This window comes from Microbispora sp. H13382 (genome assembly GCF_014161445.1).
Taxonomy (GTDB): Bacteria; Actinomycetota; Actinomycetes; order Streptosporangiales; family Streptosporangiaceae; genus Microbispora.
Window position 1 is genome coordinate 1 of the sequence record NZ_JABBXA010000006.1, and the last position, 381,387, is coordinate 381,387.

The 381,387-nt window shown below is 71.8% G+C and carries 355 protein-coding genes, 8 tRNA genes, 1 pseudogene and 1 riboswitch; of the genes and pseudogenes, 205 read left to right on the forward strand and 159 right to left on the reverse strand.

The features are described from left to right. Positions 1-476, forward strand: a 476-nt coding sequence (locus tag HHX41_RS14065) for a sugar phosphate isomerase/epimerase (protein WP_182906342.1), incomplete at its 5' end; no start/stop codon positions are given. 72 nt (positions 477-548) lie between these two features. Here HHX41_RS14065 and HHX41_RS39690 read toward each other — a convergent pair. The 6 genes from HHX41_RS39690 to HHX41_RS14090 form a co-directional block, all read right to left on the reverse strand. Beyond that, entirely contained in the window at positions 549-1,463 is a 915-nt protein-coding gene (locus HHX41_RS39690) for a DUF234 domain-containing protein (protein ID WP_220504054.1), read from the reverse strand. A 29-nt stretch (positions 1,464-1,492) separates the two neighbouring features. After that, the gene (locus tag HHX41_RS39695; RefSeq protein ID WP_220504055.1) at positions 1,493-1,993 is read right to left on the reverse strand and encodes an ATP-binding protein; all 501 of its coding nucleotides are present in this window, start codon (positions 1,991-1,993) and stop codon (positions 1,493-1,495) included. Positions 1,994-2,050: 57 nt separating this feature from the next. Further along, the gene (locus tag HHX41_RS14075; RefSeq protein ID WP_169984315.1) at positions 2,051-2,545 is read right to left on the reverse strand and encodes an MSMEG_6728 family protein; all 495 of its coding nucleotides are present in this window, start codon (positions 2,543-2,545) and stop codon (positions 2,051-2,053) included. A gap of 71 nt (positions 2,546-2,616) precedes the next feature. Further along, positions 2,617-3,702 carry a Zn-dependent alcohol dehydrogenase gene (locus HHX41_RS14080; protein WP_169984314.1) on the reverse strand — a complete coding sequence of 362 codons (1,086 nt, stop codon included), beginning with the start codon at positions 3,700-3,702 and terminating at the stop codon, positions 2,617-2,619. A gap of 40 nt (positions 3,703-3,742) precedes the next feature. After that, entirely contained in the window at positions 3,743-3,937 is a 195-nt protein-coding gene (locus HHX41_RS14085) for a ferredoxin (RefSeq protein ID WP_169984313.1), read from the reverse strand. A gap of 38 nt (positions 3,938-3,975) precedes the next feature. Then, entirely contained in the window at positions 3,976-4,440 is a 465-nt protein-coding gene (locus tag HHX41_RS14090; RefSeq protein ID WP_169984312.1) for a pyridoxamine 5'-phosphate oxidase family protein, read from the reverse strand. Positions 4,441-4,521: 81 nt separating this feature from the next. Between HHX41_RS14090 and HHX41_RS14095 the strand changes: the two genes are divergently transcribed. Further along, positions 4,522-5,151, forward strand: coding sequence for a class I SAM-dependent methyltransferase (locus HHX41_RS14095; RefSeq protein WP_259400966.1), 630 nt, complete (start codon positions 4,522-4,524; stop codon positions 5,149-5,151). 20 nt (positions 5,152-5,171) lie between these two features. Here HHX41_RS14095 and HHX41_RS14100 read toward each other — a convergent pair whose 3' ends face one another. Further along, positions 5,172-5,579 (reverse strand): RidA family protein, encoded by a 408-nt coding sequence (locus HHX41_RS14100; RefSeq protein WP_182906343.1) that lies wholly within the window; start codon positions 5,577-5,579, stop codon positions 5,172-5,174. 98 nt (positions 5,580-5,677) lie between these two features. Between HHX41_RS14100 and HHX41_RS14105 the strand changes: the two genes are divergently transcribed. Then, positions 5,678-6,058 (forward strand): helix-turn-helix domain-containing protein, encoded by a 381-nt coding sequence (locus HHX41_RS14105; RefSeq protein ID WP_169984310.1) that lies wholly within the window; start codon positions 5,678-5,680, stop codon positions 6,056-6,058. A 21-nt stretch (positions 6,059-6,079) separates the two neighbouring features. Here HHX41_RS14105 and HHX41_RS14110 read toward each other — a convergent pair whose 3' ends face one another. The 3 genes from HHX41_RS14110 to HHX41_RS14120 are packed head-to-tail and all read right to left on the reverse strand — an operon-like array spanning position 6,080 to position 9,124. Beyond that, positions 6,080-7,141: a prenyltransferase gene (locus HHX41_RS14110; RefSeq protein ID WP_182906344.1), complete on the reverse strand. Its 1,062-nt coding sequence runs from the start codon at positions 7,139-7,141 to the stop codon at positions 6,080-6,082. Further along, positions 7,138-7,851, reverse strand: coding sequence for a methyltransferase domain-containing protein (locus tag HHX41_RS14115; RefSeq protein WP_310741983.1), 714 nt, complete (start codon positions 7,849-7,851; stop codon positions 7,138-7,140). The genes HHX41_RS14110 and HHX41_RS14115 overlap by 4 nt, the downstream gene beginning before the upstream one ends. A 31-nt stretch (positions 7,852-7,882) precedes the next feature. After that, positions 7,883-9,124, reverse strand: a complete 1,242-nt coding sequence (locus tag HHX41_RS14120; RefSeq protein ID WP_182906345.1) for a glycosyltransferase family 4 protein — start codon at positions 9,122-9,124, stop codon at positions 7,883-7,885. Between the two features lie 255 nt (positions 9,125-9,379). Between HHX41_RS14120 and HHX41_RS14125 the strand changes: the two genes are divergently transcribed. Together HHX41_RS14125 and HHX41_RS14130 are read left to right on the forward strand one after the other, a co-directional pair. Further along, a complete protein-coding gene (locus tag HHX41_RS14125; RefSeq protein ID WP_182906346.1) occupies positions 9,380-10,405 on the forward strand; it encodes a GDP-mannose 4,6-dehydratase in 1,026 nt (341 codons plus the stop codon). A gap of 158 nt (positions 10,406-10,563) precedes the next feature. Then, positions 10,564-11,790, forward strand: coding sequence for an ROK family transcriptional regulator (locus tag HHX41_RS14130; protein ID WP_220504057.1), 1,227 nt, complete (start codon positions 10,564-10,566; stop codon positions 11,788-11,790). A gap of 27 nt (positions 11,791-11,817) precedes the next feature. Here HHX41_RS14130 and HHX41_RS14135 read toward each other — a convergent pair whose 3' ends face one another. After that, positions 11,818-13,017 carry a cytochrome P450 gene (locus HHX41_RS14135; protein ID WP_182906348.1) on the reverse strand — a complete coding sequence of 400 codons (1,200 nt, stop codon included), beginning with the start codon at positions 13,015-13,017 and terminating at the stop codon, positions 11,818-11,820. A gap of 167 nt (positions 13,018-13,184) precedes the next feature. Further along, complete coding sequence (locus HHX41_RS14140) at positions 13,185-16,019, reverse strand: AAA family ATPase (RefSeq protein ID WP_182906349.1); 2,835 nt, start codon at positions 16,017-16,019, stop codon at positions 13,185-13,187. 435 nt (positions 16,020-16,454) lie between these two features. On the opposite strand from HHX41_RS14140, the gene HHX41_RS14145 reads away from it, so the two are divergent. Genes HHX41_RS14145 through HHX41_RS14165 form a run of 5 tightly spaced genes read left to right on the forward strand, consistent with a single transcriptional unit; the run spans position 16,455 to position 26,232 of the window. After that, positions 16,455-18,710: a TOMM precursor leader peptide-binding protein gene (locus HHX41_RS14145; protein ID WP_182906350.1), complete on the forward strand. Its 2,256-nt coding sequence runs from the start codon at positions 16,455-16,457 to the stop codon at positions 18,708-18,710. 16 nt (positions 18,711-18,726) lie between these two features. Next, positions 18,727-20,187, forward strand: a complete 1,461-nt coding sequence (locus HHX41_RS14150; RefSeq protein ID WP_182906351.1) for a SagB family peptide dehydrogenase — start codon at positions 18,727-18,729, stop codon at positions 20,185-20,187. Next, positions 20,184-20,996, forward strand: coding sequence for a biotin/lipoyl-containing protein (locus HHX41_RS14155; RefSeq protein WP_182906352.1), 813 nt, complete (start codon positions 20,184-20,186; stop codon positions 20,994-20,996). The genes HHX41_RS14150 and HHX41_RS14155 overlap by 4 nt, the downstream gene beginning before the upstream one ends. Before the next feature lie 11 nt (positions 20,997-21,007). Then, complete coding sequence (locus HHX41_RS14160) at positions 21,008-23,260, forward strand: NHLP family bacteriocin export ABC transporter peptidase/permease/ATPase subunit (protein WP_182906353.1); 2,253 nt, start codon at positions 21,008-21,010, stop codon at positions 23,258-23,260. Then, positions 23,257-26,232: an NHLP bacteriocin export ABC transporter permease/ATPase subunit gene (locus tag HHX41_RS14165; RefSeq protein ID WP_182906354.1), complete on the forward strand. Its 2,976-nt coding sequence runs from the start codon at positions 23,257-23,259 to the stop codon at positions 26,230-26,232. Before HHX41_RS14160 ends, HHX41_RS14165 begins: the two co-directional genes overlap by 4 nt. A gap of 71 nt (positions 26,233-26,303) precedes the next feature. On the opposite strand, the gene HHX41_RS14170 is transcribed toward HHX41_RS14165, so the two are convergent. Genes HHX41_RS14170 through HHX41_RS14180 form a run of 3 tightly spaced genes read right to left on the reverse strand, consistent with a single transcriptional unit; the run spans position 26,304 to position 28,575 of the window. Next, complete coding sequence (locus HHX41_RS14170) at positions 26,304-26,489, reverse strand: hypothetical protein (RefSeq protein WP_169984297.1); 186 nt, start codon at positions 26,487-26,489, stop codon at positions 26,304-26,306. After that, complete coding sequence (locus tag HHX41_RS14175; RefSeq protein WP_169984296.1) at positions 26,486-27,328, reverse strand: methyltransferase domain-containing protein; 843 nt, start codon at positions 27,326-27,328, stop codon at positions 26,486-26,488. The genes HHX41_RS14170 and HHX41_RS14175 overlap by 4 nt, the downstream gene beginning before the upstream one ends. Beyond that, positions 27,325-28,575 carry a cytochrome P450 gene (locus HHX41_RS14180; RefSeq protein WP_182906355.1) on the reverse strand — a complete coding sequence of 417 codons (1,251 nt, stop codon included), beginning with the start codon at positions 28,573-28,575 and terminating at the stop codon, positions 27,325-27,327. The genes HHX41_RS14175 and HHX41_RS14180 overlap by 4 nt, the downstream gene beginning before the upstream one ends. Before the next feature lie 299 nt (positions 28,576-28,874). Between HHX41_RS14180 and HHX41_RS14185 the strand changes: the two genes are divergently transcribed. Genes HHX41_RS14185 through HHX41_RS14195 form a run of 3 tightly spaced genes read left to right on the forward strand, consistent with a single transcriptional unit; the run spans position 28,875 to position 31,097 of the window. After that, positions 28,875-29,267, forward strand: a complete 393-nt coding sequence (locus tag HHX41_RS14185) for a hypothetical protein (protein WP_211592441.1) — start codon at positions 28,875-28,877, stop codon at positions 29,265-29,267. Positions 29,268-29,295: 28 nt separating this feature from the next. Further along, positions 29,296-30,240: an ABC transporter ATP-binding protein gene (locus HHX41_RS14190; protein WP_169984294.1), complete on the forward strand. Its 945-nt coding sequence runs from the start codon at positions 29,296-29,298 to the stop codon at positions 30,238-30,240. After that, complete coding sequence (locus HHX41_RS14195) at positions 30,240-31,097, forward strand: ABC transporter permease (protein WP_169984293.1); 858 nt, start codon at positions 30,240-30,242, stop codon at positions 31,095-31,097. The genes HHX41_RS14190 and HHX41_RS14195 overlap by 1 nt, the downstream gene beginning before the upstream one ends. A gap of 12 nt (positions 31,098-31,109) precedes the next feature. On the opposite strand, the gene HHX41_RS14200 is transcribed toward HHX41_RS14195, so the two are convergent. Next, a complete protein-coding gene (locus HHX41_RS14200; RefSeq protein ID WP_182906356.1) occupies positions 31,110-32,273 on the reverse strand; it encodes a cytochrome P450 in 1,164 nt (387 codons plus the stop codon). A gap of 117 nt (positions 32,274-32,390) precedes the next feature. Between HHX41_RS14200 and HHX41_RS14205 the strand changes: the two genes are divergently transcribed. Genes HHX41_RS14205 through HHX41_RS14220 form a run of 4 tightly spaced genes read left to right on the forward strand, consistent with a single transcriptional unit; the run spans position 32,391 to position 35,986 of the window. Then, positions 32,391-33,575 (forward strand): FAD-dependent oxidoreductase, encoded by a 1,185-nt coding sequence (locus HHX41_RS14205; protein WP_182906357.1) that lies wholly within the window; start codon positions 32,391-32,393, stop codon positions 33,573-33,575. After that, a complete protein-coding gene (locus HHX41_RS14210) occupies positions 33,572-34,501 on the forward strand; it encodes a Rieske 2Fe-2S domain-containing protein (RefSeq protein WP_182906358.1) in 930 nt (309 codons plus the stop codon). Before HHX41_RS14205 ends, HHX41_RS14210 begins: the two co-directional genes overlap by 4 nt. Beyond that, a complete protein-coding gene (locus tag HHX41_RS14215) occupies positions 34,501-35,286 on the forward strand; it encodes an alpha/beta fold hydrolase (RefSeq protein ID WP_182906359.1) in 786 nt (261 codons plus the stop codon). The genes HHX41_RS14210 and HHX41_RS14215 overlap by 1 nt, the downstream gene beginning before the upstream one ends. After that, positions 35,273-35,986 carry a VOC family protein gene (locus HHX41_RS14220; RefSeq protein WP_182906360.1) on the forward strand — a complete coding sequence of 238 codons (714 nt, stop codon included), beginning with the start codon at positions 35,273-35,275 and terminating at the stop codon, positions 35,984-35,986. The genes HHX41_RS14215 and HHX41_RS14220 overlap by 14 nt, the downstream gene beginning before the upstream one ends. On the opposite strand, the gene HHX41_RS14225 is transcribed toward HHX41_RS14220, so the two are convergent. The 3 genes from HHX41_RS14225 to HHX41_RS14235 all read right to left on the reverse strand — a co-directional run bounded on the left by HHX41_RS14225 (position 35,946) and on the right by HHX41_RS14235 (position 37,926). Further along, positions 35,946-36,116, reverse strand: a complete 171-nt coding sequence (locus HHX41_RS14225) for a hypothetical protein (RefSeq protein ID WP_169984287.1) — start codon at positions 36,114-36,116, stop codon at positions 35,946-35,948. The genes HHX41_RS14220 and HHX41_RS14225 overlap by 41 nt on opposite strands. Positions 36,117-36,240: 124 nt before the next feature. Beyond that, a complete protein-coding gene (locus HHX41_RS14230) occupies positions 36,241-37,089 on the reverse strand; it encodes a hypothetical protein (protein WP_182906361.1) in 849 nt (282 codons plus the stop codon). Between the two features lie 180 nt (positions 37,090-37,269). Next, positions 37,270-37,926 carry a TetR family transcriptional regulator gene (locus HHX41_RS14235; protein ID WP_169984285.1) on the reverse strand — a complete coding sequence of 219 codons (657 nt, stop codon included), beginning with the start codon at positions 37,924-37,926 and terminating at the stop codon, positions 37,270-37,272. Positions 37,927-38,136: 210 nt separating this feature from the next. Here HHX41_RS14235 and HHX41_RS14240 point away from each other — a divergent pair, with 210 nt between their 5' ends. Then, positions 38,137-39,216, forward strand: a complete 1,080-nt coding sequence (locus HHX41_RS14240) for an acyl-CoA dehydrogenase family protein (protein ID WP_182906362.1) — start codon at positions 38,137-38,139, stop codon at positions 39,214-39,216. After that, on the forward strand, positions 39,216-40,388 hold the full coding sequence (locus tag HHX41_RS14245) for an acyl-CoA dehydrogenase family protein (protein ID WP_182906363.1): 1,173 nt from the start codon (positions 39,216-39,218) through the stop codon (positions 40,386-40,388). The genes HHX41_RS14240 and HHX41_RS14245 overlap by 1 nt, the downstream gene beginning before the upstream one ends. Before the next feature lie 36 nt (positions 40,389-40,424). On the opposite strand, the gene HHX41_RS14250 is transcribed toward HHX41_RS14245, so the two are convergent. After that, positions 40,425-42,425: an RNA polymerase sigma factor gene (locus tag HHX41_RS14250; protein ID WP_182906364.1), complete on the reverse strand. Its 2,001-nt coding sequence runs from the start codon at positions 42,423-42,425 to the stop codon at positions 40,425-40,427. A gap of 282 nt (positions 42,426-42,707) precedes the next feature. On the opposite strand from HHX41_RS14250, the gene HHX41_RS14255 reads away from it, so the two are divergent. The 4 genes from HHX41_RS14255 to HHX41_RS14270 are packed head-to-tail and all read left to right on the forward strand — an operon-like array spanning position 42,708 to position 46,071. Next, a complete protein-coding gene (locus HHX41_RS14255; RefSeq protein WP_182906365.1) occupies positions 42,708-43,781 on the forward strand; it encodes an ABC transporter ATP-binding protein in 1,074 nt (357 codons plus the stop codon). Continuing rightward, a complete protein-coding gene (locus tag HHX41_RS14260; RefSeq protein WP_310741984.1) occupies positions 43,778-44,452 on the forward strand; it encodes an ABC transporter permease in 675 nt (224 codons plus the stop codon). The genes HHX41_RS14255 and HHX41_RS14260 overlap by 4 nt, the downstream gene beginning before the upstream one ends. After that, on the forward strand, positions 44,449-45,111 hold the full coding sequence (locus HHX41_RS14265; protein ID WP_169984280.1) for an ABC transporter permease: 663 nt from the start codon (positions 44,449-44,451) through the stop codon (positions 45,109-45,111). The genes HHX41_RS14260 and HHX41_RS14265 overlap by 4 nt, the downstream gene beginning before the upstream one ends. A 39-nt stretch (positions 45,112-45,150) precedes the next feature. Next, on the forward strand, positions 45,151-46,071 hold the full coding sequence (locus HHX41_RS14270; RefSeq protein WP_169984279.1) for an ABC transporter substrate-binding protein: 921 nt from the start codon (positions 45,151-45,153) through the stop codon (positions 46,069-46,071). A 49-nt stretch (positions 46,072-46,120) separates the two neighbouring features. Here the strand turns inward: HHX41_RS14270 and HHX41_RS14275 are convergent, their stop codons facing one another. Together HHX41_RS14275 and iolD are read right to left on the reverse strand one after the other, a co-directional pair. Continuing rightward, on the reverse strand, positions 46,121-47,257 hold the full coding sequence (locus HHX41_RS14275; RefSeq protein ID WP_220504060.1) for an SGNH/GDSL hydrolase family protein: 1,137 nt from the start codon (positions 47,255-47,257) through the stop codon (positions 46,121-46,123). A gap of 438 nt (positions 47,258-47,695) precedes the next feature. Next, positions 47,696-49,546 (reverse strand): 3D-(3,5/4)-trihydroxycyclohexane-1,2-dione acylhydrolase (decyclizing), encoded by a 1,851-nt coding sequence (iolD, locus tag HHX41_RS14280; RefSeq protein WP_182906367.1) that lies wholly within the window; start codon positions 49,544-49,546, stop codon positions 47,696-47,698. A 179-nt stretch (positions 49,547-49,725) separates the two neighbouring features. On the opposite strand from iolD, the gene HHX41_RS14285 reads away from it, so the two are divergent. Further along, entirely contained in the window at positions 49,726-50,538 is an 813-nt protein-coding gene (locus HHX41_RS14285) for a DUF4190 domain-containing protein (RefSeq protein WP_182906368.1), read from the forward strand. 47 nt (positions 50,539-50,585) lie between these two features. Then, complete coding sequence (locus HHX41_RS14290) at positions 50,586-51,044, forward strand: flavin reductase family protein (protein ID WP_182906559.1); 459 nt, start codon at positions 50,586-50,588, stop codon at positions 51,042-51,044. Here HHX41_RS14290 and HHX41_RS14295 read toward each other — a convergent pair. Continuing rightward, on the reverse strand, positions 51,037-52,728 hold the full coding sequence (locus tag HHX41_RS14295) for a S49 family peptidase (RefSeq protein WP_182906369.1): 1,692 nt from the start codon (positions 52,726-52,728) through the stop codon (positions 51,037-51,039). The two genes, HHX41_RS14290 and HHX41_RS14295, sit on opposite strands and share 8 nt — an antisense overlap. 139 nt (positions 52,729-52,867) lie before the next feature. After that, the gene (locus HHX41_RS14300; RefSeq protein WP_182906370.1) at positions 52,868-54,391 is read right to left on the reverse strand and encodes a glycosyl hydrolase family 18 protein; all 1,524 of its coding nucleotides are present in this window, start codon (positions 54,389-54,391) and stop codon (positions 52,868-52,870) included. A 313-nt stretch (positions 54,392-54,704) separates the two neighbouring features. On the opposite strand from HHX41_RS14300, the gene HHX41_RS14305 reads away from it, so the two are divergent. Continuing rightward, positions 54,705-55,844 (forward strand): sensor histidine kinase, encoded by a 1,140-nt coding sequence (locus HHX41_RS14305; RefSeq protein ID WP_169984273.1) that lies wholly within the window; start codon positions 54,705-54,707, stop codon positions 55,842-55,844. Beyond that, complete coding sequence (locus HHX41_RS14310; protein WP_169984272.1) at positions 55,841-56,497, forward strand: response regulator transcription factor; 657 nt, start codon at positions 55,841-55,843, stop codon at positions 56,495-56,497. Before HHX41_RS14305 ends, HHX41_RS14310 begins: the two co-directional genes overlap by 4 nt. Before the next feature lie 17 nt (positions 56,498-56,514). Here HHX41_RS14310 and HHX41_RS14315 read toward each other — a convergent pair whose 3' ends face one another. After that, positions 56,515-57,450: a LysR family transcriptional regulator gene (locus HHX41_RS14315; RefSeq protein WP_182906371.1), complete on the reverse strand. Its 936-nt coding sequence runs from the start codon at positions 57,448-57,450 to the stop codon at positions 56,515-56,517. 134 nt (positions 57,451-57,584) lie between these two features. Here HHX41_RS14315 and HHX41_RS14320 point away from each other — a divergent pair, with 134 nt between their 5' ends. Next, positions 57,585-58,829: an MFS transporter gene (locus HHX41_RS14320; RefSeq protein WP_182906372.1), complete on the forward strand. Its 1,245-nt coding sequence runs from the start codon at positions 57,585-57,587 to the stop codon at positions 58,827-58,829. 17 nt (positions 58,830-58,846) lie between these two features. Here HHX41_RS14320 and HHX41_RS14325 read toward each other — a convergent pair whose 3' ends face one another. After that, the gene (locus tag HHX41_RS14325) at positions 58,847-59,524 is read right to left on the reverse strand and encodes a DUF2306 domain-containing protein (RefSeq protein WP_220504061.1); all 678 of its coding nucleotides are present in this window, start codon (positions 59,522-59,524) and stop codon (positions 58,847-58,849) included. A 163-nt stretch (positions 59,525-59,687) separates the two neighbouring features. Between HHX41_RS14325 and HHX41_RS14330 the strand changes: the two genes are divergently transcribed. Next, entirely contained in the window at positions 59,688-60,671 is a 984-nt protein-coding gene (locus tag HHX41_RS14330) for an NAD(P)-dependent alcohol dehydrogenase (RefSeq protein ID WP_169984269.1), read from the forward strand. A gap of 39 nt (positions 60,672-60,710) precedes the next feature. On the opposite strand, the gene glgB is transcribed toward HHX41_RS14330, so the two are convergent. Genes glgB through HHX41_RS14350 form a run of 4 tightly spaced genes read right to left on the reverse strand, consistent with a single transcriptional unit; the run spans position 60,711 to position 68,160 of the window. Beyond that, positions 60,711-62,951, reverse strand: coding sequence for a 1,4-alpha-glucan branching protein GlgB (gene glgB, locus HHX41_RS14335; protein ID WP_182906373.1), 2,241 nt, complete (start codon positions 62,949-62,951; stop codon positions 60,711-60,713). A gap of 46 nt (positions 62,952-62,997) precedes the next feature. Further along, complete coding sequence (locus HHX41_RS14340; RefSeq protein ID WP_182906374.1) at positions 62,998-64,347, reverse strand: maltokinase N-terminal cap-like domain-containing protein; 1,350 nt, start codon at positions 64,345-64,347, stop codon at positions 62,998-63,000. Beyond that, the gene (gene treS, locus HHX41_RS14345; protein ID WP_182906375.1) at positions 64,344-66,080 is read right to left on the reverse strand and encodes a maltose alpha-D-glucosyltransferase; all 1,737 of its coding nucleotides are present in this window, start codon (positions 66,078-66,080) and stop codon (positions 64,344-64,346) included. The genes HHX41_RS14340 and treS overlap by 4 nt, the downstream gene beginning before the upstream one ends. Before the next feature lie 31 nt (positions 66,081-66,111). Then, positions 66,112-68,160 carry an alpha-1,4-glucan--maltose-1-phosphate maltosyltransferase gene (locus tag HHX41_RS14350; protein WP_182906376.1) on the reverse strand — a complete coding sequence of 683 codons (2,049 nt, stop codon included), beginning with the start codon at positions 68,158-68,160 and terminating at the stop codon, positions 66,112-66,114. A gap of 381 nt (positions 68,161-68,541) precedes the next feature. Between HHX41_RS14350 and glgP the strand changes: the two genes are divergently transcribed. From glgP to HHX41_RS14365, 3 genes are read left to right on the forward strand one after another with little or no spacing between them, the layout of a single operon-like run. Beyond that, positions 68,542-71,139 carry an alpha-glucan family phosphorylase gene (gene glgP, locus HHX41_RS14355; protein WP_182906377.1) on the forward strand — a complete coding sequence of 866 codons (2,598 nt, stop codon included), beginning with the start codon at positions 68,542-68,544 and terminating at the stop codon, positions 71,137-71,139. Between the two features lie 54 nt (positions 71,140-71,193). Beyond that, positions 71,194-72,252 carry a glycosyltransferase family 4 protein gene (locus tag HHX41_RS14360; protein ID WP_182906378.1) on the forward strand — a complete coding sequence of 353 codons (1,059 nt, stop codon included), beginning with the start codon at positions 71,194-71,196 and terminating at the stop codon, positions 72,250-72,252. 21 nt (positions 72,253-72,273) lie between these two features. Continuing rightward, on the forward strand, positions 72,274-73,047 hold the full coding sequence (locus tag HHX41_RS14365) for an enoyl-CoA hydratase/isomerase family protein (RefSeq protein WP_182906379.1): 774 nt from the start codon (positions 72,274-72,276) through the stop codon (positions 73,045-73,047). A 5-nt stretch (positions 73,048-73,052) separates the two neighbouring features. Here HHX41_RS14365 and HHX41_RS14370 read toward each other — a convergent pair whose 3' ends face one another. Beyond that, positions 73,053-73,928: an alpha/beta hydrolase gene (locus tag HHX41_RS14370; RefSeq protein WP_182906380.1), complete on the reverse strand. Its 876-nt coding sequence runs from the start codon at positions 73,926-73,928 to the stop codon at positions 73,053-73,055. A gap of 3 nt (positions 73,929-73,931) precedes the next feature. Beyond that, the gene (locus HHX41_RS14375) at positions 73,932-76,631 is read right to left on the reverse strand and encodes a LuxR family transcriptional regulator (RefSeq protein WP_182906381.1); all 2,700 of its coding nucleotides are present in this window, start codon (positions 76,629-76,631) and stop codon (positions 73,932-73,934) included. Positions 76,632-76,740: 109 nt separating this feature from the next. Here HHX41_RS14375 and HHX41_RS14380 point away from each other — a divergent pair, with 109 nt between their 5' ends. The 9 genes from HHX41_RS14380 (at position 76,741) to HHX41_RS14420 (ending at position 87,968) form a co-directional block, all read left to right on the forward strand. After that, positions 76,741-77,109, forward strand: coding sequence for a hypothetical protein (locus HHX41_RS14380; protein WP_249350371.1), 369 nt, complete (start codon positions 76,741-76,743; stop codon positions 77,107-77,109). A gap of 12 nt (positions 77,110-77,121) precedes the next feature. Beyond that, the gene (locus HHX41_RS14385) at positions 77,122-78,342 is read left to right on the forward strand and encodes a DUF6395 domain-containing protein (RefSeq protein ID WP_310741986.1); all 1,221 of its coding nucleotides are present in this window, start codon (positions 77,122-77,124) and stop codon (positions 78,340-78,342) included. After that, on the forward strand, positions 78,327-79,181 hold the full coding sequence (locus HHX41_RS14390) for a M55 family metallopeptidase (RefSeq protein WP_310741987.1): 855 nt from the start codon (positions 78,327-78,329) through the stop codon (positions 79,179-79,181). Before HHX41_RS14385 ends, HHX41_RS14390 begins: the two co-directional genes overlap by 16 nt. 66 nt (positions 79,182-79,247) lie before the next feature. Beyond that, entirely contained in the window at positions 79,248-80,813 is a 1,566-nt protein-coding gene (locus HHX41_RS14395; RefSeq protein WP_310741988.1) for an FAD-dependent oxidoreductase, read from the forward strand. Then, positions 80,814-81,329, forward strand: coding sequence for a YbaK/EbsC family protein (locus tag HHX41_RS14400; protein WP_182906384.1), 516 nt, complete (start codon positions 80,814-80,816; stop codon positions 81,327-81,329). 106 nt (positions 81,330-81,435) lie between these two features. After that, complete coding sequence (locus HHX41_RS39700; protein ID WP_220504063.1) at positions 81,436-83,718, forward strand: serine/threonine-protein kinase; 2,283 nt, start codon at positions 81,436-81,438, stop codon at positions 83,716-83,718. Positions 83,719-83,729: 11 nt separating this feature from the next. Next, the gene (locus tag HHX41_RS14410; RefSeq protein WP_182906385.1) at positions 83,730-85,652 is read left to right on the forward strand and encodes a serine/threonine-protein kinase; all 1,923 of its coding nucleotides are present in this window, start codon (positions 83,730-83,732) and stop codon (positions 85,650-85,652) included. Between the two features lie 39 nt (positions 85,653-85,691). Then, a complete protein-coding gene (locus HHX41_RS14415) occupies positions 85,692-86,948 on the forward strand; it encodes a serine/threonine-protein kinase (protein ID WP_182906386.1) in 1,257 nt (418 codons plus the stop codon). A gap of 72 nt (positions 86,949-87,020) precedes the next feature. Continuing rightward, on the forward strand, positions 87,021-87,968 hold the full coding sequence (locus tag HHX41_RS14420; RefSeq protein WP_182906387.1) for a hypothetical protein: 948 nt from the start codon (positions 87,021-87,023) through the stop codon (positions 87,966-87,968). Here the strand turns inward: HHX41_RS14420 and HHX41_RS14425 are convergent. Together HHX41_RS14425 and HHX41_RS14430 are read right to left on the reverse strand one after the other, a co-directional pair. Then, positions 87,928-88,947, reverse strand: a complete 1,020-nt coding sequence (locus HHX41_RS14425) for a hypothetical protein (protein ID WP_182906388.1) — start codon at positions 88,945-88,947, stop codon at positions 87,928-87,930. The two genes, HHX41_RS14420 and HHX41_RS14425, sit on opposite strands and share 41 nt — an antisense overlap. A gap of 52 nt (positions 88,948-88,999) precedes the next feature. Further along, positions 89,000-90,028 carry a trans-acting enoyl reductase family protein gene (locus HHX41_RS14430; RefSeq protein ID WP_182906389.1) on the reverse strand — a complete coding sequence of 343 codons (1,029 nt, stop codon included), beginning with the start codon at positions 90,026-90,028 and terminating at the stop codon, positions 89,000-89,002. A gap of 109 nt (positions 90,029-90,137) precedes the next feature. Between HHX41_RS14430 and HHX41_RS14435 the strand changes: the two genes are divergently transcribed. From HHX41_RS14435 to HHX41_RS14445, 3 genes are all read left to right on the forward strand, one after another. After that, on the forward strand, positions 90,138-91,082 hold the full coding sequence (locus tag HHX41_RS14435) for a helix-turn-helix domain-containing protein (protein WP_182906390.1): 945 nt from the start codon (positions 90,138-90,140) through the stop codon (positions 91,080-91,082). 299 nt (positions 91,083-91,381) lie between these two features. Then, on the forward strand, positions 91,382-92,161 hold the full coding sequence (locus HHX41_RS14440; protein ID WP_169984251.1) for an electron transfer flavoprotein subunit beta/FixA family protein: 780 nt from the start codon (positions 91,382-91,384) through the stop codon (positions 92,159-92,161). Between the two features lie 11 nt (positions 92,162-92,172). Then, the gene (locus HHX41_RS14445) at positions 92,173-93,126 is read left to right on the forward strand and encodes an electron transfer flavoprotein subunit alpha/FixB family protein (RefSeq protein WP_169984250.1); all 954 of its coding nucleotides are present in this window, start codon (positions 92,173-92,175) and stop codon (positions 93,124-93,126) included. Positions 93,127-93,197: 71 nt separating this feature from the next. Here the strand turns inward: HHX41_RS14445 and HHX41_RS14450 are convergent, their stop codons facing one another. Together HHX41_RS14450 and HHX41_RS14455 are read right to left on the reverse strand one after the other, a co-directional pair. Then, complete coding sequence (locus HHX41_RS14450) at positions 93,198-94,409, reverse strand: MFS transporter (RefSeq protein ID WP_182906391.1); 1,212 nt, start codon at positions 94,407-94,409, stop codon at positions 93,198-93,200. Positions 94,410-94,548: 139 nt separating this feature from the next. Beyond that, entirely contained in the window at positions 94,549-95,040 is a 492-nt protein-coding gene (locus tag HHX41_RS14455) for a TetR/AcrR family transcriptional regulator (protein WP_169984248.1), read from the reverse strand. Positions 95,041-95,143: 103 nt separating this feature from the next. Between HHX41_RS14455 and HHX41_RS14460 the strand changes: the two genes are divergently transcribed. Both HHX41_RS14460 and HHX41_RS14465 read left to right on the forward strand, forming a co-directional pair. Further along, entirely contained in the window at positions 95,144-96,298 is a 1,155-nt protein-coding gene (locus HHX41_RS14460; protein ID WP_310741989.1) for a cysteine desulfurase family protein, read from the forward strand. Between the two features lie 43 nt (positions 96,299-96,341). Beyond that, positions 96,342-96,662 carry a hypothetical protein gene (locus HHX41_RS14465; protein WP_169984246.1) on the forward strand — a complete coding sequence of 107 codons (321 nt, stop codon included), beginning with the start codon at positions 96,342-96,344 and terminating at the stop codon, positions 96,660-96,662. 21 nt (positions 96,663-96,683) lie between these two features. Here HHX41_RS14465 and HHX41_RS14470 read toward each other — a convergent pair whose 3' ends face one another. The 6 genes from HHX41_RS14470 to HHX41_RS14495 all read right to left on the reverse strand — a co-directional run bounded on the left by HHX41_RS14470 (position 96,684) and on the right by HHX41_RS14495 (position 101,602). Continuing rightward, positions 96,684-96,938, reverse strand: a complete 255-nt coding sequence (locus HHX41_RS14470) for a hypothetical protein (protein ID WP_182906393.1) — start codon at positions 96,936-96,938, stop codon at positions 96,684-96,686. After that, a complete protein-coding gene (locus HHX41_RS14475; RefSeq protein ID WP_182906394.1) occupies positions 96,938-98,428 on the reverse strand; it encodes a molybdopterin-dependent oxidoreductase in 1,491 nt (496 codons plus the stop codon). The genes HHX41_RS14470 and HHX41_RS14475 overlap by 1 nt, the downstream gene beginning before the upstream one ends. A gap of 11 nt (positions 98,429-98,439) precedes the next feature. After that, entirely contained in the window at positions 98,440-98,946 is a 507-nt protein-coding gene (locus HHX41_RS41740; RefSeq protein WP_182906395.1) for an oxidoreductase, read from the reverse strand. After that, entirely contained in the window at positions 98,943-99,509 is a 567-nt protein-coding gene (locus HHX41_RS14485) for a hemerythrin domain-containing protein (protein WP_182906396.1), read from the reverse strand. The genes HHX41_RS41740 and HHX41_RS14485 overlap by 4 nt, the downstream gene beginning before the upstream one ends. Then, the gene (locus tag HHX41_RS14490) at positions 99,506-100,426 is read right to left on the reverse strand and encodes a Rieske 2Fe-2S domain-containing protein (RefSeq protein ID WP_169984241.1); all 921 of its coding nucleotides are present in this window, start codon (positions 100,424-100,426) and stop codon (positions 99,506-99,508) included. Before HHX41_RS14490 ends, HHX41_RS14485 begins: the two co-directional genes overlap by 4 nt. 135 nt (positions 100,427-100,561) lie before the next feature. Then, a complete protein-coding gene (locus HHX41_RS14495; protein WP_182906397.1) occupies positions 100,562-101,602 on the reverse strand; it encodes a DUF695 domain-containing protein in 1,041 nt (346 codons plus the stop codon). 76 nt (positions 101,603-101,678) lie between these two features. Here HHX41_RS14495 and mnmA point away from each other — a divergent pair, with 76 nt between their 5' ends. Further along, positions 101,679-102,764, forward strand: a complete 1,086-nt coding sequence (mnmA, locus tag HHX41_RS14500) for a tRNA 2-thiouridine(34) synthase MnmA (RefSeq protein ID WP_259400969.1) — start codon at positions 101,679-101,681, stop codon at positions 102,762-102,764. Position 102,765: 1 nt separating this feature from the next. On the opposite strand, the gene HHX41_RS14505 is transcribed toward mnmA, so the two are convergent. Continuing rightward, a complete protein-coding gene (locus HHX41_RS14505; protein WP_182906398.1) occupies positions 102,766-103,398 on the reverse strand; it encodes an MBL fold metallo-hydrolase in 633 nt (210 codons plus the stop codon). Between the two features lie 19 nt (positions 103,399-103,417). On the opposite strand from HHX41_RS14505, the gene HHX41_RS14510 reads away from it, so the two are divergent. The 4 genes from HHX41_RS14510 to HHX41_RS14525 all read left to right on the forward strand — a co-directional run bounded on the left by HHX41_RS14510 (position 103,418) and on the right by HHX41_RS14525 (position 108,644). Beyond that, a complete protein-coding gene (locus HHX41_RS14510) occupies positions 103,418-104,422 on the forward strand; it encodes a methionine synthase (protein WP_182906399.1) in 1,005 nt (334 codons plus the stop codon). Between the two features lie 136 nt (positions 104,423-104,558). Next, positions 104,559-104,990 carry a hypothetical protein gene (locus tag HHX41_RS14515; protein WP_169984236.1) on the forward strand — a complete coding sequence of 144 codons (432 nt, stop codon included), beginning with the start codon at positions 104,559-104,561 and terminating at the stop codon, positions 104,988-104,990. Positions 104,991-105,351: 361 nt separating this feature from the next. Continuing rightward, positions 105,352-107,544 (forward strand): NAD-dependent DNA ligase LigA, encoded by a 2,193-nt coding sequence (gene ligA / locus HHX41_RS14520; protein WP_169984333.1) that lies wholly within the window; start codon positions 105,352-105,354, stop codon positions 107,542-107,544. Positions 107,545-107,780: 236 nt separating this feature from the next. Beyond that, complete coding sequence (locus HHX41_RS14525; protein ID WP_310741990.1) at positions 107,781-108,644, forward strand: PhzF family phenazine biosynthesis isomerase; 864 nt, start codon at positions 107,781-107,783, stop codon at positions 108,642-108,644. 1,420 nt (positions 108,645-110,064) lie between these two features. Here the strand turns inward: HHX41_RS14525 and HHX41_RS14530 are convergent. Beyond that, positions 110,065-111,453: a glycoside hydrolase family 6 protein gene (locus tag HHX41_RS14530; RefSeq protein WP_182906400.1), complete on the reverse strand. Its 1,389-nt coding sequence runs from the start codon at positions 111,451-111,453 to the stop codon at positions 110,065-110,067. 361 nt (positions 111,454-111,814) lie between these two features. On the opposite strand from HHX41_RS14530, the gene HHX41_RS14535 reads away from it, so the two are divergent. From HHX41_RS14535 to HHX41_RS41745, 7 genes are all read left to right on the forward strand, one after another. Beyond that, positions 111,815-113,911 carry a putative bifunctional diguanylate cyclase/phosphodiesterase gene (locus HHX41_RS14535; RefSeq protein ID WP_396794619.1) on the forward strand — a complete coding sequence of 699 codons (2,097 nt, stop codon included), beginning with the start codon at positions 111,815-111,817 and terminating at the stop codon, positions 113,909-113,911. A 96-nt stretch (positions 113,912-114,007) separates the two neighbouring features. Continuing rightward, positions 114,008-114,307 carry an Asp-tRNA(Asn)/Glu-tRNA(Gln) amidotransferase subunit GatC gene (gene gatC / locus HHX41_RS14540; RefSeq protein WP_169984232.1) on the forward strand — a complete coding sequence of 100 codons (300 nt, stop codon included), beginning with the start codon at positions 114,008-114,010 and terminating at the stop codon, positions 114,305-114,307. Continuing rightward, entirely contained in the window at positions 114,304-115,794 is a 1,491-nt protein-coding gene (gene gatA / locus HHX41_RS14545) for an Asp-tRNA(Asn)/Glu-tRNA(Gln) amidotransferase subunit GatA (protein ID WP_182906402.1), read from the forward strand. Before gatC ends, gatA begins: the two co-directional genes overlap by 4 nt. Positions 115,795-115,819: 25 nt before the next feature. Continuing rightward, complete coding sequence (locus HHX41_RS14550) at positions 115,820-117,169, forward strand: AAA family ATPase (RefSeq protein WP_182906403.1); 1,350 nt, start codon at positions 115,820-115,822, stop codon at positions 117,167-117,169. Then, positions 117,169-117,807, forward strand: coding sequence for a DUF4276 family protein (locus HHX41_RS14555; protein ID WP_182906404.1), 639 nt, complete (start codon positions 117,169-117,171; stop codon positions 117,805-117,807). Before HHX41_RS14550 ends, HHX41_RS14555 begins: the two co-directional genes overlap by 1 nt. Next, positions 117,800-119,308: an Asp-tRNA(Asn)/Glu-tRNA(Gln) amidotransferase subunit GatB gene (gatB, locus tag HHX41_RS14560; protein WP_169984228.1), complete on the forward strand. Its 1,509-nt coding sequence runs from the start codon at positions 117,800-117,802 to the stop codon at positions 119,306-119,308. The genes HHX41_RS14555 and gatB overlap by 8 nt, the downstream gene beginning before the upstream one ends. A gap of 291 nt (positions 119,309-119,599) precedes the next feature. Continuing rightward, the gene (locus HHX41_RS41745) at positions 119,600-121,609 is read left to right on the forward strand and encodes a VanW family protein (RefSeq protein ID WP_182906405.1); all 2,010 of its coding nucleotides are present in this window, start codon (positions 119,600-119,602) and stop codon (positions 121,607-121,609) included. Here the strand turns inward: HHX41_RS41745 and HHX41_RS14570 are convergent, their stop codons facing one another. After that, positions 121,610-122,764 carry a sorbosone dehydrogenase family protein gene (locus tag HHX41_RS14570; protein ID WP_259400970.1) on the reverse strand — a complete coding sequence of 385 codons (1,155 nt, stop codon included), beginning with the start codon at positions 122,762-122,764 and terminating at the stop codon, positions 121,610-121,612. 65 nt (positions 122,765-122,829) lie between these two features. Between HHX41_RS14570 and HHX41_RS14575 the strand changes: the two genes are divergently transcribed. The 6 genes from HHX41_RS14575 to ilvC all read left to right on the forward strand — a co-directional run bounded on the left by HHX41_RS14575 (position 122,830) and on the right by ilvC (position 130,982). Then, the gene (locus HHX41_RS14575) at positions 122,830-123,750 is read left to right on the forward strand and encodes a 2-hydroxyacid dehydrogenase (RefSeq protein ID WP_310741991.1); all 921 of its coding nucleotides are present in this window, start codon (positions 122,830-122,832) and stop codon (positions 123,748-123,750) included. A gap of 300 nt (positions 123,751-124,050) precedes the next feature. After that, positions 124,051-126,687: an EAL domain-containing protein gene (locus HHX41_RS14580; protein ID WP_310741992.1), complete on the forward strand. Its 2,637-nt coding sequence runs from the start codon at positions 124,051-124,053 to the stop codon at positions 126,685-126,687. A 135-nt stretch (positions 126,688-126,822) separates the two neighbouring features. Beyond that, a complete protein-coding gene (locus HHX41_RS14585; RefSeq protein WP_182906408.1) occupies positions 126,823-127,185 on the forward strand; it encodes a hypothetical protein in 363 nt (120 codons plus the stop codon). Between the two features lie 296 nt (positions 127,186-127,481). Beyond that, entirely contained in the window at positions 127,482-129,287 is a 1,806-nt protein-coding gene (locus HHX41_RS14590; protein WP_182906409.1) for an acetolactate synthase large subunit, read from the forward strand. Between the two features lie 120 nt (positions 129,288-129,407). Then, positions 129,408-129,932, forward strand: coding sequence for an acetolactate synthase small subunit (ilvN, locus tag HHX41_RS14595; protein ID WP_030506098.1), 525 nt, complete (start codon positions 129,408-129,410; stop codon positions 129,930-129,932). A gap of 57 nt (positions 129,933-129,989) precedes the next feature. Next, the gene (gene ilvC, locus HHX41_RS14600) at positions 129,990-130,982 is read left to right on the forward strand and encodes a ketol-acid reductoisomerase (RefSeq protein ID WP_169984330.1); all 993 of its coding nucleotides are present in this window, start codon (positions 129,990-129,992) and stop codon (positions 130,980-130,982) included. Positions 130,983-131,076: 94 nt separating this feature from the next. Here ilvC and dacB read toward each other — a convergent pair whose 3' ends face one another. From dacB to HHX41_RS14625, 5 genes are all read right to left on the reverse strand, one after another. Continuing rightward, complete coding sequence (dacB, locus tag HHX41_RS14605) at positions 131,077-132,690, reverse strand: D-alanyl-D-alanine carboxypeptidase/D-alanyl-D-alanine-endopeptidase (protein WP_182906410.1); 1,614 nt, start codon at positions 132,688-132,690, stop codon at positions 131,077-131,079. A 100-nt stretch (positions 132,691-132,790) separates the two neighbouring features. Beyond that, positions 132,791-133,327 carry a DUF1707 and FHA domain-containing protein gene (locus tag HHX41_RS14610; RefSeq protein ID WP_169984222.1) on the reverse strand — a complete coding sequence of 179 codons (537 nt, stop codon included), beginning with the start codon at positions 133,325-133,327 and terminating at the stop codon, positions 132,791-132,793. Between the two features lie 124 nt (positions 133,328-133,451). Further along, the gene (locus HHX41_RS14615; protein WP_220504066.1) at positions 133,452-134,384 is read right to left on the reverse strand and encodes a CAP domain-containing protein; all 933 of its coding nucleotides are present in this window, start codon (positions 134,382-134,384) and stop codon (positions 133,452-133,454) included. A 243-nt stretch (positions 134,385-134,627) separates the two neighbouring features. After that, positions 134,628-136,052 (reverse strand): MFS transporter, encoded by a 1,425-nt coding sequence (locus tag HHX41_RS14620; protein WP_182906411.1) that lies wholly within the window; start codon positions 136,050-136,052, stop codon positions 134,628-134,630. Between the two features lie 124 nt (positions 136,053-136,176). Further along, the gene (locus HHX41_RS14625; protein ID WP_169984219.1) at positions 136,177-137,067 is read right to left on the reverse strand and encodes a hypothetical protein; all 891 of its coding nucleotides are present in this window, start codon (positions 137,065-137,067) and stop codon (positions 136,177-136,179) included. A 394-nt stretch (positions 137,068-137,461) separates the two neighbouring features. On the opposite strand from HHX41_RS14625, the gene serA reads away from it, so the two are divergent. From serA to HHX41_RS14645, 4 genes are all read left to right on the forward strand, one after another. Beyond that, positions 137,462-139,051, forward strand: a complete 1,590-nt coding sequence (serA, locus tag HHX41_RS14630) for a phosphoglycerate dehydrogenase (RefSeq protein WP_182906412.1) — start codon at positions 137,462-137,464, stop codon at positions 139,049-139,051. Between the two features lie 476 nt (positions 139,052-139,527). After that, entirely contained in the window at positions 139,528-140,724 is a 1,197-nt protein-coding gene (locus HHX41_RS14635) for an ROK family transcriptional regulator (RefSeq protein WP_220504067.1), read from the forward strand. Between the two features lie 76 nt (positions 140,725-140,800). Then, the gene (locus HHX41_RS14640) at positions 140,801-141,847 is read left to right on the forward strand and encodes a 3-isopropylmalate dehydrogenase (protein WP_182906413.1); all 1,047 of its coding nucleotides are present in this window, start codon (positions 140,801-140,803) and stop codon (positions 141,845-141,847) included. A gap of 144 nt (positions 141,848-141,991) precedes the next feature. After that, positions 141,992-143,083: a branched-chain amino acid aminotransferase gene (locus HHX41_RS14645; RefSeq protein ID WP_182906414.1), complete on the forward strand. Its 1,092-nt coding sequence runs from the start codon at positions 141,992-141,994 to the stop codon at positions 143,081-143,083. A 124-nt stretch (positions 143,084-143,207) separates the two neighbouring features. Here HHX41_RS14645 and HHX41_RS14650 read toward each other — a convergent pair whose 3' ends face one another. Together HHX41_RS14650 and HHX41_RS14655 are read right to left on the reverse strand one after the other, a co-directional pair. Next, on the reverse strand, positions 143,208-143,720 hold the full coding sequence (locus tag HHX41_RS14650; protein ID WP_211592431.1) for a hypothetical protein: 513 nt from the start codon (positions 143,718-143,720) through the stop codon (positions 143,208-143,210). A 322-nt stretch (positions 143,721-144,042) separates the two neighbouring features. Further along, positions 144,043-144,321 (reverse strand): hypothetical protein, encoded by a 279-nt coding sequence (locus tag HHX41_RS14655; protein ID WP_182906415.1) that lies wholly within the window; start codon positions 144,319-144,321, stop codon positions 144,043-144,045. Between the two features lie 568 nt (positions 144,322-144,889). Between HHX41_RS14655 and cimA the strand changes: the two genes are divergently transcribed. The 4 genes from cimA (at position 144,890) to HHX41_RS14675 (ending at position 149,008) form a co-directional block, all read left to right on the forward strand. Further along, positions 144,890-146,464: a citramalate synthase gene (gene cimA, locus HHX41_RS14660; protein ID WP_169984214.1), complete on the forward strand. Its 1,575-nt coding sequence runs from the start codon at positions 144,890-144,892 to the stop codon at positions 146,462-146,464. A 391-nt stretch (positions 146,465-146,855) separates the two neighbouring features. After that, positions 146,856-147,236, forward strand: a complete 381-nt coding sequence (locus HHX41_RS14665; protein ID WP_211592430.1) for a group 1 truncated hemoglobin — start codon at positions 146,856-146,858, stop codon at positions 147,234-147,236. Further along, the gene (locus HHX41_RS41750) at positions 147,237-148,358 is read left to right on the forward strand and encodes a globin domain-containing protein (protein ID WP_169984212.1); all 1,122 of its coding nucleotides are present in this window, start codon (positions 147,237-147,239) and stop codon (positions 148,356-148,358) included. Next, complete coding sequence (locus tag HHX41_RS14675; RefSeq protein ID WP_169984211.1) at positions 148,355-149,008, forward strand: DivIVA domain-containing protein; 654 nt, start codon at positions 148,355-148,357, stop codon at positions 149,006-149,008. The genes HHX41_RS41750 and HHX41_RS14675 overlap by 4 nt, the downstream gene beginning before the upstream one ends. Positions 149,009-149,051: 43 nt before the next feature. Here HHX41_RS14675 and HHX41_RS14680 read toward each other — a convergent pair whose 3' ends face one another. From HHX41_RS14680 to HHX41_RS14690, 3 genes are all read right to left on the reverse strand, one after another. Further along, on the reverse strand, positions 149,052-150,722 hold the full coding sequence (locus HHX41_RS14680) for a heparinase II/III family protein (protein WP_182906416.1): 1,671 nt from the start codon (positions 150,720-150,722) through the stop codon (positions 149,052-149,054). Between the two features lie 116 nt (positions 150,723-150,838). Next, a complete protein-coding gene (locus HHX41_RS14685) occupies positions 150,839-151,441 on the reverse strand; it encodes a cysteine hydrolase family protein (RefSeq protein WP_182906417.1) in 603 nt (200 codons plus the stop codon). A 45-nt stretch (positions 151,442-151,486) separates the two neighbouring features. Further along, the gene (locus HHX41_RS14690; RefSeq protein ID WP_169984208.1) at positions 151,487-152,470 is read right to left on the reverse strand and encodes a GlxA family transcriptional regulator; all 984 of its coding nucleotides are present in this window, start codon (positions 152,468-152,470) and stop codon (positions 151,487-151,489) included. A gap of 111 nt (positions 152,471-152,581) precedes the next feature. On the opposite strand from HHX41_RS14690, the gene HHX41_RS14695 reads away from it, so the two are divergent. Beyond that, on the forward strand, positions 152,582-153,181 hold the full coding sequence (locus tag HHX41_RS14695) for a cyanamide hydratase (protein ID WP_182906418.1): 600 nt from the start codon (positions 152,582-152,584) through the stop codon (positions 153,179-153,181). 107 nt (positions 153,182-153,288) lie between these two features. Here HHX41_RS14695 and HHX41_RS14700 read toward each other — a convergent pair whose 3' ends face one another. Continuing rightward, positions 153,289-153,675, reverse strand: a complete 387-nt coding sequence (locus HHX41_RS14700) for an antibiotic biosynthesis monooxygenase (RefSeq protein WP_182906419.1) — start codon at positions 153,673-153,675, stop codon at positions 153,289-153,291. Positions 153,676-153,917: 242 nt separating this feature from the next. Between HHX41_RS14700 and HHX41_RS14705 the strand changes: the two genes are divergently transcribed. Together HHX41_RS14705 and gltX are read left to right on the forward strand one after the other, a co-directional pair. Beyond that, complete coding sequence (locus HHX41_RS14705; RefSeq protein ID WP_169984206.1) at positions 153,918-154,688, forward strand: fumarylacetoacetate hydrolase family protein; 771 nt, start codon at positions 153,918-153,920, stop codon at positions 154,686-154,688. Beyond that, a complete protein-coding gene (gene gltX / locus HHX41_RS14710; RefSeq protein ID WP_182906420.1) occupies positions 154,681-156,054 on the forward strand; it encodes a glutamate--tRNA ligase in 1,374 nt (457 codons plus the stop codon). The genes HHX41_RS14705 and gltX overlap by 8 nt, the downstream gene beginning before the upstream one ends. Positions 156,055-156,148: 94 nt before the next feature. Here gltX and HHX41_RS14715 read toward each other — a convergent pair whose 3' ends face one another. Next, positions 156,149-158,131, reverse strand: a complete 1,983-nt coding sequence (locus HHX41_RS14715) for a M3 family metallopeptidase (protein WP_182906421.1) — start codon at positions 158,129-158,131, stop codon at positions 156,149-156,151. A gap of 229 nt (positions 158,132-158,360) precedes the next feature. Here HHX41_RS14715 and HHX41_RS14720 point away from each other — a divergent pair. From HHX41_RS14720 to HHX41_RS14740, 5 genes are all read left to right on the forward strand, one after another. After that, positions 158,361-158,432: transfer RNA gene (locus HHX41_RS14720), tRNA-Gln, on the forward strand. A gap of 50 nt (positions 158,433-158,482) precedes the next feature. Further along, positions 158,483-158,555, forward strand: a tRNA-Glu gene (locus HHX41_RS14725). Between the two features lie 13 nt (positions 158,556-158,568). Beyond that, a tRNA-Glu gene (locus HHX41_RS14730) sits at positions 158,569-158,641 on the forward strand. 125 nt (positions 158,642-158,766) lie between these two features. Then, positions 158,767-159,555: an alpha/beta hydrolase gene (locus HHX41_RS14735; protein ID WP_310741993.1), complete on the forward strand. Its 789-nt coding sequence runs from the start codon at positions 158,767-158,769 to the stop codon at positions 159,553-159,555. Further along, on the forward strand, positions 159,552-160,196 hold the full coding sequence (locus tag HHX41_RS14740; RefSeq protein ID WP_169984202.1) for a TetR/AcrR family transcriptional regulator C-terminal domain-containing protein: 645 nt from the start codon (positions 159,552-159,554) through the stop codon (positions 160,194-160,196). Before HHX41_RS14735 ends, HHX41_RS14740 begins: the two co-directional genes overlap by 4 nt. Before the next feature lie 24 nt (positions 160,197-160,220). On the opposite strand, the gene HHX41_RS14745 is transcribed toward HHX41_RS14740, so the two are convergent. The 3 genes from HHX41_RS14745 to HHX41_RS14755 all read right to left on the reverse strand — a co-directional run bounded on the left by HHX41_RS14745 (position 160,221) and on the right by HHX41_RS14755 (position 163,503). Further along, positions 160,221-160,943: an MgtC/SapB family protein gene (locus HHX41_RS14745; protein WP_396794559.1), complete on the reverse strand. Its 723-nt coding sequence runs from the start codon at positions 160,941-160,943 to the stop codon at positions 160,221-160,223. 102 nt (positions 160,944-161,045) lie between these two features. Next, a complete protein-coding gene (locus HHX41_RS14750; RefSeq protein WP_169984201.1) occupies positions 161,046-162,749 on the reverse strand; it encodes a hypothetical protein in 1,704 nt (567 codons plus the stop codon). 37 nt (positions 162,750-162,786) lie between these two features. Next, positions 162,787-163,503 carry an IclR family transcriptional regulator gene (locus HHX41_RS14755; RefSeq protein WP_030506070.1) on the reverse strand — a complete coding sequence of 239 codons (717 nt, stop codon included), beginning with the start codon at positions 163,501-163,503 and terminating at the stop codon, positions 162,787-162,789. A 136-nt stretch (positions 163,504-163,639) separates the two neighbouring features. On the opposite strand from HHX41_RS14755, the gene leuC reads away from it, so the two are divergent. The 5 genes from leuC to HHX41_RS14780 all read left to right on the forward strand — a co-directional run bounded on the left by leuC (position 163,640) and on the right by HHX41_RS14780 (position 168,499). Continuing rightward, complete coding sequence (leuC, locus tag HHX41_RS14760; RefSeq protein WP_182906423.1) at positions 163,640-165,025, forward strand: 3-isopropylmalate dehydratase large subunit; 1,386 nt, start codon at positions 163,640-163,642, stop codon at positions 165,023-165,025. A gap of 33 nt (positions 165,026-165,058) precedes the next feature. Beyond that, on the forward strand, positions 165,059-165,646 hold the full coding sequence (gene leuD, locus HHX41_RS14765; RefSeq protein WP_182906424.1) for a 3-isopropylmalate dehydratase small subunit: 588 nt from the start codon (positions 165,059-165,061) through the stop codon (positions 165,644-165,646). Then, complete coding sequence (locus tag HHX41_RS14770) at positions 165,625-165,885, forward strand: hypothetical protein (RefSeq protein ID WP_169984198.1); 261 nt, start codon at positions 165,625-165,627, stop codon at positions 165,883-165,885. Before leuD ends, HHX41_RS14770 begins: the two co-directional genes overlap by 22 nt. 53 nt (positions 165,886-165,938) lie before the next feature. Continuing rightward, positions 165,939-166,235: an HU family DNA-binding protein gene (locus HHX41_RS14775; protein ID WP_142562214.1), complete on the forward strand. Its 297-nt coding sequence runs from the start codon at positions 165,939-165,941 to the stop codon at positions 166,233-166,235. A gap of 248 nt (positions 166,236-166,483) precedes the next feature. Beyond that, a complete protein-coding gene (locus HHX41_RS14780; RefSeq protein WP_182906425.1) occupies positions 166,484-168,499 on the forward strand; it encodes a SpoIIE family protein phosphatase in 2,016 nt (671 codons plus the stop codon). Between the two features lie 78 nt (positions 168,500-168,577). Here the strand turns inward: HHX41_RS14780 and HHX41_RS14785 are convergent, their stop codons facing one another. From HHX41_RS14785 to HHX41_RS14795, 3 genes are all read right to left on the reverse strand, one after another. Further along, positions 168,578-168,760 (reverse strand): hypothetical protein, encoded by a 183-nt coding sequence (locus HHX41_RS14785; RefSeq protein WP_182906426.1) that lies wholly within the window; start codon positions 168,758-168,760, stop codon positions 168,578-168,580. Between the two features lie 230 nt (positions 168,761-168,990). Continuing rightward, positions 168,991-169,160: riboswitch (M-box (ykoK) riboswitch) on the reverse strand. Positions 169,161-169,193: 33 nt separating this feature from the next. Then, positions 169,194-169,409 (reverse strand): hypothetical protein, encoded by a 216-nt coding sequence (locus HHX41_RS14790; RefSeq protein ID WP_169984195.1) that lies wholly within the window; start codon positions 169,407-169,409, stop codon positions 169,194-169,196. Positions 169,410-169,641: 232 nt separating this feature from the next. Next, positions 169,642-170,379 carry a TetR/AcrR family transcriptional regulator gene (locus HHX41_RS14795; protein ID WP_182906427.1) on the reverse strand — a complete coding sequence of 246 codons (738 nt, stop codon included), beginning with the start codon at positions 170,377-170,379 and terminating at the stop codon, positions 169,642-169,644. Between the two features lie 199 nt (positions 170,380-170,578). On the opposite strand from HHX41_RS14795, the gene HHX41_RS14800 reads away from it, so the two are divergent. Continuing rightward, positions 170,579-172,042, forward strand: a complete 1,464-nt coding sequence (locus HHX41_RS14800; protein ID WP_169984193.1) for an MFS transporter — start codon at positions 170,579-170,581, stop codon at positions 172,040-172,042. A 62-nt stretch (positions 172,043-172,104) separates the two neighbouring features. Here HHX41_RS14800 and cofC read toward each other — a convergent pair whose 3' ends face one another. Beyond that, positions 172,105-172,746: a 2-phospho-L-lactate guanylyltransferase gene (gene cofC / locus HHX41_RS14805; RefSeq protein ID WP_169984192.1), complete on the reverse strand. Its 642-nt coding sequence runs from the start codon at positions 172,744-172,746 to the stop codon at positions 172,105-172,107. Positions 172,747-172,824: 78 nt separating this feature from the next. Between cofC and HHX41_RS14810 the strand changes: the two genes are divergently transcribed. The 3 genes from HHX41_RS14810 (at position 172,825) to HHX41_RS14820 (ending at position 175,872) form a co-directional block, all read left to right on the forward strand. Next, a complete protein-coding gene (locus tag HHX41_RS14810; RefSeq protein WP_310741994.1) occupies positions 172,825-173,610 on the forward strand; it encodes a lysophospholipid acyltransferase family protein in 786 nt (261 codons plus the stop codon). Positions 173,611-173,663: 53 nt separating this feature from the next. Next, positions 173,664-174,671: an NAD(P)H-dependent glycerol-3-phosphate dehydrogenase gene (locus tag HHX41_RS14815; protein WP_182906428.1), complete on the forward strand. Its 1,008-nt coding sequence runs from the start codon at positions 173,664-173,666 to the stop codon at positions 174,669-174,671. Positions 174,672-174,756: 85 nt separating this feature from the next. Beyond that, a complete protein-coding gene (locus HHX41_RS14820) occupies positions 174,757-175,872 on the forward strand; it encodes a D-alanine--D-alanine ligase family protein (protein ID WP_169984190.1) in 1,116 nt (371 codons plus the stop codon). Here HHX41_RS14820 and HHX41_RS14825 read toward each other — a convergent pair whose 3' ends face one another. Both HHX41_RS14825 and HHX41_RS14830 read right to left on the reverse strand, forming a co-directional pair. Further along, positions 175,873-176,328 (reverse strand): DUF3515 domain-containing protein, encoded by a 456-nt coding sequence (locus HHX41_RS14825; protein ID WP_169984189.1) that lies wholly within the window; start codon positions 176,326-176,328, stop codon positions 175,873-175,875. It abuts the gene before it with no gap. 23 nt (positions 176,329-176,351) lie between these two features. Continuing rightward, a complete protein-coding gene (locus tag HHX41_RS14830) occupies positions 176,352-176,585 on the reverse strand; it encodes an Lrp/AsnC family transcriptional regulator (protein WP_169984188.1) in 234 nt (77 codons plus the stop codon). 65 nt (positions 176,586-176,650) lie between these two features. Between HHX41_RS14830 and HHX41_RS14835 the strand changes: the two genes are divergently transcribed. Further along, positions 176,651-177,601: a thiamine-phosphate kinase gene (locus tag HHX41_RS14835; protein WP_182906567.1), complete on the forward strand. Its 951-nt coding sequence runs from the start codon at positions 176,651-176,653 to the stop codon at positions 177,599-177,601. A 222-nt stretch (positions 177,602-177,823) separates the two neighbouring features. Here the strand turns inward: HHX41_RS14835 and HHX41_RS14840 are convergent, their stop codons facing one another. Then, the gene (locus HHX41_RS14840; RefSeq protein ID WP_182906429.1) at positions 177,824-178,159 is read right to left on the reverse strand and encodes a hypothetical protein; all 336 of its coding nucleotides are present in this window, start codon (positions 178,157-178,159) and stop codon (positions 177,824-177,826) included. A 16-nt stretch (positions 178,160-178,175) separates the two neighbouring features. Here HHX41_RS14840 and HHX41_RS14845 point away from each other — a divergent pair, with 16 nt between their 5' ends. Both HHX41_RS14845 and thiD read left to right on the forward strand, forming a co-directional pair. Further along, the gene (locus tag HHX41_RS14845; RefSeq protein ID WP_182906430.1) at positions 178,176-179,165 is read left to right on the forward strand and encodes a hypothetical protein; all 990 of its coding nucleotides are present in this window, start codon (positions 178,176-178,178) and stop codon (positions 179,163-179,165) included. A 230-nt stretch (positions 179,166-179,395) separates the two neighbouring features. Beyond that, the gene (gene thiD, locus HHX41_RS14850) at positions 179,396-180,193 is read left to right on the forward strand and encodes a bifunctional hydroxymethylpyrimidine kinase/phosphomethylpyrimidine kinase (RefSeq protein WP_182906431.1); all 798 of its coding nucleotides are present in this window, start codon (positions 179,396-179,398) and stop codon (positions 180,191-180,193) included. Positions 180,194-180,292: 99 nt separating this feature from the next. On the opposite strand, the gene HHX41_RS14855 is transcribed toward thiD, so the two are convergent. Together HHX41_RS14855 and rpmB are read right to left on the reverse strand one after the other, a co-directional pair. Next, positions 180,293-180,892 carry a hypothetical protein gene (locus HHX41_RS14855; RefSeq protein ID WP_182906432.1) on the reverse strand — a complete coding sequence of 200 codons (600 nt, stop codon included), beginning with the start codon at positions 180,890-180,892 and terminating at the stop codon, positions 180,293-180,295. An 81-nt stretch (positions 180,893-180,973) separates the two neighbouring features. Next, positions 180,974-181,159, reverse strand: a complete 186-nt coding sequence (gene rpmB / locus HHX41_RS14860) for a 50S ribosomal protein L28 (protein ID WP_030506042.1) — start codon at positions 181,157-181,159, stop codon at positions 180,974-180,976. Between the two features lie 204 nt (positions 181,160-181,363). Between rpmB and HHX41_RS14865 the strand changes: the two genes are divergently transcribed. The 12 genes from HHX41_RS14865 (at position 181,364) to ftsY (ending at position 195,353) form a co-directional block, all read left to right on the forward strand. After that, positions 181,364-182,932, forward strand: coding sequence for a DAK2 domain-containing protein (locus HHX41_RS14865; protein ID WP_169984184.1), 1,569 nt, complete (start codon positions 181,364-181,366; stop codon positions 182,930-182,932). Between the two features lie 36 nt (positions 182,933-182,968). Beyond that, positions 182,969-185,131 carry an ATP-dependent DNA helicase RecG gene (gene recG, locus HHX41_RS14870; RefSeq protein ID WP_182906433.1) on the forward strand — a complete coding sequence of 721 codons (2,163 nt, stop codon included), beginning with the start codon at positions 182,969-182,971 and terminating at the stop codon, positions 185,129-185,131. Between the two features lie 397 nt (positions 185,132-185,528). Next, positions 185,529-186,098: a 16S rRNA (guanine(966)-N(2))-methyltransferase RsmD gene (gene rsmD / locus HHX41_RS14875; protein WP_182906434.1), complete on the forward strand. Its 570-nt coding sequence runs from the start codon at positions 185,529-185,531 to the stop codon at positions 186,096-186,098. A 16-nt stretch (positions 186,099-186,114) separates the two neighbouring features. After that, positions 186,115-186,591: a pantetheine-phosphate adenylyltransferase gene (gene coaD / locus HHX41_RS14880; protein WP_182906435.1), complete on the forward strand. Its 477-nt coding sequence runs from the start codon at positions 186,115-186,117 to the stop codon at positions 186,589-186,591. Between the two features lie 70 nt (positions 186,592-186,661). Then, entirely contained in the window at positions 186,662-187,216 is a 555-nt protein-coding gene (locus tag HHX41_RS14885) for a DUF177 domain-containing protein (protein WP_182906436.1), read from the forward strand. Position 187,217: 1 nt separating this feature from the next. Further along, positions 187,218-187,397 (forward strand): 50S ribosomal protein L32, encoded by a 180-nt coding sequence (rpmF, locus tag HHX41_RS14890; protein ID WP_030506036.1) that lies wholly within the window; start codon positions 187,218-187,220, stop codon positions 187,395-187,397. 247 nt (positions 187,398-187,644) lie between these two features. Beyond that, a complete protein-coding gene (rnc, locus tag HHX41_RS14895) occupies positions 187,645-188,394 on the forward strand; it encodes a ribonuclease III (protein ID WP_169984179.1) in 750 nt (249 codons plus the stop codon). Positions 188,395-188,410: 16 nt separating this feature from the next. Then, positions 188,411-189,286: a bifunctional DNA-formamidopyrimidine glycosylase/DNA-(apurinic or apyrimidinic site) lyase gene (gene mutM / locus HHX41_RS14900; protein WP_182906437.1), complete on the forward strand. Its 876-nt coding sequence runs from the start codon at positions 188,411-188,413 to the stop codon at positions 189,284-189,286. Between the two features lie 46 nt (positions 189,287-189,332). Next, positions 189,333-189,602, forward strand: a complete 270-nt coding sequence (locus tag HHX41_RS14905) for an acylphosphatase (RefSeq protein ID WP_169984177.1) — start codon at positions 189,333-189,335, stop codon at positions 189,600-189,602. Positions 189,603-189,790: 188 nt separating this feature from the next. After that, a complete protein-coding gene (locus HHX41_RS14910; protein ID WP_142571989.1) occupies positions 189,791-189,985 on the forward strand; it encodes a hypothetical protein in 195 nt (64 codons plus the stop codon). Positions 189,986-190,228: 243 nt separating this feature from the next. Then, positions 190,229-193,942, forward strand: coding sequence for a chromosome segregation protein SMC (gene smc, locus HHX41_RS14915; protein WP_182906438.1), 3,714 nt, complete (start codon positions 190,229-190,231; stop codon positions 193,940-193,942). Between the two features lie 229 nt (positions 193,943-194,171). Next, complete coding sequence (ftsY, locus tag HHX41_RS14920) at positions 194,172-195,353, forward strand: signal recognition particle-docking protein FtsY (protein ID WP_169984175.1); 1,182 nt, start codon at positions 194,172-194,174, stop codon at positions 195,351-195,353. A gap of 45 nt (positions 195,354-195,398) precedes the next feature. Here ftsY and HHX41_RS14925 read toward each other — a convergent pair whose 3' ends face one another. Then, positions 195,399-196,469, reverse strand: coding sequence for a PLP-dependent cysteine synthase family protein (locus HHX41_RS14925; RefSeq protein ID WP_182906439.1), 1,071 nt, complete (start codon positions 196,467-196,469; stop codon positions 195,399-195,401). 307 nt (positions 196,470-196,776) lie between these two features. Here HHX41_RS14925 and HHX41_RS14930 point away from each other — a divergent pair, with 307 nt between their 5' ends. After that, positions 196,777-197,370, forward strand: a complete 594-nt coding sequence (locus HHX41_RS14930; protein WP_169984173.1) for a sigma-70 family RNA polymerase sigma factor — start codon at positions 196,777-196,779, stop codon at positions 197,368-197,370. A gap of 76 nt (positions 197,371-197,446) precedes the next feature. Here the strand turns inward: HHX41_RS14930 and HHX41_RS14935 are convergent, their stop codons facing one another. Then, positions 197,447-198,304: a DMT family transporter gene (locus tag HHX41_RS14935; protein ID WP_220504070.1), complete on the reverse strand. Its 858-nt coding sequence runs from the start codon at positions 198,302-198,304 to the stop codon at positions 197,447-197,449. 44 nt (positions 198,305-198,348) lie between these two features. Between HHX41_RS14935 and HHX41_RS14940 the strand changes: the two genes are divergently transcribed. The 4 genes from HHX41_RS14940 to HHX41_RS14955 all read left to right on the forward strand — a co-directional run bounded on the left by HHX41_RS14940 (position 198,349) and on the right by HHX41_RS14955 (position 201,024). Further along, on the forward strand, positions 198,349-199,053 hold the full coding sequence (locus tag HHX41_RS14940) for a helix-turn-helix domain-containing protein (protein WP_182906440.1): 705 nt from the start codon (positions 198,349-198,351) through the stop codon (positions 199,051-199,053). Positions 199,054-199,174: 121 nt separating this feature from the next. Continuing rightward, positions 199,175-199,480 carry a hypothetical protein gene (locus tag HHX41_RS14945; protein ID WP_169984171.1) on the forward strand — a complete coding sequence of 102 codons (306 nt, stop codon included), beginning with the start codon at positions 199,175-199,177 and terminating at the stop codon, positions 199,478-199,480. Between the two features lie 34 nt (positions 199,481-199,514). Beyond that, positions 199,515-200,333, forward strand: coding sequence for a polysaccharide deacetylase family protein (locus HHX41_RS14950; protein ID WP_182906441.1), 819 nt, complete (start codon positions 199,515-199,517; stop codon positions 200,331-200,333). A 64-nt stretch (positions 200,334-200,397) separates the two neighbouring features. Beyond that, positions 200,398-201,024 carry a DUF2461 domain-containing protein gene (locus HHX41_RS14955; RefSeq protein WP_182906442.1) on the forward strand — a complete coding sequence of 209 codons (627 nt, stop codon included), beginning with the start codon at positions 200,398-200,400 and terminating at the stop codon, positions 201,022-201,024. A 14-nt stretch (positions 201,025-201,038) separates the two neighbouring features. Here HHX41_RS14955 and HHX41_RS14960 read toward each other — a convergent pair whose 3' ends face one another. Together HHX41_RS14960 and typA are read right to left on the reverse strand one after the other, a co-directional pair. Next, positions 201,039-201,686, reverse strand: coding sequence for a superoxide dismutase family protein (locus HHX41_RS14960; RefSeq protein WP_182906443.1), 648 nt, complete (start codon positions 201,684-201,686; stop codon positions 201,039-201,041). A 211-nt stretch (positions 201,687-201,897) separates the two neighbouring features. Further along, a complete protein-coding gene (typA, locus tag HHX41_RS14965; protein WP_169984167.1) occupies positions 201,898-203,748 on the reverse strand; it encodes a translational GTPase TypA in 1,851 nt (616 codons plus the stop codon). 316 nt (positions 203,749-204,064) lie between these two features. Here typA and HHX41_RS14970 point away from each other — a divergent pair, with 316 nt between their 5' ends. The 4 genes from HHX41_RS14970 to HHX41_RS14985 are packed head-to-tail and all read left to right on the forward strand — an operon-like array spanning position 204,065 to position 207,368. Beyond that, positions 204,065-204,508 carry a hypothetical protein gene (locus tag HHX41_RS14970; protein WP_182906444.1) on the forward strand — a complete coding sequence of 148 codons (444 nt, stop codon included), beginning with the start codon at positions 204,065-204,067 and terminating at the stop codon, positions 204,506-204,508. Then, positions 204,505-205,728 (forward strand): NRAMP family divalent metal transporter, encoded by a 1,224-nt coding sequence (locus HHX41_RS14975; protein WP_169984165.1) that lies wholly within the window; start codon positions 204,505-204,507, stop codon positions 205,726-205,728. The genes HHX41_RS14970 and HHX41_RS14975 overlap by 4 nt, the downstream gene beginning before the upstream one ends. A 28-nt stretch (positions 205,729-205,756) precedes the next feature. Then, positions 205,757-206,563, forward strand: coding sequence for a hypothetical protein (locus HHX41_RS14980; RefSeq protein ID WP_182906445.1), 807 nt, complete (start codon positions 205,757-205,759; stop codon positions 206,561-206,563). Positions 206,564-206,612: 49 nt separating this feature from the next. Continuing rightward, a complete protein-coding gene (locus HHX41_RS14985; protein WP_249350367.1) occupies positions 206,613-207,368 on the forward strand; it encodes an alpha/beta hydrolase in 756 nt (251 codons plus the stop codon). 197 nt (positions 207,369-207,565) lie between these two features. Here HHX41_RS14985 and HHX41_RS14990 read toward each other — a convergent pair whose 3' ends face one another. Further along, the gene (locus HHX41_RS14990; protein WP_182906446.1) at positions 207,566-209,002 is read right to left on the reverse strand and encodes an aldehyde dehydrogenase; all 1,437 of its coding nucleotides are present in this window, start codon (positions 209,000-209,002) and stop codon (positions 207,566-207,568) included. 243 nt (positions 209,003-209,245) lie between these two features. Between HHX41_RS14990 and HHX41_RS14995 the strand changes: the two genes are divergently transcribed. After that, the gene (locus tag HHX41_RS14995) at positions 209,246-210,142 is read left to right on the forward strand and encodes a hypothetical protein (protein WP_182906447.1); all 897 of its coding nucleotides are present in this window, start codon (positions 209,246-209,248) and stop codon (positions 210,140-210,142) included. On the opposite strand, the gene HHX41_RS15000 is transcribed toward HHX41_RS14995, so the two are convergent. After that, a complete protein-coding gene (locus HHX41_RS15000; protein ID WP_182906448.1) occupies positions 210,124-211,404 on the reverse strand; it encodes a GH1 family beta-glucosidase in 1,281 nt (426 codons plus the stop codon). The genes HHX41_RS14995 and HHX41_RS15000 overlap by 19 nt on opposite strands. A 76-nt stretch (positions 211,405-211,480) precedes the next feature. Here HHX41_RS15000 and HHX41_RS15005 point away from each other — a divergent pair, with 76 nt between their 5' ends. From HHX41_RS15005 to HHX41_RS15015, 3 genes are all read left to right on the forward strand, one after another. Continuing rightward, positions 211,481-212,125, forward strand: a complete 645-nt coding sequence (locus HHX41_RS15005; protein ID WP_182906449.1) for a TetR family transcriptional regulator — start codon at positions 211,481-211,483, stop codon at positions 212,123-212,125. A 130-nt stretch (positions 212,126-212,255) separates the two neighbouring features. Then, on the forward strand, positions 212,256-212,498 hold the full coding sequence (locus HHX41_RS15010) for a type II toxin-antitoxin system VapB family antitoxin (protein ID WP_169984160.1): 243 nt from the start codon (positions 212,256-212,258) through the stop codon (positions 212,496-212,498). Then, positions 212,495-212,911 carry a PIN domain nuclease gene (locus tag HHX41_RS15015; protein WP_182906450.1) on the forward strand — a complete coding sequence of 139 codons (417 nt, stop codon included), beginning with the start codon at positions 212,495-212,497 and terminating at the stop codon, positions 212,909-212,911. Before HHX41_RS15010 ends, HHX41_RS15015 begins: the two co-directional genes overlap by 4 nt. A gap of 218 nt (positions 212,912-213,129) precedes the next feature. Here the strand turns inward: HHX41_RS15015 and HHX41_RS15020 are convergent, their stop codons facing one another. From HHX41_RS15020 to HHX41_RS15035, 4 genes are read right to left on the reverse strand one after another with little or no spacing between them, the layout of a single operon-like run. Continuing rightward, the gene (locus HHX41_RS15020) at positions 213,130-213,567 is read right to left on the reverse strand and encodes a hypothetical protein (RefSeq protein ID WP_169984156.1); all 438 of its coding nucleotides are present in this window, start codon (positions 213,565-213,567) and stop codon (positions 213,130-213,132) included. Next, positions 213,564-216,155: a multicopper oxidase domain-containing protein gene (locus HHX41_RS15025; protein WP_182906451.1), complete on the reverse strand. Its 2,592-nt coding sequence runs from the start codon at positions 216,153-216,155 to the stop codon at positions 213,564-213,566. The genes HHX41_RS15020 and HHX41_RS15025 overlap by 4 nt, the downstream gene beginning before the upstream one ends. Further along, positions 216,152-217,258 carry a hypothetical protein gene (locus tag HHX41_RS15030; protein ID WP_182906452.1) on the reverse strand — a complete coding sequence of 369 codons (1,107 nt, stop codon included), beginning with the start codon at positions 217,256-217,258 and terminating at the stop codon, positions 216,152-216,154. The genes HHX41_RS15025 and HHX41_RS15030 overlap by 4 nt, the downstream gene beginning before the upstream one ends. 29 nt (positions 217,259-217,287) lie before the next feature. Then, positions 217,288-218,094: a helix-turn-helix domain-containing protein gene (locus HHX41_RS15035; RefSeq protein WP_310741995.1), complete on the reverse strand. Its 807-nt coding sequence runs from the start codon at positions 218,092-218,094 to the stop codon at positions 217,288-217,290. A gap of 152 nt (positions 218,095-218,246) precedes the next feature. Between HHX41_RS15035 and HHX41_RS39705 the strand changes: the two genes are divergently transcribed. Continuing rightward, a complete protein-coding gene (locus HHX41_RS39705) occupies positions 218,247-219,131 on the forward strand; it encodes a DUF2249 domain-containing protein (RefSeq protein ID WP_220504071.1) in 885 nt (294 codons plus the stop codon). A gap of 166 nt (positions 219,132-219,297) precedes the next feature. Here HHX41_RS39705 and HHX41_RS15045 read toward each other — a convergent pair whose 3' ends face one another. Together HHX41_RS15045 and HHX41_RS15050 are read right to left on the reverse strand one after the other, a co-directional pair. Beyond that, the gene (locus HHX41_RS15045; protein WP_182906453.1) at positions 219,298-220,209 is read right to left on the reverse strand and encodes an aldo/keto reductase; all 912 of its coding nucleotides are present in this window, start codon (positions 220,207-220,209) and stop codon (positions 219,298-219,300) included. Between the two features lie 45 nt (positions 220,210-220,254). Then, the gene (locus tag HHX41_RS15050) at positions 220,255-221,964 is read right to left on the reverse strand and encodes a pentapeptide repeat-containing protein (RefSeq protein ID WP_182906454.1); all 1,710 of its coding nucleotides are present in this window, start codon (positions 221,962-221,964) and stop codon (positions 220,255-220,257) included. A gap of 162 nt (positions 221,965-222,126) precedes the next feature. Here HHX41_RS15050 and HHX41_RS15055 point away from each other — a divergent pair, with 162 nt between their 5' ends. Further along, a complete protein-coding gene (locus tag HHX41_RS15055) occupies positions 222,127-222,513 on the forward strand; it encodes a MerR family transcriptional regulator (protein WP_310741996.1) in 387 nt (128 codons plus the stop codon). Between the two features lie 112 nt (positions 222,514-222,625). On the opposite strand, the gene HHX41_RS15060 is transcribed toward HHX41_RS15055, so the two are convergent. Together HHX41_RS15060 and HHX41_RS15065 are read right to left on the reverse strand one after the other, a co-directional pair. Further along, a complete protein-coding gene (locus HHX41_RS15060; RefSeq protein WP_182906456.1) occupies positions 222,626-223,279 on the reverse strand; it encodes a maleylpyruvate isomerase family mycothiol-dependent enzyme in 654 nt (217 codons plus the stop codon). Positions 223,280-223,281: 2 nt separating this feature from the next. Then, on the reverse strand, positions 223,282-223,641 hold the full coding sequence (locus HHX41_RS15065; RefSeq protein WP_182906457.1) for a VOC family protein: 360 nt from the start codon (positions 223,639-223,641) through the stop codon (positions 223,282-223,284). Between the two features lie 75 nt (positions 223,642-223,716). Here HHX41_RS15065 and HHX41_RS15070 point away from each other — a divergent pair, with 75 nt between their 5' ends. After that, the gene (locus HHX41_RS15070; protein WP_182906458.1) at positions 223,717-224,772 is read left to right on the forward strand and encodes a sigma-70 family RNA polymerase sigma factor; all 1,056 of its coding nucleotides are present in this window, start codon (positions 223,717-223,719) and stop codon (positions 224,770-224,772) included. Positions 224,773-224,882: 110 nt separating this feature from the next. Here HHX41_RS15070 and HHX41_RS15075 read toward each other — a convergent pair whose 3' ends face one another. Beyond that, entirely contained in the window at positions 224,883-226,787 is a 1,905-nt protein-coding gene (locus HHX41_RS15075; RefSeq protein ID WP_182906459.1) for an ABC transporter ATP-binding protein, read from the reverse strand. Between the two features lie 229 nt (positions 226,788-227,016). Between HHX41_RS15075 and HHX41_RS15080 the strand changes: the two genes are divergently transcribed. The 3 genes from HHX41_RS15080 (at position 227,017) to HHX41_RS15090 (ending at position 230,152) form a co-directional block, all read left to right on the forward strand. After that, positions 227,017-228,300 (forward strand): ABC transporter substrate-binding protein, encoded by a 1,284-nt coding sequence (locus HHX41_RS15080; protein ID WP_169984147.1) that lies wholly within the window; start codon positions 227,017-227,019, stop codon positions 228,298-228,300. Between the two features lie 80 nt (positions 228,301-228,380). Further along, entirely contained in the window at positions 228,381-229,265 is an 885-nt protein-coding gene (locus tag HHX41_RS15085; protein WP_310741997.1) for a sugar ABC transporter permease, read from the forward strand. After that, positions 229,262-230,152, forward strand: coding sequence for a carbohydrate ABC transporter permease (locus HHX41_RS15090; RefSeq protein ID WP_169984145.1), 891 nt, complete (start codon positions 229,262-229,264; stop codon positions 230,150-230,152). Before HHX41_RS15085 ends, HHX41_RS15090 begins: the two co-directional genes overlap by 4 nt. A gap of 3 nt (positions 230,153-230,155) precedes the next feature. Here HHX41_RS15090 and HHX41_RS15095 read toward each other — a convergent pair whose 3' ends face one another. Then, positions 230,156-231,163 carry a winged helix-turn-helix domain-containing protein gene (locus HHX41_RS15095; protein WP_249350366.1) on the reverse strand — a complete coding sequence of 336 codons (1,008 nt, stop codon included), beginning with the start codon at positions 231,161-231,163 and terminating at the stop codon, positions 230,156-230,158. A gap of 79 nt (positions 231,164-231,242) precedes the next feature. Here HHX41_RS15095 and HHX41_RS15100 point away from each other — a divergent pair, with 79 nt between their 5' ends. Further along, positions 231,243-232,529 (forward strand): MFS transporter, encoded by a 1,287-nt coding sequence (locus HHX41_RS15100; RefSeq protein WP_310741998.1) that lies wholly within the window; start codon positions 231,243-231,245, stop codon positions 232,527-232,529. Here the strand turns inward: HHX41_RS15100 and HHX41_RS15105 are convergent. Beyond that, positions 232,468-233,526, reverse strand: coding sequence for a LacI family DNA-binding transcriptional regulator (locus HHX41_RS15105; RefSeq protein WP_396794576.1), 1,059 nt, complete (start codon positions 233,524-233,526; stop codon positions 232,468-232,470). The genes HHX41_RS15100 and HHX41_RS15105 overlap by 62 nt on opposite strands. A gap of 89 nt (positions 233,527-233,615) precedes the next feature. Then, a complete protein-coding gene (locus tag HHX41_RS15110; RefSeq protein WP_169984142.1) occupies positions 233,616-234,401 on the reverse strand; it encodes an IclR family transcriptional regulator in 786 nt (261 codons plus the stop codon). A 71-nt stretch (positions 234,402-234,472) separates the two neighbouring features. Here HHX41_RS15110 and HHX41_RS15115 point away from each other — a divergent pair, with 71 nt between their 5' ends. Continuing rightward, positions 234,473-235,768: an MFS transporter gene (locus HHX41_RS15115; RefSeq protein WP_310741999.1), complete on the forward strand. Its 1,296-nt coding sequence runs from the start codon at positions 234,473-234,475 to the stop codon at positions 235,766-235,768. Here the strand turns inward: HHX41_RS15115 and HHX41_RS15120 are convergent, their stop codons facing one another. From HHX41_RS15120 to HHX41_RS15135, 4 genes are all read right to left on the reverse strand, one after another. Continuing rightward, the gene (locus HHX41_RS15120) at positions 235,769-236,368 is read right to left on the reverse strand and encodes a Uma2 family endonuclease (protein ID WP_182906462.1); all 600 of its coding nucleotides are present in this window, start codon (positions 236,366-236,368) and stop codon (positions 235,769-235,771) included. It lies immediately after the preceding gene. 50 nt (positions 236,369-236,418) lie between these two features. Beyond that, complete coding sequence (locus HHX41_RS15125; RefSeq protein ID WP_169984139.1) at positions 236,419-236,958, reverse strand: cysteine dioxygenase family protein; 540 nt, start codon at positions 236,956-236,958, stop codon at positions 236,419-236,421. Continuing rightward, entirely contained in the window at positions 236,958-237,878 is a 921-nt protein-coding gene (locus HHX41_RS15130) for an amidohydrolase family protein (RefSeq protein ID WP_182906463.1), read from the reverse strand. The genes HHX41_RS15125 and HHX41_RS15130 overlap by 1 nt, the downstream gene beginning before the upstream one ends. Before the next feature lie 99 nt (positions 237,879-237,977). Beyond that, positions 237,978-238,349: a phage holin family protein gene (locus HHX41_RS15135; RefSeq protein ID WP_169984137.1), complete on the reverse strand. Its 372-nt coding sequence runs from the start codon at positions 238,347-238,349 to the stop codon at positions 237,978-237,980. Between the two features lie 183 nt (positions 238,350-238,532). Here HHX41_RS15135 and HHX41_RS15140 point away from each other — a divergent pair, with 183 nt between their 5' ends. From HHX41_RS15140 to HHX41_RS15165, 6 genes are all read left to right on the forward strand, one after another. Beyond that, a complete protein-coding gene (locus tag HHX41_RS15140; RefSeq protein ID WP_169984136.1) occupies positions 238,533-238,808 on the forward strand; it encodes a hypothetical protein in 276 nt (91 codons plus the stop codon). Positions 238,809-238,868: 60 nt separating this feature from the next. Next, positions 238,869-239,570 carry a response regulator transcription factor gene (locus tag HHX41_RS15145; protein WP_169984135.1) on the forward strand — a complete coding sequence of 234 codons (702 nt, stop codon included), beginning with the start codon at positions 238,869-238,871 and terminating at the stop codon, positions 239,568-239,570. Next, positions 239,567-240,631, forward strand: a complete 1,065-nt coding sequence (locus HHX41_RS15150) for a HAMP domain-containing sensor histidine kinase (RefSeq protein WP_182906464.1) — start codon at positions 239,567-239,569, stop codon at positions 240,629-240,631. The genes HHX41_RS15145 and HHX41_RS15150 overlap by 4 nt, the downstream gene beginning before the upstream one ends. A gap of 4 nt (positions 240,632-240,635) precedes the next feature. Then, the gene (locus tag HHX41_RS15155) at positions 240,636-241,022 is read left to right on the forward strand and encodes an OsmC family protein (RefSeq protein WP_169984133.1); all 387 of its coding nucleotides are present in this window, start codon (positions 240,636-240,638) and stop codon (positions 241,020-241,022) included. 1,143 nt (positions 241,023-242,165) lie between these two features. After that, positions 242,166-242,765 (forward strand): hypothetical protein, encoded by a 600-nt coding sequence (locus HHX41_RS41755; RefSeq protein ID WP_182906465.1) that lies wholly within the window; start codon positions 242,166-242,168, stop codon positions 242,763-242,765. 68 nt (positions 242,766-242,833) lie between these two features. Next, positions 242,834-242,907, forward strand: a tRNA-Lys gene (locus HHX41_RS15165). A gap of 57 nt (positions 242,908-242,964) precedes the next feature. On the opposite strand, the gene HHX41_RS15170 is transcribed toward HHX41_RS15165, so the two are convergent. Next, positions 242,965-243,426, reverse strand: a complete 462-nt coding sequence (locus HHX41_RS15170; protein WP_182906466.1) for a GNAT family N-acetyltransferase — start codon at positions 243,424-243,426, stop codon at positions 242,965-242,967. Between the two features lie 205 nt (positions 243,427-243,631). Here HHX41_RS15170 and nhaA point away from each other — a divergent pair, with 205 nt between their 5' ends. After that, on the forward strand, positions 243,632-245,020 hold the full coding sequence (nhaA, locus tag HHX41_RS15175; protein WP_182906467.1) for a Na+/H+ antiporter NhaA: 1,389 nt from the start codon (positions 243,632-243,634) through the stop codon (positions 245,018-245,020). An 18-nt stretch (positions 245,021-245,038) separates the two neighbouring features. Here nhaA and HHX41_RS15180 read toward each other — a convergent pair whose 3' ends face one another. Further along, the gene (locus tag HHX41_RS15180) at positions 245,039-246,214 is read right to left on the reverse strand and encodes a cytochrome P450 (RefSeq protein ID WP_182906468.1); all 1,176 of its coding nucleotides are present in this window, start codon (positions 246,212-246,214) and stop codon (positions 245,039-245,041) included. 360 nt (positions 246,215-246,574) lie between these two features. On the opposite strand from HHX41_RS15180, the gene HHX41_RS15185 reads away from it, so the two are divergent. From HHX41_RS15185 to HHX41_RS15195, 3 genes are all read left to right on the forward strand, one after another. Further along, complete coding sequence (locus tag HHX41_RS15185; protein WP_182906469.1) at positions 246,575-246,811, forward strand: hypothetical protein; 237 nt, start codon at positions 246,575-246,577, stop codon at positions 246,809-246,811. Between the two features lie 155 nt (positions 246,812-246,966). Then, on the forward strand, positions 246,967-247,911 hold the full coding sequence (locus HHX41_RS15190) for an aldose 1-epimerase family protein (protein ID WP_182906470.1): 945 nt from the start codon (positions 246,967-246,969) through the stop codon (positions 247,909-247,911). Positions 247,912-248,268: 357 nt separating this feature from the next. Beyond that, positions 248,269-248,736 carry an ATP-binding protein gene (locus HHX41_RS15195; protein ID WP_169984126.1) on the forward strand — a complete coding sequence of 156 codons (468 nt, stop codon included), beginning with the start codon at positions 248,269-248,271 and terminating at the stop codon, positions 248,734-248,736. Positions 248,737-248,767: 31 nt separating this feature from the next. Here HHX41_RS15195 and HHX41_RS15200 read toward each other — a convergent pair whose 3' ends face one another. After that, positions 248,768-249,289: a shikimate kinase gene (locus tag HHX41_RS15200; protein ID WP_220504075.1), complete on the reverse strand. Its 522-nt coding sequence runs from the start codon at positions 249,287-249,289 to the stop codon at positions 248,768-248,770. 86 nt (positions 249,290-249,375) lie between these two features. Here HHX41_RS15200 and HHX41_RS15205 point away from each other — a divergent pair, with 86 nt between their 5' ends. Continuing rightward, entirely contained in the window at positions 249,376-249,636 is a 261-nt protein-coding gene (locus tag HHX41_RS15205; protein ID WP_030505976.1) for a DUF6458 family protein, read from the forward strand. A 49-nt stretch (positions 249,637-249,685) separates the two neighbouring features. After that, positions 249,686-250,078 carry a ChaB family protein gene (locus HHX41_RS15210; RefSeq protein ID WP_169984125.1) on the forward strand — a complete coding sequence of 131 codons (393 nt, stop codon included), beginning with the start codon at positions 249,686-249,688 and terminating at the stop codon, positions 250,076-250,078. Positions 250,079-250,159: 81 nt separating this feature from the next. On the opposite strand, the gene HHX41_RS15215 is transcribed toward HHX41_RS15210, so the two are convergent. From HHX41_RS15215 to rfaE2, 5 genes are all read right to left on the reverse strand, one after another. After that, positions 250,160-251,317, reverse strand: a complete 1,158-nt coding sequence (locus HHX41_RS15215) for an alkaline phosphatase PhoX (RefSeq protein ID WP_182906471.1) — start codon at positions 251,315-251,317, stop codon at positions 250,160-250,162. 257 nt (positions 251,318-251,574) lie between these two features. Then, entirely contained in the window at positions 251,575-253,401 is a 1,827-nt protein-coding gene (locus HHX41_RS15220; protein ID WP_182906472.1) for a transketolase, read from the reverse strand. 273 nt (positions 253,402-253,674) lie between these two features. Next, positions 253,675-254,673 (reverse strand): SDR family oxidoreductase, encoded by a 999-nt coding sequence (locus HHX41_RS15225; protein WP_310742000.1) that lies wholly within the window; start codon positions 254,671-254,673, stop codon positions 253,675-253,677. Positions 254,674-254,677: 4 nt separating this feature from the next. Then, a complete protein-coding gene (locus HHX41_RS15230; protein ID WP_142558099.1) occupies positions 254,678-254,926 on the reverse strand; it encodes a hypothetical protein in 249 nt (82 codons plus the stop codon). Positions 254,927-254,936: 10 nt separating this feature from the next. Beyond that, on the reverse strand, positions 254,937-256,382 hold the full coding sequence (gene rfaE2, locus HHX41_RS15235) for a D-glycero-beta-D-manno-heptose 1-phosphate adenylyltransferase (RefSeq protein WP_169984122.1): 1,446 nt from the start codon (positions 256,380-256,382) through the stop codon (positions 254,937-254,939). Positions 256,383-256,569: 187 nt separating this feature from the next. On the opposite strand from rfaE2, the gene HHX41_RS15240 reads away from it, so the two are divergent. Beyond that, positions 256,570-257,619 (forward strand): glycosyltransferase family 9 protein, encoded by a 1,050-nt coding sequence (locus HHX41_RS15240; RefSeq protein WP_182906473.1) that lies wholly within the window; start codon positions 256,570-256,572, stop codon positions 257,617-257,619. Continuing rightward, positions 257,616-258,728 carry a DNA topoisomerase IB gene (locus HHX41_RS15245; RefSeq protein WP_182906474.1) on the forward strand — a complete coding sequence of 371 codons (1,113 nt, stop codon included), beginning with the start codon at positions 257,616-257,618 and terminating at the stop codon, positions 258,726-258,728. Before HHX41_RS15240 ends, HHX41_RS15245 begins: the two co-directional genes overlap by 4 nt. Here HHX41_RS15245 and HHX41_RS41760 read toward each other — a convergent pair. Together HHX41_RS41760 and HHX41_RS15255 are read right to left on the reverse strand one after the other, a co-directional pair. Then, positions 258,688-259,596 (reverse strand): glycosyltransferase family 9 protein, encoded by a 909-nt coding sequence (locus tag HHX41_RS41760; RefSeq protein WP_182906475.1) that lies wholly within the window; start codon positions 259,594-259,596, stop codon positions 258,688-258,690. The genes HHX41_RS15245 and HHX41_RS41760 overlap by 41 nt on opposite strands. A gap of 25 nt (positions 259,597-259,621) precedes the next feature. Further along, on the reverse strand, positions 259,622-260,845 hold the full coding sequence (locus HHX41_RS15255; RefSeq protein WP_259400971.1) for a glycosyltransferase: 1,224 nt from the start codon (positions 260,843-260,845) through the stop codon (positions 259,622-259,624). 592 nt (positions 260,846-261,437) lie between these two features. Between HHX41_RS15255 and HHX41_RS15260 the strand changes: the two genes are divergently transcribed. Together HHX41_RS15260 and HHX41_RS15265 are read left to right on the forward strand one after the other, a co-directional pair. After that, the gene (locus HHX41_RS15260; protein ID WP_030505965.1) at positions 261,438-261,683 is read left to right on the forward strand and encodes a BON domain-containing protein; all 246 of its coding nucleotides are present in this window, start codon (positions 261,438-261,440) and stop codon (positions 261,681-261,683) included. Then, a complete protein-coding gene (locus HHX41_RS15265; RefSeq protein WP_310742001.1) occupies positions 261,680-262,408 on the forward strand; it encodes a metallophosphoesterase in 729 nt (242 codons plus the stop codon). Before HHX41_RS15260 ends, HHX41_RS15265 begins: the two co-directional genes overlap by 4 nt. An 80-nt stretch (positions 262,409-262,488) precedes the next feature. On the opposite strand, the gene HHX41_RS15270 is transcribed toward HHX41_RS15265, so the two are convergent. Next, on the reverse strand, positions 262,489-262,638 hold the full coding sequence (locus tag HHX41_RS15270; protein WP_169947694.1) for a GPGG-motif small membrane protein: 150 nt from the start codon (positions 262,636-262,638) through the stop codon (positions 262,489-262,491). 120 nt (positions 262,639-262,758) lie between these two features. Here HHX41_RS15270 and HHX41_RS15275 point away from each other — a divergent pair, with 120 nt between their 5' ends. After that, positions 262,759-263,721: an LLM class F420-dependent oxidoreductase gene (locus HHX41_RS15275; RefSeq protein WP_182906477.1), complete on the forward strand. Its 963-nt coding sequence runs from the start codon at positions 262,759-262,761 to the stop codon at positions 263,719-263,721. Between the two features lie 52 nt (positions 263,722-263,773). Here the strand turns inward: HHX41_RS15275 and HHX41_RS15280 are convergent, their stop codons facing one another. Both HHX41_RS15280 and HHX41_RS15285 read right to left on the reverse strand, forming a co-directional pair. After that, positions 263,774-264,265, reverse strand: coding sequence for a DUF6328 family protein (locus tag HHX41_RS15280; RefSeq protein WP_169984116.1), 492 nt, complete (start codon positions 264,263-264,265; stop codon positions 263,774-263,776). Between the two features lie 55 nt (positions 264,266-264,320). Continuing rightward, complete coding sequence (locus HHX41_RS15285) at positions 264,321-264,821, reverse strand: DUF1360 domain-containing protein (protein WP_182906478.1); 501 nt, start codon at positions 264,819-264,821, stop codon at positions 264,321-264,323. 55 nt (positions 264,822-264,876) lie between these two features. On the opposite strand from HHX41_RS15285, the gene HHX41_RS15290 reads away from it, so the two are divergent. Next, positions 264,877-265,473 carry a nucleotidyltransferase family protein gene (locus tag HHX41_RS15290; RefSeq protein WP_182906479.1) on the forward strand — a complete coding sequence of 199 codons (597 nt, stop codon included), beginning with the start codon at positions 264,877-264,879 and terminating at the stop codon, positions 265,471-265,473. Positions 265,474-265,584: 111 nt separating this feature from the next. On the opposite strand, the gene HHX41_RS15295 is transcribed toward HHX41_RS15290, so the two are convergent. Then, positions 265,585-265,947: a PRC-barrel domain containing protein gene (locus tag HHX41_RS15295; RefSeq protein WP_169987722.1), complete on the reverse strand. Its 363-nt coding sequence runs from the start codon at positions 265,945-265,947 to the stop codon at positions 265,585-265,587. Between the two features lie 160 nt (positions 265,948-266,107). Between HHX41_RS15295 and HHX41_RS15300 the strand changes: the two genes are divergently transcribed. Continuing rightward, positions 266,108-266,184 (forward strand) — tRNA-Lys (locus HHX41_RS15300). Positions 266,185-266,358: 174 nt separating this feature from the next. Here the strand turns inward: HHX41_RS15300 and HHX41_RS15305 are convergent. Next, positions 266,359-266,559 carry a hypothetical protein gene (locus tag HHX41_RS15305; RefSeq protein WP_169987724.1) on the reverse strand — a complete coding sequence of 67 codons (201 nt, stop codon included), beginning with the start codon at positions 266,557-266,559 and terminating at the stop codon, positions 266,359-266,361. A 175-nt stretch (positions 266,560-266,734) separates the two neighbouring features. Here HHX41_RS15305 and HHX41_RS15310 point away from each other — a divergent pair, with 175 nt between their 5' ends. Next, the gene (locus HHX41_RS15310) at positions 266,735-267,658 is read left to right on the forward strand and encodes a 2'-5' RNA ligase family protein (RefSeq protein ID WP_220504077.1); all 924 of its coding nucleotides are present in this window, start codon (positions 266,735-266,737) and stop codon (positions 267,656-267,658) included. 117 nt (positions 267,659-267,775) lie between these two features. Beyond that, positions 267,776-269,116, forward strand: coding sequence for a DUF2786 domain-containing protein (locus tag HHX41_RS15315; RefSeq protein ID WP_182906480.1), 1,341 nt, complete (start codon positions 267,776-267,778; stop codon positions 269,114-269,116). A gap of 92 nt (positions 269,117-269,208) precedes the next feature. Here the strand turns inward: HHX41_RS15315 and HHX41_RS15320 are convergent, their stop codons facing one another. After that, positions 269,209-270,825: a hypothetical protein gene (locus HHX41_RS15320; protein ID WP_182906481.1), complete on the reverse strand. Its 1,617-nt coding sequence runs from the start codon at positions 270,823-270,825 to the stop codon at positions 269,209-269,211. A 218-nt stretch (positions 270,826-271,043) separates the two neighbouring features. Then, the gene (locus tag HHX41_RS15325; RefSeq protein ID WP_169987730.1) at positions 271,044-271,772 is read right to left on the reverse strand and encodes a GntR family transcriptional regulator; all 729 of its coding nucleotides are present in this window, start codon (positions 271,770-271,772) and stop codon (positions 271,044-271,046) included. Between the two features lie 140 nt (positions 271,773-271,912). Between HHX41_RS15325 and HHX41_RS15330 the strand changes: the two genes are divergently transcribed. The 5 genes from HHX41_RS15330 to HHX41_RS15350 are packed head-to-tail and all read left to right on the forward strand — an operon-like array spanning position 271,913 to position 277,656. After that, on the forward strand, positions 271,913-273,172 hold the full coding sequence (locus tag HHX41_RS15330; protein WP_182906482.1) for an extracellular solute-binding protein: 1,260 nt from the start codon (positions 271,913-271,915) through the stop codon (positions 273,170-273,172). A 1-nt stretch (position 273,173) separates the two neighbouring features. Then, positions 273,174-274,118 carry a carbohydrate ABC transporter permease gene (locus tag HHX41_RS15335; protein ID WP_169987732.1) on the forward strand — a complete coding sequence of 315 codons (945 nt, stop codon included), beginning with the start codon at positions 273,174-273,176 and terminating at the stop codon, positions 274,116-274,118. Then, a complete protein-coding gene (locus tag HHX41_RS15340; RefSeq protein ID WP_182906483.1) occupies positions 274,115-274,933 on the forward strand; it encodes a carbohydrate ABC transporter permease in 819 nt (272 codons plus the stop codon). Before HHX41_RS15335 ends, HHX41_RS15340 begins: the two co-directional genes overlap by 4 nt. Before the next feature lie 5 nt (positions 274,934-274,938). Next, positions 274,939-276,210 (forward strand): beta-N-acetylhexosaminidase, encoded by a 1,272-nt coding sequence (locus HHX41_RS15345; protein ID WP_182906484.1) that lies wholly within the window; start codon positions 274,939-274,941, stop codon positions 276,208-276,210. 36 nt (positions 276,211-276,246) lie between these two features. Then, the gene (locus HHX41_RS15350; protein WP_182906485.1) at positions 276,247-277,656 is read left to right on the forward strand and encodes a cellulose binding domain-containing protein; all 1,410 of its coding nucleotides are present in this window, start codon (positions 276,247-276,249) and stop codon (positions 277,654-277,656) included. A 63-nt stretch (positions 277,657-277,719) separates the two neighbouring features. On the opposite strand, the gene HHX41_RS15355 is transcribed toward HHX41_RS15350, so the two are convergent. Further along, the gene (locus HHX41_RS15355; protein WP_182906486.1) at positions 277,720-278,511 is read right to left on the reverse strand and encodes a class II aldolase/adducin family protein; all 792 of its coding nucleotides are present in this window, start codon (positions 278,509-278,511) and stop codon (positions 277,720-277,722) included. 179 nt (positions 278,512-278,690) lie between these two features. Between HHX41_RS15355 and HHX41_RS15360 the strand changes: the two genes are divergently transcribed. Next, entirely contained in the window at positions 278,691-279,344 is a 654-nt protein-coding gene (locus tag HHX41_RS15360; RefSeq protein ID WP_182906487.1) for an HAD family hydrolase, read from the forward strand. Between the two features lie 4 nt (positions 279,345-279,348). Here HHX41_RS15360 and HHX41_RS15365 read toward each other — a convergent pair whose 3' ends face one another. Next, positions 279,349-280,251 (reverse strand): LysR family transcriptional regulator, encoded by a 903-nt coding sequence (locus HHX41_RS15365; RefSeq protein WP_182906488.1) that lies wholly within the window; start codon positions 280,249-280,251, stop codon positions 279,349-279,351. 100 nt (positions 280,252-280,351) lie between these two features. Between HHX41_RS15365 and HHX41_RS15370 the strand changes: the two genes are divergently transcribed. Together HHX41_RS15370 and HHX41_RS15375 are read left to right on the forward strand one after the other, a co-directional pair. After that, a complete protein-coding gene (locus HHX41_RS15370) occupies positions 280,352-281,179 on the forward strand; it encodes an oxidoreductase (protein WP_182906489.1) in 828 nt (275 codons plus the stop codon). Positions 281,180-281,189: 10 nt separating this feature from the next. After that, positions 281,190-281,882: a hypothetical protein gene (locus HHX41_RS15375; RefSeq protein ID WP_182906490.1), complete on the forward strand. Its 693-nt coding sequence runs from the start codon at positions 281,190-281,192 to the stop codon at positions 281,880-281,882. On the opposite strand, the gene HHX41_RS15380 is transcribed toward HHX41_RS15375, so the two are convergent. After that, entirely contained in the window at positions 281,872-283,212 is a 1,341-nt protein-coding gene (locus tag HHX41_RS15380; protein WP_169987750.1) for a helix-turn-helix transcriptional regulator, read from the reverse strand. The two genes, HHX41_RS15375 and HHX41_RS15380, sit on opposite strands and share 11 nt — an antisense overlap. Before the next feature lie 166 nt (positions 283,213-283,378). Between HHX41_RS15380 and HHX41_RS15385 the strand changes: the two genes are divergently transcribed. After that, positions 283,379-283,606, forward strand: coding sequence for a hypothetical protein (locus HHX41_RS15385; protein WP_169987752.1), 228 nt, complete (start codon positions 283,379-283,381; stop codon positions 283,604-283,606). A gap of 17 nt (positions 283,607-283,623) precedes the next feature. Here the strand turns inward: HHX41_RS15385 and HHX41_RS15390 are convergent, their stop codons facing one another. Both HHX41_RS15390 and HHX41_RS41765 read right to left on the reverse strand, forming a co-directional pair. Continuing rightward, positions 283,624-283,827, reverse strand: a complete 204-nt coding sequence (locus tag HHX41_RS15390) for a hypothetical protein (RefSeq protein ID WP_182906491.1) — start codon at positions 283,825-283,827, stop codon at positions 283,624-283,626. A gap of 20 nt (positions 283,828-283,847) precedes the next feature. Then, positions 283,848-284,360, reverse strand: a complete 513-nt coding sequence (locus HHX41_RS41765) for a type I restriction enzyme HsdR N-terminal domain-containing protein (protein ID WP_182906492.1) — start codon at positions 284,358-284,360, stop codon at positions 283,848-283,850. Between HHX41_RS41765 and HHX41_RS15400 the strand changes: the two genes are divergently transcribed. From HHX41_RS15400 to mgrA, 5 genes are all read left to right on the forward strand, one after another. Continuing rightward, entirely contained in the window at positions 284,326-284,919 is a 594-nt protein-coding gene (locus tag HHX41_RS15400; protein ID WP_182906493.1) for a PadR family transcriptional regulator, read from the forward strand. The genes HHX41_RS41765 and HHX41_RS15400 overlap by 35 nt on opposite strands. A gap of 121 nt (positions 284,920-285,040) precedes the next feature. Continuing rightward, complete coding sequence (locus HHX41_RS15405) at positions 285,041-285,463, forward strand: SgcJ/EcaC family oxidoreductase (RefSeq protein ID WP_182906494.1); 423 nt, start codon at positions 285,041-285,043, stop codon at positions 285,461-285,463. Then, the gene (locus HHX41_RS15410; RefSeq protein ID WP_182906495.1) at positions 285,460-285,909 is read left to right on the forward strand and encodes a hypothetical protein; all 450 of its coding nucleotides are present in this window, start codon (positions 285,460-285,462) and stop codon (positions 285,907-285,909) included. Before HHX41_RS15405 ends, HHX41_RS15410 begins: the two co-directional genes overlap by 4 nt. A gap of 64 nt (positions 285,910-285,973) precedes the next feature. After that, complete coding sequence (locus HHX41_RS15415; protein ID WP_182906496.1) at positions 285,974-286,636, forward strand: alpha-ketoglutarate-dependent dioxygenase AlkB; 663 nt, start codon at positions 285,974-285,976, stop codon at positions 286,634-286,636. Positions 286,637-286,805: 169 nt separating this feature from the next. Then, the gene (gene mgrA / locus HHX41_RS15420) at positions 286,806-287,801 is read left to right on the forward strand and encodes an L-glyceraldehyde 3-phosphate reductase (RefSeq protein ID WP_169987760.1); all 996 of its coding nucleotides are present in this window, start codon (positions 286,806-286,808) and stop codon (positions 287,799-287,801) included. 79 nt (positions 287,802-287,880) lie between these two features. Here the strand turns inward: mgrA and HHX41_RS15425 are convergent, their stop codons facing one another. Then, positions 287,881-288,828 (reverse strand): SDR family NAD(P)-dependent oxidoreductase, encoded by a 948-nt coding sequence (locus tag HHX41_RS15425; protein ID WP_182906497.1) that lies wholly within the window; start codon positions 288,826-288,828, stop codon positions 287,881-287,883. A 54-nt stretch (positions 288,829-288,882) separates the two neighbouring features. Here HHX41_RS15425 and HHX41_RS15430 point away from each other — a divergent pair, with 54 nt between their 5' ends. Beyond that, on the forward strand, positions 288,883-289,302 hold the full coding sequence (locus HHX41_RS15430) for a MerR family transcriptional regulator (protein ID WP_169987764.1): 420 nt from the start codon (positions 288,883-288,885) through the stop codon (positions 289,300-289,302). 18 nt (positions 289,303-289,320) lie between these two features. On the opposite strand, the gene HHX41_RS15435 is transcribed toward HHX41_RS15430, so the two are convergent. The 3 genes from HHX41_RS15435 to HHX41_RS41770 are packed head-to-tail and all read right to left on the reverse strand — an operon-like array spanning position 289,321 to position 293,303. Continuing rightward, a complete protein-coding gene (locus HHX41_RS15435; protein WP_259400973.1) occupies positions 289,321-290,184 on the reverse strand; it encodes an NAD(+)/NADH kinase in 864 nt (287 codons plus the stop codon). Positions 290,185-290,220: 36 nt separating this feature from the next. Then, positions 290,221-291,648, reverse strand: coding sequence for an ATP-binding protein (locus HHX41_RS15440; RefSeq protein ID WP_182906498.1), 1,428 nt, complete (start codon positions 291,646-291,648; stop codon positions 290,221-290,223). Then, a complete protein-coding gene (locus tag HHX41_RS41770; protein ID WP_182906499.1) occupies positions 291,645-293,303 on the reverse strand; it encodes an FAD-dependent oxidoreductase in 1,659 nt (552 codons plus the stop codon). The genes HHX41_RS15440 and HHX41_RS41770 overlap by 4 nt, the downstream gene beginning before the upstream one ends. A gap of 129 nt (positions 293,304-293,432) precedes the next feature. On the opposite strand from HHX41_RS41770, the gene HHX41_RS15450 reads away from it, so the two are divergent. Together HHX41_RS15450 and HHX41_RS15455 are read left to right on the forward strand one after the other, a co-directional pair. After that, positions 293,433-294,128: a CBS domain-containing protein gene (locus tag HHX41_RS15450; protein WP_182906500.1), complete on the forward strand. Its 696-nt coding sequence runs from the start codon at positions 293,433-293,435 to the stop codon at positions 294,126-294,128. After that, a complete protein-coding gene (locus HHX41_RS15455) occupies positions 294,128-294,607 on the forward strand; it encodes an HPP family protein (RefSeq protein WP_169987772.1) in 480 nt (159 codons plus the stop codon). Before HHX41_RS15450 ends, HHX41_RS15455 begins: the two co-directional genes overlap by 1 nt. Here HHX41_RS15455 and HHX41_RS15460 read toward each other — a convergent pair. Both HHX41_RS15460 and HHX41_RS15465 read right to left on the reverse strand, forming a co-directional pair. Continuing rightward, complete coding sequence (locus HHX41_RS15460; RefSeq protein ID WP_182906501.1) at positions 294,594-295,598, reverse strand: zinc-binding alcohol dehydrogenase family protein; 1,005 nt, start codon at positions 295,596-295,598, stop codon at positions 294,594-294,596. The genes HHX41_RS15455 and HHX41_RS15460 overlap by 14 nt on opposite strands. Positions 295,599-295,605: 7 nt before the next feature. Continuing rightward, the gene (locus HHX41_RS15465; protein WP_182906502.1) at positions 295,606-296,031 is read right to left on the reverse strand and encodes a pyridoxamine 5'-phosphate oxidase family protein; all 426 of its coding nucleotides are present in this window, start codon (positions 296,029-296,031) and stop codon (positions 295,606-295,608) included. Positions 296,032-296,206: 175 nt separating this feature from the next. Between HHX41_RS15465 and HHX41_RS15470 the strand changes: the two genes are divergently transcribed. The 6 genes from HHX41_RS15470 (at position 296,207) to HHX41_RS41775 (ending at position 302,041) form a co-directional block, all read left to right on the forward strand. Then, positions 296,207-296,614 (forward strand): VOC family protein, encoded by a 408-nt coding sequence (locus HHX41_RS15470; RefSeq protein ID WP_182906503.1) that lies wholly within the window; start codon positions 296,207-296,209, stop codon positions 296,612-296,614. 81 nt (positions 296,615-296,695) lie between these two features. Continuing rightward, on the forward strand, positions 296,696-296,875 hold the full coding sequence (locus tag HHX41_RS15475) for a hypothetical protein (protein WP_169987778.1): 180 nt from the start codon (positions 296,696-296,698) through the stop codon (positions 296,873-296,875). Positions 296,876-296,880: 5 nt separating this feature from the next. After that, a complete protein-coding gene (locus HHX41_RS15480) occupies positions 296,881-297,216 on the forward strand; it encodes a helix-turn-helix transcriptional regulator (protein ID WP_169987780.1) in 336 nt (111 codons plus the stop codon). Beyond that, on the forward strand, positions 297,213-298,934 hold the full coding sequence (locus HHX41_RS15485; protein WP_169987782.1) for a SulP family inorganic anion transporter: 1,722 nt from the start codon (positions 297,213-297,215) through the stop codon (positions 298,932-298,934). The genes HHX41_RS15480 and HHX41_RS15485 overlap by 4 nt, the downstream gene beginning before the upstream one ends. Before the next feature lie 81 nt (positions 298,935-299,015). Next, a complete protein-coding gene (locus HHX41_RS15490) occupies positions 299,016-300,338 on the forward strand; it encodes a lanthionine synthetase LanC family protein (RefSeq protein ID WP_182906504.1) in 1,323 nt (440 codons plus the stop codon). 518 nt (positions 300,339-300,856) lie between these two features. After that, on the forward strand, positions 300,857-302,041 hold the full coding sequence (locus HHX41_RS41775; RefSeq protein WP_396794594.1) for a hypothetical protein: 1,185 nt from the start codon (positions 300,857-300,859) through the stop codon (positions 302,039-302,041). A gap of 17 nt (positions 302,042-302,058) precedes the next feature. On the opposite strand, the gene secA2 is transcribed toward HHX41_RS41775, so the two are convergent. Next, on the reverse strand, positions 302,059-304,362 hold the full coding sequence (gene secA2, locus HHX41_RS15500; protein ID WP_169987785.1) for an accessory Sec system translocase SecA2: 2,304 nt from the start codon (positions 304,360-304,362) through the stop codon (positions 302,059-302,061). Between the two features lie 89 nt (positions 304,363-304,451). On the opposite strand from secA2, the gene HHX41_RS15505 reads away from it, so the two are divergent. Further along, a complete protein-coding gene (locus HHX41_RS15505; RefSeq protein WP_182906505.1) occupies positions 304,452-304,808 on the forward strand; it encodes a VOC family protein in 357 nt (118 codons plus the stop codon). 249 nt (positions 304,809-305,057) lie between these two features. Continuing rightward, positions 305,058-305,945: a DMT family transporter gene (locus tag HHX41_RS15510; protein ID WP_182906506.1), complete on the forward strand. Its 888-nt coding sequence runs from the start codon at positions 305,058-305,060 to the stop codon at positions 305,943-305,945. 12 nt (positions 305,946-305,957) lie between these two features. Here HHX41_RS15510 and HHX41_RS15515 read toward each other — a convergent pair whose 3' ends face one another. Further along, on the reverse strand, positions 305,958-307,148 hold the full coding sequence (locus HHX41_RS15515) for an FAD-dependent monooxygenase (protein ID WP_182906507.1): 1,191 nt from the start codon (positions 307,146-307,148) through the stop codon (positions 305,958-305,960). 68 nt (positions 307,149-307,216) lie between these two features. Between HHX41_RS15515 and HHX41_RS15520 the strand changes: the two genes are divergently transcribed. Then, positions 307,217-307,786 (forward strand): TetR/AcrR family transcriptional regulator, encoded by a 570-nt coding sequence (locus tag HHX41_RS15520; protein WP_182906508.1) that lies wholly within the window; start codon positions 307,217-307,219, stop codon positions 307,784-307,786. Position 307,787: 1 nt separating this feature from the next. Here the strand turns inward: HHX41_RS15520 and HHX41_RS15525 are convergent, their stop codons facing one another. Then, positions 307,788-308,366 (reverse strand): GNAT family N-acetyltransferase, encoded by a 579-nt coding sequence (locus HHX41_RS15525; protein WP_182906509.1) that lies wholly within the window; start codon positions 308,364-308,366, stop codon positions 307,788-307,790. Between the two features lie 115 nt (positions 308,367-308,481). Here HHX41_RS15525 and HHX41_RS15530 point away from each other — a divergent pair, with 115 nt between their 5' ends. The 4 genes from HHX41_RS15530 to HHX41_RS15545 are packed head-to-tail and all read left to right on the forward strand — an operon-like array spanning position 308,482 to position 313,040. Next, the gene (locus HHX41_RS15530; RefSeq protein ID WP_182906510.1) at positions 308,482-309,432 is read left to right on the forward strand and encodes a phosphotransferase family protein; all 951 of its coding nucleotides are present in this window, start codon (positions 308,482-308,484) and stop codon (positions 309,430-309,432) included. After that, a complete protein-coding gene (locus HHX41_RS15535) occupies positions 309,432-310,652 on the forward strand; it encodes an acyl-CoA dehydrogenase family protein (protein WP_182906511.1) in 1,221 nt (406 codons plus the stop codon). The genes HHX41_RS15530 and HHX41_RS15535 overlap by 1 nt, the downstream gene beginning before the upstream one ends. 7 nt (positions 310,653-310,659) lie before the next feature. Then, positions 310,660-311,832, forward strand: a complete 1,173-nt coding sequence (locus HHX41_RS15540) for an acyl-CoA dehydrogenase family protein (protein WP_182906512.1) — start codon at positions 310,660-310,662, stop codon at positions 311,830-311,832. After that, a complete protein-coding gene (locus HHX41_RS15545; RefSeq protein ID WP_182906513.1) occupies positions 311,829-313,040 on the forward strand; it encodes an acyl-CoA dehydrogenase family protein in 1,212 nt (403 codons plus the stop codon). Before HHX41_RS15540 ends, HHX41_RS15545 begins: the two co-directional genes overlap by 4 nt. 19 nt (positions 313,041-313,059) lie before the next feature. Here HHX41_RS15545 and HHX41_RS15550 read toward each other — a convergent pair whose 3' ends face one another. Next, complete coding sequence (locus tag HHX41_RS15550; protein ID WP_182906514.1) at positions 313,060-313,689, reverse strand: TetR/AcrR family transcriptional regulator; 630 nt, start codon at positions 313,687-313,689, stop codon at positions 313,060-313,062. Positions 313,690-313,841: 152 nt separating this feature from the next. Here HHX41_RS15550 and HHX41_RS15555 point away from each other — a divergent pair, with 152 nt between their 5' ends. After that, entirely contained in the window at positions 313,842-314,609 is a 768-nt protein-coding gene (locus HHX41_RS15555; RefSeq protein WP_169987803.1) for a nuclease-related domain-containing protein, read from the forward strand. Between the two features lie 45 nt (positions 314,610-314,654). On the opposite strand, the gene HHX41_RS15560 is transcribed toward HHX41_RS15555, so the two are convergent. Next, entirely contained in the window at positions 314,655-316,031 is a 1,377-nt protein-coding gene (locus tag HHX41_RS15560; protein ID WP_182906515.1) for a VWA domain-containing protein, read from the reverse strand. After that, a complete protein-coding gene (locus HHX41_RS15565; protein ID WP_182906516.1) occupies positions 316,031-316,876 on the reverse strand; it encodes a MoxR family ATPase in 846 nt (281 codons plus the stop codon). The genes HHX41_RS15560 and HHX41_RS15565 overlap by 1 nt, the downstream gene beginning before the upstream one ends. 89 nt (positions 316,877-316,965) lie before the next feature. Here HHX41_RS15565 and HHX41_RS15570 point away from each other — a divergent pair. After that, positions 316,966-317,042, forward strand: a tRNA-Lys gene (locus tag HHX41_RS15570). Here the strand turns inward: HHX41_RS15570 and HHX41_RS15575 are convergent. Then, on the reverse strand, positions 317,005-317,934 hold the full coding sequence (locus HHX41_RS15575) for a helix-turn-helix transcriptional regulator (protein WP_182906517.1): 930 nt from the start codon (positions 317,932-317,934) through the stop codon (positions 317,005-317,007). The two genes, HHX41_RS15570 and HHX41_RS15575, sit on opposite strands and share 38 nt — an antisense overlap. A gap of 101 nt (positions 317,935-318,035) precedes the next feature. Between HHX41_RS15575 and HHX41_RS15580 the strand changes: the two genes are divergently transcribed. Further along, positions 318,036-318,956 carry an oxidoreductase gene (locus tag HHX41_RS15580; protein ID WP_182906518.1) on the forward strand — a complete coding sequence of 307 codons (921 nt, stop codon included), beginning with the start codon at positions 318,036-318,038 and terminating at the stop codon, positions 318,954-318,956. On the opposite strand, the gene HHX41_RS40570 is transcribed toward HHX41_RS15580, so the two are convergent. The 3 genes from HHX41_RS40570 to HHX41_RS15595 form a co-directional block, all read right to left on the reverse strand. Then, complete coding sequence (locus tag HHX41_RS40570; protein ID WP_259400974.1) at positions 318,947-319,366, reverse strand: endonuclease Q family protein; 420 nt, start codon at positions 319,364-319,366, stop codon at positions 318,947-318,949. The two genes, HHX41_RS15580 and HHX41_RS40570, sit on opposite strands and share 10 nt — an antisense overlap. Positions 319,367-320,085: 719 nt before the next feature. Beyond that, the gene (locus HHX41_RS15590; protein ID WP_182906519.1) at positions 320,086-320,946 is read right to left on the reverse strand and encodes a DUF4429 domain-containing protein; all 861 of its coding nucleotides are present in this window, start codon (positions 320,944-320,946) and stop codon (positions 320,086-320,088) included. A gap of 86 nt (positions 320,947-321,032) precedes the next feature. Then, on the reverse strand, positions 321,033-322,958 hold the full coding sequence (locus tag HHX41_RS15595) for a Xaa-Pro dipeptidyl-peptidase (RefSeq protein WP_182906520.1): 1,926 nt from the start codon (positions 322,956-322,958) through the stop codon (positions 321,033-321,035). Positions 322,959-323,175: 217 nt separating this feature from the next. Between HHX41_RS15595 and HHX41_RS42310 the strand changes: the two are divergent. The 3 genes and pseudogenes from HHX41_RS42310 to HHX41_RS15605 all read left to right on the forward strand — a co-directional run. Beyond that, positions 323,176-323,406: pseudogene (locus HHX41_RS42310) on the forward strand (hydantoinase B/oxoprolinase family protein); the annotation flags it as partial. Between the two features lie 94 nt (positions 323,407-323,500). After that, the gene (locus HHX41_RS40580) at positions 323,501-323,977 is read left to right on the forward strand and encodes a hydantoinase B/oxoprolinase family protein (RefSeq protein ID WP_310742006.1); all 477 of its coding nucleotides are present in this window, start codon (positions 323,501-323,503) and stop codon (positions 323,975-323,977) included. A 48-nt stretch (positions 323,978-324,025) separates the two neighbouring features. Then, the gene (locus HHX41_RS15605; protein ID WP_182906522.1) at positions 324,026-325,120 is read left to right on the forward strand and encodes a LacI family DNA-binding transcriptional regulator; all 1,095 of its coding nucleotides are present in this window, start codon (positions 324,026-324,028) and stop codon (positions 325,118-325,120) included. A gap of 64 nt (positions 325,121-325,184) precedes the next feature. Here the strand turns inward: HHX41_RS15605 and HHX41_RS15610 are convergent, their stop codons facing one another. The 6 genes from HHX41_RS15610 to HHX41_RS15635 all read right to left on the reverse strand — a co-directional run bounded on the left by HHX41_RS15610 (position 325,185) and on the right by HHX41_RS15635 (position 332,052). Continuing rightward, the gene (locus HHX41_RS15610; protein WP_182906523.1) at positions 325,185-327,182 is read right to left on the reverse strand and encodes an Ig-like domain-containing protein; all 1,998 of its coding nucleotides are present in this window, start codon (positions 327,180-327,182) and stop codon (positions 325,185-325,187) included. Positions 327,183-327,290: 108 nt separating this feature from the next. Next, positions 327,291-328,898 carry an SMI1/KNR4 family protein gene (locus HHX41_RS41780; RefSeq protein WP_182906524.1) on the reverse strand — a complete coding sequence of 536 codons (1,608 nt, stop codon included), beginning with the start codon at positions 328,896-328,898 and terminating at the stop codon, positions 327,291-327,293. Beyond that, positions 328,895-330,406, reverse strand: a complete 1,512-nt coding sequence (locus HHX41_RS15620) for a hypothetical protein (RefSeq protein WP_182906525.1) — start codon at positions 330,404-330,406, stop codon at positions 328,895-328,897. Before HHX41_RS15620 ends, HHX41_RS41780 begins: the two co-directional genes overlap by 4 nt. A 29-nt stretch (positions 330,407-330,435) precedes the next feature. Then, positions 330,436-330,508 (reverse strand) — tRNA-Gln (locus HHX41_RS15625). Between the two features lie 16 nt (positions 330,509-330,524). Then, a tRNA-OTHER gene (locus HHX41_RS15630) sits at positions 330,525-330,595 on the reverse strand. Positions 330,596-330,639: 44 nt separating this feature from the next. Continuing rightward, positions 330,640-332,052: a hypothetical protein gene (locus tag HHX41_RS15635; RefSeq protein ID WP_182906526.1), complete on the reverse strand. Its 1,413-nt coding sequence runs from the start codon at positions 332,050-332,052 to the stop codon at positions 330,640-330,642. Positions 332,053-332,149: 97 nt separating this feature from the next. On the opposite strand from HHX41_RS15635, the gene HHX41_RS15640 reads away from it, so the two are divergent. Further along, positions 332,150-332,683: a GNAT family N-acetyltransferase gene (locus HHX41_RS15640; protein WP_182906527.1), complete on the forward strand. Its 534-nt coding sequence runs from the start codon at positions 332,150-332,152 to the stop codon at positions 332,681-332,683. 43 nt (positions 332,684-332,726) lie between these two features. On the opposite strand, the gene HHX41_RS15645 is transcribed toward HHX41_RS15640, so the two are convergent. Further along, positions 332,727-333,176, reverse strand: coding sequence for a carboxymuconolactone decarboxylase family protein (locus tag HHX41_RS15645; RefSeq protein ID WP_182906528.1), 450 nt, complete (start codon positions 333,174-333,176; stop codon positions 332,727-332,729). 82 nt (positions 333,177-333,258) lie between these two features. On the opposite strand from HHX41_RS15645, the gene HHX41_RS15650 reads away from it, so the two are divergent. From HHX41_RS15650 to HHX41_RS15670, 5 genes are read left to right on the forward strand one after another with little or no spacing between them, the layout of a single operon-like run. Beyond that, positions 333,259-334,137 (forward strand): sigma-70 family RNA polymerase sigma factor, encoded by an 879-nt coding sequence (locus HHX41_RS15650; RefSeq protein WP_182906529.1) that lies wholly within the window; start codon positions 333,259-333,261, stop codon positions 334,135-334,137. 46 nt (positions 334,138-334,183) lie between these two features. Next, positions 334,184-335,173 carry a DUF2332 domain-containing protein gene (locus HHX41_RS15655; RefSeq protein ID WP_220504079.1) on the forward strand — a complete coding sequence of 330 codons (990 nt, stop codon included), beginning with the start codon at positions 334,184-334,186 and terminating at the stop codon, positions 335,171-335,173. 34 nt (positions 335,174-335,207) lie between these two features. Continuing rightward, positions 335,208-335,948, forward strand: a complete 741-nt coding sequence (locus tag HHX41_RS15660; RefSeq protein WP_182906530.1) for a class I SAM-dependent methyltransferase — start codon at positions 335,208-335,210, stop codon at positions 335,946-335,948. 40 nt (positions 335,949-335,988) lie between these two features. Continuing rightward, positions 335,989-336,354, forward strand: coding sequence for a hypothetical protein (locus HHX41_RS15665; RefSeq protein WP_169987838.1), 366 nt, complete (start codon positions 335,989-335,991; stop codon positions 336,352-336,354). Between the two features lie 32 nt (positions 336,355-336,386). Continuing rightward, a complete protein-coding gene (locus HHX41_RS15670) occupies positions 336,387-336,674 on the forward strand; it encodes an iron-sulfur cluster assembly accessory protein (RefSeq protein WP_182906531.1) in 288 nt (95 codons plus the stop codon). 23 nt (positions 336,675-336,697) lie between these two features. On the opposite strand, the gene HHX41_RS15675 is transcribed toward HHX41_RS15670, so the two are convergent. From HHX41_RS15675 to HHX41_RS15710, 8 genes are all read right to left on the reverse strand, one after another. Beyond that, positions 336,698-337,309 (reverse strand): hypothetical protein, encoded by a 612-nt coding sequence (locus HHX41_RS15675; RefSeq protein ID WP_182906532.1) that lies wholly within the window; start codon positions 337,307-337,309, stop codon positions 336,698-336,700. 237 nt (positions 337,310-337,546) lie between these two features. Further along, on the reverse strand, positions 337,547-338,404 hold the full coding sequence (locus HHX41_RS15680) for a hypothetical protein (protein WP_182906533.1): 858 nt from the start codon (positions 338,402-338,404) through the stop codon (positions 337,547-337,549). Then, complete coding sequence (locus tag HHX41_RS15685; protein WP_182906534.1) at positions 338,401-340,599, reverse strand: hypothetical protein; 2,199 nt, start codon at positions 340,597-340,599, stop codon at positions 338,401-338,403. The genes HHX41_RS15680 and HHX41_RS15685 overlap by 4 nt, the downstream gene beginning before the upstream one ends. Further along, positions 340,596-341,246, reverse strand: a complete 651-nt coding sequence (locus HHX41_RS15690) for a hypothetical protein (RefSeq protein ID WP_182906535.1) — start codon at positions 341,244-341,246, stop codon at positions 340,596-340,598. The genes HHX41_RS15685 and HHX41_RS15690 overlap by 4 nt, the downstream gene beginning before the upstream one ends. A gap of 425 nt (positions 341,247-341,671) precedes the next feature. After that, on the reverse strand, positions 341,672-342,352 hold the full coding sequence (locus HHX41_RS15695) for a Crp/Fnr family transcriptional regulator (protein WP_182906536.1): 681 nt from the start codon (positions 342,350-342,352) through the stop codon (positions 341,672-341,674). A gap of 49 nt (positions 342,353-342,401) precedes the next feature. Further along, positions 342,402-342,965, reverse strand: a complete 564-nt coding sequence (locus HHX41_RS15700; RefSeq protein WP_182906537.1) for a Pycsar system effector family protein — start codon at positions 342,963-342,965, stop codon at positions 342,402-342,404. A gap of 105 nt (positions 342,966-343,070) precedes the next feature. Continuing rightward, on the reverse strand, positions 343,071-343,373 hold the full coding sequence (locus tag HHX41_RS15705) for a hypothetical protein (protein ID WP_182906538.1): 303 nt from the start codon (positions 343,371-343,373) through the stop codon (positions 343,071-343,073). Between the two features lie 41 nt (positions 343,374-343,414). Beyond that, positions 343,415-348,805, reverse strand: coding sequence for a non-ribosomal peptide synthetase/MFS transporter (locus tag HHX41_RS15710; protein WP_182906539.1), 5,391 nt, complete (start codon positions 348,803-348,805; stop codon positions 343,415-343,417). 624 nt (positions 348,806-349,429) lie between these two features. On the opposite strand from HHX41_RS15710, the gene HHX41_RS15715 reads away from it, so the two are divergent. From HHX41_RS15715 to HHX41_RS15735, 5 genes are all read left to right on the forward strand, one after another. Continuing rightward, complete coding sequence (locus tag HHX41_RS15715) at positions 349,430-350,356, forward strand: TauD/TfdA family dioxygenase (protein ID WP_182906540.1); 927 nt, start codon at positions 349,430-349,432, stop codon at positions 350,354-350,356. A 25-nt stretch (positions 350,357-350,381) separates the two neighbouring features. Next, positions 350,382-352,442, forward strand: coding sequence for an HAD-IIIC family phosphatase (locus tag HHX41_RS15720; RefSeq protein WP_182906541.1), 2,061 nt, complete (start codon positions 350,382-350,384; stop codon positions 352,440-352,442). A gap of 5 nt (positions 352,443-352,447) precedes the next feature. Next, positions 352,448-353,722, forward strand: a complete 1,275-nt coding sequence (locus HHX41_RS15725) for a glycosyltransferase (RefSeq protein ID WP_169987850.1) — start codon at positions 352,448-352,450, stop codon at positions 353,720-353,722. A gap of 28 nt (positions 353,723-353,750) precedes the next feature. Next, positions 353,751-354,575, forward strand: coding sequence for an SDR family oxidoreductase (locus HHX41_RS15730; RefSeq protein WP_182906542.1), 825 nt, complete (start codon positions 353,751-353,753; stop codon positions 354,573-354,575). A 67-nt stretch (positions 354,576-354,642) separates the two neighbouring features. Next, the gene (locus HHX41_RS15735) at positions 354,643-355,905 is read left to right on the forward strand and encodes a helix-turn-helix domain-containing protein (protein ID WP_169987854.1); all 1,263 of its coding nucleotides are present in this window, start codon (positions 354,643-354,645) and stop codon (positions 355,903-355,905) included. Here the strand turns inward: HHX41_RS15735 and HHX41_RS15740 are convergent. Beyond that, a complete protein-coding gene (locus HHX41_RS15740; RefSeq protein ID WP_220504110.1) occupies positions 355,898-357,055 on the reverse strand; it encodes an NAD(P)/FAD-dependent oxidoreductase in 1,158 nt (385 codons plus the stop codon). The genes HHX41_RS15735 and HHX41_RS15740 overlap by 8 nt on opposite strands. Positions 357,056-357,057: 2 nt before the next feature. Continuing rightward, positions 357,058-358,323, reverse strand: a complete 1,266-nt coding sequence (locus HHX41_RS15745; RefSeq protein ID WP_182906543.1) for a serine hydrolase — start codon at positions 358,321-358,323, stop codon at positions 357,058-357,060. Between the two features lie 169 nt (positions 358,324-358,492). On the opposite strand from HHX41_RS15745, the gene adh reads away from it, so the two are divergent. Next, the gene (gene adh, locus HHX41_RS15750) at positions 358,493-360,016 is read left to right on the forward strand and encodes an aldehyde dehydrogenase (RefSeq protein ID WP_169987858.1); all 1,524 of its coding nucleotides are present in this window, start codon (positions 358,493-358,495) and stop codon (positions 360,014-360,016) included. After that, positions 360,016-360,396: a DUF779 domain-containing protein gene (locus HHX41_RS15755; protein ID WP_182906544.1), complete on the forward strand. Its 381-nt coding sequence runs from the start codon at positions 360,016-360,018 to the stop codon at positions 360,394-360,396. The genes adh and HHX41_RS15755 overlap by 1 nt, the downstream gene beginning before the upstream one ends. 105 nt (positions 360,397-360,501) lie before the next feature. On the opposite strand, the gene HHX41_RS15760 is transcribed toward HHX41_RS15755, so the two are convergent. Beyond that, positions 360,502-361,179, reverse strand: coding sequence for a hypothetical protein (locus tag HHX41_RS15760; RefSeq protein WP_169987862.1), 678 nt, complete (start codon positions 361,177-361,179; stop codon positions 360,502-360,504). A 161-nt stretch (positions 361,180-361,340) separates the two neighbouring features. Between HHX41_RS15760 and HHX41_RS41785 the strand changes: the two genes are divergently transcribed. Then, positions 361,341-362,531 (forward strand): sensor histidine kinase, encoded by a 1,191-nt coding sequence (locus HHX41_RS41785; RefSeq protein ID WP_182906545.1) that lies wholly within the window; start codon positions 361,341-361,343, stop codon positions 362,529-362,531. After that, on the forward strand, positions 362,528-363,193 hold the full coding sequence (locus tag HHX41_RS15770) for a response regulator transcription factor (protein ID WP_182906546.1): 666 nt from the start codon (positions 362,528-362,530) through the stop codon (positions 363,191-363,193). The genes HHX41_RS41785 and HHX41_RS15770 overlap by 4 nt, the downstream gene beginning before the upstream one ends. A 234-nt stretch (positions 363,194-363,427) precedes the next feature. On the opposite strand, the gene HHX41_RS15775 is transcribed toward HHX41_RS15770, so the two are convergent. Further along, entirely contained in the window at positions 363,428-364,957 is a 1,530-nt protein-coding gene (locus HHX41_RS15775; protein ID WP_259400977.1) for an RICIN domain-containing protein, read from the reverse strand. A gap of 267 nt (positions 364,958-365,224) precedes the next feature. On the opposite strand from HHX41_RS15775, the gene HHX41_RS15780 reads away from it, so the two are divergent. Further along, a complete protein-coding gene (locus HHX41_RS15780; protein ID WP_220504080.1) occupies positions 365,225-365,869 on the forward strand; it encodes a TenA family protein in 645 nt (214 codons plus the stop codon). Here HHX41_RS15780 and HHX41_RS15785 read toward each other — a convergent pair. Together HHX41_RS15785 and HHX41_RS15790 are read right to left on the reverse strand one after the other, a co-directional pair. Further along, complete coding sequence (locus HHX41_RS15785) at positions 365,866-366,306, reverse strand: SRPBCC family protein (protein ID WP_169987874.1); 441 nt, start codon at positions 366,304-366,306, stop codon at positions 365,866-365,868. The genes HHX41_RS15780 and HHX41_RS15785 overlap by 4 nt on opposite strands. A gap of 10 nt (positions 366,307-366,316) precedes the next feature. Then, positions 366,317-367,408 (reverse strand): winged helix DNA-binding domain-containing protein, encoded by a 1,092-nt coding sequence (locus tag HHX41_RS15790; RefSeq protein ID WP_310742003.1) that lies wholly within the window; start codon positions 367,406-367,408, stop codon positions 366,317-366,319. A gap of 47 nt (positions 367,409-367,455) precedes the next feature. Here HHX41_RS15790 and HHX41_RS15795 point away from each other — a divergent pair, with 47 nt between their 5' ends. Beyond that, entirely contained in the window at positions 367,456-368,607 is a 1,152-nt protein-coding gene (locus HHX41_RS15795; RefSeq protein WP_182906548.1) for a hypothetical protein, read from the forward strand. A gap of 56 nt (positions 368,608-368,663) precedes the next feature. After that, positions 368,664-370,646 (forward strand): phosphocholine-specific phospholipase C, encoded by a 1,983-nt coding sequence (locus HHX41_RS15800; RefSeq protein WP_182906549.1) that lies wholly within the window; start codon positions 368,664-368,666, stop codon positions 370,644-370,646. 21 nt (positions 370,647-370,667) lie between these two features. Here HHX41_RS15800 and HHX41_RS15805 read toward each other — a convergent pair whose 3' ends face one another. Further along, the gene (locus HHX41_RS15805) at positions 370,668-371,228 is read right to left on the reverse strand and encodes a Dps family protein (protein ID WP_169987910.1); all 561 of its coding nucleotides are present in this window, start codon (positions 371,226-371,228) and stop codon (positions 370,668-370,670) included. 110 nt (positions 371,229-371,338) lie between these two features. Further along, positions 371,339-372,748 carry an MFS transporter gene (locus tag HHX41_RS15810; protein WP_220504081.1) on the reverse strand — a complete coding sequence of 470 codons (1,410 nt, stop codon included), beginning with the start codon at positions 372,746-372,748 and terminating at the stop codon, positions 371,339-371,341. 81 nt (positions 372,749-372,829) lie between these two features. On the opposite strand from HHX41_RS15810, the gene HHX41_RS15815 reads away from it, so the two are divergent. Continuing rightward, positions 372,830-373,666, forward strand: coding sequence for an alpha/beta fold hydrolase (locus HHX41_RS15815; protein WP_182906551.1), 837 nt, complete (start codon positions 372,830-372,832; stop codon positions 373,664-373,666). 77 nt (positions 373,667-373,743) lie between these two features. Here HHX41_RS15815 and HHX41_RS15820 read toward each other — a convergent pair whose 3' ends face one another. The 4 genes from HHX41_RS15820 to HHX41_RS15835 are packed head-to-tail and all read right to left on the reverse strand — an operon-like array spanning position 373,744 to position 375,768. Further along, positions 373,744-374,115, reverse strand: a complete 372-nt coding sequence (locus HHX41_RS15820) for a hypothetical protein (protein WP_169947825.1) — start codon at positions 374,113-374,115, stop codon at positions 373,744-373,746. 23 nt (positions 374,116-374,138) lie between these two features. Beyond that, positions 374,139-374,507: a roadblock/LC7 domain-containing protein gene (locus HHX41_RS15825; protein WP_169987882.1), complete on the reverse strand. Its 369-nt coding sequence runs from the start codon at positions 374,505-374,507 to the stop codon at positions 374,139-374,141. 38 nt (positions 374,508-374,545) lie between these two features. Next, on the reverse strand, positions 374,546-375,382 hold the full coding sequence (locus tag HHX41_RS15830; RefSeq protein WP_169987884.1) for a DUF4388 domain-containing protein: 837 nt from the start codon (positions 375,380-375,382) through the stop codon (positions 374,546-374,548). Positions 375,383-375,396: 14 nt separating this feature from the next. Beyond that, on the reverse strand, positions 375,397-375,768 hold the full coding sequence (locus tag HHX41_RS15835) for a roadblock/LC7 domain-containing protein (RefSeq protein WP_182906552.1): 372 nt from the start codon (positions 375,766-375,768) through the stop codon (positions 375,397-375,399). Between the two features lie 210 nt (positions 375,769-375,978). On the opposite strand from HHX41_RS15835, the gene HHX41_RS15840 reads away from it, so the two are divergent. Continuing rightward, positions 375,979-376,506: a DUF523 domain-containing protein gene (locus tag HHX41_RS15840; protein WP_182906553.1), complete on the forward strand. Its 528-nt coding sequence runs from the start codon at positions 375,979-375,981 to the stop codon at positions 376,504-376,506. On the opposite strand, the gene HHX41_RS15845 is transcribed toward HHX41_RS15840, so the two are convergent. Next, positions 376,481-377,707, reverse strand: coding sequence for a DUF4032 domain-containing protein (locus HHX41_RS15845; RefSeq protein ID WP_182906554.1), 1,227 nt, complete (start codon positions 377,705-377,707; stop codon positions 376,481-376,483). The genes HHX41_RS15840 and HHX41_RS15845 overlap by 26 nt on opposite strands. Before the next feature lie 56 nt (positions 377,708-377,763). Here HHX41_RS15845 and HHX41_RS15850 point away from each other — a divergent pair, with 56 nt between their 5' ends. After that, the gene (locus HHX41_RS15850; protein WP_182906555.1) at positions 377,764-379,338 is read left to right on the forward strand and encodes a DUF885 domain-containing protein; all 1,575 of its coding nucleotides are present in this window, start codon (positions 377,764-377,766) and stop codon (positions 379,336-379,338) included. On the opposite strand, the gene HHX41_RS15855 is transcribed toward HHX41_RS15850, so the two are convergent. Then, complete coding sequence (locus HHX41_RS15855) at positions 379,335-379,964, reverse strand: class II aldolase/adducin family protein (RefSeq protein WP_182906556.1); 630 nt, start codon at positions 379,962-379,964, stop codon at positions 379,335-379,337. The two genes, HHX41_RS15850 and HHX41_RS15855, sit on opposite strands and share 4 nt — an antisense overlap. Positions 379,965-380,011: 47 nt before the next feature. Between HHX41_RS15855 and HHX41_RS15860 the strand changes: the two genes are divergently transcribed. Continuing rightward, a complete protein-coding gene (locus HHX41_RS15860) occupies positions 380,012-380,281 on the forward strand; it encodes a 4a-hydroxytetrahydrobiopterin dehydratase (protein WP_169987896.1) in 270 nt (89 codons plus the stop codon). Between the two features lie 3 nt (positions 380,282-380,284). On the opposite strand, the gene HHX41_RS15865 is transcribed toward HHX41_RS15860, so the two are convergent. Then, on the reverse strand, positions 380,285-380,707 hold the full coding sequence (locus HHX41_RS15865) for a nitroreductase family deazaflavin-dependent oxidoreductase (protein ID WP_182906557.1): 423 nt from the start codon (positions 380,705-380,707) through the stop codon (positions 380,285-380,287). 251 nt (positions 380,708-380,958) lie between these two features. Between HHX41_RS15865 and HHX41_RS15870 the strand changes: the two genes are divergently transcribed. Next, a partial coding sequence (locus HHX41_RS15870) for a hypothetical protein (protein ID WP_220504085.1) occupies positions 380,959-381,387 on the forward strand: 429 nt, incomplete at its 3' end.

The window sequence follows — 381,387 nt, forward strand, 5'->3', positions numbered from 1 at the left end:
AGGTGCACCCCAGCGAGATCGCCTACGACTACCACACCACCGTGCGGACCCTGGAGGCCATCGGCAACCGCCCGGCCTTCGGCCTCAACTGGGACCCCTCCCACATGGTGTGGCAGGGCCTGGACCCGGCCAACTTCATCCTCGACTTCGCCGACAAGATCTACCACGTCGACTGCAAGGACGCCCGGGTCGCCACCCGCGACGGCCGCCGCGGCCGCCTGGCCTCCCACCTCGCCTGGGCCGACCCCCGCCGCGGCTGGGACTTCGTGTCCACCGGCCGGGGCGACGTCCCCTGGGAGGAGTGCTTCCGCGCACTCAACCACATCGGCTACGACGGACCCATCTCCATCGAGTGGGAGGACGCGGGCATGGACCGGCTGCACGGCGCACCCGAATCCCTCGCCTACATCCGCTCCCTCAACGCCATCACCCCACCCGAGGCCGCCTTCGACGCCGCCTTCTCCTCCGAGAGCTGACCTCTCTCCCCAGCTCCCGTGAGGCCCGGGGCCGGGTCGCGCACCCGCGCGGCCCGGCCCTTCGTCATGTCCTCATCCCCACGCCGCGACCACGTCGCCGGCGTTCCACGCCAGGCCGACGCCCTCCAGGTCGGGCCGGATTCCGGACAGTGACACCACCGCGAGGCCGCCCGCCTCCGGGTCGAACCCCGGCACCTGTACGGCGTCGCGGCGCAGTGCGGCCAGGTCGTGGCCGTCGAACGGCGTGCCGAGCCACTTGATCGAACCCGCGAACAGCACCCGCCGTGCCACCGGCGCCCCGTCCGCGCCGACCAGGTCCACCTCCGGGGAGAACCGGCGGTTCCACCAGCCGCCGACGGCCTCCGCGTCCGGCCAGGGCAGCTCTCCCGCCGCGGCGGCCATGCCCAGGGCCTGTCTGACGACCGGTTCGACGGCCCGGCCGCGCAGACTCGCCCAGCGTCGCCGTACGAGCCGGAAGGCGAGGTCGGGGCGTCCTCGACGGGAGTGTTCCGCCGCGGCGCGCAGGACGCCGAGGTACATCCGCAGGTTGTGGTCCCGTATGCGGTACAGCGCCGGCTTCCCCGGCTGGACGGACAGCGGTTCGTCCATCGCCAGGACGCGCTTCTCGCCGGTGAGCCTGCGCAGGAGAGGGGAGAGCGACCCGGACTGCAACGGACCCTCGCGTCCGCCCGCCGTCGCGGCGATGGCGGCGTGGGTCCTGTCGCCGCTGCCGACCGCTTCCAGCACCCGGCGGGCCTGGTCGGGCGAGGGGAACTCGGCGAGAAGGACGGATTCGGGCACGCCGAAGAGGGCGGACGCGGGGTCCTCGCACTCCTGCCGGATGAACTCCATCGGGGGAGTGCCGTGCGGCCAGGCACGCAGGACCCCGGGCAGCCCCCCGCTGGCGAGGTACGCGTCGATCGCATCGCCTCCGGTCAGGCCCAGTGCCCCGGCGGTCTCCGCGGCATCGAGCGGGTCGAGTGCCATGGTGTCGGCCCGCCCGTAAAACGGCCGGTCTAGGCGGTCAGCCGCTCCATGAGGTGCAGATCGCTGCCGAGCAGGAGCAGGAGAACGGGCTTGACGGACAGGAGTCTGTCCCAGGCCGTCTGCAGCGCGCCGTCGAACAGGTCGTCCTGTTCCGTCAGCCAGGGCATCTCGTCGACGACGACGACGGAGGGGGTCGGCGGGATCGCCGCGTGCAGCACGCGAAACGCCTCCGGCCAGCTTCCACTGGTGACGCGGACGACCTGCTCGGGATCGGCGGGTAGGCACGACTCCCTGAGTTCGGCGCAGAACTCCGCGACCGCCTCAACCGGCGACATCCCCTTCGTGGCGGTGAAGAAGAGGTACGGCACCCCTGCCCTGTCGCAGAACTCCTGAACGAGCCGGGACTTGCCGACCTGCCTGCGTCCCCTGATGGCCATGGCGGAGCCGGCGCCCGTCCGGCTCACCCGGTCGAGGCGCTTGGTCAGGGCGGCCAGCTCTCGCCGCCGGCCGATGAAAGGAACCGCGCCCACCGCACTCCTTGTGTAGATGACATCTACGTAGATGCAATCTACAGGCCTGCCCGGGCGCTAGAGGGTACGGCGGGGTGGGAGCAGGGCGTTGACGCGGTCGGAGTCGGGCCAGACGTAGGGAAGGTCGTCGGGGTCGCCGGGGAACTTCGGGCCGTAGAAGTCAGGATCCTTGCGCAGCAGGGCCGAGCGGTGACTGAGGTGGAGGGCGTGGTCGCCGAGCCACGGCGGCAGTTCGCCCGCCTCCGCGAGGGCCGTCTGGGTTCGGGGTGTCCCGATGCCCCGGCACTCGAGCAGCTCCCTGCTCATCGTCCCGGCGCAGGTGTCGGCCCGGCCCAGGTCGCACCAGGCCGCGACGATCTCCAGGCCGTAGCGGACCAGCGCCTCCTCGTAGCCGGCCCACATGTGCGCCACCGGATGGTGCCGCCAGCCGTACCCGGGGACGGTGAGCGTACGCAGGACCTGCAGGGCCTCGACCCGCTGCTTGCCGAGGCGGAGTGGGTCGAGGACGCGGGCGGTGGCCGAGAAGTCCGGGTACGGCAGGAACGTCTGCATGACGCCGGTCTGGCTACCCGGGTCCGCCGGAGATATCCCCGCACGCAGGGAGATCTCCGGCGGAGGCGGTGTCAGTCGAACAGGACGATCTGCCGGAGCACCTCGCCGCCGCGCAGGGCGGCGACGGCCTCGTTCAGGTCGCCGATCCTGATCCGGGAGCTGATCATGCTCTCCAGGTCGAGCTTGCCCGCCTTGTAGAGGTTCACGAAGCGCGGGAAGTCCCGGCGGACGTCGGCGTCGCCGTACAGCGAGCTGAGGATGTTCTTGCCCTCGAACAGCAGGGAGAAGGCGGTCAGCGGCACCTGGTCGTCCATGGCGCCCGCGCCGACCACGATGACGTCGCCGCCGCGCCGCGTCGCCTGCCAGGCCGTCATGATGGCGGCCGACTTGCCGACCACCTCGAAGCCGTGGTCGAAGCCCTGGCCGCCGGTGAGCGTGCCGATGGCGTCCATGAGCTGGTCGGGGGTGCAGGCGTGGGTGGCGCCCACCTTCTTCGCGAGCGCGTGCTTGGACTCCAGCGGGTCGATCGCGAGGATCGTGGTCGCGCCGGAGATGCGGGCGCCCTGGATCACCGACAGGCCGACGCCGCCGCAGCCGACGACCGCCACGGTCGCGCCGGGGCGCACCTTCGCGGTGTTGAGCACCGCGCCGACGCCCGTCGTGATGCCGCAGCCGATCAGCGCCGCCGCCTCGTACGGCACGTCCGGGTCGACCTTGATCGCGCCCTGCCACGGCACGATGATCTCCTCGGCCCAGGTGCCGCACCCGGCCATGCCGAACGCCGGGGTCTCTCCGCCGAACCGGAAGCGGGGCTCGGTGAAGCTCTTCATCATGTACGTCATGCAGAGGTTCGGCTGACCGACGTTGCAGCTCGGGCAGTCGCCGCAGGCGGGCGTCCAGTTGATGATGACGTGGTCGCCCGGCTGCACGGTGGTCACGCCGTCGCCCACCTCGACGACCTCGCCCGCACCCTCGTGGCCGGGAATGATCGGGAGCGGCTGCGGAAGCATCCCGGTGAGCACCGAGAGGTCGGAGTGGCAGACGCCGGTGGCCCTGACCCGCACCCGGACGTCACCCGGGCCCACCGGCGTCAGCGTGAAGTCGTCTCTGATGTCGAGCTTTTCGTCGCCGACCGCGTGCAGAAGCGCGCCGCGCATGGGGACCTCCTGGTGTTTCCGGGGGTGGAGTTCCGCGCGGTCACTCGTCGTCGAGCGACAGCGCGGCCTTGGGGCAGGACCGGACCGCGTGGCGGACCCGGTCGAGCAGTTCGGCGGGCGGCTCGGGCATCAGCACGTGGAGGTTGTCCTCGTCGTCGACTTCGAAGACCTCCGGTGCCAGGCCCATGCAGACGGCGTTGGCCTCGCACACGTCGTAATCGACCTTGATCTTCATGGCGCGTCCTCCTCCTGGGCGTCACGTCACGCTGGAGTTCACACGCTATCGCCGAGCTTGCGGTGGTCCCAGGAGACGACGCGAACCGGCTCGACCACGTAGGCCACGCGCTTGCGCGCGGTGTGCTCGACGTAGCCCCGCGCCTCGGGGCCGTCGACGGGCATGCCGGTCATCCGCCGGGTGACGTCCAGGCCGATCTCCAGGACGGCCGCGGGGTCGTCGATCGGTCGCGCCTTCCCGTAGACGAGCACGCCGCGCAACTGCGCGTACTCCTCCCCGGTCTCGATCAGGCAGCTCACCCGAGGATCGCGCTCGATGTTGCGGGCCTTCTGCGACTTGCCGTACGTCCAGAACGTGACGCGGCCGTCGTCCAGCCCGTAGAACATCGTGACCAGGTGGGGCGTGCCGTCCGGGTTGATCGTGCCGAGCTGGAGCTTGCGGGCGTCCCGCAGGAGCCCGGCGATCTCTTCCTCGCTCATCGCGATACGGGCGCGCTGGTTCACGAAGCAAAGTAGAACATGTTGCATCAGGGCGGACAAGGGGCAGGCCGAACATCGTTCGGGTCGTTGGGTAGGGTGCGCCTCATGCTGACTCCGATGCCCGACGACCTGCGCCGCGCCGCCGAGGAGGCGCGCGGTTTCATGCCGCTCGCCGAGGGCGAGGCGCTGTACGAGATCGCCTGCGCGTACGGCTCCCGCGGCCCGATCTGCGAGATCGGTACGTACTGCGGCAAGTCGGCGATCTACCTGGGCGCCGGGGCGCGGCGGGCGGGCACGGTGGTCTTCACGGTGGACCACCACAGGGGATCGGAGGAGATCCAGCCGGGCTGGCCGCACCACGATCCCGAGCTGGTGGACCCGAGGACCGGGCGGATGGACTCGCTGCCGTTCTTCCGGGACACGATCGCCGCCGCCGGCCTGGAGGACGAGGTGATCGCGATCGTGGGCGCCTCGGCGACGGTCGCCCGTCACTGGTCGACCCCGCTGGCCGTGCTGTTCATCGACGGCGCCCACTCGGAGGAGCCGGTGACGGCCGACTACGAGGGGTGGGCGCCGCACGTGATGAAGGGCGGCGCGCTGGTCTTCCACGACATCTACCCCGACCCGGCCGAAGGCGGGCAGGCGCCGTACCGGGTCTACCGGCGCGCGCTGGAGTCGGGCGCCTTCCGCGAGGTGCGCGTGACCGGGTCGCTCCGCGTGCTGGAACGCCTCTGACGGAGCGTCCCGGCACGCGTTCAGCCGACGACCGCGACGGCCTCGACCTCGACCAGATGCTCGGGTACGTCCAGCGCCGCGACGCCCAGCAGCGTTCCGGGCGGCACCGGGGTGACCCCCAGCTTCGCGGAGGCCCGGGCGACCCCCTCCAGGAACAGCGGCATCTTGGCGGGAGCCCAGCCGACGACGTAGACGGTCAGTTTCGCCACGTCGTCGAAGGAAGCGCCGGCCCCGGCCAGAGCGGTGGCGACGTTGAGGTAGCACTGCTCGACCTGGGCGGCGAGGTCGCCTTCGCCGACCGTGACCCCGTCGGCGTCCCAGGCGACCTGTCCGGCGACGAAGACCAACTTCGACCCGGTCGCGACCGACACCTGCCGGTAGGCGTCGATCTCGGGGAGTCCCATGGGGTTCAGCAGGGTGATGGCCATGCTGCCACCTCCTCAATAGTCTCTTGTGGTTACTGAGGAACTGTAGGAGAGTGGCGGCTGACAAGGAAGAACGCACTTTTCAGTGACAGGGGAACCTCATGGTGACCAAGCAGTTCAGCGGCTCGCCGGAGGAAGCGGACCTGACGCGCGCGGACTCTCTGGCGCGGGAGATCTTCTCGGACATCGCCAACAAGTGGGCGTTGCTGATCATCGAATCCATCGGCGATCGCACCCGGCGCTTCAGCGAGTTGCGCGACGAGATCGAGGGCGTCAGCCACAAGATGCTCACCCAGAATCTGCGCATGCTGGAGCGCAACGGCCTGGTCGAGCGGACCGTGCACCCCACCGTGCCGCCGCGGGTCGACTACACCCTCACCGAGCCGGGCCGCGCCCTGCGGGCGGTCGTCGACGGAATGTGCGACTGGACCCACCGGTACCTCGGTGACATCGAGGCCTCTCGCAGCCGCTTCGACGGCTGACAGCCGCGTGCGGCCGGCTTGTCAGGCGCGGGCGCGCTCGCAGCCGCACTCGCCGGTGATGCGGGCCTCCCGGCCGCCGGCGTCGCGGAAGATCCCCGAGCCGGGGGTCGCGTGGGCGAGCGCGTCGGCGGCGAGCACCACCGCGGCTGCCGTGTAGCCCGACCGCTCGTCGGGGAAGTGCCGCTCGTTCGCGAACTGCCATCCGGTCCAGTAGGAACCGTCCTCGTGGCGCAGGTGCTGCATGTCGGCGAACACCGCCAGCGCGCGCTCCCGTAACCCGGCGGCGTCGAGCGCGAGCACCAGTTCGCACGACTCCGCGCCGGTCACCCAGGGCTGGTCGGAGACGCAGCGCGCGCCGAGGCCGGGCACGACGAAGGTGTCCCACTCCAGGTCGAGGCGCCGGACCGCCGCCGCGCCGCGTACGGCGCCGCCGAGCACGGGGTAGTACCAGTCCATCGAGAACCGGCTCTTGTCGGCGAACGCCTCCGGGTGGTCGGCGATCACGTGGCCGAGCTGGTCGGCGGCGAGCTCCCAGTCGGGCTGCGGGTCGCCCAGCCGTTCGGCGAGCAGCGCCCCGCACCGCAGGCCCTGGTAAATGGAGGAGGATCCGGTGAGCAGGGCGTACTCCGCCGGACGGCCCTCGGCGTCGCGCTGCCACAGCACCTCGCCGCGCGCGGTCTGCAGGCCGATGACGAAGTCGAGGGCCCGGGTCACCGCCGGCCACATCGACCGGGCGAAGTCCTCGTCGCCGGTCACCAGCAGGTCGTGCCAGACCCCCACCGCGATGTACGCCGCATGGTTGGACTCCCCGGCCGCCTCGGCGGGCTCGCCGTCGCGCACCTTCATCGGCCAGGAGCCGTCCGGTCGCTGGTGCCGTACGAGCCAGTCGTAGCCCTTGCGGGCCTCCTCGCGCAGCCCGGCGACGGTCAGCGCCATCAGGCACTCGATGTGGTTCCACGCGTCGATGTGGCCCTCGGGCCAGGGCACGCCACCCTGCTCGTCCTGGATCGCGGCGATGCTCTCGGCCGTACGGACGACCTGCTCTGGGGTGATGATTCCCGAAACGTCCGGCAGCCGCCTCATGCGGGCTTCCGGACGTAGACCACCACGCTCTTGCCGATCAGGGGGTTGAGCACGGCCTCGGCCAGCCGGGTGGCGAGGGGGCGCTTCATGATGTCCCAGACGAGAAGCTCGTGGTAGGCCTTGGCCAGCGGGTGCCCGTCGTCGTTCACCCCGACCGCGCACTTGATCCACCAGTACGGCGAGTGCAGGCCGTGGGCGTAGTGGTGGCCGCCGACATCGAGCCCGGAGGCCTTCAGCTTCGCCTGGAGCTCCGCCAACGTATAAATCCGGATATGTCCGCCGGGGGCCGTGTGGTAGTCCTCCGACAGGGCCCAGCAGATCCGCTCGGGCAGGAAACTCGGCACCGTGATCGCGGCCCGGCCGCCCGGCTTCAGCACGCGTACGATCTCGCGCATCGCGGCCATGTCGTCGGGGATGTGCTCCAGCACCTCGGCGGCGATGACGCGGTCGAACGACGCGTCGGGGAACGGCATGTCGAGGGCGTCGCCGACCACGGTGTCGCCGGTCGCGCCCGCCGGCACCTCGCCCTCCTTGTCCATGGCCGCGAACATGGCCGCCACGCTCTCCATCTCGGCGGCGTCCATGTCGAAGGCGACCACGTCGGCGCCCCGGCGCAGCACCTCGAAGGCGTGCCGGCCACCACCGGCCCCGAGGTCGAGGACACGGTCGCCCGGTCCGACGGGCAGCCGGTTGAAGTCGACGGTCAGCACTCGCTGCCTGCCTTTCGTCAGTTCTGGGGAGTCACCGCGAGGGGGTGTGGGCGGCGATGGCCTCGTGGTAGGCCTCGACCGTGCGGCGGGCGACCACCGGCCACGCGTAGCGCTCCATGACGCGCTCGTAGCCGCGCCGGCCGAACTCGGCGCGCTCCTCGGGGGAGTCGAGCAGGCGGCGCAGCACGGCGGCCAGCTCCTCGGGGTCGCCCGGCGTCACCTGCACGGCCGCGTCGCCGACCACCTCGGGCAGGGCGCCCGTACGCGAGGCGACCAGCGGCGTGCCGCACGCCATGTGCTCGACGGCCGGCAGCGAGAACCCCTCGTACAGCGAGGGGACCACCGCGACGTCGGAGGTGGCGATGAGCTCGGCCAGCTCCTCGTCGGGGATGCCGTGCACGAACCGTACGCGGTCGTGCAGGGACAGCTCGTTGACGAGCTGTTCCGTGGGCCCTCCGGGGGTGGGCCTGCTCACGACGGTGAGGTTGACCTCTCGCTCGGTGGCGAGCTTGGCGACCGCCCGCAGCAGGGTCGCCACGCCCTTCATGGGCGAGTCGGCGCTGGCCACGGCGACGATCGAGTTGTCCCGCTTCGGCAGTTCCGGCCGGGGGTGGAAGAACCGCGTGTCGACCCCGAGCGGGATCAGCCGCATGTTGGACTGCGGCACGTCGAAGTCGCGGTGGATGTCGGCCAGCGACGACTCGCTGACCGTCAGGATCGGGCTGAGCCGTGGCGCCACGATGCTCTGCATGCGCACGAAGCCGTACCAGCGGCGCATCGACAGCCGCTTCCAGCCCTTGGCGGCCTTCAGCTCGATCCGCCGGTCCACGCTGATCGGGTGGTGGATCGTGCCGACCACGGGGAGCAGCTTCTTGATGCCGAGCAGGCCGTAGCCCAGCGTCTGGTTGTCCTGGACGACGTCGAAGTCGCCCCGCCGCCTCTTCAGCTCGCGGTAGGCCCGCAGGCTGAACGTCAGCGGCTCGGGGAAGCCGGCCGTCCACATCGTGGCGACCTCGAGCGCGTCGATCCAGTCGCGGTATTCGTCGAGCTTCGGCGTGCGGAACGGGTCCTCGTCGCGGTAGAGGTCCAGGCTCGGCACCTTGTTGAGGATCACGCCCTCGTCCAGCTCCGGGTACGGCTGGCCCGAGAAGACCTCGACGTGGTGGCCCAGAGCGACGAGCTCGCGGCTGATGTGGCGCAGGTACACCCCCTGGCCGCCGCAGGTGGGCTTGCTGCGGTAGGACAGCAGCGCGACTCGCAGCCTCTCCGCCAAGAGGCACCCCTTTCCAGCCGGTTTCCCGCCGTGCCCCGTGGGGCTGCTGCCAGGAACACTACCATTTGACCTTAGATGGGGTAGGTGAGGTGGAAAGGGTCCTCGATCGACTGTCACCCTGCCCGACCTGGGGTGTTAGCTTACCCGAACGAGATTCGGTGTAACACGTTCTAGCGGCGCATATGTAGGACGTGGCCGGGCAGGGCGGTACATTCGCCTCTCATAGGCCAAGTTGGGCGCTACGAGGAGGATCCGTTGGCCAGGCGTGCGCTGATCACCGGCATCACCGGTCAGGACGGCTCCTATCTCGCGGAACACCTGCTGAGCGAGGGATACGAGGTCTGGGGCCTGGTCCGGGGGCAGGCCAACCCCCGCGTCCCGCGGGTGCGCCGGCTCCTGCAGGACGTACGGCTGGTCCGCGGCGACCTGCTCGACCAGGGGTCGCTGATCTCGGCCGTGGAGAAGGTGCAGCCGGACGAGGTCTACAACCTGGGCGCCATCTCGTTCGTGCCGATGTCGTGGGAGCAGGCCGAGCTGACCGGCGAGGTGACCGGCATGGGCGTGCTCCGCGTGCTCGAGGCCATCCGCGTCTGCTCGGGGATCACCGCCTCGCGGGGCTCGGCGGCCGGGCAGATCCGCTTCTACCAGGCGTCGTCCTCGGAGATGTTCGGCCAGGTCAGGGAGACGCCGCAGACCGAGCGCACCCCCTTCCACCCCAGGTCGCCGTACGGCGTGGCCAAGGCGTACGGGCACTTCCTCACGCAGAACTACCGCGAGTCGTACGGGATGTTCGCGGTGTCGGGGATCCTGTTCAACCACGAGTCGCCCCGGCGGGGGGCCGAGTTCGTCACCCGCAAGGTCTCGCTCGGCGTCGCGCGGATCAAGCTCGGCATGGCCGCGGAACTGCGCCTGGGCAACCTGGAGGCGCGCCGCGACTGGGGATTCGCCGGCGACTTCGTCCGCGCCATGCACATGATGCTGTCGGCCGCCGAGCCCGAGGACTACGTCATCGGCACCGGGCGCATCCACTCGGTGCGCGAACTGGTCGAGGCGGCGTTCGCCGCCGCCGATCTGGACTGGGAGCGGTACGTCGTCTGCGACGCGGCCCTGCACCGCCCGGCGGAGGTCGACCTGCTGTGCGCGGACCCGAAGAAGGCCCGCACGCAGCTCGGCTGGGAGCCGACGGTGTCGTTCGAGGAGCTCGTGGGGATGATGGTCGAGGCCGACCTGCGCCTGCTCGCCGACGGCGGCGACCCCGAGCAGGACTCCTCCTGGGCCTGACATCCCCCTTGCGGGCCGCGGGCCTGGCCTCGGCCGTCCAGGATTGACACAAAACCTACCAACTGTGCATGCTTTATCGCATGTGGCGATCGGACGGTGCTGCGTCTCCTGACCCGGCGTCTCCTGGCTTGGCGTCTCCTGGCTTGGCGTCTCCTGGCTTGGCGGTCCCCGGTCCGGGATCCTCGGCGCGGCGCGGGCACGAGCGGGCCGTGCTCGGCCTGCTGCGCGCGCACGGTCCGCTGAACCGGGGCGAACTCGGCCGGCGGTGCGGCCTGTCGCGCACGACCCTGCACGAGGCTCTCAGCGGGCTGCTGGCCGCGGGCGCGGTGGTCACGGCGGCGCCGGACGACGGGCCGCGCGGCAGGGGCCGCCCCGCCGGGAAACTGGCCCTCAACACCGCGGTGGGCCAGGCCGTCGGCATCGACTTCGCCCGTCGCGCGGTGCACGTCGCGGCCGTGGACGTGACGTACGAGGTCCTGGGCACGGCGGGGGAGGCCCACGCGCCCGGCCTGCCGTGGCCGGACCGGGTGGCGCTCGCCGAGCGGCTCGTCCGGAGGGTCGTCGGCGGCGAGCCATGGCTCAGGGCGCTCAGGGGCGTCGGCGTGGGCCTGGTGGGCCCGGTGGCCGGGGCGGCAGCGGTGGCCGGCGTCGAGTCCCTCCTCCGGGACCGCTTCGGCGGGCCGGTGCTGCTGGACAACAACACCAGGCTCGCGGCGCTCGCCGAGTCGACGTGGGGCGCGGCCGCCGGCGCCCAGGACGTGCTCTATCTGCGACTGTCGTACGGAGTCGGCGGCGGGGTGGTGGCAGGAGGGGCGCTGCACCGCGGTGCCGACGGGGTGTCCGGGGAGATCGGGCACATCCCGGTGGACCCGGAGGGAAGGCGCTGCGAGTGCGGCGGCACGGGATGCCTGGAGACCGTCGCCTCGATCAGGGCGGTGCTCGACGCGTACCGTGCCCGGGGCGGACGCGGCGACAGCCTGCCCGCGCTGATGGCCGCCGTGGAGGCGGGCGACCCGCTCGCCCTGGGCCTGCTGCGCGACGTCGGCGTCCAGATCGGGCGGGTGCTCGCCGCGTTGTCCAACGCGATCGGGCCCAGGGTGATCGCCATCGGCGGGGAACTGGCCGAGATCGGTGCTCCGCTCCTGGGGCCCGTGCAAGAGGCCCTGCACGCGGGCGCGGTGCCGATCTCGCGCCACCGGCTGACCCTGCGCCGGGCGGCGCTCGGCGACGTCGCGGGCGCCCTCGGCGGCGTCGCGCTGGCGATGGGGGAGTCTCCGCTGCTGTCGCGCTACGCGGCCGCCGAGCCGGAGACCGGCCCCGCGGGCTCGCGCGCCGGCCGGTACGGCGCGGTCGCGGCCGGGCGACGCCTGGCGCTGACCGGCTGACCACGCCGCCGGCGGCTGTGGCGCCCGTCAGCCGAGGGTGACGGGCAGCGTCTTGATGCCGTTGATGAAGTTGGACCTCAGCCGCTTGGCCTCGCCGGCCTGCCGGATGCCGGGCAGGCGCTGGGCCAGCACCTCGAACAGCACCCGAAGCTCCAGCTTGGCCAGGTGGTTGCCGAGGCAGAAGTGCGCCCCGCCCCCGCCGAACCCGATCTGGGGGTTGGGATCGCGGCCGATGTCGAACTCGTCGGGCCGCTCGAACACGTCGGCGTCCCGGTTGGCCGACGCGTAGAAGACCACCACCTTGTCGCCCTCGGCGATCTTCTGGCCGCGGATCTCGCTGTCCGCGGTGGCCGTACGCCGGAACAGGTTGACCGGGGACACCCAGCGGACGATCTCGTCGGCGGCCGTCCTGGCGAGGGAGGGGTCGTCCACCAGGCGCTTCCACTGGTCCGGATGCTCGAAGAGGGTCAGCATGCCGCCGGACGCCGCGTTCCTGGTGGTCTCGTTGCCCGCCACGATGAGCAGCAGGACGAACAGGTCGAACTCGTCCTCGGTCAGCGTCTGCCCGTCCTCGTCGGGCTGCAGCAGCTTGGTGACGATGTCGTCGCGGGGCTCCTGCCTGCGTGCCTCGGCGAGGGTGTGGGCGTACGAGTAGACCTCGAGGGCGGCGGCCTGCCCCTCCTCCGGGCTGGTGGAGTAGTCGGGGTCGTCGCTGCCGATCATGCGGTTGGACCACTCGAAGATCTTGTCCCGGTCCTCGACCGGCGCGCCGAGCAGCTCGCAGATCACGTACAGCGGGAGCGGCGCGGCGATGTCCCGCACGAAGTCGACCTCGGGCTTGTCCCGGACCTCGTCCACCAGCGCGTGGCAGATGTCGCGGATGTGCTCCTCCAGCCGCCCGATCTGGCGCGGGGTGAAACCCCGGTTGACCAGCGAGCGGCGCCGGGTGTGGTCGGGCGGGTCCTGGTTGAGCATCATCAGGCGCTGGAGCTCGCGTTGCTCCTCGGGCATCTCGTCGAACAGCGCCAGCTTGCGGGCCGAGGAGAACAGATCGGAATGGCGGGAGACGTGGACGACGTCCGCGTGCTTGGTGATCGCCCAGAATCCGGGCCAGTCGTCCTGCCCCTCGTGCCAGTAGACGGGCGCGTTGGCCCTGAGCCAGCGGAGCTGCTCGTGCGGGACCCCGCTGCGCGTGTAAAGGTCCTTGTCGACGAGGTTGATTTCCATGCATCCACCTAATCGGGTTCGGCTGCCCTTGGTAAGAGGGATGATCGCCCTGTCGGCGCGGTACGTGTGGTCGACGCCTGCTCGACCTGAAATCGATCTGAAACGTGTTCTAGTACGCGTGCGACGGCCCGTCAAGGGACCCGGAGGTGACGGAGCGCTGGCGCGTCCTATTCCTCCTGGCCGGGCCACCGGCCCGTGCCGGCGTGGCGTTCGCGCAGCCGTTTGACGATCTCCGCCAGCTCGGCACGGGTGTGGATGCCGAGCTTGCGGTAGATGCGGGCCAGGTGGGTGTCCACGGTCCGCTTGCTGATGGACAGCTCCGTCGCGACCTGGAGGTTGCTCAAGCCGCGCAGGACCAGGTCGGTGACCCGCATCTCCCCGGCCGTCAGCGGTGACGGGCCACCGGCATGCCCGCCGCGGGGCCGTCCGCCGGTGCCGGCGAGGCTGCGCTCGGCGAGCGCGGCGAGTCGCACGGCGCCGCGGCCGTCGGCGAGCGCGTACGCCTCGCTGAGCATGTCGTGGGCCCGGCGCGCATCCCCGGCGGCCTGCAGGGCGATGCCCATGCGCACCATCGCGCGGAGGCGTTCCATGCCGCCCTCGGCCCCGTCGAGCACGGTCAGCGCCTCGGTGAGCAGGTCGAGGCGGCGATCACCCTCGGCGGTCGCGCTCATGGTGCTCAGCGCGCGGCCGATGCCGTAGGGGGCGCCCCAGGCCCGGGCCAGCTCCAGTTCCTCCTCGGCCAGGCGGCGGGCGGTCACGCGCTGGCCGAGCCGCATGTAGGCCAGCGCCGCCTGGCCGCGCCAGCCCCCGCAGGCCGGGTTGACCACCCCGGCCGACAGCAGCTGCCGCCCGGCCTCCAGCAGGGCCCGCAGCCCCTCGCGTACGTCACCCCTGGCGATCGAGACCCGGCCCTGGGCCTCCAGCAGGGCTCCGTGCAGGAAGGGATGCACCGGCTCGCGTGCGGCGACCTCGTCGAACAGCGCGTGTGCGACGTCGAGTTCGTCGCGCTCGAGGAGCGCGCGGGCCGCGCAGGACACCGCGGCGGCGTGCAGTCCGAAGGCGTGCGACGCCCGCGCGAAGAGGATGGCCTCACGCGCGTGCGCCAGCGACGCGCGCAGCTCCCCCCTGCGGTAGGCGACGTCCGACAGCAGCGTGACGGCGAGGGCCTGCCCGGTCACCGAGGCGTGCGCCCGCGCGTCGGCGGCCACCTGCTCCGACCAGTACGCCGCCTCGTCCACGCGGCCCGCCCACAACAGCGCGATGACCAGCGTCGGCGGGATCGGCCCGCCCCCGTCGAGGCAGCGCCGGGCCAGGGCCAGGGTGCGCTCGCGGTGCTTTCCCCTGGCCGCGCCGGACAGCGCGGCGGTGGCGAGGTAGTCCTGTGCTCCGGCGCTGGTGCCGGTGCCGAGGTGGCGCATCGCCGCGCGTGAGCCGTACGACTGGCCGGTGAGCAGCGCCTGCGCGCTGAGCCTCAGCAGCACCTCGCGGCGGTCGGGAAGCCGGCCGTCCGGGTCGTCGTCGAGACCGCGGGCGACGTCGCAGAAGGCCGAGGCGGCCTCCGGGGAGTTGAGCGTGAGCAGGGTGGTGGCGAAGGGAGCCAGGGAGTCGGCCCGCTCGCCGACGCCGTCGGCGAGTGCGGTCACGGTGCGGAAGTGCCGCAGGCAGGCGGGGATGTCGAGGTGCACCACGACGGCGCCCAGCTCGGCGGTCACCTGGAGAACGGTCTGGCCCTTGGCCGTGGCGAGTGCCCGGTGGAGGTAGCGGGTCGCGTCCTCCCAGGCGTTCTCGGAGACCGCCTCCCGCGCGGCCTCGCGCAGCACCGACACGGCCCACGGGTCACCGGTGGGACTGGCCGACAGCAGGTGCCGGGCCGACCGCTTGGGTGGCGAGCCGAGGCGGTGCAGCAGCGAGGCCGCCCGCCGGTGCAACTCGTCGCGCGCGCGAGGATCCATCCGCGCGAGGATCGTCGACTGGACGAGGTCGTGCGTGAACCGCTGCGGGGGGCTGCCCTCCAGCAGGCCGGCCCCCGCGAGTGCCTGTCCCGCCTCCTCGGCCGCGACCGCGCCGTACCCGGCCAGCATCGCCGCCGTCTCCAGCCCGGCGTACGGCGCGATGATGGCCAGGCTCTGCAGGAGGGTGAGGATGGACGGATACCTGCCGCCGAGCCATTCGAGGACGGTCTCCGACAGAGCGATGGCGCCGATCCGCTGCACCCTGGGCAGCTCCGAGCGGTCCGGCAGGACGTCGGCGGCGGCCAGCCGTGCCGCCGTCTCCAGCAGGAGCAGCGGGTTGCCCTTGGTGAGGCGGTGACAGGCGCTCACGATCTCGTCGTCCACGGAGGCGCCCAGCGCCGACTCGACGAGCGTGGCGGCGCATTTCCGGCACAGCGCGGAGGGCCTCAGCGACCGCGCGTACGGCAGCGCCAGGATGTCCCGGACCGTCTCGCCGGCGCTGCGGTCGTCCGCGTCGCAGGTCAGGATCATCGCGATGGGCAGGCCGTCGAGCCGCCGGGCGATGTAGGAGCACCACTGCGCCGACTGAGGGTCGGCATGGTTGAGGTCGTCGACCGCGATGATGAGCGGCTGTCCCGCGGTCAGCGAGCGGGTGGCCCGGTAGAGGTCGTCGAGCAGCGTGGCGGGCACGCCCGGCGCGCTCCCGTCGTACGCCACGGCCGTCATCGCGGGCGCGTGCACGTTCGCCTCGAGGACGGCGGCGGGTACGCCGAGCTCGGCCGCCCGTCCCGAGCCGCTCATCATCGGGTCGAACAACTGACGGACGATGCCGAACGCGAAGGAGCGCTCGTCGGCGTGACCCCGGGCGCTCAGGACCACTCCACCCGGCCTGCGCGCCAGCGCGGCGTGCAGCAGCCGGGTCTTCCCGATTCCCCGGGTGCCCTGAATCACCAGTACGGCCGGCCGCCCATCGGAAAGCCCGGCCAGTACGTCGTCGACGACCTCTAGCTCCTTGTCACGGTGCAGTAGTACCGGCCGCCCTGAGGCCATCCCTACCCCCGGACCACATGCTTATTTTTCCGACACACGGATCATGCCGGACAGGGTCGGCCTTCTGTCAATACGTGAAATCTAGTCGAGTAAACACACAATCACCGACAAGTAGTGGTTGATTCCCGTCAGGATTTCCGGTCCGATGACTGGGGTGAATCGCCCATTCGTAGCCGGAACCCTCACGCGTCCGGGAATTCGGGCGGCCGAATCGCCGCGACGGCCCGGCGCCCGATGCCGTCGGAGCCCGTGGGGCATACGTATTCCGCCGCGCGGCCGGCGCATACGCATCGCCGTACGCACCAGTCCGGATTCCGCGTTGTGCGGGCGATGCGTACGTATATATCCGTATGGCGATAAATACGTCTTTACTTCCTCCTGAATCCAATGGAATTCTCCGCTCATCGGCTAATCGCGCAGTGAATGGCGGGGGGCATGGAACGGCCACGGCTAAAGGCGCACTTCACCACCGAAGTCCTCGACGACGCGAAAGTCTTCCTTCTGGCGGAGGGCCAGCACTATCTCGTACGCGGCGCGGGCTCGGGCCGCGTCCTTCCCTATCTCGACGGCCGGCACACGGTGATGGACATCGTCCAGGCACTGGCCGGCGAACTGTCACCGGCCCAGGCGGTCCTCGCCATCCGGCGCTATGAGGCCGCCGGTCACCTGGTCGAGGGCCGGCCGGCCCTGACCGATCCGGTGCTCGCTTTCTGGGACGCGCAGGGCATCGACCCCGCGGCCGTCGTCACGGCCCTGGAGCAGACCTCCTTCCGCGTGTTCGCGGGCACGGGCGTCGACCCCGGACCGGTCGAGGCGCTGCTGCGCGAGCACGGGCTGCGCACGGATCCGCACGGCGACGGCATGGTCGTGGCGGTGGTCGACGACTACCTTGACCCGGGTCTGGAGGAGCTCAACGCCGAGTGCCTGGCGGCCGGGCGGCCCTGGGTGCTGGTCAGGCCGGCCGGCACCGTGGCCTGGCTCGGACCGCTGTTCCAGCCGGGTGACACGGGCTGCTGGGCCTGCATGTCCCAGCGGCTCGAGGGCAACCGGCAGGTCGAGCGTTACCTGGCGGGCAAGCGGGGCGGCGGGCGGCCGACCCATCCGGTGCGCGAGGCTCTGCCGGGCGGCGTGGCGGCGGTGGGCGGGCTGCTCGCGGCCGAGCTCGTGCGGACCGCCGCCACCGGCGAACCCTCGACGCTGCAGGGCAAAATGATCACGGTCGACCTGCGCACGCTCACCACCGCCGAGCACCAGCTGATCCGGCTGCCGCAGTGCCCGGTGTGCGGCGATCCCTCGCTGATCCGCGAGCGCGAGCCGAAGGTGGCGCTGGCCTCGAGGACCGCCCGGCACGTGACCGACGGCGGCTACCGGGTCGAGCAGCCCTCGGCGACGTACGCCCGGCTCGAGCGGCACGTCAGCCCTTATCTGGGCGCGGTCACCGGGCTGCGCCCGTGGACCGGCGAGGACAACGGGGTTACCTACAGCTACACCGCGGGTCACAACTTCGCGATGCTCGGCGACAACATGGACCTGCTGCGCCGCAACCTGCGCGGGCAGAGCGGCGGCAAGGGCCGGACCGAGGTTCAGGCCAAGGTCAGCGCGCTGTGCGAGGCGATCGAGCGCTACTCGGGCGTGTGGCGCGGCGAGGAGCCGGTGCTCAAGGCGGCCTACGCCGACATCGGGGAGGGCCTCGCGGTCCACCCGGACGACCTGCTGCTGTTCTCGGACAAGCAGTACGGCGACCGGTCCGCCTGGAACAGCGACCCCTCGCACCGGCTGCACCTGGTGCCCGAGAGGTTCCGCACCGACCTGCCGCTGGACTGGTCGCGGGCCTGGTCGCTGACCGCCGACGAGGAGCGGCTGATCCCCGCCGGATACGCCTGGTACGGCCACCCCGACCTGGAACGTCACTTCTACTGCGTCGGCGACTCCAACGGCAGCGCCTCGGGCAACACCCTGGAGGAGGCGATCCTGCAGGGGTTCTGCGAGGTGGTGGAGCGGGACGCGGTCGCGCTGTGGTGGTACAACCGGGCCCGCAGGCCCGCCTTCGACCTCGACTCGCTCAACGAGCCGTACGTCGACACGCTGCGCGAGTTCTACGCGGACATGGGCCGCAGCCTGTGGCTGCTCGACCTGACCACCGACCTCGGCGTGCCGGCCTTCGCCGGCGTCTCCCACCGGCTCGACCACCCGGTGCAGGACATCATCGTGGGGTTCGGCGCCCACCTCGATCCCCGGATCGCCGCGCTGCGGACGCTGACCGAGGTCAACCAGTTCCTCCCCTCCGTACGCCGCAGGGACGAGAACGGCGAGACGATCTATCACGACGACGACATCGCCACGCTCCGCTGGTGGAAGGGCACGACCATCGAGAGCGATCCCTGGCTGCTGCCCGACCCCGCGCAGCGTCCCCGCACACTCGCGGACCACGTGGTGCCACAGGACACCGACCTCGCGGCCGACGTCGAGACCTGCGTCGCCCGGGCCGCCGCCTGCGGGCTGGAGATGATCGTGCTCGACCAGACCCGGCCGGACCTGGAGCTCAACGTGGCCCGGGTGCTGGTTCCCGGGATGCGCCACTTCTGGCGCAGGCTCGGCCCGGGCCGCCTGTACGACGTCCCGGTGGCCCTCGGCTGGCGGACGCAGCCGGCCACGGAGGAGGAACTCAACCCCACGAGCGTCTTCTTCTGACCCGATAGGGGGAGCGATGCACACCGTTGAGGTGCGGCTGCGCCGTGACGCCGGCCTGTCGGAACCAGGGGAGACGCCGGGGGCGGTCACTTTGACCACGCCGTTCGGCCCGGCCGCGCTGCGGGGCCTGCCCGCGGGCGCGGTCGCCGCGCTGCGCGTGCTCGCGGGCGGCGGTGCGAGCGAGGAGGAGCTGGCCGGGATCGTCACCGGGCACGACGGCGAGGGCGGGCTGCTGCGCTGGCACATGCTGCTGCGCAAGCTGTCGGCCGGGGCGCTGCTGGAGCGGGCCGTGGCGCCGTCCGGCGGTGAGCCGGTGGCCGTGCTGCGTCCCTACGGCGGCGGCCCTCTGCGCCCGGCCGCGCCGCTCGCCGCGGACACCCGGGTGCGCCTGTCGAGGTTCGCCGTCGCGGGGCCGGAGGACGGCAGGCTCGTGGTGCGCGCGCCCCGTAGTCCCCTCGGGGTCGAGCTCGCCCCGGCCGCCGCCCCGCTGCTCGGCCTGCTCGCGGACTGGACGACCCCGGCCGCGCTCGCCTGCCCCGGCCTGCCGGCCGGGACCACGGCGGCCGTCCTCGGATTGTTCGCCGATGCCGGGCTGCTGGTGCGGCCGACGCCGGAGGGAGAGGACCCCGAGCGCGGCGCCGCACCGCTCGCCCAATGGTCGCCGGCCGACCTGTGGCTGCACACCCGCACCCGGGAACCGCGCACGACCGGGCGTTACGGCGGCACCTATCCCCTGAAAGGTGTGTGGGATCCGCTGCCGGCGACGCCGCCCGCCTTCCCCGGTCCCCGGATCGCCCTGGAGCCTCCGGACCTGGACGCGATCGCGAAGACCGAGGCCGGTCTCACCGAGGTGCTGGAGGGCCGCCGCTCGATCCGCGAGCACGACGCCGCCGCCCCGATCACCCTGGACCACCTGGGCGAGCTGCTCTACCGGACGATGCGCCAGCGGCGCACGTTCACCGGTGAGGACGGCCAGGAGCTGGCCGACCGGCCCTATCCGTCCGGAGGCGCCGTCCACGAGCTGGAGGTCTACCCCCTCGTCGTCTCCTGCGAGGGTCTGGAGCCCGGGCTGTGGCACTACGCCGCCGACGCGCACGCGCTGGAACGGGTGGCCGATCCCGGCCCGGCGACCCGGATCCTGCTCGACCGGGCCAGGTCGGCGGCCATGATGACCGAGGACCCCCAGGTCCTGCTGATCGTGACGGCCCGCTTCGGCCGGGTGATGTGGAAGTACGAGACCATCGCGTACTCGCTGATCCTCAAGCACGTTGGCGTGCTGTACCAGACCTTCTACCTGGTGGCCACGGCCATGGGTTTGGCGGTCTGCGGGCTCGGCGGCGGGGACGCGGCGGAGTTCGCCGCGGCGAGCGGCCTCGACCCGCACGCGGAGGGCAGCGTGGGTGAGCTCCTGCTCGGCAGCAGGCCGGGTGCCGCGGCGGGGACGCCGCCGCGATGGCCGACGGGGGGGCCGGCGTGAAGTTCCGGTTGAAGGCCCTGCAGCGGATGCGGGAGCCCGACGAGCTCGACTCCCCGACCCTGCTCGCCTCTCCGCGCGGCTGGATCGCCACGTTCGTCGTGCTGATCGTGGTCGTCGCCGCGGGGGCGTGGTCGTTCGTCGGCCGGTTGCCGGTCACCGTCACCGCCAAAGGACTGCTGACCCGTCCGGCGGGCACCGCCGAGCTGCAGAGCCCCTACACCGGGACCGTGCGGACCATGATGGTGAGCCCCGGCCTGCGGGTGGTGCGTGGTCAGGCGGTGGCGGAGGTCCTGCGGGCCGACGGCACCGTGCGCACCGTGAGCAGCCCGTTCGCGGGCGAGGTCGTCACCACGTCGGCGAGCGTGGGCGCGATGGTCCGCGAGGGCGACGGGCTGCTCGCGATGGAGCGGACCGACGATCCCCACGACCGCCTGGTCGCGATGCTGTTCGTGCCGGGCGACCACGCGCTCGGCATCGCCCCCGGCCGGATGGTCGACCTCGCGGTCGCCGACGCCCCGCCCGGAGTGTTCGGGCTGCTGCGCGGCAAGGTGACCTCGATCAGCCCCTACCCGCTGATGGCGGAGGGCGTCGCCGGCCTCGTCGGCGGGGACCTCGCGGCGCGCGGCTACGTCACCGCGCAGCCGCCCCGCCTGGTGGTCGTCGACCTCCTCCCGGACGCGGCGACCCCCTCCGGCTACTCCTGGACGACCGAGACCGGTCCCCCGACGAAGCTGCGGTCGCAGGTCACGGTGACGGGCACGGTCACGCTCAGCAGCCAGACCCCCTTCAACCTGCTCCTCGGACGCTGAGAAGGAGACGGATGAGCCAGGTCACGGCGCCCCGCGCCGACGCCCAGCCGCCCCGCGCCCCGCGCAGGCGCGCTCATCCCCGAAGGGGCGGCCGGCGCGGGAGCACACCGACCGTCATCCAGATGGAGGCCGTCGAGTGCGGGGCGGCCGCCCTCGCCATGATCCTCGGCCACTACGGCAAATTCGTGCCGTTGGAGGAGCTGCGGGCCGCCTGCGCGGTGTCCCGGGACGGTGCCAAGGCGTCCAGCGTGATCGCCGCCGCACGCAAGTACGGGCTGGAGGCCAAGGGCTTCCAGATGGAGCTGGACGACCTGCGTGACGTCGTCAAACCGGCGATCATCTTCTGGGCGTTCCAGCACTTCATGGTCGTCGAGGGCATCCGTACCCGCTTCGGCAGGCAGGCGGTGGCGGTCAACGACCCCGCGAGCGGTCCCCGCCTGCTCGACTGGGACGAGTTCGACTCGGGCTTCACCGGCATCGTGCTGACCTTCGAGCCCGGGCCCGGGTTCCGGCCCGGCGGCCGCCCCACCCGGGTGGCCGAGGCGCTGCTGTCGCGCCGCATGCCCACCGGCCGGGCGCTGCCGCTGGTGCTGCTGGCGAGCCTGCTGCTGGTCGTGCCCGGGATCATCGCGCCGGCGTTCAGCCGGGTGTTCATCGACCACATCCTCACCGGCCGCAGTCCCGGCTTCATCCTGCCGCTGCTGCTGGCGATGTCGATGACCGCCCTGGCCATGTTCGTGCTGACCTCGGTCCAGCGGCACTACCTGCTGCGGATGGAGATACGGATGGGGCTGGTCAGCTCCGCCCGTTTCTTCCGTCATCTGCTGCGCCTGCCGGTGGAGTTCTTCCTGCAACGCAGGCCCGCCGAGGTCTCCAGGCGGGTGTCGGCCAACGACACGGTCGCCGAAATCCTGTCCAGGGATCTGGCGATCACCGTCGTCAACCTCGTCCTGGTGCTCTTCTACGCGGTCGTCCTGATCCGGTACGACCTGCTGCTCGGCCTCATCGGCGTGGGCATGGCGCTGCTCAACATCGTGGTCCTGCGGCAGGTGTCGAGGGCCAGGACCGACGCGGTGGCCGCTTTGCGGGCCGACCTCGGCAACCTCACCTCGGCCACCTTCAACACGCTGCAGCTCGTGGAGACCGTCAAGGCCACCGGCGCCGAGCCCGGCGCGTTCCAGAGATGGGCCGGTTTCCTGGCCAAGGCCGTGACCGCCCGGCAGCGGCTGGGTGTGCCCAGCGCGGTCATCACGGTCGTGCCACCGCTGCTCGCCGGGGTCAACAGCGGGCTCATCCTGCTCGTCGGCGGCCTGCGGGTGGTGGACGGCGCGGTCAGCGTCGGCCTGCTGGTGGCCTTCCAGAGCCTGCTCGGCGCACTGTCGCGGCCGGTCACCCAGCTCACCAACCTCGGCGGGCGCCTCCAGTACATCTCGGCCGACATCACGCGCCTGTACGACGTGGAACGTCACCCCCGCTCGCCCGTCTTCGACCGTGAGGACAGGCCCTTGGGCAGCCGCCTCGACGGGTCGATCACCTTCGACGAGGTGACGTTCGGCTACAACCCGCTGGCCAAGCCGGTGATCAGACAGGTGTCGTTCTCGGTGGTGCCCGGCCGCCGGGTGGCGATCGTGGGGAGCTCGGGAAGCGGCAAGTCGACGATCGGCAGGCTCGCGGCGGGGCTGTACGGGCCCACCTCGGGCCGGGTGCTGCTCGACGGGCGCGACCGCCAGGAGATCTCGCGGACCGAGCTGGCGGCCTCGATCGCGTACGTGGACCAGGACATCTCGCTGTTCGAGGGCACGGTGCGCGACAACCTCACGTTGTGGAGCGACGACGTCTCCGACGAGGTCGTCACCGCCGCGCTGCACGACGCGGCCATCTTCGACGTCATCTCCGCCCGCCCCGGCGGGCTCAACAGCGGGGTGCGCGAGGGCGGGCGCAACTTCAGCGGCGGCCAGCGTCAGCGGATGGAGCTGGCCAGGGCGCTGGCCGCGCAGCCGACCCTGCTCGTCCTCGACGAGGCGACCAGCGCGCTGGACCCGGAGACCGAGCGGGTGATCGCCGACAACCTGCGCCGCCGGGGATGCGCCTGCCTGATCATCGCTCACCGGCTGTCGACCGTACGGGACGCCGACGAGATCCTCGTGCTGCACGAGGGCGAGGTGGTGGAGCGCGGCATACACGAGGACCTGGTGCGCCTCGGCGGGCACTACGCGCGGCTGATCGAGAACGCCCGGACGGGCGGCGAGGGAGCGGACCAATGAGCGTCTCGACCGTGGCGGAATCCCCGGCGTTCTCGTCGTTCTTCACCGACGCGGCCACGCCCGTCGACTACTCGGCCGACCGGCTGCTCGTGCTCGCCGACCTGCGCGAGGTGCTGCTGGTCGAGCACGGCGCGGTCGACCTGTTCGCCGTACGCCTGGAGAACGGCAGGCCGGTCGGCAGGTGGAACTACCTGTGCCGGGTGCGGCAGGGCACGCTGATGCTCGGCTCGCCCCGGGGACCCAGGCACAGCATCGTCGGGCGGCCGGTGCTCGGCACCCGCGTGTCGCGCCTGCCGCTGGCCCGGCTGGAGGGCCTGTCGGCCCGGCGCGTCCACGGCCCGTCCCGATCGGGCAAGGCGGTCCGCGCCCTGTCCACCCGCGAGTACGGCCTGGCGGTGGGCGAGTTCGTGCGGGGCCTGGATGCCGGGGTGGTGGCGCTCGCCGCGTCGATCCGCGACACGCTGCCCCCGCGCGACTTCGTCCCGCTGGTGCCGCACGAGCCCGTCGTCGTCCGCGAGGGCGAGGCCGTCCGTTCGGTCGACGGCGTCCAGTGGATCACCGTCGAGGACGGCGTGGTCGAGATGCCCGAGGGCGTCGCCGGTCAGCTCAGCGCGGGCGCCGAGGTCTGCGTCACCGAGCGGGACTGGCTGGTGGCGCTCGGCCCGGCCCGGCTGCGCGCCCGGTCGACCCTCGACCTGCTCGGCGAGGGCGCGCTGTGGCACCGGTGGGTCGAGTACACCACCCGCTTCCTCTACACGATCGACCGGCGGGTCGAACGCCGGAACTCCGCCGAGCTGAAGGTGCTGACGAGCCGGGCCGAGCGGGGCGGGGACGTGCTGCGCACCACCGCCCGCGGGTTCGACACGCTGGTGCGCGACACCGAGGCGCGGGTCCGCCTCGCCGACGTCGCGGGGGATCCGCCCGCACTGGCCGCCGCGCGCCTGGTGGCCTCGCACGCCGGCTTCTCGGTGACCGCACCCCCGCAGGGAGGGGCGCACGGCGGCCGGATCGACCCGCTCCAGGCCATCGCGCTCGCCTCCGGCGTGCGCACCCGCAGGATCAGGCTGGACGACCGCTGGTGGCGGCGGGACATCGGGCCGATGGTGGGCTACCTCACCTCCGACGGTGCGCCGGTGGCGCTGCTGCCCATCGGGTCGCGCTACGTCATGGCCGCGCCGGGGGAGGAGCGCGTCACCCCGGTCACGGCGGCGGTGGCCGGCACCCTGACCCGGCACGCCGACGTGCTGTACGAGCCGCTGCCGCCCACCGTCGCCGGGGTGGGCGGGCTGCTGCGGTTCGGGCTCGCCAAGAACCGCAAGGACCTGTGGACCCTGCTCAGCCTGGGCACACTGGTGGCCGTCATCGGCCTGCTGGTGCCCGCCATGACCGGCCTCGTGCTCGGCACGTACGTGGCCAGGGCCGAGCGCGAGATGATCGTGCAGGGCGCGCTGCTGGTGATCGCGGGCTCGCTCGTGGCGGCCGCGCTGTCGGTGGTGCAGAACTTCGCCGCGCTGCGCATCGAGGGCAGGTCGTCGTCACGCCTGCAGGCGGGCGCGTGGATGCGGCTGCTGTCGCTGCCGGCGACGTTCTTCACCAACTACTCCACCGCCGAGCTGGGCACCACGGTCCTCGGCGTCAGCGCGGTGCAGGAGACGCTGTCCGGCGTCATGACGACGGCGGCCCTCGGCCTGTTCGCCGGCCTGGCCAACCTCGTGCTCGTCTACTTCTACGACGTGGGGCTGGCGCTGATCGCGACGGCGCTCGTGCTGGCCGGAGTGCTCGTGTGCGCGGTCGCGGGCTGTTTCGAGGTGCGCCTGCAGCGCCGGCTCTACACGCACGAGCAGCGGCTGTCGTCCCGGGTCTTCCAGCTTCTTACGGCGGTGCCGAAGCTGCGGGTGGCGGCGGCCGAGGACCGGGCCTTCGGGGTCTGGGCGTCGCAGTTCCTCAGGGCGCGCAGCATCGGCGTGTCCGCCCGCCGGGTGCAGAACTTCGTCACGACCTTCAACGCCGGCTTCCCCCTGGTCGCCTCGGTCATCGTCTTCGCCGTGGTGGCCGGGCCGATGCTCGGGCAGGTGGCCGTTCCCGCGTTCCTGGCGTTCTTCGCCGCGTTCAACCTGCTGCTGGCCTCGGTGCTGCAGTTCACCGGCGCGGCGATCACCGCGATGAGCGTGGTGCCCATGCTGGAGCGGATGCGGCCGATCCTGGCGGCCGAGCCGGAGGAGCACACGGGCAAGGCCGATCCGGGCGAGCTGTCGGGCCGGATCGAGCTGTCGCGGGTGTCGTTCCGGTACGGCGAGGACGGGCCGCTCGTCCTGGACGAGGTGGACGTGTCGATCGAGCCCGGTGAGTTCGTCGCCGTCGTCGGCCCGACCGGCAGCGGCAAGTCGACGATCCTGCGGCTGCTGCTGGGCTTCGAGTCGCCGAGCTCGGGCACGGTCCTGTACGACGGCCAGGACCTGGGCGAGCTGGACATCGGCGCGGTGCGTCGCCAGTGCGGGGTGGTCCTGCAGAACAGCGCGCTGCTGGCCGGCGACATCAAGACCAACATCATCGGCAGCACCGATCACACGACCGACGACGCGTGGGACGCCGCCGGCATGGCGGGAATCGCCGACGACATCGCGAACATGCCCATGGGCATGCACACGGTGCTGTCGGAGGGCACCAACACGTTGTCGGGCGGGCAGCGCCAGCGCATCATGATCGCGCGCGCTCTCGTCTCGCACCCCCGCATCGTGCTGTTCGACGAGGCGACCAGCGCGCTGGACAACCCCACCCAGAAGATCGTCACGGAGAGCACCCGCCAGCTCAACGCCACCCGGGTCGTGATCGCCCACCGGCTCTCGACGATCAGGGACGCCGACAGGATCGTGGTGCTCGACCGCGGGCGCGTCGTCCAGCAGGGCAGATACCACGAGCTGCTGGAGGACGCCGGCGGGTTGTTCGCCCGGCTGGCCCGCCGGCAGATCTGACGACCGGAGACGTGTGCGCCGCCGGCGGACCCGGGGTCCGCCGGCGGCGCCTGTGTGCCCGGTAGCGGTGCTCAGTAGCGGGGCTTGCGGCTCATCGCGATGCCGGCGATGAGGAACACCACGCCGAGCCCGCCGTACACGAAGGCGTGGGTGGTGGCGGGCGGCTTCACGCTGGCGTTGGCGATGGCCAGCCCGAGGCCCACCAGGCCGCTGATGTAGCAGAAGATCGCTAGAAAGATCTTCCAGAAGGGGCTCATGACGTACTCCGTTCGGACTCGGCGGGACCACCCGGTGCGGTCCCGGCGACGACGAGGCCGAGCAACATGACCCAGGCGTCGGGGTCGGCGCGGAAACGCCGCCACCGGTCGGCCGCCAGGGCGAGCTCGGGCAGGGACAGGGCCCCGGAGGCGACCAGCGGCGCCAGCCGCTCCGGCCCCATGTGGGGGGCGAACGCCTCGGTGGGGCGGTCGTCGTTGGTGGTGGCGAACGGCCGCAGCACCACCTCGCGGAAGCCCGCGCGGCGCAGGATCCGGGTGAGCTTGCGGCCGATCAGCCGGTCGCCTCCGGCCTGGCGCTGCGCCCCGGCCATGCGGCCGTGGACGCCGGCCAGTTCCGGGTACATCGGGTCGGCCAGGCCCCACAGCATGCTGTCCACCTCGATCACGACCAGCCGCCCGCCCGGCCGCAGCACCCGCAGGGCCTCGGCCACCACCGCCGCGGGGTCGGCCACGTGCTGCAGGACGTACCGCAGCAGGACCGTGCCCACCACGCCGTCCGCCAGCGGCAGCCGTACGGCGTCGCAGCCCATCAGGGGGACCCGGGCGTCCGCCGCGTGCGCCAGCAGCGCGGTGTCGATGTCGGCGGCCACGATGGGCAGGTCCGGCAGCGCGGCCCGCAGCCGCCGCGTGACGGCGCCCGAGCCCGCCCCGAGCTCCAGCAGGGGGGCGGGGACGCCGACGTCGAGCAGGACCCGCAGCTCCTCGTCGAAGGAGAGCTCCGCCTGGGCCTCCAGCCGTGCCAGCTCGCCGGACAGGCCTCCGGCGGTCGTCGTGGCCGGGTCGTAGGAGCCGGCGCTCACCCCGCTCGCCCCGCTCATCTGGGCCTCGGGACCATCAGCATGCCGTGCCGGGGGCGCAGCGTGACGAGGGCCTCGGGCTCGACGGGGAAGCCGGGGACGAGCTCCGGGCGCACGCCGCGCAGCAGTACGGCCAGCACGAGAGTGGCCTCGACCATCGCGAAGTGGCGGCCCACGCACACCCGCGGACCACCGCCGAAGGGGAGGTACTGGTGCCCCGCGTGGGTGTGCTCGGCCGTGAACCGGTCCGGTGCGTACGTCTCCGGGTCGTGCCAGTACCGCGGATCCCGGTGGAGTACGTACGGGCTGACGCACACGAGCGTGCCGGGCGGTATCGGGTAGCCGCCGACGACGTCGGCCTCGACGGAGCGCCGGGAGATGAGCCACACGGGCGGGTACAGCCGCATGGCCTCCTTGATCGCCCGCTGGCAGGCCGCCAGCCGGGGCAGGTCGGCCGCGGTGGCGGTCCGGTCCCCGCCCAGCACCTCGTCCACCTCCGCGCGCACCGCCCGCGCGACATCGGGGTGGCGGTCGAGGAGGTAGAGCGTCCAGGTCAGCGCCTTGGCCGTGGTCTCGTGCCCGGCCATGACGATCGTCAGCACCTGGTCGCGCAGGTCGGTCGCGGTCATCGCGTGCCCCGAGGCCAGCATCGCGCCGAGCAGGTCGTCGCCCTCCTGGCCGGTGGCCCGCCGGGCGGCCACGATCGCCCGCGTGACACCGTCGAGGAACGCCTTCGCCCGGCGGAACCCCTCCCTGCCGCCTCCCTCGGACGCGGGGTCGAAGTGGCCGATGAAACGGTTGACCTCGTCCACCGCCCGTCCGAAGCCGTCTCCGACGCCCGCGATGTCGGCGCCGAGCATGGCCCGTGCGAGGACGGTGAGCGTGAGAGAAGTCAGGTCGTGGTCGACCCGGACCGCCGCGCCCTCCTCACCGGCCCGCCGCCACCGCTCGGTCAGGCCGGCCGCGGCGTCGGTCATGATCTGGTCGAACCGCTCGACCTCGGTCGGGCGGAAGGCCGGGGCGATCATCTTGCGCTGCCGGGCCCACTCCTCGCCGCCGCTGGTCAGCAGGCCGTTGCCGAGCAGAGGACGCAGCATGTCGTCGTCGGGCGTGCGGTCCTTGGTGTAGTTGGCGCCGTTGTCCTTCAGCACGTGCCGGGCCAGGTCGGGCCGGTGCAGCATGTAGACCGGCCCGGTCTCCGTCTCGTGCCTGGTCACGTCGCCGTAGGCGGCCATCTCGGTGACGAAGCGCAGCGGGGCCTCCCGCATCGCGCGCAGACTCTGGGCGCCCTGCGGCCCCGGTGGCAGGGATACGTATCGATTGTGCGTACCGGCCATGCCCACCCCCAGTTTTCAGTAATACGTATTCTCCGGGGAATTGCGCATGCGATTCACGGCCAATACGTACCGGGTGATATTTCCTGATCGGAGCATAGTCTCCGTCGTGCACGGCCTCAATACTTATGCCCCGGCGCGAAAATTAAGTCTGTCCCGGACTTCCCGGCCGTGTAAGACTCCATTTTGAAAGCGGCGAAACACAACGCCGCGAAAAAGCCGGGAGGCATGTCATGTCTTTGGACCCGAGGCAGCGCGCGGAATTCGTGAACGCGTACACCCGCGTTCTGATCACGGCGTGGTCGAGTGAGGAATACTCGGCGCGGCTGGACTCCGACCCCCGCTCGGCCCTGGCCGAGTCCGGTCTGGAGCTGCCCGCGGGAGCCGAGGTCGTGCTCGTCCGTAACATCCCCGAGGGCCACCACGACAGCAACATCGACGTACAGGTCGCGCTCTGGGAGCGGGGCCTCGAGACGGGCCGGTTCGAGCTGCACATCCCCGAGACGCCGCAGGTCGACATGGCCGAGCTGAGCGAGGGCGACCTCGACTCCATCGCGGCCGGCGCGAGCGCGCAGGAAGCGATCGACATCAACTGCTGCTGCTGCCCCTGCTGCTGCTGCACCTGACATCACGACCCACTCGGAGGACCAGGCCATGTCCACGGTCGCCGACCAGGCGAATCCCGTCCACGTGCGCTCCCTGCGCAAGCGGTACGGTCCGGTGAACGCGGTCGAGGAGGTGGACCTCGACGTGCGGAGCGGCGAGGTGTTCGCCCTCCTCGGGCCGAACGGCGCCGGCAAGACCACCACGGTGGAGATCCTGGTGGGCGTTCGCCGGCGGACCTCCGGCGACGTGCGCGTCCTCGGCCGCGACCCGGCCGAGGACGCGCCCGAGTGGCGCGCCCGGATCGGTGTCGTCCCCCAGACGACGGGGGCGTACACCGATCTGACCGTACGCGAGGTGGTCGAGCACTTCGCGTCGTTCTATCCCGCGCCGCTGCCGGTGGCCGAGGTGATCGACATGGTCGGCCTCGGCAAGCAGGCGCGCAAGCAGGCGCAGACGCTCTCCGGCGGCCAGGCGCGGCGGCTCGACGTCGCGGTCGGCGTCGTCGGAGACCCCGATCTGATCTTCCTGGACGAGCCGACGACGGGGCTCGACCCCGTCGCCCGCCGTGAGGCGTGGGACCTCGTCCGCTATTTCACCGGCCGGGGCAAGACCACCGTGCTGACCACCCACTACCTGGACGAGGTCGAGGCGCTGGCGCAGCGCGCGGCCGTCATCGTCAACGGGCGGGTCGTCGAGTCGGGCCCGGTGACGGAGCTGGGCGGCCGGCGCGCGACGCCCGCGGCGGTGAGCTTCGCCAGGACGGACGGGCTCGGCGCGAGCCTGCCCGCGCTGCCGGGCGACGCCGTGGTGGAGGAGGCGGAGGGCCTGGTCGTCGTGCGTACGCACCATCCCACCGAGGCCATGGCCGCGCTGCTGCCCTGGGCGGCCTCCTCCGGCGTCCGCGAACTGCCGGACCTGCGCATCCACCGGCCGTCGCTGGAGGAGATCTACCTGGACCTCATCCGGAGCAACCAGGAAGGCGGTGTCGTGTGATGAGCGCTCCCAACGCGGCCCTCACCAGCGAAGGCGGCGCGGTGGTGCTCGATCCCGTCCGCTCCGCCGTGTGGCGGGCGGCCGTCTCGCGGTCGTCGGTCGAGCTCAAGTCGTTCTTCCGCAACCGGCAGTCGCTGGTCTTCACCCTGCTGCTGCCCGTCGTGCTGCTGGTCGTCCTCGGCTCCATCTTCTCGGGGACCGTGCCCGGCACCCACACCGACTTCAAGCAGATGTTCATCGCGGGCATCATCGCCTGCGGCGTGATGAGCGTCAGCTTCAACGGGCTGGCCATCAGCATCGCGATCGAGCGCGACACCGGGATGATCCGCAGGCTGGCCTCCAGCCCGATGCCGAAGTCCGCCTACTTCGTCGGCAAGGTGGCGAGGGTGGCCGTGACCGGCACCCTGGAGACGCTGCTGCTGCTGGCCGTCGGCGTGCTGGCGTTCGGGCTGCCGCTGCCCTCGACCGCCGCCCGCTGGGAGACGCTCGTGTGGGTGCTGATGCTCGGGGCCGTGGCCTGCACGCTGCTGGCCGTGGCCTTCAGCTCGGTCATCCCCAACGCCCGGTCGGCGTCGGCCATCGTCACGCTGCCGTTCCTGGTGCTGCAGTTCATCTCGGGGGTGTTCTTCCCCTACAGCCAGCTGCCGTCGTGGATGCAGACGGTGGCGGCGCTGTTCCCGCTCAAGTGGATGACCCAGGGGCTGCGCTCGGTGTTCCTGCCGAACGACTTCGCCCGTGTCGAGCCCGCGGGCGTGTGGGAGCTCGACCGCGTCGCGCTGGTGCTGGCCGCGTGGTGCCTGGCCGGGCTCGCGCTGAGCTTCCTGACCTTCCGCTGGCGTGGGCCGAACGTCCGCTGACCACCCCTCGGGTCAGGAGAGCCGGATCCGGAACTCGCCCAGCCGCCGCGGCACGAGCACGGGCGCCCAGGCCGGCGGGTCTCCGTCCGCGCGGATCGCGGGGAAGCGCTCGGCCAGGCCGCGCAGCAGCAGCGCGCCGGCCTGCCGGACGAGGGGCGCGCCCAGACAGAAATGGGTGCCGGCGCCGAAGGCGAGGTGGGGATTGGGAGACCGGGTCAGCACCAGGTCGCCCGGACGGTCGAAGACGTCCGGGTCCCGGTTGGCCGCCGCGACCACCGCGAGCACCCGCGCCCCGGCGGGGATCACCGCGCGCCCGAAGGACACCTCGGCGGTCGTCACCCTCGCCGTGAAGGGAATCGGGGCCTCCAGCCGCAGCAGCTCGTCGACCGCCGTACGGGCCAGGTCGTCGCCGCCGTCGCGCAGGGCGGCCAGCGCCTCGGGACGGGGCAGCAGCCAGAACAGCGCGTTGCCCACCATCTCGGCCAGCGGGCGCCAGCCGCCGACGACGGCCAGCGAGAGGATGCCCAGCATCTCCGGCCGGGTCAGCCGCTCGTCCGCGGCCAGCCGCGCGATCGACCCCCCGGGCCCGCGCGCCACGTGCGCGTCGAGGAAACGGGTCAGCTCGCCCATGGCCGCGCGGCCCTCCCGCGCGGCCTGGGGCCCCGCCAGCGGGTCGAGGTTGACCGAGGCCCGGCGCGCCAGGTCCGCGAAGGCCGTCTCGTCCTCGCGCGGCAACAGCAGCGTCCGGGCCAGCACGCCGGTCGCGAACGGCTCGCCGATATGCCGGGTGACCTCGGCCGCGCCCGCGAGCCCGTCGAGCAGGCCGTCGACGACGGCGGCGAGATCGCCGGCGAGCTCGCGCACCGCGGCGGGTCCGAGCAGGGCCGTGCCGGGGGCGCGCAGCCGGTTGTGGTCAGGGGGGTCGGTGGTCAGCATCGAGGCGGGCAGGTCGTCGTCCCGCACCCGCTCGCGCTGGCCCAGGGCCGCCGAGAACCGGGGATCCTTGAGCGCGCTCGCGCAGTGCTCGTGGGCCGTCAGCAGCCACATCCGGGACGTCACGTCGAAGTGGACCGGGTCGTTGGCCCGCAGCCAGTCGTACGCGGGGTACGGATCGGCCCTGCCGGCCGGCGAGAACGGATGGGCCAGACCGGCGGGAAGCCGGCGGAGAGCTGTCATCGGCGGTCCTTCGGGGCTGAGGACACAAGATCACGGCATCGCCACGCTACTACAGGGCGGCCGCCATCGGGATCAATGCGAGCAACTGCTGACCGAACGGGCCTATGGGAGGCTGCGATGCGGGTCGATGTAGTGGTCGTCGGCGCGGGGGTGAGCGGGCTGACCGCGGCGCGGCGGTTGAGTGACGCCGGGCTGGCCGTCGCGGTGGTCGAGGCCAGGGACCGCGTCGGCGGCCGGGTGCGCACGCACCGGCCGGGCGGCGACGAGCCGGCCCTCGAGCTTGGCGCCCAGGTGGTCCACGGTGACCGCAATCCGGTCTGGGACGTGCTGGAACCGGACGCGGCCGAACCGGTCAGCCCCGGCCGGGCGCTCGTCGCGACGGCGGGCCGGGTGCTGCCGCTGGGCGTGCTCGCCCGGCTGGGCAACCCGCCGTGGGCCGTGGAGCAGAGCCTGCTGGACGGGCAGGGGGAGGACGTGCCCGCGGCCGGGCGGCTCACCCGCGGCGACCAGGCCGAGTGGCTGCGGCAGAACTGGGCGGCCGACCCGGAGTCGCTCAGCACGGCGGGCATGGCGGCGGGACGCCGCGCCGACGACGTCGGCGAGGGCCGCTTCGCCGTCCGCGGAGGGTTCGACCTGCTGCCCGGCGCACTGGCCCGCGGGCTCGACGTGCACTGCGGGAGCCCGGTCAGGAGCATCACGTGGGCGCGCGGCCGGGTGGAGGCCCGCCTCGACGAAGGCGCGGTCATGGCCGCGGCGGCCGTGGTGACCGTGCCTCCGCCCGTCGTCGCCGGCGGGGCTCTCGCGATCGCGGACCTGCCGTCCCGCAAGCGGGCGGCGGCCGAGTCGCTGCGCCTCGGCGACGCGTGGTGCGCGGTGCTCACGCTCTGCCGGCCCGCCCCGGAGTCGGCCGTCGTGTTCGACGCCGAGGGCGGCCTGGGATTCGTGACCTCCACCGCAGGCAGCACACGGGTCCTGGTGGTGGCCAAGGCCGGGGCCGCCGCGCGGGCGCGCGAAGCGGCGCGCGAGGGACCGCCCCCGCTGGGCCGGGTGCTGCCCTGGGCCGGGGACGCCCGGCCCGAGCACGTCGAGGCGGCCGACTGGGGCGCGGACGCCTGGGCGACAGGGGCGTTCACCTACCCCCGCGTCGGCGCCCTGTGGGCACGGGCCGCGTGGGCGGAACCGGTGAGCGAAACGGTGTTCTTCGCGGGCGAGGCCACGGCGGCCGGCGTCCCGATGGTGCAGGCGGCGATGGCCAGCGGAAGGCGCGCGGCCGGAGAGGTCCTGGAGGCGGTAGGGCGATGAGTGTTGCGGTGCACACGGGCTGGTATCTGCTGGCGTTCGAGGAGGAGCTGGCCGAGGGACTGACGCCCCTGCGGCTCGGCGGGCGCAGGCTGCTCGCCGTACGGGACGGGTCGGGTGTCCGCGTGTTCGACGGGCTGTGCCCGCACCGGGGGGCGTCGCTCGGCCACGGCGGCAAACTGGACGGTGACTGCGTCATCTGCCCCTTCCACGGCAAGCGGGTGGCGCTCGGGGACACGGCCAGGCGCTGGTCGGTCGCCGAGTACGCCGTCGAGCGGGCGGGCGCGGCGGTGTTCGTGCGGCTGTCCGCGGACGACGACCGGGGCTTCCAGCGGACCATCAAAGAGGTGGCGGACGGCAACCTGGTCGTCGGTGCGGTGATCCAGCCGGTGGCGGTCCCCTCGGAGTACGTGGTGGAGAACGCCTTCGACGCGGAGCACTTCCACCAGGTCCACCTCGTGCCGCGCGTGATCGGCATGCGCGTCGCGCCCGGCCCCGACGGCGAGCTGGCGATCGAGGGGGAGTTCCGCACCAAGGCCCCGCCATGGGAGCGGGAGCGCCGCCTCGACTTCGCCTCACGGTTCTACGCCCGGGCCTTCAGCCCCAGCCTCGTGGTGACGGAACTGGGCACCGCGGACGCGCCGTACACGATCATCACGGGCGCCGTGCCGACTCCCGAGGGCTGCGTCGGGCGGGTCGCCATCGCGTTGCCGCCGGAGCGGGCCGAGGCGCTCGACGCGCTGGTCCACGGCGCGCGGTACGCCTTCGAGCAGGACCGCGTCGTCTGGGACCATCTCGATCCCGGCGCGCCGCAGCGGTACGACGCCGGCGACCGGCCCGTGCTGGCCTTCCGCCGGTTCTGCGCCACCTTCGGCGCCGTCGCGCCTCCCGGAGCCCCTGCCACGACCGGGACGGGGGGAGCGGCGTGATGCGGGTGCACGCGAGCGGCGCCGGCCCGGCCGTGCTGTGGATCCACGGCTACACGATGGACTCCTCCACCTGGCGCGACCTGTGGGCGCTGCTGCCCGGCAGGCGGCACGTCGGCGTCGACCTGCCCGGCCACGGCGGGTCGGGCCCGATGCCGCCGGGCACGACGCTGCCGGGTCTGGCCGACGAGCTCGCGGCCGTCGCGCGGGCGGAGGGGGCGCAAGACGTCGTCGCGCTGTCCTTCGGGTCGCTGGCCGGGATCCAGCTCGCCATCGACGCGCCCGACGTCGTACGACGTCTCGTCGTCGGAGCGCCCACCATCGCGGGCGCCCCCAGCGAGGCGGGGACGGCCCCGCGCTACCGCGAGCTGATGGCCCTGCGGCGGGCCGGCGCCGACGGCGCCGCCCTGGCGGACGTGTGGATGTCCTCGCCGCCCGACATCTTCCGGGGCACCCAGGCGCACCCCCGGCTGCGGGCGAGCCTGCGGTCGGTCATCGCCAGACACGGCTGGGACGAGCTGCGCACGGGCGCGATGGCGGCCTTCCACCGGCACACGCACACCGACCGGGCGCTCGGCGCGATCCGGGCCGACACGCTGGTCCTCGTCGGGGACGCCGAGATGCCGACGTTCGCGGCCAACGCCGAGCGGCTGGGCGCGGTGGTTCCGCGGTGCCGGGTGGCGCGGATGGCCGACGCGGGTCACCTGTGCATGATCGAGCGCCCGGAGGCCGCCGCGCGGCTCATCCGGCCGCACCTGGAAAGGAGCCGAGACGGTGCCGAGGCGTGAGACGTACGCGCAGGGCGCGCCCTGCTGGGTGGACTACATGGCGGCCGACCCCGATGGCGCGCGCGACTTCTACGCGGGCCTGTTCCGCTGGACGTTCGACGAGCCCGAGGAGTACGGCTACCGCCTGGCGCGGCGGGGCGGGGAGGTCGTCGGCGGGTTCGGCCAGGTGCCGCGGGGACGGGGGATGACGGCCGCCTGGAACACCTACCTGGCGGCGAAGGACGCCGAGGCGGTGGCCGGGCGGGTGGCGGCCCTGGGCGGCACCGTGGTGTTCGGGCCGCTCGGCGCCGGCGCGAACGGGCGGTTCCTGTTCGCGGTCGATCCGGCGGGCGCGTCGGTCGGTTTCTGGCAGGGACACTGGGCGGAGGGCATCGTGCTGGTCGACGAGTCCGGCGCGACCTGCGGCCACGAGCTGTGGGCGGCCGACCCCGCCGCGGCCCGCGTCTTCTACGCCGGGCTCTTCGGCGAGGAGACGCCGCCCGGGCGGGACGTGCGCGGGATGCCGCACGGGGCGTCCCCGCAGTGGGTGTCCTACTTCCTCGTGGACGACGTGCCCTCGGCGGTCTCAGCCGCCGAACGGGCGGGCGGCAGCGTGGCCGGGCAGGGGCACGACGGCCGCGAGGTGGTGTTGCGCGACCCCTGGGGCGCGCTGTTCGGCGTCAGGGACGGCCGGCTCCGCTCCGCGGGCGGAACCAGATGAAGAACGCGGCCACGAGGATCGCCCCCACGACCACGACGACCGCGCCCACGGTCCTGTCGATCATCAGTGACACGACGACCGCGATCGCGTACACCAGCGGCACGATGAGGCGGATGTTGCGCAGTCCCATGGCGTCTCCCCGAGGGAAAAGAATTCGGCGAACGCATCATCGGGCATTTCCGGTGGGCCGTCCAGCGTGATTCCGGTTATTACGCATCGGGATCGCGGGGACGTACGTATGCGTATTTCCGCCGTCAGATATGCAGGCCGGGCCGCAGCACGAGCAGATAGAACGCGACCACCGCCGCATAGGCGAGAAACGCCCACACGGGAAGCCGCCAGTCCGTTTCCGGCCTCTCCCGCCGTTCGTACGGCCGGCCCGCATTGGGCGTCATGAATCCGACCAGCGCCATTCCCGGTCCCCAGCAGCCGAGGATGCCGTAGAAGACCACCTCGGGGTCGCCGCCGAGGGCGGCGGGCACCAGCAGCGCCAGGCCCAGGAAGTAGGGGACCCACAGACGGGTCACGGCCGCCTTGCGGTCGCGCGGGGTGTCCAGCGGCACGCTCGCGGGCAGCGAGTCGAGGTACATCCGGCTGAGCGGCCGGGTGACCAGATAGAGCAGAGCCATCCCGGCGGCGGCGACGAGGAACTGGACGGCGACGGGCACGTGGTAGAGGCGGGCCAGGACGCCGGTGTCGCCCGGTGCGAGCAACGGCATGACCACCAGGTAGCCCAGGAACGCGGCGACGCCGGTCATCGCCAGCCACATCAGCAGCAGCCGGGGATAGGAGGGCCCGCGGCGGCGGTACAGCGCCCAGCAGACGAGGCCGGTGACGAGGCTGCCGACCGGGCCCGCGGCGGCCACCAGCGCCTCCTGCGCCCGTTCCGCCGAGGGCACGTGCAACTCGACGAACTGACCGATGGCAGGATGGAACCCCATCGCGCGGGCGGCCAGCGCGTGCGACCCTTCGTGCAGGAACACCTCGACCAACTGCGCCGTGGCGTACGACAGGGCCAGCGGCCCCCAGGCGGCGCGGAGGGAGGCGGTGCGCGGTGTGGCGGCGTCCCGCCGGGCCGCCGGGATCTCGGGGGTGCGCGTCACCCTGCCATGGAAGCAGAACCCGGGCACCCGGTCCAGGCGCTTTCCCGCGATTGGAATTTTATTCCAATAGGGCTGGAACTTGTTCTAGTGGCGGGTGCGTCTGACATCGCCGTCTTACCTGCGGTTATCGACGTCGTGTCACGGGGCGGATGCGAAGTCTCACCGGCCGGTAAAGGAAATCTAGAAACCCGCCAGTAGCCGCTCGGCGGCGATCTCGATGCGGTGCTGGATCTGTTCGTAGGTGCGCCGTCCGCGCAGCATCTCCAGCAACTCCTGCACCCAGACGCCCGCGAGGGAGCCGGTGAGCGCGAGCTGGTCGTCCGCGGGGATGTCCACCGTGCGGCCGTCGGTGGCGACGCGGAGCAGCAGGCTCGCCATCCGGTCGCCGAACGGCGCCTCCACCTCGGCCATGATCAGGGAGCGGATGAGCGCGTCGGCGAGCTCCGGCTCGCGCATCAAACCCCGCGTGGCCCGCATCAGCACGTCGACGGCGCGGCCGGCCGGGTTCTCGGCGGTCGGCGGACGCCTGTCCATGCTGGATTCCAGCAGGTCGATCTCCTCGCCGACCACCGCCACGACCAGGTCCATCTTCGAGGGGAAGTAGCGGTAGAGCGTTCCCAGGGCGACGCCGGCGCGCTCGGCGACCGTGCGCATCTGCATCGCCTCGACGCCTCCGCGGGAGGCGAGGGCGGCCGCCGCCTGGACGATGCGCCGGCGCCGTTGGTGCTGGCTCCGGGTGCGGACCCCGGGAGTCGCCGGGGCCGGATGGCCGCCCACGCCGGAGGGGCCTTCGGGGAGCGGTGGCGGAGCGTCGGCGAGAGCATGCGAAGTGCGCATAGGAACACGTTATCTGATTTCCGCTCCTTCCGGATGGTTACCCGCCAGTCACAAAAAGCGCTGACGGGCATATGACCGTTGTGTTTCCGTCGCGTGTCGCCGCCGGTTCGCCGGTCGCCCTATGGACAGATATTAGAATCTGTTCTAGTTTCCGGTTTGGGGTGGTGTCTCACCCCCGCAGGCAGATCCGCGGAACACCCGGGAGGTCCGGTGGACTTCGATCTCGACGAGACCCATGCGGAGTTGCGCGCGCTGGCCGCGTCGGTGCTGGACCGGGAGGCGGACCAGGCCAGGATCGAGGCGCACGAGCGCGGCGGCCGGCCGTACGACGCGGGGGCGTGGAAGGCGCTGGCGCAGGCGGGCCTGCTCGGCGCGTGCCTGCCGCCCGAGGCGGGCGGAGCCGGGCTCGGCCCGCTCGCGGCGGCGGTGATCCTGCGGGAGGCGGGAGCCCGCGTCGCGCCGGTCCCGGTGCTGCCCGGCCTGATCGCCGCGCTGACCGTCGCCGGGCACGGTTCCCGCGACCAGCAGCGGGCGCTCGCGCCGTTCGCCGAGGGGGAGGAGGTGCTGACCGTCGCCTTCCGCGAGGCGGGGGCGGCCCCGGGCGACCCACCGGCCGCGATCGCCAGAGGGGGAAGGATCACCGGACGGCCCGGGATCGTCCCGTACGCCGCCGAGGCGTCGGCCATCCTCGTGCCCGCGCGGTCCGCCGACGGCCTCGGGCTGTACCTGGTACGGCCGGGGGACGCGCGACTGCTGCCGGTCACGTCGCCGGCCGGGGAGCCCGCGGCCGCGGTCGTCCTGGACGACACGCCGGGCGAGATGGTGGGGGAGGCGGGCGAGGCGGCGGGTGGCGCGGCCGTCGCCGCGTTGCGGCTGAACACCCTGGCGGGCGTGACCGCCACCGCCTCCGGAGTCCTGGCCGGCGCGCTCGCGCTCACCAAGGACCACATCGCCGCGCGCAGGCAGTTCGGCCGGGTGCTCGCCGAGTTCCAGGCCGTGACCATGCAGATCGCCGACGTCTACATCGCCTCACGCGCGCTCGACGTGGCGATGTGGACGGGGGTGTGGCGGCTGACCGAGGGGCTGCCCGCGGCGCGTGACCTGGCCGTCGCCGCCCGCAACGCGGCCGGAGACGCCGTGCGTGCGCTCTACACCTGCCAGCACCTGCACGGCGGCATCGGCCTCGACCTGACCTATCCGCTGCACCGCTACTTCGGCCTGGGCACGCACCTCGCCCACCTGCTGGGCGGCGAGCAGGCCCAGCTCGACCTGATCGGAGCCCTGGTCTGATGTTCATCGACCTGACGACGGAGCAGCGGCGGCTCCGCGACGAGCTGCGGGACTACTTCGCGACCTGCCTGACCGGCGAGCAGCGCGCCGAGATCGCCCGGGACCCGTTCGGCGAGGCGTACATGGCGCACTGCCGCAGGCTGGGCCGTGACGGCAGGCTCGGCCTCGGGTGGCCGAAGGAGTACGGCGGGGGCGGCTACGGCCCGGTCGAGCAGCAGATCTTCGCCAACGAGGTCACCCGGGCCGAGGTGCCCTACCCGTTGATCACGCTGCAGACGGTCGGCCCGACGATCATGCAGTACGGCACGGACGCCCAGAGGGAGTTCTTCCTGCCGCGCATCCTGGCCGGAGAGTGCCACTTCGCCGTCGGCTACAGCGAGCCGGAGGCGGGCACCGACCTGGCCTCGCTGCGGACGACGGCGGTGCCGGACGGTGACCACTACGTGGTGAACGGGCAGAAGGTGTTCACCTCGGGCGCGCACCACGCCGACTACGTCTGGCTGGCCGCGCGCACCGATCCGGCGGCGAAGAAGCACCGCGGGATCACCATGATGATCGTCGACTGCGCGGACCCCGGGTTCTCCTGGACGCCGATCATCACCATGGACGGACGCCACCACACCAACGCGACGTACTACTCGGACGTGCGCGTCCCGCTCGACATGGTCGTCGGCGAGGTGAACAAGGGCTGGGACCTGATCGTCAGCCAGCTCAACCACGAGCGCGTGACGCTCGGGCCGGCCGGCAACATCGGGCACACCCTCGACCGTTTCACCCGCTGGGCCAAGACCGGCCGGGGCCGTGACGGCGCGCCGCTGTGGGAGCACCCCGGCGTACGGCGGGCCGTCGCCGAGGTGTACGTCTACTTCCGCACGAACGAGCTGCTGAACTGGCAGGTCGCGGCATCGATGGACCTCGGCTGGCTGGGCGCGCCCGACGCGTCGGCCACCAAGATCTACGCCTCGGAGCGGATGCAGGAGGTCGGCCGCATCGTCGGCGACACGCTGGCCCGCTTCGGCGACCCGTACGACGAGGAGACCCGGGACCTGGCCGAACGGGTGGACCGGGGCGCCAAGGGCGCGCTCGTGCTCACCTTCGGCGGCGGGGTCAACGAGGTGCAGCGCGAGCTGATCGCGATGCTCGGCCTCGGCCTGCCCAAGCCTCCCCGCTGACCCGGCCCGCGACTTCTCCCTCCGGGCGAGTGACGATCACTGCACGAAGTAGAAGACGGCCAGCGCGATGACCAGGCAGATCAGGATGCCGACGACCTCCCACAGCCAGTCGTAGTGCCGGTCGCCCTTGGCGCGCCGGCCCTTGCTCGCGCCGCCGTCGCCGGACGGCTTGCCGGCGTGCCTGCGGCCCGGACGCCTGGGGGCGGCGGGCAGCGGAACGGAGACCGCCGCGACGACCGGGTGGACCAGGATGTCCGCCTCCGTCCCGAACGTGTGGGCGGCGTGCTCGCCGTCCCTCTCCGACGGCGGCTCGTCCGGGACCTCGTCCCTGACGTCGTCCCTGACACTGGCCGGAGCGATCGGCTCGGCGGGCGGCAGCGGGAACTCCACGGACTGCGGGAAGGCCGGGGGGAAGGCCGGCGGGAACACCGTGGCCTCCTCGGCGGCGGGGGCCGGGGCGACCATCCCCGACTGCGCGGGGGCCTCGGTGGGCTCGGCGGGCTCGGCCTGCGGCGGCGTGCCGGCGGTCTCGGCCGTACGGAACGCGTCGAAGGGCTCGGCGAAGCGGAGCGTGTCGAACAACGCGTCCAGCGGGTCCCCCGGGCGGGCTGCGGCGGTGCCGCCGAAGGCGTCGAAAGGTTCCGCCGGGCGCGGTGTGTTTCCGGAGGCGTCGAACGGCTCCGCCGAACCCGGCACGGCTCCAGTAGCGTCGAACGGCTCCCCGGGACGGGGCATGGCGCCGAACGCGTCGTAAGGTTCCGCAGGACGCGGCGCGGTGCCAAAGGCGTCGAAGGGCTCCGCGGGGCGAAGCGGTGTGTCAGAGGCCAGGAGGGGCTCTGCGGGGCGAAGCGGCGTGTCGGAGGCCAGGAGGGGCTCCGCGGGGCGGGGCGGGGCGCCGAAAGCCTCGAACGGGTCCGCGCGGTGGGGGGCCTCGGAGACGCCGAACGCGTCGAACGGGCCGGCCTGACGGAAGGCGTCGAACGTGTTCGCGGCGGTCTCCGCGACGGCCGGAGCGGGCGGCGTGGCAGACGGTGTGGCAGACGGTGCGGCGGGCAGTGTGGCAGGCGGTGTGGCGGACGCGGTCTGGGCGGGTTCCTGGGGGGACTCCTGCGGCTCCACGGGCGCGGCCAGGGCCGCCTGCGGCTCCGTCGGCGCGGGCCGGCCGGGACGTCTCCTGCGCAGACGGCCCTCGCCGAGCGGATTGAGCAGCGCTCCCCGCAACCGGGGCATGGGCTCGGTCGTCGCCTCGTGCTTGGCCTTGCGCCGGGTGCCCTGCGGCTGCGCGATGGCGTCGGTCTTGACCACGCACGTGTTGGTGACCTGGTCGGGGTCGCTCAGCGGCAGCGGCCAGGTCGGCGTGGTCGGCCACAGCCTCTTGGTGACCAGTCCGGAGGAGTGTTCCTGACCCGCCGCGGCGCTGCCCGGCTCCTCGTACGGCAGCGCCGTCAGCACCCGATCGCGCACGGACGCGGCAGGCCGGCACCAGGGCAGCCGGGCCAGCACGTCGCCGACGGGGGAGACGCCGATGGCGTCGTAGACCTCCGCGACCGAGGCGGGCACGAACGGCGCCGACCTGGCGGCGGTGACCGCCGTCTCCAGGGTCTGGGCGAAGCGTCGCGTCGCCCCCGAGATCAGCTCCTCGGCGGTGTCTACCGCCACGTCGAGGACCAGTGACAGCTCGGGCGCCGTGAGGCCGCACACCTCCGACAGCAGCAGGACCTCGCGCTGGTGCGGCCGGATGTCCCGGAACACCCGCTCGATCAACGCGGTGGCGGGGTCGGCGACCGAGTCGACCGCCGGCAGCGCGTAACTGACGTCCCGGCGGTAGATCTCCCGGCGCGCCAGCACGTACAGCGCGGCGCGCGAGGGCGGTTCGGCGGTCGGAGCGGTGGTGAAGACGGCCACCACGGCGTCGGCGGCCGGCGTGGTCTGGCCGAGCTGGTCGTGGCAGTACGCGAACAACCCCGAGGCGTGACGCTCGTAGAGCTCGGCGATCAGCTCGCTTCTGGAGCGCTGACCGGTGAGCGGTGGAGTCACGACCGGCTCCTCTGAGTTTCGTGCTGGTCCGTATCGGAGGGACGCGGCGGAGGGATGGGAGAGGCGTGAGAGTAATCATGCCAACACATCGCCGCGCCACGCATCAGGAGATGCCCTATTGATAGATATCTAGGCCCGGATATCGGAGGTTCCCGCCTAGGCTGGCCGCCGGGTGTTCTGTCCGGAACGGGTGGCGTTTGATATCCGGGAGGCTCACGGGGAAGAGCGAGTGGGCCTCCTGATGTTGGGTTGATCGCACACTCTTTCGAAGGGCGAGATGGCGTGATCACGTTCGAAGGCGTCACCAAGCGCTACCGGGACGGAACGGTGGCCGTGGACGACCTCAGTCTGGAGGTGCCCACGGGGGCGATCACCGTGTTCGTGGGCCCCTCAGGCTGCGGCAAGACCACGTCGCTGCGGATGATCAACCGCATGATCGACGCCACCTCCGGCCGCATCACCCTGCACGGCCGCGACGTGCGCGAGATCGACCCGCCCACGCTCCGGCGCGGCATCGGGTACGTGATCCAGCAGGCGGGCCTCTTCCCGCACCGGAAGATCGTGGACAACGTGGCGACCGTGCCGTACCTGCTGGGCTGGAGCAAACAGAGGGCGCGCGCCCGGGCGATGGAGCTGCTGGAGCTGGTCGGCCTCGACCCGGGGCTGGCCGGCCGGTATCCCTTCCAGCTCTCGGGCGGCCAGCAGCAGCGGGTCGGCGTGGCCAGGGCGCTCGCGGCCGATCCTCCGGTGCTGCTCATGGACGAGCCGTTCAGCGCCGTCGACCCGATCGTGCGGGCCAGCCTGCAGGACGAGTTGCTGCGGCTGCAGTCGGAGCTGCGCAAGACGATCGTGTTCGTCACCCACGACATCGACGAGGCGGTCAAGCTCGGCGACACGGTGGCCGTCCTGCGCGTCGGCGGGCGGCTGGCCCAGATGGCCGGCCCGGCCACGCTGCTCACCGAGCCCGCCGACGACTTCGTCCGCGAGTTCCTCGGCCGCGACCGCGGCATCCGGCGGCTGTCGTTCATCTCGGCCAAGGAGGTGCGCCTCCGCCCGGCGCCGTCCGATCTGGCGACCGACGAGGCCGGCAGGCCGCTCGGCTGGCGGACCGCGGACGGGCTCGCGGCGTACGGGACCTTCGACCCGGAGACGGACTCGCTGCGGGCGGCGCTCGACGCGGCCCTGCTGTCGGCGAACGGCGTCGCGGTCGCCGTGGACGAGGAGGGCCGCGTGCGCGGCGTGGCGGGGCGTGACGCGATCGACGAACTGCTCGCCGAGTACGCGCCACCCGCCGCGCCGTCCCCGCCGGTCGCGCCGTCTGCGGACGCCGGGCCGGCCGAGGGGGCGCCCGCGTGAGCCAGGAGCCTCTGGTCCGCTGGGACTGGATCGCACGCAACTGGGCCAACGGAGGCCCCACCGCGATCAGCGCCCTGCTGGAGAACCACGTCGTGATGGCCTTCCTTCCCGTGCTGTTCGGGCTGGTCGTGGCCCTGCCGCTGGGCCTGGCCTGCGTACGGTGGCGCTGGCTGTACCAGCCGACGGCCGCGCTGATGAACGTCACCTACTCGCTGCCGTCCCTCGTGCTGTTCTCGATCTTCCTGTCGGTCACCGGGCTCACCCGGTCGACCGTCGTCATCCCGCTGACGTTCTTCGCGCTCGCGGTCCTGATCCCCGCCGTCGTGGACGGCCTGGCCTCGGTGCCCGACCCCGTACGGCAGTCGGCGGTGGCGATGGGGTTCCGGCCCGCGCGCCGGCTGCTCCGGGTCGAGCTGCCGGTCGCGGTGCCGGTGGTCCTGGCCGGGCTGCGGGTCGCCACCGTGTCCAGCATCAGCCTGGTCAGCGTGGGCGCGCTGATCGGCCAGGGCGGGCTGGGCAACCTGTTCATCGACGGCTGGCAGCGGCAGTTCTACACGCCCATCGTGGTCGGGATCGTGCTCATCGTCCTGCTCGCCGTGCTCGCCGACGGGCTGCTCGTGCTCGCCCAGCGGCTGCTGACCCCCTGGTCCCGGGCGAGGAGGGCGGCGTGAACTTCCTGGCCGACTTCTTCGGCGACGCGTCGCGCTGGTCCGGGCCCGACGGCATCCCCGTCCGGCTGCTGGAGCACCTGGAGTTCTCGGCGGCGGCCTTCCTCGTCGCGGCGTTGATCGCCGTGCCGCTCGGCATGCTCATCGGCCACACGGGCCGCGGCGCGCTGCTCGTCGTGGTCGCGGCGAACGCCGCCCGGGCGTTGCCGACGCTCGGCCTGCTCGTGCTCGTGGTGCTGCTGGCGGGCGTGGGGACCGTGCTGCCGGTGCTGATCCCGCTGATCGTGCTGGCGATCCCGCCCATCCTGGTGAACACGTACGAGGGTGTGCGGGGGGTGGACGCCGACCTGCGCGACGCCGCGTACGGCATGGGCCTGCGCGGGCGGCAGGTGCTGTTCCGGACGCTGACCCCGGTCGCGCTGCCGCTGATCCTGCTGGGCCTGCGCCTCGCCGCGATCCAGGTCGTCTCGACCGCCACCGTCGCGGCGTTCGTCGGTCTGGGCGGGCTCGGCCGGTTCATCATCGACGGCCTGGCGACCAAGACCTATGCGAGCGTCATCGGGGGAGCGGTCCTGGTGGCCGCCCTCGCCCTGGCCGTCCAGTTCGCCTTCCTCCTCCTGGACCGGGTGGTCGTTTCGCCCGGAGTCCGCCAGGTCCGGTAATCTCCCTATTATCCCCTGACAATGAAGGGAATATTCCGTATGAGGCGTATTTTCGGCGTCGCGGCGGTCGCGCTGACCGCGGCGCTCACGTTATCGGGCTGCGGGGGTTCCGACCCGCTGTCCAGCACGGCGACCGCCGCTCCGTCGGCCTCCGGTTCGGGCGGCGCCGCCCCCGTGAAGGTCGTCGTCGGTTCCTTCGACTTCCCCGAGAGCGTCCTGCTCGCCTCGATGTACGCCCAGGCCCTCCAGGCCAAGGGGGTCACCGTGGAGGAGAAGCCGAACATCGGCAGCCGCGAGGTGGTCTACGACCAGGTCAAGAGCGGCGGCCTGACCGTGCTGCCCGAGTACATCGGGTCGCTGCTGGCCTTCGTCGACAAGTCGAGCACGGCCAAGACCAAGGACGAGATCGTCGCGGGTCTCAAGGCCAAGCTGCCGCCGGAGCTGGAGATCCTGGAGCCGTCGGCGGCGGAGGACAAGAACTCCCTGTCGGTGACGAAGGCCACGGCCGACAAGTTCAAGCTGACCACCATCGAGGACCTGGCCAAGGTCGCCAAGGACTTCGTCGTCGGCGGGCCGCCGGAGTTCAAGCAGCGGCAGGAGGAGAACTTCAAGAGCGTATACGGCCTGGAGTTCAAGCAGTGGAAGCCCACCGGGGCGACCACCGCCGACGCGATCAAGAGCGGCACGGTCCAGGTGGGCAACGTGTTCACCACCGACCCCAAGATCGTGCTCAACGACCTTGTGCCGCTGGAGGACAACAAGAACGCGTTCGGGTTCGACAACGTCACACCCCTCGTCTACAAGGCCGGGGTGGACGACACCGTGACCTCCACACTGAACGAGATCTCCGCCAAGCTCGACACGCAGACCCTCCTGTCGTTGATGCAGCGGATCGCCGTCGACAAGGACGACCCGCCCGTGGTCGCCAAGGACTGGCTCACCCAGAACGGCCTGCTGTGACCTGAGCCGGGGGCCCGGCCCGCTCCACTTCCCGGGCCCCCGGCCGCGTTCACCACCTGAGCGGAAGCGTGGCGATGAAGTCGTCGAGCCGCCGGGAGATGATCTCGTGGTCGTGGGCGGAGGGGTGCCAGTCGCAGCCGCCGTAGTCCAGATCCGTGTTGTCGTAGTACCAGAAGCGGACCCGGTCGTCGCCCTGATCGTTGCGATCCTGGACGATCTGCCGCGCCGCGTCGGCGAACGCCGTGGTGTTGGACATGTAGGTGGCGCTGACCACGATGATCGCGCGCTTGCCGTACCGGGCGCGCAGCTTGTCGATGAAGCCGTGGTAGGCGGTCGTGTAGGCGGCGACCAGGGATTCCGGCGTCCACGGCTCGCCCGGGTTGATCGCGGTGGAGAAGTCGTTGATGCCGAGACCGATCACGATCAGTTGCGGATGCCAGGTGCCCGGGTTCTTCCACACGTCGCCGGACACGCCGATGAGGGCGCGGTCGTAGTAGGTGCGGTAGTCGGTGCCGGGCTCGATCCCGTTGTAGTTGCGCACCATGCCGCGGCCGGAGAAGGCGTTGATCTGGTAATCGGCGCCGAGGCCGTGGGCGGTGAGGGCGCCGAAGCTGACGTCGGCGTTGGTGTTCCTGTCGATCTGGCCCGGGGCGGGGCAGTCACGGGTGGCGGACATGTTGCCGTAGCCGGCGGTGTAGGAGTCGCCGATGAACTCGATCTGCCGGCGGCGATCGGCCGGCCTGGGCAGGATGGCGCCGCCGGGGGCGGCGACGAATCCGTCGAACCGGCCGGCGGACCACGGGCTCTCCGTGCGCTTGACGAGCCGCACGCTGTGCACGCCGTGACTCAGGTTCCTGACCCAGTAGGTGGTGCGGCCGGGGGTCACCAGCGTGGCGACGGTGGCGCCGTCGACCTGGACGTCGTAGTCGTTAACCGCGTCGTCGATCGCGATCCCGACCCCGTTGCCGCGGAAGCGGCCCTCGAAGTAGACGCCCGGCCAGCTGTACCGCATCGAGCCGCCGGCCACCTCGACCCGGCCGGCGGTGTGCGCCTTCGCCGGCACGGCCGGCGCCGGTTTCGGCACCGCCGTCGCCCCGGGCGCGGTGGCCGCGTCGGCGGCCCCCGGTAACAGCGTGGCGGTCACTGCCAGCGCGGCCAGCGCCGCTTTCACCTGTGTGCGTCGCACGGTCTCTCCTTCTGCCTGCCGGTGGAAGGGCCGCGGGCCTTCTCGTCCGGCCGGGCGCCGAGCAACCGGCGATGAACGTTTCATGGGCGCGAGTACGGCGGCGGCGTGCCGGGGGCGGCCGCGGCGCGGCGGCACGACCGGCCGCGGAGCCGTGGATCCTCGGCCGGGGCACGGATGACGTGGGGGTCAACGCCCGCCCTTCGCAGGTGATCCGACGAGGTCGGCGGCGAGTCCGCGAACGTTCTCGGGCCGGCGCCGAATGCAGAGTGAGCGCCCCCACCTCGATCGTCAAGACCGCACCCGTCGCCGTACCGGCCGCACGGGCGGCACCGGCGGGCCGTGACGCCGCCGCTCGCCCCTAGCGGTGTCGCGCCCGATCAGCGGCAGAGGCCGGCATGATCACGCCGATCTCGCCGGGGTCGTTTCGCCGGCTCCCCGTCAGAGATAGGGCCGCTGGGCGCGCTTGGCCGCGTCGTAGCGTTCGCGGGCGGCCCGCGCCTCGGCGAGCCCGGACACCTCGGCCACCGGCACGTCCCACCACGCCTCGGCGGCGGGCGCGGGGCCGGGGACCGTCTCGACGTGCACCACGGTCGTACGGGGGGACGCGACGGCCGTGGCGAGCGCGGCCCGCAGGGCCCGCGGGTCGGCCGCCGTCAGCACGTCGGCGCCGAGGCTGGCCGCGTTGGTGGCGAGGTCCACCGGCAGCCGCTCCCCGTCGAGCCGGCCGTCCGGGCCGCGCCCGCGGTAGGCCGTGCCGAGCCGGAGCGCGCCGACCGACTCGCTCAGCGCGCCGATGGAGGCGAAACCGTGGTTGTCCACCAGGACGATGACGAGCTTGACGCCCTCCTGCACGGCGGTGGCGATCTCCTGGGCCATCATCAGGTACGACCCGTCGCCCACGAGCACGAACACCTCGCGCTCGGGGGCCGCCAGCTTCGCCCCGAGACCCCCGGCGATCTCGTAGCCCATGCAGGAGTAGCCGTACTCGACGTGGTACTGCCCGGGGTCGGAGGCCCGCCAGAGCCGGTGCAGATCGCCCGGCATCGACCCGGCCGCGTTGACCACCACCCCGCCCGCGGCGATCTCGTTGAGCACACCCAGCACGACCGGCTGGGTGAGCTCGGTCCCGCCGTAGAACCCGTCGATCTCGGCCTGCCACGCGGCGGCCAGCTCGGCCGCCCGGCCGGTCCAGCCGGGGTCCGCTCTCCACTCCACGCCGTCCAGGGCGTCCAGGGCCTCGCGGGCGTCGGCGACGAGCGTCTCGGCCGCGTGCTTGGCCGCGTCGAACGCCGTCACGTTGACGTTCAGGAACCGGGCCTCGCCGAACAACGTCCGGGAGGCGGTGGTGAAGTCGGTGTACCTGGTCCCGATCCCGATGACCAGGTCGGCCTCGCGGGCCAGGGTGTCCGCGGCGCGGGTCCCGGTGTGCCCGACCGCGCCGACCGCGCGCGGGTGGTCGTACGGCAGCGCGCCCTTGCCGGCCTGGGTCTCGGCCACCGGTACGCCGTGCCGTTCGGCGAAGCGGGCCAGTTCGGCGCAGGCGCCGCTGTACTTGACCCCGCCCCCGGCGACGACCAGCGGGCGGCGCGAGGCGCGCAGCAGCCCGGCGGCCCTGGCCAGGGCGGCGGGTTCGGGGACCGGCCGGGGCACGTGCCAGACCCTGCGGGCGAACAGCTCCTCGGGCCAGTCGTAGGCCTCGGCCTGCACGTCCTGCGGCAGCGCCAGCGTCACCGCGCCGGTCTCGGCCGGGTCGGCGAGCACCCGCATCGCCTCCAGCAGCGCCGCCGGGAGCTGCTCGGGCCGGTTGACCCGGTCCCAGAAGCGGCTGACCGGCCTGAGGCAGTCGTTCACGCTGACGTCGTACGACCGGGGGTCCTCCAGCTCCTGCAGCACCGGCGAGGCGACGCGGGTGGCGAACAGGTCACCGGGCAGCAGCAGCACCGGCAGCCGGTTGATCGTGGCCAGCGCGGCCCCGGTGACCATGTTGGTCGCGCCCGGCCCGATCGAGCTGGTGCAGGCGAGCGTGGACAGCCGGCCGGACTGCCGGGCGTAACCGGCGGCGGTGTGGACCATGGCCTGCTCGTTCCGGGCCGGATAGTAGGGCAGCGGGTCGCGGGTGCCCGCGCCCTGTTCGGCCAGGGCCTGGCCGACGCCGGCGACGTTGCCGTGCCCGAAAATGCCCAGGCACCCGGCGACCAGCCGGTGCTCGGCGCCGTCGCGCTCGGTCCACTGCCGGACGAGGAACCGCACCAGCGCCTGCGCCACCGTGAGCCTCGTCGTGTTCCTCACAGGCACCCCCCGGCCGGCCCGTGCTGCCTCAGACGTCCCTGAAGGAACCTTTCCCCGCACGGCGACCGCTCCTTCATCCGTCCTCGGCGCGCGACACTGTTTCGATACTCACCGTTACCGATCGAATGACTTCTGTGACGATGGGGAGAGCGTGCACGCAGACACGGAGGGAGAGTCTCATGTCCAACCGGTACGAGCACCAGCCCGCACAGCCCCCGGCGTACGGCGGGGCACCGGAAGACGGCATGCCGCCGACGGGCGGTCACGCCCCCGGGATGCGCAACGGGCTCGGCGTGGCCGCCCTGGTCCTCGGCATCGTCGGCGCCCTGACCGGACTCGTCCCGCTGCTGTTCTTCGTCGCGGGCACGCTCGGCCTGCTCGCGGTCGTGTTCGGCTTCGCCGGCCGCTCGCGCGCTCGCAGAGGCGCCGCCTCCAACGGAGGCGTCGCGCTCGCCGGCGCCGTCCTCGGCCTTGCCGCGATGGGCCTGGCGACCTGGGGAACGGTCGTCTTCTTGGGCGCGGCCGACGACGCGGTGACGGCCATCGACGACGCGCTGTCGACCGACAGCCCGGTGACCAAGGCGACAAGGAGCGCCACGCCCACCCCGGTCGCGCTGGGGTCGGTGGCGCACGAACCGCCGTTCACGCTGAAGGTGCTGTCGGCCACCAGGGAGAGAACGCTCAGCGACGTCATCGAGAACTACCGGGCGCAGGGCGTGTTCGTCGTGGTGAAGGTGCAGGTGAAGAACATCGGCGAGAACCCGGCCACGTTCGACGGCATGGACTCCGGGCTGCTGGACACCGACGGCAGGCGGTACAACGTGCAGGACATGGTGACGATCGGCCAGAATGCCGATCTGTACGAAGAGATCAACCCCGGACAGCGGACCACCCGGACGCTGGTGTTCGACATACCGGCGAAGGCGACACCGCAGACGATCGGCATGTCCGGGGCGCAGGGCTCGGACGGCGTGTTCCTGTCCGTGCGGTAGGAGGGAGCCGGGGCGTGGGACCTGGGCAGGGGCTGTTCACCGAGGCCATGGGGCAGGTGGCCGCCGGCGTGGCGGTGGTGACGGTCAAGGACGACCGCGACGACGTCGGTACGACGGTCGCGACCCTGATGTCGGTGTCGCTCGACCCGCCGCTCGTGCTGGTCAGTCTCGACTCGGCCGGATACCTCGCCGAGGTGCTGCTGCGCCGGGACCGCTGGTCCGCGAGCGTGCTGGCCGACGGCCAGCAGGCGGTCGCCTCCCGGTTCGCCGCGGCCGGACGGCCGAGCGCCCGGCTCCTGCTGGCCGGGGTCGCCCACCACCGCGGCGCGCACAGCGAGGCGCTGGTCGTGGAGCGCGGGGTGGCGGCGATCGAGGCCGAGACGACGCAGGTCGTCCCGGCCGGTGATCACACGCTGTTCGTCGGGGAGGTCCTCGGCGTCGACTACGTCGACGCCTCCAAGGCCCCGCTCGTACGGCTCCGCTCCCGCTACCGCGCGATCACCTGATCGTCCAGTAGCCCGGCAGCACCAGGGGGCCGTACGCCGGGAGGCCGAGCTGCCCGGCCATCCGCGCCAGCGGTCCCCACGCCTCGAGACGCACCCGGGCGAGCGCGGCCGACCTGTCCTCGCTGGACTCCGGCGGGCGCAGCCGCTCCAGGGGGTGCATGCGCGGATAGGTCCGTACGGGGGCGTCGTCGGCCAGCCCGGCCCGGCGGCGGGCCAGGGAGAGGGCGTCCTCGAGGCCGCCGAGCTCGTCGGCGAGGCCGGCCGCCTTGGCGTCGGCGCCGGTCCACACGCGGCCCCTGGCCAGCTCGTGCGCCCGGTCCGTGGTGAGGCCGCGGCCCTGTGCCACCTTCCCCACGAAGTCGTCGTAGATGCGGTCGAGCCAGGCGTTCACCCGCTCCCACTGGGTCTCGGAGAACGCGGTGGACGGCGAGAACATCCCGGCGTTGGCGCCCTCGGCGACCGACTCGGTCACCACGCCGAGCTTGCCGAGCAGCTCGCCGACGACGGGCTTGCCGCCGAACACGCCGATCGAGCCGGTCAGCGTGCCCGGCTGGGCCACGATCACGTCGGCGGCCATCGACACGAAGTAGCCGCCGGAGGCCGCCAGGTCGCCCATCGACACGATGACCGGCTTGCCCGCCTTGCGCGCCAGCACGACCTCGCGCCAGATCGCGTCCGAGGCGACGTACGACCCGCCGGGGCTGTCCACGCGGAACACGATGGCCTTGACCTTCTCGTCCCGCCGGGCCGCGCGCAGGGCGGCGCAGATGGTGTCGGAGCCCATCGAGCCCCCGCCGCCGAGCGGCGAGCGGCCGCTGCGGCCGAGGCGGATCATGCCGTTGCCGTGGACCAGGGCGACCGTGTCGGCCCCCGGGTGGGGGAGCTTGCCGGACAGCGTGTTCTTGGCGTACCGCGACACGTAGAGCAGGTGCGCGCCGTCCTCGACGGTCTCGCCGTAGACCTCGTCGCGATACTTCAGCCCGTCCACCAGCCCGGCCTCGACGGCCTCCGCCCCGATGAACGGGCCCTGGTCGATCAGCTCGCGCACGCGCTTCGGGTCGAGGCCGCGCGCGTCGGCGATGCCGGCGACCACCTGCTCGGTGATCGACTCGGCGATGCGCCCGGCCGACTCGCGGTGGGCGTCGGTCATGTGGTTCTGGGTGAACGTGTTGGCCGCGGTCTTGTACTCGTGCCGCTGGCCGAGCTGATACTCCACCCCGGCCTTGGCGAGCGCGTCGCGCAGGAACCGCTGCTCCAGCGCCACCCCGGTCAGGCCCACGTCGCCGGAGGGCTGGAGGTAGACCCGCTCGAAGGCGCTGGCCAGGTAGTAGGGGATGGTGCCCGCGCCGAACTCGCCGAACGTCTCGGCGAACGCGACGGTCCGCTTGCCCGCGGCGCGCAGCTTGACCACGGCGGTGCGCAGCTCCTGCACCATGCCGAGGCCGAGGGGATTGCCGCCGATCTTGACGATCAGGGCCGTGACGCGAGGGTCCTTGCGGGCGCGGCGCAGGCCCGACAGCACGTCGGTGAGGCGCGCCTTGCGCATGGACAGCAGGGCGGAGACAGGGTCGGCGGGCGGGCCTTCCGACAGTCCCTCGGTCAGGTCCAGCTCCAACACGAGCGGCGCGGTACGGCGCTGCCGCAGCTTGCCCACCGTTTCAACGATCGTCCTCGTCGCGTCCATAAATGCCACCATAAGCGACGGTTTAGCCGGGATGGCCGGATGATGTTGCACATGCGTCGGCCCCCGCGCCACGTGCGCGGGGGCCGACGCCGGACTACCTGAGGCCGTTGGACGGCGCTACTTGAGCCGTTGGACGGTGTTACTTGAGGCCGCCGGCCATGGCGTCGATCAGCTCGCCGTTGGCGGTGTCACCGCTGAACTCCCAGAAGAAGGCCCCGCCGAGACCCTGGTTCTTGGCGTAGGTCATCTTCCCGGCGATGGTGGCGGGGGTGTCGTAGCTCCACCAGTTCGAGCCGCACTTGGCGTAGGCCGTGCCGGCGACGGTGCCGGTGGCCGGGCAGCTGTTCTTGAGGACCTTGTAGTCCTCGATGCCCGCCTCGTACGTGCCGGGCGCCGCGCCGGTGGCGGTACCGCCGGGAGCGGCCTGGGTGACGCCGGTCCAGCCGCGGCCGTAGAAGCCGATGCCCAGCAGGAGCTTGCTCGCCGGCACGCCCTTGCTCTTCAGCTTCTGGATGGCCGCGTCGGAGTAGAACCCGGCGGTGGGGATGCCGGAGTAGGAGGTGAGCGCCGAGTGCGGGGCCGTCGGGCCCTGCGCGGCCCAGGCGCCGAAGTAGTCGTAGGTCATCACGTTGTACCAGTCGAGGTACTGCGCCGCGCCGCCGTAGTCGGCGGCGTCGATCTTGCCGCCGCTCGTGCCGTCCGCGGTGATCGCGGCGGTGACGAGGTAGCTGGAGCCGAACTTGGCCCGCAGGGCCGCCATCAGGTTCTTGAACGCCGCCGCACCGCTGGAGTCACAGCTCAGGCCGCAGGCGTTCGGGTACTCCCAGTCGATGTCGATGCCGTCGAACACGTCGGCCCAGCGCGGGTCCTTCAGCAGGTTGTAGCAGGAGTTGGCGAAGGCGGTGGGGTTGGCGGCCGCCTGGCCGAACCCGCCGGACCAGGTCCAGCCGCCGAAGGAGTAGAGCACCTTGATGTGCGGATACTGCGCCTTCAGCTTGCGCAGCTGGTTGAACGCGCCGCGCAGCGCGTTGGGGTTGTCCCAGGTGTCGGCCTTGCCGTCCACGCTGTTGGCCGCCGTGTAGGCCATGTCGTAGTCGGCGTAGGAGTCGCCGATCGCGCACTGGCCGTTGGTGACGTTGCCGAAGGCGTAGTTGATGTGGGTGAGCTTGGCGGCCGAGCCGCTGGTCACGATGTTCTTCACGAAGTACTGGCGGCCGTACACACCCCAGTCGGCGAAGTAGCCGAGCACCTTCTTGCCGCCGGGCGGCGGGGGCGTCGGGCTCTTGGTCGGCGACGCGGAGGGCGACGCGGAGGGTGACGCGGAGGGCGAGGCCGAGGGCGATGTGGACGGAGACGCGGACGGCGACGTGCTCGGGCTGGCCGAGGGGGAGCTGCCCGACAGGAGCCTCCACAGGGCCGGGACGTTCGGCGGCTCCCAGCCGGTCAGGGACGTGTGCGCCTGGATGGCCTCGTAGTCCTTGCCGGAGTACGTGACCCGGGCGCCGACGGCGTACCAGGTGTTGGGGGCCCAGGCCGTGTACGCGAGGACGGCCGACTGGCTGTGGGGGACGGCGGCGGGGGCCGCGGCGGAGGCGGTCCCGATCGCGAGCGGCGCGAGGAGCGCGGCACCGGCGATCACGGACCCGAGGAGGATTTTGCGCAACGGAGCTCCTGCTCTTGGGGGGTAAAGGACAGGAAAGTTTCCTATTAATTTGCGAGCGTAAGCATTCCTCGCCGGATGGTCAACGCCCTGTCGGGCCCCTAAACGTCGCTTAAGCCTTCGCTAAGGTCACCGGCCGTGCGCCGGGCCCGGGTGTGGAGGTGCCAGTGCGGAGGCGCGGTGTGGAGGTGCCGGTGTGGAGGCGCGGTGCGGAGGCGCGGTGTGGAGGCGCGGTGTGGAGGCGCCGGTGCGGAGGCGACACAGGAGTCTCCGTCCGGGCCGGTTCCCGCCGGCCCGGCTTCCGTACGATGAAGCCGTGCCCGGCCTCATCCGCTCCATATGGTGCGAGCCCCGTCCCCCCGATCCGCCCCGGCGCGTGTGGCGGGACTGGGTGCTCGTCGGGGTGCTCGCGCCCCTCGCGGTGCTCGAAGGGGTGCTGCGGCCGGACCTTCCGATGCGGCCGTTCGCGGTGGTCGTCACCGTCGGGCTGCTGCCCACGCTGCTGTGGCGCCGGACCCGGCCGCTGGCGATGCTGGCGATCTGCTTCGCCGTCACGAGCCTGGTCCCGATCCTCGTGGCCGGCGCGACGCTCGACGTGTACACGCTGGGATACATGCTGATCCTGCCGTACGCGTTGTTCCGGTGGGGGTCGGGCCGCGAGATCGTGACGGGCCTGGGAATCCTGCTCACCGCCGTCGGTCTCTCCGTGCTCGTCGACCACGCCGCTCCCGCCGACGCGGTCGGGCCGTTCGCCGTCACGCTCGCGACCACCAGCCTGGGCGGCGCGTTCCGGTACCGCGCCGGGGTGAGGGCGCGCGAGCTGGACCAGGTCAAGCTGCTGATGCGCGAGCAGCTCGCCCGCGACCTGCACGACACGGTCGCGCACCACGTCTCCGCGATGGCCATCCGCGCGCAGGCGGGGCTCGCCACGTCGGCGTCGCGCCCGGACGCCGCGGCCGAGGCCCTCCGCGTGATCGAGGCCGAGGCGGCGCGGGCCCTGGACGAGATGCGTGCCATCGTCCGCGTCCTGCGCCGGGACCGGCCGGCGGAGCTGACGCCCGGCCGGCGCATCACCGACATCGAACTCCTCGCGAGCCGGGGCGGCTCCCACCATCCGGCGGTCGAGGTGGAGATCTCCGGCGACCTGGACGGCCTGCCCCCGTCGGTCGAGTCCGCGGTCTACCGCATCGCCCAGGAGTCGGTGACCAACGCCCTGCGGCACGCGCGGCACGCCACCCGGGTCGAGGTGCGCGTCGCCGCCGAGGACGCGGCGGTCCGCCTGTGCGTACGCGACGACGGCGACGGCCCCGCGCGTCCGGCCGAGCCGCCGGGATACGGGATCGTCGGCATGAGCGAGCGCGCGAACCTGCTGGGCGGCACCTGCGTGGCCGGCCCGGACCGCGATCGGGGGTGGACCGTGACCGCGGTGCTCCCCCGGGACGGGGCCGCGACATGAGCGTTCGGGTGCTGATCGCCGACGACCAGGAGATCGTGCGCACCGGGCTCGCGATGATCCTCGACGCCCAGCCGGACATCGAGGTCGTCGCCACGGCCCCCGACGGGCGGCGGGCCGTCGAGCTCGCCCGGCGCCTGCGTCCCGACGTGTGCCTGTTCGACATCCGCATGCCCGGCGTCGACGGGATCGAGGCGACCAGGTCCCTCGCCGGACCGGACGTCGCCGACCCCCTCGCCGTCGTCGTCATCACCACGTTCGACCTCGACGAGTACGTCTACGCCGCCCTGAAGGCGGGGGCCCGGGGCTTCCTGCTGAAGAACGCCGGCGCCGAGATGCTCTCCCAGGCCGTCCACGCCGCCGCCGACGGGGACGCGCTCATCGCCCCGAGCGTCACCGCCCGGCTGCTCGGGACCTTCGCCCGCACCGGTCCCGCCTCGTCGCTCCCGCAGCCCGTCGAGGCGCTCACCTACCGGGAGGAGGAGATCCTCGCCGCCGTGGCGCGCGGCCGGACCAACAGCGAGATCTCCGCCGAGCTGCACATCTCGCTCAGCACGGTCAAGACCCACGTCGCCAGCCTGATGGCCAAGCTCGGCGCCCGCAACCGTGTGGAGATCGCCATCTGGGCCCACCAGACCGGCCGCGTCAGGAGCTGACCGGGGTCCCGCGGCGCTCAGCGCCGGGTCGCCCAGCCCGGCGCCCAGGTCCCGGCCGCGTCGAGGTCGCCAGCCGCGGCGGCGAGGTGGGTGCGGAGGGTGGCCAGCGCGGGGTGGGCGTTGTCGCGGTGCCACAGGAGCGAGTGCGGGTAGACGGGCGTGGGATCGGTCACCGGGATGCGGCGCAGGCCGTGGCCGGCGGGCCAGACGAGGCGGGTGTGCCCGCCCATGAAGGTGGCCAGGGCCGGGGTGTCGGCGACGGTGTCGAGGAGCGCGTCGGAGCCGAAGTTGGGACCGGTCGCCTCGATGGTGAGGCCGAACTCGGCGGCGAGGTCGTCGTAGTAGGCGGCCCACTCGGTGCCGGGGACGATGCCGGGCATCCAGATCCGGTGCCCGGCGAGCTGAGCGACGGTCACCGACCGGGCGCCCGCCAGCGCGTGGGCGGGACCGGTGAGGAGCTGGAGCGGCTCGTCGAGCACCCGGACGGACTCGATGTCCTCGGGCAGCGGCCGGCCGGGCATGGCGACGGCGCGGAAGGACGCGTCGATCGCGCCGGATCGGATGGCGGCGACGGCCCGCTCGATGTCGAGCAGCATCACCACGCCGAGCTCGATCTCGGGGTGCGTGCGGTGGAAGCCGCGCATCAGGCCCGACCCCGCGCCGCGCGAGCTGAGTACGTCGATGCGCAGCGGACGACTGCCCGCGCGCACGGACGCGACGGCCCGGTCGGCGGCGCGCAGCAGTTCCCGGGCGTGGGGCAGGAACGCCTGCCCGTCGATGGTGAGCTCGGCGCCGCGCGGCGTGCGGGTGAACAGCCGCACGCCGAGGTCGCGCTCCAGCGCGGCGATGCGCTTGGAGACGGCCTGCTGCGTGACCGCCAGCTCGGCGGCGGCCTCCTGGAACCGCCCCGCGTCGGCGGCGGCGACGAAGGTCCGGACGGTGTCGAGATCCATGCGGACAACCCTATGGATACAACCGTTGGTTGTGGCCGAGTGGCCTTTCGGTTGTTTGATCTCGGGTCATGGTGCTCGCTTTGATGTTCCGATCGCGGATCGGTTGTGCGGGCGAGTGGCGAGGAGCGTCGGACATGCGGGACGGGCACCGGTTGGGGCGGCGGTTCGGGTGGCTCTGGGCGGCGTACGGAACCAGCGCGCTCGGCACCTGGCTCGCCTTCGGCGCGTTCCCGCTGATCGCGGTCCAGGTGCTGCACGCCGGGCCGGCGGAGGTCGCGGCGTTGTCCTCGGTGGGGGCGGCGGTGGGCGCGGCCGTGGCGGTGCCGCTCGGCCCGTGGGTGGAGTTCCGCCGCAAGCGGCCGGTGCTGATCGGGACGGACCTGGTGCGGTGCGCGGCGCTGCTGACGATCCCCGCCGCGTTCGCGCTCGGCGTGCTCTCCTTCGTCCAGCTCCTGCTGGTCTCCGTGGTCGTCGCGGCGGCCGACATCACCTTCCGCGCCGCCTCCGGCGCGTACCTGAAGACGCTGGTGCCGGCCGAGCACCTGCTCGTCGCCAACGCCCGGTTCGAGTCCACGTCGTGGACGACCACGATCATCGGACCGCCGCTGGGCGGCGCCGCGATCGGGCTCCTCGGCCCGGTGGCGACGGTGGTGGCCGACGCGGTCAGCTACCTGCTCTCGGCCCTGGGCATCCGCGCGACGGGCGGCGGGGAGCCGCGCCCCGAGCGCCGGGAGGCCGCGCGCATGCGGGCCGGGGACCTGCTGGACGGCTGGCGGTACATCCTCGCCGACGCGACGCTGCGTCCGCTGTTCTTCAACACCGCCGTGTTCAACGGCCTGGTGATGGCCGCCGACGCGCTGCTGGCCGTCCTGATGCTCGGCCGGCTCGGGTTCGAGCCGTGGCAGTACGGCCTCGCCTTCGCCGCGCCCTCCGTCGGCGGGCTGCTCGGTTCACGGCTGGCCCGGCCGCTCGTCACCAGGTTCGGGCAGCACCGGGTCCTGGTCGTGTCCGGGGCGCTGCGGGCGCTCTGGCTCGTCGGCCTGGCCTTCGTGGGGCCGGGCACCGGAGGGCTGCTGCTGGTGATGGGCGTCGAGCTCGGGCTCATCTTCTGCTGCGGGGTCTTCAACCCCGTCTGCGCCACCTACCGCCTCGATCGCACCGCGACCGGCCGGATCGCCCGCACGCTGTCCGCCTGGACGGTGACGACGAAGGCCTCGACCGCGCTGCTGACGGCCGTCTGGGGCGTGTTGGGCGGCCTGCTCGGCCCGCGCACGGCCATCGGCCTGGCCGGCGTGCTCCTGCTGGCGACCCCGCTGCTGCTCCCCCGGCGTGCCGCGGCGCCGCTCGCCGAGCCGGAGCCCGCACCGAGCCGCGCCTGAAGGGCCGCCGATGCCGCCTACCTCGTCCCTCTGCGGATCGCCCATTCGGCGACGGCGAGGTTGATCGCCCATCCGGCGCCCATCAGCAGCGCCCGGGGGAGCGGGCCGGGCTCGCCGGCCAGCGCCATCCAGGGCCCGACGGTCAGCAACTGGGTGCCCGCGCCCATGCCGATCGCGTAGCCCCGGGTCATCCAGGCGCGATGACGGGTGACGTCCCGCCGTCGGATCGCGACGAAGCCGAGGACGAGGGACACGATCATCAAGGTGCCGAACGCCAGTCGCAGGCCCACGAGGAGGGCGCTGTCGTTCTGCAGTGCGGGATAGAACAGCGTCATCCACAGCCCCGAGAACGCGCTGACGAGCCCGGACGGAACCACGAGCCGCCCGGCGGCGCGGTGCCAGGCGGGCCTGCGGCGGCGTAACCCGGGGGCGAACTGGAGAGCCCCCACGAGGCTGAAGACGGTGACGGTGATGATGTGCGCGACGACGGGCGCGGGCGTCGCGAAATACCGGGCGCTGTCCTGCGTGATCGGCCCGCCGCCGGTCAGTTGCCCCAGCCGGGCGGCGCCGGCGATCACGGGGACGGCGCTGAGCGCGATCAGCGCGGCGGGCACGAGCCATCCCGTCCTGCGGGTCCTGCCCGTCGAGCCGCTCCGCGCGGGTGTGGGCCGTTCCGTCGATATTCCTTTGGTCATGACCCCGATGATGATTCGCGAGGCCGGTGCGGCTCATCGGCGGAAGGGCCGGATTCGTACCGCCCGATCGGCTGCCGATCGGGCGTACTTTCGGCCGATACGCCCTGCGCGCGGCGCTTCCTACGCTGAATCTCCCCACCGCCGAAGCGACGAGGAGAATGCGATGAAGGCCTTCGTCATACGCTCGTACGGCCCGCCCGACGTCCTGGAGCTCACCGACGTCGGCACGCCCGTGCCCGGTCCCGGCGAGGTGCTGGTCCGGGTGCGCGCCACCTCCGTCCAGCCGTACGACTGGCACCATATGAGAGGCGAGCCGTACGTCGCGCGCCTGATGGGCGGCACGCTCGGCCCGCGCCGGCCGCGGATCGGCATCCTGGGCGCCGACGTGGCCGGACAGGTGGAAGCGATCGGCGCCGGAGTCACCGCCTTCCGCCCCGGCGACGAGGTGTTCGCCCTGCTCACGCAGGGCGGCTTCGCCGAGTACGTGTGCGTGCCGGAGAGCGCACTGGCCAGGAAACCGGAGAACCTGTCGTTCGAGCAGGCGGCCGCGGTGCCGATGGCGGCCGTCACCGCACTGATCGCGCTCGACCAGGGACGGGTCCAGGCGGGGCACGAGGTGCTCGTGAACGGGGCCTCGGGCGGCGTGGGGACCTTCGCCGTGCAGCTCGCCAAGGCCTTCGGCGCCGAGGTCACCGGCGTGTGCAGCGGCCGGAACGCGGACCTGGTGCGGTCGCTCGGCGCGGACGAGGTCGTCGACTACACCAAGGAGGACTTCACCCGGCGCGGGCGGCGCCACGACCTGCTGCTCGACATCGCGGGCACCCGCGGGCTACGGGCCTGCACGCGGGCGCTGAAGCCCCGGGGGACGCACCTCGTCGTCGGCGGGCCGGCCGGACGGTGGCTGCAACCCGTCGGCCACATCGCCGCGACGCTCGCGGTGTCGCCGTTCGTGTCCCAGCGCGTGGTCGTGACCCAGACGGCCTACGGCGAGAAGGCGCGGGGCGACCTGATGCGGCTGACCGACCTCATCGAGGACGGCAAGGTCACCCCGGTGATCGACCGCGGCTACCCGTTCGACGAGATCCCGGCGGCCGTCGGGTACGTGGAACAGGGGCACGCCCGCGGAAAGGTCGTCATCACGCTCTGACCGGCCTCTCCGGGGCCCGCCTCCTCCGTCCCGGCGGCGTCAGAGCTCGGCGACCAGGGGGCCGTCCGGCTCCGGCGCCGGCTTCCCGGCCGCCTCCTCCAGCTGGGCGCGCTCGTCCATCTCCGGGCTCACGGGCGTGGGGCTCTCCACCGGCCGCAGCCACACGACGCCGAGCGGCGGCACGCGCAGCCGGGCCGAGCAGGGCAGCCCGTGCCGCGGCACCTCGACCGACTCGACCGCGCCCATGTTGCCGACGCCGCTGCCGGCGTACTCGTACGCGTCGGTGTTGAGGATCTCCTCCCACCGGCCGGGGGTCGGCAGGCCGAGGTGGTAGTCCTCATGCGGGGCGCCGGAGAAGTTGGCGACGCAGGCGAGCACCGAGCCGTCCGCGCCGTACCGCAGGAACGACAGCACGTTGCCCGAGGCGTCGTCGGCGTCGATCCAGCGGAAACCCTCGTGGGTGTTGTCGCGGGAGTACAGCGCCGGCGACTCGCGGTAGACGCGGTTGAGGTCCCGCACCAGTCGGCGTACGCCCTGGTGGAAGTCGAAGTCGAGCACCCACCAGTCGAGGCCGCCCGCCTCCGACCACTCGGCCCCCTGGCCGAACTCGCCGCCCATGAACAGCAGCTGCTTGCCGGGGTGGGCCCACATGAAGCCGTACAACGCCCGCAGGTTGGCGAATCGCTGCCACTCGTCGCCGGGCATCTTGCCCAGCAGCGACCCCTTCAGGTGGACGACCTCGTCGTGCGAGAGCGGCAGCACGAAGTTCTCCGAGAAGGCGTACATCAGGGAGAACGTCATCTGGTGGTGGTGATACTGCCGGTAGACCGGCTCGCGGGACATGTAGCTGAGCGTGTCGTGCATCCAGCCCATGTTCCACTTGAAGCCGAAGCCGAGCCCGCCGAGGTACGCCGGCCGGGACACGCCGGGCCACGCGGTCGACTCCTCCGCGATCGTCACGATCCCCGGCTCCTCGCGGTAGACGACGGCGTTCATCTCCTTGAGGAACTCGATCGCGTCGAGGTTCTCCCTGCCGCCGTACTCGTTGGGCGTCCACTCGCCCTCGCGGCGGGAGTAGTCGAGGTAGAGCATCGAGGCCACCGCGTCCACCCGCAGGCCGTCGACGTGGAACTCCTTGAGCCAGTAGAGCGCGTTGGCGACCAGGAAGTTGCGCACCTCGTTGCGGCCGAAGTCGAAGACGTACGTGCCCCAGTCGGGGTGGGTCCCGCGGGCGGGGTCGGCGTGCTCGTAGAGCGGCGTGCCGTCGAAGCGGGCCAGCGCCCACTCGTCCATCGGGAAGTGCGCGGGAACCCAGTCCACGATCACGCCGATGCCGGCCCGGTGGAGCTCGTCCACCAGGTGGCGGAAGTCGTCGGGGGAGCCGAACCGCGACGTCGGGGCGTAGTAGGACGTCACCTGGTAGCCCCACGAGCCGCCGAACGGATGCTCGGCGACCGGCAGGAACTCCACGTGCGTGAATCCCATGTCCTTGACGTACTCGACCAGCTCCCTGGCCATGTCGCGGTAGGACAGGCCGGGCCGCCACGAGCCGAGGTGCACCTCGTAGGTGCTCATCGGCTCAACGAGGGCGTCACGTGTCGCCCGGCCGGTCATCCATTCCTGGTCGTGCCACTCGTACGCGGACCTCTCGACGATGCTGGCGGTCGCCGGGGGGATCTCGGTGCGGCGGGCCATCGGGTCGGCCTTCTCCCGCCAGATGCCGTCCAGGCCGAGGATCTGGAACTTGTACCGCGTGCCCTCGCCGATCTCCGGGAGGAACAGCTCCCACACCCCCGTCCGGCCGAGGGAGCGCATCGGGTGGGCGGCGCCGTTCCAGTGGTTGAAGTCGCCGATCACCCGCACGCCCTGCGCGTTCGGCGCCCACACGGAGAAGGCCGTGCCGTCCACGTCCTCGTGGCGCATCACCCGCGCCCCGAGCACCTCCCACAGCCGTTCGTGCCGTCCCTCGCCGATCAGGTGCAGGTCGAGCTCGCCCAGCGTCGGCCAGTGCCGGTACGGATCGTCCGTCTCGTAAGGCGGGGCGTCGGGATAGGTGATGCGCAGGCGGTAGTCGGGAATCTTGTCGAGGCCGGGCAGCGTCACCTCGAAGACCCCGGAGGAGACGTGGCGCATCTCGTGCGCCGAGCCGTCGGCCAGCACCTCGACCTTCTCCGCGAAGGGGCGCAGGGCCCTGATCGTGACGCCGTCGGGCCCGGGATGGGCGCCCAATATCGAGTGGGGGTCGTGGTGTGCGCCCCCCGCCAGCCGGTCCAAATCCATGTCGCCAACCTGCCCTAGATGTTTCCCTCCGAACACCCTGATCTTGTCAGCGGAACGCCGCGATTGGGATGGGCAGCCACGAGGGGCGGTTCCGCGCCTCGTAGACGACCTCGTACACCGCCTTGCTCAGCTCCAGGGCGCGCAGCAGCACGGCGTCGTCGCCGCGGATGTGGCCGCCGCCCTCGGAGTAGCCGGCCAGGAACGCGGCGCGGTTGCGCTCCGACCACTCCCGGGCCCGGCTCTCCAGTCCGTCGGCGTTCGGATGCCCGGCCAGCAGGTGCCGTGCGGCGTAGTCGAACGAGCGGAGCATGCCCGCCACGTCCCGCAGCGGCGAGTCGAGCGCCCGCCGCTCGGCCAGCGGCTGGCCCGGCTCGCCCTCGAAGTCGAGCACCACCCAGTCGGTCATGGTCCGCATGACCTGCCCGAGGTGGTAGTCGCCGTGCACGCGCTGCACCGGGATCTCGTGGCCGAGGTCGGACAGCCGGTCGAACGCCTCGGCGGCCACCGCGGTGTGCTCGCCGAGCCGCGGGACCTCGGCGACCGCCTTGTCCAGGCGGCGGCGGAACCGCTCGGTCATCCGCTTGATCTCGGGCGGCTCGATCGTCCCCGTGGGGAAGGCCCGCGCGAGTTCGCGGTGCACCTGCGCAGTGGCCAGCCCGAGACGCTGCGCCTCGGCGGCGAAGTCGCCTCCGGCGTCCTCCGCCGGCATGCCCTCCGGGCACGCGTAGAGGTCGCGCACGCTGGTCAGGGCCATCGACCAGCCCTCGTTGGCGTTCTGCAGATACTCCTGCATGATCGCCAGAGTGGTCGGCTCGCCCTGGAGCTCGGTCTCGATCCAGCCGTACGGCTTGGCCACGTGGGCTGAGCCCGCCTCGGCGAGTGCCGTGATGATCTCCAGCTCGGGGTTGATCCCCGGGTTGAGCTGGCGGAACAGCTTGAATATGTACTTGTCGCCGTACACCAGTGAGGTGTTCGACTGCTCGGCGGTCAGCACGAGGCTGCGGAGCGAGGTGTCGATCTCCGCCCCATGGGTGCGGTGGAAGCCGAGGCCGTCGAAGCGGCGGTCCCCGGCCATCCCCTCCAGCAGGTGCCCCGTCAGGGCGGAGTCGTGCAGCGCGTCGTAGACGCCGACCTCGCGGCCGTCGCGGTGGCAGGTGCCGATCCGCACGTGGTCGAGCCGGTCGGGCAGGTGCTCGCGCAGCCCGACCGGGATCTGGTAGCGCGTGCGGCGCTCCCCCTGCCGCACACACACGATCAGATGCAGCAGCGCCGGATCACCGGCGGCGACCTCGATCTCGGATTCGATGGACAGTTCGTCGATGGCGCGCCCCTTGCCGGCGAACCACCGTTGTCCGGTGATCCAGCCGGCCAGGAGTCCCTGAAGTGAAGTCGTCACTCCTCCTTTGTGCCGGCCGTCCTGTGCGTGACGGGCAGTGTGAACCAGTAGAACCCATGCCCAGGGAGCGTCAAAAGATACGGAAGCTCGCCGATCGGGGGAAACGGAACTCCGCCCATGCACTCGACCGGCGTGGATCCCTCGAACCTGCGCAGGTCGAGCTCGACCGGCTGGGGGAAGCGCGACAGGTTGTTGACGCACAGCACGCGGTCGTCGCCCAGCTCACGGACGAACGCGAGCACGCTCGGGTTGGACGAGTTCAGCTCGGTGAACTCGCCGAGGCCGAACACCGGGTGACGCTTGCGGATCTCGATCATCCGCTTGGTGAAGTGGAGCAGTGAGCTGGCGCTCTTCTGCTGCGCCTCGACGTTGATCGCCTGGTACCCGTAGATCGGGTCCATGATCACGGGCAGGTAGAGCCGGCCGGGGTCGCAGTTCGAGAAGCCCGCGTTGCGGTCCGGCGTCCACTGCATCGGCGTGCGGACGCCGTCCCGGTCGCCGAGCCAGATGTTGTCGCCCATGCCGATCTCGTCGCCGTAGTAGAGCACGGGCGAGCCGGGCAGGCTGAGCAGCAGCGCGGTGAACAGCTCGATCTGGTTGCGGTCGTTGTCCAGCAGCGGCGCCAGCCGGCGGCGGATGCCGACGTTCGCCCGCATCCGGGGGTCCTTGGCGTACTCGGAGTACATGTAGTCGCGCTCTTCGTCGGTGACCATCTCGAGCGTGAGCTCGTCGTGGTTGCGCAGGAAGATGCCCCACTGGCAGTTCTCGGGGATCTTCGGCGTCTGGGCCATGATCTCCGAGATCGGGTAGCGCGACTCCCGCCGCACCGCCATGAAGATGCGCGGCATCAGCGGGAAGTGGAAGGCCATGTGGCACTCGTCGCCGCCGGTGACCGGGTCGCCGAAGTACTCCACCACGTCGGCCGGCCACTGGTTGGCCTCGGCCAGCAGCACCCGGTCGGGGTAGATGCGGTCCACCTCGGCCCGCACCCGCTTCAGGTACGCGTGGGTCGCCGGCAGGTTCTCGCAGTTGGTGTCCTCCTGCTCGAACAGGTACGGGATCGCGTCGAGCCGGAAGCCGTCGATGCCGAGGTCGAGCCAGAAGCGGATGACCTCCATCATCGCGTCCTGCACCGCCGGGTTCTCGAAGTTGAGGTCCGGCTGGTGGTGGAAGAACCGGTGCCAGTAGTACTGCCCCCGGACGGGGTCGAAGGTCCAGTTGGACGCCTCGGTGTCGATGAAGATGATCCGGGCGTCCTTGTAGCTCTCGTCCGTGTCGCTCCAGACGTAGAAGTCGCCGTACGGGCCGTCGGGGTCGTGGCGGGACGCCTGGAACCACGGGTGCTGGTCGCTGGTGTGGTTCATGACCAGGTCGGCGATGACGCGGATGCCGCGCTTGTGCGCCTCGTCGACCAGCTTGATGAAGTCTCCCAGGTCACCGAAGTCCGGGAGGATCTTCATGTAGTCCGAGATGTCGTACCCGCCGTCCTTGAGGGGGGACTCGTACAGCGGGAGCAGCCAGAGGCAGTCGATGCCGAGCCACTGGAGGTAGTCCAGCTTCTCGATGAGGCCGCGGATGTCGCCGGTGCCGTCGCCGTTCGAGTCGGCGAAGCCCCGGATCAGCACCTCGTAGAAGACAGCCCGTTTGTACCAGCGCTGATCCCGGGGTTCCTCCTCGTTGAAGGTGTTCGGGATGGGCTGTGTGTGACTGGGCTGAGGTGTCGTCGAGCTCACCTGTTGACTCCCCGGATGTGCAGAGCTGCGCTCACGGACGGTGCGCTGACCCGTGGCGGAGCGTGAGGATGTGTGCGGGATGGACGTGCGGATCGAGGCGCACATAGTTCGCCTGCCCCCAGCGGTACGACTCGCCCGACAGTTGGTCGTCCACGACGAACTCGGCATGCCAGTCGAGACCGAGGGCCGGCATGTCGAGCCGGACCGTCGCCTCGTGTGTGTTGTGTGGATCCAGATTGACGACGGCCAGCACGACATCGCCTAGTCCGTGCCGTCGTGTGGCCGTGTCGTAGGCGCCGGGCAGCCGCTTGGAGAAGCAGATCACGTTCGGCTGGTCGACGTTGTGAAACCGTAGGTTACGCAATTCCTGGAGCGCCGGGTGTGCTCTTCTCAACAAATTGAGCTGGGTAATGAACGGGGCAAGGCTGCGGCCCTCACGCTCCGCTTCCGCCCAGTCACGCGGCCTGTACTGGTACTTCTCGCTGTCGAGGTACTCCTCGCTGCCGGGACGCACCGGGACGTTCTCGGCCAGCTCATACCCGGAGTACACACCCCATGTAGGAGCCATCAACGCGGCCAGAACGGCCCGGATCTTGAACGCCGGGACGCCTCCGTGCTGGAGGTACTCGTGCAGGATGTCGGGCGTGTTGACGAACAGGTTCGGCCGCAGGTAGTGCGAGGTCTCGTGGGCCAGCTCCCGCAGGTAGTCCTCGACCTCCGGCTTGGAGTTGCGCCAGGTGAAGTAGGTGTACGACTGGTGGTAGCCGATCTTGGCCAGCGTGCGCAGCATCGGGGGCCGGGTGAACGCCTCGGCGAGGAACAGCACGTCGGGGTCGGTCGAGTTGATGTCCGACAGCAGCCGCTCCCAGAACCGGACCGGCTTGGTGTGCGGGTTGTCCACCCGGAAGATCCGCACGCCGTGGTCCATCCAGTGGCGGACCACCCGCTTGATCTCCGCGTAGATCCCCTCGGGGTCCTTGTCGAAGTTCAGGGGATAGATGTCCTGGTACTTCTTCGGCGGGTTCTCGGCGTACGCGATCGAGCCGTCGGCCCGGATGTTGAACCACTCCGGGTGCTCCTTGACCCAGGGATGGTCGGGGGAGCACTGGAGCGCGAGGTCGAGGGCGACCTCCATGCCCAGCTCGCGGGACTTCGCGACGAACGCGTCGAAGTCCTCGAACGTGCCCAGGTCGGGGTGGATCGCGTCGTGTCCGCCCTCCTGCGCGCCGATGGCCCAGGGCGACCCGGGGTCGTACTGGTCGGGGGTCAGGGTGTTGTTGCGGCCCTTGCGGAACTGCGTCCCGATCGGGTGGATCGGCGGCAGGTAGACCACGTCGAAGCCCATCTGGGCGATCGCCGGGAGCCGCTTGGCCGCCGTCCTGAACGTCCCCGACTTGGGCGCGACGCCCTCCTGCCCGACCACGGCCCCCTCGGAGCGGGGGAAGAACTCGTACCACGAGCCGAACAGCGCCCGCCGCCGGTCCACCCTGACGCGGTTGCGGCCGGATCGGGTGAGCAGGTCGCGCAGCGGGTGCGCGGCGATCAACGCGGCCGTCTCGGGCAGCTGGGTCACCGCGAAGCGCGCCCTTGGGTCCACCGCCTCGTCCCGCAGGCGGGCCGCGAGGGCCAGCAGCGCGGCGCGGTGCCCGCAGGTGCCGCCCGCCTCCGCCGCCGCGCAGTCCGCCGCCCGCACGCCCTTGGCCGCCCGCTCGAACAGCCGGGCGCCCTCCTCGCACATGAGGTCGGCGTCGAGGTTGCGGGGGATCTTGATGCCCGCGTCGTGCATCCAGGTGGCGATCGGGTCGCCCCAGGCCTCGACCCGGAACTGCCACAGGCCCTCGGCGGGGAGCGTCACCTCCACGCTCCACCGGTCGGTGCCCGGCGCGATCTCGCGCATGGGCGTCATCCGGCCCGGCGTGCCGCTCGGGTCGATCAGCACGACGCCGGCGGCGACCGCGTCGTGTCCCTCGCGGAACACGGTCGCGCTGATCTCGAAGGTCTCTCCCGCGGCGGCCTTGGCGGGCCACTGGCCGCAGTCGACGACGGGCTGGATGTCCTGGATGGGAATGCGTCCGATCATCGTCACTTCGTATCCGGGGGCGGCACACCGGGTGCCACCGGGGCTTGCGGGGCAGGAACTACTCGTGGTCAGGCGGGCAGCACGGAGGGCGGGGACCCGCTGGCCGCGGTCCTCTCCTCGTTCATACAGGGGTTGCCCTAATAGTCCACTCTTACCCCTGCCGAACGAAAGACCGCTCGCCGTGTTTGGGACGGTCTCCCGGGGAGATCGATCATTGCGTGCCGCTGGAGATCGTCCGGCGTGCACATCACCAGGTCAAAGGTACTTTGGTGAGGTTTGAACCGGTTTGATGGGGGTGAGAGCGTTCGAGAACTGGCATCGCAGTACGACAAGTTTGATTCGGTCGCGCGTCGTGGCGCTGAGTAACTAGGGTCTGGCCCCGTGAGAGCTATCCGCAGGTTCACTGTCCGAACCGTCCTTCCCTCACAGCTCGCACCTCTGGGCGAGTTGGTCCAAAATCTCCGATGGTCGTGGCACCCCGAGACCATGGACCTGTTCGCCGAGGTGGATCCCGAGGTCTGGGAGCGTGTCGACCACGACCCCGTCGCGCTACTCGGCGCGGTCGAGGCCGGCAGGCTGCGCGAGCTCGCCCAGGACCGGCGATTCCTGCGCCGCCTGGCCGACGCCGCCGACGACCTGCGTGAGTACATGACCGCCCCCCGGTGGTACCAGTCGCTGGAGGGCGCGCCGAAGGCGATCGGCTACTTCTCGCCCGAGTACGGCATCTCCGCCGCCCTGCCGCAGTACTCCGGCGGCCTCGGCATCCTCGCCGGCGACCACCTCAAGGCCGCCAGCGACCTCGGTGTGCCGATCCTCGGCGTCGGCCTGCTCTACCGGCACGGCTACTTCACCCAGTCGCTGTCCGCCGAAGGCTGGCAGCTGGAGCACTACCCGTCCCTCGACCCGGGCGGCCTGCCGCTCACGCTGCTCAAGGAGCAGGACGGCGCTCCGGCCCGCATCAAGATCGGCCTGCCGGAGGGGCGCGTCCTGCACGCCCAGATCTGGGTGGCCCAGGTCGGCCGGGTGCCGCTGCTCCTGCTCGACTCCGACGTCGCCGAGAACGACGCGGTCGCCAGGGACGTGACCGACCGCCTGTACGGCGGGGGCGGCGACCACCGGCTGATGCAGGAGCTGCTGCTCGGCGTCGGCGGTGTGCGGGCCATCCGGGCCTACTGCCGGATCACCGGCCACCCGGAGCCCGAGGTGTTCCACACCAACGAGGGCCACGCGGGCTTCCTGGGCCTCGAGCGCATCCGCGAGCTCACCGAGGCCCGCCTGTCGTTCGAGGAGGCCCTGGAGGCCGTACGCGCCGGGACGGTGTTCACCACGCACACGCCGGTCCCCGCGGGCATCGACCGGTTCCCCGCCGAGATGATCGCCCGGCAGTTCGGCGGCTCGAACGCCTGGCCGACGGTGTCGGTCGACCGCATCCTGGAGCTCGGCGCGGAACCCGAGGGCCCCGACGCCGACCCGTCGGTGTTCAACATGGCGGTCATGGGCATGCGGCTGGCCCAGCGGGTCAACGGCGTGTCCGAGCTGCACGGCCAGGTCAGCCGGGAGATGTTCCAGGGACTGTGGCCGGGCTTCGACGTGGACGAGGTGCCGATCGGCTCGATCACCAACGGCGTCCACGCCCCGTCGTGGGTCGGCCGGGAGATGATGGAGCTCGCCGGCAAGGAGCTGCCCTCGCTGATCGACAAGGCGCAGGGCTGGGAGGGCGTGCACAAGCTCTCCGAGGCCGACATCTGGGGTATCAGGGGCACGCTGCGCGCCCGCCTGGTCGAGGAGGCGCGCCGGCGGCTGCGTAAGTCGTGGCGGCAGCGCGGCGCCAGCGAGGCCGAGCTCGGCTGGGTGGACGAGGCGCTCGACCCGGACGTGCTGACGATCGGCTTCGCCCGGCGAGTGCCCTCCTACAAGCGGCTGACCCTCATGCTCAGCCAGCCCGACCGGCTCCGCAGGCTGCTGCTGGATCCGGACAAGCCGGTGCAGATCGTCATCGCCGGCAAGGCGCACCCGGCCGACGAGGGCGGCAAGAAGCTCATCCAGCAGATCGTCCGCTTCGCCGACTCCGAGGACGTGCGGCACCGCATCGTCTTCCTGCCCGACTACGACATGGCGCTCGGCCAGCTCATGGTGACGGGCTCCGACGTGTGGATGAACAACCCGCTGCGCCCGCTGGAGGCGTGCGGCACGTCCGGCATGAAGGCGGCGCTCAACGGCGGCCTCAACCTGTCCATCCGCGACGGATGGTGGGACGAGTGGTACGACGGCAACAACGGCTGGGCCATCCCCAGCGCCGACGGCGTGGACGACCCCGATCGCCGCGACGAGCTGGAGGCCACGGCGTTGTACGACCTCATCGAGCGTGAGGTCGCCGACCGCTTCTACGACCGGGCCGCCGACGGCCTGCCGCGGCGCTGGCTGGAGATGGTCAAGCACACGCTGAGCTCTCTCGGGCCGAAGGTGCTCGCGGGGCGCATGCTGCGTGACTACGTCACCGACCTGTACACCCCGGCGGCGGCCTCAGCCCGCACGCTCGCGGCCGACGGCTACGGCGACGCCCGGCTGTTCGCGGCCTGGAAGCTGCGCGTGGCCAAGGCGTGGCCGGGCGTACGGGTCGAGCACGTCGAGGCGACCGGCGTGGGGGACACCCCCGAGCTGGGGGCCAGGCTGGAGCTGCGGGCCACGATCGCCCTCGGCGAGCTGTCGCCCGAGGACGTGCAGGTCCAGGCCGCCTACGGCCGGGTTGGCGCGCACGACGAGCTGCTGTCACCCGACTATGTCACGCTCAAGGCCGACTCGGCGGGCGACGACGGCCGGGCGCACTACACGGGCGTCGTGCCGCTGGACCGCACGGGAGCCTTCGGCTACAGCGTGCGCGTGGTCCCGCTCCACCCGCTGATGGCGTCGGTCGCGGAGCTCGGCCTCGTCGCCGTCCCGGAGGAGCCGGTCGGCATGACCAACGGCACCCTGCGCTGATCGGTCACCCCTCTCGCCCGCTTTCGCCGCAGGTGAGAGGGGTAGACCAGCACCATGGCACGGGCCCTGCACGTCGCGATGGTCGCGCCGCCGTGGTACGACGTCCCGCCCCGCACGTACGGCGGCATCGAGGCGGTGATCGCCGGCCTGGTCGGCGGCCTGCGGGCGCGCGGGCACCGGGTCACCGTCGTCGGGGCCGGCCGCGGCGTGGATCTGCGGACCTACGAGGAGCCGCCCTCGGCGCGGATCGGCGAGTCGTATCCGGAGGTGGTGCACGCGGCCCAGGCGGCCCGCCTCCTGCGGGGTCTGGTCGTGGACGTCGTGCACGACCACTCGCTGGCCGGGCCGCTCACCGCCGCCGGGCGGCTCGTGCCGACGGTCGTCACCTGCCACAACGACGTGAGCGGGGAGCTCGGCGACTACTACCGTGGCCTCGGCGCGGAGGTGTCCCTGGTGGCCGTCTCCTCGGCCCAGCGGGCGCACGCGCCCGACCTCAACTGGGTGGGGCGGGTGCACAACGCGGTGGACGCCGCGGCGTGGCCGTTCCGGGAGCGCAAGGACGACTGGGTGCTGTGGCTGGGGCGGCTCAGCCCGGACAAGGGCGCGCACCTCGCGGTCGAGGCGGCGCGGGCGGCCGGGCGCCGCATCGTGCTGGTCGGCAGGCGGGCGGAGCGGGCCGAGCAGGCCTACTTCCGCGAGCGGGTGGAGCCGCTGCTCGGACCCGACGTCGAATACCTGGGGGAGGCGGACGGCGCGCTCAAGAGCGAGCTGTTCTCCCGGGCCCGGTGCCTGGTGCTTCCGCTGTCGTGGGACGAGCCGTTCGGCATGGTCATGATCGAGGCGATGGCCTGCGGCACGCCGGTGGTGGCGCTGCGGCGGGGCGCGGTGCCCGAGGTCGTGGCGGACGGGGTGACCGGTTACGTCCGTGACACGCCCGCCGAGCTGCCGGCCGCGATCGAGGCGGTCTCCGCGCTGGACCCGCACGCCGTGCGGGCCCGCGTGGTCAGGCACTTCGACGTGCCCGTGATGGTCAAGGGCTACGAGCGGGTCTACCGCGAGGTGACGGCCGCCGCGCGGGCCGGTCCTCGAAGGCCCCTCCCGCTCGGGCGCTGATCACCCCTCTATGGTGGGGCCATGGGTGAATTCGTCAGGGTGGAGATCTCCGAGCACATCGCCACGATCACGCTCGACCGGCCGAAGATGAACGCGCTGAACCGGCAGGTCCAGGAGGAGATCGCGGAGGCCGCGCGGCTCGTGGACGCCGATCCGGACACGCACGCGGTCATCGTCTACGGCGGCGAACGCGTCTTCGCGGCCGGAGCCGACATCAAGGAGATGGCGGTCATGTCCTACGCCGACATGGCCGTGCACTCGCGCACCTTGCAGGACTGCTTCACCGCCGTCGCGCGGATCGGCAAGCCGGTGATCGCGGCGATCACCGGGTACGCCCTGGGCGGCGGCTGCGAACTCGCGCTCTGCGCCGACTTCCGGGTGGCCGGGGAGAGCGCCAAGCTCGGTCAGCCGGAGATCACCCTCGGGATCATCCCGGGCGCGGGCGGGACGCAGCGCCTGCCCCGGCTCGTCGGGCCCGCCCGGGCCAAGGACCTGATCTTCACCGGGCGGCACGTGGACGCCGCCGAGGCCCTCGCCATCGGCCTGGTCGACCGCGTGGTGCCCGACGGCGAGGTCTACACGGCGGCGCTCGAACTCGCCGCGACGTTCGCCGAGGGGCCGGCCGTCGCGGTCCGGGCGGCCAAGCTCGCGATCGACCACGGCCTCGAGACCGACCTCGACACCGGCCTGGAGATCGAGCGGCTCCAGTTCTCCGGCCTGTTCGCCACCCAGGACGCCCGGGAGGGCATGACGGCCTTCGCCGAGAAGCGCCGCCCCAAATTCACTGGCCGCTGAGAGGGTCACCCGGCCGCTGTGTGGGTGAGGACGGCGTCGGCCAGTTCCTCGTGCACCTCGGGCGGCAGGGTGTGGCCCATGCCCTTGACCGTCATCAGCCGGGCGCCGGGGATCCGCTCGGCGATCAGGGCGCCGTGGCCCGGCTTGGCGGGCTCGTGCGTGCCCTCGACGACCAGGGTGGGCGCCGTGATCCGGTGCAGGACGCCCACCGGCTCGAAGTCCGGCTTCGCCGCCGCCGCCAGCCGGTGGTTAACCGCCGCGTCGAGGTCCCGCGCCCGGTCGTACAGGCGTTCGGCCAGCCTGCGCGAGGCGTCCTCGTCGAACGGCAGGCCGGTGCCGTGCAGCACGCGGTCCTCCGCGATCATGCGCTCGATCCGCTCGCGCCGGTCCCGCGGCGGCGGCGCGGTGATCAGCTCGCGGTAGAACGCGACGAACTCCGGCGTGGGCTCGGGCAGGCTGCCCTCGGGCTGCGGCTCGCCCATCAGCGCCCGCATGATCACCGCGCCCTCACCGCCGCCGAGCGGCGACGAGCCGATGACGGTGAGCGTCCGCACGCGCTCCGGCCGCTCCACCGCGATCAGCTGCCCGAGCAGCCCGCCCGCCGAATGGCCGACCAGATGCGCGCTGTCCAGCCCGTGCGCGTCCATCACCCGCAGCACGTCGTCCTTGATGTCGTCCCATGTGTACGGATCCTTCTCGAAGTCGACGACGTCGGACATCCCGGTGTCGCGGTGGTCGTAACGGATCACGCGCCGGCCGCCGGCGGTCAGCCGGCCCACGAACTCGTCCGGCCACAGGATCCCCTGCGACATCGAACCCATCACCAGCACGATCGGCGCGTCGGCCGCGGCCCCGAACTCTTCACTCCAGATGTTTGGCATGGGCTAAAGCATGCTGTGCGGGGCCGCCGGCGCCTTCCGTAGAACTACTAGCCGCGCCAGTTCAGTACGCGAGGTGATGCCGAGCTTCGGATAGATCTTGTACAGGTGGTATTCGACCGTGCGCGGGCTGAGGAACAGCCGGGCGGCGATCTCCTTGCTGGTCGCGCCGTCCGCCACCAGGGTGGCGATGCGCAGTTCCTGCGGGGTGAGCGCGTCCAGCGCCGTTCCCCGAACATCCGGCGCCACCTCGGGCGTCGCCGGCGCGTCCTTCTCCCGCCGGACGCTCTCGCCCGCCGCGCGCAGCTCGCTGTACGCACGCCGCGCCCACGGAGCGGCTCCCGCGCGCCGGAACGTCTCCAGCGCCGCGCGCAGGTGCACCCTGGCCTCTCCCGGCCGGTGCGTGCGGCGCAGCCGCTCGCCCAGCAGGAGCCCCGTCCTGGCCGCCTCGAACGGGTTGGCGTGTAGCCGCGACGCCTCGCCGAGCGCCTCGACGGCCCGGTCGTCCGGCAGGACCAGGCCGCGGCACCGGGCGAGCAGCGCCCGCGACTCGGCCGTTCCCGCGTGGGCCGACCAGCGCTCGTACGCCTCCAGCGCCGCCAGGGCGGCGTCGGCGTCGCCCGCGCCGGCGGCGGCCTCGATCCGGTCCGGCGTGCTCCGCCAGACCACGGTCGGATGACCGGTTCCGGAGCCCGCGGTGACGATCGCGGTGAACCGGTCGTGCGCCGCGCCGAACCGGCCCAGGCACAGGTCGAGCATGGCCAGGGCGTACGCCGCGAGTCCGGCGCGCAGGCCGACCCGGTGCGGGACGGCGATGGCCAGCGCCTCCCTGGCGTACCGGCCGCAGGGCTCCTCCTCGCCGCGCAGGGCCGCCACGGCCGCGAGGTTGGCCAGGTGCGCGGCCACGGTGTTGGCGTATCCGGCCTCGCGGGCCAGCTCCAGGCCCTCCTCGGAGACGGCCCGGCTCTCCGCGAGGCGCCCGGCCAGCCGTTCGGCGGTGGCGACGAACTCCAGCACCACGGGCAACTGGCCCGTCATCCCGGAGACCCTGGCCACCCGCCCGGCCCGCTCGGCCAGCTCGGCGGACAGGTCCACCTCGCCGAGATGGCTGGCCGCAGCCGACGCCCACAGGAAATCGGCCGCCTCGCGCAGCTCGCCCGTGCGGCCGAGCGCCCGCCTGAGCAGGGCGTGCCCGTCGCCGCCGGCGAGCGTCGCGCCGATGCCGGCGAGCACGTCGCGCAGGAACCCCTCCGGGAAGGCCGCCGCCCGCCGCCCGAACTCGACGATGGCCGCGGTGTCGCCGACGTACGACGCCGCCTCCGCCGCGTCGGCCAGCATGTCCAGGGTGTCGCCCGCCGACAGGATCCGCACGGCCTCGGCGGCGTCGCCGGAGTTCAGCTCGAACCGCCCCCGCAACTGGGCGATCTCCATGGTCAGCGCGGCGTCCGTCCCGGCGAACTCACGGGCCTCGGCCAGCAGGGACTCCGCCTGGCCGGGACGCCCGCCGAGCCAGGCGGCCACGGCGGCGTCCTTGAGCCGCCGGGCGCGCACGAGCGGTTCGGGGGTGAGCTCGGCGGCCCTGGTCAGGGCGGTGGCGGCGGCGCCGTACCCGCCCCGGTCCCGGTCACGCTCCGCGGCCAGCGCGAGCGCGGCGGCTACCGATTCGTCCTGACCGAGCGCGGCCCCGGCAAGGTGCCAGGCCCGCCGGTCCCCGCCGGACAGCTCGGCCAGCGCCGCGTGCGCCTCGCGGCGTCCGGCGGGGGACGCCGTCTCGTGCACCGCCGACCGGATCAGCGGGTGGCGGAACCGCACGTGCGTCCCGGACACGGCGACGAGCCCGGCGGACTCGAGCTCGGGCAGCGCGGCCTCGCCCGCGCCCAGCCGCCCGGCGGCCCGCAGCACCAGGTCGACGTCGCTCTCGACCGCCGCCAGCAGGGCGGTCAGCCGCGCCCCCGCCGACAGCGCGGCCACCCGGTCGCCGAAGAGCTGGGCACCGCCGGGCAGGGGATCGGGCAGCGGCTCCCGGCCCGCCCGCTGGGCGGGGGTGAGCAGCCGGGCCGTCTCGCGCAGCGCCAGCGGGTTGCCCCCGGTCAGCGCCACGAGGTCACGCCGGACCCGCGCCGCGAGCGTGAAACCGGCGTCGAGCAGTTCGGCGGCGGCCGGTCCGGCCAGCCCGGCGATCTCCAGCGAGGGCAGGCCCTTCACCGGCATGTCGCCGCGTACGGCCAGCGGCATCGCGATCGGCTCGGTGCCGAGCCGCCTGGCGGCGAACAGCAGGGCGTCGGCCGACGGCCGGTCCACCCACTGGAAGTCGTCGACGACGCAGATCAGCCCGTCCGGCGCGGCGGCCTCGGCCAGCAGCGACAGCACCCCGGCCGCCAGCAGGAACCGGTCACCGGAACCGGCCGGGGCCAGCCCGAGCGCGCCGCGCACGGCCTCGGCCTGCGGTTCCGGCAGCGCGTCGAGCAGCCCGGTCACCGGCAGCAGCAACTGGTGCAGGGCGGCGAACGCCAGATCGGCCTCCGCCTCCACCCCCGTGGTCCGCAGCACGCGCATGGGGCCGCCCCGGGAGGCCGCCTGGTCGAGCAGCGCCGTCTTGCCGGCGCCGGCCTCGCCGCGCAGCACCAGCGCGCCTCCGGAGCCCTTCCGCGCCCGATCGATCAGCTCGTCGATCGCGGCCGTTTCCACCGATCTGCCGTACAGCACAACCGCAGACTGTATTGCGCGGCGGCGGACGGCGGATTCCCAGCCACCTCTGAGCGACTCCGCACTTTGCGTCAAGAAACGATCCAAAATGCCGCTATCGTGGCGGCCCATGATGCGGTTGCGAGTGCTGGGCCTGTCGCGGCTGCGGCGGGCGCTGCTGTCCCGGCTCGACTCCCGGTACGTCTCCAAGCCCGACCACCGGCAGGACCTCAAGGACGCCCTGTGGGAGGTGCAGATGCTCCGCCGGGAGGTCGTGGCGCTGCGCGACGAGGTCGACCGGCTGCGGCGGGCCGCCGCGACGCCCGTGAAGCCGGCCGCGCCGCCCAAGGCGACCGCCGACCCCAAGGCCGCCGAGGCGCACCGGCTGGCCACCGAGACCGCCGAGGCGGTGGACACGCTGCTGCAGAACGAGATGCGCATCTGGCAGGCGATCGACGACCTGTCGGCGCGGGTCGGCGCTCCCGGACGGGCGAGGTAGCCGGTCGTGCGCGTGCGGTGGACACGTGACGCGGAGGTCTGGCGCCTGGTCTTCCTGCTCGACGCGGAGGACGAGACCACGGGAGCCTGCACCGACGGTCACCCGATCGAGCTGCGGACCAACTCCTGTCACGTGCGGACCGGGGCCGCCGGCGCGTCCCCGCACCCCGACCTGCTCGCCGTCGCCGCGTGGACCGTCGTCGCGCCGTGGACCAGGCGGCGGGTGACCTTCGACCGGCCGATCTCCCCGGGGCTCGCCGAGGCGCTGCGTACGGGGTGGGGCGTGGACGCCGGGCCGGTCGGGGCGGATCCGCGGACCGGCGCCCGGCTTGCGATCTCCTACAGCGGGGGCGCGGACTCGATGGCGGTGGCCACGATGTTTCCCGACGCGCCGTTCGTGCACTTCCAGCGGGTGAGCCACCCTCGGGTGCCCAACCGGTGGACGCACTACCGCTCCGAGGTGCTGGCGCAGCTCGTCCACAAGGCCGGGCGGGAGGTGCACGTCGTCCAGTCGGACCTCGAGTTCGTGCTGAGCCGGCCCCGGCCCGGGTTCCCCGAGCACCAGGCGGTGACGGCGGGCGCGCTGCTGCTGGCCGACGACCTCGACCTCGGCGGCGTCGCCTTCGGCCACGAACTGGGGTCGCGCTGGCTGGGCGGTGAGCGGTACACCCACCGCTACAGCCCGGACAACCCCATGTGGGCGGCCGACGGCCCGTGGGGCCGCCTGTACGCCGCGGCCGGCGTCGCGATGGTCCTCCCGGCCGGCGGCCTGAGCGAGCCCGTGACCATGCGGATGGCGATGGAGTCCGACCTCGCGCACCTGGTCCGCTGGTGCCTGCGCGGGGACATGGACGGCCCCTGCGCCAAGTGCTCCAAGTGCCTGCGCAAGGAGCTGATCCTGGCGGCCGTGGAGCGGCGGCCGCTGAACACGCCGATCACCGCCGCGATGCCCGCCGCGCGCGTATGGCAGGAGCCGCCGCCGTACGGTGGCCAGGAGACCATCGAATACGGGTGCGCGCACGTCCCGGGCATCGAGGAGACCCCCTTCGCCAGGGCGGCGGAGTTCCTCGGGGCGACCCCGGAGTCCGTACGGTGGCTGGAGCACTGTTATCCGCCCGCGCTCCGGGAGATCCCGGAGCCCTGGCGCGCCCGGGTCGAGGCGTACGTCGGTGAGCACGTCGGGCTGATGACGGAGGACGAGGCGCGCCGGGTGGAGACGTGGGGGGAACGATGAAGATCTACCTGTCGGTGGACATGGAGGGGGTCACCGGGCTGACCGATCCCGAGGAGATGCACCTCGGGGGCCGGGGGTACGAGCGGGGCTGCGAGCTGATGACCGGGGACGCCAACGCGGTCGTCCAGGGCGCCTTCGACGCGGGCGCCGCGTCCGTGCTGGTGAACGACGCGCACGGGTCCACCAAGAACCTCAGGATCGACCTGCTGGACGAGCGGGCCACGCTGGTCAGGGGTCCGGGCAAGCCGCACCGCATGGGGCAGGGCCTGGCGCCCGACATGGCCGCCGCCTGCTTCGCGGGGTACCACGCGCGCGCGGGCGTGCCGCACGGGGTGCTCAACCACACGTGGATGGGCAAGGAGATCCACAACGTCTACCTGAACGGCGAGATCTGCGGCGAGACCCGGCTGGTGGCCGGCTTCGCGGGCTCGATGGGCGTGCCGGTCGCGCTCGTCACCGGCGACGAGGCGGTGTGCGAGGAGGCCGGGGAACTGCTCGGCGACGTCGAGACGGTGGCCGTGAAGAAGGGCATCGACAAGTTCTCCGCCGAGCTGCTGCCCCCCGCGGTCGCCTGGCGGCGCATCCGCGAGGCCACGGCGCGCGCCCTGGGCCGGCTGCCGGACTTCCGGCCCTACGTGGTCGAGCCGCCGTACACGCTGGGCGTGGAGTGGAACTCCACCGCCATCGCCGCGGCCTGCTCGATCGTGCCCGGCGTGCGGCTCGCCGGGCCCCGGCACACGGAGTTCACCACGGGCGACTACCACGAGATCATGGCGTTGTTCGGTATCTTTTCCATGATCGGCGGTCAGGTGGCCTGCGGCAGCGGCCGGTACGGCTGACACCGGATCCCCCCGGATCCGGTTTCCCCCCAAGAAGAAAGAGCAGGCAGGGTGGGCAGTGACGGCGTGACCCGTGAACGTACGGGTGCGCTGACGCGGCGCGCCTTCCTGGTGGGGGTCGGCGCGGCCGGAGGCGCCGGGGCGATGTACGCGGCCATGGGCGCCCTCGGGCTCGCGCCCGACCAACAGCCGAAGGACTACACGCCGCCGAGCCGCTCCGACTTCGCGCTCAGCGGGAGGGGCGCCGGGTCCGTGGTGATCCTCGGCGCGGGGATCGCCGGCCTGGCCACCGCCTACGAACTCGGCAAGGCGGGGTACGACTGCACGATTCTGGAGGCCAGGGACCGGGTCGGCGGGCGCAGCCTCACGCTGCGCGGCGGCGACCGGCTGCCCGAGCTGTCCGGTGAGACACAGGAGGCGAAATTCGGGGAGGGCGTCTACTTCAACGCCGGGCCGGCCCGCATCGCCCAGTGGATGGTCACCCTCGACTACTGCCGTGAGCTGGGCGTGCCCATCGAGTTGTTCGTCAACGAGAACTCCGGCGCGTACGTCTACAACCACGTGATGAAGGCCCCGGTGCGGGCCCGTACCGCGCGTGCCGACACCTACGGCTACATCAGCGAGCTGCTGGCCAAGGCCACCAGGACCGGCGCGCTGGACCGGCGGCTGTCGGCGGCGGACAAGGACCGCCTGCTCCACTTCCTGTCGGAGTTCGGCGACATCGGCAGGCGCTACGTCTACACGGGGTCGGAGCGCAGGGGCTTCGCGACGTACCCCGGCGCCGGCGCGGGGGTGCCGCTCGGCGGCCCGCCGGCCCTGTCGGAGGTGCTCGGCTACGGACTCGGCCGGTCGATCGCGTTCCCGTTCGGTTTCGAGCAGGCCATGCCGATGTTCCAGCCGGTCGGCGGCATGGACGCCATCGCGGTCGCGCTGGCCGACGCCGTCGGCCGCGACCGCATCCGCACCTCGACCGAGGTGAAGAAGATCACCAATCTGCCCGACGGCGTGGAGGTCGAGCACACGGGCGGCCGCACCCGCGCGGACTACTGCGTCGCGGCCCTGCCGCCCCACGTGCTCGCGCGGGTCCCCGGCAACCTGGACGCCCGCGTCGTCGCGGCCCTGCGCACGCCCACCCCCGTGTCGGCCGGGAAGATCGGGCTGGAGTACCGCCGCCGCTGGTGGGAGACCGACGACCGCATCTACGGCGGCATCACCGAGACCGACCTGGACATCGCCCACATCTGGTACCCCTCGTACGGTTTCCACGGCACGCGCGGGCTGGTCGTCGGCTACTACAACCTCGACGAGGACGCCGACGCGTACGGCCGTCTCGCCCACGCGGAGCGGCAGCGGCGGGCGCTCACGCAGGGCAAGAAGATCCACGGCGAGAAGTACCGGTCGGAGCTGCTGTCCAGCGTCTCGATCGCCTGGCAGCGGCAGCCGTACAGCGAGGGCGCCTGGGTCGCCTGGCCCTCCTACGAGGGCGCCTTCGCGCTCCTGCAGGAACCGGCCGGGCGGGTGTACTTCGCGGGCGACTGGCTCACCCACCTCATCGCCTGGCAGGCGGGGGCACTGGAGTCGGCCCGTAAGGTGGTCACCCGACTGCACGAGCGAGCCGTCAAGGAGGGCTGAATGCCGCTCGAATGGGTTCCCGCGTCCGACCGGCCGGACCTGCTCGCCGATCCGGTCGCCAAAGCCGTCGCCTCTCTCGATGTGAAGGTGGAGGTCGCCGGGATCGACCCCGAACTCTCCGACACCGCCGCCTTCTGCGAGCGGTACGGCGTGGCGATGGAGGACTCGGCCAACTGCGTCATCGTCGCCGCGAAGCGGGGCGGGGAGACGCGGTACGCCGCCGTCATGGTGCTGGCCACCGGGCGGGCCGACATCAACGGGATCGTGCGCCGTCACCTGGACGCGCGGAAGGCGTCCTTCGCCCCGCAGGCGGAGGCCGTCGAACTGACCGGAATGGAGTACGGCGGCATCACCCCGATCGGGCTGCCCGAGGGCTGGCCGGTGCTCGTTGACGAAAACGTGACCCGGCGGCCGTTCGTCGTGATCGGCAGCGGCGTCCGCCGCTCCAAGCTGGCGCTTTCCGGCGAGGCGCTGGTCGCGGCGGCCCAGGGGGAGGTCCTCGCGCTCACCGTTTGACCGTCCGCCTGGAACCCGTTTGCGTCTCTCCTCCGTTGTGCGGAGCGGAGATGTGGCGCGATGGTTCACTCATGGGCGTTCTTTTAGTCGGTATGGTGCTTAGGCGATGAATCAGGACGACCGACTGGGCCCGTACCGGCTGCTGAGGCGGCTCGGTGAGGGCGGCATGGGCGTGGTTCACCTCGCCCTCGACCCGCAGGGCAGGCAGGTGGCCGTCAAGGTCCTGCGCTCGGAGGTGGCGGGCGACGACGTCGCGCGCAGACGTCTGTCGCGCGAGGTCGAGACCATGCGGCGGGTGCGCGGGCCGAACATCGCGGAGGTCGTCGACGCCGACGTCACCGGGCGCAGGCCGTACATCGTCACCCGCTACGTGCCGGGACGGCCGCTCGACGAGGTCGTCAAGAACGACGGGCCGCTGCCCCTCGGCGCTGTGCTCAAGGTGGCCGTCGGGGTGGCCCAGGCCCTCGCCGCCGTGCACGCCGCGGGGGTCATCCACCGCGACCTGAAGCCGGGCAACGTGCTGATGCTGGACGGCCAGCCGGTGCTGATCGACTTCGGCATCGCGCAGGCGGTCGACGCCACCCGGCTCACCCAGACCGGCATGTTCATCGGCACGCCCGGCTACCTCGCCCCGGAGATCATCGAGGGCCACGAGGCCGGGCCGCAGGTGGACGTGCACGCCTGGGCGGGCACCGTGCTCTACGCCGCCACCGGTCAGCCGCCGTTCGGCAAGGGCACGCTGGAGATGATCTTCTTCAACATCACCTCCGGCCGGGCCAACGTCGAGGCGGCCCCCGCGCCGATCCAGCCGATGCTGCGCGCCGCGTTCAACCGCGACCCGGCCAGGCGGCCGACGGCGGCCGAGCTCGTGCGGCAGCTCGCGCGGCTCATGCCCCAGTCTCCGGGCGGCAGGCCCCGGGTGCCCGACGAGATCACCACGGTGCCCAACGTCGACGACACGGGCGGCCAGCAGGTGCCCGGCTTCGGCTCCGCGGGCGGTCCGCCCACCGGTGGCGCACCGGTGGCGAACCCGTCCCTTCCGGGCAGGCCGGTCGCCGGCGCGCCGTCCACCGGGTCGCCGGTGCCGCCGGTGACCCCGCCCGTGGCGCCCGTGGCGACGCCGCCGGTCACGCCGTCCACCGCGGGCGGCCGGGCCGAGGAGTTCGTCTCGCTGCTGCGCGAGACGCCCCAGGGCGGCCAGGGCGGTCAGGGCGGCCAGGGCGGCGACCCCTTCCCGACCGTACGGGTGACCGGAGAGGACCTGCGCAGGGCGGGCCTCGGACCGTCAGGCCCGCCCGGGAGTCCGGCACAGGGTTCGATACAGGGCCCCGCGGAGGGCGACATCCCGACCAGGATGCCCCCGCCCCGCACCACCGGCCCGTCGGCGTTCCCCGGCGCTCCCGGGACGGGCCCGGCTCCCGTCTCCGGCCCGGTCACCGGCGGGCCCGTGCCGCCGCGCGCCCAGCCGGACGAGTGGCAGACGCCGATGCTGCGCCCGGAGGGTGACATCCCCACGCGCCGGGTGACCTCCGAGGAGGTGCGCCAGGCCGTCACCGGCGACACCATGGGACCGCGCGGCGCGGCGTCCCCTCACCAGGGGATCGGCGAGCACGGGGACGCGGCGGCGCGTGAGCGGGCCCTGTTCGGGAGCGTGCCGGAGATCTACGAGCGGACTCCGCACATCCACCAGCCGAACCCCGCGCCGTTCATGCCGACGGTGCGGGTGCCGCCGCCGACCGTGCCGCCCATGCCGTTCCCGTCCGGGGGGCTGCTGCAGCGCTCGAGGGCGTACGGCGTGACGAGCGCGCTGCTGCTCGTCGTGATGACGTCTCTCGCGGTCATGGCGCCGCTGCTGGTGTGCCTGGTGGCCGTGCCGGTCGCGGTGCTGCTGCGGGCCGCCGACATGGCCCAGCCGCACCTCAACTCCCGCCGTCCGGCCGGCGCCGCGGCGGCCGACGTGCTGCGCGTGCTGAGCCGTCCCGCGGAGCTCGTCAAGTCGATCGGCGTCACGATCGCGCTCGTGCCGTACGCGCTGGTCCTGGGGCTGCCGGTGACGCTGCTGCTCACCGTCCTCTTCGGCGACACGCCCGCGCTCCGGATCGCGGCGCTGAGCTGGGGGGTCGCGACGGCGCTGTGGACGATCTGCGCGGGGCCCGGGGTGGTGGGCCCGAGCAGGCAGATGCGGCGGACGCTCGCCTCGCTGGTGCCCGGCGAGGGAGCGGCCAAGGGACTCGCCTGGGGGGTCGGCGCACTCGCGGTGCTGACGGCGGCGATCGCGATCTCCAGCCTCCTGGGTAAACAGACAGCAGGGCACTTCTGGGGCCCGATCGACGTTCTGTCAATACAGGAACGGCTGGAAGACCTGCGTAACCAGGCGGGGAATGGGTGACGGGGGACGACATGTCGGCTACTGAGGCTCCCGAGAGGATCGGGCCCTACCGGCTGCTGCGGCAGCTCGGCGAGGGCGGCATGGGGGTGGTCCATCTCGGCCTGGACACGGAGGGACGCGAGGTCGCGGTCAAGGTCCTGCACCCGCACGTCGCGACCGACCTCAAGGCCCGCGACCGGCTCACCCGCGAGGTCGAGACCATGCGGCGGGTGCGCAGCAGGCGCGTCGCCGAGGTGCTCGACGCCGACCTGACCGGCGCGGCGCCGTACATCGTGACGCGGTACGCCCCCGGACGGACGTTAGAGCAGACGGTGCTGGAGGACGGGCCGCTCGCCGACGACAACGTGATCCGGCTCGCGGTGGGCCTGTGCGAGGCCCTGGTCGCCATCCACGCGGCCGAGGTCATCCACCGCGACCTCAAGCCGGCCAACGTGATGCTCGTGGACGGCGAGCCGCTGGTGATCGACTTCGGCATCGCCCATCTGGTCAACGCCACGCGGCTGACCCAGACCGGGATGTTCGTCGGCACGCCCGGCTACCTCGCCCCGGAGATCATCCGGGACACCGAGATCACCCAGGCCGCCGACGTGCACGCGCTGGCGGCCACGGTCTTCTTCGCGGCCACCGGCAAGGCGCCGTTCGGCTCGGGCACGTTCGAGTCGGTCTGTTACAACATCCTCGAAGGCAAGGCGCAGGTGGACCTCGCGCCGGCCTGGCTGCGGGGCTGGCTGCGCCTCGCCCTGGCGTCCGACGCCTCGTCGCGTCCCAGCGCCGCGTCGCTGCTGCGGCACAGCCGCTCGCTCGATCCCTCGGTCACCGTGCTCCAGGAGAGCGCCCGCGAGACGCCGCGTGACGGCGGGACGCGCATCCTCGACGGCACGCGGGTGCTCGACGAGGTGGCGCGGACGGACGCGGGCGGCCGGGTGAACGGAGGCGGCGCGAGCCGGACCAGCAAGCTCCCGGCGAACGAGGACAGCTACTCCGACCTGCTGCCGCCGGTGAACTACGTGGAGCCGGAACGGCCCCGCCGGGAGCCCCGGGAGCCCCGGGCGCCCAGGCAGCGCCGCCCGGTGTCCGCGCCGCCGCCGGCGCATCCGCAGGCCCCGCCGTACGGACAGGGGGGCCCGCCCCCGCCGCCGTACCAGCCCGCGGTGTACCCGCCGCCGCCGTATCCCGACCAGCGGGTGGCCGGCTACCCGGAGCCCCGGGTCGCGCCGCCGCCGGCTCCCGCCGCGCCGTACGAACCCGAGCGGAAGCGGACCCCCTACCGGGCGCCGCATCCGGTGCTCGCGGCCCTGCTGCTGGCCACGCTTGTGGCGCTGGCCTGCCTGCTGCCGGTCGTGGTGGGCCTGTTCGCCGTCGTGGCGGCGCTGTGCCTGCGGGTGGGGCAGTACCTGATCGGCGACCTCGCCGACCGCCGGGCCACGCGGGGCGCGAGCGGGACCGACCCGCTCCTCGCGGTGCTCGGCACGCCGTGGGCGCTGATCAAGGCCGGGCTGGCGACGGTGGTCCAGGTCCCGCTGGCCGCGATGTTCGCGATGTGCGTGTGGGGCGGCTTCCACTACCTCGGCGGAGTCAGGCCCGACCCCGCCGCCGCGTACGCCGCGGGAGCCTTCGTGGCCGGGCTGTTCCTCCTCCCCGGAGGGAAGGCCCCCCGCAAGGCCGTGTCCCGGACGCTGAGCGCGGTGATCCGGAGCCCCGGAGCGGGAATGATCGTGACGATCGCGGTCGGCACGGTCGCGCTGTTCGCGGTCATGACGGCGCTGTCCGCGGACGCCTCCTGGGTCCCCTGGCGGCCGCCGTCCGTGGCGGTGGACCACATCGTCGCGGATCTCAAGCAGAGGGGCCAGGACACGGTCGTCAACCTGATCGGCGGCGTGGTCGGGGACTTCATGGACAGGATCGGCCTGCGCTTCCTGACCTTCTGGACCTGACCCACCCGGTCCCGTACGGCGAAGCGGGGGAGACACAACTTGGGTACTCAGGAACAGCTTGGTCCCTATCGTCTGGTCTCCGCGCTCGGCGCCGGGGGGTTCGGAGAGGTCCACCTCGCGCTCGATCCCGACGGGCGTACGGTCGCCGTGAAGGTCCTGCATCCCCACGTCGCCTCGGACGGCTTCGCGATCGCCCGTCTCGCCCGCGAGGTGGAGACGATGCGGCGGGTTCGCGGGGCGCACGTCGCCGAGGTGCTGGACGCCTCGCTGTCGGGGGAGCGGCCCTACATCGTCACGCGGTACGTGCAGGGCAGGCCGCTCAGCACGGTCGTGGCCAATGACGGTCCCGTCGCCGGGGCCGGCCTGCTGCGGCTCGCCCTGGGGCTGGCGGAGGCGCTGGAGTCCATCCACGCGGCCGGCGTCGTCCACCGCGACCTCAAGCCGGCGAACGTGATCGTCTCCGAGGCCGAGCCGTACGTGATCGACTTCGGCATCGCCTGCGCGCTGGAGTCGGCCTCGGTCACCGCGTCGGGCGCGGTGGCCGGAACGCCCGGCTACCTGGCCCCCGAGGTGCTGGAGGGCCGGGACGCCGGGCCGGAGGCCGACGTGTTCGCCTGGGGGGCGACGCTGGCCTTCGCCGCGTCGGGGCGGCAGCCGTACGGGACGGGGCCGGCCGCGGCGATCGCCTACCGGGTCGTCCACCGCGAGCCCGACCTGTCGGGCGTGCCGTCCTGGCTCGTGCCGCTCCTGGAGCGGTGCCTGAGCACCGACCCGGCGGACCGGCCGGCGACGGAGGAGCTGACCGGGCTCCTCAAGGAGGCGGCGCCGGCGCTGGACGGGATCGAGCCGGCGCGGCCCGCGCTGTCCGAGGCGCCGACCCAGGAGTGGCGGCCCGGTGATCGGCGGCCCAGTGGTGAGCGGCAGAGCGAGCGCGGGCCCTCCCGGCGTCCCCGGCGGGGAGAGGTGGACGAGACGCGTGCCGCGCGCCGGGAGAGGCTGCACCGCCGCTGGGTGATCGGCTCCGCGGTGGTCGTCGGCCTTTTCGCCGCCGCCGCGCGCGCCAACCTCCCCGAGGTGTCGCTTCTCCTGCTGGTGCTCTACGGCATCGGCCTGCTGGTGGACGCGGGGTTCGGGCTGCTGGGGAAGTCCAGGCGGCGGCTTGTGGTGGACCTCGCGGGCGGCGCCGGGGCCGTCGCGGTGTGGGCGCTGCTTTCCGCGTTGTTCAGCACGGCGACGCTCCTCATGGCCGTCGGGACCGTCCTGTTCCTGCTCGTGATGCTCGTGTTCGCGAGCTGAACCCGCTGCCGCCCTGCACGTCCCCGGATGCGACCGAGATCCTTGATATCCGCATTATGCGAAGATGTCGAAATGCTGTCCCGAGTAGCGCTGGCCGCGGCGACGGCCGCCGCGACGTTCGTCACGATCCCCCAGGCCGAGGCCGCGGCGGCCAAGCCCGTGATCCGTTACGCGGGTCTCGGGTCCTGTCTTCAGGCCGACGGCGGCCGGCAGCCGTGCGGCCCGTTGAAGCTCTGGCTGAGCAACGGCCGCGTCGTCGCGCTCCCCGGCGCACGCAGGACCGTGGCGCCCGGCGAGTACACCGTCGCCGCCGTCGTCGCGGTCTCCCAGGACGGCGCCCAGGCCGCGTACTTCGCGGGGAAGGACGGCGTGCTCACGATCTGGGAGGCCGCCACCGGCAGGGCACGTGAGATCCCCGCGGTGACATGGCCGGACGACCTCCAGATGAACGCGCTGACGCTCTCCCCGGGCGGCCGGTTCGTCGGCATGCGCGGCGTGAACGCCGCCGAATGGGAGATCGAGCGAATCGCGGACACGACCAGTGGAAAGGTCTTCACGCTGCCGAGGGGGGACCAGTCCTGGGACTTCAGCCCGGACGGGAAGCGCATGATGGCCGGCGACAACCGGACGGCGGTGCTCTACGCGACCGGCACCTGGTCGGTGAAATTGCGCCGGTCCGTCTACATGCGGGGTGACCTCGGCCCCGACGGCGTCACGGTGGCCTCGCCGAAGTGGACGAAGGCCGGCGGTTCCGTCAAGAACGTGGTCCTCACCCGCAACCTGGCCACGGCGAAGAAGAGCAGCATCCCCATCCGGCTTCACGCGGGCGAGGAGGCCTTGAAGGCGCGCTGGGACAGAGCGGGCCACCTCGACGTCCTGACCCGGTCCGACCGTCACGTGCACGGTGACCTGCGCAGGACGCACACCTGGTATCGGGTGAACCGCGCCACGCACCAGTTGCGCCGGCTCGACTCCTTCGTCATCCCGTCCTCGGTGGGGGGCTACGTTCTCGCCGGCTGAAGGCTCGGGCGGCCGGTGACGCCGGGCAAACCGCCGACGGGGTACGGCGAGCCAGCCGGGCCATGTGGCGCAGCACTCTCCGTACGGCCGGGTCGTCCGCCTCCAGCGCCCAGAGCACCTCGGCCAGCCCCGTCCACGCCTCGAGGGTGCCCCTGAGCGGCATGTCCGGCCGGTCGGCCGTACGCAGCGCGTCGTCCAGCGCCGGGCGGGCGGCGGGCGCGTCGTCGCCGAGCAGGTGGAACCGGGCCTGTGCCACGCCGAGCCGCAGCCGCTGGATCTCGGGGATCTTGGCCCCGGCCCGGGCGAAGTGGTCCTCGCCGAGCGCGGGCAACGCCCGTGTCGCCTCCTCGGCGGATTTCAGGACCGCGCTCACGTCGGCAGGGTCACGATCGGCGAGCCGCAGCAGCGCCTCCGCCTGCCCGGTCAGGCCCCAGTAACCGGAAAGGGTCTCGCCCATCCGGGCGACCGACGTCTCGGCCACCGCCGCCATCAGCGGCGCGGCGGCCGCGTAGCGCCCTCGCTGGATCTCCAGGTCGGCGAGGAGCCCGAGGCAGTGCTCCGCGAGCCGGGGATCGGCGGGATGACGGCGGGCCAGCGTGAGGACCCGCTGCGCGGCGGTGAACCGCCCCTCCGCGGTGAGCCGCAGCCCGCGCACGAGAGGGGCACGGGAGACCGCCACCGGGTCCGGCACCGTGGCGATCTCCTCGTCGGCGAGGCGGCCGTAGTGCCGGGCCACCGCCTCGGACCCGGCGAGGGCGGCCACGACGGCGAAGTTCGCGTACGCCTCGGCGCGTTCGACCGGGCCGCCCGCCCGCTCGGCCGCGTCGAGGTGACGCACCACGCTGAGCAGCATCGTGTCCTGCTCCTGCCGGTGGTAGCCGAGCTCGCCGAGGACGGACAGGGTGTGCGCGGCCTCGGCGCCGCGGCCGGGCGTGACCCTCGGCGTCCTTGTACGTCGCCTGTGCGATGAACCAGTCACCGGCTGCCGGCTGCCGCTCCGGCCTGGGCACCCGCGGCGTCGCCGCACAGCGCTAGGGACGCAGTTCCAGTGAGATGTGCGGGGACAGCGCGCGGAGGAACTCGGGGGCGTCGAAGATCTCGCCGGCGGAGGCGACGCCGTCGGTCCTGGTCCGCCCGCTGAGGATGCGGCCGACCGCCTCCACCGCGAGCGGCGCGGTGACGGCGTAGATGTCCTGGCCGCTCGCCATGGCGCGCCGTTCGGCCCCGCCGGAGCGCACGACGACGTCGACGAGGAAGGTCTGCGCGGACCGCCCGTGCTGGTCGACGGGGGCGGGCGCCGGCGTGTCCGGGGCCGACAGGTCCCTGGCCGCCTCGACCGTCATGTAGGTGCGCACGTCGGGGATGGACAGGTGGCTGGGAATGGTGACGACGTCGGCCATCGTGAACTCCCCGATGACGGCACGAGGCCCCATCGGGCCGGGGAAGGGCCACTCCAGGGTCGGCAGGTCGTCGTGGTGATACTCCAGCCGGCCGTTCCTGTAACGGACGCGCCGGCCGGCGCGCCGCTGCCCGGAGACCGTGCCCGATGCGCGTGTCCCGGCGGTGGGGTGCCAACTGCTCAGCCCGTACGCGACGTGCGCCTCGTCGGCCGTGCTCCAGTCGCCCATCGCGGCGGTCGCCAGCAGGTCGCCGAGGCCGCCGTAGAAGGCCATCGCGGGGACGACCACCGCTCCCGCGGCGCGGGCGCGGTCCGTGAAGTGCCGGAAGGTGTCGGCGTTGGCCTCGATCTCGGCCGCCACGTCCACGTAGGGGATCCCCGCGCGCAGTGCCGCCTCGATCACAGGCGCGGCCGTCGTGGCGAAGGGACCGGCACAGTTGATCACCGCCGCCGCGCCGGCCAGTGCGCGGTCGAGCGAGGCGGGGTCGTCGACCGACGCCTGGCGGGCCTCCAGCCCGGATTCGGACGCCAGCTTCGTCAGCTTGCCGGCGTCGCGCCCGGACGGAACCGGAACGAACCCGCGCTCGAGCAGATCCGCCACCACGAACCGCCCGGTGTGCCCGTACGCGCCGAACACCGCCACCGTGAGCCCCGATCCCATGGGTTCTCCTTCTATTTCATGATCTGCCGCGATCTGTTGTGAACATCCTGGCGATCACGGGCATCCCACCGTGAGTGTCTGGAACGCCATCACTCGTACAATTTCGGACGTGATCACTGTCGCGCTGGCCGTCACCGACGGAATGCTGCACTTCGAGCTGTCCCTGGCGTACGAGGTCTTCGGGACCGACCCCGGCTTGGCCGATCCCTGGTATGACCTCGTCGTCTGCGGGCCGGGCGCCGTGCGGGCCGGGCGGTTCCTGCTGGAGCCCGACCACGGCCTCGACCGGCTCCGGCAGGCGCACACCGTGATCGTCCCGGGGTGGGCGGACGTCGACGTCGATCCGCCCGCCGATCTGGTCGACGCGGTGCGCACGGCCCACGAGTCGGGCGCACGCGTGGCCTCCCTCTGCACGGGCGCGTTCGTGCTGGCCGCCGCCGGCCTGCTGGACGGGAAGCGGGCGACCACCCACTGGGCGCACACCCGAGACCTGGCCGCCCGCCACCCTCACGTGCAGGTGGACCCGGACGTCCTGTTCGTGGACGGCGGCAGCGTGCTCACCTCCGCCGGCAAGGCCGCGGCCATGGACCTGTGCCTGCACCTCGTCCGCCTCGACCACGGTTCGTCGGTCGCCAACGCGGTCGCCCGCCGCCTGGTCGTGCCCCCGCACCGGGACGGCGGCCAGTCGCAGTTCGTCACCACGCCGGTGCCGGCCCCGGGCAACCACCCACTCGCCGATCTGTTCCCCTGGGTGATCGAACGGCTGGACCGGCCGCTGACCGTGGAGGACCTGGCCCGCCGGGCGCGGATGAGCTCGCGCAACCTCAACCGCCACTTCAGGTCGGTGACCGGCACCACCCCGCTGCAATGGCTGCTGACCCAGCGGATCCGCCACGCCCAGGAGTTGCTGGAGACCACGGACGACGGCATCGACACCATCGCCGAGGCCACCGGCATGGGCACCGCCACGACGCTGCGCCGGCACTTCAACCGCACGGTGGGCGTGCCTCCGGACGCCTACCGCCGTACCTTCCGCTCGCGGGTCCGCCCCTGATGTCCCGGCAACAGGGACCTCCCCGAGGCCTCTGGAACATAGTTCGGTAGGGTGGGGCCTGGCCGGGTTCTGGGAATTCCTCAACCGAAGGACGCGGCCGTAAAAACCTGGAGGTTTGCACCTAAGCTACCGACGGGTAACATACCGCCTGGGGGGACCAGGGTCATCTCGACACCCGGGCCACCTGCACAGGCGCGCCCGCGAGCACCTGGCAGTCTTGCATCACGTGCGCGTACCCCGCGCCACGTACCGAGAACCGCGGCGTCAGCCGTACGGAAAGGGGAGGTCGGCCACCGGCCATGAACATCGTCGTCTGCGTGAAGCAGGTCCCCGACACGGCGACCGAGCGCAAGCTGAGGTCCGATGACAAGACGCTCGACCGCGACGCCGCCGACGGCGTCGTGAACGAGCTCGACGAGTACGCGGTCGAGGAGGCGCTGCGGCTCAAGGAGGCCCATGGGGGCGAGGTCACCGTCCTCAGCATGGGTCCAGCCAAGGCGACCGAGACCATCCGCAAGGCCCTGGCGATGGGCGCCGACAAGGCGGTGCACCTGCACGACGACGCGCTGCACGGCTCGGACGCCCTGGGCACCTCCTACGCCATCTCCCAGGCCCTGAAGAAGATCGGCTACGACCTGGTCATCCTGGGTTCCGAGTCGACCGACGCCCGCACCGGCATGCTCGCCGCGATGCTGGCCGAGCGGCTCGGCGCCCCGCAGCTCACGCTCGCCAGCAAGGTCGAGGTCGATGGCACCTCGATCCGGGTCGAGCGGATCACCGACTACGGCTACGACAAGGTCGAGGCGTCGCTGCCCGCCGTCGTGTCCGTGGTCGAGAAGATCAACGAGCCGCGCTACCCGTCGTTCAAGGGCATCATGGCCGCCAAGAAGAAGCCCGTCGAGACGCTCGGCGTCGCCGACGCGGAGATCGCGGCCGACCAGGTGGGCCTGGCGAACTCCTGGAGCGAGGTCGTCGAGTTCGCCGCCGCCCCGCCGCGTGCCGCGGGCACCGTGATCAAGGACGAGGGCGACGGCGGGGCCAAGGCCGCCGAGTTCCTCGCGTCGAAGAAGTTCATCTGAGGGGCCCCGTGATGAGTGAGATTCTGGTTCTCGTCGAGCACGTCGACGGTGACGTCAAGAAGGTCACCCTCGAACTGCTGACCCTGGCCCGGTCGCTGGGCACACCGGCCGCCGTATGGGCCGGCCCCGGCTACTCCGACGCCGCGAAGGCCAGGCTCGCCGAGTACGGCGCCGAGAAGATCTACGTGGCGGCGGCCGACGAGATCGGCGACTACGTGGCGGCGCCCAAGGCCGAGGTGCTGGCGCACCTGGTGACCGAGCGCTCCCCGGCCGCGGTCTTCCTCGCCGCGACCGGCGAGGGCAAGGAGATCGCCGGCCGCCTCGCGATCAAGACGGACTCCGGTGTGATCTCGGACGCGGTGGGCGTCGGCGAGGGCTTCGTCGCCGAGCAGTCCATCTTCGGCGGCGGCGTCAACGTCCACAGCCGCGTGACCAAGGGCACGCCGATCATCACGGTCCGCCCGAACAGCACCGCCCCCGTCGCCGCCGCCGCGGCCGGCGCCGAGGAGAAGGTGGAGGTCGCGCTGTCGGACGCCGCCCGCGCGGCCAGGATCGTCGAGCGGGTCGTCCAGGAGAAGGGTGCCCGTCCCGAGCTCACCGAGGCCGCGATCGTGGTCTCCGGCGGCCGGGGCGTGGGCTCGGGCGAGAACTTCGCGATCATCGAGAAGCTCGCCGACGCGCTCGGCGCGGCCGTGGGCGCCTCGCGTGCCGCGACCGACGCCGGCTGGTACCCGCACCAGTTCCAGGTCGGGCAGACGGGCAAGACCGTGTCTCCGCAGCTCTACATCGCGGCCGGCATCTCCGGGGCCATCCAGCACCGGGCCGGCATGCAGACCTCCAAGACCATCGTCGTGATCAACAAGGACGCCGAGGCGCCCCTGTTCGAGATCGCCGACTTCGGTGTCGTGGGCGACCTGTTCCAGGTCGTGCCGCAGCTCACCGAGGAGGTCGACAAGCGCAAGTGACGCGTCCGGCCCGTGCCGTGTGTCCACACGGCACGGGCCCGGAAGTCCCCGACCTGAGCGCCGCCCACGCGTCAGGCGGCCGCGCGGAGGCGGGTCTTCTCGTCCCCCGGCCGGACCGGCAGCGGGATGATCTCCGTACGGGACGCGGGCAGCAGTCGTGCGGCCACGGCGATGACGACGCCGAGGACGACCGCCACACCCATCGCGGCCCGCAGCGACGCCGCGCTGGACAGGAAGCCGATCACCACGGGACCGAGCAGCAGGCCCGCGTAGCCCATGGCGCTCGCCTGCGCGATCGCCGGGCCGGGCTCGGGCGTCGCGGTCCCCGCCAGCGACAGCGCCATCGGTGAGATCGTCGCCACCGACAGCCCGATGAAGAACAGCCCGGCCACGGCCGCCATGGTCACCGGCGCGGCGATGACCACGAGGAACGTGAGCGCGGTGGCGGCGCCGGAGAACGCGACCAGCCCGCGGGCGCCGTAGCGGCCGCGCAGCCGGTCACCGGCCAGCCGGGCGAGCAGCATGCCCGCCTCGAACACCGGGTAGCCGAGCGCGGCGACCGCCTCGGAGGCGTGCAGCGTGCCGATGAGGTACAGGCCGTTCCAGTCGGCGACGACGCCCTCCACCATGAACGCGGCGAAGGTGATCGCACCGAGCAGGTAGACGACCCCGGGCAGCCTGCGCCGGGAGCGGGCGGACGACGCGGCGCCGGCCGTCCGCTGCGCGGCATCGGGCAGGTGCATGCGGCTGAGAGCCAGCGCGGCCGGCACCGACACCAGGGCGACGACCAGGATGTGGGCGGTGAGGGACAGCCCCAGGGCGATGGCCGCCGTGCCGAGCAGGCCCGCCGAGATCGCGCCGACGCACCATCCCGCGTGCATGCCGCTCATGATCGGGCGGCCGTACGCGCGCTCGACGGCCGAGCCCTGGGCGTTCATGCCGACGTCGACCGCGCCGAAGGCCATGCCGAACAACGCGGCGGCCACGGCCAGCACGGGGAAGGACGGCGCGAACGCGACGAGGACCAGTGACGCCGCGCACAGAGGGGCGGCCGCGCGCAGGACGCCGCGGCTGCCGAACCTGGCCAGGACGACGCGCATGACCTGCATGGTGAGCAGCGCGCCGAGCCCCCAGCTGAGCAGGGTGAGCCCGACCGACGACTCCGGCAGGCGGAGCCGGTCGGCCAGCGCCGGGAGGCGCACGGTGAAGGTTCCACACATCAGGCCGGCCAGGACGAAGGTGAGGACTGCCCCGTGACGGGCCTTCCTCAAAGCGCGGGTCATCACAGCTTCCTTTCCAGGTGTGTCAAGTGGGTTTCCGAGCCCGGATTTACGGGCAGACACCAGCAGGTCGCCCTTTCACGGCAATGCCGGAAGGAAGGGCGACCACCAAGTGGGAGTTCGGGGGCTTACAAGAGACGCGCTACAGCAGGGCGAGCAGCCTGGCGCGGATCGCGGCGTAGTCGATGATCGCCGCACAGTGGGTGGCGACCTCCCAGACGCCCTCACAGGCCAGCCGTACGACCTGGGACGCCAGGGGATCGGGCTCGTCGTCCAGGCCGTCCCGCATCCAGCGGGCCATCGCCCCGCGCAGCGGCGCGAGCAGTTCGGGATCGCCGGCCGCGCCCGTGACCACGGCCCATCGTCGCAGCCGGCCGGTCTCCACGGCCTCGAACGTCGCGGCGAGGTACGCCCGGGTGTAGGTGCTCTCCGACTGCGCCTCGATCAGCGCGTCGAAGTCGGCGATCAGGCGCTCGATCATGCCTTTGACGAGCGCTTCCTTGCTGGCGAAGTGGTAGAGGAGGCCGCCCTTGCTGACGCCGGCGCGCTCGGCCACCGCCGCCAGGGTCAGGGCCTGGGCGCCCTGGTCCTGGAGCAGGCCCTCGGCCGCGTCCAGCAGTTCGTCCCTCCTCATGCCGTCCACTGTACCGTCTGGACGGTTTAGTTGCGACACGTTATCGGTGTCCTCCATCTACCCGGATACGCTTGGTGGGCTGAATACGTGTCAGGGAGGGGTCGTGGGAGCTGCGTATCTGGACCATGCCTCGACCACGCCGATGCTGCCCGAGGCGATCCAGGCGATGACGGCCCAGCTCGGACAGGTCGGCAATCCCTCGTCCCTGCACGCGGCCGGGCGCCGCGCCCGGCGGGTCGTCGAGGAATCGCGCGAGACCATCGCCTGCGCGCTCGGCGCCCGCCCGAGCGAGGTCGTGTTCACGGCCGGTGGCACCGAGGCCGACAACCTCGCCATCAAGGGCCTCTACTGGGCGAGGAAGCGGCCCAGGATCCTGATCAGCTCGGTCGAGCACCACGCCGCCCTCGACCCCGCCCACTGGCTCGGCGACAACCACGGCGCCCGCGTCGAGCTGCTGGAGGTGGACGAGCAGGGCCGGGTGCATCCGGAGACGCTGCGCGAGGCCATCGCCCGCGACCCGGACGACGTGGCCCTCGTGAGCGTCATGTGGGCCAACAACGAGGTGGGCACCGTGCAGCCGGTGCGCGTGCTGGCCGCCATCGCGCACGAGTACGGCATCCCCTTCCACACCGACGCCGTGCAGGCGGTCGGTCAGCTTCCGGTCTCGTTCGCCGAGTCCGGCGTCGACGCCATGACCGTCTCCGGCCACAAGGTCGGCGGCCCCGTGGGTGTGGGGGCGCTGCTGCTGGCCCGCGGCGTCGATCCGGTTCCGGTCCTGCACGGAGGCGGGCAGGAACGTGACATCCGCTCCGGCACTCTCGACGCGCCGGCCATCGCCGGATTCGCGGCGGCGGTCGAGACGGCCGTCGCGCGGCAGCCCGCCATGGCCGAGCGGCTGTCGGCGCTCCGTGACGACCTGATCGAGCGCGTACGGCGGGCCGTGCCCGACGTGGTGCTGAACGGCGACCCGGTGAACCGGCTGCCGGGCAACGCCCACTTCTCGTTCCCCGGCTGTGAGGGGGACGCCCTGCTCATGCTCCTCGACGCCAAGGGCGTGGAGTGCTCCACCGGCTCGGCCTGCTCCGCCGGGGTGGCCCAGCCGTCCCACGTGCTGCTGGCGATGGGCCAGGACGGCGTGCGGGCCCGTGGCTCATTGCGCTTCTCTCTCGGTCACACGTCCGTGGAGGAGGACGTCGACCGCGTCGCGGACGTCATCGGGCACGTCGTCGAGCGCGCCCGGCGCGCCGGTTTGTCGTAACTTGCCCTGTTTGTCCCCAGATGGCTCGGGCACGGGCCCGAGTATGACCCAGCAAACGCACAAGACGAGGGTGGCGGGCGTCGACGCCGACCTCGACATGCTGTTCAACCGGGTCGGCGAACTGCGCGAGCTGGCCTCGGACCCGGAGCGGCCGCCTGACGGCGGGCGCGTCTACGACTTCCGCGTCCGCTGGGGCATCGCGATCGCGGGCAGGCTGGAGCGGCTGGCCCACTACCACGCCAGGGGCCGGCTCGCGCCGGACGAGCGCGTGCGGTACGAGGCGCTGCGGGCGCGGTTGCGGGAGGCACTGCCGCTGATGGACCGACTGCCCGTCCCGCGCCCGCGTGTCCCCCTCGTCCGATAGGGCTGGGGTGCCGGACACGCCCTAACGGTCCAGGAATTCCCGGGCCCGGAGCCTGATGCCGGTATACCTCGCCGGGCACGAGGGGTTGGCGCAGGTGAGCCCGATCATGTACGCGTCGGTGGGCTCGCTGTGGAAGACGAACCCGAGGAACAGGGCGTCGCCGATCACGAGGTCGACGCCTCCGCAGGCCCGGCATACGGTGTGCTCGGAGCGCAGACGGGCGCGCACCCGCTCCCGCTGGCTGCCGCCGAGCGGCATGACCTCGGGCCGCGCCATCAGATGCCCACCTCCATGTCGAAGTGGACGTTGTCCTCGCGCCAGCCGCCCATCCCGTCGCCGACCAGCCGGTAGTCGGACAGGAACTCGATGTCGTGGATCCACTTGGCCATCTTGAAACCGAGCTGGTTCTCCAGGCGCAGCCGCAGCGGGGCGCCGTGCTCGATCGGCAGCGGCTCGCCGTTCATCTCGTAGGCCAGCAGGGTCTGCGGGTGATGGGCCAGCTCCAGATCGATGATTTCGTAGAAGTGTCCCTCGCCGGGGGCGCTCGGCTCGTCCCTCCCGTTGTCCTGCATGGTCAGGAAGCAGATGTAGCGGGCTTCCGGCAGCGGCCTGACCAGGTCGAGCAGGTCGCGCAGCGGCAGGCCGGTCCACTCGCCGACGCTCGACCAGCCCTGGATGCAGTGGTGCAGCACGCACTGGGACTGCCGGGTGTTCAGGGCCCGCAGGTCCTCCAGCGTGAGGACCACCGGGTTTTCGACCAGGCCGCCGACAGTGAGCCGCCACGGCGCGAAGTCGTGCACCGCCATGATCTTGTACGTGTCGCTGTCCGGCGGTTTGCCGTTCACCCGGTGCTGGGCGGCCACCGCCGCCTTCGGATAGTGCTGGTGAGAGGTGGCGGGGCGGAGCAGCGCCCTGCGGAGCGCCATGACCACCGCGCCGAGGACGCGCTGGACCATGCGCGGACGCCGCAGGGACCACACGGTCACCGCGATGTTCACGCCGATGATCGCGGCGATGATGACGAGCGAGACCCACAGACCTCCCACCGGCGCGTCCCCGTGCCCGAAGATCATGAGGGAGTTCTCGCGGCCCCAGCCCCAGACGGCGAGCATCAGCAGGTGGACGGCGGTGAAGGCGAGGAAGGCGAGCAGGACGAAGAAGTGCAGGCTGCGCACCCGCTGGCGGCCGCCCCACAGCCGCAGGAACCAGGGGAAGCGGGCGTCGACCGCGGGTGACTGCGCGAGCCCGCTCAGGATCGCGACCGGCGCGAGCACGAAGATCACCAGCGCGTACGCCAGCTTCTGCAGCGCGTCGAACGGCTCGCCGGGCAGGTGCGGGGGAAGCCGGAAGCTCAGGTAGGTGAGGAGGTCGTGCCACGCCTGGGGGAGGATGCCCCAGGACGTCGGGATGTAGCGGCGCCACTGGCCGGTGGCGAACAGCAGCGCGACGTAGGTCACGCCGGCGAGGACCCAGCCGATCGCGACGAAGAAGTGCCAGTGCCGGCCCATGCCGAGATTCCTGTGCCCCGGCAGGGAGATGATCGGGGAGTAGGACTCCTCCTCGTCCAGCGTGTCGTACAGCTTGTCCTTCGGCATGGTCTTGCGGGTGAACCTCGCCCACTCGGAGCCGGGCCTGCTGTCGTCGCGCCCGTACAGCTTGGGGTGGGTGGCCAGGATCTCGATTCCGCTGCGCACCATCAGCGTGATGAACAGCGCGTTGATCCAGTGCTCGACCCGGAGCCATGCGGGAAAGCCGTAGACGTCCACCGTCGCCTCACTCAGTCGTACCAGTCGCGTCGCCGGGGATAGGCCACGTTGACCCCGGTGAGGACGCTGCCGTGCAGGGCGAGGAACAGCGCCGCGACGCCCATGGTCACCGTGCCGAGGGGGCAGTCCCACCGCCCCGCGAGCAGCGGCATGCCGGGCAGGCCGGCGGTGCGGCTGGCGAGGTACACCGCGAGCGCCACCACCGAGACCAGCGAGCCGAGCCGCCATCCGGCCCTGGCCGGGCCGGGCAGCGACATCAGCGCGATCGCCACCAGCGATCCGGTGACGATCAGCGCCCGGTACACGTTCAGATAGGCCGGGTCGGCCGTGCCGCCGTCGATCAGGTAAGCGTGGGCGGCGGCCAGACCGGCCATCAGCGTGACTCCGGCGGCGGTCGTCGTCCTCGGCAGGTCGAAGGCGAAATACTCCAGGAGCGTGGCCAGCCTGCCGAGCCCCGAGTACCGCATCACGACCGTCGTGAGCGGCCCTCGCCCGATCTCGTGACCTCCCGCCGTCACCGCCGCGCCCGTCCGGCCGTAAGGCGCAACAGCGCCCGCTGCAGGCGAAGGACCGCGCGGACGCGCCGCGACGAGCGCAGCGTGTCCAGACGCGCCTGGAGCCGGTCGCCCAGGTCGACGAGCCGTTCTTCGTCCATGAAGCGCTCGACCTCGGGGAACATCTCCTGCTCCTCGTCCAGGTGGGCGTGCGACTCCAGCGCGTCGTGCATCACGCTCAGCTCCCGGTCGAACCGCTCGGTCCGCGGGTCGGCTCGCACCAGGGCCGCGAGCTGGTCGCTGAGCTGGCGGTGCTCGGACCAGGCCGCCGCGATGCCCGGGGTGACATCGCGCGTCGCGGGATAGAAGATCTTCTCCTCGATGCGCTCGTGCATCCACAGCTCGTCGAACAGCTCGTCGGCGAGCGTGCGCCGCCGTCCGGGCTGGGAGCGCGGCGTCTCCTGCGTGCGTCGCATGAGCCCCCGCAGCACCTCGTGGTGCTCCACGAGCACCCGCGTCGCCGTCTTGCGCTCCCGGAGGGCCGGCGCCTGCCGCACCTCGGTGAGCACCTCCGACCTCCTCCTCATGGCTGCACCTCCTGCTGGTGGACCAGCGTGCTGCCCGGGGGAGCGGTAGCCACCGCCGGCGCCCGGCGCACCTCGATCCACCCGTCGCGTACGCGGGTCTGCAGGCAGGGCGCGGGTGCGACGGCCGGGCCGTTCAGGCTCTCCCCGCTGTGCAGCTCGAACTGGGAACCGTGCCAAGGGCAGGTGAGGGAGCCGTCCCTGAGCCACCCCTGGGAGAGCGGAGCGCCCAGATGCGGGCAGGCGTTCTCCAGAGCGTGGATGCGGCCGTCCGCGCGAACCAGGACGACCTCCACGTCGCCCGCCCGCACCCGGCGCGGGCTCTTCTCGGTCAGGTCGCGCTCGGCCAGCACGGGGGTGAAACGGCGTGGTTCGAGCTGTCTGTCCGCCTGATCGACCCCGATCTGGTGGCGGTAGGTGAGCGCGCCGCCCAGGAAGCCGCTGACCGCGATCACGGGGTAGCCGAGCAGGGCGGCGAGCCGCCCCCGCAGGTGGTGTCCCCGGCCCCGCTGCCACCACGACCAGCCGTACATGCCGATGGCGAGCGCGTTGAGTGTGCCGTGGACCAGCCCGACGCGCCGGGCGTTGTCATGCGTGTACTGCCAGTCGTGCAGGCCGGTCACCGCCGCGGCCAGCGCTCCGGCGAGGCCGATTCCCACGGCTGCGCGAGCCGCCCGCTTCTGCCCGGTGAGGTCCAGGACCAGCGCCATCGTCCAGGAGCCGATCGGGACGTCGGTCAGCAGCGGATGGAGGGGATGACCCAGCCAGACCCCGTGCAGGAAGCCGCGGGCGGGGCCCCTGGTGATCCCGAGGAGGTTCTCCGTGAATGCGAAACCCTGTTCGAGCCGATGCCCCGGCCGATCGAGGCGGCCGTCGCCTTCGATCGCGTTCAGCAACCGGTCCAGTGTGCGCTGAGCCATGTCCGACCCCAATCCCGTCGCCGGATCGGCCCCGCAGACTGCGGGAACGGGCGGAACGCGGGCGCTCGCCCGCGCGGTGCCTTTATCGCGACGTGCCCGTGCTCAAATGGGGAAAAACGCGCCTAATGTCCGGATTCAGGTCAGGAAGGGGGCCACCGCGCTCCAGGAGGGGTCCTCGGCCACGTCGACGCGGGCGGGCCCCTCCTTCCACTCGGCGGCGATCTCCTCGACCACGGGCGGGACGGCCGCCGCGGGATCGGCGTACACGTGCAGCACCCTGCTGCGGTCGGCGCTCATGTGGGCCGTCAGCACGGCCGAGCCGGCCTCGGCCAGCCGGCCGGTCAGCCGCTCCTCGAAGTCGCGCAGCGCGTCCAGGGACGCCCCCGACGGCAGCCCGTCGCCGTCGGCCTCGCGGTACGGCAGCGTGACGGCGATGTGCTGGTCGAACAGCGGGAAGTCCACGGGCCTGAGGGGGTAGCGGGCGGCGGCGGTCAGCCGGCCGCCGGTCGCCGTGTGGCCTTCGAGCAGCGCCCACTGCTCCTCCTTGAAGCCCTCCGCGACGTCGGCGACGACGGCGGGCAGGTGGACCGCGGGGAGGGCGTCGATCGGCTCGAACTCCGCGGCCACGATCTCGCCCAGCCATCGGGCCACCTCGTCCTCGCCCAGCAGCCAGTCGAGCGCGAGGAAGGTCGCCTCCGTCCGCGTGTCGTCGTCCACGTCGGGGAAGATCGGGTGGAAGGCGGTGACGTCCACGCGGGGCGTGCCGGGCGGCACGCGCAGCGCCACCACCAGCCGGTCGAGCCCGAACTCCCGCCCGCCGACGTCGACCGTCAGGTCCGCGGCCTGCGGGTTCGCCTGCCGCGACGGGTAGAACTCCCACATGGCGTCCGCAGGCGGCGCGGCCAGGGCCCACCGGTGGGCGAGCGGCCGCAGCTCCGGGTCGTTCGACGCGCTGACCACCAGGGCGTGCACGGCCATGCGGCCGGGAGCGATCTCCCAGACGAGGGACGGATGGAGTGCGGTGACGGCGGGGCCGATCATCTCGGCCAGGGCCCCGGGGTCCTCCGCCTCGACGTACGCGTCGATCTGGGGACGGGCCTGGTCCCACCAGGTCCAGAACGCCGCGATGGCCTCGGCGGGGTCGGTGGACTCGCTCTTGCGCCCGAACAGTCGCATGACCCCGCATCCTCCCAGCCCGCCCGCCCCGATGCCAACGCGGGCGCGCTCCCGCGGGGGGTAACCTCGATGTGTTATGGGTCCCATACGAAAGCTCCGCGTCCTCGCCGCCATGTCGGGCGGGGTCGACTCCGCGGTGGCCGCCGCCCGGATCGCCGAGGCGGGGCACGACGTGACCGGCGTCCATCTGGCGCTGTCGTCCAACCCGCAGTCCTACCGCACCGGCGCGCGCGGGTGCTGCACGCTGGAGGACGCCCGCGACGCCCGCCGGGCCGCCGACGTCATCGGCATCCCCTTCTACGTGTGGGACATGGCCGAACGGTTCCACCGCGACGTGGTCGAGGACTTCGTCAGCGAGTACGCCGCCGGCCGCACGCCGAACCCCTGCCTGCGGTGCAACGAGAAGATCAAGTTCGAGGCGGTGCTCGACCGGGCGATCGCGCTCGGCTTCGACGCCGTCGCCACCGGCCATCACGCGCGGCTGGAGGACGGTGTGCTCCGGCGCAGCGTCGACGAGGCCAAGGACCAGTCGTACGTGCTGGGGGTGCTCACCCGCGAGCAGCTCGCACACGCGATCTTCCCGCTCGGCGGCTCGACCAAGGCGCAGGTGCGCGAGGAGGCCGCGCGGCGCGGGCTGACCGTCGCCGACAAGCCCGACAGTCACGACATCTGCTTCATCGCCGACGGCGACACCCGGGCGTTCCTCGCCGAGCGTCTCGGCTCGTCGGAGGGGCCGATCGTCGACGCGCTCACCGGCCGGGTGGTCGGCAGCCACCAGGGGGCGTACGGCTTCACGATCGGGCAGCGCAAGGGCCTGCACATCGACCGGCCGGCCGCCGACGGCAGGCCGCGCTACGTGCTGTCGATCGAGCCGGTGTCCAACACGGTCACGGTCGGGCCGCGCTCCTCCCTGGAGGTGACCTCCGTCGTGGGTGAGCGGCCGGTGTGGAACGGGCCGCAGCCGGAGCCGTACGAGCCGATCACCTGCACGGTGCAGCTGCGGGCACACGGCGAGGTGTACGGCTGCCGCGCCCAGGTGTCCGGCGATGAGCTGCACATCCAGCTCGACCGCCCGGCGACCGGCGTCGCGGCGGGCCAGGGCGCCGTCCTGTACGACGGTGACGTCGTCATCGGCTCCGCCACGATCGCCTCGGCCGTCTGAGCTACGGAACTTCGACGGACTCCCCGACCGGGATCCGGCGGAAGTCGGCCTTCTGCCTGCCGGCCTCCATGCCGAGCCAGTTGTCGATCAGGGTCGCGCCGATGTCGTTCACGATCCCGTCGTGCGTCGAGTAGGCCCGCGCGGGCCGGACGTAGCGCAGGTAGAGGATCGTCTCGGCCGCCTTCAGCCACGGCGCGTTGGTCGGCACTAGCAGCGTGGGGACCTCGGCGCCCGGCGGCGTGAGGGCGTCACCGGGATAGAACACCTCGTCGTCCACGAAGAAGCCGACGTTCTGCACCGGCAGGATGTCGGGGAGGTTGTGCGCGTGCCACTCGCCGACCGCGCGCACGTGGAACCCCGCCGTGTCGAAGGCGTCCCCCTGGGTGACGACCTGGAGCTTCGCCGGGATCTGGCCGAGCTGGTCGGCGACGGCCTGGCAGGTGTACACCTCCAGGTCCGGGCTCGCGTCCTTGAACAGATTCACGTCCACGTGGTCGAAGTGCTCGTGCGTGATCAGCACGGCGTCCGCGCCGTCGAGGAGCCCTTCGCCGCTGAACGCGCCGGGGTCGATGACGAGGCTCCGCCCGTCCTTCTCCAGCCGCCAGCACGCGTGACCGAGTTTGGTGAGTTTCATAGTCCCTAAGCTAGTGACCGTGAGCGACTATCCGTGGGCCGAGGCCACGGCCACCGGGGTGGGGTCCTACCCGGGCGAGGACCATCTGGAGGCGGTCAGGACGGCCTTCGGCGAACTGCCCATGCCGTACCTGCCCGAGCTGCCCGCCCGCGGGGTCGGCGCCGACATGATCGGGCGCACGGCGTCCCTGCTGGTGGAGCTGCCGGTGGAGGTGCAGCCGTCCGGCTGGCGGCTCAGTGACCGGCCGGGACGGGATTTCAAGCGGGCCAGGGACCATCTCACCCGCGACCTCGACGGGCTGGAGGAGGTCTCCCAGGGCTACGTGGGGCCGTTCAAGATCCAGGCGTGCGGGCCGTGGACGCTCGCCGGGGCGATCGAGCTCCGGCACGGCGACAAGGTGCTCGCCGACGCGGGAGCCGTACGCGACCTGACCGAGTCGCTGGCCGAGGGACTGGCGCAGCACGTGGCGGAGGTCCGGCGCCGGATTCCGGGAGCCGAGCTCGTCGTCCAGATCGACGAGCCGGGGCTGCCCCGGGTGCTGGCGGGCACGGTGCCGACCGCGTCCGGCTTCGGGCGGCTGCCCGCCGTCGAACCCCCGATCGCGTCGGAACGTCTGAAGACCGTGCTCTCCGCGCCGGCGCCCGCCTTCCCGGTCGTCCACTGCTGCGCGCCGGGCGTGCCGTACGAGGTCATCCGTACGGCGGGGGCGCGGGGTGTGTCCGTGGACGCCGCGCTGCTGCGCCGCCGCGACGAGGACGCCATCGGGGAGACGATCGAGAAGGGGCTCGCGCTGTTCCTCGGCGTCGTGCCGGGGACCGACTCCCGGCTCGCCGACGTCGGCGTGGTGGCCAAGCCGGCGGTGGAGCTGTGGCGGCGGCTCGGCTTCGCGCCGGGGAGGCTCGCCGAGCAGGTCGTGCTCACTCCCGCGTGCGGCCTGGCCGGAGCCTCTCCGGCGTACGCCAGGGCGGCGCTGGCCCGGTGCCGGGAGGCGGCCCTGGTGCTGCGCGAGGACCCCGGTGAGTGAGGCGCGGGGAGTGAGAGCGGGAGCGGGGCCGCGGCGAGCGATCCAAGCGGCCTCCCAGCTCATCCCCAAGTGATTCACAAGCCTTGTCACGTATCTCTTGACGTGCTGGAAGTTCAGACGTTCAGGAGAAGACCCCATGCGAAGCGCCGCGCGCCTTCTGCTCCCTCTCGCCACCGCCGCTCTGGCCGCCGGTCTCGTCGCGGCCCCCGCGGAGGCCTCGGCCTCGTCCGCGGCGGAGACCTGGAAGTGGGGACCGACGGCGTCCTCGGACACCAAGGGCTGGGCGAACGGGTACGTCCGGTCGGGATCGTCGGGCCTGCGCATCGTCGGCGACCTTTATGACGCGGGCGGGGCGAAGACCTGCTCGTGGGTGAAGATCAAGTGGCTGACCGACCGCGGGAAGTACCGCACCGCGACCTCGCGGAACTGCTCTCAGTCCACCCCGCGGACGTTCACGGTGAACGCCGGGTACATGCTGCTCGCCAAGGCCATGGTCTGCCGGGGCAGCGCGACCCGCGTCACCGGCAAGTGCTCTCGCTGGGAGCGGGTCTGGACCCAGGGAGGATGACCCTCGGGCCGGTCCCCTTCCATCCACGGTGACCGGCCCGAGTACACCCGGACAAAAAGGAATGAAAGTGGGCTGCAAGCGGTCTACCGTAATTCTCGATCGCTCAATGAGACGAGGGGCCGCGCGGTCTGGAGCGGCCCTCTCGCCGAGCGGTCCGGCGGGAGTCGCCCACGTCCTCGGCGCGGCTCCCGCCCCCGTCCTTCGCGAACTGTCGGTCGCCGGAGATACGGTTGCCCTGGGTGTCTGACGAGGGGAGACGGGCGACGTGAGCGACAGGGCTGACGAGGCTGACGGGCTCGACGGCGCCGCGCTCGGGGACGCGGCGAACGGGCACGCGGAGGCCGCGAGCGAGGTCGAAAGCGTGACGGGCGCCACCGGGGTGACACAGGGCGCGCCGGCCGAGGCACGGGAGCGGCACGCCGAGCTCACGGAGCTGCTCGAGGACGCCAACTGGCGCTACTACGTGCTCGACTCGCCCACGGTGAGCGACGCCGAGTACGACGGCTGGATGCGGGAGATCCTGGCGCTGGAGGAGGCGCATCCCGATCTGCGCACGCCTGACTCGCCCACCCAGAAGGTGGGGGCGCCGGTCTCCACCGAGTTCGCCCCCGTCACCCATCTCCAGCGCATGGAGAGCCTCGACAACGCCTTCAACGACGCCGACCTCGCCGGCTGGCAGGCCAGGGCGGAGCGGCTGATCGAGGCCGACCCGGGCCCCTATCTGTGCGAGCTGAAGATCGACGGCCTGGCCGTCGCGCTCGTGTACGAGAAGGGCCGCCTGGTGCGCGGCGCGACCCGGGGCGACGGGCGCACCGGTGACGACATCACGCCCAACATCCGCACGCTCGGCGACGTGCCGCACCGGCTCACCGGGGACGGCGTCCCCGATCTGCTGGAGGTGCGCGGCGAGGTCTTCCTGCCGGTCGAGGGCTTCAAGAAGCTCAACGAGCAGCTCATGGACGCGGGCAAGCCGCCGTTCGCCAATCCGCGCAACTCGGCCGCCGGCTCGCTGCGGCAGAAGGATCCGCGCATCACCGCGCAGCGCCCGCTGCGGATGATCGTGCACGGCGTCGGCAAGTGGGAGGGCGGCGGTCCGCTGCCCGCCACCCACTCGGCGGTCTACGAGCGGCTGCGCGACTTCGGGCTGCCGGTCAGCGACCGCTACAGGGTGGTCGAGGGCCTCGATGAGATCCGCGAGTTCATCGAGCACTACAACGAACACCGTCACGACCCGGAGTACGAGATCGACGGTGTGGTGGTCAAGGTCGACCGCATCCCGGTGCAGCGGCAGCTCGGCTCGACCAGCCGCGCACCGCGCTGGGCCATCGCGTTCAAGTACCCGCCGGAGGAGGTCACCACCAAGCTCCTCGACATCCAGGTCGGTGTGGGCAGGACGGGCCGGGTCACGCCGTTCGGCGTGATGAAGCCGGTGGTGGTGGCCGGGTCCACCGTGGAGCGCGCGACGCTGCACAACGGTTCGGAGGTGGCGCGCAAGGGCGTGCTGATCGGCGACACCGTGGTGCTGCGCAAGGCGGGCGACGTCATCCCCGAGATTGTGGGGCCCGTCGTCGACCTGCGGCAGGGCGGCGAGCGGGAGTTCGTGATGCCCACGCACTGTCCCGAGTGCGGCACCGAACTGGCCTACGAGCGCGAGGGCGACGCCGACCTGCGCTGCCCGAACGCCCGGTCCTGCCCGGCGCAGCTGCGTGAGCGGATCTACTTCGCGGCCGGGCGCAACGCGTTCGACATCGACGGGCTGGGCTACGTCGCGGCGACCGCGCTGACCCAGCCGCTGCCGCCGCAGGAGCCGCCAGTCCGCACGGAGGCCGACCTGTTCGACCTGACAATCGAGAAGCTGCTGCCGATCAGGTCGGTGGTCCGCGACCCCGACACGGGCCTGCCGAAGACCGATCCGGAGACCGGCGAGCCGAAGGTGGTCTCTTTCTTCGCCAACATCTCCGGCGAACCGAGCAAGAACGCCGAGCTGATCCTCCAGCAACTGGAGAAGAAGAAGGACCAGCCGCTGTGGCGGGTGCTCGTGGCGCTGACGATCCGGCACATCGGGCCGCCCACGGCCCGCGCGATCGCCGCGGAGTTCCGCTCGATCGACGCCATCGCCAAGGCGTCGGAGGAGGAGCTCGCGGCCGTGGAGGGCATCGGCCCGCGAGTCGCCGCGACCATCAAGGAGTGGTTCGCGGTCGACTGGCACCGGGAGATCATCGAGAAGTGGCGGGCCGCCGGTGTCCGGATGGCCGACGAGTCGCCCGAGGACGAGGGGCCGCGTCCGCTGGAGGGGCTGACGTTCGTCGTCACCGGGACGCTGTCGGACTTCAGCCGCGACGAGGCGAGCGAGGCCATCGGTGTCAGGGGCGGCAAGGTCACCGGCTCGGTGTCCAAGAAGACAAGCTTCCTGGTGGTGGGGGACAACCCCGGCTCGAAGTACGACAAGGCGGTCAAGGCCGGCGTCCCGATCCTCAACGAGGAGGGCTTCCACACCCTGCTGAGTGAGGGCCCCGACGCCGCCCGCGCCGTCGCCGTCACCCCCGAGGAGTGAGCACGCGCCCTGAGAGACGCTGAGGCAGCGCCGGTGGGATCAGGGGCAGCGCTGACAGTGGATTGGCCGACGACTTCCGCAGGTAGTCGACAAACGTAGAACGAATCTAACGTAGAAGCGATCTTAAATTGGTGGCGGGAGTCGTGAGTGGGCGGACGTGCGCCTTGTCCCGGAACAGGATCATCTCTAGTCCTGTTTCATCGAGCATGCCGACTTCTGCCGATGCGATACCCGAAGTGCTGCAGTACGCCGCTTTCACCACCGATCCCGCCGGCGGCAACCTGGCCGGGGTGGTGCTCGACGCAAGCGGGCTCGATGAGGCGGCCATGCTCGCCATCGCCGCCGAGGTGGGCCATCCGGAGACGGCCTTCCTGAACGAGACCGCGCCACCGGCCGGCCGGACTTTCACCGTCCGGTATTTCAGCCCGAAGACGGAGGTGCCGTTCTGCGGGCACGCCACCGTGGCATCGGCGGTCGCGCTCGCCGAACGGATCGGACCGGGGCGCCTGGTCTTCGAGACGCAGGCCGGAACGGTGCCGGTCGAGGTGGTGGCGGACGAAGGCGGTGTGCTGTGGGCGACCCTGACCAGCGTGGAGCCGTACGTCAAGCCGATCGGCGAGCTCGACGTGGCGCAGGCGCTCGACGCGTTGAGATGGCGGATCGACGAGCTCGATCCGGCACTACCCCCACGGATCGCCTACGCGGGATCGCGCCACCTGGTGCTGGCCGCTGCCACCCGCGAGCGCCTCGCCGATCTCGACTACGACTTCTCGCGGCTCGCGCGGTACATGACCGATCGGGATCTCGTCACTGTGCACCTGGTGTGGCGGGAGTCGGCGGACACCTTCCAGGTGCGGGATCCGTTCCCCGTCGGCGGGATCGTGGAGGACCCGGCCACCGGGGCCGCCGCAGCCGCTTTCGGGGCGTATCTGCGGGACCTCGGCGAGGCCGGTCCCGCTGCCGTGCTGACCCTGCGTCAGGGTGTCGACATGGGACGGCCCGGTCTGCTGCGGGTGGAACTGCGAGACGGGGACTCCAGGGTCCGGGTTTCCGGCGCGGCGGTGCCTGTTCCGGCCGAAGGCCGGTCAGGCCCGCGGTGACCCGGCCCACCCGTGCGAACTCGGCATGGGGACCCGGCACCGCCATCGTGGCGGAGGCGTCAGCGAGCCAGGAATCGAGCCGGCTCAGCAGAGCGGGTTCGGCCCTCAGCCCGGCGGCGGTGCCGCTGAACACGGCCTGACAGGGGGCGCGCCAGATCCGTATCTCGGCGACGGCCCCGGTCATGTCGGTCACCCACACGACGTCGAGCCGGCTGATCGGCGTCGCGGCCCGTGTCCGGTCCGGCGCGCCGCAGTCCACGCCGTTGACGAAGTCGGTGGTGCCCTGGCTGTCGGTCACGCTCCGTATGGTGGCCGCGGCGTTGAGGAGTCCCCGGATGGGTTCGAGATCCTCTCGTAGGACCCGGTGAGCGCGCAGCTGAAGATCGGCTCCGTCCGCACGGTAGCGGCAGGCGGTGACCACGGCGAGCGGGCCGGGCAGGAACTCGTCATCGCGGCCACGGTTGCGCGCCATGCCGTCCTCGGGAAACTCCAGATCCGGCCGGTTGTCGACCTCTGCCACCGCCACCGTGTCCGGGCACGTGGGCGCGGGGACCGCCGTCGGGTCTCTCGCGATCTGTTCCCGGTAGAAGAAGAGGAAGCGGTCGACGGGGTCGCCCCACAGAAAGCGGGTCCGGCCCGCGTGGTGGACAAGGCCGCAGTTGCGGTCGAGCAGGAGCAGCGCTGGTGGCCGGTCGCGGTAGCGCACCGCGAACGACAACTGCTCGCCGTATCCCACAGCGGTGCAGGCCTCGCCCATGTGCAGGTCCTTGGGCGGCGTACCGCCCTGAGCGGTCATGAGAGCCCGTGCCGCCGCCTCCGCCTCATCTCGCCTGGGCAACGCGTTGAGTACGGCGATCATCTCGGCGACGCGGGTGCTGAGGGTGCGGTCTCGTCCGGGCCGTGGCGACGGCATCGGCCCTGGACCGCTCCTCGACGGTGCGATCAGCTCGCACAGTGTCACCGAGACGGCGCCCTCGGCGGGCACCAGCGGCCCCGGCCTGTCGGCGGTCCCCCGCACGGACATCACCGCGTTAGGGCAGCCGTCCGCCTCCAGAAACCGGGTGTCCAGCATCTCGACGGGATACGAGGCGGACGCGGCGAGAAGCAGCGCGATCACGGCCCCGCCGGCCAGCCCACGCCCGATCCGGCCCCGCCACGAGATCATGAACCGACTGTACGTCGCTCCCTTCCCGGCAGACCAGTGACTCCGAGCGGCACATACCGGGACCCGCGGTGTGAGGGGGTCCTGCAACCGCGCCGGCCGGCATCGCGGCACAGCTGAATCAGTCCGGCCCGGGACGCACCTCACCGGCCTGGCCGCTCTCGGCCTCATGGAGATCCCGCCGGGCTCGCCCTCCTGACGCGTCGAAGGCGTGCCGTACGGCTGGGAGCCGTACGGCACGCCTGGACTACGCGGGGGTCAGGAGGTGGTGCAGACCAGGGGGGACGGGGTGGAGGGGGTTCCGCTGGAGCTGCCGAGGAAGCCGAACGTGGTGCTCGCGCCAGGGGCGAGGTTGCCGTTCCAGTTCAGGTTCGTGGCCGTGACGCTGCTGCTGCCGGTGAGGTTGGCGTTCCACGCCTGGGTGATGGACTGCCCGCCGGGCATCGTCCACTTCACGGTCCAGTCGTTGATCGCCGAGGAGCCCGCGCTGGTCACGGTGACCTCACCCTGGAAGCCGCCGCTCCACGAGTTGACGACCTTGTAGACGGCCGTACAACCGCGGTTCCCGGTGAACGTCGGCGAGACCGACGGGGACGGCGAGGGAGACTGGGGCGCCGACGGCGAAGCCGAGGGGGACGGCGACGGTGACGGGGACCGGGTCGGGGACGGGGACGGGGACACCGGCGGGGTGTACGGGGCGGCGATCGCCAGGTCGTAGGCCCGCTGCGGCACGAACTGGCCCGCGGGCGCGATGCAGCCGTCGGACTCGCCCGGAGGCTTGACCCACAGGTACGCGGCGATCGCCGAGTCACCGGTGTTCGTCGTGCTCCAGGCACCGGTGGCGCGGCCGGCCGGGTCACACCACTCGCTGCCGACCGGGCCGTTGCCGTTGCGGCTGGTGTCGATCACGGCCTTCAGCCAGGACAGGCCGGTGGCCGCGATGACGTTCTTGGCGTAGGAGACCGTGGCGGTGGTGAACCGGTAGTTGGAGACGTTGAGCGCGATGCCGTCCGCGCTGTTGGCGATGTCGGCGCCCCGCAGCCGGTTGGCCATGTCGGAGGCGCCCACCCAGGCCTCGTTGCCCGCGTCGAAGTAGACCTTGACGTTCGGGGAGGTGGCCTTGAACTTCTTGCCGGCGTACGCCATGGACGCCTGGACCTCGGCCTGCTGCGAGGAGTTCATGCAGTTCGGCATGATCGACAGGGCGTCGGGCTCCAGGACGATGTAGGCCGGACGCCCGCCGAGACCCGCGGCGACCTGGTCGATCCAGGCGCGGTACGACGCGTGGTCGGGCGCCCCGCCCGCGCTCGCGCCGCCGCAGTCGCGGTTCGGCATCTCGTACACGACCATGATTGGGATCTTGCCGGCCGCCGCTGCGGCGCCCACGTACGCGTCGACCTGGCTGCGCACGGCCGAGGGGTTGTAGCTGGCGAACCACCGGCCCTGCGGGACGGCGGCGATGCGGTCCCTGATCACGGCGGCTTTGCTGTCGTTGGGGTTGGCGGCCACCCACTTGGCCGCGTTGGTCGTCGGGTCCACGTAGAAGGCGGAGTCGGCGGCTTGCGCGGCGGAGGAGGCGAGCACGGACGCTCCCACCGCGGCCGTGGCGACCGCTGCGAGCACAGCCGCCGTCAATCTGCGAGACATGGAATACTCCGTCCGGTAATGTGGGAGCGCTCCCACAGTTCTATCGGATGGTAGGGAGCCGACGGTCGGTCCAAGAAGGGCCACTCGGTATTTGTATGGACGGCCAACCTAATAGGCGCAGGCGGGCGGGGGATCGGACCTGTGGAGCACTTGAAACTTTCACCACAAGTCCGGCCAGGCCGTGATATCTCCAGAAATCATGGTGACGCAGTGTGCCCAAGCGGTTTCGCGAAGTGGCCCAGAGGCCGTACCCTCCCATAGTGACCTCTTGGGGGGTTTCTTACCGATGACGCTTTCACGCGGTCTCATGCCGCTCGCCGGGGTGCCACGCGTCCTCCTGCCCGCCGTCGACCTGGGCGAACTGTCCACGCCCGTCGACACCCGGGACACCGGACCGCGCCCGGGCTCGCCCTTGTGGGCCTATCTCACGGCGGTCACCGCCGTCGGGGTCACCGCGCTGGTGATCGCGCAGGTACGGCTCGGCTTCGGCGAGCTGGGCGAGGTGGCCCGCGCCCCGCTGTTCTGGATACTGACCGTCCTGGTGGTGCTGGGCGAGCTGCGCCCGGTGATGTTCAGCTCCTCGACGCTCGTCGGGGGCACGCCGGCCTCCACGATGTTCACCTTCGCCGTGCTGATGTACCAGGGCCTGCCGACGGCGGCGCTGATGCAGGCGATCGCCGTGGTGGTCAGCGGTCTGGTGCACCGCAGGGCCTGGCACCGGGTGTCGTTCAACCTCGCCCAGGTGACCCTGGCCTGCGTGGCCGCGGCCGCGGCCTTCGCCGCGTTCGGCGCGCATCCCGCTCCCGGCACCCCCTGGACGCCCGACGGCGGCGACATCCCCGCCATCGCGGTGGCCGCGGCGGCGTACTTCGCGGTTCGCGCGATCCTGGTCTGCCAGGCGGTGGCGCTGCACGAGCGCCGGCCGCTGGCCCGGGTGATGAAGGCGTCCATCGGCCCGCAGGCCCTCGTCTACGGCGCGCTGCTCGGCCTCGCACCGCTGGTGGTCGTCGTGATGGCGCACTCCACGGCCCTGGTCCCCCTGTTCGTCGCGCCGCTGGCCGCCGTCTACTTCACCGCGACGCTCTCGCTGCGCCGCGACCACCAGGCGACCCACGACGGGCTCACCGGCCTGCCGAACCGCAAGATGCTCATCCTGCGTACGGAGGAGGCCCTGGCCGAGGCGCGCGAACACGAGCGGGTGGGGCTGCTGCTGCTCGACCTCGACCGTTTCAAGGAGGTCAACGACACGCTCGGCCATCCGGTCGGCGACCGGCTGCTGCAGATCGTGGCCCACCGGCTCACTCACAGCGTGCGGCCCGGCGACGTGGTGGCCCGCCTCGGCGGCGACGAGTTCGCGGTGCTGCTCCCGTCGATCAGGGACGCGCAGGCGGCCAAGGAGGTCGCCTCGCGGCTGCGGGTCGCGCTGACCGAGCCGGTACGCCTCGAGGGCATGACCTTCGACCTCGACGCGTCGATCGGGATCGCGCTCTATCCCGACCACGCGCCCGACTTCGAGCTGCTGATGCAGCGTTCCGACGTGGCGATGTACCTCGCCAAGGAGGGCCGCACCGGCGTCGAGTTCTACCTGCCGGGCAAGGACCGCAACTCGCCGGAACGGCTGAGCCTGCTCGGCGACCTGCGGCGCGCGATCGACGCCGACGAGCTGGAGCTCCACTATCAGCCCAAGGTGAGCCTCGAGGACGGCAGGGTCGAGAGCGTCGAGGCGCTGCTGCGCTGGTGGCATCCGGTGCGCGGGCCGATCTCGCCCGCCGAGTTCATCCCGCTGGCCGAGCAGTCGTACCTGATGCGCGAGCTCACCCAGCACGTCATCGGCCACGCGCTGGGGCAGGCGGCCCGGTGGTGGCACGCGGGCGTCGACGTGCCGGTCTCGGTCAACGTGTCGGCCCGCGACCTGCTGGACTCGAGCCTGCCCGAGCAACTGGAGTCCGGGCTGGAGAAGCTGGAGCTGCCGCCCGAGGCCATCCGGCTGGAGGTCACCGAGCGCATCCTCATGACCGACCAGGCCTACAGCGCCGACACGATCCGCACCCTCGCCGGCCTCGGCATCCAGCTGGCCCTGGACGATTTCGGCACCGGATACTCCTCGCTCGTCCGTCTCCAGCGCCTCCCGGTCTCCGAAGTGAAGATCGACGCGTCGTTCGTCCGGCGGCTCGGGGAGTCCCCGGACGACGAGCGCATCGTCCGCTCGATCATCGACCTCGTACGGTCCCTCGGGCTGAGGTCGGTCGCCGAGGGGGTCGAGTCGCCGGAGATCGCGGCGCTGCTGCGGGACATGGGCTGCCACGCGGGCCAGGGGTGGTGGCTGGCCAAGCCCATGCCGGCCGGTGAGGCGACCACGTGGCTGCGCGGCCGGCTCAGTGCGGCCTTCCGGGACCGTCAGAGCGGCGGCGCCCCGTCCCCCGCCGCACTGACCCCCGGGACCCGGTCGTCGCATTAAGACCATGTGACGCGGCGTCGTCGGGTCGGCCGCGCTCGGCGACGAGCCCTAGGATGGGTAGGTCCAATCTCCATCATGAAACGGGTTCGACGACTCATGTCCGCCATAACCCGCGATGAGGTCGCTCACCTCGCCCGGCTGTCCCGGCTGGCACTGGCCGACGACGAGCTCGACCACTTCGCCGCCCAGCTCGACCAGATCGTCGGCGCCGTCGCCCGCGTCGCGGAGGTGGCGGCCGACGACATCCCGCCGTCCTCGCACGCGCTTCCGCTGACCAACGTGTTCCGGCCCGACGACGTACGGCCCGGCCTCTCGCCCGAGGGCGCCCTGTCCGGCGCGCCCGCGGTGGAGGACGACCGCTTCCGCGTGCCGCGGATCCTCGGGGAGGAAGAATGAGTCTGATTCGCAAGACCGCCGCCGAGCTCGGCGCGCTGGTCGCCTCCCGAGAGGTCACCGCCGTCGAGGTCGCCCAGGCCCACCTCGACCGGATCGCCGAGGTCGACGGCCAGGTCAACGCCTTCCTGCACGTCGACGCCGAGTCCGCGCTGGCACAGGCCCGCGCGGTCGACGAGCGCCTCGCCGGGGGCGAGACGCTCGGCCCGCTCGCCGGGGTGCCGGTCGCGCACAAGGACGTGTTCACCACGACCGGCATGCCGACGACCGCCGGCTCGAAGATCCTCGAAGGCTGGCGCCCGCCGTACGACGCGACCGTGACCCGCCGCCTGCGCGAGGCCGGCCTGGTGATCCTCGGCAAGACCAACCTGGACGAGTTCGCCATGGGGTCGTCCACGGAGAACTCGGCGTACGGTCCGACGCGCAACCCCTGGGACCTGGACAGGATCCCGGGCGGTTCGTCGGGCGGCTCGTCGGCCGCGGTGTCCGCCTACGAGGCGCCGCTGTCCACCGGCACCGACACCGGCGGCTCGATCCGCCAGCCCGCCGCGGTCACCGGCATCGTCGGAATGAAGCCGACGTACGGCGGCTCGTCCCGCTACGGGCTGATCGCGTTCGCGTCCTCGCTCGACACGCCCGGGCCGTTCGCCCGCAACGTGCTCGACGCGGCGCTGCTGCACGAGGCGTTCTCCGGCCACGACCCGCTCGACTCGACCTCGATCGACGCGCCGGTCCCGCCGGTCGTGGAGGCCGCGCGCCAGGCCGACGTGGCGGGCATGCGGGTCGGCGTGGTCAAGGAGTTCGGCGGGGAGGGCTACCAGCCCGGCGTCCTCGCCCGGTTCCAGGAGGCCGTCGACCTGCTGGAGTCGCTCGGCGCCAAGGTCGTCGAGGTCTCCTGCCCGACCTTCTCCTACGCGCTGCCCGCGTACTACCTGATCGCGCCGTCGGAGTGCTCGTCCAACCTGGCCCGTTTCGACGCCATGCGGTACGGCCTGCGCGTCGGCGACGACGGCACCCGCAGCGCCGAGGAGGTCATGGCGCTCACCCGGGCGGCCGGCTTCGGGCCCGAGGTCAAGCGGCGCATCATGCTCGGCACGTACGCCCTCTCGTCGGGCTACTACGACGCCTACTACGGGCAGGCCCAGAAGGTCCGCACGCTGATCATGCGGGACTTCGAGGCGGCCTTCCAGCAGGTGGACGTGCTGGTCTCGCCGACCACGCCGACCACGGCGTTCCCGATCGGGGAGCGGGCCGACGACCCGATGGCGATGTACCTCGCCGACCTGTGCACGATCCCGACCAACCTGGCCGGCAACGCGGCGATCTCGGTGCCCTGCGGCCTCGCCGACGAGGACGGCCTGCCGGTCGGACTGCAGGTCATGGCCCCGGTCCTGGCCGACGACCGCTGCTACCGGGTCGGCGCGGCCGTGGAGAAGGCCTACGAGAGCCGGTGGGGCGGCCCGCTGCTGTCCCGCGCGCCCGCGCTCTAGTCGCCGAGGGGAGGGGAACGGCGGCATGATCACCCGCATCGAGATCGACGGCTTCAAGTCGTTCGAGAACTTCGCGCTCGACCTGCCGCCGTTCCTCGTGCTCATCGGCACCAACGCCAGCGGCAAATCGAATCTGCTGGACGCTGTGACGTTCGTTGCCACCACCGCGACGCGTGGAGTGGACGCCGCGGTGGCCGAGGTCCGGGGAGACCCCCGAGGGCTGTTCCGCAGGCGCGGTGACGGAAACCGGGTGGACCGGATGAGATTCGCCCTGGAGATCCTCCTGCCGGGCAGACTGAGTCATCTGTGTCGCTATGAGCTGGACCTCGTCTGGGCTGAGCCCGTAGGTGCGATCGAGGGGATCGTCGCGGAGCGGCAGCGGATCGTGAGGCTGGGGCCGGAGAGCTCGCTGCGTTGGGCGTCCGCGGTCGGAGTCGCCGCGGAAGGACTGCGCCCCTGGCCGGTCCCGCTCAAGGCCGGACATGTCATTGACCTGACCGGCATGCCACCCGTCATCGGGTCAGGAGCCACCAAGCCGGAACAGGCTCGCGCCGAATTGGAGAATCTGGCGAACACCCTCCTCCACTCGCCGTCCCGGCCGGGAACGGACGTGGAGCGGGCGGACGAGACCATTCTCGCCGGAGTGTGGCAGGAGCTGAATCTCGTCCGGTTCCTCCATCTGGAGGCTGGCGCGTTGCGTCGCACCAGTGAGTTGGGCGGTCCCTCGCGGATGGACGCGACCGGGCGCGATCTGCCCAACTACCTGCGATCCCTGATGCTGAGGACCGCGTCGGACAACCGGCCACTGGGTGTGGTGGGCGACATCAAGATGCATCTCACCGGACTGGTCCGGGAGATCAGCGACTTTACGGTCGACAAGGACGACCGCCGAAGGGACGTGCGGCTGGAGTTCTTCTCGCCCTACGAGCAGCGGCTCGATGCCGAGTTCGCCTCCGACGGGACGCTCCGTATGCTGGCGATCCTGGCCTCGCTGCACGACGACGGAGTGGTGGCCGTAGAAGAGCCCGAGAACGGTGTGTTCCCGGAGCGGCTGCGGCAGCTACTCAACCTCGCACGCGGGCTCGTGACCGATCTCCGGCAGTCTGTGGAAGACGACGGCCGCGACAATACCGCTTGGCATCGACAGGCGATCTTCACGAGTCATTCGCCGGTCGTGCTCGACGCGGTGCCGTACGAGAACATCGCGTTCCTCGACATGACGACGGTCATCGAGGACGGGGTGCCCAGCCGGGTGAGCCGGGTGCGACGGTTGCGGGAGGACGCCGGTCCTGTGCGCGTGGCGGGCGAGCGGTGGCCGCGCGTCACGGACTCGGAGCTCGACAGGTTCCGGGCCGGAGTCGAGGAGCCGGTCTGATGCGGAGCCTGAGCTGCGTGCTGATCAGGGAGGGGCCGTCGGATGACTGGTTCCTGCCGATTCTGCTGCGCCGGGCCCTGGAGGAGCTCGTGATCGAGAGCTTCCCGGCCTGCCGGGAGGTGCAGGAGGTACGCAGCCTGCCGAAAGCGGGCAACCAGAGTCCTGAGCCCGTGCTCGCGGCGCTGGAGCGGGAGCGGGGCACCTTCGACGTGGTTCTGTACCACCACGACGGCGCCCCACCGGCGAAGTCGGGTCCTGTGCTGGAGCGGATGCGGCAGACTTGGCGGGCGAGTGACTTCACCGAGCCTCTGGTGGCCGTCGTCCCGATGAGGGAGACCGAGGCCTGGCTGCTCGCGGACCAGGCGGCTCTCGTCAGGGCGCTCAGTGTGCGCAAGCTCGGCCAGGCGCCTGTTTCGGGACCGGAGGTCGAGTCTTGCCCCGATCCCAAGGCGGTCGTCGAGACCCTGCTGCGGGACGAGGCCGGGATCAACCCTAGGAAGACCGGAGTGCTCCGGAACTTCTACGTGTCGGTGGCGGAGAACGCCGGAATCGGCGAACTGCGGAAGGTCCCGGCCTTCCGGCAATGGTGGAATGACATGATCGAAGCATTGGAAGGACTGGGTTACCAGCATGGCTGATACCGCGACGCTCATGCCGTACGACGAGGCGCTGGAGCGCTTCGAGCCGGTGCTGGGGCTGGAGACGCACGTCGAGCTGGGCACCGACTCGAAGATGTTCTGCGGCTGCCCGACGACCTTCGGCGCACCGCCGAACACGCATGTCTGCCCGGTGTGCCTGGCACTGCCCGGCTCGCTGCCGACGGCCAACGAGAAGGCCATCGAGTCGACGATCCGGATCGGCCTCGCGCTGAACTGCAGCATCGCGAAGTGGTGCCGGTTCGCCCGGAAGAACTACTTCTATCCGGACATGCCGAAGAACTACCAGATCAGCCAGTACGACGAGCCGCTGTGCACGGACGGCTATCTGGACGTCGAGGTGGACGGCAAGATCGTCCGCGTGGAGATCGAGCGGGTGCACCTGGAGGAGGACACCGGCAAGTCCACCCACGTCGGCGGAGCGACCGGGCGGATCCACGGCGCCGACTACTCGATCGTCGACTACAACCGGGCCGGCATCCCGCTCGTCGAGATCGTGACCAAGCCGATCGCGGGCACCGACCGGCTCGCCCCCGAGGTCGCCCGCGCGTACGTCACCGAACTGCGCGAGGTGATGCGCTCGCTCGGCGTGTCCGACGTGCGGATGGAGCAGGGTTCGCTGCGCTGCGACGTGAACGTCTCGCTGATGCCGCGCGGCTCGGCCGAGTGGGGCACCCGTACGGAGACCAAGAACGTCAACTCGCTGCGCAGCGTCGAGCGGGCGGTGCGGGGCGAGATCGAGCGCCAGGCGGCCATCCTCGCCGGGGGCGGGCGGATCGTGCAGGAGACCCGCCACTTCCACGAGGACACCGGGCAGACGACCTCCGGACGGTCGAAGGAGGAGGCGCAGGACTACCGCTACTTCCCCGAGCCCGACCTGCTGCCTATCGCGCCCGACCCGGCCTGGGTCGAGTCGCTGAAGGCCGCACTGCCCGAGCTGCCGTCGGCGCGGCGCACGCGGCTCCAGCAGGAGTGGGGCGTGTCCGACCTCGACATGGCCGCCATGCACAACGCCGACGCGATCGACCTGGTCGAGGCGACGGTGGCCGCGGGCGCTCCCGCCGCCGACGCGCGCAAGTGGTGGATGGGCGAGCTGGCCCGGCGGGCCAACGAGTCGGCCACGGCGCTCGCCGACCTGCCGATCACCCCGGCGCAGGTCGCCCGGGTGACCGAGCTGGTGGCCTCCGGCGCCCTGAACGACAAGCTGGCCCGCCAGGTGCTGGAGGGCGTGCTCCTCGGCGAGGGCGGCCCGGACGAGGTCGTGGAGAAGCGCGGGCTCCAGGTCGTGAGCGACGAGGGCGAGCTGTCGGCGATCATCGACCAGGTGCTGGCGGACAACGCCGACGCCGCCGAGAAGGTGCGCGGCGGGAAGATCGCGGCCGTGGGCGCGCTGGTCGGCGGCGTGATGAAGGCCAGCCGGGGCAAGGCGGACGCGGGCCGGGCCCGTGAGCTGATCCTGGAGAAGCTCGGCGTCCAGGGCTAGGAGAACGCCTGGCGAGTGCCGCCCTCTCGGGCGAGGCGCCGCCGGGGCCATCCGCAGCAGGGGCGTGAGGACGGCCGGCCACGGTTCCGCGTGGCCGGCCGTCGGGCTGCCCCGGCCGGTCTGGGGACCGGAATGCCTGGTTTGTGACGGGGTGTGAATTTGCCTGTCGTGCCGGGGAAGGCCGGATGCTGCCAGGCAACGCGCGGAAGGTGTTGCTTTGGGACATATCCAGCAGAGTGTGTTTTAGGGTTAACTGATCGGAGTTGACCTTGAGCTGGAGGAGACCGAGGCGTGCGCAACGCCGGAGCGTCCGTCGACCCGCCTGCGGATCCGTCCGGGGCGTCCGTCGACCCGCCTGCGGATCCGCCCGGGGCGGCGTCCGCTCCTCCGCGTAAACATCCGGTGCGCCGCGTCGCCTCGCTGCCCCGCGGGGTCTCGGCCCTTCCCCGGGGTGTGTCGGCCGACATCTTCGCGGAACCCTCCGCTCCCGCCGTCCCGGCCGCGGCCAAGCCGTCCGGCGTCGGGAGCATCCCGCCGCCGGCTCCGCCGGTCGAGCCGTGGCGGGTGCCGGAGCGCCCGGTGCGCGAGGACCCCGTCGTCGTCCCGCCGCAGGACCTCGGCGACCTGCTCGACCCCGTTCCCCGGAGTCGTACGCTCCGCCGTGCGCTGATCGGCCTGGCGGCGCTGCTCCTGGCGCTCTATCTCGTGCCGGCCGTTTCCATGGCGGGGAAGGTCCTGCCCGGCACCACGGTGCTCGGCGTCGACATCGGCGGGCAGAGCACGACCGAGGCCGTCGCCACGCTGCGCGAACGGTTGTACGCCCAGACGAGGACTCCGCTGATCGTGCGGCAGGGCAACCGGCGCCTCACCGTCGACCCGGTGCAGGCCGGTCTCACGCTCGACGCCGAGGCCACGGTCCGCGCCGCGCAGGCGGGCTTCCCCAGCCCGCCGGAGGTGTGGAGCGCGCTGACCGGCAGCCGTGAGGTACGGCCCGTCGTGTCGGTGGACCGGCGCAAACTCGACGAGACGGTGGCCAGGACCATCGTCGCGCCGCTGGAGAACCCGAGGCGTGAGGGCGACGTCTCGTTCGACGGGGTCACCCCGGTCCCGACCTATCCGCGACCAGGCAGGGTCGTCGACGCGAAGGCGACGGCCGACCAGATCGTCAGGGGGTACCTCGCCCCGGAGGTCGTGGTCGTGGTGCCCACGATGCGGGATCTGCCGCACATCACCCGTGCCGAGGTGCGGCGCGCCCTGGGCTGGGCGGGCCGGGCGGTGGCCGCGCCCCTGACCCTGACCAACGGGACCGCTTCCGTCAGCCTGTCGCCGGCCACACTGGCGCGGCACCTGACGTTCGCGCCCGAAGGCGTGGTCCTGCGGCCGCGGTTCGACGCCGAGGCGGCGATCGCCGGTGTCGAGCCCGCGCTGGTCGGTCACGCGCGGGTGGCCCGCGACGCCACCTTCACGATCAAGGGCGGGCGTCCGGTCCTGGTGCCCGGCAGGCCGGGCGACCGGGTGGACACCGACCGCCTCGCCGCCGACGTGCTCACCGCCCTCGACCGCGGCAGCCGTACGGTCGCCGTGCAGGTCGTGCACGGGCCGCCGCGGGTCACCGACGACGCCGCGCGGCGGATGGGTATCCGGGAGGAGGCCGGCGGCTTCACCACCTCCTACGCCTGCTGCGCCCGGAGCGCGGGCAACATCCGCGCCGCCGCGGCGCTCCTCGACGGCCACCTGGTGGAACCGGGGGAGACGTTCTCGTTCAACGAGGTCGTCGGCCCGCGCACCGCGGCCGCGGGATTCGACGGCATCGGCCCCACGGTGATCCACGGCGGGGCCGGCACCGACGCGACAGGGATGACACAGGTCGCGACCACCATGATGAACGCGGTGGTCCGCGCCGGGCTGCGGGTCATCGAGCACACCCCGCCCGAGGTCCACGCCTCTCACCTGCCGGTCGGCACCGAGGCCGCGGTGTCCTTCCCCGGCCCCGACCTGCGCTGGAAGAACGACTCGCCGTACGGCGTGCTCGTCCAGGCGTCGGCCGACGGCACGTCGCTGACCGTGACGCTGTGGAGCACCAAGCGGTACGACGTGGACCTGCAGGACCCGGTCGTCGCCCAGCGGGTGGCGCTGCCTCCGGTGATCCGTCAGGGACCCGGCTGCATGGCGGCGCAGGGGCAGCCCGGCTTCACCGCCATGGTGACGCGCGTGCTGCGGCAGGAGGGCGAGGTGGTCTCCCGGCAGACCTTCCGCGCCTCCTACCGCCCCCAGGCCGGGGTCGTCTGCCGCTCCGGCTGATCAGGACGAGGTCCGCACCACCAGGATCCGGTCGTCGCCGTCCTTCGGAGAGCCCCGCCCGTCCCGGTTGCTGGTGCTCACCCACAGCGTGCCGTCGGGAGCGGCGGCCACCGCGCGCAGCCTGCCGTACTCGCCGGAGTACAGCGCGGCGGGCCGGCCGGCGCGGCCGGAGGCGTCCACCGGGACCCGCCACAGCCGCTCGCCGCGCAGCGCGGCGGCCCACAGCGCCCCCCGGGCGTACGCGAGGCCGGACGGCGACGCCTCGGAGGTCGGCCAGGTGAGCAGCGGATCGGTGTACTCGGACCGGCCGCCCACCCCCTCGACCTCCGGCCACCCGTAGTTGTGGCCCTTCTCGATGAGGTTGATCTCGTCGTAGGTGTTCTGGCCGAACTCGGTGGCGTACATGTGCCCCCGGTCGTCCCAGGCGAGGCCCTGCACGTTGCGGTGACCGTAGGACCACACCAGCGTGCCGAAGGGGTTGCCCGGGGCGGGGCCGCCGTCCGTCGTCATCCGCAGGATCTTGCCGCCCAGTGAGTTCCTGTCCTGGGCCATGCCGCGTTCGCCGGTCTCCCCGGTCGAGGCGTACAGGTAGCCGTCGGGGCCGAAGGCGAGGCGGCCCCCGTTGTGGATGCCTCCCTTGGGGATCCCGCTGACGATCACCTTCCGGTCCGAGAGCCGCCCGTCGTAGCGGTAGCGGACGATCCGGTTGTCGTCCCCCGCCGTGAAGTAGACGAAGACGAAGCGGTCGGTGGCGTAACGGGGTGAGACGGCCACGCCCAGCAGGCCGCCCTCGCCGCTCGCCGACACCCCCTCGATCACGCCGGCCTCGCGGACCTCGCCGCGCGGTGTGACCCGCAGCAACCGCGCCGAATCACGCTCGGTCACCAGCGCGTCGCCGCCGGGCAGGAACGCGATCGCCCAGGGCACCGCCAGTCCGGTGACCAGCGTGCGCGGCCGGGCCGGGGTGACGTCCATCTCACCGCCATCCGTGGCGCCGCTCGTGGCGCCGCTCGTGGCGGGGAGCGGCGGGGGAGTCCTGCCCCCGCCCGCACCGCCCGCACCGCCCGGCGCGCACGCCGTGGCCGCCGTCATAAGCGCCGCCGACGAAAGGGCCGCCGCCAGGAGCGTGCTGCCCGTGCCATGCCTGTCCGCCATCCCCGATGACCTCCTCACGTACCCATACTCGCGGGCGGGGGCGCAGGTTCCCTAGGTTGTTCCTCGTGAAGATCTGGGTCGCCTCACAGGACATCGCCGACGCCCTCTCCGAGCTCCCCGAAGGGCTCCCTGCCCTCGACTGCGCGGTGTACGACGGAAGGACGCCGCCGCCCGGCCCGCCGGAGGAGGTGGAGATCTGGGTGCCTCCGCTGGTCCCGGTGCCGGACACCCCCGCCCTGCTGGGCCGCATGACCAACCTCCGCCTGCTGCAGACCGTGACGGCGGGGGTTGAGCCCTACCTGCCGCACGTGCCGCCGAAGGCGGTCCTGTGCAACGCCCGCGGCGTCCACGACGCGGGCACGGCCGAGTGGGCCGTGGGCGCGATGGTCGCGGTGCTGCGGGAGTTCCCGGGCTTCGCGGCCGCGCAGGCCAGGCGCGAGTGGGCCTACCACCACACCGGTGTCCTCGCCGACTCCACCGTGCTGATCGTCGGCTACGGCTCGATCGGCGAGGCGCTCGAACGGCGTCTGGCCGGGTTCGAGGTGGAGATCGTGCGGGTGGCGCGCACGGCCCGGGACGGCGTCCACAGCGAGGACGAGTTGCCGGCGCTGCTGCCCGCCGCCGACGTGGTCGTGCTGCTGGTGCCCGCCACGGCCGGGACGGCCGGGCTGGTCGACGCCCGGTTCCTCGCCCGGATGAAGGACGGCGCGCTGCTGGTGAACGCCGCCCGCGGATCGGTCGTGGACACCGACGCGCTGCTGGCCGAGCTGCGGTCGGGCAGGCTGCTGGCGGCGCTCGACGTCGCCCCCGTCGAACCGCTGCCGTCCGATCACCCGCTCTGGACCGCTCCGGGGGTCTTCATCACCCCGCACGTCGCCGGCAGCACGCCCGCGTCCGTACGGCGTATGCGGAGACTCGTGCGGGAACAGGTCGTGCGTCATCTGACGGGCCGTCCACTCGCTAACATGATCACCGGGCATTACTGACCGCTCCATTAAGGATTCCGGAACGTGGCTGCCTCGTGACCTGGGGTGCGTACGCTGAAGCTCAGCGTGCGCGGCTGGTTATCAGATCGGTGACGACTCGCCCGTTGTCCCCCTCTCGATCAGCGGCTGTGCGCACACTGGCAATGTGACAGGGAGAGTAAAGCCGAGTCGAGAACGGGAGGGGCAGTGACGGCACACCCCACCGGATCCGGCGACGCTGAAACGACTCCGGCCTCCGCCGAAATCCCGGAGGACACGACGGCCGGTGGTGAAGCGGCGACAGGTGTAGAGGCGACGCGCGTGAACGTCAGGCGTGACCCCCGGGTCCCAGTCACCACCGCTGCCGGGCTCGGCGCGGTGGCGGTCGTCGTGGCCCTGATCACCGGAGGCTCGGCGCCGGTCGTGACCGCGATCGCGGGGGTCGTCACCGGCCTGCTCGCGGCCACCTCGCTGATCATGGCCGCCACCCGCGTCGTCCCTGCCCACCGGCGCCAGCCCGGCGCCTGGCGCTGGATGGCCGCCGGGTCGCTGACCTGGCTCCTCGGCGTCGGCCTGCGGCCCGTGGCGGACGGCACGCCGTTCGTGCTCACGTTCGCCGACCTGCTCATGCTCGTCGGCTCCGTGCTGCTCGCGATCGGCTGTGGGCTGTCGGTGAAACCACCCGCGTTCACGCGCGGGGTGATACGCCAGGCCGCCGACGCCTACCTGGGCGCGGCGTCGGTCTTCGCCGTGGCCTGGGTCGCCGTGCTCGGCCCGGCGTTCAGGAGGGCGGAGGACACCGGCGCGTTCTTCGTCGCGCTCGCGCTGCCCGTGGTCTGCCTGCTCGCGACCTGTGCGGTGACACCGGCCGTGGTCGCGTCGCGGTCGGGCAACCGGGTGGTCGGGCTCACCGGCGTCGGGGTGCTCACCGCGATAACGGTCGCGGAGATGGCGACGGCCCTCGCCCGTCTCGGCGGCGACACCCCGCCGCTCGCGGCCGGGCTCGTCGTCCCGGCGATGCTGCTCGTCCTCGCGGTCACGCCGTGGGTGCAGGAGGTCCGGCCGGTCAGGCCGCTGCCCGCCGCGCTGACGGCCGCCACCCCGTTGGTGCTCGTCGCCGCCGCCACCGTGATCGCCACCTTGTACGTGCTGGGCAGCAGCCGCGACGCCGCCCTGGCGGTCGTGGCCGCCTCGGTCGTCCTCGTCCTGCTCGGCCGGCTGTTCGTGCTCCTCGTCGAGACCGCGGGCATGCGCCGCCTCGTCGACGTCGGCGAGCAGCAACTGCGCAGGCTCGCCGAGAACACCGGCGACGTCGTGCTCGTGTGCGACCCCGGCGGGGTCGTCCAGGAGGTCGGCCCCGGCCTCGAGACGACGTACGGCTACCGCCCCGAGGACCTCGCCTTCCGGCCGATCTTCGACTACATCCACCCCGAGGACCTGCCGGCCGTACAGGCCCTGCTCGACCGCATGACGGACGAGGACGACGGGCCCGAGCAGGAGGGCGGCACCCGGATCTCCTGCCGGTTCCGGGCCTCCGACGGCACCTGGCGGCCCACGGAGTCCGTCGCCGCCCGCCACGTACGCGACGACGACCTCGTCCTGGTCACGATCCGCGACATCAGCGACCAGGTGGCCCTGCGCAACCAGGTCACCCACCTGACCTTCCACGACGGGGTCACCGGGCTGCCCAACCGGGCCTACCTCGAGGAACGCGCCCGCGACGTGCTCACCCGCCGCGGTGCCGGCGGGACCGCGGTCATCTTCCTGGACCTCGACGGCTTCACCTCCGTCAACGACTCCGTGGGCCACGCCAGCGGCGATCACCTGCTCGGCCAGGCCGCCCGCCGCCTGCGCTCGGCCGTACGGGCCGACGACACCCTCGCCCGGTGGGGCGGGGACGAGTTCGCGGTGCTGCTGGAGGGCGGCGCGTCCGGCGGCACCGACGCGCAGACCGCCATCGACCTGGCCGAACGGCTGGTCCGCGCGGTCTCCAACGAGCCGTTCCGGGTGGCGGACCGGGACATCGCGCTGACGGCCAGCGTCGGCGTGGCGTTCGCCGAGGAGGACCTGCCCCCCGGAGACCTGCTGCGCAACGCCGACGTGGCGATGTCGCGGGCCAAGGAGCTCGGCGGGCGCCGCGTGGAGGTGTTCGCCACCCACATGCACGCCGACGTGCTGCGCCGCCTGGAGATCGCCTCCGACCTGCAGCGGGCGCTGCTGGAGAACCAGTTCGCGATCGAGTACCAGCCCGTGGTCGACCTGGCCACGTCGCAGGTGACCGCCGTGGAGGCACTGGTGCGCTGGTGGCGGGGCGGCACGTTCGTACCGCCGGAGCAGTTCCTCGGGGCCGCCGAGGACACCGGGATCATCGTGCCGCTCAGCGAGTGGATCCTGCGCGAGGCGTGCCGTGAGGTCGCCGCCTGGCGCGCGTCGTCCTGGGACATCGGGCTGGCGCTGAACCTGTCCGCGCGGCAGATCATGGCCCCGCGTTTCGTGGAGACCGTGGCCGAGGCGCTGAGCGAGAGCGGACTGCCCGCCAGCGTGCTGACCCTCGAGGTCATCGAGGAGATGCTGGTCGACGACGCCGGGGACATGATCAGCAGGCTGTCGGAGCTGAGGGCCCTCGGCGTACGGCTGGCCATAGACGACTTCGGCACCGGCTACGCGTCGCTCGCGTTCCTGCGCCAGCTGCCGGTCGACATGATCAAGATCGACCCGTCGTTCGTCTCCGGGCTCGGCCGCGACGACACGCTGACCCTGCTGACGAAGACGATCGTGCAACTCGGCAACGACCTCGGCCTGATCGTCGTCGCCGAGGGCATCGAGCGTCCGGAGCAACTCGACCTGCTGCGCAAGATGGGCTGCACGCGTGGCCAGGGCTACCTGGTGGCCCGTCCCATGACCGCACGCGGCGTCGACTCCCTGATGCCCACCACCACCCTCCAGAACACCGCCTAGTGCGGTGACCGGGAAGGTTTACCGGGTTTGCTCGCCAGTCGACGTAGTCAACTGAGCGCAGAGCGATGGCGAGACGCATGACAAGTAAGCCCAGACAGCCCGAACCTTGAGGTTGCCACGAACATCTAAATGCACATGATGAAGACCTTTGCCCTGGGCCTGGTGGCCATGGCAGTCACAGGAGCGCTGCTGACCCATCCAGCCGAGGCGTCCGTCAGGCAGTACACCCACCCCTGCCAGGGCGTCAGCCACTGCAAGGACGAGAAGACTGACGGTGAGGCGTGGATGGTCATGACGCCGAAGAAGAACTGGAAGAAGGTCATCTACCGCTTCCACCACCTCACCAAGCAGGCGCGCTCCGTCTGCGGCGGCGGCAGCGGCAGCCACACTGGCAAGAAGCTGCACATTGCGATGATCCTCACGGCCCCCCGCAGCTCCGAGAGTAAGATCGTCCAGATCGAGGCCTCGGGACGCACCCCCCGGAAATACTGCTTCTAGCCTCTGTGAACGCCAGATCATTTATCACCTGGGCGGACCGGCGGCGCGCTCCTCCGGCTCGCTCGGGGTTCCCGGGACGGCGGAGGGGCACCGGTGGCATAGCCTGGGGAGTCCGTTGTGGGTGTCTTGGATGGCGAGACGGGCGTCCCAGATGATTTGACGCGGAGGCGGTCCATCGGACATCGTGTAGCCATGCATAGCGGTGGGATTCTCGTAGTACTTCGCAGGCGCGCAGCCTGACGAAGCACTCGGTCCTGCGCGCGCCCCAGCTCCGCACAGCGGATGGGGCATTTTTTATGCCAGGAGTCACGCCAAGCAGCCCAGCCACAGCAAGCTCAGCCACAAGGAACGAGCCGATGACCGAGAAAATGACAGGTGCCCAGGCCCTCGTGCGGGCGCTGGAGCAGGTCGGGGTCGAGACGGTGTTCGGGATCCCGGGCGGCGCCATCCTCCCCGCCTACGATCCCCTCTACGACTCGACCAAGGTTCGGCACGTGCTTGTACGGCACGAGCAGGGTGCCGGCCACGCGGCCGAGGGCTACGCGCAGGCGACCGGCAGGGTCGGTGTCTGCATGGCCACCAGCGGTCCGGGGGCGACCAACCTGGTCACCCCGATCGCGGACGCCTACATGGACTCGGTGCCGATCGTCGCGATCACCGGCCAGGTCGCCACGCCGCTGATCGGGACCGACGCCTTCCAGGAAGCCGACATCTCCGGCATCACGATGCCGATCACCAAGCACAACTTCCTGGTCACCAAGGCCGAGGACATCCCGCGGACCATCGCCGAGGCGTTCCACGTCGCCGCCACCGGCCGCCCCGGCCCGGTCCTCGTGGACATCGCCAAGGACGCCCTGCAGGCCACGACCACCTTCTCCTGGCCGCCGGTCATGCAGCTGCCCGGCTACCGCCCGGTCACCCGGCCGCACTCCAAGCAGATCCGCGAGGCCGCCCGGCTGATGAGCGAGGCGAAGCGGCCGGTGTTCTACGTCGGCGGCGGCGTGCACAAGGCCCGGGCCGCGGCCGAGCTGCTGGAGCTGGCCGAGCTGACCGGCATCCCGGTCGTCACCACCCTCATGGCGCGGGGCACCTTCCCCGACAGCCACCCGCAGCACATGGGTATGCCCGGCATGCACGGCAGCGTGTCCGCGGTCGGCGCCCTGCAGCGCTCGGACCTGCTGATCGCGCTCGGCACCCGGTTCGACGACCGGGTCACCGGGCAGCTGTCCAGCTTCGCGCCGCACGCCAAGGTGATCCACGCCGACATCGACCCGGCGGAAATCTCCAAGAACCGGCACGCGGACGTGCCGATCGTGGGCGACTGCCGCGAGGTGATCGGCGACCTGATCACCGCTGTGCGGACCGAGCAGGCCGAGGGCCGCAAGGGCGACTACGCCGAGTGGTGGCGGATCCTGAACGGCTACAAGGAGACCTACCCGCTGGGCTACGAGGAGTTCGCCGACGGGTCGCTGGCCCCGCAGTACGTGATCGAGCGGCTCAGCGCGCTGGTGGGCCCGGACGCGATCTACACCGCGGGCGTGGGCCAGCACCAGATGTGGGCCGCGCAGTTCATCAGGTACGAGAACCCCGGGACGTTCATCAACTCCGGCGGGGCCGGCACGATGGGCTTCTCGGTTCCGGCCGCCATGGGCGCCAAGATGGGCTGCCCGGACAAGGTCGTGTGGGCGATAGACGGCGACGGCTGTTTCCAGATGACCAACCAGGAGCTGGCCACCTGCGCCATCGAGGGTGTGCCGATCAAGGTCGCCGTCATCAACAACGGCAACCTCGGCATGGTCCGCCAGTGGCAGACGCTGTTCTACGACGAGCGTTACTCCAACACCGACCTGCAGCGCGTCAAGCGAATTCCGGACTTCGTGAAGCTCGCTGAGGCGTACGGTTGTGTCGGCCTGCGGTGTGAGCGTCCGGAGGACGTGGACGAGACCATCCGCAAGGCCATGGAGATCAACGACGTGCCGGTCGTGGTGGACTTCGTCGTGCACCAGGACGCCATGGTCTGGCCGATGGTCGCCGCCGGCACCAGCAACGACGACATCAAGTACGCCCGTGACATGGCGCCGAACTGGGAGGGCGGAGAATGAGCCCCGCCCGAAGCGACAACGACCAGCAGTGCGAGGAGAGGGCATGAGCGAGCGCAGCGAGCGAATCAGTGAGCACAGCGTCTGGCGAATGCCACTCCGGGCCGAAGGCGAGGAGAGGGCATGAGCCGCCACACGCTGTCCGTTTTGGTGGAGAACAAGCCGGGCGTGCTGGCCCGGGTCGCCGCCCTGTTCAGCCGGCGCGGGTTCAACATCGACTCGCTGGCCGTCGGACCCACCGAGCACGACGACATCTCGCGGATGACCATCGTCGTGAACGTGGAGGACCTCCCGCTGGAGCAGGTCACCAAGCAGCTCAACAAGCTGGTCAACGTCATCAAGATCGTCGAGCTCGACAACAGCCAGTCGGTGCAGCGCGAGCTGATGTTGATCAAGGTGCGGACCGACTCCGAGAGCCGGTCCCACGTCCTCGAACTCGTGAACCTCTTCCGGGCGCGCTGCGTGGACGTGGCCCCGGACGCGGTCACGATCGAGGTCACCGGGACGACCGACAAGCTGGAGGCGTTCGTCCGGGTCCTTGAGCCGTACGGCATCAAGGAGCTCGTGCAGTCGGGCATGGTGGCCATCGGCCGCGGTGCCCGTTCCATCACCGACCGCTCGCTTCGCGCCCTCGACCGCAGCGCATAGCTCCTATGGCAGGCACGTCGCGACGGACAACCCGTGAAAGGCAAGCAAGTGACTGAGATCTTCTACGACGACGACGCCGACCTGTCGATCATCCAGGGCCGCCACGTCGCGGTTCTGGGGTACGGCAGCCAGGGCCACGCCCACGCGCTGAGCCTGCGCGACTCGGGTGTGGACGTCCGGGTCGGCCTGCCCGAGGGCTCCAAGAGCCGGGAGAAGGCCGAGGCGGACGGGCTGCGCGTGCTGTCGCCGGGCGAGGCCGTCGAGGAGGCCGACCTCACGATGATCCTCGCGCCGGACCACATCCAGCGGCACCTGTACGCCGAGCACGTCGCGCCGAACCTCGTCGAGGGCGACGCGCTGTTCTTCGGTCACGGTCTGAACATCCGCTACGGCCTCATCGAGGCCCCGGCGGGCGTCGACGTCGCGATGGTGGCGCCGAAGGGCCCGGGTCACCTGGTCCGCCGTCAGTACGCCGCCGGCCGTGGCGTGCCCTGCCTGGTCGCCGTCGAGCGTGACGCCACCGGCAGCGCCTGGCCGCTCGTGCTGTCGTACGCCAAGGGCATCGGCGGCACCCGCGCCGGGGCGCTGAAGACCACCTTCACCGAGGAGACCGAGACCGACCTGTTCGGCGAGCAGGCCGTGCTGTGCGGCGGCGTCTCCGAGCTGATCAAGGCCGGGTTCGAGACGCTGATCGAGGCCGGGTACCAGCCGGAGGTCGCGTACTTCGAGTGCCTCCACGAGATGAAGCTCATCGTGGACCTGATGTACGAGGGCGGCGTCTCCAAGATGTACTGGTCGGTCTCCGACACCGCGGAGTACGGCGGCTACACCCGTGGCCCGCGCGTGGTCAACGAGGAGACCAAGAAGGAGATGCGCCGCATCCTGGACGAGATCCAGGACGGCCGCTTCGCCCGTGAGCTGGTCGAGGAGTTCGACTCCGGCCAGACCAACTTCAAGCGCCACCGCGAGGAGCTGGCGGTCCACCCGATCGAGCAGACCGGTGCCAAGCTCCGCCCGATGATGAGCTGGCTCAAGGGCGAGCAGGCCTGACGCTCGCGAACGCCTGCGTGACCGCGGCGCCGCGCCCTGCCGACGAGGTGGGGAGCGGCGCCGCGTCGCGTTCGCCGGCTACCAGCCGGACGCTTCAGCACTGCACGGGCTTGAGCCAGGAGCATTCGAGGTCACCGGCGGGCGTTCGCGGGGACGACGGGGCGGCCTCCTGCGGCGAGGACCCGGAAGTCGTGCCGCGCGCGGCCGCCGTCTCGTCCACCGTTTCGTTCACCGTTTCGTTCACAGGGGCCTTCCTGCTGAACTGGGCCAGTCTGACGGCGATCCGGTCCTCCAGATCTCTCGGCGGGCCGGACAGGTAGCCGTTGCTGATGACCGAGAAGACCAGCTGCTCCCCGTCCGCGCTGGTCACGTAGCCCGACAGTGCGGTCACGCCGGTCAGTGAGCCGGTCTTGGCGTGGACGTTCCCGGCGGCCGCCGTGCCGCGCATCCTGCTGCGCAGCGTCCCGCCGACCATGCGGTCCGCCTCCCCGGCGATCGGCAGGGCGGCGTACCAGGTGGGGAACCAGGGCTTGCCGCGCACCGCCGCCAGCAGGGCCGTGATGCCCGCGGGCGTCAGGGCGTCGACCCGGGACAGGCCGGAGCCGTCCCGCAGCCGCAGCGTCTTCACACCGTTCGCCTGCGCGAACGCGGTGGTCACGGCGAGGCCCGCCGCCCACGTCCCCGCGCCGGACACCTCGCGTCCCATCGCCTTGGTGAGGATCTCCGCGTGCATGTTGTTGCTCAGCTTCATGAACGGCACGAACAGCTCGCCGAGGGGCATCGACCGGCGTGAGGCGATCGTGGCCGCCTTCGCCGGGGCGGTCCCGCGCACGGTCGGCCCGAGCACCTTCACGCCATGACGGGCCAGCCCCTCCCGGAACAGCGTGACCGCGTAGAGCGTGGGGTCCCACACCGCGACCCACTCGTCGTACGGCTCGGAGACCGTGCCGCTGACCACGACGGTGTCGGTGCCGTGCTGCCGCTCGACGAGCACGTCCGTCTCGTCGCCGGTGACGGCCCTGTTCACGATCTTCACGTAGCCGGTCGCCGGCGTGGTCGACACCTTGGCGGCCTTGCCGGGGCCGTCTCCGGGCGCGACCGAGACGATCACCGAGCCCGCGTCGTAGTCGGTGTCGGGCGCCGCGGTCAGCGCGGAGATCTGCCCCGCGTAGTAGTACGGCTCGTCGTCCCAGGCCCAGTCGGTGCCGAGCCGCACGTCGTCGAACCAGGTGTCGTCGGCGACCAGCCGTCCCGTGACGAGCTTCACGCCCGCCGCCGCGACCTTGGCGGCGAGTGCGTCGTAGTCGGCGGCGAGCAGGGTGGGGTCGCCCGTGCCCCGCAGCGTGAGATCCCCGGTGACCGTGCGGCCCACGCGGGACGCGGCGAGCACGTCGGTCGTGAAGCGGAAGTCGGTGCCGAGCGTGTCGAGGGCGGCGGCCGAGGTGAGCAGCTTGGTGTTGGAGGCGGGGGCGAACAGCTTGTCCGCGTCGAGCGAGTAGAGGTCCTCGCCGGTGGCGGCGGCGCGTACGGCGACGCCCGCCCGCGCGGGGGCCAGCCGGGAGTCGGCGAGGATCTGGTCGAGGTCGCGGGTCAGGTCCGCGACGCCGGGGGCCGGGTCCCGGGCGCCGGCGGGGGCGCCGGAGCCGGTGATCCCGATGGCCAGGACGGCTCCGGCCAGCAGGGTCGTGATTCGTCGTGACAACCGCACAGTCCGCTCCCGGGTGAGTGGCTTTCCGCGATCGTCGGTGAGCCGCGCCCAGGCATCAATACGAAAATGTACGTATTAGGTGGTGTCTCAGGTCGCGCGATCAGGCCGGGAGCGAGACCAGGAACACGCAGTCGCCGAAGGCCACCTCGTCGCCGGCCCGTACGTGCGCGGGGCCGACCAGGCGCCAGCCGTTCAGCCGGGTGCCGTTCATCGAGCCGAGGTCGACCAGCAGCCACGAGTCGTCGTGCTCCCGCCGCAACTCGGCGTGGACCCGCGAGACGGTCAGGTCGGCGAGGACGAGGTCGCAGGAGGAGCCGCGGCCGACCAGGTAGCGGGCCCGGCCGTCGGCGGGCAGGGCGAGCCGGGGCAGCCGGGGACGCCGCCAGGCGGACTCGATCCGGTTGCTCAGCTCCGACACGGAGGCGACGGCGTCGGTGATCCTTCTACGCCAGCGCCCGCGGTGCGGGAGGTCGGCGACCAGTTCGTCCAGCTCGTTGCGGTTGCGGGCACGAAGCGCCAGGTCCACCCGGCCGACGAAGGTCTCCATGGACAGGCGTCCTTCGGCGGCCCGGTCGCGGAGCTCGCTGAGCGCGCGCTCGCGGTCCCCGTCCGAGGCGCGAACCGGGGGAGAGCTCATGATTGGAAGTATCCGTCGCAGTGGTCCGAGGTGTCCAGAAGACCGCCGTAATCCCCTTCGATCCCGGCCCGGGAGCGGGGTCGCCGGGCGTGGCGTCCCCGCTCCGGTCGAACCGGTGGCGTCTCTACTGCCGGCCGAAGTCCTGGGTCCAGTACGCGCCGGAAGCCACGTACCCGACCCCGATGTCGGTGTAGTTGCAGTTGAGGATGTTCTGCCGGTGCCCGGGGCTGTTCATCCAGCCCTGCACCACCGCCTGGGCCGTGCCGTAGCCCTTGGCGATGTTCTCCGCCGCCGCCCGCCAGGTGTAACCGGCGGCCGTGATGCGGTCGGCGAAGGAGCGGCCGTCCTTCGAGGTGTGGTCGAAGTAGTTCTTCGCGGACATGTCAGCCGAGTGGGCGTACGCGGCGGCGCGGAGCCGCGCGTCGTGCTTCAGCGGGCCGCAGCCCGCCTTGGCCCGCTCGAGGTTGGTGAGGCGCACGACCTCGTTCTCGACGGCGGTGCCCACGGCCGAGCCACTCGTGGGAGAGGCGCTGGGAGTGGCGGAGGCGGGGGCGCTCGTGGTGGGGACTGCGGAGGGGCTCGTGGTGGGGACTGCGGAGGGACTCGCGGCGGGGACCGCGGAGGGGCTCGCCGTGGGGACGGCGGTGGGTGCCGGGGAAGCGGTGGCCGAGGGAACGGGAGTGGGGACGTCACAGTCGAGGCGCACCGGCCTCGACCGTGACACGTGGCCGCGGTAGTCCGTGACCACGCTGTAGTACGCACCGTCCACACAGGTCAGGGCGACGACGACACGCGCGTTCCTGACCACCTTGGAGCCGCTCTTGACCACGCGGTCGGGGCCGGGCCTGCTGCTCACGAGCCGGACGCGGAAACGGGCGTCGTCGACGCAGCCGGCCCGTGAGCCGGCCGCGCGAATCTTGCCGTCCAGGGCGACGTAGGGCTTCGCGGCGGCGACCCGGCAGCCCCTGTGCTGGGCCTCGGCCTGAGCGGGCGCGGCCGCCATGCCGACGGCCGCGACGCTTCCGAGACACAGGACCGCTCCGAGCGCTCTGTTCACGATCATTCCTCCAGTGGGGGTTAGACGCTGGGGAAGTCGTCATTATGGTGCGCAACAGACCGACATGTGGGGATAAATCGGTCAAAACCCGAAAGAATCTACCTTCTCTTAAACATCCCTTATGCCGTATACAGACATCGATGTCGCATAATTCGCAGGTCAACGGCGTGATCGTCGAAGGCCCGCCTTGAGAGCCGCTTAAGGTCGTCCGGAGCCCGCCCCGGGGCTCGGGGCGGGCTCGGCTCAGTCCTCGGTCCTGACCGCTTCGCCGTCCGCGGGCTGCCCGTCGTGCCGCCCGGCGGCCGCCGGGTCCGGGGTCCCGCCCGCACCGACGGCGGCGGCGAGGCGGTCGGCGGTCAGGTTGTATCTGAGGGTCATCAGCACGCCCACGAACGTGATCAGAGCGGGCACCGCGGTCACGCCGATCACCACCGCGACGAGGGCGGTGTCCGGCTGGGTCACCGGGTGCTCGGGATCGGAGGAGATGAAGCCTCCCGCGGTCAGCACCCAGCCGTACGTGGTCGCCCCGAGCGCCGACACCGCGTTCTCCACCGCGGTCCACAGGCCCGTGAAGACCCCGCCCCTGCGCTCGCCGCTCACCACGCCGTCGTACGCGATGACGTCGGCGAGCATGGAGAACTGCAGCAGTTGCAGGCCCGCGTAGCCGATGCCCACGATCATCACGCACAGGTGGGCGTACAGCGAGCCGAGCGCGGGCGTCGCGAGGATCAGCAGGGCGCCCGCGGTGAACAGCGATCCGGACAGGAGCATCGCGCCGCGCTTGTCGAGCTTGCGGGCCAGCCACACCCACAGCGGCATCGTGACCAGCATCGGCCCCACGAGGGCCGCGAAGAGCGTGGTGGTGGCGGAGGTGTCGTCCAGCGCGTAGGCGGCGAAGTAGGGCGCCCCGGCCAGCATCACGCCCGCCCCCAGCGTCTGCGCGGAGCTGAGCCCGAGCAGCCACATGAACGGCTTGCTCGTGCGGGCGGCGGAAAGCTGCTCCCGCAGCGTGCCCTCGGACTTCTGCTGGCCGGTGAAAGGGGCGCGGGCGGTGCCGAAGAACGATCCCAGCATCGAGACGAGCAGGATCACGCCGAAGACGACGCCCATGGTGCGGTACCCGTCGGCCGTCTCGCCGGCGATCGTCGGCGCGAGGATGCCGCTCATCGCGATCGCGATCGCGATGAGCACCATGCGCCACTGCAGCAGCGAGGTCCGCTCGTGGTAGTCCGTGGTCATCTCCGCGGGCATCGCCTTGTACGGCACCTCGTACAGGGCGTAGCCGGTAGCGGCGGCGAGGAAGGCGACGCCCACGTACAGGCCGGCGGTCATGCCGGTGAGCGGCGGCCCGGCGAACATCAGGGCGAACGACACCGGCAGCACCACGGCGCCCGCGAGCAGCCAGGGCCGGCGTGGTCCCCAGCGCGAGACCGTGCGGTCCGACCACCGGCCGACCAGGGTGTTGGCCACCAGGTCCCAGGCCTTGGGCAGGAAGAGCACGACGCCCGCGAACGCGGCCGGCACCGCGAGCACGTTCGTCATGTAGAAGAGCAGCAGCAGCCCGGGGATCGTGGAGAAGTTGGCCGTGCAGAACGAGCCGACGGCGTACCCGAGGCGAACCCCCAGGGGGACCTTCGACGGGGAGGGCGTCGCCGCGGTGGAGACCATGGCGCCATTCAAGCCGAGCAAGCGCCTGTTCGGAAGGACCGTCCCGCAACGGTTCGGCCGCTGCGTGATCTCCCCTCGATCTCCGCCGGAACGCGCCGGCGGAGATCGGAGAGGAACCGGGCGATCAGTCGCGCACGTCGGGACAGACGACGTGGGCGCCGATCTCGATCAACCGGCGTTCCGTGTGGGCGTCGGCGACCCGGGCCATGAGCACCGGCGCCTCGCTGGCCGCCAGTTGCGGCAGCCGGGCGCGCACCCGCCGGTGCAGGTCCTTGACGATGTCGTCGGCTCCGAGGGTGTGCACCTTGACGTGCAGCATGATCCCCCACAGCCCCGCCGCCGTCCGCGACTCGGAGATCCACACGTGGTGGATGTGGGGGTATTCGGGCAGCAGCTCGGCGACCGCCACCCGAAGCGCCGGCAGGATCGGATGGCGCGTCCTCCGGTAGCCAGGGTCCACCACCTGCATCGCCCCCGACAGGTGCTGGCGAGGGGCGGGGACCCACTGCGCGGGCAGCGCGGCGGGCGCCGCCGGCACCGGGGCGGGCGCGGGCGGCGGGGGAGGAGCCTGCCTGCCGACCTGTGCGCGGGTCACGGTCGCCATCGCCCCGGTGGCGTACGCCGTCGGGGCGGCCGTGCCCATGGCCGACAACGCGGGAGTGGGACCGGTGCGGGTCTCCTCCAGATAGCGCCGCAGGTCGTCGATCGGCACGGCGGCGGCCGCGGGACCGGCCGCGTCGATCACGATCTCGCGCACGCCCGTGACGCGCTGGATGTCGAGGACGGTGTCGGCGTCGCACGCCGACAACGAGTGGCTGCCACGGTGCCGGGCGTAGGTCGCCGGTCCCGTGTAGCCCAACAGAACACGCTCGCCGTTCTGCGTCGTGCCGAGCACCACGGAGCGGTCGGGACGGACCGCCACCAGGATGCCCCACTCCGCGAGGGCCGCCAGGAGTTGCCGGGGGCTGCCATGCCGCGCGAGAACGTCGCCCAGGGAGGGGTTCCCGATGCTCATAGCCTGAACGATAGGGACTGGACCATGGCGAATCAGGCTAATCCCGAAGATTAGGTGCGATCAATACCAAGATGGCGACAGTCCGTATGGGATCACGGTCGCCGGGGTACATCGACCGACTGTGCCCGCACGTGAGCGAGCCTCACGCACCCCCCGCGTCCCGGCAGTCTCTCCGCGTTGTTCTCCGAATCCCCAGGGCGCCGGCCGCGCGGGCCGTACGGGGCCGCGGAGGAGGCCGACGAGGCGCTGCGCGATCTGAGACCGGGTCGTCGCGTCGCCGCGACACCGCCGTGACCTTGGATATCTCGTATGCCGGGCGCTCGTGAGAGCTTTCACAAGGCCCGGATAGACTCACGTCGTCCGCGCTGTCGCACTTCACGAAGGACTCAACCCAGTGAACAAGCCCGTCGTACTTGTCGCAGAAGAGCTCTCAGAAGCGGGTCTCGCCGTGCTCGGCGCGGATTTCGAGGTCCGGCACACCGACGGCGCCGACAGGTCGCAGCTGCTGCCCGCCCTCGCCGACGTGGACGCTCTGATCGTGCGCAGCGCCACCCAGGTCGACGCCGAGGCCGTCGCCGCGGCGCCCAAGCTGCGCGTCGTCGCCCGCGCCGGCGTGGGCCTGGACAACGTCGACGTCGAGGCCGCCACCAAGGCCGGCGTCATGGTCGTCAACGCCCCGACGTCCAACATCACCAGCGCCGCCGAGCACACGGTCGCGCTGATCCTCGCCAGCGCCCGCAACGTCGCCCAGGCGCACTCCGCGCTGAAGGGCGGCGAGTGGAAGCGCTCGAAGTACACCGGCGTCGAGCTCGACGAGAAGGTCGTCGGCATTCTCGGCCTCGGCAAGATCGGCCAGCTCGTCGCGCAGCGCCTGCAGCCGTTCGGCGTCGAGCTCATCGCGTACGACCCCTACCTGCAGCCGGCCCGCGCGGCGGCCATGGGCGTCCGCCTGGCCTCGCTGGAGGAGGTGCTCCAGCAGGCCGACTTCATCACGGTCCACCTGCCGAAGTCGAAGGAGACCGTCGGTCTCATCGGCGACCGCGAGCTGCACATGGTCAAGCCGACCGTGCGGCTGATCAACGTCGCCCGCGGCGGGATCATCGACGAGAACGCCCTCTACTCCGCCCTCAAGGAGGGCCGCGTCGCCGGCGCCGGCATCGACGTCTTCGCCAAGGAGCCCTGCACCGACAGCCCGCTGTTCGAGTTCGACCAGGTCGTGGCGACGCCGCACCTCGGCGCCTCCACCCACGAGGCCCAGGAGAAGGCCGGCACCCAGGTCGCCCGCAGCGTCAAGCTGGCGCTCGCCGGCGAGTTCGTGCCCGACGCGGTGAACGTCCAGGGCGGCGCGGTCGCCGAGGACGTCAAGCCGGGCCTGCCGCTCACCGAGAAGCTGGGCCGCATCTTCACCGCGCTCGCGGGCGAGGTGGCCACCCGCCTGGTCGTCGAGGTCCGCGGTGAGATCTCGGCGCAGGACGTGCGGGTCCTGGAGCTGGCCGCGCTCAAGGGCGTCTTCACCGACGTCGTGGAGGACGCGGTGACCTACGTCAACGCGCCGCTGCTGGCCAAGGACCGCGGCGTCGTGGTCGAGCTGGTCACCAGCGCGGAGAGCCCCGACTGGCGCAACGTCGTCACGGTGCGCGGCGTGCTCGCCGACGGCCGTACGGTCTCGGTCTCCGGCACCCTGTCCGGTCCCCGGCAGATCACCAAGATCGTCGAGGTCAACGGCTTCGCGATGGAGATCGAGCCGACCGAGCACCTGGCCTTCTTCACCTACGCCGACCGCCCCGGCATCGTCGGCATCGTGGGCCGCCTGCTCGGCGAGCACAGCGTGAACATCGCCTCCATGCAGGTCTCCCGGGACGTGAAGGGCGGCAAGGCGCTCATCGCGCTGACCGTCGACACGGCGATCCCGTCCGACGTCGTCGAGCAGATCGCTGGGGAGATCGGCGCCGACAGCGGCCGCACGGTCGACCTGGAGGACTGACACCGGGAACCCGCTCACCGGACGGCCCGGCGCCCTGCGCGCCGGGCCGTTCTGTTGTCCCGGCCGACGGACGGCGTCTCACCAAGTGAGATACTAGGTCGTCCTACGAGATTGTGGGGTAGTCTTGCGATGACGAGGCGCCCCGCACTTCTACCTGCCGCGACGGGGCCTGATCAGGGCAGGCCGGCCCGTCGCGGAGCGCCGCGCCGCCGGCCTTCGGCTCGCTCGTGACGCGTGACCCGCGTTCCACCGGCGGCCGACGTTCCCGGATCCGCGCGAGCGGGTCCGCTCTCAGCATTCCTCCGTCAAGAGAGAGAATCGCCATGTACGACATGTATCCCTGGGGTCGTTCCGAAGACGCTGAGAACGAGGCGGCCGAGGCCCTGCAGATCGCGCTCGACCGCCGTGACAACGGGGGCGCTCCGCAGCGCTGACCCCGGCGGGACCGGCGGATGTGATGTGCCAATCTTGATGGCGTGGTGAGCATCGGCGGTGGGGCCGCGAACACGACCAGCCTGCTCCGGCTGATCAACCAGCGGGCGGTGTTCACCGAGATCTTCCGCCTCGGTAAGGCCTCGCGCCCCGAGCTCGCCCAGGTGACGGGACTGTCCAAGCCGACGATCTCGATGGCGCTGGCCGACCTGGAGCGTGCCAGGCTCGTCCGTCCGGTCGGGCTGCGCACCGGCGGCGCCGGCCGTGCCGCGCTGCTCTACGAGATCAGGCCGGAGGCGGGCTGGGTGCTCGCCGCCGACCTCGGCCGCACCACCGTGCGGCTCGCGCTCGCCGACCTCGTGGGCGACGTCGTGGCGCGTGGGCAGGAGCCGTCGCGGGCGCACTCCTACGAGAGTGCGCGCGAGCAACTGGTGCGTATGGCGGCCGAGCTCGTCGCGGAGGCCGGCCTGCAGCCCGGTGACGTCACCGTCACCGTTTTCGGCACCCCCGGGATCCACGACAAGGAGAGCGGGGCGCTGCGGCTCGCGCCGAATCTGCCGGGCTGGGAACGCCCCGGCGCGGTGGACGCGCTGGCCGGTGTCACGGGCTCGCCGTACACGGTGGAGAACGACGTCGACCTCGCGGCCGTGGGAGAGGGCGCCTACGGCCTGGGCAAGGGGATCTCCCACTTCGTCCTCGTGTCCATCGGGACGGGCGTCGGCATGGGCGTGGTCATCGACGGCGGTCTCTACCGGGGCGCCCGGGGAGCGGCCGGCGAGATCTCGTACCTGCCGGTGGGCGAGGACGTCCCCGGTCTCGACCGCAGGCGTGGCATGTTCGAGTCGGTGGCCTCCGCCGACGGCGTCGTCGCGGCGGCGGCACGTCTCGGCATGACGGCGGCCACGGCCAAGGAGGTCTTCGACGCCGCGCGCGGCGGTGACACGGTCGCGCGCGCGGTGGTGGCGGCCGAGGCCGACCACGTCGCGCGCGCCCTCGCCGGGGTGATCGCCGTGCTCGATCCCGAGCTGGTCGTGCTCGGCGGCGGCATCGGCGCGCAGGCCGGCGACCTGCTCGCCGGTCCGGTGGCGGAGCGGCTGCGGACGCTGGTGGCCCTCACGCCGCCGCGGATCGAGGTGTCCGCGCTCGGGGCGGACGCCGTGATCCTCGGGGCGCTGGCGGTCGGGCTGTCGACGGCGCGCGACCTCGTTTTCGAGCGTGCCGTCGCGGCGGGACCCGCCTGACGAGCGCACTTGCCCGGACATGGACCGAATGGTGAGATCGTGTTTCGATCTCCGAGACAACCGGTAAGGTACACGCATGGAGTCGAGCAACATCCGCCTGGCAGTGATCCCCGGTGACGGTATCGGCACCGAGGTCGTCGCCGAAGGCCTCAAGGTCCTCAACGCCGCGGGCGTCAAGTCCGAGACCACCGAGTACGATCTCGGGGCCAGGCGTTACCACGCGACAGGGCAGACGCTTCCCGACGAGGTCCTCGACGAGCTGCGCGGCTACGACGCGATCCTGCTGGGCGCCGTCGGCGACCCGAGCGTGCCGCCCGGCATCCTGGAGCGCGAGCTGCTGCTGCGCCTGCGCTTCGAGCTCGACCACTACGTGAACCTCCGTCCGGTCAAGCTCTTCCCCGGCGTGACGACTCCGCTCGGGGAGGCCCGCCCCGAGGACATCGACATGATCGTCGTCCGTGAGGGCACCGAGGGCCCGTACGCCGGCGCCGGCGGCGTGATGCGCCGCGGCACGCCGCATGAGATCGCCACCCAGGAGTCGTTCAACACGGCGTACGGCGTCGAGCGCGTCGCGCGCTACGCCTTCGAGAAGGCCCTGAGCCGGCCGCGCCGCAAGCTGACGCTGGTCCACAAGACCAATGTGCTGACGTTCGCCGGCGACCTGTGGGCGCGCACCGTTGACCGGCTCAGCGTGGAGTTCCCCGAGGTCGAGACCGACTACTGCCACGTCGACGCCGCCTCCATGTTCTTCATCACCCAGCCGCAGCGGTTCGACGTGATCGTCACCGACAACCTGTTCGGCGACATCCTGACCGACATCGGCGCGGCGGTCGCCGGCGGCATCGGCCTGGCGGCCAGCGGCAACGTCAACCCGGCCCGCACGGCGCCGTCCATGTTCGAGCCCGTCCACGGCAGCGCGCCGGACATCGCGGGCCAGGGCAAGGCCGACCCGACCGCCACGATCCTGTCGGTCGCCATGCTCCTCGACCACCTCGGCCACGCCGAGGCGTCGGCCCGCGTCGAGCAGGCCGTGGCCGACGACCTGATCGAGCGCCAGAGCGCGTGGACCGCGCGCTCCACCCGCGAGATCGGCGACGACATCGCCGCCCGAGTAGCCGGCTGATCCCGGCCGCTCATCCCGACCTCACGCGCATGGCGGCCCGGTATGGGCCGCCATGCGCTTTTTCATACCTGCCGAATGCCCTAGTTTTCCCTTAGCCGTCTCGTCGCACAATTACTACGACGACGAAGAGAGAAGGACCTCGCCATGACCACCCACCTCAGGTTCGACGTGCAGCTCAATCCGCAGGCCCGCAGCGCGGCCGAGCGTGAGCAGGTGCTGGCGAGCCCCGGCTTCGGTCAGGTCTTCACCGACCACATGATCTCCATTGACTGGACCGAGGGGGAGGGCTGGCACGACGCGAAGCTCCAGCCGTACGGTCCGCTCGTCCTCGACCCCGCCACGTCGGTGTTCCACTACGCGCAGGAGCTGTTCGAGGGGCTCAAGGCGTACCGGCAGTCGAACGGCTCGATCGTCGCCTTCCGGCCGTACGCGAACGCGGCGCGGTTCAACCAGTCGGCGCTGCGGATGGCGATGCCGGAGATCCCCGAGGAGGCGTTCGTCGAGTCGCTCGAGCTCCTCGTGCAGACCGACCGCGACTGGGTGCCGACCACCGACGGCCACAGCCTCTACCTGCGGCCCTTCATGATCGCCACGCAGCCCGCCCTCGGGGTGAACCACCCCTCGCGGAGCTACAAGTACATGGTGATCGCCTCGCCCGCCGCGTCGTACTTCACCGGCGGCCTCAAGCCGGTCTCGGTCTGGCTGTCCACCGAGTACACCCGCGCCGCGCCCGGCGGCACCGGGTTCGCCAAGTGCGGCGGCAACTACGCGGCGGCGTTCGTGGCCCAGCGGCAGGCCGTCGAGGAGGGCTGCGACCAGGTGGTCTGGCTCGACGCGTTCGAGCACCGGTGGGTCGAGGAGATGGGCGGGATGAACCTGTTCTTCGTCTTCGGCGACCGCCTCGTCACCCCGGCGCTCACCGGGACGCTGCTGCCCGGCATCACCCGCGACTCGATCCTCAGCCTGGCCGGAGAGCTGGGATACACGGTGGAGGAGGGCAAGGTCTCCATCGAGGATTGGCAGGCGGGCTGCGAGTCCGGCGAGCTCACCGAGGTCTTCGCCTGCGGCACCGCCGCCGTGGTCACCCCCGTCGGCTCGGTCAAGGGCGTCGACCGGAGCTGGACCGTCGGCGACGGCACCCCCGGGCCGGTCACGATGAAAATCCGCGAGGAACTCGTGGGCATCCAGTACGGCAGCCGCCCCGACGCCCACCACTGGATCCACAAGATCTGCTGACGGTCGCGGCGCCGCAGGGCGCTCACCGTCCCGCTGCTCCTTGTCGCGGTGCGCCCCGCCTTAAGGCCGTGGGCGCACCGTGGGGGGCGGTGTGGTCTTCCGGAGCCGTACTCGCGGGCCTGGTTCAGCCGGACAGGCCCGGGCAGGCCGTGCTCTTCCCGAGGGTGGACAGCGACACCAGTCCCCCGATCAGACCGGCGCTCACGCTGACCCTGGCGTCGACCCGGATCAGGGACCGGGCGGGGCACGACGGCGCCGCGGTCGCGACGGGTGCCGGTGCGGCGGGCGCCGGTGCGCTGGGCGTCGCTGTCACGGTGACGGTGACCGTGGGCACCGGGGTCGGCCTGAGCGCGGGCCGCTCGGTCTCGCGCGGACCGGTGACGGTCACGTGCTGGGTGATGTTGCAGACCCGGGAGCGCCGGCACAGCGCGTTCTGCACGTTCGAGGAGCCGCCGGCGGTGTTGGCGCTCGTGTGCTGGTAGCCGCGGTTGCGCGTGGACCCCTCCACGGACAGCTTGGTGTCGGGGCGGTCGCGTGGATCCTTGCCGGTGGGGGCCACCACGTTCCGCTCCGCGCGGTCGCCGCGCCCGTGCCCGTTGTCGGCGGCGGCCCCGAGTGCGCCGACGCCGGTGACCAAGGCGGTCGCAGCCGAAGTGCCGAGGAGAAGGAAACCGGCGAGTCTGCCTTTGAACGCCCCGCCGCCGCGCCGACAAGTCATTCGTCGCCCCCTGCTGTATGAAAGCCGCTGTGTGAAAGCCGCTGTATGAAAACGAGTCCTGGCGAAGAGGTTCGCGAATACGAACCGCTTTGCGAGCGTACTCGCCGAAGGGGCGCTGATCGTGTGTCTCGCATCCGTATGGCAGGTTATTACGGCGTCGTTGCCGGGAGCGACGAATAATTCCGGCGATCTCCCTGCAAACGGCCACGTGATCTGGTCGTGTGGCCGTTTGCGGTCGGGGTCACCAACCAGAAGACGGCGCCGAGATGCGCTGGTTGACGTTGCAGACCCGCTGAGAGAGCCTCTTGCACGCCGCCAACTGCGCGTTGGTCTTGCCGCTCGCGTTGACGGCGACGTTCTGGACACCTCTCTGGTAGATGGGTGCGCTGCCCGCGCTGTAGCTGACGTTGCGCCTTCCGTTTCCGTTGTTGCCCGCTCCGCCGCCGCCATTGGCGGCGGCGGCCGGTTGGGCGGCCATCGCGGCGGTGGCCGCCATGACCACGATGGCGGTGGCCGTCAACCTGCGCACGGTTGCCGTGCCGGTGAGTCTGGCCTTCTCGTGACACTGACACATTTTCCCCGCAGCACCTGCCTTCTGAATCGTGGTGATGGTTGCTTCCCGTTGTTTCCCCCGGCCGGGCGCGTGCTGCGGAATGAGGCCATCACCGGTGGAAACAATTGCGCGTTCTTTGGGTGGCCAAATTTGTTGGCATATGGGGTTTATTCGGCCACGCCCAGGCGTGATCCGTCGCCGCACAGCCGGGCGGGTGCGCCCCCGCGTACGCCGGGACGCCGGTCCGGTGGCGTCCCTCCTGGTCGTCGCATGTGGTCGTGGCCGCCCTGACCTGCGCGAACACTCCCGGACATCTCGTACTATGAGATCGATGTGCCAGAGGGTGACCGGCTGTGGCAAACTGCTCAGCACCATGTACTACGGTCTGCTCATTATCGGCAGGCGCGCCGGCTGAAGGACATCGCCGGCGCGCAGACCTCTCACGTCCGTGAGGGGTCTTTTTGTTTGGGCCTCAAGCCGATCCACAGGCCGATGAGCGCGCGGCGAGACACAACCCCGCGAAGGAGACACAGAGATGGCCGACGATCGTTTCCATGTGTACGACACGACGCTCCGCGACGGCGCGCAGCAGGAGGGGTTGAACCTCACCGTCGCCGACAAGCTGGCCATCGCACGTCACCTGGACGGCCTCGGCGTCGGCTTCATCGAGGGCGGCTGGCCGGGCGCCAACCCCAAGGACACCGAGTTCTTCCGGCGGGCTCAGACCGAGCTCGACCTGAAGCACGCGCAGCTCGCCGCGTTCGGCGCGACCCGCCGGGCGGGCGTGAAGGCCGCCGACGACCCGCTGGTGGCCGCGCTGCGCGAATCCGGCGCGCCGATCGTGACGCTCGTGGCCAAGAGCCACGACCGCCACGTGGAACTGGCCCTCCGCACGACGCTGGAGGAGAACCTCGCGATGATCCGCGACACGGTCTCCCACCTGACGGCGGAGGGCCAGCGCGTCTTCCTCGACGCCGAGCACTTCTTCGACGGCTACCGCTCCAACCCCGCGTACGCGCTGGAGGTGCTGCGCACGGCCGCGGAGGCGGGGGCGTCGGTGGTCGCGCTGTGCGACACCAACGGCGGCATGCTGCCCGACGAGCTGGCCGACGTGGTGCACGAGGCGTCCGGCACCGGAGCCCGCATCGGCATCCACTGCCACGACGACACCGGCTGCGCGGTCGCCAACACGCTGGCCGCGGTCAAGGCCGGCGCCACGCACGTGCAGGGTTGCGCCAACGGGTACGGTGAGCGCTCCGGCAACGCCAACCTGTTCACCGTGGTGGCGAACCTCCAGCTCAAGCGGGGCTTCGACCTCGTGCCGCCGCAGTCGCTGCGCGACATGACCCGTATCGCCCACGCGATCACCGAGGTCACCAACGTCACGCCGAACTCGCACCAGCCGTACGTCGGCACGTCGGCCTTCGCCCACAAGGCGGGCCTGCACGCGTCGGCGATCAAGGTGGACCCGAACCTCTACCAGCACATCGACCCCGCCGAGGTCGGCAACGACATGCGGATGCTGGTCTCCGACATGGCGGGCCGCGCCTCGGTCGAGCTGAAGGGCCGCGAGCTGGGCTACGAGCTCAGCGGGGAGCAGTCCAGGCGGCTGGTCGAGCGGGTCAAGGATCTGGAGGCCAAGGGGCACACGTTCGAGGCGGCCGACGCGTCGTTCGAGCTGCTGCTGCGCGACACGGTCGACGGCGAGCTCCGGCGCTACTTCACGGTCGAGTCGTGGCGGGTGATCGTCGAGCGCCGTCCCGGTGGCGACGTGATCAGCGAGGCGACCGTCAAGCTCCACGCGAAGGGTGAGCGGATCATCGCGACCGGCGAGGGGAACGGCCCGGTCAACGCGCTCGACCGGGCGGTGCGGCTGGCGCTGGAGAAGCTCTACCCCGAGCTCGCCGGGGTCGAGCTGATCGACTTCAAGGTCCGCATCCTGGAGGGCACCCACGGCACGGACGCGGTGACCCGGGTGCTGATCACCTCCAGCGACGCGACCGGAGAGTGGGCCACCGTCGGGGTGGGCGAGAACGTCATCGAGGCGTCCTGGCAGGCGCTGGAGCAGGCGGTGACGTACGGCCTGCTGCGGGCCGGGCACAGCGCCTGACCTGCGATCGGGCCTCCCGTCCGATGGCGTGAGCGGTGCTCACGTTCCGCAGGTGAATGCTGTGGTTTTAGTGACATTTAGTCTAGTTGGTGCTTAGATAGGCAAAGCCCTGAGGCGGTCATCGCCACGATCGGCGACGCCGGCCGCGGTTCCAGCCTCAGCGCCAATGCTCTGGCTCAACGGAGGGTGACGGCAAGAAGCATCTGCGCACGCAACCTCTGTAGGCCCGCGGTGCCCGCGCCCGTCTTCTGATCTGTCCATCGGAGGCGGCCGGGGGTCGTGGGAGCTGAGCCACGTCTGTCACCATGACCAGCCGCGTGACTGCCCCGAGTATGAGAATTCTCCGGCGGCAGTCATCCCCCTCGCTGGTGCACCCGATATGGGAGGGTCTGTGAACACCTCGTCCTATTACGACCAAATCGGCGGCGCACCGGTCGTGCGCGATGTCGTCGACCGCTTCTACGTCCGCGTGCTCGGCGACGACGATCTCAAGCCGTACTTCGTCGACGTCGACATGCCCAGGCTGAAGCGGCACATGGTCGTCCTGCTGTGCTCGGTCCTCGGCGGCCCGGAGCCGTACGAGGGTCGTGACCTGGGCGAGGCCCACGCCGGCATGGGCATCACGTCCGAGCACTACGACAAGGTGGGCGAGCACCTCTTCGCGGTCCTGCAGGACAGCGGCGTCGGCGAGGACATCCTGCGCGACGTCGGCCTCGTCCTCGGCAAGGTGAAGTCGTCCATCGTCGCCGAGCCCGCGGGAACGGCCGACTGAGTGGATACGCAGGCTCTCAAGGACAGCTGGCACCTCGTCTCCCGTTCGGGTGACCAGGTGCCGCTGTACTTCTACTCGGTTCTCTTCCTGATGAACCCGGACGTGCGTGACATGTTCCCGGTGTCGATGGCGCGCCAGCGCGACAAGCTCGTGGCCGCGCTGGGGAGTGTCATCAGCAACGTCGACCGGATCGAGGAGGTCGTCCCGGTCCTGCAGCAGCTCGGCCGCGACCACCGCAAGTTCGCGGTGACCGCGACGCACTACCCCGCCGTCGGTCAGGCGCTGCTCGCCACGCTCGAGCACTTCATGGGGGACCGGTGGACCCCCGCGCTCGCGCACGACTGGACGCAGGCGTACAACCTGGTCGCCCAGGTGATGGTCGACGCCGCCAACGACGCGTCGAAGGTCTCCCCGCCCTGGTGGGAGGCGGAGATCGTCGGCCACGAGATGCGCACCCTCGGCATCGCCGTCATCCGTGCCCGGCTGAACTACCAGTACCCCTTCCGGCCGGGCCAGTCGGCGTCGATCTCCTACGCCGTGCGCCCGCGCATCTGGCGGTTCTACTCGTTCGCCAACGCGCCGCGCCAGGACAACACCATCGACCTGCACGTCCGCATGGTCGACGGCGGCGTGCTCAGCTCCGCGCTCGTCATGGGCGCGCGGCGGGGCGAGATGCTGCGCGTGGGCGCCGCGGTGGGGGAACGGCTGACGCTCACCCCGGACGTCCAGGGCGACCTGCTCATGATCGCGGGCGGCACCGGCCTCGCGCCGATGAAGGCGCTGGTGGAGCAGATCGCCTACGAGGGCCCGACGCGCAGGGTGGACCTCGTCGTCGGCGCCCGGAACTCCAGGGAACTGTACGACTACGAGGCCATGGCCAAGATGGCCGCCGAGCACCCCTGGCTGAACGTCGTGCCGGTCGTCTCCCACGACCCCTTCTACCGGGGCAACCGCGGCTACGCGGTGGACGTCGCGCTGCAGGGATGGCGTGGCCAGCACGTCTACGTCTGCGGCTCGGAGGAGATGGCGCAGGCGACCGTCGGACGGCTGCTTGACGCCGGCGTGCCAACCGAGCAGATCCACTTCGACGAGTTCACGAGCGACAAAGGTCGGGAGTCATGACGGCGGAGATGCCTTGGGGAAGCCCGGCGGGCGAGCGTCAGCCCCTCACCCCGGATCGGGTACGCAAGCAGGAGTTCACGCGCACCTCGCTCGGGCGCCGCGGCTACAGCGAGGACGAGGTGCGCACGTTCCTCTACCGCGTCGCGGAGGACATGGCGACCAGCGACAAGGAGAAGGCGGACCTGCGGGCGTACATCGACCGCATGAAGCAGTGGTACAAGGAACACGGCATGAACCCGGAACAGGCCGCCGCGTCCCAGACCCTGAACGTCGACGCCATCAACATCCTGTCCCGAGCCCAGCAGACCGCCGACGCGCAGATCGCTGAGGCGGAGGACTACGCGCGGCGCATCGTGAGCCAGGCCCGCCAGCAGTACGAGGAACTCCTGATGGAGGCGCAGCGGCAGGCGGAGGAGGCCGCCAACCAGGCGGTCGGCGCCTACCGTGCCTCGGGCAACGGGTTGCAGAGCGCCGAGGCCGAGGAGCTGGAGCGCAGGATCGCCTATCTGCGGACGTTCGCGGACGTCACGCAGGTGCAGTTGCGCGCGGTCCTGGAGGGGCTCGCGCATGAGGTCGACAAGCTCGGCCACGTGCCCGAGCAGGCCAAGCAGCTGGCGGGCGGCTCCTCGTCGCCGTCGGTGTACGGATAGCCGCCCGCCGGTCTCCTGTCGGGGGAGGAGGCCAGGTCGTGACCTACGACAGCGTGCCGGAGGAGCTCGCGCGCAGCGTGACCGATCCGGCCGGGGTGTGAACGATCAGCGTGCGTCCTGAGCAGGTGACCTCCGGCCGGTCGGTTCCCGGAACCACCACGGTCAGCAACGACCCCGCCACGGGCGAGACGATCGCCGGGGCCGGCTCCTTGCGCATGTAGCCCGGCGAGACCCAGCCCTGGTAGGGCGAGGTCTGCCCGCTCACCACTCGCTGGCCGCCGACGGCCTCGCAGGACGGCATCGCGAACTGGACGATCGACGCCTTCCACCCGCCGTCGGCCACCACGATCCGCCCGCCCGAGTTGGACACGACCTTCAGCCCGGGGGCGAGGTGCCACAGGTTGCGGAGCTTCCCGCCGCCGCTGTCGAGTACCGCCAGCACGTCCTCGCGGTGGTTGACCAGCACCGACCGCTTGCGTTGCACGCCGTACGCATTGTCGGTGAAGGTGAACGTCTGCCGGTCCTTGCGCACGGACTCGCCCACCAGCGCGGTGGGAGTGTGCCCGCGGAACTTCCTGCCCACGATCACCGGCACGTTGTGGGCCTCCGGGCTCAGCGTCCACCGCCGGTACGGCGTGTTCTCGTACGAGTGGAAGCCCGCCTCGGTGAGGATCGAGCGGCCCTGGGCGTAGTAGGTGACGCCCATGTGGTCCTCGTGGCCGTGGAACTTCAACGCGGGTCCGAAGCGGATCGAGTAGTAGGCCGACTTGGGGTCGTCCCAGGCCGTGCGGCCGAAGACGTATCCGGCGTCGAAGACCTGCACGGTCGACTTGGCGTGGTCGAAGGCGGCCGGCTGGACGTCGGCGGGCCCGTCGCCGATCGGCACCATGTAGCCGTTGGGCTGGGTGGCGGCGCTGATGTGCCGCGGCAGGCTCTCCCAGCGGGTGGCCAGCGCCGCCGGGACCTTCATCTCGCAGTCCTTGATCGTGTCGACCGCCACCCTGAGCCGGTCGTGCACGTAGATGGCGTAGCGCGGCGCCTGCTCGCGCAGCGCGCCCTGCCCGTCGATGTCGAGCTTCATCGACTTGACCATGCGGCGCACGGCGAGGTTCTTCCACTTCGGGTTCCCGTAGCGGCAGCCGATGCGCAGCAGGCCGATGTCCTGGTCGAGCCCGTGGTTGTGGCCGAGCTCGTAGTGCTTGGGGTCGGACAGCAGCTTGGCGTGCAGGGCCAGGCTGTTCTTCAGCCAGCCGGCCTTCACATACCTGCTCAGGCACACCAGGGCCGGGGCGCGCAGCGCGATCGGGTGCTCGGCCCAGGCGTACGGGCTGGTCGTGCGCCCGCCGTACGGGTTGTCGGCGACCCAGTCCCTGGCGATCTCCTCGGCCCGGCCGAGGTAGTCCTTCTCGCCGGTCGACTCGTAGTCGGCCACGAGCCGGCCCATCCACCGCAGCGACTGGAACACCATCTGCCAGGACCTGTTCTTGTACGGGTCCATGCGCCAGTCGACGTTCTTGCCCACCGTGACGGCGGGCAGGCCGAGGAAGGACAGCTTGCCGCTCATGACGTCGCCGGAGGTAGGGGTAGCGGGCAGCCAGTCCCCCTGGCACTCCGGCGTACGGTGTGGGGCCTGCGCCTGGGCGGGCGTGGCCGCGGCGAGCACGGTCAGCGGGAGGACCGCTGCCAGGGAGAGGGCTGAGAGGCGGCGGAGCACGCCGGTTCCTTCCGAGATCGAATTGGGGCGGCTCATGCTGTCCGAATTCTGGCGATCTGGTCAAGCTGCTTCGGTCACAACTGCACAACTGCTCACAAATGGCCCTGCCGGTTCCGTCAGGCGCGGGCGGGCGCGGTGCTCTCCCAGAGGCTCGGACGGGCGAGCGGGACTCCGGCCGCCACGGCGTCGATCCACGCGCCGGTGGTGGTCACCGCGGCGAAGTTCGACTGCATGACGACCAGGACGTTCTCGTGCACCCGCCGGGCGGACAGGGCGCCGGCGGCGTTCGCCAGCGGCACGGTCCCGGTGGCGTCGGACAGGAACTCGACCGCGAAGCCGAGGTGGAAGGCGTCCCTGGCGGTCGACTCGTCGCAGTTCTGGGTCATGTAGCCCGCGATCGCGACCGTGTCGATCCCGTCGAGTCTCCCGGCCAGGCCGGTCCCGTGGAAGGCCGACGCCTTGGTCTTGTCCACCAGGTGCGCGTACGGCCGGGCCGCGACCTCCTCGCGCAGTTCCCAGCCGTGCGAGCCTTCCGCGAACAGCGGTGAGGCGGCGGGGGCGGTGTGCCGCACCACGATCACCGGGATGCCGTGCCGCTCCGCGGCGTCCATCGCCCGCAGGATCGCCGCCAGGCTCTCCTCCCGGGGCGGATGGGCGATGGGCAGGGCGCCGGTGAAGTACTCGTTCTGGACGTCGACGACGATCAGCGCTCGGTTCATGGATCCGAGGGTGGCGTGGCCGGCCGTACGGGTGTGAGAGCGGCCTCAGCCATCCACCGAGGGATTCCAGCCGAACGACTGGCGGTAGGCGGCGGGGGAGACGCCGACCAGTCGCCGGAAGTGCGGGCGCAGCGCGACGGCGGAGGCGAAGCCGCAGCGCCGGGCGACCTGCTCGACCGGCAGGTCGCTCGTCTCCAGCAGCCGCTGTGCGTGCAGCACCCGCTGGTGCAGCAGCCAGCGGGCCGGGGAGGTACCGGTCGCCTCACGGAACCGCCGGTCGAACGTGCGGCGGCTCATGAGCGCGCGGGCCGCCAGCGCGTCCGCGCCGAGCGGCCGGTCGAGGTGGCGCACCGCCCAGTCCAGTGTCGCGCCCAGCGCCGCGCCCAGCGGGTCGCCCGCGGCGGGGCCCGGCACGGGATGTTCGACGAACTGGGCCTGGCCGCCCGACCGATGAGGCGCGACGACCATCCGGCGGGCGATCGCGGTCGCCGCGTCCGCGCCGAACTCCCTGCGCACCAGGTGCAGGCACAGGTCGATGCCGCCCGCGCTGCCCGCGCTGGTGAGGATCCTGCCCTCGTCCACGTAGAGGTCGTCCGCGCGCACCGACACGTCCGGGTGGAGGCGGGCGAGCAGCCCGGCGTACGCCCAGTGGGTGCTCGCGGCCCGGTTCCCCAGCAGCCCCGCGGCGGCCAGCACGAACGTGCCCAGGCACAGCCCCGCGACGATCGCGCCGCGCTCGTGGGCGGCCCGCAGCGCGTCCAGGGCGGGAACGGGCGGCGGCTCGTCCGGCGGACGGCGGTAGGTCGGCACGATCACCAGGTCGGATCCCGCCACCGCGTCCAGCCCGTGCGGCGTCGCCAGGCGGACCCCGGCGTTCGTCCGCACCTCGGAGCCGCCGTCCCCGCCGACCACCCGTACGTCGAAGGGCGGCAGGCCGGGCCGGTCCTCCCCGAAGACCGAGATCGGCACCGCGGACTCGAACATCGGGGTCCGGTCGAACAGCACGACCGCCACCCGGTGGAACGTCATGGCCGGAATGCTATTTGCCCCGGCCATCGGAGCCGCCCGTGGCCCGAATCGTGCGGGAAGTGGCCGTACGGCCGCTCGCGCCAGGCAGGCCCGCTCTGCCAGCCTGGGGCCATGCCGGCTCCGTTTCCCGAGACGTTCCCGCAGACCCCCGCCGCGGCGGCCGCGCTGGCCGTCGCCGCCCGGTTCTGCTCACCCGCGCTGCTCAACCACTCGATCAGGTCGTACCTGTGGGGCGCCGGGTACGCCGGGGCGCACGGGATCGGCTTCGACGACGAGCTGTACTACGTGTCCTCCCTGCTCCACGACATCGGGCTGACCGAGACCTTCGACAGCCACGAGGTGCCGTTCGAGGACGCGGGAGGACGCCTCGCCTGGGTCTTCTGCACGGCGGCCGGGTGGTCGCCGGACAGATGCGCGCGGGCCGAGAAGATCATCGTGGTCCACATGCGCGACCCGGTCGCCGCGACCGAGGACCCCGAGTCGCACCTGCTGCAGGTGGCCACGTCGTGGGACGTGTCGGGGCAGCGGCCCGAGGAGTTCTCCGCGCACGACCGGGCCGCCGTGCTCGCCCGCTTTCCCCGGCTCGGCTTCGGCGCGGAGTTCCTCGCCGCCTTCGAGGAGCAGGCGCGGCGCAAGCCGGGCTGCGCCGCCGCCGACTCCGTCGCCGGCGGCATCGCCGGCCGGATCGCCGCGAACCCGCTCGACGTCTGACCGGGGGCCGCCTCGATCCCATTTCGGTGCGGACGATCCCCGCCCGGTTGCCGTACGACCGGCGGACGGTGCGGCGTCCGGTGCGGCGCGGTCGAGGCGCCGCCTCCTCAGTCCTGCTTGGGCCCGGTGCTCTCCACGACCTCGAACGACCACAGCTCGGAGTCGGTCGCGGCCGGGCCCTGCCCGTGGCCATGACCCTGCCCGTGGCCATGACCCTGCCCGTGGCCGTGGCCCTGTGCGCCGGCCTCGGCGGCGGCCTGCGCGTGCCCCGACTGGAACGCCCGGCTCTCCTGCCAGCGCCGGAAGTCCTCCTCGCTCCGCCACCGCGTGTAGACGAGGTAGCGGTCGCTGCCCTCCACCGGCCGCAACAGCTCGAACCACTCGAACCCGTCGGCCGACTCGACCATCCCGGCCCGGTTGGCGAACCGCTTCTCCAGTTCGCGCCGCAACTCCTCGGGCACCGTCAGCACGTTGATCTTCACGACCGAAGGCACATCGACTCCCGTACGCTCGACTTCCCCTGTTACCAGACCACCTTAAGTACGCCCAGGGTGCGTACCCCACTTCGTGCCCCTCCCGCCCATGTTTGCCCGTCGCGTCGCCCAGAGCGGCACCTCGCCGCGTTCTCGTCGTCGCTCGTAGCTCCGCTACGAGCTCCTCCTCCGCCTTGCGATGCACCACTCTGGACACCGCTCCTTCTGGCAAACCTTGGCGGTCGCGGCACTAGGCTCGTGACGTGCGTATCGCGAGGTTCTCGATGGGCGACCAGGTCGCCTTCGGCGTGGTGGAAGACGGCGGGCAGGTCATCGCCCGGATCGGCGGGCACCCCTTCCACGGGGTGGAGTTCACCGGTGAGCGGTTCCCGGTGGCCGAGGTCCGCCTGGTCGCCCCCATGTTGCCCAGCAAGATCATCGCCATCGGCAAGAACTACGCCGACCACGCCAGGGAGATGGGCGGCGAGCCCCCGGCGGAGCCGGTCGTGTTCCTCAAGCCCAACACGACCGTGATCGGTCCCTCGGAGGCGATCGCGTACCCGGCGAAGCTGTCGGAGCGGGTCGACTACGAAGGCGAGCTGGCCGTGGTGATCGGCCGGCTGTGCCGTGACGTCCCCGCCGAACGCGCGGGCGACGTCATCTTCGGCTACACCTGCGCCAACGACGTCACCGCACGCGACCTGCAGGCCAGGGACGGCCAGTGGACCAGGGCCAAGGGCTTCGACACGTTCTGCCCGCTCGGTCCCTGGATCGAGACCGAGCTCGACCCGGCCGACCTGGCGATCACCACCACGCTCAACGGCGAGGTCAGGCAGAGCGCCCGCACCTCCCTCCTGCTGCACGACATCCCCGCGCTCGTCGCGTACGTGAGCGCGGTCATGACCCTGCTGCCCGGCGACGTCATCCTGACCGGCACGCCCGCCGGGGTGGGCCCGATGTCCGTGGGCGACGAGGTCGGCGTCTCCATCGAAGGAATCGGAACTCTCACTAACCGGGTGATCTCACGTGACTAGGGTGCGCTTCGCCCCTTCGCCCACCGGCATGTTCCACGTCGGCGGCGCCCGTTCGGCGCTGTTCAACTGGGCGATCGCCGAGCAGTCCGGCGGCACGTTCGTGCTGCGCATCGAGGACACGGACGCGGCACGCAACCGGCCCGAGTGGACCGAGGGCATCATCTCGGCCCTCGCCTGGATCGGCATCAACGGCGGCTCGCCGCACTTCGAGGGGCCGTACTTCCAGTCCGCCTACGAGCAGCAGCACCGCGAGGCCGCGGCCAAGCTGCTCAAGGACGGCAAGGCCTACCACTGCACCTGCACGCGCGACGACGTGAAGGCCAGGACCGGCTCCGAGCACCAGGGCTACGACGGCCACTGCCGCGACCTCGGCCTCACCGAGGGCGCCGTGCGGTTCCGTACGCCCGACGAGGGCGTGACGGTCGTGGACGACAAGGTCCGCGGACGGGTGGAGTTCCCCAACTCGGCGATGGAGGACTTCGTCATCGTCCGCGGGGACGGCTCGCCGCTGTTCATCCTCGCCAACGTCGTCGACGACATGGAGATGCGGATCGACCACGTGGTCCGCGCCGAGGAGCACCTGTCGAACACACCCAAGCAGCAGCTCCTGTGGAAGGCGCTGGGCGCCGAACCGCCGGTCTGGGCCCATGTGCCCGTCATCGTCAACGAGAAGCGGCAGAAGCTGTCCAAGCGCCGCGACAAGGTCGCCCTGGAGTCGTACCGCGACGAGGGCTACCTCGCCGAGGCGATGGTCAACTACCTCATGCTGCTCGGCTGGGGGCCCGGCGACGACCGGGAGATCATGCCGTGGTCGGAGATGATGCCGCTGTTCCGGCTCGAGGACGTGAACCAGGCGCCGGCCTTCTTCGACGAGAAGAAGCTGCGGGCCTTCAACGGCGAGTACATCCGGGCGCTGCCCCGCGAGGTGTTCGTCTCCCGCTGCGAGCCGTGGCTCGACCCGTCCTGGGACCGCTCGGTGTTCGCCCGCGTGGCCGACCTGGTGCAGACGCGGGTCGCCGTGCTGTCGGAGGTCACCGCCAACGTCGACTTCCTGTTCCTGGACGAGCCCGTCTTCGACCAGGCGTCCTGGGACAAGGCGATGAAGCCGGGGGCGGCCGAGATCCTGGCCGGGTACGCCGAGCGACTGGAGACGGTCAGCTGGGACCCCGACTCGCTCAAGACCGCCCTGGAGGAGGTCGGCCTCGCCCACGGGCTCAAGCTCGGCAAGGCGCAGGCGCCCGTCCGCGTGGCGATCACCGGCAGGACCGTGGGCCTGCCGCTGTTCGAGTCGATCGAGGTGCTCGGCCGCGAGCGCTCGCTCGACCGGCTCCGTACGGCTCTCGCCCGGCTGTCCGAGGCTTCCTGACCCGTCAGGGCGCCCCACGGCGGGCGCGCAGAGGCATGTGAGGGCCGACGGCGCCGGGAGTCCCCTGAAGGGGGCCCCGGCGCCGTCCGCGTCTCTACAGGAGGCCGCGGCGGTCCAGCAGCGGGGTGATCTCCGGGTCCCGGCCCCGGAAGTCCCGGAAGGCCGTCATCGAGTCCACGCTGCCGCCCCGCGACAGCAGGGCCCGGCGGAAGGTGTCGCCGTTCTCCCGGCGCAGCCCGCCGTTCTCGTTGAACCACTCGACGGTGTCGGCGTCGAGGACCTCGCTCCAGATGTAGGAGTAGTAGCCGGCGCTGTAGCCGCCCGCCCAGATATGGGCGAAATACGTGGTGCGGTAGCGCGGCGGGACGGCGGCCAGGTCCACCCCCGCCTCCCGCAGCGCCCGCCTCTCGAACTCCTCCACGTCCTCCTCGCCGTCGTACGCCGTGTGCCAGGCCCAGTCGAGCAGGGTGGCGGCGAGGTACTCCAGCGTGGCGAAGCCCTGGTTGAACTTCTGCGTCTCCAGCATCCGGTCGACGAGGTCCTGCGGCATCGGCTCGCCCGTCTCGTGGTGCCTGGCGTACTCGGCCAGGATCTCCGGGTGGACCGCCCACATCTCGTTCACCTGGGAGGGGTACTCGACGAAGTCGCGCGGCACGGCCGTCCCGGAGAACCGGGGGTAGCGCACGTCGGAGAACAACCCGTGCAGCGCGTGCCCGAACTCGTGGAACATCGTGTTGACCTCGTCGAACGTCATCAGGGTCGGCTCGCCCTTGACGATGTTGAGGTTGTTGACCACGACCGGCCTGGTGCCCTCCAGGCCCGACTGCTTAACGAGGCTGTTCATCCACGCCCCGCCCCGCTTGGAGGCCCTGGCGTGGAAGTCGCCGAGGAACAGGCCCAGCGGGGAGCCGTCCTCGTCGCGCACCTCGAAGACCCGCACCTCGGGGTGGTAGCCGTACAGGTCGGGGCGCTCGTGGAAGGTGACGCCGTACAGGCGCATCGCCGCGTTGAAGACGCCCTTCTCCAGCACCGTGCTCAGCTCGAAGTACGGCCGCATGCGCCGGCTGTCGATGTCGTAGCGGGCCTTGCGCACCTTCTCGGAGTAGAACGCCCAGTCCCACGGCTGGATCGGGTGCCCGGCGATCTCCTCCAGGTCCGCCTGCTCCTTGCGCGCGTTCGCCACGGCCGGCGGCACGAGCCGGTCGAGCATCTCGGTGACCGCCCGGGTGGTGCCCGCCGTCTGGTCGGCCAGGACGTACTCCGCGTGGTTCTCGTAGCCGAGCAGCCGCGCGCGCTCCCGGCGCAGCACCGCCAACTCCTTGATCAGCTCCCCGTTGGCCGCGCCCCGCCCGACCGAGGCGCGGTGGATCCGCTCACGCAGGGACCGGTTGGTCAGCTCGGCCAGGGCCGGCTGCCCGGTGGGCAGGACCAGCGAGATCAGATACCTGCCGTCCAGCCCGCGTTCCCTGGCCTGGTCGGCGAGCGCCTGGATCGCGTCCTGCGACAGCCCGTCGAGCTCGGCCACGTCCTCGACCACCACGGCCCGCTCGTTGGTGTCGGCGAGCAGGTTCTGCTGGAAGGCCGTTCCCAGGGCCGACAGCCTTTCGTTGATCTCCCTGAGCCGGGCCTGGTCCTGCGGGCCCAGCGTGGCGCCCGCACGGGTGAAGTCGGTGAGGTAGCGCTTCAGCAGCCACCGCTGCTCGTCGTCGGCCGCCTCGACCGCCTGGATACGGGCGAACAGCTTCGCGTTGAGGTGGATCGCGTCGGCGTGCTTGGCGAGCTTCGGCGTGACGTCCTTCTGGATCTCCTGGACGCCGGGCGTCGTGTCGGAGGACGCCTGGTTGAAGAACACCGCGGACACCCGGTCGAGGAGAGCACCGGACTTCTCCAGCGCCTCGATCGTGTTCTCGAACGTCGGAGGGTCGGGGTTCTCCGCGATCGCCTCGACCTCCGCGAGGTGCTCGGCCATGCCCTGCTCGAACGCCGGCGCGTAGTGCTCCTCCCCGATCTCCTGGAAGGGAGGCAGCCCGTAGGGCAGGGTGCTCGGACTGAGGAAGGGGTTCGCGGCCGAGGTCATCTCTGGCGACTCCTCACGTGGTGCTGGCGTTTGTCCCAGCCTCGCACAGAAGGGCCATGCCCTTCCGCACAGGAGGACCGGACCCCTCGGACAGGGGGCTCGGACCCCTTCGAGCGGAGGATCGGATCACGAGATCGGGGGGCGCGCCGCAATCGTTTTGGTAGTGGGTCGCAAGCTGGGCTATCCTTTCGGAGTCGCAAGCGGGAGCCGCGAGGCCCCCGCAAGCAGATGGGGTATGGGGTAATTGGCAGCCCGACGGATTCTGGCTCCGTTAGTCTAGGTTCGAGTCCTGGTACCCCAGCTGGATCCCCCCAAGGGATTCTGCTGGAAACAGCGCAGTGCACAGTGCAAGGTCCCGTCGTCTAGTGGCCTAGGACGCCGCCCTCTCAAGGCGGTAACGGCGGTTCGAATCCGCTCGGGACTACTTCACTGCACACGGCTCCGTCGTCTAGTGGCCTAGGACGCCGCCCTCTCAAGGCGGTAGCGCCGGTTCGAATCCGGTCGGGGCTACATCATCGAAAACCCTCGGTACTCCCCGTGCCGGGGGTTTTCGCCGTTACGGGGACGCCGCGCCCTGCTCATGGGCACACTCCTCTCTCACATTCGCCTCCTCTGGACGGCCGTTTCGCGGGTCCGTGCCGGGTGCCAGGCTGTACACCGAAAGCGCGGGGGAGGGGCCGGCTCTCCTCCTCGTCCCGGGAGGGGGAGGCGACGCTGGCATGTACGAGGCGGTCGTCGCGCCGCTGTCCCGCCGTTTCACCGTCATCAGCTACGACCGGCGGGGCAACTCGCGCAGCCGGCTCGCCGATCCGGCCACGCCCACATCCGTGGCCGAGCACGCGGACGACGCCGTCGCCGTGCTCGGCCACTACGGCGTCGAGCGCGCGTACGTCTTCGGCAGCAGCGCCGGGGCGATCATCACGGGCGGCCCGGAGGGCGAGAGCATCCGCCGGCTCCAGCGCGTCGCCCGTAAGGGCCTGATGCGCGGCTGGGTGGCCTTCGCGGCCATGACCATGCCCCGGACGCCCGCGTTCCTCCTGTCCCCGGCGGGGTGGTTCGCCGCCGCCGGGGCCCTTCGGGCGGGCATGGCCGTCCTGCCGGTCGTACGACGGGTGCGGGGCGGGGAGCCCGGCGGCATGGAGCGTCTCCTCGGCAACACCCGTCGGATGCTGCGGGTGGAGCTGCCCGCCTCCGGCGACGAGTACGAACCCGACCTGGCCGCGTTGCGCCGGGCTGCGGTGCCCTGGTGCCCGGCCACCGGAAGGGACAGCGTGGGACGCCTCTGCCGTCGGCCCGCGCACGTCCTCGGCGAGCTGGTCGGCGTACGATGCGAGGAGTTCCCGGGAGGGCACGTCCCCTACCAGGAGACGCCCGACGAGTTCGTCCGCACGTTGACCGAGATCCTGGACGGGTTTTCCCCATGACCGACACGGGCGGCACGGTGGAGGGCAGGCCGGTGCGGCCGACCCTGAGCCACGCCTACATCGTCGCCGTCGCGCTCGCCCTCATCGACCGGGCGGGACTGGACAAGTTCTCGATGCGCAAGCTCGGCGCCGAGCTCGGCGTCGACGCCATGGCCGTCTACCGCTACTTCTCCGACCAGGAGGCGCTGTTCGACGGCATCGCCGAGGCGCTGTTCGACGAGCTCGGCGTGGACTCCCTGCCGTGGGAGGCGTCGTGGCGCGAACTGGCGGCGGAGACGGCCCGCCGGATGCGGCACGCTCTGCTGCGGCACCCGCACGCCGTGACGATCTTCGCGACCCGTCCCGTGCGGTCGGCGGCGGCGATCTCCTGCGGCGACCGGGCCATCGCCGTCCTGTGCGACGCCGGCTTCACACCGGTGCTGGCGGTCCAGGCGGTCCGGTGCGTCCAGGAGTTCACCGTGGGGCACGTGCTCGCCCTCACCGCCGCACAGCTGGGCGGGCTGCGGCGCAGCAGGAAGCCCGCTCCGGGCTCTCCCGGCTACAACCTCCTCGCGCTGGGCGCGGACGGGGCCGGGCGCGGCGACCACTTCGAAATGGGGCTGACGGCCCTGCTGGACGGCTTCGAGCGTCTTGTCCGCTGACCCGCCGCGGACGGCGCCTGCCGCCTAGAAGTGCTGGACGTTGGCATCGTCGCAGGAGATGGTGAGCACGCCCTCCATCTCGGCCAGCCTGCTCGTGAGGTCCACGACCGAGCCGGGGCCGTGGATCACCAGGGTCACCGACACCGTACGGGTCTCCTGTCCCCCGCCGGGCTGCTCCAGCGAGAGCTCGTTGACCACGAAACGGCGGCCGGTGCACTCGGCCAGCACCTGCCGCAGGACGCCCCGGCCGTCCACGTACGCCAGGCGCAGCCGTGACTGCGCGTACTTCGAGCGGGGGAGCCGGGTGGCGAGCGGGGTGAGGCCGAACATCACGAGGAAGTTCCCCACAGTGGCCATGAGCGCCAGGAGCCACAGGCCGGCCCCGGCGGCCATTCCGACGCCCGCCGTCAGCCAGACGGCGGCCGCGGTGGTCAGACCCTTGACCGCGTCCCGGCGCACGAAGATCAGCCCGCCGCCGATGAACCCGATGCCGGACACGATCTGTGCCGCCACCCGCGACGGATCGAGCTGCACGTTCTCGCCGAGGACGTCCGCGAAGCCGTACTTGGACACGAGCATGAACAGCGCGGCGCCGAACCCCACGAGCGTGTGCGTGCGCAACCCGGCGCTCTTCTGCCGGATCTCCCGCTCCAGCCCGATGGCCGCCGACAGCACGAGCGCGATGGCGAGGTCCGCGATCTGCTGCCACCCCGCTCCGGGGCTCACCACCAGTGAGATCGGCGTCACGCGACCAGACTAAGTCCGCGTGCCCGAGCCGGTCATCCTGTCGCGACCTCAACGGCGGCGAGGCCGGGACGGACGCCGCCGTCCCGGCCCGAGCGGGGACCGCTAGCGTCCCGACCGCGCCTTGAACAGCGCCCGCTTGGCGGCCTTGACCACCTGCTTGTCCGGATGGGTCTCGCCGATGAGGTCCAGCAGTTCCTCGATGTGGGGGTGGTGGACCTTCCAGATCACGTCGAGCAGCCCGATGAGCGTCTGCGCCGGGCCGATGTCGTGCAGGCTGGACACGAACTCCGGCCGGCCGAGCCCGGCGGAGATCGTCCACATGTCGAGGATCAGCCAGTGGGTGTCCGCCTGGGTCGGCTCCGGAGCGTCCTCGACGTCCATCTGGGTCAGGTGCGTCGCGGCGTACGGCCGCAGCGAGGGCTCCTTCAGCGCCTCCTGCCAGGCCGGGACGGCGGCCTCACCCAGCGAGCCCACCAGGCTGGCGGCCTGCACCCGCACGAGGGCGTCAGACTCCTCCTCGGCGGCGGCTTCGAGCAGCTCGGAGGCGGCTCGCGCCGGGTCGCGCAGCGCGAGCCAGGCGGCGAACTCCTCGTCGGCCTCCTCCTCGGACATGTCGGCGCTGAACGACAGCAGGTCGAGCGCGGTCATGGCGTCGATCGCGGGCCGGGCGTCGATCTCGATGTCCTCGTCGTCGAGCAGGTGGACGAGGCCCTCCATGCCGAGCGGCGTCAGGGTCACCGCGTCTGCCTCGACGGTGGCCATGCCGTACCCGGTCAGCCAGGCGAGCACGGAGGCGAGCGGGTCGCCGGCCGCGGCCCAGGCGTCGGCGCCCAGGTCGTCGTACTCCGCCGCGGCCTCGGCCAGCTCCTCGCGCAGTTCCGGCACCCCCCGCGTGCCGCCGGCCAGCAGCACGCGGATCAGCAGCGCGCGGGTGAGGCCGGACAGGGCCAGCGTGAGGTCGTCGTCGTCGAGCTCCGGGTCGCCGTAGTCGAGCGAGTGGAGGCCGAGCATCCAGGCGTCCAGGACGTCGTCGTCGTCCTCGAAGGGCCAGGCCTCGGTGTCGGAGTCCACGCTGACCGTGTCGTCGCCGTCGGGGGCGAGGAACTCCAGGTCGATCGCGAGGTTCCACAGGTTCCAGATGTTGCGCGCGTCGGGCAGGCCGACCGCGCGCACCGCCTCGTCCACCTCGCTGTCGGTGAGCAGGGTCTCCTCGCCCACCTTGCGGCCGGTGCCGACCCACAGCGCCAGGTCGCGGGCCTGCGCGATGAGCGTCACCCGGCGGGCCGCCTCGGCCAGCTCGGTGTCGGGCCGCAGCCGGATCGTGGGCAGGGCGGCGATCTCGTCGGCGAACGGCTCGAAGTCGCCGAGGCCCTCGTCGGACTCGTCCTCGTCGAGCTCGTCCTCCTCCTCGTCCCAGTCGCGTTCGGCGATGGTGTCCTCCATCGCGTCCACGAAGTCGTCCTCGACCTCGTCCAGCTCGGCGAGCAGGGTCTCCAGGGAGTCCGAGCCCGGCGAGAGCCGGCCGGTGGACGACAGGAACGTCAGGTACGCCCGGACCGCGGGGATCATGCCGTCGGCCGCGGCGTCGGGGTCCTCGACCACCTGGGGCATGCGCTCCAGCAGGACCGTGCGCAGGTCGCCGTGTTTCCACAGTCCGACGTCGGTGCGGGCGATCAGGCGATGCCACAGGGCGACGGGGCCCACGAGATCGGGGTCGCTGCCGGGTGCGTTGTCCGGCGCCCAGAGGATGAATTCTTGGAGCAGGGGACGCAGTTCAGCGGCGGCTGCCTCGATGCGGTCTGTCACCCCGCCAGCCTAGGGCTTTCGGGACACCGCACTCCAATCAGTTCGCGCGTCGCATGGCTTCGGTTATCCGCTCGGCGGCAGCGACGACGGGGGCGGCGTGCATCCGGCCGGGCGTACGGGTGAGCCGCTCTATGGGGCCCGACACGGAGACCGCGGCGATCACCTTGCCGCCGGCGCCTCGGATGGGCGCTGAGACGCTCGCCACGCCCTGCTCGCGCTCTCCCACGCTGTGGGCCCAGCCCCTCCTGCGTACGCTCGCGAGCGTGGCGGCGGTGAACTTGGCGCCGCGCAGGCCGCGGTGCAGCCGGTCCGGCTCCTCCCAGGCGAGCAGAATCTGCGCGGCGGACCCCGCGGTCATGGGCAGCGCGGAGCCGACGGGCACGGTGTCGCGCAGCCCGCTGGCTCGCTCGGCGGCGGCCACGCAGACCCGCTCGTCTCCCTGGCGCCGGTAAAGTTGAGCGCTCTCTCCGGTGAGGTCGCGAAGATGGGTGAGCACCGGGCCGGCGACGGCCAGCAGCCGGTCCTCGCCCGCCGCCGTGGACAGTTCCGACAGGCGGGGCCCGAGGATGAACCGGCCCTGCGTGTCGCGGGAGACGATGCGGTGGTGCTCCAGCGCGACGGCCAGCCGGTGGGCCGTCGGCCTGGCCAGGCCGGTCGCCTGGACGAGCTGTGCCAGGGAAGCGGGGCCCGCCTCCAGGGCGTTGAGTACGAGAACCGCCTTGTCGAGTACTCCGACCCCGCTAGAGTTGTCCATACCCCGATACTGCCGTCTCGGCATACGAGATGCAAACGCAATGTTGGGATTCACCATATACAGTGTCCATATCCCGATATCTCCGTCTCATCATGAGAGACGCGACCGGGGGCTGAACGCGAGGAGGCGTCACACCATGGGTCGCACACTGGCTGAGAAAGTCTGGGAGCAGCACGTCGTACGCCGTGCCGACGGCGAGCCCGACCTGCTCTACATCGACCTGCACCTCATCCACGAGGTGACCAGCCCGCAGGCCTTCGACGGCCTGCGCATGGCCGGCCGCACCGTGCGCCGCCCCGACCTCACGATCGCGACCGAGGACCACAACGTCCCGACCGTGCTCGGGCCGATCTCCGACCCGGTGTCCCGCACGCAGGTCGAGACGCTGCGCAAGAACGCCGCGGAGTTCGGCATCCGCCTGCACCCGATGGGCGACGCCGGTCAGGGCGTGGTGCACATCATCGGCCCGCAGTTCGGGCTGACCCAGCCCGGCATGACGATCGTCTGCGGCGACTCGCACACCTCGACCCACGGGGCGTTCGGCGCCATCGCGTTCGGCATCGGGACCTCCGAGGTCGAGCACGTGCTGGCCACCCAGACGCTGCCCGCCTACCGCCCCAAGACGATGGCCATCGAGGTCAAGGGCGAGCTGCCGGTCGGCGTGACCGCCAAGGACCTGATTCTGGCGATCATCGCGAAGATCGGCACCGGCGGCGGCCAGGGCTACATCGTCGAGTACCGCGGCGAGGCCGTGCGCAAGCTCTCCATGGAGGGCCGCATGACCGTCTGCAACATGTCGATCGAGGCCGGCGCCCGGGCGGGCATGATCGCCCCGGACGAGACCACGTTCGAGTACCTGCGCGGCCGTCCCCACGCGCCCACGGGGGAGGCCTGGGACCGCGCCGTGGAGTACTGGAAGACGCTGCGCACCGACGACGACGCCGAGTTCGACAAGGTCGTGGAGATCGACGCCACGGCCCTCACGCCGTTCGTCACCTGGGGCACCAACCCGGGTCAGGGGGCGCCGCTGGGCTCCGCCGTGCCGTCGCCCGAGCAGTTCGCCGACCCGGTCGAGCGGGCCGCCGCCGAGCGGGCGCTGGAGTACATGGGCCTGACCGCGGGCACGCCGCTGCGTGACATCCAGGTGGACACCGTCTTCGTCGGCTCCTGCACCAACGGCCGCATCGAGGACCTGCGCGCCGCCGCCGAGATCCTGCGGGGCCGCACGGTCGTCACCCGTACGCTGATCGTCCCGGGCTCCATGGGGGTCAAGAAGGCGGCCGAGGAGGAGGGCCTGCACGAGGTCTTCAAGGCGGCCGGGGCCGAGTGGCGCGAGGCCGGCTGCTCGATGTGCCTGGGCATGAACCCCGACACGCTGAAGCCGGGCGAGCGCAGCGCCTCGACCTCCAACCGCAACTTCGAGGGCCGCCAGGGCAAGGGCGGGCGCACCCATCTCGTGTCGCCGCAGGTGGCGGCCGCGACCGCGGTGACCGGCCGGCTGACCGCCCCCGCCGAGCTCTGACCCCGCCCGCCTCAGTCCCAGGAAGAGACCATCATGGAAGCGTTCACCACTCACACAGGCCGGGCCGTGCCGCTGCGCCGCAGCAACGTGGACACCGACCAGATCATCCCGGCGGTCTGGCTCAAGCAGGTCAGCCGTACGGGCTTCGAGAAGGGCCTGTTCGCCGCCTGGCGCGAGGACCCGTCGTTCGTGCTCAACGACCCCGCGTACGAGGGCGCCACGATCCTGGTGTCCGGCCCGGACTTCGGCACCGGCTCCTCGCGTGAGCACGCCGTCTGGGCCCTGCAGCAGTACGGCTTCCGCGTCGTGATCGCCTCGCGCTTCGGCGACATCTTCCGCAACAACTCCACGAAGATGGGCCTGCTGCCGGTCATCCTGCCCGAGGACGTCGTCAAGCGCCTGCAGGACGCGGCCGAGGCGGATCCGAAGAGCGAGATCACCGTGGACCTGGTGGAACGCCAGGTGTGCGCGGGCGACCTGGTCGTCCCGTTCGAGATCGACGACTACACCCGCTGGCGGCTGATCGAGGGTCTCGACGACATCGGGCTGACCCTGCGTCACGCGGACGCCGTCGAGGAGTACGAGAATGGACGGCAGCCATGGCTGCCGACGACCGTCTGAACGAACCTCAGACCGGAGATGAGCTGCTGGCGCGGCGACTGCGTGATGCGCATCGCCGCGTCAGAGCGTTAGCCTTACCACAGGAGGAGCAGGCCCGCCTGGCGCGACGGCTGCTTGCTATCTGTGACGTGGCAAAGCGGGACATAGCCCATGCGGCCGCCCGGCTGGACGCCTTCATCGCCTATCTGGACGGCACATTCGACACGCCGAGCAGGCGAAACATGCCCCCCGGTGATTGAAGTCCCGCGACCTCGTCCCCTAATTTCAAGCGCGTAAGGGGGAGGAAACCGAAATGAACAAGAAAGAGCTCGTCGACGCGATCACAGATCGCGTCGGTGACAAGAAGACGGCTACCGAGGCCGTCAACGCCGTCCTCGACGCCATCCAGAGCGCTGTCGCGAGCGGTGACAAGGTCTCGATCACCGGCTTCGGCGCCTTCGAGATGGTGCACAAGCCGGCCCGTACGGCCCGCAACCCTTCCACCGGCGATCCGATCAAGGTGGAGGAGAGCTGGGCGCCGAGGTTCCGCCCCGGCGCGGATTTCAAGGAGCAGGTCAACGCTGGTGGCAAGGCTGCCAAGAAGAAGTAGCCGGCCCCACCGGTACCAGTGGACGGCGCTCGGAGCCCCCGGGCGCCGTTCGTCGTTTCCCGGCCCGCTGCCGCCTGCCGTGTGAGAGCCCGCGGACCCTGCCTTTGACCTGCGCAAACGTGTGTACTCTTTCAGGTGAGCGAGTCAAGGGGGGCGAATGCGGGGGACCCACCGATCGCGTGCATACGGTTCGACCGGGGGAAGATGCGGTGCAAGTCGGCCACAACCATGAGATCAGTCGCGTCCCGATGGACGTGTTCGACCAGGCGCCGGCCGGAGTCCTGGTGACCCATGGGGAAGACCATCGGCTGCTCTACACGAACGACGCCTTTCAGGCGATGCTCGGGGACCGGCCGATCGGTGTGCCGGTCCGGGAGGGCCTTCGCGACGTCCTCGGGCAGGAGACCCTCGCCGTGCTCGACGAGGTCAGGAGCACGGGGAAGACCGTGCGCCTCGACGAGGTCTCCGTGACCGTGGACCGGAGCGGCGGCCCATGCGAGCGCCTCTTCCGGGTGAGCCTCTCCGGGATCGCCCTTGAGGGCGGCGAGGGCGGGCTGCTGGCCGTGGTCCAGGAGGTCACGGCGCAGGTCCTCGCCCCGGAGCGGATCCGCGTGATGGAGAAGGAGCTGTGCCGCCTCCAGCGCCGCTACCAGAGCATGTTGTGGGTGGACGCGCACATGGTGTGGGTGACCGGCCCGGAGGGCGAGGTCAGGGAGGTGAGCCAGGGCTGGCAGCGCCTGTCGGGTCAGACGCTGGAGGAGAGCCGCGGGTACGGCTGGCTGCACGCCCTGCATCCCGAGGACCGCGAGAGGGCCCTGGACGCCTGGGTCCGGGCCACCGAACTGGCGACCCCGATCTGGGAGCAGGTCTTCCGCGTCGCGAGCCCGGACGGCGTCTACCGGCACATCCGCTTCCGGGCCGTGCCCGTGTACGAGAACGGCGGGGTGGTGGAGTGGGTGGGCGCCTCCGCCGACGTCGAGCAGGAGTGGCAGGAGGAACGGCGCCGCCGGCTGCTGGACCGGGTCGCGGCCGCGGCGACCGACATCACCAACCTGGAGGAGATGTGCCAGGCGCTCGCCGACGTGATCGTGCCTGAGCTCGCCGACTCGTGCGACGTGTACCTGCGTCCCGAGTCGAGCGGTGGGTTCCCGCACGCGCCGGTCGTCACCGAGCGCATCGCCGCCGCCGTCCGTGTGGGCTTGCGGAGGCTGCCGACGCGGCGCAAGGAGTATCACCTCCCCACCGGCGCGCTCGTGCGCGCGGTACGGCGGCGCCGCCCGGTCCACATGTCGTTCCCCCCGGGCTGCCCTCCGTTCCCCTGCCCCGAGCCCGTCAGAACGTGGATGGCCGAGAGCGGGGCGCACAACCTGGCCCTTCTGCCGATCGTCGTCCAAGGCGAGGTGGCGGCCGTGGTCGTGGCCGCTGCCTGCGGGGATCGCCCGCCGATCGCGCCGGACGACGTCGAACTGATGCGGGAGATGGTCGATCACGCGCACGACGCGATCAGCAACGCTCTGCGCTTCCGCCGTACCCAGCGGGTGGCGCTGGCCCTGCAGCACAGCCTGCTGGCCGAGCCGCCCCACGTCCCCGGTCTGGAGCTCGCCGCCCGCTACCAGGCGAGCCCGACCGCCGCCGAGATCGGCGGGGACTGGTACGACGCGTTCGTGCTGTCGTGCGGCGCCGTCAATCTGGTCATCGGAGACGTGGCCGGGCACGACCTCGCCGCGGCCGTGTCGATGAGCCAGGTGCGCAACCTGCTGCGGGCGCTCGCCGTCGACCGCGAACTCGAGTCCCCGGCGGACGTCCTGCGGCGGCTGAACGGCGCCCTGGAGACCCTTGACGGCGAGAGCACGGCGACCTGCGTCCTGACCCGCCTCGAAAGAGCCGGCGACGGCAGGTGGCGGCTGGTGTACTCGGCGGCCGGGCACCCGCCGCCGTTGCTGGTGACCGGCGACGGACAGGGCCGCTTCCTCAGGGACGCGGGCAATCCCCTCCTCGGCCTGTACCACGGGCGGCCGTGGATCAGCGCCGTGGAGCCGTTGCCGCCGCGCAGCACCCTGCTGCTCTACACCGACGGCCTCGTCGAGCGGCGGGGAGAGGATCTCGGCGACGGGCTCGAACGGCTGCGGCGGTGCGCGGAGGCGCTCGCCCGCGAACCCCTGGGCCGGTTCTGCGACGAACTGCTCACCGGGATGCCCGTGACGGGCGAGGACGACGTCGCCGTGATCGCGCTGCGAGTGCCGTCGCCGGGCGATGTCTCGTGATCCCCGGCGACGTCTCCTCGTGATTTCCCGGCGGCCGGCGTGGATCTCCACCTGAGCGCCGCCGCCGCCTCACCTCGCTCACACCCGCAGCAGGTGCCGGAGGACCACCAGCACCACTTCGAGGCCCATTTGCATGCCGATCCCCGCCTCGGCGGAACCCATCATCGCGAGGACCAGAGGCACCACGACGGGAAACAGGACACGGGCCGCCCGGACCAGGACGTGCGGCAGCGCGAACGGAACGGAAATCGTGATCGTCATGACGGACCTCCTGTCTCGTGCCGGACGTCCGGCACGGATGAGAACCCGTCACCCGCCGTGACAGCGGACGGCGACCGCCTCGACGACGTCGGAGGCGCGCGTCGCGCCACGCCCGGGAAGGGTGACGGGACGGAATTGTCGCGGACTGCTGCCGAGCGTCATCCCGACCACCTCCTCACGGTCATGCGGCGACGCCCGTGGCACGGCCGATCGCCGATCAACCCCCTCGTTTCGCACCTCTCACGTAAGAGCTTTGGCACTGCGCGGCGTGATCCCACGGAGGGAAGCCACCTGGAGTCACCCCTTAAGCCGGGGAGACCTGTCCTGACCCGTGACGTCTCTCGACGAGGAGGGTCAGTGGCCTGTATCCGCGCAGACGCCTCACCGAACGAGGTGCCCACGCCTCCAGTACACCTCCGCCCAGGTCACCGGGTCAAACCCGCCCCGGTCCAGGGACCGGGAACGTGGAGAGCGTGACGTAACCGACGCGGCCGTCCGTCATGACGAGGGCGACCCGCTGGCCGGGGCGCAGGTGCCGCAACGGGCCGGCGTCGAACGCCTCGCCGTCGAAGGGAATCCGGGTGCCGTCGTCGAGGAAGACCCAGCCCGAGCGGGTCGCGGGATCGAAGCTCTGCACCGTCGCCTGCACGCCGCCAGCCTACCGTCGCCTGCGGAAAATCCTTGTGAACGTGCATCTTCCGGGTGCCGGCATGGCCCGCCATGACCGGGGTGGCGCCGAGGAGCCTGTGGCGCGTACGCGACTTCGGCGCTACGCGGGGGCGCTGACCATGCCGTCGTTCGGCCTGTGGTCGGCCACGGTGCCGCTCTACCTGATCCGCGAGGTCGGCCGAGCCCCGGCGCGTACGGCACGCTGCGTTCTTCTAGCTCTCCTCGTCGGGGTCCGGCCCGGCGATGTAGGAGGCGAGGCCGCGCAGGATGATCTCCAGGCCGAGCTCGAACCGGTAGTCGTTCGACTCGTCCACCATGATGTCGGCGAGCGCCACCAGGTTCGGGAACCGGTCGGGCGGCAGCGAGGCGAAGTAGCCCTGGATCTCCTCCCGCATCTCCTGCGGCGCCTTGCCGCCGCTCTCGGGGTAGCGGTCCTGCCAGAGGACCTCCTCCAGCACGAACCCGTCCAGGTAGGTCGACAGGAGGTCGCCCGCGATGGCCATGACCTCTCTCGGCAGGCCGGCCGCCGCGAAGACGGCCAGCAGTTTCTCCACGTGGGGGAGCAGCTCGGGGGAGAAGGGCACGCGGCCAAGGGAGATCTTGACCGCGTCGCGGTGACTGAGGAGTCTGCGGCGGCCCTGGCGGGCGAAGTCCCTGATCTGCTCCCGCCAGCGCCCGGGGTCGGGATCGGGCAGCTCGTAGCCCTCGAACATGCGGTTGTACATGAGCTGCAGCAGCTCGCCCTTGTCGCGCACGTGGACGTACAGCGCCGAGACGGCGACGCCGAGCTCGGCGGCGACCTGCCGCATGCTCAGCCGGTCGTAGCCCTCACGGTCGAGGACGGTGTAGGCGGCGTCGACGATCCGCTCGCGGGTGAGGGGCACCCTGGCCGGCGTGCGTCGCCTGGGCGGACGCTCCCACGGCGGTGTGGGCATGTCCGGCTGCGTCATGAGGACCTCCCGCTGTTCCGCCCATGTTAGTGAACACCGCTCCGTGTTCACGAACACTGCTCTCAAAGACGAGATATATCTTGTGTGCCTGACAAACGCGATATATCGTGGTGAACATCGAACTTGTAGATGAACACTGATCAGTGGTAGAACAGCGCTCAGTTTACCCTGAACACTGTTCAGTTCCCAAGGAGGGGTGATGTCGGAACCAATCACCGCGACGGCGCCGGCGGCGCCGGTGACCGGAGCGCCGTACCGCTGGCGCTGGGCGGCTCTCTTCGTGATCCTCGCCGGGGAGGTCATGGACCTCCTCGACGCGACGGTCACCAACATCGCGGCGCCGAGCATGCGCGCCGATCTCGGCGGCTCGGAGGGGACCATCCAGTGGATGGGCGCCGCCTACACCCTGGCCATGGCCGTCGGCCTGATCACCGGAGGCAGGCTGGGGGACATCTTCGGCCGCAAGCGGATGTTCCTGATCGGCGCCGCGGGCTTCACCGCCGGGTCGCTGCTCTGCGCCGTCGCCCAGTCGCCCGAGGTGCTCATCGGCGCCCGGGTGATCCAGGGCCTGTTCGGCTCGGTCATGCTGCCGCAGGGACTCGGCATGATCAAGGAGATGTTCCCGCCCGCGGAGACGGGCAAGGCGTTCGGCATGTTCGGGCCGGTCATGGGCCTGTCCGCGGTCGGCGGCCCGATCCTCGCGGGCTGGCTGGTCGAGGCCGACTTCTGGGGCACCGGCTGGAGGATGATCTTCCTCATCAACCTGCCGCTGGGCCTCGCCGCGCTGGCCGCCGGAATGCGCTTCCTGCCGGAGTCGCGGTCGCCGCACCCGCTGCGCCTCGACATGGGCGGGGTGGCGCTCGCGTCCCTGGGCGGCTTCCTGGTGATCTTCCCGCTGGTGCAGGGCCGCGAGCACGACTGGCCCCTCTGGGCGTTCGCCATGCTCGTCGCGTCGGTCGTCGTCTTCGCCGTCTTCGGCCTGTTCCAGTCGCGTCGCAGCCGTTCCGGCGGCGACCCGCTGATCGTGCCGAGCCTGTTCCGCAAGCGCGCGTTCACCGGCGGCCTGTTGACCGGCATCGTGTTCTTCTCCGGCATGGCCGGATTCATGCTGGTCTTCAACCTCTACACCCAGATGGGGCTCGGCTACTCGGCGCTCAAGGCCGGCCTGGCGATGGCCCCGTGGTCGGCCGGCATGATCGTCGGATTCGGGCTCGCGCAGCCGTTGCAGAAGTTCGGGCGCAGGCTCCTCCAGGGCGGCACCCTCGTCATGGCGCTGGGCGTGGCCGGCGTCCTGCTCACACTGAACCTCGCGGGCACGCACCCCGGCCCGTGGCAGCTCGCCCCGGCCCTCGTGGTGGCGGGGATCGGCATGGGCCTGCTGATGTCGCCGTTCTTCGACATCGTGCTGGCCGGCGTGGAGGAGCACGAGACGGGCTCCGCCTCCGGCACCCTGACGGCGGTGCAGCAGCTGGGCAGCGCGTTCGGCTACGCCCTGCTCGGCACGGTCTTCTTCGACCTGCTCGGCGATGTGCCGAGCGCCGGAAGCTTCGACCAGGCGATCAAGGTGACCCTCTGGGTGGTCGCCGGGATGCTGGTGGTGACGTTCGCGGTGGCCTTCCTCCTGCCCCGGCAGGCCCGTGAGAACGCGGAGGCGGCCCACTGACCACGACAGCGGGCACGATCACGCCGGCACGGGGGCCGGCGTGATCGTCGCGTTCCCCCGGCTCAGCCGGGCGTCAGGGACAGACGGGCGGCGACCTCCGCGGTGGCGGGGCCGACGCCCAGGGCCAGGGCGGCACGCAGGTCCTCCACCGTGTCCACGTCCCTGCGCACCGAGGCGATGTCGGGCAGGGCCAGCTCCTTGGCCCCCCGGGACAGGTGCCTGGCCCTCGACTCGCCGCCGAACCCCGGCCGGAAGGACACGCCCGGCCGTACGCCGTAGAACGTCGTGCCCACCTCGGCCGCGTCGGGGACGAACGCCTGGTCGAACTCCAGCGCCGCCGCGAGCACCGTCTCCAGCTCCGCGGGCCGCAGCGCGGGCAGGTCGGCCTGCAGGGCGCCGACGGCGTCGTACGGCGCGAGCCGTACGGCCTCCTCTGCGCCCGCCCGCAGGGCGGTGTTGAGCCCCCGGTCCGGATCGGCGACCACGTGGGCGCCGAGCGCGGCCAGCCGCCGCGCGGGCAGCGGGTCGGCCGTCACGACCACCACGCGCGCCACCAGCGGGCACCGCAGCGCCGCCGTCACGGTGTCGGAGGCCACCGCGACCGCCAGGTCGGTCCGGTACGGCCCCGCCGCCGCGGCGAGCCGCGTCTTGGCCCGGATCAAGGTCTTCACCGGGACCACTATTGACCATCGCGCGAGGTGCATGCCTGTAGCATCCCGCCTCGACATCGCCCATGGCCAACCGGGAGACTTGTGCCGGATCCCGGTGATTTTGGAGACTCTGTGAGCCACCCTAGCGAGCCCTCGCCCGACCCGAACGCCCCCGCAGTGCCCACCCCCGCCGTGGTGAGCCGCCGCGCCGGCCGGCCGCCGCGCTTCTGGGAGGCGCTCGCGGTCGTCGTCGTCAAGCCGCTCTCACGCCTGTTCGTGAAGCGGCGGTGGCGCGGCGGGGAGAACATCCCCCGCACCGGCGGACTGATCATCGCGGTCAACCACCTGTCGTGGTCGGACCCCGTGCTGCTCTCGCACTACCTGTACAACAACGGGCGGTGGCCGACGATCCTGGCCAAGGCGGGTCTCTTCCGGATCCGCGGACTCGGTCACGCTATCGCGCAGCTCCAGGCCATCCCGGTCGAGCGCAACAGCACCGAGGCCACCCAGTCGCTCAAGATCGCCGAAGAGCGGCTGCGGAGCGGCGCCTGCATCCTGTTCTATCCCGAGGGCACCATCACCCGCGATCCTGACCTGTGGCCCATGGCCGGCAAGACCGGTGTCGCCCGGCTGGCCCTCGCGACCGGCGTGCCGGTCGTCCCTATCGCCCACTGGGGCGCCCAGGACCTGCTGCCGTACGGAGCGAAGAAGCCTCGCCTGCTGCCCCGCAAGAGCTTCCACGTGCTCGCCGGACCGCCGGTCGACCTGTCGAAGTACGCCGGGCTGCCCATGCGCGGCTCGGTCCTGCGCGAGGCGACCGCCGACATCACGGCCGCCATCACCGGCCTGCTCGCCGAGATTCGGGACGAGAAGGCGCCAGAGGTCCCCTATGACCCGAAGAACGCGGCCAACGGCTGAGCGGGGCGTACGGTGAGGGAGGAGCGCGCGGAGCAAGAGGAGTGGTGCGGCCAGTGAGCAGGGCGGCTGTTTTCGGAACGGGCTCGTGGGGCACCACGTTCGCGATGATCCTCGCCGAGGCCGGCACCCCCGCGACCCTGTGGGGCAGGCGGGCGGAGATCGTCGACGCGATCAACCAGACCCGGGAGAACCCCGAATACCTGCCCGGGACCCGGCTGCCCGACACGATCCGCGCGACGACCGACCCCGCCGAGGCCATGGACGGCGCGGACTTCGTGGTCCTCGCGGTGCCGTCCCAGACGCTGCGCGGCAACCTCCAGGGGTGGAAGCCCCACATCCCGTCCGAGGCGGTGCTGGTCAGCCTCATGAAGGGGGTCGAGCTCGGCACCTGCAAGCGGATGAGCGAGGTCGTCTGCGAGGTGGCCGAGGTGCCGGAGCAGCGGGTGGCCGTGGTCTCCGGGCCCAACCTGGTCCCCGAGCTGGCCCAGCGGCAGCCCGCCGCGGCCGTCGTCGCCTGCCGCGACGAGGAGGTGGCCGTTCGGCTCCAGGAGGCGTGTCACCTGCCGTGGTTCCGGACCTACACGAATCCGGACGTCGTGGGCGTTGAACTCGGCGGTGCGGTCAAGAACGTCATCGCGCTGGCCGTCGGCGTCGCGGCCGGCATGGGCCTGGGCGACAACGTGCGGGCGACGCTCATGACGCGCGGACTGGCCGAGATCGCCCGGCTGGGCGCGGTGCTCGGGGCGGACCAGCACACCTTCGCCGGCCTGGCCGGCATGGGCGACCTCGTCGCCACCTGCACCTCCCCGCTGTCGCGCAACCGCACCTTCGGCGAGAACCTGGGCCGCGGCATGACGCTGGCCGAGGTCGTCGCGGCCACGAAACAGACGGCCGAGGGCGTCAAGACGTGCGAGTCGGTGCTCGAACTGGCCAGGAAGCACGACGTGGAGATGCCGATCACCGAGGTCGTCGTCGGCGTCGTCCACGACGGCATGACCCCCGGTGAGGCAGCCGTGCTGCTGATGTCGCGCACCCCCAAACCGGAGCGCTACGGCGTCTGATCAGGTCTGATCGGGGATTCGGGCCTCCGCGACGCGCGCGGCTGACAAGCCGTTTTGCGTCTCGAACACGGTAGATTCGGGCATCATGAATGAGGATCGCGAGTCCCCGTCACGCGTGCGCGTGGCAGTCGTCTTCGGCGGCCGCAACTCCGAGCACGCCGTATCCCTGATGGGCGCGGGCAGTGTGCTGGAGGTCATCGACCGGTCGAAGTACGAGGTCATCCCCATCGGCATCGCCCAGGACGGGCGGTGGGTGCTGGCGTCGAGCACCCAGTCCTACGCGATCGAGTCCGGCCGCCTGCCCGTCGTGGACGACTCCGGCACCGCGCTCGCGCTGCCGGGGGACTCCGGCACCCTCGTGGCCCTGGAACCCGGTGAGATCCCGCACGCGCTGGGGCGGGTCGACGTCGTGTTCCCCCTGCTGCACGGCCCGTACGGCGAGGACGGCACGATCCAGGGTCTGCTGGAGCTGGCCGGTGTCCGCTATGTGGGCTCCGGCGTGCTGGCCAGCGCGGTCGGCATGGACAAGGCCTACATGAAGCTCGTGCTGCACGCGGCCGGGCTGCCGGTCGGCCCGTTCGTGGTCGTACGCGACCGTGACTGGCGCCTCGACCGCGGCCGGGTGCTCAAGGAGATCGAGGAACTGGGCTGGCCGGTGTTCGTCAAGCCGTCCCGGGCCGGCTCGTCGCAGGGCATCTCCAAGGCGCACGATCCCGAGTCGCTGGAGGCGGCCATCGAGCTCGCCCGCGAGCACGACCCGAAGGTGCTGGTGGAGGCCGCCATCGTCGGCCGAGAGGTCGAGTGCGCGGTGCTGGAGTCGCTGGACGACGCCGCCCCCGAGGCGAGCGTCCCCGGTGAGGTGCTCGTGGAGGGCGGCCAGGAATTCTACGACTTCGAGGCCAAGTATCACCCCGGGCAGATGGCGCTCCAGGCGCCGGCCGACATTCCGGCCGAGGTGGCCGAGACGCTGCGCGCCATGGCCGTGCGCGCGTTCGAGGCGCTCGGCTGCGAGGGCCTGTCGCGGGTCGACTTCTTCTACACGCCGTCCGGCGAGCTGCTCGTCAACGAGATCAACACCATGCCCGGTTTCACGTCGACGTCGGTCGCGCCGCAGTTGTGGGCCGCCACCGGCCTGCCGTACGCCGGCCTGGTCGACCGGCTGATCCAGCTCGCGCTGCGCCGGCCCGCGGGCCTGCGGTAGTCACTCGGGGATGCTCGACTTGACCGGCCCGGCGAGGTCGACCAGCACGGCCCCGGGCTGGTGGCCCTTCCCGATCGTGACCTCGACGTACGCCACGCGGTTGGTGGACGTGAACAGCGTCGGCCGGCGCGGGTCCTGGAACCAGCCGACGCCGTTGATGTCGCCGACCTCCGCCGTCGGCTCCATCGCGGCAGGCCGGGGCACACCGCAGCGCAGGGCGATCTGGCCGTCGCCCCAGACCGCGACGTACGGCGAGGGGGGTTCGGAGGCGGTCCGGCCGAGGCCGTCGAGCGTCTTCGGCAGCGCCGCGTCGAGCGCGCGGCAGGCCGCGGCCGCCTCGCCGGTCGGCGTGGGCGGCTCCACGTGGACGGTGGACGAGCAGCCCGCGAGCAGGGCGAGCGCCGCCACGATCGCGACTCCCGGCGTCGTGCCCACGGGCCCCTTCGCCTTTCGCATCGTCTCCCCGGCTCGTGTACCGCTCAGATGTGGACGATCGGACACGTCAGTGTACGAGTGATGCCCTGCACGGCCTGGATCTGGGCCACCACGAGCTTGCCGAGCTCGTCCACGTTGTTGGCCTGGGCGCGGACGATGACGTCGTAGGGGCCGGTGACATCCTCGGCCTGTGTGACCCCGGGGATGGAGGAGATCTCCTCGGCCACGTTGGCGGCCCTGCCGACCTCGGTCTGGATAAGGATGTAGGCCTGCACCATGACGCCCTCCGGGTAGAGATCAGTGCCGGAGCGCAACCGTACCTCGAATGCACTAGGGGTGTGCCATCACAGTCGGAGATCTCGGCGAATTCGGAGTAATTCAGCGGATATCGGGACGCCTTCCGCGGACTGCGGCCGTACTGCTGGGCCCCGGCGACGACGCCGCGGTCCTCAAGGCCCCCGACGGGCGGGTTGTCGTGAGCACGGATCTACTGATCGAGGGCAGGCACTTCCGCCGCGACTGGTCGAGCGGGTACGACATCGGCCGTAAGGCCGCCGCACAGAACCTTTCCGACATCGTTGCCATGGGGGCCGATCCCACCGCGCTCGTGGTCGGTCTGGGGTTGCCCGCGGACGTCCCCGCCGACTGGCTGGACGCGCTGACCGACGGCTTCCGCGACGAGTGCGACCTGGTGGGGGCGACCGTGGCGGGGGGCGACATCGCCCGGTCGGAGACCGTCGTGCTCGGGGTGACCGCGCTCGGCGACCTCGGCGGCAGGTCGCCGGTGACGCGGTCGGGCGCGCGTCCCGGTGACGTGGTCGCGCTGGCGGGCCGCCTCGGATACGCCGCGGCCGGACTGGCCCTGCTCGGGGCGGGCGTGACCGGCGGCCCCCCGGAGTTCGCGGCTCTGCTGGAGGCGCACCGCCGTCCCCTGCCGCCGTACCCCTGCGGTCCGCGGGCCGCGCTGCTCGGCGCGACGGCGATGCTCGACGTCAGCGACGGCCTGCTGCAGGACCTCGGGCACGTCGCCGACGCGAGCGGCGTGGCCGTCGCGCTGGACGCCGCCGCCCTGCCCGTGCCGGAGACGCTGACCGCGGCGGCGCGCCACCTGGGCGCGGACCCGCTGGAGTGGGTGCTGACCGGCGGCGACGATCACGCGCTGGCCGCGACGTTCCCTCCGGAGGTACGGCTGCCGCCCGAGTGGACGCCTGTGGGAGTGGTCGACGAGGGCCGCGGGGTGCGGGTCGACGGACAGACCCGGGCCCGAGGGGGCTGGGACCACTTCCGTGGATGATGTGAAATTTGTGACATAGGCGTATTAGATCTGTTATTAAGTATGGCGGTCGGCAACAGGAAGGACCGTCATGGGCCGTCACACGGCAGGACGTAAGGCGCGAGAGGGACAGCCCTCCCCGGCTCAGGACGACCCTCCGGAGAGGGCCGCCGGCCCGGACCACGTGGCCTTCCGTCCTCCGGCGACGCCGACCGGCGCCCCGCCGACCTCTCCCGGGGCCGGCTATCCCGGGCCGCGGCCGAGCGGCGGGGACGCGCCGTGGCCGGTGCCGCCCTCGGACACGTCGTCGGCTGATGTGCCGTGGCCCGCGCCGCCCTCGGACACGTCCGCGAACGGTGTGCCGTGGCCGGTGCCGCCCTCGGACACGTCGTCGGCTGATGTGCCGTGGCCCGCGCCGCCCTCGGAGGCGACGACCCGGATGTTCGCCGCCCTGTCGCCCGAGAGGCTGGAGTCCGAGAGCCAGGCGTCGCCTGAGCGTCTGGTGACCTCCGAGCGTTTGGTGACCTCCGGGGGCGCCGGGGACCGGAGCCGTCCCGGGCAGGGCCGGGACGACCTCACGAAGCAGCCGAGACGTATGCGAAGGCTGGCGCTCGTATCGGGGCTGTCCGTGCTGCTGGCCGTGGGCGTCACAGCCGGCGGCGCACGGCTGATCGCCGGGCGGACCTCCCTGACCATGGAGCAGCCGACGACGGCCTGCCCGATTTCGGAGAACTGCGCCGCGGCGGGCGGGCCGTACGCGGCGCCCGGCTCCGGCCAGGCCCTCGGCGAGACGCCGGCCCCGGGCGAGCCGACCGGCGACCCCGTCCAGAACGGCCAGGATGACCCCGGCAGCACCGGTGCCGGACAGGACGAGGGCCGGAACACCGGGAAGAACGACACCGGCAAGGACACAGGGGAGGACACAGGGGAGGACACAGCGCAGGGCGGTTCGGCGGATCCGCAGGCCACACCGGTCTCCGCGGCGACCTCCGCAGGCCCGGATCGCGACCACGCGTCCGCCCGTACGCGCACCCCGTCCACCGCCGCTCCACGCGCCTCGTCCCAGGCGTCTCCACGGGTGGGCGGTGCTCCCGCCGCCGTCACGGCCGCGGGCGACGGCGCGGCGGCCACCGTGCCCGGTGCCGAGGCCGCGCATGGCGGGACCGGGCCCGGCGACAGCGGGACCGGCGAGGACACGGCGGGCACGGACACGGCGGGCACGGACACGGCGCAGACCGAGTCCGCCCTCGACGGCGACGGTGCGGCGGTGCGGGTGCGCTTCACGGTGACAGACCGTGACGAGAGCGGATACACGGCGCGGCTCGCCGTACGCAACGAGGGGCCTGCCCTGCCCGCCTGGACCATCCGGCTGGCCGTGGGCGGGCAGGTGACGGCGGTCGAAGGGGCTGACTGGGAGCAGCGGGGAGACACCCTGACCCTGAGCTCGCAGACCGCGCTGGGTGAGCGCGGCGCGCTGACGCTGACCATCCACGCCGACGGCGCGTCCGCCGCACCCGCCGACTGCGTGCTCTCCGAGGGCCGGTGCGAGGTGACCGGGCCCGGTTCCTCCCGGCACCGCGGCTGAGCCGTCCCGACCGGGTCCGCCCGGCCGGGGGGCGTGGCGCTGGGCGGGCTGCTGGCCTGCCGTCATCCGCCTCTCCGGCTGGGTGCGGCATGGGGCGGCGCGGCCGTGCGGCTGACCTGCCGGTCTCCGGGCCGTTCGGCCGTGCGGGGGCGGCGCCGGCCGGTCCACGCGGCCCGTCCACGATGGGGGCGTTTTCGGGGGAGGGGCGGGTGTTTTGGTTGGATTGGCCCATGACCACCCCACCACGTGTCCTGACCATCGCGGGCTCGGACTCCGGCGGCGGCGCCGGCATCCAGGCCGATTTGAAGACCATGCTGGCTCTCGGCGTGCACGGCATGAGCGTCATCGCGGCCGTGACTGCGCAGAACTCACTGGGCGTGCAGGGCTACTGGGAACTGCCCCCCGAGGCGGTGCGGGCGCAGCTCGACTCGGTCCTCGGCGACATCGGAGCCCAGGCGATCAAGACGGGCATGCTGGCGTCGTCCGTGCTGGTGGAGACCGTCGCGGAGGCGCTCGCGGGCGTGACCGCGCCCGTCGTGGTGGACCCGGTCGGCGTCTCCAAGCACGGCGACAGCCTGCTCGCGCCGGACGCCGTGGAGACCGTCAAGCGCGCGCTGCTGCCGGTCGCGACCGTGGTCACGCCCAATCTGTGGGAGGTCGAGCAGCTCACGGGAGTCAAGGTCGAGCACGAGGACGACCTGCCCCGCGCCGCCGAGGCCGTGCTGGCGCTCGGCCCGAAGTGGGCGCTGATCAAGGGCGGCCACCTCCCCGGTGCGCCCGTGGACCTGCTCACCGACGGGTCGAGCGAGCACCGCTTCACCGCCGAGCGGCACGACAACCGGCACACCCACGGCACCGGCTGCACGCTCGCCTCCGCGATCGCGTCGTACCTCGCCCTCGGCGAGGACGTGCCCGGAGCCGTACGGCGGGCCAAGGAGTACGTGACAGGCGCGATCGCGCACGGCTTCCCGCTGGGCGCGGGCATCGGTCCCGTGGACCACGGCTGGCGGATGCGGGCGGACGCCTGACGCGACCCCGCGCCGCCCTTCGCGAACCGCGGCGCGGCGGCCGGCCGGCCCGGGAACCGGGCAAGCCGCTGGGCCCGCCGTCCCGGCGGCCGGCCGGTGTCACAACATGCGGGCCAGCGGATCGTCGGCGAGACGGCGCAGGAGGGCCGCCGCCTCGGCGGCCGACGCGGCATGGGCCTCTTGCCGCGTCCCGGACTCCACCGCCGCCGCGAGGGCGTGCAACTCGGGCGAGGGCAGGAGGGTGCCGGCCAGGTCCCGCAACCGCAACGTGACCGGCCGGTCCGGGTCGGCCCCGGCGATCAGGAGCGGAATCCGCCAGCCGGTTGGTGCCGCGCTGTCGCCGGCCGGGCCCGCGGCCCTGGAGTCCAGCCGGACCGGGGCCGTGGCGAGATCGGCCCTGCGCGTCTCCAGGGCGCCTCGGACCTCCAGCACGGTCCCGGTAAGGCGGGCGGCGGACCGGAAGGCCCGCAGCAGCAGGATCGCGAGCATCCCGGTCAGGACGGCCGCGACCAGGCAGAAGGCGCCCTGGACAAGGACATGCAGCTGGCCGAACTCATGTGGCAGGTCATCCGCTGCCGCCGCGGCCGGGCCGAAGAAGATCCACGCCGCTACGGTGAGGAGCACGAGGGAGGCCAGGCTGACGATCACGGCCGTGGTCTTCTGGCCGGGGGATGCGCCCACGCTGAGGGGGATGGTCACCCGTTCCACGGTAGGCGTCGCACCGGACGCGCGAGAGCCCGCCACCGGAACCGGTGACGGGCTCTCGCGAGAGTCAGACGGTCAGCGCGTGACCTTGCCCGCCTTGATGCAGGAGGTGCAGACGTTCATCCGCTTCGGCGTCCCGTTGACCACCGCGCGCACGGTCTGGATGTTGGGGTTCCAGCGGCGGCGGGTGCGGCGGTGCGAGTGGGAGATGTTGTTGCCGAAAATCGGCTTCTTGGCGCAGACGTCGCAGACGGAAGCCACGGTAATCGCTCCTTTGAATCAGTCGATCGGCCCGGCGCCGGTGCAGCGGCTCGTCCGAGCAATGCCGGGACAACCGGCTGGCCACACGAGGATATCCGATGTTCGCCGGTGCACGCCAAACGGGACTCCGGCGGACGGGGATAGTCTCGTACCCGCCAACGGTAGCGCATCGAGGGGCTGGAGCGCGGAAGGAAGGGCGGCCGGATGCTCAAGGAGCTCGATCCCCCCGCGGTGCGCCGCTGGTCGCGCCACTGCGCGGCGGCCCTCGGCCGGGCCAGGGCGGAGATCGACGCGCTCAACGTGTTCCCCGTGCCGGACGGGGACACCGGAACGAACCTGCACCTCACGATCCTGTCGGCGGCCGAGGCGGTGGACGCGCTGCCCGGCGACGCGGACGCGGGCGCCACGTGGGAGGCCCTGACACGCGGCGCCCTGCTCGGCGCGCGGGGCAACTCCGGTGTGATCGTCAGCCAGGCGCTGAGAGGCATGGGCGAGGTGCTCGGGCACGCGCCGGGAGGCGGCGCCGACCTGCGTGACGGCCTGACGAGGGCGGCCGAGATGGCCAGGGCGGCGGTGGTCCGGCCCGTGGAGGGCACGGTGCTGAGCGTGCTGTCCGCCGCGGCGCACGCCGTACGCGACACGCCCGACGACCTGGCCGAGGTGGCCCGCCGGGCGGCGGACGAGGCGCGGCGGGCCCTGCGCCGCACGACGGAGCAGTTGGACGCGCTGTCCCGCAACGGCGTGGTGGACGCGGGCGCGGCCGGCCTGGTGATCATGCTGGAGAGCCTGTCCGAGGTGGTGGCCGAGGCGTACAGCGAGCGGCACGAGGTGCCCGCGCCGGCCGCGCGGATCACGCCGGAGGAACTCGGACGGCAGGACGCGGGCGGCCCCGGATACGAGGTCATGTACCTCCTGGACGCGGGCGAGGTGGACCGGCTGAGGGACGAGCTCGACGCGCTCGGGGACAGCCTGGTGATCGTCGGCGGGGAGGGCCTGTGGAACGTCCACGTCCACGTGGACGACGCGGGCGCGGCGATCGAGGCCGGGCTGCGGGCCGGTCGCCCGTACCGGATCAAGGTGACCTACCTCGGGGGACGGCCGCACGAGCCGCGCCCGGTGAGAGGCGTGGTCGCGGTCGCCGCCGGGGACGGCCTGACGGCGCTGTTCCGGGAGGCGGGAGCGGTGGTGGTGCGGCGTGAGCCGGGCTCGGCCCCGACGGCGGCGGCCCTGCTGCGGGCCGTCCGCGAGGCCGGGACCGAGGTGGCGGTGCTGCCCAACGACGCCGCCGTGTACGACGTCGCCGTGGCCGCCGCGGAGATCGCCAGGGAGGAGGGCGTGACGGTGAGCGTCCTGCCCACTCGGGCGTCGGTGCAGGGCCTGGCCGCGCTGGCCGTGCACGACCCGCTGCGCCGCTTCGACGACGACATCGTGGCGATGACCGACGCCGCCGGGCACACCCGCCACGGCCACGTGTGGGTCGCCGACCGTGCGGCGATGACCAGCGTCGGACTGTGCCGGATCGGCGACGTGCTCGGGGTGGTGGACGGCGAGGTCGCGCTGATCGGCGCGGACCTGGCCGCGACCGCGGTCGAGGTCGTCCGGCGCCTGGTCTCCGGCGGCAGCGAGATGGTCACGCTCGTCACCGGCGCCGGCGCGCCCGAGGCGCTCCTCCACGCCGTACGCGACCATCTGGAGCGCGTCCGCCCGGACCTGGAGATCGTCGTGTACGAGGGCGGGCAGGGCGGCTATCCCCTCCTGATCGGCGTCGAGTAGCCGGATTGTCAGCCGGTACGGGTAGAAACTGGTGACGTGACGAGCTTCGACGAGCCGCTCAAGAAGGTGGTCGGCAGGTCGGCCGCCCCGCTGGAGAGCGCGCTGGGCATCAGCACGGTCGGTGAACTGCTGCGCCACTACCCGCGGCGGTACGCGCAGCGCGGGGAGCTGACGCCCATCGCGTCGCTGGAGCACGACGAGCACGTCACCGTGGTCGCGAAGGTGTCGTCCGCCGTGCGCAGGCCGATGAAGAACCGGCAGGGCACCTGGCTCGACATCGAGGTGACCGACGGCAAGGAGAAGCTGCACCTGGCCTTCTTCGGCAAGGGCGCCTACGTCGCCGAGCAGCGGCTCACTCCCGGCACCGAGGCGATGTTCTCCGGCAAGGTCGGCGTCTTCGTCGGCGGGAGGACCAGGCGCGTCTCGCTCACCCATCCCGAGTACGAGTCGTTCGACGAGACGGAGGAGACGGCCGAGGAGTTCGCCTCCGCGCTGGTGCCGATCTACCCTTCGGCCCAGGGGCTGCCGAGCTGGAAGATCCGCCGTGCCGTGCGCACGGTGCTCGACGTGCTCAGCCTGGACGACCCGGTGCCCGCCGAGATACGGGAGCGCCTGGGGCTGCTGCCGATCGAGGAGGCGCTGCGGCGCGTCCACCGGCCCCGCGGCCAGGCCGACGTCACGCGGTCGCACGACCGGCTGAAGTTCGACGAGGCGTTCGTCCTGCAGGCCGTCCTGGTGCGGCGGCGCATGGCCGCGTCCGCCTGGCTCGCCAGGGCCCGCCCCGGGCGCGACGACGGGCTGCTGCACGACTTCGACGAGCGGCTGCCGTTCCAGCTCACCGAGGGGCAGCGGCAGGTCGGCGAGGAGATCGCCGCGGACCTCGCCCGCGAGCATCCCATGCACCGGCTCCTGCAGGGCGAGGTCGGCGCGGGCAAGACCGTGGTCGCGCTGCGCGCGATGCTCCAGGTGGTCGACTCCGGCGGCCAGGCAGTGCTGCTCGCGCCCACCGAGGTCCTCGCCCAGCAGCACCACCGGTCGATCGTGAACATGCTCGGCGATCTCGCGACCGGCGGGATGTTCGGCGGGACGGCGGTCGCGCTGCTCACCGGCTCGATGGGGGCCGCCGCCCGGCGCGGCGCGCTGCTCGACGCGGCCTCCGGCGCGGCCGGCATCGTGATCGGCACCCACGCCGTGCTGCAGGAGCACGTCCAGTTCGCCGACCTCGGGCTGGTCGTCGTGGACGAGCAGCACAGGTTCGGCGTCGAGCAGCGCGACGCCCTGCGCGAGAAGGGCGGCGGCGGCCGTCCCCACGTGCTCGTCATGACGGCGACGCCGATCCCGCGCACGGTCGCGATGACCGTGTTCGGCGACCTGGAGGTGTCCACGCTGTCGCAGCTCCCTTCGGGCCGGGCCCCGATCACCACCCACGTGGTGCCCGCCGCGGACAAGCCCCACTTCCTCGACCGCGCCTGGCAGCGGGTCCGCGAGGAGGTCGGCCTGGGCCGCCAGGCGTACGTGGTGTGCCCGCGCATCGGCGACCAGGAGGGCGACGAGGGCGACCTGGCGAAGGACGACGACGAGCGCAGGCCGCCCCTGGCGGTGCTCGACGTCGCGCGCATGCTCGCGGAGGGGCCGCTGGCCGGCCTGCGGGTGGAGGCGCTGCACGGCAAGCTCGCGCCCGAGGACAAGGACGCGGTGATGCGCGCCTTCGCCCGGGGTGAGATCGACGTCCTGGTCGCGACCACGGTCATCGAGGTCGGCGTCGACGTCCCCAACTCGTCGGCGATGGTCATCATGGACGCCGACCGCTTCGGCGTCTCCCAGCTCCACCAGTTGCGCGGCCGGGTGGGCCGGGGCGGCCTGCCCGGGCTGTGCCTGCTCGTGAGCGAGGCGCAGGAGGGCACCCAGGCGCGCCGCAGGCTGGAGGCGGTGGCGGCGACCCTCGACGGCTTCGAGCTGTCCCGTGTCGACCTGGAGCAGCGCCGGGAGGGCGACGTGCTCGGCGCCGCCCAGTCGGGGCGCAGGTCGTCGCTCAAGCTGCTGCAGCTCCTGCGTGACGAGGACGTGATCGAGACGGCCCGGACCGAGGCGACCTCCCTGTTGTCCGCCGATCCCGGGCTGTCGGCCCACGCGGCCCTGCGTGCCGAGATCGACACCATGGTCGCCGACGAACGCGCCGAGTTCCTCGAGAAGGCGTGACCGCCATCCCCGCCGCGGCACGCTGCGGGTTCGGGCGAGGGCGCCGCGACATGCGACGGGGGCGGGAAAGTGAAACGGGCGCCGTGTGAACACGACGCCCGTTAAGGACCCAGGGCCCAGCCTTGGGACGGCCTCCCCCCGAATGCCGTCCCTGGCCGGGCCCACCCTCGGGTCAGGTGCCGAGGGCGCCGGCGTGCGGAAGGGCTCACGACCACGCCGGCCGGCCTTCCCCTGGGTCACCGTGAAGGCCGCAGAACTCATGATGCTCATGTGACGGAGCGCGGGATACGGCTCTTACTCATTCGTCGCCGCCGCTTGCCCACTCTTGACCTGGTCGATCTTTCCGCCCCTTCGCCCGCCGTGCCGGGAAGGCCGTCGCGGGCGGGACAATGGTGACGTGACGCGGGTGATCGCAGGGACGGCGGGGGGACGCAGGCTCGCCGTACCGCCGGGGAGATCGACCAGGCCGACGAGCGACCGCACCCGGGAGGGCCTGTTCGCCACCGTGGGCTCCACGCTCGGCACGCTCGACGGGGCCCGGGTCCTCGACCTGTACGCCGGGTCGGGCGCCGTGGGGCTGGAGGCGCTGAGCAGAGGGGCCGCCCACGCGCTGCTGGTCGAGTCGGACGCCAGGGCCGCACGCACGATCAGGGAGAACATCGCGTCGCTCGGGCTGCCGGGGGCGTCCCTGCGGGCCGAGAAGGTCGAGCGGGTGGTGGGCCGTCCGTGCGAGGAGCCGTACGACTTCGTCTTCGCCGACCCGCCCTACGCGGTCTCCGACGAGGCGGTCTCCCGGGTCCTGACGGCGCTGCGCGACAACGGCTGGCTGGCGGAGGGCGCACTCGTGGCCGTGGAGCGGGAGTCGAGGGGTAAGGACCTGGTGTGGCCCGAGGGCTTCACGGAAGACAGGGTCCGTCGGTACGGCGAAGCGGCCGTTTGGTACGGTCGCGCAGCCGGGAACCCGTAAATCTTGGGGGTGCGCCTTGCGTCGCGTCGTCTGCCCGGGATCGTTCGATCCCGTGACCAACGGACATCTGGACATCATCGGCCGGACATCACGGTTGTACGACGAGGTCGTCGTGGCCGTGCTCATCAACATCGAGAAGCACAGCCTTTTCACCATCGACGAACGCATCGAGATGCTCCAGGCGGTGACGAAGGAGTACGGCAACGTCCGCGTGGAGAAGTTCCACGGTCTGCTGGTCGACTTCTGCCGGCAGCAGGGCATCCCGTCCATCGTGAAGGGCCTGCGCGCGGTGAGCGACTTCGACTACGAGTTGCAGATGGCCCAGCTCAACTATCGGATGTCGGGTGTGGAGACCTTGTTCATGTCCACCAATCCGGAGTACTCGTTCCTGTCGTCCAGCAGGCTCAAGGAGATCGCGCGCTACGGCGGGGACGTCTCCGGCCTGGTCCCGGACCTTGTCCACCAGCTGCTCGTGGAGCGGCTCAGAGGCTGAACGAGGGCTGGTATTCTTGCTTTTCAGCCTTGCACGACGGCGGTGATTCGCCATGCCTAACGAGAGCAGGATGAGTCTGCACAGCCTCGATCCCCGAGCCCCATGGGTGATCTCCACCCACGACCTGGGACGTCGACCGGGATCGATGCGCACGCTCAGCCCGGTCCTCCCGGCACCGGCGGATCTCGCGGTCGGAATGATCGGCGTTCCCAAGGACGCCGACGTCGAGCTGGACATCCGGCTCGAAGCGGTGATGGAGGGCGTGCTCGTGACGGGCACGGCGCATGCTCCCCTGATGGGGGAGTGCTCGCGCTGCCTGGACCCGTTGACCTCGGAGATCGAGGTCGACTTCCAGGAGCTCTACTTCTACTCGGCGGAGGACGCCGGAGAGGACGATCTGCTCCTCGACGGCGAACTGCTCGATCTCGAGCCGGTTTTCCGTGACGCGGTGGTGCTCGCACTGCCGCTGAGCCCGGTGTGCGGTGAGGACTGCCCCGGTCTCTGTGCGGAGTGCGGGATCAGGCTGGCGGAAGCCGGCCCGGACCACCGGCACGAAGCGGTCGACGCCCGCTGGGCGGCGCTGCAGGGTTTGGTTGTGGAACAGGAAGACGATCAGGAGGGTTGACGTGGCCGTCCCCAAGCGGAAGATGTCGCGGAGCAACACCCGCGCCCGCAGGTCCCAGTGGAAGGCGGCGGCGGTCGCACTCGTGAGCTGCCCGCAGTGCCGCTCGCCCAAGCGCCCGCACGTGGCGTGCCCGACCTGCGGCACCTACAACCGCCGTCAGGTCGTCGAGCCGTCGGCCTGATCGCGCGTTAGGCGGACATCGGGACGCCGGCCGGATCGTCAAGGCGATCCGGTCGGCGTTACCGTGCTTCACAGGAACGTGCGGTGGCGGTTGGACGGTACGCACCCACATGCACGCCCGCGGCCGTGGTGGACGCCGGGGCCATCGGCTCCCGGCGGACCGGCGTCCACCACGCCTTCGGGCCTTCGGCCGGTCCACCTGCCTCCCGTGCACGGCCCTGCCTGCACATAGGAGTTGGGAGGATTTCATGGCCGCGCCGTCTGTAAAACCCGTCCCCGTCGAGGTCGCCAGGGACGAGCTTTTCCAGGTGCTGAACGTCAGGCTCAGCACCGGCATCCTGGAGCGGGCGCTGACGCACCGCTCGTACGCGTACGAGAACGGCGGGCTGCCGACGAACGAGCGCCTGGAGTTCCTGGGCGACTCGGTGCTGGGTCTCGTGGTGACGGACACGCTGTTCCGCAACCACCCGGACCTGCCGGAGGGCCAGCTCGCCAAGCTGCGCGCCGCCGTGGTCAACATGCGGGCCCTCGCGGACGTCGCCAGGACGCTGGACCTCGGCAAATACCTGCGGCTGGGCCGCGGCGAGGAAGGCACGGGCGGGCGCGACAAGTCGTCGATCCTGGCCGACACGCTGGAGGCCCTGATCGGCACGGTGTACGTCGACAAGGGCCTCGACGAGGCGTTCCGCGTCGTCCACCTGCTGTTCGACCCGCTCATCACGCGGTCGGCGTCGCTCGGCGCCGGGCTCGACTGGAAGACGTCCCTGCAGGAGCTCACCGCCGCCGAGATGCTCGGCGTGCCCGAGTATCACGTGGACGAGAGCGGGCCCGACCACGCCAAGTCGTTCTCCGCCACGGTGCGCGTGGGCGGCAAGGAGTACGGCAAGGGTTCCGGGCGCAGCAAGAAGGAGGCCGAGCAGCAGGCGGCCGAGGCGGCCTGGACCGCGATCCGCGCGCTGCGCGACGCCCGCGAGGGCGCCGGCCCCGTACGCGCCTGAGCCCGGGGGACGGCGCATGCCCGAACTGCCCGAGGTCGAGGTCGTCCGCAGGGGCCTGGAGAGCTGGGTCGCCGGCCGGACCGTGGCCGCGGCCGAGGTCCTGCACCCCCGGGCGGTCCGCCGCAACGTGGGCGACCTGCCCGCCCAGCTCAAGGACCGCACGCTGGCGTCGGCCGAGCGGCGCGGCAAGTACCTGTGGCTGCCCCTGCGGAACGGCGACCAGGAGGAGGCGGAAGAGGCACTGATCGCCCACCTCGGCATGAGCGGCCAGCTGCTCGTCGTCGACCCGCTGTCGCCGGTGGAGAAGCACCTGCGCGTGCGCATGGGCTTCACCGACGGCGGCCTGGAGTTACGGTTCGTCGACCAGCGGACCTTCGGGCACCTCCTGGTGGCGCCCATGGCCGCCGGGCGGGGCCGGCCGGTGCCCGAGCCGATCGCGCACATCGCCGCCGACCCGCTGGAGGACGCCTTCGACGACGAGGAGTTCGCCGTGCGGCTGCGGCTTCGCCGTACGGGGATCAAGCGGGCGCTGCTCGACCAGTCGCTGATCAGCGGGGTGGGCAACATCTACGCGGACGAGGCGCTGTGGCGGGCGCGCCTGCACTGGGCCCGGCCGACCGAGACGCTGACCCGGCCGAAGATCGCCGAACTGCTCGCGGCGGTCCGCGCGGTCATGACCGAGGCGCTCGGGCAGGGCGGCACCTCCTTCGACAGCCTGTACGTGAACGTGAACGGCGAGAGCGGCTACTTCGACCGCTCGCTCGCGGTGTACGGCAGGCGGGACGAGCCCTGCCGCCGCTGCGGGACGCCGATCCGGCGGGAGGCGTTCATGAACCGGTCCTCCTACAGCTGCCCGAAGTGCCAGCCCCGTCCGAGGAACGCCCGCCCGTAGGGACCCCCGCCTGTGGCGGCCGGAGTCGATCTGGATACTTGTAGGCGTGGTTCGGTTGACGGCATGGATCCGGGGACGGGTGCAGGGCGTGGGATTCCGGTGGTGGACCCGGGCCCGCGCGCTGGAGCTCGGACTCGTCGGGTGGGCCTCGAACCTGGCCGACGGGAGGGTCGAGGTCGTCGCCGAGGGCCCGAGGGAGTCCTGCGAGAGGCTCCTGGCGTTGTTACGCACCGGTGACACGCCCGGCCACGTTGAGGGGGTGGTCGAGCGCTGGAGCGACGCGAAGAGAGGTATCGCCGGGTTTGTCGAGAGGTAGGGCTTCCCTCAAACCCCTCAAATCCGGTATATTTATCTAGCGAGAGTGTCCACCGGCAAGTCATCGCGGAGCGTTCAACTTGACCGTCTCCAATGCCGGTGCGACTCTTGAGAGGAACCACGCGCACCCCTCCCGCGGCATGAAGTGCGCGAACCAGTCTGGTCACTCAGCGTGGAGGACCCTTTACTATGGCGAAGGCTCTACTCGGCCACGTCGGCGGTCCTGACCCTCGAATGATCTCGGAAATGCGCCGCCTCCAGCAGCGCATCCGCGACCTCGAGGCAGAACTCAACCGGCTCCAGGCCCAGAACGACGCGCTCGAGGCGCAAACTCGTGATGAGGCCCTGGTCCGGCTGCAGGATCGCGAGCCGGCTCTCACCTGAGGTCCGGCAGGAACGGGAAGGATTGTAGGGACGCCCCGCAAAGGCGTCCCTTGCCATTTCCGCCGCCGTTCCCCGGCAATTGATTCGGCGGCTTATCGATCATAGAGAGTTGGGCGAACCGCCCCGCTTGTCGTTTACGGCCTTCCCCTCACGAGCGTGCCGCCGGTGCCTATCCCGGGTGCCCGGCCGCCGGGAGCTGTAGTCTTTCCCCCCAAACGCCGGGCGGCACCGAGGGGGGCGGACATGTACCTGAAGACGCTCACCTTACGCGGCTTCAAGTCCTTCGCCTCGGCCACCACCCTCCGCTTCGAGCCCGGCATCACCGCCGTGGTGGGTCCGAACGGCTCCGGCAAGTCCAACGTCGTGGACGCCCTCGCGTGGGTGATGGGGGAGCACAGCGCCAAGTCGCTGCGCGGCGGCAAGATGGAGGACGTCATCTTCGCGGGCACCTCCAGCCGCCCGCCGCTCGGCCGGGCCGAGGTCACCCTGACGATCGACAACACCGACGGCGCGCTCCCGATCGACTACACCGAGGTGACGATCAGCCGGCTGATGTTCCGGTCCGGTCAGAGCGAGTACGCCATCAACGGCGACACCTGCCGCCTGCTCGACATCCAGGAGCTGCTGTCCGACTCGGGCATCGGCCGGGAGATGCACGTCATCGTCGGCCAGGGCCAGCTCGACCAGGTGCTGCACGCGGGCCCGGAGGAGCGCCGGGCGTTCATCGAGGAGGCCGCGGGCGTACTCAAGCACCGCAAGCGCAAGGAGAAGGCGCTCCGCAAGCTCGACGCGATGCAGGCCAACCTGACCCGCGTCCAGGACCTCGTGGCCGAACTGCGCCGTCAGCTCAAACCGCTGGGCCGCCAGGCCGAGATCGCCCGCAAGGCGGCCGTCATCCAGGCCGACCTGCGTGACGCGCGGCTGCGCCTGCTCGCCGACGACGTGATCACCCTGCGCGACACCCTGCAGCGGGAGGAGGCCGACGAGGCGGCCGTACAGGCGCGGCGCGCCCAGGTGGAGGCCGAGCTGGCCGAGGGCCAGCGGCGGGAGGCGGAGCTGGAGGCGGCCGAGAACGAGGCCCAGCCGCGCCTCAAGGCCGCCCAGGAGACCTTCTACCGCCTTTCGGCCCTGCGGGAGCGGCTGCGCGGCGTGGAGAGCCTCGCGGCCGAACGGCGGCGTCACGCCGCCGACGCCGCGTCCATCGAACGGCGCGGGCGCGACCCGGAGGACCTGGAGCGTGAGGCCGCCGAGGTGCGGGAGCAGGAGCGGGTGCTTGCGGAGGAGCTCGACGAGGCGCGCGAGCGGCTCGCGGCCGCCGTCGAGGTCCGTGCCGAGGCCGAGGAGGCGCTGGCCGCCGAGGAGCGGCGCCTGGCCGCCGCCGCCCGTGCCGCGGCCGACCGCCGCGAGGCCCTCGCCCGTCTGCGCGGCCAGGTCGAGTCGGCCAGGAGCAGGGCCAGGGCCGCCGGGGACGAGATCGGCAGGCTCACCAAGGCCGTCGAGGACGCCACCCGGCGCGCAGAACAGGCCCAGGACGAGCTCGACGCGCAGGCCCTCGACGAGTCGCCGGCCGACCCCGAGCTCGCGACCGAGCTGGAGGCCGCGCAGGAGGGTGTGGACCTCGCCCGCGCCGCGGTGGAGGAGGCCAGGGCCGTGGCCGAGCAGGCCGAGGCCGTCGTGGAGCGAGCGCGGGCCGAGCTGGCCGCGCCCAGGGACGCGCTGGCCGCCGCCAAGGCCGCCGTGGGCACGGCCCGCGCCGCCGACGCCGAATCGCAGCGCGCCGTCGCCGCTCTCCAGGCGCGGTGCGAGGCTTTGGAGATGAGCCTGGCCGGGGGAGCGGACGGGGCCGCCGCGCTGCTCGGCGCCGGTCTGCCCGGGGTGCTCGGCCCGATCGCCACGCTGCTGGCCGTACGCCCGGGGGCGGAGGCGGCCGTCGCGGCCGTGCTGGCGGTCGACGGGGTGGCCGTCGCCTCGCTCACCGCCGCCGTCGCGGCCGTCGAGCACCTGCGCGAGGCCGACGCCGGCCGCGCCGCCCTGCTGATCGCCGGCGACAGGAACGGGGACGGCGGGCGGCCGGAGGCGCCCGTCGCGGGCGCCGAATGGGCCGCCGACCTGGTCACCGTGCCGGACGAGCTGCGCCCCTCGGTGGACGCGCTGCTGTCGGGCGTGGTCGTGGTGCCCGACCTGCTCACCGCGCGCAAGGTCGTGGACGCCCACCCGGAGCTGCGGGCCGTGACCACGTCCGGCGACCTGCTCGGCGTCCACGCCGCGCACGGCGGCTCCGGTGGCGGCGCCTCGCTGCTGCAGATGCGTACGGCCCTGGACGAGGCCGCCGCCGATCTCGCCACCGCCCGGGCCGGGGCCGAACGGCACGCGGAGGCGCTGACCGAGGCCGTGGCCGTCGAGCGGGAGTGCCAGCTCGCGCTGGAGGCGGCGCAGGCGCGGGTCACGGAGGCGCAGAGCGGCGTGAGCGCCGCCCAGGGCGGCGTCAACGCCGCGCAGAACGGGCTGAACGCGGCGCAGGCCGGGCTCGACCGCCTGCGCGGCAGGCAGCGGGAGGCCGACCAGCGGGCCGCGGCGGCGGCCAAGCAGCTCGCCCGGCTGGAGGCCGCGGTCAAGGCCGCGCAGGACGAGGCGGCCCGGCTCGGCCGGTCCCTGCTGGACGCCCAGGAGTCGCGTGAACAGGCGCAGGCCGCGGTAGTGGAGCTGGAGGAGCAGCTCGCCGAGGCCGAGTACGCCGCCGAGCTGGAGGCGGAGCCGACCACCGACACCAGGGACGAGCTGGCCGCCGCCTGCGGCGTCACCCGGCAGGCCGAGATGGAGGCCCGGCTGACCGTCCGTACGGCCGAGGAGCGGACGCGGGGCATCGCGGGCCGCGCCGACGCCCTGCTGCGCGCGGCGCAGCGCGAGCGGCAGGACCGCGCCCGGGCCGCGGCCGACCGGGAACGCCGCCGCAGGCAGGCGGAGATCGCCGCCGCGGTGGCCGACGGAGCACGCGCGGCCCTGGGCGCCCTGGAGGGCTCGCTCGCGCGGGCCGCCGAGGAGCGCGACGAGGCCGATCGGGCGCGCGGGCAGATCGACGCCGAGCTCAAGCAGGTGCGCCTGCGCGTACGGGAGCTCGGCTCCGAGCTGGACGCCCTGGTCAACCGGGTCCACGGCAGCGAGATGGCCAGGACGGAACGCCGGCTGCGCCTGGAGCAGATGGAGCAGCGTGCCCTGGAGGAGTACGGCATCGAGCTCGAACCGCTCATCGCCGAGTACGGGCCGGGCGTGCCGGTGCCGGGCGACCCGCCGGTGCCGTACGTCCGGGAGGAGCAGCAGAAGCGGGCCAGGACGGCCGAGCGGCAGATGACCCAGCTCGGCAAGGTCAACCCGCTGGCGCTGGAGGAGTTCGCCGCGCTGGAGGAGCGGCACGCCTTCCTCACCTCCCAGCTCGAAGACCTCAAGAAGACCCGGCGCGACCTGCTGCTCGTGGTCAAGGAGGTCGACGACCGGGTCGAGCAGGTCTTCGCGGCGGCGTACGAGGACGTGGCGCGCGAGTTCCAGGGGATCTTCCAGCGGGTCTTCCCCGGCGGGGAGGGGCGCCTGCTGCTGACCGACCCGGAGGACATGCTGACGACCGGTGTCGAGGTCGAGGCCCGGCCGCCGGGCAAGAAGGTCAAGCGCCTGTCGCTGCTGTCCGGCGGCGAGCGGTCGCTGACGGCGGTCGCGTTCCTCATCTCGATCTTCAAGGCCCGCCCGTCGCCGTTCTACGTGATGGACGAGGTCGAGGCGGCCCTCGACGACACCAACACCCAGCGGTTGCTCACGCTGTTCGAGGAACTGAGACAGACTTCACAGCTCATCGTGATCACACATCAGAAGCGCACGATGGAGATCGCCGACGCGCTGTACGGCGTGTCCATGCGCGGCGACGGCGTCACCCAGGTCGTCAGCCAGCGCCTCCGGGAGAAGGTCTAGGAAGAGCGTGTTTCCCGCTCACCCTCGGGGCGCTCATTTCCGCCCCTCCGGATCGCTCGTGTTTCCCGCTCACCCTCGGGGCGCTCATTTCCGCCGCCTTCCCTCGTCGCGCTTGGTCGCTTCGCTCCCGCGCGCTCCTCAGTCCAGATCGGCGGCGCGCCCCTCCGGATCGCTCGAACGAGCTGTGCACTGGCGGGAGTAATGCGGGTGATCTGGGAAACTGCATGGTGTGGACGGTTACCTCGGCATCATCGTGATCGTGGCCATCGTCGCCATATTGGCGGTGGGTGGCCTCTGGCTGCTGTTCCGGCCGAAGGCGAAGGACCTGCCGCCCGCGCCGCCGGCCCCGCCCGAGCCGAAGGCTCCCGTGATCGAGGAGCCCGCGAAGACGGGACTCGGTGAGGAGGACGGCGGCACGACGACCACCCTGCCGCCGCCCGCCCCTCCGATCGAAGAGCTGATCAAGGCCCCCGAGATCGAGGTCCCGCCGCCCTCGGCCGGCCGGATGGTGCGGCTGCGCAGCAGGCTGGCCCGTTCGCAGAACGTCCTCGGACGCGGCCTGCTCGAACTGCTGTCCCGCGACCGCCTCGACGACGACGTCTGGGACGAGATCGAGGAGACCCTGATCACCGCCGACGTCGGCGTCGCGCCGACCAGGGCGATGGTGGAGGAACTGCGGACGAAGGTGAAGGTCCTCGGCACCCGCACCCCGAACGAGGTGCGCAAGCTGCTCAGGGATGAACTGCTCACGCAGATCGCCCCCGACCTCGACCGGACCCTTCACACCAAGCCGCACGGCGAGCGGCCCGCAGTCGTCCTCGTCGTGGGCGTCAACGGCACCGGCAAGACCACGACCTCGGGCAAGCTCGCCCGCGTCCTGGTCGGCGACGGCGGGAAGGTCGTCCTCGGCGCCGCCGACACCTTCCGCGCGGCGGCCACCGACCAGCTGCAGACGTGGGGCGACCGCGTCGGGGCGGGCGTGGTGCGCGGCCCGGAGGGCGGCGACCCGGCGTCCGTGGCGTTCGACGCCGTGGCCAAGGGCATCGAGGACAAGGCCGACACCGTCATCATCGACACGGCGGGCCGCCTGCACACCAAGACCGGTCTCATGGACGAGCTGGGCAAGGTGAAGCGGGTCATCGAGAAGAAGGCCGCCGTGGACGAGGTGCTGCTCGTCCTCGACGCGACCACGGGGCAGAACGGCATGCGTCAGGCGCAGGTCTTCGCCGAGGTGGTCAACGTCACCGGCATCGCCCTGACCAAGCTGGACGGCACGGCCAAGGGCGGCATCGTGATCTCGGTCCAGCGCGAGCTGGGCGTGCCCGTGAAGCTGGTGGGCCTCGGGGAGGGGCCGGACGACCTCGCGCCGTTCGACCCCGAGGTCTTCGTCGACGCCCTGCTCGGCGACTGACGCACGGGAAAGGCCGCGGGCCGGGATCCCCCGGCCCGCCCGCCGTCAGTCGCGCAGGAAGGCGCGCAGCTCCTCCAGGTGCGGGGCGATGTCGATGTCCTGCCCGGACAGCCAGCGTGGGTCGCCGTAGGTGTCGCGGTAGCGCTCGGCGCCGTCGCAGATCAGCGTGACCACGCTGCCGTGCTCGCCTCGCTGCCGCATCTCCCGGATGATCTGCACCGCCGCGGCGATGTTGGTGCCGGTCGAGCCGCCGACCTCCCGGCGGGTGACCTCTCTGACCCAGTGCATGGCCGCGATCGACAGGGCGTCCGGGACCTGCGTCATCCGGTCGATGACCGTCGGCAGGAACGACGGCTCGACCCGCGGCCGGCCGATGCCCTCGATCCGCGAACCGGCGCCGCCGTGCTCCTCACCGGAGACCCAGGACGGGTAGAACGCCGAACCCTCGGGATCGGCCACGCACAGCCGCGTCTGGTGCCGGCGGTAGCGGATGTAGCGGCCGATCGTCGCGGAGGTGCCGCCGGTGCCCGCGCCGACCACGATCCACGCGGGCTCCGGGTGCCGTTCGAGGGTCATCTGCTGGAAGATGCTCTCGGCGATGTTGTTGTTGCCCCGCCAGTCCGTCGCCCGCTCGGCGTAGGTGAACTGGTCCATGTAGTGCCCGCCGGTCTCGACGGCGAGCCGGTGCGACTCGTCGTAGATCGCCCTCGGGTCGTCCACCAGGTGGCACTTGCCGCCGTAGAACTCGATGATCTCCCGCTTCTCCGGCGAGGTGCTCGCCGGGATCACCGCGATGAACGGCAGCCCGAGCAGGCGGGCGAAGTACGCCTCGCTCACGGCGGTGGACCCGCTGGACGCTTCGATGATCGTGGTGCTGGGCCCGATCCAGCCGTTGGCCAGGCCGTACAGGAAAAGGGAGCGGGCGAGCCGGTGCTTGAGTGAACCGGTCGGGTGCACCGACTCGTCTTTCAGATAGAGGTCGACACCCCAGTGCGAGGGGAGAGGGAAGGCGTGCAGATGAGTGTCGCAGCTTCGGTTGGCGTCGGCCTCGACGGCTTGGATGGCGTCGGCCACCCAGGCCCTCGTGACCGGATCATGCCGATCCAGGTGGTTCATGGCGCCACTCTGGCACGTTGTCCGGCATGAACACCAAAGGCCCCAACTGCGCCGACAGACAGTGAAACTTGCCACATTTTACTTTCGATTGAGGCTGCGGTGTTACGCTAATGAGACTTGTTCGGCTTGCGCGTGACCTGGCCGCGCGGGCCTGGTCCTTACATCGACGGTGCTGACCAGGCCGGACGAATTAACAGCGTGCTTAGGCCCCGATCGGCACGATGTCCTTGGCACAACGATGAACGAGCGACCTCGCATGTGTTCCGGCCGGACGGGTAACGGGGGAGAAGTTCCGTAGGGGGAAGAGATGATCTCGACCGACGAGCAGCGGCAGGCATGGTTCGAGCGTGAGGTCGTGCCGGTGACGAGCCAGCTCTACGCGTCCGCCATGCGTCTGACGCGCAACCCCGCCGACGCCGAGGACCTGGTTCAGGAGACCGTCGCCAAGGCGTACACGTCGTACCACCAGTTCCGTGAGGGCACGAACCTCAAGGCATGGCTGCACCGCATCCTCACCAACAACTTCATCAACGACTACCGGAAGAAGCAGCGCTCGCCCAAGCTGTCGGCCGCCGAGGAGATCGAGGACTGGCAGCTGGCCGCGGCCGAGTCGCACATGTCGACCGGGCTGCGCTCCGCCGAGACCGAGGCGCTCGACCAGATCCCCGACAGCGTCGTGATGAACGCCCTGCGCGCCCTGCCGGAGGACTTCCGGGTGGCCGTCTACCTGGCCGACGTGGAGGGCTTCGCGTACAAGGAGATCGCCGACCGGATGGGCACGCCGATCGGCACCGTCATGTCCCGGCTGCACCGGGGCCGCCGGCAGCTCCGGGGGATGCTGGAGGGCTACGCCCGCGAGGAGGGCGTCGTACGCGTCCCCGAGCAGGCCTGCGCGGCCTGACGGCAGGCCTCGGGCGGGCAGCCCATGCGGTGCCCATGCCGTGCCCATGCCGTGCCCATGCCGTGCTCTGGGGCGCTCAGGCGGCGGCGATGAGGGCGATCGCGCCGAGCGCGAACCCCACGCCGGTGATCTGCACGGGGCTCAGCCGCTCGCCCAGTACGTACCGCGCGAGCAGTAGCGTGCTCGCCGGGTAGAGCGACACCAGGACGGCGACCAGGGTGAGCATCCCCCGCTGCGCCGCGAAGAGATAGAGCACGTTGGCGCTCATGTCGAGCACCCCGGCCGTGATCGTCACCGTCAGGCTGCCGGGCACCGGGCGCAGGCTCCTGCGCGTGGCGAGAGCCAGCAGCGCGACCAGCGTGATCGACGCGATCCTCGCCCCCAGCAGGGGCCACGTGCCGGATTCGGCCGGGGCCAGCTTGAGCAGCACGAAGAACCCGCCGAAACCCGCTCCCGACACCAGGGCGGCGATGATCGGTCCCGCCTTCGGGCCGCTCGCGCCGCCGTTCGGCTCGCGGCTGACCAGCAGGACGGCGAGCAGGCCGAGCGCGACGCCAACCAGGGCCAGGGCGGACGGCCGGTCGCCGGTGAGCAGGCCGAAGACCACGGGGACGGCCATGGCGGTCGTCGCCGTGGTCGGGGCGATCACGGACATCATGCCGGTGGCCAGGCCGCGGTAGAACAGCACGATGCCGAAGGCGCCGGCGACCCCGGAGGTCATCCCCCAGGCGAGCGCGGCCGTGCTCGCGTGGCCCGGCAGGATCGGGAGCAGGACGGCGATCAGCAGCAGGCCGCCGAGCTGGGAGAGCACGACGACGGCCAGCACCTTCGAACGCCTGGTGGCGAGCCCGCCGAAGAAGTCGGCCGTGCCGAAGATCACCGCGCATGCCGTCGCGAGCGCCGCCGCCGTCACAGGTCCCCCAAGAGATTGCATCAATAGTGCAATGGATTGTACTTAGAGATCACTATTGTGGACCCATGGCTGATCCTGCGACGATCACCGCGGCCATCGCCGCCAACGTACGGGGCCAGCGGGCCCACCGGGGGATGACCCTCGACGAGCTCGCGGCGCGGTCGAACGTGAGCCGCGGCATGCTCATCCAGATCGAGCAGGGCCGCACCAACCCGAGCGTCAACACGCTCACCCGCATCGCCGACGCGCTGGGCGTCACCCTCGCCCGGCTGGTGGAGGTCGCCGACACCCCGGTCGTCCGGGTCGTGCACGAGTCCGAGGTGGTGACGTTCCGGCACCCCGGGGGAGGATCGGCCCGCCTGCTCGTGGGGACCGACGCGCCCGCGATCCTGGAGCTGTGGGACTGGCGGCTCGGGCCGGGCGAGCACCACGACGGCGACGCGCACCCCGCCGGGACCCGGGAGATGCTCACCGTCCTGGAGGGACGGCTCACGCTGACCGTGTACGGCAGGAGCCACGCTGTGGGGTGCGGTGACGCCGTCGTGTTCAGCGCCGACCGGCCGCACCGATACGCCAACGAGCACGACGAACCGCTGCGCTTCGTGATGGTGGTCACCGAGCCCCCGGAACCACCGGATGTCACAGCGCCGCCGGATGTCACAGCGCCGCCGGATGTCACAGCGCCGCCGGAGGTCACGGTGCCACCAGATGTCACAGTGCGGCCCGAAGGCCGGGAGCCCGCCGGTGGCAGAGAACCTGCAGATGACTGACGAGTAAGGGCTGCGTGGTGACGCTCAGTAGTCGATGATTACAGAATGAATCCGCAAGCGCCGCTCCAAGGTTGGGTACATCCCTTTTTGTGCGTGTCTGCTGTGCAGGGGGCGGTGGCCGGTGAGTGAATCGCGAGTCGCGGTGGAAAAACTTCGCGCGGAACTCGCCGCGCTCGGGGTGGCCGACGCCTACGAGATCGGTGACGAGGCTACTCTCTCCGTCTGGATAGGCCTGGTCGTGACCTTCCGTGAGGGCTTTTACCGTTGGCGCGAGGGTGCCGTGAAGTGCCGGCACCTGGGTACGGACCCCGCAGGATGCGCCATCCGGGTGGCCCGCAGGTACGCCGAACTCAAGGCGGACGTGCCGCCCTGGTGGGAGGAGCTGGAAAAGGTTCTGCGGGGGGGATCGGCCGGAGGCTATCCGTAGCGTTCGTGGCCCCCCGCCTGCTCCGGGGGGTCGTATGCGGATCGGATCCGTGCTGCTGTCGTTGCTGCTGCTCGGTGGATGTGCCCAGGCCAGGACCGTACCGGCCGCGGGGGAGCGTCCCGTGGCGCCGCATCCGCGCTTCGGCACACCGGGGCATTTCGACGCCGACCTGCTGCGCTTCCGGCTGGCGGGGACACAGCGGGGAGCGCCCGGGCCGCGCCTGCCCGCGATCCCGCCGCCCCGGCACGTCGACTGCAGGCAGCACAAATGCGTGGCGCTGACGTTCGACGACGGGCCAGCCGAATACACCGGGCACGTCCTCGACCTGCTCGCCGCCCACCACGCCCGGGCCACGTTCTTCCTGCTCGGGCAGATGGTCACGGACGAGACACGGGACTTCGTGCGGCGGATGGCCTCCGAGGGCCACGCAATCGGCAACCACTCCTGGGACCACGCCTCGCTGCCCGGGCTGTCGTCCGACGGCCTGCGCCGCGAGCTCGACCGGACCCAGGAGGTTGTGCGGAAGGTGACCGGCATGCGGATGCGGCTCATGCGCCCGCCGTACGGCGCGACGAACCAGTCGGTCGACAACGAGACCAGACAGGCGGGCCTCGCGCAGATCATGTGGGCGGTCGACACCCTCGACTGGCTCAACCGCAACCCCACCGTGATCGCCCAGCGCAGCGCCGCGGCGAAACCGGGCGACATCGTGCTCATGCATGACATCCACGCCACCACCGTGCAGGCGCTGCCCCACCTGCTCGACGAACTCGACCGCAAGGGCTTCACGTACGTGACCGTCTCGGAGCTGCTCGGCTCCACCACGCCCGGCAAGAAGTACACCAACCGGTAGACGGGCCACGGCCTGCGCGGTCCCGGTCCCGGGACTGTCGGTGGGGCGTGCAAAGGTGGGTGGCATGGGTTTCAGCGGGTTCCCTGACGAGGCGCTCATCTTCTACGAGGGCCTCGTCGCCGACAATTCGAAGGCGTACTGGACGGCCCACAAGGAGTTGTACGAGACCGGGGTCCGGGCGCCGATGCTCGCGCTCATGGACGAGCTGGAGCCGGACTTCGGGCCCGCCCACCTGTTCCGGCCGCACCGGGACGTGCGGTTCGCCAAGGACAAGTCGCCGTACAAGACGCACCAGGGGGCCTACTGCGGGGTGGGCGTGGAGGGCGTCGGCTACTACGTCCAGGTGGACGCCGACGGCCTCTACGTGGCGGCGGGCTGGTGGATGCCGGGCGACCAGGTGCCGCGCTACCGCGAGGCCCTGGACGACGACACCGCCGGGCCCCTGCTGGAGCAGATCCTCGCGGCCCTGCCCGGCGATCTCACGGTCGGCGGCGAGCGGCTCAAGACCCGCCCCCGCGGCACGCCGGAGGACCACCCCCGGCTCGACCTCCTGCGGCACAAGACGCTGCACGCCGGGCGGCGGTTCGAGCCGGAGCCGTGGCTGCACACCCCCGAGAGCCTCGACCGGGTCCGCTCGACCTGGCGGGCGCTCGTCCCGCTGGTCGACTGGCTGAGGCGCCACCTGTCCTGACCGCCCCCGCCCGGTCAGCCGCGGCCTTTGACGACGCCGCAGCCTATCCGGGCGCCGGCGTCCCCGGTCTTGCGCGTGGCGGCGTCCGGGCCCACGGCGCCGGTGTCGTCGGGGCGGTGGAAGTACCGGTCCGGGATGTGCGCGAAGTTGTCCGGTCCGGCGTGCACCACGAACGCGCTCCCGTTGGCGTCGGCCAGTTGCTCCGGGGTGAACCTGTCGGTCACGAAGGACGCGGAGGCGGTGCCGTCCGCGGCCGCCAGCAGCGGTGGCATGTCTCCGGCCGTGTCGCCGTGCGCTCCCGAGCCGAGGTGGCTTCCGGCACTGGAGAACGCGCTGCCCGTCGCCCGGTCCACGGAGCGGGGATCGCACACGCCGGCGGCGTGGACGTGGAAGCCGTGGAAGCCGGGGGCGAGTCCCCGCATGCCGACGCTGACCCGCGACTTCTTCGCGTCGTACCGCTCGACGTGCACGGTGCCGAGGACGCGCCCCGCGGTGTTCCGGATGACCGCGGTGACCGGCTCGCCGGGCCGGGTCTGCGTGGTGGTGGCCGCTGTGGTGGCCGCCGTGGTCGTGGCGGACAGCACCGGTACGGCCGGCGCGGCCGCGGCGGCCAGTCCCAGGGCGAGCCCGGCGGCCATGGCGAGACGGGTTGTGCGGGGCATGATCGCTCCTCCTCAGACGCTGCACTGCCTGCGCCAGCAGAGCACGGCCGGGTGTGCGGGGGAGCGCGAACGACGTCATCTGTGCCCGCCGTTTACCCGCTCTTGCCGTCTGCATCCCCTCGTCGGCGTCGCCGCCGAAGCGGAAAGCCGAAGCCCCCGCCGATCGAGTCGGCGAGGGCTTCGGGTGAAGGAGCCTTCCGGGTGAAGGAGCTCAGCTGCGCTTGGCGCGGGCGGCCGCGCGACCCCGGCTGGCCGAGTCGAGGACTGTCTTGCGGATGCGCACGGTCTGCGAGGTGATCTCCACGCACTCGTCGTCGCGGATGAACTCCAGGGCCTGCTCCAGGGACAGGACGCGCGGCGGGATCACCTTCTCGGTCTCCTCGCTGGTGGAGGAGCGCATGTTGGTGAGCTTCTTCTCCTTGGTGATGTTCACGTCCATGTCGTCGGAGCGGGAGTTCTCCCCGATGATCATGCCCTCGTACACCTCGGTGCCGGGGGAGACGAACAGCGTGCCGCGCTCCTGCAGGTTGATCATGGCGAACGCGGTGACCTGGCCCGCGCGGTCGGCGACCAGCGAGCCGTTGTTACGGGTGCGCAGCTCGCCGAACCACGGCTCGTACGTCTCGAACACGTGGTGCACGAGGCCGGTGCCGCGGGTCTCGGTGAGGAACTCGGTGCGGAAGCCGATCAGGCCGCGCGCCGGCACCAGGAACTCCATGCGGATCCAGCCGGTGCCGTGGTTGGTCATGTGCTCCATGCGGCCCTTGCGTACGGCCAGGAGCTGGGTGACGGCGCCCAGGTACTCCTCCGGGCAGTCGACCGTGAGGCGCTCGACCGGCTCGTGCACCTTGCCGTCGACGACCTTGGTCACGACCTGCGGCTTGCCGACCGTCAGCTCGTAGCCCTCGCGGCGCATCTGCTCCACGAGGATGGCCAGGGCCAGCTCGCCACGGCCCTGCACCTCCCAGGCGTCCGGGCTCTCGGTGGGCAGCACGCGCAGCGAGACGTTGCCGACCAGCTCCTTGTCGAGGCGGTCCTTCACGAGGCGGGCGGTGACCTTGGCGCCCTTGACCTTGCCGACCAGCGGGCTGGTGTTGGTGCCGATCGTCATGGAGATCGCCGGCTCGTCGACCGTGATCAGCGGCAGCGGGCGCGGGTCTTCGGGGTCGGCCAGCGTCTCACCGATCATGATGTCCGGGATGCCGGCGATCGCGATGATGTCGCCGGGCCCGGCCTCCTCGGCGGGCTTGCGCTCCAGCGCCTCGGTCATCAGCAGCTCGGAGATCTTGACGCGCTGGACGCTGCCGTCGGTGCGGCACCACGCGACCTGCTGGCCCTTGCGGATCGTGCCCTGGTGGACGCGGCACAGCGCGATACGGCCGAGATAGCTGGACGCGTCGAGGTTGGTGACGTGGGCCTGGAGCGGCGCGGACGGGTCGTAGACCGGCGCCGGGATCGTGGTCTTGATCGTGTCGAACAGCGGCTCCAGATCGGGGGAGTCCGGCATGCCGCCGTCGGCGGGGCGCTCCAGCGAGGCCCGTCCGGCCTTGGCCGAGGCGTACACGATCGGGAAGTCGATCTGGTCCTCGGTCGCGTCGAGGTCGATGAACAGCTCGTACACCTCGTCGACGACCTCGGCGATGCGGGCGTCCGGCCGGTCCACCTTGTTGATGCACAGGATCACCGGCATCTTCGCGGACAGCGCCTTGCGCAGCACGAAGCGGGTCTGCGGCAGCGGGCCCTCGGAGGCGTCCACCAGCAGCACGACGCCGTCCACCATCGACAGGCCGCGCTCGACCTCGCCGCCGAAGTCGGCGTGGCCGGGGGTGTCGATGATGTTGAGGGTCATGCCGCCGTGCCTGACCGCCGTGTTCTTGGCGAGAATGGTGATCCCCTTCTCGCGCTCGAGGTCGTTGGAGTCCATGACCCGCTCGTCCACGTCCTGGTTGGCCCGGAACGCTCCGGACTGCCATAGCATGGCGTCGACCAGCGTGGTCTTGCCGTGGTCGACGTGCGCGATGATCGCGATGTTCCGCAGGTCATCGCGGGTGTTCATAGGCATAGTGAAGTCTCGCTCTGGTTCGTCGGGGTGTCGTCCGCGTCCCGGGACTGAAGCGAGACGCACATCCGCCGCATGACACGGCCAAGCCATTTTAGTTGATCCCGATCGCCGCCACGCGCCGACGGCTACGGAACCCTCGGTGGAAACGCCCGCGCGGCGATCGGCATTCCTTGCCGTCGAAACGCTCCGTCTAAAGGCTCTCCGTCAGGGCAGGTGGACCGGCTGTGACGGATGAAGGTCTCGTGCTGCTGATCGCCTGGGCGGAGTTCCTCGTGCCGATCCTCGTCCTCGCCTACCTCCTGCTGCGGCGGCGCACATGATTCCGCCGGCTCGCCTGGTGCCGCCCGCCCTGCTGACGGCACTCCTGTTGTCCGGGTGCGTCAGCCCCGCGTGGGACGATCACGACTACGCGCTCAAGGCCGGGAAGACGGCCGAGTCGGCCGCCTCGGCCGTGCGGTTCGCCCGTTCCGTCGTGGCGTACCGGGACCGCATGACCGGGCCGTACGCCGAGGTGGTGCTGACCGAGGCGGTGCACGACCTGGGCAGCGTGAACGACCAGTTCGGCGGTGTGCAGCCGCCCTCGGACGCCTCCGACCGGATCAGGGACGAGGTGCTGCGCCTCACCGAGAAGGCCGAGAACGAGGTCGAGGACCTGCTCATCCAGACGCGCCGGGACGGGGTGAAGGACCCGGCGGCGGCCGTACGGGACCTGGGCAGGCTCGCGAGCGAGCTGAGCGACCTCGCGGAGAGGCACAAGTGAAGAGGTTCCTCGCGGTCACGCTCGGCATCCTGACGGCCTTCGGCGGGTTCGTGGACATCGGCGACCTGGTCGCCAACGCCGTCGTGGGGTCGAGGTTCGGCATGTCCCTCGCGTGGGTGGTGGTCGTCGGCATCATCGGCATCTGCGTCTTCGCGGAGATGTCCGGCAGGATCGCGGCGGTGTCGCAGCGGCCGGTCTTCGACCTCGTCCGCGAGCGCATGGGCCCCCGCGCCGGGCTGGTCAACCTCGGCGCGTCGTTCTTCATCAACGTGCTCACGCTGGCGGCCGAGATCGGCGGCGCCGCGCTCGCGCTGGAGCTGGTGACCGGCCTCAACTACCTGCTGTGGGTGCCGCCGGTGGCCCTGGTCGCCTGGCTGGTCATGTGGCGGGTGAAGTTCGAGACCATGGAGCGCGTCTTCGGGCTGGCCGGGCTCGCGCTCGTCGTGTTCATCGTCGCGCTGTGGCAGCTCGGGCCCGACTGGGGCGAGCTGACCACGCAGCTCGTCCGGCCGCCGCAGGACGAGGGCGTGCCGACCTACCTCTACTACGCGATCGCGCTGCTCGGCGGGGCGATGACGCCGTACGAGGTGTTCTTCTTCTCCTCGGGCGGCGTCGAGGAGCGGTGGACCCGCAGGGATCTGGTCACGGCGCGGGCCAACGTGTTCGTCGGCTTCCCCCTCGGCGGCGTGCTGTCGCTGACGATCGCGGCGTGCGCGGCGACCGTGTTCATGCCGGTCGCGGCCGAGCCCGACTCGCTCGGGCAGATGGTGCTCCCGGTCGCCCAGGGGCTGGGCAAAGTCGGCCTCGGTGTGGTGATCCTCGGGGTGTTCGCGGCCACGTTCGGCGCGACGCTGGAGACCGCCCTGTCGTCGGGCTACTCCCTGAGCCAGTACTTCGGCTGGCAGTGGGGCAAATACGTGGTGCCGGGCCGCGCCGCCCGGTTCCACGTGACCGTGCTGGCCTCGGTGATCGTCGCGACCGCGCTGATCCTCACCACCATCGACCCGATCAAGGTGACCGAGTATTCGCTGGTCTTCTCGGCCGCGGCCCTGCCACTCACCTACCTGCCGGTCCTCATGATCGCCAACGATCCCGACTACATGGGGGAGAAGGTCAACGGCAGATTCAGCAACGTGCTGGGAAGTTTCTACATGGTGCTGCTGCTCGTCGTGGCGGTCGCGGCCATCCCCCTGATGATCGCGACGAAGGCGGGGCAGTGACGACCCGGCCGGAGGAGGTGAGGACTCGTTGACCGAACCCGCGCGGGTGCTGCACGCCCGCCTGCACCTGCTCGACCGGCAGGTCGTCAGGGAGAGCGACGACCGCCTGCTGTGCAAGGTGGACGACCTGGAGATGCGGCCCGGTGACCGGCCGTACGTCACCGCGATCCTGTCGGGCCCGCTCGCGCTCGGCCCGCGGCTCGGCGGCCTGCCGGGATGGCTGATGACGGAGACCGACCGGCTCTTCCGGCGGGAGGAGCGGCCGGGGCCGTACCGCATCGAGATGAGCCTGGTGACCGAGATCGGCAGTGCCGTACGGGTGGCCGGCCACCGGCAGGACCTGGCGCTGGAGCGCTGGCTGACCAGGAACGTGGTCGGCCGGATCCCGGGAGCGGCAGGGACGGAGGAACAGGGTGATCCCGAAAGCGGCGCACGGGATGCGCCGGAGAAGGCGCTCCGGGTGCGGGAGCGGGGGGAGGACAGGCCGGACGCCATGCGGCTCGGCGGGCTGCTCGGCCGTACGGTCCGCGGCCCGTCGGGGGAGGCCGCCGGTGACACCGTGGACGTCCGCCTCGTCCAGGACGGGCCGCTGCTGGCCGGGGTCCATCATGCGTTCCGGGCGGCCGGGCTGCTGATCGCCCGGCGGCGGGCCGGGCGGCTCTTCGGGTACGAGCGCGGCCCCGGGCTGTGGCGGCCGTCGCTGCTGGGCGCCCTCGTGCGCCGCATGCACGGCGAGATCCGCTACGCCGAATGGGACCAGATCGAGTCGCTCGACGACGAGGAGGTCAGGCTTGGGGTCCCCTGGGAACGGCTGCGGTCGACGGCCGATCTCTGATTGATCCCGTCGCGTGGGGGGTGAAATGGCGGGAAATAAGGTCGAGGGCATGACTCTCGCTGCTGCTTTCGGGGCGATGCTGCGCACGGCGGACGGTGTCCGCATCGACGCGGCGCACACGCCCAACGGCTCACTCGATCTCGGCATCGTGGTCGCGCACGGCTTCACCGGAACGTGGAGGGGGCCGGACACCCGGCGCATCGTGCACGTCCTGTCGCGGTTCGGCGGCGTGGTGTCCTTCGACTTCCGGGGCCACGGACGCTCCGGCGGTCGGTCCACGGTGGGCGACCTGGAGGTCCTCGACGTGGACGCGGCGGTCAAGCACGCCCGCTCGATCGGCTACCGGCGCATCGCCACCGTCGGCTTCTCGATGGGCGCCGCCGTGGTCGTGCGGCACGCCGCGCTGCAGCGGGGGGTGGACGGGGTGGTGTCGGTGAGCGGCCCGGCCCGCTGGTACTACCGCGGCACCAAACCCATGCGGCAGGTCCACTGGGCGATCGAACGCTGGCACGGGCGGCTGGCGGCCCGGCTGGTCAAGCGGACCCGGATCGCGGGCGGCGGATGGAACCCCGTCCCGCTCCCGCCGTACGAGGCGGCGGCGCTGGTCGCGCCCACGCCGCTGCTGATCGTGCACGGTGACCACGACCCGTTCTTCCCCCTCGAGCACGCCCACCAGCTGTACGAGTGCGCGGCCGAGCCGAAGGAGCTGTGGGTGGAGCCGGGGTACGGCCACGCGGAGGCGGCGGCCACCCCTGACCTGGTCCGCAAAATCGGTCAGTGGATCTCGCGAACCAAATCCCCATAAGGGTCGTCTATGAGGGTTGTGCGGATCCGGAACTCCCCGATCCACACCGCCGATTGGGGGATCGGCGCACACCCTCACCGGGTGTGGCCCAGCGTCGCGGGGGCGCGCTGGGCGGTTTCACCGGCCCGGTACGGCACGCATGCCGTACCGGGCCGGAGGGACGCGTTGTTTCAGCTCACGCGTTTCAGCTCACGCGTTCAGCCCAGCCGGGCGATCGACTTGGTCTCCAGGTAGGCCGACAGGCCCTCGGGGCCGAGCTCCCGGCCCAGGCCGCTGGCCTTGAAGCCGCCGAACGGCGTGTTCGGGTCGAGCGTGTGCATCACGTTGACGCCGTACGTGCCGGTGCGCACCCGGCGGGCGACGTCCACCCCGTGATCGGTGTCGGCGGTCCAGACCGAGCCCGACAGGCCGTAGTCGCTGTCGTTGGCGATCCGCACCGCGTCCTCCTCGTCCTCGTACGGGATCACCGCCAGCACCGGGCCGAAGATCTCCTCACGGGCGATGCGCATGTCGTTGGTGGCCCCGGCGAAGACGGTTGGCGCGACGTACCAGCCACGGTCGTACGGCCGGTCGAGGCCGCCGACGACCGGCTTGGCGCCCTCCTCGATGCCCGACCTGATGTAGCCCTCGACCCGTTCCTGCTGCCGCCTGGCCACCAGCGGCCCGATCGCGGTGGCCGGGTCGGCGGGGTCGCCCACCTGCTGGCTTGTCACCATCTCGGCGACGGCCTGGACGACCTCGTCGTAGCGGTTGCGGGAGGCGAGGATGCGGGTCTGCGCCACGCACGCCTGGCCGTTGTTCATGAGCGAGGCCATCGACAGGAAGCCCATGGCGGAGGGCAGGTCGCAGTCGTCGAGGATGATCGCCGCCGACTTGCCGCCGAGTTCGAGCGTGCAGCGCTTGAGCTGTTCGCCGCAGATCGCCGCGATCCTGCGCCCGGCGGCGGTCGAGCCGGTGAAGGCCACCTTGTCGACGCCGGGATGGGAGACCAGGTGCTCGCCCGCCTCGCGGCCGGCCGCGACGATGTTGACCACCCCGGCCGGGATGCCGGCCTCCTTGATCATCTCGGCGAGCGGGTAGGAGTCGAGCGGCGTCTCGGGAGCGGGCTTGAGCACCACCGTGCAGCCCGCGACGAGCGCCGGGGCCAGCTTGGTCATGGTGACGAACTGGGGGACGTTCCAGGGGACGACGGCCGCCACGACGCCGACCGGCTCGCGGCGGACGATCATCGGGCCGAACAGGCCGGGCCGCTCCTCCTCGACGGGGAACGTCGCGCCGAGACCGGCGAAATACTTGAGCATCCCCAGTGGCTGCGGAGCCTGGGCGAGCTGGGAGAACGTGATCGGAGACCCCATCTCCACCGTGATGATCTCAGCCATCTCGGCCTGACGGGCCTCGTAGATCTCCGCCAGCTGTCCCACGACCGCCGCGCGCTCGGCCATCGTCATCCGCGGCCAGGGCCCGTTGTCGAAGGCGTCCCTGGCGGCCGCGACGGCCCGGTCCATGTCGGCGGCGGTGCCGTCCGGCACCCGGCCGACGACCTCCTCACTGTGGGGGGAGATCACCTCGATCGTGCCCGTGCCCGCGGGGGCCACCCAGTCGCCCCCGATGAACAGCGTGTCGTGCTGCAGCATTGCCTGCCTCCTGATCGGGCGCGCCATCGCGCATACAGAGAGACCGAATCATGTTCTGCTCGGCCTTGGCAAGAGTGGACCCGCGAAACGGAATCGACCCAGGTAGGCGCGCCGACGGCGAACGGGGCACGCGGGCGGAAATCCGGCCGCTGTCCGCTTTGAACCCAAGAGTTTCTCCTGTTCCGGTAGCAGACCGTAAAGATCGTCTTCTATAGTTTCGGACCGAATCCGAGTGGAGGTCGCGTGCGGTCGGGACGCTGGGCCAGGCTGGCGGTGGTCACCACCGCGCTGCTTGTCGCACCATCCGTCTCGGGCGCCCTCACCGCCGAGGCGGAACCGGACCAGCAGGCCAAGCTCCGCAAGCTCACCCAGGAGGCCGCCGCGCTCCAGAAGGAGTACCGCGGCGAGATCCTCAGCCTGGAGGACGCGAAGAGGGCCGCGCAGAAGGCCTCCAGCAGGAGCAAGAAGCTGCAGGCCGACCTGCGTCTGGCCCAGCGGCAGGTGGCGGCGTTCGCGCAGTCCTCGTACATGACCGGGGGTGCGGACGCCTCGCAGCTGTTCTCCCTGTCGGCCGACCCGAGCTCGCTGGCGATGCTGTCCTATCTGGGCACCGCCAGGACCGAGCGGCTCAACAGCGTCAAGGACCTCGTCGCCAAGCAGAAGAAGGCGGCCCTCGCGGCCGCCGGCGAGATCGACAAACTGCAGGCGCACATCAAGCAGCTCAAGTCGAGGCGCGGCGAGGTCGAGCGGCTGATGGCGAAGTACGGCTTCCAGGCGCCCGACGCCGGCAGCGGACTGACCCAGCGCATGGTCTCGACGCGCAATGCGATCATGGGGCAGTTCCCGATGCCGTTCGGCGTCGGCTGCCTGCGCCCCGGCGACCCGGGGGAGCACGGCAAGGGCCGGGCCTGTGACTTCATGATGAGCGGCGGCGGCCGCATGCCGGACGCGGTGGCCAAGGAGCGCGGCGACGCCCTGGCCCAGTGGTGCATCCAGCACGCGAGCGAGTACGGGATCATGTACATCATCTGGCAGCAGCGCTTCTACGACATGCGCACCGGCGCCGGATGGAGGATGATGTCCGACCGCGGCGGCATCACCGCCAACCACTACGACCACGTTCACGTGTCGGTGCTCTGATCCTGCAGGAACTCGCGCAGCCAGTGGTAGGACGCCTTCGGCGTGCGCTCCTGGGTCTCGAAGTCGACGTGGACCAGGCCGAACCGCTGGTGGTAGCCCTCGGCCCACTCGAAGTTGTCCAGCAGCGACCAGACGAAGTAGCCCCGCAGGTCCACGTCCGCCTGCCGCATCGCCCGGATGTGGCCGTCGAGGTAGGCGATCCGCTCCTGGTCGTCCAGGCCGTCGTACGAGCAGCCGTTCTCGGTGATGTAGACGGGCGGCAGCGCGTCGCCGTACCGGTCCTTGAGGCCGTCGAGCAGTTCGCGCAGGCCGTCGGGGACGACGGGCCAGCCGAAGGCGGTGGTGGGAACGCCGGTGATCTCCGCGAACCGGAACGGCAGGCCGTCCCCGCCGGGTCCGCCGATCCGGGTGGGGTTGTAGTAGTTGATCCCGATCCCGTCGAGGGGCTGGGCGATCGCCTCCAGATCGCCGGGTTTCACGGGGATCTCGACGCCGAACGCCGTCAGGTCGGGGTAGGCGCCGGTGAGGACCGGGTCGTTGAACAGCCGGTTGTGCAGGATGTCGTAGGTCTCGGCGGCGGCCAGGTCCTCCGGGGAGTCCGAGGCGGGCCGGACCGGGGTGCAGTTGTTGGTGATCAGCACCTGCTGCGCGCCGGCCGCGCGCAGCGCCTGCGTGGCCAGGCCGTGCCCGAGCAACTGGTGGTGGGCCACCGGCAGCGCGTCGAACATGAGCGCCCTGCCCGGGGCGTGGATGCCCAGGCCGTATCCCTCCACCATGTGGACGAACGGCTCGTTGAGCGTGATCCACATGCGTACGCGGTCGGCCAGCCGTTCTGCCACGACGGCGGCGTAGTCGGCGAAACGGCGGGAGGTGTCGCGGCTGAGCCAGCCGCCCTCGTCCTCCAGCGCCTGCGGCAGGTCCCAGTGGAAGAGCGTCGGCACCGGAGTGATGCCGTTCTCGCACAGCGCGTCCACAAGACGGTCGTAGAAGTCGAGCCCGGCCTGGTTGACCGGGCCGCAGCCAGTGGGCATGACCCGCGGCCAGGCGATGGAGAAGCGGTAGGCGTTGACGCCGAGGCCGGCCATCAGCGCCACGTCCTCGGCGTAACGGTGGTAGTGGTCGCAGGCCACGTCGCCCGTGTGCCCGTCGCGGACCCTGCCGGGGGTGTGCGAGAAGGTGTCCCAGATGGAGGGCCCTCTGCCGTCCTCCGCGGCCGCCCCTTCGATCTGGTAGGACGCGGTGGCCGTACCCCAGAGGAACATGATGCCGCCTCTCTCCGCTAATATGAGCAGAACTCATGTTAGTCCGGATGCCCGTGAAGCGGGAGAGAATGGCGGAATGACCACAGGGGGAGTGCTGCGCCGCCGGCCCACCCAGCGCCGCAGTCAGGAGCGGGTCGAGCGCATGCTGGACGAGTGTGCCCAGCTGCTCGACGAGGCGGGGTACGCGGCCCTGACGACCAAGGAGGTCGCCCGCCGGGCCGAGGTGCCGATCGGGACCTTCTACCAGTTCTTCACCGACAAGCAGAGCCTGGTCCGCGCGCTCGCGCTGCGGAACCTGGAGGCGTACCTGGACCGGATCGCGTCCCGGCTGACCGCCGCGCCGCTGTCCGACTGGACCGACGCCGTGGACCTGGTCGTCGACGAGTTCGTACGGATGAAACGGACCACGCCCGGCTTCGGCGTGGTGGACTTCGGCGAGGTGCTCGCCGCTCCCGGCGGTCCGGCCCTGCCCGGCACCCAGCGGATGCTCGACGAGGCCCTGGAGAACAACGTCGTCGTGGCCGACCGGCTGCGCTCCCTCGTGGTGGAGTCGCTCGGGGTGGCGCCGGGCGACGACCTGTCGCGCGCCTTCGTGGTCGCCGTGGAGGCCGCCGACGCCGTGCTCAAGCTGGCCTTCCGCGCCCACCCCGAGGGCGACCCCGACCTCATCGCCGAGTGCAAACGCCTCGTCCGCCGCTACCTCTCCGACCACCTCGCCTGAGCCGCTTCGGTCCTCGCGCGCTACGGCCATGCCCGCGCGCCACAGCGATCTGCCGGCGTGAAGTCTTGAAACGATATCTTTTCGACGTGTCAGATAGTATCGTTTTAGTCTGGCTGGAGGAGGTGCTCGGATGAGTCGAACTGTCATCGATCTAGACGACGACATGGTTGCCGAGGCCATGCGGATCTACGGCACCAGAACTAAGGCCAAGGCGGTGCGGATGGCCATGGAGGAGGCCGTGAAGCGACGTCTGCGACTGGAACTGGCCGAATCGATCAAGAGCGGAGAGCTCGACCTCAGCGAGATCGTGGAGAAGACCGGTCCCCGCAATGCGGACGGCACGCTCCAGCGTTCCTCGAAGGGCGCTGCGTGACCGACTATCTGGTCGACAAGTCCGCGCTCGCTCGCTGGGGCAACCCACCGGTTGCGCAGGTGCTTGACGAACTCAGCGATCGTGGTCTGCTCGCCACCTGCGCCGCGATCGAGTGGGAGATGGTCTACAGCGCCAGGAACAAGCCCGACATGGCGCGTATTCGTTTTCTCCTGCGCGGGTTCAACTACCTCTACTGCGGTGACGAGATCTTCGACCGTGTCCTCGACGTTCAGAGTGATGCCCTGGACCGTGGTTTCCACCGAGGGCTTTCTATGGCAGATCTGATCATCGCCGCCGTCGCCGAACGGCACCGCGCTGTGGTGCTTCATTACGATGGCGACTTCGACATGATCGCTTCAATCACAGGCCAGCACACTCAGTGGGTTGTAGAGCCAGGAACGGCCGACCGCTGACTACACACGTCGCGTGGGGCTCCGGCACGTCAGGCACTGTGTGAGCAGGCTCGCGGGGCCGGTCGCGGGCGCGATCAGGCGGTGCCCGCGATCGCCCGGATCCCCAGCGCGGACATCAGATAGCTGAGCGCATTGAGGAATGACCATGACGACAGGGCGCAGCAGTACGGCCAGCAGCGCGCCGGCCGAGGCTGTCGGTCGCGTGACCACGTTGCCCGTCAGGTGACGGGCAGCGCGGTGGCGAGCAGGACGATGCCGACGGAGCCGACGAGCGCGGCGATCGCCATGCTTCGCGCGAACACGGCCATGCCCCTGCCGTTGGCCCACCCGTGCACCGTGGCCGCGACCATGACGAGGACGAAGAGAAGCAGCTTGGCCGACAGCGTCCGGCCGTAGCCGGGATAGGTGAGCGACTCCCACGTGACGCCCTTGTGCACCGCCATGGCGATCCCCGTGGAGACCTGCACAGGCAGGAAGAACGCCCCCGTGAACATCCCGAAGCGGCGGCCGACCTCGCGAAGCACCCGGGCGCGCTGGCCCGTGTCGAGGAGACGCCGGGCCAGCGGGAGAACGACGAGGGAGACGGTGAGCTGTCCGCCGACCCACAATGCCGCCGAGGTGACGTGCAGGAAGCGGATGACGGACCACCAGGTCAACGGGTCACCTCGAAGATGCCGTGTGCGCCGGCCTCGCCGTGGCGCATGTCATGGTCGACGAAGGGATAGTGGCCCGGTTCCGGGAAGGCGGTTTCGACGAATCCGCCCTGCGCGGCGGCCAGATCGAGCACCTGGGACGCCCCGTCGCCTTGACCCGGTCGCAGCAGGTAGGCGCCTTCCTTGTAGACGGTGTCGAACTGCGCGCCCACGATGTGGAAGGCCGTGCCCGAGGCGGGTCCGGCGGCGACCACCCACACGCGGACCCGTTCGCCCGGGCGAGCGGTCATCGGAGCGTGGTCGTATCCGGCGGCGGTGCCGTTGAACATCCAGGCGTCGGGCCGGCCGTCGCGCATCTTGGAGACCTGCTCGGTGCCGCCCGGTTGCCCGAGGTAGAGCTCACCCTGTACGAGCACGTACTCCCGGTCGACAGGAGCCAGGTTCGGCGGATCGATGATGACCGCGCCGTACATGCCGTTGGCGATGTGCTGGAGCATCGGCATCGTCGAGCAGTGGTAGAGCCAGGCCCCGGCGTGCTCGGCGCGGAACCGATAGGTGAGGTGTTCACCGGGGCGGATGGTGCGCATCGGCACGTCCGGCGCGAGCGACCCGGCGTGGAAGTCGATGCCGTGCCCCATCGTGTCGTCGTTGACCAGCGTGATCGTGAACACGTCGCCGACCTTGCCGCGCAGCACGGGCCCGGGTACGGTGCCGCCGAAGGTCCACATTCGCTGCCGGACCCCCGGTGCGACCTCGATGTCCTTCCGCACCGCGTGGATCTCCATCCGGTGCTCGGTGCCGCCGGACGCGGGCCGCAGCGTCGCGTCGTACGGACGCCATCCCGGGCTCATCGGAGCGGCCAGGTTCAGCACACCCGGGGCGGTGGCCATGTGATCGGTTCGACCGCTGTGATCCATGCCCGATTCAGGGGCCCGGCCGGTGCCCTTGACGTCGATCCGCATGGTCATGCCGGCCGCCCGGTGTCCCGGCACCGTGCACCAGCCGTCGATCGGGCCGGCGAGCGGGGGCAACTCGAGCGTCGCGGTCTGCCCGGCGCCGAGCATCGGCGTCCGCTGGCCGGTGGCGAGGCGTAGGTCGTGCTGTTGGGCGTCCCGGTTGGTCACCCGCAGCACGAGCCGGGTCCCGGGGGCCGCCTCGATCGTCCCGGGCATGATCCGCATGTTCGCCAGGGTGACCTCCACCGTGCGGACGCCCGCGCCGTTGTCCTGCACGGCGAGCTTCGCGGCCGGCGTGACTCCCCTGCCGTCGCTGAGCGCGAGGGCGACGGCCACCGCCGTGGCCAGCAGGCCGACCGCGACACCCCCGACCGTGGGCGAGACGCGCGGCCCACGCGCGCGGCCCACGGTGACGGCGGCGAGCAGGACGAACGCCGCGAGCGCCGCCACCACGAACCCCCAGGCGATCAGCGACACCCGGCCGGGCACGGGCAGCGCGATCAGCGGCACCGCGACGTTGACCACGGCCAGCCGGATGATCCAGCCGCGCTCCAGCAGAGCCGCGTTCCGCTTCAGCGCGGCGGGTCCGCCGCCGAGCACCACGGGCAGCAGGAAGGTCAGTGCGCCGAGAAGCGTCTGTCCAGCGAAGCCCACCAGGGTGAACGGCACCAGCGGCTCAATCCCGTGTGCCACCTGGTCCGCGGGCCGAGTCGCCACGACCGACAGATCGGCGAGGACGGCCACGACGAACCAGGCCGTGCCCGCTGCGAGCATCCACGCGGCGGGTGTGTGCGGCGGCCGGCGCCGTGCCGTACGGAGGAACGGCACGAGGGCGAGCGCGGCCGCCGCGGCGTAAAGCAGCAGCCCGGCCACCGCGACCCAGCGTGCTCCGCCCAGGAACCCGCCCACCGTCACGGCCAGGCCGGGTACGGCGAGGCGCAGCGAGCGGCGGGCGATCACCCCGCTTCCTTCGGCCACCTGGGTGCGCAGCACCGTCGGCCAGAGCGTGAACAGCGTGCCCAGGACGGCGAGGCCGACCCAGCCGAGCAGGTTGACGTGGACGTGCGCGGCCTGCAGTCGCGTGCTGCTCGTGCCCGGCGGCCATGCGGCGAGCATCAGCCCGCCCAGCGTCCCCCCGGTGACGAGCGCCGCCCCCGCGCCGATGTACCAGGCGACGACGTGCGCGAACCGGCCGCCGAGGGCCCGCCTCGACCAGGAGACGAGGATCGCCACGTGCCAGCCGATGACGCCGACCACGAGCGCCGCCCCGGCGATGCCGAGCCGGACGGGGCCGTACGTGGCGCCGTACAGCACCGCCGCCACCCCGGTGTTCAGGGCGGCGAGCCGGACCGGGCGCACCCACGGGGACGGTTCGCCCCGGCGCAGCAGTGCGATCGCGAAGTGTTCCGTCCAGGTCACGATGGCATTGGTCACCGCGCCGAGCAGGAACACGTGGATCAGCAGCCACCGTGGTGCGGGCAGGTGATCGTGCGTGAGCGTGGCGAGAGCCGCCAGCGCGAGCCAGGCCAGCACGACCCCGTTCGCCCTCGCGTGCCAGGATGCACGCGAACGACGCCGCGTCGGCGGCGTCGGCCCGGGACCCGGGGCGCCGACCCGCACATCGACCGTTCTCATGAGGGGTCCATTCTTCGAGAGCGAGACAGGCGGGACGCGGCTGCCGGGCGGTGAGCGGGCACGGCGTGACGGGCGAACACGGCGCAGCAGGCGAACGCCGGCAGCGCCACCTCCCCCAGCACGCCGCCGACCGTGCGGACGGCGGCCACGCCACCGAGGTCGCCGGCGATCCGGACCAGCAGGGCGGCGTGCAGCAGGGCCAGCGGGCCGTACAGCACCCGGTGATACGGCAGCCGCACCCGCAGGACGGCGGGCAGGATGACCGGCGCGTGGCCGAACACCATGGACATGACGAACCCGAGGAAGACCGCGTGCAGCGCGGCGTCGTACAGGCCGTCCGCCGCGGGACGCCCGAAAATCCCCCATAGCGCCCCGGCCAGGGCCAGCCAGGCGTAACCGGACAGCAGACAGACCGCGGCATAACGCGGCAGGCCGGCCGTGCGCACGGTCCTGCGGGCGATGTCGTGGACGGCCAGCAGCCCCGCCAGAGCGATCATGCCCACCCCGGCCACCCGCCATCCCAGGTCCGGCCGGGGAACCGAGGCGAGGACGCCCGCCCCGAGGACGCCCATGGCGGCCAGGACGCCGTCACCGGCCCGGCGGCCCACGAACCCGACGTGCGCCAGTTCGAGCCGTTCCCCGGCGATCGTGAGGACGAGGAAGGCCGTCAGCCAGGGCACCAGGTCGGCGATCGGGAGTCCGCGCAGCCACAGCAGGCCCCCGACGTACCACGCGATCGCACCGGACATCTGGACGACGACCTCAGGGCAGGGCCGGCGGGCGAGCAGTACGAGATAGACGGCGAGAAACCAACCGGCCGCCGCGGTGAGCAGCAGCTGCCCTGGCCGCGTGAATCCCGCCGCGCCCGCGAGCGCGCCGACGGCGGCCAGAGCCGGTGCGGCATAGCCCCACGGCCGCCCGAGGGCGACCGCGCGTTCGAGAGAGATGAGCGTGCCCAGGAAGCCGAGCGCCATCAGCGGTCCGTGCTGCGTGGCGAGCGCCGCGCTGGGCACGGGCACGCCTACGCCAAGCAGGCTCAGTCCGCCCCAGAGCCCGGCGATGACGGACAGCAGGGCGCCCGCGGGCAGAGGCAGCCTGCTCACGGCCGTTCCCCCGCGCGCTCCGGCATCCGTCATCCGGGCCCTCCGCCGCCACCACACGAACACGGCGTTTCCTCGGACGCGTGCTCCCCGTGGCTGTGCAGTGTGGCCACGCACAGGCCGGGCCGTACGAACGGTTGCAGGCGGACCATGTCGGGCGGGGCGCCCATCTCGGCGAGCGCGCCCTGCATGAGGCCGAGGTGCACGCCACAGACCACCTCGGGGTCGGCCTGGGCGAGTTCGCGGAACGGACAGCGACGCAGTTCGATGCGGGAGCCGTCGTCGACCGGCAGGGGGTCGAAACCGGCGTCGTCCAGCAGTTCCACGATCTCGGCGGTGGCCGCCGCGAGCCCCGCCTCCATCGGCGAGCGATCACCTGCCGCTGCCGTCGTCCCTGTTGTGGTCCGCGCCGGAGGCGCCTGCTCATCCGCCCGGCTGCCGGCTCGTTTCCCCGTTCGCTCGCCGTAGGCGCGGCCGGCCGAGATCGCGGCTGCCCCCCGGTTCTCGTCCAGCCCGCTCAGGTAGGTGAGCAGCACCTCGGCGAGCAGCCGGTAGTTGCGCCGCTCGTCGGCGTCGGGCCCGGCGGTCGCGGAATAGAGCAGGCGGGGCCGGCCCGGCCGTTCTCGGTCTTCCCTGCCGCCGTTCGCGTATCCGTGCTCGACCAGGAGCGCGAGATGGCCGCGCACAGTGTTGGGGTGCAGCCCGACGGCGGCGGCGATCTCGGGGATGGCCATCGGACGCCCCGCCTTTCGCAGGGTCTCCAGGACGGCGACACGACTCACATCCGCGAGCACGCGATGGGCGCGCGGATCGATGTCCGCGCCGCGGTCGCCGGTCACGCTCTCAGTCGCCCGTCGGGTCGCCCGTTGAGTTTCCACGGTCAGTAGTATAAATACAACGGAGACCGTGAAAAACCCTTCCGGAGCCTGATGCGGAAGAGAAGACACTGCCGGCCCAGGACGTAGCCCGGGCCGGAGACGAGGAGCCGTACATGACTGTCACCGGCGAGGACAAGGCGCAGACCACCTCGGCAGACGGATCCCGGGAAGCCTCCGAAACACAGGAAGACCTGGAGACGCGGGAGGCCACCGTCCAGGCGATCCGCGACCACCACCGGAAGCTCGGCCGGACGATGGCGGATCACGCGCTGACCATCGGACGCGCGGTCGACCAGCTTTCGTCCCCGTCCGCCCGGCAGGCGACGCTGGTCGCGTTCTGCAGAGAAGAGGTCCTTCCCCACGCGATCGCCGAGGAGGGCACGCTGTACGCCACGGGCGCGCGGCTGATGGAGACGGCGCTGCTGGTGCGCGCCATGACGGGCGAACACGCCGTGCTGGGCAATCTGGTGGACGCGGTGGAACAGGCCCGCACCCCCGGAGAGATCGCCGGTGCCGCCGCGGCGCTTGACGCGATGTTCCAGTCGCATCTGGAGAAGGAGAACGACATCCTGCTTCCGGCACTCGTCGACGCCGGGGTCGACCTCGGCGCGCTGCTCGCCGGTATGCACGAGATCCTCGGTGAGTCCGGCCACACGCATGGCTCGGAGCAGCACGGCTCGGCGCAGGGGCGGGCGCGGGGGCACGGCGGTTGCTCGTGCACATGCGGCGGCGGTCAGGACGCCGCCGATGCCGGGGACGCGAGTGTGGAGGTCGTGGAGGGTGAGTTGGACGTGCGGCGCCTGGCGCACGTCCAACGGCACGAGGAAATCTTCGCGACCTTCCGCGCCCTCCGGCCGAGGGAGGCGTTCGTACTGGTCAACGACCACGATCCGAAGCCGCTCTACTACCAGTTCGCGGCGCGGCACCCGGGTGAGTTCGACTGGGGCTACGTCGAGTCCGGTCCGGACGTATGGCGGGTGCGGATCGGACGGCTCTGATCACCGGCTACCGGCGTTTCCCCGGCTCGTCAGGGCCGGCACCAGCGCGGAGTGTCGAATGACCACCCCGGCCCCGGGCGGATCCCTGCCTTCGACTCCGGCCGGCCGGCCGCCGACGCGCCCGGTCGCCCCGGGCGCTCATCATGCGTCTTTGGGCCGGAGGTGGTCAGGCGGGGGCGTCGAGGCGGGCGATGTGCTCGTCGTCGAGCTTGACGTCGACGATGATCTCTTCGAGCTGGGCCATCGAGCTGACGCCGACGATCGGGATGATGTCCTGCGCCCGCAGCCAGGCGAGCACGACCTGGTTGCGCGTCGCGCCGAGCTCGCCGGCCACCTCGTCCAGCACCGCCAGCCGCCTCGTGGTGCCCGGGTGGTCGTAGTACTCGGGCATCGGTTTGGCGGTGTACGCGCCCGCGAGCAACGAGGAGTAGACCCACAGCGTCAGGTCGCCCTCGGAACGCACGTAGTCCAGCATCTCGTCGGAGACCTGGGTGTGGCCGCCTTCGGGCACGCGTACCCAGGGCCGGGGGCGGAGGTAGGAGTGGCGGAGTTGCACGTGACGGTATCGAGCGCCGCCGCGCGCCGCCGCCAGTGAGCGGGCCCGCTCCAGCCGCCACACCGCGTGGTTGCTCGCGCCGACCTCCTTGGCCTTGCCTGCGAGCACCAGTTCGTCGAAGGCGGCGACCGTCTCCTCCAGCGGCGTCGACCTGTCGTCGACGTGGGCCCAGTAGACGTCGACGTGATCGGTGCCGAGCCGGCGCAGGCTGCCCTCGATCGCGGCCCGGATCACGCCGGCGGACAGGCCCTCGGCGGCGTCGAGCGTACGGGCGCCGGGCACGGCCGGGCGGGCGCCGCACTTGGTGCTGATCACCACGCTGTCCCGGTTGCGCCGGGAGGCGAGCCACCGGCCGATGGTGGCCTCGCTCTCGTCGCCGGTCGCGCCCTCCAGCCAGAACGGATAGTTGTTGGCTGTGTCGAGCATCGTTCCGCCGGCTTCGACGAAGCGGTCGAGGATGGCGAACGAGGTCGCCTCGTCCACGGTGGTCCCGAAGGGGATCGTTCCCAGAGCGATTCTCATGCCGACCACCTTGCCGCCTGGAGCGCACTCCAGCGCAAGCGGCTTTCAGCGGCGGCGGTCGAGGGCGCTGCGGCCACGCGCCACGATGGTCTCGACGTCCCTCAGATCGTCCATGTCGTGAGCCCTCGCCAGCGCTTCCTTGGCCGCGTCGTAGGCGTCCAGGACCGCGTTCCAGTCGACGTCGCCGGTTCTGTCCGTCAGGCTGTCGATCTCCTCGCCCAGCCGGGTCACGTTCTCCTCCTGGACGCTCTTGGCGTCCTCGAACCGGACGGCTCTCTCGGCGGCCTGCTCCCTGGCGGCTCTGCTCCGTCGTACCCTGGCCGTGACCAGCCCGGCGGCGATCCAGAAGACGACCAGGCCGGCGATGCCGAAGAAGACCAGCCAGCCGGTGGACATGCGGCTGGAGGACCCGGACAGGTCGACGTCCTTGGCGAAGTCCTGGTTCAGCCCGGTGACCTCGGCGTCCTCGAACGTGGCGCCCCGCAGTTCGGCCGAGGACACGTCGGCGTCGGTCAGGGTGGCCTTGCGGAAGACCGCGTCCCGGTACTTGCCGTAGCGGAGGTACGCCCGGTCCAACCTGGCGCCGGTGAAGTCGGCCTGGTCGGCCGTGACGCTGTTCATCTCCGTGTCGCGAAGATCGGCGCCGGCGAGCTCGGCCTGGGTCAGGTCGGCGCTGCCGAGCGCCGCGCCCGACAGGTCCGCGCGGGACAGGTTCGCCCCCACGAGGTCGGCGCTGCCCAGCTTGGCCCGCCGCAGCCGCGCGCCGCGCAGGTCCGCCCCCTTCGCCTCGCGAAGCCTCGTCCCGACGGCGGAGACCTCGCGAAGGATGGCCCGGTTCAGTTTGACGCCCGACAGGTCGAGGCCGTCCAGCCTGGCGCCGGTCAGGTCGGCGCAGCTCAGATCGCCGGGGAAGCTCGTGACCGCGGTCAGGTCCCAGCCCCGGTAGTCCTGACCGCCGCCGGGCTCGCACGACGGGTCCGGCGCCGGCAGGTATCCGGGCACGCCCCTGCTTCCGGCGAGCCGGGCGTCCCTGACGTCGCGCAGGTCGGCCCCGGTGAGGTCGGCCCCCCGGAAGTCCGCGCCGGTCATCACCGACTCGTACAGTTGCGCCCCGCTGAGATCCGCCTGCCGCAGGACCGTCCTGATCAGGGTGGCGCCGTAGAGCTTGGCCCTCGCCGCCCTGACCCGGCTGAGGTCGGCCCGGCGCATGTCCGCGCCGTAGGCGGAGGCGTCGGTCAGGTCGACGCCGACCAGCTTCGCGTCGTCGAACTGCGCGCCGTACGTCTTGGCCCGCGCCATCGTGGCCCCGCTCAGGTCGGCTCCCTCGAAATGCGCGTAGTACGGCGAGGAGTCGTCCATCGTCGCCTCGCGCAGGTCGCTGCCGCGCAGGTCCGCGTAGTACAGCTCGGCCTCGGAGAGGTCGGCCTCGCGCAGTCTGGCCCCGGCCATCCGGGCGTACCCGAGATGGGCTCCCTTGAGAGAGGCTCCGGTCAGGTCGGCCCCGGTGAGCACGCTCCGCAGGGTCAGGCCGTCCAGTTTGGCGCCCCGGAGGTCCGCGCAGGACAGATCGGCGGGCAGTGTGGCCCGGGTGAGGTCCCTGCCGGCGAGATGCGGGCCGCTGCCGGGGCGGCACGGCAGGCGGTCGCCGGGCGTCGCCACGGCTGCCGGGGCCATCGGGATCGACAGCGGGATCGACAGCGCGATCGCAGCGGAAATGGCCACCGTGCTGGCGATCAGGCGGGGGATGCCGGGCATTTCTGTCTCACTGTCTCTCGGGAGCACCACCCGGACGCCGGCCCGGGTCGTACGTGGCAGGACCCGTTATATGGGGGCGAATTGCGGCCCGCTTGCCAAATGCCTACAGCGGAAAGGGCGCATGCGCCCGAGATCCGGTGTGACAGGATCAATGGTGTGGCGGTGTACACACCTGGACAGGTCGTCGAGGAGACCGGGTTCAGCCTCGACACCCTTCGGTACTACGAACGGATCGGGCTGCTGGAGCCGGTCGGCCGCAACGCGGCGGGCCAGCGGCGGTTCAGCGAAGAGGACGTGAGCTGGCTCGGCATGATCCGCTGCCTGCGGGACACGGGCATGCCGATCGCGGAGATGCTGCGCTTCGCCCAGCTCGTACGGCAGGGCGAGCACACCATCGAGGACCGGATCGCGTTGCTGGAGGAGCACGACCGGAAGGTCGAGGAGCAGATCGCCGACCTGCGCCAGAAGCAGGGCGCGATCCAGCGGAAGATCCAGTACTACAAGGACGTGCGGACCATGCGCGACATGCTCCCCGAGCAGGCGTCCTAGCTAGGGCGCGCGTACAGTCCGAACCGTTCCGGAGCCGGCGGGACTGAGGGCCTGGAGTACTGAGGGCCTGGAGTACTGAGGGCCTGGAGTACTGAGGGCCTGGAGTGAGGAGTCACGTGACCTCGCCGCGGGCGCGTAGGGTCGCTACTCCGTCGCCTTCGAGCTCGTCCCAGTAGCCGGTGCGTCCGGTCATCGCCATGATCAGTGCCAGTGTGGGGCCGGCCACGAATGCGCCGGAGCCGGTCGTGAACGGACCATCGGTGGCGACGAGGCGCAGGCCTCGGATTCGGCCCTTGGCGAGGACGACCAGGTCGGAGCGCCGGTAGTAGTCGGCTACCCGGGTGAGCGTCTCGATCGGGTGGTCGCGCCGAATGCCCAATGGCCGGCGGATGTCCTCTCCGTGCACGATCGTCTCGCCCAGCATCGCCATCACGGGCAGGGGCGGCTTGGTCGTGCTGGTCACGATGCGGCGGAACCGGGCGAGCGTCTCGGCCGGGGTCGCGCCCAGTTGCTCGGCCAGTCGCATGGCCACCTGTTTGTCGAAGTCGAAGCGGCAGCGGATGACGCCGGTCATCCACCGCACCGGTGTGAGGCTCGCCCCTGAGGTGATGTGCGCCAGCACCTCGCGCACCGTCAGCCCGGTGCACAGGGACGGTGTGGTCCATTGCTCGCTGGTCAGATCCGCGAGGTCGGCCGCCAGGGCTGCCCGCTCGCTGTGGACCAGGGACCAGATATCGGTCTTGTGATGTCCTGTCGGCTCGGTCATGGTCAACGGCTCACCAGACCGACATGGTTGCCGTCGGGGTCGGCGAACACCGCGATCCGTCCCAGGGGCGTTGGTCTCGGCTCCAAGACGGGGCTGCCGCCCAGGCTTTCCGCCCTCGCCCGTGCGGCCTCGGCGTCGTCGACCGTGAAGTAGACCACGATCCCGGTGTACGGGCTGCCGGGACCGGCCTGGCCGATGCCGCCTGCCGGACGGTCGTTGTCACCACCGACGAGTGCGTAGGTCTCGTCGATCACGTTCACCGTCCAGCCGAACAGCTCCTGGTAGAAGCGTCGTGATCGCGAAGCGTCGGGAGTGGAGATGTCGAACCATCCGGGCGTGGGATGAGATCCGGTCGACGTCATGGCAGTCCTCCTTCACGAGGGCCGGTATGCCCCCTCACCTGGTAGGACTGCCGCCGTAGGGCACAATCGTCGCTCATGCGGGAAAAATCTTCCGGGCTCCGGGCGGATCCGGCGGCGCAGCGCGTTCAGGACGCCGACTTGGCTCGGGCTCGCGCGGGGGATGATGCTGCTTTCGCCCGCCTGGTAGGACCGCTGCGCCAGGAGTTGCATGGGCATTGCTACCGCATGCTGGGCTCCGGTCACGACGCCGACGATGCCCTGCAGGATGCCCTGCTGCGCGCGTGGCGAGGGCTCGCGCGGTTCGAGGGACGTGGCTCGTTGCGTTCGTGGCTCTACACCGTGGCCACCCGTGCCTGCCTGGACCTGGCCGACTCCCGCGGCAAGCGGGCGTTGCCCGCCGACCTCGGCTCATCCAGCGAACGCGCCGTGCTCGACGCCGCCCCGCTGACCGAGGTCGCCTGGCTGGGCCCTTACCCCGATCAGGGCCTCGCCGACGGCCGGGCCGTCCCTGAGGCATGTTACGAGCAGCGTGAATCCGTCGAACTCGCCTTCGTCGCCGCCCTGCAGCACTTGCCGGGCAACCAGCGGGCCGCGCTGCTGCTGTTCGACGTTCTCGGGTTCTCCGCCGCCGAGATCGCCTCCATGATGGGTACCTCGACCACGTCAGTGAACTCCGCCCTGGCGCGGGCCCGCAGGCTCGTGACAGAAAAGATCCCCTCCCTGAGTCAGCGGCAGGCGCTGCGGAAAATCGGCGACGCCAAGGTTCAGCGGCTCGTGGCCGCATTCGCGGCGGCGCTGGAACGTGGCGACATCGACGCCCTGGTGCCGCTGCTGACCGAGGACGTCACCTGGTCCATGCCGCCCCTGGCGACCTGGTACCAGGGGTTGGCGGCCGTCACCGACTTCGCCGTGCAGGTCCCCATGACCAGGTGCCCAAGCTGGCGGTCTCTTCCGACCAGCGCCAACGGCCAGGCCGCCGTGGCGTTCTACATCGGTGGCGACGCCATCGGACCGCACGCCGCCTGGTCGATCACCGTGCTCGCGTTCCGCGGCACGCGCATCTGCCAGATCGTCTCGTTCCTTGGTCCCGAACACTTCCCGGCCTTCGCTCTGCCCGCCTCGCTGCCCTGATCCACGAAGCCGCAGGGCGTCGGCCGAGAATCGCAGTGGCCGCACACCGCCGCCTCTCCGCTCGTACGGGCTCCTGCACTTCTGCCGGTACGCCGCCACCTGCAGGCGGGTCAGGGGGAGCGGTACGCCTCGGCCTGGAGGTTGTAGAGCTCGGCGTAGAGGCCGTCGAGGGTGATCAGCTCCTCGTGGGTGCCGTGCTCGCGGACCTTGCCGTGGTCGAGCACGTAGATGCGGTCGGCGTAGCGGACGCTGGCCAGGCGGTGGGTGATGAGCAGCACGGTCCGGCCGTCGGCGTGCTGCCGGATCCGCTCGAACAACGCGTGCTCCGCCCGGGCGTCGAGGGCGGCCGTGGGCTCGTCGCAGATCAGCAGGGGCGCGTCCCGGTAGAACCCGCGCGCCACCGCGATCCGCTGCCACTGCCCGCCCGACAGTTCGTGACCGTTCTTGAACCTGCGGTCGAGCAGGGTGCGGTAGCCGTAGGGGAGCTCGGCGATGACCTGGTCGGCGCCGGCGACCTCGGCCGCACGGGCCACCTCGGCCTCGCCCTTGTCCATGCCCATCGTGATGTTGTGGCGGGCCGTCAGCGGCCACCGGGTGTGGTCCTGGGCGATGACCGCGATCCTGCGGCGCAGGCTGTCCGGGTCGATCTCGGACAGGTCGGCGTCGTCCCACCGGACGCGGCCGCCGTCCGGCTCGTACAGGCCGGCGAGGATCTTGGCGAGGGTGGTCTTGCCCGAGCCGTTCTCTCCGACGAGGGCCACGACCTCCCCGCGCTCGATGCGGACCGACACCCCGCGCAGGGCAGGCGCCGGTGCGGCGGGATAGGAGAAGGTGACGTCCTCGACCGTGATGCGGCCGAAGCCGTCGGGGGCCGTCCGGTCGCGTGCCGCCGGGATGCGGGCCTCGGCGTGCGCGATGAAGTCGAGGAAGTCGGTGAAGTAGAGACCCTCCTCGTAGAGCCGGTTCGTCGCGTACATGAAGCTCGACAGCGACGTCTGGCCGGACCGGATCGCCAGCACCGCGGTGCCGGCGACCGCGAGCGGCACCGCGCCCGCCGCGAGCAGCAGGCCGAGCGCGACGTAGACCGCGCCCTGCCCCAGGCCGCCGAGCGCCTCGCCGAGGACGCGGGCGACGGTCTGCCGCCGCGCGAGGTCGAGCATGACGCGCTGCTCGCCACGGGCGACCGTGTCGAACATCCGGAGCAGGAAGCCGCGCATGGTGAACGTGCGGACCTCGGCGGCGGTGTCCTTGTCCGCGAGCAGCTCCTCGATGATCCACTTGCGCCGTCTGGCCGGGACGAGCACGAGGGCGGTCGTGTAGCGCATCCTGGCCGCACGTACGGCCGCCCAGGCGTCGGGGACGACCGCGAGCAGGAGCAGGGGCAGCAGCACGGGGTGCAGCACGCCCAGCACGCCCGCCGCCGCCACGATGCCGACCAGGCCCGACAGCGTGTCGATGGCCGTGCTCACGACCATCTCGGCCATCTGCATGCCGCGCATGCGCGCACGCTGCAGCGCGTCGTGGAACTCGGGGTCGTCGAAGCAGACGAGGTCGACCCGGCTGGTCAGCGTGTAGAGGCGCTCTTCCGTGATCCGGCTGACCTGGGGTTCGAGCCGTGACTGGGCCCAACCGGCCCCCGCCTGCAGGGCCGTGCGCGCGGTGGCGGCCAGGCCCACGAGCAGCAGGCTGGGCAGCGCGGCCCGGACCCGATCCGGGGTGGGGCCCGCCTGGAACAGCGCGGTCAGCACGCCGGTGGTGGCGAGGAGGCCGAAGGCCGTGAAGACGCCGCCGAGTGCGCTGAGCGTGACCGTGGCCACGGTGTCGCGGGGGCTCGCCTCCCAGGCGATGCCCAGTGCCTGCCTGACCAGCCGGGGCAGCCGCCGCGCCACCGTGAGGAAGCCCAGCCCCGCCATCGTTCCGTAGTGCCGCGCCCACTGCGGGGACTCGACGTCCGCCATGTCCGGCAGGTCGTCCTCCGACAGGTGATCAGGTCCCCCCTGTTGTGTCACCGTCATGCCTGCAGTGTGAGCGCGAGCGCCGACAATTTCCCGGGCGCGAGTGGCGGCCCTTCCTTTGACGCACGCCCCTAACACGGCGCCAGGGCCCGTATGCAGAGACGTTATCGGCACAAACTTGACGACGTACCGGTGAAAGTGGGTTGATTGGGCCTGCTGACAACGTTGTCAGCCATATGTGTCTTCGGGGGCCCGAAATCCTCCCGATCAGCCTGAAGGGAATGTTGCGATGAGACGACGGTGGATGGCGGCCGTCGCGGTCTCTGTTGCAGGTCTGCTCACTCTTTCCGCCTGTGGTGGCGGTGACAAGCAGGAGAGCGGAGGCGGTCAGGCCGCGAAGAAGGTCGAGGTCTTCTCGTGGTGGACGGGTCCCGGTGAGGCCGACGGCCTCAAGGCGATGCGGGAGATCTTCGCCAAGCAGAACGCGAACTTCGAGTTCTTCGACGCCGCGGTGGCCGGCGGGTCGGGCGACCAGGCCCGCGCGCTGCTGTCCAGCAAGCTGCAGGCCAACCAGCCCCCGGACACCTTCCAGGGTCACGCCGGCGCCGAGCTCCAGGGCTACATCAAGAGCGGCAAGCTGGAGTCGGTGAACTTCCTGTACGACGAGCTGAAGCTGAAGGAGGTCTTCCCGCAGCAGCTCATCGACCAGATTTCGGTGCAGGGCCAGATCTACTCCGTACCGGTGAACATCCACCGGTCGAACGTTCTGTGGTTCAACCCCACGGTCCTCAAGGACGCCGGCATCGACGGCGCGCCGAAGACCGTCGAGGAGTTCGTCACCGACCTCGAGAAGGTCAAGAAGACCGGGAAGATCCCGCTGTCGATCGGCTCGCAGTGGACCCTGGTGCACCTGCTCGAGTCCGTGCTGCTCGGCTCGCTCGGCACCGACGCCTACAACGCCCTGTGGACGGCCAACGCCGACTGGTCCAACGCGAACGTGACGAAGGCGCTGGAGAACTTCAAGACCATCCTGTCGTACGCGGGCAGCCCGCAGGACGACTGGCAGCCGGCGGCCAAGCAGGTCGCCGACGGCGAGGCGGCCTTCAACATCATGGGCGACTGGGCCTACGGCTACTTCCACAACCCGCCGGAGGGCGGCCTCGGCAAGGAGTCGCACAAGGACTTCGACTGGGCCGCGTCGCCGGGCACGGACGGCACGTTCATGTGGCTGTCGGACAGCTTCACGCTGCCGAAGGGCGCGCCCAACCGCGACGGCGCGATCGCGTGGCTGAAGGTGGCCGCCAGCAAGGAGGGCCAGGACGCGTTCAACCCGCTGAAGGGCTCGATCCCGGCCCGCAAGGACGCCGACCAGTCCCTCTACAAGGACTACCTGTCCTGGAGCCTGGAGCAGTGGTCCGGCAGCAAGCTGGCCGGCTCGATCCAGCACGGCGTGGTCGCCAACGACGCGTGGCGCACCGCGATCACCGACGCGGTCGGCCTGTTCCAGCAGGACAAGGACGTCGCCAAGTTCCAGCAGGCGCTGGTCACGGCGGCCAAGAACAGCGGTCAGTGAGCTGATCTCCTCGTACGGCCCACGCTGTGGACACAACGGCGTGGGCCGTACTTGACTTCTGAGAGGTACATGTGACGCGGGTGCGCAGATGGCTGCCCGGGCTGCTCCTGGTGTCGCCGTCGATCATCCTCATCGCGGTCTTCGTGTACGGCCTGCTGGGCTGGAACTTCAAGCTCGCCATGACCGACAAGCACGACGAGATCGCGGAGATCCCCGGCAACTTCGTCGGGCTGGAGAACTTCACCGGCATCTGGAGCGAGGAGCGCTGGGGCCTGTCGGTCCGGCACTCGATCATCTTCACCGTGGTCTTCGTCGTCGGCGCGCTCGTCCTCGGCTGGCTCCTGGCCTTCCTGATGGAGAAGGACATCCGGGCGGAGAGCGGCTTCCGCGCCGTCTACCTGTTCCCGATGGCCGTCTCCTTCATCGCCACCGGGGTGGTCTGGCGGTGGCTGATGAACAGCGCGACGGGTGAGCGGGCGGTCGGGCTCAACCGGCTCTTCCACTACCTCGGAGTCGACTTCCTCCAGTGGCAGTGGTTCCGCGACCCCGACTGGGGCATGGCCGCCATGGCGATCCCAGCGATCTGGCAGATGTCCGGATACATCATGGCGCTGTTCCTCGCCGGGTTCCGGGGTGTGCCCGAGGAACTGCGGGAGGCCGCCCGGGTGGACGGCTGCAGCGAGTGGGGCGTCTACCGGCACGTGGTGCTGCCGATGCTGCGCCCGGTGACGCTGTCCGCGCTGATCATCCTCGGCCACATCTCGCTGAAGGTCTTCGACCTCGTCGTCGCGGTGTCGGGCAAGCAGATCATCACCGACGTGCCCGCGACGTTCATGTGGACGGCGGTTTACGACTCGCACGACCCGGCGAAGGGCGCGACGATCGCGTCCTACATCGTGCTGTCCGTCGTCGTCTTCGTCGTGCCCTACCTGATCTGGGACGCCCGTAAGGGGAAGCGTTCATGACCGCGCACGTCGCCGAGAAGGCCCCGCGCACGGCGCCCGCCCCGGTCCGCGAGCGGGGCAGGACCGCCGCGTGGGTGCGGCTCGTCCTCCTGCTGCTGTTCGTCCTGGTCTTCCTGATCCCGGTCTACGTGCTGCTGGTCACGAGCTTCAAGCCGCTCAGCGAGGCCGACCCGGCGCAGGCGTGGAACCTGCCGAAGGTGTGGACGACCGAGGCGTGGAGCGTCGCCTGGGAGAAGCTCGAGCCCGGCATCGTCAACAGTTTCCTGCTCGCGATCCCCGGCTCGCTGATCTCCGCGGCGCTCGGGTCGCTGAACGGATACGTGCTGTCCAAGTGGCGCTTCCCCGGCGCGGACGTGCTGTTCACACTGTTCCTGTTCGGCATGTTCATCCCGTACCAGGGCGTGATGATCCCGCTGGTGCAGCTCATGGTGGACGTGGGCGACGCGCTCGGCGTGCAGTTGTACGGCGGCATCCCCGGCCTGGTCCTCGCCCACGTGGTGTACGGCATCCCGATCTGCACGCTGATCTTCCGCAACTACTACGTCACGATCCCCGACGAGCTGATCGAGGCGTCCCGCGTGGACGGCGCGGGCATGCTGCGGACGCTCTGGTCGATCGTGCTGCCGGTCTCCGGCCCGGCGTTCGCCGTCGTGATCATCTGGCAGTTCACCTCGATGTGGAACGACTTCCTGTTCGCGGTCTTCCTCACCGGGCCGAGCTCGTGGCCGACCACGGTCATGCTCAACAACATCGCGGGCGCCGTGACGACGCCGTACAGCCAGCAGATGGCGGCGGCGATCCTGGCGTCCATCCCCACGATGGTCATCTACGTGCTGCTCGGCAGGTTCTTCATGCGCGGCCTCATGGCGGGCGCGCTCAAGGGCTGACTCTCAGGAGTCGAGCCGGCCGGCCACCAGCGCGTCCCCAAGGGGAGTGCGCCGGTAGAGCACCCGCCGCCCGACCCGGGCGCCGGCGACCAGCCCGGCCGCGCGCAGCGCGGCCAGGTGGCCGCCGGCCGTGCCGAGCGCCAGCCCGAGGCGGGCGGCGAGCTGCGTGGTGGTCGCCGGGGTCTCCAGCTCGGCCAGGACCCGGGCGCGGGACCTGCCGACCAGCCCGGCGAGCGCCGCCGCGCCGCCCGCCCGTGGGTGCGCCGCCGCCACCCCCCGCGCCGGATACACCAGTGCGTACGGCCACGCCTCGTCGAGGTAGGCGATCACCTTGCGGACGAAGAGGCTGGGCAGGAACAGCAGGCCGCGGCCGCCGAGCCGGTGCCGCTCGTCCCGGTCGCCGGAGGCCGCCACCTCGATGCGGGCCGGTGCGTCGGCCTCTTCCGGCCGCCAGCGGACCCGCGGGCCGAGGTCGCCGAGCGCCGCCGCCCAGCCGTACGTCGCCAGCCGCCCGGCCCGCTGGATCACGTCGCGCTCCAGGATCGCGTGGAAGCGCGGCCACTGCGGTGCGACCAGCTCCGTCCAGGTGCGCTCCAGCCCGTCGGCCAGGAACGCGACCACGTGGTCGTCCGCCAGGATCTCCATGACGTCGGCGGGCGGGGGCGGCCGGCCGTCCAGCGACATAGCGATCTCGGTCCGCGCCCGCTCAAGGGGGGTGGCCCGCATCGCCGCGATCTCCTCGGCGAAGGAGACGTTGATCCCCGTGGGCGGCGGCGCGATGAAGTCGGCGATGTAGGCCCCCTGGCGGAACAGCGCGACCATCGCCCGCGCCCCCGGGCTGCCGGCCAGCAGCCGGGCGAACCGGGGGCGCGCCACCGCGGCCCAGGACGCGTGCGCCCCCGCCTCCAGCCGCCCCGACAGCATCCACATCGCGTGCATGGTCTCGTTGAGCGGGGAGATCGCGAAACGGCTGGCCGCGACGTCCTGCGGGCTCACCTCGATCCGGTACAAACGCCCACCCTTCGGCAGTTTCCGAAACGTTAGCGCGGCCGGAGGCGGCGGGCCGAGCATGTGTGCCGGGAGGTGGGCCGTGACCGTGGCCGCGAACCAGGAGAGATCGACGTTCCGGGCGTGCTTCGCCGTCCCGGAGTTCCGCGTGCTCTTCGGGAGCCAGCTTCTGCTGGTCCTGGGCGACACCGTGAAGATGCTCGCGTTCTCCGTGCTGGTTTACGCGCGCACGGAGTCGCCGGGCCTGGCCGCGCTGGCGTACATGATCGGGTTCCTGCCGCAGGTGGCGGGCGGGGTGTTCCTGCTGTCGCTCGCCGACCGGTGGCGCCCGCGGGCCCTGATGGTCGCGGGCGACCTGCTGCGCGTGGCCACGTGCCTCGTCCTCGGTGTCGGCGACCTGCCGATCGGGGTCATGCTCGCGCTGGTGTTCGCGGCGGGCGTGCCCACGCCCCTGTTCTCGGCCGTGCGCGCCGCCGTGCTGCCGGACGTGCTGGTGGGAGATGCGTACGTGCTCGGCCGCGCGCTGTTCACCACGACCTCGGCGGGCGCGCAGGTGGCCGGGCTGGCCGTCGGCGGCGGTCTGCTCGCCGTGACCGGCCCTCTCAGGGCGCTGCTGATCACCGCCGCGCTCTCGCTGGGCAGCGCGGCGGTGGCCCGGTTCGGGCTGCGCGACCGCCCGGCGCGCGCCGCGCACTCCGCCCCGCATCACCGGGCCGGGGCCGTACGGACGACGCTACGGGTCAACCGGGCGCTGCTGGCCGACCGCGCCGTCCGGGGACTGCTGCTCGCCGGATGGCTGCCGCCGATGCTCGCGATCGGCGCGGAGGCCGTCTACGTGCCGTACCTCACGGGCGAGGGGTCGCCGTGGGGCGCGGGGGTCGTGCTGGCCGCCGCGGCGGCGGGCATGGGCGCGGGAGAGTTCGCCGTCGGCAGGTTCGCCCCGCCCGCGGTGCGCGAACGGCTGACCTTCCCGCTGGCGCTCGCGCTGGGAGTGCCGCTGCTCGGGTTCGCCGCCCGCCCGGGGGTCGCCGGCGCGGCGGCGCTGGCCGCCCTGGGCGCGGCGGGGCTGGCCTACAACCTGGGGCTCCAGCGGCGGTTCCTCGACACGGTTCCCGAGGCCGCCCGCGGGCAGGCGTTCGGCCTGCAGACGTCCGGTCTGATGACGGCCCAGGCACTGGGCGCCGCCGCCGCGGGCGCCCTCGCCGAACTGGTGCCCGCCCATCTCGCCATCGCGCTGTCGGGCTGTGGCGTGATCGCCGTGGTGCTCACGCTGCGGCGTGATCTGCGCGGCGCCCTGTCGTCCGGCGTCAGCCCGCCGTACGGTCCCGGAGAGACAGGGGAGGGCGTTCGCCCGAGCCCCGCGGGATGAGCCGCGTGGCCAGTTCGATCCTGCTGATCGGCCCCTCGTCCCCGGACAGGCGCATGAACAACAGATCGGCGGCCGTGCGGCCCAGCCGGGTGGGATCCTGCGCCACCACGGTGACGCCCAGCAGGTCGGCCAGCTCGAAGTCGTCGAACCCGACCAGCGCGAGGCCTCCGGCGGCGCCCGCGTCGGCGGTGTCCGTGAGCGACGCCAGCGCCCGCAGTGTCTCCACGGTGGTGCGGCCGTTTCCGGTCAGCAGGGCGGTCGGGGGATCGAAGGCCGTGAGCAGCCGGGTCAGGTCGGCCCGCATCCGCGCCGGGTCCGGCGGCCCCATGACCACCAGGCCCTCGTCGTACGGCAGGCCGGCCGCGGCCAGCGCCTGCCGGTAACCGCGCAGCCGCTCGGCGGCGGTGAAGATCCCGGGGGAGTCGCCGAGGAAGGCGATGCGGCGGTGGCCGTGCGCGATCAGGTGGGCCGTGCCCGCCCGTGCCCCGCCCGTGTTGTCGCAGAGGACGGTGTCCGCCTCGCACCCCGCGCCGGGCGGGCGGTCGGCGAAGACCGTCTTGATCCCGGCTTCGAACTCGGGCGCGAGATAGGCGTGGTCCCTCCCCGCGGGCACGATGATCAGCCCGTCCACGCGGCGGGCGCAGAAGGCGAGCACGAGGTCGCGCTCGCGGTCCGGGTCCTCCCGGGACGAGCCGCTGAACAGGAGGTAGCCGTGGTGCAGCGCGGCGTCCTCCACCGCCCGGCTGAGGCTGGAGTAGAAGGCGTCGGCGACGTCCTCGATGACCAGGCCGATGCTCGCCGTACGGCCCCGCCGCAGGATGCGCGCGCTGTCGTTGCGACGGTAGCCGAGCCGCTCGATGGCCTCCTGCACACGACCGGCGGTCACGGTGTTGACGCCGGGTTCGTTGTTGACGACGCGGGAGACGGTCTTGAGCGCCACACCGGCCGCGGCGGCCACGTCGTTCATGGTCGGACGGCCGCGTCTCGTCTCTCCCACGCAGGGATCATCTCCCATTTCAGCGCCCTAGACAACGTTGTCAGTTCCATGGTGGGAGATGGTCGTTTTTGTGGGGACGTGGGGGTGCGTCAGGGGAGGTCCGCGCGGCTCGCGCCCCCGGTGGCGCGCAGGTCGGCCTCGATCCCGGCGGCGGTGGCGAGCAGCGGGGGCAGCAGGTCGCGGCGCGCGGACTCCGGCGTGGTGCGGCTGGCGTGCGAGGAGACGTTGACCGCCGCCGCCACCCGGCCGTCGCGGCCCCTGATCGGCGCGGCGATCGACCGCAGCCCTTCCTCCAGTTCCTGGTCCACCATGGCCCAGCCCTGGGCCCGTACCTCGTCGAGCGCGGTGCGCAGGGCCACCGGCGACGTGGCGGTGTGAGGGGTCAGCCGCCGCAGGTCGGCGCGGGCGAGGTAGGCGTCGAGGTCCTCCGGGGACAGCCCCGCGAGCAGCACCCTGCCCATCGAGGTGCAGTACGCCGGGAAGCGGGTGCCGATCGCGATCGTCACGCGCATGATCCGGGCCGTCGGCACGCGGGCCACGTAGACGATCTCGGTGTCGTCCAGCACCGAGACCGACGCCGACTCGTGCACCTCGGCGGCGAGCCGCTCCAGGTGCGGCAGAGCGACCTCGGGCAGGGACAGGCTCGACAGGTAGGCGTAGCCCAGCTCCAGGACCCGGGGCGACAGGGCGAAAAGCCGCCCGTCGGTCCGCACGTAGCCCAGGCCGGCGAGCGTCAGCAGAAACCTGCGTGCCGCGGCGCGGGTGAGACCGGTCTTGCGGGCCACCTCGCTGAGCGTCAGCTCCGGGCTCGTCGCGTCGAACGCCCGGATCACCGCCAGGCCCCGGGCCAGCGACTGGACGTGCTCCTCCGCCATGGCCGCCCACCTCCCGACCGAACCCTAGCGCCGGACGGGGCTCGAAACACCGCGCCGGTAGGGTTTGGCGGGTGACGAGAGGGATCGTGGTTCATCGGGGAGATGCGCTGCTCATCGCCGGGTTCGTCCTGGCGGCGCTCAACCTGAGGCCCGCTCTCGCGGGCGTGTCACCGCTCCTCCCGGCCATCATGCGGGACCTCGGCCTCAGCCCCGCCGGAGGCGGCGCCATCACCACGGTGATGGTGGCGTGCCTCGGCCTGCTCGCCCCGGTCGCGCCCGCGCTGGCCACCCGCATCGGGCTGGACCGCACGCTGCTGGCCGGGCTGCTCGTCCTGGCCGCCGGCGTCGCGCTGCGCAGCGCGGACGGCGTGCCCGCGTTGTACTGCGGCGCGGCCCTGGCCGGTACGGCCATCGCCGTCATGAACGTCGTCATGCCGGGCCTCGTCAAACAGCACTTCCCGGACAGGGTCGGGCTCTTCACCGGCCTGTACGTCTCGGTCATGGTGGGCGGGGCCGCGACGGCCTCGGCGGCGATGGTCCCGCTGGCGGAGCAGGTCGGCTGGCGGGCCGCGGCGGGGTCGGCGGCCCTGCTCGCGCTGCTGGCGGCGGCCCTGTGGCGCGTGGCGCTGACCAGGGCGGCGTCGCTTCCGGCGGCACAGGCCCGGACGAAGGCGGCCCAGCCGGAGGTCTCCCCGGCCGAGGCGGCGCGATCCGTGGCGGGCCCGGAGCAGCCGTCGTCCCCGGAGGCGCGCGGGGCCCGCCGTCCCCGGCCCGGAGACCCCGGCCACCGGCCGTACGCGACCCTGCTCCGCGCGCCGGCGACGTGGCCGGTCATGGCGTTCATGGGACTGCAGTCGCTGACCTTCTACGTCCTGCTGGCCTGGCTGCCCACCGTGTTCCAGGCCGCCGGCCTGCCCGCAGACGAGGCGGGATATCTGCTGGGCCTGACGAACCTCATGCAGATCGCCGCGGCGCTGGTCGTCCCCCTGCACGCGGGCCGGGCCCGATCCCAGACGCCACACGTGGTCGTGGCCGTGCTGCTGACCGTCGGCGGATATCTGGGGGTGCTGCTCGCGCCCACCGTCACGCCGTGGCTGTGGATGATCGTCCTCGGGCTCGGCCAGGGGGCCTCGATCGCGCTCGCCCTGCTGATCATCACGCTGCGGGCGCCTGATCCGGCCTCGGTGACCGCGCTGTCGGCGGTCGCCCAGTCGAGCGGTTACCTGCTGGCCGCGATCGGGCCGCTCGCGTTCGGCCTGCTCCACGAGCTGTCCGGCGGCTGGACCGTGCCCCTGCTCGCCGGGCTGGGGGCGTGCGGCCTCCAACTGGTGTCGGGGATGCTCGCCGCCCGCCCGGCGCGGGCGTAGTCAGCGCGGCAGCCGTTCGAGGTCGATCTCGATGGGGAACGGAGTGCCGACCGTGAGCCGGGTGTGGTGGACGCCGGTCACCTGGTAGCCGGCTCCGCCGGCGTCGAGTTCGTAGGAGTAGACGAACGGCCGCCAGCCGGTGCTCTCGACCCGCCAGAAGTGCGGGATGCCGGCCGCCGCGTAGTGCCGTGGCAGCACGTCGCGGTCGGGGACGGCCGAGTCGGGGCCGGCGATCTCGATGACCAGCCCCACCTCCTCGGCGAGGTAGCAGGTCCTCCGGTCGTCGGAGGCGGCGAGGTCGTCCACCAGGGACACGTCGGGGCGGGCACGCCGCTCCGGCTCCAGCAGGACGTCCATCCGGCTGACCGCCACCAGGTCGCCCGGCGCCTGCGCGTTCAGCGCCGTGCGCAGGCCGTAGGCCACACGTTCGCGGAACCGTGTCTGGGGGCCGGTGGAGATGAGGCCGGCGTCGAGGCTGTCGTCGTCCCCGCCGTCCCGCTGCTCGCCGGCGGCGGGACGGGGCGGGGAGAGCCGATCGGGGACGCCCCCGGCCCCGTCTCCCGGACGAGGCTGCAGCCAGTCATCGAGCACGCTGGTCATGGCAGCAGACTAGCGTCACGGTGCGTGATGACCGAACTACTCGCATCGCCCTAAGCCGGGTCGAGCGGGCGCAATTCGTCCGCGTATCCGACCGAAAGGCGGCGCATGGTCCCGTCCTCGGTGATGGAGTACTGCCCCATCCGCCACAGGGGTGGGGAGTACGCGTGGATCGAGACCGAGCCGGGCGCCTCGCCGGTCAGCCGGTGGATGTGGTCGGGCCCGAAGGAGAAGGCGTCGCCCGCCACGACCTGCGTCTCCAGGTGGGCGCCGCCGATGCGCGGGTTGCACTCCTTCAGCTCACCGGCCACGACGCGGACCGCGCCGGAGGAGACGTCGTGGTCGTGCCAGCCGGTGTCGTCCCCGGGGCGCCAGCACAGCAGCCACACGTCCACGTACGAGTCCCGGTGCAGGGAGACGTAGTGGCGTCCCCCGTCCTCCGCGCCCTCGAAGCCGAGGTGGTGACGCCACAGCTCGGGCCGCCCGGCCAGGTCCTCCACCAGGGCGAGCAGTTCGCGGCGGTCGAGCGTGCGTGCGGGCAGGTCGGCGAAGGAGGCACACAGCGCGCCTTCCTGGATCGTGGGCGTGCTCATTACGGCGACTCCTTCCGGGACAGCAGGCGGCCTGGATTGGCCACGCGGACGGCGTGATCGATGGCTCGTTGTGCGGGGTCGCCGGGGTCCGGCCAGACCGACTCGGCGTACGGCTGGTCGCTTCCGGCGACGAGGACGTCGATCCCGAGTTCGCGGACCACCGCGTCGGCGGCCCGGGGGCCGTAGGACGACGTCTCGAGGAACAGGCCGGGGTCCACCAGGCCGCGCCCGGCGGCGCCCCGGCTCAACTGACGCTCCCTGTGCAGCGGGGCCAGCCCGGCCAGCAGCGCGAAGCACACCTTCAAGCGGGGATGCCGGGGCCGGCCGAACGCCTCGAACGCGTACCAGGCGGCGTGCATCTGCTGCACGTACGGCACGACGGCCGCCCACCACGCGGGGCCCGGGGCCGCGGCGGGGCCCGGGTGGACGAACAGCGGCAGGCCGCGCTCCTCCAGCACGTCGAGCAGCGGGGCGGCCAGGGCCAGTCCCCGGGCGTCGCCGAGCGCGGTCGCCGGAAGCTGCAGCCCGGCCAGGCCTCGGCCGGGGGCCTGGCCGGGGGCGTGGTCGAGGACGTGCGCGAGCCGTACGGGGTCGGGGTCGGTCACCGGGGCGGCGGCCCAGGCGCCGAACGGCGCGGGCAGCGCGCGGGCGTCGGCGTGGTAGGCGTCGATGAGCGGCCACGCCTCCTCCGGAGGCAGATGCTCGATGCCGAGCGGGCTCGACAGGGAGACGAGGGCGAGGTCGAGGTGGGCGTTGCGCTTACGCCGGATCTCCACGTCGTGGTCGGCCGGGTCCGCCTCGTACGGCGGCTCGCCGTCGAGGACGAGCGTCCATCCGTCCAGGAACGGCGGGCGGGTGCGGCGGCGCAGCGCGTCGACGAGGGACGGCGTCCACAGGTGCTGGTGCACGTCCACGCTCATCGGCCCGGCCCTTCCGAGAAGTCCTAATTCCCTACTCAGAATACATGATTATCTGCCGGGTGTGACCCCGGGGCGGATCGCGACCCGCCCCGGAGCCGGTCAGTCGTCGCCGAGGATCATGTTGAGGAGCCAGCTGATCACGCCGACGACGATGGCGCCCCAGAAGGCGGCCATGAACCCGTCGACGTGGAAGGGGAGGTCGAGCTGCTCGGCGAGCCAGCTCGTGAACAGCAGCAGGGCGGCGTTCACCACCAGGGCGAACAACCCGAGCGTGAGCACGTAGAACGCGCAGCCGATCGTCTTGATGACCGGCTTGATGACGGCGTTCACGAGGCCGAAGATCAGCGCGACCGCGAGGAGGGTGCCGATCTGCCTGGCCGTGGAGCCGGCGCTGACGGTGATGCCGTCCACCAGCTTGGTGGACGCCCACAGGGCCGCGGCCACCACGATGATCTTGAGTATGACCTTCACCTCAAGAATCCTTCCATGGCACGGCAAAGAGTGCGCGGTTCCCGTGTGGCCGATGCGGGGCGGACTCGCGCCGAAGGCCGGGTGGGGCGGCAAAAAGCTCGTCCGCTTCCGGCGGTCTTTCTCCCGTGGCGGGGGTATAAGGGGCAAACCTGGGGGAAACCCACGAGTTGGGGGTGAGATCGAATGGACGTGGAAGAGCTCGAGTCGCTCCCCGCGAAGGAGCTGCACGACCGCGCCGTGCGCTACGCCGTACGGCACGGCGACCTGGGCTTCCTGTGGGAACTGCTGAAGGTCATCCCGGCGGCCGAGGCCGCCAGCGGCAACACCGGCGAGACCGCGAACGACCTCAGCAGGGTCTCGGCGCTGCTCAGCGACGCGATCGGGGCGGGCGAGGGCGAACTCGGCGACGCGCTCCGGCCGGTCTACGTCGACTATCTGTCCAAACATCCCGACGCCTGAGCGCGTCCCGTCCCCGGGAGCGCTCAGCAAGCTCTCATCTCCGCACGTCACAATGGCGGCGTGGTCAAGACACAGGTGCTCGTCGTCGACGACGAACCCGAGGTCCGCGACGCGATCGCGCGGGCGCTGCGCGTGGAGGGATACGGCGTGGCGACCGCCGGGGACGGCGTGGACGCCCTCGACGCCATCGACGGCGTCGCGCCCGACCTCGTGGTGCTCGACGTGCTCATGCCGGGCATGGACGGGATCGAGGTCTGCCGTGCGCTGCGCGGCGACGGCAACCGGCTGCCCGTGCTCATGCTGACGGCCCTGGACGGCATCGGCGACAAGGTGGCCGGCCTGGACGCGGGCGCCGACGACTACCTGGTGAAGCCGTTCGCGCTGGAGGAGCTGTTCGCCCGGGTGCGCGCCCTGCTCCGCCGCGCCGCGCCGCCCCCGGAGGCGGGCTTCGCCGACCTGGTCCTGCTGCCCGACAGCAGGCAGGCCCGGCGCGGCCGCCGGCTCATCGACCTGACGAGGACCGAATACGCCCTGCTCGACCTGCTGATCCGCAACGGCGGCCAGGTGCTGACCCGGCAGGTCATCCTGGAACGCATCTGGGGCTACGGCTTCCGGCCCGGGTCCAACCCGCTGGAGGTCTACATCGGTTATCTGCGTAAGAAGACCGAGGCGGGGGGCGAGCCGCGGCTCATCCACACGGTCCACGGCCTCGGCTACGCGCTCAGGGAGCCCGCCGCCTCTCTCGCCGGGGAGGAGCCGTGAAGCTCCGCTGGCGGCTCGCGATGGCCTCCGCGCTGGCCGGCGCGGTGAGCGTGATCGTCGTGATCGTGGCCGCCTACGTCATCACCTGCCGCCGGGTGGAGTGGGCGATGGACCACTACGGGACGTACGAGAGGTACGGCGACCGGCCCCCCAACGGCGTGCTGGCCGCCCTCGCCGACGTGGACGACCTGGGCTGGCCCTTCGTCGTCGTGGCGCTCGGCGGCCTGGTGCTCTCCGGGGCGCTCGGCTGGCTGGCCGCCCGGGCGGCGCTGCGGCCGGTCAACGCGCTCAAGGACGCCGCCGGACGGGTGGCCACCACCCGTGACCTGACCACCCGGATCGACGTGGCGGGAGACGACGAGCTGAGCAGCCTGGCGCGCAGCTTCAACGCGATGCTCGACGCCTTGGAACGCTCCGCCAAGTCGCAAAAGCGCCTCGTCGCCGACGCGTCCCACGAGTTGCGCACTCCGCTCACCGCCCTGCGGACCAACGTCGAGCTGCTGATGAGGGGAGACCTGCCGCAGGAGGTCCACGACGAGGTGAGCCGGGCCGTGGTGAGCGGCCTGGAGGAGCTGACGGCGCTCGTCTCCGACGTGGTCGAGTTGGCCCGCGACGAGGAGCCCGCCGTGCTGGTGGAGAGCGTGCGCCTCGACGAGCTCGTGGAGCGGGAGGTCGCCCGGGCGGCCCGGCACTGGCCGTCGACCGCGTACTCCGTCTCGGTGGAGCCGATGGTGGTGCGGGGCGTGCCCGACCGGCTCGCCCGCGCCGTCGCCAACCTGCTCGACAACGCGGCCAAGTACAGCCCGGCCGGCGGCCTGGTCGAGGTGTCGCTGCGGGGCGGCGTGCTGACGGTGCGCGACCACGGCCCCGGCATCTCCGCCGACGACCTGCCGCACGTCTTCGACCGCTTCTACCGCGCGCCCTCGGCGCGGGCGCTGCCCGGATCGGGGCTCGGCCTGGCCATCGTGGGCCAGGTGGTGGACAGCCACGGCGGCAGCGTGTCGGCCAGCGCCGCCCCCGGCGGCGGCACGCTCGTCCGTCTGGCCCTGCCAGTAGGGTGATGTCATGGGCTCTGTACGCGTCGAGCGGACCGAGGACGGGTTCGTCGCCCGCAACGAGCGTGGCGCCGAGATCGAGATGGGCACGGGTGACGGCCTGTTCAGCCCGGTGGAGCTGCTGCTGGCCGCCGTCGGCGGATGCAACGTCATGACGGTCGAGCCGCTCACCGCCAAGCGGGGCCACCGGCTCGTACGGCTGGCCGTCGAGGTCTCCGCCGAGAAGGAGAGCCCGACCCTCCTGCGCTCGGTCACGGTGACGTACGACGTGGAGCTGCCCTCGGAGGACTCCGGCGAGGTCTTCGAGGCCGTCGCCGAGCGGGTGCACGAGCGTCACTGCACGGTGAGCCGGTCGCTGCAGAAGGGCACCGAGGTCCGGCTGGACCTCGGGAGTTAGCACGGCCGGGCGGGGGGCCGCCCGGATGTAGGCCGGAAATCAACCTGCCGATGACGACTTCATGACAGGGCCCCTTGTAATGTTGAAGCAGGTCCTCGGGAGAGGCCGACAGACTTTCTTGATAAAGGACGCGGATGGGGGAACCGCGTCCGGAAAGCGGGGGACCCGCCGGTGCCTTTGGGGAGGGCATTCCTGGCGGAACCGCTTTGATCCGGAGCCGGGCAGTTGGGGGACTGCCCGGCTCCGGCATTTCCAGGGTCCTTCACCCGTTCTCCTCCCGCCACGGTCTGTGTGCCGGTCGCCTCGCGCGGGGTCTGCCCGGCCGCCGAAGCCACGCCGGCCGCCCTGGGAGCCCCGGCCGCCCTGGGAGCCCCGGCCGCCCTGGGAGCCCGGCCGCCCGGGCACATCTCGCCGGGTGGTGCCCCGACCGCCGCGGACCGCGTCCGGCGTACCCCCTTCACCTGGCCGTCCGCTTCCCTGGCCGCCGGCTCCGCCTTGATTCCCGCCCGCCGGCTCCGCCTTGATTCCCGCCCGCCCGCCCCTCCGTCGGCCTATCGCCCCCATGAGGGCGTCTCCACGGCAGGGAAAGACCCTTTGCATTCGTAAACCCGGGAGGCTTCGTCTCGCCGGGCGTCCACGCTTTTGCGGCGGAATGCTTTCCCGCGTCGTTCCCGGTGATTTCCTTTGTGTTCTCTTGCCGTAAGGCCTTCCGACTTTGCCTCGCGCGGATCGGGCGCCCGGTCACGCAGCGTCGGCATCACCCCGGGCAGAGGGGCCGACCACGGTCCGGCTTGGGATAAACAGGACCATGGGTAGATCTTCTGGGGGTTATGCGGCTTTTACTTTGCTCCGTCCTGACTCGTCCTGTAGTGTCCTGTTTGCCGCCAACCGGTGGCTGGTTTGGACTTGGAGAGGAGATCACCGTGGGTGACCCCACATCGACCTCTGAGCCAAGGCATTTCGGATCACACGTCTGACCCACGACGGCCTTCCGGCCGATCGCCATAGCTTCCGCGCACACGCCTCCGGGTGAACGACCTCTCGTACCCGGACACGTGGCCCGTCTTCGCGGTCTGCCGTTCGCAGGTCCCTAGATGACGCATGGCCATCCTCTGTCGTCTCAACGAAAGATCCCCAGCCCTGATGAAGACTCTGTTTGACCTGCGTGGCAACCGACGCCTCAACGCCGCGGCCGCGCTCGCCGGTGTGGCGGCCGTCACCGCGTCCCTTGTGGCCGCCGCGCCCGCGCCCGTCGAGCAGCCGGTCAACGAGGCCGCCCACGTCTCCGCCGCCGCCCCGGCGCGCGAGCTCGCCTTCGCCATCCCCGCGCATGAGGAGGTCCTGCTCCAGGGCAGCACCACCGGCTCGTACTTCTGGGACGACTCCTCGGGCCGCCAGGGCGACACGGGCCTGCCCGCCATCGGCAAGCCCATGCAGAAGGGCATGTTCGCCAGCCCGAGCTGGCCGCTCGGCACCGAGGGCTACGTCTTCTACAAGGGCAAGAAGGCCAAGTTCTTCATCGGCGACCGCGGCCCGGGCGTCCCGTCGGACAGCGGCATCATGCTGGACATCGACGGCAAGACCTTCGCCGAGCTGACCGGCACCAGCTGGAACGAGGACACGCTGACCGTCAACGGTGACCTCGGTCACATCCCGATCCAGTACGTCGTCACCAAGTGGGGCAACGGACCGGGTACGCGCGGCGAGCCGATGCCGTTCTCCAGCGGCGCCTGGCGGAGCTGACCCCGAAATCCGATCACGTGGCGATGTGCGCGACCTTCGCGGGACTGCTAAGGTTACGGACATCGCAGGCGCCGCTAGCTCAGTTGGTTAGAGCAGCTGACTCTTAATCAGCGGGTCCGGGGTTCGAGTCCCTGGCGGCGCACAGAACGAAAGCCCAGGTCGGCCAGCCGCCCTGGGCTTTCGCTGTTCGTCGGTCGTCTCATCCCCGCAGAAGCCTGGTCATGAACACGCTGTTGGGGTCGGGCCGATAGTCGGCGAAGGGCTCGCAGTATTCGAACCCGAACTTCTCGTACAGCCGTCTGGCTGGCAGGAAGAAGTCGGCCGAGCCGGTCTCCAGGCTCAGGCGGGCGAAGCCCAGCCGCTCGGCCTCGGTGAGGATGTGCCGCAACAGCAGGGAGGCGATCCCGCTGCGTTTGCGCGCCGCGGCGGTCCGCATCGACTTCAGCTCGGCGTGATCGGCGTCCAGCCTCTTGATCGCACCGCAGCCGACGACGGCGGCGCCGTCCAGCACCGACCAGAACCTGATCTCGGGCACGCGGAGACCGTCGAGATCGAGGGCGTGCTTGCTCTCCAGGGGGGTGATCGACCGCATCTCCCGGACGTGTTCCAGGAGGAACTCGGCGATCTGCGGGCCGGACAGGTCGTCTTCGACGATTCTCATCTGTTCGCTCATCCAACGGGGTCGACAGCACTGTCCCGCACTCTAGGCCGCCGCCGTGCGCCTTCCGGTGCCGGCGGCGCTGCCGAAGGCGTTGAGGGGAAACGTGCAGCGGGCAAGGATCCGGTCGATACGCCATAGAATGGACGCGGAGTGCCGGGAAGTCTGGTCGGCGGTCGTCGAAACCGAGCCCGGAAACGGAGCGCCCATGGCCTCTCCCCGCCGACTGTCCCTCCTCGGTCCCACTTCCCGGGCCGAGACCCGCCGCATCGCCGACATCCTCCGCAAGGAGACGATCGGCGGCGCACTGCTCCTGTTCGCCGCCGTCGCGGCCCTCGTCTGGGCCAACTCGCCCTGGTCGGAGGCGTACGCGGGGCTACGCTCGGTCACGGTCGGTCCGGCCGGGTGGCACCTGGACCTCAGCCTCGCCAAGTGGGCCTCGGACGGGCTGCTGGCGGTCTTCTTCTTCGTCGCCGGTCTGGAGCTCAAGCGCGAGTTCGTGGCGGGGGACCTGCGTGATCCCCGGAGGGCCGTCGTTCCGGTCGCGGCGGCCGTCGGCGGTGTGATCGTCCCGGCTCTGCTCTATCTGCTGGTCAACGGACTCCTCGACGACGGCGCGATGCGGGGATGGGCGACCCCGACGGCCACCGACATCGCGTTCGCTCTGGCAGTGCTCGCCGTGGTGGGGCGGCGCCTGCCCGCCGCGCTGCGCACGTTCCTGCTCACCCTGGCCGTCGTGGACGACCTGCTGGCGATCGTGATCATCGCGGTGTTCTACACGTCGCACCTGTCGGTGGTGCCCCTGCTGGCGGCGCTGGCGCCGCTCGGCGTCTTCACCGTGCTGGTGCAGCGGCGGGTGCGCTCGTGGTGGCTGCTGCTCCCACTGGCCGGCCTGACCTGGGGGCTGGTCCACGCCTCGGGCGTGCACGCCACGGTGGCCGGCGTGCTGCTCGGCTTCGCCGTGCCCGTCCTGCGCAGTGAGAAGGCGGGCGGCCCGGAGGCGGGACCGGGGCTCGCCGAGCACTTCGAGCACCGGTTCCGCCCCATCTCGGCCGGGGTGGCCGTGCCGCTGTTCGCGTTCCTGTCCGCGGGGGTGCCGCTCGGGGGGCTGGGCGGGGTGACGAACCTGCTCACTGACCCGGTGCCGCTGGGTGTCATCGCCGGGCTCGTCGTGGGCAAGCCGCTGGGGATCATGGCGGCCACCTGGCTGACCGCCCGCTTCACCCGTGCCGACATCGACGAAGGACTGGCGTGGGTGGACGTCGGCGGGCTGGCGATCCTGTCCGGCATCGGGTTCACGGTGTCCCTGCTCATCGGCGAGCTGGCGTTCGGCCCGGGCACGCCCCGCGACGCCCAGGTCAAGCTGGCGGTGCTGGCCGGCTCGCTGGTCGCGGCGCTGCTGGCGACGGTGGTGCTCCGGCTGCGCGACCGTGCGTACCGGCGGCTCGCCGAGGCCGAGACCGCCGGATCCGAGACCGCCGGATCCGAGACCGCCGGATCCGAGACCGCCGGATCCGAGACCGCCGGATCCGAGACCGCCGGATCCGAGCGTGCCGGGGCCGTGGCCACCGGCGACCGGGCTCCGTACGGCGAGTGACACCGCGCCCGGAGTCCCTCACCACATGACGGGCAGCGTGTCGAACCCTCCGGCCAGCCTGTCGGTGTGCGCCCTGAGCTCCTCGTACGGCACGGCGAGCGCGAGGGTGGGGAAGCGCGCGAACAGGGAGCCGAAGACCGCGCGCAGCTCGACCCGCGCCAGGGACGCCCCGAGACAGTGGTGCGGCCCGTGGCCGAACCCGACGTGCGGCTGGGGATCACGCCGCCGGATGTCGAAGCTGTCGGGGTCGGGGTAGACGCGCTCGTCCCTGTTGGCCGCCGGGGTGGACAGCATGACCAGCTCGCCCGCCCGGATCCGCACCCCGGCGACCTCGACGTCCTCGTGCGCGTAGCGCACCAGCCCGTGCTCGCTGGGCGAGGCGACCCGCATGATCTCCTCGACCGCGCCGTCCAGGAGGGAGGGGTCGCTTCGCAGCGCGTCGCGCTGCGCGGGGTCGCGCAGGAACAGCAGCACTCCGTAGTCGATCTGGTTGACCGTGGTCTCGTGGCCGGCGAACAGCAGGCCGCCCGCGATCCTGGCGACGTCGTCCTCCGGCAGCGCGGCGTTCGCGAGGTCGGAGTAGACGTCCTCGGCCGGGTGGTCCCGCTTCGCCTTCACGATGTCGTAGGTGTAGGTGTTCATCTCCATCTGGGCGGCGGCGGACCGCTCGGGGTGGCGCAGGTCGGTCATCGCCTCGGCCATGGCCCGGAACCTGTCCCTGTCCTCGTACGGCACGCCGAGAAGCTCGCAGATCACCTGGATCGGCAGCGGGAGCGACAGGCCTGCGTGCAGGTCGGCGGGCGGGCCCTGCTCGGCGAGCCCGTCGAGCAGGCGGCCGGTCAGCGCCCCGACCCGGTCCGACAGGTTCCGCATGCGCCGGGCCGAGAACGCGGGGGAGAGCAGGCGCCGCATCTGCGTGTGGACGGACCGCTCCGTGGCGTAGTCGCCGGTCGGGCCGCCGAGCAGGGCGTTGTTCGACAGGCGGGCCGCGCTCGGCGGGTCCGGGTGGGAGCGGCCGAACCTGTCGTCGCCGAACACCTGCCGTATCTCCTCGTAGCCGGTGACGAGCCACGCCTCGTCGCCCATCGCGGTCGTGACCCTGGTTATCGGCGCCCTGCTCCGCAGTTCGCCGAAGCCGGGAGATATCTCCAGGACGTCCGGCCGGTCGAACGGCAGCCGTGGGAGTCCGGGCATGGGTGACCTTCCCTTCGCTCGATGTCGGCCCTTTCGAATCTCTCCCCTGACTCGTTGTCCGGCAAGGGAGTAAAACCATGTCCGGTGTGATCGGAGACGCGACGTTTGCCGCACGCCGCCACGCCGTGCCAGGCCAGGGGACCGACCGGGAACGCCAGTGTGGTTCCGCGGCCCGGCATGACACGGGTGGTACGGGAGGAACGGGACTCAAGTGGTGGTGAAGTCACCGCATCCGGCGGGAGATCTTCGTCGGGGCCGGGGTGGCGGCGCCGCCGAAGGGGGGAGGTCGCTTCTCACTACCAATCGTGTCCGGATGAGCACATCGTTGTCTCCCGGCACAGAGCCTGGAGGTGGTGACGAGTGCGGTTCTCAGCCGAGGACGCTGCCTGGAGACAACTGAGCAGCGAGTACGCCGGTCGCTGGTCGATCTGGAGGAGCGACGCCGGCCGCTGGTACGCGACCCGGCTGACCAGGTCGCTGTCCCGGATCGAGATAGACCGGGGCCTGATCATGACCGCATGCGGTGAGAGCGCGGAGGAACTGCGCGCGCTGCTCACCGCGCAGGACGGCCTGACGGGCCAGCCGCTCTCCTCGTGACGCCCAGGACGTGGGCCCGGCCCGCCGGGCTCACGCCTCGGCGTTAGGCCGGAGACCCGCCGGGGCTCATACGCCGGAGAGCTCGCACACCCGTGGTGAGGAGTCCCCGCCGGGCCCCCTGCGAGCGTCGTGGGACGGATGGGAAAATCCCTCTCATGACAGAACCAGCGGTCCGCGAACCCGTCCCCCCGACCGGCACACAGCACACGATCGCCGCGCACGGATACGAGGCGACCGTCACGGAGGTGGGCGGCGGCCTGCGCGCCCTGACGTACCGCGACCGGCCGCTGGTCATGTCGTACCCCGCCGCCGCGCAGCCCGTCGGCGGCGCCGGGCAGTTGCTGCTCCCCTGGCCGAACCGGGTGCGCGACGGCAGGTACGACGTCGACGGCGAGACCAGGCAGCTCGCGATCACCGAGCCCAGGACCGGCAACGCCGCGCACGGCTTCGCCCGGCTGATGCCCTGGAGGGTCCTCGACCGGGAGGACGCCTCGATCCGGCTCGGGCTGCGGCTGTTCCCCCAGCTCGGCTATCCCCACGTGCTCGACCTGACGGCGTCGTACGCGCTTGGCGAGGCGGGCCTGGAGGTCGAGCTGTCGGCCGTGAACGTGGGAGACGGCGTCGCGCCGTACGGCATGGGCGCGCACCCCTACCTCACCCTCGGCGAGGAGACGGTGGACGACGCCGTGCTGGAGGTGCCCGCGGCCGAGTGGACCCCCGTGGACGAGCAGAAGATCCCGGTCGGCCGCCGCCCGGTCGAGGGCACGGAGTACGACTTCCGCGAAGGACGCCGCATCGGCGGCACGGTGCTCGACACCCCCTACACGGTCCTGAGGCGCGACGCCGACGGGCTGGTGCGGGCCCGGCTCCGGGCGGCCGACGGCTCCCGTGGCGTGGAGTTGTGGGGCGGGCCCGGTGTCGAATGGCTCCAGGTCTTCACCGGGGACACGCTCGCCGAGCCGTACCGGCGGGCCGGAGTGGCGGTCGAGCCGATGAGCTGCCCGCCGAACGCCTTCGCGACCGGCGAGTGCCTGGTGCGCCTCGCGCCGGGGGAGCGGGTCGCCCACCGCTGGGGGATCGCCGCGCTGCCGGCGGCGTGAGAGGGCACGCCAGAAGGTGCGCGAAAGGGTTGTTGCGGGTCACGGCGGACATGTAGCGCGATTCGGACCTGCCGCATCGGTAGTCCGGGACGGGCTGGATTTCAGTTATTTTCACGCCGACACCGCCCGGGCGGAGGTGCCCCGCCGCCGCGAGGAAGGGGCCGGGGACGCCGGACGTGGCGCCGCTGACGTGCTCACACGCGAGGTGGAGGAGAGACGCGCCGCGTTCTTCTCCTTCGAGCCCATCACGGAACGGGCATTGACCGGAAACAATCTTGTTCTTTTGAATTCACATGACTGCGTTGCGTGCCGTATCTTGAGCCGTGGGAGCGCTCCCATGAGCCTAAGGAGGCGCGCGTGACTCTCCCCTTCGGTACGGCGCCGGTCAACCCGGCCCCCGTCTGGACCGCGGAATGCCTCCTGCCCGCCGTCGGCGCCAGCGTGGCGGAGGCACGCGCCCTCGTACGCCGCGAACTGTGCCGATGGGGCCTTGACGAGCTCGTCGACGACTGCTCCCTGATAGTGAGCGAACTCGCCTCCAACGTCGTACGGCACGGCGGCAACGTCTTCACCCTCCGGCTGGGAAGCAACGGCACCTGGGTGTACGGCGAGGTGTTCGACCAGGGCGAGGGCGTGCCGCACCAGCGTGAGGCGGACCTCGACTCCATCGGCGGGCGCGGCCTGCTCATCGTGGACGAACTCGCCGACGACTGGGGTGTGGCGAGTGGGGGCCGGGGCGGCAAGACCGTCTGGTTCCTCGCCGGAGCGGGCGGCCCCCCACTGCTGCCCGTCGTCCCGCACCAGTCCCGCATCGCCGTCGGCTGACCGCGCCTCCCACCGAACCCGGCCCGGCGCCTCAGGAAGTCTTCGCGCCGTCGAGGTTGGCGAGCACGATGGCCGCGATCTCCTCGGGCCCGTGCGCCGAGGCGTCCACGACAAGGTCCGCCACCTCGCGGAACCCCGGCAGTCGCAGGTCGCGCATCTCGGTCAGCATGCGTACCAGGTCGGGTTTGAAGTGCGGGCGATGAGGGCTCGACTTCATCCGCTCGGCGAGCACCTCGGGCGGGCCGTCGAGGAACACCACGAAGGCGGGGGCCAGCGCGCGGCGCGTCTCCACGTCCTCGACCGTGCTGGCGGCGGCCGCGATGACCGGGGCGGGACGGTCCGCGAGCGCGTCCCGCAGCACCAGCGCCTCGCGCGCGTGCAGTTCGTCGGCGCCGACGTCGGCGGCCATCGCCGCGGCGGTCGTGCCGTACTTCGCCTGCAGGTCGGCGTCGCTGTCGCGCATGGGACGGCCGAGCGCGTCGGCGAGAAGCCGGGCGACGGTGCTCTTCCCCGCGCCCATGAGTCCCATCACCACAATGGGGATATCGGTCATGATTCGCATGTTGCCCTATGCGGGCACCTGCATGCGACGTTTGGAATCCGTGGGAGGGATAGAGCAGAAGGCGAAGGAGGAAAGCCATGACCATCGCCGGAAGCATCATCCTCATCATGCTGGGGGCCATCCTCACCTGGGCGGTCGACTTCACCATCGCAGGCCTCGACATCCAGGTGATCGGGGTGATCCTCATGGTGGGCGGTCTGGCCGGGCTGCTCTTCGGCATCTGGCGCCTGACGACGGTCCGCCGCAGGACCACCGTCACCGCCGCCGCCCCCGTGGACGCCACCGCCACCCGCCGCCACGTGTACGAGGAGCGGCGCTACGACGACCCCACCATCTGATCTGACCCCCTCCGACGGACTTCCGACGGTCTGAAGGGAGGCACCGACCATGCCAGGACGTGAGGAACTGCCCTCGACCCTGGAGCGCTCGCCCAAGGAGGCCCAGGAGACCTGGATCAAGGCCCACGACTCCGCCGTCGAGACGTACGGCGAGGGCCAGCGGGCGCACCGTACGGCGTTCGCCGCGCTCAAGCACTCCTTCGAGAAGGTGGGCGACCACTGGGAGAAGAAGGAAAGGCGCGGACCGTCGGACGAGCAGGCGGAGAAGGGCACGCCGAAGCAGGGCGAGACGGCCGAGGGCGTCGACGCGAACGCCTCCAAGCAGCACCTCTACGACGTCGCCGGCCGTCTCGGCATCCCCGGCCGGTCCAGGATGACCAAGGACGAGCTCGTGGACGCCATCAAGAAGGCCAACCGAAAGGCGACCGCCAAGGCTCGCTGACCTGTCTTCCGTGCGCCGCCGGCAGCCCCCGCGAGGGCCGTCGGCGGCGCTCCGTCGGCGGCGCTTTCCCCAAGGGCGGGGTCAGGTGCGGAACGGGCCGGTCACGCAGTAGGTGATGCCGCCGGAGGACGATCCCGAGGTGCCGCGCTGGGAGGAGAAGTAGAGCCGGTTGCCGAGGGGGTTGAAGGCCGGCCCGGTGATCTCCGACGAGCTCTGGCCGTTGATCCTGAGGAACGGGGAGATCTTGTCGTCCGGTGTGATCAGGCAGATCTCCATGTTGCCGCCGTCCTCGGCCACGTAGAGGTCGCCGTAGGTCGAGCCGGTGACGTTGTCGACTCCGGTGAGGGGCGCGGTGCCCGGGCTGACGAGGCTGTCGTCGTAGGCGAGCTCGTAGGTGTTGCCGGTCAGGTCGACCTGCCAGACCCGGTTGTCGCCCTTGGTCGTGAACCAGACGGTGTCATCGGCGTAGTGGCACCCCTCGCCGCCGTTGAACGACTTGGAACCGGACACCTGGCTGCGAGTCGCCGTCGGCGAACCATCCGGGTCCGGGATGTTCGCCCAGGTGAACGAGCCCGATGTGCCGGATCCCGCCACCATGACCTGGAGGGTTCCGGACGACAGATCGCCCCAGGTGGTGGGGATGAACCGGTAGAAGCGCCCGTTGGTCTCGTCCTCGGTGAGGTAGATCACCTTTCGTACCGGGTCGGCGGCGGCCGCCTCGTGCTTGAACCGGCCCATCGCGGGGCGCTGCACCGCCGCACCGCCGAACGGGTAGGTCTCGTACACGTAGCCCAGGCTGACCTCCTCGCACGACAACCACGTGTTCCAGGGAGTCTTCCCGCCCGCGCAGTTCTGCCGGGTGCCGGACAGGATCCGGTACGCCGACGTGGCGGCGCCGCTGGAGTCGAAGTGGATGGCCGAAGCGCCGCCACCGGGGTTGATTTCGGAATTGGAGACGTAGATCCAGCCGCTGCCGTCGGCGAAACACGCGCCTCCGTCAGGGGCGTCGTGCCAGGTGTAGGACGTGCCGGGAACGACCTGGCGGGAGCGGGCGACCACCCGGCTGGTGAAGCCCGCCGGGAGCTGGATGCCGTTGGCGTCGGCGGCCTGCAGCGGGCCGTACGGGCCGGGGGCGTTCTGCGCCGGTGCGGCGAGAGCGGCGCCCTGCCAGAGACTGCCGCTGAAGGCGATCGTGCCGGCGCCGATCACCGACGCGCGCAGGAAGTGACGGCGTTCCATCGCGAGACCTCCTTGGGGGGCGGCCGAGGGGGCTCGGCCGAGGGGAGTCGGCCGAGGAGGCGGCCTCGCTGACAGTAAGCCGGGCGAATGGACATCCGTCTGGCGGAGGAGTTAACGCCGAGCCACATTCCGGTGCTGCGGCCACGTGGGCTTGCGCCCACCGTCGCCGTCGGTCTCGACTCGGTACGGTTTCGGCGTGGTGTGACAGCCGTATCAGAGAAGGAGGGGTGAGCCGGACCGCCGGCCCCGGCCCTCGGTCAGCGGAGCAGGGACAGGACGGCCTCGCGGATCGCGTGCCTGTCGATGCCGGCGTCCTCCAGCTGCTCCTGTGCGGTCGCGCTGCCCGGCATTCCCGACACGCCCAGCTTGCGCACCCGCACCGGCGATCCGGCCAGCGCGGAGAGCACGGCGTCGCCCAGGCCGCCCTCCGGCCAGTGGTCCTCCACCGTGACCACCTTCCCGGTCGCCTCCGCCATCTCGACCAGTTCGGGGGAGTCGAGCGGCTTGATCGAGTAGGCGTCGACCACGGTGACGGAGACGCCGTCCTCGGCGAGCAGGTCGGCCGCGGCCAGGGCCTCGTGCACGGTCACGCCCGCGGCGACGACGGTCGCCTGGCCGCCGGTGCGCAGGATCTTGCAGCCGCCCACGGGGAACTCCTCGTCCGGCCCGTAGATCACCGGCGTCTCGCCCCGCGTCGTCCGCAGGTAGCGGACGCCCTCCATGGCGGCCATGTCCGCGACCAGCCGGGCCGTCTGGTTCGCGTCGCAGGGATACAGCACCGTGCTGCCGTGCACGGCGCGGAACGCCGCGAGGTCCTCCAGGCCCATCTGGGAGGGCCCGTCCTCACCGATCGACACCCCGCCGTGCGACCCCACCAGGCAGATCCCGGCCCGGCTCACCGCCGCCATCCTGACGAAGTCGTACGCCCTGGTGAGGAAGGCCGCGAACGTCGCGGCGTAGGGGGTCCAGCCGCGGGCGTCCATGCCGACGGCGGCGGCGACCATCTGCTGCTCGGCGATGTAGCACTCGAAGAACCGCTCCGGATGCGCCTTGGCGAACGCCTCCAGCTTCGTCGAGTCGGCCACCTCGCCGTCGAGCGCGACCACGTCGCCCCGCGCCGTGCCGAGCGCGGCCAGCGCCTCGCCGAAGGCGGTCCGCGTGGCCACCTGCTCGCCCACCGCGTACTTCGGCAGGTCGAGCGCGCCGTCCGCGTACCGGTACGGCGTGACAGGGGCGTCGGGCGGGGTGACCCGGACGGTCAGGGCGCGGGGCCCGCCGAGCTCGCCGAGCGCCTGTTCGGCGTCCTCCAGCGGCTTGCCGTGCTTGCCCTCGCGGTTCTCCACGGCCGACACGCCGCGGCCCTTGCAGGTCCTGGCGATGATCGCCGTCGGACGGCGCCGGGTGGCCCGGGCGTCGGCGAGCGCGTAGTCGATCTGGCCGGGGTCGTGGCCGTCGATCTCGATCGTGTGCCAGCCGAAGGCGCCGAGTCTGGCCGCGTACGCCCCGAGGTCCCAGCCGTGCCGGGTGGGGCCGTGCTGGCCGAGCCGGTTCACGTCGATGATCGCCGTGAGGTTGTTCAGCCCCTCGTGCCCGGCGTGCTCGAACGCCTCCCACATCGATCCCTCGGCGAGCTCGCTGTCGCCGCACAACACCCAGACGTGGTACGGCAGGCGGTCCAGCCTGCGCGCGCTCAGCGCCAGCCCCACTCCCACGGGCAGGCCGAAGCCCAGTGAGCCCGTGGCCACGTCCACGAACGGCACCTCCGGGGTGGGGTGGCCCTCCAGGCGGCTGCCGCGCCTGCGGAAGGTGAGCAACTCCTCGTCGGTGACGACCCCCGCGGCCTTGAGCATCGCGTACAGCAGCGGGGAGGCGTGGCCCTTCGAGAAGATCAGGTGGTCGTTGGCCGGGTTGGCGGGGTTCTCGACGTCCACGCGGAGGTGACGCGCGAGCAGCACGGCCATCAGTTCGGCCGCCGACATCGAGGACGTGGGATGCCCCGAGCCGGCGGCCGCGGCGGCCCGGACCGAGTCCACCCGGAGCTGGGCCGCGAGTTCGCACAGGAACCGGTAGTCAAGCTCGTCCATCGTCCTCGACTACCCCGGTAAGCCCCTTCGTATCACCGCAAAAGAGTCGTGCCTGGATATATCGGGATCAATCGCTATCCGTGCTCATGTGATCACCGTGCGGCGGTGACTCCGGCATATCCCACGGTGGGGGACGAACAAAGCCTGCGATCCGGAACGGTCAAAACCCGCGATCGGTGTTTGGCCACGTTCCCGGGTGCTTCTGGTTTCCTCGCGAGATCACGATCAAGCGGGTGTGTGCTCCGGGCGCACACCCGCCCGTGGCCGCGGGCGTCAGCGGCGGCGGAGGCCGAAACCGGCGACGGCGGCGAGCCCGAGGCCGGCGGCGGTGACCAGACGGCGGTGCTGCGACATCCACAGCTGCACGCTGCGGCCGTGCGACCGGCGGTCGAAGCTGCCGTGCGCGCCGTAGTCCTTGTCCTCGTCCGCGGGTTCCCACAGGTTGGACACCCCGGTCGGCGCCTTCTCGCCGGTGAGCTGCGACTTCACCCCGGTTCTCGCGAGGTAGCGATCGAGCAGGGCGGGCACGGCCCGCTGGCCCATGATGGTGGCCGCGGTCATCCCGCCGACCCAGTACTCCTTGCGCTCCGGATGCTGGGCGGCGTAGACGAGCGCGTCGGCGGCGACCTCCGGCTGGTAGATCGGCGGCACCGGCTGCGCGTGCCGCCGCATGCGGTTGAGCCCCCAGTCGAACTGCGGGGTGTTCAGCGCCGGGAGCTGCACCACCGTGATCTTCACGCCCGAGTCCTCGGCGAGCAGTTCGGTTCGCACCGACTCGGTGAACCCGACGATCGCGTGCTTGGCGCCGCAGTACGCCGACTGCAGGGGGATCGACCGGTAGGCCAGGGCCGACCCCGCCTGAACGATCACGCCCTTGTCACGCGGCTTCATCATCTCCAGGGCCACGCGGGTGCCCCACACGTAGCCGAGGTAGGTCACCTTGGTCTCGCGCTCGTACTCCTCGGGGGTGATCTCCAGGAACGGCGCGAACACCGTCGTGAACGCGATGTTGATCCAGACGTCGATCGGACCCAGCTCGGCCTCGGCCCGCTGGGCGGCCTGGCGGACCTGGTCGTAGTCGGAGACGTCCGCGGCGAAGGTCTTCCCGGTGCCGCCCTCGGCCCCGACGTCCACGGCGGCGCCCGCGAGGCCCGCCTCTCCACGTGCGATGAGCGCGACCTTCGCGCCCTCCGCTCCGAGCTGCCGGACCACGGCGCGGCCCACACCGCCGCTCGCGCCGGTCACCACGACGACCTTGTCCTTCAGGCTCACCGCGTCATCCTCTCGATTGGGGCCCGCCGCCGAGCCTCTTCTGCCTGCGCACGGCGAACGCCATGTAGATCGCGATGATCGCCATGATCGCCACGACGATCCCGGTCAGCACCCAGATGCGCCCGACGAAGGAGAGCACCAGAACGGCGAAACAGAAGACCAGGGCGAACGACGCGATACGGACGTGGATCACGTCCATCGGCGTCGCCTCGACCATGGGCTTTCCGGTCGGCGAACGTTGTTCTTCGGTCATGGAGGCCCCTCTACCCTCGAATGCGGTTCACTATCGCCGTGGTGGACCGGTCCGGGACGTAACCGAGCACCCGCACCTCCCCGCCCAACTCCCTGACCAGGTCCGCCTCGGGCAGCAGGTCAGGGTGGTAGTCGCCGCCCTTGACGTACACGTCCGGCCGGACGAGCCGCAGCAGCTCGGTCGGGCTGTCCTCGTCGAAGACGGTGATGTAGTCCACGCAGCCCAGCGCCGCGAGCACCGCGACCCGGTCCTCGCACCGGTTGATCGGGCGCTGCGGCCCCTTCAGCCGGGCCACGCCGTCGTCGCCGTTGACCGCGACGACCAGCACGTCGCCGAGCCGGGCGGCCTCCTCCAGGCAGGCGACGTGGCCGCGGTGCAGCACGTCGAAGCAGCCGTTGGTGAAGACGACGCGCTTGCCCTCGGCCCGGTCGCGCTCCAGGCACGCGGCCAGCCGCTCGGGCGGCAGCGCGGTGTCGGGCCGCAGCGCCTGCAGCAGGTCCTCGTGGGAGCAGGCGGCCGTCCCCTGGCGGCGTACCACCACGCTCGCCGCCGCCTGACCGATGTCCGCGGCCCGCTCCGGCTCCGCGCCGGCCGCCAGGGCGAGCGCGAACGCCGAGGTGAAGGTGTCGCCCGCGCCGATGCTCATCGTGTCGGGCGCGGGGGTCGCGTACGTGCGGTGCGGCGGCCTGCCGCGCCGGTGCAACAGTGTGCCCTCGCCGTCCAGCGTGGTGACCACCAGGTCGGCGCCGGTGGCCTCGATGAGGTCCTCCGACCGCGCGGACAGGAACGCGACCCTGTCGTGGTCGTCCCCCTGGCCGAGCAGCCGCCGTACCTCGGCGTAGTTGGGCAGCACGGCCGCCGGACGGCACTCCCGCCAGGCCGCCACGTCGTGGGCGTCCACCACGAGGATCGGCGCGCCGCGCGAGCCCTCGCTGCGGTCGATGCTCAGGTCGCACAGCACCCGGCGGACGTCCGGCGTGCACACCCCGCCTCCGTAGTCGCAGGCGATGATGACGTCCGCGTCCGCCGCGAGCCGGGTGATCTGCTCGATGAGCTCGCGCTCGGCCGCCGCCGGCAGCGGCGCCTCGTCCTCCTCGTCGTACCGCGCCACGATCTGGCCGTCGGTCAGCACCCGGCGCTTGACCGAGGTCCGCCAGCTGCGCACGATCACCAGGCCCTCGATGTCGAGCCGTCCCAGGGTCGCGTTGAGCGTCGCCCCGGCGGGGTCGGCGCCGGTGACCCCCACCATGTGGACCCGTGCGCCCAGGGCGGCCAGGTTCACGGCCGTGTTGGCGGCACCGCCCGGCTGGTCCTCGATCTGCTCGACGGTCACCACCGGCACCGGGGCCTCCTGCGCCATGCGCTTGGTGCGGCCCCGCAGCCACGAGTCGAGCATCACGTCCCCGACGACGACGGCTGTGACTTCACCGAAACGGTTGAGCGTCTCTTCCGTCATACCTCGGCGGCTACCCCCGCAGACGCAGGGGAAACAAGAGGCACGGCAGACCCGGCCGACCGGTTTGGGGCGGTCGCACCGGGGTAACCGGGATCAGACGTCGCACCACACGAGCGCTCCGCCGGGGGTCAGCCGGCGGGCCGGGCGAATGGGGGTGTCCGATGCACGAGGGGACGAGGCGGGTGGCATGAGCGCGCTGCTCGTCGAGGGAGTCGAGCGGATCGCCGTGCTGAGGGCCAACGCCCTCGGCGACCTGCTGCTGGCCCTGCCTGCCATCGGGGCGCTCAGGCGGGCGTATCCCGCCGCCAAGATCACCCTGCTCGGCCGTGAATGGCACGCGCGGTTCCTGCGGGGCCGCCCGGGCCCGGTGGACGAGGTGGTGGCGCTGCCGCCCATCTCCGGCGTCTCCTCCCCGCCGGACGGGACCGCCACCCCCGAGGAGCTGTACGAGGACCTGCGTGAGCGCAGGTTCGACCTGGCCGTCCAGATGCACGGCGGCGGGCGCAACTCCAACCCGTTCATCCGCGGCCTCGGGGCGCGGGTGACGGCCGGCCTGCGCACGCCCGACGCCGCGCCGCTCGACCGCTGGGTGCCGTACGTCCACTACCAGCACGAGACCCTGCGCTACCTGGAGGTGGCCGGCCTGCTCGGCGCCGCCACCAGCGAGATCGAGCCGAGGATCGCGGTCGTCAGGGAGGACTGGACCGAGCTGAACCGCACGCTCGGCAAGGTGCCCCGGGGCCTGGTGGCGATCCACCCGGGCGCGGGGGACCGGCGCAGGAGATGGCCGCCGGAGCGGTTCGCGGAGGTCGCCGACCGCCTCGGACGGCCGGTGGTGGTGACCGGCGTCGAGGAGGAGCGGGAGGTCGTCGAGAAGGTCGTCGCGCAGATGCAGACCCCGGCGAGGGCCGTCGTCGGAGAGCTGTCGCTTGGCGGGCTCACCGCGCTGTACGCCGCCTGCGACCTGCTCGTCTCCAACGACACCGGGCCACGCCACCTGGCGGCGGCGACGGGCACGCCCACCGTGGGCATCTACTGGTGCGGCAACATGATCAACTGGGGTCCGCTGAGCAGGGGGCACCAGCGGCCGCTGATCTCCTGGACGTCGGGCTGCCCGGTCTGCGGGCTCCCCGCCGGCACGGAGGGCATGCGGGAGTGCGGCCACCGCGACGTCTCGTGGGTCGGCGACGTGAGCGTGGACGACGTGCTCGAACAGGCGTGGGACCTGCTGCGATGAGCGCAGTGGCCGAGAAGTCCGGCGCGGCGAGGTCCGCGGCGGACAGGGCTGCGGCGGACAAGTCCGCGGCGGAGAAGGCGAAGGTCTTCGAGACACCGCCCGTCGAGCTGCGGCCGAGCGACCCGAGCGAGCCGGGCATCCGGCGCCGGCGCCGCGGGCGCGGGTTCAGCTACTCCTGGGCCTCCGGCCGGCCCGTGAAGGACCGGGCCACCCTGCACCGGATCAATCGCCTCGCGATCCCCCCGGCCTGGACCGACGTGTGGATCTGCGCCCATCCGAACGGCCACCTCCAGGCCGTGGGCACCGACGCCGCCGGCCGGCGGCAGTACCGCTACCACGACGAGTGGCGCAGGCAGCAGGACGAGGCCAAGTTCGACCACGTGCTGGAGATCGCCCAGCAGCTCCCCGCCTTCCGCGAGCGGGTCGCCCGCGACCTGCGCGGCGACGGCCTGAGCCGCGAGCGCGTGCTGGCCACCGCCGCGCGCATGCTCGACATCGGCTTCTTCCGCGTCGGCGGGGAGGAGTACACCGACTCCTACGGTCTGGCCACCCTGAAGACGTCGCACGTGAAGTGCGGGGACGGCAAGGTCGTGTGCCACTACCTGGCCAAGGGCCGCAAGGAGCGGGAGCAGGTGCTGGCCGACGCCGACGTGTGCGCGGTGCTCACCGCGCTGTCGAAGGGCCGCCGGGGCGAGCTGCTGCGCTACCGCGCCGAGGAGGGCTGGGTGGACGTGCGCAGCGCCGACATCAACGCCTACCTGAAGGACGCCTTCGGCACGGACGTCTCGGCCAAGGACTTCCGCACCTGGCACGCCACGGTCCTGGCCGCGGTCGGGCTCGCCGTCTCCCGCCCCGTACGCAGCGGCGCGGGGCGCAAACGGGCGGTCTCCAGGGTGATGAAGGAGGTGTCGGAGTACCTCGGCAACACGCCGTCGGTGTGCCGCGCCTCCTATGTGGACCCCCGCGTCGTCGCGTTGTATGAGAAGGGGCGGACGATCCCCCTCGAACGGCTGGGCGAGGAGACCGGCGAGGGCCGGCTCGCCACCCACGGGCCGGTCGAGGAGGCCGTCATCGAACTCCTGCGCCGAGCGCCCGCACGGCGGCGCTGACCACCTGGGCGGCCGGGACCACCGAGCCCAGGTGGTCGGACGCGTCCGCCTCGTGCAGGATCGGGTGGCGTCCGTCCGCCGTCGACACGAGCACCGAGGGCGTCCGGTAGGCCCCGGCGAGGCGGGTCATCGCGACGTCGCCGCTGATGACCAGCCGGGCCCCGGCGAGCAGCGCGCACAGCTCCCGCAGCGAGGTTCGGCCCGCGAGCACGATCTGCGGCGGCAGCACCGCCCGGGTCGCCACGAGCAGGGCCATCGGCCGTTCCCGAACGCTGCCGGTGATCACGACGGGCAGGCCCTCGTCCGTCAGCACCCGGGCCACCTCGGCGAACCGGTCGGCGGGCCAGCGCAGCGAGGTGCCGCCCGCGCCGGGGTGGATCACGACGCCCCCCGGGGCGGGGCTCGCGGTCAGGGGAGTGGGCAGCGCCATGTCCTCCGGGTCGGCCGGCACGCCGTGCCACTGGAGCAGCCGGCACCACCGCAGCACCTCGTGCTCGCCCGGGTCCCACCACGGCCCCCTGATCCACGGGACGTCCGGGTTCGCGTACGCCCACAGGCGCCTCGTCCCGACACCGAGGAGGACGCGGTGGCTGCGCGGTCCGCGGTCGTGCAGGTTGACGGCGAGGTCCGGCAGGAGCGGCGGGTGAGCGGCGTCCTCCTCGCCGGGCCCGGGCCACGGCAGCGGCGCGAGCCCGTAGGCGGGCAGGATCCGGTCCACCGCGCCGGTGAGCGCGGCGAGCTCGCTCAGCTCCGGCGGGCAGGCGAGGACGACGCGCAGCCCGTGGCGGCGCAGGGCGCGCAACGCGGGCACGACGGTGAGAAGGCCCCCGATGCCGTCGGAACGCAGCACGAGGGCCGTCGACGTCACCGGTTCACCTCGGGAGGCGACAGGATCAAGAGGCGCTCCTTTCCAGCTGCCGGGCGGACAGCACCCGGTCGTAGGCGGCCAGGGTCTCGGTGGCGATGCGGCTCCAGGCGTACCTCGCGCGGGCCCGGTCGGCGCCCGCGATGCCGTACGCCGTGCGCCGCACCCGGTCGTCGAGCAGCTTGCGCAGCGCCCTGGCCAGCACGGCGGGCCGGCGGGGCGGCACGAGGAGACCGGTCACGTTGTTGACCACGGTCTCCTTCTGTCCGCCGACGGCCGAGGCGACGACGGGGACGCCGCAGGCCATCGCCTCGAGCGCCACCATCCCGAACGGCTCGTACCACGGCACGGAGACGACGGCGGTGGCCGAGCGCATCAGCGCGGGCAGCGTGTCGCGCTCGACCCTGCCGAGGAAGCGGACCCGGTCGGAGACGCCGACCTGGGTCGCGAGCCAGCGCAGCCGGGTGACCTCGGGGTCGTGGTGCATCTCGGCGGCCGGGGGACCGCCCGCGACGACCAGCTCGGCGTCCCGCAGATACTGCAGGGCCCTGATGGTCGTCTCCAGGCCCTTGCGCGGCACGAGCCGGCCGACCGACAACAGGCGCGGGCGCTCCGGCCGCTCCAGCGGCTCGACGTGCGGATGGAAGGCGGTGACGTCGACTCCGCAGGGGACCACCCGGGTCGCGCGGCGCGGCACCCGCATGCGGATCAGCTCGTCGATCTCGTCCGTGCAGGTCGCGATGACGCAGTCGGCGCGCCGTCCGATCTCGGCCTCGGCCTCGACGCGCTCGCGCGGGCTGGTGTCGGCCGGGCCCTGGTGCCGCCGCTTGACGCTGCCGAGCGCGTGGAAGGTGTGGACGACCGGAATCCGCAGCTTCTCCGCCGCGGCGAGCGCGGCCAGCCCGCTCATCCAGAAGTGGCTGTGCACGACGTCCGGCCGGTCGAACAGCCAGCGGTCGTGCAGCCACTTCCCGAAGTGGGGGATCCAGGGAAGGATCTCGTCCTTGGGGATCTCGGAGGCGGGGCCCGCGGGGACGTGGACGACGTCCACCCCGGGGCCGAAGGCGACAGTCTCCGGCAGGTCCTCGCGGTCCCTGCGGGTGTAGACGGTGACCTCGTGCCCGGCCCGGGCGAGCTCCCGGGCGAGGGCGGCGACGTGCACGTTCTGACCGCCGGCGTCGACACCGCCGAGGGTGGCGAGCGGGCTGGCGTGCTCCGAGACCATGGCGATCTTCACTGGGGGTTCCTCCATGAGCGGCAGTGGCGAATACCCGGCTCGGGAGTCAGGGAGTCCAGGTGAGCAGGTCCGGCGACCGGGGCGGGGGCGGCGGCAGGTCGCCGTGCGCGGGAAGCGGCGGCGCGGACGCGGCGGTTCCCGGGGACGGAACCGCCCGCGACGACGGCGGCGCACGCATGGCGGGCCGTGGCGGGCGGACGGCGGAGGGCGGGCGCGTGGCCCGCGAGGACGGTGGCGCATGGCCGGTGGGGGATGCCGGAGACGGCCCGTACGGAGGGGACCGCGACGGAGGGGACCGCGACGTGGGGGGCCGTGTTGTGGGGGGCCGTGTCATTGGGGTCGGAGGAGACGGTGCCCGTGGAAGAGGTGCGGTGATCGGTGCCGCCGGTGCCCGCGGTGCTTCGGCCGGGGCGAGGTGAAGGCCGGTCACACGTTCCCAAGACGCTCCTCCATCACGGCATGCTCACGCCAAGGAGGTACCTGCGTCTTAGGCACCAGGAATACCAACAACCATATCCACCCTCGCGCCCGTCAAACCACTGGTTTCGCCCGGCAACGGCCGGGCAGCGCTAGCGATACAGAACCGAGGGGGACACGAGGGGAAGAGATGGAGACGCCGCACTATGTCGCGGCCCGCGTGCAGCGGGCTCTCGCGGAGGACGATCGGACCACCGAGCTGGGCATTCGGGTGGATGTGCGAGGAGAAGAGGTCTACCTGCGCGGACAGGTCTCCTGTGACGAGCGGCGGCACCAGATCGAGAACGTCGCCCGGGAGGCGGCTCCGGGCCTGCGGGTGCACAACGAGATCACCTTGGTGGAGGTGCGGGAGCCGGGAGAGGAGGAGCATCTGTGAGGGAGTTGCGGATCGCCGCCGTCGCGGACATCCATCTGGGCGAGGATCTGCGCGGTCACTATCGCAAGAAGATCGAGGGCATCGAGCGCCGCGCGGACGTGCTGCTGGTAGGAGGCGATCTGACCAGGCACGGCACGGTCCCCGAGGGCCGGGTGGTCGCCGAGGAGCTGAGCGGCCTGCCCATCCCCGTCGTCGCCGTGCTCGGCAACCACGACTACCACTCCGACTGCAACCAGGAGATCATCGACCTCCTCCGCGACGCCGGCATCACCGTACTCGACGACGAGGGGACGGTCGTCCCCGTCGACGGCGTACGGCTCGGAGTCGCCGGAGGCAAGGGCTTCGGCGGCGGTTTCGCCGGGAAATGCGCGAGCGAGTTCGGCGAGCCGGAGACCAAGGCGTTCGTCCGGCACACCAAGGAAATCGCCGAGCGGTGGCGGCGGGCGCTCAAGGAACTCGACGCCGACCACAAGATCGTGCTCAGCCATTACTCGCCGGTCAAGGACACGCTGATGGGCGAGCCGCCGGAAATCTATCCGTTCCTCGGCAGTTACATGCTGGCGGAGGCCGCCGACGCCGAGGGCGCGGATCTCTTCATTCACGGCCACGCGCACGCGGGCACCGAAAAGGGCGTGACTCCCGGAGGTATCCGGGTGCGTAATGTCGCCCTTCCGGTCATCAAGCACGCGTACACCGTCTACTGCCTGAACGGCGACCAATGCTGAGCGTTCAGCCGTGAGACGGCGGCCGGCCCTTGTGGCCGGCCGCCGTCTCGGTGTCCGCGATCAGGGTGGGTGAGGTGCGACTAGGGATTGAAGATACTGACGCCACCGGGGCCGACGAGGAATCCGATGACGATGAGGACGATCCCCCAGAGGATGTCCCGACGGGCCAGGATCACGTAGATCCCGGCGATTACCAGTACCACGGCGATGATCCAAAGCAGAGTAGCCATGGCCCTCCACTGCCCGTACAAAGGGTCTCGTAACATCATTCAGGCCTGAGGCCGATCGAATTTGCCCTCGCAGTACTCATTGTTACGTTTGCTTGACAATATTCGGGCATGTGGTGATACATGACCACTTTCGGCTATTTCCTGTCCAGTGAGGAACATGATCCGAAGGAGCTGGTCCGCCAGGCGAAACTCGCCGAGGAGGCCGGCTTCGAGGCGTTGTGGATCTCGGACCACTATCACCCGTGGCTGGACGAGCAGGGCGAGAGCTCGTTCGTGTGGTCCGTCATCGGGGCTGTCTCGCAGGCGACGTCGCTACCGGTGACCACCGCCGTCACCTGCCCCATCATCCGCATCCACCCGGCGATCATCGCCCAGGCCGCGGCGACCGCCCAGATCCTGCTGGAGGGCAGGTTCCGGCTCGGGGTCGGCACCGGAGAGGCGTTGAACGAGCACATCCTGGGCGACCAGTGGCCCCCGGCCGAGGATCGCCAGCAAATGCTGGAGGAGGCTCTCGACGTCATCAGGGAGCTGTGGACCGGCGAGCTGGTGACCTACCGCGGCGAGTTCTACGAGGTGGACACGGCCCGGCTGTACTCGCTGCCGGACCGGCCCCCGCCGGTCTACATCTCGGGCTTCGGGCCCAAGTCCGTCGAGCTCGCGGGCCGGCTCGGCGACGGCTACATCCACACCGCGCCCGCCGCCGACATGGTGGAGGCGTTCCACAAGGCGGGCGGCGAGGGCAAGCCGTGCGCGGCCGGGCTGAAGGTGTGCTGGTCGGACGACCAGGCCGAGGCGCGCAGGACCGTCCACCGGCTCTGGCCCAACCAGGGGATCCCGGGCGAGGCCGCACAGCTCCTGCCGCTGCCCCGGCACTTCGAGCAGCTCTCACAGCTCGTCACGGAGGAGGCCGCGACCCGGTCCACGCCCTGCGGACCCTCCCCCGAGGCGCACCTGAACGCGATCCGCGAGTACGTGGACGCCGGCTTCGACGAGGTCTACGTCAACCAGATCGGCCCGGACCAGGACGGCTTCTTCGAGTTCTACGCGACGCGGATCCTGCCGCGCCTGCGGGAAGCGGGCTGATCGCGAAGAAGCGCGACCGCGGTGCACGCGGTCGCGCTCTCATGGCGGTTCTTCAGGCGTCGTCCCTGACCAGGCGCAGCGACAGGAGCGGCTGGATGAACCAGAGCCAGCCGGACAGCAGCGCCACACCCGCGCCGACCAGCGCCGTCGGCCACATACCGGTCAGCGCGTCCATGACCAGGGCGGTGGAGCAGGCCATCGACACGGCCAGGGCGAGCCCGCCGACCACGCCGAGCCGGTTCGCCCGCTGCAGCAGCAGCTCCTTGAGACCCGACCGGAACAGGATCCGGTGCTGGGTCGCCGGAGCGATCAGGCAGATGGACGCGACCGCCGCGGACACGACCGCGGTGTAGAACAGCCAGTTTCCGGTGGCGTCGATCTTCTCGAAACCGGCGGAGAACGGGAGCGTCAGCAGGAACGCGAACAGCACCTGCACGCCCGTCGCGGCCACCCGCAGACCTTGCAGCAACTCGCCGAGCTCGCGGTCGACGCGCTCCTTCGGGTGCTCGTCGGTGTTCTCCAACGGCTCCAGCACCTCGCTCATGCCGCCTCCTCGCCCGGCGGCTCGGAGTCGAGTCGTGTCGTGTCGGTTCGCTCGCTCATTCCGCGGACTTCATCAGGCGCGCGTAGGCGAGCTGAAGCCAGTCGGAGATCGCCACGGCCGTCATCGTGGCCCCGGCCAGCCGGGTCACCCTGGGGAAGAACACAGTCCCCGCCGCGTATCCCGTGGCGATCCACTGGGACAGGCAGAACGGGCAGGTCAGCAGCTCGCCCACGGCGTGCTGCAGCCCATGGCCGCGGACCTCTTCCTTGAGCTCCGCCGGGCCGGAGACCCCCTCGTACCGGGTGAAGGGGGCGCGAATGGGGCTGGTGACCGGGTCCTTCGCGAGCGTCCGCGAGAGCCGGTGCGTGAACAGCCCCATGAGCATGAGGTCCATCACCTTGATCTTCTCGGGGCCGGTGCGGCCCGTCAGTTTCGCCGCGGCCAGCAGCGCCCCTACGGCTCCGCCGTACACCGCGAGAACCCGTGTGTACGAGGCGAGTGGACGGCTCTCCTCGCCCTCGTACTCGCGCTTGATCTCCTGGAGGGTCTCGGTCATGAGCGCGCCCTACCCGGGATTGTTTGCGGCGAACATTGCTGGGCAAGCGACGTGAGTGGGTAGTCACAGTCACGAAGTCACCGACGCGATTCTTGAAACGCTCAAGCGCGCCGGGGCCGGTCTCAAGGAGGCCGGGGTGCGCTTCGCCCTGGCCGGAGGCTGCGCCGGCTACGCGAGGGGCGCCGCGCCATCACTGCACGACGTCGACTTCGCCCTGGTCGAGGAAGACGTCCCGCTCGCGCTGAAAACCCTGGAGAGCCTGGGTTTCCGGACCGCGAAACCACCGGAGGACTGGCTGGTCAAGGCGTTCGACGAGGAAGGTGTGCTCGTCGACCTGATCTTCTCACTCGCCGACAGGCCGGTGACCGAGGCGATGATCGCTCGATCCGAGCCGATCAACACCGCCGCGCTGAGCCTGCCCGTCCTCGAAGCCACCGATCTTGTGATCTCCTGGATACTGCCGCTGTCCGAGCACGCCTGCGACTACGGCTCGCTGCTGCCGATGGTCCGCGCCATGCGGGAGCAGGTCGACTGGGACCGGGTCGCCTCGGTCGCCGCGCCGTCGCCGTACGCCTCGACGTTCGTCACGCTCCTGGAGCGGCTGCGCATCATCGCCCCTACGACACCTCGGCCCGACAGCGCCTGGCCCTGAAAGGCCCGCTCCGGCCGCCGCCCGGTCCATGCGGAGGAGGGGCCGGGAGGGGCCTCCGGTGGGAAGAAGAAAGGGGCCGCGCCGCCACGGCGGCGCGGCCCCTTTCCGCCATCACATGGACGAAGTGCGGGGGAAACGCCCGTAGTACTCCCCGACGCGGTCCCGGTAGCCCGGCTCGCTCATCGCCGTCTCGTTGAACTCCGGCGCGTTCTTGATCTCCTGTTTGGTGCGGCTGACGAAGACCTTGCGATCCTGGAAGTCGATCCTCGTCACCACACTCGCGGGCAGCATGACCTTCTTGCCGAAGATCCACGGGCCCGTGTCCACGACGATGTAGCTCTGGCCCGCCTCATAGGTGGCCTCGTCCACGGAGCCGATCTTCCCGTCCACGGCCTGCACGTCGTATCCGGCGATGTCCATCTGCTGACCCGTGCCGCTCACGGTGTCGGAATACGACCAGAGATCCGGTGTCATGGTGCTCACTCCCTTCGTCGTCACTCTCCGTACCCGATGGGGAGAAGGAGAACATCCCGGACACGTAAGGGCAGGACATCATCTGGTCGCCCGCCATCCGGTGCGATCGGTCGCGCCGTGGCGCGGAACACCTCCGGATGCCGCTACTCTTGTGGGGCGGGCGCCGCTAGCTCAGTTGGTTAGAGCAGCTGACTCTTAATCAGCGGGTCCGGGGTTCGAGTCCCTGGCGGCGCACCACATCGAAAGCCCAGGCCGTTCGGCCTGGGCTTTTCGCGTTCCGGTGCCCGGACTTCGTCTCGTGACGTCGGCTCGTCGCCGGAGCTTCCTGACCGCGCGGCCGCCCGTCACCCCGTGCCGGGGAATCGGCGATCCGCCGGGGCATCGGCTCGGCCGGTACGCGGCGGCGCGGCGTCAGCGGGAGGTCTCGTACCAGTGGTAGGGGATCGACCAGTCCCAGTGCTCGGTCTCCTCCTGCTCGCGCGCGAGGTGGGCCGCGTCGGGGGTCCAGGTCAGCGTGCAGGCGACGCCGAACTGGGCGGCCCAGTACCGTCCGAGCCGTACGAATCCCTGGCCGAGAGCGAAGACCATCCGCTTCACCAGCGACAACACCATCGGGCACCACTCCTCGCACGATCAGGCTCGGCACCAATGTGGCCCAGATCACCATGTATCTGGAAATAAAGATTTAATCTGGCTGAATCCTCCATGTAAATGCCCAGAGGGGTACGTGATGCGCCGCAGCGGCATCCGGTCGTACGCGTGACCTTCCGGCGGGAGGATGGCGGGCATGGCACCCTTCGAGATGGGGGAGACCGCCCTGGTGGTGGAGGTCCCCTCGGCCGAGCCCCTGGTCCGGGACCTGCGGGAACGCTACGACTCCTCCGCGGCGTACGGCATGCCCGCGCACGTCACCGTCCTGTATCCGTTCCTCCCGAGAGAACGCCTCGACGACGGCGTGCTCGCCGCGCTGCGCGACCTGTTCGCGGCGCGGCGGCCGTTCGAGGTCGCGTTCGGGGACGTCGGCCGCTTCCCGGACGTGCTCTACCTCGCACCGGAACCGGACGGGCCGCTGCGGGAGCTCACCGAGGCGGTGGCAGGCCGTTGGCCGGAGGCGCCGCCGTACGGAGGCCGGTTCGGCGACATCGTGCCGCACCTCACGGTCGCGGAGGGTCTCGGCGGCCAGCCCGACGCCGGGGTCGCGGCGGACCTGGCGGCCGGACTGCCCGTGACGACGCTCGTCGGCGGCGTGACGCTGCGGGTCTTCGACGGCGAGAGCTGGCGTGCGGAGGCGTTCTTCCCGCTGGGCGAGCCGCCGGTGGCCGAGTTCGCGTTCCCGGGGCCGCTGCGCGAGCGCTTGGTCGCGGCGATCCTGAGCGGGGACAAGACGGCCACCGCGGGCCTGCTGGCGGATTACGAGCACTGCGGCGACCCCCTCCCGGCGGCCGGCCGGTGGACCGCGCTGATCGACTCCGCCGGGCGGCGCGTGGCGCTCCTGGAGACGACCCAGGTGCGGGTGGTGCCGATCCGCGAGGTCGACGAGGCGTTCGCCCGCGACGAGGGCGAGGGGTACGACACCGTCGCCCAGTGGCGGGCCGCCCACGAGCGCTTCTGGACCGGCCCGGAGATGTCCGCCGTCCTCGGCGGACCACCGTTGATCGACGACGACACGCTGATCGTGGCCGAACGCTTCCGTCTGCTCGGATCCCTGTGACCGCCTGTGGATAACGTCACGGAGCCGGTGGCCGGGCCTGACAGAATCGCTCGCACGACCCGACCGGGCGGCCGTCGAGGGCCCCCGGAGGGGCGCCGATCGGGGGAGGGCGAGCGGATGATCGGGGCGAACCGGCGGCGTGGAGCCGGAGAGCGGGAAGACACCCGGCGGCGGAGTCTCGGGCCGCCGGGGGAGGCCGCCTGGAGCTTCCCCTGGTCGTCGCAGTCCCCCGGGCGGGCGGCGGAGGAGCTGGTGGCCGAGCTGCTGTCGGCAGCGCTGGAGGCGACGCGCCGCCACGACGAGACCGAGTTCCGGCGATGCGTGAAGGTCCTCGCACAGGGCCAGGGGCTGCGCGAAGTCGTGGACCGTGCTCTGCTGGACGCGCTGAACCGGCACGTGACACTCGCCTGGGAGCGCGGCTGGCAGCCCGCCGACGTCGTCCGGCTGGTGGGACGGCGGCTTGAGGCCCGGCACGTCCGCCTCGTGACCGACGCCGTCGCGGCCGAGATGCGGGCCTACGCCGCGGCGACGGTGGACGAGCGCTGGCTGGACCAGCTCGCGGCCATGGGCGCGACCGTGTGGTGGAGCCGCGACGAGGAGTACCTGCACGAGGACGGCGACCGGATCGCGATGGTCGCCTGCGCGCTGCGGGTGGTCCGCCTTCTGGCCACGCTGCCGCCGCTGGAACGGCTGTGCCCGGTGCCGGGAACGGCCCGGCGTACGCCGGGCTCCCGCGGCGGCGCCGTGGACGAACGGATGCTCGCCCGGGTGCGGGCACTGCTGGCCAAAGCCGAGTCGACCGAGTTCGAGGCGGAGGCCGAGACGTTCACCGCCGCGGCCCAGTCGCTGATGGCCCGGCACAGCATCGACGCCGCGCTGCTGGCCGCCCGGACGGACGGCCAGGCAGGAGCCGGGCGGCCGGAGGGACGCCGGCTGGGCGTCGAGTCGCCCTACGAGGGCCCGAAGGCGATGCTGCTGGACGTCATCGCCTCGGCCAACCACTGCCGCTCGGTATGGAGCCGGCATTTCGGGTTCGCCACCGTGCTCGGGTTCCCCGCGGACCTGACCGCGGTGGAGGTGCTGTTCACCTCCCTGCTGGTGCAGGCCACGACGGCGATGAGGCTCGCGGGGTCCCGCCGTGACGGCCTCGGCCGTTCCCGCACGCGGTCGTTCCGGCAGTCCTTCCTCGCGGCGTACGCCCAGCGCATCGGCGAGCGGCTGCGGGAGGCGACGGGACAGGCGATGCGGGAGGCCGCCGCCGACACCGGGCGCGACCTGCTGCCGGTGCTGGCGGCCCGGGAGGCCGAGGTCGAGGCGAGGGTCGAGGAGCTCTTCCCGACACTGACGATGGTCGGCGCGGGCCCGATCAGTAACCGGGAGGGCTGGATCTCCGGCCGGGCCGCCGCCGACCGTGCCGTTCTCGACCTACGCGCCAAGGTCACCCGGGGAGGCGGTTGATCCGACCCCGCGACGACACGGCCGCGGCAGGTGCCCGACCGGCCCGGCCGACGTCGACGCCGACGGCACAGGACGCCGCAGTACGTCGGGTTTCAGGCATCGAGCAACTCGTGCGGCCCCCAGCCGTCGGCGTCCTCCACCACCCGCAGGGCCAGCTCCGCGCGGCCGGCCATGTCGAGCGGAGCGACGCCCGAGACCGCGTGACCGTGCGCGAGCCGATCCAGTGCGGCGCCCACGAGCGGCCCTGCCGTCCGCACGGTCGAGGGCAGCGCGATCGATCGCGTCGAACCGCCGTGCAGCACGATGTTGCGCTGGCGGTAGAGGCGCCGGAAGCAACCGCGGAGATAGCGCTCCACGCGCCCGAGGGTCACTGACGGTGCGGCGACCAGCTCGCGCATCCGTCCGAGCGCGGCCGTGGTCACGGGGTCGTCCACGCGCACGACCGGCTCCGCGGTCAGCCACCGGACCATCCGCCGGGCGCGCTCGCGGTTGTTGCCGCCGATCACGTCGAGGTCACGGCACAGGCGAGGATCTTCCTCGCGGATCCGGGCGTCGTAGCTCAGGGCGGTCAGTTCGGCGCGTGGCCAGCCCGCCGCCACCAGCGCGGCGGCCCGGTCCGCGGCCACCGCCCGCCCCTCCTCGCGGTCGGCTTCGTCGGTGTCGCAGAAGAGCAGCGATTCGATGGCGGCCCAGGCCCCTGCCACGGCCGTGCTCGGCGAGCTCTCCGTGAGCGGCGCGGCGAGTTCGAGCGCGTCGTCGATGCGCAGCCCGTGCGCACCGGCGTCGGGCAGGTCGTAGAGCACGCCGACGCGTTCCAGCGACAGCACGGTCACCGCCGGGTCGCCCCGCCGGAAGTCCTGTGGTTCGGCCAGCCCCGAGATGAACACCTTGGGGTAGACGTCCAGCGCCGTCTGCCCCCGCCGGTAACGCACCCTGTTGCGGACCCGGTCGAACAACTCGGTCACCTGCTGCACGGCCGAGACGTGGTCGCGAGCCCGTACGCGGAACAGCAGGCCTCCGCTTGCGCGGACACCCGTGACCTGTGGAAACTCCGTCAGCAGCCGCCGGCGTACCTCCTCCTGCGACAGCCAGTGCGAGGACTTCAGTGCCACCTGCGGCGCGGGCACCCTGTCCTGGAGGACGATCACCCCCTCGTAGTCGAGCTCGCCGCGGGATTCGAGTTCGATGAGGAGATCGATCAGGTCGACCGGGTCGGTCGATCCGGCGAGCCGTGTCTTGATCTCACGCCGGAGGAAATCCTGATGAAAGCCCTCGTCCAGTAGGTGAGCGGCGACGCACCGGGCGGAACGTTCCACATGAACGCGGTCAGAAGTAAGGAGATCGCGCCAACGACGAAGATAGCCGTCGGCCACGAGGTCCGACAGGAGCGCCAGCGCGCGCTGGCTGCGGGCGCCGGGCTTGATCGGCCTGACACAGATCTGGTGCAGGTGCCGGCGGATCAGCCCGTCCCCCAATGCGCTGTCGGTCCTGAGCCTGGGGAGCAGCGACTCCCGGGCGTACCAGGCGAGGGAGGCCTGCGAGAGGACGTGGCGTCCCACCCAGTCGGCCGCCTCCACCGCCTCGCGCAGGGCGAGGACCGTGCCCACGTCCCACAGGCGGCGCTGCCAGGGACGCCACGATTCCAGCAACTCCTGCACCCTGGCGGTGACCAGGGCACCGGTTTCAGGCCTGCTGCTGACGGCTCCCATCGGCGAGGTACCCCTTCGGCTGAGTGACTGTGGCGTTACTGCTTGCGCACAGCCCGCCGGGGAAAGTACTCTCAAGAGGACTTAGGCAGGGGAGTCGCCCGGAAGGGCCGCTCCCCATCGCCTTTTCTGGGGGGTGTGCGGCACCCAGTGTGGCTGATCAGAGACCTCCCGATCACCGTTTTCGCATATCTCCAGCACTCTGCGTGACCGCCTCCGTGTCAGCCGGAGGAGTCGTCGAAGTGGAGTTCCGAGGTGATCCGGTAGCGGTCGCCGCGGTAGATGGACCTCGTGAACTCCACGACACGGCCGCCGGCCTCGCGGGCCGTGCGCTCGATGAGCAGAGCGGGAGCGTGCTGGGGGACGCCGAGCAGTTCGGCCTCGGTCTCGTCGGTGACGGTCGGCTCGATGCTCTGGGTGGCGCGGCGGACGTCGATGCCGAACCTCGTACGCAGGAACCGGTAGAACGACCCGGACACCATGTCCTCGGGCCGCAGGGACTCGACCAGGCGGTGCGGCAGGTGGATGCGCTCGATCGCGATCGGCTCGTCGTCCACTAGGCGTAGCCGTACGACGCGCAGGACCGGGTCGGCGGGCGAGACCTGCAGGCGGTGCGCCAGCCGGGCGGTGGCCGGGGCGGAGTCGAACTCGAGGATGCGGCTGAGCCAGTTCCCCTCGGCGGCGGGGGCGTGGAAGGAGTCGTCGCCGGCCGCGAGGGGCTGGGTGACCTTCCGGCGTCCGGTGAACGTTCCCCGCCCGTGCTCCCGCACCAGCATGCCCTGCCGTACGAGCCCGTCGATCGCCGCGCGGAGAGTCGGGCGGGAGACGCCGAGTTCCCGGGACAGGTCGCGTTCCGAGGGGATGGCGGTGCCGGGCTCCTTGTCGGCGATCAGGTCGAGCAGGACGTCTCTGACCCGGTCGCGCTTGAGGCCCGCTGGGAGTCTCTGCACCCCCCAGACCTTACCAGTAGTTGACCAATCCTCCCCATCTCGGCCTGGCAATAAGCCGAAATATCGCCCCTTGACAGCCTGACTGGTTAAGACCACTCTCCTCTCAACGGTTTACCAATAACTGACCACTGGGAGGACCGATGAGGTTACGCCTCCTCGCCGCGGCGGCCGCGTTCAGCCTCGCGCTCGCCGGTTGCGGCTCGGCGTCCGAGCCCGGGACATCCGGACAGACCGGTACGACCACGCTGACCGTGTGGTTCATGCGCGACAGCCTGTCGGACGCGATCGTGAAGCGGTTCACGGACGACTTCCAGCGGTCGCATCCCGGAATCACCCTGAACGTCCAGAGCCAGGAGTGGGACGGCATCGGGCAGAAGGTCATCAGTGCGCTGGCCAGCAAGGACGCCCCCGACGTCATCGAGGTCGGCAACACCCAGGTCGCCGAGTACGCCGCCAGCGGTGGGGTCAGGGACCTCACCGGCAAGGTCGCCGACCTGGGCGGCGCCGACTGGCTGCCCGGCCTGGCCGAGCCGGGGAAGATCGACGGCAGGCAGTACGGCATCCCCTGGTACGCCGCCAACCGAGTGGTCGTCTACAACAAGGACCTGTTCGCCAAGGCCGGCGTCACCTCCCCGCCGAAGACGCGTGACGAGTGGATCGACGTCACGACCAGGCTGAACAAGGGCGGCGTACAGGGCATCTACCTGCCGGGCCAGAACTGGTACACCCTCGCGGGGTTCGTCTGGGACGAGGGCGGCGACCTCGCCGTGGAAGAGGGCGGCCAGTGGAAGGGCGCGCTCGACACGCCGCAGGCGCTCGCCGGGATGGCGTTCTACGAACGGCTCCAGGCGCTCGGCAAGGGGCCCAGGGACTCCGACGAGGCCAGGCCGCCGCAGGCCGACGTGTTCGGCAAGGGCGACGTCGCGCAGATCATCTCCGCGCCCGGCGGCGCGGTCGCGATCGAGAAGGCCAACCCGGACCTCAAGGGCAAGCTGGGCTTCTTCCCGATCCCCGGCAAGACCGCGGACAGGCCGGGCGCCGTCTTCACCGGAGGGTCCGATCTGATCATCCCCGAGGCGTCCGCGCACCCGGACGAGGCGTACGAGGTGGTCAAGGCCCTGGCCGGGGAGAAGTTCCAGCTCGACATGGCCAAGGAGATGAGCTACGTGCCCAACCGCACCTCGTACGCCGGGGTCCTGAGCGGCGACGAGGCCACCGCGGCGATGGCGGCGGGGGCCGCGGTCGGGCACGCCACGCCCAACTCGCCCAACTGGGCGGCCGTGGAGGCCAGGAACGTCATCAAGGAGTACATGACCAAGGTGCTCACCGGAGGCGACGCGGCCACCGCGGCGAAGGAGGCCTCCGGCGTGATCACCACGATCCTCAACACCAGGTCCTGACATGGCGCGCGCCCTCGCCCGCACGGCCCGTCCCGCCCTCGTCGTCGAGGCGAGAACCCGCAGAAAAGGCGCGTTCTGGCCCTACCTGCTGGTGGCCCCGGCCCTGGCCGCGTTCGCGTGCCTGCTCGTCTACCCGCTGGCCCGCAGCGTCGTGATCTCCTTCCAGCACTTCCGGCTGGGCGAGCTGATCAGGGGCGGGGCGGCCTTCGCGGGCCTCGCCAACTATGCCGAGGCCCTCGGCGGGCCGGAGTTCTGGGCGGTCGTACGGCGGACCTTCCTGTGGACGGCCGCCAACGTCGTGCTGATCATGGTGATCGCCACCGCGGTGGCGCTGATGCTGCCGCATCTGGGGCGCCGTATGCGGCTGGCCGTCATGAGCGGGATGGTGCTCACCTGGGCCACGCCGGTGCTGGCCGCGACGACGATCTTCCAGTGGCTCTTCCAGTCGCGCCTGGGCGTCGTCAACTGGGTGCTGGTGCGGCTCGGCTTCGACTCCTTCCGCGACTACACGTGGTTCGCCGACGGACGGGCGACCTTCGCGATCCTGGTCGCGCTGGTGGTCTGGCAGTCGGTGCCGTTCGCCGCGCTCACCCTCTACGCGGGACTCACCACCATTCCCGGAGAGCTCTACGAGGCGGCCCGGATCGACGGGGCCGGGCCGTGGCAGGTCTTCGGCCGGGTCACGTTCCCCATCCTGCGCCCGCTGTTCGGCCTGATCACGTCGCTCGAGGTCATCTGGGTCCTCACCTGCTTCGCGCAGATCTGGGCGATCAGTAAGGGCGGCCCCGGTGGCGCCACCGCCACGCTGCCGGTCTACGCGTTCCAGATCGCGCAGTCGCTGCACCGGTACGACCTGGGATCGGCCGTCTCCACGCTGACCGTGCTGATGCTGCTCGCGGTGCTGGTCGTCCACCTGCGCCGCATGTTCCGGGAGGAGGGAGCGTGAGGAGGGCCGCACTCAACCTGGCAGCCGTGGGTGTGCTGGCGGTGTCGGTGTTCCCCGTCTACTGGATGGTGATCACCGCGTTCAAGCCGACGGTGGACATCCTCACCGAGACCCCGGCGTTCTGGCCCGCCCGGCCGACCCTCGACCACTTCGCGACGGCCGTACGGGCCGCCGGGTTCTGGACGTTCTGGCGCAACAGCCTGGCGGTCACGCTCGGCGCGGTGGTGCTCGCGCTGGTCGTGGCGCTGCCGGCCGCCTTCGCCGTGGCCCGGCTGCGCTGGCCGGCGCGGCGCGGGTTCATCCTGATGGTCTTCGTCGCACAGACCGCTCCCTGGTCGGCGCTGCTCGTGCCGGTCTACATCATCGCCCGCGACGCGGACATGCTCGACCGGCTGCCGACGCTGACGCTGGTGTACTTCGTCACGACGCTGCCGTTCACGATCGTGACGCTGCGCGGGTTCATCGCGGCGGTCCCGCCCGAGCTGGAGGAGGCCGCGCTGATGGACGGCTGCGGCCGGGCCGAGGCGTTCCGCCGGGTGGTGCTGCCGCTGCTCGCGCCGGGCCTGATGTCCACATCGCTGTTCGGCTTCATCACCGCGTGGAACGAGTTCGCCTTCGCCAACGCGCTCATGATCAAGGACCAGGGCGACCGTACGCTGCCGATCTGGCTGTCCGGGTTCGCCAACGTCTTCGGCACCGACTGGGGCGCCACCATGGCCGCCGCCACGCTGTTCATGCTCCCCGTCCTGCTCGTCTTCCTCGTGCTCCAGCGCCGCGTGTCCTCCGGGATGATCGCGGGCGCGGTGAAGGGATGACCCAGATGATGATTCCGCGGCCCCGCGAGGCGGCCGTGCTCGGGGGAACCGTCACGCTCCACGACGGCCTCGTACGGCACGCGCCCGGCGATCCCCGGCTGGGAGAGGAGGGCTACCGGATCGACGTCACGCCGGACGGCGCGGAGCTGACGGCGGGAGGACCCGCAGGGCGCTTCTACGGCCAGCGGACCCTGGCGGCGCTCGGCCCCGAGGCGCCGCTGTGCCGGATCACCGACCGGCCCGCGCACTCCTGGCGCGGGGTCATGCTCGACGTCGCCCGGCACTTCATGCCCAAGGACTTCGTGCTGCGGCTGATCGACCTGCTGGCGGTCCACCGGCTCAACCGGCTGCACCTGCACCTGACCGACGACCAGGGCTGGCGGCTGCAGATCAAGCGTTATCCCCGGCTCACCGAGGTCAGCGGAGAGCACTACACGCAGGAGGACATCCGGGAGATCGTGTCGTACGCCGCCGACCGGTTCGTCACGATCGTGCCAGAAATCGAGATGCCGGGGCACGCCCAGGCGGCGATCGCCGCCTATCCCTGGCTCGGCAACCACCCGTCACGCCGCCTGCCCGTACGGGACTCGTGGGGGATCAGCCCGCACGTGTTCAACCTTGAGGAGGCGGCGATCGGCTTCTGCCGGGACGTGCTCGACGAGGTCATGGACCTGTTTCCCGGGGAGTACGTCCACCTCGGCGGCGACGAGTGCCCGCCGGACGAGTGGGAGCACAGCGAGGCGGCGCTGCGGCGGATCGCCGAGCTCGGGCTGCCGGGCCCGGACGCCGCGCGGGCGTGGTTCATCTCCACCGTCGGCGCGTACGTGACCTCCCGGGGCCGGCGCCCGATCCACTGGTACGACACACCCGGTGGGCCCCCCGGCGTCACGGCGATGACGTGGCTCGACCACGAGAGCGGACCGCGGGCGGCCCTGGAAGGGCTCGACGTCGTGCTCGCCCCGCACACCAGCACCTACCTCGACTATCCGGCCGACGCCCCCGGCCCGCACGGCCGGATGCTCTCCCTCGCCGACGTCTACGGGTTCACGCCGCCCCCGGCCCCCGAGGGCGCGACCGGCCGGATCCTCGGGGTGCAGTGCCAGCTCTGGACCGAGTACATGCCCACGCCCGAGCACGTCGAGGCGATGGCCTTCCCTCGGCTGTGCGCCTTTGCCGAGGTGGCCTGGGGCACGGCCGGGGACTACCGCGACTTCCTGCGCAGACTCACCCCTCATCTGGAGTCCCTGGGCGTCCGGCCGGGGCCGGTCATCCCCTGAACTCCGCAACCCACCCCCCACGAAAGGAAGACTGCGGTGTCACGAAAGCTCTTATGGGGCGGCCTCGCGGCCGTGCTGCTGGCCGCGCTGGTCGTGGCCCTGCCCGCCCAGGCGGCCCAGTCGCTGCGCCTGCGCTACAAGACGAGCGCCACCGGCGCCACCGCCGACCAGGTGGAGCCCTGGTTCGACCTGGTCAACAGCGGGACCACGGCGGTGCCGCTGAACACAGTGAAGATCCGCTACTACTTCAGGGCCGACTCACCGGCGCAGCAGTACCGCTTCGCCTGCTCGTGGGCGGTGGTCTCCTGCTCCACCGTCACCGGGACCTTCCAGACGATCTCGCCGGGTACGGCCACGGCCGACCGCTACCTGGAGGTCGGCTTCACCTCCGGCACCCTGGCCCCCGGCGCGTCGACCGGCGACCTGCAGCTGCGCTTCTACCGGTCCGACTGGCAGACGATCCGGCAGAGCGACGACTACTCCTTCGGCCCCGCGCGGACGACGTACGGCGACTGGGACAAGGTCACGGTCCACCAGGGCGGCACGCTGGTGTGGGGCACCCCGCCCGCGGGTGCGACCGACCCCTCGCCGTCCCCGTCGCCCTCCACCTCGCCTTCGCCGGGCGGCCCCGGCGGTGGCAGCGGGGTCGTCTTCGACGACTTCGCGTACGCATCCTCGTCGGACCCGCAGATCGCGGCGCACAACTGGACCGTACGGACCAACAGCGGCGGCCCCGGCGTCCCCGGCGCGAGCTGGCCCGCGTCCAACGTGAGCTTCCCCGTCGTGAGCGGGAGCAACAAGGCGCTGCAACTGCGGGCGGCCACCGACGGCACCGCCGGGGGCACCTCGCAGGCCGAGTTCCTGCACCAGCGAAAGTTCTTCGAGGGCACGTACGCCGCACGGGTGAAGTTCGCCGACGCCCCCGACAGCGGACCGGACGGGGACAACATCGTGGAGACGTTCTTCACCATCACGCCCCTCGCGTACGACCTCGACCCGGACTACAGCGAGCAGGACTTCGAGTACCTGCCGAACGGCGGCTGGGGCGCGCAGGGCCCGATCATGTACACCACGACCTGGGAGACCTACCGCAACGAGCCCTGGCTCGCGGTCAACACGCACACCGAGCGGACGGCGAGCTACGCCGGCTGGCACGACCTCGTGCTGCAGGTCTCCGGGGGCACGGTCCGCTACTACATCGACGGCACGCTGTTCGCCGAGCACGGCGGCGACTACTACCCCGAGACGCCGCAGTCGGTGAACTTCAACCTCTGGTTCATCTCCGGCGGGCTGCTGGGCAGCGCCACCCCGCGCGTCTACACGCAGCAGGTCGACTGGTTCTACTTCAGCAAGAACGAGGTCGTGGCCCCGGCCGAGATCACCTCCAGGGTGAACGCCTACCGGGGCGCCGGCACCACGTGGAAGGACACCGTGCCCATGCCGTAGCCGATTGTCGCCCGGGCCCCGGCGGCATCCGGGGCCCGGGCCCCGTGCTCGGTGCGAAAAGCGTCAGTGGAGCAGGTCGGGGTCGGAGGCGAGGATCTGGTCCAGCAGGGGCTGGAAGTTGATCCAGCCGACGACGTCGTTGCCGATCTGGCCGTGCGTGAGCTTGGCGTTCTCGTGCGAGATCGGCACCGTCGGCCCGGCGGCCTTGGCCGCGAGCTGCGCCTGGCAGCTTCGTTCCATCGTGATGAACCACCAGGCCGCAGCCTCCACGCTGTCGCCCACGGTCAGCAGCCCGTGGTTGCGCAGGATGACCGCCTTGTGCGAGCCCAGCGCCTGCGCGATGCGGCGGCCCTCCTCGGTCTCCACGACCACCCCCGTGTAGTCGTCGAACAGGGCGTGGTCCTCGTAGAACGCGCACGCGTCCTGCGTCAGCGGCTCGAGCAGCGTGCCGAGCGCCGACAGGGCCTTGCCGTACACCGAGTGGGAGTGGGCGGCGGCGACCACGTCGGGCCTGGCCCGGTGGACCATCGAGTGGATGGCGAACGCCGCCTGGTTGACGTGGTGGCGGCCCTCCACCACCTGGCCCTCGTGGTTGACCAGGATCAGGTCGCTGACCTTGATCTGCTTGAACGACATGCCGAACGGGTTCACCCAGAAGTGGTCGGTGTGCTCCGGGTCCCGGGCCGTGATGTGGCCGGCCACGCCCTCCTCGAAGCCGAACCTCCCGAACAGCCGCAGCGCCGCCGCGAGCCGCTCCTTGCGGTGGCGCCGCTCGTCCTCCGCGTTGGCGAAGGTCGGCGGCAGCCGGAAAGCGAGCTGGTCGGCGGGCACGGGCTGCAGGTCGGACAGGCTCATCGCGGCTCCCAAGGCTCGTGAGGCGTACCCGTCCAGCCTGTCCTCCGCCGCCGTCCTCTGTCCATGCCGGAGCCGAATCTTCTTCTGTGCCGCAGGCGGCTTCGGTCCTGTCCGACAGGGCAGTGGAGGCCGACCGAATCCGCGTAAGGTGCATGCAGCGGGAGAGACGGGAGGTACCGATGCGGCTGGAGGCCGTCTTCTTCGACGTCGGGGAGACCCTGGTGGACGAGACCCGCGAGTACGGCACCTGGGCCGACTGGCTGGGCGTCCCGCGGCACACCTTCTCCGCCGTGTTCGGCGCCGTGATCGCGCGCGGCGGCGACTACCGGGACACCTTCCAGCACTTCCGGCCCGGTTTCGACCTCCACGCCGAGCGGGAACGCCGGGCCCGGGAAGGCCAGGCCGAGACGTTCGGCGAGGAGAACCTCTACCCCGACGCCCGGCCCTGCCTGGCCGAGCTGCGGGAGATGGGGCTGCGCGTCGGCCTCGCCGGCAACCAGACCGCCCGCGCCGAGACCATCCTGCGCGCCCTCGACCTGCCCGTCGACGTGATCGGCACCTCCGACGGCTGGGGTGTGGAGAAGCCCGACGCGTCCTTCTTCGACCGGCTGGTGGCGGAGGCCGGCTGCCCGGCGGAGTCCGTCCTCTACGTGGGCGACCGCCTCGACAACGACATCCGGCCCGCCCAGAAGTCCGGGTTGCGCACCGCCCTCGTACGGCGGGGCCCGTGGGGCCACATCCTCCGCGACGAGACGGCGGCCCGGGCGTGCCTGTTCCACGTCGACTCGCTGGCCGAGCTTCCCGCGCTCGTCCGCAAACACAACGGCGACTGACGGCTCAACCGGCCTCCGTGAGGTCGATCGCGGCGGCCAGTCCCACCGCCACGTCGAGCAGGTTCCGTACGGCCCGCCGGTAGCGGCCGGGGTGCCAGGCCATGACGGTCTCGGCCCGTTCCCCGGCGAGCGGCACGAACACGACCCCGGTGCGCCGCAGGCTGTGCGCCGACCGGGCGAGCCGGGTGACCCCGACCCCGGCGGCGACCAGGCCGAGCAGGCTCGGCACGCCGTCGGCCCGCTGCACCACCCGCGGCGCGAAGCCCGCCGCGCGGAAGTCCTCGTCGTACTTGCGGTGCCACGGCTCCCACGAGCCGCGCGGCGTGAGCACCCAGGGCTCGCCGGCCAGGTCGGCCAGCCGCAGCTCGGCCCGCCCGGCGAGCGGGTGGCCGGTCGGCAGGACCGCGCAGACGCGCTCGCCGACCAGCGTGACCGTCTTCAGGTCGTCCACGAGCGGCGGCCGGGTGAAGGCCGCGTCGTACCGTCCGTCCCGCAGACCGCCGACGAGATCGGCGATGCCGACCGCCTCGGTGACGAGATCGACGTCCGGGTAGCGTTCCCGAAACGCGCGGACGACCGGCGGCATCATGTAGTTGGCGGTGGAAACGAGGAAGGCCAGGTGCAGCCTGCCGACCTCGCCGCGCTCGGCACGTCGGGCGGTCTCCACGGCGGCGTCCGCCCGGGCCAGCACCGCGCGCGCCTCGGGCAGGAACACCCGCCCGACCTCGGTGAGGCGGGTGCCCCGGGTGTCCCGGTCGAACAGCCGTGTGCCGAGGGCGCGCTCGAGCGCGACGATCTGCTGGGAGAGCGACTGCTGGGCGATGCGCAGCTCCCGCGCGGCCACGGTGAAGCTCAGACGTTCGGCCACGGCGACGAAGTACCGCAGATGACGCAACTCGGGGGTCACAGGCTCTGACTGTAACCGCCGCAGGGAACATGTGTTGGCGCGGCGGTTCTCGTACGGCGGACAGTGGTCCCACTGATCACGGAAAACGAGGAGCGGGACCATGACCGGACGGGTTTGGCTGATCACCGGATGCTCGGCGGGCTTCGGCCGGGAGCTGGCCGAGGCCGCTCTGGCCGCGGGCGACCGCGTGATGGCGACGGCGCGACGTCCTGAGACGCTCGCCGCCCTGGCGGAGCTCGGCGGCGACCGGGTGCGCGCCTCGCGGCTGGACGTCACCGACGTCGCCTCCGTCGACGCGGCGGTGGCCGGGACGCTGTCCGCCTTCGGCCGCATCGACGTGGTGGTGAACAACGCCGGCCACGGGTCGGTGGGAGCCGTCGAAGAGCTGTCGATGAGCGACCTGCGCGCGCTGATGGAGGTCATGTTCTTCGGGGCGGTGACCGTGACCAAGGCCGTCCTGCCGCATCTGCGCCGCCAGGGGAGCGGAACCGTCGTGCAGATGAGCTCGATGGGCGGGCAGCTCAGCATGCCGGGATTCGGCGCCTACTGCGCCGCCAAGTTCGCCCTGGAGGGGCTGTCGGAGGCGCTCGCCGCCGAGGTCGCGCCCTTCGGCGTACGGGTGCTGATCGTCGAGCCGGGCGCGTTCCGCACCGAGTTCGGCGGCCACCGCATGCACCGTTCGAAGCCCATCGACGCCTACCGGGCGTCCGCGGGCGTGACCAGGGCCTTCGTGGACGGCATGGACGGCACCCAGCCGGGCGACCCGGCCAAGGCCGCGCGGGCGATCCTCGGGGTGCTGGACGAGGCCGAGCCGCCGCTGCGGCTCGCCCTGGGCGACGACGCGGTGGACGCCCTCCGCGCCCACCACGAGATGCTCCGCGCGGACCTGGACCGATGGGAGAAGCTGAGCCGGGCGATGAGCATCTAGAGTCGCCGGGGTGAAGCTCGATCACGATGCCGACATCACGCCGCTGCTCGGCCGGGACTGGAGTGCGGTGGACCACCGGGAGGCGCTGGCCGGCCTCGCCAGGCTCGGCTGGACGCCCTGCGGAGTGGGCGACTGGGCCGTCGGGCTGCGTTCGCCCCGCGGCCTGTTCGCGGCGCGGATCTGCCCGTTCGACCCGGCCTATCCGGCCTTCCTCGAACTGTGCCGCCGCTGCCCCGGCAACCCGTACCTGCCGCACGTGGCGCTGGTCGAGGCACTCGACGGCGGCGGCTCGCTCACGGTGCTGGAGTTCCTGGCCCCGGCCGCGCCGGAGGAGGCGGCGGAGGTGGCCCGCCGATGGCGCGAGGGGGAGGGCGACGAGGCGTTCGACGCCGTACGGCGCACCGCCCTCACGGTGGACGAGGAGTGGCGGGCCCGGACGCCCTGGTGGGACGGGATCGACCTCAACCACGGCAACGTCCGCCGGGCGGTGGACGGGAGGATCGCGCTCGTGGACGTCTTCTGCATGGACGGGGCGTCGCTGTACCGCCAGGTGCTCGACGACTCCGCCGTCGTGCGCGAGCGCCTGTCCACCGCCGCGACGAGACACCTGCTGGACATCCCGTACATCGCCCGTGAGAGCTCTCCGGCGGAGATCGAGGCGCTGCGCGCGGCGTGGCGGGCGGGGGCCCGCGTCACATCGTGAGCTCGGGGTGCCTGGCGCGGCCGAGGCCGACCAGCCGTTCGTCCAGCGCCCGGGTGGCCGCCGCGGACGGCAGGACCTTCAGAACGCCGCGGACACGGTCGTGCCCGATCGCGTACCACTGGTCCTCGAGCGCGTCGACCGCCTCCCGGAGATGCTCGGCGGCCTGGTCGCCGTCGGTGGAGGCGTGCGCGGCGGCGAGGTCGGCGAGCAGCACCGAGCGCTGCTTGCCGCCGTTCGGTCCCAGGTCGTCGAGCGCCTTGCGCAGCCGGCGGGCCGCCTCCTCGTGGTTGCCCGCGGTCAGCGCGCTGTAGCCGGCGAAGCCGTCGAGCCTGGCCCGCTCGAAGAAGTCCAGCCAGGACGGGTCGTCGCCGCTCGCGTCGACCATGTGGTCGGCGCGGTCGATGTGGCGCATGCACTCCTTCGGCTCGCCGCAGCGGGCCGAGATCTCCGACGCCACGCAGTGGAGCCACGCCCTGGTCAGCGGGCCGACGCCGTGCCAGGCGTGCGCGAACGCCGCGTCCAGCAGGCCCAGGGCGTCCGTGCGGTTGCCCTCGAACCCCGGCACGAACGCCGCGTGGGCGAGCACGGCGGCGGCGAGCGGGTGGTCGCCGCACTCCCGGCTGGCCGACAGGGCCATCCGGTACAGCCGCGCCGCGGTGGGGCCGTCGTCCAGGTCGAAGAAGGCGACCCGGCCCGACAGCAGGGCAGAGCGCGCGGCCGCCTCGGCCAGCGTGTGCCGGACCGCCCCCTCCGGGGCCCCCCGCAGCAGGCTCATGCCGAGCCGCGTGTGCGCGACCGACGCCTGGAAGATGTCGTCCGGCGGCGAGGTCCAGTAGAGGGCGGCCTGCTTGTCGACGACCCGGGCGAACGCCTCGGCCGACTCGGCGTCGACCCCGCGCCCGCGTTCCACCGCCGCGGGAAGACGCTCGCCGCCCTCACCGAGGAGCGGGGCGAGCACGCCCGCGCCGAAGAGCCCCCGTAGGAACGTGGAGCGGTCGATGCCGTCTGCGGCGATCATGCTCAGCAGCCTCCGTATCTCGTCCACCACCTCCGTGACCGGCCGCATGGCCATCTCGTCGGGGGTGAGCAGTCCCAGTTCGCTCGCGGGCTTGTCGAAAATCGTCACCAGATGCTTGCGATAGCGCGGATCCGGCCACCGCTCGCCGGTTTCCCACCGCCTGACCGTGTTGGCCGTCAGGCCGGTGTCCTTCTCGTCGCACGACCGCATCGACGTACGAATGCGTTCGCACAGCTCCTCGTAGGACCACCCGCGCTGCAGGCGTTCCCACGCGAGCCGGCGATTTTGCGGATGGCGGTGGTTGGCCGGCATGTCGCACCCCCAGCACACTGCGTCAGCGTGACACGCCGACACTACGGGAGATTCTGTGTTCGCGCGGCTACTGGCTGTGATTGGACGTCCTCTGGCTGATACTCCAACCGCTTCAAAAGCGCTTAGCTTGGCCCACTTCCGCGAGCAGCCGTTGGAGATGGGTGACATGACCACGCTGGAGGACATCGCACGAGACCACGCCGGCTGGATCATCTGGCGGTCGGACGTCGGCCGCTGGTGGGCGACCAGGCGCGGGCCGGTGAACCTCGACGCGATCCGCAGGGGATGCGCGATGACGCTCGACGCCGACGACCCCGAGGCCCTCGCCGCGGCGCTGACGGCCCAGGCCGAGCTGACCGCCGCGGTCGCCGCCGACCCCGCGCCCACCGGGTGACGGGGCCGCCGGCGCGGTCAGCGGCCGTGCCGCAGACGGTCCCTGATGTAGTGGACGACGTGGACCGCGCAGGCGCCATTGCTGGCGCCTGCGCGATCGGTGACGGTGAACTCGGCCGGCGACGGGCATGACGAACCGCCCCAACCGCACCGGCGTTCGTGCCCCTTCGTGCCCGGCCGGTAGTCGCCCGCTTCCCAGAACTTGATCTGCAACAGATCCATCCGCCCCTGCCCTCCGCCGCTCAGGCGAGGAGATCGGGGTCGAGGAGGTCGACCTCCAGGGCCAGGCCGACGACGACCGGGAGGCCGCCGGTGAGGTGGTAGACCTGCCACACCTGCCCGTTCGTCAGCACCATCCATTCGACGCCCTCGTTCACCGCGTACATCTGCACCTGCCGCAGGTGTTTGACGCCCAATTTCTGCGTGCACCGCTTGACCTCGATGAACGCGGCCAGCTGCTCGTCCACGCGTATGCCGTAGTCGGCGAATTCGCCTTTTACCTGGTATTCGGTTGTCAGATCTTCGTATTTGTCGTACCCCAGCCCCTCGCAGAGGAAATCGGTGACGAGCAGGCGGGTGTCGCCCTCGTTGGCATCGCGGGCGATGAGATCGCTGAAGGGCTTGCCGTGCCGGCGCCGCTGGTGTGCCTCGGCGCAGGGGGGTTCCCCATCGCATTGCGTCTCGCTATAGTGCGGATTGCAATAGGACGACGGGGGAGTGATGGGACGGGCGGACAGGGATCTGGTCGGGCTCACGGTGCTCGCCCTGCTGTCCGTGCGGCCCGCCCACCCCTACGAGCTGCACCGGTTCGTCATCGACACGCACAAGGACTACATCGGCGGCCTGCCGCGCAGCCTCTACCACGCGGTCGACCGGTTGGCCCGCGACGAGCTCATCGCTCCGGTCGAGACCAGCAGGGAGGGTCGCCGGCCGGAACGCACGGTCTACCGGGTGACCGAGGAGGGGCGGGCCGAGCTGAGCTCCCGGCTGCGTCGTCTGCTGGAACAGCCGGACGGCGACACCAAGGTCTTCCTGGCCGCGGTGTCGCTGATGGGATGCCTTCCCGTCCCCGAGGCGGAGCGGGCGCTGAGCACCCGCGCCGCCACGCTGGAGGGCGCGATCGTCGCCGCCGACGCGCACATCGAGACGCTGGGCGGCTCCGGCCTGCCGCGCGTGCTGGTCCTCGAAGTGGAGTACGACCGGGCGATGAAGGCCGCCGAGTTGGAGTGGGTCCGCGCGACCCTCGCCGAGATCCGATCCGGCCGGATCACCTGGAGCATCGAGACGAACGCCGGACAGCTCGACCGGCAGTGAAGCGCCGGCCGGATGCGCCAACATCCGGCCGGCGCCCGACCCGACCACCGCGAAGCGGCCGATCAGGGCTCGCACTCCGAAGGATAGGCGGCTTCGCGGTCATCCGAGAGGAGTCGCAACCATGTCCGAGACCGTGGTGGAAACCGTGTCCGACGACGTCCACCGCCTGCTGGACGCGCTGACCGCGGCCTGGAACGACGGGGACGCCGCCGCCTTCGCGGAGCTGTTCACCGAGGACGCCGACTACGTGACGTACTTCGGGGCGCGCATGGAGGGCCGCCGGGCCATCGAGGACAGCCACCGGGCACTGTTCGAGGGTCCGCTGAAGGGGTCCCGGCTGGTCGCGCCGGCCGCCGCGGCGCCGCTGCGGAGGATCCGGCTCCTGAGCCCGGACGTGGCGTTGGTCGTGACGACCGGGGGATCGTCCCTGCCGGACGGCGGGTCCGATCCGGGCCGTGACTCGATCATGACGTTCACCGCGGTCAGGAAGGGCGACGGCTGGCGCCTGGCGTCGTTCCAGAACACGCGGATCGGTGCGCCGTGACGACGTCTGCCGGGACCCTGCTGTGCGAGGTGCGCGGCGTCGTCGAGGCGCCGGTCGACCGGGTGGCCGGCCTCATCCTGCGAGTACGGCCGGGGCCCGTGGGGCGGCACAACTGCTTCCTGCTGGCTGAGCACGGCGGAACGCTCACGGGCGGACCGGACCGGTTCGTGCTCGCCGCGCCCGCGCACACGATGACGGTCGAGGTGGGTCCGGACCGGCTGGCCGTGCAGGGCGGCTGGTGGTACCGCGGTGAATACCGCCTCGCCCCCGATCCGGCCGGCACACTGCTGGTCCACCGGGTCCGCAACGTGGCCGAGCGTCTGCGCTGGGGGGTTCCCCTGGCCAACGGATTCTTCCGGCGCTTCGGACCGCGGACGCGCGACGGCTTCGCCGTCCTGCTCGACCGCGTGGGCGGCGAGCTGGGCTGTCCCGTCCGCCTGCTGTGACCAGATGGTCCACCATCCCTCCAGCCCCGGCATGATCGAATGAATGTTTGAATATGCTGGGGCCATGAGGGCTTTTCAGGCGTCGCTGCTGGACTGTGTTCCTGGACTGGGCGAGGGGGTTCCCGGACTGGGCGAGGGTGTTCATGCCGGCCCGCTCGGTTCGTCGGTACGGCGCACTCCGCTCGCCCGGGGCGCCTGGATCGACGTCCGGCCACACTGGATCGAGGGGGCGGACGCGCTCTTCGAACGCCTCCTCGACGCGGTGCCCTGGCACGCCGAGCGCAGGCACATGTACGACCGGGTCGTGGACGTGCCGCGGCTGCTGAAGTTCTACGACGAGGGCGAAGAACTGCCCGATCCCGTCCTGGCCGAGGCGAGGGACCTGCTCAACGCCCACTACGAGGAGCAGCTCGGCGAGCCGTTCCGTACGGCGGGCATGTGCCTGTACCGGGACGGCCGGGACAGCGTCGCCTGGCACGGCGACACGATCGGACGCGGGAGCACGCAGGACACCATGGTCGCGATCGTGTCGGTCGGCACGCCACGCCCGCTGCTGCTGCGCCCGCGCGGCGGGGGAGGCCCGACGCTGCGGCACGAGCTGGGCCACGGCGACCTCATCGTCATGGGCGGGAGCTGCCAGCGCACCTGGGAGCACGCGATCCCGAAGTCCGCCAAGGTGATCGGCGCCCGCATCAGCGTCCAGTTCCGGCCGAGAGGCGTACGGTGACGGCACGCGGCGGGGCGCCCCCGCTCTGACCTGCCCGGCCCGCACCCCGCCGGCCCTCGGCGTCCGGCCGCCCCCGCCTGCCCGGCCGTTGACACGTGCGGTTTCCTGGTACTGCTGGAGCAAGGCCCGGGCAAAGGACGGGCCACGGTCGCACGAGGAAAGGTCGCGGATGATCCCGAACCCCTACGCCCCCGCCCCCACCCGGTACGACGACATGCGGTACCGGCGCAGCGGAAGGAGCGGGGTGCTGCTTCCCGAGATCTCCCTCGGCCTGTGGCACAACTTCGGCGACGGTCACCCCCTCGACGTGCAGCGTGCCGTCCTGCGCCGGGCCTTCGACCTCGGCGTCACCCACTTCGACCTGGCCAACAACTACGGCCCGCCGTACGGCTCGGCGGAGGAGAACTTCGGCCGCCACCTGCGCGCGGACTTCCTGCCCTATCGCGACGAGTTGTTCATCTCGACCAAGGCGGGCTACGACATGTGGCCCGGCCCGTACGGCGAGTGGGGGTCGCGCAAGTATCTGCTGGCCAGCCTCGACCGGTCGCTGAGCCGGATGGGCCTCGACTACGTCGACGTCTTCTACTCCCACCGGCCCGACCCGGACACCCCGATCGAGGAGACGATGGGCGCCCTCGACACGGCGGTGCGCTCCGGCAAGGCGCTCTACGTGGGCATCTCGAACTACTCGGCCGAGCAGACCGAGCGGGCCGCCGCCGTGCTGCGCGAGCTGGGCACCCCGCTCCTGATCCACCAGCCGCGCTACTCGATGCTCGACCGCTGGGTGGAGGACGGGCTGCTCGACACGCTGGAGCAGGCCGGATCGGGCTGCATCGCCTACTCGCCGCTGGCGCAGGGCCTGCTCACCGGCCGCTACCTCGACGGCGAGGTGCCGGCCGACTCTCGGATGGCGATCGGCCACTTCCTCACGCGCGACCGGCTCACCCCGGAGCTGCTGGAGTCCCTGCGCGGCCTCAACAAGATCGCACACGAGCGCGGCCAGACGCTCGCCCAGCTCGCCCTGTCGTGGATCCTGCGCGACCGGCGGATCACGTCCGTGCTGGTCGGGGCCAGCTCGGTCGGGCAGCTCGAACAGAACATCGCGGCCCTCGACGCGCCCCCGCTCACGCCGGAGGAACTGGCCGAGATCGAGAACCTGCTGTAGTCCTCCCGCCGTCACGGCGGCAGGCGGCCCGTCACGACGCGCCGCCCGCCGCCCGCCGCCGGAGGAGGCGAAGCGCGCCTCAGGAGAACGCGTCGACGCCGGTGAGCTCGGCGGACAGGTCCCAGAGCCGGGTCGCCTCCCCGGGGTCGACCGCCCACGGCGCGACCCGTCCGCCGGTCGTGTCGCCGGTGGCGAGTTCGGCGACGTCGCAGTCCTCGCAGTAGACCCCGCCGTGACCGTCGAGCAGGGGGGAGGTCGCCGCCCAGACGGTCGTGGCCGCGCCCTGCTCCGGCGTCTTGAAGTCCTCCGCCGGCGCGCCGCCGGGAGAGACCCAGCCCAGGGCGATCTGCTCCGCACGGGGGATGTGCCGCTGGAGCGGGGTGAGGATGCTGCCGGGGTACAGGGCGAAGGCCCGTACGCCGGCGGCGGCCCCGAGCGCGTCGAGGCGGACGGCGAACAGGACGTTCGCCGTCTTCGACTGCCCGTAGGCCGCCCACTTGTCGTACCCGTCGCGGAAGTGGATGTCGTGCCACCGGATCCCGGACGCGAAGTGAGCACCCGAGGACACCGACACGACCCGCGACCCGGTGGCCAGAGCCGGGCGCAGGCGGTTGACGAGGGCGAAGTGACCGAGGTGGTTGACCGCGAACTGGGCTTCCCAGCCCGGGCCGACGCGGGTCTCCGGGCAGGCCATGATCCCGGCGTTGGCGATGAGGAGGTCGATGGTCCTGCCGGTCTCCACGAGAGTTTCGGCGAACACGCGGACGCCGCGCAGGTCCGCCAGGTCGAGTTCGTGAGTCTCCGTGCGCGGGATGTCGCGCAGCGCCTCCTTCGCCGCCGCCGGTCTGCGCGCCGGGACGATCACCCGGGCCCCCGCCGCGCTCAGCGCCCGCGTCGTCTCCAGGCCGAGCCCCGAGTGTCCCCCGGTGACCAGGGCCGTCCGCCCGGACAGGTCGATTCCCGTGAGCACCTCGCGCGCGGTGCTGCGGGCGCCGAAACCACTGCCGATCCTGTGCTGTGCCGTCATGGGGAGGACGCTAGGAACTAGAGCGTGCTCTAGGTCAAGCTGTACGCTCGCCGGATGACCAGGCATACGGATGCCCTGTCCATCGGGCAGGTCTCCGAGGCGACCGGGCTGAGCGTGCACGCGTTGCGCTTCTTCGAGCGCGAAGGGCTCTTCCTGCGTCCGATCCCCCGATCGGCGGGCGGGCGGCGGGTGTACGACCCGGCGGACGTGGAGTGGCTGGTCCTGTGCAACCGGCTGCGCGACTCCGGCATGTCCATCGCCACGCTGCGCAGGTTCGCCGGGCTCGTCCGGTCGGGGCCGGGCAACGAGTCCGAGCGCCTCGCCCTGCTGGAGGAGCACGAGCGAGCCGTCGAAGCGCGGATCGCCGAGCTGAACGCGAGCCTCGCCGTCATCCACGGCAAGGTGGTCACCTATCGCGGGCACGTGCGCGACGGGACCGCGGCGGGCCTGTGGGCGCCCACGCCGTCCCCCTGATCAGTCCCGGAGGGCGGCTCAGTCGACCTCGGCGCTGCCGTTCACGCGCAGCTTGCGGCGGGCCCGCTCGTAGAAGGTGGTCGTCCCGAGCCGTACGACGCGGGCGGCGGCGCGCAGCGCGGTCACGGTGAGCCGGTCGCCGGGGCCAAGGTGGCCGCCGATCGCGCCGTCGACCTCCAGCGCGAGCTGTCCGCTGGTGGAGAGCACGTCGAGCGTCACCTCTTCGTCCGCCGACAGGACCAGGGCCCGGTTGAACGCCGAGTGGGCGGCGGCGGGGACGACGAGGAAGCCCTCGACGGTCGGGGAGACGATCGGGCCGCCGGCCGAGAAGCTGTACGCGGTGGACCCCGTGGAGGTGGAGACGATCACGGCGTCGGCGGCGTACCGGACGAACGGCTCGCCGTAGACGGAGACGGAGACGGCCGCGAGCCCGTCGCCGGGGATGCGCACGAGGGCGATGTCGTTGAACGCCGTCACCATCCGGCCGTCGTGGCTCGTCGCCCGGACCGCCATGCGCGGCTCGACCGTGTATCTGTGCTCGTCGATCGCCGACAGCGCGGGCGCCAGCTCGTCCACGTCGATCTCCGCGAGGAAGCCGAGGCGTCCCAGGTTCACCCCGAGGACGGGGGTCGGCCGCCCGGCGATCAGGCGCATAGTGCGCAGCATCGTGCCGTCGCCGCCGAGGCTGACGAGGAGGTCGGACCGCCTGACCAGGGTCGCGGCGTCCACCGAGACCGCGCTGCAGTCGATGCGCCCCACCTCGTCGGGTAGCCCGAGCACCGTGACGTCCCGCTTGCGCGCCCACTCGACGATCGTGTCGATCGCCTCCTTGGAGTCGCGCTGCGGATGCAGGACGAGACCCACGGTGCTGACCATGCCCATGCCCCCAACTGTACGGTCAGGCCGGCGCGGCCGGTTTCAGGCAGCGATGGGCAGGTAGACGCGGAACCTCGTGTCGCCGGGGCGCGACTCCACCCGGATGTCCCCGTGGTGCTTGTTGACGACGATCCGATAGGAGATGTCCAGGCCCAGACCGGTGCCCTCACCGACGGGCTTGGTGGTGAAGAACGGCTCGAAGATGCGGGGCCGGACCTCGGGCGGGATGCCGGTGCCGGTGTCGCCGACCTCGACGATCAGGTGGCCGTCCTTCCGCCGGGTACGGAGGGTCAGCGTGCCCGCGCCGTCCATCGCGCCGAGCGCGTTGTCGATGAGGTTGGTCCACACCTGGTTCAGCTCCGCCGCGTACGCGGGGATGGGCGGCAGCGACCGGTCGTACTCCTTGACCGTGCGCACGGCCTCGGGGATCTTGCCCTGCAGCATGGTCAGCGTGGCGTCGAGCAGATCGTGTACGTCGACGGTCTGGTGCGGGGCGCGGTCGAGCTGGGAGTACTGCTTCGCGGCGGCGACCAGACCGGAGATCCGGTTGACCGTGTCGTCGATCTCGCACATCAGCAGCTCGGTGTCGACGGTGTAGGTGAGCCATCGGACCGCCGGCTCCAGGTTGTCCTCGCCCACCGCCCCGGCGATCTGGTCGAGCCAGGCCGCGTCGACGCCCCCGGCCACCAGCGTCGCCGCCAGGTCCCAGCCGCCGACGATGTCGTGGTCGTCCAGCCAGTCGGCCACCGCGTCCTCGGCGTCGGACCGCGCCAGCGGGGACAGCTCGGGGGCGGACGCGGCGCGCTTGACCGCGTCCTCCTGCAGCTCCACCAGGTCGTGCAGCTGGCTGCCGTCCAGCCGCCCGTCGGCGATCATGGCGAGCTTCTGCCGCATGCCCGCGACCCGCCCGCGCAGCGCGGACGTGGCGCGCACGGCGGCGGCCGCCGGGTTGTTCAGCTCGTGCGTCAATCCGGCCGACAGCGAGCCGAGCGCGAGCAGCCGCTCCCGTTCGCCGACGATCGTCTGCGTGGCGCGCATGCCGAGGAACAACCCCTCCAGCAGGTGCATCGCCATCGGGAACCACTCGCGCACGCACGCCCCGATGACCTCGGCCGGCAGCACGAAGAACTCGGCGTCGGTGAGCGCGGTCAGCGTGTTCAGGTAGAGCTGGGAGAACTCGCCGGTGATGTACGCCTGGGTGGCGCCGCCGTACACGCCGCGCTGGTCGGTGCGGCTCACCTCGACCTCGTCGCCCTGCACCCGCCTGCTCATCGCGACCGCACCGCTCAGCAGCACGAAGAAGCAGGTGGCCGGCTCGCCCTCCTGGAAGACGCTGCTCCCCGCGAGCCGCCGCTCCACCCGGCCCGCCTCCGACAGCCGGGCGAGCTGCGCCTCGTTCAGCGCCTCGAACAGGAAGAGCGTGCGCAGCTCGCCGGGCGACAGGGTCGGCTCACTCGGCTGGTCGGTCATCTGTCCTCCAGATAGCGGTGCACGAGCGAGACCGCCATGGCGCCCTCTCCCACGGCCGAGGCGACCCGCTTGACCGAACCGGCCCGCACGTCGCCGGCCGCGAAGACGCCGGGCATGCTCGACTCCAGGTGGTAGGGGTCCCTGGAGGGCGTCCACCCGGGCGGGCGGCGGCCGTCCGCGAGCAGGTCGGAGCCGGTCAGCACGTAGCCGCTTCCGTCGCGGGCGACCACGTCGCCGAGCCAGTCGGTGCGCGGTTCCGCCCCGATGAAGACGAACAGCCACGACGCCGGCACGGACGTCGTCCGGCCGGTCCGCCCGTCGCACAGGATCAGGCGCTCAAGGTGGTCGCGGCCCTCGCCGCCGACCACCTGGGTGCGCGGATGGACCTCGATCGCCGCAATGGCCTCGATCTGGTCGATCAGGTAGCGCGACATCGACCGGGTGAGGTCGTCGCCCCGGATGAGGATGTGCACCTTGCGGGCGAACCGGGAGAAGTACACCGCCGCCTGCCCGGCCGAGTTCGCCCCGCCCACGATGTAGACCTCTTCGCCGGCGCAGCTCGGGGCCTCCGTGGCGGCCGCGCCGTAGAAGACGCCCCGGCCGGTCAGGTCGGCCAGGCCGGGCGCGTCCAGGAGCCGGTACGACACCCCGGTCGCCAGCACGACCGTGTGCGCCGTCACGGCGGTGCCGTCGCCGAAGCGCAGCAGGGTGGCCGAGCCGCTGCGGTCGAGGCCGACGACCTCGCGGGTGGTGAGCAGTTCCGCCTCGAACTTCAGCGCCTGCCTGCGGGCGCGGTCGGTGAGCTGGGCGCCGGAGACCCCGTCGGGGAAGCCCAGGTAGTTCTCGATGCGGCTGCTCTGCCCGGCCTGCCCGCCGGTGGCCCGCTGCTCCACGAGCAGGGTCCGCAGCCCCTCGGACGCGCCGTACACCGCGGCGCCGAGGCCCGCGGGGCCCGCGCCGATCACGGCGAGGTCGTAGACCTCCGAGGCCGGGGTGGTGGCCATGCCGACGTGCGCGGCGAGATCGGCCTCCGTGGGCCGCGCCAGGGCCTTGCCGTCCGTGGTGATCACCACGGGCACGTCCGTCTCGCTCATCCCGGCGGCGGCCAGCAGCCGTGCGCCCTCGGCCTCGTCGGCGCGCAGCCAGCGGTACGGCACGAGGTTGCGGGCCAGGAAGTCGCGCACCGCGAACGACTGCGCCGACCAGCGATGGCCCACGATCTTGGTCTCCGGCATCGTCACGACGGGAGCGGCGAGCCAGGACTCCAGCAGCGCGTCCAGCACCGGATAGAGCTTCTCCTCCGGCGGGTTCCACGGTTTGAGCAGGTAGTGGTCGAGGTCGACGATGTTGATCGCGTTGATGGCCGCGTCCGTGTCCGCGTAGGCGGTCAGCAGCACTCTGCGCGCCAGCGGGAAGACGTCCATGGCGGCCTCGAGGAACTCGATGCCGTTCATCTGGGGCATCCGGTAGTCGGCCAGGATGACGGCGACCTGCTCGCCGCGCAGTTTGATCTCGCGCAGCGCGTCGAGCGCGCTGGGGCCGGACTCGGCCCGGATCACGCGGTAGCGGTCGCCGTATCGGCGGCGGACGTCACGAGCCACCGCCCGGGAGACGGAAGGGTCGTCGTCGACGGTAAGGATCGCGGCATTCTGCACATCTCACACGGTACTGGCGGACCTCTGACAGATGGCACTCCCGGGACATAGGTCCCACAGTGCGGTGACGTTCGCCGGTCGCCCCGCCGCCGGTCGTGGCCAAGGCTGGGGGAGACGAAGGAGGACGCCATGCCGATGACCGTCCGGGACGTCATGAACAGGTTCGTGGTGGCGGTCGAGGCGACGGCCTCCTTCAGCGACGTGGTCACCGCCATGTGCCGGTTCCATGTCGGCGCCGTACCGGTCGTGGACGGGGACCGGCGCGTGATCGGCATGGTGAGCGACGAGGACCTGCTGCTCAAGGACCTGGACCGGCGGCCCGGCGACCTGTTCATCGAGGGCCCGTCCCGCCGCAGGGAGCGCAGGAAGGCGAGGGGCCGCACCGTCTCCCAGATCATGACCAGCCCCGCGATCACGGTCACCGAGGACACCCTGCTGCGCCGGGCCGCCTGGCTGATGCACTGCAACAGGATCAAGGAGCTTCCGGTGGTGGACGGGCAGAGCGGCCGCATCACCGGGCTGGTCAAACAGTCGGACCTGATCAGGGCGTTCTGCCGGCCGGGGGAGGACATCCGTGACGACGTCCTGGAGGTCGTGGCCCGCTATTCGCGGCAGTGCGCCGTACGGGTCGAGGACGGGATCGTCCACCTCGACGGCGGCGTGGAGCGGCGGTCCCAGCTCCGCGCCCTGATCGACGAGGTCTGGCAGGTGGACGGCGTGGTGGACGTCGAGTCCTCCATGACGTACGAGACGGACGACGTGAGCCGGGTCGTCTCCGCGGGCGGGCCGTGGGGGACCGGTCCGGCGGAAGGCGGTGAGAAGTGATGAGCGTCGAGACCATGACGGCGTCCGAGGTGATGACCCGGACGCTCGTCACGGTGGAGCCGGAGGAGTCGCCGCTGATGGCGTGGGAGCTGATGTGGCGGGCCGGAGTCCATCATCTGCCGGTGGTGGACGATTACTGCCGGCTCGTCGGCGTCCTCGCGCGGGAGGACATCGCCGGCAACTGGTCGGGCGGACCCGCCGAGCAGTCCCGGGCGCAGGTGCGCACGCTCGTGCGGGGCATGCGGTGTCCCCGCGCGGCCCCGGACACCCCGCTCTCCGAGATCGCCGCGCTGATGGCCGACTCCGGCTGCGGCGCGGTCCCCGTGCTCGGGCCGGACGACATCCTGCGGGGCCTGGTCACCACCACCGACGTGCTGATGGCGCTGGCCGGGAGGACGCCCCGTCCGTCCGCCGACATCGAGGACGTGAAGGGCGGCCTGTTCCATCTGGAGCCGGTGCCGCCCGTCACCTGTCCATGAGCAGGACGGCCGCTCCCTCGACCCGGTCGGCGGCCAGGTCGGCCAGGGCCCGGTCGGCCGAGTCGAAGGCATAGGGCGTCGTGGTGACCCGTGGATGATGACGGGCCGCCAGCCGCAGGAACTCCCGCCCGTCGGCGCGGGTGTTGGCCGTGACGCTGCGCAGCGTCCGCTCCTGGAACAGGTGGCGCTGGTAGTTCAGCACCGGGATGTCGGTGAGGTGGATCCCCGCCACCGCGAGCGTGCCGCCCCGGTCGAGCGCGCCCAGCGCGACCGGCACGAGGTCGCCCACCGGGGCGAACAGGATGGCCGCGTCCAGGGGCTCGGGCGGCGGATCCGCGCTGCCCGCCGCGGAGGCCGCGCCCAGCCGGAGCGCGAGCTCCCTGGCCGCCGCCGACCTCGTCATCACGTGCACCGTCGCGCCCTCGGCGATCGCGATCTGGGCGGTCAGGTGGGCCGAGGCGCCGAACCCGTAGATCCCCAGCCGCCCGCCCGGCGGCAGGTCGGCGCGGACCAGCGCGCGGTATCCGATGATCCCCGCGCACAGCAGCGGCGCGAGCGTCTCCGCCGGGGTGTCCTCCGGCAGCGGGTAGACGTACGCCGCGGGAGCGGTCAGCAGCTCCGCGTAGCCGCCGTCGGCGTCCCATCCGGTGTAGGCGGACGCCGGGCAGAGGTTCTCCGCGCCACGCAGGCAGTAGTGGCACCGGCCGCAGGTCGAGCGCAGCCAGGCCACCCCCACCCGGGTGCCGACCGGCGGCCCCGCCGTGTCCGGGCCGAGCCCCGCCACCCGTCCCACGACCTCGTGCCCCGGAACCGTACGGGGCCGTCTCGGGGGAAGGTCGCCCTCGGCGAGGTGCAGGTCGGTGCGGCAGACCGCGCACGCCTCGACCCGGACCAGCAGTTCCCCGGGCCCGGGCACGGGGTCCGGCAGCACGGCCCGCTCCAGCGGCCGCGTCGCCACCGGCCCCGGCCGGGCCACGACCCAGGCGTCCATGACGCGGCTATCCGTGCTGGATGCGCCGGCCGCTGATCTCGACGGGCGCGATCCGGACGTACAGCTCGCGCTCGCCGCCCGCCCAGGTCTCGACCGTCGTGTTCACGTCGCCGGTCACATGGTGGGCCCCGCCGCGGACGAGGACGCTCCAGCCCTCCCGGGTGCTCTCGTCGATCTGGTCGACCTCGAAGGCCACCATGAAGTCGGCCCCCTCGACCCCGGTGCGCAGGTCGGCGTCCATCGGGCCGCCGAGAGCGGTGCGGAACAGCACGGCGCCCTGCTCGACGGTGTAGTTGACCGGCAGGATCACCGGCCCGCTGGGGTTGTTGAACGCGATCCTGCCCACGCCGCCCGGGGAGATCAGCCGCAGGCACTCCTCGCGGTCGAGCCTGTCCAGGCGCGGCATGCCGGCGGGCGCGGTGTCTTCAGTCATACGGACCTCCAAAATGATCCTCAGCGGGCGTCGGCGACCAGTCTGCCGTTCCCATCCCTCCGGCGGCACGGCGGTCCGTCACTTCCGGAGGGGCCGAAAGGCCCGTGAACGCCTTGGCCGCCGCTTGCCCCAATCCGTCCTTCACCCGCATGCCCCGAATGGGCACAACGGTCACATGGAAGTGCTGAGCAGCCGCATACTTCTGCGGCCGGCCGATCGGGCCGAGAGTCGCCGTTTCTACCGGGAGGTCCTGGGCCTGGCCGTCAGCCGGGAGTTCGGGGCGGCCGAGGATCCCGGGGTGGTGTTCTTCCTGGGGCAGGGGCTCCTCGAGGTCTCCCCGCGCGGCGCGGACGCCGTGGAGCCGGGCACGGCGATCTGGATGCAGGTGCGCGACGTCCAGAAGGAGTACGACCGGCTGGTGGAGGCCGGTGTGCCGGTGTCCCGGCCGCCCCGGCTCGAACCGTGGGGGCTGGTCGAGATGTGGATCGAGGATCCCGACGGACTGCCGATCGTGCTGGTCGAGATCCCCGAGGGCCATCCGCTGCGGCGCGACCAGCGTTCCTTCGCACCGCGCCCCGCCTGAGCCCGCCCCTCCGGGTGTGACGAATTGAAGAATTCTTCATATTGGAATATGCTGTCCTCGCCGGACGGACGAGAGGACGACATGCACGAGTTCACGGCGGAGCTGCGCGCCCGGCTCGGGGAGACGCGCGAGGAACTGCGGCGGGCGCGGGAGGCCGGCGACGAGCACGGAGTCCAGATCGCCTCCGGCCGGCTGGACAACCTGAAGCGGCTGGCCGCCGACCACGGGATCAGCCTGGAGGCGGCGGGAGAGGCGGAGTGACCCCGATGCCCGTTCCCCTCTATCAGGCCAAGGCCGACTTCTTCCGCACCTTAGGACACCCGGTGCGCATCCGCGTGCTCGAACTCCTGCGGGACGGCCCCCGCCCGGTCCGCGAACTGCTCGGCGAGATCGAGGTGGAGCAGTCGAACCTGTCCCAGCAGCTCGCCGTGCTGCGCCGTACCGGCCTGGTGAGCGCGGTCAGGGAGGGGGGCACAGTGGTCTACTCGCTGGCCACCCCTGACGTGGTGGACCTGCTCGCGGCGGCCCGGCGGATCCTCACCGACATGATCACTGGTCAGGGTGAGCTGCTGGCCGAGCTCCAGGCGGAGGCGGCGAAGTGACCGGCGCGGCCAGACTGCTGTACGGGCGGGTCGCGGGGCTGCTGCCCTCGCCCGCCGACTGGCGACCGGCCCGCCGCAGCCCCGGCCGGGACCTGATCGCCGGTCTCACGGTCGCGGTGGTGGCCCTGCCGCTCGCGCTGGCCTTCGGGGTCGGATCCGGTCTCGGCGCGCAGGCCGGCCTGGCGACCGCCGTCGTCGCGGGCGCGATAGCCGCCGTCTTCGGCGGCAGCAACCTCCAGGTCTCGGGCCCCACCGGGGCGATGACCGTCGTCCTCGTGCCGATCGTGCACACGCACGGCCCGGGCGGCGTTCTCGCGGTCGGCCTGCTCGCCGGGATCGTGCTCGTCGTGCTCGCGCTGGCCCGGGTCGGCAGGTACGCCCGCTACATGCCCACCCCGGTCATCGAAGGTTTCACGGCGGGCATCGCCGTCGTGATCGCGCTGCAGCAGGTGCCCGCGGCGCTCGGCGTGAAGGGCGAGGGGGAGCGGGTGTGGCAGGCGGCCGGCGACGCGGTCGCGAACTTCGCGCGTGACCCGCGTCCGGTGCCGATCGTGATGGCGCTCGTGGTCGCGGGGGCCATGCTGCTGGGGGCGCGATGGCGGCCGGCGGTGCCGTTCTCCTTCCTCACGGTCGTGGCGGCCACGGTCGTGGCCGAGGTCGCCGGGCTGGACGTCGCCCGCATCGGGACCCTTCCGGCCGGGCTGCCCGCGCCGTCGATGGGCTTCCTCGACGCGGGCGCCATCACGTCGCTGCTCCCGGCGGCCCTCGCGGTGGCCGCCCTCGGGGCGCTGGAGAGCCTGCTGTGCGCCTCCGTCGCCGACGGCATGAGCGTGGGGGAGCGCCACGACCCCGACCGTGAGCTGTTCGGGCAGGGCCTGGCGAACGTCGTCTCCCCGCTCTTCGGCGGCATCCCCGCCACCGCCGCGATCGCCCGTACCGCCGTCAACGTCCGCTCGGGCGCGCGCTCACGCCTGGCCGCCCTCGCGCACGCCGTCGTGCTGGCCGTCATCGTGTTCAGCGCGGGCGGCCTGGTGGGGCGCATCCCGCTCGCGGCGCTGGCCGGGGTGCTGCTGGCCACGACGGTCCGCATGGTCGAGGTCGGGTCGCTGCGCGCGATCGCCCGGGCCACCCGGGGCGACGCCGCGGTCATGGTCCTCACCTTCGCCGTGACCGTCGTCTTCGACCTCGTCACCGCCGTCGCGGTCGGCGTCGGCGTCGCGATCGTGCTCGCCCTGCGGGCCGTCGCGCGCAGCGCCCAGATCGAGCAGGTCCCGCTGGAGACCGGCGACCACGGCGACGAGGAACGGCGCCTGCTGGCCGAGCACATCGTGGCCTACCGGTTCGACGGACCGCTGTTCTTCGGCGCGGCCCACCGTTTCCTGCTGGAGCTGTCGGAGGTCGCCGACGTGCGGGTGGTCGTCCTGCGCATGTCGCGCGTTTCCACGATCGACGCCACCGGCGCGGGCGTCCTCGGCGACGTGATCACCCGGCTGGAGGGCAGAGGGATCACCGTGCTGCTGTCGGGCATCCGGCCGGGTCACGACGAGGTCCTCAGCGGGCTCGGGGTGGCCGATCACCTCCGCCGCGACGGGCTCGTCTTCCCGGACACGCCGGCCGCGATCGCCCACGCCAGGACACTGCTCGGACTCCCGTCCGCGCCGCCGCCGGCCCCGGTTGTCACGGCACGCCACCCCGACGTTCCCGCGCCGACGGTGTGATCGGCGTACGACTCCCCGTAGGCTCTCGTTTGTAAGAGTGGTAGCCTTAATTTCCTACCAGCTTTGTGGGAGACTGGGGTGATGAGCGCCTGGCCCCGAGAGAGCCCTATCACCGCCGCCGTCACGGCCGCGCGCTGGGTGCGGTCGGCGGAGGTCGACGACGACCTGGGGCGGCGATGGCGGGCCAACCCCGATCCCCGGGGGCGGTCGTCCGGCGCCGGTGATGCCTCCTCCCTCTACGCCGGCGCGGCCGGCGTCGTGCTGTTCTTCCTCGAACTCGCCGCCGCCACCGGCCACGAGGCGTACCTGCGGGACGCGCTCGCGGGAGCCCGCAGGCTCGCCGCCACCTGGCCGGAGCAGCGTGACCCGACCTTCTACCACGGGCTCGCGGGCACGGTCTTCGTGCTGGCGGAGACGGGGTGGGCCACCGGCGACGAGGACGTCTTCGGGGCGGCCCGAGCCGCCGCCGACCGCCTCGTCCGCGACGCCCGTCCGCTGGGCGACGGCGTCGGCTGGACAGGGGACCCGGCGCAGCGCGGCGACGGGGGGATCGTGCTCGCTCTGCTGCACGCGGCGGGCATCCTCGGCGTCCCGGCGTACGAGGAGGTGGCGATCGAGGCGGGGGAGCGCATCGCGGGCCTCGTCGTCCCCGGGCACCGCTTCGGCGCGGACGCCAGCCCCGACCTGCCCGTGGACGCCGTCACCCCCGGGTTCCTGTCCGGGACGGCGGGCACGGCCTTCCTGCTCGCCCGCCTGTACGGCGTGACCCGCGACGAGCGGTTCCTCGTGGCGGCCCGCCGGGGCGCCGACTTCGTCCGGACGGTCAGCGTGGTCACCGACAAGTGCGCGCTCGTGCCGCATCACCTCCCGCAGGGCCGCAGGCTCAACTACCTCGGCTTCTGCTCGGGTTCCGCCGGGGTGGCCCGGATGTTCTACGAACTGCACCGGGTCACCGGCGACCCGGGTGATCTCGACTGGGTGGAACGGCTCGCGCACGGGATCGTGCAGAGCGGGGTGCCCGGGTCACGGCCGCCCGGCCACTGGGACGTGGCCTGCCTGTGCTGCGGCAGCGCCGGGCTGATCGACTGCTTCGTGGGCCTGTACGCGGCCACGGGGCACGGGCCGTACCTCGACTTCGCGCGCACGCTCGCGATCGACCTGATCGGGCGGGCGACCGCGGGCGACGACGCCGGCTTCCGCTGGTACCAGGCGTACCGGCGGCTGCGGCCCGGAGAGGTCACGGCGGACACCGGATACATGGTGGGAGCCGCGGGCATCGGGACGGCCCTGCTGCATCTGGAGGCCGCGGAGCGGGCCGCGCCGCGCCGGTTGATCCTCCTGCCGGACAACCCGTTCCCGGCCATCCCGATCCCCGCCGCAGTCCTGCGCGGCGAACAGGCGTAGCGGCTGAAAATTTCAGCCGTGCCCGGCCCGTACGCCCAGCTCGTACGCCCAGCTCGGCGGGGGTGACGGGTTCGTCGCTTGCCTTGGCCGGTCTCGTTGACGACGCTTCGGTCCGGCGCGTGTCCGCCGGCCTGCGTGTCGGCCGGACCCGGAGCGCCCGGGACCGCTCCACCGGGGCGTCCCCGATCAGCGACGGCGACGGCACCCGGGCCTCCTTCGGGGCCGGGCCGCGAGCCCGCCCGCCGCGTCCTGATCCCGGTACGTGGCGTGCCCTCCTTCCCTCCAGCCCCCCCGGAAGGGGGGCGCGTCCACATCTGACTTTGCCTGATGGGAAGTTCGTCCAGAAAGTAAAACTTTTGTCTGCAATGTCGAGATTTGGGGTGTTCCTGGTTTAGTGTCCGGTTACCCGACCGTGACCAGTCAGGAGATCCCCCATTTCCAGCTACGCGGACCCCCACAACGACGCCCTCCGGGAGCAGGCGAGCCCGGCGAAGGGCGAGACGCACCACGCGACCGCCGTGTCCCCGCACGGGCAGGACGCCCCCGCCCGCCCCGCCCCGGCGGGCCTCCAGCACACACACGCCGACATCGCGACCGTCGTGAGCGACGTCCTCGGACCGGAGCCGGCCGAGGTGCCCGCCGAACCCGAGGCGGCGGACGCGCCCGCGCCGCAGGCACCCGCGATCCCGGCGGTGGGCTGCCCCACGGCCGACGGCGAGACCGTCCTTTACTCCGGCAAGACGACCGCGTCGTACTTCTGGGACGACGGGTCGGGCATCAACGGCGACACCGGCGCCCCCGCGTCGGGGAAGCCGATGCAGAAGGGCCTGGCCGCCAGCCCGAGCTGGCCGATGGGCACCAAGGGCTATGTGATCTACAAGGGCAAGAAGGCCGACTTCTTCGTCGGCGACCGCGGCCCCGGCGTGCCCTCCAGCAGCGGGGTCATGCTCGACCTCGACGGCAAGACGTTCGCCGAACTCACCGGCGGCACCTGGAACACTGACTCGCTCACCGTCGAGGACGCGGGCGGCCTCGGCCACATCCCGGTGAAGTACGTGATCACCCAGTGGGGCAAGGGCCTCGGCAAGACGGGCGCGCCCAAGCCGTTCTCGACGGGCGCGTACGGCGTCAGGGACCACGCGGAGCCCCCGCCGCCGTGTCCCACCGCGGCTCCCGCTGCCTCCGCGGCTCCCGCCGCGCCCCGGGACGCCGCTCCCGCGTCCACACCTGGCGTGAAGGAGAGCCCGGCCCCCGCTGCCTCCGCCGCCCCCGCTGCCTCCGTGGCGCCCGTGGCCTCCGCGGCGGCCGGCGGCGCGGCCCCGTCCGTGGCCCCGTCCGTGGCCCCGTCCGTGGCCCCCGCGATGCCCGCCGAGCCCGCCACGCGGATCCAGGCGGCCGGGGCCGGGATGTTCCCCTTCTCGGCCACGACAGCGGGGAAGGGCGCCGCGTCCCCCGCGCCCGCGTCCAGCGCGAAGACCGCCGCCAAGACCGCCGCCAAGACCGTGCAGGCGGCGAGGACCGGTGAGGCGACGGCCTCCCCGGCGTTCACTCCGGCGTCGGCCGTGGACGGGCAGCTCGAAGAGGCGGCCGTCCCCGCGTTCTCGGTCGCGATCGTCGTGTGCGCGCTCGTCGCCGTCGGCGCCAAGGCCGTGCTGAGCCGCCCCGCGCACGCCCACCATGCGGGCCGCCACCGCGAGCGATAGGGACGCGCCGCGGCCCTCTACCGTTTGCGCTTGAGCGTCCCGGCCACGCGCTTGAGCACGCGGTCCCACTCCGAGCCGAACGGGTTGTCCTGCACCAGGTAGGTCCAGGTGGCCGTGGGCCGCTTGAGGCCCTGCTCCGCGAGGTCCCGGGTGACGTCGGCCTTCTCGAAGGTCTCCTTGGAACGCCGCTCGACCTCGTCGAGCATGGCCCGGTAGGCCGGAACGGCCTCGCGGTTGAACTCGTCGAGCGGGTTCAGCCGGCCGAGGGCCCGCAGGTGGATGCCCTCGCGCAGGTCGGCGAGGAAGCCGAGGTGCTCGGTCCAGCAACGGTCGAGGTGATACAGCACGATCTGCCGGGCGGCCCGCTCGACAGCCTCCCGGCCCGCCTCCTCGCACAGCTCGCGGTAGCGCTCCGGGCAGGCCTGCTCCAGGGCCCGCGCCCCGGTGTCGCCGTGCAGGACGCGGTCGCGCTGGTCCAGCACCTCCGCCCGCTGGCCCTCCTGCTGCCGCGTGTAGCGCCAGGTGTTGCGGTGGATCTCCAGGTTGACGCCCTCGGCCACGCGCTGGGCGTGCGCCACCAGCCCGGCGGCGTCGGCGCCGGTCACGACGCCGTCGCGGCCGGCCCGAGGCAGCGACTGGTCCGGCGCGTACGCGGTGAGGAGCGTGTCCTCGCCGCTGACGAAGAAGACCGAGCCGCCGGGGTCGCCCTGCCGTCCCGCCCGGCCGCGGAGCTGGTCGTCCAGCCTGCTGCTCTCGTGCCTGCCGGTGCCGATGACGTAGAGCCCGCCGAGACCGGCGACCTCCTGCTCCTCGCCGGGATCGCCGGCGCCGAGCCGGATGTCCGTGCCGCGCCCGGCCATCTGAGTGGAGACCGTGATCGCGCCGCGCCGGCCGGCCTTCGCGATGATCTGCGCCTCCTCGGCGTCGTTCTTCGCGTTCAGCACGGTCGCGCTCAGCCCTCTGGCCTCCAGGGCCCCGGCCAGGCGCTCGGACTCGGCGACGTCGAGCGTGCCGACGAGGATCGGCTGCCCGGTGGCGTGCCGGGTCTCGATCTCCTCAAGCAGCGCCCGGTCCTTGTCCTCCAGCGTGGCGAAGATCCGGTCGGGCTCGTCCACCCGTACGCACGGCTTGTTGGGCGGGATGACCGCGACCCTGAGGTCGTAGAACTCCCGCAGCTGCTCGGCCACGGCGATCGCGGTGCCCGTCATGCCGCACACGCGCGGGTAGCGGCGGATGAGGCTCTGCACGGTCATCGAGTCGAGGATCTCGCCCGTCTCCGACGCCGGCAGGTGCTCCTTGGCCTCCACGGCCGCCTGGAGCCCGTCCGGCCAGCGCTGTAGCACCGCGACCCGGCCGCGCGAGGTGTTGATCAGGTGGACCCGGCCGTCCCTGACGATGTAGTCGACGTCCCTGGTCAGCAGCGCGTGGGCGTGCAGGGCGAGGTTGACCTGGGTCACCACGCCGGGATGCTCGTAGAGGTCGATCCCGAGGGCCTTCTCGACCGTGTCGGTGCCCTTGGGGGTGAGGAAGACGCTGCGCCCCTCCTCGTCGATCGTGTAGTGGTAGCCGCGCGACAGCCGTCGCACGAGGGCCGCCATCTCGGGCAGCGCCGTGCCCGGGTCGGCCGTGCCGGCCAGCACCAGCGGCACGCGGGCCTCGTCCACGAGCACCGAGTCGGCCTCGTCCACGAGCGCGATCTCCGGAGCGGGCACGACCAGCTCGGCCGGGTCCGTGCGCAGGCGGTCGCGCAGCACGTCGAACCCCAGCTCGCTGACGGCCCCGTACGTGACGTCGCACGCGTACGCCGCCCGGCGCTCCTCGGGGGCCGAGGTCTCGGCGATCCACCCGGCCGTGAGGCCGAGCGTCTCGTACAACGGTCCCATCCACTCGGCGTCGCGGCGGGCCAGGTAGTCGTTCACCGAGACCGCGTGGACCCGCGCGCCGCGCAGCGCGTACCCGGCCGCGGCCAGGGCGCCGACGAGAGTCTTGCCCTCGCCGGTGGCCATCTGCACGACGTTGCCCTCCAGCATGGCGAGCACGCCCACGAGCTGCACGTCGTACGGCCGCTGGCCGAGCGCCCGGCGGGCCGCCTCGCGCATCACCGCGCAGAAGTCGGCGCTGCCGACCCAGGCGGGATCCGGCTCCGCGGGACGGAGATCGGCCCGCCGGGCCACCTCGCTCTCGAGTTCGCCCGCCTCGGCGACGATCCGCTGGAAAGGGGCCAGGTCGACACTTCCCGGCTTGTCCAGGAACCGCCTGATCCATGCACCTACCCGCGCCACACCCGCTCCAACGACTCGCCTGCCGGACTGGTTCCACATGCCCGGTTCATGGTCCCACTATCGGCGAAGATTCCGGTGGTGCGGGTACCTGACACTCCCTGACAGGAATAGACGGCAGGATGGCGGCCATGACAACGATCGCGAAGCTCATCGCCGTGACCATCGACTGCGCCGAGCCGAAGAGGCTCGCCGAGTTCTACTCACAGATCACCGGGTTCCCCGTGCAGTACGCCGAGGAGGAGTACGCCGGGATCGGCGACGGCACGTCAAGCATCTACTTCCAGCGCGTGCCCGAGCGGAAGGCCCCCTCCTGGCCCGGCGGGGACAAGCAGTTCCACCTCGACTTCCGGGTGCCCGACGTGGCCAAGGCGGTGGAGGAGTACGTCGCGCTCGGGGCGACCAAGCCGGAGTTCCAGCCGGGCGACTGGGTGGTGCTCGCCGACCCGGAGGGTCACCTTTTCTGCGTGTGCCCGGAGAGGTCCTGATCTGGTCCCTGGCCTTACGGCGACCTGGCTGCTTGAGGACGACGGGGGCGTCAAGCAGCTCGCGCTGTCCGGGGACCGGATCGGGGTGCTGACGGCCGACTGAGCCGCACGTCCTCCGTTCCCGGGATCCGCGCCGCCGCGGATTCCGAGATCTGCCCGGAAAGCCCCACTTGTGTCGCGGGCTCCTTTGCCGCCCGCCGGGTCCCACTAAGCTTGCGTGGTGATTTCTCGACACACCGGCGGGCGCGCATGACCTGGGTGGGAGTGGCGATCGCCCTCGTCGGCGCGCTGGGGTACGCCCTGGGCGCTGCGCTGCAGCAGTTCGAGGCGGTGAGCGAGGGGGCGACCCTCGCGCTCGTCAGAAGGCCCCGCTGGTGGATCGGCGGCATCATCGGTTTCACCGGGGCGTCGCTGCACGCGGTGGCGCTCAGCCTGGCGCCGCTCGTCGTCGTCCAGCCCGTGAGCGTGGCGACGCTCGTTTTCGCGGTGCCGCTCGCCGCCTCACTGCACGGAAGGCGCCCTCGCCGGGCCGAGATCGCCGGGTCGATCGCGGTGGCGGCGGGCCTGCTCGGCCTGATGCTGCTGGTCCCGGCGCACAACGTGACCCCGGTCCTGTCGGACGCGGACGCCCTCGGGCTGATCGCGTGCATCGGCCTGGTGGTCGCCGTCACGTTCACCGCGGCGCGCTGGCTCAAGGGCCCGTCGAAGGCGCTGCTGATGGCGATCGGCGCCGGTGCGGTCACCGCGACCGTGTCCACGTTCGTCCGGGTCGTCGGCGGCGGGCTCGAAGGCGACCTCGGCCACCTGCTGCACTGGTTTACCTTGGCCATCCCGGTGCTGCTGGTCTGCGCCGTGGTGCTGCTGCAGAAGTCGTACGCCGTGGGCTACTTCGGCATCGCCTACGCCGGGGTCCAGGTCGTCGACCCCATCACCTCCGTCACCGCCGGGGCCCTGCTGCTGGGCGAGTCGCTGCCCACCGAAACGGGCAAGGTGATCCCCGCGCTGCTCGCGGCCGCTCTGCTGATCGCCGGGACGATCACGCTCGGACGCCTCGCCCCCGACCATTCCAAGCCCGCCGCCGCACCGGCCGAGCCGGACAGGATCGGCGAACCGGTGGTCGCGTCCGAGGCGGCCTGAGCTCCACGCCGCTCAGGGCCGCCAGTCGAAGACCGGGTCGAACTGCCGCATCGCGACGTTCGGCCCGAACCGGCCCGCCGCGCGCATGGCGGCGTCGCGCAGCGCGACGGCCAGGGGATTGCGCCACCGGGTGAGCCGGCCGATCGCCCGCGACCGCCGGACGATCGGTGTCGTCCGCGCCAGCCGTTCCCGGCTGTAGGCGGCCAGCCCGGCCGCCGGGTCCACGCCGTGTGGCGGCTCGTGTGACGAGACGCGCTCGGCGAGCACGACGGCGTCCTCCATGGCCTGGCAGGCCCCCTGCCCGAGGTTGGGCGTCATGGGGTGCGCCGCGTCGCCGAGGAGCGCGACCCGCCCCGCGTGGAAGGCGGGCAGCGGGGTGTCGAGGCAGTGGACGTCGTGGCGGAGCACGGCCTGCGGGTCCGCGGCGGCCAGCAGCGCGGGGATCGGGTCGTGCCAGCGGCCGAACAGCCGGAGCAGTTCCTCCCTCTCGTCCGCCGCGCGCAGCCCCGCGGGGACCGGCGCGGTGGCGTAGCAGTACACCTGATCGCCGGCGAGCGGCATGACCCCGAAGAGCGGCCCCGCTCCCCAGGTCTCCGACGCGCCGGTCACGGCGGCCAGCGGCGCGGTCACACTGCGCAGCGGCACGATCGCCCGCCAGCTCGTCACGCCCGCGTAGACCGGTGCGGGATGCCCGGGGAACAGGGCGGCGCGGGTCCGGGACCTGATCCCGTCCGCCGCCACGACGAGGTCGGCCTCGATCGTCTCCGCCGCCGCCGCCGCGCCGCTCGCCGCCAGGGTGACGCGCCCGGTCGCGGGGTCGGCCGACTCGACGCGCGTGTTCACCCGCAGGGCTCCCGGCGGGAGGCGTTCGGCGAGGACGCCGACCAGCGACGACCGCGCGAGCAGCACGATCGGGTCGCCGTACCGGGCGGTGGCGTCCTCCGCGGTGGTACGCGACAGCCACCGGCCGTCCGGCACCCGGATGCCGCTGCGGCCCTGGATCGCGGAGAGCTTCCTGACCTCGTCGCCGACGCCGATCACGTCGAGCGCCCTGAGCGCGTTGGGTGCGACCGCCAGGCCGGCGCCCACCGGCTCGATCGAGGCCGCCTGTTCCAGGACGGTCACCGACCACCCCTTGCCTGCCAGGGCGAGGGCCGCCGTCAGCCCGCCGATGCCCGCCCCGATCACCACCGCGTGCGCCATGCCCGCCTCCTCATTACTACAGCTGTAGTAAGCGTACTACAGGCGTAGTCCAGCCCTACGATGTGAGGGTGAGCAGTCAGCGGGCGGTCCTCGTCGCCGACGCGGCCATCGCGATCCTGGCCGAGCGGGGGATGCGCGGCCTCACCCACCGGGCGGTCGACGAGGCCGCCGGGCTGCCGCCGGGATCCACCTCGAACCACGCGCGTACGCGCGCGGCGCTGCTCGAGCTGACGCTGGCCCGGCTCGCGGAGCGCGAGGAGGCCGTCTTCGCCGCCGCGACCGCACCCGAGGCCAAGGTGTCCCGGGACGAGGTGGCCGATCTCCTGGCGAGGATGACGCACGCCGCGGTCACCGTGCACCGGGAGACCACGGTCGCGCGATACGAGCTGGCCCTGGAGGCGACCCGGCGTCCGGAACTGCGCAAGACCTACGACGAGATAGGGCGCCGCTTCCGCGAACTCGCCACCGCGGTGCTGGCCGCCGCCGGCTCGCCCGACCCGGCACGGCACGGCCGCCAGATGGTCGCCTACGTCGAGGGGCTGCTGTTCGACGCGGTCGTCGGCGCGGGAGGCGTGCCGCCCCTCGACGACCTGGACGCCGCCTTCCGGGACCTGCTTCGCGTCGCCACGAGCATGTGATCTACCGGGCGGTCAGCAGGCGGGCGCGGTGGGCGGGCCACTCGTCGTCGAGGATCGAGTACAGGGGGCTGTCGCGCCAGGTGCCGTCCGCGCGGCGGTACTGCCGCCGGAGCACGCCCTCCCGCACGCCGCCGATGCGCTCGATGGCGGCCTGCGACCGCAGGTTGCGGATGTCCGTCTTGAGCACCACGCGGGCGAACCCGAGGGCGAAGGCGTGGTCGAGCAGCAGGATCTTGCACTCGGTGTTGACGGCGGTGCGCCAGTAGGCCCTGCCGTACCAGGTGGAGCCGATCTCCACGCTCTCGTCGAAGCCGCCGACGTCCCAGTAACCGGTCGAGCCGATCGCCCGGCCCGTCTCCTTGAGGACCACCGCGAACTGTGTGGTGCGGGGATCGGCGAGCAGTCTGTCCACCATCCGGCGCGTGTCGTCCTCGGTCTCCGGCACGGGCTCCGGCCGGAACCGCCAGACCTCCTCGTCCCGCGCCGCGAGGAACAGGTCGGGAACGTGGCCGGGGGAGAGCGGCTCCAGGCGTACGACGCGGCCGTCGAGCACGGCCGGCGCGGGCATCTTCGCGGTCATGTTCACGACGTTATCGGCGACGTATCGTGCGAGCGGAGGGCCACTCGGACCCGATAGGGGACGACCACTTCCGGCTCTGTCGACACACATACCGGCTGGTCGGTATGCTTTCCCTGTGAACCCTGACCCGCCCGGCCTCGACCTCGCCCGTCTCGCCGAACACCTCCAGCGTGAGGGCCTGACCCGAGGGCCTCTCACCGCCGAGCTGATCGTTGGGGGCAAGTCCAACCTGACGTACGTCGTCGGAGACGGCGAGAGCACGTACGTCGTGCGGCGGCCGCCCCTCGGGCACGTCCTGGCGACGGCGCACGACATGGGCCGCGAATACCGGGTCATGAGCGCGCTCCAGGACACCGGCGTACCGGTCCCGCGCACCTACCACCTGTGCCGGGACGCCGAGGTCGTCGGCGCGCCCTTCTACGTCATGGAACACGTCCAGGGCGGGCAGCCGCCGCTCACCCCCGCCCTCGCCCACGGGCTGGTGGACGTGCTGGCCGCCCTCCACTCGATCACCCCCGAGAGCGTGGGCCTCGGCGACTTCGGCAGGCCCGAGGGCTTCCTGGAGCGGCAGGTCGCCCGGTGGAAGCGGCAGCTCGACGCATCGCGCAGCCGCGAGGTGCCCGGCATCGACGACCTCTACGAGCGGCTCGCCCGGGACGTGCCCGTCTCCGGCGCGCCGGCGATCGTCCACGGCGACTTCAAGCTCGGCAACACGCTGATCGCCGACGGCGAGGTGCGCGCCGTGCTCGACTGGGAGATGTCCACGCTCGGCGACCCGCTCACCGACCTGGCGCTGTTCCTCCTGTACGGCGAGTTCGCCTCGCTCGACCGCGGCTCGGCCGGGGAGGTGCCGCCCAGCTCCGAGCTGGCCGCCCACTACGGGGAGGCGTCCGGCCGTGACCTGTCCCGGCTCGGCTGGTACGTCGGCCTCGCCTGCTTCAAGCTCGCGGTGATCGCCGAGGGCATCCATTTCCGATACACGAAGGGGCTCACGGTGGGGGAGGGCTTCGCCGAGGTCGGCGACCAGGTCGCCCCGATCGTCGCCCGCGGGCTGATGGAGGTCTAGTGGAGTTCGGGTTCGACGCGACCACGGAGCGCTATCGGGAGCGACTGCTCGCCTTCATGGACGAGTGCGTCTACCCCGCCGAGCACGCCTTTCACGAACAGGCGGTCACCAGCGGGTGGAGTCCGCCGCCCCTGCTGGAGGACCTCAAGGCCGAGGCCCGCTCGCGCGGCCTGTGGAACCTCTTCCTTCCCTCTTCCGAAAAAGCAGGTGAACGCGGCGCGGGGCTGACCAACCTGCGGTACGCGCCGCTCGCCGAGATCATGGGCAGGTCGCCCGCCATCGCGCCGCCCGCCACCAACTGCGCCGCCCCGGACACCGGCAACATGGAGGTGCTCGCGGAGTTCGGCAGCGAGTGGCAGCGCAAGGAGTACCTGGAGCCTCTGCTGGCCGGAGAGATCAGGTCGGCCTTCGCGATGACCGAGCCCGAGGTGGCCTCCTCCGACGCGACGAACATCGCGACCTCCATCAGGAGGGACGGCGGGGAGTACGTCATCAACGGCCGCAAGTGGTACATCACCGGTGCGATGAACCCGAACTGCAAGATCTTCATCGTGATGGGCAAGACCGACCCGGAGGCGCCCAAACACCGGCAGCAGAGCATGGTGCTGGTCCCGCGCGACACCCCCGGCCTGACCGTACGGCGCGGCATGACGGTCTTCGGCTACGACGACGCCGACCACGGCGGCCACGCCGAGGTGGTGTTCGAGGACGTACGGGTGCCGGTGGACAACCTCATCGGCGAGGAGGGCGGCGGCTTCGCCATCGCCCAGGCGCGGCTCGGGCCGGGCCGCATCCACCACTGCATGCGGCTCATCGGCATGGCCGAGCGGGCCGTGGAGCTGATGTGCCGGCGGGCGCTGTCGCGCGAGGCGTTCGGCAAGCCGCTGGCCCGGCAGGGGGTGATCCAGGACTGGATCGCCGAGTCCCGGGTGCGCATCGAGCAGTTGCGCCTGCTCGTGCTGAAGACGGCGTGGCTGATGGACACGGTCGGCAACAAGGGCGCGCACACCGAGATCCAGGCCATCAAGATCGCCGGCCCGGCGACCGTGGAGTGGATCCTGGACAAGGCCATCCAGGCGCACGGCGCCGGCGGCCTGAGCCAGGACTTCCCGCTGGCGGCGCTGTGGGCGGGGGCGCGGTCGCTGCGGTTCGCCGACGGCCCCGACGAGGTCCACAAGCGGTCGCTCGCCTACCGCGAACTCAAGAAACACATGGGGTGATGTGCTGGTGACATGGGATGAGGCATCGGTCGCCGAGCGGGCCAGAGCCTTCCTCGCGGAGCACGACCCGGCGGCCATGGACCGCCTGGAGTTCCTGCGTGCCCGGTTCGACGCCGGGCTGGCGTGGGTGCACTTCCCCGAGGGCCTCGGCGGGCTCGGCGCGCCCCGCGGGCTGCAGGCCGTGGCCGACCGCGAGCTGAAGGGCACGCCCGACAACCAGCCGGGCCGGATCGGCATCGGCCTCGGCATGGCCGCCCCCACGATCCTCGCCTTCGGCACCGAGGAGCAGAAGAAGCGCTTCCTGCGGCCGCTGTGGACGGGCGAGGAGGTGTGGTGCCAGCTGTTCAGCGAGCCCGGCGCCGGTTCCGACCTCGCCACGCTGGCCACCCGCGCCGTACGCGAGGGCGACGAGTGGGTGGTGGACGGTCAGAAGGTGTGGACGTCGAGCGCGCACACCGCGCGCTGGGCCATCCTCGTGGCCCGCACCGACCCGGACGTGCCCAAGCACCGCGGGCTGACCTACTTCGTGTGCGACATGCACGCGCCCGGCGTCGAGGTGCGCCCGCTGCGCCAGATCACCGGAGAGGCCGAGTTCAACGAGGTCTTCCTCACCGGTGTGCGGCTGCCCGACCCGCTGCGGCTGGGCGAGGTGGGCGACGGCTGGCGGGTCGCGCAGACCACGCTCATGAACGAGCGGGTCGCCATCGGCGGCACGCCGAGCCGTCGCACGATGATGGGCGTCGTCGCCGAGACCTGGCGTTCCCGGCCCGAGCTGCGCACCCACGACCTGCACCAGCGGCTGCTCAAGCTGTGGGTGGACTCGGAGGTCATGCGGCTGACCGCCGTACGGCTGCGCGAGCAGCTCGCCGCCGGGCATCCCGGGCCGGAGGGGTCGGGCATGAAGCTGGCCTTCGCCCGGCTGCACCAGGAGCTGTCGGGCCTGGAGGTGGAACTGCTCCGCGAGGACGGCCTGGCCTACGACGACTGGACGTTCCGCCGGCCCGACACGGTCGACTTCATCGGCCGCGAGGCGGGCTACCGCTACCTGCGCGCCAAGGGCAACTCGATCGAGGGCGGCACCTCCGAGATCCTGCGCAACATCATCGCCGAACGCGTCCTCGGCCTGCCCGCCGAGCCGCGCGCCGACAAGGACGTCGCCTGGAAGGACCTCCCCCGATGACGCTGCTGTACACGGAGGTGGAGGAGGAGCTGCGGGCCGCCGTGCGCGCCCTGCTCGCCGACAAGTGCTCCCCGTCCGCCCTGCTCGACCGTGCCTCCCGGACGACGGAGTCAGACACGCCGTACGACGCGGAGCTGTGGAAGGCGCTGGCCCGTGACATCGGCGTGGCCGGGCTGCTGATCCCGGAGGAGCTCGGCGGCACCGCTTCCCGTGAAGGCGGCGCGTCGGCCCGCGAGGCCGCCGTCGTGCTGGAGGAGTTGGGCCGGGCCGTAGCTCCCGTGCCGTACCTGAGCAGCGCCGTCCTGGCCACCCAGGCCCTGCTGACGGCCGCCGGGCAAAACGCGCGGGGAGACGTCGCGGTGGAGCTGCTGGGGCGGCTGGCCGCCGGCGAGGCGACGGCCGCGCTCGCGGTGTCGTTCGCCGCCTCGCCGTACGCGCCGCCGGCCCCGTGGCATCGAGACGGGGCCGTCCTCGGCGGGGACGGCACGGTGACCGGCACGGTCACCGGGGTGATCGGCGCGGAGGCCGCCGACGTCCTGCTCGTTCCGGTACGGCTCGCGCAGTCGGAGAAGCAGGGCACCGGCCTGTGCGCGGTGGAGGCGTCCCCGGCCGCCGGAGAGGCGGTGCGGGTGACGCCGGTCACCTCACTCGACCTGACCCGGCCCGTCGCGACCGTGTCGTTCGACTCGGCGGCCGCTCGCGTCGTCGCCACGACGGACGGCATGGAGGCGCCCTGGGTGGGGGAGGCGCTGGCGCGCGGCGCCGGGCTGCTCGCCTCCGAACAGCTGGGCGTGGCCGAGTGGTGCCTCACCACGACGGTCGCGTACGTGAAGGAGCGCAGGCAGTTCGCCCGGCCGGTGGGGTCGTTCCAGGCGGTCAAGCACCGGCTGGCCGACCTGTGGCTGGAGGTCGTGGGGGCCAGGGCCGCGGCCCGCAACGCGGCCGCCCGGCTGGCGGAGGCGCCCGCGGCGGGGCCGCTCGGCGACGACGCGGCGGTGGCGGTCGCGGTGGCGCAGGCCCACTGCGGAGCGGTGGCGGTGCACGCGGCCGAGGAGTGCGTGCAGCTCCACGGCGGCATCGGGATGACCTGGGAGCACCCCGCCCACCTGTATCTCAAGCGGGCCAAGGCCGACCAGATCGCGCTGGGCACGCCGGGCGACCACCGCGAGGCACTGGCCGGCCCGGCCGACCTCCCGGCACCCGCGTGAGCTGTGTTTCCGGGCCTGCTCAGGGTCGCAGCGCGTTGAGCAGGAGGTCGGCGAAATGGCGGCCGACCTCCTGTCCGGTCAGCGGGCCCTCGGGGTGATACCAGGTGCCGAGGTGGTGGACCGAGCCGAAGAAGAAGTCCACCACCATCTCGGCGGGGATGTCGTCGCGGAAGACGCCGTCGCGCTGTCCCTCGACGACGAGGTCGCGGAACCGCTCGTGGTAGCGGCGCCGCTCGGCCCGCACGCTCTTGTACGTCTCCGGCGAGAGCTGGTGCATCGACCTGAAAAAGATCTTGGAGTCGTCGAGGTTGTCGACGGTCGTCACCACCACGTCCGTCGCCGCCGCGTGCAGCCGCTCGGCCACCGGGCCCTCCGCGTCGGCGAACCGGTTGAGGCGCTCCATCTGCAGGCGCAGCACCCGGGCGTAGATCTCGTGGAGCAGGTCGTCCTTGGAGTCGAAGTAGTGGTACATGGCGCCCTTGGTGACGCCCGCCCCCGCGACGATCTCCTGCACCGACGTGCTCTCGAAACCCCGCTCGGCGAACAGGCGGGTGGCCTCGGCGAGCAGGCGCTGCCGTACCGGCTCCTCAAGGGACCCGTTCGCGGGGCGCTCCCCGTTCGCGCGATCCCCCGTTACGCGGCGGGCCATGCCGACCTCCTTCGTCTCTCGAATCAAGCATACCGACTGGTCGGTCAAGTGTCGGCACTGGCGTAACTGCGCTACTTCCCTCACCTTAGGAGGGTTGGGATTCCCGGTCGGGTATCCCGGAGAAAGCCGCATGCCTAGTGTGGGGGGTTCGCGTGCCCAGTGGGTCCATTTACGTCCCGAGGGACGAGAAGTTCACCGGCGCCTCGCCGCAGAACCTGTACGAGACGTTCTGGTTCGCCGGACGCAAGAACCGCATCCGGATACGGGCCGCCATCACCTTCGCGGGGTTCGTGGTCGGCACCCTGGTGGGCCCGCGGCTCGGGCTGAACATGATCGGCGCCGGCCTCGGGCTGGCCCTCCTCGCGGGCGGCACCGACCTGTTCGTCGCCTGGCGCCTGCACGAGCGCACGGCCGTGTGGCGGGGCAAGCGCCGCGGCGAGGTGCGCACCGGACGGCTGTTGCGTCTCGGGCTGCGCCGGCACGGCTACCGGGTGATGGACGGCCGGGCCGTGCCCGGCGAGGCGTCGATCGACCACCTCGTCATCGGGCCGGGCGGCGTGTGGATCGTGGACAACGAGGCGTGGTCGCCCGACACCCTGATCGCGCGGTACGGCGAGCGGTTGTTCTTCGACGAGAAGTTCGGCACCTCGGTCGCCAAGGGCCTCATCTCGGCCGCCGGGTCGATGGCCGCCCTGCTGACCAAGGAGACCGGCATCGAGGTCTCGATCGCCCCGGTGCTCGCCGTGCACGGCGGGAAGATCAAGGCCAGGGGCGGCGTGCTGCACGGCGAGGGGCTGACCGTCGCCTACCCGCGCAGGGTGGCCCGCTGGATCCGCTCCCAGGGGTCCGCGGGGTTCGACGAGGAGCAGATCGAGCTGCTGGCCCGCACGGCGGCCCGCATCCTGCGCCGCATGAGCTGAGCACGCCGACGCGGGCCGGAATCGATTCGGGCGAAGGGAATCGACTCAGGCCAGCGTCTCGACGAACGCGGCGAGCTGGGCGACGTTGCGGCACTCGTGCATGGGAACGACCGAGCCGTACGACGTGGCGAGCGAGTCCCCGGTGTCCCACTGGGCCCGGGGCTCGGGGTTGAGCCAGTAGGCGTGCCTGGCCTGCCCGGCCAGCCGTTTCAGCGTGCCCAGCGCCGGGGCCTGGTAGTTGGACCGGGCGTCGCCCAGGATCAGCAGCGACGTCCGGGGGCCCACCGCGTCCGGAAACCGTTCGGCGAAGCGCTCGAAGACGTGGCCGTAGTCCGTGCGGCCGAACCTGACGATGTCGGCCTCCTTCGTCAGGCGGCCGATGGCGTCCAGCACGTCCGCGCCCGGGGCGAACAGGCGGGTGATCTCGTCCACGGTGTCCACGAACGCGAACGCCCGCACCTTGGTGAACTGCTCCCGCAGCGCGAACGTCAGCAACAGTGTGAAGTGCGAGAACGTGGAGACCGAGTCGCTGGCGTCGCACAGCACCACCAGCTCGGGCCGGTGCGGGCGCGGCGGGCGCAGACAGGTGGTGAGCGGCACCCCGCCCGTGGACAGCGACGCCCGGACCGTACGCCGGAAGTCGAGCCGTCCGCGCCGTCCGCGCCTGTGCCGGATCGACAGCCGGGTGGCCAGGCGGCGGGCCAGGGGATAGACCTCCCGGCGGAGCCGGGCCAGCTCGTCCTTGGTCGCGCGCAGGAAGTCGACCTGGTCGATCGGCGGCCGGACCGCGGACCTGGCGACCTTCTCGACGCCCGCCTCCTCGGCGATCCTGCGGCGTACGTCGGCGGCGACGGCCTCGGTGAAGGCCTCGATGGTCCGTGAGATGTGCCGCCTGGCGACCTTCTCCGGCAGGCCGCCGCGCTCGTCGAGCATGGCGGCGAGCATCCGGGCCACCAGCGTCTCCGGCGACAGCGCGCGCAGCACGGGGAAGGAGAACCACGACTGCCTGCCGGGGGCCGCCTGGACCTGCCCGAACCGCCCGACCATGGCCCGGGCGAACTCGCGGAACGCGGGATCGGCCGGATCGCCCATCAGCAGCTCCGCCAGCCGCTCCCGCAGCTCGGGCAGCTCGGCGTCCTCGGCGACGGCGGTGCCTTCGGCGCCGCTGATCACCGGCGGGAACCACAGGTCGAAGAGCGTGTCGAAGCCCGGCCGGTGGGCGGGCCGCTTCACCAGCGTCGCGGCGTACGCCTCGCGCAGCGTCTGCCGATCGGACAGGTCGACGACCATGAGCGCGTGGGCCGCGTCCAGTCCCTCGGCCGGGGAGACCGGCAGCCCGGCCGCTCGCAGGGCGTGGACGAACCCGACGTGCCGGTCCACGAGGGACGCGGGAGGCGTGGGAGGCGGGGGAGGCGTGGTCATCACCGGGCGGGCAGGCCGAGTTCCTTGGCGGCCCGCACCTGGTCGGAGTTGTGCTTGAGCACCACGCCCAGCGTCTCGCCGATGAGGGCCTCGTCCAGCTCCGTACGGCCCAGCGCGAGCAGGGTGTGCGCCCAGTCGACGGTCTCGGCGATCGAGGGCGACTTCTTCAGCTCCAGCGCGCGCAGCGTGGCCACCGTACGGGCGAGCTGGTCGGCGATGCCCGCGGGCAGCGCGGGCACCTGGGCGAGCAGGATGTCGCGCTCCCGCTCCGGGGTGGGGTAGTCGAGGTGGAGGTACAGGCAGCGCCGTTTGAGCGCCTCCGACAGCTCGCGGGTCGCGTTCGAGGTCAGCACGACGTACGGCCGTCGTGCGGCGGTGATCGTGCCCAGCTCGGGGATCGTGACCTGGTAGTCGGACAGGATCTCCAGCAGCAGCCCTTCGACCTCGACGTCGGCCTTGTCGGTCTCGTCGATGAGCAGCACGGTGGGCTCCTCGCTCCTGATCGCCTTCAGGAGAGGGCGCTCCAGCAGGAACTCCTCGGAGAAGATGTCGTCCCAGGCGCCGTCGTCGGCCTGGATGCGCAGCAGCTGCTTCTTGTAGTTCCACTCGTACAGCGCCCGCGCCTCGTCCAGGCCCTCGTAGCACTGCAGGCGGATGAGCCGGGCGCCGGTGGCCTGGGCGACGGCCTTGGCGAGCTGGGTCTTGCCCACCCCCGCGGGTCCCTCGGCCAGCAGAGGCTTGCCCAGCGCCCCGGCCAGGAACACCGATGTCGCGATGCCGTCGTCGGCAAGGTAGTCGACGGCCGCCAGCCGCCCGCGGACCTCGTCAGGCGAGGCGAACCACATGTGCGCTCCCAACCGCTGATAACCGAATGTTGTTCTACTCTAGCCCGATTTTGACCGCTCTGAGGTGTGCGATAACCTCTAAGAGCTCTGCGCCGCTAGCTCAGTTGGTTAGAGCAGCTGACTCTTAATCAGCGGGTCCGGGGTTCGAGTCCCTGGCGGCGCACCACATCGGAAAGCCCAGGCCGTTCGGCCTGGGCTTTCCGCGTCTCCCGGGTGGCGTGCAGGGACGCGAGCAGCCGGATGCGTTCGTCGTCCGCGGTGCCGGGCTCGGCCGTGTAGACGAGCAGGACCGGCCCGGGGTTGCCGGGCAGGGGATAGACGTCCCAGGCGAGGGTGATCCCGCCGACCTGGGGATGCCGGAACAGCTTCGTCCCGTGGACCGTCTCACGCACCTCGTGCCGGGCCCAGAGCCGGCGGAAGTCCGCGCTGCGGATGCTCAGCTCGCCGATGATCGTCGTGGCGCGCGGGTGGGTCGGATCGGTCGCGACGGCGGCCCGCAACATGCCGATGTACTGCAGAGCGGTGGTCTCCCAGTCGGGGCAGCGCGCACGGGTCCCGGGATCCTCGAACAGCGCCATGAGCATGTTCCGCCGCCCCGGCGGCAGGGTGGCCGGGTCGCCGAGCAGCGCCTCGGCGAGGGGGTTCCACGCGAGCACGTCGAGGTGCCGGCCGAGCACGACCGCGGGAGTGCCCATGACGTGCAGCAGGCGCCTTGTGCTGTCCGGCACGCGCTCCGGGGCGCGGCGCGTACGGACGGCCGCCGGCCGCCGCGCCGCCCGGGCGAGGGTGAACAGGTGCCGCCGTTCCTCGTCGTCCAGATCGAGCGCGGAGGCGAGGGCGTCGAGCACCTGGTCGGAGGGCCGCACCTCACGGCCCTGCTCCATGCGCTGGTAGTAATCGGTGCTCAGCCCGGCCAGCAGCGCGACCTCCTCGCGCCGCAGGCCGGTCACCTTGCGCCGGGACCCCGGCTCCAGCCCGACGTCCTGCGGGCGCAGCCGGCCGCGCCGGGCACGCAGGAAATCGCCGAGCTCACGGGCGTACGGGTGGTCGACAGCCATGCCGCCAGTCTGCCGGTGCGGTCCGCGCCGAAGGTAGGTCTGGCGTTCCCAGGCAAACGCGTACGACCGAATCCCGGCGACCCCGTCCTAGCGTCGTCGCCATGACCGAATGGAACGCCAGTCACATCCCCGATCAGCACGGCCGGGTCGCCGTCGTCACCGGCGCGAACTCGGGACTCGGCCTGGTCACCGCGACCGAACTCGCCCGGCACGGCGCACACGTCGTGATGGCCGTGCGCGACACCGCCGCCGCCGAACGGGAGGCCGAGGCGATCAGGCGCTCGGCGCCACGGGCCGAGATCGAGGTGCGGGAGCTCGACCTGGCCTCGCTCGCGTCGGTGCACGCGTTCGCGAAGGACCTGGCCGCCGGCTTCCTGGCGATCGACCTGCTGGTCAACAACGCCGGTGTGGTCCTCCTCGGCCCCGCCCGCACGACGGCCGACGGGTTCGAGCTTCAGCTCGGCACCAACATGCTGGGCCACTTCGCCCTCACCGGCCTGCTGCTCGACAATCTCGGCCGGGCGGACGCCGCACGGGTGGTCAGCCTCAGCTCGATCGTGCACAAGAACGCCCACCTCGACTTCGACGACCTGATGTCGCGGCGCGACTTCAACGCCAGTCGCGTGTACGGCCGCTCCAAGCTCGCCACCACCGCCTTCGGCCTCGAACTCGACCGCCGCCTGCGCGCCGCGGGCTCACCGGTCGTCAGCGTCATCGCCCACCCCGGGCTGTCCAGGAGCAATCTCACCCCCCGGGCCTGGGAGTACCGCCCCCGGGCCGGGCGGATCTTCGCCCGGATCGGGCTGCTGGTGACGCAGTCGGCCGAGCGGGGGGCGCTGCCGCAACTCTTCGCCGCGACCGCGCCCGGCGTGCGCGGCGGTCAGTTCTTCGGACCGTCCGGCCTCTTCGAGACGCGCGGCCGGGTCGTGGAGGTCCGCCCCAGCGCGGAGGCGGCCGACCCGAGCGTCGGACGCCGCCTGTGGACCGCCGCCGAGGCCCTGACCGGCGTCACCTACCTCTGACCCCCGCGCACGTCGAGGGTGCGGATCTGGCCGAACTCGCCGTCGTAGCCGGGGTCCTTGGTCACTTCGCCGTTCCGCAGGCGCCCGACCGCCTCGGCGAGCGGCGGCGAGAGGGCGGCGATGTCGCCGAGAGGAAGGTCGCCGAGGATCGCGAGCTCCGGCCCGAGCGCGGCCACGAGCCGGTCGGTCTCGGCGCTCACCTTCTTGCTCTTCGGGCCCACCCCCAGGATCTCGGCCACGAGATCCGGAAGCGGGACGAGGTTGCGGAAGCCCGCCGCGCCGCGCGCGGTCCTGCCGGCCGGGCGGTCGGCCAGGTCCTCGACCCTGCTGAGCACGCCGACCGTGAGCTTCCTGCCGCACACCGGGCACAGGCCGCCGAGCTCGCGGGTCTCCTCCGGGTCGAGGCGCACGCCGCACTTGCGGTGGCCGTCGACACATCATCGCGGGGTCGGCGGACAGCCCGGTCTCCAGCGCGAAGACGTGCTCGGTGAGGTCGCCGAAGCACTCCTCGAGGCTGTCGAACCCTGATTTCGAGCCGAGCACGCCGAACCACGGCGTCCACACGTGCGCCGGCACCAGGTAGGCGCCCTCGCCGCAGGACAGGACGGCCTCCAGTAGCTCGCGGGAGCTCATGCGCACGGTGGGCCGGCCGTCCACGCCGAGGTCGGCGACCTTGGCCAGGCCGCGGTTGAACTCCTCGACCTGGTCGAATCCGGGCAGGTAGACGAGGTGGTGGATCTTCCGGGAGCGGCCGCCCTGAAAGTAGACGGTGGAGATCTCCACCGACGGCATGTACCGCACGGGCGCGCCTGCCACGCTGTCCGGCAGCGTGGCGGCGACCTCGCGGTCGAGGTCGTCGCGCAGCCGGAACAGCCCCGGCTCGGCCGGCACGAGAGCCGTGCGCAGCCGTTCCAGCCAGGCCGGGTGGGTGAAGTCGCCCGTGCCCATGAGCGTGACGCCCTTGCGCCGGGCCCACCAGGTCAGCTGCTCCAGGTCGCTGTTCTTGCTGCACGCGTACGCGTACCTGGAGTGCATGTGCAGGTCGGCGTGGAAACGCACGGTGACCTCTCCCGTCGGTGTGATCCCGGATCCACCAGCTTGCCGATCAGGAGAGATCGAGACCCGCCCCCTACAGTTCGGCGATGCGGTCCAGCAGCGCCTTCTTCGCCGTGCTGAACTCCTCGTCGGTCAGCACTCCGTTCCGGTGCAGTTCGCCCAGGTCGCCGAGCCGCCGAATCAGCAGGTCGCGTCCGTCGGAGGCAGGCGGCGACAGTGCGGCGGGCGGTTCCGGAGCGTGGCGGGCCAGCCGCGCCAGCACGGCGGCCCCGACGAGGACACTCGTCCCTCCGAAGCGCTGCACCCCCCAGGACAGGCAGCGCCGATCCTCCTCCGGCCGGCCGGTCGGCCCTTCGCCGCGCACGTGGAAACGCAGGCTTCCGTAGGCCAGGCCCGCCTGGGGCTTCCACTCGACGCCGGTCAGATCCGACAGCCGGAACTCCTGTGCGCCGGCCGCCTGCTTGACCGTCTTCGCGAATCCCGTCCACTCCAGGCGGACCCGGACACCGTCGAAGCTCACGGTGCCGTCACCGGCCGTGGCGCTGATCGGCACGGCCGGACCGGGCAACAGGAAATCGGGACAGGGCCCCTCCGGCACCTGGGCCAGCTGCACCAGATCGCGGATCTCACCGGCCATGTACTCCGCCGCTGCCTTGCGCTCCTTGGGCACAGCCAGCCGGTAGGGGTCGGCGGGGGCGGCCAGCAGCCCGGCGCCGACCTCGGTCAGCGGATCCGCGCCGGGCCGCAGCCGCAGCCGCAGGTGCCCGCCTTTGCGGGAGGGCTCGAACACGGCGCCCGCCACGGCCTCCAACGGCACCACCAGGTCCCCGAGGGCCTTGCGCACCTCGTGGACGTCGCGGCCGCTTCCGGGGGTGATCCGCACGGCCTCGACATCGACCGTCCATGAGCCGTCTTCCACGACGATCTCGGTCATGCGATCACACTACGACGAAGGCGGGCCCTCGGACGCGGGCGCCGGGACGAGGCTCCCGGCGCCCGCGTCATAGGACGGTCAGGGGATCAGTAGAGCTTGTTGTCCGGCACCGGCAGGTCGATCTGCTGGGGACCGTGCCAGGTGCCCTTGTCCTTGGGAATGTCGCCGCCGTTCAGCGCGTGGCCGACACCGAGCACGAGCGGAATCTCCACCCGGCTCTTGTGCAGGTCGATGGTGACGGTCGTGCCGGTGGCCCGCTCGCCGCTGTAGTTCGAGTCGGTGCCGGCGATCACCAGTCCGATCCTGTGGCCCTTCTTGAAGACGTACTCCTGCGGCAGCGTCTTCCACTTGACCTGCGCGTACGTGCCGGGGGTCAGCGGCGAAGACCCGGAGAGCGAGTCGCGGTTCTGCGCGTCGACCCAGCCGCGGGCCACGACCTCCAGCGGCCGCGTGGCCAGGTTGGTGACGACCTTCCGGTAGCAGGCGTCGTCGGTGGCGATGCTGTCGCCGTGGCAGTCCTCCACGGCGAGGGTGGTGATGCCCTGTCCACGGCGCCAGTCGACCCGGGTGTCCTCGCCGAAGTCGACGAGAAGCGCGGTCAGGTTCGAGGTCGGCTTGTCGAGCGAGACCCGCAGGTCCACCTCGGGCGTGCCCGACATGCGCAGGTCGCGCGGCAGCTCACCGGTGGTGAAGGCGACCCGTCCGGGCTTGGCCGTGCCGACGTCGGCGACCATCGCGTCCTCCGACTGGCGGATGTCGGTGAAGCTCGCGGTCTCGCCGTTCTTGCCGGGGTTGAGGTTCAGCGAACCATCGGCGGACGGGCGGAAGAAGTGAGTCGAGGCCGCCGGTGTCGGCCAGTCGCGCTGAGTGATCCACTCGGCCGGGCCGACCTGCACGTCGGCGCGGGGCTCCTCCGTGATCCCGTTGTCCACGCCGAGCAGCCAGCGGTCGAACCAGCGGTGCAGCGTGTCGACCCACAGGTCGCGGCGCCCCTCGAAGTCGAAGGGGTCCACGTGCTGATACTGGCCGACCCAGATCTTGCGCGGCACGTTCCGGTCGGCGAGCGCCTGCCACCACACGGAGAAGTTGTCGGGCTTGACGTTCAGGTCGTTGACCGTGTGCACGACGAAGACGCTGGCGTGCACCTTCGACGCGTCGCCGAGCGACCCGGCGACGTAGTCGCGCTCGGCCCAGAAGCCGTTGTAGTTCCCCGTGGCGTCGTCGGCGTCGACGTCCAGTTGAGCCCGCTTCGCCGCGCACTTGGCGGCCGGGTCGGTGTCGACGACCCGGGACAGGTACGACATGTAGTTGTAGTTGTAGATGACGCCGTTGGAGCGCTGGTACTTGTACCAGGAGCTGATGGCGGAGATCGGGACGATCGTCTCCAGGCCCTCGACCCCGGTCGCCGCGACCGCGTTGGCCAGCGTGCCGTCGTACGACTTGCCGATCATGCCGGCCTTGCCGGTGCTCCAGTCGGCCACCGCGGGGGAGCCGTCGTCGTGGTAGGCGGGGGCGCGGCCGTTCAGCCAGTCGACGACCGCCTTGCCGCCCAGCACGTCGGCCTTGCCGCCCACGTCGGGGCAGCCGTCGGACTTCGTGGTGCCGACCATGTCGACGTTGAGGACGGCGTACCCGCGCGGCACGAAGTAGTTGTCGTAGAACAGCGGGAACTTGGCCGGCTCGCCCGCCGCGTCGTACACCTTGCGCTCGGACTCGTTGCCACGCCCGGAGTTGTCGTAGTAGGGGCTCTCGTCGATGATCGACGGCACCTTGAGCCCGGCCCCCGACTCCTTGGGCCTGATGATGTCGACCCTGACCCGGTCGAGGCGGCCGTCGGAGTCGCTGTCGACGCTCGACTCGACGTAGACGTGCTCGCGGACGGCGTCGGCGTAGGAGAAGACCGGCTGGGTCCGTCCCTGGTCGACGGTGATGGCCGGGCCGGTGGCCGCGTGGGCCGGGACCGCGCCGATCGCGGTCACGGCGACCGCGGCGATGGCTGCTCGTAACAGCACGGAGAGCCTCCAGAGGGGGTGTGGAATCCTCCGCAAATCTCCATGCGTACCTTTATGCCGACAAGATCCCTTTATGTGATCGACATCACCTTGGTCCTTCGGTGTGACACAAGTGGCTGTAGTGGGTCAAAAAACGCCGTGAACCCTTGACTGCTCCCCGGTGCACTACGCGATCAAGTGCCTGCTGCCCGACGACGTGCCGTTCAACGAGGGGTCGATGGAGCCGGTGACCATCCACGCCCCCGAGGGCTCGGCGGTCAACCCGATCTTCCCCGCCGCGGTCGGCGACCGGCACCTGGCCTCCCAGCGGCTGGCGTCCGTCATGACCCAGGCGCTCGCCCCGGCGGCGCCGCACCGCGCGTCGTCCGAATGGTTCGTGGGCTGGCCGGTGCTGATCTGCGAGTCGGCCTCACCGAAGACCGGGGACGGCGTCGTGCTGCTCGCCAACGTCGCCGGCGGGGCGGGCGCCACCGCGGCGCACGACGGCGCGGACGCGGTCGACGTCCACATGGCTAACTGCCGCGATCACCCCCGCGGAGATCATCGAGTCGAGCTACCGGTCGCGCGTCGAGCGCTACGAGTTGGTGCCCGACAGCGGCGGTGCGGGACGCACGCGGGGCGGCCTGGGCATCCGCGCCGACTACCGGAACATCTCCGACGACCCCATGCAGTTCCTCTCCGAGGCCGAGCAGAGCAATCCCGGTCACGCCCCCCAGGGGCTCGGCGGCGGTCTGCCCGGCACGTCCGCCTCGATCGTCCTCATCCGGCAGGACGGCGAGGAGACCCCGCTCCCGGCGAAGGGGCAGCACGTCGCCGCCCCGGGCGAGGTGGTGAGCCTGCGCGCCAGCGGCGGAGCCGGTTACGGCGACCCGGCGCTGCGCCCGAGGGAGGCCGTGGAGGCCGATCTGCGCAGCGGGCGGATCACCGCCCGCGCCGCGCGGGATCACTACATCTCGCTGCGGCGGATCGCTGATGGGCGAGCCGCCGGCGCCTCCCGGGCGTACCCGCGAACGCGATGACGGCCGGGAACCCGCCGGCGGCGACCGATACCGGGAAAGGGAGGATCCGTGACCGCATCCAGGCCGCGGCGGGCGACGCTCCCGGACGTGGCGGCGCTGGCCGGCGTCTCCACGGCCGCCGCGGGGCGCGCGCTGGGGGGTTACGGAAGCGTCAGCGAGGACGTACGGCGGCGGGTGGCGGAGGCGGCGCGGCAGCTCAACTACCGCGCCAACCGGCTCGCCGCCAGCGTCCGCACCGGCCGGACCGACACCATCGGAGTGGTGTGCGCCGACATCGAGAGTCCCTTCTTCGCCCGCGCGCTGCGGGGGATCTCCGACGTCGCGCACGAGCACGGCTTCAGCACCCTCGTCACCAACAGCGACGAGGACCTCGCCAGCGAGCGTGAGGCGGTCCAGCTGCTCCTGCACAAGCAGGTGGACGGGATCATCTGCGCGCCCGCCGACGTCACCCAGGTCGACCATCTGGCGCAGGCGCAGACCGGTGGCACGCCCGTGGTCCTGTTCGACCGCGTCAGCGACCACCTGGAGGCCGACGCCGTCGTCGTGGACGGCATGAAGGCCGCCTACCAGGCCGTACGGCGACTGCTCGACCTCGGCCACCGGCGCGTCGCGATCGTCGCGGAGCTGCGCCAGCCGCGGGAGCAGGACTGGGCCAGGTTCCTCACCCCGCAGGCCGAGGTGTCGCTGGGCGAGCTCAGCCCGAGCGAGGCCCGGCTGCTCGGTTACCTGCGGGCCCACTGGGACGCCGGGGTGCCGGTGCGCCGCGAACTCGTGCGGCGCACCGGCACCTACGCCGCCGAGGCCGCCTATCAGCAGACCAAGCGCGTCCTCGCGCTGAAGAACCCGCCCACGGCGATCTTCACGGTGGACAACCTGATGACGGTCGGCGCCTACCGCGCGATCCGCGACCTCGGCATCGCGGTGCCCGACCGGCTCTCTGTGGTGGCCTTCGACGACCTCGACTGGACCGTGCTGGTCTCCCCGGCCCTGAGCGTCATCGCGCAGCCGGTCTACGAGATGGGCGCGGAAGCGGCCCGGCGCCTGATCCGGCGCCTGCGGGACCCGGAGCCGGCGCCGCCCGGCACGCTGTTCATGGACGTCACCCTGGTCGAACGGGAGTCCGTCGCCCCGATCCCGACCTGATCCGGCCGCATGGGAGGGGTACGGGCAGGAAGCCGGAGCCCTGCCCGCACCACGCGTCAGGTCGTCACTCGGCGCGGATGTCGTCGATGTAGAAGGTGCCGGCATTGATCCAGAGGTAAAGGCCGCGCACGTCCTTCAGGTCCTCGGCCGTGCAGGAGAACGAGTCGACGAGGCTGATGTCGACCGTCACCGTGCTGTTCTCGTCCTTCGAGTCGGTCGCAGACCTGCACTCGTGCAGGTCGGGGCCGGCCAGCAGCAAAAGCTCGGTCCAGGTCCACGACGCCCCGGTTTTGAGGTCGTACTTGAGCGTGCCCTTGGCCGACAGGTCGACGGGCTCCGGGAGGCGCGCGCCCCACCAGGTGCCGCCGTCGCCCTCCCAGCGAGGAGCCATGTCCACCCGCGCACTGTGGGTGCCGTCGGTGGCGAACTCGGTGGATTGGGTGACCGTGCCCTCGACCGCCTGCGGCGCCCATCCCTGCACGCCGTCCTCGAAGGAGAACATCCTGACCGCCCTGTCCGGGTCGGGCTTGACGGTCACCGTGATCCGGGCGACGTTCGACAGCTTCCGCGACAAGCTGTCGTCGCTTACCACGTATGTCGCAGTGGCCTGGCGGGTGAACCCGTCGACGGGGGTAAAGACCACCTTTCCGGACGAGTCGGTCGTGAACGTACCGCCGGTCACGGTGACACTCGTCTGGCGTCCCTCGGCCTCCGGATCGAGGTCGACGGAGTCCGGATCGATTAGGTAGTGGTAGGCGATGTCATTGGCCGTGACGTCGATCGTGACCGCCGTCCTCGCGGCCGTGACGGCCGTGTCGTCGTCGGCTACCGGATCGATGAACTCCGGTGGGCGGTTGTTCATCAGGAGGCCGGCGTTGGTGAGGGTCTGGCAGACCGGGCCGGGGCAGTTGACGGTGTAGCCGTCGAGGTCGGGGAGGATGTCGCCGAAGAACTCCTCGTTGATCTGCCAGAAGGCGAAGCCCGCTCCCTTGCCGGATCTGAACGCGTTCGTCCAGGATTGGTAGACGGGGTTGCGCACGGCCTTGTCCAGCAGGCCGAACGCGCTGAGCACCACCGGCTTCCCGATCTCTCGGCCGTCGGCGAGATGCCTGGTGATCCAGGCCGTGCCCCAGGCGGCGTCCTTGCCCCACTTGTCCGGAAAGAGCTGCAGGGACATCAGGTCGATCTCGGGCAGCCTCGCCAGAGCGAGGGTGTCCACGCCCTGACTGCAGTTGTTCGTCAGGTCCGGGCCGCCCGGGTCGGTGCAGTAGAACCCTTCGTCGCCCGCGCTCAGCAGGTGGTTGCGATCGAGCGACTTGACGTGCCGGGACATCTCGTCCGCCCAGGCGGTGATCGTGGCCGCGCTGCAGTCGGGCGAGGTGGGCAAGCCGCCCGTCCCCTTGCACCGGGGCGCGTCGGCCAGTTCCCACGCCATGATCGTGGGATCGTCCTTGTAAGCGACGCCGGTCAGCGTGTTGACCCGGTTGAGCAGATGGCTGATCCAGTCCTTGAACCAGCCTTTGATTGTTGGAGTGGTGAAGAAGTCGTCGTGGTACTGCCCGCCGGCCCAGCGGACGTACTGGTCCATGCCGCCATAGCCCGTCCAGTCGTTGACGAGCGGGATCATCACCCTGACTCCGGACATCGAGGCCCTCCACAGCACGTAGTCGAGCTGCCGGAGGCCGTCCTCTCCGTCGTTGTAGGCGGGTTTGGTCCCGTCCCAGTACTGGAAGTGGCCATCGGAGGTGCCGTCATCCTCACCGATCTCCTTGGAACCGGCGACGCGGATCACCCTCAGGGCGGCCGTCTCCGCGCGGTGGAAGACACTGTCCACCACCTCGTGGCCCCTCTGGGCGAGAAGGTGATCGTTGGCCCCGGCGAAGCGCCAGGGCTTTCCGGTGTCCTTGATCATGAGCCTGGTGCCCACACGCTTCACAAAGGTGGTGCCAAGGCTGTCCGTGGTGGCGGTGCTCGCCGTGGCGGGGGCAGCCACCAGCCCCGCGAGCAGGGCGAGCACAGTGACCGCCGCTGCGGACGTGCGCAGTTGTCGTAATCGACTCATCGACGCTCCTTCGTCTGGGAGAGGCCCGGGCCCAGGGGCGTGCCGACCCGGCTCGTCCTGGTTATCACGAAGACGATCTTGGTGAATAGCGGATTTCCGCCGGGGGCGTCAGCCCCGGGTGCTCTCCCATTCCAGTGCGCCCTTGACGACCTCCGGCCGCCAGCCGCGGATGGGCCTGCCGGTCTCCAGCGAAGTCGCGGTCGCCTTCAGCAGCGCCAGGTAGGACGGCCACACCACGTCGCCCTCCAGCGTGATCCCCTCCTCGTTGAAGAACTCGCCCGTCTTCCCCGTACGGGTGTCGACGAACAGGTTCCCGCCGTCGTTGGCGTAGGCGAAGGGGACCAGACGGCCGTTCCACCAGTCGTCGAACACGTCTTCCCCGATGCCGCAGAGCATCTTCCACTCCGAGCGGATGTCCTTGGCGGACATCAGCTCATAGAAGGGGGCGGGGCCGAAGCCCCAGGAGCCGCCGCCGTCGTGACGCAGCAGTGAGGCGCGCAGGTCGTCGGGGAACCGCAGGCCCATGGCCGCCTCCGACCGGGCGATGTCCAGGGGGCGGGCCGGCGGGCGGAGCCGTTTGAACGTGACGGGCGCTTTCCTGGCCAGCCACCGCTCGACGCGCCGCCACACCGCGTTCACCTCGGCGGTGACGCGCGGCCCCGGCATGCGCACCCGGGGCGTACGGCGCGGCGGCAGGCACCCGCCGGCCCGCAGTTCCTCGGCCGTAGGCTTCTCCGGCGTCGGCTCCACCGTCGGTGTGGGGCTGGGGGAGGGTCGGGGACCGCCGGCGCAACCCGGCCGGACGGTAGCGGGCTTGCCGGCCCAGCGCAGCTCACAGCCCGCCGTCACGACCGGATGCCAGTCGCGCAGCGCGGCACCCCGCTCCAGCGCGCCGGCCAGCGCCTCCAGCATCGCCAGATGCGAGGGCCAGCTCATCGGGCCGTCGTACTTCAGGTTCTCCTGCCACGCGGCCTCGCCCACCCGGCCCGTACGCGGCTCGACGAACAGCTCCCGGCCGCGGGCGTCGCCGCCGACGGCCAGAAGGCTGCCGTGCCACACCCCGTGCTCGGGGTCGGCCGCGTCCAGGTCGCCCTCCATCACCAGGTCCTGGCACTTGCTCCAGTTCTCGGAGTCGATGTCTGACACCCCGAGCAGGGTGTACGACGGAGGGAGCTGGAATCCCGCCCCGGGATTGCCGTCGGCGCCGTCATGCCGCAGGTAGGAGGCGTACAGGTCGTCGGGAAGGCGGCGGCTGTGCGTGGCCTCCCACCGGGCGAGATCCTGCGGATCGGCGCCGAACTCGAGCGTCCGCAGCGTGGCCGAGGCGTGCGCGCCCAGCCAGCGTTCGATTCGGTCCCACGCCTGGTTCACCCGCGCGGCGACCGCCGGATCGGGCGTGCGCGGGGTGTACGTGGGCTCCGCGGTCATGAAGCCGGGCTGCGACAGGGGGAGGCCGGGCTCGGGCGTGCTCCGGTCGCCTCTCCAATAGATCGGCGGGCAGCCGATGGCTTCCGCCTCCTCGGGGGTGAGCGCGTTGGCCTTGATCTTCGCCTCGAACTCGGGATCATCGCAGGACAGCGACGTCGAACCACCGAAGGACATGGACATGCACCTCACCGCGTCCTTCAGGGGGTCCGGCTCGCCCGCGAGCCCTGCCATCAGGAGCGCGGCCACGAGCGCCGGTCGTACGACACGCGCCCACCGGGGTCCGATCACTCGGGCACATTATCGATCTTGCTGGTCGTCCGCAGGTGCCACGTGAGAACGCGCGCGGTCCGCTCGCCCAGCGCGTCGTGCGCCCGCTCGACCAGCGCCGCCAGCTCGCCGCGGAGCGGCTCGGGGGGTCCCGCGTACGCGGTGGCCGCCTGCCGGGTGAGCCAGTCGTCCACACCGGCCCGGGCCCGCGCGCGGAGCGACTCGTCCGGTCCGGTCAGGAGAACCAGGTCCGCCTTGAGCCGGTTCCACATGTCCGTCCGGGTGAGCAGCCGGTGGGCCGCCCGCCGTACGTGCGGGGGACGCCCGCCGTCGAGCAACGGCCACAGCCGGTCCTCGGGCGGGGGCGCGTCGCGCAGCGCCTCGGCGACGTGGCGGACGACGACCGGCGCGGGATCGACGAGCATCGCGGCGAGGTCGACCCGCGCTCCCAGGCGGCACGCGGCGCGTACGGCCTCCGCCCGCACACGGGGGCTCTCGTCGGTCAAAGAGGGCAGGACGATCGGGGCGTCGGCGGGAGTGCCGCACTCACCCAGCCCGGCGACCAGGTGCCGTAGCCCGTGGCCCGGCGGCTCGTCGAGCAGGCGGCGGTAGAACTCCGCCGGGTCGCCGCCCGCCCGCCGGACCGCCCACTGCGCGGTCAGCCGCACGACCGGGGACACGTCGCCGAGCATGCGCTCCCCGTGCTCCGGCGCGCCGAGCCGTACCAGGGCGGTCAGCGCCGTGGCGCGCACTTGTGCGGCTCGGTTCGCCAGTAGCTCCCGCAGCAGGTCGGGACGGTCCATCTCGGCGACCGCCTCCGCGCACAGCGTCCGGGAGACGATGTCCTCCTCGTGCCGCGCCGCGTGGATCAGTTCCGCCTCGCCGATGCGACGGCCGTCGAGGCAGGCCCGATAGGCGAACCGGCGCGTGGGGATGTCGGCGCTGCTCCGCAGGGCCGTGAGGACCTCGTCGCCCGCCCGCGAGAGCGCGTCACGGACCATGCGGACGACCGCTTCGCCGCGTCGCCGCCCCCCGATCCGTACGGCCACCGGCGCGACGGTTCCCAGGGTGGCACCGGTGGGCACCGCGAGCACCTGGTCCAGGACGTCCGCCGCCGCCGACCGCACCTGGGCCACCCAGTCGGCGGCCCGGATCACCAGGATCGGCAGCAGCCGCGGGTCGTGGCGCATGGCCGGATGCCGGACGGCGCGCTCCCGCTCGTGACCGTCATGGGCGCACGCCGCCGCCAGCACGGCGAGCGGGGTGTCCGGTTCGGGGGGCCTGTGGCGCAGGCGCCACAGCCCCCGCGGCTCAGGCACTGGAGCGACTGCGGGTGCGGAGTACCACACCGCACGCCGCGCGGTGTCGAGTTCGGGCCACAGCCAGGGCGGGGCCGATGCCAGGGCGTCGAGAGCGCGTTCGGCGTGCTCGCGATCGCCCGCCGCCTGCGACAGTGCCGTCCACAGGTCCCACAGCGCGTACCGATGGCCCGGCGCGGCCCTGGCGACGAGCGTTTCGACGGCATCCATCCCATCACCATGATCCACGTTGTGGAGGTCCTCGCCGGCCGGGCTCGAACCGGCGCCCACCCGGTCCCAGAGCCGGGCGTTCTACCGCTGAACTACGACGAGGAGGCTCCATCGAGGGCACCGCCGGCCGGGCTCGAACCGGCGCCCACCCGGAGAGAGCCGGGCGTTCTACCGCTGAACTACGGCGGGGCCGGTTCCAGTCTGCTCGCCTGTTCCCCGGCCCCGCCACGGAATTAATCCCTCTCCCGAGGACCGGGCAGGTCGCCGGTCACGACACCGGCCCGGAGCCCGTGCAGGGCGTCCGGAGCCAGATCGGGCCTGACGGGCCGGCCGCTGAACACCCCGGCCCGGCGCAGCAGGGCCGCCCACACCGGATCGGCGACGGCGACCCCGTGGACCAGCTCCGGGGTGGGCCGGAACACCGCGACACGACGCTTGGCCGCGGGCGCGGTCCAGCCCGACCTCTCCGGGTCCAGTTCCGCCGTACGGCAGGCCGCCTCGACGTCCGCACGGGTGCAGGACGCCGTGCCGTCCAGCACCTCCCAGGGCGGCGGCAGCGCGGCCCAGACCCTGGTGCCGGGATCGACGTCGCCGCCGGTCGAGCGGTGCCAGGCCGCCAGGTCCGCGGCCATCAGCCGCATCGCCTTTCCCGGGCAGGACGCGTCCAGCAGCTCAAGCGCGTTCAGGGAGGCCAGGCACGCGAGCCACCCGGCGCGGGCGGCGTTGTAGGCCCCCGCCAGGGAGTTCCACGTGCTGGAGTCGTCGCCGGGCCGGACGACCATCGTCGCCCGGTCCATGGCCGGCCGCCACCGGTCGCCCAGGAGCCGGGCGGCGTGCCGCATGACCGCCGACCACTGACCGAGCAGCCGTCCGCGCTCCTCGTCGGTGAGACGGTCCAGCACGTCCGGCGTGGGCCGGACCTGGGCGATCATCCACCAGTCCGCGTCGTCCCCGCACCGCGCGAGCAGGACCTCCGCGATCTCGTCGAAGGGGTTGTCCCGCCCGGAGAGGCTGAACTCGCGGCGCAGTTTGCGGCGCGCCGTGTAGTACGCCACGAAGCAGGCGGCGTCCGGGTCCCTGACGAACCTGTCCAGGGGGACGCGCGCGCCGAAGCCGGTGACGCCGATCAGCAGCAGCCGTCGCTTGTCCCGCTCGGTCTCGAGAGTGCCCGCCTTCGCGGCGATCCGGCGCAGCATCCGGAACCGGCGGTTGTACTGCCGCTTCGACAGGTCCATCCCGGCGGCCTCCCGGGCCTCGCGGTTGAGCCGGTCGGCCAGGAAGTCGCTCCGGTCGGGCGTCCAACCGATCGAGTGCCCGGCCCTGCTCACGTACGCCCGCAGCGACTCGGGGTCGTCGGGGTCCACCTCCGCCGATCCGCCGAACAGCCGGGCGGCCACCGCCACCTGGCGCGCTCCGCCGACGGGGCGCGCGTAGTCGTCCGGCATCGAGGTGAACCACGCGGCGCCGCGCGAGGAGTGCCGCGCGGCACGGGCGAGTACGTTGCGCTCGCGGCCCGTCAGTCGCCCCGCGAGCGCCTGGAGGACCAGCTCGGCGACGTCCTCGGGCCGGCAGCGGCGGTCCAGCGAGCCGTGCAGTTCGGCCAGCGCCTTCCGACGGGAGCGCTCGGAACCCTTGCGGTGCTTCATGCGCGCCATGATGTCCGCGAAGCCGCCGGGAATCGATCGGTTATCCGCGGGCGGAAAACCGCTGGGCGTACGGCCCGCGGCCGGGGAGACTTCGGGCATGCACGACACCATCGCGGCGGGCCCCGTCACGCTGCGGCCGCTGACGGCCGCGGACGCGGACGAGATGACGGGAGTGCTGGCGGGGGAGGAGCTGTACTCCTTCATCGGCGGAACCGCGCCCACCCTGGCCGAACTGCGCGCCCGGTACGAGGCGCTCGAAGCCCGCCGGTCCCCGGACGGACGGCAGGAGTGGCTCAACTGGGTCATCCGCCGGGACACCGACGGCCGGGCGGTCGGCTACGTCCAGGCGACGGTGGTGGACGAGGGGCGGCGGGCCGAGATCGCATGGGTGGTGGGGAGCGCCTGGCAGTGCCGGGGGTACGCGACGCAGGCCGCCACCGCGCTGGCCGGATGGCTCCGTGACAGGAGGGTCACCCGCATCGAGGCCCACATCCATCCCGATCACGAGGCGTCCATGAAGGTGGCCGGCCGGATCGGCCTGCTGCCCACCGAACACGTCGAGGACGGCGAGCGTCTGTGGATCTGGGAACGGCCGGTCCGCACCGCCGGTTTCCGCTCCACGGCCGGGTAGCCGGAGGCCCATGGCCGGGCCCCCGGCGTACCCCCGCCCCGGCTCACCAGGCCTTGCCGGCCTGCTCCCGGATCGTGTGGTTGATGCGGTTGAAGAAGTTGGTCAGCGCGATGTTCAGGATGATCGCGGACAGCTGCTTGTCGTCGAAGTGGGCGGCGGCGGCGTCCCAGATCTCGTCGGTCACGCCCGGGGCGCCGTCCTGGATCCGGGTGGCGGCCTCGGCCAGCGCGAGCGCCGCCCGCTCCCCGTCGGTGAAGAACGGCGTCTCTCGCCACGCGACCACGTTGTGCAGCCGCTCGTCGGTCTCTCCGTGCTTCTTCGCCGACGCGACCCCGGCGAACACGCACGGGGCGCAGCCGTTGATCTGGCTGGCGCGCAGGTGGACCAGCTCGAGCACGAGCGGGTCGGCGCCACCGGCCTGGATCGCCTTGTTGAGGTGCTGGATCGCGGTGAAGACGTCGGGGCTCACCGTGCTCTTCATGCGTGCTTCCATTGTTCCCGCTCCTTCATCGGTTACCTGAGCCCGTCCGGGCCCGTCATCTCCATGACGGAGCAGAGCCGAGGAAGGTAACGACATGCCCCACAACAGTCCCGAGGACCGGGTGACCGAGGCGTTCGAGGCCGAGCGCGACCGGCTTCGCGCCGTCGCCTACCGGATGCTCGGATCGCACGCCGACGCCGAGGACGTGGTCCAGGAGGCATGGCTGCGGCTGTCCCGGCAGGAGACCGCGACGATCCACAACCTCGCCGGCTGGCTGACCACGGTGGTCGGCCGCATCAGCCTCGACGTCCTGCGATCGCGTCAGGCGCGCGCTGAGGCGTCCTACGACAACCGGCTGCCCGAACTCGTGGTGACGGTCGACGACGGTCCCGCGCCGGAGGACGACGTGGCGCTCGCCGACTCGGTCGGGCTCGCGCTCCTCGTCGTCCTCGAGTCGCTCCGACCGGACGAGCGGCTGGCATTCGTGCTGCACGACCTGTTCGCCGTGCCGTTCGACGAGATCGGCCAGATCCTCGGCAAGTCGACCGCCGCCGCCAAGATGCTCGCCAGCCGCGCCCGCAGGAAGGTGCAGGCGACCGAGCGGCGGACGGCCGTGGGACAGGAGCAGCGCGAAGTGGTCCAGGCGTTCCTGGCGGCGGCTCGCCGCGGCGACTTCGAGGGGTTGCTGCGTGTGCTCGACCCCGGCGTGAGGCTGACCGCCGACACTCCCGACGGTGTGGTCGTCACCCTCGGCGCCACCGCGGTCGCCGCCTCCGCGCGGCTGTCCGCCGGCGCGGCCGCGCGGAGGCGCGTGCTGTTCGTCAACGGCCTTCCCGGAATCGTGGCCTGGCGCGAGGACGGCGCACTGCTCTCGGTCGTCTCGTTCACCGTCGCCGGTGGCCGGATCACCGGCATCACGGTCGTGACCGACCCCGCCAAGCTCGCGTCGCTGGACCTGCCGGACCCGGAGTGAACGCGCCGGCGGCTCCGTGAAACTTCGCGCGCTCCGGCCTGATTCGATGGAGCCCTGGGCGTTCCTGGAGGAGGCGGGCATGGAGACGGCGGAGTGGTACAGGTACTTCGCGGAGCGCGAGGTCAGGGGGCACAGCCCGGCCTACGAGGCGCTCGCCCTCGGGATTGCCGCAGACCCCGGGCTGATCGAACTGATCGACGGCCTGCCGGAGCCGAAGAGGCAGCCGAACCTGCTGCTCGCGGCGGTGCGCTACCTCGGCGGGCCGTACGACGAGTTCGGCCGCTTCCGGGAGTGGACCGTACGCCACTGGGCCGAGGTGCGGGAGACGGTGCTCGCCCGAAGGACGCAGACCAACGAGGCGGGGCGGTGCGCGAGCCTGCTGCCGGTGCTGGCGGCGCTGCCGCAGCCGCTGGCCCTCGTGGAGGTGGGCGCGTCGGCGGGGCTGTGCCTGTACCCGGACCGGTACCGCTACCGGTACGACGACGGGCCCGAAATCGGGCCGGCCGGGAGCCCCGTCCTGCTCACCTGCCGGACGAACGGGAAGGTGCCGGTGCCGGAGCGCCTCCCCGAGGTGGTGTGGCGGGCCGGGCTGGATCTCGACCCGGTCGACGTACACGACGACGAGGCGGTGCGCTGGCTGGAGTGCCTGGTGTGGCCGGAGCAGGAGGACCGGCTGGCGCGGCTGCGCGGGGCGGTGCGGATGGCGAGACAGGACCCGCCGCGTCTGGTACGCGGGGACGCCGTGGCGGCCCTGCCCGGTCTCGTCGCCGCCGCGCCGGCCGGGGTGACGGTCGTCGTCTTCCACAGCGCGGTCATGCCCTACCTGGACGCCGAGGCGCGGAACCGCTTCGTGGCGCTCGTACGGACCCTGCCGGTGCGGTGGATCTCCAACGAGGGCTCGCCCCGGCTGCCCGCACTGGCCGCGAGGCTGACGGCCGGCCTGCCGGACAGGCGGCTGGCGTTCCTGCCCGCGCTCGACGGGGAGCCGCTCGCGATGGCAGGGCCGCACGGCGAGTGGCTCGACTGGCTCGCATGAGGAGCCCCATCCGGTGGGGCGGATACTGAGGATCATGACCGTCTACGACGAGATCGGCAGGACCTACAGCGCCGCCCGCAGGCCCGACCCGAGGCTGGCGGCCCGGATCGCCGCCGCGCTCGGGGACGCCGCGACGGTCGTCAACGTGGGGGCGGGCACGGGGTCGTACGAGCCGCCGACGACCCTGCTCGCGGTCGAGCCCAGCACGGTGATGATCGCCCAGCGGCCGCCGGGGTCGGCTCCCGTGCTGCGCGCCCGGGCCGAGGCCCTTCCCCTCGCCGACGGCGTGGCCGACGCCGCCATGGCCCTCCTGACCGTGCACCACTGGACGGATCTCGCGGCCGGGATCGCCGAGTTGCGCAGGGTCGCGCGGCGCCGCGTGGTGATCCTCACCTGGGATCAGGAGCTCACCCGTGACTACTGGTTCCTCAGGGAGTATCTGCCCGAGGGCGCGGCGCTGGACGACGCCCGCGCCGCCTCGATCGCCGGCCTCGTCCGGCTGCTCGGCGGCGCGCGGGTCGAGGCAGTGCCCATCCCGCACGACTGCACCGACGGGTTCGGCGCCGCCTACTGGCGCAGGCCCGAGGGCTACCTCGATCCCGTGGTCAGGTCCGGCATGTCGGTGCTGGCCCAGCTCGACCAGGCGGTCGTACGGCCGGCCCTGGACCGGCTCGCCGCCGACCTGGAGTCGGGCCGCTGGCACGAGCGCCACCGCGACCTGCTCGGCCTGGAGGAGTACGACGTCGGATACCGGCTGCTCGTCGCCGACCTGTGAGCGGGCGTGGGATCCGCGCACCGGAGGGTAAGGACACCCTGTGGACACGGAGCGGCTGCGCCAGGTCGTGGACGAGATCTTCCACGGCCGTCCCCATGCCACGCGACGCGACCTCTACTCGGCCGCCGCCGCGGACGTCCACGTGCCGGCCGAGACCCTCGCCCTCCTGAACGAGATCCCCGAGGGCTCCTACAGCCGCGGGGAGATGCTGGAGGCCATCGAGGGAGCCGTACGGACCCGGGACGAGGCGGAGCGGAGGGCGCGGCCACCGGAGCAGATCACCGCGCTGGAGGACACGGCCGAGGCCGAGCACGCCATCGCCGACGACACCACGCTGGGCGCGCTGATCCAGGAGAACACCGGTCCTCCACCGGACGCGCCGCGGTTCCGGGAGCCGGGCGAGTGAGGACGCGTGAGCAGACACACGGGAGGCGCGTCGTGCTGACAGTCACCGACCACGCCGTTCAGGCGATCCGCGATCTGATGGTGGGGGAGTATCTCCCCGACGAGGCGGGCCTGCGCATCGCGGCCAAGCCGGGCGAGCCCGCCTCGCTGGAGCTGTCGCTGGTCAGCGCGCCCTTCTCGGGCGACGAGGTGATCGAGAGAGCGGACGTGCGCGTCTTCCTCGAACCGGAGGTCGCGCAGGCCGTCGGCGGCAAGACCCTGGACGCCGAGACCGGTCCCGGCGGCCGCCCGACCTTCCGTCTCACCGAGCAGAGCCATTGAGCGGGGCGATCACGAGCGGCCGATCAGATCCCGTCGGCGTTCCGATCGCCGAACCCGTGCGCGGCAGCGACGGGGCGCCACAGGGCGACGAACACGATCTTCGAGTTTCTGGCCGTGCCGGAGTGTGCGCCGCCGCGACGGTAGTCGTAATCCGTCTCGACAGGGCCGGTGCACCCGCCGGCGAGGTACCGGCGTGCCCACGCGAGGTAGGCCTGGTCCGCGTCGTAGGAAGCGGTGAGCGCCTCCACCAGAGCCGATTTCAGCTCGGGACCGTTGTCGAGCGCACCCACCTTCAGCCGCACCGCCGCGTCGCGCTGCTTACGGCGCTGCGCGGTGATCCGGTCGATGTCCTCGGCCCCCGTGCCGTCACAGGCGCGGACCGCGTCGAGCGCGGTCGCGAGCGCCCGCCGTGCCTGTCCACTGTCGCCCAGCAGGGCGTCGATCTCTGTGGCCTGCCGCAGGCTCTCGTCGGACGAGGTGCGGTCGATCCCGGTGGAGCCGGGTGTCGTCTCCTCGCTCGTGATCGGCGGGGCCGCCGATGACGGGCCGATCCCCGCATCGGTCTGGTGGCCGTTCGTCAGCGAGGTCGTCACGTACACCGCGGCTGCGAGCAGGACCGCGACAAGGACGAGCACCGGAGCCGCCGACCGCCTCCGCCGTTCTGCGGGACGGTACGTGACGACGAGGGGTGGCAGAGCCCTCGGCCGGCGGTTGGCGGTGCACACGGGGTCGGGACAAGTCCCCGACTCCGAATGCCTGCCGCAGTAGGCGCACATGTAACTCGAAGCAGATTCGCTTGCCAATGCCTCTCCTGAGGGAACGGCCGTGCCGATTCGTCGGGCCGTAAGGCGACGACCCCGGCGGACGCTGACCTATCGGGACGTGCCGCCGGTCAGGCCGTCGGCGGCGAACAAGGAATCGGGGGCAGGGTCCGGAACGGGGATGCCCATCATCTTCAGGGTGTGCCGGAGCACGGTCTCGCTGCTGACGACGAAGTCGTAGACGTCCGCCCGTTGCTGCGCGGTCATCACGTTGTCGACCATGTCGAGCAGGCGCTGTGCCTCCTCCTGACGCTCCTGCAGCATCTGCTTCATAAGCGAGGAGATGTCCTGAGGCGTTTCCGCGAGCCCCACCGCATAGGGCGAGATCCAGTCGTCCATGCCCTCCGACAGGAAGTCGCGCCAGACGTCGCGCAACTCGCGCACCCGGACGGCCGTCCGCCTCGCCGACTCGTGCCGCTCCTCGTCCGCCACCCGGCGGGACCAGATCTCCTGCAGTTGGTCGACCAGCGGGAGCGGAGCGCCGACCCGGGTGAAGGCGGTGCACTCCACCTGTGTGCCGTCCTTCTCCTGCGGCAGCCTCATCGTTTTGAGCCGGCGGCCGATCTCCGCTTCCGCCTGCTGCGGTGTGTGCGGCGGGAACTCGCGTGCCGCCCCTCGGACGATGTCGCTCACGGTCCAGCGAACCCGCTCGCGATGGCGCTTGATCGCCCCGGACAGATCGCTGTCCGGCCCGGTCCCCAAGGCGGACCACTGCAGGCGAACGGAGACGGTGAACATGTACGCGTCCCCCAGCGCCGGGGTGTCGAACGTGAACGGAGGGTCGGTGATCTCGGTGTGGGAGGACTCTCCGTCATAGGGGAGGGGGAACAGCCAAGACCTCAGCCAGTCGCGAAAGCGCGTGCCCAGGCCGGGACGGGAGGAGGTGCGGTTGGAGGGAGTGGCGTTCACTGAGCGGTCCTTAGGCGGAGTCGGAAGAGCAACGGTTTCGCGGCTGTGTCGGGAAGGCTCCCGGCCTGCCGCCACCACAGCAGGTGGAAGCCGAGCGACCGGTGCAGCGCGGCGTCGGTGGCGAGATCGGCGACGAGGTCGCCGACCGGTCCGAGCAGGTGCGGCCGCATGTCGACGAGGTGCACCCAGTCGTGAAGCAGGCGCCACACGTAGGCGCCCACGTGTGGGTCCTTCAGGCCGTTTCGCCACAGGACCTCGAGCATGCGGCGGGTGTCGCCCTCGTTTCCCCGGTCCGTGAGCAGGGCCGGGCAGTCGTCGTCCGCCCCGTCGGCCGGCACGAGAGCCAGCCGGGCCAGCGTCTGTGCGGCGACGGCACGCAGCCGGACGGCATCGGAGGAGGCCCATCGGGCGAGTTCCGCGACGATCTCCTGTCGCGCTCCCGAGACGAACAACTCGGCCATCGCCCGTCCGACCTCGCCGGCGAACTGCCCGCTCGCGGCGATCCGGCGCAGGCCCGGCAGGGCGTCGTTGAGGAACAGGCCGCCGAGGGACGTGCCGTACGCGCGGACCGCGACGGAACGCGCGGGCGGGCCGCCGCGGGCCAGGCGGTTGAGACGTTCGCCTACGCGCGGGGCGAACCGGGGGTCCCAGGCCGCGGCCTCCAGTGCCCATGCCGCGAGCCGGTGCCGGTCGAAGCCGGAGGACGCGATCCAAGGCTGGAGGAACTCCCTGTCGATCTCCGCGTAGTCGTAGGTGGCGAGCTTGCCGACGGCCTGCGCCGCCGCGATCCGGACCTCCTGCTCGTCACTCTGCACGAGTCTGTGCAGCCAGGCGACGAAGGGGCGGCGCAGGGCCGGATGCTCATGCCAGGCCACGTGCAGGACGCTCCCGGCCAGGCGCGGCGTACGCAGGCAGAGGCGGCGCTCGGCCTCGCCCGCCCTGCGGTCGTCATCGGTCTCGGCGAATTCGAGCCAGTCGCTCAGCCTCTCGTCGAACGCCGACCATGACTTGTCGGGCGGCGGGTCCACCCGGTCGACCAGCTCGGCCAGGTCGAGCGCGGCCGTGGTCATCGTGACCATCGAGGTGCCGTCCAGGACCGATGCGGCCAGCAGGAAGGCGCGCACGTAAACGCTCTCCTCCTTGCGCAGCAACTTCTGCGCACGCTCGCGCAGCCGACGGGGAAGGTCGCCGGCCACGTGGAGGAGAACCTCGTCGAGGTCCTCCTCCTCGCCCATGGCCTCGGCGACGGCGAGGGCGAGCACATGGGCCTCGCCGGGCGGGGCGTCCTCCCCCAGCTCCGTCCGCACCTGGGGATGGGCACGTATCCGTGCGGCCAGCTCCTGGGGATCGGCCGCCTTCAGCCGCTGTAAGTGGAAGGCCAGCGAGCGCTCGAAGACCGCGAGGGCGGGCGGACGGGTGTGGGGCACCACGTGGGCGTCGCGCCACTGGGAGGAGAACCGGGCCCGTTCGTCGGCGACGACGACGAACGTGGACCCGGTCCGCTCCGCGAGGTGAGCGAGCCGGCGGAACAACGCGCCCCCGGTGTCGCGCTCAGGCGAAGCGCCGGTGGCGTGCACCAGATACCCGGTGTCGCGGTCGACGTCGGCTTCCGTGAGCTGCCGGGGATCCACACCGGGCGGCCAGATCGCCACCGCGATCCCCGTCGCGTCCTGCCGCGCGTGGCGGACGAGTGCGGCGAGAGCCGTCGTCTCGCGTCCCGTCCCCGGCGCACCGCACAGGACGTGCACCCGTCCGGGCTCCCACCGCTTCTCCAGGAGAGACAGGCTCTCCGTGCGGACCACGTGGGCTGGTGCGTACCGGGCGGCCTCCTCCTTGGTGAGCGGGATCGCCCGGGGGCGCTCCTCCCGAGGGCCGTAGTAGATGACGAAGTCGCCGGCGGCTACCTGCGCATGGCCCCTCTCGCCCAGGTTGTACTGGGTGCCGATCACACCGGCGCCGGAGGAGGCCGTGTGGTCGAGCCGGTCGGCGAACAGCCTCCGCAGGTTCTCGTCGCGGATGTCCCGCTCGCGGTTCTCCTGCCTCAGCAGTTCCTCTGGCGTCAGTCTCTCGTCCCGGCCCTCGGCCTCGTCGGGCCCGCGCTTCGGGGCCCGGCCCGCGACGCCGTCCTGCTCGTCCTTCCCGCCCGCCCCGGGGTCCGAGGCTTCCCGGCCGGGCGGGGTCGCCGTGTCCGTCATCGCTCGCCCGTCCGGTTGTCGGTGATGTACATCGGGCCCTGGCTCTGCTGGATGTGCGCGTTGGGACCGACGTTCCACTGCTGCCCGTACACGCTGGTGGCCGCGGGTGAGGGCGTGCCCGGCGCGGACGGGGACCCCGTCCGCGTCCCGGCGGGCGCCGCGGGACGGGGCTGCGTGCCGCCCGCGAGGTAGAGGTACGCGGGCGAGGCGAAGCCCTTGGCCGGGTCCTCGACGAACACCTCCCGGAACCTGCGCGGTCGCAGGCCGTCGACTCCTGCCTCCACGACCTGATGGACCTCGGGGGACACGAGCAGGGCGAGGTCGGCCTCCTCCGTCTCCCGCAGTGCCGTGCGGAGCACGTCGGCGTTCAGCAGCCGGTTCACCGTCACGAGGGCGGGGCTGGCGTAGCCGAGGGAGGCGCGCTTGAGCAGACCTATGTGCATCGCGACGCGCAGGCGTATCTGGGTGCCCGGGGCGTGGTCCTCGTTGTGCAGGGCGAGACGGTCCTCCAGCGTGCGGATGAAAAGGCCAACCAGACCCGATAGGTCGCATTCGGGCGATATGACCGCTACTTCGCCATCGCCTTCGGGCTGGCGATCCCAGATTCCTCTGTCGAGGCCTGCCGCTTCCGCGCTTTCCTGCAGCATCTCATCCAGATAGTGCTGAACGGCCTCTTGCTGGCGAATTTTCCGGTTCTGGCTGTATTTCTCTATGTCTGCACCGATGACGCATCGGGTGACGAGGGGGGACTGTGACATTCGTTATCCCTCATTCGGCTGTCGGGATGCGATGCCGGGCACCGCCCTGACCTGGCCGGACCAGGGTAGCGCTGGTCGCGTTGTGGTGCGGTGATATCACCGGCATGCCGCATCGAATACCGCTTAATCGGATATCACTGGATCAATCTGCACAGTACGGATAAACGTGGAAGTGTTGGACTGTGGATTGTGTCCTTTTGGGATGGATGGTGGGTGATGGTGTTAATTGGGCTGGCCTTCGGCCCGTCTACTATGCGACAGGAAGGCAGGCCGCAATGTCAGAAAAATGACACTGCCGGGAGATCGCGTGACGATCAGCTGTCGAGCAGCCGCCGGAGCCCGTCGACGTCGAGGATCACGATCCGGCCGCGCACTGTGGAGATGAGACCGCCGGCGCGCAGTGGCCGCAGCTCCTGGGCGACCGTTCCGCGGGCCAGCCCGATCGCGAGGCCCAGTTCCCTCTGGTCGAGCCCCACGTCGACCTGCCGCGCGGTTCCCGGTCTCACGAGGGCGGGCAGCGCCAGGCGCAGCAGGCCTCGCACGACTCGCTGACCTGCCGGTAGGGCGGCCAGCTCGGTGCGCAGTTCCTCACCCTCTCGAAGCCGGTTGAAGGCATGCCGAAGAAGATGGTCGTGCAGCTTCAACGTGCCGACGAGTGCCACGAACGCGTCCGCGGTGATGATCCTGACGTAGCAGGAGTCCACCGCCGTCACCGTGGCCGACCGGGTGTCCCCGCTGAGCACGGCCATCTCGCCGAGGATCTCACCGGGGCCGCGCACCGACAGCACCAGGCGCGCACCGTCGGCGTCCACCCTCGCGACCTTCACGCGTCCGCGCAGCAGCACGAAAACCGCGTCGGCGGGGTCGCCCTGGTTCATCAGCACCGTGCCGGGGGCCAGCACACGCGGCACGCCGGCGTCGGCGAGGCGCTGCCACGCCTGTGCGGGGATGATCGCGGCCAGCCCGTGCACGCGTTCGTCTTCGGGAGCGGTCATGAGCGCCGCACCGTGGCCGGCGGATGCGGGCGGTGCCCACGAAGGGCCGTCACAGGGCCGCGTCGACGAGAACGGCGGTGACGGTGCTCGTCAGGGCGAGCAGGGAAAGCCAGAAGCCCCAACGGACGAGCCGGTACTTGAGCGCGACGATCCTGCTGACGCGGCCTATCTCGTCGGCCACTCCCGCCAGTGCCGTCGTCGAGGCGTCGCGCAGCGCGTCGGCCAGCTGCTGTCCGGCCGGAAAGCGCAGCGCGTCGTCGAAGTAGAAGACCATTCCCCGGTCGCCTGCGCTGGGCTTTCCTCTGCGCGGGTAGACCGCGGCGGAAAGGCAGACGAGAACGACGACGGCGGCGGCGACCCCCAGCCACCACAACCACTCCACCGCGTTCGACAGGTCGAACGGCGACCAACTGCCGGCAAGGAGACCGGCGGCCACGGCGCCGAGCCCGACGCCCACCGTGCCCAGCAGCACCTGAGCCTTGGCGTCGGCCCTCGCGAGTTCCTCACGGGCCTCCCTGAACACCCGGTCCGCGTGTGCCAGCGCGACGCGCTCCCGGTCCTCAGCCGCGGAGCGCCGGGGATCGCGCAGGAGACTCGCAACAAGCTGCCTCATGGTCGACGGGCCCTCCCACCCCGGACGGACCCCCGTACGATAACCCGCGGCGGGCCGGACGGACAGAGTGGTGCGGCGGCCGGGCCGGGCGAGCCCGCCCCGTGCTCACTGGTCGCCCTCGTCCTCCTCGTCGTCGGGCGGCAGGCCGGTGCCGGCCACCGTGTCGGCGAGCTGGTCGTCGTCGAGCCGTCCGGTCGGCGGCTGCCCGAGCGTCCCTCCTCCGGAGGCGCCGCCGCCCGAGATTCCCTTGCCGCCGACGATGCCGGCGGCGTCGAGATCCGCCTGCTCCACCGATCCCTGCCGCGTGGCGCGGATGCCGGGCGTCCGGTTCTTGAACCGCGGGTCGTCCTGCGCGTTCGTCGCCAGCTCCTCGGCGAGCTGCTTCGGGTTCATCTTCTTCTCGTCCATACGGGCCGCCGTACCCGGCGGCCCGCGTGCCATTCACATACTCACAGCTCGGACGGAACCCGCTGCGGCGGGACGTGCCGCTGCTCCTGCCTGCTGCGCAGCGCCTCCAGGCCGACCAGGTCGTCCGGCTCGGCGTCCGGGGTCTCCTGGTCGAACCTCGCCAGGGCCGGGTGCCGCAGGGCCAGCGTGATCGTGATCGCGATGGCCAGGCCGCACACGATGTACAGCAGGCCGATGCCGCGGCCGTCTCCCGTGCCGATGACCTTCCCGACCGTGTCGGCCAGCGGCCCGTCCTGCCGCATCAGCGGTTCGAAGACCAGCCCCACCAGCCAGGCCTGTACGGCCAGCCCGACCGGCTGGGTCGACAGCGCGAGCATCCGGTTGATCGAGATGACGCGGGCGTGGTAGCGCTGGGGCACCTTCGAATGGATGATCGTCAGCCAGATGCCGTCGCTGATCGTCATCATCAGCGACATGCCGAACGCGCCGAGCGTGATCAGGATGAGCGACGGCCGCAGACCGGCGATGGCGCAGAAGATCCCGAGCACTCCGGCGGCCGACAGCATGCCGAACATCCGGCGGTCGCGCGGGCCGCCCCACAGCGTGATGATCAGGCCGCCGCAGACCGCCCCGATGCCCGCGAGCACCGCGACCTGCCCGGTGTCGGCCAGCTCGCCGACCGACAGCACCAGCGGCGCGATCATGATGAACCCGGTGAACAGGAAGAAGTTCACGATGAACATCGTGAAGGCCATCGCCCGCAGGCCCCGCCGCCGGAGCAGGTAGCGGAAACCGTTGCGGATCTCGGCGGAGACGGTCTCCCGGCGCCGCCAGGCCATCGTGGCGGGGAAACGGACCAGCAGGGTCACCGTGAACGCGATCGCGTAGCAGACCACGTTGGCGGTCAGGATGCCCTCGATGCCGATCAGCGCCAGCACGGCGACGGAGAAGAGCGGCACCATGAGCTGGGCCACGGCGTTGCCGAGCTGGACGACGCCGCCGACGTGGTGCAGGTAGGCCTTGGGCGCGAGCTGCGGCCCCGCCGACTGCCAGGCCACCCGTTGCAGGGTCACCGATATCGACAGCAGCACCAGCAGGCCGTACAGCAGGGGCATGCTCAGCACGTCGCCGGCCATCAGCGCGAGCAGCGCGGCCTGCACGGCCAGAGACATGCCGTCGGCGGCGAGCATCGCCCGTTTGCGGTCGTACCGGTCGACCAGCGCGCCGATCAGCGGCGCGAGGATCAGCCCCGGCACCAGCCCGACGATGGCGAACAGGCCGAACTGCACCAGCGAGCCACTCTTCAGGTACGCCCAGATCGGCACGGCGAACTCGGTCATCACCGCGCCGATCATGGAGACGATCTGGCCCGTCGCCACCGTGAAGAACCGGCCGAGGCTGGGCTGCGGCCCGTCCGTGTCGGCCTTCCGGTCGGACGAGACGGCCTCCCGCCACCAGGTGGCCGTGTCACCGGGCGCCGGGACGTGCCACTCCTCGGGACGGTCCACGGAGGTGTGCGCGGTGGTGACGATCGCGGCCAGCTCCTCGGTGCGGTACCGGAGGAAGTAGTGCCCGGCCTCGGCCATCACCACCAGCGCGGTGGTCTCGGAGACGCAGTGCCAGTCGCGGTAGCGCTCCTCGTAGAAGTCGGTCAGCGCGTCGCGGTCGCCCACGATGGAGATCACCGGGGCGCGCAGCTGCGGGCTCTGCTGCTCGACCAGCTCGCTGAAGTAGTCCTCACCGGCCCGCGCGTCCACCCGCATCGTGCTGATGATGTGGTCGACCTGCTCGGGGTCGAGGTCCTGCAGGTCGGCGCCCATCGCGCGCAGCCAGTTGGCGTGCGCGTTGGCGTTGTCCAGCGCCTTGCTGCGGAAGATCCGGCCGAGCAGGCCGTTCAGGCCCTTCGTGGGGGTGGCGAACGGGAAGCTGCCGCCCGTGTAGACCGCCTCGACGCGCCGCCCCGCCGCCTCCAGCCTGCGGGCGATCTCGGCGGTGAGCGCGCTGCCGACGCAGTGGCCGTACAACGCGACCGGGCCGCGCACGCGCTCGATGACCTCGTCGCAGACCCGCTGGGCGGCCTCGTGGAACGGGATCGTGCTCTCCTCGACCCCGAGCTCGTGGCCCGGCAGGGCGACCGAGAACAGCGAGTGCCCGGCCGGCAGCGCGTCGGCCAGCGGCTGGTAGACCATGGCGCTCGCCCCGCCGTACGGGATGCAGACGAGCGACAGCACCGGGGCCTTGACCGGCCGGGTGAGCTCGACGAGCAGGCCGCGCGGGCCCTCCTCGGCGGCGCCCTCCGGCGCCCCGTTGGCGGCGTCGACCAGCGCGGCCAGCTCCCGCACCGTGCGGTTGGCGATCGCGTCGAGGACGGTCACCTGGTAGCCGTCGGCGGGCAGCACCTGCCGGAGCTTGGCGACCATGCGGATGAGCAGCAGCGAGTGCCCGCCGAGCGCGTTGAAGTCGCTGTCGATCGAGATCGCGTCGATGCCGAGGACCTCCCGCCAGACCCCGGCCACCGCGATCTCGGTCTCGGTCTCCGGCTCGGCCAGGTCCTCGCCGACCCGGACGACCGGATCGGGCAGCGCCTTGCGGTCCACCTTGCCGTTGGCGTTGAGCGGGATGGTCTCCAGCGGCACGAACACCGACGGGACCATGTAATCCGGCAGCCTTGCCGTGCAGTGCTCGGCCAGGTCGTCAAGGTCCCGCGCCTCGGGCACGTAGTAGGCGACCAGCCTCTTGTCCTCGGGCGTGAACGCGTGCACGGTGACGACCGCGTCCCGGACGCCGGGGTGGTCGAGGACGGCCGCCCTGACCTCGTCCAGCTCGATGCGGTAGCCGCGGATCTTCACCTGGTCGTCGAACCGGCCGAGGAAGGCCACGTCGCCGTCCCGGGTCCAGGCCACCCGGTCGCCCGTGCGGTACATCCGCCCGCCCTCGAAGAAGGGGTCGGGGAGGAACCGCTCCTCGGTGAGGTCCGGGCGGTTCATGTAGCCGCGGGTCACGCCCACGCCGCCGACGTACAGCTCGCCCGGCACGCCGACCGGCTGCAGCCGCCGGTTCGCATCGAGGACGTACATCCGCATGTTGGGCAGCGGGCGGCCGATCGGCACGACCTCCACGAGCTGGGCGTCCCGCACCGGGTAGATACACGTGCCGACCGACGCCTCGGTGGGGCCGTACTCGTTGACGAGCCGCCCCGGGCCGAGCATCTCCATCCACCGGTTGGCCATCGACCCGGGCAGCGCCTCGCCCGCCACGACGATCACGCCGGCGAGCGCCTCGGCCTGCCGGGCGTCGATCTGGTGGCCGAGCACCTCCAGGTGCCCGGGGGTGCACTTGATGAAGCTGTACGGCCCGCCCGCGACGAGCAGCGCGCCCAGCTCACCCATGTCGAAGTCCTGCTCCAGCACCGTGACCCGCTGCCCGGTGACGAGCGGCGCCCACAGGTTGGGCACCACGAGGTCGAAGGCCACCGAGCCGAACAGCGGCGCTCCGCCGTCGCCCTGGCTCGCCAGGTCCTCCACGGCCCACCACACGTGGTTCACCAGGCCGCGGTGGGTGACCTGCACGCCCTTCGGCTTGCCCGTGGACCCCGACGTGAAGATCACATAGGCCAGCCGGTCGATGTCGTACGGCACGCCCACCGGCTCGCGCGGCCGGTCGTCGAGCACCCCGCTCTCCACGTCCACGTCCACGACCTCGGCGCCGTCGAACAGGTGCGCGTGCCCCGCTGAGGTCAGGACCAGCGGGGTCGCGGCGATCGACAGCATGTCGCGGACGCGCTGCGCGGGAAACTTGGGATCCATCGGCAGGTAGGCCGCGCCCGCCTTCCACACGCCCAGCAGACAGGCGATCAGCTCCGGGCTCCGGTCGAGCAGCACGCCCACCGTGTCCTCCGGGCCGACGCCCCGCTCGCGCAGCAGGTGGGCGACCTGGTTGGCGCGGGCGTGCAGTTCGGCGTAGGTGGTCGTGCGGCCCTCGAAGGAGACCGCGACCGCGTCCGAATCCGCATGGCGCTCCAGCAGCTCGGGCAGGGCCACGTCCGGGTACGGCCGCGCCGAGTCGTTCCACGTTCCGAGGACGAGCTCGCGCTCGGCGTCGGTGACCAGGTCGAGCCCGGCCAGCGGGGCGTCCGGCGCGGCGGCGATCCGCTCGGCCAGCGCCCGGTAGTGCCCGGCCATGCGGGCGATGGAGTCCGCGTCGAAGCGGTCCTTCTGGTAGGTCAGATAGAGCTCGGGGTCGCCCGTGCCGTTCAGGTGCACCAGCAGCGCGAGGTCGTAGGTGAAGTCGTCGACCTCGTGCTCCCAGACCGACGCCTGCAGCCCGGGCCAGCGCCCCCGCTGGTCGCGGAAGACGCGCAGTGAGAAGCCGACGGTCGACAGCGAGAAGTTGCGGGCGTCCCGGTCGCTCAGCGCCCCGGCCAGCTCGGAGAACGGCAGGTGGTTGGTGAGCGCCTCGCCGAGCCTGCGCCGCACCCCGGCGGCGGCCTCGCGGAACGAGGGGTCGCCCGACAGGTCGGCGCGCAGCGGCAGGGCGTTGACGAAGCAGCCCAGCACGGGCTCCAGCTCCACCCGGCGCCGGCCGCCGTCCACCGTGGCGATCGTCAGGTCGCCCTGTCCGGTGTAGCGCGCCAGCAGCATCGAGAAGACGGTGAGCAGGGCCACGAACGGGGTGGTGCCGGGGCCGCCGGCCTCCCGCAGCGCGCGCAGGACCTCGTCCGGCAGCGTGAACAGGTGACAGTCGCTCCGGTTGCCCTCGACGACGGCCTGGCCGTCCCGCGCGATGGGAAGCGCCACCGCGCTCGCGCCGTCCAGCCGGTCGCGCCAGTACGCCAGGCGCCGCTCGCGCTGCTCGCCGCTCAGCTCACGCCGCGACCAGGCCGCGTAGTCGGCGTACTGCAGCGGGGGCGGGGCCACCCCGGCGGGACGGCCCTCGTGGACGGCCGCGTACACGCTGGTCAGCTCGTCCACGATGATGCCGACCGACCACCCGTCGCACGCGATGTGGTGGCAGACGAACATCAGCACGTGGTCCTCGTCGGCCAGCCGGACCAGCGTCGTGCGGTGGACCGGCCCGGTCTCCAGGTCGAAGCGCTCGACGGCGGCCCGGCTCGTGATCTCCCGGGCCCGGCCCTCCCGCTCGGCCTCCGGCAGGGCCCGCAGGTCGACGACGTCGAGCGGCGCCGGCCCGGGGTCGAGGACGATCTGGCGGGGCTCGTGTCCGTCGCCCTCGTAGACCGTACGCAGGATCTCGTGGCGTTCGACCAGGCTGTCCAGGGCGACGGTCAGGGCCCGGACGTCGAGCGGGCCGGTCAGCCGCAGGCCGATGGTGGCGTTCGGCGCCGGGGCGCCCTCCGCGAAGCGGGCGCCGAGCCACATCTGGGTCTGCTCGTAGGAGCAGGGGGCGGGTCCGTCCCCACGGGGGGTGATCACGCTCGCGGCGGCGGCCCTGGCGGCTCTGGCGGCGAGCAGCCGGCGCAGCGCCTCCTGCCTGCGTGGGGAAAGCGACGCTATTAGATGCTCGTTGTCAGTCGTCGGCGATATCGTCACCGAGCGTTCTCCTCTCTGCGCAGTAATGCGCAGGACCAGCTGACCACGCAGAAAAGTGGTTGAACCAGAAAACGCTTTGATCGTCGATTCCGCAGGACCTCGCCGCGTATCTCGCCGCGTTCGAGCCGAGATGCGTGGGAGCGCTCCCACAAAACGGATTATTTCACGATACGGGATGTGAGTCTGGTAACGCAAGCCTCACTTCGACCTGCGATCAGGCGCGAAGAGTAAGGGGAAACCGACCTTCCGTCATCGATTGCGGGCGGCCGAACATGAGTGGTCGTCGGCACTGCCGGCGGACACACGATCATGTCGAGTAATTTGACTGCCGACGTCGAGCGGACGGGATTAAACATGTTTCTTGCGCGTAAGCCGACCCTGGTTCTATGTTGGCCGCCGGAATCTATTGCCGCAGGGGCGCCGCCTATTCGAGGGCCCGCCTGCCTCCTTAATTCGACTTTTTCCCCGTGCTCGGCCGTGGCCGGATCCCGTGCAGAAGGAGGACGCATGGACGACTTCTGGAAGCCCCTGGAAATAACCCCCGACGGCTCCGCCGCCACGCCCGAGGGGCTGGTGGAACGGCTGCGCGAAACGAACGTTGGCGACCTGCTGGTCCGCGAGAAGGCGCTCGTCTTCCGGGGGTTCGGCGTCACACCCGAGACCCTCGACGCCGTCATGGACATGCTGCTGCCCAACCGGCTGGCGTACGTCCACGGCAACTCGCCCCGCACCAAGGTGGGCGGCAACGTCTACACCTCGACCGAGTACCCGCCCGAGTACACGATCTCCATGCACAACGAGCTGTCGTACTCCGCCACCTGGCCCTCCCGGCTGCTGTTCTACTGCGAGAAGGCGGCCGAGAGCGGCGGGGCGACTCCCGTCGTGGACGGCGTGCGCTGGCTGGAGTCGCTCGACGACGAGGTCAGGGAGGCGTTCGCCAAGGGGGTGCGCTACACCCAGAACCTGCACGCCGGCCGTGGGCTCGGCAAGAGCTGGCAGGAGACGTTCGAGACCGAGGACCGCGACGAGGTGGCCGAGTTCCTCGACCGCATCGGGGCGGACTGGCAGTGGCGTCCCGACGGCGGCGTACGGGTCTCGCAGGTCAGGCCCGCCACCACCCGGCACCCCGTGACCGGTGCCGAGGTGTGGTTCAACCAGGCCGACCAGTGGCATCCCGCCTCGCTGGGCGACGAGACCGCCGCCATGCTCGCCGAGCTCATGCCGCCGGAGGAGCTGCCGCAGTCGGTGACGTTCCCCGACGGCGCCCCGATCCCCGGCGAGTACGTCATCCAGGCCCGTGACCGCGGCCTGGACAACGCGGTGGACGTCGACTGGCGGGAGGGCGACCTGCTGCTGATCGACAACGTGCTGGTCGGGCACGGCCGCAGGCCCTTCGCCGGCTCCCGCCGCATCCTCGTCGCCATGTCCGACTGATCACGCTCTCGAAAGGGAAACCGCTGTGGACAAGATCGGGCTGGGGGTCGCCGCGACCTTCACCGCCGAGCCGCTCGGGGACGCCCTGCGGTTCTGGCTCGCCGAACTGGACGTCGAGGGGGACGTCGCCTTCGCTCCGTACGACCAGGTCTTCCCCTCGCTCCTCGACCCGGGCAGTGTGCTCGGCCGGGCCGGCGCCGCAGTCGTCCTCGTCCGCGCGGAAGATCTGGACCGTGACCCTGACGGGGGCCCGGAGGACGGGACCGGCGAGCTGGACGCCGTGGCCACCGACCTCGCCGCCGCGCTGCGGGCCTCGGCGCGCGCGTCCGGCACGCCCCACGTGCTCGTCGTCTGCCCTCCCTCGCCCGAGCACGGCTCGCCCGAGGCCCACGCGCGCTTCGCGGCCGGGCTGGCCCGGGCGTTCGAGGGCGACCGGGCCGTGTCCGTGCTCACCTCCGCCGAGCCGTACGAGCCGGAGCCGGAGGACATCCACGACGCCTTCGCCGACCGGACCGGCAACGTCCCCTACACCGACCGCTACTTCGCCGCGCTGGCCGCCGCGGTTGCCCGCCGCCTGCACGCCGTGACCACCCCGCGTCCCAAGGTCGTCGTCGCGGACTGCGACGGCACGCTCTGGGACGGCGTGGTCGGCGAGGACGGCCCCGACGGCGTCGTCATCGGCCCGCAGCGGTTGGAGATCTGGCGGGAGCTGGCCCGCCAGGTCGCCGCGGGCAGGCTGCTGTGCCTGTGCAGCAAGAACGAGGAGAAGGACGTCCGCGAGGTGTTCACCCGGCATCCGGAGCTGCCGGTCGGCCTGGACGACGTCACCGCGATGCGCGTCGGCTGGGAGGCCAAGCCGGACGCGCTGCGCTCGCTCGCCGCCGAGCTCGACCTCGGGCTCGACTCCTTCCTGTTCCTCGACGACAGCCCGGTCGAGTGCGCCGAGGTCCGGGCCGGCTGCCCCGAGGTGCTGACGCTCCAGCTTCCGGCCGACGCGGCCGGGGCCGCGGACTTCCTGCGGCACTGCTGGCCGCTCGACGTGACGTCCGTGACCGCGGCCGACCGCGAGCGCACCCGGCGCTACCAGGAGGAACGGCGGCGCGACCAGGCCAGGGGCGAGATGTCGCTCGCCGACTTCTTCGCCACGCTCGACCTGCGGGTGACCATCACCCCGGCCGGTCCCGAGCACGAGGCCCGGGCCGTTCAGCTCGCCGAGCGGACCAACCAGTTCAACCTGGGGACGCGCCGCCTGGACGGCGAGGAGAAGTTCGTCGTGGACGTGCGCGACCGCTTCGGCGACTACGGCGTCGTCGGCCTCACCGACGTACGGACGGAGGGGGACACGCTGCGCGCCGGCGCGTTCCTGCTGAGCTGCCGGGCGCTCGGGCGCGGGGTGGAGCACCGCATGCTCGCGCACCTGGGGACGCTCGCGCGGGAGCGCGGGCTGGCCCGGGTGGCCCTGGCTTTCCGGGCGACCGAGCGCAACCGGCCGGCCAGGGACTTCCTCGCCGCCCTGCCCGCGAGGGTGGAGCCGGACGGCGAGGAGACGGCCTGGTACGTCCTCGACGCGGGCGACGCGGCGGCCGTCGTCCACACGCCGGGCCCTGCTGAGGAGAGGGCAGCGGGGCCCGTCCGGACCGTCGAAGCGGCCGCTCCCGCCGGTTGGGCGGCTGTCGAACGGATCGCGACCCGGCTGACCGGCGCCGACGCGATCCTCGACGCCATGCGGGCCGCCCGCCCCGTGACGGAGGTGGCGGGGGCGAGCCCCGTCGAGGCGACCGTCATGCGGTTGTGGGCCGAGCTGCTCGACACGGCGCCGACCTCGGTGGACGACGGCTTCTTCGAGCTGGGCGGCCACTCGCTGCGGCTGGTGCAGTTCATGGCGCGGGTCCGCGCCGAGTTCGGCGTCGAGCTTCCCTTCGACACGCTCTACACCACCTCGTTCACCGTCGCCGAGGTCGCCAAGGTGATCGAGGAGCGGCAGCTCGCCGACACCGACGACGATGAGCTGGCCGGACTGCTCGACGAGCTCGCGGGCCTGTCGGACGAGGAGATCGACGCCCTGCTCGACTCCGGGAACGGCTGATCCGCATGGCGACGATGCTGCTGAGCACCCACGGCACCAACGGCGACGTGCTCCCGTTCGTACGGATCGGGCGCGAGCTGGCCGAGCGCGGCCACGACGTCATCGTCATGACGCACTCCTGGTTCGCCGACCGGATCGCCGCCGCGGGCCTGCGGCACCTGCCCATCGACACGGCGGAGGGCTACGACCGGCACCTGGACGACGCCCGGCGGTACATGCTCGATCCCCTGAAGGACCCCGAAGGCGTGCTCGCGCTCTACCGGCGCAACGGCCTGTTCGAGCTGCTCGCCGACGAGGTCCGCATGGTCGAGGCGCACTACCGGCCGGGCGACACCGTGGTGGTCGCCCGGCACACCTCGGGCATCGCCGGGCTGATGGCCGCCGAGCTCCGCGGGGTCCCGGTGGCGCTGGTGTCGGTCACGCCCCATCAGTACGTCTCGCTGCCGGTGCTCGGGAACCTCTTCCGGCGCGTGCTCGGCCAGGGGTACGACGAGGTCTTCGAGTCGTTCGGCCTGCGTCCGGTCCGCGACTGGGCCGCCTATCTGACGAGTGCCGCGACGCAGCTCGCGCTGTGGCCGGAATGGTTCGACGCCGCGGGCCAGCCGGCGCCGGAGGGCGTCGTGCGCTGCGGATTCGTGCTCGGCGACACGGCGGAGGGGCCGGTCCCGGACTGGACCGACCCGCCCGTGCTGATCACCGGTGGCACCGGGCAGGTGCTGCACGACCGGTTCTACGACGTCGCGGCGCGGGCGTGCCGGCGGATCGGGAGGCGTGCCCTGCTGGTGAACAGGCACCCGGCGTTCCAGCCGGAGTCGCTGCCCGACGGGATCGACTGGGTGCCCTCGGCGCCGTTCGCCTCGTTCATGCCCCGTGTCGCCGCCGTCGTCCATCACGGGGGGATCGGCACGCTCGCCCGGGCGCTGTCGTCGTCGACCCCGCAGGTGCTGCTGGCGCACGGCGTGGACCGGCCGGACAACGCCGAGCGGCTCGACCGCGCGGGCGTCGCGCGATGGCTGCCCGTGTCCCGATGGGACGAGGAGCGGACGGCCCGGCTGCTGGCGCGGGCGCTGGACGACGACGGATACCGGGAGCGGATCGCGCCGCTCGCGGCGAACGCCGCGTCGGAGGACGCCGTACGGCTCGCGGCCGATCACGCCGAGGCGCTGATCGGCACCGACGCGATCATGAAGCGGCCGGATCCGCGCGAGCGGCTGGCGCGGCTCACGCCCCGGCAGCGGGAGCGTCTGGCCCTCATGGCCCGCGCCCGGCGGAGCGTGTAGAGAAGGACCTTCCGGGTACGCCGGGCCCATGGCGGACACGGCGGCGCCGATTTCGCGCTTCGACTACGACAAGGTCGCGATCGTCACCGGAGCCGACTCGGGCATCGGGCGGGCGACGGCGGTGACGCTCGCCGCCCAGGGCTTCGACGTCGGCGTCACCTGTCACCGGGACGAGAAGGGCGCGCGGGAGACGGCCGACCAGGTCGTGGAGCAGGGCCGCCGCGCGGCCGTGCGGCGGCACGACCTGACCGACCCGGTGGCCGCGGCGGCCGTGGTCGACGAGCTCGCCGACGAACTGGGCGGCCTCGGCGTGCTGGTGAACAACGCGGGCACCGGCACGGCCGAGCCACTCCTGGAGATCGGTTACGACCGGTGGCGGTCGGTCCTCGCGGTCGACCTCGACGGGCCGTTCCTGTGCTCGCAGCGCGCCGCGCGCCGGATGATCGCACGCGGCGCGGGCGGGCGGATCATCAACGTGACCAGCGTCCACGAGGACTATCCCCGCCTCGGGGCCGGGCCGTACTGCGCGGCCAAGGGCGGTCTGCGCATGCTCAGCCGCACGCTCGCGCTGGAGCTGGCCAGGCACGGCATCACGGTCAACACGATCGCGCCGGGAGAGATCGCGACCCCGATGACCGGCCAGGAGGACCAGCCGCCGCGGCCCGGGCCCCGGCCCGGCTACCCCCTGGGCCGTCCCGGGGACGCCCGCGAGGTCGCCGCTGTGATCGCCTTCCTGGCCGGGCCGGCCTCGTCGTACGTCACCGGCGCGTCGCTGTTCGTGGACGGCGGGCTCGGCCTGATGGGCCCGCAGGCCGCCGGGGACATCGACAAGGACATCTGGTCCTCCCGCTGACCGGGTGTTGCCCGGCGGCCGGGGCTGGGTGACGATGGCGCCTGAAGACGCTGAAGGTGAGGGCGCCGTGACCAATCCATGGCTCGCGCTTGAGTCCGGGGCCGACGCGGCCGAGCGTACCGGTGAGCTGCGCCGGGCCCACGAACGCTTCCTGTCGGCCGGCGCGGTCGACGGACCCGTACGCGCGGTGGTGGCGGACTCGTGGCGGCGCTCGGCCCGGGCGGTGGACCCGGACGCGCTGGCGCCGCTGGAGCTCACCGACGACGAGCTGGAGGACTACCGCGACGCGCACCCGCTGGCCCGGGTGCTGCCGCTGTTCCGCGACCTGCTGGGCGGCATCGCCGACGACGGGCGGCACCTGCTCGCGGTGTGCGACGCGGCCGGGCGGCTGCTGTGGGTCGAGGGCCATCGTGGGGCGCGGGACCGGGCCGAGCGGATGAACTTCGTCGCCGGAGCCCGATGGGACGAGGCCCACGCCGGCACCAACGCCCCCGGCGTCGCGCTCACGGTCGACCATCCGGTGCAGATCTTCGCGGCCGAGCACTTCGCCGTACCGGTGCAGCCGTGGACCTGCGCCGCCGCGCCGATCCACGACCCGCGCACCGGCCGCCTGCTCGGCGCGGTCGACGTCAGCGGCGGCGACAACCTGGCCAGCCCGTACAGCCTGGCCCTCGTGCAGGCGGCGGCCCGTGCGGCGGAGGCTCATCTGGCGGCTCTCCCCGCGCCGGATCTCGCGCCCGCGGTGACGCTCACCGCGCTGGGCCGGGACGACGCCGTCCTCGCCGAGGGGGCGCGCCGCATCAGGCTCGGACCCCGGCACAGCGAGATCGCCGTCCTGCTGGCCTGCCATCCCGAGGGGCTGAGCAGCGATCAGCTCAGCGCGGAGCTGTACGGCGACCGCATGCTGAACCCCGTCACGCTGCGCGCGGAGCTGTCCCGGCTGCGCCACCGGCTCGGGCCGCTGCTCGACTCCCGTCCGTACCGGTTGCGGGTGCCGGTGCGGGCCGACTTCCAGGCGCTCGCCGAGCACCTGGCCGCCGCCGACGCGGACGCCGCGCTGCGCGCCTACCGGGGGCCTCTGCTTCCCGGCTCGGAGGCGCCCGGCGTCGTCTGGCAGCGCCGCCTGCTGGACGACGGCGTACGTGAGCTGCTGGTGGCCCGCCGCGACCCCGCGCTGCTCGAACGGTGGACGCGCGCGCCGTGGGGGAGGGACGACCTCGTCGCCTGGCAGGCGCTGCTGGCCGCGCTGCCCGCCGGGTCCCCGGCCCGGGCGCGGGCCGCCCGGCGGGTGCGCGACCTCGACGCGGAGTACGGCCTGCCGTTCAGGTGAGGTCGCGCAGCCGGCGGAGGACGACCGCCGCCGCGAGGCGGGGCGGCACGGTGCCCGCGCCGAGCCCGACGTCCACGAGCAGGTCGAACACCTCGGTGCGGCGGGCGGCGACGGCGATCGCCGCGTCGATGAACCCGGGGGAGCGGGCGGCCAGGGCGAGCACGTCCGTGGTGCGCAGGTGCCGCCCGAGCGCCCGGCGCAGACCGCGCCGGTAGGCCCGCAGCGGGTCGCCCGGCGAACCGATCGCGGCCTCGGCGGCGAGCCGCCCCGACAGCAGCGCGTAGTAGATGCCCTCGCCGGTCAGCGGGTTGACGAGGCTCGCCGCGTCGCCCGCCAGCAGCACCCGGCCCGCTCCCGGCACCGGCCGCCCGCTCGACAGCGGCAGGTGGTGGGCCCGCAGGTCGCGCACCTCCCCGGGCGGGTTCTCCATCAGCGCGGGGAGCAGCCGCGCCAGGCGCCCGTGCAGGACCTCGCGGCCCGGCAACCCGGTCTCCCGCATGCGGGGCAGCAGCAGGCCGTAGCCGACGTTGGCCGTGCCGTCGCCCACCGGGAACGACCAGGCGTAGGCCGGCCACGCCTCGCTCTGCATGACGATGACCTGCACGTCGTCGTCCGGCGGCACGTCGGCGTACCCGCGCACCGCGATGGCGGTGTGCCGCTCCGGGCTCGGCGGAACGCCGATCAGCCGCCGTACGGCCGAGTTGGCGCCGTCGGCGGCGACGACCGTGCGGGCGACCAGACGGCCGTCGATCACGACGTGCTCGCCGAGAGCGGTCAGCGTGCGCACCCGGTGGCGGCGAACCTCCACACCGCGCGCACGCGCCGCCTCGACCAGCCGGGCGTCGAAGACCCGGCGGGGGACCACGTGGTTGGGCCGCGCGACGACGGCCGAGACGTGGGCTCCACCGGGCGACGTCACCGACAGGCGCGGCGTCGGCCGGTGGTCGTCGAGCAGGCCGGGCAGCCCGAGCAGCGCGAGCTCCTGCCGCGCGTGCGCCGCGATGCCGTCGCCGCAGGCCTTGTCGCGCGGGAAGGCCGCCCGGTCGAGCAGCAGCACGCGGCAGCCGGGGTCGAGCTGCCTGGCCCGCAGCGCGGCGGCCGAGCCCGCCGGCCCGGCGCCGACCACCACGAGGTCCCAGACATCGCCCACATTCACAGACCGTACGTGGAGAAGAGGTTGGTGGTGGGCCACGACTTCACGGAGTTCGCGGCGGTGTGCAGCTGGGAGTCGATGTCCCCGTAGTTCAGCCCCGAGGCGTCGTCGCGCTGGTCGAACAGCACCACCCAGCTCAGCCCGTCGTAACGCCGGACCATGAGTGTGGAGGTGCCGGCCAGCGACCCCGTGTGCCAGGTGTTGCGGCCTCCGGTGACCGGGCGCACCTGCCAGCCGAGGCCGTAGTACCAGCCGTCGGAGTTGACGCCGATCGACGGCTTGGCGAACGCCTTGGAGATCGACGCCGAGGTCAGCACGCCGGCCGCGTCGAAGAGAGCGGTGAACTTGGCCAGGTCGACGGCCGTGGCGAGCCATCCGCCATGGGCGGCCATGTTCTCGAGGTTGAACCCGCCGTACGGGAAGGGCACCACGGAGTTCGAGGTGTCGATCACGCTCTTGCCGGTGTACTGCGAGAAGTACGGCGCCTCGCCCGATTTGCGGAGACTCTTCCCGGTCCTGCCGAGCACCATCCGCTTGATCTTGAGGGGGGTCAGCACGTTGCTCTGGACGTAGCTCGCGTACGAGACGCCGCTCGCCTTCTCGATGATCTTCTGGAGGAGGACATATCCGTAGTTCGAGTACGCGTACGTCGTCCCGGGGGCGTGGTCGAGCTTGCGGCGGGTGGTGTATTCGATGATGTGCGCCTGGGTGACGGGCAGCGGGACGCCGAGCGCGGCCGCGACGGCCCTGTCGCTGAACATCGGGTCGCCCGACACGTCGAGGTCCCAGCCGCCCAGGTGCTGCAGCAGGTGGGTCACGGTGACGGAGGCGAGGCGCGGGTCGGCGGTCGTGCTCAGCCCCAGCAGCGGCGCGACCTTGGCCGTGAGGCTGAGCTTGCCGTCCTGCGCCAGCTTCAGCACCGCGGCGGCGGTAACCGGCTTGCTCAGGCTCGCGACGCGGAACAGCGAGGTGGGCCCGGCCGCGAACGAGGTGTCCGCCGTCCAGTTGTAGCCCCGGGCGAGCACCAGCTTGCCCTTGTGGACCACGGCAAGGGACGCGTGCGGGATCGTCCGTGCCTGCATGAAGCGCTTCAGCGCGTCGTCGAAGGGCTTCAGCGACGTCGCGCTGCGGCCGGTGACGCTCCACGCGCGGGCCGCGGCGCTCGCGGGCGACGCGGGCAGCCCGGCCGCGAGCCCCGCCGCGGTGCCGCCGGCGAGCAGGCGCAGGGCGTCCCTGCGGGAGACGGAAAACGTTTCCGGAATCATGACGCGTGATCTTAGGGGAGATTTGACCGCTTATGACCACGGTTCTGACCATGCGGATCGGAGGCTGAGTGCGGAACGACGCCCGGAACACGGACGCAACGTCTCGGCAACGTGCCCGCGACTAACGTCCGGGGCGTCAGACCCACACCCTGTCCGGGAGGTCCATCTCATGACCCGTCACGCCGCGCCGGGACAGCCGGACGCCCTCATGGCGTACGAGCAGCGTTACGACCACTGGATCGGCGGCGAGTACGTCCCGCCGCAGCGGGGGCGGTACTTCGAGAATCCCACCCCGGTCACCGGCCAGACGTTCACGGAGATCGCGCGGGGCACCGCCGAGGACGTCGAGCGCGCCCTGGACGCCGCCCACGGCGCCGCGCCCGCCTGGGGCCGTACGTCCGCGGCCGAGCGGGCGAACATCCTCAACCGGATCGCCGACCGCATGGAGCAGAACCTGGAGCGGCTCGCCGTCGCGGAGACCTGGGAGAACGGCAAGCCGATCAGGGAGACGCTGGCCGCGGACATTCCGCTGGCCATCGACCACTTCCGCTACTTCGCGGGAGCGATCAGGGCCCAGGAGGGCAGCCTGTCGGAGATCGACGCCGACACCGTCGCCTACCACTTCCAGGAGCCGCTCGGCGTCGTCGCCCAGATCATCCCGTGGAACTTCCCGATCCTGATGGCCACCTGGAAGCTCGCGCCGGCGCTGGCCGCCGGTAACGCCGTGGTCCTGAAGCCGGCCGAGCAGACCCCGGCGTCGATCCACTACTGGATGAGCCTGGTGGCCGACCTCCTCCCGCCGGGCGTCCTCAACATCGTCAACGGGTTCGGCGTCGAGGCCGGCAAGCCGCTGGCCTCCAGCGCGCGGGTCGCGAAGGTGGCCTTCACCGGGGAGACCACGACCGGGCGGCTGATCATGCAGTACGCCAGCGAGAACATCAAGCCGGTCACGCTGGAGCTTGGCGGCAAGAGCCCCAACATCTTCTTCGACGACGTGTCCTCCGCCGACGACGAGTTCTTCGACAAGGCGCTGGAGGGCTTCACGATGTTCGCGCTCAACCAGGGGGAGGTGTGCACCTGTCCCTCCCGGGCGCTCATCCAGCAGGGCCACTACCGGCGGTTCCTGGAGGCCGCGGTCGAACGGACCGAGAAGATCGTCCGCGGCCATCCGCTGGACCTGGCCACGATGGTCGGCGCCCAGGCGTCCAACGACCAGCTGGAGAAGATCCTGTCGTACCTCGACATCGGCCGGCAGGAGGGCGCCAAGGTGCTCACCGGCGGGCACCGCGCCGATCTCGGCGGCGAGCTGTCGGGCGGCTACTACGTCGAGCCGACGATCTTCGAGGGCGCCAACCACATGCGGGTGTTCCAGGAGGAGATCTTCGGGCCGGTCGTCTCGGTGACCTCGTTCACCGACTTCGACGACGCCATCAAGATCGCCAACGACACGTTGTACGGCCTCGGGGCGGGCGTGTGGACCCGGGACGTCAACAAGGCGTACCGGGCGGGCCGGGCCATCCAGGCCGGGCGGGTCTGGACGAACTGCTACCACGCCTATCCCGCCCACGCCGCCTTCGGCGGCTACAAGCAGTCGGGCATCGGCAGGGAGACGCACAAGATGATGCTCGACCACTACCAGCAGACCAAGAACCTGCTGGTCAGCTACTCGCCCTCGAAGCTCGGCTTCTTCTGATGCCCGAGGTGTCCCGCGTGGACCTCACCCCCGCGGCCGCCGATCTCATCCGGCGGCTGCGGGCGGACCACGGCCCGCTGATGTTCCACCAGTCCGGTGGCTGCTGCGACGGCAGCGCCCCGATGTGCTACCTGGAGGGCGAGTTCCGCACCGGCGCCTCGGACGTGCTGCTCGCCTCGCTGACCGTCGACGGCGTCGGCGAGCCGGTCACCTTCTGGATGTCGGCCAGCCAGTTCGACCGCTGGCGGCACACCCACCTGACCGTGGACGTCGTACCCGGCCGGGGTAGCGGCTTCTCCCTGGAGGCGCCCGAGGGCGTCCGGTTCCTGATCCGTTCCCGCCTGCTCACCGACGCCGAACGCGCCGCCCTCGACGGCTGACCGGCTCTCCAACGGCCTCGCCTGGTCCGCGGACAGAAGCCGGATCCCAGACGGGGCGCTGACCGGCCGGGCGCGTTCGGGGGCGCGTCGCCGGGATCGGCACGGTCAGCCCTGCACGGTCGCCGTCGCGTTCTCCGCACGTCCCGGGCGGATGCCCTGCGCCAGGCCGATCAGCCCGGCGGCCATCAGCGCGCTCACCACGAGTTTGGGCGCCGTGCCGCTGGAGACGAAGTCGAGCACCAGGCCGACGGTGAGTACGAGTGGCACCCACAAGGACACGAGGCCGGCGCGCCACGCACCGAAGGCCAGGATCAGGAGCCCGATCATCCAGCCCAGAATCCAGACCATGAACGATGCCACCACCAGCGGGTCCTTGTCGAGGGCGTCGACGACCGGCCGGACCGCGTCCACCTTCACGCCCCCTCCGGCGAGGGCCCCGAAGAAGGCGTTGTAATACCACAGGTGGATCGCCGAGAGGTAGAGAGCGGGAACGACGAAGGCTCCGCCGATGGTGGCCACCAGGCGCTTGCGGCGGCCGACCGCCACGATCAGACCGGCCATCGCCGGCAGGAGCAGCAGGTGCGTCAGCGCGAAGAGGATCGTCTCGACTCGCCAGGCGCCGAGGTCGGAAGCGGCCACGTCCACGTTCGCCGCGGTCTCGGACACTTCGTCCGGGAACATCGCCCAGTAGAAGGCGTTGGCGGCGCTGTAGAGAACGCCGCCACCCGCCATCGCGATCGCCGCGAAACGCCGGCCGTACGGCCTGGTGGTCTGGTCATCCATCGACATCTCCCGTCGTGATCCGTCTGACGACGCAGAGGCTAGGAGCGTCGTACCGCTCAGGTCGTCGGCCGGGACGCTGATCGACGGGTTGATGCAAGCAGGACGCCGCTCCACCCGTGGGTGGATGCCAGGCGGCGGGCGGTTCGAATACGCTCCCTGCCATGGAACGGCTCCGGGGCATTGGGCGGCGTGACCTCGGGACCGTCGCAGCGGGCCTGGCGCTGTTCGGGTTCGGCCTGGCCGAGATCTACGTGCCACTCGCCCCGTACGTCGAGGGCGACGGCCCCGACCCCACCGAGTTGTCCGGCGGGTGGATGGCCGTGCTGACCGTGCTGCTCGCCGGCTATTGCCTCGCGGTCGCGGCCTGTGGCGCGTACCCACGGGCCGCGGTGGTCCTGGCCGGCGTCTGCTTCGTCGCGCAGAGCTTCACGCCACTCCTTCCCGAATCGCCGGCCGCGCCGCTCACGGCGTTGGTCGTCGTCTGCTTCGCGTGCGTCGCCGTGGCCGGCCGCCACGGCCCGGTGATCGCCGCTGTCTCCTACTTCGTCTCGGCCGGGATCGAGACCACGGTCGCGGACGACGCGGACTGGGCCTTCATCGTCTTCGTCGCGCTCGCCGTCATGGGACCGGCCTACGCCGTACGCCTGCGGCGTGCCGAGGCCGAACGTCTGGTCACGCTCGCCGCTGAACGGGAGGCCGCCGCTCGCACCGACGAGCGGCTCCGGGTGGCCCGGGAACTGCACGACATCGTCTCGCACGGCGTCGCCGTGATGGTGCTGCAGGCCGGAGCCGCCCAGGTCATGCTCGGCTCCGACGTCCGGCGGGCCCATGAGTCGCTGGACGCGGTGCAGGACGTCGGTCGTGACGTCGTCACCGAGTTGCGCCGCCTGCTCGTCGTCCTCCGTGGTGAGGGGAGTCTGGAGCGGCTGCCCTCGCTACGGCACCTGGAGCCGCTTCTGGCCGGAGTTCGGGCCGCCGGTGGACGGGTCGACATCACCGCCAACGGCGATCTCGGCAGGGTTCCCGCGGCCGTCGACGTCAGTGGCTATCGGGTGCTGCAGGAGGCCCTCACGAACGCGGTCAAACACGCCCCGGGGGCCACGGTCTCGGTCGCGATCGATGTCGGACGCACCGATCTGAGGATTCACGTCGTCAACGACGGCCCGCGGATCGTCCGCCGGAGCGACGGCAGTGGCCTCGGGCTGACGGGGATCAGCGAGCGTGTGGAACTCTTCGGGGGCACGGCTACCACCGGCCCGGGGGAAGGCGGCGGGTTCGAGGTACGGGTGGAACTACCCTTGAGCGGAAATTCCGCAGCCCCCATGCCGTCGCGTACGGGAGCGTCGGCGTGACGCGCATCCTCATCGCAGACGACGAGGTGCTCGTACGCACCGGCCTGCGGATGATCCTCGGCACTCAGCCCGGCGTTGAGGTGGTCGCCGAGGCCACGGACGGCGAGGAGGCGCTGAGGCTGACCGCCCGGCATGAGCCGGACGTCGTGCTGATGGACATCCACATGCCGAGGCTTGACGGCGTGGCCGCGACGGAGAGGATCCTCGCGGACCGCCCCGACCGCCGCGTCGTCATGCTGACCACGTTCGACCTCGACGAGTACGTCTATCGGTCGTTGCGCGCCGGTGCCTGCGGATTCCTGCTCAAAACCACTCCGCCGAAGGAACTGGCGAGCGCGCTGCACGCCGCCGCGCGCGGAGACGCGCTGCTCTCCCCGCAGATCACCCGCCGTCTGATCGACCACTACACCTCGACGGCGCCGCCGGTCAGCGCCCCGGGTCTGGCCGACCTGACCGCCCGGGAGACCGAGGTTCTGTGCTTGCTGGCCCGGGGGCTGTCCAACCGCGAGATCGCCGGGGAACTCCATCTCGGCGAGGCGACCGTGAAGACGCACATCAACCGCGTCTTCGCCAAGCTCGGTGTGCGGGACCGCGTGCAGGCGGTGGTGCTCGCGTACGAGGCCGGTGTGGTGCGGCCCCGGCGCGAGCCGCCCAACCACTGAATCCCGTCCCTGCTCGGCCGGCAGGCGGCGACGTCGCGATAGGCGGCTCGATGTCGACGAGGAACGCGAGGCCACGAACTTCTCCTACGTCTCCTGGGGGGAAATCGCCCGAGCCCTGTCGCTGAAGGTGAACACGAAGGCCGGAAACGACCCGCGGTTCCGCTGAACCGCCTTCCACGACAGGCGCACGGAGGCCGCGGCGGGGGTGCCGCGGCCTCCGGGACTTCACCGAAACTAGATCTTGCCGGTGCCCGCGTTGGCGAGGACGTTCGCCTTGACCCCGCTGGGGTTGTCCACCGTGTACGAGTACGGGATGGAGGCGACGCTGCCGGAGGTCTGCGGCGTGCCCGAGTTCACGAAGTAGTTGTTGCGGGCGACGATCGACCCGCCGGGCGACGAGCCTTCGGAGGTGTGGGTGGGCTCGGCGACGTTCTCGAAGTAGTTGCCCTCGACGAGCACGCCGGCGCCGCAGGTGGAGGCGATGCCGTAGCTGTAGTCGGTGTAGGACGAGTCCTTGTAGTAGTAGTTGTTGAAGACGTGGACCGGGTTGCCGAAGCGCACCCGGGGGTTGCGCTGGGCGCAGGTCTGGAACGCGTTGTGGTGGTACGTCACCCGCAGGTGCCCGCTGTCCTCGGAGCTGTTGCCGTCGCTGTGGCCGACGAGCGAGCACTTGACGTGGTCGTGGAGCTTGTTCCAGGAGACGGTGACGTAGTCGGAGCCGTGCGTGACGTCGAGCAGGCCGTCGTAGTAGTCCGTGCCGTGGCTGGTGTCGCTCGACAGGTCGTTGTGGTCGAGCCACACGCGCTTGGCGTTGTCGAGGTGGATCGCGTCGCCGTTGCCGTTGCCGGCCCGGACCTTCGAGATCTTCATGTTGCGCACGATCACGTTGTTGACGTCACGGATGTTCAGGCCGCAGCCGGTCAGCCCGGAGTTGGCGCCGACGCCGACGACGGTGGTGTTGCCGCCCACCCGCACGTCCTCCGAGCAGGTGAAGTTGCCGTTCACCTGGACGATCTTCGCGGCGTCGCCCTTCACGGCGGTGGTGAGCGCGGTCAGCGAGGTGACCGTCGTCGTGGCGCCGCCCGCGCCGCCGCTCGTGCCGCCGCCCTGGGTCGCCCAGCCGACCAGTCCGGTGGTGGGCGGGGTGGTCGGGCCGCCCGTGGGCGTGGCGGTCGGCGTGGCCGTCGGGCTCATCGTCGGTGTGGTCGTGGGCGTCTGCGAGGGGGTGGACCCGGTCGGCTGGAGGGTCCACTGCTTGGTGGCCGCCGAGTCGCAGGAGTTCTGCTGCACCAGCGCGCCTGAGGACGTGGAGTTGTCCTTGCTGTTCAGGCACTTGTCGCTGTTGGCGTTGACGACCCGGTAGTTGGAGCCCGAGGCGACCAGTTCCCAGGTCTGCGACGAGGAGCCGGTGCACGACTCCTGCTGGACGGCCTTGCCTGCGGAGGTGGAGGCGCCGGCGATCCCGGCGCACTTGCCGCTGTTGCCGGCGGCCAGGCGGAAGCCGCTGCCCTGGGCCGACAGGTTCCAGGTCTGGTTGCTCGCGCCGTTGCAGCTGGAGACGGTGAGCTGCACGCCGTCGGAGCCGCTGCTGCCGGGAACGGTGAGGCACAGGCCGCTGGCGCCGTTCACGATCCGGTAGGCACCCGCACTGGGCCCCGCACTGGGCGCCGCGTTGGAGACGCCGGTGAAGACGCCGCCGACCAGGGCGGCGACCCCGACGAGGGTGCCGATCACCCCGGCTCCGGTTCTGGTTGTGGTTCTCAAAGCCGAGCTCCTTGCATGTCGTGCAGGACCCCTGACCGAGGGGGTTACTCCTGATCCCGCAGGGGGGCGTTCAAGAATGCGAACAGCATTCATGAGGAGGAACAACACGCATCAAATTACGGACCTGTTGACCACCGGTCAACGACTTCGCCTGCCCGGGTCTCCGGACCGCCCGGGCGCCCACCCCGCTTGGGCAGGTGGAGACGGACAGGAGTCCTCTGAGATCATCGTGAAACGTTCACGCCGGAACACGGGGAAGGATGGCGGATGATCGGGGGATCGAGGATGCCGTTCAGCGAGTGGCTGCGGTCGGAGAGCGAGCCGGACTGGACGGCGGTGGTCACCCACCCCTTCGCCGCGGCGATCTGCCGCGGCACCGCCGACATGCGCCGCTACCTGGAGCAGGACTTCCAGTTCGTGGACGCCTTCACGGCGCTGCTCGGCGCCGCGGTCGCCGCGGCCGACGGCTTCGAGTCACGGGTGGCCGTCGGCCGCTTCCTCGGGCGGACCGTCGCCGACACCGAGCGGGGCTACTTCCACCGCGCGCTCGCCGCCCTCGGGGGTGATCCGGCCCCGCCCGCCCTGGAGCCGGTGACGGCCGAGTTCCGGGCCCTGATGGACGAGGTGCGCCGCGGCCAGGACTATGCGCGGATCCTGGCGGTGCTGTGCGTGGCGGAGTGGACCTACCTCGGCTGGGCCTCGCGGACCACCGAGCCGCCCGAGGGCTTCGTCTACCGGGAGTGGATCGAGCTGCACAGCGGGCCGGAGTTCGAGGCGTGGGTGGGCTTCCTGCGCGGCGAGCTCGACCGGCTCGGTCCCGGCCTCGACGAGCACGGCCGGGCCCGGGTGCTCGACGCCTTCCGCCGGGCGACGGCCCTGGAGCGCCGCTTCTTCGACATGGCGCTCGGTTAGGCACGCAGGGCGAGCGCGGCGAGACGGCGCAGGGACAGGCGCAGGAAGACCGCGCTCACCGGCCCGGCGACCCGCCAGCCGATGCGCCCGGCCAGGCCGAAGGGCACGTGGAGCTGCTCCTCCCAGATGATCCTGCTTCCGCCGCCGGGACGGGGCAGCACGTGGAACCGTCCGACGCCGCGCACGACACGGCCCGTGTGGCGGACCTCCACCTCGTGCGGGGGCCGCCAGCCGGTGACGTCCATCGTGTCCACGAACGACAGCGGGCCGACCCCGGTGGCCGCCGCGAGCCGGCTCCCCCTGCTGCGGCCGTCACCGGCGACCACCCACGCCCGGGTCAGCACCATCCACTCGTGGTGCCGGGGCCAGTCGGTCAGTACGGCGAACACCCGATCCGGGCTCGCCTGCGCGTCCACCGTCACCGAGAGGGTCTCCACTCCGTGGGTTCTACCCCAGGAAGGTGATGTCGCGCGCGGGGGCGTCGCCGGCCGCGAACTCCAGCAGGCGCTCACCCTCGGTGGCCAGCGCGTCGCGGGTGGCGGCGCCCAACGGTCCGAACGGCTCGATCTCCAGGACCGCGGTCTCCCCGGCCCGTTCGATCCGCCCTCGTTCGATTCGCCACAGCCCCGCCACGAAACCGTCGACCAGGATCGTCGCGCGGATGATCCCGTTGACCGTGAAGACCCGCGAGCGGTGCTCCTCGGCGATCACCCGCGTCCGGTCGGCGTGCGAGAGCAGCAGGTTGTCGAACTCCCCCAGGAACCGCACCGGCGCCTCGGCGTCCGCGCCGGGCAGCGGCGCCCCGGGCAGGTCGAACAGCTCCACCCCGTTCTCGTCCCGGTGCGTGACCAGGTCGAGGCCACTGACCACGGAGCGCAGCCCGGTCAGGCCCGACCAGGCCTGCATGTCCTTCACCGACGCCGGCCCGAAGGCGCTCAGGTAACGCAGCACCATGTCGCCGGCGGCCGAGCCGTCGCCGAGGGGGCGGCCCAGCCACGACTCGGCGGGGACGTGCCGGGCCTGGCCCGAGGCGCCCCACACCCCGCGCGGCGGGACCTGCACCAGCGGCACGACCGCGCGTACGGCCTGGGCCAGCGCGTCGCGGCCCGGCCACCGCTCGCCGAGCAGCTCCTCCAGCTCGGCGAAGCTCAGCGGCCGCTCCTCCATCAGCGCGCGGGCGGCGCTCGCCACCTCGCCGAGGTCCACCCCGTCCAGCCGCCTGCCGTACGACGTGCGCAGCAACCGGTCGAGGAGCGGCTGCATGACCGGGCGCAGGGCCAGGCAGTCGTCGGCGCCGACGAGGTGGATGGTGCCGCGCATCAAGGCGATCCGTACGGCGGCGCGGCCGGTGAGCAGATCGGCCAGGTCCTCGTGCCGGAAGTCCAGCAGGCGGTTCCACAGGCCGACGTACGCTGAGAGAGGAGCCTGCGACTGCATGCCCACCAGGTGCTCGATCGCGGCGAGGGCCTTGACGTCGTGCCGGCGCAGCAGCATCTGGCGGTCGAGCAGGGCGCGGTTGAGCTCGCGGCGGGTCAGCACGCCGCAAACATAACGCCCGGCACCGACAGAACCGGGGGGTGCCGCTGATGATCACAATTGACGTCCCGCTGTGGTCCGCACGGCTGCGCGCGCTGCGCCGCGGCCGGCTGTGGAACCGCCGCGATCTGGGACAACGACTGACCGAAGCCGCCGGGGAGGCCGAACCCCGGCTGCCCGCGGACGCGGTCCGCACGTGGGAGGAGGGGGAGCGGCGCCCGGACACCCGCCATGCGGAGCTGCTGTGCCGGGTGTTCGGCGTGGACGAGGCGGACCTGTTCGTCGGCGCGTCCTCGGGCACGACCCTGTGGCACCACGTCACCGGCATTCCGCTGCTGCCCGGGCTCTTCCCCGAGGAGGAGGAGGAACGCGTCGGGCGGGCCGTCGAGCGGCCGTCCCGCGCCGACACCGGCACGGTCCGCTACTTCGAGACGCTGACCGGCGCCTGCGCCGCGCCGGACGGCAGGCCCGCCGATCTCGCCGCCGCGCTGGGGCCGGTCTTCGCGGGGGTCGAGACGTTCCGCGGGGACGCCGCGCCGCGCGTACGGCGGGCGCTGCAGACGCTCGCCACGCGGGACGCGGAGCTGATCAGCCGTATGGAGCACGAGGCGGGCGACGCGCCCGGCGCGCGGGCCTGGTCGGACCGCGCGATCCGCGAGGCGCGCGAGACCGGCGACGCCCTCACCGAGGTCCTGGCGCTGGTCCAGCGGGCCGAGCTGGTCGACGCCGCCGAGCCGGGCGAGATCGTCGAGGCGGCCGTGGCCGCCCGTACGCGTACGGGTGTCCCGGCCGCGGTGGGGCCGCTGTCCCGGCGGCAGGAGGCCCGCGCGCACGCGCTGGCGGGTGAGGTGGATCTGTGCCACCGCTGCCTGGAGGAGTCCCTTGAGGAGTCCCTTGAGGAGCCGGGCGAGACGCGGGCGGAGCTGTGCGCGGGCTGCCTGGTCGACCTCGGCCGGCCGGGCGGCGCGATCGAGCTGCTGGAGGGGGAGCCCGCGCCGGCCGCGCCCGCCTACCTCGCGGCGTACGTGCTGGCCCGGCAGGCGCACGCGTACGCGGAGGCGCACGAGCGGGACCGGGCGGCCGACCTCGCCCGGCGGTCCCTCGCCCTGGCCCGCCGCGCGGGGGCCGCCCGCGCGCTGCGCGAACTGGGCCGCGTCCATCTGCCGCCGCCCGCCGGGACGCGCAGGCGCGTACTCGTGTGACGACACGTCGCTGTTAGGTTGTGGGCGTTTCGCCTGAATCGTGTGAAGGGACGCCCATGCCGGCCGGATCCTCGCTGCCGCCTTCCCTGCTCCGGGCGCTGGCCCGTCCGGTGCCCCCGGGGAGCCTGGCCGACGTCGAGCACGTCGTCTTCGTCATGCTGGAGAACCGCTCGTTCGACCACTATTTCGGCCGGATGCGCGGGGTGCGGGGGTTCGGGGACCGCAACGCCGTGTCCACCCGGGCCTGGCGGCCGATCTTCGAGCAGGACGGCGTGCTGCCCTTCTCCGTACGGGAGGCGGCCGAGCGGGCCGGGGCGGACCCGATGCTGCTCGACACACACGACCACACCTGGCTCGGCACCCAGAACGCCTGGGCCATGGGCTGGAACGACGCCTGGGTGCCCAACAAAGGGCCCGGCTCGATGGCCTACTACGACCGGCGCGATCTGCCCTTCCACTACGAGCTGGCCGACACGTTCACGATCTGCGACGCCTACCACTGCTCGCTGCTGACCTCGACCACGCCCAACCGCAACTACCACATGACGGGTTACACGGGGTACGAGCCCGGCACCCGGCAGCGCGCGCTGGACAACGTCGCGTCCGAGGGGGCGGAGGGGCATCCGGGCTACGACTGGGTCACCGTGCCCGAGCTGCTGACGCGGGCCGGGCACTCCTGGCAGGTGTACCAGGAGTGGGACAACTACGAGTGCAACAACCTCGAGTTCTTCCGGCCGTTCGCGGCCGTGATGGACCGGATCGGGCTGGGGAGCATGCGCTCCTTCTACGAGAAGGTGCGGGCGGCGGAGGACCCGGCGCCGTTGCTCGCGGAGCTGGACAGGCGGGTGGCCGCCCTGGAGCCCGCCGACCGCGATCTCTACGACCGGGCGCTGCGCCGCGCCCCCGCGGGCGGCCTCGGAGACCGGTTCGCCGCCGACGTGGCCGCCGGACGCCTGCCCGCGGTGTCGTACGTCGTGCCCTCGCTGGCCGACTCCGAGCACCCCGAGGGGTCGTCGGCCGTGGAGGGCGGGCAGGTTCTCTACCGGCTGCTCGACGCGCTGGGGTCGCATCCCGAGGTCTGGGCGCGGACCGCCCTGTTCATCACCTATGACGAGAACGACGGCTTCTTCGACCACGTGCCGCCCCCGGTCCCGCCCGACGGCACCCCGGAGGAGTTCGTCGGCGGACGGCCGATGGGCCTCGGGATCCGCGTTCCCATGATCGTCGTGTCGCCGTGGAGCGTGGGTGGCCACGTCTGCTCGGAGACGTTCGACCACACCTCGACCGTACGGTTCCTGGAGCGCCGCTTCGGGATCACTGCTCCCATCGGGGAGTGGCGGCGCCGGGTGGCGGGCGACCTCACCTCGGCGTTCGACTTCGCCACGCCGGCGGCGCCGCCTCCCGTGGCGGCCGCCGCCGCGCCGCGCCCGCTCCCGGCGGGGGACCGGTGGTATCCCCGGGTCCCCGACGAGCAGCGGATGCCGGTCCAGGAGCCGGGGGTCAAGCCCGCCCGCGCGCTGCCGTACCAGCCGGACGCCGAGGCCGTCGTACGCGGCAGGTCCGTGGAGATCACGATGCGCAACTCCGGCGCGGCCTCCGCCCACTTCATCCTGTACGGCCACCTGGGCGAGCTGGCCAAGCCGGCGCACTTCGACGTGCTCGGCACGGTGGAGGAGGTGGTCTACTTCCCCGGCCCGGCCTACGACCTGCTGGTCGTCGGGCCGAACGGGTTCCGCCGGGAGTTCCGCGGCGGGACGGCCGACCCGGTGGAGGTGACCGGCGCGATCGACGCCGCCGCCCGCGCCGTGTCGATCTCGGTGACGAACCGGAGCGCCTTCCCCGCCGAGGTGTCGTTCGCTCCGCTGGCCTACGGCGGAGCGGCGCGTACGGTCCCGATCGCGCCGGGGGACACCGCGCACGTGGAGTGGCCCGCGCCGTCGGGGTGGTACGACCTGATGGTCGGCGTGACCGGGCACGACGGGTTCGCCCGGCGGCTGATGGGACACGTCGAGGACGGCCGCCCGAGCGTCACCGGGTGACGCCCGGGCGGGGAACGCGGGTCAGGCGCGGACGAGCGGCGTGTCCACGAGGTGCTCGGCGAGGAACCACGCCTGCAGCTCGCCCGTACGGACGACCTCGGAGACGAGCAGGTCGTTGGTGCCGTCGTCGCCCATCTCGGCCGCACGGGAGGCGGCGTCGTGCGCCGCGACCAGGATCGTCTCGTGCGCCTCCAGGAGCCGGGAGAGCATGGCGGGCACCTCCTCCACGCCGTCCGGCGGCCGCGGGATCACGGTCATCTCCGCCACCTGACGCGGATCGCCGACCGCGACGCCGCCGAGCGTCTGGATGCGTTCGGCGATCGCGTCGATGATGGGCAGCTGCTCGCCCGCGTGCTTGTCGAGGAGCAGGTGCAGCTGGTAGAAGGTCGGCCCCCGCATGAGCCAGTGGTGCTTCTTGTACAGGTTGTAGAGGATCTGCGTGTCGGCCAGGATCTGGTTGAGCCGCTGGCAGGAGTATTCGCGGGTCTCCCTCGGCAGCCCGACCGGGAAGTCGCGCACCGTCCCGAACGCCTGTATCTCGGTGCCCCTCTGGTGGAGCCAGGGCTGGCTGCTCTCACGCATCTTGGAGGAAGGGTTGACGCTCAAGGTGTCTCTCCTCACTCAGTCGGTTTTATGCCCGATAGAGAGTCTTTCGCCAGGTATGACCTTTAAACACCTTCTTAGGGCTGGTTTCACCCCTGTGACAGGGTGACCTGCGGATTCTCCGACAGCCGGGCGGCGGTGCGCTCCGCCGTACGCTTGGCCCAGCGGCCGGTCGTCGCCAGGGCGACCGACAGCACGATCAGCCCGTACAGGGCGTTGACGCGGAAGGCCGTGTGGGCGGCCGGGACGAAGGCGGCGTTGCCGGAGACCATGGACCCGGCGATGGCCACGCCGAGCGACTGGCCGACCTGCCTGCTGGTCGAGGCGACCGCGGAGGCCACCCCCGCCTGCGCGAGCGGCATCCCGGAGACCGCGGTGTTGGTGATCGGAGGGTTGAGCATGCCGAACCCGACGCCGAAGACCGCGTAGATCCCGAGCAGCAGGGGGAGGGGCGTGGTGAGAGTCACCTGGGACAGCAGCGTCCCGGCGGCCGCCAGGCACACGCCCGCGACGACGAGCGGCGCGCGCGGGCCGCGGGCGCCGACGAGCCGGCCGGAAAGCGGCCCCACGATCGTCGTGATCACCGCGACCGGCAGCGTGCACAGCCCCGCGGCGAGGGCGGACAGCCCGCGATTGCTCTGCAGGTAGAGCGTGTTGAGGAATAGGAAGGCCCCAAGGCCGGCGAACCCCGCCACCGCCATGACGGCCGCGCCGGAGAACGGCGCGCTGCGGAAGAAGCGCATGTCGATGAGCGGTTCCGGCCTGCGCAGTTCGCAGACGACCAGCGCGGCGAGGGCCGCCGCCGCGACGGCGAAGCAGGCCGCGCTCACGGCTGCGCCCGCGGCCGGGCCCTCGATGATCCCGTACGTGAGCGTGCCGAGCAGGACGATGACCAGCACCTGCCCGACGGGGTCGATCCTGCGGGCCGAGGGCGCCTTGGACTCGGGGACGTACCGCCAGGTCAGGAACAGCGCGAGCAGGCCGATGGGCACGTTGATCCAGAAGATGGCCCGCCAGTTCACGGTGTCGGTGAGCAGGCCGCCGACGACCGGTCCGAGCGCCATGCTGACGCCGACCACGCCGCCCCACACGCCGATGGCCTGCGCCCGCTCCCTGCGGTCGGTGAACGTGTTCGTGATGATCGACATGGCCACCGGGTTGAGCATCGACCCGCCGACGGCCTGGAGGATCCGGGCGGCCACCAGCCAGCCCAGGCTCGGGGCGAGGCTGCACAGCAGCGACGCGGCCGTGAAGATCACCAGACCGGTCTGGAACGTGCGGCGGCGGCCCACCCGGTCGGCCGTCGACCCGGCGAGCATGAGCAGGCTCGCGAGCGTCAGCGTGTAGGCGTCCACCGTCCACTGCAGGCCGGAGACCGGCGCGTGCAGGTCGCGTCCGAGCGCCGGCAGGGCGACGTTGACGATCGTGTTGTCGAGCGACACGATGAGCAGGCTCATGCAGCAGATGAGAAGGACGAGTATCCGCCTTCGGCGAGTCATTTGCGACACCACACCACACAACCGTACATATCCGGTCAACTATCGGTTGCGGCAGGGCAAACCGATTGAAATTCTGCTCGCATGCGTGCGACGGCGAACGGTATCGAGATCTGCTACGAGGTGTTCGGCGAGCCCGGAGGACGCCCGGTCGTCCTCATCATGGGGCTCGGGGCGCAGATGATCAGCTGGCCGGAGGAGCTGATCGGGCTGCTGGTGGAGTCGGGCCACCGGGTAGTCCGGTTCGACAACCGGGACGCGGGCCTGTCCACCCACTTCACCCCGGCGGACGACCTCACGCCCCCGGCGTCGTACACGCTGGACGACATGGCCGACGACACGGCCGGCCTGATGGACGTGCTGGGCTGGGAGAGCGCCCACGTGGTGGGCGCGTCGATGGGCGGCATGATCGCCCAGACCCTCGCCATCCGCCACCCCGCCCGGGTGCGTACGCTGACCTCGATCATGTCCACGCCCGGGCCCCGCGTGGGGCGTGCGACCGAGGAGGCCATGGCGGCGCTGACGGCGCCCGCCCCGCAGGACCGCGAGGAGGCGCTCGCCCGCGCCGTCGAGACCGCGCGGGTCATCGGCTCTCCCGGTTACGAGACGGACGTCGAGCGCGTCACCCGGGTGGCCGCTGAGGCCTATGACCGGGCCTTCGACCCCGCGGGCACCACCCGGCAGTTCATCGCGATCCGGAGGTCGAAGGACCGTACGGAGGGACTGCGCGGGCTCTCGGTGCCCGCGCTGGTGATCCACGGCGAGGACGACCCGCTGATCACCCTCGAAGGCGGGACCGCGACCGCGGACGCCATCCCCGGCGCGAAGCTGCTGACCTTCCCGGGGATGGGCCACGACCTGCCCCGCCCGCTCTGGCCGGTCATCGCGGAGGCGATCACGGAGCTGACCGCACGGGGCTGAACACACGGGGCTGAACACACGGGGCTGAACACACGGGGCTGAACACACGGGGCTGACCGGCCGGAGCTGACAGGGCTTCAGATCTCGAGCTTGTCCTCGATCGCGCGGAGCTGGTGCCGGGCCATCGCGAGATTGGCCCGGTTGCGGTCGAGGGCGAGGTAGAGGAACAACCCCTTGCCGCCGCGGCCGGTCAGCGGCCGGATGATGTGATACTGCGAGCCCAGCGTGATCAGGATGTCCTCGATGCCGTCGCTGAGCTTGAGCGCGTCCATCGCGCGGAGCTTGGCCTTGACCACCTCGGTGTTGGCCGCGGCGGCCACCTGGAGGTCGAGGTCCTTGGAGCCGCCGAGCGTGCCCAGCGCCATCCCGCTCCCGTAGTCGGCCACCGCCGCGCCGATCGCGCCGTCGATGGTCAGCATCTCCTTCAGAGAGACGTCCATGTTCGCCATGTCTCTTCTCCTGTTCTGGGTTGTCATCCGCGTTCGACGATGGCGGCGATCTTGTTCGCCGCCCTGCGTCCCTCGATCCGGAGCAGGCCCAGGTTGGCTCCCTGACCTGCGAGAACGGTGAGGACGAGCGTGGGGCCCGCGGCGTAGCACGCGGTGTGCCCCTGGGTGCCGGAGATCAGCGTCTCCTCCAGCCGCCCGATCCTGGCGAGCTCGGTCATCTTCCGGCTCAGCGACAGCAGCGCCGACGTGAGCGCCGCGGTCTGCTCGGTGTCGGCGGCCAGATCCGTGGTCACGAGCATGCCGTCGACCGTGCAGGTGAGCGCTCCCGTGATCTCGGGCGCCCGTTCGCGCAGGACGACCAGTTCCTCGTGTATGTCGTGGCGCAGATCCACCGAGACACCCTTTCCGGCCCGCTTGAGCCACCCGATCACTACAGCGCCTCCAGCGCGTCACGCAGTCTGAGCAGCAGGTTCACGTCGGTCGCGTCGGCGTTCACCTGCGGGAGTTCCGAGGTGGAGCGCCCGGGCCCCGTCGGCCGCTTGGGCGGCGGAGGCGGCTTGGGCGGCGGGGGCGGCTTGGGCGTGCGCTTGGGCAGCGCCGCCGTCTCGGCCGTCACCACCAGGCCGGCCGCCGCGAGCTCCCGTACGGCCAGCAGCGTGGAGTAGGCCGGGCGCCCGAGCCGGCGGGCCAGCTCGACCGGCGTGGCGGTGGAGTCGGCGGCGAGCAGCAGCTCCCACTGCAGCCGGCTGAGCAGCGCGTGCGAGCCCGGGATCCGCCGCAGGGGCGTCACCGGCCGGGCGTCCAGCTCGGACGACGGCCAGGCCCGCTCCAGGCGGGCCCGGCGCCTGGCGCACTCGCGCAGCAGACCCGGCACGTCGAAGAACCAGTGGATCCCGAGCCAGTGGGCCTCGCCGTCCTTGAACCTGGTCCTCACCGTCTTGGGCGTCAGGAGGAAGAAGGCGGCGTCGAGCGTGGCGGACAGCACGCAGAACTCCAGCTCGCCCCGGCTGAGCACCCCTTTGTCCACGAGCAGGGCGCCGCCGTCGCCGCCGGGACCGGCCTCCTGCCGCGCGTGCCGGACCCCGTTCGCGCTGATCCGGCCCGACGCGCCGAGCAGGCCCTCCACGCCGGGCGTGGCCGCGCACTCCACGTACGACACCCGGCCGTGGTCGTAGTAGACCGTGCCCTCCTTGCCCACCCGCAGTGAGCCGGTGGCCTCGTCCTGGGCGAGGCCGGTGAGCACGGCGTCGAGAGTCGGGGCGGCCACCGGTCAGGCTCCCATCAGGAGGCGACCAGCTCGTCGGTGATCGTGCGCAGCCGCCGCCGGGCCAGGGCGAGGTTCGACCGCTCCACGTCCAGGCGTACGCACAGCAGCAGCGGACCGTCGAACATCATCTCCATGGGCCGCACCAGGTGGTACGCCGTGCCCGTGGTGACGATCACGTCCTCGATCCGGAAGCCCGTCTCCTCTGACGCCAGCGCGATCCCGTGGAGCGTGGCGCGGTACGCCTCGCTGAGCCCCGCGGCCGCCCGCCCGGGATCGGGGATTCCCTTTCCCGCGACGGCCATGCCGCTGGTGTGGTCCACCAGAATGGCGCCGAGCGCGCCCGGGATCGACATGGCCTCGGAGAGGCAGTCCTCTATCCCGATCAACCCGTAACTCCTCGCCTCGCCGGTACAGCGCGGCCAACACTAGAGGAGCAGGTGAACGGACCTCCCGGGTCGAAAACAGCTCGGATAAACGGATTAGTCCGGGAGAATAAGAATTCTTCCTCTCGGAGAGGTAATCCAGATTTTCGTGAAATTTCCTCATGTCACCCGGGATGGCGTGCCCACCTCGGTGCGGCGGCCAGAATGGGAGGCGTGGAACGCGTTCTGGTCAGTGCCTGCCTGCTCGGCAGCAGGGTGAGGTACGACGGCGGGGCGAAGACGAGCGACGACGACCTGCTGGCCCGCTGGCGCGCCGAGGGGCGGCTGGTGCGGTTCTGCCCCGAGGTCGAGGGCGGGCTGCCCGTCCCCCGGCCGCCCGCCGAGATCGAGGGCGGCCAGGGCGGCGCCGCCGTCCTGGCGGGCGCGGCCCGGATCCTGACGCCGGAGGGCGACGACGTGACCGCCGCGTTCCTGTCCGGCGCGCAGCAGGCCCTCGCCGTCGCCCGGTCCTTCGGCGTACGGGTCGCGATCCTCAAGGAGGGCAGCCCGTCGTGCGGGTCGCTGCGGATCTACGACGGCAGCCATCGGGGGAGGACCACCCCCGGGCAGGGCGTGACGACCGCGCTGCTGGAGCTGAACGGCGTCCGCGTCTTCGGCGAGGACCGGATCCCGGAGGCCGCCGCCTATCTGGAGGACCTTGTCACGGAGACAGCGTTTACGGAGACAGGGGATCCGAGGTGACGATGACGGCCTTCTCGTCGGGCTTGTGCACCAGGACGTTGTCCACGTAGGACCGCACCGCCGCCTCCAGGCCGACATCCTTGCCGGCGGCCTCCGACATGTACCAGCGGTGGTCGAGCACCTCGTGGAAGAGCTGGGCCGGCTCCAGCTTGCGCCGCAGATCGGCCGGGGTGGCGTTCACCACCGGCTGGAACACCTCGGCCAGCCAGCGGTGGGCCACGATCGCCTCGTCCTCGTGCCGCAGCCCGTTCGACACCCGGAATGAGTCGAGGTCGTTGAGCAGCCGCCTGGCCTGGTTCTCCTCCACGTCGAGGCCGGTCAGGCGCAGCAGCCGGCGCTGGTGGTGCCCGGCGTCCACGACCTTGGGCCGGACGATCAGCCGGGAGGTGCCCGCCTTACGGCGCACCATCATCTCGGCGACGTCGAAGCCGAGGGAGTTGAGTCGCCGTACGCGCTGGTCCACGCGGTGCCAGTCGACCTCCTCGATGATCTCGTCCTCGGTCAGCTCGTCCCACAGCCGGTGGTAGCGCTCGACGAGCTGCTCGGCGAAGGCCAGCGGGTCGATGGTCGGGTGGAGCAGGCCGCCCGCCTCCAGGTCGAGCATCTCGCCGTAGATGTTGACGTGCGCCACGTCGATGTCGTGTGACCGCTGGCCCTCGCTGATCGCCGGGTGGAGCTCGCCGGTCTCGGCGTCCACCAGGTAGGCCGCGAAGGCCCCGGCGTCCCGCCGGAACAGCGTGTTCGACAGCGAGCAGTCGCCCCAGTAGAAGCCGGTCAGGTGGAGCCGTACGAGCAGGACCGCGAGCGCGTCGAGCAGGCGGATCAGCGTGTCGGGCCGCACCGAGCCCGACAGCACCGCGCGGTACGGCAGTGAGAACTGCAGGTGCCGCGTGATCAGGGCGGAGTCCAGTTCGGAGCCGTCCGGGGCGGTCCGCCCGGTGACGACGGCGACCGGCTCGACGGCGGGCGCGTCGTGCCGTGCCAGGTCCCACAGCAGCTGGTACTCCCGCTTGGCGTACCGCGTGCTGATCTCCTTGATCGCGTACACCCGGCCGCTGAGCCGGGCGAAGCGCACCACGTGCCGGGAGATGCCGCGGGGCAGCGTCACCAGGTGGCGGACGGGCCACTCTTCCAGGGGGACGTCCCACGGCAGGCGGATCAGGTCGGGGTCGCTGGGGGCGCCGGTGATCTGCAGGGGCACCAATCGCTCCTTATCTGGGGGCTTCCACACAAGTGTCGCGGATAGAGTCGGGCGCTATGACGCTGGTGGACGAGTTCATCGACTGGTACCTGGCCGAGAACCCGGTCAGGGCGGCCCTCCTGGGGGCCGACGGATACGACCGCACGCTGGGCGACCTCAGCGCGACCGCCTTCACGGCGCGGGAGCGGGCGGCCGAGGAATGGCTGCGCAAGCTGTCGGAGGCGACGCCCGAGAGCCCCGAGGACGAGATCGACAGGGACCTGGTCGCCGCCCATCTGCGCGGGCAGATCGCGCAGGCCCGCTGGCCGGAGTGGCGGCGCGAACCGGCCGCCTACCTCGGGGTGATCTTCGGGTCGATGTTCACGCCGTTCCAGCAGCGCCTCAAGCCGGAGGCCGAGCTGGTCGACGCCGCCGTCGCGCGCCTCGCCGAGGTGCCCGCCGTGCTCGCCGCCTGCCAGGCCAACCTGGACCCCGATCTCGCCGCCGATCTGCTCGTCAAGCGCGGCCTCGACCAGGCCCGTACGGGACGCCGCTTCCTGACCGAGACGCTGCCCGCGCTGGTCGGCGACCCGGATCTGCGGGCGCGGCTGGCCGCGGCCGCCGAGCCCGCCGCCGACGCGTTCGACGGGCTGGTGCGCTTCCTGGAGGGCTTCGAGGCCCACGGCACCTGGCGGATGGGCGAGGAGCTCTACTCCGCGCTGCTGCGCGAGCAGGAGATGCTCGGGTACGGCGCGGCCGAACTGCACGAGAAGGGCCGCCGGGCCTGGGCCGAGCTGGACACGCGGATGAGCGAGGTCGCCGCCCGTCTCGGCTCCGGCAACTGGCGGGAGGCGATGGAGTCGCTCATGGACGACCACCCGCCGACCCTGGAGGCCATGCGCGCCGAGTACGAGGCCGAGACGCTGCGGGCGCGCGAGTTCGTCCTCGAGCGCGGGCTGGTGACCTTCCCCGAGGGGGAGGTGTGCCGGGTCGAGCCCTCGCCGGAGTTCCAGCGGCCCATCATCGCCGTGGCCAGCTACCTCGCCCCGCCGCCGCTGTCGTCCTCGCGTGATGGTGTCTTCTTCGTGCCGTACACGCCGGACGGCTTCACCGAGGAGCAGGTGCGGCAGCGGCTGCGGACCAACTCGCACCCCCAGATGCCGTCGATCAGCGTGCACGAGGGTTACCCCGGCCACCACTGGCACCTGTCCTGGATGGCCGGCAACCCGCACCGCGCCCGCAAGATCTTCCGTACGCCCTACTTCGTGGAGGGCTGGGGGCTCTACGTCGAGAAGCTCATGCACGAGCAGGGCTACTTCGACACGCCCCAGACCGAGCTCGCCCACCTCGACTGCCGCATCTGGCGGGCCGCCCGGATCGTGGTGGACACCGCGCTGCACTGCGACGACATGTCGATCGAGCAGGCGGAGGAGTTCCTCACCACGAAGGCGTCGCTGTCGCCGGGCACGGCCGCTGGTGAGGTCAGCCGCTACTGCGCCTGGCCCACGCAGGCGCCCTCGTACCTCACGGGGGCCCTGGAAATCGAGCGGATCAGGGCCGACTACACGGGTGACCTGCGGACCTTCCACGACACGATCGCGGGCTCGGGCGGTCTCCCGCTCGGTCTCGCCAGGAAGGTAGTGCTCGGTTAGCCGTTCAGGGCGCGTTCGATGACGGCGGTGAGCTGGCCCTCGGTGAGCACCGAGGGCCGGCCCACGCCGAGAGCGCGGACGTAGACCTCGCACAGCCACTCCAGCAGGCGCGTCGCCTCGAACGCCTGCTCCAGGCCGCCGCCGATCGTCACCGCGCCATGGCTGGCCATGAGGGCGGCCTGCCTGCCTCTGATCGCGGCGATGACGTTGTCCGCCAGTTCGGGCGTGCCGTACGTCGCGTACGCGGCGACCCGGACGGCGCCGCCGAGCAGCAGGGCGTTGTAGTGGATCGGCGGCAGTTCGGTCATCGTCGAGCCGACCACGGTCGCGAAGACCGAGTGGGTGTGCACCACCGCCCGGGCATCGGTCGCCTGGTACAGCGCGAGATGCATCGGCGTCTCCGAGGAGGGTTTGCGCTCCCCGTCCACGACCCGCCCTTCCAGGTCGACGACGGGGCAGTCCTCCGGGCGCAGCCGGTCGAGCGCCACACCGGAGGGCGTGACGACGACCAGATCGCCGTCCCGGGCGCTCAGGTTCCCCGATGTGCCGATGACCAGGCCGAGGGCCGCCGCCCGCCGGCCGTACTCGCACAGCTCACGCCGCAGCTCATCCACCCGCTCATCCACTCGGGCGAATCTACACAATCGGCGGTGTTTCGTGATGTCCTGATCTCATGTACGAGGCTTCCGAATGGCGCCGCGAGGGGGACACGATCCGCAGGACCGTGGTCGCCCGAGACTTCCGTACGGCCATCGCGATCGTGAACGACATCGCCGAACAGGCCGAGGCGCTGAACCACCATCCCGACATCGACATCCGGTGGCGGACCCTGCACCTTGCGCTGACCACCCACGACGCCGGCGGTCTGACCGACCTCGACTACAAGCTCGCCGCGCGCATCGACGCCATCGTGGCCGACCACGAGGCCGGGTCGCCGCAGTAACGCTTATGATCTCGCCGGGTAGAGGGCCACGACGGGGATGACGCGGGAGGTGCGTGCCTGGTAGTCGGCGAAGATCGGGACCAGCTCGGCCTGGCGGGCGTACAAGCGGTCGCGCTCCTCCCCGGCCAGCGGCACTGCGGTGGCGGTGAACGTCTCGATCGCCGTCCCGTCGCCCGCCTCGACGGTCACGGTGGGATTCGCCAGCAGGTTGTGATACCAGTCGGGATGGCGCGGCGCGCCCGCGTAGGAGGCGAAGACGAGCAGCCTGTCCCCGTCACGCAGGCACGCGACGGGGTTGGTCCGGGCGGCGCCCGTTCTGGCGCCCGTGGTCGTCAGCAAGATCAGCTGCGTTCCCTCGAACGGCCCGCCGACCTTGCCGCCGTTCGCCCGGAACTCCTCGATGATCTTGTCATTCCACTCGGACATGCTGCGATGGCTCCTGAACCTCGACGTGTCTGCCCCGATAGCGAAGCTATTTGTGATCAACATAGCCAACGGATCGCGGTCCGAGCCGGACGGGGGTCCCTCAGGCGCAAAACCTGCATAAAGCTCATGTCGGGCAATTGGCCCCAATTCTTTTCGGCCTGTGATTCCACCTTATTGGCTTGCCGACTTGCCGTGCTCTTCTGGTGCCTGGAAGAACTGATACAGGTTTTCGAATTCATTGAGGAGGGGTGATGGATCTGTTCGACTGGGATCCTGTTTCTCCTCGTAGTTCGAATAGTGGTGATGATGGCTGGTGGGATCGGCTGACTGCCGATTCTCCTTTGTGGTCGACGGAGGGTTCGCTCGCCCGCGACGGCAGTGTGGAAAACGACGCGGCCGCTGACACCGGGAGCATGGGCAGTGAGGCCGCCGATGATGCGGGGGCGGGTTCTGCCGGGGCGGATGCCGCTGGCTTAGGTGATCGCCGGGGTCGGTCGTCGTGGGTGCTGATCGGTTCTGTTCGTGAGTCGGCGCAGGCGTTGGCGTTGGCGCCGGTTCCGGACGATGTGGATGTCTGTCTGGCTGAGGCTGAGGAGTTGGTGTTCGCGCGGGATCGGATCACCTCGGCGTTGGCGGATCGGGTGGGGCGGGTGCATCGGGCGGGGCAGGCCCGGCGGCAT

Excerpts from the sequence above, each read along its gene's own strand:
- HHX41_RS14330 (WP_169984269.1), top strand. The coding sequence starts at position 59,688 with ATGAAGGCCTTCGTCATACGCTCGTACGGCCCGCCCGACGTCCTGGAG.
- rnc (WP_169984179.1), top strand. The coding sequence starts at position 187,645 with ATGGCCGCGCCGTCTGTAAAACCCGTCCCCGTCGAGGTCGCCAGGGAC.
- HHX41_RS15760 (WP_169987862.1), bottom strand. The coding sequence starts at position 361,179 with ATGGATGACCAGACCACCAGGCCGTACGGCCGGCGTTTCGCGGCGATC.
- HHX41_RS14210 (WP_182906358.1), top strand. The coding sequence starts at position 33,572 with ATGAGTGTTGCGGTGCACACGGGCTGGTATCTGCTGGCGTTCGAGGAG.
- HHX41_RS15345 (WP_182906484.1), top strand. The coding sequence starts at position 274,939 with ATGATGATTCCGCGGCCCCGCGAGGCGGCCGTGCTCGGGGGAACCGTC.
- HHX41_RS14100 (WP_182906343.1), bottom strand. The coding sequence starts at position 5,579 with ATGGCCATCACCCTGCTGAACCCCATGGGACTCCCCGAGATCGACGCC.
- HHX41_RS15610 (WP_182906523.1), bottom strand. The coding sequence starts at position 327,182 with ATGAGTCGATTACGACAACTGCGCACGTCCGCAGCGGCGGTCACTGTG.
- HHX41_RS15515 (WP_182906507.1), bottom strand. The coding sequence starts at position 307,148 with ATGGCGCACGCGGTGGTGATCGGGGCGGGCATCGGCGGGCTGACGGCG.
- HHX41_RS15510 (WP_182906506.1), top strand. The coding sequence starts at position 305,058 with ATGACCTGGGTGGGAGTGGCGATCGCCCTCGTCGGCGCGCTGGGGTAC.
- HHX41_RS15200 (WP_220504075.1), bottom strand. The coding sequence starts at position 249,289 with ATGACCGATATCCCCATTGTGGTGATGGGACTCATGGGCGCGGGGAAG.
- HHX41_RS15565 (WP_182906516.1), bottom strand. The coding sequence starts at position 316,876 with ATGTGGTTCGCCTCGCCTGACGAGGTCCGCGGGCGGCTGGCGGCCGTC.
- leuC (WP_182906423.1), top strand. The coding sequence starts at position 163,640 with ATGGGTCGCACACTGGCTGAGAAAGTCTGGGAGCAGCACGTCGTACGC.
- typA (WP_169984167.1), bottom strand. The coding sequence starts at position 203,748 with ATGCCTATGAACACCCGCGATGACCTGCGGAACATCGCGATCATCGCG.
- HHX41_RS39690 (WP_220504054.1), bottom strand. The coding sequence starts at position 1,463 with ATGGCACTCGACCCGCTCGATGCCGCGGAGACCGCCGGGGCACTGGGC.
- HHX41_RS15660 (WP_182906530.1), top strand. The coding sequence starts at position 335,208 with ATGACCGTCTACGACGAGATCGGCAGGACCTACAGCGCCGCCCGCAGG.
- HHX41_RS14105 (WP_169984310.1), top strand. The coding sequence starts at position 5,678 with ATGGTGACCAAGCAGTTCAGCGGCTCGCCGGAGGAAGCGGACCTGACG.
- smc (WP_182906438.1), top strand. The coding sequence starts at position 190,229 with ATGTACCTGAAGACGCTCACCTTACGCGGCTTCAAGTCCTTCGCCTCG.
- HHX41_RS15305 (WP_169987724.1), bottom strand. The coding sequence starts at position 266,559 with ATGGTGTTGTCGCTGGTGAAGCGGATGGTCTTCGCTCTCGGCCAGGGA.
- HHX41_RS15230 (WP_142558099.1), bottom strand. The coding sequence starts at position 254,926 with ATGACCGAAGAACAACGTTCGCCGACCGGAAAGCCCATGGTCGAGGCG.
- HHX41_RS15415 (WP_182906496.1), top strand. The coding sequence starts at position 285,974 with ATGAGGGCTTTTCAGGCGTCGCTGCTGGACTGTGTTCCTGGACTGGGC.
- HHX41_RS15090 (WP_169984145.1), top strand. The coding sequence starts at position 229,262 with ATGACCGCGCACGTCGCCGAGAAGGCCCCGCGCACGGCGCCCGCCCCG.
- HHX41_RS14190 (WP_169984294.1), top strand. The coding sequence starts at position 29,296 with ATGTCCACGGTCGCCGACCAGGCGAATCCCGTCCACGTGCGCTCCCTG.
- HHX41_RS14695 (WP_182906418.1), top strand. The coding sequence starts at position 152,582 with ATGCCGGCTCCGTTTCCCGAGACGTTCCCGCAGACCCCCGCCGCGGCG.
- HHX41_RS14550 (WP_182906403.1), top strand. The coding sequence starts at position 115,820 with ATGATCACCCGCATCGAGATCGACGGCTTCAAGTCGTTCGAGAACTTC.
- HHX41_RS15730 (WP_182906542.1), top strand. The coding sequence starts at position 353,751 with ATGGCGGACACGGCGGCGCCGATTTCGCGCTTCGACTACGACAAGGTC.
- HHX41_RS15330 (WP_182906482.1), top strand. The coding sequence starts at position 271,913 with ATGAGGTTACGCCTCCTCGCCGCGGCGGCCGCGTTCAGCCTCGCGCTC.
- HHX41_RS15110 (WP_169984142.1), bottom strand. The coding sequence starts at position 234,401 with ATGGCGGAGGAGCACGTCCAGTCGCTGGCCCGGGGCCTGGCGGTGATC.
- HHX41_RS39705 (WP_220504071.1), top strand. The coding sequence starts at position 218,247 with ATGACTGTCACCGGCGAGGACAAGGCGCAGACCACCTCGGCAGACGGA.
- HHX41_RS15205 (WP_030505976.1), top strand. The coding sequence starts at position 249,376 with ATGACCATCGCCGGAAGCATCATCCTCATCATGCTGGGGGCCATCCTC.
- HHX41_RS15645 (WP_182906528.1), bottom strand. The coding sequence starts at position 333,176 with ATGGAAGCACGCATGAAGAGCACGGTGAGCCCCGACGTCTTCACCGCG.
- HHX41_RS14740 (WP_169984202.1), top strand. The coding sequence starts at position 159,552 with ATGACCGACACGGGCGGCACGGTGGAGGGCAGGCCGGTGCGGCCGACC.
- HHX41_RS14495 (WP_182906397.1), bottom strand. The coding sequence starts at position 101,602 with ATGCGACTGTTCGGGCGCAAGAGCGAGTCCACCGACCCCGCCGAGGCC.
- HHX41_RS15815 (WP_182906551.1), top strand. The coding sequence starts at position 372,830 with ATGCGTGCGACGGCGAACGGTATCGAGATCTGCTACGAGGTGTTCGGC.
- mutM (WP_182906437.1), top strand. The coding sequence starts at position 188,411 with ATGCCCGAACTGCCCGAGGTCGAGGTCGTCCGCAGGGGCCTGGAGAGC.
- thiD (WP_182906431.1), top strand. The coding sequence starts at position 179,396 with ATGACCACCCCACCACGTGTCCTGACCATCGCGGGCTCGGACTCCGGC.
- HHX41_RS15865 (WP_182906557.1), bottom strand. The coding sequence starts at position 380,707 with ATGTCCGAGTGGAATGACAAGATCATCGAGGAGTTCCGGGCGAACGGC.
- HHX41_RS15000 (WP_182906448.1), bottom strand. The coding sequence starts at position 211,404 with ATGTTCCTCTGGGGTACGGCCACCGCGTCCTACCAGATCGAAGGGGCG.
- cimA (WP_169984214.1), top strand. The coding sequence starts at position 144,890 with ATGGCCGACGATCGTTTCCATGTGTACGACACGACGCTCCGCGACGGC.
- HHX41_RS15130 (WP_182906463.1), bottom strand. The coding sequence starts at position 237,878 with ATGAGCGTGGACGTGCACCAGCACCTGTGGACGCCGTCCCTCGTCGAC.
- HHX41_RS14490 (WP_169984241.1), bottom strand. The coding sequence starts at position 100,426 with ATGGCTCAGCGCACACTGGACCGGTTGCTGAACGCGATCGAAGGCGAC.
- HHX41_RS14885 (WP_182906436.1), top strand. The coding sequence starts at position 186,662 with ATGAGTCTGCACAGCCTCGATCCCCGAGCCCCATGGGTGATCTCCACC.
- HHX41_RS15425 (WP_182906497.1), bottom strand. The coding sequence starts at position 288,828 with ATGACGGCACAGCACAGGATCGGCAGTGGTTTCGGCGCCCGCAGCACC.
- HHX41_RS14310 (WP_169984272.1), top strand. The coding sequence starts at position 55,841 with ATGAGCGTTCGGGTGCTGATCGCCGACGACCAGGAGATCGTGCGCACC.
- HHX41_RS15800 (WP_182906549.1), top strand. The coding sequence starts at position 368,664 with ATGCCGGCCGGATCCTCGCTGCCGCCTTCCCTGCTCCGGGCGCTGGCC.
- HHX41_RS14320 (WP_182906372.1), top strand. The coding sequence starts at position 57,585 with ATGCGGGACGGGCACCGGTTGGGGCGGCGGTTCGGGTGGCTCTGGGCG.
- HHX41_RS15635 (WP_182906526.1), bottom strand. The coding sequence starts at position 332,052 with ATGAAGCACCGCAAGGGTTCCGAGCGCTCCCGTCGGAAGGCGCTGGCC.
- HHX41_RS15380 (WP_169987750.1), bottom strand. The coding sequence starts at position 283,212 with ATGCCGGCCAACCACCGCCATCCGCAAAATCGCCGGCTCGCGTGGGAA.
- HHX41_RS15725 (WP_169987850.1), top strand. The coding sequence starts at position 352,448 with ATGGCGACGATGCTGCTGAGCACCCACGGCACCAACGGCGACGTGCTC.
- HHX41_RS15005 (WP_182906449.1), top strand. The coding sequence starts at position 211,481 with ATGACCACAGGGGGAGTGCTGCGCCGCCGGCCCACCCAGCGCCGCAGT.
- HHX41_RS14620 (WP_182906411.1), bottom strand. The coding sequence starts at position 136,052 with ATGGTCTCCACCGCGGCGACGCCCTCCCCGTCGAAGGTCCCCCTGGGG.
- HHX41_RS15045 (WP_182906453.1), bottom strand. The coding sequence starts at position 220,209 with ATGAGAATCGCTCTGGGAACGATCCCCTTCGGGACCACCGTGGACGAG.
- rfaE2 (WP_169984122.1), bottom strand. The coding sequence starts at position 256,382 with ATGACGGAAGAGACGCTCAACCGTTTCGGTGAAGTCACAGCCGTCGTC.
- HHX41_RS14285 (WP_182906368.1), top strand. The coding sequence starts at position 49,726 with ATGTCCAACCGGTACGAGCACCAGCCCGCACAGCCCCCGGCGTACGGC.
- HHX41_RS15390 (WP_182906491.1), bottom strand. The coding sequence starts at position 283,827 with ATGGATCTGTTGCAGATCAAGTTCTGGGAAGCGGGCGACTACCGGCCG.
- HHX41_RS14410 (WP_182906385.1), top strand. The coding sequence starts at position 83,730 with ATGTCGGCTACTGAGGCTCCCGAGAGGATCGGGCCCTACCGGCTGCTG.
- HHX41_RS14830 (WP_169984188.1), bottom strand. The coding sequence starts at position 176,585 with ATGGTGCAGGCCTACATCCTTATCCAGACCGAGGTCGGCAGGGCCGCC.
- HHX41_RS14200 (WP_182906356.1), bottom strand. The coding sequence starts at position 32,273 with ATGACAGCTCTCCGCCGGCTTCCCGCCGGTCTGGCCCATCCGTTCTCG.
- HHX41_RS14505 (WP_182906398.1), bottom strand. The coding sequence starts at position 103,398 with ATGAAACTCACCAAACTCGGTCACGCGTGCTGGCGGCTGGAGAAGGAC.
- HHX41_RS15385 (WP_169987752.1), top strand. The coding sequence starts at position 283,379 with ATGACCACGCTGGAGGACATCGCACGAGACCACGCCGGCTGGATCATC.
- HHX41_RS15440 (WP_182906498.1), bottom strand. The coding sequence starts at position 291,648 with ATGACCGACCAGCCGAGTGAGCCGACCCTGTCGCCCGGCGAGCTGCGC.
- HHX41_RS15315 (WP_182906480.1), top strand. The coding sequence starts at position 267,776 with ATGATCGGGGCGAACCGGCGGCGTGGAGCCGGAGAGCGGGAAGACACC.
- HHX41_RS14825 (WP_169984189.1), bottom strand. The coding sequence starts at position 176,328 with ATGCGAAAGGCGAAGGGGCCCGTGGGCACGACGCCGGGAGTCGCGATC.
- HHX41_RS15525 (WP_182906509.1), bottom strand. The coding sequence starts at position 308,366 with ATGACCGCGAAGATGCCCGCGCCGGCCGTGCTCGACGGCCGCGTCGTA.
- HHX41_RS14360 (WP_182906378.1), top strand. The coding sequence starts at position 71,194 with ATGGCACGGGCCCTGCACGTCGCGATGGTCGCGCCGCCGTGGTACGAC.
- HHX41_RS15505 (WP_182906505.1), top strand. The coding sequence starts at position 304,452 with ATGACAACGATCGCGAAGCTCATCGCCGTGACCATCGACTGCGCCGAG.
- HHX41_RS14445 (WP_169984250.1), top strand. The coding sequence starts at position 92,173 with ATGAGTGAGATTCTGGTTCTCGTCGAGCACGTCGACGGTGACGTCAAG.
- HHX41_RS15620 (WP_182906525.1), bottom strand. The coding sequence starts at position 330,406 with ATGGATGCCGTCGAAACGCTCGTCGCCAGGGCCGCGCCGGGCCATCGG.
- HHX41_RS14440 (WP_169984251.1), top strand. The coding sequence starts at position 91,382 with ATGAACATCGTCGTCTGCGTGAAGCAGGTCCCCGACACGGCGACCGAG.
- HHX41_RS14140 (WP_182906349.1), bottom strand. The coding sequence starts at position 16,019 with ATGGCCTCAGGGCGGCCGGTACTACTGCACCGTGACAAGGAGCTAGAG.
- secA2 (WP_169987785.1), bottom strand. The coding sequence starts at position 304,362 with ATGTGGAACCAGTCCGGCAGGCGAGTCGTTGGAGCGGGTGTGGCGCGG.
- HHX41_RS14585 (WP_182906408.1), top strand. The coding sequence starts at position 126,823 with ATGATGAAGACCTTTGCCCTGGGCCTGGTGGCCATGGCAGTCACAGGA.
- HHX41_RS14570 (WP_259400970.1), bottom strand. The coding sequence starts at position 122,764 with ATGGCGGACAGGCATGGCACGGGCAGCACGCTCCTGGCGGCGGCCCTT.
- HHX41_RS15685 (WP_182906534.1), bottom strand. The coding sequence starts at position 340,599 with ATGACGGACACGGCGACCCCGCCCGGCCGGGAAGCCTCGGACCCCGGG.
- HHX41_RS14350 (WP_182906376.1), bottom strand. The coding sequence starts at position 68,160 with ATGATCGGACGCATTCCCATCCAGGACATCCAGCCCGTCGTCGACTGC.
- HHX41_RS15255 (WP_259400971.1), bottom strand. The coding sequence starts at position 260,845 with ATGGAGGAACCCCCAGTGAAGATCGCCATGGTCTCGGAGCACGCCAGC.
- HHX41_RS14470 (WP_182906393.1), bottom strand. The coding sequence starts at position 96,938 with ATGGCGCGGCCCGAGGTCATGCCGCTCGGCGGCAGCCAGCGGGAGCGG.
- HHX41_RS14935 (WP_220504070.1), bottom strand. The coding sequence starts at position 198,304 with ATGCAATCTCTTGGGGGACCTGTGACGGCGGCGGCGCTCGCGACGGCA.
- HHX41_RS14225 (WP_169984287.1), bottom strand. The coding sequence starts at position 36,116 with ATGGGACTGCGCAACATCCGCCTCATCGTGCCGCTGGTGTACGCGATC.
- HHX41_RS14165 (WP_182906354.1), top strand. The coding sequence starts at position 23,257 with ATGAGCGTCTCGACCGTGGCGGAATCCCCGGCGTTCTCGTCGTTCTTC.
- HHX41_RS14430 (WP_182906389.1), bottom strand. The coding sequence starts at position 90,028 with ATGGGATCGGGGCTCACGGTGGCGGTGTTCGGCGCGTACGGGCACACC.
- HHX41_RS14645 (WP_182906414.1), top strand. The coding sequence starts at position 141,992 with ATGACCACCCACCTCAGGTTCGACGTGCAGCTCAATCCGCAGGCCCGC.
- HHX41_RS14780 (WP_182906425.1), top strand. The coding sequence starts at position 166,484 with ATGGACGTGTTCGACCAGGCGCCGGCCGGAGTCCTGGTGACCCATGGG.
- HHX41_RS14775 (WP_142562214.1), top strand. The coding sequence starts at position 165,939 with ATGAACAAGAAAGAGCTCGTCGACGCGATCACAGATCGCGTCGGTGAC.
- HHX41_RS15705 (WP_182906538.1), bottom strand. The coding sequence starts at position 343,373 with ATGGACGAGAAGAAGATGAACCCGAAGCAGCTCGCCGAGGAGCTGGCG.
- HHX41_RS15060 (WP_182906456.1), bottom strand. The coding sequence starts at position 223,279 with ATGACCGAGCCGACAGGACATCACAAGACCGATATCTGGTCCCTGGTC.
- HHX41_RS15065 (WP_182906457.1), bottom strand. The coding sequence starts at position 223,641 with ATGACGTCGACCGGATCTCATCCCACGCCCGGATGGTTCGACATCTCC.
- HHX41_RS14290 (WP_182906559.1), top strand. The coding sequence starts at position 50,586 with ATGGGGCAGGTGGCCGCCGGCGTGGCGGTGGTGACGGTCAAGGACGAC.
- HHX41_RS15700 (WP_182906537.1), bottom strand. The coding sequence starts at position 342,965 with ATGAGGCAGCTTGTTGCGAGTCTCCTGCGCGATCCCCGGCGCTCCGCG.
- HHX41_RS15465 (WP_182906502.1), bottom strand. The coding sequence starts at position 296,031 with ATGACTGAAGACACCGCGCCCGCCGGCATGCCGCGCCTGGACAGGCTC.
- HHX41_RS14145 (WP_182906350.1), top strand. The coding sequence starts at position 16,455 with ATGGAACGGCCACGGCTAAAGGCGCACTTCACCACCGAAGTCCTCGAC.
- HHX41_RS15220 (WP_182906472.1), bottom strand. The coding sequence starts at position 253,401 with ATGGACGAGCTTGACTACCGGTTCCTGTGCGAACTCGCGGCCCAGCTC.
- HHX41_RS14420 (WP_182906387.1), top strand. The coding sequence starts at position 87,021 with ATGCTGTCCCGAGTAGCGCTGGCCGCGGCGACGGCCGCCGCGACGTTC.
- HHX41_RS15745 (WP_182906543.1), bottom strand. The coding sequence starts at position 358,323 with ATGATTCCGGAAACGTTTTCCGTCTCCCGCAGGGACGCCCTGCGCCTG.
- HHX41_RS14235 (WP_169984285.1), bottom strand. The coding sequence starts at position 37,926 with ATGCGCACTTCGCATGCTCTCGCCGACGCTCCGCCACCGCTCCCCGAA.
- HHX41_RS15430 (WP_169987764.1), top strand. The coding sequence starts at position 288,883 with ATGACCAGGCATACGGATGCCCTGTCCATCGGGCAGGTCTCCGAGGCG.
- HHX41_RS15320 (WP_182906481.1), bottom strand. The coding sequence starts at position 270,825 with ATGGGAGCCGTCAGCAGCAGGCCTGAAACCGGTGCCCTGGTCACCGCC.
- HHX41_RS15545 (WP_182906513.1), top strand. The coding sequence starts at position 311,829 with ATGACGCTGCTGTACACGGAGGTGGAGGAGGAGCTGCGGGCCGCCGTG.
- HHX41_RS14075 (WP_169984315.1), bottom strand. The coding sequence starts at position 2,545 with ATGCAGACGTTCCTGCCGTACCCGGACTTCTCGGCCACCGCCCGCGTC.
- HHX41_RS15490 (WP_182906504.1), top strand. The coding sequence starts at position 299,016 with ATGAGCGCCTGGCCCCGAGAGAGCCCTATCACCGCCGCCGTCACGGCC.
- HHX41_RS15140 (WP_169984136.1), top strand. The coding sequence starts at position 238,533 with ATGGACGTGGAAGAGCTCGAGTCGCTCCCCGCGAAGGAGCTGCACGAC.
- HHX41_RS15050 (WP_182906454.1), bottom strand. The coding sequence starts at position 221,964 with ATGCCCGGCATCCCCCGCCTGATCGCCAGCACGGTGGCCATTTCCGCT.
- HHX41_RS14315 (WP_182906371.1), bottom strand. The coding sequence starts at position 57,450 with ATGGATCTCGACACCGTCCGGACCTTCGTCGCCGCCGCCGACGCGGGG.
- HHX41_RS14365 (WP_182906379.1), top strand. The coding sequence starts at position 72,274 with ATGGGTGAATTCGTCAGGGTGGAGATCTCCGAGCACATCGCCACGATC.
- HHX41_RS14485 (WP_182906396.1), bottom strand. The coding sequence starts at position 99,509 with ATGAGGAGGAGGTCGGAGGTGCTCACCGAGGTGCGGCAGGCGCCGGCC.
- HHX41_RS15170 (WP_182906466.1), bottom strand. The coding sequence starts at position 243,426 with ATGAGAATCGTCGAAGACGACCTGTCCGGCCCGCAGATCGCCGAGTTC.
- HHX41_RS15795 (WP_182906548.1), top strand. The coding sequence starts at position 367,456 with ATGATCACAATTGACGTCCCGCTGTGGTCCGCACGGCTGCGCGCGCTG.
- HHX41_RS14795 (WP_182906427.1), bottom strand. The coding sequence starts at position 170,379 with ATGACGCAGCCGGACATGCCCACACCGCCGTGGGAGCGTCCGCCCAGG.
- HHX41_RS15480 (WP_169987780.1), top strand. The coding sequence starts at position 296,881 with ATGCCCGTTCCCCTCTATCAGGCCAAGGCCGACTTCTTCCGCACCTTA.
- HHX41_RS41785 (WP_182906545.1), top strand. The coding sequence starts at position 361,341 with ATGGAACGGCTCCGGGGCATTGGGCGGCGTGACCTCGGGACCGTCGCA.
- HHX41_RS14865 (WP_169984184.1), top strand. The coding sequence starts at position 181,364 with ATGCTCAAGGAGCTCGATCCCCCCGCGGTGCGCCGCTGGTCGCGCCAC.
- HHX41_RS14625 (WP_169984219.1), bottom strand. The coding sequence starts at position 137,067 with ATGAGCATCGGGAACCCCTCCCTGGGCGACGTTCTCGCGCGGCATGGC.
- HHX41_RS14245 (WP_182906363.1), top strand. The coding sequence starts at position 39,216 with ATGTTCATCGACCTGACGACGGAGCAGCGGCGGCTCCGCGACGAGCTG.
- leuD (WP_182906424.1), top strand. The coding sequence starts at position 165,059 with ATGGAAGCGTTCACCACTCACACAGGCCGGGCCGTGCCGCTGCGCCGC.
- HHX41_RS15215 (WP_182906471.1), bottom strand. The coding sequence starts at position 251,317 with ATGGAACGCCGTCACTTCCTGCGCGCGTCGGTGATCGGCGCCGGCACG.
- HHX41_RS15405 (WP_182906494.1), top strand. The coding sequence starts at position 285,041 with ATGTCCGAGACCGTGGTGGAAACCGTGTCCGACGACGTCCACCGCCTG.
- HHX41_RS15260 (WP_030505965.1), top strand. The coding sequence starts at position 261,438 with ATGGAGACGCCGCACTATGTCGCGGCCCGCGTGCAGCGGGCTCTCGCG.
- nhaA (WP_182906467.1), top strand. The coding sequence starts at position 243,632 with ATGGCCTCTCCCCGCCGACTGTCCCTCCTCGGTCCCACTTCCCGGGCC.
- HHX41_RS14530 (WP_182906400.1), bottom strand. The coding sequence starts at position 111,453 with ATGTCTCGCAGATTGACGGCGGCTGTGCTCGCAGCGGTCGCCACGGCC.
- HHX41_RS15850 (WP_182906555.1), top strand. The coding sequence starts at position 377,764 with ATGACGCTGGTGGACGAGTTCATCGACTGGTACCTGGCCGAGAACCCG.
- HHX41_RS14640 (WP_182906413.1), top strand. The coding sequence starts at position 140,801 with ATGGAGTCGAGCAACATCCGCCTGGCAGTGATCCCCGGTGACGGTATC.
- HHX41_RS15120 (WP_182906462.1), bottom strand. The coding sequence starts at position 236,368 with ATGACCAGCGTGCTCGATGACTGGCTGCAGCCTCGTCCGGGAGACGGG.
- HHX41_RS15560 (WP_182906515.1), bottom strand. The coding sequence starts at position 316,031 with ATGACCACGCCTCCCCCGCCTCCCACGCCTCCCGCGTCCCTCGTGGAC.
- HHX41_RS14215 (WP_182906359.1), top strand. The coding sequence starts at position 34,501 with ATGCGGGTGCACGCGAGCGGCGCCGGCCCGGCCGTGCTGTGGATCCAC.
- HHX41_RS14195 (WP_169984293.1), top strand. The coding sequence starts at position 30,240 with ATGAGCGCTCCCAACGCGGCCCTCACCAGCGAAGGCGGCGCGGTGGTG.
- gatA (WP_182906402.1), top strand. The coding sequence starts at position 114,304 with ATGAGTCTGATTCGCAAGACCGCCGCCGAGCTCGGCGCGCTGGTCGCC.
- HHX41_RS15010 (WP_169984160.1), top strand. The coding sequence starts at position 212,256 with ATGAGTCGAACTGTCATCGATCTAGACGACGACATGGTTGCCGAGGCC.
- HHX41_RS14715 (WP_182906421.1), bottom strand. The coding sequence starts at position 158,131 with ATGACCTCGGCCGCGAACCCCTTCCTCAGTCCGAGCACCCTGCCCTAC.
- HHX41_RS14555 (WP_182906404.1), top strand. The coding sequence starts at position 117,169 with ATGCGGAGCCTGAGCTGCGTGCTGATCAGGGAGGGGCCGTCGGATGAC.
- HHX41_RS15460 (WP_182906501.1), bottom strand. The coding sequence starts at position 295,598 with ATGGACGCCTGGGTCGTGGCCCGGCCGGGGCCGGTGGCGACGCGGCCG.
- HHX41_RS14770 (WP_169984198.1), top strand. The coding sequence starts at position 165,625 with ATGGCTGCCGACGACCGTCTGAACGAACCTCAGACCGGAGATGAGCTG.
- HHX41_RS15245 (WP_182906474.1), top strand. The coding sequence starts at position 257,616 with ATGAGCGCAGTGGCCGAGAAGTCCGGCGCGGCGAGGTCCGCGGCGGAC.
- HHX41_RS14175 (WP_169984296.1), bottom strand. The coding sequence starts at position 27,328 with ATGAGCGGGGCGAGCGGGGTGAGCGCCGGCTCCTACGACCCGGCCACG.
- gatB (WP_169984228.1), top strand. The coding sequence starts at position 117,800 with ATGGCTGATACCGCGACGCTCATGCCGTACGACGAGGCGCTGGAGCGC.
- HHX41_RS14910 (WP_142571989.1), top strand. The coding sequence starts at position 189,791 with ATGGCGAAGGCTCTACTCGGCCACGTCGGCGGTCCTGACCCTCGAATG.
- HHX41_RS14990 (WP_182906446.1), bottom strand. The coding sequence starts at position 209,002 with ATGCTGCAGCACGACACGCTGTTCATCGGGGGCGACTGGGTGGCCCCC.
- HHX41_RS15275 (WP_182906477.1), top strand. The coding sequence starts at position 262,759 with ATGACCACTTTCGGCTATTTCCTGTCCAGTGAGGAACATGATCCGAAG.
- HHX41_RS15755 (WP_182906544.1), top strand. The coding sequence starts at position 360,016 with ATGCCCGAGGTGTCCCGCGTGGACCTCACCCCCGCGGCCGCCGATCTC.
- HHX41_RS15270 (WP_169947694.1), bottom strand. The coding sequence starts at position 262,638 with ATGGCTACTCTGCTTTGGATCATCGCCGTGGTACTGGTAATCGCCGGG.
- HHX41_RS14590 (WP_182906409.1), top strand. The coding sequence starts at position 127,482 with ATGCCAGGAGTCACGCCAAGCAGCCCAGCCACAGCAAGCTCAGCCACA.
- HHX41_RS14295 (WP_182906369.1), bottom strand. The coding sequence starts at position 52,728 with ATGGACGCGACGAGGACGATCGTTGAAACGGTGGGCAAGCTGCGGCAG.
- HHX41_RS15285 (WP_182906478.1), bottom strand. The coding sequence starts at position 264,821 with ATGACCGAGACCCTCCAGGAGATCAAGCGCGAGTACGAGGGCGAGGAG.
- HHX41_RS15810 (WP_220504081.1), bottom strand. The coding sequence starts at position 372,748 with ATGACTCGCCGAAGGCGGATACTCGTCCTTCTCATCTGCTGCATGAGC.
- HHX41_RS15475 (WP_169987778.1), top strand. The coding sequence starts at position 296,696 with ATGCACGAGTTCACGGCGGAGCTGCGCGCCCGGCTCGGGGAGACGCGC.
- HHX41_RS15075 (WP_182906459.1), bottom strand. The coding sequence starts at position 226,787 with ATGACGGTGACACAACAGGGGGGACCTGATCACCTGTCGGAGGACGAC.
- HHX41_RS14985 (WP_249350367.1), top strand. The coding sequence starts at position 206,613 with ATGACTCTCGCTGCTGCTTTCGGGGCGATGCTGCGCACGGCGGACGGT.
- HHX41_RS14960 (WP_182906443.1), bottom strand. The coding sequence starts at position 201,686 with ATGCCCCGCACAACCCGTCTCGCCATGGCCGCCGGGCTCGCCCTGGGA.
- HHX41_RS14785 (WP_182906426.1), bottom strand. The coding sequence starts at position 168,760 with ATGACGATCACGATTTCCGTTCCGTTCGCGCTGCCGCACGTCCTGGTC.
- HHX41_RS14800 (WP_169984193.1), top strand. The coding sequence starts at position 170,579 with ATGTCGGAACCAATCACCGCGACGGCGCCGGCGGCGCCGGTGACCGGA.
- HHX41_RS14150 (WP_182906351.1), top strand. The coding sequence starts at position 18,727 with ATGCACACCGTTGAGGTGCGGCTGCGCCGTGACGCCGGCCTGTCGGAA.
- ilvN (WP_030506098.1), top strand. The coding sequence starts at position 129,408 with ATGAGCCGCCACACGCTGTCCGTTTTGGTGGAGAACAAGCCGGGCGTG.
- HHX41_RS14450 (WP_182906391.1), bottom strand. The coding sequence starts at position 94,409 with ATGACCCGCGCTTTGAGGAAGGCCCGTCACGGGGCAGTCCTCACCTTC.
- HHX41_RS15280 (WP_169984116.1), bottom strand. The coding sequence starts at position 264,265 with ATGAGCGAGGTGCTGGAGCCGTTGGAGAACACCGACGAGCACCCGAAG.
- HHX41_RS15335 (WP_169987732.1), top strand. The coding sequence starts at position 273,174 with ATGGCGCGCGCCCTCGCCCGCACGGCCCGTCCCGCCCTCGTCGTCGAG.
- HHX41_RS15370 (WP_182906489.1), top strand. The coding sequence starts at position 280,352 with ATGACCGGACGGGTTTGGCTGATCACCGGATGCTCGGCGGGCTTCGGC.
- gatC (WP_169984232.1), top strand. The coding sequence starts at position 114,008 with ATGTCCGCCATAACCCGCGATGAGGTCGCTCACCTCGCCCGGCTGTCC.
- HHX41_RS15070 (WP_182906458.1), top strand. The coding sequence starts at position 223,717 with ATGCGGGAAAAATCTTCCGGGCTCCGGGCGGATCCGGCGGCGCAGCGC.
- HHX41_RS14400 (WP_182906384.1), top strand. The coding sequence starts at position 80,814 with ATGCCGCTCGAATGGGTTCCCGCGTCCGACCGGCCGGACCTGCTCGCC.
- HHX41_RS14930 (WP_169984173.1), top strand. The coding sequence starts at position 196,777 with ATGATCTCGACCGACGAGCAGCGGCAGGCATGGTTCGAGCGTGAGGTC.
- HHX41_RS15860 (WP_169987896.1), top strand. The coding sequence starts at position 380,012 with ATGTACGAGGCTTCCGAATGGCGCCGCGAGGGGGACACGATCCGCAGG.
- HHX41_RS15125 (WP_169984139.1), bottom strand. The coding sequence starts at position 236,958 with ATGAGCACGCCCACGATCCAGGAAGGCGCGCTGTGTGCCTCCTTCGCC.
- HHX41_RS14270 (WP_169984279.1), top strand. The coding sequence starts at position 45,151 with ATGAGGCGTATTTTCGGCGTCGCGGCGGTCGCGCTGACCGCGGCGCTC.
- HHX41_RS15575 (WP_182906517.1), bottom strand. The coding sequence starts at position 317,934 with ATGGCTGTCGACCACCCGTACGCCCGTGAGCTCGGCGATTTCCTGCGT.
- HHX41_RS15820 (WP_169947825.1), bottom strand. The coding sequence starts at position 374,115 with ATGGCGAACATGGACGTCTCTCTGAAGGAGATGCTGACCATCGACGGC.
- HHX41_RS14970 (WP_182906444.1), top strand. The coding sequence starts at position 204,065 with ATGATTCCGCCGGCTCGCCTGGTGCCGCCCGCCCTGCTGACGGCACTC.
- HHX41_RS14080 (WP_169984314.1), bottom strand. The coding sequence starts at position 3,702 with ATGCGCGGCGCGCTTCTGCACGCGGTCGGCGACGAAAAGCTCGACATC.
- HHX41_RS15080 (WP_169984147.1), top strand. The coding sequence starts at position 227,017 with ATGAGACGACGGTGGATGGCGGCCGTCGCGGTCTCTGTTGCAGGTCTG.
- HHX41_RS14940 (WP_182906440.1), top strand. The coding sequence starts at position 198,349 with ATGGCTGATCCTGCGACGATCACCGCGGCCATCGCCGCCAACGTACGG.
- cofC (WP_169984192.1), bottom strand. The coding sequence starts at position 172,746 with ATGCACCTCGCGCGATGGTCAATAGTGGTCCCGGTGAAGACCTTGATC.
- HHX41_RS14465 (WP_169984246.1), top strand. The coding sequence starts at position 96,342 with ATGACCCAGCAAACGCACAAGACGAGGGTGGCGGGCGTCGACGCCGAC.
- HHX41_RS15655 (WP_220504079.1), top strand. The coding sequence starts at position 334,184 with ATGGAGCCCTGGGCGTTCCTGGAGGAGGCGGGCATGGAGACGGCGGAG.
- HHX41_RS15640 (WP_182906527.1), top strand. The coding sequence starts at position 332,150 with ATGCACGACACCATCGCGGCGGGCCCCGTCACGCTGCGGCCGCTGACG.
- mnmA (WP_259400969.1), top strand. The coding sequence starts at position 101,679 with ATGGGTCCCATACGAAAGCTCCGCGTCCTCGCCGCCATGTCGGGCGGG.
- HHX41_RS14380 (WP_249350371.1), top strand. The coding sequence starts at position 76,741 with ATGATGCGGTTGCGAGTGCTGGGCCTGTCGCGGCTGCGGCGGGCGCTG.
- HHX41_RS15580 (WP_182906518.1), top strand. The coding sequence starts at position 318,036 with ATGACCGAATGGAACGCCAGTCACATCCCCGATCAGCACGGCCGGGTC.
- HHX41_RS14515 (WP_169984236.1), top strand. The coding sequence starts at position 104,559 with ATGCGAAGCGCCGCGCGCCTTCTGCTCCCTCTCGCCACCGCCGCTCTG.
- HHX41_RS15210 (WP_169984125.1), top strand. The coding sequence starts at position 249,686 with ATGCCAGGACGTGAGGAACTGCCCTCGACCCTGGAGCGCTCGCCCAAG.
- HHX41_RS14170 (WP_169984297.1), bottom strand. The coding sequence starts at position 26,489 with ATGAGCCCCTTCTGGAAGATCTTTCTAGCGATCTTCTGCTACATCAGC.
- mgrA (WP_169987760.1), top strand. The coding sequence starts at position 286,806 with ATGATCCCGAACCCCTACGCCCCCGCCCCCACCCGGTACGACGACATG.
- HHX41_RS15360 (WP_182906487.1), top strand. The coding sequence starts at position 278,691 with ATGCGGCTGGAGGCCGTCTTCTTCGACGTCGGGGAGACCCTGGTGGAC.
- HHX41_RS15550 (WP_182906514.1), bottom strand. The coding sequence starts at position 313,689 with ATGGCCCGCCGCGTAACGGGGGATCGCGCGAACGGGGAGCGCCCCGCG.
- HHX41_RS14955 (WP_182906442.1), top strand. The coding sequence starts at position 200,398 with ATGGGTTTCAGCGGGTTCCCTGACGAGGCGCTCATCTTCTACGAGGGC.
- HHX41_RS14455 (WP_169984248.1), bottom strand. The coding sequence starts at position 95,040 with ATGAGGAGGGACGAACTGCTGGACGCGGCCGAGGGCCTGCTCCAGGAC.
- adh (WP_169987858.1), top strand. The coding sequence starts at position 358,493 with ATGACCCGTCACGCCGCGCCGGGACAGCCGGACGCCCTCATGGCGTAC.
- HHX41_RS15590 (WP_182906519.1), bottom strand. The coding sequence starts at position 320,946 with ATGACCGAGATCGTCGTGGAAGACGGCTCATGGACGGTCGATGTCGAG.
- HHX41_RS14180 (WP_182906355.1), bottom strand. The coding sequence starts at position 28,575 with ATGCGGGAGGCCCCGCTGCGCTTCGTCACCGAGATGGCCGCCTACGGC.
- HHX41_RS15690 (WP_182906535.1), bottom strand. The coding sequence starts at position 341,246 with ATGCTGCAGGAAAGCGCGGAAGCGGCAGGCCTCGACAGAGGAATCTGG.
- HHX41_RS15355 (WP_182906486.1), bottom strand. The coding sequence starts at position 278,511 with ATGAGCCTGTCCGACCTGCAGCCCGTGCCCGCCGACCAGCTCGCTTTC.
- glgB (WP_182906373.1), bottom strand. The coding sequence starts at position 62,951 with ATGGATTTGGACCGGCTGGCGGGGGGCGCACACCACGACCCCCACTCG.
- HHX41_RS14185 (WP_211592441.1), top strand. The coding sequence starts at position 28,875 with ATGTCTTTGGACCCGAGGCAGCGCGCGGAATTCGTGAACGCGTACACC.
- HHX41_RS41755 (WP_182906465.1), top strand. The coding sequence starts at position 242,166 with ATGAAGACTCTGTTTGACCTGCGTGGCAACCGACGCCTCAACGCCGCG.
- HHX41_RS15310 (WP_220504077.1), top strand. The coding sequence starts at position 266,735 with ATGGCACCCTTCGAGATGGGGGAGACCGCCCTGGTGGTGGAGGTCCCC.
- HHX41_RS15400 (WP_182906493.1), top strand. The coding sequence starts at position 284,326 with ATGGGACGGGCGGACAGGGATCTGGTCGGGCTCACGGTGCTCGCCCTG.
- HHX41_RS15715 (WP_182906540.1), top strand. The coding sequence starts at position 349,430 with ATGGACGACTTCTGGAAGCCCCTGGAAATAACCCCCGACGGCTCCGCC.
- HHX41_RS14675 (WP_169984211.1), top strand. The coding sequence starts at position 148,355 with ATGACGGCGGAGATGCCTTGGGGAAGCCCGGCGGGCGAGCGTCAGCCC.
- HHX41_RS14160 (WP_182906353.1), top strand. The coding sequence starts at position 21,008 with ATGAGCCAGGTCACGGCGCCCCGCGCCGACGCCCAGCCGCCCCGCGCC.
- HHX41_RS14755 (WP_030506070.1), bottom strand. The coding sequence starts at position 163,503 with ATGGACAACTCTAGCGGGGTCGGAGTACTCGACAAGGCGGTTCTCGTA.
- HHX41_RS15025 (WP_182906451.1), bottom strand. The coding sequence starts at position 216,155 with ATGAGAACGGTCGATGTGCGGGTCGGCGCCCCGGGTCCCGGGCCGACG.
- HHX41_RS15470 (WP_182906503.1), top strand. The coding sequence starts at position 296,207 with ATGGAAGTGCTGAGCAGCCGCATACTTCTGCGGCCGGCCGATCGGGCC.
- HHX41_RS15180 (WP_182906468.1), bottom strand. The coding sequence starts at position 246,214 with ATGCCCGGACTCCCACGGCTGCCGTTCGACCGGCCGGACGTCCTGGAG.
- HHX41_RS14135 (WP_182906348.1), bottom strand. The coding sequence starts at position 13,017 with ATGGAAATCAACCTCGTCGACAAGGACCTTTACACGCGCAGCGGGGTC.
- HHX41_RS15190 (WP_182906470.1), top strand. The coding sequence starts at position 246,967 with ATGACAGAACCAGCGGTCCGCGAACCCGTCCCCCCGACCGGCACACAG.
- HHX41_RS14370 (WP_182906380.1), bottom strand. The coding sequence starts at position 73,928 with ATGCCAAACATCTGGAGTGAAGAGTTCGGGGCCGCGGCCGACGCGCCG.
- HHX41_RS14820 (WP_169984190.1), top strand. The coding sequence starts at position 174,757 with ATGAATGAGGATCGCGAGTCCCCGTCACGCGTGCGCGTGGCAGTCGTC.
- HHX41_RS15805 (WP_169987910.1), bottom strand. The coding sequence starts at position 371,228 with ATGCGTGAGAGCAGCCAGCCCTGGCTCCACCAGAGGGGCACCGAGATA.
- HHX41_RS14950 (WP_182906441.1), top strand. The coding sequence starts at position 199,515 with ATGCGGATCGGATCCGTGCTGCTGTCGTTGCTGCTGCTCGGTGGATGT.
- HHX41_RS14690 (WP_169984208.1), bottom strand. The coding sequence starts at position 152,470 with ATGACGTTCCACCGGGTGGCGGTCGTGCTGTTCGACCGGACCCCGATG.
- HHX41_RS15780 (WP_220504080.1), top strand. The coding sequence starts at position 365,225 with ATGATCGGGGGATCGAGGATGCCGTTCAGCGAGTGGCTGCGGTCGGAG.
- HHX41_RS14685 (WP_182906417.1), bottom strand. The coding sequence starts at position 151,441 with ATGAACCGAGCGCTGATCGTCGTCGACGTCCAGAACGAGTACTTCACC.
- HHX41_RS14610 (WP_169984222.1), bottom strand. The coding sequence starts at position 133,327 with ATGAGCTCTCCCCCGGTTCGCGCCTCGGACGGGGACCGCGAGCGCGCG.
- HHX41_RS14095 (WP_259400966.1), top strand. The coding sequence starts at position 4,522 with ATGCTGACTCCGATGCCCGACGACCTGCGCCGCGCCGCCGAGGAGGCG.
- HHX41_RS14925 (WP_182906439.1), bottom strand. The coding sequence starts at position 196,469 with ATGAACCACCTGGATCGGCATGATCCGGTCACGAGGGCCTGGGTGGCC.
- HHX41_RS14205 (WP_182906357.1), top strand. The coding sequence starts at position 32,391 with ATGCGGGTCGATGTAGTGGTCGTCGGCGCGGGGGTGAGCGGGCTGACC.
- HHX41_RS15695 (WP_182906536.1), bottom strand. The coding sequence starts at position 342,352 with ATGACCGCTCCCGAAGACGAACGCGTGCACGGGCTGGCCGCGATCATC.
- HHX41_RS15450 (WP_182906500.1), top strand. The coding sequence starts at position 293,433 with ATGCCGATGACCGTCCGGGACGTCATGAACAGGTTCGTGGTGGCGGTC.
- HHX41_RS14110 (WP_182906344.1), bottom strand. The coding sequence starts at position 7,141 with ATGAGGCGGCTGCCGGACGTTTCGGGAATCATCACCCCAGAGCAGGTC.
- HHX41_RS15240 (WP_182906473.1), top strand. The coding sequence starts at position 256,570 with ATGAGCGCGCTGCTCGTCGAGGGAGTCGAGCGGATCGCCGTGCTGAGG.
- HHX41_RS15435 (WP_259400973.1), bottom strand. The coding sequence starts at position 290,184 with ATGGGCATGGTCAGCACCGTGGGTCTCGTCCTGCATCCGCAGCGCGAC.
- HHX41_RS14845 (WP_182906430.1), top strand. The coding sequence starts at position 178,176 with ATGCGAAGGCTGGCGCTCGTATCGGGGCTGTCCGTGCTGCTGGCCGTG.
- HHX41_RS14325 (WP_220504061.1), bottom strand. The coding sequence starts at position 59,524 with ATGACCAAAGGAATATCGACGGAACGGCCCACACCCGCGCGGAGCGGC.
- HHX41_RS14085 (WP_169984313.1), bottom strand. The coding sequence starts at position 3,937 with ATGAAGATCAAGGTCGATTACGACGTGTGCGAGGCCAACGCCGTCTGC.
- HHX41_RS15295 (WP_169987722.1), bottom strand. The coding sequence starts at position 265,947 with ATGACACCGGATCTCTGGTCGTATTCCGACACCGTGAGCGGCACGGGT.
- HHX41_RS15650 (WP_182906529.1), top strand. The coding sequence starts at position 333,259 with ATGCCCCACAACAGTCCCGAGGACCGGGTGACCGAGGCGTTCGAGGCC.
- HHX41_RS15155 (WP_169984133.1), top strand. The coding sequence starts at position 240,636 with ATGGGCTCTGTACGCGTCGAGCGGACCGAGGACGGGTTCGTCGCCCGC.
- HHX41_RS15455 (WP_169987772.1), top strand. The coding sequence starts at position 294,128 with ATGAGCGTCGAGACCATGACGGCGTCCGAGGTGATGACCCGGACGCTC.
- HHX41_RS39700 (WP_220504063.1), top strand. The coding sequence starts at position 81,436 with ATGAATCAGGACGACCGACTGGGCCCGTACCGGCTGCTGAGGCGGCTC.